Source organism: Mesorhizobium sp. WSM4821, from assembly GCF_055901555.1.
Map to the genome: position 1 here is coordinate 4,596,632 of NZ_CM148371.1, position 445,404 is coordinate 5,042,035.

Here is a 445,404-nt window from a genome sequence, read left to right on the forward strand (position 1 = left end):
TCATGCAGGAATACACGAAGGATGTCGACCCGAGCCTCACGCTCGACAACCTCGATCAGGTCGGCAAGAAGCTGAAGAACCTGCCGAACGGGTGGAAGTTCGAGACGATGGTGCTCACCAAGGAACTTTCGCTCAATACCGACCGATGCGACGGCTGGGCCGCAATCGTTCGCGACGAACTGCACTGCACGTATCAGGGATGCGGCTATGGCGCGGATACCAGCGCCAACTACGTGCCGTAGACGAGGGCTCCAGAAGGGCCGCTTAACAGGCATAGCCCTCAAGCACGACTTTCTAAGGAAGAGATCGATGATTGCAGCACGACTGAAAGCAAAGCACGACGAGTTGGTGAGGACGAAGTTGCCGCCGGAAGAAGTGGCGAAGCTGATCCAGAAGGGCGCGCTTTTGATCGACGTCAGGTCGAAGGTCGAGGCAAGAAGGGGCATGGCGCCCGGGGCGACCAACATTTCACTTTTTACGCTCAAGCATCGTTTGGACGAATTGCCGCGCGACCGGAACATAGTCCTTTATTGCGGCACGGGCGGCAGGGCCGGAAAGGCAAAGGAAGTTCTGGAAGCCGCAGGCTTCAAGGCCTTCAATGGAGGAGGTTACTCCACGATCTTGAATATCCTCGGTGAGCGCGATCGTACGACGGGGCATTCGACACGGCGCGCCTGAAGGAAACGATGATAATGAGACCGCCGCCAAAGAAGGCCAAGCGTACGCTGACTGTGGGCAATTTCTTCAGTACCGTCGCCAACGTCGTCACGTCGGCCCCCGTCCTTCTCGCCGCGCTGTTCAGGCCAAAAACATCTGCCGCGCTGCGCGAGAAGGTCATGCTTGGCGTGACCTCGGTCACCGACTGCCGATACTGCCAGTGGGGACACAGCCACTGGGCCATGGCCAACGGCGTGCCGCTTGAGGAAATCAACCAAATCCTCAGTCAGGAAACCGCGGCGCTTGAGGCGAAGAACCCCGCCGAAGCGGCCGCGATCCTGTTTGCGCGGCAATACGCCGAAGATCTCGACGGGTTCGAGCGGGCAGCGATAGAGAACCTGCGCCAGTACTACACCGACGCGCAGGTGACCGAGATACTCGCGTACGTCCGCGCAATCACGCTCGGAAGTCTGACCGGCAACACGCTGGACGCCGTTCTCGACCGCTTCCGCCGCAATCGGCGGCCTGCGGACCCTTCGGAGGATTCCGGCGGAAAGAAATGACGCAACGTCTCAATTGAACTCCGAGCGAAGGACTGAATCATGATTGATCACACTACGCTTCCCAAAGAAAAGCAGACGATTTTGGGCCTCTATGTGACGGCTGCAGAGGCTTACGAGAAATGGCAGGCGGCGCCTGAGACAGTAAAGATCCTGGATGTTCGTACGCCGGAGGAGTTTTTCTTTGTCGGGCATCCGACGATGGCCTGGAACATTCCCATTGCGCTCCCGACCCATCAGGTCGACGCCGCCAAGAAACAACTTCTGATGAAGCCGACGGCGGACTTCCTGGCCCGCGTAAAGAAGATGGCCAAGCCTAGCGATACGCTGCTTGTGACCTGCCGATCCGGCGGGCGCGGCGCCGTGGCCGTCAACTTGCTGGCGAAGGGCGGTTTCAACAATGCCTACAATATCGTCGATGGCATCGAAGGGGACACGATTGAGGATCCGGAGAACGTTTATCGTGGCAAGAGAATGAAGAACGGCTGGAAGAACGCGAACCTTCCGTGGACCTACGAACTCGATCCCGAGAAAATCCTGTTGCCGGCGGCGCAGACTGACGCGTCAGACCATGGTCGGTAAGCGCGATCGAGCCTGGTTCAGAGTTGATTTGAATCCCGCTCAACGCTGGGAATGGTGATGCGCGAAGACCGGGTGCAGCGCGCCGATGTGTCGAACCAAAATGGCGGCTCGTTAGAGCTTTCGCTTTTCTCAGGCGGACCGCTGTATCGAATTTTCTTCCGTACACAGCTACCAGGTAGCGGGGTCGAGCGGCATCGCCAGCGCGTAAGCATCGGCATTGCTTTGATGACCTGGATACCCCTGCTGTTACTGTCGACTGCTGGCGGACAGGTGTCGGGAGAAGTTGTCGCAATACCGTTTCTATGCGACCTCGAAGTCCACGTCCGACTGCTGTTGGCGCTGCCATTGTTGTTGATTGCGGAACGTGCGACGGAATTGCGCGTGAGTTCGGTGCCGCAGCAATTCCTAGAGCGAGGCATGGTTCCTGAGAATGATATGCCGCGTTTCCAAAACGCCATTCGGGCCGCATTGCGATTGCGCGATTCCGTCCTAGCCGAAGTTCTGGTGATCGTATTCGTCTACGGCGTTGGCGTCACTATTTGGCGGCAATATGTGGCCGCGGATACGGCGACTTGGTATGCCAACTCTTCTGGTGGTGGGCCGTCCTTTGCCGGAATGTGGTATGCATGGGTGAGCCTGCCGGTTTTCCAATTCGTACTTTGTCGCTGGTATTTCCGCTTGTTCATCTGGGCGCGGTTTCTGTGGCAGGTGTCGCGGATCGAATTGAAGCTGGTTCCGACCCATCCGGATTGCCTCGCTGGGCTAGGTTTCCTTCCCAATACGCTTCGAGCCCTTACCATCTTTGCCGCAGCGCATGGAACATTGCTGGCAGGGTACCTCGCGACGCGCGTTCTGATCCTTGCCACCCCGTTGATCGAATTCAAGGCTGAGATCGCCATTATGGTCGTCTTCGTGTTGGCCATATGCATCAGTCCGCTTGTCGTGTTCACGCCTCAACTGTTGCAGGCCAGACGGAGCGGACTCCGCGAATACGGACAGTTGGCCATGCGATACGTCAGCGAGTTCGATTCCAAGTGGCTTCGCGGAAGCCGTGCGCCAAGTGAAGGCCTACTGGGCAGCGCCGACATTCAGTCGCTTGCCGACATGGGAAATAGCTATGCCAACGTGCGGGGAATGCGCACCGCAGCTATAACAAACGACGCTATCTACAGGTTGATTGCGTCGACACTGGCGCCGATCGTTCCCTTGCTTCTCACGATGATGCCACTTGAAGAATTGGCGAGGAAAATCGCGGCGATACTGCTTTGACCCTGAGTTGCAGTAGGGCCCTGATGGACAACCCTACGACCGGCGTGGAGGCGATGCGACGCCGATGCCTACAAAATGAAACCAAACCCGAAGTTCGTGACTGGTGTATCGGCCATCGCGGCTCGGCAGCGCTTGGCTAAACACCATCCAATCTTCGTAATGTGCCGATCAAGGGGCGGTCGGCTGCCGCGGCACAAGCGTTGGCGGAGGCGGGCTATACCGACGTCTGGAACGAGGGTCGGCCTGCCGCGCTGTGGAGATCCATGTCCGCCAAGCAGACCTGATTGATCTGGCGCGATGGTTAAGGATCTATCCTCGATCCCACCCGCATCGGCTGTTGTGAAGCCGGGATCGGCTTCGCCCCGTTCGTGTTTTTTTAACGGTCGAGACCCCAAAGATCCGGGTTCCGTTTGAAATACTCAGTCAGCATCTCGGTGAGCACCCGCACTTTCCGCGTGGGATGCTGACCCGGTGGGCGGACGACATACGCGGCCCCCGGAGGTACCGGATAGCGTGTCATGATCGGGACCAGAGCACCGGAGGCCACATACTCATGTGTGATGCAATCGGGGAGCCAGGCGATGCCGAGACCTGCCGCCGCCGTGGCGGCAAGCGCCGTGGCGCTATCGGCCTTGAACTTGCCCTGCGGCTGGACCGTAACAATCTTGCTGCCATCCATGAACTGCCAGGCTTCCGTTCCCTGCATGAGTGCCTGATGGGTGACGAGTTCGTCCGGAGTCTCGGGTGACCCATGCGCTTCGATATAATCCGGGCTTGCGACAAGCTTTCCATGGATCGGCCCGACGCGCTTCGCGATCAGGTTGGAGTCCTGGAGGTAGGCGCCTCGGATCGCGCAATCGAAACCCTCTGCGATGAGATCGACGAAGCGATCGCTGTAGGAGGTATGAATGTGAAGCTGCGGATGCTGGCGCGCCATTTCCGCCAGCACCGGAGCGAAGTGGGTTGGGCCGAAAGTAAGCGGCATAGCAACCCTCAGGCGGCCACGCAGCTCACCGGTGGGGAGGATCGTTTCCCTGGCCGTATCGATCTCGGCACTGGCTCGGGCCGCATGGTCCCTGAACGTGATCCCCGCCTCAGTGAGCGCGGCGCCGCGCGTCGATCGTGCAAGCAACTGCACGCCAAGCTCGGCTTCAATCCGAAAAAGCCTCCGACTGACGATTGACTTGGAGACACCGAGCCGGCGCGCGGCGGCCGATACGCCGCCGGCATCGGCTACTGCGACGAATGTCTGTAGGTCTTCGATGTCCATTCCGGCGTTCCTCATTTCGCGACACGGCTTGCCTGACTATGACACTACCGCATCACAAAAAGGAACGGCAAATTGCGTCCCGGCAACGTCGCCCGCTGGCGCATGTCTCCCGTGAACCCATCGCCGTCCATAGCGGCAGAGAAAGGAAGTCTTGATGACCCCTCGTAACGGCCTTGCTTCGCTTCTTCGTCCCGAAGATTCGGTGCTCGTTCTGATCGATCACCAGCCTTATCAACTCGCGAACCTGAACAGCCACGATCCGCATATGGTGGTCAACAACACGACCGCGCTGGCGAAGCTAGCAAAAGCCTTCAATGTTCCGACCATTCTCACCAGCGTGATCGCGGCGCGCGGTGGACTTCTCTTTAAGCAGATCACCGACGTATTTCCTGACCAGGAAGTCATCGATCGCACCTGGGTGAACACCTGGCAGGACGAGAATGTGGTGAACGTCGTCAAGGCGACCGGCCGCAAGCAACTGATCATCGCCGGCCTGTGGACCGAGGTCTGCGTCGCAATGCCTGTGATCCAGGCCGCCGGCGAAGGCTGGGACGTGACCGTGATCACCGACGCGTCGGGCGGGATTTCGAAGGAGTCTCACGAAGTTGCCATCCAGCGCATGATCGCGGCCGGCGCGAACGTGATGACCGTGATGGCGCTCGCTGGCGAATGGCAACGCGATTGGGCGCGCACCGAGCATGTCGAGGAACTGACCGAGATTCTCATCCAGCACTTCGGTGGCAGCGGCATCGCGTATCTTTGGGAGCAGCAGCTGCTTAACACGCCGGTGCCGAGCACCGCGGGCTGATCTGGGCGGGAGTGACGAAAGTCTCGAGCGATCCAAAGCCAACACGCTGACTGCTTATCGAGCTGCGTCATCCCGCTCCACAAGACGGCTGCCCATGCCTGAATGCAGGGCAGCCGGCATAACGACCACTTCCTCCAGCCATACCCGCGACCGCAGCCGGCTTAGCCTGGCAATCCATCGCCTCATAGAAAGGACCATGAAGATGTCGGTGGAGCGCTTAATGACCGGGCCATTCGCGATCACTCGGCCAGCGGAGCGTGTCTTCGATGACCGTCCTCAGCGCAACAAGGCGCTCGTGATCGAGGCGATGATCTCGCTATTCCAACGTCGTGATGCGTCGGCGGTGGAACGCCTCTACGCGACAGACTATATCCAACACAACGCCAACATTCCCCAAGGTCGCGACGCGCTGCAGGCGCTCGTCGCTGAGCTGTCGAAGGACGTCTATTACGAGCCCGGCCTGATCGTAGCGGAAGGTGATTTCGTCGCCATCCACGGCCGCATTGCGGACGCACCGCAGGTGGTGGTCGATCTCTTTCGGATTCGAGACGGCAAGCTGGCTGAACATTGGGACGTATTGCAGAACGAGGTGCCCGGTGACGGCGGCCCTTGGCGGCGTCTCGATGTTCGATCCCGAGGAAGGAGCGCATCGCACTCAACCGGGAACGGCATAGGTGGCAATCCATTCATGCCCAAGCAGAGGCGAAGCGGACTATAGCGTGTGATCGGCGGTTATACCTAGGACTATCCCACCCGGTCGGGAGTGCGAGAACCATGCATCGTAGCACAGTCGCCTCCTAATGATCTATCTTATTGATAAATAACGATATAGATCGTCAATTTGTGCGGCAATCGGCGACATCTGGCGGAGGGAGTGGGATTCGAACCCACGGTGGGCTTGCACCCACGCCGGTTTTCAAGACCGGTGCCTTAAACCGCTCGGCCATCCCTCCACGGTGATTTTTCAACCACTTGGATTTTCGTCCTGATCTCGACTCGTGTCTATTGGCGCTGCCGCGCCTGGAGATCGTCGGCGCTTTCATTGCTCTAGTGCGCCCGGCAAAGCCCTGTCAACCGGCCGCGACGCTTCTTGCCAACCGCAAAGCATGGATTGATCGCCAATGGACGGTTCAGCATCAGAACAGCCGGGCAAGCCTGGTGGCTCTTGCAGGCATCCGGGCTGTTGGGACGCCTGACGGCGGAGCCACGGCAAGACGACCAGCGCCGAAGGCCGAAAAGCCGCGATTTTCCGCAGCCATCGCCAGGAGGGTTTGTGCCACAATCTCGCCCGGTTCTGACCATAATCGGTTAATACGGTGATAAACAATTCCTGCGCACAAGGGATTGAGAATCAAGTGGGGCCGGCATTTGTCGGGTGAGTGTCTTGGCCCCGTTCATGGTCAAGTTGCGGTGCGTTGCTGAGGGGGGGCAGTCGAAAAATGCAGAGCAGGGCGCGCCCGCACCTACGTCGCGCTTCCGGTTTCATGTTGTGCGCCCTGTCGGCCGCCTTGCTGGCGGCTTGCGCCGCGCCGCAGCCGAAGGCGATGATCAACAAGAAGCCTCGCTCCAAGGAGTATTTTTCCGAATCCGAATACGGCGTGAAGGCCAGCCCGCGCGTCACCTTCAAGATGTCGGGCCTGCAGCGCGGCGGCGGACGCGACCAGCTCGGCAAGCCCTATCAGGTGCGCGGCAAGTGGTATTATCCGAAGGAAGACAAGCGCTACGCCAAGGTCGGGTCAGCGTCCTGGTATGGCGAGGCCTTTCACGGCAGGCTGACCGCCAACGGCGAAATCTACGACATGACCCATCTGACCGGCGCGCATCCAACCATGCCGCTGCCGAGCTATGCGCGCGTCACCAATTTGAAGACCGGCAGCTCGGTTATCGTGCGCGTCAACGATCGCGGCCCTTACCATGACGGGCGCATCATCGATGTGTCGAAGCGCGCCGCCGAAATGCTCGACTATGCCAATGTCGGCACGGCCAAGGTGAAGGTGGAATATGTCGGCCGGGCGCCGCTCGACGGTAACGACGATCAGTACCTGATGGCCTCTTACAATCCAGGCAGTAGGGCGCCGGATCCGTCGGACGGCCTGCCGACCGGCGTCATGATCGCCATGAATGGCCCATCTCCGAACTCGGCGTTGGGCCCTGTCGCCGCCCCATTTCCCGGTCAGTTGACGAATTCCGCGTCAGCACAGCCTGTCATATCGGCCGCCGGCAGTGTGACGCTGCCCGATTTCGGGCCGATCGCGCCGGAGCGTCCGGAAATCAATCTGCCGGCGCAATCGCCATTCTCCGTGGCGTCGCTGTCTTATGCGGACGAACGCGTACAGGGCGCCGCCAATGCCTTTGCCGCGCTGGATGGCGCCGGCATATCGCCCGCCGAAATCGTTCAATCGTGGAAGCGGCAAGCGCCTTCGGCCGGTTCGCCCACGGACTATGTCGCTGCGGGTTCGTTCGAGGATGCCGCCGAGGCGCAGCGTGTGGCGGCCCAGCTTTCCGGCTTCGGCAAGGCCGAAATCCAGCGCTCCGAGCTTGATGGCAAGGACTGGTATTCGGTCAATCTCTATCCGGACGGCCATGGCAGCCTGGACGAAATGCTGCAGGCAGCGTGGTCGCACGGTGCGCCCGACGCGCTCGTAGTTCGGAACTGACTGGCAAAACCTGAAGCCCGGTTTTCCGTGGGCGCGGTTGATTCGTCGGGACAAAGCCTGATAGCTTGTAGAGCTTGCCCAGAAATGCCGGCCGACAGGTCTAACCTTTTATGAAATTTCGCTTTGTCGGGCTCCTGGGTTTTGGCCTCCTGCTGCTTTCGCTGGCTCCGGCCGCGGCGCAGCTTTTCGAGACCAAGGCCGCGCAGGCCTTCATGATCGATGCCGAAACCGGAACGGTGCTGTTTTCCAAGGACGCGGACAGGCCGATACCGCCGGCGTCGCTGGCCAAGCTGATGACAATGGAGGTGGCTTTCAACGCCGTCAAGTCGCGGCGCATGACGCTCGACGACACGTTCGTGGTCAGTGAGAACGCATGGCGTACCGGAGGCGCGCCATCCAGAACGTCGACCATGTTTGCCAAGCTTAAGTCTGCGATTCGGCTCGAGGACCTGATCCAGGGCGTGACGGTCCAGGCAGCCAATGACGGCTGCATCATCATCGCCGAAGGCTTCGCCGGATCCGAGGCGAATTTCGCGGCGCAGATGACCGAGCGCGCCAGGCAGATCGGCCTGGAGAAATCGACATTCGTCAATTCAACCGGTCTGCCGGCCGACGGTCAGCAGACGACCGTTCGGGAGCTTGCGCTTCTGTCCTTGCATATCTGGCGCGAGTACCCGGATCTCTATCGCTATTATGGCCAGAAGGATTTCACCTGGAACAAGATCACCCAGAAGAACCGCAACCCGCTGCTGGCGATGGATATCGGCGCCGACGGCCTGGCTGTCGGCATGAGCGAGGCATCCGGCTTCGGCATCGTCGGCTCGGTCAGCCACAATGGCGCACGCCTCATCGCGGCGATGAGCGGACTGGCAAGCGACCGCGAGCGCGCCGAGGAAGCGCGAAAGCTGCTCGACTGGGGCATTCGTTCCTTCCAGAAGACCGAGATTTTCGCCAGGAATGAAGTGGTTGGCGAAGCGCAGGTTTTCGGCGGCGCAAAGTCCGGTGTGGCGCTGAGGGCAAAAGGGCCGGTTAATATCTTCGTGCCCATCGCCAATCGCGACAAGCTGACCGCCAGGATCGTCTATGACGGACCGGTTGCAGCACCCGTGGAGGAGGGGCAAGCGGTGGGCGCACTGCGGGTCTGGATCGGCGACACGCTGAGCCAGGAGACGCCGCTTTTCGCGGCAGAGTCCGTTGGCCCGGGCTCGCTGCCGCAGCGCGCGCTCGACGCCGTCAAGGAACTGGCCGTCGGCTGGTTGCGTTAGCACCACGGCGTGGACCTTTTCTCAAGTCGGGACTATTACGGTCCCGCAGCATGGACGAAGACTTTGGTGCACGGATTTTTCATCACCTTCGAAGGCGGCGAAGGAGCAGGCAAGTCGACGCAGGTCGAGCGGCTGGCCAGCAAGATGCGCGCCAAGAAATACGATGTCCTTGTCACGCGTGAGCCGGGCGGTTCGCCGGGCGCAGAGGCGGTCAGGCATGTCCTGCTTTCCGGCGCTGCCGAACCGTTCGGCCCAAGGATGGAGGCGCTGCTTTTCGCCGCCGCGCGTTCCGATCATGTCGAGCAGGTCATCCGGCCGGCGGTCGAGCGCGGTTCGATTGTGCTATGTGATCGCTTCATCGATTCCTCGCGCGTCTACCAGGGCGTCACCGGCGGCCTCGATCCGGCGTTCATGGGCGCGCTGGAAAAGGTCGCCATCAACGGCATGGTGCCCGATATGACGCTGATCTTCGATATCGATCCGGCCGAAGGACTGCGGCGCGCCACGGCACGGCGGGGTCCCGATGCCGGCGCCGACCGCTTCGAAAAGGAGACGCTGGATATCCATCAGCGCCGCCGCGAAGCCTTTCTCGCGATCGCCGCGGCGGAGCCAGAGCGCTGCATCGTCGTCGACGCGTCCGCCGACCCCGACACGGTGGAAAATGTCGTCACCGCCGCCGTGTTCTCGGTCCTGGAGACGATGGGGCCGGCGCACAGGAAGCAGGCGGCGCCGGGATGATTTTCGAACGGATCGCACCAGAACAGCACGACACGCTGGACGGCGTCCCCGAGCCGTCCGAGACGCCGCGTCTGGTCGGGCACGGCCAGGCGGCGAACATGCTGGCGGCGGCCTATCGTTCCGGGAAGCTGCCGCACGCACTGATCTTTGTCGGACCAGTCGGCATCGGCAAGGCGACACTCGCCTTTCATCTTGCGCATCATCTGTTGAAGCATCCGGCGTTCGAGCAAGCGCCGGACGTTCTTGCCGTTCCCGATCCGACGTCATCACTGTTTCGCCAGATCGCCACCGGCGCGCATCCTTCGGTGCTGCATCTGACCCGCCCGCCGAACGACAAGACCAAGAGCTTCAAGACAGTCGTCACCGTCGATGAGATTCGCAAGGTCAGTCGCTTCCTGTCGCTGACTTCGCACGACGGCAGCTACCGGGTGGTGATCGTCGATCCGGCCGACGACATGAATGCCAATGCGGCCAACGCTTTGTTGAAGAATCTTGAAGAACCGCCGGCACGAACACTGTTCATTCTCATCGTCCATGCGCCGGGCAGCCTGCTGCCGACCATCCGCTCGCGCTGCCAGATGGTGCGGCTGACGCCGCTCGATGCGGAGAGCCTGATGACGGTCCTGGAGAACGTGGAGCCACCACCGCCGGACGATCCCGCGGCGCGCGCGGCACTGGCCGAGCGGGCAGGGGGCAGCGCGCGCGCCGCAATCCTGTTGACGCAATATGGCGGGCTGGAGATCGCCGAAACGCTCGACGCCCTGGCGACAGCGCGAAAGAGCGATGTTGCCGGCGCCTATCGCCTCGCGGAGGCGGTCGCCGGCCGCGACCAGGCGATCCAGTTCGATATCTTCAATGGCCGTGCGCTTGACCTGCTCTCGACCGGCGCAAGCCAGGCCGCGCTGGCGGGCGATCTGGCGCGGGCCAAAACGCTCTCGGATACTTGGCACGAGGCCTTGAACGCTATATCTGAAACCGATACCTACAATCTCGACAAGAAGCAGCACGCCTTGGCTATGATCGACCGGCTGAATTCTGCAATGCGAATGTGACGGCCCATCGGGATGGCAATCGCCGTTTCGATGCGATATCTCACCGCGACATCTTTCATTCAGACATTCATGACGGTTAATTCATGTCACGCGACACATTCTACATTACCACGGCGATTTCCTATCCCAATGGCAAGCCGCATATCGGCCATGCCTACGAACTGATCGCCACCGACGCGCTCGCCCGCTTTCAGCGGCTCGACGGCAAGCAAGTCTTCTTCCTGACCGGGACTGATGAACACGGCATCAAGATGCTGCAGACGGCGAAGCGGGAAGGCATTCCCGCGCGTGAACTGGCCGACCGCAACTCGGCCGATTTCAAGCGCATGGCGGTCGCGCTCAATGCCTCCAACGACGATTTCATCCGAACTACCGAAGAACGACACTATGCTGCCTCGCAGGCGATCTGGAAGGCGATGGCTGCCAATGGCGACATCTACAAGGGCGGCTATGCCGGTTGGTATTCGGTGCGCGACGAAGCCTACTACGGCGAGGAGGAAACCGAAGTCCGCGCCGACAATGTCCGCTACGGGCCACAGGGAACCGCGGTCGAATGGGTCGAGGAAGAGAGCTATTTCTTCCGTCTGTCGGCCTATCAGGACAAGCTCAACACGCTCTACGAAAGCCAGCCCGATTTCATCGGCCCGGCCGAGCGTCGCAATGAAGTGATGAGCTTCGTCAAGTCAGGATTGAAGGATCTGTCGATCTCGCGCACCACCTTCGACTGGGGCGTGCCGGTGCCCGATGACGACAAGCATGTGATGTACGTCTGGGTCGACGCTCTGACAAATTACATTACCGGTGTCGGTTATCCAGATGAAAATTCTGATAATTGGCGTTTCTGGCCTGCCGATGCACACATCATCGGCAAGGACATCGTGCGCTTCCACGCAGTCTATTGGCCGGCCTTCCTGATGTCGGCCGGAATCCCCTTGCCGAAGCGCGTCTTCGGTCACGGCTTCCTGTTCAACCGCGGCGAGAAGATGTCGAAATCGGTTGGTAACGTCATCGACCCGTTCGCGATGGTCGAGCATTACGGCCTCGACCAGGTTCGCTATTTCTTCCTGCGCGAGGTGCCGTTCGGCCAGGACGGCAGCTATAGCCACGAGGCCATCGTCAACCGCACCAATGCCGACCTCGCCAATGGTCTTGGCAATCTGGCGCAGCGCTCGCTGTCGATGATCGCCAAGAACTGTGGCGGCGTGGTGCCGAAACGCAGCGAGCTGTCGGAGGCCGACAGGACGATTCTCGACCAGGCGGTGGAGGCGCTTGCTGCTGCACGCAAGGCGATGGCGGAGCAGGGCATCCACCTGGCGCTGGCGGCGATCTTCGGCGTGGTGGCGGAGGCCGATCGCTACTTCGCCTCGCAGGAACCCTGGGCGCTCAGAAAGACCGATCCGGCGCGCATGGAAACGGTGCTGTGGACGACCGCGGAAGTCATCCGACGCGTGGCGCTGCTGTGCCAGCCCTTCATTCCGGGATCGGCCGCCAAGCTGCTCGACCTTCTGGCTGTGCCGGCGGACAGCCGCGATTTCGTGCATGTCCACGCGGACTTTGCGCTGGTATCGGGGGTTGCTTTGCCCGCGCCGGAGGGCGTGTTTCCGCGTTACGTCGAGCAAACGGATGCAAGCGCCTGATGTTGGTCGACAGTCACTGCCATCTCGATTTTCCGGATTTCGCAGAGGAGCGGGCGGCCATTGTCGCCCGCGCCTTAGCCGCTGGAATCGGTCGCATGGTGACGATTTCGACGCGTGTGAAGCGATTTCAGCAAGTACTTGAGATCGCTGAGTCTTTCGACGAAGTCTATTGCTCGGTCGGCACCCATCCCCACAATGCCGCCGAAGAACTGGACGTGACTGTCGAGGAGCTTGTGCGGCTGTCCGCCCATCCGAAAGTGGTGGCGATCGGCGAGGCCGGGCTCGACTATTTCTACGATCATGCGCCGCGTGATGCGCAGGCCAAGGGTTTTCGCACCCATATCGCCGCCGCGCGCGAGACGGGTCTGCCTTTGGTCATCCATGCGCGCGACGCCGACAGCGACATGGCTGACATTCTCGAGGACGAAACAGGGAAGGGCGCCTTTCCCTTCATCCTGCACTGTTTTTCATCCGGGCGCAGGCTGGCCGAAGTCGGCGTGGCGCTTGGCGGCTATGTTTCCTTTTCCGGCATCCTGACCTTCAAGAATTCGGCCGAGTTACGCGCCATCGCCACCGATGTGCCACACGACCGCCTGCTGGTCGAAACCGACGCGCCATATCTCGCGCCGATACCGTTTCGCGGCAAGCGCAACGAACCTGCCTATGTCGCTCATACCGCCAATGTGCTGGCTGGAACGATCGGCGTCAGCGAGGCCGAGATCGCGGCCGTCACCACTGACAATTTCTTCCGGCTGTTCGGGAAGATGCCGCGCCCAAGCGCACTGAGCGCCTGACGCATGAGCGACCGGCTGCGCCTCACCATTCTCGGCTGCGGTTCATCGCCGGGCACGCCGCGCATCACCGGCGACTGGGGCAATTGCGACCCGGCCAATCCGAGGAACCGGCGCATGCGCAACGCCGCACTCGTCGAGCGGATTACGGCAAACGGCGACAGGACCACTGTCGTCATCGATACCGGACCGGATTTCCGCGAGCAGATGCTGCTGGCATCGGTGAGGCGCATCGATGCTGTCGTCTATACGCATCCGCATGCCGATCATATCCACGGCATCGACGATTTGCGCGGCTTCGTGCTCGAGCAGCGTCATCGCATCGATATTCACGCTGACCAGGCGACCATGTTGCGGTTACGGGACGCGTTCGGCTATTGTTTCGAAACGCCGCAAGGCAGTTCCTATCCACCCATCGTCGAGCCTCATATCATCGACCATACCAGGCCAGTGGTCATCGAAGGCGAGGGGGGCGCCCTCACCCTCGAGCCGCTGCCGCAGATCCATGGCGACATCATATCGCTTGGTTTTCGCATCGGCGCGCTTGCCTATTGCCCTGATGTCAGCGATTTCCCCGACGCCACGGCCGAACGGTTGCGTGGTCTGGATGTACTGGTCATCGATGCGCTGCAATACAGGACGCATCCGAGCCATCTGTCGCTCGGTCAGGCACTCGGCTGGATCGAGAAACTGTCGCCGAAAAACGCCGTGCTGACGCATATGCATGTGCCGCTCGATTACGCCGCTGTGATGGCGGAGACACCGGCCAACGTCGAGCCGGCCTATGACGGCATGACGATCGAAATCCCTTGTGAATCAGAGTGATAGGTTCGGTTTTTCATGGTTGGCAGCATCGATCGTGTGACCAAGGCAGCGGCCGATGCAGGTCTCGACATCGAGATCAGGCGCATGGGCGCCTCGACACGCACCGCCGAGGAAGCCGCCGCGCAATGCTGCTGCACGGTTTCACAGATCGTCAAATCATTGATTTTCCAGGGACAAACCAGCGGTAGACTTTTTCTCTTCCTGGTTTCCGGTTCCAACCAGCTCGATCTCGCCAAGGCCGCAGCGATGACCGGCGAGCCGCTTAAGCGCGCCGACCCGCGGCAGATCCGCGACGAGACAGGCTTTGCCATCGGCGGCGTAGCCCCAATCGGCCATCTGGTCGCGATCCCGGCGTTCGCCGACGAAACGCTGCTCGGCTTCGACCGCATATGGGCGGCGGCCGGCGCGCATGACGCAGTGTTCGCCGTCGAGCCACGCGCAATGGTCAAGGCAGCGCAGGCTGTCGTGGCGAAGCTGGCGACTTGAAGTGGATGACGCCTGAGATCGCAACCCCGGCGCTCGGGGACCACGGCATGCGACCGCCGCGCACCTAATCGGCAGCGATGGCGGTGGGCGCAGCCGGCATGAACAGCCGGAATATAGCACGATCAAAACCACACCGTCAGTTCCATAATCTATCTTATGCGACTGGGCGATGTGTCTTGATCCGGCAACGTCTCGCCAAAAACGTCTTCTTGACGTCCGACCTTACAGGCTTAGCGTAGGATTTCGTTCCCTACTGAAATGCCCCCCATCCTGCTGTTTTCAGATCATCAAGAAATGACCGCCGCACCTTCCTTTCTCGGCTTTCCCAATCGCCTCGCCGATGACCGCGTGCCCCGTGCGGTGATCTTCGGAACCGGTCACGGCAGCACTTATCCCGGCAAGGACAGCAGCGGCTATGCCTTGGCCGCCGACGCCATCCGCGCTGCGAGCCAGGATGATGCCGCGCTCGTCGAGCACTGGGATTTCGATCTCGGCGGCCCGCTGTTCGATAGCAAGCCGGCCTGCTGCATCGATGCCGGCGACATCCCGACGACCATGCATGACAATGCCGGCAACCGGGCCCGGATCGAGGCGAAGACGCGCGAGGTCCTGGCATTGCCGGCCGTACCGATCCTGCTCGGCGGCGACGATTCCGTGGTCAAACCTTTTCTTGCGGGTTTTGCGGATCACGGGCCGGTCTGGATCCTGCAGATCGACGCCCATATCGACTGGCGCGACGAGGTGCATGGAGAACACTACGGCTATTCGAGCCCAATGCGCCGGGCAAGCGAGATGCCGCATGTCGCCGGCATGGTGCAGGTCGGCCTTCGTAGCGTCGGCAGCGCACGCCTCGCCGAGATCGAAACGGCGCGGCGCTATGGCAGCCGCTTCGTAACCGCCCGCGACGTTCACGCTCAAGGCGTCGAAGCCGCTCTCCGGCATATTCCCGAAGGAGCGCGGGTCGTCGTCACCCTGGACTGCGACGGGCTCGATCCCGGCATCATGCCGGGCGTGGCGGCTCGTACGCCCGGAGGCCTCACCTATACGCAGGTGATCGACCTGATAGCGGGCGTCGGCAGCCGGGCCAGGATCGCAGGATTCGACCTTGTTGAGCTCTATCCTCCCGCCGACATCGACGGCCTGTCGGCTCTGAGCGCCGCGCGCCTTCTCGTAAATGTGGTCGGCACCATCGTCCGGCAGGTCTGAAACCCGGCTTCCTGCTCTTCGCGCAGGCGGGCGGACAGTCGCCGTTCCAAACGAAGCAGTCGGGTGGCGGAGGTCCAAGACCGGCCCCACCCGCACCGCGCACTGCCAGATATCGCCGAAATCACCGCCATCGTTGAAACCGGAATCATCGGCCCCGTCGGAGCCCCTCCTGCGCCCGTGGTTCCGGCGATTTCCGCGACGCGCTTAAAGTCTGCTTCGTTGCATGTCGCTGCTCCAAAACCGCTGCCGCGACATGCAATTGATCTGACGCGGCTATTCGCGCTCGCCGGTGAAGTTCAGCAGCAGCTGGAAGATGTTGACGAAGTTCAGATAGAGCGAGAATGCGCCGAAAACGGCGAGCTTCTGCTGCGATTCCGCGCCGAAGTTTTCCGCATACTGCTCCTTGATCGTCTGCGTGTCCCAGGCGGTGAGCCCGATGAAGACGGCGATGCCGATCACCGAAATGGCGAACTGGAGCGCGGTCGACCCGAGGAAGATGTTGACGATGCTGGCAATCACCACGCCGATCAGGCCCATGATCAGGAAGGACGAGAACTGTGTCAGATCGCGCTTGGTCGTGTAGCCGTAGAGGCTGGTCGCGCCGAACATGGTGGCGGCGATGAAAAAGGTACGAGCGATGCTGGTGCCGGTGAAGACCAGGAACACGGAGGCCAGCGACAGGCCCATGACCGCACAGAACGCCCAGAACATCGCCTGAGCGCCGGCCGCGGACATCGTCTGTATCCGGAACGAGAACAAGAGCACGAAGGCGAGCGGTGCCAGCATCACCACCCACTTCAACGGGCTGGAAAAGATCGGCACGTAGAGGGCCGGCGTAGAAGCCACCACGAAGGCGATCACGCCCGTAAGGACGAGGCCGATGCCCATGTAGTTGTAGACGCGCAGCATATGCTGGCGCAGGCCTTCGTCGAAGACGGCCCCGGCTCGGGCTCCGACGCCCGTGCGGTATCCTAGATTGGGGGTATTCATGCGAATTCTCCTTGGTGAGGGTCAGTAAAGTGTTTTGGCGAGCGTTTCCGCGGCGCGATCGAGGTTGCGGACATCGCTTCGAGCGACGACCGCATAGGCGACCTCCCCGACCTGAAAATAAGCCGAGGAAATTTCATCCGAGGGAACGATGGTCGGTTGAACCACGTCGAACGTTCCGGGCCTGATCGCGAAGAGCGACACCAGTCCCAGGTCTCGTGTTTCGACAGCCATTTCGACGCTCGGGCCGAACCGCGACGGATAGATCTGCACGTCACGGACCTTCCAGTCCTTCGGCAGAGACGGCATGACGATCGCCGTGGCGGCGCGGACTTCGTCCGCGTTGTAGTTCGGCGTTTCGGGCTGCGACGACATGGCCTCGCGCATGATCGTCGTTCTGTGTGCCCGGATCGCCTCCTCCAGATAGACGGGCGGCTGGGTCGAAGCGACGACTTTCGTCACCGATATCGGCCCGACGATCCCATTCGCCAACCAGCCCGCGGCCACCAGGACTGCGACCGTCGCTGCCCGCTGCAACGCGCCCAAGACGCGGCCCCGGGCCAGTCCCCGTTCCAGCCGCCGCGCCGCATCGGCCGTCGCCGGGCGCGCCATGCCCTTGGACCCGGCAAGCGCCATGCGCAGTTCGTCGCGCGTCCTGAGGTCGGACATCACGCGCGCGGCCGCCTCCGGACGGGCGGAAAGAAACGCCTCGACCTCGATACGGCGAGCAACGTCCAGCTGGTCGTCGACATAGGCATCAAGGTCGGCATCGGTCACCGGGTCGCGCAATTCGTTCATCACGGACCTCCCACGATCCTGAGGTGGCTTTTCGCACGTGCCGGCAATTTGTCCTCCATCTCGCGGAGCGCAGCACGCGCCCGGCCGATGCGCGACATCAGCGTTCCCAACGGCACGCCGCTGGCCTCGGCGGCCTGGCTGTAGGTGAGTCCCTCGATGGCGACGAGATGCAGCGCCGAACGCTGCTCTTCCGGCAATTTGAAAAAGGCTTCACGCATCTGTGCCAGGCGGACGGAATGTTCCTGGGGCGCCTGCATGCTGGCATCAGCAAGGTATTCGGCCTGCTCGATGCGCACTGCTTCAGACTTGCGGGACCGCAAACGGTCGATGAAAGCGTTGTGGACGATCGACAGCAGCCATGCGCGCAGGTTTCCGCCGGATCTGAAGGTGCCGCGCCGCTCATAGGCACGCACCAGCGCGTCATGCACCAGATCCTCGGCCTCGGCGCTATCGCGCGTCAGCGAACGCGCGTAGCGCCGCAGGGAACCAAGCTGTCCGATGATATCGAAGCGTGGCATCGATCCTCTCATGTCCTGTTTACGGAGCATGGCAGGTTTTAATCCCGCTCCTCGAGTTTTTTTCGATCCGGGAAGGTCAGGCGGTGGATCTAGGACCTGGTACGGTGGGCGGCGTCCATCCCTGTGCAACCCGCACCATTGCCGCTTAGGCTTTACCCAAGGATACCCTCATCTGGGCGGCGGTCACCATCGCATCGCGCCAGCCAGCCACGGTGTCGACGGCACCGTTCACAAGTCGGGGCGAGGAAATCGTCCGGGATTTCGATGTTTACACCTGAATTAATTTGTGACGCGCAGAACCCCGAGGATGTCATCTTTCTCGGGCACTTGGGCGTTATAGGCAGGAAACATTCACGACGTTCCTTCGCCGACGGTTCTTTTTGAGCCCACCTCGTTCAACCAATCATAGCCCCAACATGACCAGCAATGCGCCAACCCAGCGGGATACCCGCATCGATGTCTTCCGCGCGCTGGCGCTGCTGACGATATTCGTCAATCATGTGCCGGGGACGATCTTCGAGTATTTCACGCACAAGAATCTCGGCTTTTCCGATTCGGCCGAAGCCTTCGTGCTGATTTCAGGGATTGCCGTTGGGCTCGCCTACGGACTGAAGTTCCAGCCGGGAAACCGGTTGCTCATCACCCTGAAGGCCTGGCGGCGTGCCGGCGTTCTCTATGTCACCCACATCATGACCACGATGGCGACGCTGGCTATCTTCTCGGCGGCTGCATTGTATTTCTCGCGGCCCGATCTTTTGAAGCTGATCAACATCCAGATGATCATCGAGGACACGCCGGAAGCGCTGCTCGGCATTGCCACGCTCAGCCATCAGATCGGCTACAACAATATTCTTTCCATGTACGCCGTCGTGCTTCTGATGATGCCGCTTTTCCTGTGGATCGGCACCTTCAGTCTGCGCCTGATGCTTGCTGCGTCCGCTCTTCTCTGGCTCATCGCCGGTATTTTCCAGATCGCGCCTTCGGATTATCCCGGCGACGGCTTCTGGTTCCTGAACCCGCTCTCCTGGCAGTTTCTGTTCGTCATCGGGATCGCCGGCATGCTGCATGTCAAGCGCGGCGGCGAAATCCGCTTCAACTGGATGATGGCGAGCGCGGCCGTCGGCTATCTGGTCGGCGCGCTGATTTGGGTACGACTGCCGCTGTGGGGCATCGAGACGGCCTCCGGTTTGCCTACCGTGCTGACCGGATTCGACAAGACATTCCTGTCGCTGTCGCGGCTCATGCACATTCTGGCGATCGCCTATCTGATCGTGGCGATCCCGGCACTTTCCAACCTGGCGAGGACGGGCCCCAGCCATCCGCTCGCCGTTCTCGGCAAGCATTCGCTGCCGGTCTTCATCGCCGGAACGATCCTCGCCATGATCGCGCAGGTCATGAAGGTCGTCAGTCCGGGCGGGGTCCTCTACGATGCGATCCTGATCTCGACGGGCATCGCGCTGCAGTTCGGCTTCGCTTACTATCTCGAATGGTTGCCGCGCATCGGTTGGGGCGGCAAGAAGCTGCAACCTATCGCCACCTTGCCGCCTGCTGCGGCCCTCAGGCCAGCGTCATAGAACGGCGGAACAGCTGACATGCGGCATTTGCTAGGGTTGGCGACTTTCAGCCTGGCGCAAATGAAACCGCTGGCGCAGCATGACCGATTTGCGTATCACTCCGCCGCCAACGGAACCGCGCCGATGTTCGAAGACCTCCAGCCTGCCCCAGCCGACAAGATTCTGGCCTTGATCGGCCTCTATCGCGCCGATCCCCGTCCCGACAAGGTCGACCTCGGCGTCGGCGTCTATAAGGATCGCGATGGCAAGACGCCGGTGATGCGTGCCGTGCGCGAAGCCGAAAAGCGATTGCTGCAGAGCCAGGATAGCAAGACCTATCTCGGCCTTGCAGGCGATGCCGGCTTCAACACCGCGATGGCCAAGCTGGTCTTTGGCCCCGTGGCCGACCTGACGCGCATCCGTGCGGCGCAGGCGCCGGGCGGCTCGGGCGCGCTGCGGCTGGCGGCCGAACTAATCAAAAGGACGCGATCCGACGCGACGATCTGGCTGTCGGACCCGACATGGCCGAACCACGTGCCGGTGATGCGCGCCGCCGGCCTGCAGATACGCGAATATCCCTATTTCGACGCCGCCTCGGGCACGGTTCGCTTCGCGGACATGATGAGCGCATTGGCGACCGCCAAGAGCGGCGACGTGGTGCTGCTGCATGGCTGTTGCCACAATCCGACAGGCGCCAATCTGGACGAAGCGCAGTGGGCTAAAATAGCCGACCTTGTCGTCGAGCGCGGCCTATTGCCTTTTGTTGACATTGCCTATCAGGGTTTTGGCGAAGGCTTGGACGCCGATGCCGCCGGCTTGCGCCTGCTGGCCGCGAAAGTTCCGGAAATGGTCGTTGCCTCGAGCTGCTCCAAGAACTTCGCCGTCTATCGCGACCGCGTCGGCGCGGCGATGATCCTGGCCAAAGACAGCGCGCAGGCGGATGTGGCAATGGGCCAGATGCTGTCGGCGGCACGCGCCATGTACTCGATGCCGCCGGACCACGGTGCGGCCGCGGTGCGCATCGTGCTTGAAGACGCCTCGCTGCGCGCCGACTGGGAAGCGGAGCTCGAGGAGATGCGCCTGCGCATGCTGCGCCTTCGGGTGCAGTTCGCCGAGGCGCTGCGGCGGCAGTCCAATTCTGATCGCTTCGATTTCGTCGCCAGCCATCGCGGCATGTTTTCCCGGCTTGGCCTGTCCGAAGCGCAGGTCGAGCGGCTGCGCGCCGAGCACGGCGTCTATATGGTCGGCGACAGCCGCATCAACGTCGCCGGCCTGCCGGAAGACGGGATGGACGCGCTCGCCAAGGCGATCGTCTCCGTATTCGATTGAGGCGCTGCGCAACGCTGTGGACAATCGCTCCTCGCCGTCCCACGGCGTTGGCTACGCGGTCGGACGCAGGCTAGAATCCGGCCGATGAAACCCTCGAAAGACATTTCCCGGCTGATCGAGATCATGGCGGCGCTGCGGGCGCCGAAAACCGGCTGCCCGTGGGACATCGAGCAGGATTTCTCGACCATCGCTCCCTACACGGTCGAGGAAGCCTACGAGGTGGCGGACGCCATCGCGCGCGGCGACCTGGACGATCTGCGCGACGAGCTCGGCGATCTGCTGCTGCAGGTCGTCTACCATGCGCAGATGGCCGAGGAGGCCGGTGAATTCGCCTTTGGCGACGTGGTCCACGCCATCACCACAAAAATGATCCGCCGCCATCCGCATGTCTTCGGCGACGAGAAGGCGCGCAGCGCCGGCATGGCCAAGGGCATGTGGGAGAAGATCAAGGCGGAGGAAAAGGCGGAAAAGCGAAACGCCCGCCTCGCCCGCGGGCACGATCCGGAGGATCATGGCAAGGGTTTTCTGGACGGCATTCCGGTCGCCCTGCCCGCTTTGACCCGGGCGCTCAAGCTGCAGGAAAAAGCGGCTCGCGTCGGCTTCGACTGGAGCGAGGCCACGCCGATCCTCGACAAGATCGAGGAAGAGATCGGCGAGCTGCGCGAGGCCCTTTCAAAGGGCGATACGGCTTCGATCAAGGACGAGTTCGGCGACATGCTGTTTGCCGTCGTCAATCTCGGACGTCATCTCAAGGTCGATTCCGAAGCGGCGCTCAGCGGCACCAACGAGAAGTTCCGGTCGCGGTTCCACCATGTCGAGCAAGCGCTGGAAGCGTCCGGAAACACGCTGGAAAAGGCGACGCTGGACGAGATGGAGATGCTTTGGCAGCAAGCCAAGAGCGCGAAGTAACCGTGATTATCCGTTGTTTTTACGGTTCAATCGGCTTTCGACCTCTTCGCGCGCGCTTTGCGTCGCCTTAAGCGAGACGGTCAAGCTGCCATCCTCGTTGTCGGTGCGCGAGACGACGTCGCCATTGCGGTAGAGCCAGTCGACGAGCCCGAGCTGGTCAGGCTTGAGCGTGACGGTCAGCGTTTCCAGGTCGCCTGAAACCCTTGTCTCGATGATCGCCTTCAGCACGTCGATGCCCTCGCCGGTGGCGGCCGATATGGCAATCGGCGGTGCGTTCTTGCCGTCGGCGAGCAGCCGCGCCCGGTTGCCGTCATCGAGCCGGTCGATCTTGTTCCACACTTCGATGACGCGCTTGGTGTCGCCGGCATCGACGCCGAGATCGGCGAGGATGCGCTCAACATCCTCGGCCTGGGCAGAGGTGTCGGGGTCCGAAATGTCGCGCAGATGGATGACGAGATCGGCCTCGACCACCTCTTCCAGCGTGGCCCGGAACGCCGCGATCAGATGCGTCGGCAGGTCAGAAATGAAACCGACGGTGTCCGAGAGAATGACCGGCGTGCCATGCGGCAGTCGCACCCGACGAAGTGTCGGGTCGAGCGTGGCAAACAGCATGTCCTCGGCCAGCACCCCTGCTCCGGTCAGCCTGTTGAACAGCGTCGACTTGCCGGCGTTGGTGTAGCCGACGATCGCCACCACCGGGAAAGGCACCTTCTTGCGCTTGGCGCGGTGCAGGTCGCGGGTGCGCCGTACGGTTTCCAACTCGTGCTTCAGCTTGTTGATCTTGTCCTGCAGGACACGGCGGTCCGATTCGATCTGCGTTTCGCCGGGGCCGCCGAGGAAACCGGCACCGCCGCGCTGGCGCTCAAGGTGGGTCCAGCTTCGCACCAACCGACCCTTCTGATAGTTGAGGTGGGCAAGATCGACCTGCAGCGTGCCTTCCTTGGTGCGTGCGCGCTCGCCGAAGATCTCGAGGATCAGCCCGGTGCGATCCAGCACCTTGGCGTTCAATTCCTTCTCGAGATTGCGCTGCTGCACTGGCGTTAGGGGATGATCGACGATGACCAGTTCGGCATGGCCCTCTTTGACGATCTCGGCGAACTCGGCAACCTTGCCGCTGCCCAGCAAGGTCGCAGGCCGCGGATCATTGACCGTCACCACCGCGGTATGGATCGGGTCGAGGTCAATGGCTTGAGCAAGGCCAACCGCCTCGTCATGGCGGGCCTCGGCGGAACGCGTCAGGCGCGGACGATTCGTATCTTCGTCGCCGCGCGGCTGACGGGTAAGCACGGGTATGATGACCACGGCCCGGGTCGGGCCTTCGGCTGCCGCCCCCGGCTGATATGCTGTTTTTTCGCGAACGCTACGCTCGGCGTCTTTCTTGCGTGCCAATCAGGCGCCCTGGCTTTCCTCACCATCGAACATCTGAACCGGCTGGCTCGGCATGATCGTGGAAATGGCGTGCTTGTAGACTAGCTGGGAATGGCCGTCGCGACGCAGCAGAACACAGAAATTGTCGAACGAAGTGACCACGCCGGTCAGCTTCACGCCGTTGATGAGAAAGATGGTGAGTGGGTTTTTGCTTTTGCGAACTGAATTCAGGAACAGGTCCTGAAGATTTTGCGATCGTTCCGCCATTGTTCTTGTCTTTCGCCGATCCCCTTCGGTTTGCAGGCCAATGCGCCAAATTACCCGGCACGTGTCAAGCGCGCAAACACCATCTTGCCGTCAGTAACGACAAGCAGAACGAGATATATTGATGTTCATTCCACCTGTGCGGTTATCAGGCTGGACTTTTTTCCGCAACGTCAAAAAAGGCTTGCCGCAAGGAAAGTGTTATCGAGCCCGGATGGCCGTTGGCGACGGGAGCACCGTCGATCGCCACGACCGGCATGGCGATCGTGGTCGCGGAACTGATGAAGACCTCGCGCGCGGCCTTGGCCTCGGCGACTGAAAAGCCCCGCTCCTCGATCTTCAGGCCGAGCTTGGCAGCCACGTCGAACAGCGTAGTGCGGGTGATGCCGCGCAGGATGCCGTGCTCAGCCGGACGCGTCACCAGCACGCCATCCCTGGTGATGATCCAGGCGTTCGACGACCCACCTTCCTTGACGGTGCCGTCGGCATCGACGAACCAGGCTTCCTGGGCGCCGGCTTCCTTGGCCTTCTGCTTGGCGAGGACATTCGGCAACAGCCCGACCGACTTGATATCGACCCGGTCCCAACGAGTCTCCGGCACGGTGAGAACCTTGATCCCACTTTCGGCCCTCTTCGCGGCAGCAGCGGGGTCGGCTTTCCTGGCAGTCACCACAAGCGACGGTTTCGTGTCCGCCGGGAAAAGAAAGTCACGGCTGGCGACGCCCCGCGTCACCTGAAGATAAACCAGGCCATCGGTGACGTGATTGCGGCGAACCACCTCGCGCAGGATGATCGGCAGCACGCCACGGGTGACCGGCCAGTCGATCGACAATTCGGTCAGCGATCGGTTCAGCCGTCCGAGATGGCGAGGCATATCGACGATGAAGGAGCGCGCCACCTCGCAGACCTCATAGACGCCATCGGCGAACTGATAGCCACGGTCTTCGATATGCACGGAGGCGTCGGCGTGAGCGACATAGCGCCCGTTCACATAGGCAATGCGCGGCATGGGTCACCCCTGAAGAAGTCAGCGCATGACCCGAAAAATCGAAATCGATTTCGGGCTCATGCGCAAAATCAAAAATTCAGCGCCCTTTGCGCGTCCCAAAAGACGCGCGGCGCAGTAGCGCTTTCTTATGCGATTCCGCCGCCGCCGTAATCGATAATTGCGTAGCCACGATTGGCTCGGCTGTCAGACGCCCAGCGACTTCAGCTTGCGGTGAAGCGCCGACCGCTCCATGCCGATGAACTCGGCCGTCTTCGAGATGTTGCCGCCAAAACGGTTGATCTGGGCGATCAGATAGTCCTTCTCGAACTGTTCGCGCGCTTCACGCAGCGGCAGCGCCATGATGTGCTGGTCGGATTGGTTTGGCGTGCGCGGCATGACATCGCCGATCTCGGCAGGCAAGAGGTCGGCGGTGATCGGCGCATCGGCATCGTCGCCGCGCGCCAGGATCATCAGTCGCTCGACATTGTTGCGCAACTGGCGGACGTTGCCTGGCCAGTTGTGCGCCTGCAGCACCGCCAGCGCGTCGTCGCCGATGCGCCGCGGCCGGATGCCGGCCTGGCGGGAGATCTGCTTCATGAAATTGTCGACCAGATAGGGAATATCCTCCCGCCGCTCGGCCAGTCCCGGTACCATGACCGGAACCACCGCCAGGCGATGATAGAGATCCTCGCGGAATCGGCCGTCGGCAATCATTGCCTCCAGGTTCTGCGAGGTCGACGATATGATGCGAACATCGACCTTGACCCGCTTGGTGCCCCCTACCCGCTCGAACTGCTGTTCGACCAGTACGCGCAGGATCTTGTTTTGCGTTTCGCGCGGCATGTCGGCCACTTCGTCGATGTAGAGAATGCCGCGATGGGCCTCCTCAAGCGCGCCGACCTTGCGTTCGACACCGTTTGATTCGGTGCCGAACAGCTCGACTTCCATGCGTTCGGGCGTGATGTTGGCAGCACTCAGCGTGACGAACGGCGCGTTCTTGCGCGCCGACAGCGTGTGGATGGCGCGTGCCGCGAGCTCCTTGCCCGACCCGGACGGGCCGATGATCATGACGCGGCTGTTGGTCGGCGCGACGCGCTCAATGGTCTGGCGCAACTGGCTCATCGCCGACGACATGCCGATCAGGTCGAAGGTTTCGCCGCTGCGCAGCTTAAGGTCCGAAACCTCGCGTTTCAGTTTCGAGGTTTCAATCGCGCGCTCAGCGATGAGAATCAGCCTGTCGGCCTTGAACGGCTTCTCGATGAAGTCATAGGCGCCGCGGCGGATGGCCGAGACCGCCGTTTCGATGTTGCCATGCCCCGAGATCATGACCACGGGCAGGTTCGGGTGCATCGTCTTGATCTCGTCCAGCAGCGCCAATCCGTCAAGACGTGAGCCTTGCAGCCAGATATCGAGGAAAATCAGCCTCGGCGCCCGGTCGGCGATCGCCGCCAAGGCGCTGTCGGCATCAAATGCCGTGCGGGTTTCGTGACCTTCATCGCTCAGAATACCGGCGACCAGTTCACGGATGTCTTCCTCGTCATCGACGATGAGAATGTCAGACGCCATTACCGACCTTTTCAGTTTCTCTTGCGTGTTCCGTCCTGTCTTCGCCGCGCGGCGGCACGGTGGCGGCAAGCGGCAGGATGATGCTGATCATCGCGCCTCGCCCGCCGTGGAAATCCGCCGGCGCATCATGCAGTTCGAGCCGGCCGCCATGGTCCTCCACTATCTTCTTGACGATAGCGAGGCCGAGCCCAGTGCCCTTCTCGCGCGTCGTCATGTAAGGCTCGAGCAGTCGCTGACGATTCTCGCGCGGCAAGCCCTTGCCATTGTCGACGACGTCGATGCGAATCGCGCCATTCCGCCGTCCGGCTTGAATCCGGATTATGCCGTGCGAACGGTCCTTTTGATCAAGTCCGTCGATCGCCTCGGCTGCGTTCTTGATAACGTTGCCGAAAGCCTGCGCCATCAGGCGGCTGTCGAAAGTGCCTTTGAGCGGTTCGTTGCCGAACACGCGCTCGAAGGTGATATCGGCGCGACTCACTTCGACGAGGAACGAGGCTTCGCGCAACGATTCGCGCAAATCGAGGACCTTCATTTCCGGCTTGGGCATGCGTGCGAATGCGGAGAACTCGTCGACCATGCGGCCGATGTCCTCCACCTGCCTGATGATCGTGTCAGTGCATTGATCGAAAACCTCGCGGTCTTCGGTGATCACCTTGCCGTAGCGGCGCTTGATGCGCTCGGCGGAAAGCTGGATCGGCGTCAGCGGGTTCTTGATCTCGTGGGCGATACGCCGCGCCACATCGGCCCAGGCCGAGGAGCGCTGCGCCTGGACCAGATCGGTGATGTCGTCGACCGTCACGACATAGGATTTCTCCTCCGAACCGTCGTCGCCTGCCTCGACCGTGATCTGCACGTTAAAAGTCCGCTCCGTGCCGGCGCGATAGAAGGTCACCTGCTCGCGATAGACAGGCTTGCCCGACTTGCGGCCGATCTCGAAGACGCGGCCGACATGCGGCAGCAAGGCGGAGAGATTCTGCCCGAGCGCGGCGGTGGCCGAGATAGCCAGCATCGTTTCGGCCGACCGGTTGACGATGGTGACGATACCATAGGGATCGACGCCGATGACGCCGGCGGTGACGCCGGCAAGCACGGCTTCGGAAAAGCGCCGCCGTTCGTCGATCAAATCCTTGGCGGACAGGATCTCGTTACGCTGCGACTTCAGTTCCAGCAGCATTTTGTTGAAGGTGTTGCCGAGCGAGGCGACGTCGCCGTCGGAAGGTCGAACGGGAACAGCAACGTCGAGATTGCCGGTCGCGACCTCGTCGGCCGCGCCGATCAGCTGGCGGATGGGCCGCACCAGGCGGTCGGCGACGGCAATGCCGGTCCAGATGGCGGACAGAATGATGATCAGCGTCAGCGACAGATAGGGAAGTGCGAAGGCCACCTGCGAGGTGCGGCGATTGCTTTCCAGGCCGCGATACTCGTCGGTGTTGGCTCTGACAATCTGCCGCGCCTTGATCACCTCGGGATCGACGAGGCGGATGGTGTAGAGATAGAGCCCTTCGATCTCGCGCAGCTTGACGATGGCCCCCATGATGTTGCGCGTCTTCGGCTCGATCAGCACGGGCCTGCCGTCGGCGGCGCTGCTCATGGCGCCTTCCGGCGGCTCCGGCATGGCAAAATCGGCGTCGGTCTTGGCGCTCATGACGAACGAACCGTCAGGCTTGACCAGTGCGGCGTGAGCCAGCGAGCGCCCCACCGCTTCCTTGTTCATCAGATCGAGGAAGCCGGTTCTATCGAGGCCGTAAAGCGTGCGGGAGGCGTCGAGATCGTAGGCCATCGACAGGGTCGTTCCCTGGAGATTGCGCGCGTTCTCCTGCACATAGGCATCGGCAATCGACAGAGACGAATTGACGATCGTCTTGGTGCGGATCTCGAACCAGCGATCGAGGCCGATGTCGAGCGTGATCGAGGCGATGATCGCCACCATGATGGCGGGAATCGCGGCGACCAGCGCGAACATCGCGACGATCCGCACATGCAGCCGCGACGCCGCCTTGCCGCGCCGGCGCGCCATCACGATACGATGCACTTCGCGGCCGACCAGCGCGATCAGGAACAGGATGAACGCCGCATTGAGGGCGATAAGCGCCAGCGTCGTGCTTTCGTCCGGCGTGATCGGCGTGGCGCCGACGAGAATGGCGAAGGAGATCGCCGCCGTAACCAGCGCACCGACAACCGCAACGACGCCCGGCAGCGCAAGCAGCCGGCGCCCGTCTCTTGTTCCGGGTTCGCTGAAAAGTGGGTCGCTCAGTGTCGGTGCCTGTGAAGCCATGTCGCCGTCTAGAGCCAGTGATTGCGTCGGATCTATGCAACGCATTGTGGCGATTATGCAACAAGTGTGACCTGGACGGAACTCTTTCGGCGATCGATCCCCCGGAAAATGGCTCGCGTTATGCCGGCCTGGACGATTTGTAGACGTTGACGCCGAGTTCCCTGATCTTCTTGCGCAGCGTGTTGCGGTTGAGCCCCAGCAGCTCCGCGGCCTTGATCTGGTTGCCGCGGGTTGCCGTCATCGAAGCAAGGACCAGCGGATATTCGACCTCGGAGAGAATGCGCTGATAGAGCCCGGCGGGCGGCAACTCGCCGGCGAACGACGCAAAATAGCGTTGCAGGAAATGTTCCACTGCCTGGCCGATGGATAGATCGTCGGGAATAAGGTTGCCGCCACCCGGAACGACCGGCCTGTCGCCGGTCTTCAGTTCCGCCTCGATGATCTCGGCGGAAATCTCATCCTGTGAATAGAGCGCGGCCAGCCTGCGGACAAGATTTTCGAGCTCGCGCACGTTGCCGGGCCAGGGGTAGCGCTTCATCAGCTCGATGCCGCCGGTGGAAATGCGCTTGGTCTGGAGGCCTTCGCTGGCGCCGAGCTTGAAGAAATGCCGGACGAGATCCGGAACGTCCTCGGACCGCTCGCGCAGCGCCGGCAGCCTTAGCGGCACGACATTCAGGCGATAGAACAGATCCTCGCGGAAAAGTCCCTGATTGATCAGCGTCCGCAGATCCTTGTTGGTGGCGGCGACAATGCGCACGTCGGTCTTGATCGGCGTGCGGCCGCCGACGGTGGTGTATTCGCCCTGCTGCAGGACACGCAGCAGGCGCGTCTGTGCTTCCATCGGCATGTCGCCGATCTCGTCGAGGAACAGCGTGCCGCCCTCGGCCTGCTCGAAACGGCCGGTGGAGCGGTTCTGCGCACCGGTGAAGGCCCCCTTCTCATGCCCGAACAGTTCCGATTCGATCAGGTCGCGCGGGATCGCCGCCATGTTGATCGCGACGAAGGGGCCGCCGCGGCGGCGGCCGTATTCGTGCAGCGCCCGTGCCACCAGTTCCTTGCCGGTGCCCGATTCGCCTGAAATCATCACCGTCAGATCGGTTTGCATCATGCGCGCCAGCATGCGGTAGATATCCTGCATGGCGGCCGAGCGGCCGACCAGCGGCATCGTTTCCGGCGGCTCGTCCGCCCGCGCATCGATCTTCGGCCGTCGCGGCTCGGAAAGCGCCCGGTTGACGATGTTGAGAAGCTCGGTCAGGTCGAACGGTTTCGGCAGATATTCGTAGGCGCCGGTTTCGGAAGCGCGAATCGCGGTCATGAACGTGTTCTGGGCGCTCATGACGATGACGGGCAGTTCCGGCCGCGCCTTCTTGATGCGCGGCAGCATGTCGAAGGCGTTCTCGTCCGGCATGACCACGTCGGTGATGACGAGATCGCCCTCGCCCGCCGCCACCCAGCGCCACAGCGTCGAGGCGTTGGACGTCACGCGCACCTCGTGGCCGACGCGCGAAAGCGCCTGGTTGAGGACCGTGCGGATGGCTGCATCGTCGTCGGCGACGAGAATATTGCCGCGAACCGTCATTTGCGGTCTCCTTCGCCATCATCGTCTGTGCCGAACGGCGTTTCTTTCCAGGCTGGCATCAGGATGCGGAAGGTGGTTCCGCGCGGCGTCGATTCGCATTCGATGATGCCGCCATGCTCGCCGACGATTTTCGCGACCAGCGCCAGGCCGAGCCCCGACCCGTTCGGCTTGGTGGTGATGAAGGGATCAAACAGGATCGGCAGGATATCCTCCGAAACGCCGGAGCCGTTGTCGCGCACGCAGAATTCCAGCGGCAACGACACGCGGCCCTGCGTTCCCGGAACGGAGACACGAATGCCCGGCCGGAACGCGGTCGTCAGGCTGATCTCGCCTTGCGGATCGCCGCCAATGGCCTCGGCCGCATTCTTCACCAGGTTGAGGAACACCTGGATGAGCTGGTCGCGGTTGGCGAAGACCGGAGGCAATGATGGATCATAATCCTCCAATATCTTGATTCTTTTGGCAAAACCGTTCTTGGCAATCGCTTTCACATGGTCCAGTACGACATGGATGTTGACCGGGTAACGGTCGATCGGCCGCTCGTCGGAAAACACCTCCATGCGATCGACCAGCGAGACGATGCGGTCGGTCTCGTCGGTGATCAGCCGGGTCAGCGCGCGATCCTCGTCGGAAGCCGAGAGTTCGAGCAGCTGAGCAGCGCCCCGAATGCCGGACAGCGGGTTCTTGATCTCGTGGGCGAGCATCGCGGCCAGGCCGGTCACCGAACGCGCCGCGCCGCGATGCGTCATCTGCCGGTCGATCTTGTCGGCCATCGATCGTTCCTGGAACATCACCACCACGGAGCCTGGAAATTCCGAAACCGGCGCGACGTAGAGATCGACGACTTTCTCGATGCCAAGGCGTGGCGACGACACATCGACCCGGTATTCGTTGACGGGAGCCCGGCGCTCGCGCACCTGATCGACAAGCGTCAGCAGCGGGCTGCCGAAGGGAATGAGCTTGGGCAATGTGTTACGGGCGAGCATGGTCGCGCTCGAGCGGAAGAAATCCTCGGCATCGGCATTGGCGAAGGTGATGAACCCTTCCGCATCGACCATGATTACCGGGCGACGGATCGTGTTGAGTACGATGTGAGCGGCGTCCGCCATGTCCATGTTCTGTACAACGGTGACGCTCATGCCGCGCTCCGCAGGTTCATCGCCTCGGGAGCGCTTGAAAACACCTCGCGCAACGCGGCAATGACGCGGACGGGCTCGAGGGAGGTGAGGATGGCCTTTCGCTGCTCACCGACGACGCCAGCGGCGTGGCGGTCGAGATACCAGCCAAGATGCTTGCGCGCCTGGCGCACGCCGCTTTCGATGCCGTAGAGTGTCAGCATGTCCTCGTAGTGGGCAATGACGTAATCGGCCAGCGCTTGCGCGCTTTCGGGCACGCCAGGCGTCGCCTCTTTTGTCGCGATGCTGCCTGCCGCCCAGGGTGCGCCATAATGCGCGCGGCCGATCATCACCGCGTCGGCGCCCGACTGGTCCAGGATCATTGCTGCTTCCGCCGGCGAGCCGACATCGCCATTGGCGACAACCGGGATCGACACAGCCTGCTTTATGTGTGCGATGGCGCGCCAGTCGGCCTTGCCCTGATAGAACTGGCAACGCGTGCGGCCGTGCACTGTCACCATCTTGACGCCTGCCTGCTCGGCCCGGCGCGCCAGCATCGGCGCGTTGAGCGCGGTTTCGTCCCAGCCGAGCCGCATCTTGACCGTAACCGGCACCTCGACGGCGCCGACCACCGCCTCGATCAGCGACAGAGCGTGATCGAGATCGCGCATCAGCGCCGAACCGGCATAACCGCCCGTCACCTTCTTGGCCGGGCAACCCATGTTGATGTCGATGATGTCGGCGCCCTCGCCCGCGGCTATGCGCGCGCCCTCGGCCATATGCGCCGCCTCGCGGCCGGCAAGCTGGACCATGTGAACAGGCAGCCCGGAATGGCGGATGCGCAGGCCGCAACCGGCCCTGCCCTTGGCAAGCTCGCCGCTCGCCACCATCTCCGAGACGACCAATCCGGCGCCGTGCGCATAGGCACGCTGCCGGAACGGCTCATCTGATATACCCGACATGGGCGCGAGAAAGGCGCGATTGCGGATTCTCACGCCGCCCACGTCCAACGGCGAAGTCAATTTAGTTACATCGCGCATGCACAAAAACCAAGCATCTTTAATTACTGCACATTCTCTAGCCAGAATGACGACAATGTGCAACGCGCAATGACGTCACATTAAGGCGCATTTGGGAAAAATGCTGGCCGTTCGGTCCATGCTACGCCCAAAGCGCTGTGCGTCCTTCTGGAACGCACAATGGCGCTTTGGGCCTTTTGCATCTGCGCATGATCTCTTCCGAAAAGCGATTCCACTTTTCGGGATCATGCGCTAAGCGTCTCGGCATGACAAAAGATGCAAGCGAAAAGCAAGCCTTGACTGCGGACATGGTTGCCGTGGTTATCGTCGCCGCCGGACGCGGCGCGCGCGCCGGAAAGGCCGACGGGCCGAAGCAATACCAAAGGATCGGTGGCCGTTCCGTCATCGCGCGCACACTGGACAGGTTTTTGGCGCATCCGAGAATCGGGCCTGTCGTCGTTGCCATACATGCCGACGACGACGCTCTCTTTCGCAGCGCAGCCGGAGGCAACGCAGACCGAGTCGTCACCGTGACCGGTGGCGCGTCCAGGCAGGACTCCGTTCGGCTCGGCCTGCTTGCGCTGAGAGGCCATGCGCCTGGACAGGTTCTGATCCATGATGCCGTTCGTCCGTTCGTCGACGCGAACTTGATAGACCGTACGATTGCCGCCATCGGCGAACGCCAGGGAGCGCTGCCAGCGCTCCCCGTCGCCGATACGCTGAAACGCGAGTCGGCCGCCGGCATAATCGGCGAGACGGTTTCCAGAAGCGGGCTTCATGCCGCCCAGACGCCGCAAGGTTTTCCGTTCTGGCCGATCCTGGCCGCCCATGAAAAGGCCCACCATCTGGGCAAGGCGGACTTCACCGACGATGCAGCGATTGCCGAATGGGCGCATATTCCGGTGAAAATCGTTCCGGGCTCGCCGGACAATGTCAAGCTGACCTGGGCAAGGGATATTTCGATGGCGGATCAGCGGCTTTCCGGTGAGCGACCGCGTTTTCCAGATATTCGCACCGGCAATGGCTACGACGTCCACGGCTTCGAGCCCGGCGATCATGTGACCTTGTGCGGCGTCTCCATCCCGCACGACAAGAAACTGTCCGGCCATTCGGACGCGGATGTCGGCCTGCACGCACTGACCGACGCGCTGCTCGCTACCTGCGGCGCCGGTGACATCGGAACGCATTTCCCGCCGTCGGATGCGCAGTGGAAAGGCGTGGCCTCGCGGATCTTCGTCGAGCATGCGGCCAAGCTGGTGCGCGCGCGCGGCGGGCGCATCGCCAATGCCGACATCACGCTGATCTGCGAGGCGCCACGCGTCGGCCCGTATCGCGAGGCGATGACCAAATCCCTTTCGGCGGTGCTGGGAATTTCCCGGGACCGTGTCTCGATCAAGGCGACAACAAATGAGAAGCTTGGCTTCGTCGGCCGAGAGGAAGGCATAGCGGCCATCGCGACCGCCAGTGTCGTGTTTCCAGGGGATGTCCCCGAATGAGCAAAAGCGCTCTCGCAGGTGCCCTGCTTCAAGCCTGCCAGGAGCGCGGCATCATGCTGGCGACGGCCGAGAGCTGCACCGGCGGCATGATCATCGCCGCCCTCACCGACATCGCTGGCTCTTCCACTGTGGTCGACCGGGGTTTCATCACTTATTCCAACGAGGCCAAGATGGAGATGCTCGGCGTTTCCGCTGCAGCGCTTGAGGCGCACGGCGCGGTCTCGCGGGAAACGGCGATCGAGATGGCGCAAGGCGCCTTGAAACGTTCGCGTGCCGGACTCACCCTTGCAGTCACCGGCGTTGCCGGCCCGAGCGGCGGCTCGGCGGAAAAACCCGTCGGCCTAGTCTGGTTTGGTGTCGCCTTGACTGGCCGGCCGGTCGTCAGCGAATGCCAGTTGTTCGCCGACAAGGGCCGCGATTTCATCCGCCGTGAGACGGTCAGGCATGCGCTCGAACTGGGCCTGCGCGCACTCGCTGCGGATCAGGCCGCCGGCGCCGCCCCGTAGATGACGTCGGCGCGCTTCTCGAACGCCTCGGAGAACATGCGGAAGGCGCGATCGAACATCGTTCCCATCACCGCGCCCAGAATGCGGCTCTTGAATTCGTAATCGATGAAGAAGCAGACGTTGCAACCGCCGTCGGCCGGCTCGAAGCGCCAGACATTGCTCAGATATTTAAACGGTCCGTCGATGTATTTGACGTCGATGGCGTTCTCGTCAGGCTTCAAAAACACCTGCGTGGTGAAAGTCTCGCGGATCGCCTTGTAGCCAATGCTCATGTCGGCGACGAGCAGGGTGCGTCCGTCGCGTTCCTTGCGCGAACGAACCGTCAGGGCTTCGCAAAGCGGAAGGAATTGCGGATATGATTCGACATCGGCGACCAGAGCGAACATCTGTTCCGGCGTATGCGCGACGCGGCGATGGGCTTCGAATTGTGGCATGAAACCAGATTGTTAGGCAGATTTCCTGAGGACCGCTTCTCGCGCCGCGCGCAGCCTTGCGAAATCGTCGCCGGCGTGATGCGACGAGCGCGTCAGCGGGCTCGACGCCACCAGCAGGAAGCCCTTGGTCTTGCCGATCGTCTCGAAGGACTTGAATTCCTCTGGCGTCACGAAGCGGATCACCGGATGGTGCTTTTTCGATGGCTGCAGATACTGGCCGATGGTCATGAAGTCGACATTGGCCGAACGCAAATCGTCCATCAACTGCAGGATTTCGTTCCGCTCCTCGCCCAGGCCAACCATGATGCCGGATTTGGTGAAGATCGACGGATCGAGTTCCTTGACCCGCTGCAAGAGCCTGATCGAATGGAAATAGCGGGCACCGGGCCGGACCGTGAGATAGTTCGACGGCACCGTCTCCAGATTGTGATTGAAAACGTCGGGCTTGGCCGCCACCACGATCTCCAGCGCGCCTTCCTTGCGCAGGAAGTCGGGCGTCAGGATTTCGATCGTCGTCGAGGGTGTCGCCATCCTTATGGCGCGAATGACGTCGGCAAAGTGCTGAGCCCCACCATCGGCGAGATCGTCGCGGTCGACGGAGGTGATGACGACATGGGTCAGGCCCATCTGCTTGACCGCATGCGCCACACGGGCCGGCTCATCGGGATCGAGCGCGGTCGGTATACCGGTAGCCACGTTGCAGAAGGCGCAGGCGCGCGTGCAAATCTCACCCATGATCATGAAGGTGGCGTGCTTCTTGTCCCAGCACTCGCCGATATTGGGGCAACCGGCCTCTTCGCACACCGTCACCAGCTTGTGCGACTTCACGATCTCGCGCGTCTCTGCATAGCCCTTCGACACCGGCGCCTTGACGCGGATCCAGTCCGGCTTGCGCAGCACGTCCTGGTCAGGCTTGTGCGCCTTTTCGGGATGCCGCAGGCGCGGCGCATTGGCGATCGTGTCGAGAACAGTGACCATCTGAAACCCGGTTCATTCGCGATCGCCTTTGCGGCGTTCGCTTTTCACAAGTCATCTAGGACTTTTCGGCGCAAAGAAAAAGGCCGAGGCGGCGCATGCCGCCACAGGCTTTTTCGCATGGCAAATGCCTACAAGGGTTAACGGCGCACCAGGCGTCCTACCCAGATCAGCAGGCAGGCTCCGATGAAGCCGGTGATCAGATAGGCGACCCAGCCGACGCCGAAGACACCGATGTTGAGCGCCTGCAGGATGGCATTCAGCACGATGGCGCCGACGATGCCAAGGATGATGTTCATCAAGATGCCGGTGTTGCTCTTCATGACCATCTCGGCGAGCCACCCCGCCAGACCGCCGATGATGATGGCTGCTATCCAGCCCACGCCGTTCACGTCCATATGCCCTCTCCTCGTATGATGAATGCATCCGGAAACGAGTTACCTTGCCGTTGAGTTCCCCAAGATATTGCGTGCGATTCTTGTCTTGCGTGTGAGTCTCGCGCGAAAAGCCTATCATGCGTTCAGCGCACGGCCATAAGCGTCGAGGACGCTTTCCTTCATCATCTCCGACAGCGTCGGATGCGGGAAGATCGTGTGCATCAGCTCTTCCTCGGTGGTCTCCAGGTTCATCGCCACGACAAAGCCCTGGATCAGTTCGGTCACCTCGGCGCCGACCATATGCGCGCCGAGCAACTGGCCGGTCTTCTTGTCGAATATGGTCTTGACGAAACCCTGGTCCTCGCCGAGCGCGATGGCCTTGCCGTTGGCGGCGAACTGGAAGCGGCCGACGCGGATGTCCTTGCCCTCGGCTTTTGCTTTCGCTTCGGTCAGCCCGACGGAGGCGACCTGCGGGTTGCAATAGGTGCAGCCCGGAATCTTCAGCTTGTCGGTGGCGTGCACGCCGGGGAAATTGGCGATCTTTTCCACGCACACCACGCCCTCATGCTCGGCCTTGTGGGCAAGCATGGGTGGGCCGGCGACATCGCCGATGGCATAGATACCGGGCACATTGGTCTTGCCGTAGCCGTCGACGACGACGCAGCCGCGCTCGGTCTTCACGCCGAGCGCCTCGAGACCGAGATTCTCGATGTTGCCTTGCACGCCGACTGCCGAGATCATCCGGTCGGCGGTGATCTTCTCGACCTTGCCGTCCTTCATCTCGACATGCGCGGTAACCGAGTTGGCGCCCTTCTCGACCTTGGTCACCTTGGATTCGAGGATGATCTTCATGCCTTGCTTCTCGAACTGCTTTTGCGCGAATTTCGAGACCTCGGCATCCTCGACCGGCATGACCGCCGGCAACAACTCGACCACCGTCACCTCCGCGCCCATAGTTCGGTAGAACGAAGCGAACTCGATGCCGATCGCGCCCGAACCCATCACCAGCAGCGATCTCGGCATCTCCTTCGGCACCATCGCCTCGAAATAGGTCCAGATCAGCTTGCCGTCGGGCTCGATGCCGGGCAACGCACGCGGTCTGGCGCCGGTCGCCAGGATGATGTGTTTTGCGGTGTAGGTGCCCTCGCCCTTGGCGCCCTTGGGCGCGGGCGGCTGCGGCTCCATCGGCTTCTTGGAGGATTTCGAAACAACAACCTCACCGGGCTTGGAGAGCCTGGCTTCGCCCCAGATGACGTCGACCTTGTTCTTCTTCATCAGGAAGGCAACGCCGCCGTTCAACCGCAGCGAGACCTTTCGCGAGCGGTCGACCACGGCAGCGGTGTCGACGCTGACCTTGCCGTCGATCTTCAAACCGTAGTCCTTCAGATGATCCGAATAGTGCATGATCTCGGCCGAACGCAGCAGCGCCTTGGTCGGGATGCAGCCCCAGTTGAGGCAGATGCCGCCGAGATGCTCGCGCTCGACGATCGCTGTCTTGAAGCCCAGCTGGGCCGAACGCACCGCCGTGACATAGCCGCCGGGGCCGGAGCCGATGATGATGACGTCGTAGTTCTCAGCCACGGATTTTCTCCCTGATTCCCTAGAGTTCCAGCATGACGCGCACGATTGGCGCCAATGCCTGACCGATTTTCCGTGTGCTCTCCGCGTCGAGATGGACACCATCGAGCGGCGTGGTCTCAGCCACTATGCCGGCATCGAAGAAGCCGCAGCCGGCCTCGTCGGCCAGAGCGGAATATTGCGGCGCCAACCGCTTCGACGCTTCATCGCCGCCGGCGAACATTTCCTTGAATTCGGCGTTTTCGGTGCGGCTGACCGCGGGCGGCGCGACGATCAGGATCTGCGGCGCCGGCCAATTGAACGGGTAGTCGTGACCGCGCACGATATCGATCAGGCGCTGGATGCCTTGCTTGGCTGCGACCGGATTGCCGTGGATCCACGGCTTCATGTCGTTGGCGCCGAGCATGATGATGATCAGGTCGATCGGCGCATGCGTCATCAGGACCGTCGGCAGCACTCTTGCGCCGTTGCGGTCAGCGCCGGCCAGGTGGTCGTCGAAGGCTGTGGTGCGGCCGTTCAGGCCTTCGGCAATCACTTCCACGCCATTGCCCAGCGTTGCCTGCAGCACGCTCGGCCAGCGGTCCTTGAGCGGGTGACGATCCAGGCTTGCCGCATCATAGCCCCAGGTCAGCGAATCGCCGTAGCAAAGAACTGTTTTCATGCGCCTGGCCTCCCCTGCCAAAACCTGTCTGCGAACGCCTTACCTGCCAGCGCACGAACAGCCATCGAACGACGATCGCCACGATGCCGGGAAGGATGAAGTCAAAAAGGCTGGTGAAGAATTTCCGCACCGCCTTCTTCCTTTCTAGACCAGCATGCCCATCGGGTTTTCGATCATGCGCTTGAAGGCAACGAGCAGTTCGGCGCCGAGTGCACCGTCGACGGCGCGGTGATCGGTCGACAGCGTCACCGACATGATGGTGGCGATCTTGATCTCGCCATTCTTGACCACCGCGCGCTCCTCGCCGGCGCCGACGGCCAGGATCGTCGCATGCGGCGGGTTGATGACGGCGGCAAAGTCCTTGATGCCGAACATGCCAAGATTGGACACGGCCGTCGTGCCGCCCTGATACTCTTCCGGCTTCAGCTTGCGGCTGCGGGCACGGCTGGCGAGATCCTTCATCTCGTTGGAGATGACCGACAGCGTCTTTTCGTCGGCACGCCGGATGATCGGCGTGATTAGCCCGCCGGGGATCGATACCGCGACGCCGACATCGGCATGCTTGTGCTTGACCATGGCGCTTTCGGTCCACGACGCATTGGCATCGGGCACCGCCATCAGTGCCATCGCCATCGCCTTGATGACCATGTCGTTGACCGACAGCTTGTAGGCGGGCGCCTCGCCCTTTTCGGTCTTCTTCATGGGTGCAGCCGCATTGATCTGCGTGCGCAGCGCCAGAAGCGCGTCGAGTTCGCAGTCGAGCGTCAGGTAGAAATGCGGAATGGTGGTCGTGGCCTCGACCAGCCGGCGCGCGATGGTCTTGCGCATGTTGTCATGCGGGACGAGCTCGTAAGAATCCTCGGCAAACAGTTTCAGCACCTGCTCGTCCGACATCGCCTTTGGTGCGGCCGCCGGAGCGCCGGCGGGCGCCGCTCTTGCAGCGGGCGCCTTGGCGCTGCCGCTGGAAATCGCCGCGTCCACATCGGCCTTGACGACCCGGCCATGCGGGCCGGTGCCCGCCACCGCCGAGACATCGACACCGGCCTCCCGGGCGATGCGGCGGGCAAGCGGCGAGGCAAAGGTGCGTTCCCCGCTTGCATGGCCGTTGGCGACCGGAGCCGCTTCCACCTTGGGCGCAGGTGCGGCGGCAGGTTCCTGCTTCGGTGCTTCCGGCTTTGGTGCCTCAGCTTTGGGAGCATCCGCTTTCGGAGCCTCGGCCTTTGCCGGCGAGGCAGCGCCGTCACCGCTCTTGGCGGCGGCTCCCGCATCCTCGCCTTCGGCCGCGAGCACGGCAATCAGCGCGTTGACCTTGACGCCTTCGGTGCCGGCCGGAACGACCAGCTTGGCGACCGTGCCTTCGTCGACGGCTTCGACTTCCATCGTCGCCTTGTCGGTCTCGATCTCGGCGATCACGTCGCCCGGCGAAACCTTGTCGCCTTCCTTGACCAGCCACTTGGAAAGATTGCCCTCTTCCATCGTGGGCGACAGGGCCGGCATGGTGATGTTGATCGGCATTTTGTCCTCCCGCCCTGCTCAGCGATATGTGACGGCTTTGACCGCCTCGACGACCTCGCCGACATTGGGCAGCGCCAGCTTTTCGAGGTTCGCCGCATAGGGCATCGGCACGTCCTTGCCGGCAATGGTGATGACCGGCGCGTCGAGGAAATCGAAGGCGCGCTGCGACACCTGGTTGGCGATATGGTCGCCGACCGAGCTCTGCGGAAAACCTTCCTCGACCACGACCAGACGATTGGTCTTCCTGACCGAGGCGATGATGGTGTCGAAATCGAGCGGACGGATGGTTCTAAGGTCGATGATCTCGGCATCGATGCCCATGCCGCGCAATTCGGCTTCAGCCTTCACCGCGTAGGTCATGCCGATGCCGAAGGAGACGATCGTCACGTCCTTGCCTGACTTGTGAATACGCGCCTTGCCGATCGGCAGCACGAAATCGTCCATCTTCGGCACGTCGAAGGACTGGCCGTAGAGGATTTCGTTCTCGAGGAAGATGACCGGGTTCGGGTCGCGGATCGCGGCCTTCAGCAGTCCCTTGGCGTCGGCGGCGGTGTAGGGCATCACCACTTTCAGGCCGGGAATGTGGCTGTACCACGCGGCATAGCACTGCGAATGCTGGGCGGCCACGCGGGCAGCAGCGCCGTTCGGCCCGCGAAAGACGATGGGCGCGCCCATCTGGCCGCCGGACATGTAGAGCGTCTTGGCGGCGGAGTTGATGATCTGGTCGATCGCCTGCATGGCGAAGTTGAAGGTCATGAACTCGACGATCGGCTTCAGGCCAGCCATCGCCGCGCCGACGCCGACGCCGGCAAAACCGTGTTCGGTGATCGGCGTGTCGACGACGCGACGCGGCCCGAATTCCTGCAGCAGCCCTTGCGTGATCTTGTAGGCGCCCTGGTACTCGGCGACCTCCTCGCCCATGACGAAGACCTCGCCATCGCGGCGCATCTCCTCGGCCATCGCATCGCGCAGCGCTTCGCGCACCGTGGTCGAGACCATTTCCGTACCGGCCGGGATGTCCGGATCGGCGGCGATTTCAGTCCGCGGGGCGGCGGCAACAGATGCTGCCGCCTCGCTCTTGGCCGGCGCAGCCGCTTCAGCCTTGGCAGGCTCTGTGGTCGCCGTTTCAGCCTTGACCGGTTCTTCGCCGATGCCCTCGCCTGCCTTGTCAATGTCCTCGCCATCGACCGCGAGCACGGCGATCACCGCGTTGACCTTGACACCTTCGGTGCCGGCAGGGACCACGATCTTGGCGAGCGTGCCTTCGTCGACGGCTTCAACTTCCATCGTCGCCTTGTCGGTTTCGATTTCGGCGATGACGTCACCGGCGGCGACCTTGTCACCCTCGTTTTTCAACCATTTGGAAACATTGCCCTCTTCCATCGTCGGCGAGAGAGCGGGCATGAGAATTTCGATCGGCATGTCCTTGCCCTCTCGTTACAGTACGATGTCGGTCCAGAGCTCGGACGGATCCGGCTCCGCGTCGTTCTGGGCAAATTCGGCGGCGTCTGCGACGATGTCGCGAACCTCCTTGTCGATGGTCTTGAGCTCGTCCTCATCCGCCCACTTCTTGTCGAGCAGCCGCGCCTTGACCTGCTCGATCGGGTCTCGCTCGGAGCGCATCTTCTGCACTTCCTCCTTGGAGCGGTACTTTGCCGGATCGGACATCGAGTGCCCGCGATAGCGGTAGGTCTGCATTTCGAGGATCAGCGGGCCCTTGCCTGCGCGGCACCATTCGGTTGCGAGATCGCCGGCGGCCTTGACCGCGCGGACATCCATGCCGTCGACCTGAATGCCCGGGATCTTGAAGGAGGCGCCGCGGTGCGAAAAATCCGTTTCGGCCGACGACCGTGAAACCGAGGTGCCCATGGCGTAGCGGTTGTTCTCGATGATGTAGATCACAGGCAGCTTCCACAGCGAGGCCATGTTGAAGCTCTCATAGACCTGCCCCTGATTGGCGGCGCCGTCGCCGAAATAGGTCAGCGTCACATTGTTGTTGTCACGGTAGCGGTTGGCGAAGGCAAGGCCGGTGCCGAGCGAAACCTGCGCGCCGACAATGCCGTGGCCGCCGTAGAAATGCTTCTCCTTGGAGAACATGTGCATGGAGCCGCCCTTACCCCTCGACAAGCCGCCGCGGCGCCCGGTCAACTCGGCCATGACGCCGCGCGGCGACAGTTCCATCGCCAGCATATGACCATGGTCGCGGTAGGCGGTGATCATCTGGTCGCCATCGACCAGCGCCATCTTCATGCCGGTGACAACCGCTTCCTGGCCGATATAGAGGTGGCAGAAGCCGCCGATGAAGCCCATGCCGTAAAGCTGGCCGGCCTTCTCCTCGAAGCGGCGGATAAGCAGCATGCGCCGGTAGGCGTCAAGCTCCTCGTCCTTGGTGAAGTCGACAGGCTTGGGAGCCGAAAGCCCCGCCGATTTGCCGTCGGATCTGGATTTGGATTTGGCAGGCGCTTTTCTGGCGGCGGTGGCCATGCATCACTCCCTGTTGGCGTCTCTTGCGGACACTGAGGGAGATCAGTTCTCCCCACCGATTTGGAGGAGGCTAACACGAGGGAAGGCGTTTCGCCATGCCGAAAATGCATGACTGACATGCATCTAAGCGATTAAAATCGTTGAAAATATTGGCGATTAACTGAAATACAGTTATCTTGCAGTGGCCGGTAACATGATGGTGATTTCATCGGCATGGGACATGTTGAGCGCCTTGCGCGCCTGCTCATCGAGCATGTCTTTCTCCAGCGTGCCCTGATGCAGGAGCTGAACGCGCCGCTCCAGGTCGGTCCGGCGCGCCTTGACGGCATCGAGCTTGCCTTGCAGATCGACGGTCTCGGCTTCCAATCGATATTTCGAATAGATGCCGAATTCGCCATGATAGGCGTGAAAGCCGAAATAAGCCAGGAATGCTACGCAGAGCGAAGGAACGATCAGCCGACCGGTGTTTCTCTGCTTGTGCTGGCGTGTCCACATGGGTCCAAATCCTCGCAGCCGCGAACTCAAACGGCCAGCGTCTTTTTTCGCTCGATTGTGCTTAATGGACGGTTACGAACAACCGGATTTGGCGGTTTTGAAGCAAAAAGGGCGGGGATGTCCCCAGCCCCCAACTAAAGTGGAGTCGCGCAACCAGAGTGGTTGCTCCGCGACGGCATCATGGAGTTGGCCGCAGCAGCGGTATGGGGTGGCGCGTAGAGGCGTGCCGTCCCACCCAACTTGTCATCTTTCGAGCCGGTGCGATCGGAAGTGCCGGAAGACTATCCAGACCATAGGCAGCACCAATGCAGTTCCCAGTCCGACCATGATCCATCCCCAGTCCTCACCGACATCCTGACAAATGAACAGCGGGGTGGGTGTAGGCGGCGGCTCCGCCAAGCACTGGAAGCATTAGATCGCAGCGTAGATCAGCCAAGATCCGCAAGCTGCCATCAGCGCAGCAACGGAAACACCTAGTGCCCTGAGCATGAACGTCGTCCTTATACTCTATCGAGCATAATGAACGACAATCATGTTTCCGGATATATCTTTCGGATCAGCCTTTGACGATTGACTTGCCGGCGTAGAGCGCCTGCTTGCCGAGTTCTTCCTCGATGCGGATGAGCTGGTTGTACTTGGCCATGCGATCCGAGCGCGACAGCGAACCTGTCTTGATCTGCCCGCAATTGGTGGCGACGGCGAGATCGGCGATGGTCGAATCTTCGGTTTCGCCTGAGCGGTGCGACATGACGGCGGTGTAACCGGCCTTGTGCGCGGTCTCGACGGCGTCAAGCGTTTCGGTCAGCGAGCCGATCTGGTTGACCTTGACCAGGATCGAATTGGCGACGCCCATGCGGATGCCGTCGCGCAGCCGCGCCGCGTTGGTGACGAACAGATCGTCGCCGACCAGCTGGGTCTTCTTGCCGATGAGGTCGGTCAGCGTTTTCCAGCCGTCCCAATCGTCTTCGGCCAACCCATCCTCGATCGTAATGATCGGATAGTCGGCGGCGAGCTTGGCCAGATATTTGGCTTGGGCCTTCGGATCGCGGGTCTTCCTCTCGCCTTCGTAGACGTAGTTGTCGTCCTTGAAGAATTCGGTCGCGGCGCAATCGAGGCCGAGCGCAACCTCTTCGCCCGGTTTGAAGCCGGCCTGCTCGATCGATTCCATGATGAAATCGAGCGCGGCGGGCGCGCTTTTCAGGTTAGGAGCGAAGCCGCCCTCGTCGCCGACATTGGTGTTGTGGCCGGCGTCCTTCAGCCGCTTCCTCAACGTATGGAAGATTTCCGAGCCCCAGCGCACGCCGTCGCGCAGCGTCGGCGCACCGATCGGCAGGATCATGAATTCCTGGAAGTCGATCGGGTTGTCGGCATGGGCGCCACCGTTGATGATGTTCATCATCGGCACCGGAAGGACATGCGCCTTGGTGCCGCCGACATAGCGGTAGAGCGGCAGGCCTGCCGCTTCCGCCGCGGCCTTGGCAACAGCCAGCGACACGCCGAGGATGGCGTTTGCGCCGAGCCGGCTCTTGTTGGGCGTGCCGTCGAGCTCGATCATGGTCTGGTCGATATGGATCTGGTTCTCGGCTTCCATGCCGCCGATCGCCTCGAACAACTCGCCATTGACGGCCTCCACCGCCCGCAGGACGCCCTTTCCGAGGTAGCGGGCGCCGCCGTCGCGCAGTTCGACCGCCTCATGGGCACCGGTCGAGGCGCCGGAGGGCACCGCAGCGCGGCCCATCGAGCCGTCTTCGAGCACGACGTCGACCTCGACGGTCGGATTTCCGCGGCTGTCCAGGATTTCACGCCCGACAATGTCGATGATGGCGGTCATTTGCGATGTCCCCGATTGATCTGACGAAGCGTCGCGCACGTCTTAGCCAAAGTGCTGCAAAACGCAATCGGGGCGTCCGCAAATATTGCCGCCACCTCCGTCCTGCCGATTCACGAAGCACAAATTGACGTCATCATAAGTCATGGCGGGATGCGGGTTTCTGGTTTATGCTTGCAGCCGCGCGGGGCGAAACAGGAGGAGTTTCGCCATGTCCCAGTTAAGCGGTATCGTGAGTTTGTTCCTGATCGCGGCGGCATTCCTGACGTCGTGTGACACTCAGCAGCCTCAACAAGGCACGGTAGAGTTGTCGACCCTTCAGGCGGAGTAGATATCCCGCACAAAGGCCCCCGCCTCAGGCGGGGGCTTTTTGATTCCAGCGGATCAAGGTCAATGCCAGTAGGGCTCAACCTTGTAGTAGCTGTATGAGGCGTCTCGTGCCGCTTCACCGTCGGCGCCCGTCAATTCGTTGATCGAATAGGCGGGAGCAGCCTTCAGTTGCTCCTTGGTGAACGGCACGACGTAGCCGCCCATGTTCTCGTCATAGTCGAGGCTCGCCCACGGAATGGCGTGATACTTTTCGCCGATGCCGAGAAATCCGCCAAAGCCGATGACGGCAAACATGATTCCGTTCGACGTCTTGTCGAGCATGACATCCTCGATGTCGCCGATGTGCGTGCCTTCAGTGTTATAGACGGATGTGCCGATGACACGCGAGGCAGCGATGGCTTCAGTGTGTCCTGTCTGGGTCGTCATGGTGTGCTTCTCCGTTGTCGTTGACGCCATGCATTGACAATGAGAGGCGCGGATGAAGGTTCCAGACTTTTCGACGCCGACCTGGCCTGGGGGTATGTTCAGCCCTTGGCGACGCGGTCGAACGCCATCAGCCTTTCCAGCAATGGCGGAAGATCCTTCAGCGGCACCATGTTGGGGCCGTCGGAGGGTGCGTTGTCGGGATCCTGATGCGTCTCGATGAAAACGCCGGCGACACCGACCGCCACCGCGGCGCGCGCCAGCGTCTCGACGAAGCGCCGATCGCCACCCGTGGAACCGCCCTGCCCGCCCGGCTGCTGCACCGAATGCGTAGCGTCGAAAATCACCGGCGCGCCGATTTCGGCCATGATCGGCAGAGCGCGCATATCGGATACCAGCGTGTTGTAGCCGAAGGATGCGCCGCGCTCGGTGACCAGCACATTGGCGTTGCCGGAACCGGTGATCTTGGCGACGACGTTCTTCATGTCCCACGGTGCGAGGAACTGGCCCTTCTTCACATTGACGACCTTGCCGGTTCGTGCCGCCGCGATCAGCAGATCGGTCTGGCGGCTGAGGAAAGCCGGAATCTGCAGGATATCGACATGCGGCGCCACGACCGCGCACTGTTCCTCGGTATGGACATCGGTCAGAATCGGCAGCGAAAACGCCTTGCGAAGATCGTCGAACACGGGCAGCGCCGCATCGAGCCCGGCGCCGCGCGTGCCGCCAAGCGAGGTGCGGTTGGCCTTGTCGTAGCTGGTCTTGTAGACGAGACCCAAGCCCAGCTTCTCAGTCAATTCCTTCAGCGCGCCAGCCATGTCGAAGGCGTGCTGGCACGATTCGAGCTGGCACGGGCCGGCAATCAGCGACAGCGGCGCGGTGTTGCCGAAGACGACGTTGCCGACAGTGACGGAGGAATTGGGCTTGCTCATGCGATCTCCCGGAAAATGAAGGCCGCACCCTGCCCGGATGCCGGCCGCACGACAATATCATTGCCGCGTATGTCGTGTTCGACGGAACGGGCTGCAAGCAGCTTTGCAACGGCGTCTGCGCGGCGAACCGAAAAGACTATCGCCGCGAAGCAGAGTTCCGACGGCGCACCGGCAGCCATGCCGAAGCGCTTTTCGAAAGCGACGGGGTCAAGCAGCATCAAGGTTGCGTTCAACAGGCGAAACGCGATGCTGCTCCCCTGCCCGGCGGCGGGACTGCGCGCCGCGATTGAAATCAGTCGGCGCTGTTCGGAGGGCTCGTCGCTGACCGCCACGACTTCGATGATGCCGGTCGCGCCATTGGCGTGGATTTGCAACGCCGCGCGGTCCACTTTTGGTGCATTGATCCGCTCGCAGGCGAACAGGAATGCGTCCGTCGCCCCAGCGCCGGAGGCAAAGGCCAGTTTGAACGATGCCGTGTCGCTCTTTCCCGCCGCGTCGGTGAAGGCGCGCGAAAAGCTCACCATGTCTCCGGCCGACAGGCCGGCTTCGACATAGCGCGCGTGATCGGCTTCCGCGTTCCCGGTACACAGCGCCAAGGCGGAAAAACCCTCACTGCCACGCTTGCCGCGGTAGGTACGATCGCGCGCGACGAAGACGTTGCCGTCCGCGATCGCTCTCGCCGCCGCCTGCGCGTTGCCCACCGCCAGCGGCTCGAGATAGGTGCCGTCTTCAAGGAAGACGCAGCAATTTTCCGTCCCGAAAGGATGAATGCCGGCCGGTGCCACGACAAAGCCAAGCGAATTGAGCCGCGCCCGCGCCACATCGAGGCTCGCGGCCGGCAGCACAAGATGATCAAGCGGGTAAGCGCCTGGCGGATAAGCACCTGGCGGATAAGCACCTGGCGAATGGGGGTCTGCTGGCATCGTCTCGGTCATGCCGGCGCGGTGTGCATCATTCCGGAAATTGGTTCAAGAGCCTCGCCTGATGCCGTAAGGATCCAAGTGGCCGATCACGGGGTCCTGTTACGCGAGCCGGAATACTTGCGGCTGCCGAAAACCAACCTACGTCATCCAAATGAGAAATATCATGTTCATAGCGGCAGCGGTCGTCGCGATCGCTGTTCTTGCCATGCTGGTCTGGAACGCGCCCAAGCGGCCGGGCGCCGATCTGACGGAGCCGACCGCCACTCAGACGGAGTAAGGGAAGCGCGTTGCTCCCGCTTCGGCGATTTCTCTTCAGGTCGCCGCCACAACATCGGCCGAATATCGCAGTTCGCGCAGCGGTTTGACCAGGCTGGTCGTCTCGGCATAGAGCGGATGCGCCTTGTAGGCGGCCAGAGCAGCATCATCCTCGAACTCGGCGTAGACGACGACGTCGATTTCGTCCGAAAGCGGGTCGACCTTGGTGTTGAGCGTCACTTCGAAAGAACGGGAATGGGGAATGTTGCCCAGCGCCAGCAAGCCCGTGCGCACGGCCTCGACATCCGCTTTGTGCCGCGCGCTGAAAAAAACGATATGCCGGATCAATCCAGCCTCCTCGATCGATATGCAGGCGTGTTTTGTGTGGGCAAAACGGTCGCGTCAACCGGCACGATGTCGCGCCGACAACGTGCGGCTACACCAGGCTGGTGATGTAGCGCACGATGCGCGTTATCTCCCTGACGGTGGTGTCGAGATAGCTGCCTTGATTGTAGAGTCCGTCCCAGATCAGGAAGAACGTGACGGCGCAGATGACGATAACATAACGCATGACTAAAACTATCGCATGGGAGCGGCTGCAACCATAGGGATTCCGCGTTGACCAGCGCCCTCCCCCGAAATCTTTCTGCCAGTTCTGCTTGCCTGCCGTCGTGAAGTCGTCGAAGGCCGCGGGCCGACGCTTGGCCCAGCCAGTTCCCGCCTTGCCTCTTGAAGTTCGCATCGATGACGTGGAAGATTGGCGGTGGGGTTCACCGGGAAGTGCCGAAGCTCTGGTCAAAGGTGCACTTTCGTTCGGGCTTGCCGTACCGACCGGTGAGCTATCCGGACCAGAGAGCGTCGAACCCGGCGAATGAACTGCGCGAGAGTGCGGAAACTGGCCATTTTTTCCGCCGGCTCCGCAGAGTCTGGGGGGCGTGACATGGGTTACAAGGAACATGCCGACATTGCGTCGGAGGACGCCGTCAGGCTGGACGAATTCAATTTCGCCGAAACCGTCAAAGGCCTGCCGGCCAAGGCGCGCATGGTTTTGTCGGCGGCGATGAACCTGCCGCGTGGCTCACTCAAGGTGAGGATGCCGGACGGCCGCGCCGTCCTCGTCGGCGGCAAGGCGCCGGGTCCGGACGCTGAACTGGTGCTCAAGAACTGGCGCTTGCCCGGCCGCGCCTTCACAGGCGGCACCATCGGCATCGCCGAGTCCTACATGGACGGCGATTGGGACAGTCCCGATGTGACCAGTTTCCTGGAACTGTTCGTGGTCAATTCGGAGATCGGAGAGCGCCTTGCCGGCGGCGCCAGCTGGCTGATCAACACCGTCCAGCGTGTCCGCCACTGGTTCAACCAAAACACCCGCACCGGTTCGAAGCGCAACATTTCGGCGCATTACGATCTCGGCAACGCCTTTTACAGGGAATGGCTTGATCCGAGCATGACCTATTCGTCGGCGCTCTATACGACTGGCGCCAACGATCTGGAAAGCGCGCAAGCCGCCAAGTATCGCGCGCTGGCCAAGGACACGGGCATCGGCGCGAAAGACCACGTGCTGGAAATCGGTTGCGGCTGGGGCGGCTTTGCCGAGTTCGCCGCGCGCGAGATCGGCTGCCGCGTCACCGGATTGACCATCAGCCGCGAGCAGCATGACTTCGCCAGAGCGCGCGTGCAGAAAGCCGGTCTTGCCGACAAGGTCGACATCAAGCTGCAAGACTACCGCGACGAAACCGGATCCTACGACCGCATCGCCTCGATCGAGATGTTCGAGGCGGTCGGCGAAAAATACTGGCCCGTGTTTTTCGGCAAGATGAAGGATTGCCTGCGGCCTGGCGGCACTGCAGGCCTGCAGATCATCACCATCAACGAAAAAGCCTACGACACCTATCGCGCCCGGCCGGATTTCATCCAGCGCTACGTCTTCCCGGGCGGCATGCTGCCGACGCCGTCGATCCTGAAGACGCTCGGCAAAGACCATGGCCTTGCTCATCTGCGCGAGCGCATTTTCCCGGACGATTATGCCCGCACAATCGCCGAGTGGCGCGAGCGCTTCTGGGCGTCATGGGAAAAGATCGTCCCGCTAGGCTTCGACGACCGCTTCAAGAAGCTCTGGGAGTTTTACCTGCATTATTGCGAAGCCGGCTTCCGCGCCAGCTACATCGATGTCCGCCAGGTGGTTTACAGGGCCTAGGCCGGCGACGTCATCGCCCTGATTTGGGCCATCGCATCATTGGGCGATTGCCGTGAAAAAGTCCGATCCCGGCGCAAGATGCGGCGCAAGAATCGGAATCACATCTTGCGCAAACGGACAATCCTCTTCATTGCCATTGTCGTCGCTGCGGGCGGCATCTGGCTCAACAACAGCTCGCTGCTGTCGAGCCGTCTGGCCGGCTCCCCAGCCGTGCTTGCGCATCGCGGCTTGGCGCAGGATTTCGACCGCAAGGATCTCGGCTCCGACACCTGCACGGCCGAACGCATGCTGCCACCCCGCCATCCTTTCCTTGAAAACACGATTCCCTCGATGCAAGCCGCTTTCGCGCTTGGCGCTGACGCTCTCGAACTCGACGTCCACCCGACCACGGACGGCAAGTTCGCGGTCTTCCACGACTGGACGCTGGACTGCCGCACCGAAGGCAAGGGAGAAACGCGCGCCCATGCCATGTCCGAGTTGAAGACGCTCGATGTGGGTTATGGCTACACGGCGGATGGCGGCAAGACCTTCCCGTTTCGCGGCAAGGGGATCGGCATGATGCCGTCACTAGACGAGGTCCTGCAGCGCTTCCCGAACCGCCGTTTCAACATCAACATCAAGAGCAACGACCCAGCGGAAGGCGAGGCGTTGGCCGCCTGGCTCGCCAGGCTGGCGCCAGCCGAGCGTGCCAGCCTGACAGTCTATGGCGGCGACAGGCCGATCGCGGCGGTCAAGGCGGCGCTGCCGGACATGCATACGCTGAGCCGCGCGTCGCTGACCCGATGCATCCTGCGCTACGCAGCGCTCGGCTGGAGCGGCTACATTCCGGAGGCGTGCCGGCGAGACACCCTGCTCATCCCGATCAACGTCGCCCGATGGCTATGGGGCTGGCCTGACCGTTTTCTGGATCGGATGGATAGCGTCGACACGCGCATCTACCTGCTCGGTCCCTATGCCGGCGGCGGCTTTTCGCAAGGGCTCGACGATCCCGAACTGATCGACCAGCTGCCTGACGGCTATTCCGGCGGCATTTCCACGGATGCGCTGGACCTTGTCATGCCGGTGATCAAGCGGCGTTTTGGCCCGCCTGCGTGATGGCGACGGATACCGCGCTGCAGTCGGAATTGACGTGGTTTCGAATCGACGCGCAAAACCTCGTGTTCAAAGCGTTATGCGGCACTTGGTAAACGTCAGCTCTTGTCGTCGTCGCCCTGGGTGATCAACCGCGCGCTACGCTGGCCTGTCACGTAGATCCATAGCCAGCTCAGCGAAACCGCAAGCCGGTTCCGAAAGCCGATCAGGAAGTAGATGTGGGCGAGGCCCCATAGCCACCAGGCCGGCCAGCCGGTGAGCTTGATCCAGCCAAAATCGATTGCGGCGGCGCGCTTGCCGATCGTCGCCAGATCGCCGTCATGCCTGTAGCGGAAAGGACGCAAGCTTGCGTCGCCGGCAAGCCGGGCCCTGATCGTCGCTGCGACATGCCAACCCTGCTGTTTGGCGGCGGGTGCCACGCCGGGCACCATTCGGCCATCGGGCCGCAGGGCGTGTGCAGCGTCACCGATGACGAAAATCTCCGGACTCCCCGGCACGGTCAGGTCGGGCTCGACCAGCACCCTGCCCGCGCGATCCGCTGCCGCCCCCAGCCATTCGGCAGCCGGCGAAGCGGCGACCCCCGCCGCCCACAGGATTGTCCTGGCCGGCAGGTGCGTTTCGCCGAAGACGACGCCCTCGGCATCGCAGCGTGTAACGGGCCGGCCGAGTTCGACCGTGACGCCAAGCCGCTCGAGCGCCTTCTTGGCATAGTCGGAAAGTCTCGGCGCGAAATTGGGAAGAATACGGTCGCCGGCCTCGATCAGCACCACGCGCGTCTGCCGCGTATCGATGTTGCGGAATTCGCCGCGCAGCGTGTCGTGCGCCAGTTCGACAATGGTGCCGGCCAGTTCCACGCCGGTCGGTCCGCCACCGACGATCGCCAGTGTCAGCAGCGCCTGGCGCTTGGCGGGATCCGTCTCCCGCTCGGCCCGCTCGAAGGCGAGCAGAATGCGCCGTCGAATGGTGGTGGCGTCCTCCAGCGTCTTCAGCCCCGGCGCGAAAGGCTCCCATTCGTCGTGGCCGAAATAGGCGTGGCGGGCGCCGGTGGCCAGAATCAGCGTGTCATAGGCGACCATGCCGCCGTCCTCGAGCAGGACGCGTTTGCCGGCGCGGTCGACACCACTGACGGTGGCGAGCAGCGTCGTCACGTCCTTGCGCTTGCGCAGGAGATGACGAATCGGCCAGGCGACTTCCGAGGTGGCGAGCGCCGTGGTCGCCACCTGGTAGAGCAGCGGCTGGAAGAGATGGTGGTTGCGCTTGTCGATCATGGTGATGCGCACCGGCGCGCCGAAAAGCGCGCGGGTGAATTCGAGACCCCCAAACCCCGCCCCGACGACGACGATATGATGGCTGGGTTCGTTCATCTTCTTTCACTCCGCGAGAGCAGGTTGGCCGGGAGAGCCGGTTGACCGGGAGGGCAGATTGGAGAGCGATTCTATCAGGGCTGGTTGGTATAGGTATTTTGTGCACTGCAACAACATCCGGCTTTGCCGACTGCCCGGCCCAAGATGTCGCGAATGTACATGCCCTATCCTGCCGCCGCGTATAATTTTCATCGAAACAGCCGACAGGAGTGGAACTTGGACAGCGATCATGACGACGACGATCCGGCGCAATATTCCTCGCCGCCTTGCTTCATGCACGAGCTCGGCCCGGAATTCCGGGCGCCCCTATCCGACTGGACCGACGTGAAACGTTGGCGCAAGGCCGAGCGCGAGCGGCTGATTGCGGCCCGACTGGCTGTCTCGGCTGACGCGCGAATGGCAATGTCGCAACGCATCGCCGAAGGCCTCGACGCAGTGATCGGCGACATCGCCGGCCGCATGGTCAGCCTCTACTGGCCGTTCCGCGGCGAGCCGGATTTGCGCCCATGGATGGCTTCCGTCAATGAGCGCGGCGGCCGTACCGCACTGCCTGTTGTCGTCGAGAAAGGCCGGCCGCTAATCTTCCGCGCCTACACACCGGGCGACCGGCTGGAGAAGGGCGTCTGGAATATCCCGATCCCGGCTGAAGGCGACCCGGCGCTGCCAGACGTCGTCATTTCGCCGATCGTCGGCATCGACCCGGGACATTATCGCCTGGGCTATGGCGGCGGCTTCTTCGACCGCACGCTGGCGGCGATGCCGTTCAAGCCGCTGGTTATCGGTGTCGGCTACGAATTGCAGCGCATCGCCACCATCTACCCGCAGCCGCACGACATTCCGATGGACCGGGTGGTGACAGAGGCATGCTAGGCCTAAAGCGCATCGCCTGAAGGGATTTATGCGATGCGCTTGAGCTGTAATATGCTTGTCGTTACCCCAAAACCGCTGCGCGCTCTTGGGGCGACATGCATCAGGCAAGTTCCGGCTTCATCCCCACAGCCGTGCGGTCGACGATCTCGCGCAAGGCAAAGGACGAATTGATCTTCGTCACATGCGGCATTGCCGACAGCCACTCCTTGTGGATGCGCTCGTAGTCGACGAGGTCCTTTGCCGCGATGCGCAGGATGTAGTCGTATTCACCCGACATCAGGTGGCAGGACAGCACGTTCGGACAGCGCTTTATCGCTGCCTCGAAATCCGACAACGTCTTCTCGAATTGTCCCGAGAGCGATATATGCACGATCGCCGTCATCTGGTGGCCAAGGGCTGCGTTGGAAAGCCGGGCATGGTAGCCGCGGATGGTTCCGGATTTCTCCAGATTGTCCAGCCGCCGCGAGCAGGCCGACTGCGACAGGCCGACCTTCTCGGCAAGTGCCGCGTTGGGTATCCGCCCATCCTTCTGCAATGTTTCGAGAATGGCGATATCGATCCTGTCGAGCGGCATTTTTCGGGATTCCTGCGATAATCCGGCCATTTTGCGCAACGATTATCGAGCCGCGCGCTCTTGCGCAAGCGTATTCGCAAACACTTACGCAACGATTCGTGGTTCACTACCTCCAAACAGGGAACGTGCCCAGAAGGGCCGGATCAGGAGAAGAAAATGCGCGTCGGCTGCCCCCGGGAAATCAAGAATCATGAGTACCGCGTCGGCCTGACGCCGGGCTCGGTCCGCGAATATCTCGCGCATGGCCACGAAGTGCTGGTCGAGACCGGGGCCGGCGCCGGCATCGGTGCCGACGACAACGCCTATCGCGCCGCAGGCGCCACCATCGCCAAGACGGCCGCCGACGTGTTCGCCAAGTCCGACATGATCGTCAAGGTCAAGGAGCCGCAGCCCAACGAATGGATCCAGCTCCGCGACGGCCAGATCCTCTACACCTATCTCCATCTCGCTCCGGATCCGGAGCAGACCAAGGGCTTGCTCGCTTCAGGCGTGACGGCCATTGCCTACGAGACGGTCACCGACGATCGAGGCGGCCTGCCGTTGCTCGCGCCGATGTCGGAAGTGGCCGGCCGCCTGTCGATCCAGGCCGGCGCCACCGCGCTGCAGAAGGCCAATGGCGGCCGCGGCGTGCTGCTCGGCGGCGTGCCCGGCGTGCTGCCCGGCAAGGTCGCGGTGCTTGGCGGCGGCGTCGTCGGCCTGCATGCCGCCCGGATGGCGGCCGGCCTTGGCGCGGACGTCACCATCATCGACCGCTCGATCCCGCGCCTGCGCCAGCTCGACGATATCTTCGGCGGCCGCGTCCACACCCGCTACTCGACCGTCGAGGCGCTGGAAGAGGAATGTTTTTCAGCCGACATCGTCGTCGGTGCCGTGCTGATCCCGGGTGCCGCCGCGCCGAAACTCGTTACCCGCGAAATGCTGTCGGGCATGAAGAAAGGCGCCGTGCTGGTCGACGTCGCCATCGACCAGGGCGGCTGCTTCGAGACTTCGCACGCCACGACTCATGCCGAGCCGACCTATGAGGTCGATGGCGTCATCCATTATTGCGTTGCCAATATGCCGGGCGCGGTGCCGGTCACTTCGGCCCACGCGCTCAACAACGCGACGCTGTATTACGGCCTGCAACTCGCCGACAAGGGCCTGAAGGCGCTGGTCGACGACCATCATTTGCGCAACGGGCTCAATGTGCACAAGGGCAAGATCACCAACCGAGCGGTGGCCGAAGCACTCGGCTATGAGATGGTCGAGCCGAAGGCCGTTCTCGCCGCCTGAACTCGGCCGCTGATCCGTCTCCCGACAGAGCCGCTGAGGCCCTCGGCGGCTCATTATTTTCCACAAGCAGATTTCATTTTCCGCAAGCAGACCGGCTTTGCGCGTTTTGCGTGCAATACGCCTTTCTGTGGCTTTTTTGTTACAGCCGCCGCCATGGACCGATGCTAGGGAGATTTCGGGTTTTAATAAGGTAGGGGCTAATGACCAGCAAAGTATTCGCAAAATCTCTTCTTCTTGGCGCAGTTTCCGTTCTGGCGCTCGGATCGGCTTCCCATGCCGCCGACGCGGTTGTGCCGGTCGTCGAGACATCGGGCTTCAACTGGAGCGGCATCTATGTCGGCTTTGGCGTTGGCGCCGGCGCCAATGTCCACGAGCTTAGCGGCGATCTCCTTCCTGGCGTCTCGTTGAACGGCATTGGCGGTGAGGGCGTGTACGGTGAACTGACCGTTGGGTACGACTATATGGTGTCGCCGCGCTTCCTGATCGGCGGACTTCTAGACGCCCATGTCGGCAACATTGAAACCACGCTCGACGTTACCGGATTGGATGCTTCGGTCCAGGAGACCTACGGTTTTGACGCTGGTCTGCGCGCAGGCTACCTCTTCACGCCAAACACCTTGGGCTATGTGCTCGGCGGCTATTCCTGGCAGAAATACAAACTCGACACGAACGCAGGTTTTGATTTCGATTGGGACCAGAGCGGCTACTTCGTCGGCGCTGGCGTCGAAACGGCCGTCAACAGCAATTGGACCATCAAAACTGAATATCGCTACACCCGCTTCGGCACCAAGGATGATCTTCTTGCCGATCTCGGTGCGCCGGATGGCACCCTCAACCTCGACACGTCGCGCCATACGTTCCAGGTTGCGGCCAACTATCGCTTTGGCGCCCAGAATGGCGGCGCCGCCTCCTTTGAAGCCCCTGCCTACAACTGGACAGGCTTCTACGTCGGCGGCGCGGCCGGTGCGGGTGCGTCCGTGCATCAGATCGACGTTCCGCCGGTTGGCCTCGAATTCAACGGGCTCGGCGGCGAAGGCGTGTTCGGTGAATTGAACGTCGGCTATGACCATGATTTCGGCAACTGGGTGGCAGGTGTCATGGTTGACGCTCGCTACTCCGGCATGACTTCGGAGCTGAAAGTTCCGGGCGGATCCATTAACCTGGATACTGATTACGGTTTCGATGTGCTTGGCCGTGTCGGTATGAAGGTCAACGAATCAACCCTCGCCTACGTGCTCGGCGGCTACAGCTGGCAGCACTTCGATCTGAATGCATCTTCACCCATCGGCGATATCCTCGATTGGGACTCCAGCGGCTTCTCGGTGGGTGGTGGTCTGGAAACGGCCATGTCCAGCAACGTGACCGTCGGCCTCGAGTACCGCTACTCGCAGTTCTCCGAGAAGGATTTTTCGTCGGAAATCGGGGCGCCGGACGACAGCCTCACCTCCACGCCTTCGTTCCACACCGTTCGTATCGGTGCGAAGTACAAGTTCAACTAGAGCGGGATGAGATTACCTCCAGTCATATCCTGAGTTTGCGAAATAATTTGAGCACTCGACAGGTGTGACGCGGTTGAGAATCTGGCCGATGGCGTCGCAAACCGTTTCGACGGTCCGTTTTGCGGCCTTTCGCAGCCAGTGCTTGAGCTTGGCGAAGAGCTGTTCGATCGGATTGAGGTCGGGCGAGTATTTCGGCAGGAAGAAGAGCCTCGCGCCGGCGTTTCGGATCGCGCGGCGCACGGCCTTGCCTTTGTGACTGCCGAGATTGTCCAAGACGACGATGTCGCCCGGACGAAGGGTCGGCGAGAGAACCTTCTCGACATAGAGGAGGAACCTCTCGCCGTTGATCGGCCCGTCGATGAGCCAAGGCGCGTCGACGCGATCCTGGCGTAGCGCTGCCAGGAAGGTCATTGTCTTCCAGTGGCCATTGGGAACTTTGGCCTTGATCCGCTGTCCGACCGGCGCCCAGCCCCTGAGCGGGGCCATGTTGGTCTTGGTCCAGGTCTCGTCGATGAACACCAGGCGGGCGGGGTCGATCCGGCCCTGATACTGAACCCACTGCGCCCGCCGGCGCGCCACATCGGGACGGTCCTGCTCGGCGGCGATCAGCGTCTTTTTTTATGCGACAGCCCCTCGGCGTGCACGAACTCCCACACCGAACGATAGTCGACCTTCAGGCCGCGCTCGCCAAGTTCGGCGACAAGCCCGCGCAAGGTGAAGGCCTTATCCCGGCAACGCTCGACCAGCCAGTCGCGCCACGCCCCCGATATCTTCTTCGGCTTATAGCCGCCGACCTGGCGGGGCTTGACGCTGCCGGTCTCCTCGAAAAGCTTCAGCCACTCGATCGCCGCGCTGTAGCTGACCCCAAAGCGAGCCGCCGCCGCACGCCGCGACATGCCCTCCTGCTTGACCGCTGCCACAACCCGTTCGCGAAGGTCCATCGAATATGATGCCATCCATGCTGGCCTCCTTCCCAGCATCGATGTTGAATCAGATCATTGCTGATTTGGGAATCCTACGACTCCTACAAATCCCATCCCGCTCTAGAACCGTCCAGACAACAGTCAAAGCCCGCCGGTCATTCCGGCGGGCTTTTTCTTTGTTCGGAAAAGATACGGCGCTGGAAATCCAGACAACAAAAAAGCGGAGCCAAAGCCCCGCTTCCTCTGGTATCGAGACTTCCCGCCGGTTCATCCGCGGTCGGCAAATCGATCGACAATCATCCCATAACGCAGCATTGCGACAGGCGTACGACAGTCGTGGCCGATGTATGCCGCCCGGATCGTCAGGCGCGTTCGATCCGGCACTGGTAGCAATTGTTGCGCGCCGAGCGTACATGCACATAGGCGATGTCGTCGCGCTCGAACAAGGTTTCCGCCCGCGCCGCGATAGCGCCCGTCGGGATGACGCCGCCGCTGCCATAGACGATGCGGTCGTCCTTACCGTAGCCGCGCACGATGTAGTCGGTGCTTTCAAGCACTTCGGGAAGCGCCTCGCTCCCGGCGGCGCGCTCGCATTCCTCGGCGTGCAGAAAGATCGGCCCGGTCTCGGCATAGGGCTGCAATTCGGGGAATGGCCGGTAGGCCAGGATGAGATAGGCTTCTCCAGCGGCCACGTTCTTCAGGCAATGGCGGCAGGGCACGCCGTCTCCATCGGATATTTTGCGCTCTGGTATCAGGCCATAGGCGTCCGGCCCGCCGCACTGCAAGGCTCTCACATCTTCCGTGGGCAAGGCTTTGAACTGGATGGTCATGGCAAAATCTCCGGTACCGTCGACCGGAAATTACGCCGTTGCGCCAGCGCTTCCCACCCGATTCCTGCCAATTTGGATCAATCCATCAGCGCGTCGAGGCCTCGCACCAGCCCCGTGACCTCCTGCACCCGCCGGATGGCGAGCAGCGTACCCGCCACGTAAGGAGCAGCGGACGAGCCGGCGTCGTGGCGAATGGTCAGCCGCTCGTCGGGCAGGCCGAACAGCGCCTCGCAGGACAGGATGTAGGAAGGCAGGCGAACCGCATGCACCTGCACCCCCTCGCCCATGCCAACCGCTGCACCGCGCGTTCCCGGCACACCGGAGACCTCCGAGACCGGCCGAGCGGTCGAAGCCTGGCGAACGTCGGCCAGCGCTTCGGCAAGCTCGCGCGCGGTGCCGGATGGCGCGTCGGGCTTCTTGGCGCTGGCATAGTCGATGACCTCGACATCCGGCACGTATTTCGCTGCGATCAGGGCAAAGCGCTTCATCAGCGTGGCGGTGATCGAAAAATTGCCGGCCGCAATGACGCCGACGTTATTGGCGCGCGCCGCAGCATCAATCTCGGCATAGTCGGCGGTCCCGAGCCCCGATGTGCCGATCACCACATGCCGCCCCTTTTCGATGGCAAGCAGCGCATGGTCCTTCACCACGTGCGGCTTGGTGTAGTCGACCAGCACATCCGACGGCACCTCCAGGGCCTCGGCCAGCGAGGCGGAAACGGTGACGCCATTGGCCGGCATACCAACCAGCAGGCCGGAATCCTGCCCCGCGCCGCTGCGTGACACAGCCCCGGCCAACGCCATGTCGCCTTGCGCTCCGATCGCCGGAACCAGCGCCTTGCCGACCCAGCCGGTCGCCCCGGCCATCACCACTCGTACCGCCATCGTCTGGTCCTCCAATCGCACCTTGAAAAGACCAGCGATATGGAAAGAGCCCTGCTCATTCAAGCCGGCCTGTCTTTTGAGTGTTGATCCAGACTGCCGTGACCTGGCCCTGTGCCGAAATCAGACCGTGACCACCGGAAGCGCAGAGGACGCCTTCAGATGGCGCCCAATGCGGGTTTCGGACAGGCTCAGCGGATGAAGTCGTCGAACCGGCGTAGCGTCACCCGGCGATTGCGCCAATTCTCGTTCTGCGTCTGCACCAGCAGGAACTCCTCGCCGTAGCCGACGGTTTCCAGCGCATAACGCGGCACGCCGAATTCGCGCGCCAGGGTGCGCTTCAGCGACGCGGCGCGCTGTTCGGACAGGATCTGGTTCGACTGGAAGGAGCCGACCGCGTCGGTATGGCCCTCGATCAGCACGCGTGCCCCCGGGTCGCGCCGCAGGATGCGCAGAAGCGCATCGGCGATGTTTTCGATCTTGTCGTATTGCGAGCTGGAAATCGCCGCCGAGCCGAAGGCGAAATTGATCGACTGGATATCGATCGAGCGGGCCATGCGCCGCAGGTCCGGCCGCCTCTTGAATTCGCGGATGGTGACGCGCTGATTGCGGCGCAGCTTCACCCGGGGCGCCGCCTCGAGCTGGCGCTCGATCGTCGCGGCCGACGGCGTGGTCGCTTGGGCGGCGGCAAGCGTCGGCATGGCGAGTGCCGCAATAACCGCAGCGGCAAATATGCGTCGGGTCAGCATGTCTTTTCTCCTTCGAGGCTCAGCCCATTGATGGTGCCGGCAAGATGGCAAAGACAAGCTGAAACTTTGATGAACGAACGGTTCAGCTTTCGGGGAAGTCACGGTCGCATGACGCTGGCCGCGCGCTCGGCGAAAGCCATTGGATGCACGATCTCCTTCTTTTGCGCCACCGGCTCAAAGCCAAGTTTCTGGTAAAGCGGCAATGCCGCCGGATGATCAAGCGTGCAAGTCTGCACCGTCACCCGCCTTGGGCCGTGCGACCAGGCGGCAGCGATCGCCGCACCCAGAAACCAACGACCGATGCCTTGCCCGGTCGCATGCTCCATCATGCCGAAATAGGCGAGTTCCACTTCCTCCGGCAGATGCGGCTTGAGGTCGAAGAAGCCGGCCGGCGCGCCATCGAGATACAGCACCCTGATGTCGCGGTCTTCGCGGTGGACGCCCGCGGAAAGCTCCTCGTCGTTCAGCCTCAGCACGTTGACCCAGTGCCATTTGCGGCCCACCCGATCCATCAGGTAGCGGTAGAAATGCAGCGGAATGTCCTTGGTCTTCAGCAGCGCGATCTGACGGTTGTAGGGCACCGGCGGCGAATAGGCCGGCGGCACATGCATTTCGAGAAACGTCACCGTGACCTCGATGTCTTCCAGCGCTCCGTTCTCCATCCCCGTCAGTCCTTGCCCGTCACGACGGGCGTGTCGGAAAGCCCACCCCATTCCGTCCATGAGCCGTCGTAGAGCTTGTTGTCGGTATGGCCAAGCGTCTCGAGCGCCAGCGTGATCGCGGCCGCCGTAATGCCTGAGCCGCATGAGGTGACGACCGGTTTGGACAGGTCGATGCCAGCGTCCTCGATCACCCTGCGCAAGCGGTCTTTCGACAACAACTCGCCATTTTCAGCCAGCACCGATGACGGCACATTGCGCGCGCCAGGCATATGGCCTGAGCGAATGCCCGCGCGAGGTTCCGGCTCGGTACCGGCAAAACGGCCGGCAGACCGGGCGTCGGCGACCTGGCTTTCCCTCGTCCCGACGATCCGGCGCATGTCGGCAAGGCTGGCGACGCGAGCGGCATCGAAGTCGGTATGAAAAACGCAAGGCGCGATCTTCGTCGGCTCCGCCGTCACCGGCCGTCCCGCCGCTTTCCAGCGATCGAAGCCGCCATCCAATATATAGACCTGGAACACACCCATGACGCGGAACATCCACCACGCGCGCGGCGCCGAGAAGAAGCCCGGACCATCATAGACGACGATGGTGTCGTCGGCCGAGATGCCCATGGCGCCGACGTACTGGGCGAAATGCTGCGGCGACGGCAGCGTGTGCGGCAGTGGAGAATCGGGATCCGAGATCGCATCGTGATCGAGGAACCCTGCACCCGGGATGTGCGCCGCGTCATACTCGGCGCGCGCGTCGCGCTTTTGCGCCGGCAGATACCAGGACGCGTCGACGATCGTCAGGCCCGGCTCGCCAAGACGCCTCTGCAGCCACTCAGCATCGACGGTGAAAGGACTGTCTACGGCCATTCTTCTTCTCCTGCCTGGTAGGCAAAGCTTATCTATCCGGCCGCCGGCAACGGTCCGAAGCGTATTCGGAAGCGTCGGTTCTCGCGGCCCTTCTTCTCGATCTTGCCGACGTGGATCTCGCCGACCTCTCCAGTGCTCTTCACATGGGTGCCACCGCAAGGCTGGCTGTCGATCGAGGCATTCTCGCCAATACAGACCAGACGGATCTTGCCCGTGCCGACGGGCGGTCGCACGTTCTTGGATTTAATCAGTACCGGATTGGCTGCCAATTCCTCGTCGGTGATCAGCCTGACAAAGACCAGATGATTGGCCCGCACCAGCTCCATCAGTTTGGCCGTGACGTCTTCCTTGGTGAAGCCGGCATCCGGTATGTCGAAATCGATACGGCTGTCGTCCTCGGAAACTGCCGCACCTGTGATCGGGAACGGGCAGACGACGGTAAGCAAATGGCAGGCTGTGTGCATGCGCATCAGCAGATGCCGACGCTCCCAGTCGACGGCAAGCTTCACCCGCTCGCCAACGACCGGCACCGGCTGCTCCGGCGGCGGTACATGGATGATCTCGTCCTTGGTCTCGCCGGTGATGGTCGCGGCAACGGCGATCAGGCTGCCGTCAGCGCGTTCGAAGGTGCCCATATCGCCCGGCTGCCCACCAGACGTGGCATAGAAGATCGTCCGGTCCAGAATGATGCCGCCACGATCGTTGACGGCGACAACCATGGCGTCAGCCGTCCTGAGATAGGCGTCGTCGCGAAACAGGGCTTCCGTATTGTGCGCCATCACGCGACCTTTTCAAACGGCACCGAAATCGTGCTCCGTTCTTCCATCCAGCCTGGCACCGGCAGCTTCTTCTGGCGCAGGAATTCCGGGTTGAACAGTTTCGACTGATAGCGCGTGCCGTAGTCGCAAAGCACGGTGACGATGGTGTGGCCAGGGCCCAGTTCACGCGCCAGCCGGATCGCGCCGGCAATGTTGATGCCGGTCGAGCCGCCGACGCACAGGCCCTCCTCCTGGATCAGGTCGAAGACGATCGGCAGCGCGTCCTCGTCCGGAATCTGAAAGGAGAAATCCGGTGTGAACCCCTCCAGGTTGGCGGTGATCCGCCCCTGCCCGATGCCTTCGGTGATCGAGTTGCCCACGGATTTCAGCTCACCGCTGGTGTAGAAACTGTAGAGCGCCGCACCCAACGGGTCGGCGAGCGCGATCTTGACGTTCCTGCTCTTGGCCTTCAGTCCGAAGGCGACTCCGGCCAGCGTTCCGCCGGAGCCGACCGCAGAGACAAAGCCGTCGACCTTGCCGCCGGTCTGGGCCCAGACTTCTTCCGCGGTGGTGCGGATATGGCCGTCGCGGTTGGCGACGTTGTCGAACTGATTGGCCCAGATCGCGCCGTTCGGCTCGGACCGCGCCATCTGCTCGGCCAGGCGGCCCGACAGTTTCACATAATTGTTGGGGTTCTTATAGGGCACCGCCGGAACCTCGATCAGCTCTGCGCCGAGCAATTTGATCGTGTCCTTTTTCTCCTGGCTCTGCGTGTCGGGGATAACGATCACGGTGCGGTAGCCGAGCGCCTTGGCGACCAGCGTCAAACCGATGCCGGTGTTGCCGGCCGTCCCCTCGACGATGACGCCGCCCGGCCTCAAGAGCCCGCGCTGCTCGGCGTCGCGGATGATGAACAGCCCGGCGCGATCCTTGACCGACTGGCCCGGATTCATGAATTCGGCCTTGCCCAAGATCTCGCAGCCGGTTTCTTCCGAGGCTTTGTTGAGGCGGATCAAGGGCGTGTTGCCGATCACGTCGATCACAGAACGGGGCATGGAGATTCCTTTATGCGTGCGGCCAAACCCTAGAAACCCGAAGCTTCGGTTTCAAGGCTAGAATTTGTCTGGTCCAGCGGCATTTCTGGGATTGCAATTCCCGAAACAGACATCGCGTTCCGGCATTCATTTGGATGCTTGCGCTGAAAAGTACTCTTTTCATTCGATTTCTTCATCGGTAGAGCACAGCTAAGAAAAAGTCGCAGGGCACAGCATGACACTCTATCGGGCCAACCCGAGGCACGGCGCCGCCTGGATCACGGGCGGCAGCAGCGGCATCGGCCGTTCACTGGCCAAGGATCTTGCGGCTCAGGGCTATGCCGTCGCGGTGACGGCACTGGACGACGATCCGATCGTTTCGCTTATCGTCGAGACGGCGCAGATGCCTGGCCATGTCACGGCCTATCCTTGCGACGTCACCGACGAGAAACGCATGGCAAAGACGGTCGCGGCGATCGAGAAGGATCTCGGCCCGATCGTCCTGGCTGTCTTCAATGCCGGCAGCTATATTGCGACAGCCGGCGAAGACCTCAGCGTCCGCGGGTTTCGCCAGTCCTTCGACGTCAATTATTTCGGCATCATCAACGGCCTGGTGCCGGTAATCGAACGCATGCGCATCCGCGGGCGCGGCCATATCGTCCTGGTCGGTTCGGTCACCGCCTATTTTGGCTGGCCGACCACGGCCGCCTACGGCGGCACCAAGGCGGCGATCAACATACTGGCGGAATCGCTGAAATACGATTTCGACAAGATGAACGTCCGCGTCCAGGTGATGAATCCGGGCTTCGTCGACACGCCGCTGACCGAGAAAAATTTGCTTCCGATGCCTGGGCTGATGCCCGTCAATCGTGCCTCGCGCCGCATGGCGCGCGGCATCAGGTCAGGCGGCTTCGAAGTCACCTTCCCGCGCCGCTTGAGCTGGGGCCTGAAGCTGCTCAGAATCCTGCCGAGACCGTTCTGCCGGTGGGTGATCAGCACCGCCACCCGCTGGAACGCACGTCCACTGAATTTCGACAGGAAGCCGCCGAGCGAATAGAGCCGTTCGTCAAGTCGACGATACCATAGCCGGTGGACGGCCCGTTGCGTGTTTGCAGCTGCGGCCATAGGTTGAGAATTGTTGCGTGGAGTTTGCAATGGGGCGACGGATCGTGCTTGCGGTAGTTGGTCTCGCCGTCATTCTTATCCTGGGCTTCGTGCTTGGCCCACGTGTCCAGGCCGACACCACGATCCGTTTCGATCCTTCCGTGATCGGCGATGACCCGCAAGCCTATCTGGCCCGCAAGGAGGCTGCCGTACCTGGCATCCACGACGGGCTGGAGAAGGAAATCATCTGGGCCAATCCGATGATCCATGCCAGGACGCCACTCGCGATCGTCTATATCCACGGCTTCTCGGCGTCGAAGGGTGAAGTGCGTCCGCTGCCCGACGAGGTGGCCGACCAACTCGACGCCAATCTCTTCTACACCCGCCTTACCGGCCACGGACAGGACGGTGCCGCGATGGCCGAAGGCAGTATCAACGCCTGGATCAACGACTATGAGGAAGCGCTCGCCATCGGCCGGGCGATCGGCGAAAAGGTGATCGTCATCGCCACTTCCACCGGCGGCTCACTGGCGGCATGGGCCGCGACGCAGCCGGGCGGGTCGAACGGAGTGGCGGCAGTCGCATTCATCTCACCGAATTTCGGCGTCAAGGCTTCCGGCGCCGAACTCCTAACCATGCCTTGGGGCCGAGAGATCGCCGAGTTGATCGCTGGCAAGGAGCGCAGCTTCGTGCCGCGCAATGCGCTGCACGAGAAATTCTGGACCTACCGCTACCCGATCGCCGCGACGCTGCCGATGGTGGCGCTGACCGAGCTTGCCTATGGCGCGTTGGTGGAAAAGGCGAGCATTCCTGCCCTGTTCATCTTTTCGGATTCGGACAAGATCGTGCGGCCGGACCGCACCCGCGAAATCGCCGGACGCTGGGGCGCCGCGCACGAACTGGTGCCGGTCGACGATACCGGCGATCGGGACAACCACGTCATTGCCGGCGACGCGCTGTCGCCGGCAACCACGGCTTTCCTCGCGCAGCGTATCGTGGTGTGGGTCAAGGCGCTCACGGAATAGCAGGCGCGCTCCACGAAAGAAAAGGGCGACCGAAGCATCGCTTCGATCGCCCTGCCCTGTGTCAGCCCTGGCCAAGCCCAACAGGCTCGGCCGGACGCACCTGTCTGGTTACGCAGCCCGTGCCGCGGGCCGCTTGCCACCGAAACGGCGCTTGTTGTTGCCCTTGAAGGGCTTTGCGCCTTCCGGCTTGCGCTCGCCGGCAAAGGCCGGCTTGTCGCCAAAACGCTTCTTGCCGTTGTTCTGGCCGCCGGGCCGCCTGCCGTCGCGACGGCCATTGCGATCGTTGCGATCATTGGCTGGCTCGAAGCGCTCGTTCTTTTCGGCGGGATTGCGCTGCGGGTCGGGGCTTCCGAGATGGTCGGCGACGATCGGCAGCTTGGTGCGGATGATACGCTCGACCTGGCGCAGCTTGCTGTTTTCGGACGGGTCGCAAAGCGTGATGGCGATGCCGTCCATGCCGTTACGGCCAGTGCGGCCGATGCGGTGGACGTAGCTCTCCGCCTCGTCCGGCAGGTCGAAATTCACCACATGGCTGATGCCGGGCACGTCGATACCGCGCGCTGCAATGTCCGTCGCCACAAGTATACGCACCGAACCCTCGCGGAAATCGTTCAGCGCCTTCTGGCGGGCGTTCTGCGACTTGTTGCCGTGGATGACGGCGGCCTTGAAGCCGTCGCGTTCGAGGTCCTTGGTCACCCTGTCGGCGCCGTGCTTGGTGCGCGAAAAGATGATGACGGACTTCATCGCCTCGTCGGCGAGCATCGTCGACAGCACCTGACGCTTCTGCTTGGTGCGGGCAAAGACGACGCCCTGCACGATCTCCGCCGCCGCGGTGCTCTGCGGCGCCACTTCGACGCGAATCGGGTTCTTCAGCAGGCCCTTGGCCAGCTCGGCGATTTCATTCGGCATGGTGGCCGAGAACAGCACCGTCTGGCGGTCGGGCGCTGTCGCCCTGGCGATGCGCTTGACGTCGTTGATGAAGCCCATGTCGAGCATGCGGTCGCCCTCGTCCAGAACCAGCCATTTGGTGTCGGAGAGGATGAGGTCACCCTCGCGCACCAGATCGGTCAGACGGCCGGGCGTGGCGATCAGGATGTCGACGCCGGGCGCAACCTTCTTCACCTGGCTGAAGCGCGAGACGCCGCCAAGCACGAGCGCGGTCGAGACATGCGCGCCCTTGGCGAGGATCTTGATGGTGTCCTCGATCTGTACGGCGAGCTCGCGCGTCGGCGCCAGGATCAGGGCACGTGTGGTCTTCGCACGGCGCTTGGTGCCAAGCGCGATGATCTTCGACAGGATCGGCAGGGCGAAGGCCGCGGTCTTGCCGGAGCCCGTCTGCGCGATGCCGAAGATGTCACGGCCTTCCATCTGCGGCGGGATCGCCTGCAGCTGGATCGGCTTCGGCTCGGTGAAGCCGGCGCCATGGGTCGCCTTGAGCAGCGCGCCGGTAATTCCAAGGGCTGCGAAACCGGTGAGTTCCGCAGTATTACCGGTCGAGGTGGTGTTACCGACAAAAGTGTTTTCGTTGGTCAAAATAGTCTTCTTTCACGCGGCCTGTGGCCGCAAACAGCGATGGCGGCAGGGCGCAACCTGCCGTCGAAAAAATTGATATGAAACGACAAGGCGGGTGGACGTAAATGCCCACTCGGCTGCGCTGTCGTGCCCGCAGGCATCATGCCACGGGGCTTTTTCGCCACCTTGCCGATCAACGGGAAAGAGGGAAAACAGACGCAACCAGTCTCATTCGTCGAGAAGGCCGGATCTTGCCCGGCCCAAGCGCCTATGCCGCCGCATATGGCCCAGTTCGCCGCGGAATGCAAGGGGCGTCATGTTGCAATGCAGCAAATCGGCGGCGAAAGCTGCGCTTGCGCTCGCCTGCCGGCATGATTACCACAAGTCAGCTTTCCGTTTTTGGGGGTCGACCGATGAAGGACGTGCTGAAGGAACTCGAGCGCCGCCGCGACATGGCGCGCATGGGTGGCGGCCAGGCCCGCATCGACGCACAGCACAAGAAGGGCAAGCTCACCGCGCGCGAACGCATCGACGTCTTTCTCGACGAGGGCTCGTTCGAGGAGTTCGACATGTATGTCGAGCATCGCTCGACCGATTTCGGCATGGAGAAGACCAAGATCGCCGGCGACGGCGTCGTCACTGGCTGGGGTACCGTCAACGGCCGCCCCGTCTATGTCTTCGCCAAGGATTTTACCGTGTTCGGCGGCTCGCTATCCGAGGCCCATGCCGAAAAGGTGGTCAAGGTGCAGGAGATGGCGTTGCGCAACCGCGCGCCGATCATCGGCCTCTACGACGCCGGCGGCGCCCGCATCCAGGAAGGCGTGGCGGCACTCGGCGGCTATGCCGAGATATTCCAGCGCAATGTGCTGGCCTCCGGCGTCATCCCGCAGATTTCACTGATCATGGGCCCTTGCGCCGGCGGCGACGTCTATTCGCCTGCCATGACCGATTTCATTTTCATGGTGCGCGACACCTCCTACATGTTCGTCACCGGGCCGGACGTGGTGAAGACCGTCACCAACGAGACGGTGACCGCCGAGAGCCTTGGCGGCGCCTCCGTCCACACGACGAAGTCCTCGATCGCCGATGGCGCCTACGATAACGACGTCGAGGCGCTGTTACAGATGCGCCGGCTGGTCGATCTGCTGCCCGCCTCCAACACGGCGGAGATTCCCGAGATCGAATGCTACCAGTCGGTTACCGATCACGATCTGTCGCTCGATCGGCTGATCCCCGACAACGCCAACAAACCATACGATATCAAGGAGTTGATCCTTAAAGTTGCCGACGAGGGTGACTTCTTCGAGATCCAGCAGAATTTTGCGAAAAACATTGTCACCGGCTTCGGGCGCGTCGAAGGCCGCACGGTCGGCTTCGTCGCCAACCAGCCGATGGTGCTGGCGGGCGTGCTCGATTCCGATGCCAGCCGCAAGGCGGCGCGGTTCGTGCGCTTCTGCGACTGTTTCTCGATTCCGATCGTCACCTTCGTCGACGTTCCGGGCTTCCTGCCCGGCACCGCGCAGGAATATGGCGGGCTGATCAAGCACGGCGCCAAGCTTTTGTTCGCCTATGCCGAGGCGACCGTTCCGAAGATCACCGTCATCACCAGAAAAGCCTATGGCGGCGCTTACGACGTGATGGCGTCAAAGCATCTGCGCGGCGACATGAACTATGCCTGGCCGACGGCGCAGATCGCGGTGATGGGCGCCAGGGGGGCGGTCGAGATCATCTATCGCAAGGACATCGGAGACGCGGACAAAATCGCAGGACATACAAAGGCTTACGAGGATCGCTTCCTGTCGCCCTTCGTCGCCGCCGAACGCGGCTATGTCGACGAGGTGATCATGCCGCATTCGACTCGCCGCCGCATTGCGCGAGCGCTCCGAATGCTTCGCAACAAGGACATGCAGAACCCCTGGAAGAAGCACGACAACATTCCGTTGTGACATCGTCGACAGCGCGAAAGCGGCCGCTGCAAAAGCTCACTCCGCTTCCGCCGCGCCAAACCCCGCCCCCATGGTGGCGCGGACAGCGCCCGCCCAGGGGGTCGCATGGTTGTCTATGCGCATCTGGAAAATGAAGTAGGTCGGCGAGCAGAAGCCGATGCCCTTCACCTTGCCGATACCCGGCGTGTCTGATGGCAGCGACTGACACATATAGTCCTCGCGGCAGAAACGATCGGCCGAGCAGGCCGGCCGGTTGCCGCGGTTGACCGCGCCGCCAAGGCACTGGTCGAAATTGTTGGTCGCCACGCAGGTGTCGAACTTTTTCCCGCCGACCAGCCCGCAGATCTCGTTCGGCATCGGCTTGCCCGGCTTGAACGCGGCAAAGGCGCGATCGTTGCCGTCGCAGCCGCGATAGGCGATGCCCGCCGGCACGCCGATCTTCGGTGGCCGGCAGGTGAAGGCGGTGCGCGAAATGCCTGATGCAAAGGCGGCGAACTGACCTGATATGCTGTAGCGATCGTTGAAGGGCTGCGTGCCGTTGCTGGCGATCGAGCCGGCCAGGCATGGATGGCCGGAAAACATCTTTCCGCTGTCCGTGGGCAGCAGGCATTGCGCCAGCGTCGTGCGCACGCCCGATGCGGTGGCTAGCGGTGTGCAGACAGTGCCGTCGCCGCATTGCCATGTCGAGCCGAAGCGGGCCGCGTCCTCCGGCATCAGACACGGCATCGCCATCCCGGCCGGCACGTAGGCGAGATCGCCGGTATCCTGCCAATTAGCCCGAGGCGCAAAGGAGAGCGGGCGGAAGCGATTCGGCTCCTTGCCCTCGACGGTTGCGCGCAGCCAGGCCTCGCGCCGCGACATCTCGGCATGAAGATGCGGCGAGATGCCGACCTCGATGCGGTTCAGCGGCGACGTCGTCTTGTCGTCGAGGCCGATGAAATGGAACCCGGCGGTCGAACCCGCCTGATGGCAACCCTGGCAGGCGCCATTGTCCAACCGCTCGACCAGAGCCTCCGGCGTGCGCACCAGGTCCAGAGCCGAATAATCGAGCCCGGCAAAATCCACCGGCTGGAACAGCGGCGTGAAAGGATGGTTCGCCTGCCTGACGCTACCGAAGGTCGACCACGAGACGACCTTCTTCGCCAGGAATTCATCGGGAATTTCGTAGACTCCAAGGTCAACCGCCGCGAGATTGGCGCTGATATAGCCGGCGAGTTTCGCTTTCAGCGCGGCGTCTTCGGCAAGCCGCGTCGTGTCGGGCGTGTTTTCCAGCGGCTTCTCGCTGACCGTTTCTCCATCGATACCGAAAATCCGCATGAGATAGGCAGCCTGCCCGCCGAATTCGGTCTCCTGGCCGGAGGGAAAGCGCACCACCTGAGCGTTGAGCTCGAGCTGCTTGAAGGCCAGCCCGGCCTTTTCCAGCGGCCCGCCGACGAGCCAGCCAATATCGACCGCCTCGTCGAGCTGCGGCGTCCAGCGCCCGGCCACGCCGACGCAGCCGCCATCGGCGTCTGGCGCAACAGTGTAGATGGCATTGAAATTGAACGGCAGGCGCGAGGCCAGAACCTTGCCGTTTTTCTTGAAGCTGTAGGCAAGGCGATAGATGAACCGCACCTCGCCGCAGCGCCCGTCGCCACGCGCATCGGTGAAATCGCGCCGGTCGAGCCGGTTGACGATACCGACCAGCCGGAAGCGCGCGGCATTCGTCTTCAGCCAGCGCATGTCCATGATGCGGCCGACATTGCCGTCGGTGACCTCGTAGAGCGGTCGCCCGCCGGCCTTCATCTCGGCCCGCAGCGCAGCGACATCGCCGGCAAACGTTTCGACGATCTGGTGATAGGCAGGCGCCTTGTCATAGAGCGTCTTCAGGTCGCCCTTGCCATCGACGCCGAAAATGCCGGCGAAGCCAAAACCCTTGGCGTCGAGGGCGGCGAGCACGGCCGGATCGTCGACGATGGTCACCGGACCTTCTGCGCGCGCGGTATGCGCCATGAAAACGGCGACGAAGATTGCGGCAAGCAGCGCGAACCGGCGGTTCATCGAGGGGCTGCCCTGTTGCGGGTCTCGGCAAGCTCGCGCAGTAACGGCACCAACGCCAGCGGCAGGTCCTCGGCGATCAGTCCAGGTCCGAAACGGCTGCCGGCCTCGGCATGAATCCAGACCGCCGCGCAGGCGGCTTCGAAAGCCGGCATGCCTTGCGCCAGCAGCCCGGCCGCGATGCCCGACAGCACGTCGCCCGAACCGGCGGTGGCCAGCCATGGCGCGCCATTGCCGTTGATCGCCGCCCTGCCATCGGGCGCCGCGATCACCGTGTCCGCGCCCTTGTAGACGATCATTGCACCGGCGCGCTTGGCGGCAGTGCGCGCCCTGGCTAGCTTGGACAGGTTCTTGTCTTTGGCGATGTCTGGAAACAGTCTGGCGAATTCGCCCTCATGCGGCGTCAGCACCAGCGCCGGCGCGTTCGGACGACGCGCGGCTTCGAACAACACGTCCGGCGTACTGCGGAACGAGGTTATGCCGTCGGCATCGAGCACCAGTCCGTCGATCCTGCCGTCCTGCCGCTGTTCGGCGCCCAGCACGGCGAGGCCAAAGTCGCGGGCTTTTTCACCGACGCCAAATCCGGGGCCGAGGACGAGAGCCGACGGCCGGCGGTCGCCGATGAATTCCTCTACGTCCGCGATGCTGTCGCTCTTGCGCAGCATGATCGAGGTCAGATGCGCGGCATTTACCTGCAGCCCGTTCGCCGGCGACAGCACGGTCACCGCCCCTGCCCCGCTTCTGGCCGCGGCAAGCGCCGACAACCGTGCAGCACCCGTCGCCGACGGCCCGCCGGAAAAGACGCCGACATGGCCGCGCCTGTATTTATGGGCATCGACGGCTGGAACCGGGAAGTTTCCTATCCAAAGCGGCGGGGTGTTCTCGAAGGTCCGCGGTTCAAGCTGCGCAATGATGCCGTCGCCGATGCCGATATCGGCGAGCACCAGCTCGCCGCACATCTCGCGCCCGGGCAACAGCAGATGGCCGGGCTTTTTTCGCACGAACGTCACCGTGATCCGGGCGCGGAATGCCTGGCCGAGACTCTGGCCGCTCTCGCCTGACACGCCTGAGGGCAGATCGACCGCGATGACAGGCAGGTTCAGTTCGGCCGCGACCTCAACTGCCCTGGCGGCGTCGTCGGCCAGCGGCTTGGACAGTCCTGCTCCATAAAGCGCGTCGACCACGATCGCGCCCGCTTCGGCGGCAAACGCCGATAGCGGCCTGGGATCGACCGGACATTCCAAGGCGGCGATAGCGGCATCGCTGCCATCCTTGGCTAGGCCGGATGCCCACACGGTTACGTCGACGCCGCTGTCATGCAGCAAGCTGGCGACGACGTAGCCGTCACCGCCGTTGTTGCCGGGGCCACAAAGCACGTGGACAGGCGCCGCCGGGTAACGCCTGAGCACCACCGAGGCGACCGCCGCACCGGCATTGCGCATAAGGTCTATGCCGGCCAGCGGCCCAGTGGCGATTGCCAGCCGATCAGCCTCGCCCATTTCGGCCGGAGATAGAAGTTCATTGATCATCGATTGCCGATCCGCATTGGCTCAAACCCGATCCTTGTTGTGGGCAAACATTGTCCAGTTTTCGGTTCGAAGCAAACGGTGACGAGATGGCGCGAACTGCGAGCACATCGTTGGGGACATGGCATCGCCGAAGCATAATTGCCTGCGAAGTGCGCCATCTGCCTAATTATTGTGCGGACGAACGGGCTGACAATGTGTAGGTTCCCAATGCCCATGACGCATCCAACGCAGCGAATGACGCGAATGTACGTCCCAACGCGGCATGGCATCGAAATCGCGTGATACCGCTTCGAATCCCCTCAAATTGGCACAGTTCGTGCTTGAAGGAGGCGCAAGCGGGGCTCACAACCCGTCTTTTTTGGCAGTGGAGGCCACTTTTTACATGAAAAAGATCGAAGCGATCATCAAGCCGTTCAAGCTAGACGAAGTCAAGGAAGCGCTTCAGGAGGCCGGGCTGCAAGGCATCACCGTTACGGAAGCCAAGGGTTTTGGCCGCCAGAAGGGCCATACCGAACTCTATCGCGGCGCCGAATATGTCGTCGATTTTTTGCCCAAGGTGAAAATCGAGGTCGTGCTCGGCGACGACGCGGTCGAAGGCGCGATAGAGGCCATTCGCAAGGCGGCCCAGACCGGCCGCATCGGCGACGGCAAGATCTTCGTTTCCAACATCGAGGAAGTCGTGCGCATCCGCACCGGCGAAACAGGGATGGACGCGGTCTGAGGTTTCTGATTTCAGATCATCTCCTCGAAACGTCATCACACAGGGATACTTGACATGACGACAGCCAAAGACATCATGAAGCAGATCAAGGACAACGACGTGAAATTCGTCGACCTGCGCTTCACAGACCCGAAGGGCAAGCTGCAGCACGTGACGATGGACGTCGTCGAGGTCGAGGAAGACATGTTTGCCGACGGCGTCATGTTCGACGGATCCTCCATCGCCGGCTGGAAGGCGATCAACGAGTCCGACATGGTGCTGATGCCCGATACCGAGACGGTGCATATGGACCCGTTCTTCGCGCAGTCGACCATGGTCATCCTGTGCGACATTCTCGATCCGATTTCCGGAGAATCCTACAACCGCGACCCGCGCGGCACCGCCAAGAAGGCCGAAGCCTACATGAAGGCGGAGGGCATCGGCGATCAGATCTTCGTCGGCCCGGAAGCCGAATTCTTCGTGTTCGACGACGTGAAGTACAAGGCCGACCCATACAACACCGGCTTCAAGCTCGACTCCACCGAATTGCCGTCCAACGACGACACCGACTACGAGACCGGCAATCTCGGCCACCGCCCGCGCATCAAGGGCGGCTATTTCCCGGTGCCGCCAATCGACTCGGCACAGGACATGCGCTCGGAAATGCTGACCGTGCTCGCCGAAATGGGCGTGCGCGTCGAAAAGCATCACCACGAAGTGGCCGCTGCCCAGCACGAACTCGGCATCAAGTTCGACACGCTGGTCCGCAACGCCGACAAGATGCTGATCTACAAGTACGTCGTGCACCAGGTCGCCAATGCCTACGGCAAGACGGCCACCTTCATGCCGAAGCCGGTCTTCGGCGACAACGGCTCCGGCATGCATGTCCACCAGTCGATCTGGAAGGGCGGCAAGCCGACCTTCGCCGGCAATGAATATGCCGGTCTGTCGGAGAGCTGCCTGTTTTACATCGGCGGCATCATCAAGCACGCCAAGGCCATCAACGCCTTCACCAACCCGCTGACCAACTCCTACAAGCGTCTGGTGCCGGGGTATGAGGCGCCGGTGCTGCTCGCCTATTCGGCGCGCAACCGCTCGGCCTCCTGCCGCATTCCGTTCGGCTCGTCGCCGAAGTCCAAGCGCGTCGAGGTCCGCTTCCCCGATCCGGGCGCGAACCCCTACCTCGCCTTCGCCGCCATGCTGATGGCCGGCCTCGACGGCATCAAGAACAAGATCCATCCGGGACAGCCGATGGACAAGGACCTCTACGACCTGCCGCCGAAGGAGTTGAAGAAGATCCCGACCGTGTGCGGTTCGCTGCGCGAGGCGCTGCAGAGCCTCGACAAGGACCGTGGCTTCCTGAAGGCCGGCGGCGTGTTCGACGACGACCAGATAGACAGCTATATCGAGCTCAAGATGGCCGAGGTGATGCGCTTCGAAATGACCCCGCATCCGGTCGAATACGACATGTATTATTCGGTCTGATTGACCAAAGGGATCAGAAAAACCCCGGCCGAGACCAGCCGGGGTTTTTTAATGTCATCTGTCGCCAGAGCCAGGCCACCAGCACCGCCGACATGACAGAGCGGCGTCACGGCGCAGACGCGCGGTGCGCCTGCGCTGTGGGGAATGCTCAGGCAGCGGCCTTCTTCGCCGCCGTGTCCACGCTGGCGATCGTCTTCAGGATCTGCGAGGCGATCTGGTAGGGGTCGCCCTGCGAGTTCGGGCGGCGATCCTCGAGATAGCCCTTGTAGCCATTGTTGACGAAGGAATGCGGCACGCGGATCGAGGCGCCGCGATCGGCGATGCCGTAGCTGAACCTGTTCCAGGGCGCGGTCTCATGCTTGCCGGTCAAACGCTTGTCGTTGTCCGGCCCGTAGACGGCGATGTGGTCCATCAGGTTCTTGTCGAAGGCAGCCATCAGCGCCTCGAAATAGTCCTTGCCGCCGACCTCGCGCATATAGGCGGTCGAGAAGTTGGCGTGCATGCCGGAACCATTCCAGTCGGTGTCGCCGAGCGGCTTGCAGTGGTATTCGATGTCGATGCCGTATTTCTCGGTGAGGCGCTGCATCAGGTAGCGGGCCATCCACATCTGGTCGGCGGCCTTCTTGGAGCCCTTGCCGAAAATCTGGAATTCCCACTGGCCCTTGGCCACTTCGGCGTTGATGCCCTCGTGGTTGATGCCGGCCGCGAGACACTGGTCGAGATGCTCCTCGACGATCTGACGCGCAACAGAGCCGACGTTGGAGTAGCCGACACCGGTGTAGTACAGACCCTGCGGCGCGGGATAGCCGCTCTCGGGGAAGCCGAGCGGGCGCCCGTCCTTGTAGAAGAAATATTCCTGCTCGAAGCCGAACCAGGCGCCTTCGTCATCAAGGATGGTGGCGCGCTTGTTGGACGCATGCGGCGTCACGCCGTCCGGCATCATCACCTCGCACATGACGAGCACGCCGTTGCTGCGCGCCGGATCCGGATATACGGCGACCGGCTTCAGCACGCAGTCGGAGCTGTGGCCCTCGGCCTGCATCGTCGAAGAACCATCGAAGCCCCACAGCGGAAGCTGCTCAAGCGTCGGGAACTCGGCGAATTCCTTGATCTGGGTCTTGCCCCGAAGGTTGGGAACCGGGGTGTATCCATCGAGCCAAATGTACTCGAGCTTGTACTTTGTCATTCTGACCTCTCGTTGCTTGATAAACCGAACTTCTGGATGATGTCGGCGCGCGCCGAACCATCCAGCAGCCGACCTGCCAGTTCACTAAAATGCAAATCGTGTGCCATTCTTGACTTGAGGGATGCGGCAAAAATGACCCGACAACCCGGCGAACCCGCCAAGCCGTCTAAGCAATGCGACAAGATCAATCAAAAGCAGGTACTGCATAATTATTAGGCAAATACTGATCTTCCCATAGGCATGTTGCTTAAATGAGTTGCAGCGCCTATTTTGGGAAAAGGTTGAATCGATATTGTTCGGCAGAAGAAAGGAGAACGGCAATGGAAATCACTCCGACCCGTCCCTCAGCCACGATCCTGATGTTCCCGATGGCAGCGCGTGCTTCTGCCTCAAATTTGAGCGAAAAGGCTAAGTTCGCGGCAGAGCTTGCCTCTTTGCGCAATATCACCACGGATTTCGGCAGCGGCTGGTATCATGACGCAGCCATTGAGGAGGCGGAACAGGCCCGCAAGAGCTGAGCCTCTTCCTTTCTCCGCCACGTCGTTGAGAACATTGAATGAAAAAATGAAAACCCGGCGCGATCGCTCGCGCCGGGTTTCTGATGTTCAGGTATCTTCAGGCTAATCCTTGGCGTGCAGGTCCGTTCCCAGCGTATCCCTAACGAAGATGACGCCGATGATCAGCGACATCGCCGCGATGACGATCGGGTACCAGAGACCATAGTAGATATCGCCCCTCGCCGCGCTCAAGGCAAAGACAGTCGCTGGGAGCAGGCCGCCGAACCAGCCATTGCCGATGTGATAGGGCAGCGACATGCCGGTGTAGCGGATGCGGGTCGGGAACATCTCGACCAGGATCGCCGCTATCGGCCCATAGACCATGGTCACATAAAGGACCAGGATGAACAGGATGCCGACGATCTTTGTCCAGTTCACCTGAGCAGGGTCGGCAAACATCGAGAACGGGCCGGATGCCGGAACGCTGTAGACAGTCACCTCCGTCGCGCCGGCGGCTTCGTCGGCCGTCACGACCTTGTCCTTGACCGCCTGATCGACGGGAACCGTCGTCTTTTCGCCGGCACGGATGGCCGCTGCATCGAGCTTCAGTTCGGGATTGGCCGCGACAAAGGCATCAAGCTTCTGGTCGGTCACCTTGGAAGCGGCGCGCTTCAGCGGATAGCCGCCATCCTTGAGTGCCATGCTGACCGCCTTGGTGAAGGCAGCGTCCTTGGCCTTGGCCTGATCGCCGGCAGCGGTGGCGTCGTAGGATTCGACCGTCTCATTGCCGATCCTGACCGTTGCCGGGGTCCCGGGCGCCGCGCTTGTGACGATGTCATAAGGCACCGAGCTCTTGGCCAGGAAAGACGTGGCGATGTCGCACGACTTGGTGAACTTCGCCGTGCCTACCGGGTTGAACTGGAACTTGCAGTCGCCGGGCGCCACGGTAACCGTGGCACGGGTGTTCTGTTGCGCTGCTGCCAGCGTCGGATTGGCGGCCCAGGTCAGTGCCTTGAACAGCGGGAAGTAAGTGACGATCGCCAGAGCCAGTCCCGCCATGATGATCGGCTTGCGGCCGATCTTGTCGGACAGCCAGCCGAACACGACGAAGAAGATAGAGCCCAGCGCCAGTGCAATCGCGATAAGGATGTTGACCGTTTGGAGGTCGACCTTGAGCACGTTCTGCAGGAAGAACAGCGCGTAGAACTGGCCGGAATACCAGACCACGGCCTGGCCAGCGGTCAGGCCGAGAAGGGCCAGAATGGCGATCTTGGCGTTCTTCCACTGTCCGAAAGCTTCCGAAAGCGGCGCTTTCGATCCCTTGCCCTCCTCCTTCATGCGCTGGAAGGTCGGCGATTCGTTCAACGACAGACGAATCCAGACCGATACACCGAGCAAAATGACCGAGACGAGGAACGGAATGCGCCAGCCCCAGGCGGCGAAGTCTTCCTTGCTCAACATCGCCTGGACGCCGAGGATTATGATCAGCGACAGGAACAGGCCGAGCGTTGCCGTTGTCTGGATCCACGAGGTGTAGAAGCCACGGCGATCGTCGGGTGCGTGTTCGGCAACATAGGTTGCCGCCCCGCCATATTCGCCACCGAGGGCCAGGCCCTGCAACATGCGCAACGCGATCAGGATGATGGGAGCGGCAATACCCCAGGTCGCGGAACCTGGGAGCAAGCCGACCAGGAATGTCGAACTGCCCATGATCAGGATGGTGACGAGGAAGGTATATTTGCGGCCGACGAGATCGCCGATACGGCCAAACACCAGCGCGCCGAACGGACGAACCAGGAAACCCGCGGCGAAAGCCAGCAGCGCGAAAATGTTGCGCGTCGCTTCCGGATATTGGCTGAAGAAGGTGGCGCCGATGAAGGCAGCCAATGAACCGTAGAGGTAGAAATCGTACCATTCGAAAACGGTGCCAAGCGAGGAAGCGAAGATTACCTTCTTCTCCTCCCGCGTCATGCCGCGGCTTGTTTCGCCGACGGTCAATGCCATTGCCATGAATGCGTCCTCCCGTGATCTCTCGCTGTGGTTGGCGCTGCGCGGTGTTCGTCCCTATGGACACGAACTCGGGCAGCTATCGGCGAAGAAATGACAGAAAGCGTCGCCCAGCGGCAGGCCGCCTTTGGGATTATGACTTTGGTCCAATGCATCGGCCGAAGATCGGAATCAATCTTCGCAGAGTACGATGCATGCATTCAGAGTATTAAAGCGTACTTTATGAGTTCAACTGAACGCGCGTCGCTCTAATGCGCAAAGCGGAAATCAATGAGGGCGGCGATTGCGGTCAGGATTTGAGCGCCTCGAGAAGACCGACTGCGGCCATCATGTCGCGCCTGCGGGCCGAGCGGCGTGCCACTGCCTCCGCGTCATGGCCCCAGTGCTCGGCTTGCCAATCCTCGTCGACATGGCCGGCGGTCCAGGCTGCGTCGCCGTCAAGTTCACCAAAATCGACGGCCAGCGCCAGCAGCGCCGATCCCGTCAGCGACGTCATGACATGGATGGCCGCCAGCCGCAGCGGGTCGGCACGCTGAGCAAGATGAACGCCGAGCACCGCGATGGTCTCGCGCGGCTGCTCGACATGGATGATCCCTTCAGCGAGACGGAACCGGGCGCCGAGCACGCTCCGTGCCCAGTCGAGGATCGGATCCCAATATTCATTCTGCCGGTCGACCAGCCCTTGTGGGGTGTCGGTGCGATAGCAGAGCAGATCGGACGAGGCGAAGCGCAGGATGTCCTCCAGCACCGCTTGCGGGTCGCTGGCGACACCATCGATGGCGGTGTTGACCAGACGCATGACCGGCATCGTCACCGGGTCGATCGTCTCACCTTGCGCAGCGAACTCGTCGGCGACCAGAGCGGCAGCTTTTTCTGTGGGCAGGACCAGCGGCGCCTTGCCCGGCGTGCGAACCGGCTTGCCATCGAGATGAACGGCAAAACCGTCGTCGGTCGGTGCGACCGAGACGGCCTTGTAGAAACGTTTCGGCAGGTGCGTCTTCATCTGGATCTGGGCACGGCGTACCGGATCCGGATCGGAAAGCTGCTTTCCCGCTTCGAGGTCGTTGAGGATATCGCGCATGCCGGAGCCTTTCATCCGGGGATCTGTTTTCGAGCCGGCCGATTCACGATGATCAAGCCGGCTGCGATGAGGCCGAGTGCCAGGAAAATACGGATGGTCAGCGCCTCGCTCAGGAACATAGCGCCGCACAGCACGCCGAACACCGGCGACAGGAAGGTGAAGCTCGACAGGCCCGATGCCGGATAGCGCCGAAGCAGCCAGAACCACAGCACATAGGTGAAGGCGACGATGTAGACAGCCTGGAAAATCAGAGCCAAAGTCGGCAAAGCGGCGAAGTCGCGAACGGGCGGCCCGGCGAAAGGCAGCACCAAGGCGCCTACCACGGCGGCGCCGGCCAGTTGGTAGAGCAGCAATTTCTCGGCGCTCGTGTCCGCCAGTTTCGTCCGCTTGATGACGATGTAGGTCAAGGCCCAGAGAATGCCGGCGCCAAGACTGAGCAGATCACCGGTCAGTGTCGCACCATTATCGGCGCCCAACTGGTCGGAGAACACCGCGACCAATCCGGCGAATGCGAGCAGAAGGCCGATGAGCCGGCGCGCGGTGATGCGTTCGCCCAGCAGGAAATGCCCGCCGACCAGCACCCAGAACGGCATGGTGTTGACCAGCAAGGTGTTGCGCGCGACGGTCGTCTGTTCGAGCCCGACATAAAGAAACAGGAACTCGAGACCAAAGAGCGCGCCTGCCAGAATGCCGGCGGCAAGCGTCCCGTCGGCGTTGAACAGCACAATACCGCGCCAGCGGCACCAGACGAGGACGCACAGGCCGCCAATGATCGACCGCGCGATCGACAGGAAAACGGGATCGTAGCCGGCATAGGAGATCTTGGCGGCTACGTAGTTGAGCCCCCAGGAAAAGGTCAACCCGACCATGATGGCGGCCGCCGCCATGTCGACCGCGTCGCGACGGTCGAGCGTATCGGTGGCGATACCCACAGGCCCTAATCCTCCGCGCTCTGCTCGTCGAAGCCGAGCAGGTTCCAGCTTTGGCGCATATGCGGCGGCATCGGCGCAGTGACGTCGATAAAACCCTTGTCGGGATGTGGGATGACGATGCGGCGCGCGTGTAGATGCAAGCGGTTCTGCATGCCGCCGGGAAAATCCCAATTGGTGTCGGCCTCGAAATATTTGGGATCGCCGATGATCGGGCAACCAATGTGCGCGGCATGGACGCGAAGCTGGTGGGTGCGGCCGGTATAGGGCTCCATCTCCAGCCAGGACAGGGTTTGCGCCGCCTGCTCGACGACCCGGTAGTAAGACACCGCGTGGTCGGCACCCTTTTCGCCGTGCTTGGCGACGCGCACGCGGTCGCCGTCCGGCGTTGGCTCCTTGATCAGCCAGGTCGAGATCTTGTCCTCGCGCTTGGGCGGCACGCCCTTGACCAGCGCCCAGTAGGTCTTCTTGGTCTCACGCGCCCGGAACGCCTCGGCCAGCTTCATGGCGGCGAGCCTGGTACGGGCGACGACCAGCACGCCCGATGTGTCGCGGTCGAGCCGATGCACCAAACGCGGTTTCTCGCCTTTCTGGCTGCGCCAGGCTTCCAGCATGTCGTCGACGTTGCGGGTAACGCCCGAGCCGCCCTGGACGGCAAGGCCGGCCGGCTTGTTGAAGACAAACACTTTCGGATCTTCATGGATCAGCATCTTGGCCAGAACGTCGGCGTCGCCCTGGTTGCGGATCGAGTGACCGGTGAGCGGGCTCTCGCCCTTCTTGTCCACTTCGAGCGGCGGGATGCGGACCATCTGACCCGGCTCGACTCGGGTATCGGCCTTCACCCTGCCACCGTCGACACGGATCTGACCGGAGCGCAGCAGCTTCTGCAGATGGCCGAAGCCAAGACCCGGAAAATGGGTCTTGAACCAGCGGTCGAGCCGCATGCCCGCCTCGCCGGCCTCCACCGTGATCTGTTCAACGCCTGCCATTGTCTCGTTTTACCCGTTTCCAGCGCATGACCTGAAACGAAATCGACCTCGGAAAGGGTCATGCGCAAAATCAAATTTCTACATCGCCCTTTGCGCCTCCCAAGTGGTGCGCGGCGCTGTCAGCGGGGCAATAGCATTAAGGCAGGCTTCTTGCGAGCCAAAGACCCAGAAACAGGGCGATGATCGCGCCAATGAGGCTGGCCATGGCCTATCCGAACGTCGGCTGAGTCGCGCCACGCTTCCATAGCGTCGCGAAATCGAGCACAAGGCCGAGGAAATCACGAAGCCGCCGAGGAAATTCGCGACGTGGCGGAGACCTCCCCGACGAAACTTCGTCAGCGTGCTGACATCCTAAAATGATCGGGGCGCGGCCATTGCAGCCGCGCCCTTTCAAGGATCGCATGATCTATCTGAAGGAGCTAACGCACTCCAGCGTGGGGTCGATCAGAAGAAGCCGAGCTTCTTCGGGCTGTAGCTGACCAGCATGTTCTTGGTCTGCTGATAGTGATCGAGCATCATCTTGTGGGTCTCGCGGCCTATGCCGGACTGCTTGTACCCGCCAAACGCCGCATGTGCCGGATAGGCATGGTAGCAGTTGGTCCACACGCGACCTGCCTGGATGGCGCGGCCGAAACGGTAGCAGCGGTTGGCGTCGCGGCTCCAGATGCCGGCACCAAGACCGTAGAGCGTGTCATTGGCAATCGAGAGCGCCTCATCATCATCCTTGAAGGTGGTGACCGAAACCACCGGCCCGAAGATCTCTTCCTGGAAGATGCGCATCTTGTTGTGGCCCTTGAACACAGTCGGCTGGACATAGTAGCCGCCTGCCAGGTCGCCGGGCAGATGGTTCTGCGAACCGCCGGCCAGGACTTCGGCACCTTCCTGTCGGCCGATGTCGAAATAGGACAGGATCTTGGCCAGCTGTTCAGACGACGCCTGCGCTCCGATCATGGTCGCGGGATCGAGCGGGTCGCCCTGGACAATCGCCTCGACGCGCTTCAGCGCGCGCTCCATGAACTGGTCGTAAATCTTCTCATGCACCAGCGCACGGCTCGGGCAGGTGCAGACCTCGCCTTGGTTGAGCGCGAACATGACAAAGCCTTCTATCGCCTTGTCGAAGAAGTCGTCGTCCTCGGCTGTCACGTCCTTGAAGAAGATGTTGGGCGATTTGCCGCCGAGTTCCAGTGTGACCGGAATCAGGTTCTGGCTGGCATACTGCATGATCATCCGGCCGGTCGAGGTCTCGCCGGTAAAGGCGATCTTGGCGATGCGGTTCGACGACGCGAGCGGCTTGCCGGCCTCGAGGCCAAAGCCGTTGACGATGTTGAGCACGCCTTCCGGCAGAAGATCGCCGATCAGGTCGACCCACAACATAATCGCGGCAGGCGTTTGCTCGGCAGGTTTCAACACCACGCAGTTGCCGGCGGCGAGTGCCGGCGCCAGCTTCCAGCAGGCCATCAGCAACGGGAAGTTCCAGGGTATGATCTGGCCGACCACGCCGAGCGGCTCGTGGAAATGATAGGCGACGGTATCATCATCGATCTGCGAGAGGCTGCCTTCCTGGCCGCGCAATGCACCGGCGAAATAGCGGAAATGGTCGATAGCGAGCGGCAGGTCGGCCGCCGTCGTTTCACGAATCGGCTTGCCGTTGTCCCAGGTTTCGGCCAGCGCGAGGAGATCGAGGTTCTCCTCCATGCGGTCGGCGATGCGATTGAGGATCAGGGCGCGGGCGGCGACATCCGTCTTGCCCCAGGCATCTTTTGCCTTGTGTGCGGCGTCGAGCGCAGCCTCGATGTCGGCAGCGTCGGAGCGAGCAATCTCGCACAGCGGACGACCATTCACCGGCGAGATGTTGTCGAAATATCTTCCGGATTTCGGGGCGACCCAATTGCCGCCGATGTAGTTGTCGTAACGCTTGGCGAAGGGAACCTTTGCCGTGCGGGAAAATTCCACCTTGTTCATTGTCTTCCTCCCAGGAAACGGCGCCACGGGGTGTGTCGCATCACGAGGAAGAGTTGCCGATGACCCGGGGTTTGTCAGCCCTGGCCAACCAGTCGCGGGCGCTGACTGTCGCAGTTTTGCGACAGGTTCGCGCCTGAAAACTCAGTGCGGTCGCCGAATGCCGAACCGGGCAAGCTTGCGATGGAGCGTGGCGCGCGAAATGCCGAGATTGTGTGCGGCCGCCGAGACGTTGCCACCCGAGCGCGTAATCGCCCGTTGGATCACGCCTCGCTCTGCCTCGCCCAGTTCTTCGGCGGCCTTGGAGTCGCCGAGGATGTCGGCGGCCGGCAGGCCTTTCGCCAGGGTCTGTTGAGTGATGCCGAGAGCCAGTCGCGCCGAACGCGTCGCACCGAGCACGAGATCATCGGCATCGACAGCTATCAGCGCGCTGGCACCACACTCGGCGACCGGCGCCAGCAGAACGCGGGCATTCGAAAAGGCCCGACGAAAATTATCCGCCTCGATGCGCCGGGCCGCATCGCCCACTGCCATCGAGATCAGGTTGACGAAGTCTTCGGTCAGATCCGACCTGCATGACGACACGTCGAGCGCAGCCGCCAGTTTGCCTTCGTGATCGTAGACCGGCGCGGTGGTGCAACTGAGCAGCGTGTTGCGCGAAAAGAAGTGCTGGTCGCGGTGAATGGTAAGGGGACGCTGATCGGCAAGACAAGTACCGATCCCGTTGGTGCCTTCGCTGTCCTCACTCCACACCGTGCCTGTCCATAGGCCCCATTCGTCGAACGTGTCGTCATCCGCGGAAGCACCCCGGCGTTCGACCGGAATGCCGTCCCGATCGGCAAGCATCACGCAGCAACCGATGCCGCCGACTGCCAAATAGAGGCGATCGAGGCTCGCATCCGCCGCACGAAGCAATGGCTCCATTCGTTGCCGCGCCTGCCTGAGCTCACTCTCAGTCAGGCGTCTCGGCGCTTTTCGCTCGGCTGGATCGAGCCCATGCAAGGTAAGCGAGCGCCTCCAGGAAGCGACCAGCGCCGAGCGTGCGGCATCGCTGGTGGCGATGGCCGCCTGTACAACATCCGCATGATGGGCGGGCTGTCCGCTCACTCATCCTCCCGAAGCACGACCCTGCCGCTTCAACCTCCCGGCAGCATTGCCCGCATTGCGTTCTAAGGGATTGCTGGCCGATGCTGCTATAGGACGATGGTTGAAGAGCGCCCCGAGGACCTATCGTGCCGAAACTCAAGAGCTCGGCAAAGCCTACTTTCCCCGCTCGCCGCGCAGCTTCGCCCAATAGTCGAGCCGTTTCCTGATATCGCGTTCGAAGCCGCGCTCGGGCGGATCGTAGAACGTGTGGCGGCCCATCTTTTCCGGGAAATAATCCTGGCCGGAAAAAGCGTCCGGCTCGTCGTGGTCATAACGGTAGCCCGCGCCGTAATCTTCTTCCTTCATCAGCTTGGTCGGCGCATTGAGGATGTGTTTGGGCGGCAGCAGCGAGCCGAACTCCTTCGCTGCCTGCGTGGCAGCCTTGAAGGCGGTGTAGACGGCATTGGATTTGGGCGCGCTGGCGAGATAGACGGTGGCCTCGGCGAAGGCGAGCTCGCCCTCCGGCGAACCCAGATAATCGTAGGCATCCTTGGCGGCATTGGCGATGACCAGCGCCTGCGGATCGGCAAGCCCGATGTCCTCCATCGCCATGCGCACCAGCCGGCGGCCGAGATAGAGCGGATCCTCGCCGGCGTCGAACATGCGGGCGAGATAATAGAGGGCCGCGTCGGGGTCGGAACCGCGCACCGATTTGTGTAGCGCCGAGATCAGATTGTAGTGGCCGTCCTGGCCCTTGTCGTAGATCGGCGCGCGACGTTGGACGATGCGCTGCAGGCCCTCGGCGCCGAACACCTCGCCTGACTTGGCGGCGCGCCAGATCTCTTCGGCCAGCGTCAGCGCCGCGCGGCCATCGCCGTCGCTCATGCGGACGAGCATCGCCCTCGCCTCGTCGTCGAGCGGCAGCGCCCTGCCCTCGGTCTCTTCCGCCCGCGCCAGCAATTGCGCGATGCTGTCTTCACCGAGCGAATGGAAGACAAGCACGCGGGCGCGGGATAGAAGCGCGGCATTCAGCTCGAAGGATGGGTTCTCGGTGGTCGCGCCAACCAGCACGACGGTGCCGTCTTCCATCACAGGCAGAAAACTGTCCTGCTGGGCGCGGTTGAAACGATGGATCTCGTCAACGAAGAGCAGCGTCTGACGACCATTGGAGCGGCGCAGCTTCGCCGCCTCGAACACTTTCTTCAGGTCGGCGACGCCGGAAAACACCGCCGATATCTGTTCGAAGGCGAGGCTGGTTTCGCCGGCAAGCAGCCGCGCGACAGTGGTCTTGCCCGTTCCGGGCGGCCCCCAGAAGATCATCGAGCCGAGCGAGCCGGAGCCGATCAGCCGCGTTAGTGCGCCGTCGGGTCCGGTCAGATGCTCCTGGCCAACGACCTCGCCAAGATTCTTCGGGCGTAGTCGATCGGCCAGCGGCCTGCCGGGCGGCGCCTTTTCCGGTTCATCGACACTGAACAGATCGGCCATGCGCTTCTTTTTCGTTGGAGCGCGATCTCGTCCGAAGATCGAGGTTCGGGCTCAATACCGCAACACCTGGCGCAGTATCTGCCCGCCACGCTCGACGGTAAAGCGCCACCAGCGCGTTTCCTGGCTGGCGGCCTCTTCCAGGGTCGCGGCCGTGTCGATGGTCAAACCATTGACCTCGCGCACGATGTCGCCCGGCTGGAAGCCGAAACCGGCCGCGGGCGAACCGCGATTGATGTCGACCACGGTAACACCTTTGATGTCCGTGCGGATGCCGAGCCGCTGGGCGAGCCGAGGCGACAGGTCCGCAACCTTGGCACCGGAAAACGGGCTGCGACCGCGCAGTGTCACTTCGGCGAGTTTTGTCCCTTCCGGCGCGCGCTCCAGCGCGATGTCGAACGTCGATTGCTCGCCCTTGCTCAGGACTGCGAAGCTGGCATTGGTGCCGATCGACAGCGTCGCCATCCGGTAATCCAGCGCCTCGATACTTTCGACCGGCGTGCCGTTGAGCGACAGCACGACGTCGCCGGCCTTGAGTCCCGCCTTGGCCGCCGGCCCTGCTTCCTCGACGGACGAGACCAGCGCGCCGGTCGAGGTCTCCATGCCGAGCGATTCGGCGATCTGCGGCGTCACGCGTTCGAATGCGGCGCCGATATAGGGCCGCTCGAAGAAATCGCGCCCGGCCTTGGCCGCATCGGCAAATGCGCGAACCATGTTGGAGGGAATGGCAAATCCGATGCCGATCGAACCGCCGCTGCGGCTGTAGATCGCCGTGTTGATGCCGACCAGTTGGCCCCCCATGTTGATCAACGCGCCGCCGGAATTACCGGGATTGATCGCGGCGTCGGTCTGGATGAAGAAACTAGAGTCGGAAACGCCGATGTGGCTGCGGGCAACCGCCGAAACGATACCGCTGGTGGTGGTCTGGCCGACACCGAACGGGTTGCCGATGGCCAGTACCAGGTCGCCGACCTCGAGCGCGTCGGAATCGCCGATGGCGACGACCGGAAAAGGCTTGTCGGCGGAGATCTTGAGCACAGCGAGGTCAAGCGTCTCGTCCTTGAGCAGCACCTTTGAGTCGAATTCACGCCCGTCCGCAGTCGCGACCTTGACCTGGTCGGCGTCCTTGACCACGTGAAAATTGGTGACCACGATGCCTGTCGGATCGACCAGCACACCGGAGCCGAGCGAGGACTGCGCGCGCGGCTGCGAACGGCCGAAGAACTCTTCGAAGAACGGATCGCCGTCGAACGGCGACCTCACCGTGGCCGTCTGCGAGGCATAAACATTGACCACGGCCGGCGCCGTCTCCTTGACCAGCGGCGCGAAGGACAGTTGCACCTCCTCGCGGCCGAACGGCACGCGCTTGTCTGGACCGGAGGTGGCATTTTCGCCTTCGGCGCCGCGCAGCATGTCGGTCAGCACATCGGACAGACCGGGATCGGCCTTGGTGTCCTGAGCCAGCGCCTGCCTGGCCGCCGGCACGACTGCCAGTGCCGTCAAGGCGCAGAGTAGAACAAGGGACAGCCGTTTGACGCGCATTCCGAATCCTCCAGGTCGGGCGCCATTGTCCCGACGATTGTGCAAAATGAAAGGCTAAGGCGATGAAATCGAATTATTTTCCAGGAAGGGCATGAGCCGAGCCTGGAAATCACCGCAAATGCTCCCTGGCGCTGCCGGAATGCAAAAAGGGGCCCGCGGGCCCCTTTGAACTTTTTCAGGAACAGCCGAGCCTTATGCGGCCGCGGCTTCCTCGTCGACGCCTTCGGCCTCGATGCGGGCACGGTCGCCGGCGCCCTTGGCCGAGGTGTCGCGATCGACGAATTCAATGACCGCCATGGCGGCATTGTCACCGTGGCGGAAGCCCGCCTTCATGATGCGTAGATAGCCGCCATTGCGGGTGGCGTAACGCGGCGCGATCGTGTCGAACAGGCGCTTGACGACGCCTTCATTGCCGATCTGGGCAATCACCTGGCGGCGGGCATGCAGATCGCCGCGCTTGCCGAGCGTCACCAGCTTCTCGACGATCGGACGCAGATCCTTCGCCTTCGGCAAGGTGGTGACGATCTGCTCGTGCTCGATGAGCGACACGGCAAGGTTGGCAAACATCGACTTGCGATGGCTTATGCTGCGGGCGAACCGGCGGCCTTTAAATCCGTGGCGCATGGCTCTTCTCCTTCATTCCGGGTTCAAGAGGCTCAAGCCTCAGTTGGTTAGCCGCATGATCTTATCCGAAAAGTCTGCAACTTTTTGCTGCGCTGACCCTCGGTTCGGGATCAAGCTTAGTATTGATCTTCGTAACGCTTGGCGAGGTCTTCGATGTTTTCCGGCGGCCAATCCGGCACTTCCATACCGAGGTGCAGGCCCATCGCCGCCAGGACTTCCTTGATCTCGTTCAGCGACTTGCGGCCGAAGTTCGGGGTGCGCAGCATCTCGGCTTCGGTCTTCTGGATCAGATCGCCGATATAGACGATGTTGTCGTTCTTCAGGCAGTTGGCCGAACGCACCGAAAGCTCGAGCTCGTCGACCTTCTTGAGCAGCGCCGGGTTGAAGGCGAGCTCGGTCACCTGTTCGGCGGCGACTTCCTTCTGCGGCTCGTCGAAGTTGACGAACAGGCCAAGCTGGTCCTGCAGGATGCGAGCGGCGAAAGCCACCGCGTCCTCGCCGGAGATCGAACCGTCGGTGTCGATCGTCATGGTCAGCTTGTCATAGTCGAGGACCTGGCCCTCTCGGGTGTTCTCGACCTTGTAGGAGACCTTCTTGACCGGTGAGTAGAGGCTGTCGACCGGGATAAGGCCGATCGGCGCGTCCTCGGCGCGATTGCGCTCGGCCGGCACGTAGCCCTTGCCGGTATCGACGGTGAACTCCATGCGGATCTCAGCGCCTTCGTCCAGCGTGCAGATGACGTGGTCCGGGTTGAGGATCTCGACGTCGCCGACCGTCTGAATGTCGCCGGCGAGAACGGCGCCCGGGCCCTGCTTGCGCACGACCATACGCTTGGGGCCGTCGCCTTCCATGCGGATGGCGATTTCCTTGATGTTCAAGACGATGTCGGTCACGTCCTCGCGCACACCGGCGATGGACGAGAATTCATGCAGAACGCCGTCGATCTGGACGGCGGTCACAGCCGCGCCACGCAGCGAAGACAGAAGCACGCGACGCAAGGCGTTGCCGAGGGTGAGGCCAAAGCCGCGCTCGAGCGGCTCGGCGACCAGCGTGGTCAGCGTCTTCTTCTTCGACGAGAACTCGATCTTGTTCGGCTTGATCAGTTCCTGCCAATTTTTCTGGATCATGATGCTTTCCTTCCGTTGACCCGCCACCATCCAATCGTGGCGGGCGACCTGGAATGCCGCGGAGGAACGCTACTGGCGTTCGCGCGGCGTTCGGTAATTTTTTAGACCCGGCGCTTCTTGCGCGGGCGGCAGCCATTGTGCGGGATCGGTGTCACATCACGGATCGAGGTGATGGTGAAGCCGGCTGCCTGCAGCGCGCGCAGCGCCGATTCACGACCGGAGCCGGGTCCGCAGACCTCGACCTCGAGCATGCGCATGCCATGTTCCTGGGCCTTCTTGGCAACGTCCTCGGCAGCCATCTGGGCGGCGAACGGGGTCGACTTGCGAGACCCCTTGAAGCCCTGGGCTCCCGCCGACGACCAGGCTATCGAATTGCCCTGCGCGTCGGTGATGGTGATCATCGTGTTGTTGAAGGTCGAATTGACGTGGGCAACGCCCGACGAGATATTCTTGCGTTCGCGACGGCGAACACGTGTGGCTTCCTTGGCCATGATGGTCCTTTCAGTTGATCTCTACACCGCCGTAATGCCAGCGGCTCCACCTTGAGAGCGAGTAGTGAGCAGGAAATAGCGAATAGGGACACCTACTCGCCATTGGCTACTCGCTATTTGCTCACTTACTTCTTCTTGCCGGCGATCGACTTGGCCGGCCCCTTGCGGGTGCGCGCATTGGTATGCGTGCGCTGGCCGCGAACCGGCAGCGAGCGGCGATGACGCAGGCCGCGATAGCAGCCGAGGTCCATGAGCCGCTTGATGTTCATCGAGACTTCGCGGCGCAGGTCGCCCTCGACCTGATAGTCGCGGTCGATCGTCTCGCGGATCTGCAGCACTTCCGCGTCGGTCAACTGGTTGACGCGGCGCTCGGCCGGGATGCCGACCTTGTCGACGATCTCCTGGGCGAAGCTCTTGCCTATGCCGTGAATGTACTGAAGCGCAATGACGACGCGCTTGTTGGTCGGAATGTTGACGCCGGCTATACGAGCCATGTTCTTCTCTTCTCCATGTGGGCCGGCCAACCCTTGGAAACAAGGTAGGTCCGGCGCTATCAAAGTTGCCCCGCGTCCGGTGGAGGCCGGCCCTTGCGGGAGTTTCCGTTCAAAGCGGCTGCCTTGCCCTTGCGGGCAAGCAAACCTCATGCCTGATAGGAAGACGGGCCGCCATACCTCAGCGAACCGCTCCAGTCAAGCGCAATCGTCTATTTTCCGTACGCAGACCCTTGGGCCGCCCCTTGGGTCGCGGCCGTGAGCACCATTTCGATCTGTTGCGTCACCGCATCGATGTCGGCCATGCCGTCGACACCCCTCAGCTTGCCCTTGGCATAATAGTAGCCGATCAGCGGCGACGTCTTTTTGTAGTACTCCCTCAGGCGCTCTTCGAACACCGCCGGGTTGTCGTCCTTGCGCACCGGCAGACCCGCGGCCTTGGTCTCTTCGGCGCGCTTGACGATTCGACCAACCAGAGCCTTGTCGTCGACGACAAGTTCGATGACGGCGTCGAGGTTGAGGCCGCGATCCGCGAGCATCGATTCAACCGCATCCGCTTGCACCAGGGTTCGCGGGTATCCGTCAAGGATGAAACCCTTTGCGCAATCGGGCTGATCGATACGCTCGGCCACGATGGCGTTGACGATTTCGTCGGAGACCAGTTCACCGGCGTCCATCACCGCCTTGGCGCGCATGCCGACTTCGGTGCCGGCCTGGACGGCGGCCCGCAGCATATCGCCCGTGGAGAGTTGGGGTATGCCGTGTTTTTCTACCAGTCTTTGTGCTTGCGTCCCCTTGCCCGCCCCTGGCGGCCCAAGCAATATCAACCTCATCTGGCCTTCTTCCCCCCGCGCAACTTCGACTTCTTGATCAGGCCCTCATACTGGTGCGCGATCAGGTGACCCTGAATCTGCGCCACCGTATCGAGCGTTACACTGACCACGATCAGAAGCGATGTGCCACCGAGGTAGAACGGTACGCCAGTCGCTGAAATCAGGAATTCGGGCAGCAGACACACCAGCACCAGATAGATGGCGCCGACGACGGTGATGCGGGTGAGGACATAGTCGATGTAATCGGCGGTGCGCTCGCCCGGACGGTAGCCCGGAATGAAACCGGAATGCTTCTTGAGCTGGTCGGCGGTGTCCTTCGGGTTGAAGACGATCGCCGTGTAGAAGAACGCGAAAAACACGATCATCGCCGCGTAGAACGCCATGTACAGAGGCTGGCCGTGGCCGAGTGCCGCCAGGACGGTGCTGGCCCAGGCAGGCATGTTGGTCGTCTGCGAGAAGCCGGCGACCGTCGCTGGCAGCAACAGCAGCGAAGAGGCGAAGATCGGCGGAATGACGCCAGCCGTGTTGAGCTTGAGCGGCAGATGCGACGTGTCGCCCTGGAACATGCGGTTGCCGACCTGGCGCTTCGGATACTGGATCAGCAAGCGACGCTGGGCGCGCTCGAAGAACACGATCAGCGCGATGACGACAACGGCGAGAACGATGATCGCCAGGATCAAGCCGGTCGACAGCGCGCCGGTGCGGCCAAGTTCCAGCGTACCGGAGATGGCTTGCGGCAGGCCGGCGACGATGCCGGAAAAGATGATCAGCGAAATGCCGTTGCCGATGCCGCGAGCGGTGATCTGCTCGCCGAGCCACATCAGGAACATGGTGCCGCCGACCAGCGTGATGACGGTCGAGATGCGGAAGAACATGCCGGGATCGCTGACGATGCCGTTGCCGCCTTCCAGTCCGACCGAGATGCCGTAAGCCTGGACCAGCGCCAAAAGCACGGTGCCGTAGCGCGTGTACTGGTTGATGACCTTGCGGCCCTGCTCGCCTTCCTTCTTCAGCGCTTCCAGGGACGGGATGACCGACGTCATCAGCTGCATGATAATGGAGGCGGAGATATAGGGCATGATGCCGAGGGCAAAGATCGCCATGCGCTCCACGGCGCCGCCGGCGAACATGTTGAACATGCCAAGCACGCCCTTGCTCTGCGACGAGAAGGCCTGGGCGAAAGCGTCGGGATTGATGCCGGGCAGCGGGATATAGGTGCCGAGGCGATAGACGAGCAGCGCGCCGATGGTGAACCAGATGCGCTTCTTCAGATCCTCCGCCTTGGCGAAGGCCGAGAAATTCAGATTCGAAGCTAGTTGTTCAGCAGCCGAAGCCATGCCTGATTCTCCGCTTGGTCACGCTCGATGGCCCGCAGCTCAGGCGGCGCGTGTCACCGAAGCTCACGAGATAAGCTCCGGACTGCAAACATGCAAGCGGCCGCGTTGACGCGGCCGCCATATTGGTCGGATCAAAGCGCGATCGAAAGCGAAACGGTTCCCACTTTTGCCGACCGCGCTTCAAATCGACGTTACTCGGCGGCTGCCTTTTCCGGCAGCTTCACCGAACCGCCGGCCTTTTCGATCTTCTCGATGGCAGCCTTGGAGGCGCCGGCCACGTCGAAGGCGAGCTTCGACTTGATGTCGCCGTCGGAGAGGATGCGCACGCCGTCCTTGACGCGGCGGATGACGCCGGCCGCAACCAGCGCTTCGGCCGTCACTGTCGTCTTGGCGTCGAGCTTCTTGGCGTCGAGCGCGGCCTGGATGCGGGCCAGCGACACAACGGTAAAGCTCTTGGCGAAGATGTTGTTGAAGCCACGCTTCGGCAGGCGCCGGTAGAGCGGCATCTGGCCGCCCTCGAAGCCGTTGACGGCGACGCCGGAGCGCGCCTTCTGGCCCTTGACGCCGCGACCGGCGGTCTTGCCCGAGCCGGAACCGATGCCGCGGCCGAGACGCTTCTTGGAATGCGTCGCGCCGTCCTTGTCACGCAGATCGTTGAGTTTCATCTGGGTTCTCCTGCGCTCTGGTTCAGCCCTCGTCCACGACGCGGACGAGATGCTGGACGGCAGCGATCATGCCGCGCACGGAGGGCGTATCCTCCAGCGTGCGCTGCTTGTGCATCTTGTTGAGGCCGAGGCCGACCAGCGTCGCGCGCTGCTCCTTCGGCCGGCGGATCGGCGAACCGATCTGCTTGACGGTGATGGTCTTGGTTGCTTTCTTGGCCATGGTCAAAATCCCTGGTCAGATCGACTATTCTTCGGCCGCGACGGCGGTGCCGCGGCGGGCCTGAAGGGTCGAGTACTTGATGCCGCGCGCGGCAGCCACATCCTTGGGATGCATCTGGCTCTTCAACGCGTCGAAGGTGGCGCGAACCATGTTGTACGGGTTCGACGAACCCATCGACTTGGCGACCACGTCATGCATGCCGAGCGTCTCGAAGACGGCGCGCATCGGGCCGCCGGCGATGATGCCCGTACCCTGCTTGGCGGCGCGCAGCAGAACGCGTCCGGCGCCCCAGCGTCCCTCGACGTCGTGGTGCAGCGTTCGGCCCGAACGCAGCGGCACGAAGATCATGTCGCGCTTGGCCGATTCGGTCGCCTTGCGGATAGCCTCAGGCACTTCGCGCGCCTTGCCGTGACCAAAGCCGACGCGGCCCTTCTGGTCGCCGACAACGACGAGTGCTGCAAAGCCGAAGCGCCGGCCGCCCTTGACGACCTTGGCGACGCGGTTGATGTGGACGAGCTTGTCGACAATGCCGTCGTCGCGCTCTTCGCGATCACGGCCGCGGCCGCCATCCCTACGTTCCTGTGCCATATCCTGTTCCTTGTTTTTTTCCGGAAGCACGGTTGATGATGATATCCGGCACCTCTGCGGGTTGCCGGGGCGGAATTAGAAGCTCAGACCGCCTTCACGGGCAGCCTCGGCCAGCGCCTTGACGCGGCCGTGATAGATGTACGGTCCGCGGTCGAATACGACTTCCTTGACGCCGGCCTTCGAGGCGCGCTCGGCAATCAGCTTGCCGATTGCCACGGCGGCGGCAGTGTCGGCACCGGTCTTGAGCGAACCCTTGAGGTCCTTCTCCAGCGTCGAGGCGGCAGCGATGGTGTGGCCCTTGGCGTCGTCGATGAGCTGGACGTAGATGTTCTTCGACGTGCGGTGGACCGACAGGCGTGGACGCTCGCCCGCGACCTTCTTGATCTGGCGGCGGACGCGCTGAGCGCGGCGTTGTGTGGATTCTTTCGAGCCCATGATATCAGTTCCTTGCCTTCAAAAAACGGGGGCAACCCTGTGCGGTAGGACAAGCCTCCCGCGACCGCTCCCCGCGGCGTTGAAATTACTTCTTCTTGCCTTCCTTGCGGACGATCTTCTCGCCGGCGTAGCGGACGCCTTTGCCCTTGTACGGCTCGGGACTGCGATATTCGCGGATCTCGGCGGCAACCTGGCCGACCTTCTGCTTGTCGATGCCGGTCACGGTGATTTCCGTCGGCTTCGGCACGGTGATCGTGATGTCCTGCGGCGTTTCGTAGACGACATCATGGCTGAAGCCGAGCGCCAGCTGCAGGTTCTTGCCCTGCATGGCGGCGCGATAGCCGACGCCGGTGATCTCGAGCTTCTTTTCGAAACCGTCCTTGACGCCTTGCAGGATGTTGACGATCTGCGTGCGCGACATGCCCCATTTGGAGCGGGCGGTCTTGCTCTGGTCGCGCGGCTGGACAGCAATCTCGCTGCCTTCCATCTTGACCAGCACTTCGTCGTTCACCACGAACTTCAGCTCACCCTTGGGGCCCTTCGCCGTCACGGTCTGGCCGTCGACGTTCGCGGTCACGCCCTGCGGCAGCGAAACGGGTTTCTTTCCAATACGAGACATTGTTGTCTCCTCTTTCCTTAACTGCTGTGAATGGTGAAATGGTGAATAGCGCAATCAAGTCTCGTGCAGTCTCACCATTCACTATTCACCATTGACCATTCACCCTTAGAATATCTGGCAGAGGATTTCCCCGCCGACATTCTGTTCACGTGCTTCGTGGTCGGCCATCACGCCCTTCGGCGTCGAAAGAATGGCGATGCCGAGGCCGTTGGCGACGTGCGGGATCGACTTGGCCGAAACATACACGCGGCGGCCCGGCTTCGAGACACGGGCAATTTCGCGCACGACCGGCGCACCGTCGAAATATTTCAGCTCGATTTCGATTTCGGACTTGCCGTTGTCGAAGTCGGTCTGGCTGTAGTCGCGGATATAGCCTTCCGCCTTCAGCACGTCGAGGACGCGAGCACGCAGGCGCGAGGCCGGCGTGGAAACGCTCGACTTCTTGCGGCCATAGGCGTTGCGGATGCGCGTCAGCATATCGCCGAGAGGATCGCTCAATGACATGTTATGTCCTCCTTACCAGCTCGACTTGACCAGGCCCGGGATCTGGCCGTTGTTGCCGAGATCACGAAGCGCGATGCGCGATACTTTGAGCTTGCGATAGTAGGCACGCGGACGTCCCGTGACTTCGCAGCGGTTGCGGATGCGGATCTTGGCCGAGTTGCGCGGCAGCGCCGCAAGCTTCAACTGGGCGCGGAAACGCTCTTCCATCGGCTTGGACTGATCCATGATGATCGCCTTGAGGGCCTTACGCTTGGCAGCGTATTGGTCCGCAAGCTTGCGGCGCCTGTTGTTCTTCTCGACTGAGCTGGTCTTTGCCATTTCAGATTTTCCTTTTCTCGCTGCCGTTACTGGCGGAAGGGGAAGTTGAAGGCCTTGAGCAATGCCCTGGCTTCGTCGTCCGTCTTCGCAGTCGTACAAACGATGACGTCCATGCCCCAGATCTGATCAACCTTGTCGTAGTTGATCTCCGGAAACACGATGTGTTCCTTGATGCCCATGGCATAGTTGCCACGGCCATCGAAGCTCTTCGGATTGAGCCCGCGGAAGTCGCGGACGCGCGGCAGCGCGATGTTCACGAGACGGTCGAGGAACTCGTACATGCGTTCCTTGCGCAGCGTGACCTTGGCGCCGATCGGCATCTTTTCGCGGACCTTGAAGCCGGCGATCGAGTTGCGGGCGCGGGTGACGACGGCCTTCTGGCCGGCGATCAGTGCAAGATCTTCAGCGGCGATCGAAGGCTTCTTCGAATCGCCGGTCGCCTCGCCGACACCCATGTTCAGCACGATCTTGTCGATGCGCGGAACCTGCATCTCGTTCTCGTAGCCGAACTGCTCCTGCAGCGCCTTGCGGATGGTCTCGTTGTAGACCTGCTTGAGGCGCGGCGTGTTCTGGGCAGTGGCCTGCTTGGTTTGAGCCTTAGCCATTGATGACTTCTCCCGAGCGCTTGGCGACGCGCACCTTCTTGCCGTCCTTCTGGAAAATGAAACCGACGCGGGTCGGCTTGCCATCCTTGGGGTCGGCCAGCGCGATGTTCGACAGCTGGATCGGCGCTTCCTTGGTGATGATCCCGCCCTCTTGGGACTGGGACTGCTTCTGGTGACGGCGGATCATGTTGACGCCGCGCACCAGCGCGGTGTCTTCCTTCGGCTGTACCGAGAGGACTTCGCCCGAACGGCCCTTGTCCTTGCCGGCCAGCACGACGACCTTGTCGCCTTTTCTAATCTTTTGCATTGGTCCGGCTCCTTACAGCACTTCAGGCGCGAGCGAGATGATCTTCATGTGGTTCTTGGCGCGGAGTTCGCGCGGAACCGGTCCGAAGATACGCGTGCCGATCGGCTCTTTCTTGTTGTCGACGAGAACGGCCGCGTTCTTGTCGAAACGGATCACGCTGCCGTCCGGGCGGCGGATGTCCTTGGCCGTGCGAACCACGACCGCCTTCATCACATCGCCCTTCTTGACGCGGCCGCGCGGGATGGCTTCCTTGATCGACACCACGATGATGTCGCCCACGGAAGCGTATTTCCGCTTCGAGCCGCCCAGCACCTTGATGCACATGACACGACGGGCGCCGGAATTATCCGCGACGTCGAGGTTTGTTTGCATCTGAATCATGACTGGCCGCCTTCTTCTCTTCTAACGGGATGGGTTGATCACCCTCCCCCGGTCTGTCCAAAATTCGTTTCGATTGCCCAGATCAGGCCTGGTCCGAAGACACAACGGTCCAGCGCTTGTCCTTGGAAATCGGCTTCGATTCCTGGATGAACACCTGATCGCCGACCTTGTGGGCGTTGTTCTCGTCGTGCGCCTTGTACTTCTTGGTCATGCGCACGGTCTTCTTCATCACGGGATGCGTGAAGCGCCGTTCGACCTTGACGACAACCGTCTTCTCGTTCTTGTCGCTGACGACGGTGCCCTGCAGAATGCGCTTTGGCATGGTTTTCGTCCTTAAGCCTTCTTGGCCGCGGACTTTTCCGCAGCGATGGTCTTGATACGCGCAATGTCCTTGCGGACCTGCCTCACGCGCGCGGTCTTCTCGAGCTGGCCGGTGGCCTTCTGGAAGCGCAGGTTGAACTGCTCCTTCTTCAGGCTGGCCAGGTCGTCGGTCAGCTGGTCCTGGGTCTTGGTTCGGATGTCTTCGGCTTTCATGATCAGCCCGTCCTTATTCTGCGATGCGCTGTACGAAGCGCGTCCTGACCGAGAGCTTGGCCGCACCGAGACGCAGCGCCTCACGGGCGGTTTCCTCATTGACGCCGTCGATCTCGAACATGATACGGCCCGGCTTCACCCGCGCCGCCCAGTAATCGACCGCGCCCTTGCCCTTGCCCATGCGGACTTCGGTCGGCTTCGACGTGACCGGCACATCCGGGAAAATACGGATCCAAACGCGGCCGGCGCGCTTCATTTCGCGGGTGATCGCGCGGCGGGCCGCCTCGATCTCGCGCGCGGTGACGCGGTTCGGCTCAAGCGCCTTCAGCCCGAAACCGCCGAAATCCAGATTGGTGCCGCCCTTGGCGGCACCATGGATACGACCCTTGAACTGCTTGCGGAACTTTGTGCGCTTTGGCTGCAGCATCGTTCTAACTCCAAATTCTCAACTGTCTCAGGCGTTTTCGCGACGGCGACCGCGTTCGCGCTCACCACCACCGCCATGCGCATGATCGCCCTCGGAAGCGCGGCGCTCCGAAGCCATCGGGTCGTGCTCGAGGATTTCGCCCTTGAACACCCAGACCTTGACGCCGCAGATGCCGTAGGCGGTGTGCGCTTCGGCCGTGCCGTAGTCGACGTCGGCGCGCAGCGTATGCAGCGGCACGCGACCTTCGCGGTACCATTCCATGCGCGCGATCTCAGCACCGCCGAGACGGCCGGCGCAGTTGATGCGGATGCCTTCGGCGCCGAGGCGCATGGCCGACTGCACGGCGCGCTTCATGGCGCGGCGAAACGCGATGCGGCGCTCGAGCTGCTGGGCGATCGACTGTGCGACCAGTGTCGCGTCGATCTCGGGCTTGCGCACCTCGACGATGTTCAAATGCGTCTCGGACTTCGTCATCTCCATCAGCTTCCTGCGAAGCTTCTCGATGTCGGCGCCCTTCTTGCCGATGATCAGGCCCGGGCGCGCCGCATGGATGGTGACGCGGCACTTCTTGTGCGGACGCTCGATCACGACCTTCGAAATCGCAGCCTGCTTGAGTTCCTTCTCAAGATACTTGCGGATCTTGATGTCCTCGTGCAGCAGCTTGCCGTACTCGCCGGTGTTCGCGAACCAGCGCGAATCCCAGGTGCGGTTGATACCGAGACGCAGACCGATCGGATTGATTTTCTGGCCCATTATGCGGCCTCCCCTTTTTCTTCGACTTCACGAACGACGATCGTGAGGTGCGAGAACGGTTTCTCGATACGGCTGGCGCGACCACGGCCACGGGCATGAAACCGCTTCATGACGATCGACTTGCCGACATAGGCTTCCGCCACGATCAGCGCATCGACGTCGAGGTCGTGGTTGTTTTCCGCGTTGGCAATCGCCGATTCCAGCGTCTTCTTGACCGTGCCGGAAATCCGCTTGGCCGAGAATTCGAGATCGGAAAGCGCTGTCGCGACCTTCTTGCCGCGGATCAGCGCAGCAACCAGGTTCAGCTTCTGCGGGCTGATACGGATCGTGCGCAACACGGCGCGCGCTTCGTTGTCAGCAAGCCTGCGCGGAGCTTTGGCCTTGCCCATGATTATTTCCTCTTCGCCTTCTTATCCGCGCCGTGACCGTAATAGGTCCGGGTCGGAGCGAATTCACCGAACTTGTGACCGACCATGTCCTCGTTCACCGATACGGGAACATGCTTCTGGCCGTTGTAGACACCGAAGGTGAAGCCGACGAACTGCGGCAGGATGGTGGAGCGACGGCTCCACATCTTGATCACCTCATTGCGACCACCTTCACGAACCTTGTCCACCTTCTTGAGAAGGTAGCCGTCGATGAAGGGGCCTTTCCAAATCGAACGAGTCACTTGGCGTTACCTCTTCTTAGCTCTTGCGCTGATGGCGCGAGCGCAGGATGAACTTGTCGGTCGCCTTGTTGGACCGCGTCTTCTTGCCCTTGGTCGGCTTACCCCAGGGCGAAACCGGATGGCGGCCACCGGAGGTGCGGCCTTCGCCGCCGCCATGCGGATGGTCGACCGGGTTCATGGTCACGCCGCGGTTGTGCGGACGCTTGCCCCGCCACACCGTGCGGCCTGCCTTGCCGTCGTTGATATTGCCGTGGTCCGGGTTGGACACGGCACCGACGGTGGCCATGCAGGAGCCGTGTACGACACGCTGCTCGCCCGAGTTCAGGCGCAGGATCGCCATGCCCTGGTCACGGCCGACGAGCTGGGCGTAGCCGCCAGCCGAACGGGCAACCTGGGCGCCCTTGCCCGGCTTCAGCTCGATGTTGTGGACGATCGTGCCGACCGGCATCGAGGCCAGCGGCATCGCATTGCCCGGCTTCACGTCGACCGCTTCGCCGGCCACGATCTTGTCGCCGGCAGCAAGGCGCTGCGGGGCGATGATGTAGGACAGCTCGCCGTCGTCATACTTGATCAACGCGATGAAGGCGCTGCGGTTCGGATCGTATTCGATACGCTCGACCGTGCCGACGACGTCGAACTTGCGGCGCTTGAAGTCGATGATGCGGTACGTACGCTTGTGACCGCCGCCGATGAAGCGGGCGGTGATGCGACCGTAATTGTTGCGGCCGCCCGACTTGGTCAGGCCTTCGGTCAGGCCCTTGACGGGCTTGCCCTTGTAGAGGCCCGAGCGATCGACGATGACCAGCTGGCGGGTGCTCGGCGTAATCGGGTTGAATTTTTTCAGTGCCATTGTTCTGTCCTCGCGGTCTTGCTCAGAGACCCGTCGCGACGTCGATCGACTGGCCGTCGGCCAGCGTCACAACCGCCTTCTTGACGTCGCTCTGGCGGCCGATCGTGCCGCGGAAGCGCTTGATCTTGCCCTTGCGGACAAGCGTGTTCACGGCCATCACCTTGACGCCGAACAGCGCTTCGACGGCAGCCTTGATTTCCGGCTTCGACGCCTTCTTGGCGACGTTGAAGACGACCTGGTTCTGCTCGGAAGCCATGGTCGACTTTTCGGTGATCGCCGGCGAGACGATCACGTCGTAGTGACGAAGGTCGGTCATTTGAAGCGCTCCTCGAGAGCCTCGACGGCGGCCTTCGAAAGGACCAGCGTGCCGCGGCGCAGAATGTCGTAGACGTTGATGCCCTGGATGGGCAGCACGTCGATGTTCGGGATGTTCGTCGCCGCCAGCTTGAAGTTCTTGTCAAGCTCGGCGCCGCCGATCACCAAGGCGTTGGACAGGCCCAGCGTCGCGAAATTCGCGATCAGCGCCTTGGTCTTGGCCTCGGTCAGCTTCAGCTCGTCGATGATGATGATCGACGCGCTCTTGGCCTTGGCCGAAAGGGCATGCTTGAGACCGAGCGCGCGCACCTTCTTCGGCAGGTCGTGCTCGTGGCTGCGGACGACCGGTCCGTGGGCCTTGCCGCCGCCGCGGAACTGCGGAGCGCGTGCCGAATGGTGGCGGGCGCGGCCCGTACCCTTCTGCTTGTACATCTTGGCGCCGGTGCGGGCGATCTCGGCGCGGCCCTTGGTCTTGTGCGTGCCCTGCTGCTTCTTGGCAAGCTGCCAGCGCACCACGCGCTGCAGGATGTCTTCGCGCGGATCAAGGCCGAAAATCTCCTCGGAGAGTTTCACCTTGCCGGCGTCCTTGCCGCCCAGCGTTGTGATCTTGAGGTCCATTATTCCGCTCCCTCTGTGGCCGGGGCATCGTTCACTATGGCCGGGGCATCGTTCTTGGCGCTGTCATTGGTCGCGATGGCGCGGATTGCGGCAGGCTTCGGTGCATTTGCCGGCAGCGCAACCTTGGCGGCGTCGCGGACCAGGATCCAGGCACCCTTCGAACCCGGAACCGCGCCGCGGATCAGGATCAGACCGCGATCGGCGTCGGTCGAGACGACCTCGACATTCTGCGTGGTGACGCGGGTGTCACCCATGTGGCCAGCCATATGCTTGCCCTTGAACACCTTGCCTGGGTCCTGGCGCTGGCCGGTCGAGCCGTGCGTACGGTGCGAGACCGAGTTGCCGTGGGTCGCGCGGCCACCGCCCATATTGTGCCGCTTGATGACGCCCTGGAAACCCTTGCCGATCGTTGTTCCCGTCACATCGACCTTCTGGCCGGCGACGAAATGCTCGACGGTGATCTCGGCGCCCACATCGATCATGTTGTCAGCGGAGACGCGGAATTCGGCAACCTTGGCCTTCGGCTCGACGGAGGCGGTCGCGAAATGGCCGCGCATCGCCTTCGACGTGTTCTTCACCTTGGCAAGGCCAACGCCGAGCTGGACGGCGGTATAGCCGTTCTTCTCCTGCGTGCGCTGCGCCACGACCTGGCAGTTCTCCATCTGGAGAACAGTGACGGGAACATGTTCCCCGGCATCGTTGTAGATGCGGGTCATTCCCACCTTCTTTGCAATCACACCTGAACGCATCGGTTCAATTCCTTTAGAGTTCCCTGTCGGGGCTGCCGCCCCTCCACGCCTCTTGTTTCTTCAGAGTTCCGGGTCGCCCCGCACTTCTGGTTCCTTAGAGCTTGATCTCGACGTCGACACCGGCGGCAAGATCGAGCTTCATCAACGCGTCGACCGTCTGGGGGGTCGGGTCGACGATATCGAGCAGACGCTTGTGCGTGCGCATCTCGAACTGCTCGCGGCTCTTCTTGTCGACGTGAGGCGACCGGTTGACCGTGAACTTTTCGATCCGCGTCGGCAGCGGAATGGGGCCGCGGACGTTGGCGCCGGTGCGCTTGGCCGTCGACACGATTTCCCGCGTCGAGGCGTCAAGCACCCGGTGATCAAACGCCTTCAGGCGGATGCGGATATTCTGTCCGTTCATGCGTCACTTCCTTGTTCTGGCGCGGCGCGGGCAGCGCCCGCGACAGATCGGTTTAAGTCCAAATTACTCTTTGATGGTGACGACGATGCCGGCACCGACGGTGCGGCCGCCTTCACGGATGGCGAAGCGCAGCTTCTCTTCCATGGCGATCGGCACGATCAGCTCGACGTCGACCGTGATGTTGTCGCCAGGCATCACCATCTCGGTGCCTTCCGGCAGCGACACGATGCCGGTCACGTCCGTCGTGCGGAAGTAGAACTGCGGACGGTAGTTGGTGAAGAACGGCGTGTGACGGCCACCTTCGTCCTTGGTCAGGATGTAGGCTTCGGCCACGAATTTCTTGTGCGGCTTGACCGTGCCCGGCTTGGCCAGAACCTGGCCGCGCTCGACACCTTCGCGGTCGACACCGCGCAACAGCGCGCCGATGTTGTCGCCGGCCTGGCCCTGGTCGAGCAGCTTGCGGAACATCTCGACGCCCGTGCAGGTCGTCTTGGTCGTCGGACGGATGCCGACGATCTCGAGTTCCTCGCCAACCTTGACCACGCCGCGCTCGACGCGGCCGGTCACAACCGTGCCGCGGCCAGAGATCGAGAACACGTCCTCGATCGGCATCAGGAACGGCTTGTCCAGCGGGCGAACCGGCGTCGGGATGTAGGCGTCGACCTGCGCCATCAGTTCGCGGATCGCGTCCTCGCCGATCGTCTTGTCCGAATCCTCCAGAGCCGCAAGCGCCGAACCCTTGACGATCGGAATGTCGTCGCCGGGGAACTCGTTCTTGGTCAAAAGCTCGCGCACCTCGAGCTCGACCAGCTCCAGAAGCTCGGCGTCGTCGACCTGGTCGACCTTGTTCAAAAACACCACGATCGACGGCACGCCGACCTGGCGGGCAAGCAGGATGTGCTCGCGCGTCTGCGGCATCGGGCCGTCGGCGGCCGACACAACCAGGATCGCCCCGTCCATCTGCGCGGCACCGGTGATCATGTTCTTCACATAGTCGGCGTGGCCGGGGCAGTCGACATGCGCGTAGTGCCGGTTCTGCGTCTCGTATTCGACATGCGCCGTCGAAATCGTGATGCCGCGCGCCTTCTCCTCAGGCGCAGCATCGATCTGGTCGTAGCGCTTGTATTCGCCAAAATACTTGGTGATCGCCGCCGTCAGCGACGTCTTGCCATGATCAACGTGGCCAATCGTGCCGATGTTCACATGAGGCTTTGTACGCTCGAATTTACCTTTTGCCATGTGATCTCTCCATTCCTGCTCGCCCGTGCGGGCTTTGAATTAAGTTAGCGCTGCAACCCGTTCGAGTTACGCGTATTTCTTCTGGACTTCCTGAGCGACCGCGGTCGGCACCGGCTCGTAGTGATCGAACTGCATCGTATAGGCCGCGCGGCCCTGGCTCATCGAGCGCAGGTTGTCGACGTACTTGAACATGTTGGCGAGCGGAACCATCGCGTTGATAACCACCGCCACGCCGCGGGCTTCCTGGCCCTGGATCTGGCCGCGACGGCCGTTCAGATCGCCGATGACGCTGCCGACATAATCTTCCGGCGTCACCACTTCGACCTTCATGATCGGCTCGAGCAATTGCACGCCAAGCCTGGGCGCCGCTTCACGGAAGCAGGCACGGCCGGCGATTTCGAAAGCCAGAACGCTGGAGTCCACGTCGTGGTAGGCACCATCGATCAGCGTCGCCTTGACGCCGATCATCGGGAAGCCGGCGAAAGGACCCGACGTCATGACGCTGTTGATGCCCTTCTCGACACCGGGGATGTATTCCTTCGGCACAGCGCCGCCGACGATCTTGGATTCGAACAGGAATTCGCTGCTTTCCGGATTCGGCTCGAAGAGGATCTTGACGCGGGCGAACTGACCAGTGCCGCCGGTCTGCTTCTTGTGGGTGTAGTCCTGCTCTTGGCTGCGGGTGATCGTCTCGCGATAAGCCACCTGCGGCGCGCCGACATTGGCCTCGACCTTGAACTCGCGACGCATGCGGTCGACGATGATGTCGAGGTGAAGCTCGCCCATGCCGGAGATGATCGTCTGGCCCGATTCCTCGTCAGTCTTGACGCGGAAGGACGGGTCTTCGGCGGCCAGGCGATGAAGCGCAAGGCCCATCTTTTCCTGATCGTTCTTGGTCTTCGGCTCGATCGCGATCTGGATGACCGGATCGGGGAATTCCATGCGCTCGAGGATCACCGGATGCAGCGGATCGCAGAGCGTATCGCCCGTTGTGGTGTCCTTGAGACCGGCCAAGGCGACGATGTCGCCGGCGAAAGCCTCTTCGACGTCGGCGCGCGAGTTCGCATGCATCTGCAGCATGCGGCCGATGCGCTCCTTCTTGCCCTTGACGGTGTTGTCGACCGACATGCCCTTGGTGAGCTTGCCAGAATAGATGCGGGCAAAGGTGAGCGAGCCGACGAACGGGTCGTTCATGATCTTGAAGGCCAGCATCGACAGCGGCTCGCTGTCGTCGGCGTGACGCTCGATCTCGGCGTCGGTCTTGGCGTCTACGCCCTTGATGGCCGGCACGTCGGCCGGCGACGGCAGATACTCGACGACGGCGTCGAGCAGCGGCTGCACGCCCTTGTTCTTGAAGGCAGAGCCGCAGAACATCGGGTAGAATTTCACCGCAATGGTGCCCTTGCGGATCAGCGCGCGGATCTCGTCATTGTCGGGCATCTTGCCTTCGAGGTAATTCTCGAGCGCCGTCTCGTCCATTTCGACGGCGGCCTCGATCATCTTCTCGCGGTATTCTTCGGCACGAGCCTTGAGGTCGTCCGGGATCTCGACGACGTCCCAGGCAGCGCCCAGCGTTTCGTCACGCCAGACCAGCGCGTTCATCTCGACGAGGTCGACGACGCCCTTGAACTCGGTCTCGGCACCGATCGGCAGCTGCATGACGACGGCGTGCGCGCCGAGGCGCGAGCCGATCATCTCGACCGAACGGTAAAAATCGGCGCCGATCTTGTCCATCTTGTTGCAGAAGATCATGCGCGGCACACGGTACTTGTCAGCCTGGCGCCAGACGGTTTCCGTCTGCGGTTCGACACCGGCATTGGCGTCGAGCAGTGCGATGGCGCCGTCGAGCACGCGCAGCGAACGTTCGACCTCGATGGTGAAGTCGACGTGGCCGGGGGTGTCGATGATGTTGAAGCGATGCATCTTGCCGTCACGACCTTTCCAGAAGGTCGTGGTCGCGGCCGACGTGATGGTGATGCCGCGCTCCTGCTCCTGCTCCATCCAATCCATGGTGGCAGCGCCGTCGTGGACTTCGCCGATCTTGTGCGACTTGCCCGTGTAGTAGAGGACGCGCTCGGTGGTCGTCGTCTTGCCGGCGTCGATATGCGCCATGATACCGAAATTACGGTAGTCTTCGATTTTATATTCGCGGGCCATGGGAGGTGCCTCTCAGTCTCGTTCGCGCTTTACCAGCGGTAGTGCGCGAAGGCGCGGTTGGCTTCTGCCATCTTGTGGGTGTCTTCACGCTTCTTGACGGCGGTACCGCGGTTGTTGGCCGCGTCCATCAGCTCGCCGGAGAGGCGGTCGACCATGGTGGTCTCGTTGCGGTTGCGGGCGGCGGCGATCAGCCAGCGGATGGCCAGCGCCTGACGGCGCTCGGGGCGCACATCGACCGGAACCTGGTAGGTGGCGCCACCGACGCGGCGCGAACGCACTTCCACATGCGGCGCGACATTGTCGAGCGCCTGATGGAAGACGGTGACCGGCTCCTGCTTGGTCTTGGACTGGACCTGGTCCAGCGCGCCGTAGACGATGGTCTCGGCAACCGACTTCTTGCCATCATACATGACGGCGTTCATGAACTTGGTGACGATCAGATCGCCGAACTTCGGGTCCGGATTGATCTCACGCTTTTCTGCACTGTGACGACGGGACATTTTTTCTCTGCCTCAATTCTGCGTGGTGGCCTCAATCCCGGATCGTCGCTTCGCTGCGTCCGGGATGACCTTCGCTACGCTTCGGTCACTTCGGACGCTTGGCGCCGTATTTCGAACGGCGCTGCTTGCGGTTCTTCACACCCTGGGTGTCGAGCACGCCACGAATGATATGGTAACGGACGCCAGGAAGATCCTTGACGCGGCCGCCGCGGATCATCACCACGGAGTGCTCCTGAAGGTTGTGACCTTCGCCGGGGATGTAACCGATGACTTCAAAACCATTGGTCAGGCGGATCTTGGCCACCTTGCGCAGCGCCGAGTTCGGCTTCTTCGGCGTCGTTGTGTAGACGCGCGTGCAGACGCCCCGCTTCTGCGGGTTCTGCTCCATGGCCGGGACCTTGTTGCGCTTCACCGGCGCAATGCGCGGCTTGCGGATCAGCTGGTTGACGGTAGGCATTAAACCCTCTTGTCTCTCAATTCCGTGTCTCGCCCGGTCAGGGCCGCTCAAGGCGTCATTTCCATACGCAAATTCGGGCCACAAACCGCGCCTCGCGGTCTTGCCCGAACAAATGGCAGAGGAAGCGGAAGCCGCTTCATGCACGCCGGAAATGTCTTTTTCGCTCGTAAAACGAACCCTGTTTGAGGCAAACTCCAAAGCGTGTCGCTTCGGAAGGGAGAGCCTCACATCGGTTCTGACTGGGCGGCTTCTACTCGCAAGCCTGTTGCCCGTCAACCCCGGAGCGCCAAATATTGCGCTGAAACCGAGGCTTGGCAGCCATGCGGATAGCCCATGTAATTTTCTTTCGCCGTTTTGCAAGAGGAAGGAAGAAAGTGACCGGCTTCCAGCTGTCGCACGGCCAAGCTTCATGCAAAAAGGGCGGCATGAACAGCGCAAATCCCTTCTTCCGGAGGAATCGGCCCGTGAACGACAATGACGAGCGCCCGGTCACCATCATCACCGGCCGGGTGTGGAAGAGGAAAGATGGCAAGCCGGAAGGCGTCCACGTCATGCTGGTCGCGCCTGACGACGATTCGGCGGTGCGCCGGGCGCTCGAATCACTGGCGGCCGAAGGCTACGCCGAAGCGGAGCTCGACCAGATCGGCGACCTGGACGGCGTGCCCGACGAAGAGCCACATCTGTCGGCCTATCAGGGCGCGCTCGAAGGCGAAGTGTCGATCGTCACCTTCGACGTCGCAGTCTAAAGCAGGCCGGTCCGAATCGGGGCGAATCTGAAACGGGGCCGATCTCGGCAGGCTGCCGGGCAGGCATCCCGCGGCTTGCCCGATATCGGTTCTCTGCTAATAACCAATCGCTGCCAGGAGCAGTGCATTTCCAATCCGCGGAGTCTCCCATGTCCAGGAACAGCGACCCCATCACGCTCGGCATCGTCGGAGTGGGAAAGATCGTCCGCGACCAGCACCTGCCTGCCGTGGCGAAGAACCTGGACTACCGCCTCGTCGCCGCCGCCAGCCGGCACGGCAAGGTGGACGGCATCGCGAACTTTCCAACGATCGAAGCAATGCTTGACGCGGTGCCAGAGCTCGAGGCGGTGTCGCTCTGCATGCCGCCGCAGTTCCGCTACGACGCCGCGCGGACAGCGCTGGAAGCGAAAAAACATGTCTTCCTGGAAAAGCCGCCCGGCGCCACGGTCAGCGAGGTCGAGGACCTGAAAGCACTGGCGGCGGCAAACGGCGTCTCGCTGTTCGCCAGCTGGCATTCGCGCTATGCGCCGGCGGTGGAAGCCGGGCGCGCATTTCTGTCCTCCACCCGGATCAGATCGGCCGCCATCAACTGGAAGGAAGACGTGCGCCGCTGGCACCCAAACCAGGACTGGATCTGGGCCCCAGGCGGTTTCGGCGTGTTCGATCCCGGCATCAACGCGCTGTCGATCGCGACCCATATATTGCCGGCGATGTTCATCACCTCGGCAATTCTCGATTTTCCCGAAAACCGCGCAGCTCCGATCGCCGCACATATCGCCTTCCGGACCTCGAACGGCTTGCCGGTGACGATGGAACTCGACTGGCGTCAGACCGGCCCGCAAAGCTGGGACATCCTTGCCGAGACGGACAAGGGCGCGATGGTGCTGTCCGGCGGCGGCACCAAGCTCGCCGTCGACGGCAAGGTGATCCATGACGAGCCGGAAGCCGAATACGCGATGCTATACAAGCGCTTCGCCGAAATCGTGCGCGCCGGCGTTTCCGATGTCGATCTCGCCCCGCTGCAGCATGTCGCCGACGCCTTCATGCTCGGCAAGCGCAATGTGGTCGAGGCGTTTTTCAATTAACACCGCAGAGAAAAAGCCGCCGGGTTGCCCCGACGGCTTCGTTGCGTGAGATCTGTACCGTCGCGCTTACTGCGCGGCGGTAACCATGTCGGTCAGCATCGGATCGGCGGCCTCGACGCCCGACGCCTTGCGGCGCTCGTCGATGATCAGCTCGTCGCGCGAGGTGGCGATGCGCCGGATCTGGCTCATCGTGCCGCCGGTGCCGGCCGGGATCAGCCGGCCGACGATGACGTTTTCCTTCAGCCCCTGCAGCATGTCGGTCTTGCCGGCAACCGCCGCTTCGGTCAGCACCCGGGTCGTCTCCTGGAAGGAGGCGGCCGAGATGAAAGACGGCGTCTGCAGCGAGGCCTTGGTGATGCCCAGGAGCACCGGCTGGCCTTCGGCCGGCTTCTTGCCGTCCTCGACCAGGCGCTCGTTGACTTCTTCCAGCTCGATCATGTCGACGTGATCGCCCGGAATGTAGGTCGAGTCGCCCTGCGTGGTGATCTCGACCTTCTGCAGCATCTGGCGAACGATCACCTCGATGTGCTTGTCGTTGATCGACACGCCCTGCAGGCGGTAGACCTCCTGGATCTCGTTGACGAGGTATGAGGCAAGTGCCTCCACGCCCTTGATCGCCAGGATGTCGTGCGGCGCCGGATTGCCGTCGAGGATATAGTCGCCCTTCTCGATGACGTCGCCGTCCTGGAGATGGAACGGCTTGCCCTTCGGGATCAGGTATTCGACCGGCTCGAGCGTCGAGTCATGCGGCTCGATGATGATGCGGCGCTTGTTCTTGTAGTCGCGGCCGAAGCGGATCGTGCCGTCGATCTCGGCGATGATGGCGTGATCCTTCGGACGGCGTGCCTCGAACAGCTCGGCAACACGCGGCAGACCGCCGGTGATGTCCTTGGTCTTGGCGCTTTCCAAGGGGATACGCGCCAGCACGTCGCCGGGCTTCACATGCGCACCCGGCTCGACCGAAAGAATGGCCTCGACCGAGAGCAGGAAGCGGGCGTCGCCGCCCTTCGACAGCTTGCCGACCTTGCCCTTGGCGTCCTGGACGATCATCGCCGGCTTGAGGTCGTTGCCGCGTGGCGTCGAACGCCAGTCGATGACCTCGCGCTTGGTGATGCCGGTCGATTCGTCGGCCGTTTCCTGAACGGAAATGCCGTCGACCAGATCCTCGAACTGCACCGTGCCCTCGATTTCGGTGAGGATCGGGCGGGTATAAGGATCCCACTCGGCGATGCGCTGGCCGCGCTTCACCTTGTCGCCATCGTCCACGAAGATGCGCGAACCATAGGTGACACGGTGCGTGGCGCGCTCCTTGCCGGCCTCGTCGAGGATCAGCACCGCCATGTTGCGGCCCATGACCATCTGCTGGCCGTCAGAGTTGCGCACCACGTTGCGGTTGCGGATCTCGACCTTGCCCTCATACGAGGCTTCAAGGAACGACGAGTCCACCACTTGCGCCGTACCGCCCATGTGGAAGGTACGCATGGTGAGCTGGGTGCCCGGCTCGCCGATCGACTGCGCCGCGATGACGCCGACAGCCTCGCCCTGGTTGACCGGGGTGCCGCGGGCCAGATCGCGTCCGTAGCAGACCGCGCACACACCGACCCTGACGTCGCAGGTCAGCGCCGAGCGGATGCGGACCGACTGGACGCCGGCCTTTTCGATCTGCTCCACGTCGCGTTCGTCCATCAGGGTTCCGGCCTTGACCAGAACCTCGCCCGACACCGGATGGGTGATGTCGTCGAGCGCCGTACGGCCGAGAACGCGCTGGCCGACGGAAGCGACGACCTGGCCGGCATCGACGATCGGCTGCATGGTAAGGCCCTTGTCGGTGCCGCAGTCGACGGAGTTGACGATGCAGTCCTGCGCCACGTCGACCAGACGACGGGTGAGGTAACCCGAGTTCGCCGTCTTCAAGGCGGTGTCTGCCAGACCCTTGCGGGCGCCGTGGGTCGAGTTGAAGTACTCGAGCACGGTAAGGCCTTCCTTGAAGTTCGAGATGATCGGCGTCTCGATGATCTCGCCGCTAGGCTTGGCCATCAGGCCGCGCATACCGGCAAGCTGGCGCATCTGGGTGGGCGAGCCGCGCGCACCGGAGTGCGACATCATGTAGATCGAGTTCATCGGCTTTTGACGGCCATTGTCCTCGAACTCGACCGCCTTGATGCGGGCCATCATCTCGTCGGCGACCTTTTCCGAGCACTTGGCCCAGGCGTCGACGACCTTGTTGTACTTCTCGCCCTGGGTGATCAGGCCGTCATTGTACTGCTGCTCGTATTCCTTGGCCAAAGCCTCGGTGTCGGAGACGAGCTTGATCTTGGCATCCGGGATCAGCATGTCGTCCTTGCCGAACGAAATGCCGGCGCGGCAGGCGTGGCTGAAGCCGAGGGCCATGATGCGGTCGCAGAAAATGACCGTCTCCTTCTGACCGCAATGGCGGTAGACGGTGTCGATCATCTTGGAGATGTTCTTCTTGGTCATCTCCTGGTTGGCGGTCTCGTAGGGCACGTTGACGTTCTTCGGCAGAAGCTCGCCGATGATCATGCGGCCGGGCGTGGTGTCGTAGATCTTCGACACGACATTGCCTTCGGCGTCGACCGAGCGGAAGCGGCCCTTGATCTTGGCGTGCAGCGTCACCGCCTTGGTCTCGAGCGCGTGCTGGAGTTCGCCCATGTCGGCAAACACCATGCCCTCGCCCGGCTCGTTCTGGTTGACGATCGAGAGATAGTAGAGGCCGAGAACCATGTCCTGCGAGGGCACGATGATCGGCGCGCCGGAAGCCGGGTGCAGGATGTTGTTGGTCGACATCATCAGCACGCGGGCTTCAAGCTGCGCTTCCAGCGACAGCGGCACGTGAACCGCCATTTGGTCGCCGTCGAAGTCGGCGTTGAAGGCCGTGCAGACCAGCGGGTGAAGCTGGATCGCCTTGCCTTCGATCAGGATCGGCTCGAACGCCTGGATGCCGAGGCGGTGCAGCGTCGGCGCACGGTTCAAGAGCACCGGATGCTCGCGGATAACCTCGTCGAGGATATCCCACACCTCCGGGCGCTCCTTCTCGACCAGCTTCTTCGCCTGCTTGACGGTCGAGGAATAACCCTTGGCGTCGAGACGGGCGTAGATGAAGGGCTTGAACAGTTCGAGCGCCATCTTCTTCGGCAGGCCGCACTGGTGCAGCTTGAGCTCCGGACCGGTCACGATGACCGAGCGGCCGGAATAGTCGACGCGCTTGCCGAGCAGGTTCTGGCGGAACCGGCCCTGCTTGCCCTTGAGCATGTCGGACAACGACTTCAGCGGACGCTTGTTGGCGCCGGTGATGACGCGGCCGCGGCGGCCATTGTCGAACAGCGCGTCGACGGCTTCCTGCAGCATGCGCTTTTCATTGCGCACGATGATGCCGGGCGCACGCAGCTCGATCAGCCGCTTCAGGCGGTTGTTGCGGTTGATGACGCGGCGATAGAGATCGTTGAGATCCGACGTGGCGAAGCGTCCACCATCAAGAGGAACCAGTGGGCGCAGGTCCGGCGGGATCACCGGAACCACCTTCATGATCATCCATTCCGGACGGTTGCCGGATTCCATGAAGTTCTCGACGACCTTGAGCCGCTTCAGATACTTCTTCTGCTTGAGCTCGGACGTGGTCGAAGCCAGCTCCGAACGCAGATCGCCGGCGATCTTCTCCAGATCCATGCCGGCCAGAAGGTCGTGGATGGCCTCGGCGCCGATCATGGCGGTGAAACTATCCTCGCCATATTCGTCGACGGCGATCATGTACTCTTCCTCGCTGAGGAGCTGGTGCTCCTTCAGCGCGGTGAGGCCGGGCTCGGTGACGATGTAGTTCTCGAAGTAGAGAACGCGCTCGATGTCCTTCAGCGTCATGTCGAGCAACGTGCCGATACGCGAAGGCAGCGACTTCAGGAACCAGATATGGGCGACCGGGGCGGCCAGCTCGATATGGCCCATGCGCTCGCGACGAACACGCGACAGCGTCACTTCGACGCCGCACTTCTCGCAGATGACGCCCTTGTACTTCATGCGCTTGTACTTGCCGCACAGGCACTCGTAGTCCTTGATCGGACCGAAAATGCGCGCGCAGAACAGGCCGTCGCGCTCCGGCTTGAAGGTGCGGTAGTTGATGGTCTCCGGCTTCTTGATCTCGCCGAACGACCAGGACAGAATCTTCTCAGGGCTGGCGAGTGAGATCCGGATGGAATCGAACACCTGCGCTGGCGCCTGGGGATTGAAGAGATTCATGACCTCTTGGTTCATGCCGTTCTCCTTTTCGGGGTCCTCGAAAACCCCTTGCATCTAGCGCGGGCCGAATGCCCGCTGAGTGGTCGGCCCGCAGGCCGAAGAATTGGTGCACCCGGTCGCGAGAGCCCTCTCCCGCGACCGGATGTCGTGTCACTCGGCCGCGTCGGGCAGCCGGACTGGCGTTTCGTCGAGCTTGGTGTTCTCCAGCTCGACATTGAGGCCCAGGGACCGCATTTCCTTGACGAGAACGTTGAAGCTCTCGGGAATGCCGGCCTCGAACGTGTCGTCGCCTCTGACGATCGCCTCGTAGACCTTGGTGCGGCCGGCGACGTCATCCGACTTCACCGTCAGCATCTCCTGCAGCGTGTAGGCGGCGCCGTACGCTTCGAGCGCCCAGACCTCCATCTCGCCGAAGCGCTGGCCACCGAACTGCGCCTTGCCGCCCAGAGGCTGCTGGGTAACGAGCGAGTACGGCCCGATCGAACGCGCGTGAATCTTGTCGTCCACAAGATGGTGAAGCTTGAGCATATATATGTAGCCCATCGTCACTTTGCGATCGAACGGCTCGCCGGTGCGCCCGTCATAGAGCTGCGACTGACCGCTGGTGTGCAGGCCCGCCTGCTCCAGCATGATGTTGATGTCGGCCTCGTGCGCGCCGTCGAACACCGGCGTCGCGATGGCGACGCCGCGGCGCATCTGCTCGCTGAGGCGAACGACACTCTCGTCGTCATAGTCGCGGACCGGCTCGTTGCGGTCGTTGGCCGGCATGAAGCTCTCGAGCGTCTTGCGCAGCGGCTTGATGTCGCCGCCCGTCTTGTAGGCGTCGATCAGCTCGCCGATCTTCCTGCCCATTCCGGCGCAAGCCCAGCCCAGATGCGTCTCCAGGATCTGGCCGACATTCATGCGGCTCGGCACACCCAGCGGGTTGAGCACGATATCGGCATGGGTGCCGTCCTCGAGGAACGGCATGTCCTCGACCGGAACGATCCGCGACACGACACCCTTGTTGCCGTGCCGGCCGGCCATCTTGTCGCCGGGCTGCATCTTGCGCTTCACGGCCACGAAGACCTTGACCATCTTCATGACGCCGGGAGGCATCTCATCGCCGCGCTGAACCTTCTCGACCTTGTCCATGAAGCGCTGTTCGAGCGCCTTCTTGGAATCGTCGTACTGGCCACGCAGGGCTTCCAGTTCGCTCTGGAGCTTCTCGTCCTCCACCGCAAACTGCCACCATTGCGAGCGCGGATACTCGTCAAGCGTGTCCTTCGACAGCTTCGAGCCCTTCTTGAAGCCCTTCGGTCCGGCAATCGCTTCCTTGCCGACGAGAACGTCGGAAAGGCGCGAATACACGTTGCGGTCGAGGATTGCCTGCTCGTCGTCGCGGTCCTTGGCCAGGCGTTCGATCTCCTCGCGCTCGATCGCCATGGCGCGCTCGTCCTTCTCCACACCATGGCGGTTGAAGACGCGCACTTCGACGACGGTGCCGAAGGTTCCGGGCGGCATGCGCATGGAGGTGTCGCGCACGTCCGATGCCTTTTCGCCGAAGATGGCGCGCAGAAGCTTCTCTTCCGGCGTCATCGGGCTTTCACCCTTCGGCGTGATCTTGCCGACCAGGATGTCGCCCGGCTGCACTTCCGCGCCGATGTAGACGATGCCGGCCTCGTCGAGGTTCTTCAGCGCTTCTTCCGAGACGTTGGGAATGTCGCGCGTGATTTCCTCCGGCCCGAGCTTGGTATCGCGCGCCATGACCTCGAACTCCTCGATGTGGATCGAGGTGAAGACGTCGTCGGCGACGATGCGCTCGGACAAGAGGATCGAGTCCTCGTAGTTGTAGCCGTTCCACGGCATGAACGCGACCAGCACGTTGCGGCCGAGCGCCAGATCGCCGAGCTCGGTCGACGGGCCGTCGGCGATAATGTCGCCCTTGTTGACCCGGTCGCCCATGCGCACCAGCGGACGTTGGTTGATGCAGGTGTTCTGGTTCGAGCGCTGGAACTTCATCAGCCGGTAGATGTCGACGCCGGACTTGCCGGGATCGAGATCTTCCGTGGCGCGGATGACGATACGCGTCGCGTCCACCTGGTCGACGATGCCGCCGCGGCGGGCACCGATGGCGGCGCCCGAGTCACGGGCGACGATCGGCTCCATGCCTGTGCCGACGAACGGCGCTTCGGCGCGCACCAGCGGCACGGCCTGACGCTGCATGTTCGAGCCCATCAGGGCGCGGTTGGCGTCGTCGTTCTCGAGGAATGGGATCAGAGCCGCGGCCACCGACACCATCTGCTTCGGCGACACGTCCATCAGATCGACGTTTTCGCGCGGCGCCATCATCACTTCGCCGGCGTTGCGGCAAATGACGAATTCGTCGACGAAACCGCCATCCTTGTCGAGCTCGGCATTGGCCTGCGCGACGTGGTGCTTGGCCTCTTCCATCGCCGACAGATAGACGACCTCATTGGTCAGCTTGCCGTTGACGATCTTGCGGTAGGGGCTCTCGATGAAGCCGTATTTGTTGACGCGCGCAAAAGTGGCCAGCGAGTTGATCAGACCGATGTTCGGGCCTTCCGGCGTTTCGATCGGGCAGATGCGGCCGTAATGCGTCGGGTGCACGTCGCGCACCTCGAAGCCGGCGCGCTCACGGGTCAGACCACCGGGTCCAAGCGCCGAGAGGCGGCGCTTGTGGGTGATCTCCGACAGCGGGTTGGTCTGGTCCATGAACTGCGACAGCTGCGAGGAACCGAAGAACTCGCGCACGGCGGCAGCCGCCGGTTTGGCGTTGATCAGGTCCTGCGGCATCACCGTATCGATCTCGATCGAGGACATGCGTTCCTTGATCGCGCGCTCCATGCGCAGCAGGCCGACGCGGTACTGGTTCTCCATCAGCTCGCCGACCGAGCGCACGCGGCGATTGCCGAGATTGTCGATGTCGTCGATCTCGCCCTTGCCGTCGCGCAGTTCGACCAGGGTCTTGACCACGGCCAGGATGTCGTCCTTGCGCAGCACGCGCACGGTATCCTCGGCCTTGAGCTCGAGGCGCATGTTCATCTTGACGCGGCCGACGGCCGACAGGTCATAGCGCTCGCTGTCGAAGAACAGCGAGTTGAACATGGCTTCGGCGGTCTCGAGCGTCGGCGGTTCGCCGGGGCGCATGACGCGGTAGATGTCGAACAGCGCGTCCTGGCGGCTCTCGTTCTTGTCGACGCTGAGCGTGTTGCGGATGTAGGCGCCGACATTGACATGGTCGATGTCGAGAACCTTGATCTCGTCATCGCCGGCGCTGAGAAGCACCTTCAGCGTCTTTTCGTCGATCTCGTCACCGGCTTCGAGGAAAATCTCGCCGGTCCCATAGTTGACGATGTCCTCGGCAAGATAGTTGCCGAGCAGATCCTCGTCGGTCGCCTTGATCGCCTTGAGACCCTTTTCGCCGAGCTGGCGGGCCTGGCGTGCGGTGATCTTCTTGCCGGCCTCAACGACGACTTCGCCGGTATCGGCGTCGACCAGGTCGCCAACGGCCTTGAGGCCGCGGAAACGCTCGACGTTGAACGGGATGCGCCAATGGTCGCCGGCGCGCTTGTAGGTGATCTTGTTGTAGAAGGTCGACAGAATCTCCTCGCCGTCCATGCCGAGGGCCATCAACAGCGACGTCACCGGAATCTTGCGGCGGCGGTCGATGCGGGCGTGCACGACGTCCTTGGAGTCGAACTCGATGTCGAGCCACGAGCCGCGATAGGGGATGACGCGCGCGGCGAACAACAGCTTGCCCGACGAGTGCGACTTGCCCTTGTCATGGTCGAAGAAGACGCCCGGCGAACGGTGCATCTGCGAGACGATGACGCGCTCGGTGCCGTTGACGATGAAGGTGCCGTTCAAGGTCATGAGCGGCATGTCGCCCATGTAGACGTCCTGCTCCTTGATGTCCTTGATCGACTTGGCGCCGGTATCCTCGTCGATATCGAACACGATGAGGCGCAGCGTCACCTTCAGCGGCGCGGCGTAGGTCAGGTCGCGCTGACGGCATTCGTCAACGTCGAATTTCGGTCCTTCGAACTCGTACTTCACGAATTCCAGCATCGAGGAGCCGGAAAAGTCGGAGATCGGGAAGACCGACTTGAAAACCGCCTGCAGTCCCTCGTCAGGACGCCCGCCCTTGGGCTCCTCCACCATCAGGAACTGGTCATAGGATGCCTTCTGAACCTCGATCAGGTTCGGCATCTCCGCAACTTCCGGGATCTTTCCGAAGAACTTGCGTACGCGTCTGCGGCCATTGAAAGTCTGTGTGTGGGCCATCGTCGCTCCTTAGCTCTAAACTCGGGGCGAGCCTCGCCGCGGCTCGCCTTGCATTCTCGGCCACCTTGGCGGCGGCCTTCTATTTGTTCACCCGCCGCCAATCGGCGGCTGGCCAAAACGGGAGAAAACCCGTTTCCTGAAGGCCGGTTCACGGCTCTCAGGAAAGAGGTTTTCGTGCTTCGCGTTACGCAGCCTCCCTTCGCGCCGAGGGAGTGGCGGACGGCGCGAAGCCGCCCGCCGGTACTCAACGCTTACTTCAGTTCGACCTTGGCGCCGGCTGCTTCCAGCTGGGCCTTGAACTTGTCCGCGTCGGCCTTGGAAACGGCTTCCTTGACCGGCTTCGGAGCCGCCTCGACCAGGTCCTTGGCTTCCTTCAGGCCAAGACCGGTGATGGCGCGAACTTCCTTGATGACGTTGATCTTCTGAGCGCCCGCCTCGGTGAGGACGACGTCGAATTCCGTCTTTTCCTCGACCGGAGCAGCAGCGGCCGCAGCACCGCCAGCGGCGGCAACCGCCACCGGAGCGGCGGCGGAAACGCCCCACTTTTCTTCCAGAAGCTTCGACAGCTCGGCCGCCTCGAGGACGGTCAGCTTCGAAAGGTCGTCTACGATCTTTGCGAGATCAGCCATTGCAATATTCCTTCATAAGGTTCGAACGTGTGTTTGTGATAGCGAGGAACGGCCTCATGCCGCCTCGTCCTTCCGGGCGTAAGCGCCGATGACGCGCGCGACCGAAGCCGCAGGCGCATTGACGATCTGGGCGATCCGGGTTGCCGGCGTGGCGATCATGCCAACCAGCCTGCCGCGCAGCTCATCGAGCGACGGAAGTGCGGCGAGTGCCTTCACACCGTCGGCGTTGAGCGAGGTTGTGCCCATTGCGCCGCCGAGAATGACCAGCTTGTCATTTCCCTTGGCGAAATCGGACGCAACCTTCGGCGCCGTAACCGGGTCCTCCGAATAAGCGATCAGCGTCTGTCCCTTGAACAGATCGATGATCGACGCGGAGTCCGTGCCCTGAAGAGCGATTTTGGCGAGACGGTTCTTCGCGACTTTGACGGTGCCACCGGCGGCGCGCATCTTCGACCGGAGGTCGTTCATTTGCGCGACGGTGATACCGGCGTAGTGGGCCACGACGACTGAACCAGCGCTTGAAAACGCATCATTCAGGCCCGTGACGAGTTCGCGTTTTTCCGCTCTGTCCACTGCCTATCTCCAGTTGACCCCTGCCCTTTTCACGAGGACAGGCGTCGGGTTGCCTTTTGCCGGCCGGGCCATCCAATAACGGATCTCCCGAACGACGCTCGAGGATCCTGCCCCCTTTCGCCACACCAGCCGGCAAGCCGAATGGTGCGCAGACAAAAGGCAAACACGGTTCGAACCTTTCATTGGAGCAGTCGCTCCGTTGTCCGGTCTTCACCCGTCTCATGCAGGCCCACATGAATTAAGGCCCTCTTTGAATTAGGCTTGAGGGCCGCCTGCAATCTCGGACAGGATGTCCGGAAGCCTTCCGACTTCCGGTACCGGGCCGCCAATATAAATCGGAGGCCCGGAATTCTGTTTGCGGATCGGCCCTTTAGCGGCCAACCCAGATAATTCGTATCAAGACGCTGCCAGCGTTGAGACGTCGAGCTTGAGGCCCGGGCCCATCGTCGAGGTGACCGACACCTTCTTGACGTAGTTGCCCTTGGCGCCAGACGGCTTGGCCTTGTTCACCGCGTCAGCGAAGGCGCGGACGTTCTCTTCCAGCGCCTTGACGTCGAACGAGATCTTGCCGACGCCGCCATGAACGATGCCGGCCTTCTCGACGCGGAACTCGACGGCGCCGCCCTTCGACGCCTTGACGGCGGCGGCAACGTCGGTGGTGACGGTGCCGACCTTCGGGTTCGGCATCATGCCGCGCGGGCCGAGCACCTTGCCCAGACGGCCGACCAGCGGCATCATGTCCGGCGTGGCGATGCAGCGATCGAAGTCGATCGTGCCCTTCTGGACGATTTCGACCAGATCCTCGGCGCCAACGATATCTGCGCCGGCCGCCTTGGCTTCGTCGGCCTTGTCGCCACGCGCGAAAACGGCGACGCGGACGGTACGGCCGGTGCCGTTCGGCAGATTGACCACGCCACGGACCATCTGGTCGGCATGGCGCGGGTCGACACCCAGGTTCATCGCGACTTCAACGGTTTCGTCGAACTTCACCGAGGACCGGTCCTTGAGCAGCTTCAGCGCATCACCCAGGGCATAGGCCTTGTTGGGATCGATGCCTTCGCGGGTCTTCGATACGCGCTTTGCAATCTTTGCCATGATCTCAGCCCACCACTTCCAGACCCATCGAGCGGGCGGAGCCCTCGACCATGCGCATGGCGCCCTCGATATCGTTTGCGTTCAGATCCTTCATCTTCTGCTCGGCAATGGCGCGCACCTTGTCGCGGCCGATCGTGCCGGCCCTGACCTTGCCCGGCTCCTTCGAGCCCGACTTCAGGTTCGCGGCCTTCTTCAGGAAGTAGCTCACCGGCGGCGTCTTCATGACGAAGGTGAACGACTTGTCCTGATAGTAAGTGATCACGACCGGGATCGGCGATCCCTTTTCCATTTCCTGGGTCTGCGCGTTGAACGCCTTGCAGAACTCCATGATGTTGATGCCGCGCTGACCAAGCGCCGGTCCGATCGGAGGCGACGGCGTCGCCGAGCCCGCGGAAACCTGGAGCTTGAGCTGGCCTGCAATTTTCTTAGCCATCTCTTCCTGCCTTTATCTCATGCCGGCCCCACTATCTCTGGGAAACACCGGCGGTTGCAGTCTGGTGGTGCGGTTCCTGCGGCTGGCTAAAGCTGCATTCGCCTCCCACCGTTCTGGCCACGCGATCTCCGCGCCGCCTCCCCCATCGCCGAATGGGCGACGAGGATTCCGGATCAGCCCTTTTCGACCTGCCCGAATTCAAGATCGACCGGCACGGCGCGCCCGAAGATCGAAACTTCCACCTTGAGCCGTGCCCGCTCCTCGTCCACCTCCTGGACGAAACCGTTGAACGACGCGAACGGGCCGTCCGAGACGCGGATCGCCTCGCCGATCTCGAAAGTGACCGACGGCTTCGGCCGCTCGACACCTTCCTGCACCTGGTTCAGGATACGCTGGGCCTCAGCCTCGGTGATCGGCACCGGCTTCGAGTCACCCAGGAAGCCGGTGACCTTCGGCGTGTTCTTGACGAGCGAGAACACCGCATCGGTCAGGTTGGCCTTCAGGAGCACGTAGCCCGGGAAGAACTTGCGCTCGGCATCGACCTTGCGGCCGCGGCGTATCTCGACGACCTTCTCGGTCGGCACCACGATCTGCTCGATTTCAGCGGACAGGCCTTTCTGCTTGGCCTTGTGCTCGATATCCTCGGCGACCTTCTTTTCAAAGTTCGAATAGGCGTGGACGATGTACCACCGCGCAGTCATATCAAGACTTCTCCGTAATCGCCGGACTTAGCGTCCAATGCCCAGAATCTGCTCGACCCCAAGGCCCATGAGCTGATCGGCGGTAAAGAAAAAGATCATCGCGATCACAGCGAACGCCAGGACCATCACCGTCGAGATCATCGTTTCGCGGCGCGACGGCCAAGTCACCTTGGCGGTCTCCGAGCGAACCTGCTGGAGAAAGACGAAAGGATTTGTGGTTTTCGAAGCCATGTGCCGCCTGTCTTCAAGACCCGTTGGCCGGGTCTCCTGGATGATCCCGCTGGCCGGGACGCGCCGCCTGAGCCCGTGTTCGCGCCGAATCAGCGCAAACATTTCGCCCATGCAAATCGGACGCGTAAAGCCGGATTCCCAGCTCCACGCGTCGCGTGTCTGTTTCCTCTACATAAAACCGATTCTTGATCCACGCAAGTGGCAAGTGTCCGCTTTATGACAACGCCGCCTCGGAACCATCCAGTCGTCCCGTCCCGGCTATAGGCCCCTTATGCCCCAATCCAATCTAAATGGCAAGTCGCCCGCCGGTTTCAAAGGCCGGCCGGTGGAAACCAACGCATGCGTACCTCGCGCCGTTACGCAAACGCGCCTCATGATCACTTCTCCCAAGCCAGATGTGAATGTACGCACCTTCGGGAGGTCATCTCAAAGCCCTCCTGAATGCTACAATTGCGGTTCTTGGCGAGCCGCGCCCAATGCCACCATCGCGTTCATGGCTCTGGGTTGAAGGTCTTTGGCGTCAAATTCACGTGCCATTCAGAAGATGCGCACGGCCGATTGTTCGATTTGCGGCGTAACCGGGAGTTCACGCCGGCGCGCGTGGTAACGGTCCACCGGGACATGCAGTCCATCTTCCAGAAGGAACTTGATGCCGACAAGATCGAAGGCATTGCGGCTCTTTGGATCATAATCGATGAACAGGTCGAGATCGCTGCCTTGGCCAGTTTCATCGCGAACCGTTGATCCAAACAGGTAAAGCGCGGTCGCGCCCATGTCCTTTATGGCATCAAGGAAATGGCACGGGCAGCAGGGCTCGAACCTACGACCTGCGGTTTTGGAGACCGCCGCTCTACCAACTGAGCTATGCCCGTATCGCGCGCGCATGTCGGCGCAGCAGGCGCTTCCTAAAAGCTTCCGCGCGCTCTGTAAAGAGCGGCCTGGTTGGATTGTGCCATTCACGTCCTGCACCAGAAATTCGGAAAGGTGACGCCCAGCCCGTCAGGCCGATCTCGACCACTCGCCTGAAGTCGCCGCAAGCCCGGAATCAGCCGCCCGACGGCGGCTGATAAGGACCTCCCGGTACGCCCCACCCCCAGGCCGGCATCGGTTCCGTCTCCGGGTCGCAGGTCTCGCCAAGGTTGGAGTTCATCCTGGCCAGCCGTGACCCCCATTCGACATAGGCCATGAAAGCCGCGCGGAACTCCGGATCGTCCGGCAGCCCGGTCTCATCGGCGGCATCAGCGAGCAGATTGATCCAGCGGCGGCGCTGCTCCTCGCTCAGGTGCTTGCCAAGATGATGCACCACCATCTCGCGGTGACCGCCATGCTTTTCGCTGTAGGTCTTCGGTCCGCCGAAGACCTCGCCGATGAAGGCCGCGACATGGGCAGGATGATCCGGCGACATGTTTTTGAACACCGGGCCGACGACCGGGTCGCGAGACACCTTGCCGTAGAACGTTCGGGTCAGGCGATTCAGCGCTTCGGTGCCGCCGGCCCATTCGAACAAGGTCGGGACGTCCTGGCTCATTCTCGATCCTCGGGCTGTCAATCGCTGCGGGACGATAGCGGAACTATCGAACATTGCTCAACCTGCCTCGATGGCCAGTTCGGATCGGCTGCGGTGCCTGCACCTTACAGCTTGACGGGCGCGTCGGCCTGAACCTCGGACGTCGACAACACGCGGCAATTCTCTGGCATCGGCTCCGATTTGCAGATGGTCGGACCGGTAAATTCATCCACCGATTCAAGTCCGGTCGTCAGCCCGACTTTCAACATCATGGCGGGCTCGAGCCGCCGATGGCGCGAACCCGGCACCGACCGCATCGCCGCCAGCAGACCGGGTCCGATCGCCATGTCCCTGAGATAAGATTTTACCCGCTGCTCCAGCCCCATCGAATGCACGGTCACCTGCGCACGAGGACCGACAAGGCGCCTGACGCCGCCGGCGAGCATGATCGGACAGGCTGCGCCACACTCGCCGCTCGCATCGATCGTAAGCCCGACATAGACGCCATTTTCGGCGGTGCAATCCGCCTTGTCCGGCTCGCATCCAATGAAGTCCGTCCGTGCAACGGCCACGTCGAGCTTGCGTTCCCTAATCAACCTTCCAGTGGCCAGAGCGCCGAGTACGTCACCTCCCGGCGAGTTGACGACCACGGGCAGGCGCCGATCGCCGATCGTGTCAAGCAACTGGCGCAGCCGCTCCGGCGTTTGAGCGCTGATCGTGCCTTCCGCGGAGATCCATTCGGGACAATTGGGATCGCAGAGGAAACTTCTGCCTCGAACCAGAACGAAGCGCATGTCCCCGACGTCGTCCTGCCGCACGGCTTCGGGTTCGCCGGGCGCGGCGGGAGCGGGCTTGGCGTACGCCATCACGTCGCCGGACGGCTTCGTGGCTTTATCCGCCGGCGCCGGTATCTCCCTGCAGTTCGCGGCCACTGGATCGGTTTTGCACAGAGTTGCCGCGGTCAGCAGGTCGACGGCATCCAGGCTGGTAACGAGCTTCGCCTGCAGCATGTCGTAAGGAGCCAGTTGCTGGATGCTGCTGGCCGGCGTGTTCTTCATCGTCTCGAGCACGTCACGGCCGACACCCATTTCCTTGAGATAGGCCGCCAGTCTCTTCTCCGTCGCCTTGCTCATCTCGTAGGTCTTGTAGCTGCCGGCGTCCTTGCGGCTGACGATCTTCTTGCTGAGGACCTTCTTCTTGCCTCTCACCACGCGGTACGTGGTCCGGTACTGCAATTTTGTCCGGATGTAGGTCGTGGTGATCTGATGGACGCCGAGATAGGCCCATTGCCCGACCACACGCCTGATGCCGCCGGCAAACATCAGCGGACAGGCGGAATTGCAGATGGCGCCGGCGGCATAGGGACTGCCGAAATAACGGGCGCCTTTGCCGTCGTTTTCCCTGCAGTTCTTCACGTCGGGCAGGCAGCCGACGAACTGGGTCTTGCCGACCGCGATGTCGAGCTTGTTTTTGCGGATCAGACGGCCCAGCGCCAGCGCCGCATCGACGTTGCCGCCGGGAGAATCGACGACAAGCGGCAGTTTTCGACCGCCGAGAGCCTTGAGCGTGCGTTTGAAAAGGGCCGGCGTACCGGCTTCTATCGAGCCTTCAGCCGATATCCATTCCGGGCAGGTCGGTTCGCAACCAGGCGCGCTGCCGCGGACGATGACAAACCGCATCGTCGGGCCAAGATCCGACGCGGATTTTTTGGTATTCGCCGCGAAGGCAGCCTGTCCCATGACAAGGAACGACGCCAGGCAGATCAGCCCGAGCGACCACCATGTCTGACGATTCAAACGGTGCCACGGAACCATTCGGGCAAGCCCCCGCTATGCAACTTATACTAGTCGAGGTTTGGACGCTTGCAACAGAGTTTTGCGACGACGCCGCGGGCGCACGTCGGCTGCACCCAAAATGCAAAAAGGGCAGCCCGAGGACTGCCCTTTTGTACTCGATTAACCGGCGAATGCCGGCGTCGATTACTCTTTGATGGTGACGACGATGCCGGCACCGACGGTGCGGCCGCCTTCACGGATGGCGAAGCGCAGCTTCTCTTCCATGGCGATCGGCACGATCAGCTCGACGTCGACCGTGATGTTGTCGCCAGGCATCACCATCTCGGTGCCTTCCGGCAGCGACACGATGCCGGTCACGTCCGTCGTGCGGAAGTAGAACTGCGGACGGTAGTTGGTGAAGAACGGCGTGTGACGGCCACCTTCGTCCTTGGTCAGGATGTAGGCTTCGGCCACGAACTTCTTGTGCGGCTTGACCGTGCCCGGCTTGGCCAGAACCTGGCCGCGCTCGACACCTTCGCGGTCGACACCGCGCAACAGCGCGCCGATGTTGTCGCCGGCCTGGCCCTGGTCGAGCAGCTTGCGGAACATCTCGACGCCCGTGCAGGTCGTCTTGGTCGTCGGACGGATGCCGACGATCTCGAGTTCCTCGCCAACCTTGACCACGCCGCGCTCGACGCGGCCGGTCACAACCGTGCCGCGGCCAGAGATCGAGAACACGTCCTCGATCGGCATCAGGAACGGCTTGTCCAGCGGGCGAACCGGCGTCGGGATGTAGGCGTCGACCTGCGCCATCAGTTCGCGGATCGCGTCCTCGCCGATCGTCTTGTCCGAATCCTCCAGAGCCGCAAGCGCCGAACCCTTGACGATCGGAATGTCGTCGCCGGGGAACTCGTTCTTGGTCAAAAGCTCGCGCACCTCGAGCTCGACCAGCTCCAGAAGCTCGGCGTCGTCGACCTGGTCGACCTTGTTCAAAAACACCACGATCGACGGCACGCCGACCTGGCGGGCAAGCAGGATGTGCTCGCGCGTCTGCGGCATCGGGCCGTCGGCGGCCGACACAACCAGGATCGCCCCGTCCATCTGCGCGGCACCGGTGATCATGTTCTTCACATAGTCGGCGTGGCCGGGGCAGTCGACATGCGCGTAGTGCCGGTTCTGCGTCTCGTATTCGACATGCGCCGTCGAAATCGTGATGCCGCGCGCCTTCTCCTCAGGCGCAGCATCGATCTGGTCGTAGCGCTTGTATTCGCCAAAATACTTGGTGATCGCCGCCGTCAGCGACGTCTTGCCATGATCAACGTGGCCAATCGTGCCGATGTTCACATGAGGCTTTGTACGCTCGAATTTACCTTTTGCCATAGTCTCTTTCCTTGGACGGCCGGGACCTTCAGTTCAGTCGAATGCGGGGCGATTAGCGACTACAGCCGAAAAACACAAGTGCCTTGTGGCCGAGCGCACGCTCACCCGGTCTGAACCCGCAATCCGGTTTTCGGGGATGTGACGCGGATATAGGAACGCGTAAGAAGAAATGGAATGGGCGAAGACAGGTTCCGCCGACATCGGCATTCAGTGGAGGATCGCCGCTTCCGTTTGTCTGCCTTGCCGGATTTACAGTCGGATCTGGCCCATTGCCGGTGTGGCGCCACTCTGATCTCCTGACCCGATGCATTTCATTCCGATCGCCATCCGCGGCCCGCTGTTCATGATCCTCTCGACCGGATCCTATGTCGTCAACGACACGATGATGAAGCTCGCGACGGTGGGGTTACCACCTTATGAGGTGCTGTTTCTGCGCGGGACGGCGGCAACGCTGTGGGGCATTCCGTTGCTGTTTTCGCTGGGCTACGCCAGGCAGATCCCGCTGATCCTCGACAGGAGGGTGCTGCAGAGGAACCTGCTCGAGCTGGCGGCAATCCTTTGCTACGTAGTGGCGCTCGCCAACATGCAAATCGCCGATTCGACCGCCTTGGGGCAGATCACTCCCCTGCTTGTGCTGGTCGGCTCCTCCATCATGTTCCGCGAGCGGATCGGTGGGCTGCGCATGGCGCTGATCGGGCTCGGCTTCATCGGGGCGGTGATGGTGGCGCAGCCGACCATGCAGGGAATATCGATCTACGCTTTGCTGGCGCTCGGCAATGCGGCATTCGCCGCCGCGCGCGATCTGGCCGGGCGGCGGGTCGCCGCCAATGTACCTGGAATGATCGTCGCAATTTCCGCTGTGGTGGTGGTGCTGGCCGGCTCAGGCGCCGCGCATCTGATGTCAGAGCGTTGGGTGACGCCCGAGACGCATCATTTGCTGCTGATGGCCGGGGCCGGATTGTTCCTGATCTTCGGCCACTTTTTCATCTTCATGGCTTATCGCGTCGGCCCGACCGGCGTGGTGGCGCCATTCTACTACTGCTTCACCGTCTGGGCGGTCATTTCGGGTCTGGTGGTATTCCAGGAATTCCCGAATGCGCTGGCGATCGGCGGCATCCTGCTGGTGGTCGCCAGCGGGCTGACCATCGTGTCGCTCGACGAGCGCAGGCGCCGGCTGACCGTGGTGGCCTAGACCTGACCTGCCCCTAAAGGCTTATCCTCGGCTCGAGGAGCGAGCGTTTGAGCATGAAGTGAAGGAGATTGCGCGGCGTTCGGGGGTAGACGATCCGGCCATCGCGCAAGGCTGCCGGATCGCCGAAAACATGCAGCGTTGAGGGATCGCCGGCATCGCCTTCAGGAATACCTCCCCATTTTTGCGGATCGTAGTGGTCGACGAGAAAACCATAGTCGTAACGGCAAAACCGCATCGCCCTGGCCAGTGCCGCCGGCGACAGATCCGAAGGGCTGATTTTCCTGCCGCCGATCTGCAGCCGGGGCATATCGAGCGCCCGTCCGCTTACGGAAGACAAAAACGCCTCCACTTTGTCCATCTGCTCGAACTTGAAGACATGTTCGAAGAGGAACAGGTTGCAGCCGGTAAAATAGCGCGGCGATGCCACGTGGAACTGGATCTCCCACGAGCATGCGCAGTATTTCTCGATGTTGAAAATGAAGGTATCGAAGTCTGGGTCAACCGGAATGCCGAATTTTTCGAGCTTCACTTTGTCCGCAGTCGGCCTGGTCAAAACCCGAGCATCGGATATCCTGCTCGTATAGGCCGAGAGGAGCCTTTCCAGCGGATCGCGAACGATCGTGAACTTGCCCTTGTGTCCGTCGTAGACCGCAACGAAGGGGTCGACGTAATTCGTCGTCAGGTGCCCATGAACCTCATTGTCCGGATCGGCGAGAGCGTGCTGATTTCCGTCGAGCGCCATAAGCGCAAATTTGACGCTGCTGCTGCCGCTCTTGGGAATGGGATAGTAGGTGATCGCGAGCTGTTTTATTTCAATCGCCATTGCCGACCTGCGCCATGTTAGAAACGCTCAACCAAGTTATCGTTTCGTTTTCGCATTCTCTGTCAAAGGAATCATGGTGGGGGCAATGCCCGACCTGCCTGCCGGAACAGGCGGTGTCGCGGCTCTCGAAACAGCCTTCAGGCGGTTGCTCGATGAATTGTTGCCAATCCTGGCCGGAGGACTCGAAGCCGGCCTCAACGTGCTGACGGCGAAATTTTCAAACGGATCAGGTAGGGCGTTTCAGAGGGGCACGGCTTCCCACAGCGGAAAGCCGCGATGTTGAATACAGGGCCGAACGCGGCTGGTCAGTGCACGTCCCGCGTCGCCGAAGCAGCCCCGATTTCTAGAGAACCCGCTTCCCGGCGAACTGGTGATAGGCCCAAAGAACAACCACCGCACCGATCACGGCGACGATCAGGCTGTAGATGTTGAGGCCGGTAACCCCCGACGCGCCAAAGGCGCTGAAGATCAGCCCGCCGACGATGGCGCCCACGATCCCGAGCACGATATCGAGCACAAGGCCCTGCCCGCTCTTGTTGACGACCTTGCTGCCAAGAAAACCGGCGATGACGCCGAGGATGATCCAGCTTAATATTGACATTTTCCTCTCCATTCCCCGCCCTCAATTACTTCCACATCATCAAGCAAAGCTCAAGCCAACTTGAAATTGATGATTACGGAAAGCTCCAGCCAAATTGAAATTCAGCCCGAATGAGTCATTGTGGGTGGGATGGGCAACATTGACATGGAGATCCACAATGGGACTGTTTGACAATGCCGTTCCCGGCGGCAACGTCGCCAAGCCACTGATGATCGCGCTCGGTGCGTTGTTGGTTGGAAAAATGCTGAGCGGCAAAAGTGCCGACCAGACGGACCAGGCTCAAAGCCCCGCACCCGCGCCTTTTCGTGGGTCGGCACCGGGCAGAACCGGCCGATCCAGGCCAACGATCTGGGCAATGCGCTAGGCCCACAGGTCATTCGCGAGATCGCGCAAAGGGCGGGGATGAGCGAGCAGGACGTGGTCAAGCAATTGTCCGCGGCCTTGCCTGGTATCGTCGACAAGCTGACGCCGAACGGACAGGTGCCGCCGCAGAATCAGCTCGCGTCGATATTCAGTAAGTTCGCCAACTAAAGCGCCTCGCGTTTGAACGGAATCATGCGACGCGCTTTAAGTTCCTTTTTATGCATGTCGTTATCGCAAAACCGCTGCATACTTTTGCGCGACATGCACTACCTCGCCGCGCCTCGTTGGACGCACCACGAAGCTCCAACACCTTGAATTTTCAATTGCGGACGGTCCCGTCCGCAAAGCGTTTCGATCTGCGCTGCCCTTGGCTTGGGGTCATGCGTCAGATCTGCCGGGGCAGAGGATGGAAATCTGGAGCGGGTAGCGGGAATCGAACCCGCATATTCAGCTTGGAAGGCTCCCAGCAATTCAATGAAATCAATGCGCCGTGTCACGACACCTCGCGTGCCGTGTCAAGTTGCGGCATAGGATCGGCCGCCGTGTCACAACAACTTATCCTTGCTGCCGCCCTCATCTCCGGATAGCGATCAGGGCGGCATCATGCCCCATGTCGACGGCGCGCCTGCCTTGCTGGTGCCCTTCGGCTGCACCGTCAGGCCGATCTGCTTGCCGCCGCATTTCGAGCATTTCAGCTTCGGCACGATGTCGTCATGCATGGCGCCATGATCCGGCCCGAGCCTGTCGCGAAGCTTGATGAAATCGAGGGCCTGGTGATGACGACAGGCCGGGCGATGGCACCACGCCTCGATGGTGTCGCCGCTGTCGATGACGTCCTGAATGGTTCTGCCGGCCATCCCGGCGATATAGCTCTGGCCCTTGACGAATGCCAAGCCCGCGCCATCATCCCCGGTTTGGAGGGGCACCCTATCATCAGCGAGCTCGGACCTTCTAGCTGGTGCGCATGGCAATCTGAAAGGCATTGTTCGACATGAAACCTGGACTACTTGAAGAAGTTCCCTGGTCAAATGACTCCATCACGGCTTACGACAGAGAGCATTTCACCATCTATTGTCAGATCCTCGACTACTGCGCCGACAATGCCAGCATAGAGGAGATGGCCGAACGCATTCTCGGCATCGACCCGGCCATTGAACCGGTCCGCGCGCGCAACGCTGTTCGCAGCCATATCGACCGGGCGAACTGGATGGTGACGACCGGTTCCAAGCACCTGTTCGCCGGCTGACTGCTATTCTTTCATCGCTAAAGCCCAGATCCCTGAACGCAAAAAAGCCCGCCGCACCTTTCGGCACGGCGGGCTCATAGGCGAGCAAGGAACTACGCCAGCTCGACGCAACTGCACGCGGCAGGCCGATGGCCGTCGCAATACCACTCCTGGCGATCTTCAACCCAAGGATGGTCGCGAACGACTTCGACGCGAGTGGCGATGCGCTGATGCGTAGCGCACCAGAATACGGGTCCGTCTTCCTTCATGAGCGATAGAAGATCGGGGCCACTCACCCGAGCCCGACGCTTAGGCCTCGACTGGAGTGAAGTCGACATAATAACTTTTGCCGATCACCAGCTGCTCGGCGGCCTTCGGGTTGTCGATCTGAAACTCCGCGTGGCCGGAGGGCGTCGCCTTTTGGAAGGAAACATCCTCGGCGAGCTTCTGATCATACTCGCAGCGGAAGATCGCCTTTGCGCCGCCCCACGCCTGTGCGAACACGTTCTCCAGTTTCATTTTGCAACGAATGCCCATCTCTTCATCTCCATGAGTGGGGGTTGCCCGGAACCGCCGGGCGCGGATCGGAAGGTCAGCGCGACGGCAGCGATCGATTGCGGTCTTCGGCGGCGGCCTGGAGCGTAGCCGTCAGCGCCGAGATCGCATTCGACTGGCTGACGATCGAATCCTGCAGGCGATCAAGCCGGGTCAGCGTGTCCCTCTGGAACCGCTCCGACGCCGCGCTTTCCTGCGTCTGTTTCGTTTCCACGCTGATCAGACGTTCATTGACCTTGCCGGCCTGATCGATCGCCGACTGAGCCACCCTTTCGACCGTCTCGACGCGAGCTGTCGTCAGGTTGGCCTGGCGATCAGCCGATTCCTTTTGCGCGACAATCTTGTTGTCCTGCGCCTGGAATTTCTGCTCCAGGTTCATGTTCAACAGAACGGCCACGAAGCCGAGCGCCGGCAGCGAGAGCGCCATCGATAGCCGCGCCACGGCAAGGAGCATGACGTTTTCGGCGATCTTCTCCGACGTGTTCGACATCTCGTGATCCTCGTTCAAGTCCCCCGGCCCTTTCCATGCATGCACTGCCAATGTTCACGCCGCGTCGCGGCCGAGATAGAAATCGATCCGCCTGCGATCGGCGCAGATCACCCGGACGACCTTGCGATTCGGGTGCTCGTGCGCGAATGCGGACGCCACGCGCTGCGACTGGACCATGCATTCCATCGGCTGCATGCCGTCGGCGAGAATGGCCGGCCGGCAGTCCTGCCCGGACAGGGCGCATGAAACGAGGATGAGGGCGATCATAGTCCCTCGTCCCATGCTCTAACGCCGTCGATCTTGGTGCCGCAGGCCAGCAGCCGCTGTTCGTTGGCGTCGCCACGCGCGTAGAGGTCGTCCACCGTCTCGGCACCTCCGGCGGCGCCAGGCCCCTTGCGCCACGGCTTGCCGCAAGGCGCCGTCAGCACCTTCGGCACGCGCGGCTTGACGATCTCGACCTTAGTCAGGACCGCCGGCTTTGGGGCCGACTGGCACCCCGCGCAGAGCGTCAGGAATGCGAAGGCCAAGGAACTTGCGAGCGTCTTCATTGTCTCTCTCCGCCTTGCGGCGTTCATCGGTTGCCGTGTTCAGCGCATCGTTGGTTTCCGCCAGCTGTTCGGCGAGCCTGGCGGCGAGGTCCGCATCGCGCTGCTGCTGCGCCTTCAGGCGGCCCAGTGCTTCCTCGTTGGCCTTGATGACATCCTTGGCCGTCTGGAGGTCGACGCGCGCCTGATCGGCCTCGGCGCGGGCGGAAATGGCGTTGCCGCGATAGACGGCGGCGGCGCCGAAGAGGCCGAGGATGACCAGCGCGACGATGCCGGCGAGGACGAGCCTGATCTGGGTCATTGGCCAAGCCACCACCAGAATGCCGCCAGCTCGACGCCGAGGATGGTGCCGGCGCCGATCGCCGCGCCGACGACCATGGCGCTGACGGTCCTGGCGTCCATCAGCGGATACCCTCGAGGCAGATCCTGCGCTCTTCGGCTCGGCGCGTGGTGAGGCCCTTGATGACGCGACCGCCGGCGCGGTTCCATTTGGGCAGCTCGTTGCAGGCGCCGCGGATGTCGCCGGTGTTCACCCGCCTGGCCAGCGTCGACCTGCAATAGGCGCCGACGCCGACATTGTAAGTGAACGACAGGAAGGCAACGTAGGGCTTGTCCGGCACAGAATCGGGCGCGGCCATGCAGCGGCGCATGCCGGTTTCGAACTCGACCAGCGCATCACCAAGCATCGCCTTGCACTGGTCGGTTGTGTAGGCGTCGCCGAGCTTGACGCCGCGCGTCTCGCCGAAGCAGACGGTCGGAACGCCGACGACATCGCGGTACGCCCTGGTGCGCAACCCCTCGAAGCCACCGATCAATCCGATGGCAAGCGAGCCAGCGACGGTGATGCCGACGCCGGCCTTTTTCAAACGGCTCATTTCTTCTCTCCTAGGTTTTTTTGAACGACAAGGCGGGCGATGAAAGCGAAGGCCACGGTGAGCCCGGATAGTGCGGCAAAGACGCCTGGCGCGATCGGCAGCAGCCCGTCGAGCAGCGGCAGCGCTACTTCGAAGCCGGACAGAAGGCCGGCAAGGATCATCAGCCGGACAGACCAGGCGCGCTTCATCACTGCCCGCCAGTTCTTGACGAGATGCATGTCGGTCCTTTCCGCCCTCGCGGGCAGGTTGTGCGGTTTCGGATTTTTAGGTAGGGATCGGGCTTCAAAGGAGATGCCCATGGCGGACGGACCCCGTAGAGACCTGATAATTCTTGCCGGGCCGTGGGCTTCACACAGCGTGGACTTTCGAGCGAATGTGGCGCTGAAGGGCGGAGAAATCCGCACCGCCGATCATGGCCTGCTAAGGTTGATCGACGGCCGCTGGGAAGTTCTGAAGAGCGGCGACATCAACGAGGCCGACGTTATTCGGAATGCATTGCGCCGGCCGAGCTAGATGGCATGACGTTGCGGATCAAGTTGCCTGGAGGCACGCTGAAGGTGAAGACCTATCGCGAGTTGCGGACGCGAGAACGCGATCGTCGCGTTCCGGTGCTAAAATTGGGCTCGATGTATTTCATCTGGTGGTCCAACAAAAAAACCAACCGGGACTCTTCGCGGCGGGGTCAGCCGTAAATGCGGCTTGACAGCATTCAGGTAGGACGCGGGGCCGCAGCCCTCTTGGTCGTTCTTCTGCATTCGGAACTCGCCGTGACCAAATATTTCGGTGCGCCTATTACGAATGGAGCTTTCCTCTTTGGAAAGGCGGGGGTCGACTTCTTTTTCGTTTTGTCAGGCTTCATCATTTGGTGGGTACATAGCCGCGACATCGGGAACAGGGCCAGCCTCCCACACTACGCGATCAAGCGTTTTGCGCAGAATCTATCCGACCTATTGGGTGGCACTGGCCTGTGTGATCGCGATCTTTCTCGTCATGCCTGAGGCTGGAACCGGCCACGAATTGGAGTTGCCATCTCTGCTGCGAGCAATCGCGCTGTTTCCTAGTCCAGACGGGCAGATACTCGGTGTCGCGTGGACCCTCTGTTACGAGATGCTTTTCTACGTCCTGTTCTGCATTTTGATATTCGCGCCGAAAAGCGGGGCGTTTTTAATGGCTGGCTGGCTGTTGTGCGCCATGGTCTTTCCTGACGCGAAGTCCTTCATCTTCGCGCCATATCCTGCTCATTTCGCTATGGGCATGGGTAGTGTGCTGAGAGTTCTGCAAATTCGCTGAGAGAGGGCGGTCATGGCAGGCTGGTGATTGTTCACGTCACCTGATTCCCTGGAAGGAACGCCACCATGACCAAGATTGAAAGTAAGACCGCCAGCGCCGCCGTCAAAGACATTCTGCTTTCGAACCCGCAAGGACTGCACGAAGTGATCCGTGCGGTGATGCAGGAGGTGCTCGAGGCCGAGATGGACGAGGCGCTGGGTGCCTCGAAGGGCGAGCGGACGCCGGAGCGTCTCGGCTACCGCTCGGGCTATTACGGCCGCACCCTTGTCACCCGCGTCGGCAAGCTTGAGCTGCGGGTTCCGCAGGACCGGGCCGGCCGCTTCTCCACCGAGCTGTTCGAGCGTTACCAGCGTTCGGAGCGGGCCTTGGTGGCGACGCTCGCGGAGATGTATGTGCAAGGCGTGTCGACCCGGAAGGTCAAGGCGATCACGGAAGAGCTGTGCGGCCATGCGTTCTCGGCCTCGTCGATCTCGGCCATCAACAAACGCCTGGACGAGAGCCTGAAGGCGTTTGCCGAGCGGCCGCTTCAGGAGCCCTTTGCCTACCTCATCCTCGATGCTCGCTACGAGAAGGTGCGCGAGGCCGGCATCGTCATGAGCCAGGCTGTGCTGATCGCGGTCGGCATCGACTGGGATGGAAGGCGCCAGATCCTGGCCGTGGAGATGGCCAATCGCGAGAGCCGCTCGGCCTGGCGGGACTTTCTCGTCGGCCTGAAGGCGCGCGGCCTCAAGGGCGTCGAGCTGGTCGTGTCCGACGATCACGCCGGCCTGGTCGCAGCGATCGGCGAGGTCATCCCCGAAGCGGCGTGGCAGCGCTGCTACGTGCACTTCCTCAGGAACGCGCTCGATCACCTGCCGCGCAAGCACGGCGACGACTGCCTGCAGGAACTGCGTTGGCTTTATGACCGGCGCGATCTCACTGAGGCCAAGGCCGATCTCGCTGCATGGCTTGCCAAATGGTCGGGCCGCTATCCGCGGCTGACGACCTGGGTGGAGGAGACCATCGAGTACACGCTGACCTTCTTCCGCCTGCCGCGCCAGCACCACAAGCACCTGAAATCCACCAACATGCTGGAGCGCCTCAATGAGGAAATCCGCCGCCGCACCTATGTCGTGCGCATCTTTCCAAACTCACAGAGCTGCCTGCGCCTGGTCAGGGCAATGGCCGTCGAAACCAACGAAAACTGGATGGAGGCAAACCGCTACATCAACATGGACGACCTGCGCGAGCACAAAAAGCTCGCTCTGCGCCAAGCCGCATGACCACCACCATGGCCGCCTCAATTTGCAGAACTTGACGCACACAACCTGGGCATGGCGGCGGCGTTCCTCTCGAGGATCTTGAACCTTCGCCATGGCGTCGCCATCGCGGTGGCTGGAGTGTGCCTGTTTGCCGCTTGTGCCGTTGCCGAACTGCATCTCAGTGAGATCATTCGACATCTGTGCTACGCCGCCTCTAGCATGGTGATCATTGTCGGGCTTTGCAGCATGGATCTGAAATCGCCCACGTTGTGGCCAAAGTCGTTCCTGCTGTTGGGCGCGGCGTCCTACTCACTGTACCTGGTTCATTACCCAACACTCGTCGGAGCCAACAAGCTGCTCTCAAAAGTCTACCCAGAACTTTCCCCGTCGATCGCGCTCCTTTGTGCGATCGCTGTGGCGATTGGAGCCGGGATTACTTTCCACCTCTTGGTTGAGCGACCAATCGGCGAGTTCCTTCAGCGTCAAGACTCGCGAAAGCTCCCACTGGTTAGAGCGGGTCAATGACCAACCATCACCTTGTGAAGCGCCTTAAGATCATCAAACGTGACTGCCAACACCACCGGCTTCATCGTTCCTTCCTACCTTGTGAAAGGTTGACTGTTTGGGATGATCGGCGCTTTATCGTGCGCTTTCACTGGGATCGAGGCACCTGAATGGACGTGGCACCGACTTCATCTAGCGACCTTCTTGCTCTCTTGCGGCAGCAGTCCGGGCGAATCCAGACTACCGAAACCGATGTAATACTGTCGAACCCCAACTTGCTACGATTGCAAGATGCCGGTTACGTGTCGGTTGACTTTGCTGGCGGGGGATGGGGAACCTACGTCGACATAACACTAACGAATGATGGCAGAAGGCTACTCGGAATGAGAGTATCGCCACCCACTTGGCGCGAGCGGTTTCTGATAGCACTCTTTTCCCGCGCATCCCGATAAGAAAAATCTGGCCAGTTGGCACCTAATCCGCTTTGCTGAGCTAGATCGACATAACAACCGGCGCCACTATACCGGCAACGACTGCATAACCAGCCGCAGTCATGTGGACCTTGTCAGCATTATAATAGGTGGCGTTCAACTCATCGCCGGGATCGCCAATCCGGGGGTCGGCGGCAATGTCGGCAAGTGCATCAGCATATGCTGCCCAGTTTGCCCTGATCGAAGTGTTGGCCGTCAACCTGGAGGCCTCGAACGTACCGGGCGTGCCAGCACCAGATCTCGGCAGAATGGTTGCCGCGATCACCTTGAATCCCTCATTCCGCGCACCTTGACACCACGAAGCATAGCGCGTGAGAGCGTCGGCCACTGCTCCGCCAAAATAGAGATCGTTCGTCACCTCCCACATGACGATAATGTCTTTCGGGCGGGCCAGATCGTGGAGCGGGTCAAGGCGTGATGCGTCCGCCACATCAAGTTGAGCCGTCGTATAGCCAGGCGCCCCCAGGTTGAATAGATCCCAGCTGGGTAGCAATGCGGCCATCTGGGCTGGATAAGAGTCCGTAGACGGATTTGCCGAACCCGTTCCGAACGTCAATGAATTGCCATCACACCAGACACGTGGGCTTGTGTTGATGTTGAGGTTGAACTTCTGCTTGTACAAGCCGAGCAACAGTGCTTGCTCCGCTGCAGTCAGAACGCGATTAATGATCAGAAGTCCAAGGATCGCACCATCCCAGGTAAAGCCTCCAGTTGAAAGATCACCGATCGTCAGCGCGCCAGAGAGGGTGAGATTACCCGTTGCCATCTCCCTGGTTAGAATCTGGCTAGACGGGCCATGAACTCTGATCCTCTTGGTAGCGCCATCATAGGTGAAGGTCTGCAGATAAGTAGTTCCTTGTAGTGTCGTGGAAATCTGCGTATCTGACAATGCTGCCGAGTTTGCAGCAGCAAAAGCGCTGCCCACACGTCCGCCGTAAAAATTAAGTCCAGAAGCCGAGGCGAAAATCTTTGTCGCTGCCCCTGCACTCTGCACGACCGCGTAGCATGTAAAGGCAGTGTTAAAGCTTGCGTCTAAAAAAGAAGGTGTGAGCAGCTTTCGACCCACCGTATTCAAATCTATGCCGGGTCTGCCGTTGTAGAGGTTAGTCTTATAGACAGGCCGGTTTCCGATCGTCGTCTGCGTCGCATGGTTCGCAAGGCCTGATTTATCACGGGCCAAGCCGACCGGATCATCAGCTGCCGCGACAGGTGTGGACCCGGCACTGTCCTGAAACAGAGACGCGACGTCGGTGAAATCAAAGTAGACGCCTTTGTAGCCGCCGGAAAAAAGGGAACTTACCTTGAACCCCTGCGGGGGAAGGTCGGCGCCAGAAAGCGCCCTGCCCATGCTTATGATACGTGACGCCACTGCGGTGCACCCCTGTCCTTGTAATGAATTCAGATCGGCTCGTAGCCGTGCACATAGACGCTGCCGTCCTCGAAAACCGCTATCGGGAAGCGATTATTGTCATCCTTGAAGCCAGCAACGACGAGGCGTCCATCGATGTAGAATTCGTCAGGCTCAATAAGAACTTCATTCAGAGTTTCCACGCCGGTGGCGATACCGGTGATGCGGGCATTGAGCGAGACATCAGACCCCCGCGCGGCCTGAACTTCAGCCGTGACGAGATTGGCGGATGTCGTCTTCACGATCGTAATTTCCGTCGTGCCAACAGTGATCGGCGCCTGGTTTTGCACGGCCCATGTCTCGGAAGCATGCGTGCCGAAATCGACATCGAATCTCGCCCCCAGCAGATCGTCCGCTGCGCCCATGTCGGTCGAGCGTATCGCCGATCCTGCCGCCTGGACGACATAAACGCCATCGGCCACCGCACCCGCAGCTGTGGCGCGCGCGATGCGGTCGCCCTCGACTAGCACAAGCCCGTCTAGTGTTGCGCCAGCGATCATCGCGGAAGGCGCGGCGGCGGTTGTGACCAGCAACCGCACCGCCTGTTTCGCGGGCTTGACGCCGCTTAGCGCCAGCGCCTCGACGTCTTCGACCCGATCATAGAGAGTATCAAGCTCACCGACAGCTTCCTGGACTGCGATACGATCCGCGTTCGTCGCCTGCGCGGCTTCGATAGCAACGTTGGATGCGACGGTTGCAGCGTTGACCTGCGCGCCCCCCTGCTCCAGGAGCGTGCCCCAGAAATTGCCGCCGGTAGCAACCCAGACCCCAACCGTCTTTAGCCATTCGTCGCCGGTGGAGCGGATGATGGCGCGATCACCGTCGCGGCCGAAATCCGCGACTAGGTCCGCGGCGCTCTGCGCGATTAGGAACGACTGCCCGGCCTGCCCGGAAACAACGAGAACAGGAACTTCAAGGATTGCGCTATGCGACATCGCGGGTCACCGTTTTGAGGACTGGCCAGATCACCTTGTCGAGCACGATGCGGCTGTCGCCACCTTCGATGCGGGCGATGTCGAAGACGACGATGGTCGATTGATCCATCGGCCGCGTCGCCGCCTCCGACAGGAAGAAGGCAAGTGTGCGCGGCGCCTCGCGCTGCAAGGTCGCGGTTGCCGTGTCGGCCTCGAACAGCACCGGGCCGGGCACGGCGGCGCGGAACTGCGCCACCAGCCGGCCGCTGCCGATCGCCTCGGCGTCCCACAGATCCTGCGGGAACTGCAGCCGGATTTCGATGTCGTAGCCGGGCCGGATCGGCTCGACGTCGGGAAAGACGTATTTCATCGCCTTAAAACTCGTAGGTGAGGTTGGCCGTCCCGGCATTGAAGACGGGGGTCCCTTCGACGGTCGTCAGCCGGACGATGTCGAGGGCGCCGGCCAGGCTGACGGCGACATGCGCCAGATAGTATTGCCCGGCGCCGGTCCTGCCGGCATGGACCATCGCCAGCCAGGTGTTGGTGGCCGGGTCGATCAGCGTCAGTTCGACCATCCCGTGCAGAATGGTGGCGGCGCCGATCTGAACGCCGGTGACGGGGATCCTGGTGGCAACGCTGACCAGTTCGACATCGTCAATGGCGAGATTGCTGACCGTGCCGGTGTAGCCGGCGCTGGCTGGAACGCCACCGGTGCCGATGCGCAGCGAGATGGTGGCCGCGACATCGACGGACAGGCCGGCGAGGCCGACGCGGATGCGCCGAACGCCCGCCGGAATGGCCGAGAAATCGACAGATGTGCCCGATAGCGCGGCGACGATCGCCACGCCGACACCGCCATATTCCGGCTCCGTTGTCCCGGCCACCAGCGCCTTGCCACGCACGCCCTTGGCCAGCCGCTGCGGCCCGCTGGCGTCGCGGAAGATGATGTCGCCCTGCGTCGTCAGCAGCGCGGCGGATATTTTCCCCGCCAGCGCCGTCGTCATGGTCGCGGCGAAATTCGGATCGTCGGCGAGTGCCGCCGCCAATTCGTTGAGCGTGTCGAGCGTGCCAGGCGCAGCATCGACCAGGGCAGCCAGCGTCGCGTCGACATATTGCTTGGTTGCGGCCTGCAGCGCCGAGGCCGGGTCGCCGGGCAGGACCAGCGGTCCGGTCATGGTGTCGCCGGCCTTGAGCACGAGATTGGTCGGCAGCGCGGTGATGACGGCGGTGACGAAGGCGGGGATCGCCGCCAGTTCGGTGGCAACCTCCTCCTTGTTGTCCTCGAACAGGCCGGGGAATTCCTCGACGATCTTGGCGGCGATATAGGCCACCATCACATCGCGCAGCAGCGCCGGGCTGGTCGGGTCGAGTGTCTCGAGGTCGATGCCGGAGCCGATCAGAACCATGCGCAGATTGGCGAGGATGCGGTTCCAGTCGCCGGCGGTCAGCTTGGTCGAATCGGCATAGGAAAGCCCGTTGCGCGCCCAGGAGAAACCGTCGCGATGCGCGGCCTCGAGCCCGGCCGGCGCGGTCAGCTTCTTGACGACATCGAGGATGCCGAACAGGTCGGGTGCGGGCATTGAGTGAAGTCCTTAATGATGATGGTGAGACGCCACGGCCGAAGGCCGCAAGCCCGACCGGGCGTCGCGCCAAGTGGCGCGCCCCGCCGGAGGGCCGGCCGCCGGCAGGCGGCGATGCGGCCCGTGAGGCTAAACTTTGATGATGTAGAGAACGGCCTTGTTGCGCGGCCGGGTTTCGGCGTCGCCGGTCACCGCGTTCTTGAGGTCGAGCTCAATCCCTGACTGGTTGGAGTCGGAGCCATTGACGGTCACAGACTCGCCGGTTTTCGAAGCGCGGGCAAAACCGATTGCCGACGGGTTGCTGGCACTGGTCAGGGCGGCCAGCGAGCCGTCGCCCTTGATCTTTTGCGGCGTCGTGGTCTTCGGCGCCGCAGTGGCCCAATCCTGGAAGCCGCCGAGAGCGCGACCTGTGTCGATGCCTCGCGCATCGTCCCAGCCGCGCACGAACTCGCCGCGCAGGTCGGGCACATTGAAGGTGGTGACCGCGTCGCCCGCCCCCCATGCGATGCCGATGGCCGCGAACAGATCGGCATAGGTCGTGCGGCTGACCGCCTGGCCGTTGCATTTCAGCCAGCCGGACGGCGCGGTCTCGGCGGCGAACATCGAGACCGAGCCGGGCGGCACCTCGATCGACGGCGCACCGCCGGACGAGACCGCCGCCAGGAGCAGCGACAATGCCTGCCAGAGCTGCGTCGGGTCGGCGGGATCGGGCGTCAGGCCGGCCTGGGTGATGACCTTCAGGATCTCGTCCTGCGTGTCGTTCAGCACCTTGGCCGGCGGGATCGACCCGTCGAGGCCGGCCGCCTTGTTCTCATCCCAGTAGGGAACGCGGTCGTCCGTGGGCGGCGCGTTGCGCGGATTGACGAATTTCATTTGGATATCCCTTTGGTCAGGCGGAAAAGACGACTGTCGTCCACGCCGGCTTCAGCGTGTTGAACAGGCAGACCAGGTCGTCGGGCAGGCCGAGCTTGCCGAGCGGCGTCTCGCCCATCCGGCCGACACCCATCTGGAAGTAGGTGACGGGAACGCCGGGCACCTTGACGATCCAGACATATTCGGACGGAGAGCCGCCGCCGAGCGCTTCGGAGCCGCCCATGGCAGACGCGCCCATGCGAAAAGGCGTCGGCTCCTCGATGGTGATCTGATAGCCGGCGTCGGCGGCCAGCCGGATGAAATCGCCCGGCGTGATGGTGCCGCCCGAGCGGATCTTCATCAGCAGCGAGCGCATGCGTTCGTCGATGGTGGCGTCGGCCCCGAGGCATGGATCGGGCAGGCCGTATTCGAGCTCCCAGTCCTCCAGGCTGTCGACCAGGGTAATGGCGGTCGATTCGAGAGCGACCTGGAACAGGGCGCGATAGGCGTCGCCAAGGCCAGACGCGATCGCCCGCCAGAAGCGCGACAGCACCGACAGCGGGTCGAGCGCCTGATTGTCAGGCGTGCCCCACGCCGCACCCTTGGGCAGCAGCGCGGTCAGGAACCCTTCCGCCGTCTCGTCGTCCGGGTCGGACAGCACATCGACCTGCGACGGCGGCGCCGCATAGGCATTGTCGGGAGCGAAATGGAAGAAGGCGACATCGTCCTCGCCGAGATAGCGCGGCCAGCGCGGCGCCGGGTCAGACATAGCTGACGGTCCCGAGCACCGGCATCTCGCCGTCGATATAGGTGAAGTCGCCGGATGGCGCCACCAAGACGTGTCGGTCCTCGCCAACCGCCAGGCTGACCGCTTCCGACACCCAAGAGCGGGACAGCGTGAAGGGCTCCGCCGCGACGCCCGGACGGGCGCGCGTCCCCAGCATGGCCGTGATCGACGCGGAGATCGCCGCGCGGGTCGCAACGGAATCTGTGGCAAGGCCGGATATGGTGATGTCGAGCGGAACCGGAACCGGGGCCGAGACCGACAGTCCGGCGCGGATCAGCCGGCGCGCCTCGAGTTCTTCCTGGACGATGGCGATATCGCCGGATGTCGGAATGCCGTTGACGCGGCCCTCGAACAGGAACCAGACGCCAACCGTGCCGGGCGCGTCGGCGAAAGGATAGGCCCAGGCATGGGTGACGCCGGACACCTCCCGGGCGAACTGCTCGTAGTCGGAATAAGCACCTCCTTGGGGAGGACGCCGCTTGCGGTCGAGGATGCGCGCGCGCAGAGACTCGTCGGTTTCCGTATCCGCGCCGCCGCCGATGCCGCCGGCGGCGACCGTCGCCTCGAGGTCGAGGTTCGGGAACTGCGTCAGGTCGGCGCGCTGCACGGTTTCGCCGGCGGCGATGTTGGTAGCGACGCCATAGTCGTCGGAGACGATGGTCAGCGTCAGCAGGCCGGCCAGGTCGGAGCGCGCATCGGACACGGAGCGATAGAGCCGGTTACCGGCGATGAAGGCGATCCCCGCGGGATAGATCGTGTCGGCATAGCCGTTGAGCGTCACCACGCCCTCGGCGCGTGACATCGAATTGCGATAGATACCGAGCTCGGCGCCGTGCCGCTCCAAATGCTGGACGCTCGCCGTGGAGGCGAAGATCTGCTCGTAGAGCCAGGCGGCGCGCAGATGCATGTCGTGCAGCCCGGCGGCGACCGTCTTGACGATCGCCGTCAGGTTGTTCGGCCACACAAGCGCATCGGTGCCCGGCAAATAGCGGCGCAGGGCGCCGCGCAGCCGGGACGATATCTCAGTCGGCGAGAGGACGGTCCAGGCCACGCAATTGCTCCCAAAGGACGCCGAAGCGGCGATCGAAGACGACCGCGCCATCGCGGTCCTTCAACAGAATTTTCAGGTCGATGCGGCGCTCGGCCGGCAGCGCCGTTCCGGTCACCTCGGCCGACGACACCGCGCCCTGCTCGATCAATGGCTGCAGCGCCGCACGCGCGTAGTCTTCCGCCCGAAGCGCGGTGGCATCGCTGGCGGTCGACCGGCGCAGCAGCCAGAGCTTCGAGCCGATCGCCGCCTCGCCGAGATCGGTGCGCAGATCGAAACTGTCGCCCGGCCAGCCGCGGTTCTGTTCCCCCGGCGGCAGCTCGTCCGGCTCGACGCGGGCATCGGTCATCAGGCAAAGCAGCACGGCTGTGGCAAGTGCTGCCTTGGCGCGCAGGCCGCCGGCATTGGCCTTGTCGTCGCCGGCCAAGGCCCAGTCGCCTTGCGTGCCGTCCCAAAGCGTGTCCGGCGACAGCAGCGGCTCGCCATCGCCGGTGAGTGGAACAATCCGGATCATCAGTGCGAGTGATGGTTGGTGTTGCCGCCGGCGTCGATAATCGAGCCGGTCGCCGTTATGTTGCCGTCGACGTTGAGGTCGCCCTGCAAATTCCAGGTGCCGCCGGTCAGCGTGACAGTGCGCGAGCCGAAATCCATGGTCACGCCTCCAACGAAAAGCTTGATGATGTTGCCGGAGGCGTCATAGAGAGCCGACGCCCCGTCCGGCAGGTCGGGCCGGTGCCCGGCATGCTCGATCCCCATCAGCATCGCCTGCGTGCGCCGGCCAGGCATGACCATGGCGACGCCGATCGACCCAGCCGGAGGCCGGCTGGCGGCGCCATGCGGCTGGACGTAAAGCAGGTCCTTGAAGGTCTCACCCGCCAGCCCGCGACCGGAGATCAGCAGCTGGCCGTTGTCGAAGCGCGAACTGTCGGTCTCGAACCGCGTCAGATGGGCAGAGGATTTCATTGCGCCGAATACTCCGCCTTCGGTTCCGGCGCCGACCATCCCTTGCCGGATTTCGAACCGGACGAAGTGCCGCCGAGCGCGCGCGGATCGGTCAGCGTCAGCGTCGCCCGCGTGCCCTCGCCGTCGGCGCGCGTGTCCTGCGTCAGCTCCACCGATTTGATGACCATCATCTGGTCGAGATAGACGCGAGGATGCCTCACATACACCAGCCAGTTCGGCGTCCAGATCATCCCGCCTTTGTCGCGCCAGCCCGACACCGTGATGGTCGCAGTGACGGCGAGACCGGCCGCGGCGCGTGCTTCCCATTCGACCGCGTTCTTCATATGCGCGGTCGTCGCCTCGCCGTCGAGCACGACGATCCTTGGCCTGTCGCGGCCGACCGATGCATCGCTGGCCTTGGCTTCCGGGCGCATTGCCTGCGGTGTCGTGCCGCGCGATTGCTGCCCGCGCACGACGACCGGGTTGAACCGGCCCTGCCCCGAGAACTCGGCGCCGCCCGATATGATATTGACGCCGGCAGCCAGGCCGCCCGAATGCGAGCCCTCCGGCTTTTTGACGATCCGCAACTTGCCTTCCGGCGTGTCGTGAATAACAGCGGCTTCCGCGCGCGCCAGCGGCTCCAGCGTCGAGTAAAGCGATTCTCCAGGCTCGATCTGATGCTTGGCGATGGTCTCGAACGACCCCTTGGCCTCGATGCCGATGCCCAGATTATCGAAGGCCTCGCCGATGCCCTTGATATCCTTGTTTTCGACCAGGCCGGTCTTGTGCAGGATCGAGGTTTCGACCGCGTCGACCGTGCGAGAAACCAGCGAGATCGCCACGCGCCAATCGTCCGATCCCTGGTCGGGGCTCAGATCCCTGACATAGCCGGTGAGCAGCAAAGTGCCACTAGCCGAGAGCGTCGCCTTGGTGTCCGGCCATGGCGGTTCCACGCCCGGAGGAATGTGCCCATTGACGACAGCGGTGCGGACCGCCTCCTCGGCCGAGATCGAGATCGAGACATCCTGCCAAGGCAGGAACAGGCCGCCCGCCTGAATGGCAATGGTCTCAAGCGGCAAGGCACGATCCTCTCAGGCCGCCCCGTGGCGGCTGCGTGTACACGTTTAAGGCGCAATGGCCTCGAAACTGATCGGCATGGCGGCCGGCGTGGCGACGCTGTTGCGGCGCGCCAGCTCTTCAGCCCTGCCGGCATCGCCGTAAAGCGCATAGGCCAGCGCCGTTGCCGGCAGCGATATCTCGGTCTGGACGTTGACCAGCGGCGCCCGGTTGGCGGCGACGTCGCTCAAATCTGAGGCGGCTGTCGCGGCAATGTCGGACAGCCATTCATTGACCGCAACGTCGAGGCCGCTCGACAGCGCCTCGAGCACCGGATCAACGACCGGAGCAATGCGATCGCGGGCGCGCCGAGCGTCCTGTCGGGCAAGGTAGTCGGCGGCGGCAAGCGTCTGGCAGAAGCCTGCGGCGAAGGCCGCGGCGGACACCAGGTCGAACACATCGGTGCCGGCCGAATTCTTAGTGACAGAAGACTGGGCGGCGTCAGCGAAGGCTTCGGCCGCCTCGGCAGGGCTTGCGGCGTCGGCGATGGCTGCGGTGGTCGAGACGATGGCGTCGGCAATGGCCGCGGCCTGCGCCACCGGCTCATCCGCCAGGCGCGTGATCGTCGCGATGGCGTCGGCGATGGGGGGCCGCTTTTCAGCCGGCAGTTCGGCAATGTCGGCGATTTCCGTCAGCCTGGAAGCCGCGGTGGCGACCGCGACGGCAGAGGATGCCGCCTGGCCCGTGGCGACATCGCGCATGCGGAAGGCGGCGGCTTGGCTGATTGTGTCGACACCCGCAGCGATCAGTGAGGCGATGGCCAGTGCGCCGGGTACCGCCTCGAACGGCAGCGAGGCCACGCCGGCCGCGATGAACTCGATGTCGAAGCCGACATAGCCGGCGCGGCTGCGCTCACGCGACATTGACCAGCGCGGCACCCTGACCAGCACCGGGCCACCCATCGGCAGCACCAGCGTGGCAGCGCCAGACGCGTTGAGCGCCGCGATGAATGTGCTGGCATTGGTGTCGGCCGCGTCACCGGCGACATAGGCACTGAGCGAAAACCGCCTGACGGCACCGCCCATGTCCTCGGTGACGTGCAGGTCGGAATAGGCGATCGGCGAGACGGCGACGCGCCGTCCGCCCTCGGCGTCTTCGTAGTCGACGAAGAACGGCACGGCGCGAAACGAGGCGGGCCGGAAGGCTTTCAGCCAGTCGCGCATCAGCGTGGCCCCATCGCGCGGCCGGCATCGGAGCGGCCGGTGTCGGCGCGCACCGGCTTGAGAGAGCCGATCGGTCGCGACAGATCTGCGGCGGCGCTGCGGGCGGCGGCAGCGAGGCTGTTGGCACCAGAGACGATCGCCGCCTCGAGCTTGCTCGCAACCGCTGCCAATGTGTCGGCACCAGACTTGATGCTGTCGCCGGCCTGCCTGCCGCCGTCGACCACCGACGATGCCGTCTCGACACCGGCTCCCTTCAGGTCGGCGGCCGCGGCGGACGTGGCCCGCTCCATCGCGCTGAAGTCGATCTCGTTATCGAAGAAGCCGGCCGGCTTCTGCTCGAAACCGCCGCTGCGCACGGCGGCTGCATGCCCGCGCCCGTAGAGCCGGTATTGCTCGGCCGTATCGGGCGCGACGGGGCGCGCGGTCGGCAGCGGGATGCGCCCGGGCTGGTCCTGACGCCGCGAAGGCAGTTCAGGGCTGGCGCTCATCGGCCCCTTGGCGGCGATCAGGCCCTCGGGCGAACGCCAGCCGCCCTGAAAAGCCTTCAGGCCCTGGTCCTGGTTGTCGAAGCCGTTGCGCGCCCACCACATGCGCTTTTGCCAGAACGTCATGCCTTCCTTGTCGAGCTGCGCGTTGATGAACTGCGCCTTGTCCATGTTTGAGCTGACGAAATCCATGGCGCCCGTTGCCGGGCCGGCAATGCCGCCGCCGATGGCTCGCTTCATTCGCTCCCATGATGCCGCCATGAGGTCGATCTTCGACTGGTTGTCGGCGAGGATGCGGCCGAGATCGCGCATCGTCGAGCCGTCGACATTCTCCAGCGATTTCTGGAAACCATCCATGGCGTCGCGCCCCTGGATCAGGGCGCGCATGCCCTGCATGAACTGCGCATCGGTGAACAGCTGCGGGATCTTCGACAGATCGCCCTTCAGCGCGCGGTTGGTCAATTCGATGAACACGTCGATCAGGTCGCGGCCTTCCTTGCGCGCCTTGGCCATTTCCTTGCGCAGGTTGACGCCGAACTTCGCGAAGGTCTTCGCCGTCTGGTCGGACTCCATCTTCTGCAGCACGTTCTGCAGATTGGTGGCGGCGGAGCTGGCGTCGCCGGTCTGCAACCGCACCGTCTGCAGCATCGACGCCAGCTTGCCCAGCCCCTTCTCGCCCTCGTAGCCGAGCGCGGCCATGGCTGGCGCCAGCGACGGCAGGTACTGAGCCATGTCCTTCAACTCGAACTTGCCCTGCTTGCCCGACGTCACCAGGATATCGAAGGCGCGCTGCATGTTGTCGCCGGTAAACTTGAACGAGCTGCCGATAGCGTCCGCCGTGGTGGCGATATCGGCGATCTCGGCACCGGCCGCCTGCGCCGTGGCGGCGACCGACGGCAGGAAGGACATCGCATCGTCGAGACTGCGGCCGGAGGCGACCAGTGCTTCGAGGCCGTCGGTGACGCTGTCCTGCGTCATCCGGTAATCGAGCGCGGCGCGATCGACGCTGCGGAACATCTCGCCAAGCTTGTCCTTGCCGGCGTCAGCGTTGATGGCGATGCGGTTCAGCCGGCGTTCGGCGCTGGCGAAGTTGGTCACCATCGCGGCAGCACCACGCGCCGCACCGTAGGCGACGAGACCGCGAACGGCGTTGGCGGCAATCATGCTGTTGCGCGCCATAATCCCCTGCGTCTTGTTGAACGCCAGCGCCTTCTGGTTGACCTGGTTGAGCTTGCCGGACAGCTGGCCGAAAGCGCCCATCGGGCCGAGCTTCGCCGACAGGCGCAGAATAGCCTCGATCGTGCGGTTGCTCATTTTTTCGGCCTGCGCTTCAGGAATTCAATGCCGCGCCCGTGCAGCGCGGCAATCTCGGAAAATGTCATCGGCAAAACCACGGACGGCTGCCAGCCGAAGAAGAACAGGAGATCGTCGGCCTGGATGCCGACGATGTCGTCTACTTGCCGTCCTGCGACGCGGTAACCATAAAAAAACCGATCACCGCGTCGCGCACCAGCCGGGCGTCGGCCAGCGAGAGCGCGCCAAGCTTTTCGATCCCCGGCGCGGTGACGCAGCGGCGAACATAGGCGGCGACGGTATCGACATTCTCGATCACGACATTGTTGCCGGCGGCGCGTTGAACCTCGTACGGTTCGCCCAAGGCAAGAAGATCCTCGAAACGCGGCTCGCGCAGGGTGACACTATCGAAAGGCTCGCCATGCGCCTCGTAGCGCTTGGACAGTGGAACGACCTTGTCGGCCATGGTCAGATCTTCTTGTAGGCACGGGCGAGCAGCGCGACGCCGGTGACCTCGCCTGTAGCGCGGTTGACGGAAGGCCGGCCAGTGAACGCGGCTTCGGTCCATAAATGCTGCGCGCCGTTGAAGCTCTCGTTGAGAGTGACGTTGAAGCCCGAGGCGCGCATCAGCCGGTTCCAGTCGTCGGCGCTCATGTCCTCGAAAGTGAGATTGGCCCCATAGCCGGTCGGCGTGACCGTGCGATAGACCGAGCCGTCCTGGTTGGCATTGCCTTCGATGTTGACGTTGGACGGCATGATCTCGGCCGCGCCGCGCACCACGATCCGGTCACCTGTCGACATGGCGAATGTCATTTCACCGCCGAAATTCTGCATTTTTCCATTCCCTTAGCGAGAGTGTGAGGAAGAGCCGAAGCCGCAAAGCCGGTGCGCGGCCGTGAGGCCTAACGATACTGGCTGTAGAGCCTCGCGTTGGCGGCGATCACGTCGAGCGCGTTGACGCGATCGATCGGCGCCAGGATGTCGACGCGGTTGGCGTTTTCGGTGTTGCGCTGGACGACCAGCCGATCGGCGAAACCTCGCGCGTTCTCGAGGACTCCCTGCGCCTCCATCGTCTCGGCGGCGTGGACCAGCGTCGCCTTGATCGACTTCGGGGTCGACAGCGCGCCGAGGCCGCCGGGGTTTTCATCGGCAAGCGCCTTCTGGCCGTGCTCGTAGGACAGTTGCGCCCGGAAGAAACGCAGGATGGCAACGAGCTGGCCGATCGCCTGGATATCGCGGAAGGTCTCGTCGGGCTGCGCGTTGGCGTCCTTCTGGTAGGTGGTGATGACCTTGTCGATCGCGACGCGGCCGTCGGATGTGATGATGAAGGAGGAGATGCCGGAACGCAGCAGCGTGTTGCGGCCGGCATAGGTCGGCACCGTGGCGCGGTTGCGCTGTGCCTTGACGCCCTCGACGACGAGGCCGGTCTGGTTGCGCGAGACGTTGCCGGTGACGCCGTCAGCCAGCCACGGCACGATGCGTGAGACGAGGCCGGCCGCCCATAGCCAGGCCGGCGTCGCATTGCCGGCCGCGGCGATGCGCGGCAGGATGGTGAGGTGCCGGTCGTTGAGCGACAGGCCGAGCGTAGTCAAGGCCGAGGTCGAGCCGGTCGACGGCGCGAAGACATGGCCGTAGACCTGCCTGTTGTAGGCCCAGCGGCCGGATGTGTCGTTGAGTAGCGAGGCGTAGCGGCCGATATTGGTCGCGTCGGCGAAGGACGAGACGATCCAGTCGAACGGATCGTCGCCGAGCGCCGCGAGCGCCGCCGACAGGTCGGGATCGCCGGTGCCTGCGACAGTGTTGGTCAGCGTCAATGCGGTACTGGCAAAGGCGTTGGAGGAGATCGTCGTCGGCACGTAAAAATCGAGATCGGCGAAGATGGCGCCGACATGCCGCGCGGTGGTGGTCACGGTATCGGTCGCGACCGTCGCCGTCACCGGCAGCGAGGCGCCGGTCAGCGGATTGAAATAAGCGTTGATCGCGGCGGCAAGTGCTGCGGCAACGGTGTTGACGCTGTCGCCGGCGGCGATATCCACCTGGACCGACTCGCCCGCGATCTCGATCGTGCCGACGCCGCCGCCGGCCGGCACCGAATTGACCTTGATGGTGTCCGCGCGGGCGACACCAACGGCCGCCGCGGCGACGATCCAGGTCTCCTGCACCGGGGCGTTGAGGAAGGCGACGCGGGCCATTTCGGCCAGCATCGAGCCGGCGCCGGCAAGGGCAACCGCCTCCTGCGCAGAACCGATCGCCTGCGGTACGTTGTCGGCGATCGCGGCCCCTGTGTTCTTGTGGCCGATCAGGAGCAGCCGAGATTCCGACTGGTAGCTGCCGCCTGACGTGACCTCGAAGGCGAAGAGCGGCGCGACCAGGCCGGCGCCGGGGATGTTGTTGAACTCGATGCCCATTTCATTTCTCCTTGCGCTTGCCTGCAGCCGGGACGGCAGGCGCTTCGACGGTCAGCGAGCCGTCATTGATGAGCTGCATCCAGACAGGATCCTCGCGGTCGATGGTCTGGCCATCGGCCGGGAAATCGGTGTTCGGCCGGAACGGATGCGGCAGGCGGTGCGAAGCGTCCGCAAGCCTGGCGAAGACGAAATTGGCCATGGTCTACTCCTCGATGTCGGAAAACGGCGGCTCGACCGCTTCGGCGGTTCCAGCCTGGCCGGACACGCCGGCCTGCTTCACCTCGAAGGCGATGGTGTCGATGACCGGCAGCACTGCCGCCGCCGCGAACTGCGCGGCCATATTGTCGAGCGTCGCCCGGGCGTAGGAATTTTCGGGCAGGAGCGCCGCGATTGCGGCAGCCGGCGACGGCAGGCCGCCCGCTTGGGAGAATTCGTCGTCGGGTATCTGGCAGTCGAACAGCATGGTCGTGCGCTGCCAGCGCAGGCCGAGCTCAGGGACGGCAAACCCTTCCTCGTCGATGCTGTCGATGGCCATCACGGCGCGGCGGAAGATCGCGCCGGTCGGCCCCTGCGTCAGCACGTAGCGGACCTGCGCGCAAAGTGCCGACAGCACGATGCGGGCCTTCGGATCGGAGCCGGCCATGGCGTCGACGAATTCGGCGCCGTCATCGTCCTTCGCCGCCACCGCCAGTTCGGCGACGACTTCGAGGATGGTGCTGCCGTTGCGGGCAACGCTGCCCTGCCCTGCCCCGCGGCGCGGCGATTGCGACCGGCGGGTGAACAGCGAAAGAACCGGCGTGTATTCCTTGCCGGCATCGAGCAGATCGACCGACGGCCGGCGGCTGTCGAAGACGCGGTCACGCGCCAGGGTCGGCATAGCCGTTTCGGCAAGCAGGGCAGCGGTCGGGCACAGGCTTTCGACAGCCGCCAGCCGGACGATCTCTGCGGCGATGGTCATGGTCTGCCCTTGGTGCGGTTGACGAAGATGGCCAGCCTTTTGCCGCCGTCGACCGGAACGGCGGCGACGACGAAGCGACCTTTCTCGCCGTTCTCGCCCCAGACGATCTGGTCCTCGACCTTCACCGGCTCGGGCCAGTCGGTCGACAGCGCGGTGATGACCGCCTCATGCGCCGGCATTTCGCGCGCACGCTCCCGATCCGACATCAGCATGGAAGGATGTGAAAATCCCGGCGTGAGGGCGGCTGGCCCGAAATGGATCGAGCCGACGAATGGAAAACCCGCGCGGTCGGGATCGGCCATGCGGGTCTCGTTGACGCCGACGCGCCGCGCCGTCGGCACGACGCGGAAGCTCTCGCGGTCGAAGACTTCGGCGACGGTCGATTCCGTCGCCGCCAAAGCCTCGTTCCAGTCGATCATCGCAAGTCTCGATCAGGTGTTGCGCGCGCCCATCAAAGCACCAGGACGCGTGCAGAGCTGCAGCGCATTCATCTGCAATTCGCCGTTGATGCCCTTGTCGTTGGGCATCGGCCACTGCTTGGCATAGAGACGCTCGCCGAGCGTGTTGACGGTCTCCATGTAATCGGCCGGCGACTGGTAGGTCTTGAACAGGTTCGGCACGCCGACCGGGAAAAAGCGCGCCTTGAGTGTATCGATGCCGACGCCCTCGCCATCGATCTCGCCATAGTTCTCGAAGACGATGCCGCCGAATTCGAACATCGGGTTTTCCGAGCGGTTCTTGCCGATATACGATTCGCGCAGGATCTGCGCTTCGGACCAGCCCTTGTAGGTGTCTCGCACTTCCTTGTGGGTAAGCAACTGGTCGAAGAAGGTGTCGCCGACGAAGGAATGGACCTGGGTGAACGGCACCGCACCCAGCCTTTTCTTCATGGCGCGGATCACCTTCGTGGCCTTCTGGCGAAGTATGCCGTCGGCGGGATTGGGGTTGTCGAGGTCGAAATCGACCTCGGTTTCTTGGTTGACGCCGAATTCGGTGAACAAGTTGAGCGTAGAGCCGTCGGCATAGGTGATGATGCCGGTGATCGCACCGAGGCGCGCATGCTCCTCGGTCAGATCCATGTCGGACGTGTTGGCGGAAATCACGTCGCCGACGATCTGCTGCACCGTGGCGAGTTGGTCCGAAGTGCCGCGGGCGCGGACATTCTGCACCTGGTCGGCGTAAACTGCCCAGTCACGCTGGAAATGCGGCACCTTGAAATCGGTCATCTTGCGCTTCGGCATGTCGCGCGTCTCGCCGGGGCCGCCGCGCGGTGACGGCTTGACGAGCTGCAGGATGTCGCCGACGCGCTCGATGGCGATCGAGGTCGTGGTGACCGGGTTCGCGGAGAACAGGCCCATCTGGCCGATGCGGCCCGGCCGGTATTTCAGGTCGTTGACGAAATCGGTCAGCGACGTGCAGCTGAACGCATCGTTTTTGAAGATGTCGAGAATGTTTTCCATTTGTCTGGTTTCCCTGGAAATCCTGCCTGGCAGGAGATGGTCGGCGCGGCTGACCGCGGGCTCAATTCAAAGGCCGGCGGTCACCCGCCGCACCGTCAGTTGCGGATGATGATGCCGCGCGCCTCGAGCGCCTGGACGGCGTCGGCCTTCTGGGCGGCGGTGATGCCTGCCGGCCATTCGATCTGATGGCCGTTGACTTCCGCGTCGCGGGCGATGATGGCGATGGCCGCCGTTGCGTCGGCAGGCGTCACGACGCCGTAGAGCGCGATGGCGACCGCGACCTCCGAACCGTCCACGCCGGCCGGGTTGTAGGCGACATGCTGGAAATCTTCGGCATCAGCCTCGACCGTTACAGTGAAACGATCGCCGGCAACGAAGTCGGTGGCATCGGCGATGGTGAACTTGATTTCCTTGTTGAAGGCTACGCCAACGGTGGCCTTGCCGATCGATTTGCCGTTCGGGTCGGTCACCTCAAAGGTGCCACCATTGGTCGCCGGCTCGGTGCAGATGATGTTGTAGACCCCGTCCTTCACCTTGGACGAGACGGCGGGATCGGCAAGCGTCAGCGCGCCGCCGCCGGCAGTGTTGCCGGCATCGGCTGCGGCAACGGCAGTCACACCTGCCACGACAGCGATCCGGCCGAGCACGGTGCCGGCAAGAAGCGTCTGCAAAAAGGCGATCGTGGCGTTCTCACGCGAGCGGTGGAAGTTCGCCTCGCTGAGCAGGAATTCGCCGGCATGCCGGCCTTCGGTAACAGTCGTCATGGCTTCAGCCTTTCACGAGTGAGAGTGGAGTGCGCGAAAGGCTGGTCAGCCGTTGCGCTTGTTGATGCGCTCGGCCGCCTTGGACCAGCCTGCCGAGGCCTCAGCGGGTTTCTGGCCGCCCGGCAGCGAAAGTGCGGTGAGCCGCTGCTGCTCATAAGCCTTCTGGTCGGCTTCACCGGCTTTCGGCGCCGCCGAGAGCGCCGCCTTAATCTCTTCGACCGAGAGCTGCGTCGCGACCAGTGTATCGGCAAGCGCCTCGCGGCCCTTGGCCTCGTCCAGTGCCATTACCGCCGTGCGCCGGGCACGATCGGCAGCGATGGCGTCGGCAGCAGCCTTGGCAAGCGCCGTCGCATGTGAGGTCTTCATCTGTTCAAGCTCGGCGGCCAAGGCGTCCGCCCGTTCTTTCTCCGTCATGGAATTCTCCTCTTGCTGACGGTTGGTGTCGGCGGACTTCGCCGCTGGCGAACTGGCCGCTTCGTGCGACCAGCCGTTCTTCTTGGCCAGAGCGGTGAGCCGCTTTGGCGCATGCGCGTAAATTCGATAGTCGAAGGCAGCGACGGCGCCAGCCTTGTCATCGCCGGCATCATCCGCGAACCCTTGCTCGACCGCTTCGGCGGCTGTCAGCCAGGTCTCGCGCTTCATGATCTCGCGGCACTGGTCGGCCGTCAGGCCGGACTTGGCCGCATAGACACGGGCGTAGGCGGTTGCCAACGCCTCGAGGCCTTCGATTGACTTGGCGTGATCGTCGGACGTGCCGAAGGTGATGCCGGACGGGTCATGGATCATCATGATCGACCCCTCGGCCATGGTTACCGTTTCGCCTGCCATGGCGATCAGCGACGCGGCCGATGCCGCAATACCCTCGACGACAACAACCGTGCGGCCGCCGCGGCGGGCGAGCAGCGCGTGGATTGCAGCGCCCTCAGTGGCAATGCCGCCGCCGGAATTCAGTCGGACAGTCAGTTCGGCATCGTCATCGATCTGCGCGAGCAAGATGACGACCTCGGAATAGGTGAAGCTGTCGCCAAACCACGCGTCGCCTACATCGCCGGAGAGCGTCAGCTCGCCGTCAGCAAGAATTGCCGCCATTGGGATATCCTCGGGTGAAACGCATGGATTTCGCGAAACGCGACCGCTTACCGCTCTTGGCCGAGCAAGCCGCGGCGAGCCGCATCAGTTCGGCATCGAGCGCGGCGATACTGGCAACCGAAACCCGGACGCGCTGATGTGTCACCGGCGAGCGGACTTCGGTCTCTTCAACCCGCTCGCCGGCAAGCAGTTTCAGCTTTGCCGCGTATAGCGCTTGGTAGAGCGCGCACGGGTCTTCCGCGTCGACTTCAACGCCGGCGATCTTGATTGTGGACATCAGGCGGCGGCCTTTGCCGGCTCTGCCGGTTCTTCTGTCGCGGCCGAGGCACCATTGCGAGGCACGAACGGCGAAGGCATTCCCGCGTCCAGATAATGCTGATGCTCGCGCTTGCGCTGTTCGAACACTTCATCGGGGTCGTAACCAAGCTCGGCGCATTCCGCCGCCAAGGTGGAGGTTCCGTTGACCAGGCGCTCGGTCGAGGCTTTGGCGCTTTTGCCGTCATCAGCGGACGGCTTGGCCGGGCCTTGCCACAAAGCCCACGACGCCAGATCCCTGTTGGCGGCAAACGCTTTGTAGCCACCCTTGAACGGAATGCGGCCTTCGCCGACATACTCGTCGAGCCAGTTCTCATAGGTTGCGTGGCAAATCGGCCCGGCAATGCGTTCGCGGCGGCGCACCACCACCGGCCAGATCGAAGAATTTTCCATCCGCGTCGACGAATAGGTCGCATTGCTGTGATCCATCGTCAGTCCGCCGTAGGTGATGCCGATGGCACGCGCCATGTCACGCGACAGCGCCTGCCACACCGGCAGGAATTGCGGACCCGGAGTCTTCGCGCCATGCAACATAAACTCTTCGCCAGGCGCCAGATGCGAGATCCGCGGATCGCCGGAAACCGTGATATCCCCTTCGCGAGCCCGCTCAAGCGCACCGCCGAAATAGGCGAGAAACTCGTCGCGCAGATCGGCATTGTCGTCGGGCAAAGCCTCCAAAGCTTCAAAGGCTTCCTTCGAAGGCGACGCGCTGGTCAATGTCGCTGCGAAGATCGTCTGCAGGATCTGGGTCTGGATCGTGGTGTCGACGAGGATCTCGTGCTGGATGTGCTGGCGAAAAGCCGGGGCCATGCGCGAGATGCCGCGAACGTCGGTGGCATCCATAGGGTCGAAGGCGTGAATGACGACAGGTCGGCCGTCAGTGTCGACCGCCGGGTAATCTCGCCTCTCGACAATGCCGGTGTTGCGCTCTTCGAACCGGTAGTGCGTCGGCCGGCCGTTCGCGTCGTGAAAGACGCCCTGGAACAAACCCTCGAATTCGCTAGAGTCCTGCACCAGTCGGGTCGGCGGCACCATGCAGAGCTTGGTGCCGCTCCTGATGCCGTATTGCTGGCGCGTCGCTGCGCTCATGTAGGACATGACGCCGGTGGCTTCGCCATAGGCCATGTCCCAGCGCAGCGCGATGTCGACCAACTGCGGCAGCGTGAACTTGCCGCGCAGGTCGCATTCGCGCGGGCTCCACGACCAGCGCTTCCACTCCTCCTTGACCAACTTGATCCAGTCGGCGGTTTCCTTTTCGCTCCAGCCGAGACGGGCGAGATTGGGCTGCGGGTTGAGCACCAGCTCGACACCCACGGTGTCGGCAATGACCTGGTCTGCCGCACCGCGCAGGCGGCCTGAGTTCTGGATCAGGTCGACGGCGATGCCGGCGGAACGGCGCCATGCCTGGCGGATGTCATCGCGACTTTCTCGAAGAATGGCTGGCCTGGTGTTGATGATGCCAGAGCGGCTGTCACGCAGGTAGGACGCCGTCATAGGTCGGCGTTGGGTAGCTAGCGCCGCACCAGGGAGCAGACGCGCGGAAGCCGCGCTGCCCGCCTTAACCCTGAACCTCGGCTTCTCGTTCACGATCTCTTCGCCCATTTCTCGCGGTTTGCCTTCCGTCGCGCCTCGCGCTCCGGGTCGGCCTTTGTGGTCTTGGCCTTGAACGGCCCATCCTCGGCGGCCTCGAACAAGTCCGGTTCGGCCCGCTTGCCGTGCACTTCGGTCAGGAGATCGGCCCAGCGCTCGGCGTTGAGCCGGCGCTTGTGCTTCAGGTGCCAGGCCAGTGCGAAGGCGTAGACCGTGGTGTCGAACCAGTCGTTGGCCCGGCCCAAGATCTTCTTCCACTCGCGCGGCGCCTTCGGGCTGATCAGGTTGCGGGCGCGCCGCGAGATCGTCGCGCGCGCCTCCTCGTCCGGATCGACCAGCCGCTCGGCCGTCATCTCCTTGGCAAACTCCTCGTCGCAGAGCTCGTTCGACAGATGGATGGTGTTGCGCGGCCAGCTGCCCCTCTCGTCCGGCCCGAGCACGAAGTTCGCCAGCGCCGCCATCACCGAGGTCTTGATGTCGTAAAGGCCGACCGGATAGAGCATCACCTTGGCGACGATGCGCTTGCGCTGGTCGCGGATATCCTTCTTCACCGGCGTGCCGAGCCACGGCAGTCCGATCGGATGGCGCCCGTCGAGCGCGTAGACGTTCGGCCGCGACGCGCAGAACCGGTAGACGCGGTCGGTCGCGAAGCCGGAATCGACCCCGGAGATGTCGATCCCCTTCTCGCCGCCGCCGGCGGTCCGATAGGTCTTGCCTAGCGCGTCGGCAAGTTCGATCCAGGCATCGTCGACCTGGTCGGGCGCGCCCATGAAGATCTGGCGGTCGATCAGCCAGGCGCGGTCACGCGGCCCGATCGCCCACACTGACCACTTGATGCCGTAGCCCTGGACGTCAGCGGCCGAGACGACGATGCCGGCCTCGGCGGGGATGACCCCTTGCGGGAACGGAAATTTCCGCGCCGCATCGACGATCTTCTCCCATTCGACCGCGACGCCGCCCGGGTCGTATGGCAGCGCCAGATCCTGCTGATAGAAGGTGCGCAGCTTCGTCGTGTCGCCTTCGGCGTCCTTGAAGCGGTGCCAGATGTCGGCGAAGCGCTCGCGCGGCGCGTAGGCGGCCCAGAGATGATAGCTCGGCTGCCAGTCGCGGCAGCGGCCCTCGCACGGATCGCAGCGCCAGCGGGCGATTTCCCCAGGCACGATCGTCTCCGGCACCGCCTCATCGCCGTCATGGACACGGCGGGCGATCCAATGGCCGCGCGCATTCATCTCGGCCTTGTGTCCGTCGAGAATTGCGCCGTTGCATGCGATGCAAGCCATGTGCACCGGCAAGTTACGGGCCGGGTCAGTCTCGCGCATCTGGTCGAATTCGAGCGCCTGATAGATGCCGCAATGCGGGCACGGCACGTAGTAGTAGCGCTGGTCGCCGGCTTCGAAGTCGCCTGATATCGCGCATTCCCCGGTGATGCCGGGCGTCGAGCCTTCCCATTCCTTGGCGAGATCGCCATACATTTTCTGGCGTGCTCGCGCCTGGTCTCGCGGACTGCCGCGACCGTCCACGTCGCGCGGATAGCCGGTGACCTCGTCCATCGCGAGATACTTGATCGACACCATCTGCAGGCCTTTGGAAGAGCCCGCGTTGACGATCTGGCAGAAGCCGCCGGCGTAGCGCTTGAACGAGGTTGTCGACCCCTGCTCATCGCGGCTGTTGACCGGCATCACCTTGTGCGCGATGCGCGGGCTGGCTTCGATGGTCGGCTGCAGCTTGACCCGGTTGAACTTCGTCGATTCCTCGAGCGTCGGCAGCACGATCATCATCGAGCCGGGCGCCTGGTCGACGATGTAGCCGAACCAGTTCTCGATCGCCGTGGACTTGCCGAGCTGCGCGGCCCAACGGCAGGTAACCCGGCGCGCCGGATGGTCGGGATGCAGGCAGTCCTGCGGCTCGCGCAGATATGGCACCCGGTCGGTCTTGAACGGGCCCGGCCAGGGCGATCCAGATTCCGGCGAGACGACGCGGTAGCGGTCGGCCCATTCCGAGATTGTCAGGTCGGCTACGGGCCGGCTCGCGGCCTCGAGCCCGGCGAAAAGCACCTCGGCCCCATGCGGCAACTCAGGGAATGAGAGCCGCGCGTCGTGGTAGCTCATTGCAGGGATGCCTGGTCGAATGGACCGGTGTCGCCTGCCGCCCGCTCACGCTCGCGCTGGTCGAGGCGTTCGCGGATCTCGCGGTTGAAGTCATCGAGGCCGACGCGGACAAAGCCTTTCAGGGCGATGCGCGCGACGCGCTCGTCCCAGCCATACTTGACCGACAGGCTCGCCGCCTCGCTCTCGATCGCCCGGTCGAAGGCGCTTTGCATCAGCGCGATCGCGTCGCGGCCAGCCTTGTCCACCTCGGCCGTCGGCGTCAGTTCGCCGCGGCGCTTGGCGAGGTCCATCTCGCGCATCTCGGCATCGGCCTGCGCCTTGCGGGCAAAGCCGTCCGACTGGCTGCCGGCAAACCGTGACGCCGCCTTGGCTGGCAGCCTGCCCATGCTCGGTGCCAGCCCGGCAATCGGCGGCACCGCGCGAAGGCGAATGTTCTCGCCACGGTGCGCGACCAGCGCGCCGAACTCGACCAGGTGGGACTTGCCCTCCTCGCGCGTCGGCAACGCTTGCGCATGCTGCTTGAGGTAGCGCGACAGCGTCGAGCGATCGATCCGATCGCCGGCCGCGCTCAAACGCGCGGCGGCGTCCGTGATCGAAATCCACTCGCCGGCGTCGGCGTCGGTTTCGATGACCATGCGTGCATTGTCCCGTGCGGCACGCGTGCATCACACGTTCTTGCGTGTACCGCTTTCCGACGCGCCTACTAGAAAAATCCCGGGCTCCCCCGGGCCCGTGTGGGTTGGAAACGCTGATACGGTCCCTACACCGGGGGTGGGGTCAGCGGGGCAGGAGGTTCTCGACCTCATGCAGATAGCGAGGCATCAGGCTCTGCTCGATCAGCTCGGTCAGCACCTGGAGGTAGACCTCCGGATTGTTGGTGATGTCGTGCGCCGGGTTAGGCCCGAACATCTCCCTGATCGGAAGCCTGTCCTTGCCCTGTCGCCTGAACACACCGACATGGCCGCTCTTCATCTCGGCGATGAAGGCAGAGCGATATGACCCTCTCAACCGGACACGCACGCCCTTGGCCGTCTGGGTCGCGCCGAGCTTGTAGAGCGGCAGCCAGCCCGATCGCAGGATCACGTCGGACGTGTTGCCGCCCGCATTGAATTGCGCCGTGGTCACCGCCCTCACCCGCGATGGCGGGATGTCGATGCGCTCTGCATTGCGCTTGATGATGCGGCTGCGCGCCATCTGCGTGATGCGGCGCATGGCGCGCGCTGCGGCCTTGGCCTTGATCTGGTCTGGAAGGCGCGCAATGGCGCGGCCGAGATGCTCGAAGTCGGACGCATCGACATGAAGCTCGACGGTCACAGCGCATTTCCCAATGAAAAACCCCGGTCGCTTGGGGCGCCGGGGTGATTTCTTTTTTACCGTGTTCAGATGTATGTCAAGTTTCTGCTGCACGTCAACAGACGGAAGCAGTTTTTTTCGCGGGCCGCTCGGCCGCCCGTTCGAAGAGCGCGACGCCAGGCCTGTCGGCCTCCAGCCACGGTGTCATCGAGCGATCCGAATAGACCAGCCTGTGGCCGACGAGCTGCGTGGCGACCTCCGCCTCCAGCCGGCGCAGCGCCGCAACCCAGATCTGGTAATCGAGCCGGCCGAGTATGTCGCCGGTCGGATCGATCGAGAATTCATACTTGCGATAGGCGCCCTTCACCGGCCTTTGGGTGCGGCCATTGTAGCCGTCGACCTCGAGATCGTAGGTCCGGCCATCCCCGTGGCTCATGCGCCGCATCACGAACCATGCCGGCCGGCCGCCACGCTCGACCAGCCTGGTCTTGGACGGCTCGGCCTGAAAATCCGGCTCGCGGCCGAGGATGGCAGTGCCGACGACAAGGCTGACGATGCCGGCGGCGCGGCGTTGCGGCGGGCGCAGCATATAGCGCTCGACGGCTTTCCTGACCGCCGCTTCCGCCATGCCTTCGGTGACATCGTCGGTGTCCGGCCAGTCGGCCAGCGCTTGCCAGTTGGCCGGGATTGCCACGTCGCAGCGCGACAGCCCGGCCACCGCGCGGCCGACGGCCACCGCGTCGTCATGCGGCTCGCCCTGCTCGATCCAGTAATTCTCAGTGTCGCCCCTGCCCTTGTCGACGATCGCGCCAAGCTCGGCAAAACTCGTGATCTTTCCCCATGACGAGGCCTCCAGCATCCGCCAGGCCGAGTTGGCATTGTCCAGCCCGTCGACCCCGCCTCCCTTAGGCAATTCATGGACAAAAGCCCATGTCAGCAATTCCTCAATGGTCACGGTCTTCATCTTCTTATTCCCTTGCGACAGTTTTCGAGAGTTTTGCGATAGTTTAGCGATAGTCTTGGACGGTAGTTTATCGAGGGATTTCAATTCGTTGAGAGGATGATGCGGGAGTTGCGATAGTTTTGGTTGCCCATAGACGTAAAGAAATCAATTCCCCGCTCCCCTTCCCCACCTCTATAGGCGGCGGAAAACTGGTGCAAACTATCGCAAATCATTGATTTCATTATCTTATTCTCGCTGTATGAACTATCGCGAAGTGTCGCGAACTATCGCAACTATCGCGGCGAAAAGCTGAATGATTTCAACGCGCGGCGGTTTGTGGGCAGGCACGGCACGGCTGGAAGGGGTTGCGGGGATCATCGCAAATGGCCCTCGAAATCGGAGCTGCCGGCGCCGAGATTGCCCTGCTTGGAGGCCGGCACGTCGACCAGCCTGACGCCGCGATAGACCACGACGCGGCCGTCGACCTTGTCGTATTTCTTCTTCATGATCAGGCCGAAGGCGGTCAGCGAGATCGGCTTGCCGCCCTCGTCGACGGTGAAGTCGACATAGGCCTGGTAGAACTCCTTGGCGGTCAGCTCAGAGGTGGCGTCGGGGATCACGCAGCGGGCACAGAAGGCCGAGGTGCGATCCATCTCGTCGCGATATTCCTGCGTCTTCAGCCGCACCGCGTCGGGGATCACCAGCCCTTCGCGCAGGAAGATCATCACGCCCTCGATCAGCCAGTTGAGGATGCCGGGATATTCCGGCGCGAACTCGGCAACGACTTCCTCGAACTCGCGCTGGTCGGCCTCGGCGATGATCTTGGTCCAATGGATGACGGCCATGCGCCGCCAGATGCCGTTGTCGGTACCGGTGATCTTGGGATAGCCGTTGCCGGACATGTGGCCGGTGAACACCGGCTTGAAATCGAAATAGCCCTCGAACAGATCGCGCACGGTAAAGTGCTCGCCGCCGGTCAGGTCCTTGACAAGGTTCTCGCGCAAATCCTCGCCCTCGGGCAGTTCCTTGACGCGCAGGAAGCGGCGGCCATAGAGCCGCGCCATGTCGGGATTGGCGGCACCGCCGGCCTTGCCCTCGCCGATGAACGATTCCGACGGCAGCGTCACCGCGACCTCGCCCAGCAGCCGGCACAGCGTCTCCATGTAGACCGACTTGCCGTTGGCGCCCTTGCCGTAGTGGAAGAACAGCTTTTGCACCGTCACGCCGACTAGGCCGAGGCCTGACGCGACCTGGACCATGCGCCGCACCTCGTCGAGCGGCAGCTTGTCGCGCATGAACTCGTCCCATCGCGGGCATCTGGCCTTGGGATCGTAGTCGACCGGCACGCGCTGCGTGATCATGTCCTGGCGGCGATGGCCGGCGACGACCTTGAGCTCGGCGTCGGGAACATGGATGAACTCGGGCAGATCCTCGCGATCGTCGTCAGGATCGTCGAAGGCGGGGTTGCGCACGCGCGTCATGGTGCGCCGGAAACACAGCGTATGGCCTGCCAGTGCGACCTTCAGCGGGTCGGCGTTGAATTCGTCAGGGCCGCGCTGGATATGCGGCGCGGCGCAGGCGAGCATCGCCTCCAGACGGCCCTTGTTCTTCGAGGACACGGCATGGTTCATGCGCCGGCTGACGCGCTTGGCGAGGTTGGCGTTGGCGGTCTCGGCCAGCTTGGCCAGTTTCCGCTGCACCGGCGTGCGCTCCTCTTCCGCGATCTTCAACGCCTCGGTCCCGCGTTCGATCGCGTGCTTCTCGGCCGGGGTGTGGTCGATATATTCGACCTCGAGCGCGATGCGCCCGCCGACATTCTGCGCCACCGCCAGCGCCCGCGGCTCGCCGGTGTCGATATCCCAATGCGTGCCGGTCCACACCGCATAGGCGGCCTTGCGCGCCTTCGACTGGGCACGCACCAGCAGATCCTCGCCGAAATGGGCAAGCAGCCGCTCGGCATTGTCGGTGTCGGAATGGTCGAGGCCGGCGCAGGCCTTGACCACTTCGAGGTCGACCTTTCCGCCGCCGCGCGGGCCGGTGCCCGGCTCGCCGTCATCCAGTTCATCGACACTTCCATCGAGATCGAGCGGGGTGCGGGGCAGCCCGGCCGCTTCGGCCTGGCGCGTTGCTTCCTCCAGAAGGGCGGCCACCTCTTCGGGCATGCCAGTCTTTTTCTTTGCCACTATTCCCCCGTCTCGGCCGCCATGCGTGAAAAGTCATATCCGGCGCGCGGCCAGACGATCGGTATGAGCCGGCCAGGCCGGGCATGGCATGCCCTCGCCCTGGCCATGGCGGCGGCCGTCATCACCGGCTCGGAATCGCCATCGGCCAACAGCACCAGCTCGTCGACGTGATCGGCCACCCACATGGCGTCGTCAGGCTCATGGTCGCGCTTCGGCTTCGGGCCATTGACCATAACCGGCCGCGCGACGCCCTTTGCGTCCAGCTTCTTCAATGTCGGGTGCGCGAAGCGCGACGAGGGCTCGGCCGGGCCGGCCAGGTTGCCGAGATCGCCGGCGGCGAAATAGAACGTGTCCGCCCGCCAACCTTCCCAGACGCCGAAGGCCGCGCCGTTCTCGATGCCCTCGCCGCCGACCCAGCGATGCGCTTCCGGATGGCCGGCGATCGGGATCAAGCCGCCCTTCTTGGAGCCGCGCATCTTCTTGGTCGGCAGCAACTCGCCGGTAGCCGGGTCGGCCAGCAGCGGCCGGTACTTCGGCTGCCGGTCGAGGTCGATCCAGGTGATGTGGCAGCCGATCGGCTCCAGGTCGGGGCCGACGAAGGGCGCGACCATGGCGGGCCCGGAATGGAGCGCCAGCGGATTGCACCAGTCGTCCTGGCCGTGCCAGTAGGTCACATCGGCGCCGACGCGCAGCCAGGCAGCGTCGGGGAAGCCGCCGCAGCGATGCTGCAGGTAGAAGCGGCCATGCGGCTGTGAGGCCGTCCGCAGCGCCGTCAGCGACTGATAGATGCCGCGCGCCTTCTTGCGCTCGCGTTCGCGAAAATCAGCCTGGCTGCCGGCGCGGGCGGCCGCGTCCGCCTCGTTCTGTAGGCGCCGCTCCTCCAGCCGCTTCAGGCGCGCTGCGCGATCCTCTTCGCTCTCGCGCTCGCCCTCGTCGGGAATGTCGCGGTCGAGCACGATCGAGCAGGCCTCGAGGAATCCGTCGCGGCGCCGGACGTCGAGATCGGCGCAATGCGCGGCCATGCCGATCGCGTCATTGCCGCCGACGCCGCCGGCGCGGCAGTTCCATTTTTCCTTCTTCGTGTTGAAGGCGAATGTATCGGTGCCGCCGCAATTCGGGCATGGCTGCGGATGCTCGGCGCCGCGGCCTGAGAGTTTCAGGCCGAGGATCTTCGCGGCCTCCTCGATCTTGACCGCGCGCGCATCCTCGATGAAGAGTTTAATGGCTTCGCTCATCACCACACCAGCAACGGCTGCACCGAGCCGTCCCGAAAGATGCTGTCCATGGGAGTGTCGGCGGTCGGTTCGTCACCGTCCCAGCCATTAGGCCACGTGCCGGCGGCGATCAGCTCGCGAATGCGCGCTTCTTCTTCAGGATTGAGGATGTCGATTTCAGGCCGGCCAAGCGCCCGCGCCGACGCGTTGCAGGCACTCTGAATGGCCAGAATGCGTTCAAGTGCGTCCAGACGCGCGGCAAAGGTCAATGGGCCTTTGCGCTGCTTGTTCTTGCCGCTCGAAAGGGTGCCATCTCCCTCCAGCCCCGTCTTCTTCAGCCGCTTGCTGTCATCCTCGCGGAGTTCGCGATAGATCGGCTTGAGGCCACGCAAGGGAGCGAGGTACGCCCAGTCCGGGCTTTTGAGGACGGTTTCCAGCCCGAGATCCTGGCTAGCCAGCGGACAGCCGATGCAGCCGGTCCTGGCGTTGATCTCATTGGCCTCATCGCCGCCATAGGCGTCCGCGATCGCCGAAGTTGCCCAGCCGCCATATTCGGCCATCGGCGCATAGACGCGCAGCCAGTCCCAGACATTGCAGACGCGCCAGTGAAGAAGCGGCGCCAAGGTCGCGATCCGGCCGCGCACCCCTTTGGACTGCGGCAGAACCTCCTGGTACCATCCCTGTCCGCATTCCGCGCCATCCTTGCCGCACGACATGCGGATGCGTTCGTCTCGAATGGCGCTCTCGCCTTCGCGCACGCCGGTGATCATCAAGACGTTGCCGTCCAAGGCATCGAGCCGCGCCTCGATCGCCTCGGCCATCGGGTCGACCTTGATCTGGCGCGTGCACCACCGAAAGGTTCGGTTGTTCGGTGGCGGCACGCCTCGGCCGAGCATGTAGACCAGGAAACGCTTGTCGAGCGGCGCACGCACGACTTCGCAGACAATACCCCGGGCCGCGAGTTGCTCCATCATGCGCGCCGCGGCGATCGCCAAGGGCGGCAGCTCCTGCCGCGTGTCGGCGTAAAAAACGGTCAGCGACTTCGGCGGCGCAAGGCGGCCAACGTCGATCAGATGCACGATCAGGGTTAGCGTCGCCGAGCTGTCCTTGCCGCCGGACCATGCGATGCCCCAATGATCATGCGAGGGCCCATAGGCCTGCATCGATTGCAGCGTCAGATCGACCGCCTCGTCATAGACCAGGCGCTTTGATCCTTCGAAAAGAGTCGGCTGGAACGGCCTCACTCCGCCGCCTCCGCAAAGGCATGCCGCACGTTGCATTCGGCGATCAGTTTGATCATCCATGGCGGCACGCTGTTGCCGACCAGATGATACTTCTCGGTCTTGGTGAGGCGCCGCGTCTTGCCGTCTATGGTGATCTCGGATGGCAGTGTGCCGGGCTTAAAGCCGTGCGCCGCGGCGCCTTCCTCCGGCTCCAGCATGCGGATGCCGATATCGTCGATGTAGTGCAGGACGCCCTTCACCATCACCTCGACCAGGCCGTAGCGTGCCTTTCCGGTCAGCGCCCCGAGCGGTTGGCGCACGTCGTCATCCTGCTTGCCGGAGCCGAAATAGTGTTGGAGGAAGCCGAGGATCAGATGAGCGTGGTTGCCGCCGGCAGCAACGGTCGCCAACGGCTCTTCGATCGGTCGGCCGTCCTGATTGGTGCCGTGCATGCTTCCGAGCGCTGCTGCGACCAACGCGGACTTGCCCGAACCTCCGACCGTGACAGTCGGCGCAGGATCCTCCACGTCCGCCCCCACGCTCGCCCCGAACTGGCGCTGAAGACTGATTGCGAAAACGCCTTGCGTCGATCCGAGCGTAACAATGGTCGACAGCGGATCCTCCGCTGATCGCCCGGGCTCGCCGGTGTTGTGCTGGGCGATGAATGCGGCGCTGACGCCAACTTGCGGGCTAGTCGTGAAGGCACCAAGCGGCTCGTCGATCGGTCGGCCCGGCCGCGCCTCTTTGCTGCCGTCAACGCGCGGATCGCCGTTGTGCTGTGCCAGGAAGGCCGCGATCAACGCATGCTTGCCGCCGCCGGCCACCTGCGCGCCGATAGGCTCTTCGATGTCGAGGCTGCGCGGTGCCTGCCCTTCACGCTCGCCATAGTCAGCTTGGACAAGGCTTGCCGAAACGATCGCATGGCGTGGCGCCCCGGCCATGACGGTCGGCAGCGGTTCGTCCGGAATCGAGCCGTCGCCGTTCTGGTTGAACTTCGACAGGTGTGCGGCGACCAGAATACGATCTTCCTTGCCTGTCGTCGTGCCCAGCGGCTCCTTCAGATCGCGAGGCGCCGACTGCGCAGCGCGCCCGCCGGCGCCGACGATGGTTGCTCCCATCATCGCCATGCCGGATGACGTATGCAGCGTGTTGACGGGATCCTCGACAGAATGGACGCCATTGCGCGCTGCGGCGCTCTGCTGGTCGGTGCGGATCAACGTCGGCACCACCACGGACAGTTCGCCTCGGTGCGCGGTCGTCAGCGTCCGCAGCGGCTCGCCAGCATCGTGAAGACGGTCGCCGCCCGAATGTGTGATCGGCACGATGAACGGCTTTGCAGCGTCGACGACATAGCGCATGACGCCGCGCGCCGTGCGCCGCAACGTCGCCTCGGCCAGCGGCTTCTTTCGGCCAAAGATCGATTTCACCGGCAGCGACCAGTCGATGATCGTATGCGCGCCGACCCATGGCTTCAGGCTAAGACGCTTGGCATCCTTGCGCGGCGCGTGCGTCCGCACCGGCCAGACGATCGGACGGCCATCAGCCTGGGCAACGCCGAAGAACCGCTTGCGGATGGTCGGCACGCCATAGTCGGCGCAGACCAGAATTTGGTAATCGAAGCTGTAGCCAAGCCCGCGCAGGTGCTTCAGCCAGGCGCGCCAGATGCGGCCCTTGTGGCGAGGATCGGGGACCAGCCATTGATCCTGCACCGGGACGCGCTCGCCCTTGGCCGCGATTGTGCCGTCGAGCCGCATGACGCGGCCGGTCGCCGGATCGCGCTTTGCGATCAGCGGCCCCCACGTCCTGATCTCCTGGACATTTTCCATGGTGATCGTTTCGGGGCGGACGGTGCCGGCCCAGCGGCAGATGACCCATGCCAGCGAGCGACGACGCTTGCTGACCGGCTTCGACCCCTTGGCGACCGAGAAATGCGTGCAGTCAGGTGAGGCATGCAGGACGCGCACGCCGCGCCCATTGGTGACCTTGCGAGGGTCGGCCTCGAACACGTCGCAGCGCAGGTGTTTCGTATGCGGATGGCGCTTCTCGTGAACCGCGACCGCGACCGGGTCGTGATTGATCGCGACATGGACATGGAAGCCGGCTTCTTCCAGGCCGTCGCAGCCGCCGCCCATGCCGGCGAACAGAACGACGGTCATGCGGTTATCGAGGGCGAAGCCCGTCATCGCGTTCATGTCTCGGCCCTCGCATCCGCGCGCGCGCCGTCGCGCGCCATTGCTAGCGTTCGGCAGACGGCGTCTTCTCGAACGGTCAGGACGGCGGCGATTGCGTTGGTGTCGAACTGGCCGCTGGACCAAAGAATGATTGCCGCTAGGGCGGCGTCCCCTGTCAGCCAGCCCCCCCCCAAGCCGCATCAGCGCGCGCCGAAGGTCGGCATCGGACATCCCGTCCGCAGGGCTTTTGCGCTGCAACATCAGACGCCCTCCGCCACGATGTTGGCATCGCCGCCGCGGGTGAACGGCCGCGCCTCGAGGATCTTGTTGATGGTGCCGCCGGACAGGCCGAGGCGCGCCTTCACCTGGCTCGCTGTCAGACCCATCTCGAAGAGCAGCCGAATGCCCTCCGCCTGCATCGGCAGCGGCAGCTTGAACAGTCGGACAGGGTCGATGCTGCCGGGCTTGCCGAAGCCCGGCGCGACAGGTTTCTTCATGCTTCGGGCTCCCAGCAGGGTTTGTGGTAGGATTGGATGGAGACCAGGCCAGCGACGCCGAACATGAAATCGGCGCGACCGCGGATAAGCCGGCCGCCCTTGCCATCGTCGACCGTGTCGAGGCGCGTGCCGTTGACGACACCGTGCTGGCACAGTTCGCGATCGATATCGGCCGTGGTCGCGTGCAGGCATTCGAAGACGACGACGAAGGCCCGAGCATTCGGCCCGTAGCCGTTGACCAACTGCACCCAGTAGACGAAGCGAGATTGCTTTACCTCCGCCGGCGCACCGGAGAGGCGCGCTAAATCGCGTTCCGCATGGTCGAGTTTATCGGTCAGATATTTGACATCAGCCATCGGCCTGCCCTTCTGTTTCAGTGCTCTTCCCGTGAAACATTTCCGGAGTTTCACGCTCCGGATCGGCGCTGTCCGGCGGGTCGTAGAAGGCGCGGAACGACAGCTTCAGCCAATCGCAGACGGCGATGGCCTTGGGCGCCGAGACGCTCTGCCCGTTGCAGATGCGCGACAGGTCGGAGGCGCAGACGCCGATCTCGGCGGCGCAGACGCGCCAGCCGCGCCCGTCATCCTCGAGCCTCGCGCGCAGCAGCCGGCCAAGCCCGCGATAGTCGTAAGAGGCCAGCCTAGCCATGCCGGTATTCCCGCTTCAGGAAGAGCGCCGGTTCCTCGCCGATCCACTCGCACAGCGCGAAGAACTCGTAAGAGCCGGGATTGCGCCCGCGCGCGGCGCGCAGCACGGCTTCCAATGCGACCTCTGCCTCCTTGGCGACGCGCCGCTGCGTCTTGCCGCGATGGACGCGGCGCGCCTCGAGGAACATGGCGAATACGTCGAAATCGACATGGCTCGGATCGAAGGCGTCGGTGACGATCGGGCCGGCGATGGTCATTCTGCCGCCTCATCCATTTCGGCAGCGTCAGGCGCCTCGACAGCGACCGTCTCGGCCTCCAGCAGGTCGAACATGCCTGGCCCTTGCCCGCCGCCGGCGGCGATCTCGGCATAGGTCACGCCGTCGGCGAAATAATCCGGATTGAGCTCGACGCCGATCGCCTTGCGGCCCATGCGCAGCGCGCAATAGGGCACCGTCATGATGCCGCCGAACGGGTCGAACACCGTTTCTTGCGGCATCGAATGCTGCTCGATCTCGCGCTCGACGATGTCGAACTGCAGCGGGCACAGATGCATCTCCCTGCCCTTCCTCTGCTGCAGCATGTTCAGCGTGCGCATGCGCGCCACGTCGGTCCAGATCTCGTCGTGCTCGACATGCGGCGGCGCCAGCATGAAGGTCGCCGGCAACCTTCCTTCCGCCGCCAGCACCTCGGTGAACTCGACATGGACGGCATGATCGTAGGGGTTTTCCAGCGACCACTTCTTCCAGCCGCGATAGATCAGTTTTGGATGCAGCCTGATCAGCCGGCGCAGTTCGTCCGGCAGCAGCGGCCGGTCGCCGCTCGATCGCCAGACGCCATGCGCGTCGACCTGCCAGCGGCCGCGCGAATAGCCGGCACCAGGTGCGGGCCGTAGCTTCCTGTCATGCGGCACCAGCCGCACGTCCTCGCCGATCGGCAGTGCCTTGTCGGGCTGCTCGGTCTGGTCGGCGAAGGACAGCGACTTTTCCTTGACCACCGGCTGGTCGGCATAGCCGTTCGAGCGGTCGGTCGGCGGTTTGCGGAATCGCAGCACATATTCGGGCATGCCGTTGCCCATGCGGGTGCCATCCTTGCATTGCTCGGTCCAGCCGAGCCGATACGAGCCGTTGTTTTCGCGCACGACATCGGTGCCGATCGTCACCCGCGACAGCAAGGCAAAGCCGTGCTTGCGGAAGTGCGCCGCGCAATCGTCGGAAAACGGGCTGATGGTCTGGAAGCCAAGCCCGTTGATGCCGCCCGGCACGATCCGGTCCTTGACATGGATGCAGGCGACGCGGCCGGGCTTCAGCACGCGCAACAGCTGCGGCGTCAGAAAATCCATCTGCGCCCAGAAATGCGCGTCGTCGTCGGTATGGCCGAAATCGTTGAAGGACGGCGTGTATTCGTACTGCGTCGAGAACGGGATCGAGGTGACGATCAGGTCGACGCTGTCGTCGGCCATCGAGCGCGTTTCCTCGACCGTGTCGTTGTGGACGATCGTGTAGTTCTCGCCGCGCACCTCGCGCCTGGTCACACCCATCGAGCGCTTCAGCGCGCCGTCGAGCGCCTGTTCGGCCAGCCCGTATCTGCGGATGATGGCCGACATCTTCTCGGCCTGCGCCTCGAACTCGCGCCATTTGCGCTCCAGCTCGCGCCGCGTGCCGCGCTCGGCCTCGGTGTAGATGAGGTCCGCGCGCACCGGATAAAGCTGGCCGAATCGCTGGGTGCGGAACAGCGACTGGAAGAAATCGTGAAACTTGAAGCCGATGCCGAGATAGATGTTCCACCAGCAATGTTTCTGAAAATTGCAGCCCGAGCCCGAAATCACCGGCTTGGTCGCCAGTTCGGCGAACTCGCCCCTGGCGAAGCCGACAACGCGAGCTTCCTTGGTATCGGTGTCAAGATTGCCCCACACCGCCTTGACGGTAGGAATCGCCTTCTCGATCGCGACGCGCTCGGGCTCTAGGTCGTGCCAGATGATGCGGTGCGCGGCGGGATCCTCGGCGCGTATCTCCAGCATCTTGTCGACGCGCGCGTCGAGCGATCGCTTTTTCTCGCGCGCGGCATCGACCACGCCGTGCGCGGCGTCGGCGAACATGCGCGCCTGGCCGTTCCGGTCCTGCCCGGCCGCACCATGGTCGGACGGGATTTCGTGCCAGCGCACGTTGATCTCTGGCAACTCGTAGCCCTCGTCGGAAAAGCCGAGATCGGACGGCTTCTGCACGAACAACGCCCAGCTCGCCACCCACAGCCAGAACTCGTCTTCCTTGTGCGGATGCAGCGTCAGCCGGTCGGCCTTGGTGCTGTCGCGCTTGAAGAACCGGGTTTTTGCTTCGCCGACATCCATGACGCCGAGGAAGGCGGCATAGGCCAGCAGCTCGATATACTCGTTCGGATCGGGGATGGCGGTGGCGACGAAGCGGTAGCGCACGCCGGCATGCTTGCGACCGTTCTTGCGATCGTCGCCGGCAAAGGTCGCCATGAACTCGCGAAAGGTTTTCGTCCCGCCGAAGCCGCGCAGGCAGGCCGCCTCGTCGAGCGAGGCGGCGGTGAACAGGCAGGGATCGAGCTTGCCGTCGCGGATCGGCTCGTAATTGGTCAGGTGGATCAGCTTCCTGCCCGGGCCCGGTCTGTTGGGCTCTTCCATCTGGCTCGGCCGGTTGACGAACTTCAGCTCGATGTCGGGGTGCCGCTCGGCCTGCTCCAGGAAGAACTCATGCCTGACACCGAGCGGCACGACCTGCAGCGCGTGCCCGCCGGCATGCATCATCGACTGGCGCAGGATCTCGAGCTGCGTCGACGTCTTGTGCAGACCGAAGCGCAGGAACAGCGCGCGCCGGCCGCCGCGGCAGGCCCATGGCACGATCGCCTGCGTCATCGGCTTCAACAGCGGATTGACGGTTTTGGGATCGACCTCGAAGCCGAGCGACGGCGCCAGCCGCACCTTGGCTTTGAGGAATTCGGCATAGTCGGGATGCGCGGTCATAATGCGCCCCCGTTCGACGGCTCGCAGGGCGCATGCTTGCCGCCGCCGAATACGTATTCGCGCCACGGCGTCCAGCACCAATTGCCGTCGCGGTTGCGCAGAAAACCCCATTTGCGGTTCGACCTGCCTTGCCAGACGACGGTGATGATCTTGCCCGGCCGGGACTGCGGCTGGGCTCGGGATGTGCCGAAGACGAAAGCGCCCATGGCTGCCTGCATGGTTGCCGCCTGGTCATAGCGGCCAAGGACGCGGTGCGCGTATTCGGCCGGCCGGTATGACCAGCGCCATGCCGGGACAACGCTCCTGCGCGTCATCCTCGGATTTCCGGAAACCGTTCTGGGAAACTCGCGCACCTTCTCGGCGAGCGCGAAATCAACAACCTCCTCGACATAGGCCGTCAATGGAAACGTCCAGAAATCCCAGGGGTGATCGTGGCAATCCGGATCGGCGTCACCACGATGGAAGATGTGAAGGCGCAGCCGCCCCATTCTGGCGCGTGTGAGGAACGGCGTCGCGTGCTCGCCATCGACGCCATAGATGGTCTCAAGGCCGAAGAAGTTCATGCCGCCACCTGCCGTTTCAGGATCAGGTGCCGGCGGCAGTAGCGGGTATCCAGCACGTCATGGGCGCGCTCGGCGCCGCAAACCGGCATGTCGGGCCCGTCGGGATCGAACGGCGCGCCGGCATAGTGCAGACAGCGGTTGGTCAGCACAGCCTGGAGAAACGTGATCGGCAGCGTCGCCGGCAGGTTTGCGACAACCTCGAACGGCTTTTCGACCGCTGCAGGTTTGGAGAAGTGCGCGCAATCCGGAGACGTGAACAGAAGCTCGACCGGCGAGGCCCGCTCAATCGGCGGCTCTATGGCAATGACCGGGCGCACCCGCCGGTACTTCCGCTTTGGCGGCGTTTCGGTCTTGGGCGTGGCCCGGCCGATCGCCTGGTTCTTCGGCTGGCCCAGCAATGCGCCAAGCCTGCCGTTGCTGCGCCTCAACTTGCCAATGACGGCATTGCGGCTGCGCTCGCCCGGCAGGCGCGCGGCAATCTGGGCTGCGGAAAGCCCTTGGCCAGCCAGGTCGCGCAGCGCCCGCAGATCTTCGGCGGACCAGTCGCTCATGCCGCACCGCCGACCAGGCTGAGACCGCCGGCGCCGCGCGCGGCGGCAGCGGCCTTGCGCAGCTCGCCAACCGCGATTTCCAGCTTCGCCGCGCCACGGTCGATGCCGGCAAGCTCGGCCGGCGTCAGCCGTCCATCTGCGAAGGCCATGGCGGCCGCGGCGATCAGCTCGCCGAACTGCACCACGACATCGGCATGCGCCGCCATCATCGTGGCGTTGGCCGCGCCCGGCGCGTCGGCATCGGCGAGACGCCGGCCGTTCAGTTCGGCCATGACGCTGGTGACCAGCGGCGTGCCGCACTCGGCTTCGAGCAGAAGCACGGCCGAGAGCGGCATCAGCTCGGGGTCGCCGGCATTGTTGAAGCGGCCCATCTGGCTCTTCGACAGCGAAGCTATGCCCGCGGCGCGCTCGATCGTGCCGCAGCGTTCGATCAGGTCGCGCTGGGCTGCCTTGAGGCGGTAAAACCACTGACTGGAAATTTCGGCCATGATTGCTCCGGGCACGGTTTTCCCGGCATGGGAAATGCGGGCTGCATTTCCCATGGCGGGACGAGGCGGAAAGGGTTCAACTCGCGGGCATGAAAACCCGCACAGACATCAAGACATCAAGGCGGCCCCCTGGAGAGCAGCCAAAGGCCTGCCCTCCCGGGTCCTCTCTCGCTGCTGGGGGGGGGGGGGGGGGGGGGGGCTATTTCGCACAGCCGTCATCCCTCCTCGGAGCCCAGCGCAGCACCCGCTTCGCCTCGTCGCGCAACAGGCGCGCCAGCAGCTCGGCAGGGGTTTCGCGGGAAAAGGCCGACAGCAGTTTCAGCATGCGCAGCGTGGCCGCAGGCAGCCGGCGCGCCGGTTCAGGCGGCGGCGGCAGCAGGGTCAGCGAGGGCGAGACGCGGATCATTCCGCCGCCTCGCGGCTCGCCACGGCGCAGGATTTGGGGTGGCCGGTCCCGGCTTGGGGAACAGGACCGGCCGCGACGCCTGCGGGGGAAGAGGCGTCGGATTTGGCGGCGCCGAGCGATGCCTCGAGTTGCCGCAGCAGGATCAGGGCCGGCCCCTTGGTCGGAGGCCTCGTCTCCCAGGTGGAGACAGTCGAGCGGTCGACGCCGCAATGGTCCGCGAGCTGCTGCTGCGTCCACCCAAGCGCGCCCCGCAGGGCATTTATGTCGATCACCTGATCCATCATGACCGATAGTGTGAGAAAGTCACATCGATCTGTCAAGTAGAAACTCACATCAAAAATGTGAAAAAGTCACGCCATGACGGATGTAACCCGAATAGACGAGCAGGCCGCGCGCCTGCGCCAGGCCCGCGAGATGCGCGGTTTCGACAATGCGAAGGCCGCCGCGACGCGTTTCGGCTTCAACTACAACACATACATCCAGCACGAAAGCGGACGGACCGGGATCACGCGCGCGGCCAAGGACTACGCCCGCGCCTTCCGGGTCAGGGAAGCCTGGCTGATTACCGGCGAGGGAACGCCGCGAGACATGGATGGCAGCGACGAGTTGCGCGAGGTTTTCGCGCGCGTGGCGGCGGCGGCGCCGGAGGTCCAGGCCGCTGTTCTGAGCTATGCCAGATTCGTGCTCGGTGAGCCGAGCGGCACCGAGAAATCCCGCGACACTGAAATCACGCCGGCATCGTGATCGATCAGCACGCGCCACCGCCCGCCGTGGATTTCGCGCATGGCCACGGCGATCGACCGCGTATCCCGGTCGATGCTTTTGCTGATCATCGCCGCCCTTGATTGCGGCGATGTCGCCATCGCCCGCAACTTCGCCATCGCCTGATCGCCCGCGGCTTCGCGCGATTCGTACTGGATCACTTTCTCTCTCTCCCAAACCGGAACGGCAGTGGAATTAGGAACAATTTCCTTTAGGCTGTCAAATCAGTTTCACGCCGTCCGGTGTTCCATTCCGGTACGAGGACAAACCTTGCCATTCGATCACCAGAATATTTCAACCTGTAACAATCGTCTGTGGATAGCGGGGAAAAGTAGTACCAGTTTTATGCCAAATCTGGAACCATTTCGGACACTTTACCTTTCGGCCATAAGTCGGGGGCCATGTCCCGACCGCCCCGTCCCAGCTTCCATGTTCGCCTGCCGCCCGAACTCAAGGCGCGCCTCGAAGCGGTTCGCGGCGCCAAGAGCCTGAACCGCGAGGTGGTCGACAGGCTGGAGCGGTCGTTCGGAGAGGACTTGGCCGCGCAGTTCGGCGAGGTCATCGCGGCCTACCTTGCGCCACTCGACGACAAGGATCGAGCCCGGGCCGTCAGGCTGGCGGGCGAACTGGCGGCGATCCTGGTGACGCGACCGCGCAAACAGGCTCCATAAGACCCGCCTAATTCTCACTTCCCATGTGCATAGTGTGAGTTTATCACATTTTCGCTTGACACCATGATGTGAGTAATTCACACTTCGCCCCATTCGCAATAAGTCGATGGAGCGTTTCGGTGCTTTCACTCCGCAACAAGCAGGCCGGGGGCGTTGCTGCCCTTCTTCCCGTAAAGCATCTCGCCGACCAAGCAGATATCGGCGTCGCTGCGCCCGTCGATCGCGGCCAGCGACTTGCCGAAATTGACGGCAATCCGCGCCTTCAGATCGTCGTCGAGTGTGTAGCCGAGCGCCATCGTGTACATCGTCATCCGCGCGGTGTTGACCTTGAGCGTGCTACAGTCCTGGCCAAGCGCCATGGCCTCCCCAAACTTTCGCGCGACAATGTCGATCTGATCGTCTGTGCGCCCCTGCCCGGCCCAAGCCGCCACCAGCGCCGCCGCGATTGTCAATCGACGCATAAAACCCTCCCTGCCCGATCGACCAATCTTGGCACGTTCGAGCAAGAGCGCAAGCGCAACAGCGATCCCTACGACGGCTTCCCGCCGACCGATCTGGCCTTCGCCATGTGCTTCTTCTTCGCATGGGTCTTCGTCCTGCTCGGCTGGGGCCTGCCGTCATGAGCCGGCGCCAGCAATCGCATTGGCTCAATGAGCTCGATGACTTCATGACGCGCCGACGCATCCTCTTGGTTGCCGCACTGTACGCCGCGCTCGTTCACGCTGGCATCTATGGCTTGATCACGAGGCTGCTGCCATGAACGTCGGCGAGTATCCCGAGGGCATGACGGCCGAAAGGCGCGATCTGATCGAGACGCTCGAATGCGTCGGCTACGACACCATGCCGGGCGTTCAACGCGACTGGGCCGACTGGCGCGACCGCCTGTCCGACGAAGAGCTTCGGACGATCATCACCAGCATCGAAAGCCGGTTCGAAGACCAGGCTGCGCTTGCCCGGCAGGCAGAACTTCTTTCCGCAATGGCGCGGACCCAGGAGGCCAATTGTTATGCTTAACCACTTCCGCTCGCCGCAGACGCGGCCGGTCCTTCCGGAAATGCCCGGCGGCGACATGCATCCGCGCTGCCTGGAAATGGCCGAGACGATGCGCGACCTGTTCGCGGTCGGCGGCGGCGTGCGCGGCAAGGATCTGATCGCCGCAGGCTTCACCTGGGCGGAGATCGCCGAATTCAGGGATGCCGCCGCGATGCTGGCCAACAGCGCCAGCGAACGGCAGGTCGCCACGCGGCCCGACATGATGGCCGACATCATCGAAAAGGCGCGCGCGCCGCTGCCCAACCGGCCGCCGCTGCCGCGCGATGCAAAGGAGACGCAGGCGCTGCTTGTCGCCTGGGGCGCCTACTGCGCGGCGCGGGCATCGCTGGTGCTCGACCCATGGCCGGGACAGCGCGAGCGCTGCCTAGGGCTCCTGTCGCTCTATCTCAACCGCCTGCCGCTGTTTCCGGCCAACCGCGAGACGGTGGTGCGCGCGGTCGAGCAGACACTGCAGGTGACACAATGAACCAGGAGGTGCGGCACATCTCCACTGCCAGCAAGGCCAGGCGCGCCGGCGACGCCCTGCGCGGCTCTTCGTCGGTCGTTCCGGCGTTCCGGCCGGACGGCTCGGCCTTCGACCTGGTCAACCCCAAGGCGGCCGACATCGACTTCGCCGACATGGCCAACGCGCTGTCGAAGATCGCGCGCTTCAACGGCATCTATCGCTGTCAGGCCTATGCGGTGGCGCAGCATTCCGTCATGGGCGCCGACGCCATCTTCCGCGAGACCGGCGACAGCGTGCTGGCCGGCTACTTCCTCATTCATGACGGCCACGAATATCCGTTCGGCGACGTCACCCGCCCAGCCGTCGACATCATCCAGTATTGGGTCGCCAGGCTTGCCGCTTCGGCCGGCCTCGACCGGCCCGACTTCATCGACAAGCTCGTCCATCGCGCCATCGGCGAGGTCAAGCGCTGCCTCGACCTGGCGATCTATGAGGCCGCGCAGCTGCCCGACATCATCCGCATGCCGATCTATGTCCGCCAGGTGAAGGACATGGACGAACGGATGCTGGTCGCCGAGGCGCTGGCGCTGTTCGGCCCGAACGCCGATCCGCGCTGCATCCCGAAAGGACTGAAGCCGCCAAGGCTGACCAGCCCGATCGAGCCATGGGGCGCGATGAAGGCCGAGATCGCCTTCCTCGACCGGCTGGAGCGCTATCTCGGCATCGTCGCGAGGGCGGCATGACCAGCGGCCGTTCAGACCTGATCGATCTGACGCTCGCGCTGCACGCGACAACCGAGCGCGCGGTGCGCGTCTCCGAAACCGGAGACGACGACAAGGCCGTCTGGGTGCCGCTCTCCGAATGCGAGATGGTCAAGAAGCCCGGCGGCCTCGTCGTCCTCACCATGCCGGAATGGCTGGCGCTGTCGAAGGGTTTCATCTGATGAGCGAGGGAACCACGATCCGCCAATGCCGTGACACGGCCGAGCGGCTACGCGGCGGCGAGCCTCTGCGGCTGCTGATCGGCGAAAAACTCTACAGCGCCAGCGAGATCGTGCTCGCCCCCGCCTTCGCCGCCGGCCTGCGCGCCTGGCTGATCGCCGACATCGAAGCGCAGATCGCCGGGCTGACGCCGAACGACCCGAACGCGCCTGCGGGCCATGCGCTGGTCACCCTACCCGAAGAAAGGACTGCGTGATGGCCGATCCAGGCGATTTCATCGGCGTCTACGACAAGAGCCTCGTTTACGTCATCATGGCCGATCGTGAGGCTTTCGACAGGATCGGCGTGCCGGTCCACGACCATGGCGAAAAGGAGAACGGCCACGTCCTGAGCAAAAGTGTTGGAAACTTCGGCCGCGACGAAGTGACCGTCGTTTTCCAGCATTGGCTCAAATCCTCCGGAGACCGCAAGCCAAGCGGCGAACCGGGGCGGACAAGCGAAGGACAAAACTAATGGCCGGCAGTCTCAACAAGGTGCTTCTCATCGGCCACCTCGGCGCCGATCCGGAAATCCGCCGGCTGAACAGCGGCGACAGCGTGGTCAATTTCCGCGTCGCCACGTCCGAGAGCTGGCGCGACAAGAACACCGGCGAGCGCAAGGAAAAGACCGAGTGGCACACGATCGTCGTCTTCAACGAGAACCTCTGCAAGGTGGCCGAGCAATATCTGAAGAAGGGCATGAAGGTCTATGTCGAGGGCCAGCTCTCGACCCGCAAATGGGAAGACCAGTCGGGCGCCGCGCGCTACTCGACGGAAGTCGTGCTGCAAAAATTCCGCGGCGAAATCCAGATGCTCGACAAGCTGGGCCAAAACGGGGCCGACCATCCGGCACGCGACCCCGGCGATTACGGCACCCAACGCAGCGGCTCCAGCCGCCAGGAGCGCGGCTCCGGCGATCAGCAATCCATCTCGCGCGACGGCCAATCCGGTTCGCGCGAACTCGACGACGAAATTCCGTTCTAGGAGAGGACGTTATGGTCGCCAAGGCAAAGGCGCTGCCCAGCGCAGCCTATCAGAGAAACAAGATCCTGCAGCTTCAGGCGCAGGTCGCGCAGTTGCAGGGCCGCCTCACGCAGGCCAACCGTGAACTGGAAGCGGCGCTCACCAGGAATGTCAGGGCGCATGACACCATCAAGGTGTTGAGCGGGCTGCTGACCGAGGCCGATGCCGAAGTCGGCACCCGTCGGCAACTCGACGACGAAATCCCCTTTTAGCCTCCGAGGAGACCATGAAAAAAATACGCGATGCGCAGATCATCATCGGCATGCTGGAGGGCGGCGAACTTGCGCAAGCCCTGTCCGGCGACATCACCGAAACGCTGAGCAAGCTCAAGGATTTGAGCGACGCCCAAGGCCGCAAGGCCAAGGTCAAGGGCAAGGTCGTGCTGACCCTCGATTTCGAAGTCGAGGCCGGCTCAGTCACCGTCCAGGCCGGCATCGACACCAAGGTGCCGAAGGCGCCGCGCGGCTCCTCCTTCTACTGGATCACGGATGACGGCTCGCTGTCGACCGAACATCCGCAACAGACCGACATGTTCGCCGGCCCGCGCGCGGCCGCCGATCGCCAGTGACCGTCCCCCAAACCCCGAGAGGAACCTCTGCAATGAACGCCAAGACCACGCCTGCCGCCGAGGCGGCGGAACTGATCGCACCGGCCGCCGGCATCGACATCAAGGCCCTTGCCCAGCTCGGCGCCGACGCCAGCGCCATCCAACTGGCGACACTGACAGCGCCCGAGGGCATGGTCGGCGTGCCGGCTTCGATCCCCGTGGCCCTGATCAACGGCCGGCAGCCCGAGGCTCGCGCCGTGGCCGCCCTGTTCGAGGCGTTCCGCCAGGCGCCAGCGCGCAAGTCCGGGCAGGCCGAGGCTCAGACCTTCGCGTCGTTCTGCGAACTGACCAACCGGCACAAGACGGTCGACAGCGTCATCTTCGCCGATGCCGACTGGCGCAACCCATCCTTCACCGCCGTCATCGACTATCACCAGAACGCGGCCGGCGGCGTTGCCGCCTTCGGCAAGCATCGCATCCACTATGCCTTCCCGCTTTCCGAGGAGTGGAAGAAGTGGATCGAGATGAATGGCGAGGCCATGAAGCAGGCCGAGTTCGCCTACTTCCTCGAGGACCGCGTCGCCGAGCTTTCGGCGCCGACCGAGGCGGAGAGGGTCACCTACGAACAACAGTTCCTTGTCAAGATCGCCACCCCGGCGCAGGTGGTCGAGCTGTCGCGCGGGCTCAAGATCAACATCGACACCAAAGTCAAGACGGCGACGACGCTGCAGAGTGGCGAAGGCCAGATCGCCTGGGAAGAGGTGCACAACGACACCAACGGCCAGCCGCTGAAGGTGCCAGGCCTGTTCATGCTCAACATCGCCCCATTCTTCATGGGCGAGAAGGTGCGCATCCCCGTGCGCCTCCGCTACAGGCCCTCGGGCGCCATGATCATGTGGTCGTATCAGATATACCGGCCCGACCAGGCGATCAACGAGCACGTCCGCTCGACTCTGGCCGATGCCCGCGACAAGACGGAACTGCCGGCCTTTGAAGGCAAGCCGGAGATGTCGGCGTGAGCAAGACCAACACCATCATGCTTTCGCGGGAGGCATTGCTTCCCGCGCTGGCGCTGGTCGGCAAGGCTGTCGAGCGCCGCAGCACGATTCCTGTGCTGCAGAACGTGCTGCTGGCGGTCGACGCCAAGGCGGGCCTGCTCACCATCACCGGCACCGACCTCGACCGCGAGCTGCGCACGACAGTGCCGTGCCAGGCCGGCAAGGATGAAAGCTTCACCCTGCCGTCGACCCTGCTGCACGACGCGGTGCGCAAGATGCCGGAGGGCGCCGAGATCGCGCTTTCAGCCGAAAGCGACTTCGCCACGCTGTCGTCCGGCCGCACCCGCTTTCGCATCCAGGTGCTGCCGGCGAGCGATTTCCCGACCATGGACGGCGGCACGGCAAGCCACAGCTTCGAGATGGACGTCGCGGCGATCAAGCGGATGTTCGACACCGTGTCGTTCGCCATCTCGGCTGAGGAGACGCGCTATTATCTCAACGGCGTCTACTGGCATCATGACACCCAGGTTCAGGATCAGGGGGGCGAGACGTTCAACGCCGTCGCCACCGATGGCCACCGGCTGGCGAAGTTCAGCACCGCCTTGCCCGAGGGTGCGGCCGGCATGCCCGGCATCATCGTGCCGCGCCAGACGGTCGACCTGATCGGCAAGATCTTGGGCGAAAAGGGCAAGGCGGCGATCGGCCTGTCCGACGCCAAGCTGCGCGTCGAATACGATGGCACGGTGCTGGTCTCGAAGCTGATCGACGGCAGTTTTCCAGACTATGTCAGGGTCATCCCGGCCGCCAACGCCAACCATTTCACCATCGACAAGGAAGCGCTCGCCAGGGCGGTCGACCGCGTCACCACGGTGTCCACCGCGCGCGGCAGCGCGGTGAAGTTTTCCTTCGAGGCCGGCGGCAATCTGACGCTGACCACCAACAATCCCGACGCCGGCAGCGCCAATGACGAGGTGACGATCGAAAACAGCGAGGGCGACGGCGTCGAGATCGGCTTCAACGGCAAATACTGCCTCGACCTGCTCAATGCAGCGGAGGGCAAGCGGCTGGTCTTCAGCCTGGGCGATGCCGGCTCGCCGACGCTGATCCAGCCGGACGACGGCGACGCGCTGAAGCCGCTCTTCGTCCTGATGCCGATGAGGGTTTGATGCATGCCTATCCGCTTTTCACCCACAACATCAAGGGGTAGCTAAATGACCGAAGACCAAATCGAGCATATGGTGCAGCGTTTCTTGCAGTGGCGTCTGCCGGAAGATTTTCGGCCTGACGCCGGAATCAGCTTCAAGGCTGAGTTCAACGAGCACACCGCCTATCCGATGAGGCACAAGCCGGTCGGGACCAATCTACTCACGGCTGCACAGGCAACGGCGATGGTGCGGCACATGGCTGTCGACTTGCGTCAGCGGCTCCATACGATCCCGGCCCGCCAGCCTTCCGACGGGGCGACAGAGGCGCTACGAGCGGCACTGGAAGACGCAAGGGAAAACGAGAAAAACGAACACGATTCCGTGCTGTTGCCACGCTTGATGAAGGCAGTGCGTGCCTATCTCGATGATAACTGCACCCCCTCATCCCCACTCGCCGCCACTTCCAAGCAGGCGGCCAAGCCGAAGTTTGGACCGCTGCCGGATGCAGGTTCCGTCCTGGTCGATATCGGCGTCGAGCGCCGGCGGCAAATTTCCGGCGAGCACTACGATATCGCGCATGACGACGCCCACGATCTCGGAGAGCTTGCATTGGCCGCCGCAGCCTTCTCGGCCGAGGCGACGGCTGCGGCCTACGATTTGGCAGTAGCGAAGCAGGCCGCAGTCAACCTGTGGCCATGGTCGCCATGCGAGGTCGTTGTGACACCCACCAACGAAACAACCACTCGGCGTCAAGTCGCATGGCTGATCGAGCATAAAGGCTATGCGGGATCCGCGCAGCCGCATTGGTATGCCGAGAATGACGACGCCATAGCCGTATACGCCGTGCTAGCAACGGATGCTGGCGTGGCGAGGTTATGGCACTTTTGGACGCCAACCGCATCGGAAGCAAAGCGCTTCGCCTCCAAGGCTGAGGCGGAGGCATTCCCTCCCTACCAGATGATCGCCAGCGATCCGGCCATCAGCCTCACGGAACATGTCTTCCTGTCCCGCGACGAGCTCACCACATCACAGCCCGTTCCTGCTGTGAAGGGGGAGAAGGCGTGGTGGATAGAGGAGCGCGAGGACGATGCGCTACTCGTCGCGCCTCATTGGAACTTCGGTAAGACATGCGTGGCGCGCAAACCGAAGCTGCTGACAAATGACGAATGGCGGCCGATCGCAGAACAGATTATCGCCGGTCAGGCCGCCCTTTCCAAGTCCCTCGCCCCTACCCGGGCAGTGCCGGATGTGGTGGAGGCGTCGCGCATCGATGATTTGCTCGCATCAACATACGAGAAGGACGGCGATGGATATTACGACACGCCGTTGACGATCCTGCTGCGAGACATCCGCAGTGCCCTCGCCCCTGCCGCCTTGGCAGTGCCGGATATGGTGATGGTGCGGCAGATCGAGGAAATGCTGGACGAGGGGCAAGGCGACGACGAAGGGTCGCAAATACTGCCTGACTTTGAACCCGGCATGTCGGTTTTGGCCAAAGTCGAAAAGTGCCTGTTCCTCCTCGAAAAGAGACGCGATGTAATCGCCGCCTATGAAGGCGATCGGCTATTCGACGCCGCAGCCTACATGGCGGATGGGGAGATCAAAATGACTGCCGCTGAAGATGTCCTTGCGTGGCTGCTAATCGAAAAGATTGGCGTCCCAGACGACATGAACTACACACCAAAACAGGCGCAGGACATCCTGGAACGCACCATCGACCAACTCCACGAGCACGAGGACGCCGCCCTCACCACGCGAGTCTCTTCGGAAGGTGAGGGATGAGCATCGAATGGGTGCGCAGCTATTACGGTGTCCCAGCGAAGCGTGGCGGGCGCGTCGAGTATACGCCGTGCGAGGGCAGCAAAGACAAGGCCCGGTTTGGCACCATAACCGGCACGTCCGGCCCTCATCTAAAAATTCGCCTCGATGGCGATGCGAACTCCCTTCCATATCACCCAACCTGGCAACTGCGCTACCTCGATGAGGCAAAATCATGACCAGCCCCCACAAGACACCCGCTACAGCCGCGCAGGCGGAGGCGATGGTGTTGAATATTGTTGACGGGCTTCCCCGCACGATGGGGACGTTCAAGCCCTGCGAGAAACACCCGGAACGCTATTGCAACTGCGAAGGCTTTTATCCGGCTTGCCGTGAGTGGCCTGGGCCGTCTGGGAGTGCAGGAGCATGGTGACCCCTCGTGACCAATTGGCAACCCTGATCGGAAAATTCCCGCTCGGCCCAGACAATAGAGGCGACACAAACGAAATCCTGCACGATGCCTTCGCTGGCGATCATGACGCTCGAACCGAAGCCCTCTATCAACTTGTAGATGAGATTTTGGCGGAACTCTCACTGCGCGCCAGTGAGGCCGCCCCTACCGCACCAATGAAACTGCACATCGACAAGGAATGGCTCAAGCGCAAGATCGCGGAAGATGGCGAGGAGGGCGAGATCGGCGCTGGCTTTGAAATCTTCACGCCTCGTAAGCCGAGTGGCGGCTACGTGGCAGGGTACGCCGATGCCCGGGCTGATGCGCTTTACGAGCTTGGGCTTGCCATCCGCGACATCAAGGATAGCGATGACGCCATACCGCGCCTTGACCAACTTCAAGCCGACATCCGCGAGAAAACACTGCCGGGGGCAGCATGACCCCCAAGGAGTTCCGAGCCGAACTGATAAAGATCATGCCCGGCTATTCATGGACGGTACACAAATCGTCTAGCGATGCCTTCTTGACGGCGACCGGGACGCAGAGCAGTGGCTTCAATCGCCTGTCCACGTTGCTGGTCGTGCGCCGCGACAATTACGCAGGCAGCGGCGTCCCCTGGTACGAGGTCAAGAGCGCCGGTTTTGGCCTGCGCTCACCATTCCTTGGCACAAATGCCGACCGAACGTTGGCGCGCGCCCTTCGCGGGTTGCAGCAGCACTACGAGCAGAAGGCCGCGACCTATGCAGGCCACGCTAGATATCTGCAATCAGCCCGGGACGGCGAAGGAGGACATCCCATGACCCGCCCCACACCAGTAGCAGATTCGCTTGTGCGCGATACGGGGGAGAGCGAGGCGGTGAAGCCGGTTGCTTGGCGCGAGTTCGATCACACGACGATTGACTACGTGCTGCGATATGGAGGCAGGTGCCGAGAGTGCGCAGATCACCTTGGGATTTGTCCTAGCGGTCTACCTTGTGACGTTGACGATGCGAAAACGGCAATCCGTCATGTGTTGAAGGCGCTCAACTATGGCATAACCAATGGTTTCGTGGCTTCCCCTATGCCGCCCGCCCCTGCCGCCTCGGCAGTGCCGGATATGGCACTGGAGGCAATCAATGGCTGACCATTCATCGATCGAGTGGACCGACGCCACCTGGAATCCGATCACGGGCTGTTCCATCGTCTCGCCAGGCTGCACCAACTGCTACGCTATGCGGCTCGCCGGCACCCGGCTGAAGCACATCGACAGCCGCAAGGGCCTGACCCGCGACACCAAGGTCGGCCCGGTCTGGACCGGCGAGGTGAGGCTCAATCGGCAATGGCTTCACCAGCCGTTCGCATGGAAGAAGCCGCGCCGCATCTTCGTCTGCGCCCATGGCGATCTGTTCGCCGAGAACGTGCCTGACGAATGGATCCTCGACGTGTTCACGGTCATGGCCGCCGCCGATCACCACACCTTTCAGGTGCTGACCAAGCGCCCAGATCGCGCCTGCGACTTCCTATCGAAGCGCTACCTGCTCGATGACATCTACGCCAACTGGTACACTTTCACCGGCAAGCCGGCCGAGGTCTACTCTTGGCCCCTGCACAACGTCTGGATCGGCGCATCGGCGGAAGATCAGACGCGATATGACAGCCGCCGCCGCTGGCTGGACGAAACGCCTGCGGCGAAGCGCTTCTGGAGCCTTGAGCCGCTGCTCGGCCCAATCAAGATGGATGTTGAGTTCGTCAAGCCGGACTGGATCATCGTCGGGGGCGAGAGCGGCCACAACGCCCGGCCGATGCATCCGGACTGGGCGCGCTCGATCCGTGACCAGTGCCAAGCCGCAGGTGTGCCGTTCTTCTTCAAACAATGGGGCGAATGGCGCGAGACCGATTGGCAGCTTTGCGCCCATCCGATGCCGGCCGGAACGATCGCGCCAGCGAAACCCTACTGGGTTGGCGCTGGCTACGGCCTCGATCGTCCCAGTATGAGTTTGGAAAAGGTGGGCAAGAAGGCCGCCGGCCGACTGCTCGACGGGGTCGAGCACTCAGAATTTCCAAAGGTGGTGGCATGACGACGCATAAAGGCGTTTGCGGCGTGGTGACGGCACCGGACGGGCATGTCGTCGCCACACATTCGGATTTCGAGCGTCATGGCTATGGCGGCTTCAGCCTTAAGGAGGCGCAGACCATTCGTGTCAGGGAAGGTCTCAAGCGAGCCTTCCTGCGCACATTTCTGTTCCAGGGTCTCACCAGCAAGACGAGCGGCTATTTCTGCGATCAATTCTGGGACAATGCCGCGGAGCACGGCTATCGCATGGAGACCTTCCCAATCGGCTACGGCGAGGCGCAGACATGACCGTGAACCTCATTGCCGCGGTCGGCCGCAACTGGAAGGTCGGACGCGGCGGCGCCTTGCCATGGCACGATGGACAGGATCTCGCGTGGTTTCGCAAAACCACCATGGGCGGCGTCGTCATCGTCGGCGCGCGCACCTTCCGCGCGATGCCGCCGCTCGCGGGCCGCGAGGTCTACAGCTTCGATGGAACGATCTCGCCGGAAGACATGATCAAGTCGGTGAGATGGTACGCCCGGCCGATCTGGATCGCCGGCGGCGCCTACACATGGCGCGCCTTCGCGAACTTGGTCGACGGGCTGAAGCTCATCAACATCCTCGACTATGACGGCCCGGCCGATGTGCTGTTTCCAGCCGACGCCTATGGCCTGCCGGGAGCACCGCAATGAAAGCCCTGACCATATGGCAGCCCTGGGCGACGCTGATCATCGCCGGCGTCAAGCCCTACGAGTTTCGCGGCTGGCCGGCGCCGGTGTCGATCCGTGGCCAGCGGATCGCCATTCATGCCGGCGCCCGGCCGGTCAGGAAGGCGGAGATATCAGACCTGATCATCCGCCTCCGCTCGGCCGAGGCCTGGTCGACGGCGCTGAAGCCGGAAGCGCTGGCCATGCTCGAGCGCTGGCATTCCAACCCGCTCGCTCTGCCCCTCGCCTCGATCCTCGGCACGGCCGTGCTCGGCCAGCCGAGGCGCGCTTTCGAGATCGTCGCCGAATTCGGCGCCAGGCTGAACGACAGCGACCGCCACCAGCATAGCAACTGGGCGTGGCCGCTGACCGCGATCGAGCCGCTGGAGCCGATCCAGCCCGCCAAGGGCGCACAGGGCTTTTGGGACTGGAGGCCGGCGTGACCGCCAAACCTGTCCGCCTCCGACTGTCACGCGCCAAGGGCTTCGACCTGCAGGTGCACTCCCGGTCGTTCAACGGCCTTGACGCCGTCAACGTCGCGCGGCCTTCGATCTTCGGCAATCCATTCAAGGTCAGCGCAAGGCATGATCGCGCCTATGTCGTCCAGCTGTTCAGCCAGATGGCCTGCTGCTGGGACTGCCTGATCCCGGATCCATCGCCTCAAGAACAGGCTACGGCGCGCCTCGCCATCTTCCGCAACATCGGCACCCTGACAGGCAAGAACCTCGCATGCTGGTGCGCTCTAGACGGCAAGCCCTGCCACGCTGACGTCCTTCTCAACATCGCCAACGATCCAGCTCAGGTCACCAGCCGGAAGCGCTTTGCCGTCCGGTGCGATGAGGCAAAGCCATGAAGCTCGACGAGCGATTCGTACCGCGTTTCATGACCGACCAGGAGCTGCGCGCCTGGTTCGGCCTGTCCGAGCGTGCGCTCGACCGGCTGCGCGCCACGCGCCATTTTCCGCCCCGCGACCAGCTTGTGAACAAGACCGACCGCCGTTCAGTCGAAGTTTTCTTTGACCGCCGCGCCGGTTTGGACTCTCCTTCCCGTGCCGGCGGCATTCCCGCCGCCGTGGACGGAGAGGAAAATTTTAATGACTGAACAGCGAAAGGACCGGCCGGGCTACAAATACCGGCCGAGGGCGGACGGAAGCCGCGCCCATTATTGGGTGCCGCAGCGGGCTTGCAGGAAGGCGCCGAAGGCGCTCGACCCGCGGCCGATCACCGATGACGCCATAGCCCAGGCGATGCTCGAACATCCTGATATCACAAGCGCCGAACTGGCCGTCGCGAAACTCTGCCGCACCTGGACGGATGAATTGCTCGCCGACCTGGAAGGCCATGGCAAAAACCCCGAATATGACGGGTCCGTGGCATCGGCAGTGATGGTCTACAAGACGCACAAGCAATCGCCCTATCAGGCGTTGAAGCACCCGACGCGCATCCGCGACTATGATCCGTCGCTGAAGCTCATCATCGACACCGTCGGCAAGCGCCTTGTGCGCAACCTGGTCGGCTCGGATTTTCGCCGCTGGTTCGAGCAGTGGGGCTCCAAGGGCCGCGCCCGCCGTGCGCATGGCGCTATCCGCAAGCTGCGATCGGTCCTGTCCTTCGGCACGACGGAACGCCTCGACGGCTGCGCCCAGGCGCGCGAGATCCTGTCCCTGATGGAATTTGCCACGCCGGACCCGCGCCGCGTCAAGATGGAATACAGGCACGCGCTCGCCATCTGCGCCAGGGCGATCAGGCTGCAGCGGCCGTCGATCGCGCTGACGCAGGCGCTGCAATGGGATACGGCGCTGCGCCGCATCCACATCATCGGCGAGTGGCTTCCTCTCGAGGCGGGCGACGCCGGCGGCATCGTGCGCGGCAACACCAAATGGCGCGGCCTGACGGTGGCCGACATCTCCGCCAACCATGTGCTGACGGTGCCCATCACGTCCAAGGGCAAAGCCGCGACCGAGCACGATCTCAGCAAATGCCCCTTGGTCCAGATGGTGCTGAAACGCATCAAGCTGCCGGCCTTCGGCCCGCTGATCGTCTCGGAAGCCACCGGCTTGCCCTACCGGGAAAACTATTATGCCACCGACTGGCGTGAGGTCGCGACCGCGGCGAGGGTGCCGGCAAGCGTCTGGTCGATGGACACCCGCGCCGGCGCGATCTCCGAGGCTGAGATAGCGACCGACCTCGAATCTGCGCGCAAAATGGCCGGCCACACCACGACCAAGACAACGCAGGGCTACGTCCGCAACGGCGACCTCGACAACAACCGCAGGGTTGCAGAGGCGCGGGCCAAGCTAAGGCAGTGACACGCCAGTGACACGCTGTGACACGGCGCATTTTCCGGAAAGTGATTTCATCAATGATTTCAAGGGGATGTTTGGAGCGGGTAGCGGGAATCGAACCCGCATATTCAGCTTGGAAGGCTGCTGCTCTACCACTGAGCTATACCCGCGCCTTTTCAGTTAAGCATCGGATTCGTCCGAAAACCACTGCACTTTTCGATCCGATGCCTTTGCGTTTCAAGGCTTCCGGGCTGGCAGTGGTGGAGAGGGTTGGATTCGAACCAACGTAGGCTAAGCCAACGGATTTACAGTCCGTCCCCTTTAACCACTCGGGCACCTCTCCAGCCTGCCGTCGAAGCCTTGCAACGAGGCATTCTCGCCGATCAGGGTCGAAACCTCCGGTTTTGTCCGAAATCAGCGAAGCGCCTTATGGCGGCAAGGTCATTGGGTGTCAACCGCGCAGCCAGGCTTTTTCGCTGTTGTTCGATATCCGCCGCGACGTGCCATATCCTTAGCCGAAGTAGGCGGTTATAGAAGCCAGCCATGAGCAATAAGTCAGGCACCCCCAAAGATACCCACTACGCCAAGTTGCGCCGCGCCCATCGCGATGAGAAGGCCGGTGGCGCACCGGCGTTCCGGCCGCGCCAGCCAGTGCCGCCCGGAGAGAACCCGGCGGAGGGGCTGGTGCGGCTTTACGGCCTGCACACGGTGCGGTCCGCACTCGACAATCCGCGCCGGCGGATCAAGAAGATGCTGGTGACGCGCAACGCCGCCGAGCGGCTGGCAATCGCCGATCTCGCCGCCCTGCCCTTCAACACAGAGATGGTGGAGCCAAAGGACATCGACAAGGTCATCGGCTCCGATGCCGTGCATCAGGGCGTGCTGATCGAGGCCGAGCCGCTGAAGCCCAAGCGTCTCGATGCGCTCGGCGACACAAGGCTGGTGCTGGTGCTCGACCAGGTCACCGACCCGCACAATGTCGGCGCGATCCTGCGCTCGGCGGTCGCCTTCGGCGCAGGCGCGCTGATCACCACGGCGCGCCACAGTCCGCAGGAATCCGGCGTGCTGGCGAAATCGGCCTCCGGCGCGCTGGAGCATATCGACCAGATCGAGGTGAAGAACCTCGCCGACGCGCTCGGCCAGTTGCACGATGCCGGTTTCCAGACCATCGGCCTCGATTCGGACGGACCGGCGGAACTTGAGAAGAGCTTTGCCGGGGAAAAGATCGCGCTGGTGCTTGGGGCCGAGGGAAAAGGCCTGCGCCAGAAGACGCGCGAGACGGTGTCGACGCTCGCCCGGCTCGACATGCCCGGCGCCATCCGCTCGCTCAACGTGTCGAACGCCGCGGCGGTGAGTCTTTATGCGGCGAGGAAGTTTCTTCGTGAGTAGTGAAAAATAGCGACTATTCACTACTGACTACTGACCATTCACTATTCACCCACTTCATGCCCCGCCATCCGCTCCAACGCCCTGACCAGCGCCGAATGATCCTCCCTGGCGCCGCCATTGGCCGCGCAGGAATTGAACAATTGCTGCGTCGTCGAGGTGTTGGGTAGTGCCACGCCGAGCGCTCTCGCCCCCTCCAGCGCCAGATTAAGATCCTTCTGGTGCAGTTCGATGCGGAAGCCCGGCGCGAAGCTGCGCCTGATCATCCGCTCGCCGTGCACTTCGAGGATGCGCGAGGCGGCCAGCCCGCCCATCAGCGCCTCCCGGACCTTGGCTGGATCAGCGCCGGCTTTCGATGCAAAAACAAGGGCTTCGGCGACGGCCTCAATGGTCAGCGCGACGACGATCTGGTTGGCGACCTTGGTGGTCTGGCCGACACCGTTGGCCCCGACGAACGTAATGTTCTTGCCCATTTTTTCGAACACCGGCCTGGCGCGCTCGAAGGCTTTTTCTTCGCCGCCGACCATGATGGTCAGCGACGCCGCCTTGGCGCCGACCTCGCCGCCCGACACCGGCGCGTCGAGATAATCGCAGCCGAGATCGTTGATCTTCTTGGCGAAAACCTTGGTCTCGATCGGCGAGATTGAGCTCATATCGACGACCAGCTTGCCTTTGGTCAGGCCTGACTCGACACCGTTGTCGCCGAACAGCACATCAGCCACCTGCGGGGTGTCGGGAACCATGGTGATGACGATGTCGGCAGCTTTCGCCACCGCATCGTGGCCGGTCACGGTTTTTAAGCCCTTGGCGACGAGGTCGGCCGGCGGTTTTGAGCGGTGGCCGCTGGCGACGACATGGTAGCCCGCGTCGAGCAGATGCCCCGCCATCGGCGCGCCCATGATGCCGAGGCCGATAAAGCCGATGGTTTCCATTGCTTTGCTCCAAATTCTGAAGCGCCCCCTCATCCGGCCCTTCGGGCTTCTCTCCCCGGCGGGGAGAAGAGGTAGGCGCCAGCGTTGACGATCTCTTCTCCCCTCGGGGAGAAGGTGGTCGCGCAGCGGACGGATGAGGGGGCCTTGGCGCTAAGCCGCCGCGCTCCCCTGCCCGGCAAATTCGCGAAACCATCCCAATCCGGCTTCTGTCCCCGCCTTCGGCTTGTACTCCGCGCCGATCCAGCCCGAATAACCAATGCTGTCGATGTGCTTGTACAGAAAGGGGAAATTGATCTCGCCCGTCCCCGGCTCGTGACGGCCGGGATTGTCCGCAAGCTGGATATGCGCGATGCGGCCGAGGTTTGCCTCGATGGTGCGGGCGAGATCCCCCTCCATGATCTGCATGTGATAGATGTCGTATTGCAGGAACAGGTTCTTCGAGCCGACGCGGTCGATGAGCGCCAAAGCCTGGTTCGAATAGTTCAGGAAGAAGCCGGGAATATCGCGCGTGTTGATCGGCTCGATCAACAGCCTGATGCCGGCCTGTTCGAGCTTTTCGGCGGCGAAGGCCAGGTTCTCGGCGAAGACATCTTCCAGTACTGAACGCTCGACGCCCTGCGGCGCGATGCCGGCGAGGCAGTTGACCTGTTCGCAACCCAGCGCATGCGCATAGGTGATCGCCTTGGCAACGCCTTGCCGGAACTCCGGAACGCGATCCGGCAGCATGGCAATGCCGCGCTCGCCGTTTCCCCAGTCGCCGGCCGGCAGGTTGAACAGCACCTGCGTCAGGCCGTACATCCCGAGTCTGGCCGCAACCACCTCCGGCGCATGGTCGTAGGGGCCGATATATTCGACGCCCTTGAAACCGGCGCGGGCGGCGGCATCAAAGCGATCGAGGAAATCATGCTCGCCAAAGAGCATCGAAAGATTGGCTGAAAAACGCGGCATTCTTTTTCTCCTTCTTGTCCGCCTTAGTCGAGCATGACGATTGCCGTCGGCGCATCTTCATGGCTTTCGGCAAGTTCCTCGAATTCGGTGATCTTGTCGATTTCGGTGCCCATCGAAATGTTGGTGACGCGCTCGAGGATGAATTCGAGCACGACCGGAACCTGGTGCTCTTTCATCAGGCGCTGGGCCTGCCTGAAGGCGTCGGCGAATTCCTCCGGCTTGCGCACCCGGACCGCCTTGCAGCCCATGGCCTCGGCGACGGCGACATGATCGACGCCATAGCCAGCCTCGGGGTCGTCCTTCCGGTTGACGTTCTCGAAGGCGAGGCTGACCTCGAAATCCATCGAAAAGCCGCGCTGCGCCTGACGGATTAGGCCGAGATAGGCATTGTTCACGACGACATGGATATAGGGCAATTTGTGCTGCGCGCCGGCCGCCAGCTCCTCGATCATGAACTGGAAATCATAGTCGCCGGACAGCGCCACGATGCTGCGGTGCGGATCGGCGGCGCGAACGCCAAGTGCCGCCGGCAACGTCCAGCCGAGCGGGCCGGCTTGGCCGCAGTTGATCCAGTTGCGCGGCTTGTAGACATGCAGGAATTGCGCGCCGGCGATCTGCGAAAGCCCGATCGTGGTGACATAGGTGGTGTCGCGGCCGAATGCCTTGTTCATCTCCTCGTAGACGCGCTGCGGCTTCAGCGGCACCTGGTCGAAATGCGTCTTGCGCTTCATCGTCTTCTTGCGGCCCTGGCATTGCCTGGCCCAGCCGGACCAGTCGCGCAATTTTCCCGCCGTCTTCCATTCGGTGGCGACGTCGAGCAGCATTTTCAGCGCCGCGCCGGCATCCGAGACGATGCCGAGATCCGGGGCGAAGACACGGCCGATCTGAGTGGGCTCGATATCGACATGGATGAACTTTTTTCCCCTGGTGTAGACGTCGACGGAGCCGGTGTGGCGATTGGCCCAGCGGTTGCCGATGCCGAAAACGAAGTCGGCTTCGAGCATCGTCGCATTGCCGTAGCGATGCGACGTCTGCAGCCCGCACATGCCGGCCATCAGCCGGTGGTCGTCGGGAATCGAGCCCCAGCCCATCAGCGTGGGGATGACAGGCACGCCGGTGACTTCGGCGAACTCGATCAGCAGATCCGAGGCGTCGGCGTTGATGATGCCGCCGCCAGCGACGATGACAGGCTTTTCGGCCGCGTTGAGCATCGCCAGCGCCTTCTCCGCCTGGCCGCGCGACATTGCCGGCTTGAACGGCACCAGCGGCTCGTAGGCATCGATATCGAACTCGATCTCGGCCATTTGCACGTCGACCGGCAGGTCGACGAGAACCGGACCCGGCCGCGACGAGCGCATCAGGTGGAACGCCTTCTGCAGCGCCATCGGCACCAGATAGGGCTCCATGACGCTGACCGCCCATTTGGCGACGGGTGCTGCGATGGCGGCGATGTCGACGGCCTGGAAATCCTCCTTGTTGAGGCGCGCCCGCGGCGCCTGGCCGGTGATGCAGAGGATCGGAATAGAATCGGCCGCGGCCGAATAGAGGCCGGTGATCATATCTGTGCCGGCCGGACCCGAAGTGCCGATGCACAGGCCGATATTGCCTGATTTGGCGCGGGTATAGCCTTCTGCCATGTGCGACGCCGCCTCGACATGACGCGCCAGGATGTGGCGGATGGTGCCTCTCGCCTTCAGCGCCGAATAGAACGGGTTGATCGCCGCGCCCGGCACGCCGAAGGCTGAGGTAATGCCTTCCTTTTCGAGAACGAGAACCGCTGCGTCGACTGCGCGCATCCTGGCCATTTCAGCCTCCACGGAATTTGTTGGTGGCCGAGAATGCCAGCGTGCCGATGATTTTTCAATTTTTTCAGAATATTTTTTCATTTCTAGAAAACGGCAATTAGCTTCTGTTTTCATTTGACTTTTCGTTTTTCAGATTTTGGTTCGCACAGGCCAGTGGAAAACTTTTTCATTGCAGATTTGGAGAAACCGGCGAGAATGGCACCATGGAAACGACCGAAAAACGCCAGCGCGGACGGCCGCGCGCCTTCCACGGCCCATCCGAGGCCGCCTCGGTGCAGTCGCTCGACCGGGCGCTGCGCATCCTGGCGATCGTCGCCGAGGGCAGCGGCCTGTCGCTGAGCGAGATCGCCGCCCAGAGCGGGCTTGCCGCCTCCACCGCCTACCGCATGCTGACGACGCTGGAAAACCACGGCATGGTCGAGTTCGACGGCACCGACCAGCTCTGGTCGATCGGCGTCGAGACCTATCGCATGGGCGCGGCGTTCCTGCGCCGCCGCAAGCTGGTCGACCGCGCCCGCATCGTCATGCAGGAATTGATGGAGATGACCGGCGAGACCGCCAATCTCGGCGTCGCCGAGGATGATTGCGTCGTCTTCGTCAGCCAGGTCGAGACGCATCAGGCGATCCGCGCCTTCTTCCGGCCGGGAACGCGCAGTTCCTTCCATGCGTCGGGCATCGGCAAGGCGGTGCTGGCACATCTCGAGCCGGAGCGCGTCGGCGCCATCCTGCGCCGGGCCGGGCTGGAGCGCTTCACCGAAAGGACGCTTTCCGACATCTCCGCCCTGGCCCGTGACCTCGTGACGATCAAGCTGCGCGGCTGGTCGGTCGACGACGAGGAGCGGCACCCGGGCATGCGTTGCGTGGCCGCCGCCATCTTCAACGAATTCGGCGAACCGATCGGCGGGGTTTCGGTTTCGGGACCGACGGTTCGGGTGACGCCGGAACGGCTGGCCGAGATCGGCCCGCTGGTGCACGATGCGGCAGCCGAAGTGACGAAGATGATCGGCGGCAGCACGCCCTGAACGCTCCGCGCGGCATGCCCTTCGCCGAGCGACAGTCGATCGCCCTTTCAGACAAAGAAAAAGGGGCTGTGGGGTGCCCCTTCTCCAGTTGCCTGAAACGGTTCTCCTAGAGCCGACAGCGGTGACGGTAGCCGTCGTAGCCGAGATAGGTGTCGGAGTACGGATCGTAGCTCTGATAGCGATCGAGGCAGCGCCGGACATGCCACGAACCGCCGTGTTCCTCGACATAGACGGTGCGCGGCTGGGCGAGCGCGGTGCCGAGCAGGAAACCGCCGACGCCGGCGGCGATGCCGATCCCGAGATGCTTGTTGTGATGGTGCTTGTGATGGGCGGCCGAAGGTTGAACCGTGCCGGCCAGCATGGCGGCGGCGACGGTGGTCGCGATGAGGCCGGAAATGATGGTGCGCTTGAACATGACGATCTCCTTGCTGCGTTGTGAGAGGCGATCCATCCGCCTCTTGACCATCAGTCGTTGCGGCAAGGAAAAAGGTTCGACGATCTTTTGATTTTTTCGAACAGGGAAATCGCGATGCGACAAAGGTCCACCGGCGGCGGGCCTCAGCCCATGCCGGTGATATGGCGCAGCCAGAAGGCGAGCGCGATGAAGCCGATGATGGTGGCGACGCCGGTCCAGTCGACATTGGCGCTCTTCACATCCTTGATAAGCTTCACCAGGAGAATCCAGGCCACGACGACGATCAGGGCAATGACGACAAGTCTGACCATGCGACACCCTCGCCTATGCGATTGCACCTTCGGTCAATATAGGAAGCGAATTGGCCGATTTCAGGATGCCCGCGTCTGCCGCTCCGCGCGTTCGCCGGCAATCGAAACGGAGTTTTGTCTTTACTGGCGCAACAAATATGCTAACCGGAGCGCCGTGCCCTTGTAGCTCAGCTGGTAGAGCAGCGGTTTTGTAAACCGAAGGTCGGCGGTTCGATTCCGTCCGGGGGCACCACCCTCCGCTCTTCGAGCTTCGGGTGGCAGGCCACCTGGGGCTCGTTAGACGAAGGAGTGTCCTCCAAAGCCTTGGCGAAGGGAGACATTCAGTCCCCGCCATTCAATGCCATTCGACTAAAATTCTCCTGTGCATATTAGCAATCACTCAATTTAGCACGCTGACAATGCCCGGGCGGTGGGGCAAACAACAGGTGGTGTGATGCGAAGCGACTTTGCCGCGGCGCGCGAGCTTCTGGAGTGCGCCCAAAATCGGCTCTGCGGCCCGGACGAAACGAGCCTACGCATCAGCGAGGCACTCGACACCCTAATCGAAGAGATAGCCGTAGCGGAATTCCGCAAGGCGCCGTTGACGGTCGTGCCGTTCCCGCGTGCGCGGCCACCCAGGCATGCTCGCTAGAAGGCCGATCGCGCCATATGCTGATGGAAGCCACTGCCTCTCCAGCGTCACCTGGCGCGTATGCGCCTTACGCTTTTTGGAGCACAGGCTAAAATAGACTTCGCGAAAAGCTGCGGCACTGCGATCTTTGCCATTGATGTGCCGGTGTTCTGAGACTGCGAGCGTATCCATGTCACGCTGTGGAGATGTCTACGAGAACAAGGTGACCGGCGAATATGGTGTCATCCTGCGTGGCACCGAAGACCGTGGCCAAGGGCCAGGCATCGTTCATCTGACCGCCCGTCCGGGGGCCGCGGTGGTGGGCGAGCACGTCCATCCGAACATGATTGAACGGTTTACCGTCGTCAGCGGCCGGCTCGATGCCTGCATCGCCGGGAAGGCCTTCTCTCTGGAGCCTGGCCAATCCGCCACGGTCGAGGCAGGCGTTGCGCATGATTGGTGGAACAACAGCAAGACCGCTGAAGCGCAGGTCCTGATCGAAATCGAACGGGCGAACGGTGCGGACCACATTGACCCGAACCGTTTCGAGCTACTGATCGGTATGCTCTTCGGGTTGGCCAATGCTGGCAAGGTCGACCGGAAAGGCAGACCTTCGCCGCTTCAGGCGGCAGTCATCGCCAAGGAATTTGCCGACGTCATCGTCTTCACCCGGCCGTCACCCGCGATTCAGCGGGTGGCACTGGGAATCCTGGTGCCGCTCGCCAATCTGCTTGGCTATCGGGCGATCGACCCCAGCTACTGCAGACCGCATGCACATATCACGCCGGCCCCCGAAATCCTCGCTCTGGCAGGTCTTCCGGCTCGCTGATTTCGATGTCGCGGCCGACTATCCACGAGAGGCGAATAGCTCCTCAAAATCTTCCGGGGTGGATGCCAATTCGCCAGCGCGCCTATTACGCACTCGCGATTTGACCTGCTGCGTCCATCCTGATCGTGTTCCTCACCCTGACTGACTTATAGACATAAGCGACCCAGATACCCGTCAGAACAAAAGAGACGACGGGAGTGACCAGCACATTTCCAGTAAGCAGCTGGTTTACCGGGATGCCAAGAACTGCTGAAATCCACGCCGCATCCAAGAGAAACACCGTAGCCAGCGCAATCCACTGGAATAGAAACAACTGCTTGAAGCGCTGGCTTCGCCGCAGCATGGCGATGAACACAACCACCTGAAGCGCGAAGAACGCCAGCGACAGGGCAGCCTCGCCGTAGACCGCCGCCAAGAGCCCGTTTGGGAGTGTCATGAGTTGGCGGTAGGCTTCACCTGATGTGCCCAACTCGATGAGCGTGCGTAACGGCGCCAAAGCCTGCCCGATCGCAAGCAGCCGTTTTATAACACCTCAAGGGGGAATTCACGCGACCCGGTTCCTTTGATCAAAAAATCTGTTTCTCCCGATTATCCTGACAGGGTTACCCGCTTCACACCGCAATCGCCGCCACCAGAATCCGGTTCTGCCGGCGTAACGCCGCGCGCAGTTCCGCGATCCTCGCTTCGTCGCGCTTCACGAACTCGATGAACATCATGTTCATGTTGTTGAATACCAATTCACCGAGGGCCTGCCCGTCGATATCGCGGCGCACCAGGCCGAGCGCCTGCAGCCTCGCGATCAGCGCGCGGATCTGCTCGGTCAGCGCCCGGTCGAGCGCGGTATAGGCCTGGCCGAACGGGCTGTCAGGCAGTTGCGTCGAGATCGCCATCGCCTGCCGCCACATCTCCTTGCTGAGATAGTGGAGCGAATGCTCGATATAGATGCCGATCAGCGTGTCGAGCGCATCGCCGACATTGGCCGGCGGGTTGGCGACGACGCCCTGCCCCGCATTGAGCACCTCGTTGACCTCCATCGAAACGATGGCGCCGAGGATATCGCCCTTGTTCTGGTAGTAATTGTAGATCGTGCCGATCGAGACTTCGGCCTGAGCGGCGATCGTTTCGATCTTGGCGCCTTCATAGCCGGCGTCGTGGAAAAGCTCCGCCGCCGCCTCGATGATGCGGCGGTGCCGGTCCGCTTTTTGCCGTGCCCGCAATCCACTCATGAAACGCTATCTGGCATAAAAACAGAATTGACTCAATTTTAGAATTGGTTCAATTTTTTCCCAGAAGCCAAAAAAGGCAAGGGAGAACACTCGATGTCCATCAATCCTAACAATCCACTTTCCATTCTGAAGAGCCATCTCCGCGCCGCGTGTGCTGCGGCAGCGCTGCTGCTGGCGACGGGCGCCCAGGCTGCGGATCTCAACGCCCTGATCTGGTGCGATCACGCCGACCCGGCGCTGCTGCAGCCCTTCGAAGAGGCCAATGGCATCAAGGTCAATGTCAAGGAGTTCGAGGGCACCGGCGCCGGGCTGGCGATCGTCGAGCAGTCGCAGCCCGGCGACTGGGATGTGATGGTGATCGACAGCATCGACATACCGCGAGGCGTCGAAAAAGGCCTGTTCGAGCCGCTGCCGGAAGACAAACTGCCCTTCGCCGACCTCTTCCCCCAGGTGAAGATGGACAGTTCCACCGTCGTCGACGGCAAGCGCTACGGCATCACTGAAAAATTCGGCTACAACACGATCGGCTACAACAAGACCAAGGTCGATCCGGCCGACATGCAGTCGATGGCAGCACTCACCGGCGACAAATCCAAGGGCAAGATCGCCATCTACGACTATTACCTGCCGGTCATCGGCATGGCCGCGCTTGCGATCGGCAAGAAGACGGCGGAGCTGACCGAAGCCGACCTTCCCGCCATCAAGGCCGAATTGTTGAAGATGAAGGCCAATGCCAAGCTGGTCGGCGAAGTGACCGCCAGCCAGACCGCGCTGGCGACCGGCGAGGTCGATATCCTGGTCGGCGGCGGCGAGTGGGTGACGGCCGGGCTGGCCAAGGAGAACCCTGCCCTGGACTTCTCGATCCCGAAAGAAGGTGCTGTTCTGTGGTCGCAGTCGCTCGCCATGTTCAAGGATTCAGGGAATAAGGACATGGCGCTGAAGTTCATCCAATACATTATGAGCCCCGAGGGCCAGGCGCGGCTCGCCACCTCGTCCTGCTATTGGGGCATGCCGGCGAATGCCAAGGCGGCGCTTAGCGACGAGCAGAAGAAGATCCTGCGCTTCGACGAGCAGCCGGATTTCCTCGCCCGCGCCCAGTCCTATCCGGCGCCGAACGCCGATCTCGACAAGAAGATGCAGGACGTCTGGACCGAAATGCTGCAGGCGCAGTGACCGGCTCCCTGTTGTGAGCGCTGCCGCAAACTATGGGCGTGCCCTGCCTTGGGCGCTGGTCACGCCGGCGCTCGGCTGGACGCTGCTGTTCTTCGTGCTGCCTTTCCTGGCCATGGGATTTTCCAGCCTGACGGCGCATGACGGAAGTGGCTTCACGCTGTCCAACTACAGCCAGTTTTTTGCCAATCCGGCCTACTGGCAGGCGATGGTGAACTCGCTGCAGGTCACCGCCATCGTGACATTGGTCTCGGTGCTGCTCGCCTACCCCTTCGCCTGGGTCCTGGCCGAACAGGTGCCGGAACGCTGGCAGCGGCTGGCGTTGATGCTGGCGGTGCTGCCGTTCTGGACGTCTTATGTCGTGCGCTCCTATTCCTGGTTACTGGTGCTGGCGCAGAACGGCGTGATCAACCGCGCGCTCACCGGCTCCGGCCTGTTCACCGAACCGGTGCAACTGGCCAACACACGGCTGGCCACGATCACCGGCTTCGTGCATTTCTTCGTCATGCTTTTGACGCTGACGATCTTCGCCAATCTGAAGCAGCTCAGCCCCAGTTACCGCAAAGCCGCCGCCGATCTCGGCGCCGGGCCGGTGCGCACGTTCCTGCATGTCGTCCTGCCGCTGACACTGCCAGGGATCATGGTCGGCGCTTTCCTCACCTTCGTGCTGTGCATCGGCGACTACATCACGCCGCAGATCCTCGGTGGCAACAACGAGCTCTTGATGCCGCAACTGGTGATGATGCAGATCGGCCGGCGCGGCGATTTTCCGCTCGCCTCGGCGCTGTCGATCATCCTGATGGCAGTCGTCACCGTTGCCTATCTCGCCTGTGCTCGCTGGTTGAAGATCGAGCGGGCCTGAGATGCGCGCCCTTGTCCGTATCGCTTCCTGGCTCTACGCGCTTACCGTCTACGGCTTCATTTTCCTGCCTGTGGTCGTGCTGGTGCTGTTTTCGCTGCAGGCGACGTCGTTTCCTATCCCGCCCTTCACCGGCCCCTCGCTGCGCTGGTACGACGCGGTGCTTTCCGACACGCGGTTGACCTCGGCATTGATCAACTCACTTTTCGTCGCCGTGCTCTCTTCGCTTGCCGCCGTCACGCTCGGCTTCCTTTCCGCCTGGGGTTTTGCGCGGTTCACCTTGCCCAGCTCGGCGCTGCTGCGCGGGCTCATCACGCTGCCGCTGACGGTGAGCTATCTCATCATCGGCATGGGGCTCTTGGTGCTGTTCAACTGGGCTGGCGTGCCAAAATCGCTGCTGGCTGCCGGCATCGGCCACGTGGTGATCAACCTGCCGCTCTGCTTTGCCATCATCTACAGCCAGATGGGCGACCACCAGATCAACATCGAGCGCGCCGCGCGCGACCTCGGCGCGCCGGAATGGAAGGTGGTGCTGCTGATCACCGTGCCGGTCATGGCGCCGGCGATCTTCGCCGGTTTCTTCCTGTCGATGACCTTCTCCTGGGACGAGTTCGTGATCTCGTTCCTGCTGACCCGCTTCGACACGACGCTGCCGGTCGAGATCTGGAATCTCCTCCGCTCCGGCCTCAATCCCAAGACCAACGCGGTCGGCTCGCTGGTCTTCGCCGTCTCCATCGTGCTGGTGGTGTTGTTCGAATTGATGCTGTTGCGGAGGAAGCCGGCATGACCGCCCCGCTGGTCGATATAAGCTCTGTCTCGCACCGCTTCGGCCAGCATACCGTGCTGAAGAACGTGTCGCTGCAAATCGAGCCGGGCAGCTACACGATCCTGCTCGGCCCGTCGGGCTCGGGCAAGACGACGCTTTTGTCCATTCTCGGCGGCTTCGTCACGCCGAGCGAAGGTAAGGTGCTGATCCGCGGCGTGGACTGCACCACGGTACCGCCGGCGAAGCGCCCGACGACCACGGTGTTCCAGGACTACGCGCTGTTCCCGCATATGAGCGTCGGCGGCAATGTCGGATTCGGCCTGCGAATGCAAGGCGTCGATGCAGCGACACGGGCAGCAAAGGCGCGCGAGGCGCTGGCGCTGGTCAGTCTGGCCGACGCCTTCGACAAGAAGCCGCACCAGCTTTCCGGCGGCCAGCGACAGCGTGTGGCACTGGCGCGCGCCCTTGTCGTCGAGCCGGCGGTGCTTTTGCTGGACGAGCCGCTCGGCGCGCTCGATCTCAAATTGCGCCGGCAGATGCAGGACGAGCTGAAGGCGATCCAGAAGCGCGTCGGCACCGCCTTCATCCACGTCACTCATGACCAGGAAGAGGCGATGGCGCTGGCTGACCATTGCGTGGTGATGAATGACGGGCGCATCGAGGACGAAGGGCCGCCCGAGCGGGTCTATGCGCGGCCGGCGACGCGCTTTTCCGCGACCTTCATGGGCGAAAGCACGCTGATGTCGGGAACGGTGACGGCGGTGAAGGACGGAGCAATCACTGTCGCGACGCAGACCGGATCGTTCTCGCTGCCCGGCAAATTGCCGACTGGGACGGCTGTCGCCCTTGCAGTCCGTCCGGAGCACCTGGTCCTCGGCCCGGCCGGCGGCGCTGTAAGGCTGGGCACGGCCAAGGTGAGCGGCGTTGTGTTCCAAGGCAGCTTCAAGCGGGTGCTTGCTGCCTCCGAGCAGGACCCGGCGCTGCACGTCATCGCCAGGATCCCCGCTGCGGCGTCCGTCCAGCCGGGCGACATCGTTGCGGTTTCGTGCGAGGCTGGCGACGTCATTCTTCTGACGGGTTGAGCCATGGGCATGCTTGCGGTCATCGACGCTCCGAATTGGTATGAGACCATCCGCATGGGCGATGGCGTGACGCTGATCCACGAGCCGTGGATCAAGCCGTTCTTCCGCTGCAACATCTGGCATGTGCGCGGCCGCGACCGCGACCTTCTGTTCGATACCGGCCTCGGCCATTTCAGCCTGCGGCGCCACGTGCCGCTGGTGACGGAGCGAAAGCTCACCTGCGTGGCGAGCCACACGCATTTCGACCATATCGGCTGCCATCACGAATTTCCGGATCGCTGCGTGCACCCGGCCGAAGCGGAGATCCTCTCCAATCCGCGCAATGAATGGACGGTTGCCGACCGCTATGCCACCGACGCGATGTTCGATGGCATGCCGGCAGGCTGGGATTCAACGCGCTACCGGATCCTGCCGGCGCCGGCCGATCGCCTGCTCGGACAGGGCGACGTCGTCGATCTCGGCGACCGTGGATTCGAGGTGATCCACACGCCGGGTCATTCGCCCGGCGGCATCGCGCTCTACGAGAAGAAGACCGGCATCCTGCTTTCCGGCGACATCGTCTATGACGGCCCGCTGATCGACGACGTCTATCATTCAGTCGTCGACGACTACGTCGAAACGCTGCTGCGGATGCGGAAACTCGATGTCGCGGTCGTGCATGGCGGCCACTTCCCGAGCTTCGGCAAGGTGCGCTACCGCCAGCTAATCGAGGAATATCTCGAGCAAAGCCGGCGGGCCGGCTGCCATCTGCAGGTGCGATAGACCCGGCTTCCTTGTCGCGGGAAGTCCCGGTGCTTGGCGAACTCACAATGCCCTTTGCGGGCACGGCGTGCCCGCGGCATCGCCGCAGCGTGAGGCCGTGGGCTGGGGTCTCAAACTCGTCTCTTCGGACTGGCGCACCAGTTGGGCAAAGGCGAGAGCAAAACTTCCCAGCATCAGGACGACGATGATCATGCGTGTTACCGGCAACAGATCGGTCCGACTGGCTAGCCCCCACGCCGCCCATCTCCTGCCGGCTAACATGATCGATCCGGCTTTACGAGAGTTTAACCTCAGTCTTAACCATCACATTCGCTTGTCGCCCGACACGATGCGCGAGCGCTTGACCGGTGCTCTTCCCGGCGCTGTGTCGAGGGCCCTCCCTTTGCAGATTTGCCCGCCCATGATAACCCGGCGCTGGCGCGGCCCAAGCAACCGGTCGCCATCAACCGGTCGCCATCGGGGAACCATGAGCAAAGCCGCCAGCCGTTTCGCCTTCGTCTCGTCCGATACCGCCGACGCCAAGGCGGCGCTGCAGAGTCTGTCCACACGCTATGGCCAGGCACCCATCGAGGATGCAGAGATCGTCGTTGCGCTGGGCGGCGACGGCTTCCTGTTGCAGACCTTGCGCGACACGATGAGCACGGGAAAAAAGGTCTACGGCATGAACCGTGGCACCATCGGCTTCCTGATGAACGAGTACCGCGCCAGCGGCCTGGCGGAGCGCGTCGCGGCCGCGGTTGCCGAAACGATCCGTCCGCTGGAGATGCTGGCGGTGACGCATGAAGGCGAGACTGTCTTGGCGCTGGCAATCAACGAGGTTGCGCTGTGGCGCCAGTCCTACCAGACGGCCAAGATCCGCATCACCGTGGACGGGCAGGAGCGGCTGGAGGAATTGAACTGCGACGGTGTGATGATCGCGACGCCGGCCGGCTCGACCGCCTACAATCTGTCCGCGCATGGGCCGATCCTGCCGCTCGACGCGCCGCTGCTGGCGCTGACCCCAGTCAGCCCGTTCCGCCCGCGCCGCTGGCGCGGCGCGCTGCTCTCCAACAAGGCAACCGTTCGTTTCGATATTCTGGAGCCGGAAAAGCGGCCGGTGAACGCCGCCGCCGACCACACCGAGGTGAAGGCTGTAGCCTCGGTGACGGTGCGGGAATCGCCAACGGCGACGGCGACGCTGCTGTTCGATCCCAACCATTCGTGGAACGAGCGCATTCTCGCCGAACAGTTCCGCTATTGAGCCGGCGCAGCGACAGGCGCCTGCATTAAGCATCGCGATTAAGGTTACAACTTCACAATCATAGCATTCCCCGCCCGTTTCTGTTGACAAATCGTGGGCTTGCGCCTACCTGCAATACCAATCTTGCAGGCGCGCGGCGCTTGCCGCGACTGCTTACGTTGCGCCCCCGAACCAGCCAAAGACAGCCAAACTTGTCCTCAGACACCCAGATCGCTCAAGAAGCGTTGACCTTCGCAGACCTCGGCCTGTCGCCGAAGGTCCTTTCCGCAGTTACCGACGCCGGCTACACCGAGCCGACGCCGATCCAGGCCGGCGCAATACCGCACGCCTTGCTCGGCAAGGACGTGCTGGGCATCGCCCAGACCGGCACCGGCAAGACGGCCTCGTTCGTGCTGCCGATGCTCACCCGGCTCGAAAAGGGCCGGGCCCGTGCCCGTATGCCGCGCACGCTGATACTGGAGCCGACGCGCGAGCTTGCCGCGCAGGTCGAGGAAAACTTCGTCAAATACGGCAAGAACCACAAGCTCAACATCGCGCTGTTGATCGGCGGCGTGTCCTTCGACGAGCAGGACAAGAAGCTGGAGCGCGGCGCCGACGTGCTGATCGCGACGCCGGGCCGCCTGCTCGATCACCGCGAGCGCGGAAAACTGCTGCTCAACGGCGTCGAGATCCTCGTCATCGATGAGGCCGACCGCATGCTCGACATGGGCTTCATTCCCGACATCGAGCGCATCTGCGAAATGATCCCGTTCACGAGGCAGACGCTGTTCTTCTCGGCGACGATGCCGCCGGAGATCACCAAGCTCACCGAGAAGTTCCTGCACGCGCCAGTGCGCGTCGAGGTTTCGAAGGCCGCGTCCGCCGCCACCAACATCATCCAGCGGCTGGTGAAATCCGGCTCGAAACCCTGGGACAAGCGCGAGACGCTGCGCAATCTGATAAAGGCGGAGGATGCGGAGCTGAAGAACGCCATCATCTTCTGCAACCGCAAGATCGAAGTCTCCGAGCTTTTCCGCTCACTGCTGAAATACGATTTCGACGCCGGCGCGTTGCACGGCGACATGGATCAGCGCGCGCGCATGCAGATGCTGGCCAATTTCCGTGACGGCAAACTGCGCTACCTCGTTGCTTCGGACGTCGCCGCGCGCGGCCTCGACATCCCCGATGTCAGCCACGTCTTCAACTACGACGTACCCATCCATGCCGAGGACTATGTCCATCGTATCGGCCGCACCGGACGCGCCGGACGCTCAGGCAAATCCTTCACCATCGCGACCAAGTCCGACACGAAATACATCGACGCGATCGAACGGCTGATCGGCACCAGAATCGAGTGGCATGACGGCGATCTGTCGACGGTCGTCGCCAGCGAGGGCGCGGAGGACGATGCTCCCCGCCGTGGCCGCGGCGCCCCCCGTCGCGCCGGCCGCAAGGACGATGACCGCAAGGATAGGAGCGAACGCAAACCACGCGAACGCCGCGCCAGGCAGAGCGAAGATGCGGCTCCGGATGTGGCGCGCGAGGAACAGCCAATGGCGGCCGAGACCGCGGTCGCCGATATTGGTGAGCGGCGCGCGCGCAAGGAAGCGATCCGTTCGGAAAACACCGAGCGCCAAGCTTCACCCGAACGTAAGGCTTCGCCCGATCGCAATCGCAACGAACCGCGTGCGCCGGAACGTGGCGACACCAGGCCGCAGCGCGACGGCAACCGCCCTGCCCGCCAGCGCCAGGAAGACAATGACGCGACCGTCGGCTTCGGCGACGACATGCCCGCCTTCATGCGGATCGTCGCCAAGGTCTGATAAGTCGATCGAGGTTCGTGCGTCCCGGCGCGCCCGGCGGGCGCGCCACACCGCAACCGGATCGCCGTTACATCGGTCCCGGCATCATCTTGGTCGGTTTCTCCAGCATCGGGAACTCGGCATTGCTGCATTCCACGTTCGGGTTCGTTGGGCTGAACATGCCGTTCGGGTTGTCCTTGAACAGCCAGGCATGAAGATCGTAGTGGACGAACTCCTTCGGGATAAGGGGATAGTGCCCCTCCATCGGTCCCTGGAAGGTTTGGCCAAAGAGCTTCGGAGGTTCCTTGGTGTCTGGCGTCAGAGGTACCAGCCATTCCACGGCCACCAAGCGCAAGCCTTCCTTGGTCGGTTCGTAGATCAACACGTTTGGACGCATCGGGTCGAGTTTCTGGCCGACGCTGGGGACATTGACGAAATGGATGCCCATGGCGCCCTTCGGGTAATCCATCGCGCCGGGTATTTTTTCTCCGGTGTAGTGGACGCAGCCAACGGTCGATAGATAGAGGTCGCGAACGGCGGCTGTATAGTCCTGATACTTGTCGAGTGATTTGCGCAAGGCATCGATATCGGCCTTGTTGGCGTCCTCGGCCTGGGCCGTGGCCATGCCAAGCCATGCGCCAATGACACCTGTCAAAACGAGGACGCCGCAACGCCCAAGGCGAGCTATTCTTGTCATGCATTCCTCCCAGATTTTCTGATCTGGCCGTGCAAGACCGAGGCGTCAAAGATATTGATTGCGCGGCCGTTAGTACCGCCTCATCCCCGCTGGAACGGCGTCGACGCTATTCCTTTCCCCGGCTCCGGGAAAGCTATTCGTTAGAATTACCTAATACTCCAAGGGCTGTTGGATTGGACTGAAGGGCTGAAACAAAAACGGCCCCGCAGGGCCGTTTTATACGTTTCGTGTCGAATGCTCAGGTGAGCGGTGAAAGCTGGATCTCGACGCGGCGGTTTTGGGCGCGGCCGTCGGACGTCGCGTTGGAGGCTATTGGACGTGTTTCGCCGAAGCCGGTGACGGCAAAGCGGCGGGTATCGACGCCCTGCCCCGACAGATAGTTGGCGACCGCCAGCGCGCGGCGCTGCGACAGGTCGAAATTGTGTTGGTCGCCACCAGTCGAATCGGTGTGGCCGAACACATCGACCGTGGTCTGCCGGAACTTGTTCAGCACAAGTGCGACCGAATTCAGCACCGGATAGAAGCCCGGCTTCACCGCGTCCTGGTCGATGTTGAAGGTGATGTCGGACGGCATGTTGAGGATTATCTGGTCGCCGGTGCGGGTGACGCTGACGCCGGTGCCCTGAAGCTGCCGGCGCAGTTCGGCTTCGTTCTGGTCCATATGGGCGCCGATGGCGCCGCCGGCGAGCGCGCCGACGCCAGCGCCGATCAGTGCATTCCGGCGATCGTTGCCGCCGGCGAGCAGGCCGAGCCCCGCACCCGCCAGCGCGCCGAGGCCGGCGCCGGCGGCAGTGTTGGAAACCTTCTGCTCTCCGGTATACGGATCGGTGGTGGTGCAGGCGCTCACGAGTACAGCCGTCGCCACGACGACGAGCACAGTCTTTTTCATTCGGTAGTCCCTCTCCAAACCGCGGTCGCGCCGACGGCGCGCCATATCAGCCCTTCCAGGCTCGTTGTAACATGAAATGCGGCGAAAAACGGAACGGGAAAAGCGGCTGGTCATGGCTTTTCCCGGGCCAATTCCACGGGCTGCGATTGTGCGATTTGAACCGGAGATTATCGGCTACCAGAGATTCTTGCCGTCGATGATGACGACCTCGACCTGGTCGAGGTCGAAATCGTCGAACAGGCGCGAGTTCACGCTGATCTTCGGATTGCCGAAATCCGGTTTGCCGGTCGACCAGTCCGGCGTTTCGGTGAAGGTGCCGCAGCCACAGGTGGCGCAGAAACCGTGCTTGATCGTTTTCGAACCCCACCGGTAGAACGAGACATTCTTGAGCGGGCTGGTGAGCTTGAATTGCGAGGGGGTGTAATAAGCCCACAACGCGCCGCGCTTCGAGCAGAATGAGCAGGTGCATTGCGTCACGGTTTCCGGCGCTTGCGAGACTTCGAACGTCGTCGCCCTGCAGTGGCAGCTTGCCTTTATGGTCATGAACGACCTCCTCACGATTGCCCGCCCGCGCGGCAAGGCAACATAAAGAGACGCTCCTGACAACCGCCTGTCGGCAGACTCGCTCGCCTGCGTCAGCTGCATGGCGCGCTTCATTGTCCTTGATGCAGTCGTTATCCCAAACCGCCGCACACCCTCGGGTCAAGCCCGAGGATATGCTTTTAGGCGACATGCATCAAAACGACGACGGCGGCACGAACAGGCAGATGGTCTTTCCATCATTGGCGCCGGCAACCGAGCACCAGTGATATTCGCCGTCAGGGGAATTCTTGATCCGTGTGTCGCTGTAGGCCACGACCTCCCCTGTCCCCTTGATGACATAACCCTCGGGGCGCTCGCTGATCGACGTCTGCGAAACCGCGCGGCAATCATAGCCCGAGCAACAGGAGAACGGGTAACTCCAGCCTTGCGGCTTCGCCGCGGTCGGCTTGGCGTCGTGTGCCGATGCGGACGCTGCAAATGTGATGGCGGCGGCCGTCAGAGCCACCACCGTGATGATCGAATTCAGGAGGCGGCGCGCCGTCTGGACGGCTGAGGCCGGTCGGGTTGTGAGAGCAAGCATGGGCGCAGTTCCTATCAACGAGTATCAAGCGTTTCGCTTGCCCGTTCCCGGAACGTACCTTCCCAGTGGCCGGATCGTCAGGTCGCAGATACGCCGCGTCCGGCCATAAATGCTTTTTCCCCCAGCCGTCGGATGCTGGGCTGATTCCTTGGTTGGCGCAAGAAATTGCTGTGCAAACCGGGCGCGCCGACTTCTGCGGCAGGAACCAGCCTGCCGGGGCTGACGACACTGACCTCATCAACCCGGCAGATGGGCTCGCAGATAACGAGATTCGGCCCGCGTGGTTCCGGGCCACGCGCCCGGCAGGGCCTGCCACACCTGCCCGGAGGTCGAAATCGCTCTCGAAAATTCGATGAAAAACAAAGCTATAAAGCGGCCGCTCAATTAGCGTGAGAGCCTGTTACTCTAGCGTGATGTTCCTGCTGATTTGGTGCGTAGCCGCTTCAGTCGATGTCGGCAACCGCTTCGCCGGCGCCGCCCTCGATGCGCTGCGACAGCGAGGCTTCCATGAAATCGTCGAGGTCGCCGTCCAGCACGCTCGACGGGCTTGTGCTCTCGACGCCAGTGCGCAGATCCTTCACCAGCTGATAGGGCTGCAGAACGTAGGAGCGAATCTGGTGACCCCAGCCGATATCGCTTTTCGACGCTTCAGTGGCGTTCGCCACTGCCTCGCGCTTCTTCAGCTCTTCCTCGTAGAGCCGCGACCGCAGCATCTCCCATGCCTTGGCCTTGTTCTTGTGTTGGGAGCGCTCAGCCTGGCAGGCAACCGCGATGCCGGTGGCGAGGTGGGTGATGCGGACCGCCGAATCGGTGGTGTTGACGTGCTGGCCGCCCGATCCGGACGAGCGATAGGTGTCGATGCGGACATCCGATTCGGAGACGTCGATCTCGATCGTATCGTCGATCACGGGATAGACCCAGACGCTGGCAAAGGACGTGTGGCGGCGCGCATTGCTGTCATAAGGCGAAATACGCACGAGACGGTGGACGCCGGATTCCGTCTTCAGCCAACCATAGGCGTTGTGACCCTTGATCAGCAGCGTGGCCGACTTGATGCCGGCCTCTTCGCCGTCGTGCACTTCCAGCACCTCCACTTTGAAGCGGCGGCGCTCGGCCCAACGCGTGTACATGCGCAGAAGCATCGAGGCCCAGTCCTGGCTTTCGGTGCCGCCGGCGCCGGCATGGACTTCGAGATAGGTGTCGTTGGCGTCGGCCTCGCCCGAAAGCAGCGTCTCGATCTGGCGGGCCTTTGCCTCGCCGCGCATCGAGCGGATCGCCGCTTCCGCCTCGGCGACGACGCCCTCGTCGCCTTCTTCCTCGCCAAGCTCGATCAGGCCGATATTGTCTTCCAGCGCCTGGGTAAGGCCCTTGACCGCGGCGATGCCTTCCTCGAGACCCTGGCGCTCGCGCATCAGCTTCTGCGCCTCCAGCGGTTCGTTCCAGAGGCTCGAATCCTCGGCACGCACATTCAGGTATTCAAGCCGCTTTATGGCCTGATCCCAGTCAAAGATGCCTCCTCAGCAGGGTTATCGCCTGCCTGATTTCGTCGACAATGTTCTGCGTTTCCGCGCGCATGGCTGGCTGTTCTGTCCCGTGCTGAAATGGTGCCCCATGACTGAAATAGCGCTTGGGGTTGGCGCGATACATAGGGACGGCACCGCCGCCTGTAAAGCGAAATGGGGCGGCTCGAAAGCCCGGCCGGAATACCTATCCTATGTCAATATAACCCGCCGCCGCCAGACTGGATGGCTTGGTTGGCCTGTGGCGACAGCGCGCCCCCGGAAGCGTTGGAGCCGTCCGCGCCCATGCCGATCACCCAATAGCTGTCGGCGGGGCCGGTGCCCGGCTTGAAGGCTTCGATAAAGGCGCCGGCGTCGTCCGGGTTGGCCCGCATGCCGGTCTTGCGATTGATGGCGATCAGCTTCATGCCTTCGGGAACCTGGAAATCGACATTGGGCGTGTGTTCCAGCGCCACCCGCATGAAGTCCTTGAAGATCGGCGCGGCGAGGCCGCCGCCGGTCGCGCCTTTGCCAAGGCCTTTCGGCTGGTCGTAGCCCATATAGAGGCCGACGACGAGATTAGGCGTGTAGCCGATGAACCAGGTATCCTTCTCGTCGTTTGTCGTTCCGGTCTTGCCGGCGATATGGCGGCCGAGTTCGGCGACGGTGGCGCCGGTGCCGCGCTCGACGACGCCCTCCATCATCGAAGTGATCTGATAGGCGGTCATCGGATCGAGCACCTGCTCGGAATTGTCGACCAGTTCTGGCTCAGGCTGGTTCTGCCATTCGGCCGCGTTGCAATTTTCGCAGCCGCGTTCGTCCTGCTTGAACACCGTCTTGCCGTAGCGATCCTGGATGCGGTCGATCAGCGTCGGCTTGATCGACTTGCCGCCGTTGGCCATGATCGAATAGGCCGACACCATGCGCATCACGGTGGTTTCGCCTGACCCCAGCGCCATCGGCAGATATTGCGCCAGACGATCATAGACGCCGAAGCGCTCGGCATATTCCGCGACCAGCTTCATGCCCATGTCGTTGGCAAGGCGCACCGTCATCAGATTGCGCGACCTCTCGATGCCGGATCGCAAGGTCGCCGGGCCCGCTGTCCTTCCATCGTAGTTCTTCGGCGTCCAGGTGGTGTTGCCGCTCTTGATGGTGATCGGGCCGTCCATGATCACCGAAGCCGGCGTGTAGCCATTGTCGAGGGCGGCCGCATAGACGATCGGCTTGAACGACGAACCCGGCTGCCGCATGGCCTGCGTGGCACGGTTGAATTCGGACTGCGCGTAGGAGAACCCGCCGACCATGGCCAGAACACGCCCGGTATGCGGATCCATGGCGATCAGGCCGCCCTCCACTTCAGGGACCTGGCGCAGCGTATAGGCCCCGTCCGTACCCTCTTTCTTTTGCACGAAAATGACGTCGCCCGACTTCAGCACCTCCGCCGGCGATTTGGCCTTGACGGTCTTGCCGTCGACCACATGACGCATGGCGAAGCTCATGTCCTCCCGGCTGACGGTGCCTTTGATGCGATCCTTGACGAGTTCGCCCGAGATCTGCCGGGTCGGCCGAAGGCCGATGGACAGGCCGCTCGCCGAACTATCGAGCACGACGGCGAGCGACCATTCGGGCACGTCGTCCAGTCCCTTGACGTCGCTCAAAGGCACGCCCCAGTCGCCGGACACGTCGATGGTCGTCACCGCCCCGCGATAGCCCCGCAGCGTGTCGAACTTCATCAGGCCGTTTTGCATGGCCTTGCGGGCGATGAGCTGCATCTTGGGATCGAGCGTCGTACGGACGGACAGGCCGCCCTCGTAGAGCGCATTCTCGCCGTAGCGCGCGCTGATCTGGCGACGCACCTCTTCGGTGAAGTATTCGCCGGCGAACAGATAGGTGCCGGAGCGGCGTGGCTTGACGCCGAGCGGCTCGGCCTTGGCCTTGGCGCCTTCCTCCTGGGTGACGTAGCCGTTGTCGACCATCTGCTCGATGACCCAATTTCGGCGGTCGATGGCGCGGTCGGCATATTTGAAGGGATGATAATTGGAGGGACCCTTCGGCAAGGCCGCCAGATAGGCCGCTTCCGCCACGGTGAGCTCGTTCACCGCCTTGTCGAAATAGGTGAGTGCCGCGCCAGCCACGCCGTAGGCGCCAAGCCCGAAGAATATCTCGTTAAGGTAGAGCTCGAGAATGCGGTCCTTCGAATAGGCCTGCTCGATGCGGAAGGCGAGGATCATCTCCTTGATCTTGCGCTCGTAGGTCTGGTCCGAGGACAACAGGAAGTTTTTCGCCACCTGCTGGGTGATCGTCGAGGCGCCGACCTGGCGTTTGCCCGAGCCGAAATTCTGCAGATTGACCATGATTGCGCGGCCAAGGCCGGTCATATCGATGCCGGGGTGATTGTAGAAATTCTTGTCCTCGGCAGACAGGAAGGCCGCCTTGACACGATCCGGCACCGCCTGGATCGGCAAATACAGGCGCCGCTCGCGCGCATATTCTGCCATCAGCGCGCCGTCGGATGCATGAATGCGGGTCGTCACCGGCGGCTCATACTTGGCCAGGACCTCGTAATCGGGCAGATCCTTCGACAAGTGGCCGACATAAATCGCCACGCCCGCCGCGACCAAAAGGGCCAGCGCGGTGCCGACGCCGAAGAAATAGCCTATGAGACGAATCATGCCCGCTCCAGTCCTTGGTTCGGGAATCCCCTAAAGGAAGCCGCCTTTCGCGCAAGCTTTCGAGACGATCCCGACCGGTAATCGAAAACCCATGTCGCCAGCATGTGGGCAAAATACGGCAGCATGGGATTTCGGCTTCGAATGGCGGAAATAAAAGTACAAAGTGTTGTCGCAGTGCAACCCCTGCCTGTGGTCGTGGGCAACGGCGGACATGTCAGCCTCCGGCTCCTGCTCCGGCCTTGGCTGAGGCGAACAGGGCGATGGCATCCGTTATACTTTGGGCCGCCTTGCCGCGCCAATCGGCGCTGAGCAATTGCGCCTCATCCTTGGCGTTCGACAGATAGCCGAGCTCGACCAGCACGGATGGGACATCCGGCGCCTTCAACACCTTGAAGCTGGCCGAACGCTGCGGATTGTTGATGAGGCCGACGCTGGTGGAGAGCTGGCCGACCAAAGTGTGGGCGAAACTCATCGAGAAACTGTGCGTCTCGCGGCGGATCAGGTCGATCAGGATGTCGGTCACTTCCTTGTTGTCGTCCTTGATTTCCATGCCTGCGAATTGGTCGGAAAGGTTTTCACGGTCGGCCAGCGCCTGCGCTTCGGGGTCGGAAGCCTTGTCGGAGACCGTGTAGACGGTTGCGCCGCGGACACCCTTGAGTCTGATCGTGTCGGCGTGGATCGAAATGAGGAGATCGGCCTCGTGCTGGCGGGCAATGCGCACGCGATCGTCGAGCCGCAGGAATTGGTCCGTCTCGCGCGTCATGAACACGTCGTATTTGCCGGCTGCGGCAAGTCTGTCGCTCAGCTCCTTGGCGAAGGCGAGCGTGACGTCCTTCTCGACCGTGCCGTTCAGGCCCTCGGCGCCGCCGTCGATGCCGCCATGGCCTGGATCGATGACGACGGTGAAGCGATGGCCTGGATTGGAGACCGGTCCGGTACCGACCCTGCCGCCCTTGTCGGAGGAGACCGTCGAGCCGGTGGTCAGCGCCTGATTGGCAAGGGCAGCGTCGAATTCCCGCGCCGATGCCGCCGAGATGTCGATGGCGATGCGATAGCCGCCGCCGTCATCGTTCTTGAGCACGTCGAGCCTGTCGACGGCAAACGGGCCCTTGCCGGTCAGGATCAGCCGCGATACCCCCTCGCCGAGATCGCCGTAGCGCACGCCCCTGACAAGGCCGCGCGCCTTCACATCCTTGGCCTTGATGGCGAACTTCGTGCTTGGCAGGTCGACGACCAGACGGTGGGGGCCGCGCAGCAGGAACCATCTGACGTCGGGCTCGCGGTTGAAATTCATGACGATGCGCATCTTGGTGGCGTCGCCCGCCATCTTATAACCCGTCGCGGCGAGCGGCGCATCGGCAGCAAGGGAAACCGGCGGAAAGGCCAGGCAAGCGGCAATCAGCAAGAGCAGACAAGCGGCGCGGAAGTTGGCAGCGTGGCGGAAGTTGGCGGCGTGGAAGAAACCACCTCCGGCACGACCACCCTTGTCTGTGAAGGCTGCCAGTCCCATTTCTATTTCAGTAGCTCCGGTTTGGCGCCATGCGCCCAGTCTGCTTGTCGGAGTGTCGGCGTCTTGCCGAAATGGCCGCGAACTCGATTAACGATTGGTATCCAGAGAAGGTTAACCAAGCCTTTTCACGCAAGGGTTAAAGCTGTGCTGCCGTTGCGGAACTGCTTTTTGCCGGCATCGGAATCGGGGTTGCCTTCCAACCCGCCAAATCATAAAAGCGATGGTGGATCACTGCAATCCTGGAACCGTCCTTCTCCGCAGCCTCCTGCTACAGGTCAGATGAACGACGGATCCTTTCGTTTCAGGCGAAAAAGGTATCAGGTGATCGCGACGATTTTCGCAGGTGCGAGCCCGTGGCGGGGGAATCGCCTGCGTGAGGAAACGGCCGGGATTGTCCCGCGCCGGCTCTGTGTACGAGCAAACAAGCTGGTCCGGTTTTCCCGGGCTTTGGTTCAAAAAGGTTCTGCTGGTTACGATGGCTTCAAGCGCAATCATGGAAAGGTCCGCAGCAAACCGCGCCATTTTGGCTGCGGGCGGCACCGCCATGACGCTCAGGCGGCGGCCGGCGGACGTTCAGATGTCCGGCACCCATGTTCATCCGCAGCGGCGGGCCTTGCCCCGCAAGTTGCGACCGATGACGGCTGCCGGAGGGAAACGAAATAATGCCCAACAAGATGCTGATAGACGCCTCCCACCCGGAGGAAACACGTGTTGTCGTCGTTCGCGGTAACCGTATTGAAGAATTCGACTTTGAATCCCAGGACAAGAAGCAGCTCAAAGGAAATATCTACCTCGCCCGCGTAACCCGCGTCGAACCCTCCCTTCAGGCAGCCTTTGTCGAATATGGCGGAAACCGTCACGGTTTTCTCGCCTTCAGTGAAATTCATCCCGACTATTACCAGATTCCGGTCGCCGACCGTCAGGCGCTGCTGCGCGCGGAAGCGCAGGAGGCTGAAGACGAGGACGATGAGGACGGCGAAGGCGACGACCGACAGAGCCGCGATCGCGGCCGGCGCGGACGCAGGCGCGGCGGCAAGAGCCGCGATCGAGGCGAGCACAAGCGCGATGCAGGTGCGGCCGATTCTGCCGAATCCGACGAGGGTGGCGAACACAACGAGAACGGCGAGGACGCGATTGCGGAGAGCGTCGATGCCGCTTCCGAAAATGCGGACCTGGCATCCGAGGCTTCGGAACGTCGCGAGGATGTAGTCAGTAGCGGTGAGACGGAAAACGGCGAGACTGACAACAATGAGACTGATAACGGCGAGACTGGGCCTTCCGAAGGCGGACCCAATTCCATCGCCGCCAGCATCGATGCGGATGTGATCTCAGAAGCGATGCCGCAGGCGGAGCCGGCCGGCGACGCCACGTCCACCGACAATGATCGCGGCATGCTGGAAGAGGTGCCGTCCTCACACTCCGACGACCATGAGGTCGAATCGGTCGGCGCCGAGGATGCGCTGGAAGAAGCGCGCAACCGCCGCAAGCCGATGCGCCGCCAATACAAGATCCAGGAAGTGATCAAGCGCCGGCAGATCCTTCTGGTGCAGGTCGTGAAGGAAGAGCGCGGCAACAAGGGCGCGGCGCTCACCACCTACCTGTCGCTTGCCGGCCGCTATTCGGTGCTGATGCCGAACACGGCGCGCGGCGGCGGCATTTCGCGAAAGATCACCAACGCACAGGACCGCAAGCGTCTGAAGGAGGTCGTCGCCGATCTCGAAGTGCCGCAGGGCATGGGCGTCATCCTGCGCACGGCCGGCGAGAGCCGGACCAAGGCCGAGATCAAACGCGACTACGAATATCTGATGCGGCTTTGGGAAAACGTCCGCAATCTGACGCTGCAGTCCACGGCCCCTGCCCTGGTCTACGAGGAGGGCAGCCTGATCAAGCGCTCGGTGCGCGACCTCTACAACAAGGACATCGACGAGATCCTGGTCTCCGGCGAAGAGGGCTATCGCGAGGCCAAGGACTTCATGCGCATGCTGATGCCGAGCCACGCCAAGGTCGTGCAGCCATTCCGCGACACGACGCCGATCTTCGTGCGCAGCGGCATCGAGGCGCAGCTCGACCGCATGCTGCAGCCGCAGGTGACGCTGAAGAGCGGCGGCTACATCATCATCAACCAGACCGAAGCGCTGGTCGCCATCGACGTCAATTCGGGCCGCTCCACCAAGGAGCACTCGATCGAGGACACGGCGCTCCACACCAATCTCGAAGCGGCCGAGGAAGTCGCACGCCAGCTTCGGCTGCGCGATCTCGCCGGCCTGATCGTCATCGACTTCATCGACATGGAGGAGAACCGCAACAACCGCTCCGTCGAGAAGCGGTTGAAGGATCACCTCAAGAACGATCGCGCCCGCATCCAGGTCGGCCGCATCTCGCATTTCGGCCTGATGGAGATGTCGCGCCAGCGCATCCGCGCCAGCGTGCTGGAATCGACGATGAAGCCTTGCCCGCATTGCGGCGGCACCGGCCATGTGCGCTCCGATTCGTCTGTCGCGCTGATGGTGGTGCGGGCGATCGAGGAATTCCTGCTCAAGGATTCGCGCAGTCACATCACCGTGCGGACGCCGGCGGCGACCGCTCTCTACGTGCTCAACCACAAGCGTGGCACGCTGGTGGAGCTCGAAAGCCGCTTCGGCCTGACCATCACCGTCGAAGCCGACGACACGGTCGGCGCACAGCATTATGCGATCTTCCGCGGCGCGCTGGCGGAAAAGCCGGAAGGCTTTGTCGAGACGCGGATGATACCAGCCTATGTCGAGCCGGAAGAGCCTGAAGAGGAAATCGTCCTCGAGGAGGAAGACGAAGTCGCTGCAGAAACGGAGCAGCCGCGCCCCAGCCAGCAGCCGCAGCAACAGCCGAGATCCGGCGAGGAAGGCGAAGGCCGCGACCGCAAGCGCCGCAAGCGCCGCAGACGGCGTGGCGGCAAGGATCGCGACCGCGAGCACGGCGCCCCCGTGGAAGGTGCTTACGTTTCGGCGGCTGCGGATGGCGTTGCCGAAACTGTGAGTGATCAAGACACTGGATCAGACCACGAGGCGCAGGTCGGCGTCGCCGAGGCGGTCGAAACGTCGGATGACGGCCAGGGCAAGAAGCGGCGGCGCGGCAAGCGCGGCGGCAAGCGCAATCGCCGTGAAGACGGCGACGGCGCGGCCGATGCCGACACTGCCGAGTCGGCCGACGCTTCCGAGAGCGAAGTCCTGGAGGGCGTAGCCGCCTCCGGCGAGCCGGAGGTGGCAGCAACGTCGGTCGAAGAGCCTGCGGCCCTTGCTCCGGCCAATGACGACACGCCGAGCGTCGAGAAGCCGAAGAAGCCGCGTCGCGCCGCCAAGCCGAAGAAGGCCGCGGCGGACGTCGTCGCCGAGGCGCCGTCTGCCGAGGTGGAAGCCTTTGCGGAGCCTCCCGCGCCTGTTTCGGAAGAAGCAGCCGCAGCCGCCGTCGAAACACCGAAAGTCCGCCCGTCGCGACGCAAGCCCGTACCCGTAGATGCTCCGGTTGTGCCGATCGTGTCGTCGACCGTTGTCGACGAAGCAAAGACCGAGGAGAAGCCGAAGCGGGCCGGCTGGTGGCAGAAGAAAGGCTTTTTCTAAGTTTTTCAGCTATTTAGCCTGATCTCCTGATCATAAAAATCCCGCATTGTCTTCGGACAGCGCGGGATTTTTCTTGTCCGGCCCCAAGCGGCGCCAAGGCTCGTAACCTCATACCGAAAGTCAAATTGATTGAAGGAGAGGCTCAGCCTGCCAATCCCGCGCCATTGAAATGGGGCCTCAGGCCGGACGCTTACGGCACAAACGCTACGGCGCGAAGATCGACCAGTTCATCATCTTTGCCAGTCTTTCCAGCGCGATCGATCCCAGCCTGGAATTGCCGTTGGCGTTGAGGCCGGGCGACCATACCGCAAGCGAGGCCACGCCCGGCACGATCCCCAAAATGCCGCCGCCGACACCGCTCTTGCCTGGGATGCCGACGCGAAAGGCGAAATCGCCGGAGCCGTCATAATGACCGCAGGTCAGCATCATCGCGCCAATGCGGCGTGCGCGCTCGGCCGACACCACGGAATGGCCAGTCGCCGGGTTCCTGCCGCCATTGGCGAGGAAGCGGCCGGCCAAAGCCAGTTGCCGGCAGCTCATGGCGATGGCGCAATGGTGGAAATAGACGCCCAGCGCCAGGTCCGGCGCGTGATGGAGATTGCCGAAGGATTTCATGTAGTTGGCAAGCGCCAGGTTGCGAAAGCCGGTGGCGCGTTCCGAAGCCGCGACCTCGCGGTCGATGATGATGGTCTCGTCGTCGGCCAGGAACTGGATGAAGCGCAGGATCTCGCCGATCGCCTCGCGCGGCTGGTGGCCGGCGAGCAGGATGTCCGAAACGACGATGGCGCCGGCATTGATGAACGGATTGCGCGGAATGCCGTTCTCGTGCTCGAGCTGGACGATCGAGTTGAACGGGTTGCCCGAAGGCTCGCGCCCGACACGCTGCCACAGCGCATCGCCGACATTGCCGAGCGCCAATGTCAGCGTGAACACCTTCGAAATGCTCTGGATCGAAAACGGCTCATCGGCATCGCCCGCCATCAGCACGCGACCGTCATTGGTCACGGCGGCAATGCCGAACTTCTTCGGATCGACCTTGCCGAGTTGCGGAATGTAGGTCGCGACCTCGCCGCGATCCGTGCGCTCCGCCATTTCGGCGGCAATTTCGGTCAAAGCCTGTTCGAGTCCCGGCATTTGCGTCCCGTTACTTCAGCCAGCGTTCGATGCGCACCATCGCCTCGACCATTTCATCGTGGCTGCCGGCATAGGAAAAGCGCATGGTCCGATGGCCTTGAAGCGGATCGAAGTCGCGGCCGGGCGTCGCCGCCACATGCGCCTCGGCCAGCATCCTGCGCGCGAAGGCCATGCTGTCGTTGGTGTGCCTGGTGACGTCGCAGAAGGCGTAAAAAGCCCCGTCCATCGGTGCCGCCAGCGCAAAGCCGAGTTCGGGCAGGCGTTTCATCAAAAGCTCGCGGTTCCAGGCGTAGCGCGCCTTCACCGCCTCCAATTCCCCGGTCGCCTTGAACGCCTCGAGCGCGGCGATCTGAGACAGTTCCGGCGGCGAGATGTAGAGGCTCTGGGCGATGCGCTCGACCGGCCGCACCAATTGTTCCGGCAGTACCATCCAGCCGATGCGCCAACCGGTCATGCAGTAATATTTCGAGAAGGAATTGATCACCGTCACGTCAGGGCCGCAGGCAAGCGCCGTGGTGTCCGGCGCCGCGTATGCCAGCCGGTGATAGATCTCATCGGAGATCACGGCGATGCCGAGCTGTTCGGCCGTCGCCACCAGCGCCGACAGCTCGTCGGGCGGGATCACCGCACCGGTCGGATTGGCCGGGCTGGCGAACAACACGCCCTTCAGCTTCTTTTCGCGATGCGCGGCCTTCAGATGTTCGGCGTGGAGATAGGCATCGCCGTCGAGCTCGATCTCGACGATCTCGATGCCCAGCGCGGCCATGATGTTGCGATAGGCCGGATAGCCGGGTGCGGCGATGGCGACGCGGTCGCCCGGATCAAACATCGCCAGAAAAGCCAAGTTGAAGGCGGCCGACGATCCAGTGGTGACGGCGATCCGGCTGGGCGGAACGTCAAGCCCGTAGTGGTGCGCGTAGTGCTGCGCGATTGCCTCGCGCAAACCCGCAAGACCCAATGCGTCGGTATAGCCGATGCGACCCGTCTTCAATGCGTTCGCCGCCGCTTGCCTGACCCCGGCCGGCGCGGGGTCGGACGGCTGGCCAACAGCCATGGAAACGACCGGCACGCCCTTGGCCTTCAGCCGATTCGCTTCAGCCAGAATGTCCATGGCGTGGAACGGCTCGACTTCGCCGCGACGCGAAAGCGATACAACCATTTGACCTCATTCCTTGTCGACCCTTGGGTCGGCCTTGCCGGCTGCCGGCGCCAAAGCTCTGGCGTCCGCGCCGCACAAATGCCCGATTGATGTGAGGATCACAAGTTCAGTAAAGTTTCAGTGCCGACTTTTCATCCTCCGCCCGCTCGTCTACCAGTGGACCTGTCATGTTGAGCCGACCCAGATCGACGATTGCCAGGGCAGCGCGCGTCTTCGCGACGCTTTCGCTTGCCGCGGCGGTCGCTGTGACCGGCTCAGTCAGCGCCTTCGCGCAAAACGTGCCGGTGGTGCGCGATGCCGAGATCGAAGCGCTGGTGCGCGACTACGCGCGGCCGATCTTCAAGGCGGCGGGCCTGCCGGAAGACGGCGTCAACATCGTTCTGGTCAACGATCAGAGCTTCAACGCCTTCGTTGCCGGGCGCCGCATGTTCATCAACACCGGCGCCTTGATGACGGCGGAGACGCCCAACGAGATTATCGGCGTCATCGCACACGAGGCCGGCCACATTGCCGGCGGGCACCAGCAAAAATTGCGCAACCAGCTCGAACGCGCCAAGACGATGGCCATCATCGCGACGCTGCTTGGCGCTGGCGCGATGGTCGCCGGCGCCACCACCAACAGCCGGGGGCTCGCCGGCGCCGGCATGGGTGTTGCGGCTGGCGGCGGCGAGATGGCGCAGCGCAGTATCCTCGCCTATCAGCGCACCGAAGAGATGACCGCCGACCGCTCGGCGATAACCTACCTCAATGCCACCGGCCAGTCCGGCATGGGCATGCTGAAGACGTTCGACCGCTTCCAGAGCGCGCTGTCGCTGTCGGGGGCGCAGGTCGATCCCTATCGAATCAGTCATCCGATACCGCGGGACCGCATCTCCAATCTCGAAGTGCTGGTGAAGAAGAGCCCTTACGTCGACAAGGTCGACTCGCCGGCGCTGCAGCAGCGGCACGACATGATGCGCATCAAGATCGCCGCCTATATGGGAGGCCAGGCCGCCGCATCGCGGCTGATGCGCAAGAACCCGGGCAGCCTCGCCTCGCAATATGGCGACGCGCAAACGGCCTATCTTTACGGAAATCTGGCCAAGGCGCTTGCCAAGGCCAACGCGCTGATCAAGCAACAACCGAAGAACCCCTATTTCCAGGAATTGCGCGGCGACATCCTGATGAAGGCGAACAAACCGAGGGATGCCGCGGAAGCCTTTGCCAAGGCCGTCAACCTCGATCCGGCGCGATCCGGACTGCTGCTGGTCTCCTACGGCCAGGCGCTGATGGCCGCCGGCACGCCCGATTCCCTGGAGAAAGCGGTGGTGCAGATCAACAAAGGCCTTGGGCGCGACCGGGAAAACACCGCGGGATACCGCTATCTGGCGCAGGCCTATGGCGAGCTCGGCAACATCCCGGCCGCGGATCTTGCAACCGCTGAAGGCCATTTCTATTCCGGCGCCTACAAGGATGCCAAAATCTTCGCTATGCGTGCGCAAATGAAGATGAAGCGCGGCGAGCCGGGCTGGATCCGCGCGCAGGACATCATAAACTACGCACCACCAGGCAAGAAAAAGTGAACTTTCCGGCCGTGCGCGGCGACATATAGTCAGGCCAATCGGGTCTCAGGCCAATCGAGGTCAAACCAATCGGGCCGGAAATCAGGCGAGAGGATTAGGGACAATGAACAAGGCAATTCTGCTGGGCACCACGGGAACGGCGGTCGCTCTCGCCATGCTGGGTTTCGGGTTCGTGACCGGCAGTCCGCAGACGGCAAGGGCCGATGCCGCGCAGATCGCCCAGGCGGCGTCCGCCGACACCAAGGTCGACCGGGCCGAAGTCGAGGGCATCATCCGCGACTATCTCTTGAAGAACCCGGAAGTGCTGCTGGAGGCGCAGGAAGCGCTCGAGGCCAAGCAGAAAGAGGCGCAGAGAGTTGCCAGCCTCAATGTCATCAAGGATGCCAAGGACGAGATCTTCAACTCGACCTTCGACGGCGTGGTCGGCAATCCGAACGGCAAGGTCACCATCGTCGAGTTCTACGACTACAATTGCGGCTACTGCAAACGCGCCATCGATGACATGCAGGCGCTGACGACAGCCGACGCGGACCTGCGCTTCGTGCTCAAGGAATTCCCGATCCTCGGCCCGGATTCGCAGAAGGCGAGCGTCGTCTCGATGGCCTTCCACCTGATGATGCCGGAGAAATACGGCGAGTTCCACAACGCGCTGCTCGGCGGCCAGGGACGCGCCACCGAAGCGGCGGCCATCAAGGTGGCGCTTTCGCTCGGCGCCGACGAGGCAAAGCTGCGCGACAAGATGAAGGACCCGTCGATCGCCGAGGCCCTCTCCAAGACCTATGACCTTGCCAACAAGCTGGCCATCACAGGAACGCCCTCCTATGTGGTCGGCAACGAGGTGGTGTTCGGAGCGCTCGGGCAGGCAGTGCTGGCAGAGAAGATCGAGGCTGCCAAGGCCGCACTCTGATCGGCCACTGGTTTCGGCGCAGGCCATTTCCCGCCTGTTGTGGACAGCGAAAGAACCCACTTGCGCTCTTTTCGCAGGCGTTTAAGCCCATTATAGAGGCCCAGTGCGCCAGCTGATGCCGGCGCCGGGAAAGGTCTGCATTTTGAAAACGGTTTTCGTCCTGAACGGTCCCAACCTCAACGCGCTCGGCAAGCGCGAGCCAGGCATCTATGGCGGCAAGACGCTTGCCGCGATCGCCGAAGATTGCAAGCAGGCGGGTGCCGCACTTGGGCTCGAGATCGATTTCCGTCAGTCGAACCATGAGGGCGACCTCGTCGACTGGATACAGGAAGCCGCCGACAAGGCCGTCGGCATCGTCATCAATCCAGGCGCCTACAGCCACACCTCGATCGCCATTCACGACGCCATCCGCTCCATCGCGCCATTGCCCGTCGCCGAAGTTCATCTTTCCAACATCCATGCGCGGGAATCATTTCGCCACGTCTCCATGGTCTCGCCGGTCGCCGTCGGCATGATCTGCGGGTTCGGGCCGCTCGGCTACACGCTGGCGCTGCAGGCGCTGGCCGCACGCCTATGACCGGCCAACAAACAGAAGGCTCGAAAATGTCGATAAAGAAGAACGGTGTTGACCAGCAGCTTATCCGCGATCTGGCGGGCATACTGAACGACACCAACCTCACCGAAATCGAGGTCGAGCTGGGCGACTTGAAGGTGCGCGTGTCGCGACAGGCGCCGGCCGTGCATGCGGTCGCCGCACCGCAGCCCGCCTATACGCCGCCGGCAGCGCAGCCGGCGGCCGCGATCGCCCCGGCAGCGGCCGACATCTCCAAGAATGCGGTGGCCTCGCCCATGGTCGGCACCGCCTACCTGGCGCCGTCGCCCGACGCCAAGGCGTTCATCGAGGTCGGCCAGCAGGTCAAGGAAGGCCAGACGCTGCTGATCATCGAGGCAATGAAGACCATGAACCAGATCCCCTCGCCGCGGGCCGGCACGGTGACGGCGATCCTGTTCGAGGATGCGCAGCCGGTCGAATATGGCATGCCGCTCGTCGTGATCGAGTAGAGCCGGGAACAGCCGAAAATGTTCCAGAAAATCCTCATCGCCAATCGCGGCGAAATCGCTCTGAGGGTGCTGCGCGCCTGCAAGGAGCTCGGCATCCAGACCGTGGTGGTGCATTCGACCGCCGACGCCGACGCCATGCATGTGCGGCTCGCCGACGAGAGCGTCTGCATCGGCCCGCCACCGTCGCGCGACAGCTACCTCAATATCCACCAGATCGTCGCCGCCTGCGAAATCACCGGCGCCGACGCGGTGCATCCGGGCTACGGCTTCCTGTCGGAGAATGCCAAATTCGCCGATATCCTCGCCGCGCACAACATCACCTTCATCGGCCCGTCCGGCGATCACATCCGCGTCATGGGCGACAAGATCGAGGCCAAGCGCACCGCAAAGCGCCTCGGCATTCCGGTGGTGCCCGGCTCCGACGGCGCCGTAACCGAGGAGAAGGAAGCAAAGCGTATCGCCGCCGAGATCGGCTATCCCGTGATCATCAAGGCGTCGGCCGGCGGCGGCGGGCGCGGCATGAAGGTGGCGCGCAGCGAGGCCGATCTTGAGGTCGCGCTGCAGACGGCGCGCTCGGAAGCCGGTGCTGCGTTCGGCGACGACGCCGTCTACATCGAGAAGTACCTGGAAAAACCGCGCCACATCGAGGTGCAGGTGTTCGGTGACGGTGCCGGCCGCGGCGTTCATTTCGGCGAACGCGACTGCTCGCTGCAGCGCCGCCACCAGAAGGTCTGGGAGGAGGCGCCCTCGCCGGCGCTCAATGCCGAAGAGCGCGCGCATATCGGCGGCGTCTGTGCCAGGGCTATCGCCGATCTCGGCTACTCCGGCGCCGGCACCATCGAATTCCTCTACGAGAACGGCGAATTCTACTTCATCGAGATGAACACCCGCCTGCAGGTCGAGCATCCGGTGACGGAGGCGATCACCGGCATCGACCTCGTGCATGAGCAGATCCGTGTCGCCTCGGGCGGCGGGCTTTCGGTGCGCCAGGAAGATATCCGCTTCCAGGGCCACGCCATCGAATGCCGCATCAATGCCGAGGATCCGCGCACCTTCACCCCCTCGCCCGGCACGATCACCCATTTTCACACACCGGGCGGCCTCGGCATCCGCGTCGATTCCGGCGTCTATTCTGGCTACAAGATCCCGCCCTATTACGACAGCCTGATCGGCAAGCTGATCGTGCACGGCCGCAACCGTGTCGAATGCATGATGCGGCTGCGCCGCGCGCTCGACGAATTCGTCGTCGACGGCATCAACACGACGCTGCCGCTGTTCCGGGACCTCGTCGGCAATGCCGACATCGCCAATGGCGAGTATGACATCCACTGGCTGGAAAAATATTTGGCCACAGAGGATTAGGGCGTGAACTTATAGAATATGATGACGCGATGACCCGTCCCTACGCGCCAGGCTATCGCATCCCGACCGACCTGCTGCTCAAGGCCTACGCCTCGGGCGTTTTTCCGATGGCCGAAAGCGCCACCGATCCCGAAGTGTTCTGGGTACGGCCGGAAACCCGCGGCATCATCCCGCTCGATGGTTTCCATGCGCCCAAGAGCCTGAGGAAGGTGATCCGCAAAAACCTGTTCGACATCCGTTTCGATTTCGACTTCGAGGCGACCATCGACGGCTGCGCCGAGAGGCGCGAGGAACGCCGGTCGACCTGGATCAATGCACCGATCCGCGAAGCCTATGTCGAGCTCCATCGGATGGGCCATTGCCATTCGGTCGAAGCCTGGCGCGAGGGTCGGCTCGTTGGTGGCCTCTACGGCGTATCGCTCGGCCGGGTGTTCTTCGGCGAAAGCATGTTCGCCAGGGAAACGGATGCGTCGAAGGTCTGCCTGGTGCATCTGGTCGAGCGCCTGAAGGAACGGCGCTTCGCGCTGCTCGACACGCAATTCACCACCGAGCACCTGAAACGCTTCGGCGCGGTCGACGTGCCGAGAGGCAGATACGAAAAGATGTTGGCTGACGCGCTTAAAGGCGAAGCGATCTTTTTTCCCTGATCTGCGCCGGGTCAGCTTTTTGCAGCAGACTCAAGAGGCGTCTGCGCGTGAAACATCATTTTCCAGCCATCGGCGCGATGGACATAGCCGCTGCTGACCAGCGCCGCATAAGGCTCGCCATTGTCGCGAATGGCATGGGCCTCATAGGTTAGCATGACAATGTCGCTGCCCGGCTCGATGATGCCCTTGAGCTCGATATCGAGATCGCGCCAGCGGTTCGGGTCCGTCGCGGTTTCGGCCAGATCGGCGTTGCTCATCGCCTGCGCCATCTGAGGGAAAGCCACCAGGCATTCGGTGTCGGCATTGGCTTTGAAAAAGGCAGCGTCGCCCGTCCAGAACCCTTTTTCGAGCTCGAGAAGCTCGCCTTTGTTGGCCATCATGGGGACATCCTCCGTACCGTCAGCCATGACCAACGCACTGACAACAGGGCGGTTCCGGAACACTCAGCGTGAGATTCCGAACAGGCGATCCCATGCGCCTGACGTTCTAATTGGCCTTGGCCGCCTCAGGCGCCGGCACATCCGACTTCTGTTTGCATGCCTTCAGCCAGACATCGTAGACGGCGTGCTCGACGGCATTGAGGCCGGGGCTTTCGGCAAACATCCAGCCGGTGAAGATGCGGCGGATTTTCCGGTCCAGCGTGATCTCGTCGACCTCGACGAAGGAATCGGTCTTCGGCTCTTCGGTTTGCGGCCGGGAATAGCAGATGCGCGGCGTCACCTGCAAAGCACCGAACTGCACCGTCTCGTCGATATAGACATCGAAGGTGATGATGCGGCCGGTGATCTTGTCGATGCCGGCGAATTCGGCGACGGGATTGGTGATGCGTTCCGGTGCCGCTGGTGCCACCGGCGCCTCCGATGCCTCAGGTGCCGCTGGCGTCTCCCATGCCTCAGGTGCCGCTGGGGCCTCCCATGCCTCAGGTGCCGCTGGCGTCTCCCATGCCTCAGGTGCCGCTGGCGTCTCCCATACCTCAGGTGCCGCTGGCGCCTCCTGCGCCTGTGCAACGGCCATGCTGCAAGCGGCAAAAGCGGCGGCCGCCGTCAGTCCGCCTATCGAGATTCGGCTGAAAATGCTCATGCAAGGGTCCGGTGGTTTGCGCCCGGGCGATTCTGTCGCGCCCAAGGCTAGTCGCTGCTGTCAGATCGGCAAGCAACTAAACGCCAATTGTGGCGATAAAGGACCGATCCGCACCTTGATGAGCGGCGGTTACGATCCCGGCGTCCAGGCGTCGTAATCGCCCGTCACCTGAGGGCGGTGCTGATTGGTCAGCACGGATCCCTTGGGGCGATAGGCGGCGGCACTTCCGGTGAGGTTCGGCTGATGCGGCTTTTGCCACTCGCGTGGCTTGTAATTGTCGCTCGGCGGCGCTGCATCGACGCGATGATGCATCCAGCCATGCCAGCCCGGCGGGATCTCCGAGGCTTCCGAATAGTTATGATAGATGACCCAGCGGCGGGTGCGGCCTTCCGAATCGGTACCGCCTTCGTAATAAACGTTGCCAGCCTCGTCCTGCCCGACCTTCTTGCCATGCCGCCAGGTGTGGAAGCGCGTTCCCAGCGTCTGGCTGTTCCACCATGTGAAAAACTGCAGAAGGAAAGTTTTCATCCAAGTCCTCGCGGCAAGTCCTCTTGGCAGCCCTCGCGGCAAGTCTCGCCCGACGGCAGCGGCGGCGCCTGTTTCCTGCTTATGGCGTCAGCCTATGGCGAAGGCAAGGGTTTTGCCGCAAGTGCCGCGCAGATGCTGATGGTAAACTGCTGCAAAGCCTTCACGTTCGCGGGGGGCGCAAGCCTTGCCAAGGCTGCCTCGTCTTTCTAAAGCTCTGCTCGCCCGGTGCTGTATCCAGCCTGGTGACGGTTGAGGGAGGTAAAGATGGCCGCGGACGCATCCAACCCCGAACTGCGGATCAGCGCCGGCTCCATTCATCTGCGCAAGGGCGGCGTGCCGATCGTCTGCCTCACCGCCTACACTTATCCGGTCGCCCGCCTGCTCGACGACCATGTCGACCTGCTTCTGGTCGGTGACAGCGTCGCCATGGTCCTGCATGGCCACAAGACCACGCTCGGCGCCTCGCTGGAGATGATGATCGCCCATGGCCAGGCGGTGATGCGGGGCTCCGCCAGGGCCTGCGTTGTGGTCGACATGCCGGCCGGCAGCTATGAGGATTCGCCGCGCCAGGCCCTTGCCGCGGCGCGGCGAATCGTCGAGGAGACCGGCTGCCAGGCCGTCAAGCTGGAGGGCGGCGTCGCTGTTGCCCGGCAGATCGCAGCGATCGTCGCTGCCGGCATTCCGGTCATGGGGCATATCGGCCTCCAGCCGCAATCGGTGGAAAGCGACGGCGGCTACAGGATCAAGGGCCGGACGCAGGAGAACGTGGCAGTTCTTTTTCGCGACGCGGACGCTGTCGAAAAGGCCGGCGCGTTTTCGGTGGTCATCGAAGGCACCGTCGAGACCGTCGCCGCCGACCTCACCCGGCACATGTCCATTCCAACCATCGGCATCGGCGCTAGCGGCGACTGCGACGGCCAGATCCTGGTCATCGACGATATGGTCGGCCTGACCGTCGACCGCGTACCGAAATTCGTCAAGCAATATGCCGACCTGCGCAGCGTCATCTCGCATGCCGCCGCGAGCTATGCGGCGGAGGTGCGAAGCCGGACGTTTCCCGGTCCGGACCATGTCTTTTCCGCCGTAGCCGACAAGAGCAACGCAGGGAACAAGGCGTGAGCCGGCCGCTCGTCGTCGACAGTGTAGCCGCTCTTCGCGCGCAAATCCGCGACTGGCGTCGCGATGGCCTCGGCGTTGCGATGGTGCCGACCATGGGTGCGCTGCATGACGGCCATATCTCGCTGGTCAGGATCGCGCTCGAAAAGGCCGATCGCTGCGTTGTTTCGATCTTCGTCAACCCGACGCAGTTCGCGCCGAGCGAGGACCTCGACAAATATCCGCGCCAGCTCGCCCGCGATCTCGACCGGCTGGCCGAGGCAGGCTCGCAGCTCGTCTTCACCCCTGACGCGGCGGAGATGTATCCTGCCGGCTTCGCCACGAGGATTTCGGTCGGCGGGCCAGCCGCCGGGTTGGAATCGGATTTCCGGCCGACCTTCTTCGACGGCGTCGCGACAGTCGTGGCGAAGCTCTTCCTGCAGGCATCGCCCGACCATGCGGTCTTCGGTGAAAAGGACTACCAGCAGCTTTGCGTCGTCAGGCAGCTCTGCCGCGACCTCGATCTGCCGGTGGAAATCATCGGCGCGCCAACTGTACGCGACGCGCATGGCCTCGCCATGTCGTCACGCAACGCCTATCTCGGCGAAGCCGAGCTCGAGGTGGCGCGTCAGCTCAACGTCACTTTGCGCCGGGCGGCGGCGGCACTTGCGGCGGGCAGCGACGAAGGCAGCACAACCGCCGAGGCCAGCCGCGCGCTCCTCAAGGCTGGCTTCGATAAAGTCGACTATATCGCCGCGCGCCAGAGCGTGACGCTCGCCCCATGGCAGCGAAACCGCGACGGACGCCTGCTCGCGGCCGCCTGGCTGGGCAAGACCAGGCTGATCGACAATGTGGAAGTTCCCTCCACTTAAAGCGCGTCTCAAGGCACGACGCGCCTGGAGTCTTGCAGGCGTCGGCCGCATCATCCGGCCGACACCTAGCCGATCGCCTTCTCGAAAATCAGCGCCGACAGCCCTGAGCCGCCGCCGCAGTCGGCGGTGTTACCGGCGGGTAAAAACCCTTTCGAGCGATAGAAGGCGATGGCCGCAGCGTTTGCCTCTTCCACTTCGACACGCAGCGTCCGCGCCTCCGGAAAGCTGGCCTCGACCTCTTCCAGCAATGCCTGGCCGATCCCTTGCCTCTGGCTGACCGGATGCACGTAGAGCTGGTTCAGCATGACGATCTTGGCATCCGTGGTGGCTGCGGCGAAAGCCATGCCGCCGAGGCGCTTGCCGTCATCCGCGACCAGGAATTCGGAATTCGGCCGTGCCAGCCGCGCCTTGAGCGAGGCGATCGAATGCCATTCGTCAGTGATCTCGGTGACTTTGGCGGCACCATAGATGCTGTCGTAGGTGGCGTGCCAGGTTTCAATCAGCAGCGCGCGGACCGCGGCAAGATCGCGCTCGCCGGCGGTGCGGACGAACATCATCCTATTCGATCCCGAGCTTGGCCTTGACGATGTCGTTGACCGCCTGCGGGTTGGCCTTGCCGCCGGTCGCCTTCATCACCTGGCCGACGAACCAACCGGCCATGGTCGGCTTGGCACGCGCCTGCTCGACCTTGTCCGGGTTGGCTGATATCACCTCGTCGACCGCCTTCTCGATGGCGCCGGTGTCGGTGACCTGCTTCATGCCGCGGCTTTCGACCAGCTGGCGCGGATCGCCACCCTCGTTCCAGACGATCTCGAACAAATCCTTGGCAATCTTGCCGGAGATGGTGCCCTGCTTGATCAGGTCGATGACCGCGCCGAGCTGATCGGGCGAAACGGGAGCATTTTCAATATCTTTGCCGGCCTTGTTCAGAGCGCCCAGCAGATCGTTGATGACCCAGTTGGCGGCCAGCTTGCCGTCGCGACCAGCGGCCACCTTCTCGAAATAGTCGGCGATCGCCTTTTCCGACACCAGGATCGAGGCGTCGTAGGTCGACAGGCCGAGCGAGGAGATCAGCCGCGCCTTCTTGTCGTCGGGCAGTTCAGGCAGATCCTTCGCCAGCGCGTCGACATAGGCCTGGTCGAATTCCAGCGGCAGGAGGTCCGGATCCGGGAAATAGCGGTAGTCGTGCGCTTCTTCCTTGGAGCGCATCGAGCGCGTCTCGCCCTTGTTGGGGTCGAACAGCCGCGTTTCCTGGTCGATCTTGCCGCCGTCCTCCAGAATGGCGATCTGCCGGCGCGCCTCGTAGTCGATGGCCTGGCCGATGAAGCGGATCGAGTTGACGTTCTTGATCTCGCAGCGCGTGCCGAATTCGCCACCGGGCCTGCGCACCGAGACGTTGACGTCGGCGCGCAACGACCCTTCGTCCATATTGCCGTCGCAAGTGCCGAGATAGCGCACGATGGTGCGCAGCTTGGTGACATAGGCCTTGGCTTCGTCGGCGGAGCGCATATCGGGCTTGGAGACGATCTCCATCAGCGCCACGCCGGAGCGGTTGAGGTCGACATAGGACATGGTCGGATGCTGGTCGTGCATCGACTTGCCGGCATCCTGTTCCAGATGCAGGCGCTCGATGCCGACCTCGATGTCCTCGAATTCGCCCTGCCGGTCAGGGCCGACCGAGACGATCACCTTGCCCTCGCCGACGATCGGCTGCTTGAACTGCGAGATCTGATAACCCTGCGGCAGATCGGGATAAAAGTAGTTCTTCCGGTCGAAGACCGACTTGTGGTTGATCTCGGCCTTCAGCCCGAGGCCGGTGCGGATCGCCTGCTTGACGCATTCCTCGTTGATGACCGGCAGCATGCCCGGCATCGCCGCATCGACCAGGCTGACATTGGCGTTGGGTGCGGCGCCGAAAGCCGTCGAGGCGCCGGAGAACAGCTTTGCCTGCGAGGTCACCTGTGCGTGGACCTCGAGGCCGATGATGATTTCCCAGTCGCCGGTGGCGCCTGATATCAGGCGTTTGGCGTCGGGCGTGCGGGTGTCGATGATGGTCATGGCGATCCAGATAGTTGTTGTTCAAATTGTCTGGCGTTGTCGGCCGACAAAATCAAGCGTTCGCTAGATCAATCGGCCGGAACTGGCAAGGGAGCCCCTGTTGACCGAGATCCCTCCCTGTTGACCGAGATCAATGTCACCGACCCCCGACATGGCAATGATTGTCGGGGAGGCAGGAGTGACCGACATGAGTTTTCTCGACTATTTGATTTCAGTCGACACAAGAACCGCATTGATGGGTCGCATGATGCAGAAGCTGGGCGTCGACCGGCAATTGAAAGCCGTGCCCGACCACGCAGCCGTCACCAGCCGCGCCGTCGACCGCTGCCGTTCGTGCGGCCATCAGGACGAATGCGCGGTTTGGCTCGACGAAAACGAGCAGCCGAACGATCCGCCGGACTATTGCCGCAACCGTGACCTGATCGCACGGCTGCAAAATGCGGCCGGCCTGCGCTAAAGCATGTCGCCCAAAAGCATGGCCTAGGTCTTGAACCGAGGCCGCGCAGCGGTTTTGGGATAACGAATGCATGGAAAGAACTCAAAGCGCGTCGCATGGATCCCTTCGGACGCGACGCGCTTCAGACCGGCCGGCTGAAGAACAGGCCGTCAGGCCGTCGCGATATAGGCCCTGATCTCCGCGGCCTCGCGCTCGACATCCTCGATGCGCCGCTTGACCACATCGCCTATGGACACGATACCGTCGAGCAGGCCGTCCTTTTCCACCGGCAGATGGCGGAAACGGCCACTGGTCATGATCTCCATGACCTCGTTGACGGTGTGGTTCTCATTGCAGATCTTCACCTTGGGCGTCATTGCCGAACGCACCGCGATATCCAGGGCGGCGCCACCTTCCCTGGCGAGGACCCGCACGACATCGCGCTCGGAAAGAATGCCGACGATCTTGTGATCGCCATTGGTGATGACCAGCGCGCCGATCCTGTGTTCGGCAAGGATGCGAATGGCCTCGCTCAGCTTTTCGTTCGGCCCGAGCGTCAGCACGTCATGGCCTTTTTGCTCGAGAATTGCCTTAACAGTCATGGCGTCCTCCACAGTCTTACTTGCCGGTTCCTGCCCTGACCGGCTTAGCGCCTGACATCGTGCGCCGCGATCGATCGCATTTCAAGTGCGGCGCCTCAACGAGCATCGCATGTCGTTGTCCCAAAACCGCTGCGCACCCACGGGTCAAGCCCGAGGGCATGCTTTTGGGCGGCAATGCTTCAGGCCATGGACTCGTCCGCCTGCTGCCGCCGATCGAAAGCGCGCAGGCCGAAGAAGCCGGCGACGAAACCGCCAATATGGGCCTCCCAGGCGATCTGACTGTCCATGCCGGGCGCGAAGGCAATGAGGCCGGTGACGAGATTGATCACCATCCAGATGGCGAGAAAGGTCACAACGCCGCGCGAGCGGAACACTGCCGCCATCGGAAGCGGCGCGCCGGCGAAGGCGGCTTTGCCCGACGAGCGGCCGATACGGAAGCCAAAACGGGCGGCTGCCCCCATCATGCCGGAAATCGCACCCGATGCGCCGACCAGCGGCGTCTGGCCGAGCGGATGCACGGCCCAGAACAGCACCACCGCCGCGAGCCCTGTCGCCGCAAAGAACAGGCTGAAACGAAGCGCGCCAAAGCGGTTCGCCAGCGGTGAGCCGAAAGCCGCCAGCCACACCATGTTGATGGCGAGATGGGCAAAGCCGCCATGCAGGAAAGCATAGGTGAAGGGGCTCGAAAACGCATAGAAATCGAGATCGAAGCGACCGGAATAGCGGATCGGAATGAAGGCGGTCCGGATCAGCAGCGAGAAGTCCTGGTCGTCGGTGAGCCCATAGACCCGGATCAGGTGAACGACGGCGCAGATGCCTATCACCGCCAGTACGACGGGTGGCAGGTTGAACACCGGCTCGCGGCGCCGTTGCGGCTCTCGGCCGACAGGACCGCCCTCGCCCCGCTCGATTTCCGATGGGCTTGCTGGTTCGCTCATATGCCTCGCGCTCGGCCGCTGGATTCGACTTCGCGAGCATGTAGGCCATGGCCGACCGAATCACAAACAGCGAGTCGCCCCGCAAATCAAAACTGGGCGCGAATCATAACTGGGCGCGAATCAAAAAAAAGCCGTCCAAGGTTTTCCTTGGACGGCTGGTCGAGCACCCTGCTCCCCAAACTCTTGACTGAACTGCTGCCGATCGCCGCGAAACGACCGCTTCTGGAGTGGTTTTAGCGTGCCACGCGCTTGGGCGGGGCGCAACGTAAACCACTTGTTAACCTTAACGCCCCCGACCCGTGAACAAGTGTTAACGATGCTGGCACGCATCCTGCTCCGCAACGCATGTAGGTCCTCGGAGGGCGCCCTTCTGTTCACCGATGGGACATCAGACGACAGATTGCGCGGAGCAGCATAGCATGAACCAGAACGGATCGATCACGCTGTTCCATTATTGGAACCGACTGCGTGACGGGCGCCCTGCCCCGAAGCGTTCGGAAGTCGAACCGGCCGACATCAAGTCGCTGTTGGCCGACACGTTCATCCTGGAAAAGGATACGCGCGGAGAAGCGGTTTTCCGGCTCGCCGGCACCAGGCTCTGCGCGGTCTATGGCCGCGAGCTCAAGGGATTTTCCTTCCCTTCGCTGTGGCGCGAGAGGGACCAGCGGCTTGTCTCGCGGCTGATCCACGGCGTCCTGGACCAGAAATCCGTGGTGATCATCACCTATGAAGGCTTCAGCCGCAGCAATCGCTCCAGCAAGTTCGAACTGCTCGCCCTGCCGCTCGACGGCGGAGTCGAAAATCCGCGCTGCCTCGGCGTGATAAGCGCCGCGGAAAAACCCTTCTGGCTGGGTGCGGATCCGATCGTCGACGCCTTGATCGATTCGATCCGCGCCGTCGATCCGGAGAAGGAGCCGATGTTTCTAAAGACCCGGCCGGCCATCGACGTTCCCTCGCTTGTCCCGTCGGAACTCGATCCACCTGAAACGATTTCGGCGCTTGGCCACGCGCGCCGCATCCGCCATCTGGTCGTGTTCGACGGCGGGCGCGAGGAATAATCGCGAACCCTAAAGTAACGGTGGCGGGCTTTTCCCTTTGTTAACTTGCTTTGCTGTAACTTTCTGACGAAGTTCCTCGCATCAACGCGCGGGATGCCAAACGGGGTGTAGGCAGTCATGAGGTCAGCGGCGGTCGACACCGCGCCGTCTCGAGCTGAAAGGCGCAACTTTCAGCGCGTCCGCGTGAAGATCTACGGACGCTTCATGCTGGAGGATCGCTCCGAACATCCGTGCCAGGTGGTCGACATGTCTCCGGGCAATGTTGCACTTCGCACCGAGCGCATCGGTATGCCGGGCGAGAAAATCATCGCCTATATCGACCACATCGGCCGCATCGAGGGCGTCGTCACCCGTATCCTGCAAGACGGTTTCGCGATGACTGTCATCGCGTCGGAACGCAAGAAGGACAAGCTTGCCGCGCAATTGACCTGGCTTGCCAACAAGCACGAGCTCGATCTGCCGGAGGACCGCCGTCACGAACGCGTGGCGCCGCGCAATCCGAGCAGCGTGCTTCAGCTCGCCGACGGGCGCCAGTACCAGTGCCGCATCATCGACCTGTCGCTTTCGGGCGCGGCGGTCGAGATCGACGTCAAGCCGGCAATCGGCGTCCAGGTCATGCTGGGCACCATGCGCGGCCAGGTGGTGCGCCATTTCGAGGAAGGCGTCGCCATCGAGTTCGCCGTCATCCAGCGGCCGGAGACACTCGATTCCGAATTCAACGCACCCGGCGCCTGACAAACGACATTGTCGCAATCGAAACGGCCCGTTTCGACAGGCAATCGCAGCCCTGCCCATTTCATTTCGGCCGGCTTTCTGGCGACCCGCCCCGCGAATGCGGCTTCGCGAAAAGGCGCCTCAACAATTGTATACTGAAATGATTCAAATTTTATGTTTATTCTATAGGCGTTTTACTTAATATCTACTTCGCGCTTTTGCGTCGAATAAATCCAATCGTGTCATTCTCTCCTCAAACGGGGAGACTGGACGATGACGAAAACGAGGGGCAAGCTGTTGCTCTTGGCAATGGCGATGCAGTTTTTCGCCGTGGGGACGACAAACGCAGCGGGACCCGCCTTCATGCATACCGGCAGCCGCACCACACAGCCGGTCGGTCATTACGAGCTCTGCCAGCAGATCCCGCGGGAATGCAATGAGCGGACGCCGAAGCAGGCGCCGGTCGAGCTGACCCGCAAGCTGTGGGCGAAGATCGTGAGCATCAACAATTCGATCAACAGCAAGATCGCGCCGCGCACCGACATGGAACTGTCGGGCAAGGAGGAAGTCTGGTCCTATCCCAGCAGCGGATTCGGCGACTGCGAGGACTATGCGCTGGCGAAGCGCCGCGCGTTGATGAGGATCGGCATTCCCGCCGGCGACCTGCTGATGACGGTTGCGCGCCAGCGCAACGGAGACGGCCACGCGGTGCTGACCGTGCGTACCAGCCTTGGAGAGTTCATCCTCGACAACCTGGAGTCCAAGGTGCTGCCCTGGACCGACACCGATTACACCTACCTGAAGCGCCAATCGAGCCAGAATTCGGGCGCTTGGGTCACGATCAACGACGGCCGCTCCGGCGCGGTCGCCAGCGTCCGCTAGGGACGCGACGAAAAACCCGGTCGAGTCCCCACCCTCCCCGTCCCAACGACCGGGTTTAGGAGCCGGCCCCGTCCCCGGGCCGGCTCCACCGTTTCAAACGCCTGGCCCTGGCTGCCAACCTTACGCCGATTTAATGTGCAAGAGAGCGGGAGAATTGCCATAAAGCCATGATATCGACGAGGCACCCTAAGTGTTGGATCGTGCCGTCGCGTCTACTTTACCTAGGGAACGGTAGACGGAGGTTCTTTTGCCAACCGGAGTGCCGATGGCCGCCTGGAAGCAGATCGTTTTTGCGCTTGTGATCCTCGTCGCGGCCGCGGCCGCCTGGGTTCGCTTCTTTCCAGGCGCGCCGGATGTGCTGGCGCGCTGGGGGATCGACTGGGTTTATGCCGCGACGCCTCCGACGGGTGCCGTCGACAAGGCCGGGCAAGCAGGGGGCCGCGGCGGCTCCGGCCAGCAGGTGAGGGTCGTCGCATTGCCTGCGGCCTCGGCCACCATCAACGATCGCCTGCAGGCGATCGGCACCGGCCGCGCCAACGCCTCGGTGACGGTCAATCCCTACAGTACCGGCCGTCTCATCGAGTTCCTGGTCGAGTCCGGCGCCCGTGTCGAAAAAGGACAGGTGATCGCAACCCTCGATTCCGACACGGAGGAGATCGCACAGGACCGCGCCAAGGTCGCCTTGCAGGACGCGCAAGCCAAGCTCGACCGGGTCAAATCGCTGCGGGCTTCCAACGCCGCGACAGCAGTCGCGGTTGCCGATGCCGAAGTGGTGCTGGCCAATGCCAGGCTGGCGCTTCGCGACGCGGAACTGGCCTTGCAGCGACGCTCGATCGTCGCGCCGATCGCCGGCGTCGTCGGCATCCTCCCGATCGCCGCCGGCAACTATGTGACCAGCCAGTCGGCGGTCGCCACGCTCGATGACCGCTCCAGCATACTGGTCGAATTCTGGGTGCCGGAACGCTTCGCCGCCGCCGTCAAGGTCGGCGCGCAACTGTCGGCGACACCGATCGCCAATCCCAACAAAGCCTATACCGGCACGGTTTCCGCCATCGATAATCACATCGACGAAGCCAGCCGTACCCTTCTGGTGAAGGCAAAGATCGCCAATCCAGCCGATTCGCTGCGTGCCGGCATGTCCTTCCAGATCACCATGAAGTTCCCCGGCGACAGCTATCCGGCGGTCAGTCCGCTGGCGATCCAGTGGGGTTCGGACGGTGCCTATGTCTGGGCCATCGTGGGCGGCAAGGCCAAGCGGGTGGCCGTGCGCATCATCCAGCGCAACACCGAGACCGTGCTGATCGACGCCCCGATCGTCAGCGGCGACATGGTGGTGACCGAAGGCACCCAGAGCGTCAGTGAAGGCGGCGAGGTCCGCATCGCCGGCGAAGAACAGCGCGCCGCGGACGCCGACGGCTGATGACCACAACCAACAACGCCGCCAGCGACACAGGCTTCACCGCCCTGTTCATCCGCAGGCCGGTGATGGCCTTTGTCCTGAATACTCTGATCGCGGTTGCCGGCCTTGCCGCCTTCTACGGTGTCGAGGTTCGCGAACTGCCTGATGTCGACCGCGCCGTCATCACCGTTTCCACGACCTTCGACGGCGCTGCTGCCGAAACCGTCGATCGCGAGCTGACCGACACGATCGAGGGAGCAGTCGCCCGTGTCTCCGGCGTCAAGTCGATCTCGTCCACTTCGTCCTTCGGCTCGAACCGCGTCACCATCGAGTTCAACGACGGCGTCGACCTCGACGTCGCCGCCTCCGATGTGCGCGATGCCGTCGGCCGCGTCGCCGACCAGATGCCGGACGCGGCGGATGCGCCACGAATCGTCAAGGCCGATGCCAATTCCGACCCGGTGATGCGGCTGGCCGTCACGTCCGACACCATGCCGGTGCAGGACATGACGGTGCTGGTCCAGGACCAGGTCGAGGACACGCTTGCCGCCGTGCCTGGCGTTGCCGACGTCCAGGTCTATGGCGACCGCGACAAGATCTTCCGCATCGATGTCGACCAGAACAAGCTCGCCAGCCTGGGCTTCACCGTCGCCGACCTCAGGGCGGCGCTGGCCTCGGTCGCCTTCGACTCCCCGGCGGGCTCGATCACCTCGACCAACCAGGATCTCATCGTGCGCACGACGGCGGACGTGACCACGCCGGAGGAGTTCGAAAACCTCATCATCGGCGGCACGACGCGCATCCGCGACGTCGCCACCGTCACGCTCGGTCCCGACATCGGCCAGACCTCGCTGCGGTCGAACGGCAAGAACGGCATCGGTCTCGGCATCATCCGCCAGGCGGAATCAAACACGCTGGATATTTCGACCGGCGTGAGAGCCGCTGTCGACAAGCTGCAGGCGGACCTGCCCCTGGGCATGTCGATCAAGGTTACCAGCGACGATGCGGTCTTCGTCAACGGTGCGGTGCATGAGGTCGAGATCGCGCTCGGTCTGTCCGTTTCCATCGTGCTGATCGTCATCTACGTCTTTCTCCTCGACTGGCGCGCAACGCTCATTCCGGGACTTGCTATGCCGGTCGCCATGATCGGGACGATCGCGGCGATCTATCTCGCCGGCTTCTCGGTCAACATATTGACGCTGCTCGCTTTGGTGCTGGCGACGGGCCTGGTCGTCGACGACGCCATCGTCGTCCTGGAAAACATCGTGCGACGGCGCAACGAAGGCATGGGACCGCGCGCAGCAGCCGTGCTTGGCGCCCAGGAAGTGTTCTTCGCCGTCATCGCCACGACGCTGACGCTGGTCGCCGTCTTCGTGCCGATCTCCTTCCTGCCGGGCCAGACCGGCGGCCTGTTCCGCGAATTCGGCTTCGTGCTCGCGATATCGGTGCTTCTGTCCGCCGTCGTGGCGCTGACCCTTTGTCCGATGCTTGCCTCGCGCATGCTGTCGGCCGCGCCGCTCCACCACGAAGGCGGCAATGGCGTCGGCGCCCGCATCGGCGGCGCGCTGAACACGCTCTATCGGCGCTGCCTGCGCATCTGCCTCGACGCGCCGTGGGTCGTGCTTCTGGTCGCGGCGCTGTTTGCAGCCACCGCCTTCACGCTCTTCGGTACGATCCGCCAGGAATTGACGCCGACCGAGGACCGTGCCGTCGTGCTCATGCGCGTCGACGCACCGCAAGGCGTCAGCCTCGACTACACGGCCGAGCAGATGCAGAAGATCGAAAGGCTGATCCAGCCGCTGCGCGATTCCGGGGAAATCCGCAACACGTTCGAGAGCGCCGGCCGGAACGGCGCCTACAATGCCGGCTTCATGGTGATGACGCTGGCGCCATGGGACGAGCGCGCCCGCAGCCAGCAGCAGATCATGGCCGACATCCGCCGGCTCACCGGGCAGGTGCCGAGCGTGCGCGTCTTCCCGATTCAGCCCAACAGCCTCGGTATTCGCGGCGCCGGCAACGGCCTGCAGTTCGCGCTTGTCGGCAACGATCGCAAGGCGCTCGGCGATGCCGCGGGGAAGATCATCGCCGAGATGCAGAAGGAGCCCCGCTTCCAGTCGCCCCGGCTCTCCGTCGACCCGACGCAACCCCAGCTTGCCGTGGCCATCGACCGCGAGCGCGCTTCCGATCTCGGCATCGACATCACCGGGCTTGCCGACACCTTGCAGGCCATGCTCGACGGAAATGATGTCGTCGACGTCTATATCGCGGACCGCAGCTACGGGGTGAAGCTCGTCTCGACGACCAACCCGATCAACGATCCGACCGACCTGGAGAACATCTTCCTGAAGACGGCGGACGGCCGCTTCGTGCCGATGTCGACCATCGCCACCTTGACCGAGCGCGCCGTGCCGCCCTCGCTGACCCGCGAGCAGCAACAGCCTTCGGTGGCGATCACCTCCAACCTGGGCGGCGATTTCGCGCTCGGCCAGGCACTCACCCGCGCCGAGGCAATCGCCACGCCGCTCCTGCCGCCGGGCAGCCGCATCGTGCCCTTGGCCGAAGCGGCCACGCTGGGCGAGACCAACAGCGCCATGATCGCCGTCTTCGGCTTCGCGCTGGTCATCATCCTTCTGGTGCTCGCCGCCCAGTTCGAGAGCTTCGTCAGCGCCGTCATCATCATGGCGACGGTGCCGCTCGGCCTCGCTTGCGCGGTCTTTGCCCTTTTGCTCAGCGGCACCAGCCTCAACGCCTACAGCCAGATTGGCCTGGTGCTGCTGGTCGGCGTCATGGCCAAGAACGGCATCCTGATCGTCGAGTTCGCCAATCAGTTGCGCGACCGCGGGCTCGGCGTGCGCGAGGCGATCGAGCAAGCCTCCACCATCCGGCTGCGGCCGGTTATGATGACCATGATCTGCACCGTGCTTGGCGGCGTGCCGCTGGTGCTGGCGAGCGGCGCCGGCGCCGAGGCGCGCATCGCGCTCGGCTGGGTGATCGTCGGCGGGCTGGGGCTGGCCACCGTCTCGACGTTGTTCCTGACGCCGGTCGCCTATCTCTTGCTCGGTCGCTTCGTGACGCCGAAGGTGGAAGAGGCATCACGGTTGAAGCGCGAGCTCGAGGAAGCCGCCTACACCAATGTCGAGCCGGCGGAGTAAGTTCGGTCCGCAGCGTACCCGGCACAGGGCAATCGCTTTCAGCTTTAGTGGCCCCTCGTTCCGGGCGTTGCGCTGACTTCAACAAATTGATCTCCAATACAATTGGGCACTATCTTTTGTCTGGAGCGATTGCCCTAACCACGGCACTTTACCCGTGGCAAGGATGATCGTAATTCGGGCAGCCTTCTCAATGCGAGGCCGTTCGCCCGGACCAAGGCAAGGGCGCGCAGATAGGCGCGGAGGAGTTGCAATGAGCTATCTGGACGAGCTGTTTTCGGTGGCCGGCAAGACCGCGCTGGTGACCGGCGCTGCAACCGGCATCGGCCGCATGGCGGCGACAGCATTGGTCAGGGCCGGCGCCACCGTGATGATCGCCTCGCGCAAGGGCGAGGATTGCATCAGGGTCGCCAGCGAATTGAATGGCCTCGGCGGCTCCGGCCGGGCGGAAGGATTTGCCGGCGATGTCTCCAGCGAGGCTGGTATCGCGGCACTCGTCGCCGAGGTCAAGGCGCGGACGGAGCGGCTGAACATCCTGGTCAACAATGCCGGCGTGTCCTGGGGCGCGCCGCTGGAAAGCTTCCCCTACCACGCCTGGGCCAAGGTGTTCGGCGTCAACGTCACCGCCGTCTTCCACCTGACGCGCGAGCTTCTGCCGCTGCTAGATGCCGCCGCCAGCGACGAAGACCCGGCAAGGGTGATCAATCTGGGCTCGGTGATGGGCACCCAGCCGCTCGCCGACGACGCCTATTCCTACTCTGCTTCGAAGGCCGCGGTTCACCATCTGACGCGCACGCTGGCGATCGAGTTCGCCGCCCGCCGCATCACCGTCAACGCCTTTGCCCCCGGCCCTTTCCAGAGTCGGATGACGGCTTTCGCCACCGCGACCGAGCAGCAGGCAAGACATGTCGGCGGTCATGTTCCGCTTCGCCGCATCGGCGCGCCGGATGACATTGCCGGCGCAACGCTCTATTTGTGCAGCCGTGCCGGCAGCTACGTCACCGGCGCCATCCTGCCGATCGATGGCGGGCAATCGGTGCAGCATGGGCTGACACTGTTCAAGGAATGAAACCGCTCGCGCTCCGGGCGGTCGAAATGGAGGACATCAGCGTGGAACCGATCAGTCTCGATGTGCTTCTGGCCAGCGTCGGCAAGGAAGTCGGCGTGTCGCCGTGGCGCGTGGTCTCGCAGCGCATGATCGACCAGTTCGCCGATGCCACCGACGACCACCAGTTCATCCATTGCGATCCGGAGCGCGCCAAGCGCGAGACGCCGTTCGGCGGCACCATCGCGCACGGCTTCCTGTCGCTGTCGCTGTTGTCGGCGATGACCTTCGAGACCATGCCGCCGCTCGAAAACAGCAAGATGGGCGTCAATCATGGCTTCGATTCGCTGCGCTTCCTCGCACCGGTGAAGACCGGCTCACGGATCCGCACCCGTTTCGTGCTGGCCGACGTCAAGGTCAGGCCGTCGGGCTGGGTGCAGACGGCGCATGACGTGACGATCGAGATCGAAGGCTCGAAAAAGCCGGCATTGACCGCGCGCTGGCTGACGCTGACGCTGATCGAACGCCAGCCGGAGGCGGCTTGATTGGCGCGAAATGGCAATGCGGTGAAAGTTGCTCGCTAGCCTTGCGGTGAGGCTGATCGAAGGAGAAGCAGGGCAGCACTGGTAACCCTGTTTGGGCGATCATCTTGTCCAATTCCGTACAGCGTATATAAATTAGCCAGCCACCAACCGAGACCGCCAACCACCAAAGGCAGGCGACAATTGCCGCTCAGCGTCCAGACACGCCGCGAGAAACAAAAGGCCGAACTGCGCTCCGAGCTTGTCGATGCGGCGCACAAGCTCGTGCAGGAGGAAGGCTATGAGGGCCTCACCATCCGCAAGCTGGCCAAGCGCGTCGGCTATGCGCCGATGTCGGTCTACTCCTATTTCGCCGACAAGCAGGACATCTTGTTCGCGCTGGCCGAGGATGCCTTCCAGACTTTGGCCAGGCGTATCGAGGACCACCCGGCCGGAGATCCGATAGAGGCGCTGAAGGTGGTCATGACCGAATACGCGGCCTTCGGCCTTGGCAATCCCAACGAATATCGCACGGTGTTCATGACCGAAAAGGTCAAGCCCCCGGAAGGCAAGACCTTCGCCGAGATGCAAGAGGGCAATCCGCTGATGAAGGTGCTGATCGAAAGGGTCGAGGCCTGTGTTGCCGCCGGCAAGCTCAAGGGCGATCCGCGCGCCATCGCCACCATGCTGTGGGCGGTCGGCCACGGCACGATCTCGCTGCTGATCACCTTTCCCTTCTACCCGTTCGGCGACCAGCAGGCTTTCGTGACGCGGATGTGCGACTTCGCGCTTGCCGCGCTGGCCACGCAGGACGTGCCGCCGCTGACGGAGGCGCCGGCCAATTGCTGCCCGTAAATCGACCTCCTGAACGAAGGGCGAGTGAATAAAGTCTCGGCCGTCATACTCTTGCGGCTCGCCTGCCTTTCCCGTCTTTCGAATCTCGGCATTTAAAAAAATTGTCGTACATGTACGATTCCTGCTTGAACTCCGCTTTCGCCGACCGTATTTGTACGTTGTGCCGTACATGTACGAATTCGCCGAAACCGGAGACAGACCATGAAAAGGACAATCCTCGCCCTCGCCGCCGTGCTGGCATTCTCGGGCGCGGCCTACGCCGCCCAGAACCAACCCGGCAAGCAGGCGCCGGCCGCGGCCTGCGCCGACGCCAGCGTCAAGCTCGACTGCGATGCGACCGGCTCGGTCGAAAAGGCAGGCGCGGCCAAGGGCTCGACTGAGAACAAGGGTCCGCGGCTCGGCATCGACATTGATCCGTGGATCGTGCCCAACACGTTTTGAGGTTCGAAAACAGATGGGCGGCAGGAAATCCTGCCCGCCCGTTTCGCGGCCCGGCCCGCTGGAGCTGATGGCAGCTACTTCCTGCGCTTCTTAAGTCCCGCCACCGTCTTGGCTTTGCCGGGTCTTGCGGGAGCGCCGGAAATGGAAGTCCCGGTGATCGACACCGGATCGCTGGCGGGAAACGTGTCCTCGAGCCCTTCCTCGAGTTCTTCTTCAACGTTCGGTTCGTCGTGTTGCTCGTGTTCGAAAGAACGCACGGCCGACGTCTTCTGGACCGGTGACTTCGGCGCGGATTTCGACGGCATCGATATTCTCCCTCGACTTGCTCCGGCAAACGGTCGAGCGCGGCGAATGTTCCTACGCCGCCGCGTCGCCCGCCGCCTCGGACAGGAAAGTAAAGACATAGTCGGAGAAGGAACGCCAGCATTCGATCCGGAATGCGTCATCCGCCGTGCGCAACAGCACGATCTCGACCTTGCCCAGAATGGTGCGCGAGGCCGCGCCCACGGGGAAGGCGCCAAGCGACAGGTCCTGCGGACAACCTGAATTGATCGTCGTCGCCGCCGCCGGGCCGGTGACCGACATGGCGACGTTGCGATGCGAGATGCCGACCGCCGAATGCAGCGCTGTCACCTTGGCGCAGTCGGCGAGCGGGTCTTTTTCGGCCCCGTCGATGACCAGCCATTCGTCCGGCCCAAGCCACAAGGCCGTGCGCCCGGCCTGAGACGCCGAGGTTTTGGGCTTTCTCGGCAGGGTCACGCCGAGCGCCTTCGAAAGCGCAGCAATCGAAGCGTCCGGCGCGCGCAGCGAAATGCGCTGCGCCGGCGGCAACACAGTAAGCGTTACGCCAACAGCGGAAAGCTCCTGGCCGGCGAGCGCGGCGCGGCGTTCGGCCGGCGGGGCGGCGGCGGTTTTCTTCATGGCAGCCTTAGCCATTGAGGCGCTCCCCCTTCTCGTCGAAGAACACCATGCCGGTGATCTCCACCTCGATCGTTCCGTCAGGCATCGGCACATAGAGCGTCTCGCCCATCCGGTCGCGGCCGCCGGCAACCAGAGCCAGCGCGATCGAGCGGGCGCAATTTTCCGACCAGTAACTGGAGGTGACATGGCCGATCATTTTCATCGGGATCGCCTGCTTCGGATCCTCGACGATCTGCGCGCCTTCTTCCAGCACCACCTTGGGATCCCTGGTCTTCAGGCCGACAAGCTGCTTGCGGCCCTTGGCGACGAGGTCCGGCCGCGCCATGCCCCTGATACCGACGAAATCGGTCTTCTTCTTGCCGACCGCCCAGTCGAGACCGGCATCACCAGGCGTCACCGTGCCGTCGGTGTCCTGGCCGACGATGATGTAGCCCTTTTCGGCGCGCAGCACGTGCATCGCCTCGGTGCCGTAGGCACAGGCGCCGTGCTTCTGGCCTTCGGCCCACAGCGCTTCCCAGACGGCCTGGCCGTAATCGGCCGGCACGTTGACCTCGAAGCCGCGTTCGCCGGTGAACGACATGCGGAACAGCCTCGTCGGCACGCCGCAGATCCTGCCCTCGCGCACCGACATATGCGGCAGCGCCTCGTCCGACATGTCGATGCCTTCGACCAGGGGCGCGATGATGTCTCGTGACTTCGGCCCTTGCACGGCGATGACCGCCCACTGCTCGGTGGTCGAGGTCAGCCAGACATTGAGATGCGGGAACTCGGTCTGGAGGTAATCCTCCATATGGTTCATGACACGCGGCGCGCCGCCCGTCGTCGTCGTCACATGGAAGCGGTCCGGCGCCAGCCTGCCCACCACGCCGTCGTCATAGATGAAACCGTCCTCGCGCAGCATGATGCCATAGCGGCAGCGGCCGGGCTCCAGTTTCTCCCATGGATTGGTGTAGAGCAGTTCCATGAATTTCGCCGCATCCGGGCCGACCACCTCGATCTTTCCCAAGGTCGAGGCGTCGAACAGGCCGGCTGTCTTGCGTACGGTGACGCACTCACGATCGACGGCGGCGTGCATGTCCTCGCCCGCCTTTGGAAAATACCAGGCGCGCTTCCACTGGCCGACATCCTCGAACACCGCGCCTTGGGCTTCTGCCCAGGGGTGGATCGCCGTCTTGCGGGTCGGATCGAACAGCGGACCCCGCGCGTGTCCGACGATCGAGCCGAAGGTCACAGGCGTATAGGGCGCCCGGAACGTCGTCAGGCCGACTTGCGGGATCGGCTTGCCGAGCGTCTCCGCGGCAATGGCCAGGCCGTGCATGTTCGAGGTCTTGCCCTGGTCTGTCGCCATGCCGTTGGTGGTGAAGCGCTTGACGTGCTCGATCGAGTGCATGCCTTCATGCACCGCCTGGCGGATGTCCTTGGCGGTGACGTCGTTCTGGAAATCGACAAACGCCTTGACCGTCGTACCCGTCCCGGCGCCGGGCGCCGCACCCAGCATGCCGCGCGACCAGCTCTCGCTGGCGTCGACCTTCGGCTTGGTTTCCTTGACCGCGCTGGCGCCGGCATCCTTCGCTGCTTTGGCGCCCGCCGCATAGGCTTCGTCGATCGTCGCCGACAGCCCATCGGTGCCGTTGCAGGCGCCGACGGAGACGCAATCCTGCGCGTAGGTGCCGGGCACGAAGCGCTTGGTCTCGTCGTTGAAGGCGACCTTGCCGCGCGACTGCGAGAACAGATGCACCGACGGCGTCCAGCCGGCCGACATCAGGATCGCGTCGACGGGAATCCTGCGCTCGCCGCCGCCATTCTTCGGCTGCACGGTCATCGACGACACCCGCAACTTGCCGCCGGCGCGGATCACCGCGCGGCCGAAATTGACCTCGATGCCGAGCGCCCTCGCCTCGTCGATCAGCTGTCCGGTCGGATTGTCGCGCAGGTCGACGATCGCCGCCACGCCGACGCCCGCCTTCTTCAGGTCGATCGCCGCCGCATAGGCGGAATCATTGGCCGTATAGACGCCGACATTCCTGCCGACCGCGACGCCGTAATGGTTGAGATAGGCGCGCGCCGCCGACGCCAGCATGATGCCCGGCCGGTCGTTGTCGGCAAACACCATATGCCGCTCGATGGCGCCCGTCGCCAGCACCACCCGTTTGGCGCGGACCTGCCACAGCCGCTCGCGCGGCAGCTCGCGGCCGGGGTTTTGCAGATGGTCGCTGACGCGCTCGACCAGCCCGACGAAATTCTGAGCGTAATAGCCGAAGGCCGTGGTTCGGGAGAGAACGCGGACATTGTCCATGGCCTCGAGCTTCGCGACCGCCGCCTGCGCCCAGGCAAAACCGCCCTGCCCCTCGATCTGCGCGCCGCTCTCGAAACGCAGGCTGCCGCCGAAATCCGCCTGCTCGTCGGCAAGGATGACGCGCACGCCGGTCTCGGCCGCGGCAAGCGCGGCGGCGATGCCGGCGGCACCGCCGCCAAGCACCAGCACCTCGCAATGGGCAAAGCGCGCCGAATAGTGGTCGGGGTCCGGCTGGTCGGGAGCGATGCCAAGGCCGGCCGCCGCCCGGATCTTGGGTTCGTAGAAGGTCTTCCAGGCGGCCTTCGGCCACATGAAGGTCTTGTAGTAGAAACCGGCCGAAAACAGCGGCGAGGCGATGTCATTGACGGCGCCGACGTCGAAGGAAAGCGAGGGCCAGCGGTTCTGCGACTGCGCCGTCAGCCCGTCATAGAGCTCCTGCACGGTGGCGCGGACGTTTGGTGTCTTCCTGGCTGGGTCGCGCTTGATCTCGACCAGCGCATTGGGCTCTTCCGCGCCGGCCGACAGGAAGCCGCGCGGCCGGTGGTATTTGAACGAGCGGCCGACCAGATGGACGCCGTTGGCGAGCAGCGCCGAGGCCAGCGTGTCGCCCGCGACGCCGATATAGGACCGGCCGTCGAAACTGAAGCGGACCGTCTCTGCCTGCTTGAGGCGCCCAGCGCCGGGAATACGGAACGCTGCGATCATTTGGAGGCTCCCGGCAGCGTCGCGGGCTTCGGCTCGCCGGCCTTGTAGGTCATGATGAATTTGTCGCTGACGGTGTCGCGCACGGCATTGAAGAAACGCGCGCAGCCATGCATGTGCCGCCAGCGCTCATAGATGATGCCTTTGGGGTTCGAGCGGATGAAGAAGAACTTTTCGAAGTCGTCATCGGTCTCGCCGGCCATGTTTGCCGAACGCGCGATATGCGCCTCGCCGGCGTTGCGGAACTCGAGTTCCGGACGCTCTTCCTCGCAATAGGGGCAGCGGATGAGAAGCATGGTTTTCCTACAGTTCGCCGTGGCCGACGCGGGCGCCGGCCGGTTGATCGCAAAGCCTCTGGCCTAATATCGCGAAGGGCGCGACGAGCCGGATGCGCTCCTCGACGCTTGCCGCGGAGCGAAAAAGCGCGCGGTTCGCCATGTTGCCGATGGTGAGCTGGATCGGATCCGTCGTGACGATGACGCCGCGCGGCCCGAATGGCTCGTCCTCTTCCAGATCGGATGGCCGGCGTTCAAAGAAGGAGACGATCTTTTGGCCGCCGCTCCAGACGCAGGCCAGAATGCCGCCGTCGACGGAAAACGGCCATTCCGCCTCGTTTTCGGCGCGGCTGATCGGCTGTATGCGCACCTCGTCCGGCGACGGAAAATGGAACAGGCCTTGCTCCCCCGCGAGCATCAGCGGCACGGCGACAGCTATCTCGGCCATCATCAGTGCGCCACCGCCGCCGCCGCCGCCTCGTCGATCAGGCGGCCGGTGCGGAAGCGCTCGATGGTGAAGGGCGCGTTGATCGGATGGGGATCGTCTTTTGCGATGGTGTGGGCAAAGACATGGCCCGAGCCTGGCGTCGCCTTGAAGCCGCCCGTACCCCAGCCGCAATTGACGTAGAGGCCGGGCACCGGCGTCTTGGCCAGGATCGGCGAGCGGTCGGGCGTCACGTCGACGATGCCGCCCCACGAACGCAGCATCTTCATGCGCGTGAATATAGGGAACATCTCGCAGATGGCGTCGAGCGTGTGCTGGAGGATATGCAGGCCGCCGGTCTGCGAATAGGAGACATATTGATCGGTGCCGGCGCCGATGACCAGCTCGCCCTTGTCGGACTGCGAGATGTAGGCGTGCACGGTGTTCGACATGACCACGCAAGGCACCACCGGCTTGACCGGCTCCGACACCAGCGCCTGCAACGGATAACTCTCCAGCGGCATGCGCACGCCGGCCATGTTCATGATGACGGACGAATGGCCGGCGGCAACGACGCCGACCTTTTTGGCGCCGATGAAACCGCGCGTCGTCTCGACCCCGGTAACCGCCCCGTTCGGCGCCCGCTTGACGCCGGTGACTTCGCAATTCTGGATGACGTGGACGCCCCGCGCCGAAGCGCCGCGCGCATAGCCCCAGGCAACGGCATCGTGACGCGCCGTGCCGCCGCGGCGCTGCAAGGCGGCGCCCACCACCGGGTAGCGGGCCTCCTTGGAGATATTGAGCGGCGGGCAGAATTCCTTCGCCTGCTCCGGCGTCAGCCATTCATTGTCGATGCCGTTCAGACGGTTGGCATGGACGTGGCGTTTCAGGACCTGGACGTCGTGGACATTGTGGGCGAGCATCATGACGCCGCGCGCCGAATACATGACGTTGTAGTTGAGCTCCTGGCTGAGCCCATCCCACAGTTTCAGCGCATGATCGTAGATACCGGCGCTCTCGTCATAGAGATAGTTGGAGCGGATGATGGTGGTGTTGCGGCCGGTGTTGCCGCCGCCGAGCCAGCCCTTTTCCAGTACCGCGACATTGGTGATGCCATGCACCGTGGCGAGATAATAGGCGGTGGCCAGGCCATGCCCGCCGGCGCCGACGATGATGACGTCGTACTCCTTCTTCGGCTCCGGCGAGGACCACTGCTCCTCCCAGCCCTTTTGACCGCGCATGGCCTCCCGGGCGATGGCGAATACCGAGTATTTTTTCAACGTTCTGGCCTCGCAGATGGCGGCCGGGCATCCAATCGAGCCCCAGCGCGCGAGGTGTATCACTAGCGAAACAGCGCTGCCACCCTTGCGCTGTTTGCGACGGCGCTTGCCGTTTTGCGCCGCGACAAAAAAGCCGCATCGGAAGTGCCGAACGATCAAGCCCTGGCGCGCGGTCTGCGCAGGTATCGGGTGGCTCGCGCCGCCTCGATCTGCGACGACGCATCCGATTGCCGGCAAAGCTGGCGCGAAGAAAGGGATGCAGGAAATGCTAGCACTCGCCAACAAGGTCGCCATCGTCACCGGCGCCAGTTCCGGTATTGGCCGTGCCACCGCGAAGCTGTTTACCGAACAGGGCGCCAAGCTCGTCGTCGCCGCGCGCCGCCAGGCGGAGCTTGACGCGCTTGTCGGTGAAATCGATGAGGGTGCGGCAGTCGCCCTGGCCGGCGACATCAGGGATGAGGCCTATGCCAAGGCCCTTGTCGATCTTGCGGTGAGTAGGTTCGGCGGTCTCGACATCGCCTTCAACAACGCCGGCTCCGTTGGCCAGATGGGGCCGGTTCCGGACATGTCGCTGAAGACGTGGCACGAGACCATCGACATCAATCTGACTGGCGCCTTTATCGGTGCGAAATATCAGGTGCCGGCGTTGCTGGAGCGTGGCGGCGGCTCGCTGATCTTCACCTCCAGCTTCGTCGGCCGCACCGCCGGCATGCCGGGCATGGCCGCTTATGCCGCGGCCAAGGCCGGCCTGATCGGGCTGACGCAGGTTCTGGCGGCCGAATACGGAGTACAGGGATTGCGTGTCAACGCACTGCTGCCCGGCGGCACCGACACGCCGGGCGCGACGACGACCACGCCGGAAGCCCGGGCTTTCGTCGAAGGCATCCACGCCCTGAAACGCATGGCGCAGCCGCAAGAGATCGCCCGCTCGGCGCTCTATCTGGCGTCCGATGCATCGAGCTTCACCACCGGGACGGCACTGTTCGCCGATGGCGGCGTCTCGATCAGCCGGACGTGAGGTAACTTTGATCCGGGCGACTTTCCACTCTTCTGACACCGACGGAACGAGAAGATCGACGCCCGTTGCGCAGAGATCCGATCGTGCCATAATGCGTTCGCATGACCCACCATATCGGCATCGTCGGATGCTCCGCCGAAGGGGCTGCACTCTGTTACAAGACGATCTGCATCGAGGGAGCTCGCCTCCTCGGCCGCCATGCCCATCCCGAAGTCTCGATGCATACGCACTCGCTGGCCGATTACGTGACGTGCCTCGACAATGACGATCTGGACGGGATTGGCGAGCTTATGCTTTCCTCGGCCCACAAGCTCGCATCCGCCGGCGCCGATTTTCTCATCTGCCCCGACAACACCATCCACCAGGCCATGCACTATGTCGAGCGACGATCCCCGTTACCTTGGCTCCACATCGCCGAAGTCGTTGCACAGGAAGCAGCGGCGCGCGGCTATCGTCGCCTTGCCATCACGGGAACGCGATGGCTGGTGGACAGTGAAGTCTACCCTTCCAAGCTCTCGGACCATGGTCTGCACTTCCTGCGGCCATCCGAGGAGGAGCGCGACGCGATGGATCGCATCATCATGGCGGAGCTGGTCGGCGGGATCTTCAAGCCGGAAGGCGTTCGCTATTTCCAGCAGGTCATAGAGCGGATGAAAGGCGAAGACTGTGATGCGGTCATACTTGGCTGCACGGAGATACCGCTGATCATAAACAACGACAATTCACCGCTTCCAACGCTGGATTCCACCCGGCTGCTCGCACGAGCAGCTCTCCAGCGATCCGTGACGGAGTATGCCTGACTTCGGCGTTGGCTGCTCTCAAATGAGGGCGCGTTGACGCGCATGCAGGTTTCTGCCTAGCATGCAACGTCATGAACATAGCAATGGTACTTGTCGTGGTAGCAGAGCGCATGGGCAGGATGGCGTAGCCATCCTGCGAAAGCCCATGCGCGGTAAGCAGGCTCCTGACGGGGCCTTTTTTATGCCCGGAGTTGGGCCGCGCCTCGTCAGACTTTCACAATCCACTGACAAGACGGCCAAAACCATGATGGACGACAATCCCGTTCAGACTTTGTGTGCTCAAACGGGCCCGACGCCTGCTCCGCCCCGGCTAACCACTCTCATCCTGCTTTCGGCACTCGCGGTGCTGCCGGTGAATATGATCCTGCCTTCGCTGCCGAACATTGCCGCGACGTTCCAGGCGGATTTCGCGATCGTCAACCTTTCGGTTGCCGGCTATGCGATCGCCACCGCCCTGACGGAGATCATTGCAGGCGCAATCTCGGACCGGTATGGGCGCAGGCCGGTGGCGTTGGTGGCAATCTCCATCTTCATTGTCGCGTCCATTGGCTGCGCTCTGGCTACCAGTATTGGTGTTTTCCTCCTGTTTCGAGCGATGCAAGCGTCGATTGCCGCCTGCTTTTCCATCGCCATGGTGGTGATCAAGGAAACATCCGGTGAACACCAAGCCGCGAGCAAGATCGGTTACCTCGCCATGGGATGGGCGATCGCACCAATGCTCGGGCCTCTGTTTGGCGGGTTGGTGGACGAGTTGTTCGGATGGCGGGCGATCTTCGTCGCCTTTGCGATCCTCGGCGCCGCTATCCTTGCTTTGTCCTTGCGCGATTTGAAAGAAACCGCCGCGCGCTCGTCGAGATCGAACGGGAACCATCTTGCCTCATACGGGCAGCTCCTGAGTTCGGCGCGGTTCTGGGCTTACACCCTGTGCATGGCCTGCTCCATGGGAACCCTTTATATCTTCCTGGGAGGGGCACCGCTGGCTGTCGAAAACTCGCTCGGCGGATCATCTGCGAAACTGGGCCTCTACATGGGAATGATCCCGGCGGGCTTCATCCTGGGCAGCTATTTGGCTGGCCGCCATGCCTCTCGGCTCGCGCTGAACACCAGCCTTATTCTTGGGCGTCTCCTGACTTGCATAGGGCTGTCGGTTGGCTTGATCCTGTCCATGTTGGGCGTCACCCACGTTCTTGCGTTCTTTGGGCCGTGCATGTCCATCGGCATAGGCAATGGTTTGACCATGCCCGCCGCCAACACCGGCGTGCTGTCCGTGCGCGCCGACCTCGCCGGCACGGCCGCGGGGCTGGCCGCCGCAATGACAATCGCCGGCGGAGCGCTCATGGCCTCTGTCGCCGGTCTGTTTCTTGCGCAGCCCGGTGCAATCCACGCGCTGCTCGGCATGATGCTGATAGCGGCATCGCTCGCGTTGCTGGCGGCGCTTTACGCGGCTTTCGTCGATCGGCGTGCTTCCAAGCCGGGTTCCTAGCGGGCGGCTCGCGCGTCACCACTTGCTGAAATGATGTAGCCCTGACGATCCATCGGAAGGTCACGTCCGCTGCGGACATCGGAACAGATCCAGAAACTCTTGGCTCGGTTCAGCTTTTCAAGGGCAATTGACCGATGCAGTATGAACCATCAATGCAACCTCCGGATCGCTGACGTGTTGGAAATCCCGGAAGATCGATGCGAGCGCCATCGCCTGTTCAAGGTTATCGACGATGCCTTCAAGGCCGGCGATTTCGAAACCCTCGGTGTGGCTCTCGGCGGGTCGCCGCGCTGGTTCGACGAACGCATGCCGTTTGAGCTCGGCCTTGGCCATCCGCTGGAGTATGCGATCTACTGGAGCCCCATCGCCTTCGTCTCGGCGCTGCTCGATGCCGGCTCGAACCCGAACTACACGGATCATGCCGGCTTTCCTTCGATCATCGCGGCGCTGTCCACCGAGCGCGCGGACAGGCACGAGATCATCAGCATCCTGCTCGATCACGGCGCCGACGCCGACATGCGCGGCGTCAACGACGGGACGCCGCTTCACTACGCCGTGGCGGTGCGCGACGCCGAGGCGATCCGCCTGCTGCTTGCCGCCGGTGCAGACCCGTCGCTCGAAACCCGCATCGACGATTATGCGACACCACTCGAGGGCGCCGAGAATGCTGGCTTCGAAGCCGGCGCCTCGCTCCTGCGTGAGGCGATGAACAGGCGAGACGGCATTCAGCTGTGACGGGCGCAAGCGATGGCCGATTTCGGTCGCAACCTTAGACCTTCGTCAACCCGGCCTTGAAGCGTTTGCCGTTGGCGACGTAGTGCGCGGCCGAAGCGCGCAGCCCTGCGAGCGCGGCATCGTCCAGTTCCCGCATCAAACGAGCGGGCGAGCCGATGATCAGCGAATTGTCGGGGAATTCCTTGCCTTCGGTGACCAGGGCGCCGGCGCCGACCAGCGAATTCTTGCCGATTTTCGCGCCGTTCAGCACGATGGCGCCCATGCCGACCAGGCTGTTGTCGCCGACCGTGCAGCCATGCAGCAAGGCGCGATGGCCGATCGTGCAGCCATGCCCGATGGTCAGGGGAAAACCGACATCGGTATGCATGACCGTGTGTTCCTGCACGTTGGTGTCGGCGCCGATGACGACAGGCTCGTTGTCGCCGCGAATGACGACACCGAACCAGAAGCCCGCGTTGCGGCCGACCCTGATATCGCCGATCAAGCTGGCGTCGGGCGCGATCCAGTTGCTGTCCGCGTCCTCGAAGCCGGGGGCTTTTCCGTCGATCGCATAGAGCGGCATCTTTCGCCTCCGAATCGTCTCATGCTGAAAAATCGGCCGACCCTAGGAGAATGCCTGCCTCAGACGCAATGTCGAGCAGCACGACGCCCAACGCCAATGCCCAGATCGTCGCGGTGCAACCGCAAGAGATCAGCGCCGGTGCGGAAATGCGGCCTTGCCGCCAAGCGTCAAGCGCTTCGTTGGCGAACATCAAGGGGCCGGCGCATGCCGTGGCGACCAACGAGCGCAGGATGTGCGCCGGCGACACATAGGGCTCGACAAAAGCAAGCCGGCGGCCCGATATCAGCTCCATCGCCGATCCGGCCAGGCCGCACGCCGTCAGCCCAAACAAAAAAGCGAAGAGTGTGTGTTCGAGCGGAGCCATCTTTACCTTCCATTTACCATGAAATCGCACAGTCGTGTACGGTAGGGCGCGATGCAAGAGCCGCGCCGCGCCACATGTGCCGCTCAGGGACACCCAAGGGGGACACCACGGGGACGCCCAACGGGGATATCTTGGGACAGGCCGCCGACAGGGGATCGCGATGAAGCAGGCAGCCACCGTCCACGGACCGCAACTCAGTGTCGTCGATTCCAAGCTGATGAAGCGGGTGTTCTACGTGTTTTCGGCGCTGGCCGTGCTTTCGATAGCGATTAGCGTTGGCGGCAAATGGTTCGGCCGCTCGATCGCCATGGCCGGATACACCGACGACACGACGATCCACGAGATCGTGATCGGCAACAATGTCGTCGCCGTGCCCGCCAATGTCATCCGCTTCGACCAAGCCCGGCGCGACGGCATCGCCTCGCGCCTCGACCTCTATCTGCGCTATCCCGAAATGGACGGTTACAGCGAGGCCGCCCGCGACGATTTCAACCACACTGGACCCAGCAAGGACATCATCTTCCTGTCGTTCGAACGGCAGATCATGTCGCGTGACATGAGCGGCCGCTTCGCGCCGATCTACAGCTCATTGATCGTCCAGCCCGGCACGCCCGGCCCGGGCGGCACGACGCTCTACGGCTTCACCGAAAAGTCAGGCTATTTCAACGAGGTTCTGGCGGTCGGCAATCGCCGGGGCAAGGACCCGTTCGTGGCCCGTTGCCTGAGCGGCCCAAGTGCTGCGCAATCGCTGGCGCCGTGCGAACGCGACATCCTGCTCGGCAACGAGCTCAGCCTCACCTACCGCTTTCCCAGGGAGTTTCTGGAGGACTGGCAGGCGCTCGACGCAGCCATCGCCGCCGAGGCCGCGCGTATGCTGAGGACAGAGCGCTAGAGCTTGATCTATCCGATCAGGATGAATCTATATCTTATTGTTTTAACATAATATTTTCCTATTATCCAAAATCCTACCGCGCTTTCGTTATCCTAGGGCGGAGCGACGCGAAGCGGAGCGCAGACCCCAGGATCCAATTCCGTGGTACCAGCCGAAGAATGCAGCCGATCAAACGGCGCTTGTGTGCGCAAGGCGCCAGCTACCCTTCAACCATGATCCGGAGTGGTTCGAGCTTTTCGCGGAACGGGTAGCAGCGTTCGGTTCTGGTCCGCTGAGCACTGCCGCCACGTAACGGCATGGATCCCAGGGTCTGGGCCGCGTCGCTTCGCTCCTTGCTCCGCCCTGGGATGACGAAGTGAGAGGAGCATTCGGCCAACCCTAGAGGTTTGCGATTTGCCACTGAGATTGGTCGCCAACCAGCCTGCAGCAAGGCAGGCCAGATCAGCCGCAAGAGTCCCGGCTCAGGCCAGATCGATGTCGAGGATCGCCATCGAGAAATTGTAGTCGCCGTCGTCCTCGTCCTTGAAGACGATGCCGAGGAACTCGTCGCCGACATAGACTTCGGCCGAATCTTCCTTGCGCGGCCGCGCCTTCACTTCAAGCTTGGGATTCTGGAAGACGCGCTTGAAATAGGCGTCCAGCTTTCTGATTTCGTCAGGCTTCAAAGTCTTCTCCGATCGTCGGTCTTGCTCGTTTGAACGCGCTTCTGGCACGTCGACAATGGCGATGTAAAGGCAAGCCGGCGACAGAGCCAGGGTAATCGCTTCAGGGTTGCGCTGCCCCTTGTATCTGCACCTTAGGGATTTTGTGCGATGAAAGCGACTAAGCCTCGAACAGGATGACCCATCCGGTTCGAGGGTCGGCGAATCCCCCGATCGCCTGACCTCAGATATCGAAGCTGACGACGTGGTCCATCGTCTGCGACGGCAAAAGCTGGTCCATCTGCCGCGAAGGCTGGTCGCAGCCGGTCTCGCCGACGACGCGGGCCGGTACGCCGGCAACCGTCTTGTTGTGCGGCACCGGCGACAGCACCACCGAGCCTGCCGCGATCTTCGAGCAATGGCCGACTTCGATGTTGCCGAGGATCTTGGCACCGGCGCCGATCAGCACCCCGTAGCGGATCTTGGGATGGCGGTCGCCGCCGGCCTTGCCGGTGCCGCCCAGCGTCACGCCGTGCAGGATCGACACGTCGTCCTCGATCACCGCCGTCTGGCCGACGACGAGGCCGGTGGCGTGGTCGAGGAAGATGCCCTTGCCGATGCGGGCGGCCGGGTTGATGTCGGTCTGGAACACCGAGGACGACCGGCTCTGCAGGTAGAGCGCGAAATCCTGGCGGCCCTGGTTCCACAGCCAATGCGCCAGCCGGTGGGTCTGAATGGCATGAAAGCCCTTGAAATAGAGCACCGGCATGATGAAGCGGTCGCAGGCCGGATCGCGGTCGTAATAGGCCTGGATGTCAACGCGAACCGTTGCCGCCCAGTCCTTGTCGTCGGCTGCCATCGCCTTGAAGGTCTGGCGGATGAGATCGGAACCTATGTCCTGATGGTCGAGCCGCTCGGCCAGCCGATGGATGACTGCTTCCTCCAAGCTTTCCTGGTTGAGGATGGTCGAATAGAGGAACGCCGCCAAAAGCGGATCGCGGTTGACCGCCTCCATCGCTTCGTCGCGGATCGAGCGCCAGATCGGGTCGATCGGCTTCACCATGCTGGGGCGGGCAATCGTAACGCTGTTCATCGATGATCTCCGGCCATCTAACGTCTCCGGCTTGGCGGCTTGCCTATTCTCCGGCCGCTTAATGCGCATCGCGATCAAAGTGCTTCAGGCGATGCGCATCAAGTGTCTGTTTCGAGCATGTCGTTGTCCCAAAACCGCTGCGCACTTTTGGGCGACATGCTCTATAAGCCAGATCATAGCACGGTTGAACTCAATTTTCCTTAGTGCTTCGTCAAATGGTTTTGGTTCACGGAAATTCAAGCGGCCATGGAAAACGAACCCTTGATCGACGAGCCGCTGAAGCGCGAGCTTTCCGCGCTCTATCGGGCCGAAGGCCGCCACTATCACAACCTCGCCCATATCGGGGCCATGCTGGCGCTGGCCGGCGACTATCGGGCATCCTTGCGCGACCCCGAGGCGGTCGAGGCGGCGATCTGGTTCCACGACGCCATCTATGACAGCCGGGCCAAGGACAACGAGACCAGGAGTGCCGCCCTTGCCGGGAAAAAGCTCGCCGGCCGCACCGATCAGCAGCGCCTCAGCCGCGTCACGGCGATGATCTCAGCCACCGCGACGCATGAGTTGCCGCAATTTGGCGACGGGAATGCCCTCCGTGACGCAGCCCTGTTCCTCGACATGGACCTGGCGATCCTGGGTGCGGCGCCGGATGCCTTCGATGCCTATGAACAGGCGGTCCGCCGTGAATATGGCTGGGTGGAGGAGCCGATGTGGCGTACTGGCCGCAGTGCCGTTCTGAAGAATTTCCTCGCCCGCCCGCATATCTTCCACACCGAAGAATTCCGGCAGCGTTTCGAACCGCAGGCCAGGCAAAACATGGCGCGGTCGCTGAAGGCGCTTGGAGTGTGACCTGACACAGGGGATTTGGCTCTTTGACTGAGCCTGAAGGCACTGTCGACGGTCACTAGCGATCGGCCGCGGGAACCCTTCCTTCTCCCCTTCTTCTTGTGGGAGAGGCGCACCTACACTCAAAGCGGATTTTCGGCATAGAACTCCAGCACCCGCTGCTTGAAGGTCTTGTCGCCGACGGCCAGCATATGGTCGCGGCCTTCGATGTGAAAGGCCCTGGCGTTCGGCATCAAGGCGGCGAGTTCCTCGGGCGAACCGCCGATATCGTCCTTGGTGCCGACGGCAATCAAGGTCGGTTGGGCAATGCGCGCAATGTCGGCCTCGGCCAGCAATTCGCGCGAGATGGCGATGCATGCAGCCAGCGCGCGGCGGTCGCTGCGGGTCTGGTCGGCGAAGGCGCGAAACGAGCGGCCGCGCGGATGGCTGGTGTTCTCGGGATCGTCGGCCAAGAGGGCGGCGGCGATTGGATCCCAGTCGCCGACGCCGTCGACCATGCCGATACCGAGACCGCCGAAGACCAGCGTCGCCACCTTGTCCGGGTCGGAAAGCGCCAGGAACGCCGATATTCGCGCCCCCATCGAATAGCCCATGACATGGGCGCGTTCGATGCTGAGATGGTTCAGCAACGCTGCCCCGTCGGAAGCCATTCTTGCGGGCGTATAATCGGCCTCTCGATAGCTCTTCGACGAGGCGCCATGGCCGCGATTGTCGAAGGCGATGGCGCGGTAGCCGGCATCGTTCAGCGTCTTGAACCAGCCGGGCGACACCCAGTTGACGTAATGGGTCGAGGCAAAGCCGTGGATCATGAGCACCGGATCGCCCTGCCCCGACGCCGGCTGGCGATCGAGGAAGGCAAGGTCAAAACCGTCATGGGAGAAAAATTGCACCGGCGGCTGATCCTCGTCAGTCGGCGCCGGCGCCCGGCGCCGTGCCGATTGCCGGGTGGCGCAGCAGGTCGCCGTCCTCGATGCCGCCCTTTGCGGCAGTGCCCGCCTTGAGCTCGAGCACGAAGCGAACCGGCTCGCCGGGCGAGATCATCGCCTCGGATTGCGGCTCGCCTTGCTTGATCGCCCGGATCTTGCCGTCCTGGCCGACGAAGATCAGGTCGAGCGGCATCGGCGTGTTCTTCATCCAGAAGCCCACATCCCGAGGCGCCTCGAACACGAACAGCATGCCATGATCGTCGGCCATCTCCTCGCGAAACATCAGGCCGGCCGCGCGCTCGGCGGAGGTGTCTGCTATTTCGATGGAAAACGAGCGCTCACCGGATTTGGTCACCGCGACAAGCGGCTGCGGATCGACGGGAAGGATCATCGCCCGGCCGTCCGCCGAAGCCGGTTGCTGCGAATGGAAGAAAGCGCTCGTGGCGACGATAAAGGCGACCGCGGCGCAGACCACGCCGGTTGTCAGCCAGTTCCTGTGGGTCATTCAAAATCCTCGGCCGGAAATCGTCCTAGACCATGATTCCAAAAAGTGGAACCCGGTTTTTGTTGCGCTGACCTGCGGTTCGGAAAAGGTCATGGTCAGGCAAAAGCACTAGAGTCCCATCCCGATTCGATCGGGATGGGCCTAATGCGAGACCGGCAAGGTGCCCACATCCGGGTGAATTTCGGCTGCCATAAGGCCTTTGTCGCCGCGCCCGAAGCGGACCAGCACGACCTGTCCCGGCCTGAGCTCGGTGATGCCGTAGCGGCGCAGCGTCTCCATATGGACGAAAATGTCCTCGGTGCCCTCGCCCCGGGTCAGGAAACCGAACCCCTTGGTGCGGTTGAACCATTTCACCAGCGCCCGTTCGAGGCCGCTTTCCGGCGTCACCGAGACATGGGTGCGCTGATCCTGCATTTCCGCCGGATGGACCGCCGTGGTGACATCCATGGAGAGCACACGGAACGCCTGCAATCCGCGCTCGCCATGCTTGACGAGGCAGACGACGCGGGCACCTTCCAGAGCGGTCTGGAACCCGTCCTTTCGAAGACACGTCACATGGAGGAGAATATCGCCGGAAGAGCCGTCATCGGGAAGAATGAAACCGTAGCCCTTGGCCACGTCGAACCATTTGATGGCGCCCGCAATCTCGACAAGATCGGCCGCATCGCCGCCCTCGTCTCGATTCAACGCGTTACCGGTTCCGTCCCGCCCCATGAAAGAGGCTTTTTCCCCCATAAGAACGCCCCCCTTTTTCCAAGAACACCGCAACTGATTCTTGACGTCAGATTAACACTGCGGATTCCGGTGTGTGCAAGACCTGACGTGCCTTTTTTCACGGTTCATTGCGGGAATACCGGATTTGTTGTTTGCCGGCACGACCGGTTATCGGCAATTGCCCTTTGGCCGGGTGGCCCCTATGTTCCGCCGCAACGCAACATTTTCGAGGAAAATCACATGCGCTACCTCCACACCATGGTCCGCGTCGCGGACATCGACGCGTCGCTCGATTTCTACTGCAACAAGCTTGGCCTCAAGGAAGTGCGCCGCCACGAAAACGAACAGGGGCGCTACACGCTGATCTTCCTCGCCGCTTCCGAAGACGAGCAAAGCGGCATCGCCGACAAGGCGCCGCTGATCGAGCTCACCTACAATTGGGACCCGGAAGACTACAAGGGCGGCCGCAATTTCGGCCACCTCGCCTATGAGGTCGACGACATCTACGCCACCTGCCAGCAGCTGATGAACAAGGGCGTAACCATCAACCGGCCGCCGCGCGACGGCAACATGGCCTTCGTCAAGTCGCCGGACGGCATCTCGATCGAGCTGTTGCAGAAAGGCCCGGCCAAGGCCAAGGCCGAGCCCTGGGCATCAATGGCGAACACCGGAAGCTGGTAGCCGGTCACATTATCGGTAGCGGGTACGACCAAGCCGGACACCCCTGGCGTTTCGCAAAATCGCGCCTATCTGTCCGGCCATCGCGCCTGCCGCCGAGATTGGCGTATCTGCTGCCCCGCTGTTCAACGCAGCAGCGCTTGATGGTCATGGCATGGATCCTAGCGTCTCCGCGACGTCGCTTCGCTCCTGCTCCGCCCTAGGATGACGAAGCGAGAATGTCTCGGCCAATCTCCAAGGTCTGTGATTTGCCATCAACCGCCCCCCGCTACGCGGCAACGCAACTGCTCACTCCAACATCCGCGATTGGCGTCAAGCCACCACGACTTCATCATGAGGGCGTAGCGACGCGAAGCGGAGCTTGCGCGCCCATCTCCGGGTCAACCTCCGCGGCCGGCCATCTCCAGCAGCGCCAGCACCGTGCGCCAGTTGCGCGCGGTGCCGGGCACTTTCAGCGTCCGTGGGATAAGGTTGGCAAACACCGATTTGCCGAGACCTTCCGGTGCGTGCAGGTAAAGCACGTCGCCCCTGATCTCGAAGCGTTCGGGACCGGTGCATTTTTCGGCCAGCCGCGCGATCTCCTCGCCAGTTGGCGCGCGTTCCAGCGCGAAGGCGTGGAGCTTGGTGGGCTCCCCGGCGACCTCCGGATAGGGATTTTCTACCACCAGACGCTCGAACCAGCCGAGATCGCGCACCATGATGCGCGAGTGAAATCCCCATTTCTCCTCGAAGGCCGCTTCCAGCTGTCTGGTCAGCGTGGCCGCAGCGCCCTTTGCCGACCGGAACACCACATTGCCACTCTGCACGTAGGTGGCGACGTCGACAAAGCCGAGCTGCTCGAAGAATGCTCTCAGTTCCGCCATCTTGACGATGCGGTTGCCGCCGACATTGATGCCGGAAAACAGCGCAACGAAGGTTTTCGCCTGGGCACTCATATTCGGACGCTCATATGATGAAGCCGGCCAGCGTCTCGTTGTCGGTGATGTCCTGATACTGGACGCCCTCGGCCTCGAAATTGGCGTTGAGCAGCTCGAAATTGCGGCGGTCCTTGGTTTCGATGCCGATCAGCACCGAGCCGAAATTGCGCGCCGATTTCTTCAGATATTCGAAGCGGGCGATATCGTCTTCGGGCCCCAGCATTTCGAGGAAATCGCGCAGCGCGCCCGGCCGCTGCGGAAAGCGGATGATGAAGTACTTCTTCAGCCCCTCGAAACGCAGCGCCCTCTCCTTCACGTCCGGCAGCCGCTCGAAATCGAAATTGCCGCCCGAAACCACCGCCACGATGGTCTTGCCCCTGATCTCCTTCTTCGAAAAATCCTTCAACGCGTCGATCGCCAGCGCGCCGGCCGGCTCCAGAACGACACCTTCGACATTCAGCATCTCGATCATGGTCGCGCAGAGCCGGTTTTCCGGGATCAGACGCACCGCCTCAGCAGCAAACGCCTTGAGATGCCGCAACGGTTCGCGGCCGATCTCGGCCACCGCCGCGCCGTCGACGAAATTGTCGACCCTGGCGAGCTTGATGCGCTTACCGCTGGCAAGGCTCTCGCGCAGGCTTGGCGCGCCGGCCGGCTCGCAGAAGACGAAGCGCGTTTCGCGGCGCTGGTCGGCGAAATAATGCGTCACACCAGCGGCCAAACCGCCACCGCCAACCGGCAGCATGACGATGTCGGGCATGCGCGCGCCAGGCATCTGGTCGGCGATCTCAAAGGCAACGGTCGCCTGCCCCTCGATGATGTCCTTGTGATCGAAGGGCGGCACCATATGCGCGCCGGCGCTTTCGGTGAATTCGAAGGCGGCGCGGTAGCAGTCGTCAAAAAAGTCGCCGACCAGCCTGATCTCGACGAATTCGCCGCCGAACAGCCGCGTCTTGTCGATCTTCTGCTGCGGCGTCGTCACCGGCATGAACACCACGCCCTTTTTTCCGTAATGACGGCAGACGAAGGCAAAACCCTGCGCGTGGTTGCCGGCGGAAGCACAGACGAACAGCTCGGCATCGTTGCCGGCTTCGAGAGCCTTGCGGAAGAAATTGAAGGCGCCCCTGATCTTGTAGGAGCGCACCGGCGACAGATCCTCGCGCTTCAGCAGCACGCGCGCCCCGGTCTTCTTCGACAGGTAGTCGTTTTCCTGCAGCGGCGTCTCCGGAAAAATCCGGCGGATCGCAGCGGCGGCGGCAGCGACACGGGAAGAAAAACTGGTCATGGCAAGAGCACCCCGGATCGCATGTCGTGTGTGGGCAACGCAGCGTGCATCTGGCTTGCCACGACGCGATGGCCACCAAACCTAGCACACGCCGCGTGTTTTTGATCCCCGCCTATTGCACATCCGCACGTGCTCGGCATCCGTCTCAAGACCCTCTCCAACATCCTGGCCTTCCTGCCGCCGTTCTGGCTTTCGCGCAACAGTGCGACAGCTGTCGCGAGGCGCTGACCAAATTTCAGCTGAACACGACTTACTTCTGCCGCACTTCGGCTGTCCGGGAGGGGTCGCGGAGGTTGGATAGGCCCTTCGGCCGGAGTGGAATGTCAGAGTTGAAGAAGATTTGCATCCTTGTCCTTGCCTTGCTCGTTGCCGGCTGCGGCGGCCGGCAAACCGAGGAACTGCTGGGCAGCGCCATGGTGTCCGCGCCGGTGACGGAAATCGCCGGCAACCACTCGATCTTCATCGCCACGACGCGCAAGCGCTCCGACGACCCCAGCAAGGTTTTCGACCGCGAGCGCTCGGCCACGCTGAACTATGCCCGCGCCAATGTCACCGTGCCGGGAATCCACGAAACCGGCCGAATCGAGCGGCGCTCGCGCGGCAAGTCGAACGACCCGGCCAAATACTTCATGGCGTCCGATGTCGTCGGCTACGACACCGCGCCGCAATTCTCCAGCGCGCTCAGCGCCGACATCGCCGCGCGCGGCGGCCGCGTCATGGTCTTCGTCCATGGCTACAACACCGGCTTCGATGCAGCCGTCTACCGCGTCACCCAGATCGCCCATGATTCCGGCTACCCGGGCACGCCGGTGCTGTTTTCCTGGGCGTCGGGCGCCAAGACCAGGGATTATGTCTACGACAGGGAAAGCGCCAGTGCTGCCCGCGACCAGCTGGAAGTGACGCTGAGGATGCTGGCGCAGACCGGCGCGCGGCGCATCGACATCGTCGCCCATTCGCTGGGAACCTGGGTCACCATGGAAGCGCTGCGGCAGCTCGCCATCAACGGCGACCGCGATCTCAGCGGCAAGCTTGGCGACGTGGTGCTGGCCTCACCCGATATCGATGTCGACGTGTTCAAGAGCCAGATGCGCCGCTACGGCAAGCCGAACAAGCCCTTCATCCTGCTGCTGTCCGACGACGACCGGGCGCTGCGGCTCTCCGGCCTGATCGCCGGCTCGCAGCCGCGGGTCGGCGACTACAAGGACGCGGCCGACCTCGCCGATTACGGCGTGAGCGTCGTCGATCTCTCCAGCGTCAAGGGATCGGATCGCTTCAACCACACCAAATTCGCCGACAACCCCGAGCTGGTGAAGATGATCGGCCAGCGGCTGCGCGAGGATGACGGATTTGCCAGCGACCGCGAGGTGACCGACCGCATCAGCCTGCTCGAGCAGTAAGGTGTTCGTCGTGCGTGTTCACGATTGCAGCGGCGTCGGTTCATTTTGAACTGGACCGGACCGGGCCGTGCCTCTATCGAGATGGCCAAAGGCGTCATACGGTTGACGTCCCTTCGGGAGCCTGCGTGACCGTGTTTCCGAAGATTTTCCTCGTCGTTGCGCTCGCGCTCGCCGTCACCGGCTGCGCTGGCCGGAAGACACACGATCTTCTCAACACGGCGGCTGTCACGGTGCCTGCCTCCGACATCGCTGCCACGCATAAGATCTTCGTCGCCACCACCCGGAAAAAGGCAACGAAAGCTCCGAGGCAAGTGTTCGACGGTGACCGTTCACCGACCACCAGTTTTGCCAGTGTCGAGGTCACCGTTCCGAAGGTCCATCAGGTCGGCGCCATCGAACGGGCCAAGGGCTCCGCCAACAGCAATCCGGCGAAGGACTTCACCGCAACCGAGGTCACCTTCTACGAAGGCGCCCCGCAATTCGCCAAGGCGGTCGGCGCCGACATCGCCATGCGCGGCGATCGTGCGCTGGTTTTCGTGCACGGCTTCAACAACGGCTTCGACGACGGCATCTACCGGCTGACGCAGATCGCGCACGACACGAACTATTCCGGCACGCCGGTGCTGTTCTCATGGGCGTCGAGCGGCAAGACCACCGGCTATATCTACGACAAGGAAAGCGCCAACGCCGCGCGCGACGATCTCGAAGAGACCCTGCGCATGCTGGCCAAGACGAAGGCCAAGAGCATCGACATCATCGCCCATTCGATGGGCACCTGGGTGACGATGGAGGCGCTGCGCCAGCTTGCCATCACCGGCGACCGCGATCTCGACGACAAGCTGGGTTACGTCATCCTTGCCTCGCCCGATATCGATGTCGACGTGTTCAAGAAGCAGATGATCCGCTATGGCAAGCCAGACAAGCCTTTCGTCATCCTGCTTTCGGGCGACGATCGCGCCCTCAGGCTCTCCTCCCTGATTTCCGGCGACAAGCCGCGCGTCGGCGACTATGGCGATGCGGCCGACCTCGCCAGCTATGGCGTGTCGGTGGCCGACCTGACCAAGACCAAAGGCGGCGACCGGCTGAACCACGCCAAATTCGCCGATAACCCGTTCCTGGTGCAGTTGCTCGGCGATCGGCTGCGCGCCCCGGCCGGCCTGGCATCGGAAGAAGCCAATCCGGCGCAGCCGATCGACAATCTCGGCCAGGGCATCGGTAAGGCCGTCGGCTCCGTCGCCGAGATCGTCATCACCACGCCGTTCAAGGTGCTGACCATCGCCACCGGCGGATGAGGGCGTGGGTTCGCGCCTTGGCCAATGTCAGACGAACAAATCGACCTGCTGAAACGTCGTCACGTCGATCAGGCCAACATCGGAAATCCTCAGTTCCGGAATGACGACAAGCGCCAGAAGCGAGTGCTGCATATAGGCGTTGTTGAGGGAACAGCCCATCTTGCGCATCGCCTCGGTGAGTTTGTCCGCCTTGGCCGCGACGATTTCCGCGCGCTCGTCCGACATCAGCCCGGCGATCGGCATTTCGACCAGCGCCACTTCCTTGCCCTTGGAGAACAGCACGACGCCGCCGCCGACCTCGCCCAGCCGATTGACCGCCAATGCCATGTCCTGCTTGTTGGTGCCAACGACGATGATGTGGTGGGCATCATGCGCCACGCTGGAAGCCATGGCGCAGTCGGCCATATAGCCGAAGCCGGAGACGAAGGCATTGGTGACGCCGCCCGTGCCCCGGTGGCGCTCGACCAGCGCGATCTGGCAGACGTCGTTGCGGCGGTCCATGGCGACCAGCCCGTCCTCTACCGGAAGATCGGCCTCGAGGGCCCGCGTCGGCGCCTGGTTCTCGATCACGCCAATGACGCGCACCCGCACCTCATTGGCGCCCTTGGGCGCCACGATGTCGAAATCCCCTGACTTGAGCTTCCTGCCGAGCTTGACGGTGTTCTTCGCGGTCCTCGGATAATCATAGGCCGGAATTTCGATTTCGAGCTTGCCGCCCTTGGCCAGCCTGACGCCGCGGCCATAGACCTCGTCGATGGTCATCGCGGCCAGATCGGAGACGATCAGCAGATCGGCGAGCCGCCCCGGCGCGATCGAACCGATCTCGCGCTCCAGCCTGAAATGCTGGGCGGTGTTGAGCGTCGCCATCTGGATCGCCGTCACCGGCTTCAGCCCCTGGCTGATGGCGTGCCGGACCACCCGGTCCATATGGCCTTCATGGACAAGCGTGCCGGAATGGCTGTCGTCGGTGCACAGGATGAAATTGCGCGGGTCGAGCCCGCTCTCCGTCACCGCCTTGATCTGCGAGGCGACGTCGTACCAGGCCGAACCCAGCCTGAGCATCGCCTTCATGCCTTGGCGGACGCGGGCGATGGCGTCCTCGGCGCGCGTGCCTTCGTGGTCGTCCTCCGGTCCACCGGCGACATAGCCGTGGAACGGCAGGCCGAGATCGCGCGAGGCATAGTGGCCGCCGACGGTCTTGCCCGCCCTCACCGTCGCGGCGATCTCGCCCGCCATCACCGGATCGTTGGCGGCGACGCCGGGAAAATTCATCACCTCGCCAAGACCGATGATGTTTTCCCAGCTCATCGCTTCAGTGACATCGGCGACCGTCAGCTCGGCGCCGGCATGCTCCAGCCCGGGTGCTGAGGGCACGCAGGACGGCATCTGCACATGCACGTTGACAGGCATGGCGATGGCCTCGTCATGCATCAGCCGCACGCCCGGCAGGCCAAGCACGTTGGCGATCTCGTGCGGGTCGATGAACATCGAGGTGGTGCCATGCGGGATGACCGCGCGACAGAACTCCGTCACTGTCACCATGCCGCTCTCGACATGCATATGCGCATCGCAAAGGCCCGGCACCAGATAGCGCCCGCCGGCGTCGACCACCTTGGTGCCCTGCCCGATGGCGTGACCGGCATTCGGTCCGCAATAGGCAAAGCGGCCGCCGGCAATGGCAATGTCGGTGCCGGCGATGATCTCGCCCGAATGAACGTTCACCCAGCGCCCGTTGCGGATGACGAGGTCGGCCGGATTCCTGCCCATCGCGACGTCGACCAGATGCGTCGCCATTTCGGCCCATGGTTTGGGTTTCGTCGCGTTGGCGGACTTCGGCATTGAGAGAGCTCCTGGTTTTCCCGACTGTGCCAAGCCGCGGGCGTTTTGACCAGCGAGGAACTCGGGTTAACGCTTTTTGCGACAATTACCTCGGCTTTGCGCTGCTCCTTGCGCTGCGGACGCCGGGTTGCAGGACTTGGGTTCCTCGCCCCGCGGAGCGGGGAGAAGAACCTAAGTTCTGCGGAGGCAGGCGCATTAAGGCGATTGCTCTGTTGCGAGCGGAAGTTTTCAACCTGACAGGTGACGGCAGTTATGCTAGGAATTTATTCATAGTGCTCATTTGCGCGCCAAACTCGTCCCCAACCTCAGTCATTTCGCCTCGCTGCAGGCGCCGGGCGAATACAGCCAGTTGGCCAAGCCACGGGTGGCGGAAGACGGCTTGACGGCCGAGGGAACGCTTCCTCCGAACGGTGATGCGCTTTGGCGGCGGACTTCAGGTCAGGGACGCCGCCGCTAGGTGTCCTCCCGATGTTCCCTGTCGCGGCAGTTGAGAAGGTCGACCAGATCGTCGGCCTCCTCGATGGGCATGTCGATCAAGGGGACCCCCACCTCGACAACCGGCAGCCCCGTGAAGACGTCGATGACGTCCCACGTGCCTTCAGGTGTCTTCTCAATGTCGTAGCGTTGAGCCATGGGGATGGAGGAGAAGATTGGCCTGTTTACCCGGTCATCGCTCGTTCAGGATCCGGGATTGCGGAAATGTTTCCCGTCCGGCCCGATCGAGCGCCTCGAGCAATGCGGCAAGGGCGCTGCGCACCCGTGAGTCGACAGCCAGGTCCAGCACGTCGTGTAAATGCCAGCGATTATCCTCGGACGGATCAATTGCCGTACGGCTTTGGCAACAGACTTCCCTCGTCCTGTGTCCAACTCTGCCATGTTCGGGATTCCATTAGCTTCAGTCCGAACTCAGCCACTCCGAAATGGTTCCAGATGGAAACGATCTTGTTTTTTGAATCTCAAGGGGTGCTTGGCCCCTGCCAGCGAGAGGAAATGCCGCTGGCGGGGACGGCAGCTATGCTGTTTACCCGCCGCCACAGCGGATTTGTAGCCGGCTCTAGCAAGCGCGAGCACACCCAATACATGGCCGGGGCGATCCAAGGCGCCAAGCTCACCACCCTGCCCAACCTCAGCCATTTCGCCTCGCTGCAGGCGCCGGATGAGTATAGCCGGTCAGTGCTCGACTTCATCGACGCGAAGTAAAGGCACCGTCCAAGCCACAGATGGCAGAAGACGGCTTGACGACCTTGGTCTGGCGGCTGAAAAGGGCTGGCCTGCGGACGTGGCGGAATTGGTAGACGCAAGGGACTTAAAATCCCTCGGAGCAATCCGTGCGGGTTCGATCCCCGCCGTCCGCACCAGCAACACTGGCACGACCCTGCCGACGCAGCCAGGTTCCGGCGGATCAAGCCCGGATCGGGTTCAGCTTCAGGTGCTGGATCAAAATGATCGTCTTGGCGTCGACGATTCGGCCGTCGGCGATGCCGGCCAAAGCCTCGTCGAGCGGCATTTCCAGAACCTCGATGTCCTCGCCTTCGTCCGGGGCGCCGCCGCCGGCCGAGATGCGGTCGGCGGGCGAATAGCGCGCGACGAAGAACCAGAGCCGCTCGGTCACGCTGCCGGGGCTCATATAGGGCGCGAACAGCCGCTCGACGTGCTTCAGGTGGTAGCCGAGTTCCTCTTCCGCCTCCTTGCGGATGCAGGTTTCCGGATCGTGTTCATCGAGCAGGCCGGCGCAGGCCTCGATCAGCGGCTCGCGGTGGCCGGTGACATAGGCCGGGTAACGGAACTGCCGCACGAGCAGAACCGTCGAGCGCTCCGGGTCGTAAGGCAGGATCACCGCCCCGTCGCCGCGATCGTAGGTCTGGCGGATCTGCGTCTCCCATTGCCCGTCGCGCCGGCGGTAATCGAGGACGGTCTTTTTCAGGACTGCCCAGTCGTCGGAAAGGACTTCCTCCGAACGAATGCGAATGCGGTCTTCCATGATGAACTCCGTGCTGCCGGCGCGAGGCCTAGCCGCGAACCGACCGCTGCGCAATCCCGATGGCAATGACAGCCGGTAAGTGGCCAGGGCAATCGCATATGGGCAAGAGCCCCCTCACCCGGATTGCCAACCGAAATTGCGAAGAGCAATTCGGGGCAATCCGACCTCTCCCCAAGGGGAGAGGAGGTCGCCAGCGTTGATGCCAGCCTCTTCTCCCCAACGGGGAGAAGGTGGCCGCGAAGCGGCCGGATGAGGGGGACCCCCAATATGCGATTGCCCCTTGCGGGGGAGATCGGCAGCTTCGCCGACGACGCCTGCTTCGGAATGTTTAAGCTGTCCAGATGACCGCTTCACCGCCTCGTGTCTGGCGCAGGCGCAATCCATTGCCTAAATACCGACAGCCCCTCCCCGGAGTTTTTTTCGTTGACCACATCCCTTTTCCAGCCGATCACGCTTGACGGCCTGACTTTTCCCAACCGCATCGCGGTCGCGCCGATGTGCCAGTATTCCGCCGATGACGGTTGCGCCAGCGACTGGCACTTGTACCACTGGATGAACCTGGCGATGTCCGGCGCCGGCATGGTCACCGTCGAGATGACCGACGTCGAGCGGCGCGGCCGCATCTCGCATGGCTGCCTCGGCCTTTATTCCGACGACAACGAGGCGGCCGCCCGGCGCGCGTTGGATGCCGCCAAGCGCGTCGCCGCTCCCGGCACCAAATTCGGCACGCAGCTTGCCCATGCCGGCCGCAAGGCTTCCAACCAGAAACCATGGGAAGGCGGCGGCCCGCTCACGGCCGATCAGGACCCGTGGCCGATCGTGTCCGCCTCGGCAATCGCCTACGACACCGGTTGGCAGGTGCCGCGGGCGCTGGAGGAAGAGGAGATCCTGCACATCATCGAACGCTTCACTGATGCGGCAAGGCGGGCCGAGCGAGCCGGCTTCGACTTCATCGAATTGCATGCAGCACACGGCTATCTGATCTTCCAGTTCCTGTCGCCGCTTTCCAACCAGCGCACCGACCGCTGGGGCGGCTCGCTGGAAAACCGCATCCGTTTTGTCGTCGAGATCGCCAAGGCGGTGAGAAAGGCGGTCCCCAAGCTGATGCTGGGGGCGCGCCTGTCGGTCAAGGAATGGGTCGATGGCGGCTTCGATGTCGAGGACGCGATCGAAGTGGCCAAGGCGCTGAAGGCAGAGGGCATCGCCTATCTCTGCTGCTCCAGCGGCGGCAATTCGCCGCTGCAGAAGCTGCCGACAGGCCCAGGCTACCAGGTGCATCTGGCGGAAGCCGTGCGCAAGGGAGCCGGCATCCCGACGCGGGCCGTCGGCCTGATCGACGACCCGAAGCAGGCCGAGGCGATCGTTGCCGAGGGCCGCGCCGACATGGTGGCCCTGGCCCGCGCCTTCCTCGCCGACCCGCGCTGGGCGTGGCGCGCCGCGGCCACTTTCGGCCAGAAGATCCACCCGGCGCCCCAGCTTGCCCGCTCGGTGACGACCATGCAGCACTGGATGAAGGCGGCCGGCTGACCGGCTCGGCTGCGGCTCCAGCGACTGCGGCGCTTGAGCCCTCCTAGCGGAGGCGTTGCAACCAAATCGGCCGCTCAGCGTTGGCGGCGATGATGGACAACAAGCCTTTCGAAAAGCCGGTCGTGGTCGAACTTGGCCATGTCGGCAAATACCGTGAAATCCGCAGCACCCAGGAGGCGGCCGAATGCCTGATGACGGTCTGGCCGCTCAATCGCGGCCCTCGGCATCGCGATGCCCTCGACACTTGCTTAAAAGTGCTGGAAGGTTATCGTTCGACTGCGGATGCGCGCCGGGCACTGGTCGAAGCCGCGAAGGAATCGGACGTGCTGGTTCCCGACGACAGGCTGCCCCAAGACAAGCCCAAGGACAGACTGCCCAAAGACAAACTGCATTGAGCAGACTGAGCTTTTTCCACCGGAGGATTTCATGGCGAAGCTGACCTACAAGATCGTCGAGCATGACGGGGGCTGGGCCTACAAGGTCGGCTCGACATTCTCGGAAACCTTCCCCACTCACGATGACGCGTTGCGCGCCGCCGAGATCGCTTCGGCCGAGCAGCAGGTCGCCGGCACCACGGACGGCATCCAGTACGAGGATGCCGACGGCAAGTGGCACGACGAGCTCGCCGATGGCCGAGACCGGCCGCAAACCGAAGTTTCCGATTAGGCTGGCGTCGTTACCAATGGCTTCTCGCACCTCCGGTTTAAGGAGCTCGGGCCTGGCAAGTCGTTCACTTGTTCCGGTCCCGGACATGGCGGATATGAACTCCCGATGGGAGCGCCACAATCGGCGGCGACCAAGAAGGGCGCTTGCCACGCAGCGGCTTTACAGGCAGGCTTGGTAGCGCTACCGTTTCATCATCGCGCGTGACCAGGGGGGAGCTTGGCAGCTGCCGCGGGCCAGACAGGAAGCGGTTTCCTTCGAAGACGTCGCAGGAAGCATTCGGGAGGAAATCGATGGCGTCTGTCGCAATTGGCGATGTCTACAAATCATTCGGAACCGTCGAGATTCTCCACGGAGTCAGCGTGGATATAGACGACGGCGAGTTCGTCACGCTGGTCGGGCCGTCGGGCTGCGGAAAATCGACCCTTCTCAGGATGATCGCCGGCCTGGAAAAGATTTCTCGCGGCCAGATCGCGATCGGCGAGCGTGTCGTCAACAATGTTGCGCCAAAAGAACGCGACGTCGCCATGGTCTTCCAGAACTACGCGCTCTACCCGCACATGACCGTCGCGGAGAACATGGCGTTCTCGCTCATGCTTAAGGGTGTTTCGAAGGCCGAAAGCGGCGCCAGCGTTCAGCGTGCGGCCGAAATCCTGGGGCTGGTGCCGTTGCTGTCGCGCTATCCCCGGCAGCTTTCCGGCGGCCAGCGCCAGCGCGTCGCCATGGGTCGGGCGATCGTGCGCGATCCGGCGGTCTTCCTGTTCGACGAGCCGCTGTCCAATCTCGACGCCAAGCTCCGGGTGCAGATGCGCGCCGAGATCAAGGAACTGCACCAGCGCCTGAAGACCACGACGGTCTATGTCACACACGACCAGATCGAGGCGATGACCATGGCCGACAAGATCGTCGTCATGCATGACGGCCTGGTCGAGCAGATCGGGCCGCCGCTGGAACTCTACGACCGGCCGAACAATCTTTTTGTCGCCAGCTTCATCGGCTCGCCGGCCATGAACATGCTCAGGGGTGAAATCGCTACCGACGGCTCGCCATCGTTTCGCGGCTCCGGCGGGATTTCAGTCCCGTTGGCCACAACACTTTCCGTCGGCAGTGGCGAACCGGTGGTGCTGGGGATACGGCCCGAGCATTTGCGGCTGTCCGATCAGGGCATTCCGGTCACTGTCGTGGTGGTCGAACCGACAGGGTCCGAAGTGCAGCTCATCGGCCGGACAGCAGGCGGCGAGGAGATCGTCGCGAATTTCCGGGAACGCCATTCCTTCACGCCGGGCGAAACCATCCACCTTACGGCCGAGCCCGGCCTCATTCATCTCTTTCACGGCCAAACCGGACAGCGTTTCGCAAAGCGTACCGAGCAGTAAGGACTGGACGGCAAGACTGGACGGCAACGACAATAAACAGGAGGAACGAGCATGAAATTCACCAGACGTGACGTGATCCGCACAACCGCCGGCGCGGCGGCGGGAGTCTTGGGAAGCCGGTTCGCCAGCTCACCCGCCTTTGCCCAGGAGGGGTTGACATACAAGCCCGAGGACGGTGCAAAGCTGCGGATGCTGCGTTGGTCGCCCTTCGTACAGGGCGATGAGGATCAATGGCTGGCCAACACCAAGCGGTTCACCGAGGCGACAGGCGTCGAGGTCCGCGTCGACAAGGAAAGCTGGGAGGACATTCGCCCCAAGGCGGCGGTCGCCGCCAATGTCGGCTCCGGCCCGGATCTGATGCTGGTCTGGTTCGACGACCCGCATCAATATCCCGACAAGCTACACGACGTGACCGAGCTGGGCGAGTATCTCGGCTCGAAATACGGCGGCTGGCACGACGGACCAAAGCAATATGCGACGCGGGAGGGCAAATTCCTCGGCCTGCCCCTGGCCACCATCGGCAATGCCATCGTCTATCGGGAAAGCTGGGTAAAGGAGGCTGGTTTCTCGGAGTTTCCGAAGGACACGGCAGGCTTGCTCGAGCTTTGCAAGGCGTTGCAGGCGAAGGGGCATCCGGCCGGCTTCACGCACGGCCACGGCGTCGGCGACGGCAACAACTACGCCCACTGGCTGCTGTGGAGCCACGGCGGCCAAATGGTCGACGAAAGCGGAAAGGTGACGATCAACAGCCCCGAGACGCTCAAGGCGATCGAATACGCGCAGGAACTCTACAAGACCTTCATTCCCGGCACCGAGAGCTGGCTCGACGTCAACAACAACCGCGCCTTCCTGGCCGGCGAACTCAGTGTCATCGCCAACGGCATTTCCGCCTACAACACGGCCAAGATCAACAAGGACAATGATCCGAAGCTGGCTGAAATGGCCAAGGACATCCGCACGACCAACCTGCCGATCGGTCCTGTCGGCAAATCCGTCGAGCTGTTCCAGGTGACCTCGGCCGTGATCTTCGACTACACGCCCTACCCCAATGCGGCCAAGGCCTATCTGCAGTTCATGTTCGAGGAACAGCAAATGGCGGAGTGGGTCACCTCCTCGGCCGGCTATTGCTGCCAGACGCTCAAAGCCTTCGACAACAATCCCGTGTGGACGGCCGACCCAAACAATGCCGCTTACGCCAAGGCCTCGGCGACGCTGCGTCCGAATGGCTTTGCCGGACCGCTCGGCTATGCCTCGGCGGCGACCATGGCCGACTATGTCCTGGTGGACATGTTCGCCAAGGCGGTGACCGGCCAGGCCACGCCCCAGGAGGCGATGGAAGAGGCGGAAAAGCGCGCAAACCGGTACTATCGCGTTTGATCGCAGCGCAGCCGGGCAGCCGCAACCGCGCTGCCCGGTCCGGTTTCGCTATCGCGTGGCGGCCGCTCGGGCGTCAACGCCACCAGACCTCATGAGGAGCCATCGCATGGCCGTATCGTCCGCTGCCGTTCAGCCGCGTCCGTCGATCCTGTCTCGCCTGAGCGAAAGCCGGAACGCGCTTAGCTTCGGCTTCATGCTGCCGGCGGCGGCGCTGCTGCTGGTGTTCCTGACCTATCCGCTCGGGCTCGGCGTCTGGCTCGGCTTCACGGATGCCCGCATCGGCCGCCCCGGTATTTTCATAGGCACCGAAAACTACCAATATCTGTGGGATGATGCCGTCTTCTGGCTCTCCGTCTTCAACACCTTGCTCTACACGATAAGCGCCTCGATCCTGAAGTTCGCGCTCGGCCTCTGGCTGGCGCTTATTCTCAATCAAAACCTTCCCTTCAAATCCTTCTTCCGCGCGATCATCCTGCTGCCGTTTGTGGTCCCGACAGTGCTGTCGGCCATCGCCTTCTGGTGGATCTACGATTCGCAGTTCTCCATCCTGTCCTGGGCGCTTATGGAAATGGGCCTGATCGACCATCGCATCAATTTCCTCGGCGATCCGGAGAACGCGCGCGCTTCGGTCATCGCGGCCAATGTCTGGCGCGGCATTCCGTTCGTCGCCATCACGCTGCTTGCCGGCCTGCAGACGATTCCACAGTCGCTTTACGAAGCCGCCACGCTCGACGGCGCCAGCCGCTGGCAATTGTTCCGCTATGTGACGCTGCCGCTGCTGACGCCGATTATCGCCATCACCATGACGTTTTCGGTGCTGTTCACCTTCACCGACTTCCAGCTGATCTATGTGCTGACCCGCGGCGGACCGGTCAACGCCACCCATCTGATGGCGACATTGTCCTTTCAGCGCGGCATTTCGGGAGGCCAGCTTGGCGAGGGCTCCGCAATCGCGGTCGCCATGATCCCATTCCTGCTTGCGGCGATCCTGTTCAGCTATTTCGGCCTGCAACGCCGCAAATGGCAGCAGGGCGGAGGAGACTGACATGGCCGCAATCAAAAAAACGAAACGTCCGGAACTCGACGAAGGCGGCATGGGCTACCTTCAAAGCCTGCCGCGGCGCGTGGTGACGGTCTATCTGCCGTTGCTGGTGTTCGTCATCGTGCTGTTGTTCCCATTCTACTGGATGACAATCACGGCGATTAAGCCCAATCTCGAGATGACCGACTACGCCAATTTCAATCCGTTCTGGGTCGTGCATCCGACGTTTGAGCACATCCGCTATCTCTTGTTCGATACGTCCTATCCGGGCTGGCTGCTCAACACGATCATCATCTCGACAGCCGCGACATTCCTGTCGCTGCTGGCCGCGGTGTTCGCGGCCTACGCGATCGAGCGGCTCAGGTTTTCCGGGGCGCGGCACGTCGGGCTAGCGATCTTCCTCGGCTATCTCGTGCCGCCCTCGATCCTGTTCATCCCGCTGTCGGTGATGGTCTTCAACCTTGGGCTTTACGACACGCCTTTCGCGCTCATTCTCACCTACCCGACCTTCCTGATCCCGTTCTGCATCTGGCTGCTGATGGGTTACTTCCGCTCCATCCCGTTCGAACTGGAAGAATGCGCGCTGATCGACGGGGCGAGCCGGTGGCAGATCCTCACCAAGATCGTGCTGCCGCTGTCGGTGCCCGGCCTGATTTCCGCGGGCATATTCGCATTCACCCTGTCGTGGAACGAATTCATCTATGCGCTGACGTTCATCCAGTCGTCCGAAAACAAGACTGTGCCGGTCGGGGTGCTCACGGAGCTTGTCCGCTCCGACGTCTATGAATGGGGAGCGCTGATGGCCGGAGCGCTGATCGGCTCGCTGCCGGTGGTCGTGCTCTATTCATTCTTTGTCGAGCACTACGTGTCCTCGATGACCGGCGCGGTCAAGGAATAGCGCCCAGCCGCAAACGCGCGGTCGGCAATGCGCGGCAAACCTCAAGCGATTGCCCCGCTGCTGCGGCACTAGCGATACCGCATTGCCGCCGGCCATCCGCCGCGCTATCTCAGGACCCTGTCTGCCTAAGGCGACTTTTTGCCGGAGCCTCCCATGCCCGAAATCGTCACCGCCGCCATGCTCGTCATCGGCGACGAGATTCTGTCCGGCCGCACCAAGGACAAGAATATCGGCCATCTCGCCGACATCATGACGGCGATCGGCATCGACCTGAAGGAGGTGCGCATCGTTCCAGACGAGGAAGACGAGATCGTCGCCGCGGTGAATGCGGTGCGTGCCCGCTGCACCTATGTCTTCACCACCGGCGGCATCGGCCCAACGCATGACGACATCACCGCGGATTCGATCGCCAAGGCCTTCGGCGTGCCCTGCGAATACGACGCCAAGGCCTATGCCATGCTGGAAGCGAGCTACGCCGCGCGCGGCATCGAATACACCGAGGCGCGCAAACGCATGGCGCGGATGCCGCGCGGCGCCGACCATATCGATAATCCTGTCTCCATCGCGCCGGGCTTCCGCATCGGCAACGTGCATGTCATGGCCGGCGTGCCGTCGATTTTCCAGGCCATGCTCGACAATGTCGTGCCGACGCTGAAAGCCGGCACCAAAATGCTGTCGGCCACGGTGCACTGTCCGTTCGGCGAAGGCCTGGTCGGCGGACCGCTGGGCGACATCCAGAAGGCGCATCCGGATACGATCATTGGATCCTACCCGAAATATGGCGACGGCAAGTTCTGGACGGAGCTGGTCGTCCGCGCCCGCAGCCAGGAGGTGCTGGACGCGGCGCGCGCCGACGTCGAGGCTATGGTGGCGGGTTTGACCAAGGCTAGCAAGGCGAGCTGATCGGCTGGCGATGGTGGAACCAAGCATCGCGCTATAACGTTCCTCGCGGGCGAGTTTCGATCGCCGTAAAATGAGGGATTACCATGCGATTCAAGACAATCGTCGCGATACTGCAGAACGAAGAGGACGCCGAGCGCGTGCTTGAATGCGCGATTCCGCTTGCCGACAGGTTCCAGAGCCATCTCATCGGCATTCATGCCGAAGCGCTTCCCGTCCCCTATACTTCGGCCACCGGCTTTCCGGACACCGAGTTCCTGCAGGTTTCGGCCGAGATGAGCAAGGAGCGTGCCGAGAAATTGCAGGCGGTTTTCCTCAGGCATGTCGAGGATTCCGGCCTGTCCTTCGAGTGGCGCAGCCTCGAGAGCTTTTCCGGCGACAGCGCGCTGACCGGCATCTCGACCGTTCGCACCGCGGACCTGATCATCGCAGCGCAGCGCGAGTCGGGCGGCGATCCGAGCGCCGACGTCGACACGCTGGTCTACGATGCCGGCCGCCCGGTGCTGGTCGTGCCGCATTCGGGTCCGCTCGTCACCAGTTTCAAGCATGTGCTGCTCGCCTGGAACGGCAGCAAGGAGGCGGCGCGCGCCGCCTTCGACGCGCTGCCCTTCATCATCGAGGCCGAGAAGACGGATGTCGTCGTCATCGACCCGCCGGATACGCTCGACGAGGCACCGGAGGCCGCCGGCGCCGAAATCGCCGCGGCGCTGTCCAGGCATGGCGCCAACGTCAGCGTCTCGGTGCTGGAATCGTGCGGCCTCTCGGTCGACGACGTCATCCAGACCAGGGTTGCCGAAACCGGCGCCGACTTGCTGGTGCTCGGCGCCTACAGTCATTCCTGGCTGCGCCAGCTTCTGTTCGGCGGGGTGACGCGCACGGTGCTGCGCACGGTGCCGGTGGCGGCTTTCCTGTCGCGGTAGGTCGACAAGGGCGCAAGTTCGACAAGGGCCAGATCGACAGGGGGCAAGTCCGCAAGGATCGCTTGCCGCCGCCCTTGCCAATGCCAAGCCCTTGCCAAGACCGAGGCTTTCCAGTTAATTCCGCGCGCATTCCCTCAAGTGTCTGCGCGCGATCTCGCGCGCTGCGGAGTGCGCGAAAAATGTCCCTTCCCGAAAAGGCCTTTCCTGTCTCCTGGGATCAGTTCCACCGCGATGCGCGTGCGCTCGCCTGGCGGCTTGCCGGCGCCAGCCAAGGCCAGTGGAAAGCGATCGACTGCATCACGCGCGGCGGCCTGGTTCCGGCCGCCATCATCTCGCGTGAACTCGGCATCCGGGTCATCGAGACGGTCTGCGTCGCCTCCTATCACGACTACACCAGCCAGGGGCAGTTGCAGGTGCTGAAGGAGATCACGCCGGCACTGCTCGCCGACGACGGCGCCGGCGTGCTGATCATCGACGACCTCACCGACACCGGCAAGACGGCGGGCATCGTGCGCGCCATGATGCCGAAGGCGCATTTCGCCACCGTCTACGCCAAACCGAAAGGCAGGCCGCTGGTCGACACCTTCGTCACCGAGGTCAGCCAGGACACCTGGATCTATTTTCCGTGGGATATGGGCTTCACCTACCAGAAGCCGATCGCCGACGACCACATCGGCTGATTCGCGCAAAGCTGCTCACTCGAAATACACCGGCGAGCACTTCTTGCCCGCGAGCACTTCTTGCCCGCGAGCACTTCTTGAAAGAGTGGCGCGGCGCACGATATTTCCCGAATCGTCGCCTCCTGGCGTGGTTAACCAGCCGATATGAGGTTTTTTACTTTTATTGCTTATGATTAGCCGTAAGATTCGCGAGACGGCGAATGATTCTGGAAGCTGGGGCAAGCTTCTCCGATGTTGACGAGGCCAGCAACGCACAACCATCTGGCCGAAAGGGTCCAGCGGCTCTTCGGCACGGCGCCTTGCCGCCTGCAGGTTGCCGCCCTGCCTTGGCGCGATACCGGGCACGGCGTCGAGATCATGCTGATCACCAGCCGCGATACCGGCCGCTGGGTGCTTCCCAAGGGTTGGCCCGAGGCCAAGGAACCGCTTTGCAAAGCGGCGGCGCGCGAGGCGGGCGAGGAAGCCGGGCTGCGCGGCACGATCTCCCACCACGAAGCCGGCCGCTACTTCTATGCCAAGGCATTGTCTTCCGGCGAGGAAGTGCCTTGCGAGGTCCTGGTGTTTCCGTTGCAGGTCGACAAGATCGCCGACCGGTGGAAGGAGAAGCGGTCGCGCACCCGCAAATGGTTCAGTTCCACTGAAGCCGTGCGCATGGTCAACGAGCCGGACCTTTGCCAGATCATCGCCCATTTCTGTTCCGACCCGCACCAGTTCTCCTGAGCCTGTTGACAAGTTCAAGGATCCATTCAGTTGCTCTGACGTTTTCATCGATGGCAGAAAAAACAAATCCACAGGATGAGGATTCCGGCGAACATCGGCGCCAGCACCGCCAGCGCGTGCTCAAGGGCGGAGCGATCATCACCGGGATTAAGAATTCCGAGATCAGCTGCATGCTGCGCAATCAGCATGAGAGCGGCGCTGAACTGAAGGTTGCGCCCGACGCGCGTGTCCCGGATCGCTTCCTGCTCTACGTCGCAGCCGACGGGATTGCCTATCGATCCGAAGTCCGCTGGCGCCGCAATGACCGGATCGGAGTTCGATTCACCGGCACCGAGTCGAAGCCGAAGCTGCATTACGGCTGAGCGGCACAAGACGCGGCTTTTGGACGTGTGATCCGCCGCCCGCCCCTACAGCCCATTGCGAGGCAAAATCAAAATCCTCCCGAGCCACTTTCTTTCCCCGTTATCCACATGTGTGACACACAAGATGTTGGGGGTCACAAAAGCTACGCAAACGAATCCTTGACGGCGCAAAACGAGTCGCCTTTTATAGGCCGTGCGCTCCTGTTGAGAGCGCGACCGGAAAGTTCTGAGCCCGGTCTTTTTCCCGGATTATGTGCGTTTTGCCCGCATTTCCGCCTGGTTACGAGGCCGGCGGGAGCGTTGGGATTATGGGGTCTTTGGGGGCGAAAGGGAAAAATGTCGGACTGGAATAAATTGTCTGTTAACACTATATTTAGTGTTTGCAGGTAGGTTCGACGCTAGATAATGTGAAGTTCCCTCGATTGAGGGAGTCGCAACAAGTTTCAGTTTTTTGAGGGACCCGCAGGGTTCGTCGGCGCGTTGGACAGTTACTCCGCAAGGAGTTCGACCAGCAAGGCGGGCGGAGGCTGTGAAAAGGGAGCCGGTCGTTTTCGAACGCCGGCAGACGGCGGACATGCGCGTTTCGCATTGGGGGCAGAAATCCCCCGGGAAAAGCGCTATATATAGACACGAAGGAAGAGGGCCAATGCGCATCGAGCGTCGCTTCACCAAGCAAGGACAATCAGCTTATGCGGAGATCGAATTCCGCAAGGCGCTTTCCGAGATCAAGAATCCGGACGGCTCGGTGGTGTTCCGTCTGGACAATATCGATGTGCCGGCGCAGTTCAGCCAGGTTGCCGCCGACATCCTGGCGCAGAAGTATTTCCGCAAGGCCGGCGTGCCGGCACGGCTGAAGAAGGTCGAGGAGAATGACGTCCCCTCCTTCCTGTGGCGTTCCGTTGCCGACGAGGCGGAACTGGCAAAACTGCCGGAAGCCGAGCGCTACGGCTCCGAGATCGACGCCCGCCAGGTCTTCGACCGCCTCGCCGGCACCTGGACCTATTGGGGCTGGAAGGGTGGCTACTTCAAGTCGGAGGAAGACGCGCGCGCCTTTCGCGACGAGCTCGCCTATATGCTGGCCACCCAGCGCGTCGCGCCGAACTCGCCGCAATGGTTCAACACCGGCCTGCACTGGGCCTATGGCATCGACGGTCCGAGCCAGGGCCATTTCTATGTCGACCCGTTCACCGGCAAGCTGACCAAGTCGAAGTCTTCCTACGAGCATCCGCAGCCGCATGCCTGCTTCATCCAGGGCGTGCAGGACGATCTCGTCAATGAAGGCGGCATCATGGACCTGTGGGTACGTGAAGCGCGCCTGTTCAAATACGGCTCCGGCACCGGCTCCAACTTCTCGTTCCTGCGCGGCGAAGGCGAAAAACTGTCCGGCGGCGGCCGCTCGTCCGGCCTGATGAGCTTCCTCAAGATCGGCGACCGCGCGGCGGGCGCCATCAAGTCGGGCGGCACGACGCGCCGCGCCGCAAAGATGGTCATCGTCGACGCCGACCATCCCGATATCGAGGAATTCATCGACTGGAAGGTCAATGAGGAGCAGAAGGTCGCCTCGCTGGTCACCGGCTCCAAGATCGTGAAGAAGCACCTCGAAGCGATCATGAAGGCCTGTATCAACTGCGAAGGCCAGGACGACGATTGCTTCGACCCGGCGATCAACACCGCGCTGAAGCGCGAGATCAAGGCGGCCAAGAAGGACGGGGTGCCGGAGAACTACATCTACCGCGTCATCCAGTTCGCCAAGCAGGGCTACACCTCGATGTCGTTCAAGACCTACGACACCGACTGGGATTCGGATGCCTATCTCACCGTTTCGGGCCAGAACTCCAACAATTCGGTCTCGCTGAAGGACGATTTCCTGCGCGCCGTCGAGCAGGACGCCGACTGGCACCTCACCGCCCGCAAGGACGGCAAGGTGCTGAAGACGCTGAAGGCCAGGGATCTGTGGGAAAAGATCGGCTATGCCGCATGGGCGTCGGCCGATCCGGGTCTGCATTTCAACACGACGATGAACGACTGGCACACCTGCGCCTCGGCCGGTGCGATCCGGGCGTCCAACCCGTGCTCGGAATACATGTTCCTCGACGACACGGCCTGCAACCTGGCCTCGATCAACCTTCTGCCCTACCGCAATGCGGACGGCACTATCGACATATCAGCCTACGAGCATACGGTCCGGCTGTGGACCATCGTGCTGGAAATTTCCGTCATGATGGCGCAGTTCCCGTCGAAGGAGATCGCCAAGCTCTCCTACGAATACCGCACGCTCGGCCTCGGCTACGCCAATATCGGCGGCCTGCTGATGACCTCGGGCATTCCTTATGATTCCGACGAGGGCCGCGCCATCTGTGCAGCACTCACCGCTATCATGACCGGCACCGCCTATGCCACCTCGGCCGAAATGGCTTCCGAACTCGGTGCCTTCCCCGATTACGACCGCAACGCGCAGAACATGCTGCGTGTCATGCGCAACCACCGCCGCGCTGCCTATGGCGACAAGGACGGCTACGAGAAGCTCGCGGTCAACCCGGTGCCGCTGGTCGCCGCCGACCTGAAGCAGCCGGAGCTTGCCGCCCATGCCAAGGCTGCCTGGGACCGTGCCATCGAGCTCGGCGAGGAGCATGGCTACCGCAATGCGCAGGCAACCGTGATCGCGCCGACCGGCACGATCGGCCTTGTCATGGATTGCGACACCACCGGCATCGAGCCCGACTTCGCGCTGGTCAAGTTCAAGAAGCTGGCCGGCGGCGGCTATTTCAAGATCATCAACCGCGCCGTCCCGGAAGCGCTGCGCACGCTCGGTTATTCGGAAGCGCAGATCGCCGAGATCGAGGCCTATGCGGTTGGCCACGGCAATCTGAACCAGGCGCCGGCCGTCAACCCCGGCTCGCTCAAGGCCAAGGGCTTCACCGACGACAAGATCGCCGCGCTCAACGCTGCCTTGAAGTCGGCCTTCGACATCAAGTTCGTCTTCAACCAGTGGACGCTGGGTGCGGACTGGGTGAAGGAGACGTTTGGCTTCACCGACGAGCAGCTCAACGATTTCTCGTTCGAGATGCTGCCGGCGCTCGGCTTCTCCAAGAAGGACATCGAGGCCGCCAACATCCATGTCTGCGGTGCGATGACCCTCGAGGGAGCACCATTTCTGAAAGACCAGCATCTGCCCGTGTTCGACTGCGCCAGCCCCTGCGGCAAGATCGGCAAGCGTTCGCTGTCGATCAACAGCCACATCCAGATGATGGCGGCGGCCCAGCCCTTCATCTCCGGCGCCATTTCCAAGACCATCAACATGCCGAACGACGCGACGGTGGAAGACGCCAAGGGCGCCTACATGCTGTCGTGGAAGCTGGCGCTGAAGGCCAACGCGCTCTATCGCGACGGCTCGAAGCTCTCCCAGCCGCTCAACGCCTCGCTGCTGGCCGACGTCGAGGACGACGAGGACGAGGCGATCGAGCAGTTGATCGCGGCACCGGCTTCGCAGCGCGCCGTGCAGGTGACCGAAAAGATCGTCGAGCGCGTGGTGGAACGCCTCTATCGCGACCGCGAGAAACTGCCGAACCGCCGCAAGGGCTATACGCAGAAGGCGGTCGTCGGCGGCCACAAGGTCTACCTGCGCACCGGCGAATTCGACGACGGCCGCCTCGGCGAGATCTTCATCGATATGCACAAGGAGGGTGCTGCCTTCCGGGCGATGATGAACAACTTCGCCATCGCCATCTCGCTCGGCCTGCAATATGGCGTGCCGCTCGAGGAATATGTCGAAGCCTTCACCTTCACCAAGTTCGAGCCGGCCGGCATGGTGCAGGGCAACGACGCGATCAAGAACGCCACGTCGATCCTCGACTACGTGTTCCGCGAGCTTGCCGTGTCCTATCTCGCCCGCCACGACCTCGCCCATGTCGACCAGTCGGATTTCGACAAGACGGCACTCGGCCGCGGCATCAACGAAGGCAAGGCGACGCCGTTCTCGAAGGGCCTGACCCGCGGCGCCTCGCCGGTCAAGCTGGTGTCGGGCATGGGCGCCGAGCCCAAGGGCTTTGGCGGCTCGGGCTCAACGGGAACTCCTGTGCGCTCCGCGCCGACCGCCTTCGCCGGCTCCAACGTGCTGGCGCTGAAGCCGGCCAGCGACGAAGCCATCGCCTACAAGCGCGACTACGAGGAACGGGCCAGGGAACTGGTCGAGGACATCGTTTACGAGGAGGCCGAGGAAGCTTCCGGAGCTTCGGCGCTGTTCACCGACGCCGCCGCGCAGGAAGCCGCCGAAGCGAAGGCGCTTGCCGCCAACCGGCGTCAACAGTCCTTGATGCAGGGCTATACCGGCAACGAATGCTCGGAATGCCACAATTTTACGATGGTGCGGAACGGGACGTGCGAGAAGTGCGATACGTGTGGTGCTACGAGCGGGTGTAGCTGAGGAAAACCTGCAGCGCTAAAACGCAACACCATCGGCCCGGTCGCAAGATCGGGCCGATAAGCAAGGGAACAAAAAGGGTACGTACGCAAATGATGCATTTCATTGAAACTCACGGTCAGGATGACATGCAATTGAACTTTGCCGTATTATGAGCTTGGCCAAGCTACCTACTGCTGCGAAACTAAACGGCATTTCAGATAGCCAGCCAAAGTTCTTTCTCGGCGGTGTCTCTGTTAGCGTCCGACCGACAAACGCGGCCAAGGCACCACAGACAGGAAAGAAGGGATTAGGCTTCGGCTTGAGCAGACCTTACCTGTGTAAGACGCGACCATTGACGACAGAAACTTCGGCACTGCATGCGGCACTTCTCCACTGGTACGCGGAGGAATGTTTCGAAGATGACGGAGAAGCATGCGCAGAATTGTGTTTTGTCGCTGATGTGTTTGCGCAGAAATTTTCGCTGCACCCCATAGCTTCAGCCAACGCAGAAAGCTGCTGGCAGCTTCGTGCCAAGAGATTGCAGACAGGTGGCAATCAATTCGGGCGCGGCTAATTACTGAAGAAGTGGCTAGTCGGAAACCCTTAAAAAATCACCCGGCAATGCTCCCCCTTTTCCCCTCGTTGTGGAGAAGGTGAGCAGCACCAGGAACACTGAATAGCATCCTCAAGCAACCTGGTTTGAAGGAGTGATAATACGCGTTACGCGGTGGTGATCGAAAAAGCAGGAAACAATTTTTCCGCTTACGTGCCGGACCTACCCGGCTGTATCGCGACCGGTGCTACGGTGCCTGAGGTGGAACCGAAATTCGCGATGCCATACGCTTTCATATCGAAGGCTTGCGTGCTGGTCGGCTGGATGTGCCCAAAGGGGTCAGCCTGGCAGAATATGTAGAGGCGTAGGGCCACGCCTTCCCTTCTCCCGTTCTTGTGGGAGAAGGGAAGAACTGCCCTCCCTCAAAAGGGGAAGGAGACAGACTCAGTTCACGGCGCTGATGTTGCCCAGGCGGAGAAACAGCGTTTCGCCGGAAGAATCATCGACGCCGTCATTGTCGGTGGCGACGAAGATATCTCCGTTCTTGTCGATGGTGAAACCTTCGACCTTGTCGACGGCATAGCCGTTGGTTGCTGATTTCAGGTCGCCGATAATGTCGCGCACCGGCGTCTTTTCGACCAACGGCAGTTCGCCACCGAGCTTGGCCGGTTTGAAGGCGTCGAGCGTCACCGAATAGACGCGCTTCACCTTTGCCAGGTCGCCGATCTGGTTGTCGCGTTCGAGGATGTAGAGCTTGCCGTCATGCGCGGTGATTTCCGATAGCCCCACCCAGCCAGCCTCGGTCGCTTCGAGCGGATAGCGCACCGCCGACCATTCCTTGGCCTTCGGCTTGTAGGCCAAAAGCTTGACCTGGCCCTTCGGATCGTCGGCCCATTCGCGCTGCACCGCCATCACCAGCATCAGCTCGTCGCCCTCGCCGATCGCGGTGATGCCTTCGAGACCGAAGCGCGTCTGGTGGGCGAGCAATTCCATCGGGAACCCGATTTCCTGCTTGATCTCGCCCTTGTCGTTGACGCGCAGGATGGCGTGCGGGACGAGCTTTGCCGGATCGCCTTCATTGGCAAGCCAGAAGCCGCCTTCACCGTCGGCGACAAGACCTTCGATGTCGAGCTTCTGTGCAGGGTGGCCGGCACGCGTGACGATGGTCTTGCCGGTGATCAGCGCCGGGGTCTGCGTGGCATCGATCTCGAAGATCGAGGGCGCATTGGCATAGAACGAGTCCGAGGCCGCGAAGAGCTTGCCGGCAGCGTCGCCGGCCGCGAGCGCCGAAAGCGCACCCCAGCCGAGCGGCGTGCCGTCCGCCGTGAGCTTTGTCGTGATCATCGGGTAAGTGGCGGCACTCTTGGAGCGTTCGTAGATCATGACATGCGAGCGGGCGAGCCCGTCCTCGACCAGATCGGCCTCGTTGGCGGTGACCAGGAGATTGCGCGACGGGATCGCGACCAGGCCTTCCGGCCCGATGCCGGACGGCAGGATCTGGACAAATTGGGGCTCCGCGCCCGTGTCCTTGTAGACGCCGACAACGGAGCCACGCTCGGAAGCGACGAAAATCAGTCTGCCTTCGCCGAACGTGCCGGTCTCGAGGCCTTCCGGCTCGATGCCCTTCTTGTTGCGGTCGTCGGGATAATGGCCGGCATTGGCGACCTCGTACTCGAAGGACGGGCCGGATTCGTAGAGGACCTCGCCCTTCTTGCTGAAGATCGTGAAGCCGCGCGAGCCGCCCTTGTAGTCGCCTTCGTTGGCGACGACGAGACGGTCATTGTCGAGCCATTTCACGGCGTCGGGTTCGCGCGCGACGTTCTCCATCTTGCCATCGAAGGACAAGGCTCCGTTCTTCCTGTTGTCGATCTTGTCCAGCGTGACGGAGCCCGCGGAGAAGTGCGTGACGATCGCGCCGGTTTCGGCATTGACGATGGCGATGTGATTGTTCTCCTGCAGCGTGACCGCGATCTCGCCGGCCTCGTTGAAGGCGACGAATTCCGGCTCCGGATCGTCCGCCGCGACTTCGGCAATGCCCGCCAGGTTGACGGTCTTCATCGTCGCGCAATCAGGCTGGCCTTCGGCAAGCGTGAAAATCTTGAGGTCGCCCGCCGGCAGCTGCGGAATGTCTCCGTCGTTCAGATCCTCGTCGCGCTCGTTCTCGATGGCGATGGCCAGGAACTTGCCGTCCCTGCTGAGCGCCAGCGAGTCCGGCTGGCCGCCGAGGTCGCAGGTGCTTTCGATGGCCTTGGAGGCAAGATCGATGACGGTGAGGTTACCCGAAGGCTTGGCTTTGCTCTCCGACGTGTTGACGCCGGCCAGCACCTTGCCGCCGATGGCCACGACCGAGGTCGGCTCGCCGTCGATCTTGACGATGCCGCCGGCCTTGGGCGCCTTGGGGTCGGCGAGGTCGATGAAGCCGACCGCACCGAGCGGGCTGTCGGAATAGACCAGCGTCAGGCCGTCTTCGGTGGCCGTGATGATCTCGGACGACGTCGGCGTGGTCTTCTCGATGTCCGCCGGCAGGTTTGCGGCGACCGCGAAGCTCGCGACCCGGTTGAACATCATGTCGGCATGGGCCGGCAGCGAAACGGTGGCAGCAAGCGCTGCCGTCAGGACGAAAAGCGCGGAATGGCGGGGCACGGGTGGCGTCTCCTGTTCGAATGGAAGCCACCTGCTTTGGGGGAACGACATTTCAAAGCGATGACGGATCCATGACAATTCCGCGACAGCCTGGTGCGACACGTCCCTCATGAAGAGCTCATGATCGGCGAAGTCGGGCACGAACCTCTTGAATCCGACTTCCAGCCGCTCACAGGAACGAACGTCCATCGCATGTCCTGAAAGCCGACTTTCGTCCCTCAGCGAGAAAACCATGGCGGACAACCGATTTGCGCTCGCTAAAAGGCAGGTCGAAACACAGCCTTGTTTTCTGCCCCTGGGATAAGCTGCCGGCGTCCTGTTGCCACGACCCCACTGAAAAGCGTAGTCCATTGCCCAAGTTCCGGAAATAACCGGAGCCATCTCCAACGCGGTCAGCGACGATGAACCTTAGCGTAGCCGTTTTCGCCAGCGAACCGGAGATTTGCCAAATACGTCTCGCGCCTTTACTCGATGCGCTGACGAGGACCGGGGCGATAGCAAACTATGTCTTGCTGGACCGTGACTTGGCGCCCATTGGGCGGCGTGATTTCGACCACTTCAATGCAGTGATTGTGCAGAGGAATATCAGCAAAGCGCAGCTCGATTTTCTCGCGCGCCACCGCATTCGGTTCATTTATGACATCGACGACTTGATCCCCCGGCTGCCGGCTCACCAGCACCGTGACACGCAGGAGACCAATCGCAGGATCGCCTGGTGCCTCGCTCATGCAGACGCCGTGTCGACACCCAGTCAAAAGCTTGCAACCGAGCTCGAAGAAGCGACCAGTATCGGTTTCGGAGATCGCAGCATCGTCGTTCCAAACGGTCTCGAGCCTATCGCGGTGAACGACAGCAGATGGGCCGCCCCAGCTACGAAGCTGCTTTGGGTTTCGAGCGACCTTCCGATGGTCGAGACCGAAGCGCCGGGGCTTGCTGAGGCGATTGCCACCGCCGCAAACGACGTTGGCCTGACGGCGGTCCTGATCGGCCGCTTCCCCGACCACGTCCGGTCCTTGTTCCGCCAGGTCGAGCATATCCCCAGACTGGTATTCGCCGACTACCGGAGATTTCTCGCCTCGGTCGGCGAAACGATGGCGGTCGCGCCGTTGCCGATCCATTCGGAGAGCCATCAGGCCTTTATCGATTCAAAGTCCGACATCAAGGCAGTTGATTTCCTCGGCCACGGCATTCCAGCGGTCTACTCGGCCGCCTGGCCTTACCGAAACAGCGATCTCGCGCCGGCGCCATTGGTGGCCAACACGCCGCAGGCGTGGCGCGAGGCGATCGCGGAAGTCGCGGCGCACCCGGCCCGGAACATCGACTGCGTGAGGGTGGAGGCCGTTCACCTGCGGCGATCATACGCGACTGTCGCGACCGTACTCGGCAAACAGCTTGCCAACGCCTCCATGCCATATCGGCCGCTGCCGCGCGCCTCGCTCAATTCCGTCCTGCGACGCTGGGAGCGTCGAATGCGGAAATGGCGGCAATCCCGACGATAAGGATTCATTCAACTCAAGGGCTTGCTGGCTTTCACCACCAACTGCGAGCCGCGAGCACGCCCGCTTGCGTTGACCAGCCTTTCGACGAGCAGCATGGCGCGTCCGTAGCGCTTCTCCAGCCACTCGAACGGATCGAGCATGCTGCCGCGGCCGGTCTTGCGGATTCGCCAGCTCATCACGGCGATACGGTCGGCGCCGGACGGCGTGGTTTCCACCACCGGATCCGAGAAATCGGCGGATTTAAGCAGATCGGTCATGCTTGACGGCGTGAAGATGTTGAGATGGCGCGGCGGGTCGAGGGCCATCCAGTCGCGACCGAAATGCCTGTGACCCCAAGCAGCGGCGTTCGGGGTCAGCATACGCAGCTGGCCGCCAGGCTTCAGGATTCTCAGGCATTCCTGCAGCGTCGCCTTCGGATCAGGCAGATGCTCGATGACATGGCTCATCATGACCGCATCAAAGGTCGCCGCCGCAAAGCCCTGCTCATGAACCGACCCAAGCCTGACATCCAGCCCGAGTTCACGGGCAGTAGCAGCGGCCTCGCCGTCGAACTCGACGCCGACCACGTCACATCCCAGTTGCTTCAGCGTCCAAAGCGCTCGCCCGTCCCCACAGCCGATATCGAGAACCTTCAGGCCGGGAGATCCGATGTCGATGTGACAAATCTGGTCGTCGGCTTCGAGTTTCCGACGATAACGCAAAGCGAACATCCACGAGAGCAGCCGATCGCCTGGACGTTGCTGCGCCTTCGGACCATACACCGACTCAAGATAGGTGCGTTTCGCCGAGGACAGGCGAGGCACGCCGTGCCTTTCATGCGTGAAATAGTCGAGATAGGCTTGCCCGAGGTCATCCGGAAGCGGGGCCGGATCGAGCCAAAGGGTGCCGCAGACATCGTTGGAACATTGGGAAATCGACCATTCTCCGGGCGACGAGAACAGACGGTCGACCAGGCCGCGGTATCGCACCGCGCCCGCCGAACCACACACCACGCATTTTGGGCGCTCAATCGTCCTCATGTCGATCCCCCGAATCGTGCCGATCCGCGCTCGATGAACGCGATTTTCGCCGTTTGATCGCATCCGCCTGCCAAAATCAAGCAATCGCCGCATCGAAGCCCGCTTGCATCATCGGCTCTAGCGAACTGTTACCTTTTTGATATCTGCCACGCGCTTGAAAGCGGTTCCGAACGCCGATCGGTCGATTGTAGGGAACGGAACCCGTAGCTTTGAGAACAGATACTCTTCGTCCTCGACCATTCGAGGGAAATAAATGAGCGTATGCGGTATGTCGTACTCTGCCAGCGTGACAATGAGCATGCTCAACGCCTCTCTCAAAGCATTTTCTTGCTGAGACGGGAACCGCACTCCCCAGAGGCCACCGGGCACGGATGCCTTCTTCTTCAAGCGGCGGCGCAAGCGTTTGAACCATGGGACTTTGACTGACGCATCTGCCTCGACCCGACTTCTTGCGGCCAATTTCAAGTCGCGAACCGGGACAATGGCATGATCAATAGCCAGCTTGCCCTGCGCGAGGATGCCGCCCAACGTCAGGGACAGATGAGGGTCTTTGACTACATAAGGCGCGTCGTCTTTAGCGATATCATATTCCAGCCCGGCGCGTGTCGAGTAGACGTCCCCGAGGCGATCGCGCCCGGTCTCGATGCCGAGCTCGCTCAGGAGTTCGACCAGAAACGTCGTGCCGGCACGCCCGGTGCCAGAAATGATGATGTGTCTTCTCATCACGAGCCGGTTTTTAAGAACGTTGGCGACGTGTCAACAGATTGTCAACAGATTAAAGCGCAGCGGCAGCAACAAAAAGTTGTAGATCTGCTCATCGGTGAAGCCGAGGGCGGAGAAGCCTGCAATGCATCACCGACGATTACTCGCTTTCAGGTTGCAAGAAAGCCATGACCCATTTCAGGCCAGGCGCATGGCATCAACGATGAGATGATTGCCACCACCGGCAAAGCAGTAATATTCTTACAACCCGCCTTGGTGGTTTTTTGTTGCCCAACGGCGTGGCCCGGTCCGGCTGGCCAGAGACAGGAGGCTCAGTCTCAGCGCCTCCGGCCAGTTGTAGGTGTTGACGATTGCTGAAATCATCGTGCCTTCGGAGTCTTACAACATGCTGTGAGCACCCCCAGCCCATCAGACCTTTGTCCGGCCAGCATGTGCAGGTGCAATAGCCCTGGGCATAACACGCATAAAACTTGCGAAATTCCCTCTTGGACGGGCAGATGATGCGGGCGCCACGCGGCGGCGGCCGCTTTCACAGACGCCTCACCTGCGGGGTTATTTTTGCCTGAGAAGTAGTCGCTCAACGACCTCTCGCGTCGATACCTGCCAGTCGGGCATGGTCCAGCCGAACACGCGTTCACCTTTGCGCGTATCCAGGCGGGCGTCGAGCGGTCGTCTGGCAGGCGTCGGAAACTCGGCTGACGTGACGTCGCGGATAGTAGCGGAAGGCCCTTCAGCCTCCCGGCTGCAGGCGAGGATATGGCGCGCGAAGCCGCTCCGGCTTGCGAATCCTCTGCCGGCAAGATGGTAGATGCCCCATGCGTCGAATCCGCTCGCGGTCACGATCTGAGCTGCGGTTAGGACAGCGTCCGCGAGGTCAAGGGCGGAAGTAGGGTTGCCCCATTGGTCACAGACGACGGCAATTTCATCGCGGTCGGCCGCCAAGCGCAGCATCGTCTTGACGAAATTGGCGCCGAACGGGCTGTAAACCCAAGCGGTGCGCACAATCACATGTCGCGGGTTCGCCATCGCGACGGCGCTTTCGCCGGCCAGCTTCGAGGCTCCATAGACTCCGCATGGAGCCGGGGCCGCTGTCTCGTCATAGGGCGCGCCGGCATCGCCATCGAAAACATAGTCCGTCGAAAGATGGATGACGGGGATGTCGAGGTCCTTGGCTACCTTGGCGACGTGGCCCGCGCCGGCGGCGTTCACGGCGAACGCCACTGCCGGCTCCTTCTCCGCTTCGTCGACCGCAGTGTAGGCCGCAGCCGAGACGATGACGTTGGGCCGCGCCGCGCTAATCGCTTTGGCGATGCCGTCAGGGCAAAGCAGATCAAGCTCCGGTCGCCCGATCGCACAGACCTCAATCCCGGCGCGACCGGCGGCGCGCTCCACCAGGCTGGTAACCAGCTGGCCGTTACGACCGGTGAGCGCCAGTCGCATCGGCATCTACCTTTGGACGACCCAGCCGCTGGCCTTGGTATCGCTCCTGGCGGATTGGCTCCCACCACCAGCGGTTTTCCAGATACCAGTCTATCGTCTTTGCAAGGCCCGACTCAAAGCTCTCTCGAGGTCGCCAGCCAAGTTCCCGCTCCAGCTTCGAGGCGTCAATGGCATAGCGGCGGTCATGGCCGGGACGATCATCGACGAAAGCAATCAGATCGGCGTGGCGCCTACCGCCAGGGCGGGGGCGCTTGGCGTCAAGCAGGCCACAGATCGCCTCGACCACTTCGAGATTGGTGCGCTCGCATCGCGCACCGACGTTGTAGCGCTGCCCCGCCAATCCCCGAGTCGCGATGCATTCGATGGCTCGAGCGTGATCCTCGACGAACAGCCAGTCGCGAACATTGTCCCCTGCCCCGTAGACCGGTAGCGGCCGCTCATCAAGGGCGTTGAGAATGGTCAGGGGGATCAGCTTCTCCGGGAAGTGGTAGGGTCCGTAGTTGTTGCTGCAATTCGAGATGACGACCGGCAAGTCATAGGTTTTATGCCACGCTTCGACCAAATGATCCGATGCCGCCTTCGATGCGGAGTAAGGCGAGGAAGGAGCATAAGGTGTCGTTTCGGTGAACATTCCGCCTTCGAAAGGAAGCTCTCCGTAGACCTCATCGGTCGATACGTGGTGGAAGCAGAAGCCTTCCCGACGCCCGGCGGGAAGGGACCGCCAGTAATCGAGCGCCACATCCAGCAGGCGGAATGTACCGACGATGTTGGTGTTGATGAAGGCGGCCGGCCCTTCGATGGAGCGGTCGACATGCGTCTCGGCCGCCAGGTGGATGATCACCTCTATGTCGTGGCCGCGCAGGATCGCGCCAATCTTGGCCGTATCGCTGATATCGGCTTGGACGAACTGATAGCTGTCCGCATTATCGATGGTGTTGAGCGACGCAAGGTTCCCGGCGTAGGTCAGGCAATCGACATTTGTGACCCGGTGGCTACCTGTCGCGACCAGATGCCGGCACACGGCAGACCCGATGAAGCCCGCACCACCCGTGACGAGAATATTCATGACGCGACCCGGGCCTTACGCGCCTGGTCCTCAGGACAAGGCAGCCAGCGAGAGGTGTTCAACGGAGGCGAAAATCTATGCAAAGATTTCGTCCTTTCCGCGCAAGACCGCCAGGCTGGGCGCTGTGCGGTCCTTGTCCGAAAGCTGGTCGTGAGACGGTTGTTCGGGCCACTCTATGCCCAGATCCGGATCATCGTAGCGGATCGAGCGTTCATACGCCGGAGCGTAGTAGTCGGAAACCTTGTAGATGACCTCCGTATTATCTTCCAGGGTCATGAAGCCGTGCGCACAACCCTTCGGAACGAATAGCTGGTTTCCCAGATCGGACGAGACAACAAGCGCGCACCACTTTCCAAATGTCGGGGACGACCCGCGCACGTCGACAGCGACGTCGAGAATCGCTCCGCGGCCGACGCGGATGAGCTTGTCCTGTGCGTGGGGCGGCAATTGGTAGTGGAGCCCCCGAACCACACCGCGCTTGAGCGAGAGCGATAAATTGTCCTGGACAAACGTGACATCGATGCCTGCCTTCGCCATGCGCTCGGCATTGTAGGCTTCGACGAAATATCCGCGCGCATCGAAATGGCGCCTTGGACAAAACTCGAAGACGCCTGTGAGGGGCAGCGGACGGAAATCAATCATGGCCACCCATTTCGGCCAGGCGCCGCTGCAGATAGGCGGCATAGGCATTCGCCCCCAGCTTCGCCACACGAGCGCGCAATCGTTCCGGATCGATCCAGCCCTTCTCAAGGGCAATCTCTTCCGGGCATGCGATCTTCATGCCTTGGCGACGCTCTATCGTTTGAACGAAGGACGAAGCCTCGTGTAGGCTGTCATGCGTGCCCGTGTCGAGCCAGGCGTAGCCACGGCCCAATCGGAGGACCTTGAGCGTCCCGCGTTCGAGATAGGCATTGTTGATGGCCGTAATCTCAAGTTCTCCCCGCTCGGAGGGCTTCAACTTCGACGCAATATCGATCACGTCGTTGTCGTAGAAATAGAAGCCCGTGACCGCCCAATTCGAAAGCGGCGTGGTAGGCTTCTCATGGATCGCCAGAACCTTGCCGGTCCGCTCGTCGAAAGTCACGACACCGTAGCGCTCCGGATCGCTCACCTGATAGGCGAAAACCGATGCGCCGCTTGATTGGCTGGTAGCGGCTCGGCAGAGATCTTGCAGGCCGTGGCCGAAATAGATGTTGTCGCCAAGGATCATTGCGACGCGATCCTGGCCGATGAATTCCCGGCCGATAAGGAAGGCCTGGGCAAGACCCCCGGGTTTCGGCTGCTCGGCATAGGAGAAGTCCAGGCCGAACTCGCTACCGTCGCCGAGAAGATCGCGAAACAGAGGAAGATCGCGGGGCGTCGAGATAACGAGGATCTCACGGATATCCGCCTGCATCAGCACGCTCAGCGGATAGAAGATCATCGGCTTGTCGTAGATGGGCAGGATCTGCTTCGAGACGACAAGCGTCAGCGGGTAGAGCCGGCTTCCGCTCCCTCCTGCCAGGATTATACCTTTCATTCGACGCTTGCCCCCCATCTTCCCCTTCGACGAAACACGCAGAAGGTTACAGTGTCAATCGGCCCGATGAACATGCCCAATTGCTGACAGCGGGTGGCCGGAGTCCTAGTTGCCGATCATCGCATCTGGTTTCATCGTCACACGCGAGAAGAAGGAGGAAAGAGCCCCTACTCCGCTTCGGCCACCATCTGCCGCCCGCCAGCCCAGTTCCGCCAGGCTCTCTCGTCGCCGTTGAAGACGTTGAGGTCGATGCGGCCCCTCACGCCGTGCGACAGGCCGGAGCCGGAATACTGCCAGAACACCCATTTGCGGCCGGGATAGACCTTCGACGGGTGCTTTGCCACCGCGCGCAGCCAGAACGGATAATCGGGGAAGGCCCCACGCAGATTGTCGCGGTAGAAATCAGGCGCGGTGTAGATGATCGGCCGCTGGCCGTAGTGGCGTTCCAGCCTGTCCATGAACACCTGCATCTTCTCCAGCACCTTTTGCCGGGACGGCCGCCGCTTGCATCTCGATTCGCCGTTCCACTCGACATCGATCACCGGCGGCAAGGCGCCCTCGACCCTCGGCACGTTGCGGATGAACCAGTCGGCCTGTTCGCTGGCGGTGCGGCACCAGTAGAAGAAATGGTAGGCGCCGCGCTTCAGGCCGGCGGCATCGGCATTGCGCCAGTTCTTCCTGAACATCGGGTCGAGGTGGTCGCCGCCGTCGGTCGCCTTGATATAGGCGAAGTTCGCGCCCTGCGCGCGCAGCTTGTTCCAGTTGACGTTGCCCTGCCAGCGCGAGACGTCGACACCGTGAACGGCGAGATGTCTCGGTGATACCTTGCCGAAATTGATCGGCTTGGCGTCACGAAAACGATAGCGCTGAACCGGCTCGGCAAGGATCGGTGTCGCACGTGCAACCCGCTTCGGCGGCGCCACCAGGGCAATCGGCTCGGCGGGCGGTTCGATGCGTTCCGCAGGCTCCGGTGTGGCCATCGCCAAGGGTTGGTCCATCGCCTCTTCCTGCGCAAAGGCGGGCTGCGCAAAGGCAGGTGCGGCATCGGCCGCATCGACCGAGGTCACTGGCGCCGGCGGCCGCAGGATCGAGTTGGTCGTCTCGCTGGACGGAATTTGCAGCGCGTCGACGCCGGACGTGGACGTGCAGCCGGCGAGGCACAGGGATGCGATCGAGAAGATGACGACGCCTGATAACCGCATCTGGACCTGTACGCAAAACACAACAGACCGATGGCAAGACAACGCCGCCGGACAAACCAGTCCAGATTACTAACGGGAAATTACCAACAAAGGTTGAATCAAATTGTTAGGGAGTCTTCATCGAAACGTCAGACGCCCGGGTGACGCCAATCTCCCCACCGGGGGAGATGTCCGGCAGGACAGGCGGAGGTGCGAAGGATCGCTGACCTTGTCAAGCACCGCCGCCTAGCTGCACAACCATAGCTTGTCGCAGGTCTTGGCTATCATGTGGGCCGGAGGCACAAAGCGATCGTCAACGGGGCTGACCGGCGCATCATCTTCCGCCCGGCGAACCTTTTCTTCGAGCATCGTGCGAAGCTCGGCCGGCTGCACGCGGTCCCGCTCCATCACCAGCTTGACCATCGGATCGCTCAAGAGCTCTTCCAGGGTGTTGATAGTGTCGTTCATCCGTCGCCTCCTCGACTGCCGACCCGCACGTAATAGATAAGCGGCAATGATGGCTCGCCAATGACGCTTTGTCGGCTATCTCGTGTCCCGGATGAAAAAAAATTGGGCGTGCCTTGCTCCGCTTCAGTTTGGCGGCGGGGCGCCTTCATATTGCGGCAGTCCGTCGTCGAACTGTACCCAGGGCTGCCTGGAGGCGGTCCACATATGCATCTGCGGCTTGAATATGGAAGGGTCGTCCAGCGAGCCTGAGGTGATGCCGATGATGCCGGCGGATTCGCGCCGGGAGAACATCGTCGTGCCGCAGGCCGGGCAGAAGCCGCGCTTGAGATCGGGCGAGGAATTCACCGTCGCCACCGGCCCGTCGATGGACACGTCGTCGATGCGGAACAGCACGCGTGCGTTGAACGCGGCGCCCAATGCCTTCTGGCAAAGCCGGCAATGGCAGACGCGCTCATTGATCGGCGCGACATCGGTGCGGTAGCGTACCGCTCCGCACAGGCAGCCACCCTGATATTTCGTCATACCAGCGCCCTTTCTTCACTAAGATTGGCGGCAAGGTAGCTGCCGGCATAGCGGCGTCAATTGAAAAGCTTTGATGGCGCCATCTGTTGGCCTGATACTGCAGGCGGGACTTGCGGGTTCGGCAGCCGCGCCACTCCCGTCGTCGTCAGTCGCGACGCGCAACAAGCATCGCCGACCATCTCGCCCGAGACGGCCGGCAGGCAGTTGTCAGGTGGTCAGTTCGTTTCGTCGACGATCTCGTCCCAGGTCTTGACCCTGGTCTCGCCATCCAGGAAGGGCAACGCTGTGGCCACCAGTTCCGGGGCAAAGAACATATCGTAGTGGGTGCGGTTCGGCAGGATGGCAAGGCGGTTCTGCGACATGTTTTCGCGCATCCAGCCGGCGTCCTTCAACCCGCCGCCCAGCATCTGATAGAACTTGATCTCGTGCTCCGGCCGATACATGTCGCTGTCGCCGAAAGCCAGCATGACAGGCATCTTCAGCTTCGGCACATCGGCGGAGTAATCGTAGTCCTTGCGCATATAGGCACCGAGCTGATCGAGCAGCTTCGGAAAGTCCTGCGGATGCGGCGCGACCGCCACGTAGGATTTGTACATCGGCGTGTCCTTCATCATGTCGGCCATTGCCGCGCCGACCTGCGCCTGCTGGGCGCGCATATCGGCATAGAAGCCGTCCGCGGCATAGCCCGTCGACACCAGCACCAGCCGGCGCACGGCCTCGGGATGCTGGACGGCCATGCGGAAGGCGACACCGCCGCCCAGCGAATAACCCATGACGTCTACCTTGTTGTAGCCGAGTGCCTTGACGATCGCCGCCATATCGTCGCCCATCGCCTCAAGGCTCAGCGGCCGGTCGCCGAGCGCGGTGCGGCCATGCCCATGCAGATCGATGCCGATTACGGTGCGGTTTTCGGCAAGCTTCGGCAAGATCGGCGCAAACATCTCGGTGGTGCCGAGCCCGCCATGCAAGAGAAGCAGCGGTTCGCCCTGGCCATAGATGACGTAGTAGTAATTCAGGCCGTTGATCGGGAGCAGGCCGGATTTACCCGGCTTCGGCAAAGCCATCGTTTCGGCGGCCATGACGGGCTTTGCCTGCTCGGCGTTGATGGAGCCCGGCGCGGCGAAGAGCGCCGCAGCCGCGGTAAAAATGGCGAAAAACATCGATCTGGACATGTCGGTCTCCTTCCGTCCCGCTGATATCAAAGCCCCTTGGCGATTTCCTCGAGCTGGTCGGCGCACTGGCCCCAACCCTCGTGAAAGCCCATTTTCTCGTGCGCTTCGCGATCGGCGACGGACCAATGCGCAACCCGGGCGACGTAGCGGGTCCTGCCCTCGCCCTCATCCTCGAAGGTCAGCACGACCGTCATGAACGGCTTTTCGGACGGCTCCCACGCCTTCGTGTAGGCGTCGGTGAGAACGATCTTCTTGCCCGGTACGACTTCAAGGAACACGCCGGGATTCGGGAATTCATTGCCGTCGGGCCCCGCCATGACGGCCAGGCTGGAGCCGCCGGTGCGCACGTCCATTTCGGCGCGCGGCGTCGTCCACGGCTTTGGCGCGAACCATTGCGTCACGAGTTCCGGCTCGGTCCAGCAGCGATAGACGTTCTCGCGCGGCGCATCGATGATGCGGGCAAGAACCAGTTCACGGTCGGAGCCGGCGGCGATGTCGAGCTTGGTGGTCATGGTGGTCCTCACTTGCTTGCAAAAAAGTTGGCTTGAATTCCGGTATCCGTCTCAAGGACGAGCGGGCAACGCGCAGCCCGACACGGTCCCGCGAAAAATTTCGCCAGGCCGATTCAGGCGGACGGCTGAATGAAGAAACTAGTGGCGCTTGGCTTGCACCAGATAGGCATCGATGTCGGTCTCGCCGAGCCACTTCGCCGCTTCCAGCCGGTGCAGGCCTTCGACCAGGATATGACGCTTGCCGTCATGGCGCACCTGGATCGGCGTCTTCATGCCGTTTTCCAGAATGTCCTCGGCCAGATGCCGGACGGTATCGGGATGCAGCGTCTTCCTGCGCGCGGCCGGCACATAGATGTCGTCCACCCTGACCTTTTGCACTCTCAGCATGTCGTCTCCCGTGGCAGGAAAGGCCGCCGCACATGGATAGGCTGTTTAGCTTGCGAGGCCAAGGGCGACCGCCGGCAATGGCTGGCCCGATCGTTTCCAATTGACGCTTGGCAGGTGGATGGCCGAAATGACGGCCTCCAACCCCTTACAGGCGTTTATGACTCATCTGCCTACAGAATTCCCAGATTTCGGCCTGACACCCAACCAGCGCCGGCAAGCGGTGCGCGGCCATTATTACGAATGGCCGGGCATGGACGGCGAACGCGGCGAGATCTGGTGCTACAGCGACCGGTTTTCATACCGCCGGGGCGAGACGGTGGCGCTGCATGTCAGCTCGACGGCCTCCAGCTTCAGCATGGTGATCGTCCGCGACGGCGGCACCGAAACGAAGGTGTTCGAGAAGGCTGGCATCGCGGCGCGCTGGCAGGATACGCCCGACCAATGTTCGGTCGAGGGCTGCGGCTGGGGCGCGTCGTTTGAATTCCGCATCGGCGACGACTGGCCGTCCGGAGCCTACCGCGTCACGCTGACGGCGGACGGCCGCGACGGCAAGCCGATCCACTGCCACCATCTTTTCATCGTCAGCCCGCAACCCGGCAAGAAACGCGGTCGTGTGCTGCAGGTTGCAGCTACGGGCACATGGCTTTCCTACAACACCTGGGGCGGCTCGAACCATTATCAGGGCATCACCGGCACGAACCGCGACCAGTATGCGCCTGAAGTGTCGACGCAGCGGCCGTGGTGCCGCGGCTTCGTCGTGCTGCCGAAGGAGGCGCCGCGCGTGCCGCTCGAGGTCGCCGTGCCACCGAAGACCATACCGCGCTATCCGCATATGGAATGGGCCTTCGCCACCGGCCATTCGAAAAAATACGCCTCGTCCGGCTGGGCAAGTTACGACAGCCACTTCTTCCGCTTCGCCGAGCGTGCCGGCTATGCCGTCGATCTCGCCAGCCAGCACGATTTGCATTTCTCGCCCGAAATCCTCGACGGCTACGACTGCGTCGTCTTCGTCGGCCACGACGAATACTGGACCTGGGAGATGCGCGACGCGGTCGATGCCTATCTCGAACGCGGCGGTCATGCGGCGCGCTTCGCCGGCAATTTCATGTGGCAGACCAGGCTGGAGGACGAGGGCAGCCGGCAAGTCTGCTACAAGGACCGCGCCCGTGCCGAGGATCCGGCCTATCGAGGCGGCGACGTGAGGCGCGCCACCAATTCCTGGGAAGCACCCGAAATCGGCCGACCGGGTGCCACGACGTTCGGGCTCAACGCGACCAAGGGTCTCTACGCCGGCTGGGGCGGTTGCGCGCCGCGCGGCGTGCGCGGCTTTCCGGTCTACCGTCCGGAGCATTGGGCCTTCGCCGGCACGGGCATCTACTACGGCGACCTGCTCGGCGCCGACAGTCATGTCTATGGCTATGAGGTCGACGGGCTCGACTTCGAGACCCGCGGCGGCCTGCCCTACCCCACGCCCGACAGCGGCGCACCGGATGGGCTGCAAATTCTCGCCGTCGGGATGGCGAGCCAGGTCGAGGAGAGCGCCGATATCGCATTCGAGGACCAGTTTCTCGGCGACGAGGACGGCCGTTTCACCGCCGAAACGCTGTTCGGCGAGGCGAGCGACGCCAATCTCGACAAAGTCAAGCGCGGCAACGGCATGATCGTCAGTTTCCCGCGCGGCAAGGGCGAGGTGTTCCACGCCGGAAGCTGCGAATGGGTCGCCGGCCTGCTAAGGCAAGACGCGATGGTCGAGCGCGTCACCAAAAATGTTCTCGACCGTTATCTTGGAAAGCCCTGACATGCTGAAATCCCAACTCCCTGCCTCGGATCCCGAGGCGCGCCCGCCCTCGCATCTGTTCTATCTGTCCAGCTTGCGCCGGCCGCTGGTCGATCGTGCCGAAGGCATCTATATCTGGACGCAGGACGGCCGTCGTTTCATCGACGGATCGAGCGGACCGATGGTCGCCAATATCGGTCATTCCAACCGCAACGTGCTCGACGCGATGAAGCGCCAGATGGACCGCGCCACCTTCGCCTACCGGCTGCATTTCGAGAACGAACCGGCCGAGGAGCTCGCGCGGCAACTGGCCGCCAAACTCCCAGAAGGCTTGGACCGGATCTTCTTCGTCTCGGGCGGCTCGGAAGCGACGGAATCCTGCGTCAAGCTGGCGCGGCAATGGGCCGTCACCACCGGCCAGGCCAGCCGCTGGAAGGTGATCACGCGTTTTCCCTCCTATCATGGCGGCACGCTCGGCGCGCTCGCCGTCACCGGCGACGATGCGCTGGCCGAAACCTTTGCGCCGATGATGCAGGTCATGCCGACCGTGCCGGCGCCTGTCGCCTGGCGCGACCGCGACAATCTCTCGATGGAACAGCGCGGCATCCGCTACGCCGACATGCTGGAGGAGAAGATCCTCGCCGAGGGACCGGACAGCGTGCTCGCCTTCATCATGGAGCCGGTCGGCGGCGCTGCCACGGCGGCGCTGGTGGCGCCGGACAGCTACTACCCGCGCATCCGCGAAATCTGCGATCGTTACGGCATCCTGCTCATCCATGATGAAGTGATGAGTGGAGCGGGCCGCACCGGAAAATTCCTCGGCGGCGATCACTGGAACTGCAGACCCGACATCGTCGCGCTGTCGAAGGGCCTGGGCTCTGGCTATGCGCCGCTCGGCGCGCTGGCGGCACCGATGCGGCTGGTGCAGCCGCTGCTCGCCTCCGGCGGGTTCCAGCATGGCCACACTTATGCCGGCAATCCGCTCGCCTGCGCCGCCGGGCTCGCCGTGCTTGGCGAAATGGACCGCCTCGACCTGATCGCCAATGCCGCTGACATGGGCGACCTTTTGATCGCCGAGCTGAAGGGGCTGGCGAAGCGGTTTCCATTCATCGCCGACGTGCGCGGCAAGGGCCTGCTCCTAGGTGCCGAAATGGTCGCCGATCCCGATACGCTGAAACCGATCGCGCCGGCGAACAAGGCCACCCAGCGGCTGCTCGACCTCGCCTATGAGAGGGGGCTGATCATCTATGGACGAAAGGTCAAGGGTGGCGTCGACGGCGACAATTTCATGGTGGCGCCGCCGATGATCGTCACACGAGAGCAGGTCGGCGAGATCGTCGCCATCATCGGCGACTCGCTGCAGGTGCTGGCCGGCGAACTCGACCTGCCGGTCGAAGGCTGAAAATGGCGCCGCGAAAAGTCATCATCACCTGCGCCGTCACCGGGTCGGTGCACACGCCTTCAATGTCGCCGCATCTGCCGGTAACGCCGGACGAGATCGCCGCGGAGGCGATCGCGGCCGCCGAAGCCGGCGCTTCGATCCTGCACCTTCACGCCCGCGATCCCAGTGACGGGCGGCCGACCGCCGACCCCGACGTGTTCATGCAGTTCCTGCCACGGATCAAGCAAGCGACCGACGCGGTGATCAACATCACCACCGGCGGCTCCTCGCTGATGACGCTCGACCAGCGTCTGGCGGCACCGCTCAGGGCCGAGCCCGAAATGTGCTCGCTCAACATGGGTTCGATGAATTTCGCGCTGTTCCCGATGCTCGACCGGCCAAGAGAGTGGCAGCACGAGTGGGAACCCAAGCTGCTGGAAGCTACACGCGACACGATCTTCAAGAACACCTTCGCCGACATGGAAACCGTGCTCGACAGACTTGGAAAGGGCTGCGGCACACGTTTCGAATTCGAGTGCTACGATGTCGGCCACCTCTATTCGCTGGCGCATTTCCGCGACCGGGGACTGGTGTCGGGACCCATGTTCATCCAGTTCGTGTTCGGCATTCTGGGCGGTATCGGCGCCGACCCCGAGAACCTGATCCACATGAAGCGCATCGCCGACAAATTGTTCGGCGACAGCTACCAGTTTTCGGTGCTGGCCGCCGGACGCCACCAGATGCCGATGATCTCGATCGCGGCGGCGATGGGCGGCAATGTCCGCGTCGGGCTGGAGGACAGCCTTTACGACGGCCGCCGGCTGGCCAAGTCCAATGCCGACCAGGTGCGCCGTGTCCGCAGCGTGCTCGATGGGCTGTCGCTCGACGTCGCCACGCCCGCCGAGGCGCGCGAGATGCTGGCGCTCAAGGGCGGTGACAGGGTAGCGTTCTGAGATGGTTATGGCCTGAGATGCTTGCGATCCTTCCCACCCCCCTCTGTCCTGCCGGACATCTCCCCTGCAAGGGGGGAGATCGGATACCGCCCCGGCTTTCGCTAATCACTAGCGTTGCAGGATGGGAAGCGAGATCGAAGCTGCCAATCTCCCCCCTAGCGGGGGAGATGTCCGGCAGGACAGAGGGGGGTGCCTGGGCGCCTCGCCTGTCGTGACCGATCCAACTTCAAAAGACATTCTCATCCGCTCCGGCACCATCGAGGACGTCGACACCATCCACACTGCGCTCTTGCGGCTTGGCGACGATATCGGCGCGCATCAGGAGATCACCTCGACGGCCGAAGACCTTCGCGCCTATGGCTTTGGCGAGAAGCCAGCCTTCTCGACGCTGATTGCGGAAGTCGGCGGCGAGTTCGCCGGCCTGTGCCTGCATTTCCCGATCTTCTCGACCTGGATGGGACGGCCCGGCGTCTATGTGCAGGACCTCTATGTCGAGGACCGGTTTCGCGGCCGCAGGATCGGCGAACGCCTGCTGCGGCGTGTCGCGCGAGAATGCCGGAAAGATGGCGGCGTCTACCTCAGACTGTCCGTCGATACCGACAATAAGGCCGCCAAGGCTTTTTACGAAAGGCTGGGCATTGCCTGGTCAAGCTACGAGCAGGTGCAGAAGATCGTCGGCGAGGCCTTCTTCGCTTTCGCCGATGCGTCCGAGGATGGGGAGAGCAAATGAAAGCCTTTTATGCTCAGGAACAGAAGCGCCACGATTCCAAGGCGTTCCTCTCCAGCGGTGCGCAGAAACCCAATCCGGAAAAGCCGGAACGCGTCGAACGGCTGCTCACCGGCGCCAGGGCCGCCGGCTGCACGATTGAGCGGCCGAGGGATCATGGGCTTGGTCCGGTTGCTGCGGTGCATACGCCCGAATATCTCGATTTTCTCGAGCACATCTTCGCGCGCTGGCAGCGCATCGAAGGCGCTTCGGCTGAAGTGATCCCCAACATCCACCCGATCGCGCGGAACGGCTCCTATCCGGCCTCGGCGGTCGGCCAGGCCGGCTACCACATGGCCGATACCGCTTGCCCGATCTCCGGCGAGACCTGGCAGAGCGCGCTGTGGAGCGCCTGGAGCGCGGTCGAAGCCGCCGAGGCGGTGATGGCGGGCGCGCCGGCCGCCTATGCGCTGTGCCGCCCGCCCGGCCACCACGCCTTTGCCGACGTCGCCGGCGGCTTCTGCTTCATCAACAATTCGGCGGTCGCGGCGCAAACCTTGCGCAAGCAAGCTGTGCGGGTGGCGATCCTCGACGTCGACCTGCATCACGGCAACGGCACGCAAGGCATTTTCTATACGAGGCCGGACGTGCTCACCGTCTCGCTGCATGCCGATCCGGTGCGCTTCTATCCGTTCTTCTGGGGTCATGCCGACGAGCGCGGCGACGGCGCCGGCCTCGGCTACAATCTCAATCTGCCGCTGGCTCGCAAATCCGGCGATGCCGCGTTTCTCGAAGGGCTGGACATGGCGTTCCAGCGTATCCGCGCCTTTGCGCCGGAAGCGCTGGTGGTGGCGCTTGGCCTCGACGCCTTCGAAGGCGATCCGTTCGGCGGGCTGTCGGTGACGACGCCGGGCTTCTCGCGCATCGGCGAGGCTATCGCCGGCCTCGGCCTGCCGACGGTGATCGTCCAGGAAGGCGGCTATCTCTGCGACGAACTCGGCGACAACCTGACCGCGTTCCTCACCGGCTTCGGAGGCGGCATGAGGCGGTAGCTTTGCTCGCCGAGTCAGGACCGCTGCTGTCGCAGCATCGCGATGACGCGATGCACGCTCTCCAGCGTCTCGTCGATCTCGGTAGCGGTATTGTAGTGGGCGATGCCGATTCGCACGACGCCTTGCTCGGCCGGGATGCCGAGCTGGTGGACGATCTCCCAGGCGTAATTGTGGCCGGACCACAGGAAGATGTTTTCCGCATTCATCTGCCGCACGATCGTCTCCGGCGCCATGCCGTCGACGGTGAACGATACCGTCGGTACGCGCTCCCCGATACGCGCCGGATCGGTGATGCCGTGGATCATCAGGCCTGAGATGTCCGACAGGCCGTCGATCAGCCTTTGCGCCAGCGGGTTCTCGTAAGCGATTGATCTTTCGAACGCCTTGGCGATCCTGACGCGGCGCGAACCACCATCGCCTGCCTCTATGCCCAGCTCCGAAAGATAATCGATCGCAGCCGTCAGTCCGGCCATCAGCTCGATCTGCGGCGTGCCAAGCTCGAACCGCTCCGGCAGAGCGTCGGACGAACAGCGGCATTTGTACGGTTTCAGAGCGTCGATGACATCCAGCCTGCCCCACAGGATGCCCATATGCGGGCCGAAGATTTTATAGGCCGAGCAGATCAGGAAGTCGCAACCGATATCCCTGACGTCGATCAGGCCGTGCGGCGCGAACTGCACGGCGTCGACATAGACCAGCGCTCCGGCCTGCTTGGCGATGCGGGTCAGCGCCTTCACCGGATTGATCGAGCCGGTCAGATTGCTGGCATAATTCAAGGCGACGAGCCGCGTCCTGTGGGTGAGCAGCGCGGCAAGCGCCTTCTCCTCGATCTGCCAGCTCTGCTGGTTGAAAGGCAGCCAGCGCACGACGAGACCAAGGTCTTCCGCCAGTTGCAGCCAGGGCGACACATTGCCTTCGTGGTCCATGCGGGTGAGGATGATCTCGTCGCCGGGCTTCATCGTGCGGCCGAGCGTGCGCGACATGTGGTAGGTCAGCGTCGTCATGTTGGCGCCGATGACGATCTCCTGCGGACTCGCAGCACCGAGCAAATCGGCCATCGCCATATGGGCGTCTTCGACGACCTGTTGCGCCGCGATCGTGGTTTCGAAGAAGCCGCCGAGATTGGCATTGGTGGTCAGCAGGCAGCGTGACACCGCGTCGGCAACCGCCTGCGGCACCTGCGTGCCGGCCGGGTTGTCGAGGTAGATGCGGCGGCGGCCCTTGTCGGTCAGCGATAGTGCCGGAAATTTCCCGCGCACAACCTCGATCGGAAAATTCACTTCTGTCCCCCTCCACTTGTAATTATTGGAAAATTACAATCTGCTCACGGACAGGGATTGCCGACGCGCTGGTGGATTGCATCGACCGCCTTCTGCATGTCCTCGGTCCAGACGACATCGGCGGAAGACAGCGCCATTTCGAGCTGTGCGATGGTCGTCGCCCCGATAATACTCGAGGTGACGAAATGCCGGCTCGCGACATAGGCGTTGGCGAACAGCGCCGGCTCCATGCCGAAAGAGCGCGCCAGCTCATTGTATTCCAGCAGCGCTTCCGCGGCATTCGGCGTCTCGTAGCGCTGGCCGCGGTTGAAAAGCTGAGAACGCGAGCCCAGCGGCCGCGCGCCATGATCATACTTGCCGCTCAGATAGCCTTGCGCCAACGGCGAATAGGCGAGCATGGAAACCTGTTCGCGCTCGCAGACCTCGGCGAGATTCACCTCGAAGGTGCGGTTCACGAAATTATAGGCGTTCTGCAGCGACACCGGGCGCGGACCGAGGCCTTTGTCGGCTTCGCCGATGAAGCGCATGACGCCCCAGGAGCTCTCGTTCGACAGGCCGAAACAGCGGATCTTGCCTGCCTTCACCAGTTCGTCGAAGACGGCGAGCGTCTCGGCGATCGGCGCCTCGCCGGCCGGCGCGTCGACGGAATCGGCCCGGAGCGCTACGGCACCGACGCGGTTCGGATTGGCGCCCCACGGCACAGCGCGCTCCGGCCAGTGGACCTGATAGAGATCGATGTAATCGGAGTTGAGCCTAGTCAGCGATTTTTCGACCGCATCGAAGATATCGGCGCGCACCAGCTTCGACGGCCGCCCGCCGCGGAACCATGTATTGGCGGTGCGACCAACTACCTTCGAGGCGAGGATCACTTGATCGCGATTGCGCTTCGCCTTCATCCAGTTGCCGATGATCGTCTCGGTCCGGCCTTGCGTTTCCGGCTTGGGCGGGATCGGGTAAAGCTCGGCGGTGTCGATGAAATTGACGCCGCGCGAAAAGGCTATGTCCATCTGGGCATGGCCGTCCGCTTCGGTATTCTGCTGGCCCCATGTCATCGATCCCAGGCAAATCTGGGAAACAAGAAGATCGGTCCGACCGAGGCGGCGTTTGTGCATGGAATTTTCTCCGGTGGGAATTTTATGCGGCTGCGCGGGAGGAAGCTTCAGCATACAGGAAGACGCGGGCTGTCTCCAAGCCCGCTGCCAGTGGGCCAGCGACTTTTCCAGACGCCGAAGCAAGAGCGTTCGATGTGGTCAAAAATCAAAGTGGCATGGCTGCCATGCAAATGCTGCACTGCACAATTGTCATCATTTGCTTATATTGAGGCTTGGGGAGGACCAACCAGGGGCTTGAATCATGGGTTTCCTCACTGAAATGTTCGCCCGTCCGCGTCCGCAGGAACATCTGCGCTACCGCGCGGCTCTGGCGCTGCTTCATTCGATGAGCAATGCCGACCGTGCGGACATCGGCATCAAACCGGCCGACTTCCCGCGCGTCGCTCGCGAAATGTCCTCACGCTAGCCAAGTCGTGCGATATCCCGGCTCGACCGGGATATTGCCTCGCCAGTTCTTCAACGCGATCCCATGAAAATCGCCTTGCTCAGCGGCACGCCATTGTGGCGCAGGATGTCGTAGGCGGTGGTCACGTGGAAATAAAAGTTGGGCATGGCGAGATGCAGCAGATACTGAATGCCGGCCATCGAGAATTCGCGTTGACCAAGCTTCAACTCGATCGTTCTATCATCGGAGCCGTCCATATCGGCAGGCGAGAATGTCGCCAGATGGTCGACGGTCTTGGCGATGCGCGCCTGGAGATCGGCGAAGCTCGCCTCGTTGTCTTCGTACTTCGGCACCTCACGGCCGGCCAGCCGCGATGGCGCGCCCTTGGCGTGGTCGGTGGCGATCTGTACCTGCCTGGTCAGCGCATACATGTCCGGCGCCAGTCTTGAGGTCAAGAACACCTGCGGATCGATCTTGCGGTCGAGCGCATTCTGCTCGGCGATGTTCAGTACGTTGGATAGCGCCTTCAACCTGGTCGAAAACACCGGCACGGATGCCTCGTACATCGATATGGTCACGTGAGTTTCTCCTGTTCGGCCGGAACATTGACGGCGGGAGGTAGCGCCTTCCCAAGCGATTCTTCAAGCGTCACCGCGTCGCCGCAATCGGTATGATAGAGTTTCCTTGTCAGGTGGAGATTCCCGATGAGACGCGCTTTCTTTGCAGCGACCGCTTTTTTCTCCCTTGCCGTGACAGGCCAATCAGTGCACGCCGCCGAAGCGCCCTACATCGATGACAGATCGGACGCCGAAGCGGTCATCCGTTCGCTCTACAGCGCCATCAACCGGCAAGAATTCGCGCGCGCCTGGGACTATTTCGGCGACGCCAAGCCGGCAAAGGATTTCGATGCCTTCGTCAAGGGTTATGACGGGACCGACAAGGTCGAGGTCAAAACCGGCGGCGTGTCGGAAGACGGCGCGGCCGGCAGCATCTACTACAATGTCCCCGTCGCCATCCGGGCAACGGCGAAGGACGGTACCGAACATGTCTTCGCCGGTTGCTACACGCTGCGCCAGGTCAATGCCTCGATCCAGGAACCGCCGTTCCGCTCGATCTTCATCGACAAGGGCGCGCTGAAGCCGGCTAAGGCTGATTTCGAGAACGCCGTGCCGGAAAGCTGCGGCGACGGCCCGCCGCCGCCGAAGAAGGATGCGGCGCTGGAGCAGGCCAAGAAGGCGTTTGCAGCGACCTATGGCGAACAATGCGACAAGGAAATGCCTGGTGGCGATCCCTTGGGAGAGCCGGACGCCTACCCCCTGCGCTACAAGGATGCCGGTGCAGCAAGCGACGAGCCCGAACGCGAGACCCGGCTGTTCCGATTCTTCTGTTCGATGGCCGCCTACAATGAGAGTGCCGTCTATTACATCGCCGACGACGTATCGGGCGTCCGGCAGCTGCAGTTCGCCTCGCCGGAGCTCGACATTCACTATGAGAACGACAATAGCGAAGGCAAGGTCGAGGCGATCAACGTCGTCGGCTTCCAGACCGATGACCAGCTGGTCAATTCCGGATATGACGACGCTACCAAGACGATCTCGTCCCTCAGCAAGTGGCGCGGCATCGGCGATGCCTCGTCGGCCGGCACCTATCTGTTCCGCCATGGCAATTTCTCGCTGGTGCAGTACGATGTCGATGCCTCCTATGACGGCGAGGTCAACCCGGAGACCGTGCTCGACTACAACACCGCGCCTTAAGGGGCCTTCGACAGCATCCAGTTGAGCGTGCCGCGCCAGTCCGCCATGCGGATCGGCGTGCCGTGCGTACCCGTCTCGAAGCGGACGAAGCGGGCCGGATAGCCCTTCGATCTGGCGAGGATGGAGCGGAAGAAGGCCTCCTGTTTCTCGACTGGAAACACCGGATCCTTGCTTCCCTGGCCGAAGAAGACCGGAATACGCCGCTTGAAAGCCGGGCTCGAGAAGAAACTCTCATCCCACAGCGAGCCGAGCAGCAGCAACCCATCGATGCGGCCGCCCATATCCTTGCGGGCGGCGAGCTCCCAGCACAGCGCGCCGCCCATCGAGCCACAGGCAACGAATATCTTCGCGCCCGGCGATTGTTCGGCATAGTGGCCGATCAGCGCGGCGAGCTGGGCCGCGCCGGTATCGCCGAAGTCGGAGAAGTCCGGCGACAGATAGAGGCCGCCATTACCGGCCATCAGGTTCTTGATCCGGTTGAAATTGCCGCCGAACGTGAAGTCGTCGACGCCCTGCTTTCTGCTGCCGCCCTGCCCGTGCAAATAGAGCACGATAATGCCGGCGCCTTGCGTGCGGCCGACGGCGACGTGGCGGATATTGCCGGCGCCGGTTTTCAGCAGCAGATCCTGCTGCACCTTGCGCACACCAGTGTCGACATACTGCGCATGCGCGCGCCGCTCCGGCACTTTGTCGCGGGCGTTGATGTCGCGCAACTCACGATAGTCGATGACCGTATAGGCGCCGTTGTCCTGGGAAGAGAGCGTGGCCGGATAGGCGAACAGATCATCCTTGAAGGGTTTCAGCGTGAGAACGTCGGCGTAAGCGGCAGAAGAAAAAAAGAAAAACATCGAAGTCAGAAGGGCGCGGGCCCCCCTCTGGGGTGAATGCGCAAAGGCGGGCGGAAGGAAACGGAAAGCCATGCCAAAGGCATCGTTTTTCGGCCTCGGTTTGTCAATCCTGCAGCACGCCGCCGGCGCCTTCCAGCGCTTCGCGCGTATCGACATCGATGGACGCAGCCTTGCCGATCTCGACATCGACGACATCGAGCCCCTCGGCCTCGACCAGATGGCGCGCGCCGGTATCGCCTTCGAGATGAGCGATCGCCGGAAACAGCGAACGCGGCAGCAGCACCGGGTTGCCGCGCTTTCCCGCATACGAGGCGCGCACGACCGATCGGCCTTCGGATTTGCGGAATGCGTCGATCAGCCTGTCGAGGTCATTCGACGAGACGCCAGGCATGTCGCCAAGCACGATCATCGCGCCGGCAGCGTCGTCGGCAACCCGCACGATACCGGCCTTCAGCGACGAAGATAGGCCGTCAGCGAAATCCGGATTATCGGCGAGGGTCACGTCAAGGCCAGACAACGCCGCGCGTACACGCTCGCGCTGATGGCCGGTGACGACGATCGTATCAGAGGCTTTCGAGCCGAGCGCGCGTTCGGCGGTGCGACGGACCAGGGGCTTGCCGTCGAACAGCGCCAGCAGCTTGTTCGGTCCGCCCATCCGGCTGGAGCGGCCAGCGGCCAGCAGCACGACATCGACCTTCAACGCGGCCCTGGCCGGCAGCGGCTCGCGCGGCTGCGGCCGCGTCGGGATTTCCATCAGCAGCCCGCCGACGCCCATGCCGGCAATGTCCTTGGCCGTCACGTCGAGGCCGGCGATCAGTCGGTCGAGCACCCAGTCGAAGCCGTTCTCCTTGGGGCTGCGGGCGCAGCCCGGCGCGCCAATGACGCGCTTGCCACCAAGCGTGCCGAGCACCAGCAGGTTGCCGGGATCGACCGGCATGCCGGCACGGACGACGGTACCGCCAGCCTTCTCGATCGCCGCCGGGACGACGTCACCAAAATCGCTCATCGCCGAGGCGCCGAAGATCACCACCATGTCGTTTTCGCGCGCCAGCGCGGCCGCAGCGTCAGCCACGGGCGCAATTTCGTGCGGTGTGCGGCGCTCCGCCGCCAGCCGGCCGCCGGAGCGCGCCAGGCGCGCTTCGGTGACGCGCAAGGTCTTGTCGAGCACGCTCGGCTTGATGCCGGGCAGGACTGTCTGGATGACACCGACGCGCACCGGCCGATAGGCGTTGACGGCAAAGACCTCGCCGCTGGCGCAGATCCTTGCCACCGCGTCGACGAGCACGGAGCCGACCGCGAAGGGAATGATCTTCACCGTCGCGACCATCTGGCCTTTTTCGACCGGCGCATGCTGCGCCAGCGTGGCGATGGTGATGGTCGGATCGACGGCATTGATGGCGTCGATCATCGTCGCATCGACGGTGAAGATGCCGGCGGCCCGGGCGTGGAGGTTGACCCGGCCGGTCGCGGCGGGCTTGGCCTCGATGTCGCGATGGATCATGCTTTCAGCGATTTTTTCGGCGGCGGCGTCCTCGCTCAAATCGTCGGGAGCAAGAACGGCCGCAACGACCTCCGAAATCCCCGCTGCCTTGAGCAAGGATACATCGTCGGCGCTCAGCCTGTGTGCCTTGCGCAGCCGCCGTTCTCCGGCGGTGGTCGCGTGCGCCAGCACCGCGCCTTCGGCCGTGTCGATCGGGATCGAGCCGAATTTCACGCCGCCGCGTCCCTGGTTTCCAGGCCACGCGAGCGAAAGGCCTGGATCGCCTGCGCCAGCACCGCCACGGCGATCTCGGCCGGGCTCGCGGCGCCGATGTCCAAGCCGATCGGCGCATGGATGCGGGCGATCTGGTCGGCGGTCGCGCCCAATGCCAGCAGGCGCTCGACACGCTTCGCATGGGTCTTGCGGCTGCCGAGCGCCCCAACATAGAAGCAGTTGGCGTCGAGCGCCGCCTTGAGCGCGAAATCGTCGATCTTCGGATCATGGGTAACGGCGGCCAGCGCCGTGTAGCTGTCGAGCGGCTGGCGCGCCAGCACATCCTCCGGCCATTCGGCATGCAGCGCGACGTCGGGAAAGCGGTCTGCGGTGGCAAAGGCGGTGCGCGGATCGACTATCTCGACGGGGTAGCCGGCGATCCTGGCCATCGGCGCCAATGCCTGGCTGATATGAACGGCGCCGATCACCAACAGGCGCGGCTGCGGCAGGTAGGCGTTGAGAAAGAAGGTCCGCCCCTCCGCCTCGACCGACCCGGAATTGCCTGATCGAAACGCCTTCGCGGTCGCAACGCCCAATTCGCCGGCGACCTGATCGCCTTCACGCACGATGCGGTCGCGGCCGTCGCCGAGATCGGTGACCAGGATCGCCGCGCGGCGGGCGCGGCGCTCGGCGTTCAGCGTCTTCAGCGCATGAGGATCCATCTGAGATCAGCCCAACCGCTCGACATAGACCTTGATACGGCCGCCGCAGGACAGGCCGACCTGCCAGGCGGTTTCGTCGGCAACGCCGAATTCCAGCATCTTCGCCTTGCCGCTTTCGATCACGTCGACCGCCTCGGCCACCACCGCGCCTTCGACACAGCCTCCAGAGACGGACCCCTGGAAATTGCCTTCCGCGTCGATGACAAGATGGCTGCCGACCGGACGCGGCGCCGAGCCCCAGGTCTCGACCACTGTAGCGACCGCGACGTTCTTGCCGTCCCTCATCCAGCCTTCCGCGACGATCAGCGGATCGCGGGCCTCATCCAGATAAAAGCTGTTTTCCATCACTGTTTCTCCCGGAGAAAACATATGGCTATGCGGCGTCTCTCGCGCCACCCTCAATCCACCGGCGCGGATCGACCGACCGTGTCGACTTCTTGTCCAGCGAGGCGCACAGATCGGCGAGCGCATCAAGATTGTGCACCGAACGGAATTCGTCGACATGCGGCAGCATTGCTTTGACGCCGCGGGCACGGGCCTCGAAGCCATCGAAGCGCAGCAGCGGGTTCAGCCAGATCAGCCGCCGGCAGGACTTGTGCAGGCGCTCAATTTCTTCCGCCAGCCCAGCGACGTCATCGCGCTCCAGCCCGTCGGTGATCAGGAGAACCACGGCGCCCTGTCCCAGCACGCGCCGCGACCACAACCGGTTGAATTCGGCCAGCGTATCGCCGATGCGGGTGCCGCCCGACCAGTCCTTCACCGCCGCCGAACAGTCGGCGAGTGCCGCGTCGGGATCGCGATGGCGCATCTGCCGCGTCAGGTTGGTGAGCCGTGTGCCGAAGACGAAGGCATGCACGCGCCGGCGCTTTTCCGTCAGAGCATGCAGAAAATGCAGGAAGATGCGCGTGTACTGGCTCATCGAACCGGAAATGTCGGCAAGCACGACCAGCGGCGGATGCACCTCACGCGGCGATCGGAATTTCGGCAGGATCAATTCGCCGCCGGTGCGCGCGGCGGAACGCATCATGGCGCGCGGATCGATGCGGCGGCCATGCGCGTCGGATTTGAAGCGCCGCGTCCTGACCATGTCGAAGGGAAGCCGCAACTCGGCGATCGCCTTCTTGGCGTCGGCCATCTCGGCGGCGTTCATCTGGGCAAAATCCTTACCCCTCAGCACCTCGTTGCCGGAAAAGGTGAAGCGCGCGTCGACCTCGATCTCCGGGATTTCCTGCACCGGCTGGTTTTTCTGATGGCCCTCGAACATCGCCTGGCTGACGCGGTTCTCGGCCGCGCGGGGTTTTTGCTTCTCTTTGTTATCGGGCGCCACCGGCGAAAACATCGCCAGCATCTTTTCGATCAGCTCGCGCGATTTCCAGAACAGCCGGAAAGTCTCGTCGAAGGTGGGATGGTCCTCGTGCCGCGACACCAGCACGGCATGCAGCGTCCAGTAGAAATCGTCGCGGGAACCTATGCCGGCGGCCAGCACCGCCTCGATCGCATCCTTGACCGAGGCCGGCCCGACCCGCATGCCGGCCTTGCGCAAGGTGCGGGCGAAATAGACGATGTTGTCGGCGATCCGCCCGTCCGGCGTGGCCTCCTTCGGTTCGGGACGCGGCGCTGCCATTGCCTACTCCGCCGCCGAAAGCTCGGCCTTCACCTCGTTGAGGATGCGCCGGCCTTCGCCCTGTTCGATACGGGCAATGTCGTCCTGGTATTTCAGCAGCACGCCGATCGTGTCGGAAACGGTTTCCGGGTCGAGCGCCACCTTGTCGAGTTCGGTCAGCGCGCCGGCCCAGTCGATGGTCTCGGCGACGCCTGGGACCTTGAACAGCTCGATCTGACGCAGCTTCTGGATGAATGAAACAACCTCGGCCGACAGCCGGCTGTTGGCCTGCGGCACCTTTCTGCGCACGATCTCAAGTTCGCGCTCGGCATTCGGATAATCGACCCAGTGATAGAGGCAGCGCCGCTTCAGCGCGTCGTGGATCTCGCGGGTGCGGTTGGTGGTGATGATGACGATCGGCGGCTCCTCCGCCTTGATCGTGCCGAGCTCGGGCACCGTCACCTGGAAGTCCGACAGGATTTCGAGCAGGAACGCCTCGAAGGCTTCGTCGGTGCGGTCGAGCTCGTCGATCAGGAAGACCGGGGCGGCGCCCACCTTGCCCGTCAGTGCGTCGAGCACCGGGCGACGAATCAGGTATTTTTCGGAGAATACGTTGCGCTCCATGTCGGAGCGATCGACCTTACCGGCCGCCTCCTCCATGCGAATCTCGATCATCTGCGCGGCGTAGTTCCACTCGTAGACGGCGGACGAGACATCGAGACCTTCATAGCACTGCAGGCGGATCAGCCGGCGGCCGAGCGCTTGCGCCAGCACCTTGGCGATCTCGGTCTTGCCAACGCCGGCCTCGCCCTCGAGGAACAGCGGCCGCTTCATGCGCAGCGACAAAAACAGCACGGTCGCCAGCGACCGGTCCGCCACATAGTCCGCCCCGGTCAGGAGATCGAGCGTCTCGTCGATCGTCCGCGGCGCGGGGCGCGGTTTCAACTCGGTCATTCTCTCTCCGTGAGCGCAGCCATACCCATCACAGAACGTGGTAGCCGCGGTCGTGATAGATCAGCGGCCGCAAATTATCGCCGATGCGCAGGCCTGTCACCTTGCCAAAAAGCACACGGTGCGTAGCCAGATCCTTGATGTCGACCAGTTCGCAGTCGAACACGGCGAGCGCGCCTTTCAGTGTTGGCGCACCGGTCGAGATCACATCCCACTCGCCCAACGCGAAACGTTCCTCGACGGGCAGGCCGGTGAGGCCGGAAAAGCCGACCGACAGCGCCTCCTGATGCGAAGCCAGCGTGTTCAAGGCGAACTTGCCGTTTTTCACGAACGGCTCGTTCTTGGGATTTTCGCGATTGAGACAAACCAGGATGGTCGGCGGCGCGTCCGAGACCGAACAGGCCGCAATGACAGTCGCACCTCGCCTGCCGGCGGGACCATCGGTGGTGACCACATGGACGTGGCCGGCAAAATGGCTCATCGCGTCGCGATAGGCCTGCGGCCCTATGTCGTTCTTCTTCAGCACCGGCGATTTCCATGGTTGGAAGCGAGATGAACCCCAGCGTTATATATGGCGGCATATTGCATGCACAAGCGAAGTGGTTGACATGCATCCTGAATTTCGCGTGTTGCGCGGAAGCTAACCAGCCTTTAGGTCTTGGCGGGAAACGGTGCCGGCAAACACGCGACCGGCGCGGAGGATTTCTTCGCTCGCATGCTACCCAGGACAACGACAATAGCGGTGCTGGCCTGGCTGTCTCTCGCCGGCAATGCCGGTGCTGAGACGCTGCTGATCGGCGTCGCAGCACCATTATCCGGCCCGTCGGCTCTCCTCGGCAAGCAGATCGAGGCGGGCGCCGACCTGGCGGCAAAGGCGAACGGCGCCGAGATCAAGACGGTCGACGACGCCTGCACGGCCGATGGTGGGGCTGCCGCAGCGAGGGAATTCGTAGCGGCGAAAGTCGGCGTGGTCGTAGGCTTCCTCTGCACCGAGGCGATCGAGGCGGCGCTGCCGATCCTGAAGGACGCCAACATACCGGCCATCACCGTCGGCGTGCGCACCGAAAGCCTGACCGACCGCCGCGCCAAGACCGGCTGGCCGGTCTTTCGTCTCGGGCCGCGCGGCGATGACGAGCGCAATGCCGTCGCCTCCATCCTCACCCGCCAATGGCAGAACGAACTGTTCGCCATCGTAGACGACGGCACGATCTATGGCCGCGAGATCGCCGAGACGCTTCGGGCAGCGGCCGAACAGGCGGCGCTGAAACCGGTGTTCGTCGACACGTTCCGGCCGCAGCTCGACAACCAGATTGGGCTGATCGGGCGGCTGAAGAGAGCCGGCGCCACGCATGTCTTCGCCGGCGGCGACGGCGACGACATCGCCATCATGGGCCGCGACGCCGGCCAACTCGATGCCGGCATCACCTTTGCCGGCGGCGAAGCACTGCGCGCTCCACCCGGCGCCGTGCCCTATGCGACGGGCACGCTCATCATCGCGCCGCCCGAATGGGCCGATGCTGCCGCACCCAAAGTGCTCGAGAGCTTTACCGCACAAAAGATCGAGCCGGACGGCTACACGCTGCCGGCCTATGCGGCGGTCGAGATCGCCAGGGCGGCCGCGGACCTGGCGGAAACCTCCGGCAGGCCACTGGCCGATGCGCTCACCGGGCATGACTTCAGTACGGCGATCGGGCCGATCCGCTTTGACGGCAAGGGCGACTTGACCCAAAACCTCTATAGGGTCTTCCGTTTCAACGGCGCGCAATTCGTGCCAGCGGAGGTCAGATGATGTTTCGTACAGGGCCGCGCAATCTCATCACCGATGTCGCCGGCCTGCGTGTCGGCAACGCTTCCGATGTGAGGCTGAAGTCCGGCGTGACCACCGTGCTGTGTGACGAACCGGCGGTGGCCGGTGTCCAGATCCTGGGCGGTGCACCGGGCACCCGCGAGACCGACCTGCTCGAGCCGCACAATTCGATCGAGGCGATCCATGCCGTGGTGCTTTCGGGCGGCTCGGCCTATGGCCTCGACGCCGCCTCCGGCGTACAGGCGGCACTGCGCGAAAGGGGCATCGGCGTGGAGGTCGGCGGCTTTCGCGTGCCGATCCTGCCGGCGGCGATCCTGTTCGACCTGCGCAATGGCGGCGATAAGGACTGGGGCCGTTATCCACCCTACCGTGACCTTGGCTATGAAGCGGCGCAGGCGGTCGGCATCGACTTTCCGCTGGGTACGGTCGGCGCGGGTACGGGTGCGCTGAGTTCCGGCCTGAAGGGCGGTCTCGGCTCGGCTTCGACGGTCCTCGACAGCGGCGTCACCATCGGCGCACTCGCGGCCGCCAATCCGATCGGCTCGGTGACGATCGCCCGCAGCAGGCACTTCTGGGCAGCGCCCTTCGAAATCGGCGACGAGTTCGGCGGGCTTGGCTATCCCTCGCCTATTCCAGACGATGCGAGAAAACTGAAGTTCCGCGACAAGCAGGTGGGCGGCAACACCACGATCGCCGTCATCGCCACGGATGCCGTTCTCACCAAGGCCGCCGCAAAACGCCTAGCCATATCGGCCCATGACGGCTTTGTCCGAGCGATTTGGCCGACGCACACGCCGGCCGACGGCGATCTGGTCTTCGCGCTGGCGACTGGCAAGAGCGGCATCGAGCTCGCGCCCAACGACGCCATCGACCTTTACGCAGCGGCCGGCGCCACCATGGCGCGCGCCATCAGCCGTGGCGTCTTTGCCGCAACGCCAGCCGACGGCGACCTGTTTCCGGTCTGGTCGTCGCGCTGAATGCGCACTATGGGCCGTAATCAAATGGCCCCGTGTTCAGGTGGGATCGGATTTTTCTTCCTCGAAGGTGACCGCGACATCCGAGTTTGCGGACAGCCGCACTTTCTGACCCTCGACCTCGGCAACGAGACTGAGGGGAATGAAGTGGTGATGCCCTCTGTGGGCGCCCTCGCCGCTGTCGCGCTTGGTCAACTTGATTCGTTGTCCCTCAACTTTGTCGACAGTGCCGACATGGACGCCGTCGGCGCCGATCACTTCCATATGTTCGCGAATTCTGGCTGCATCGGTCATTATCGGGTCTCCATTTGAAGCTGCCGACAATAACAAATAACGGCACGATTGGATGCATCGGCTTCGGGTTTCATACCGCACGACGTTTTGATCGCATCGTGATAGGGGGATTGAAACGAGCTCTGCTGCCGGATTGGAAAAAAGCATGCGAATCCTTGTCCTGTTTGCCGTTTCCCTCCTTGCCCAGTTTGCAACTTCTCTGGCCGCCCAAGCCGGTGATGTCGCCGAGCTTGAAATCCTGGGCTTCACCGGGGATGGCGGCGTCTTTGCCTTCGAGGAATACGGCGTCCAGGACGGATCGGGATTTCCCTACGCCAATCGCTATTATATCGACACTGCCGACGACAGTTTTCTCAAGGGCACGCCGATCAAGGTGCGGCTTGACGACGACACCGCAACGCTCGACGCGGCGCGCCTTGCGGCCCGGGAAAAAGGCGAAGCGATCGTCAGCCAGCACGAGCTGGCCGCGAACCGCGGCATCACCGCCGGCTACAACCCGGTGACCGAACTGTCGGCCGATCCGTTCCGCATGGTGGTCAACCCGCGTCCGATCTTTTCGCCGGTCGACGACGCGCTCGAGTTCCGGCTCGACGAGATCGGCATGAACAACACCGAAATCTGCCAGAGCCAGGGCGATATCAACGGCTTTCGCCTGCTGCGCATCGAGGCGAAAGACGGCGGCAAGACTGAGCTTCTGCACGAGGACAAGTCGATCCCCAAAAGCAGGGGCTGTCCCAACGGCTACCGGATCGGCGCGGTGCAGACGTTCTCCTTGCAGGGCCTCAGCGCCTATGCCGTGCTGATCGCGGTGCGCCAGTACGGCTTCGAAGGGCCGGACTATCGCTGGATTGCAGTGACCGGCCGGCTGTGACGCCGCTCCCCGTCATACGCAGCCGCGTCCTGGATCGCATCCGCAACGCCTTGCCGTCGCCGGGCGCTGCGATTTGCGGCGCGCTGCTGTGGGCCGGGGCGATGGGCACCAGCGCGCTCGTCAATCTGCTGTTGGACGATTGGGAGACCGCGGCAAGGATCCGCTTCGTCTCGTTGCTCTACGCGGCAGGCGGTGCGCTCGCCTTTCCGGTTGGCCTGTTCTTGGCACGGTTCGTCTCGCTCGGACGGCATTGGGAGGTGGCCTTGGCGGCCGCGTTCGTCTGCCTTCTCGTCGCTACGATCGGCTTCACCGGTGGGCTCTTTGCGCTGCACTACCGTTCCTACTATGTCCAATGGCATGCACCGGCACTGACCATCGCCTGGTCCATCCAGTTCGTGCACACCGTGGCGACGGCGTTCTATCAATTCGTCGTTCTGGGCATCCGGCTTTATTTTCCGCTCGGTTTCATCGCGCTCGCTCTCGCCAGCATCTGGTTTGCGCGGCGGCAGCGTTGAGCATTTTGTCTGCCTCTGTTACGACGCGGGCGAACGCCCTCGCACGTCAGGACTGACCGATGATCCCTCGCTACTCCCGGCCGGAAATGGTGGCCATCTGGTCGCCCGAAACCCGCTTCCGCATCTGGTTCGAGATCGAGGCCTACGCTTGCGACGCACTGGCCGAGCTCGGCGTGATCCCGAAGGAAGCCGTCAAAACCATCTGGGAAAAGGGCGGGGCCGCTAAGTTTGACGTCGAGGCCATCGACGAGATCGAGCGCGTGACCAAGCACGACGTCATCGCCTTCCTCACCCATCTCGGTGAATTCGTCGGGCCGGATGCCCGCTTCATCCATCAGGGCATGACGTCCTCGGACGTTCTCGACACCTGCTTTGCCGTGCAGCTTACTCGCGCCAGCGACATCCTGCTCGCCGACATCGACGGGCTGCTTGCGGCGCTCAAGCGTCGTGCCTTCGAACACAAGGACACCGTCACCATCGGGCGCAGCCACGGCATCCATGCCGAGCCGACGACCTTCGGCGTCAAGCTGGCGCAGGCCTATGCCGAATTCTCGCGCTGCCGTGAGCGGCTGGTGCACGCGCGAGAGGATATAGCGACCTGCGCGATATCAGGCGCTGTCGGCACCTTCGCCAACATCGATCCCTATGTCGAAGAATACGTGGCGAAGAAACTCGGATTGAAGCCGGAGCCGGTGTCGACGCAGGTGATCCCGCGCGACCGTCACGCCATGTTCTTCGCGACGCTCGGTGTCATCGCCTCGTCGATCGAACGGCTGGCGATCGAGATCCGCCACCTGCAGCGCACCGAGGTGCTGGAGGCGGAAGAATATTTTTCGCCCGGACAAAAGGGCTCGTCGGCGATGCCGCACAAGCGCAACCCGGTGCTGACCGAAAACCTCACCGGGCTTGCGCGCATGGTGCGCTCCTTCGCGCTGCCGGCGATGGAGAATGTGGCGCTTTGGCACGAGCGCGACATCTCGCATTCGTCGGTCGAGCGCATGATTGGGCCGGATGCGACTGTCACGCTCGATTTCGCGCTGTCTCGGCTGACCAGCGTCGTCGACAGATTGCTCGTCTACCCCGACAACATGATGAAGAACATGAACAAGTTCCACGGCCTCGTGCATTCGCAGCGCGTGCTGCTCGCGCTGACCCAGGCGGGCGTCAGCCGTGAGGACGCCTACCGGCTGGTGCAGCGAAACGCCATGAAAGTGTGGGAGCAAGGCGCTGATTTCCTTGAGGAACTGCTCGCCGACAACGAGGTCACAGCAGCCTTGCCCGAAGCCGATATCCGTGAGAAGTTCGACCTTGGCTATCATACCAAGCATGTCGACACGATCTTCAAGCGCGTGTTCGGAGAGGCGTGATGATTTCGGCGACCGGAGATTTCGATTTTCTCGCCTTGCCAGGGCGCGGCAATTCCGGACCAGATCACTGGATGTCGCACTGGTGCCGGGCGTTCCCCAATTCGAGCCGCGTGCTGCAAGCCGAATGGGACAGGCCCAACCCCGAGGACTGGATTGGCCGGGTGGACGCCGCAATTGCCGCGGCACCTCGACGCGTTGTGCTGCTTGCGCATTCGCTGGCGGTGGCGACGGCGGTGAAGTGGGCCGCCAGCGCCAGCGAAAGCCAACTCAACAGGGTTGCAGGGGCATTGCTCGTTGCGGCGACCAATATCGAGGACCCTGATCAGTCCTTCGATCTGGTTCGTCCCTTCGCGCCGATGCCGCTGAAACGCCTGCCCTTTCCGACGCTGGTGGTGGCCAGCCGAACGGATCCGCGCGTCACCTTCGACCAGGCGACCGCCTTCGCCGCTGCCTGGGGCGCAGACCTCGCCGACGCCGGCGATCTCGGCCATATGGGGAACGAGACCCGCCTCGGCCTTTGGCCGGCGGGCCTGCTCATGCTCGGCCGCCTGTTGGAAAAGGCCCGCCTCTAACAGACTTCCGAAACGCTCAAGCCTTGCCGGGAACGGTCCTGATTACCGTTCCCCATGGGTCTTCGCGGGTCGTTGCCGCTGTCACATTGTCCGACCGCATTTCGACCCACGCGAGTCCGGACCGGGAAGGATCGCGGCGACCGGCGCCGGAGCTCTGCCACGCATTGGCGCCGATGTGGTGGTGGTAGCCGCCCGACGACAGGAACACCGCCGCGCTGCCATATTTCGCCACCGTATCGAAGCCGAACTCCTGGTGCCACCAGGCTTCGGCGTCTTCCGGCCTGCCGACGCGCAGATGAACGTGGCCGATGATGCTGTTGTCCGGGGCGCCCTGCCAACCGGCATCGCCGGTCGGCACTTCGGCGACGACGGACGACATATTCAGCCGTTCGGTCGCCATCGCTACCTTGTCGCCATTCCACTTCCAGTCCTCATGACGGCGGTCGGCATAGATCTCGATGCCGTTGCCTTCAGGATCGGTCAGGTAAAGCGCCTCGCTGACCAGATGGTCGGAAGCGCCCTCAATGCCGATCTTGCTGGCGATGGCGTGGTTGATCCAGCGGCCGAGATCGGCCCGGCTGGGCAGCAGGAAGGCGGTGTGGAACAGGCCGGCGCCGCGCGGATCGTCAGGCCTCGCCGCCGGATCCGGCTCGATGACGAGCAGTGGACGATCGGCGGCGCCCAGCGTGATCGCGCCATCGGCGCGGCTCAATTCCCGCAACCCGACGACCTTGCGATAGTAGGCGGCCAGGCTTTCCGCGTCCCGCGCCCGCAACCCGACGCGGGCAACGCTCACCGGTGTCTTGGCGGCAAAAGGCAATTCGCTCATCGAACTCTCCGTTTGGGCGGCGCTTGACGAAGCTCCCAAGGCCAGGAGCCCGGCGCCACCGATCATTGTACGTCGTGTCAGTGCCAAAATCGCGGTCCTTCACGGCTGTCTTGTTCAAGCGGACAGATCGTCGATCTCGATCGTTCACACAAGATGGCAGGAAGCGAACATGGTGTTCACTATTGTGATCATCGGGCCAAACCTGCTTTGGCTTGGCAGATGATCCTATCCAAAACCGGTTCTCACTTTTTGGGACCATGCGCGGTTGCGTGCGGAGACGCCGCTCGCTACATGCGCGCCATGAAAGTCAAAGATGCAGATATTCTCATCGTGCCGGGCTACACCAATTCCGGCCCGGACCATTGGCAGAGCCGCTGGCAAGCGAAGCTATCGACGGCGCGCCGCGTCGAGCAGGCGGCATGGTCGAAGCCGGTGCGCGAGGATTGGACGGCGAACGTGGCCAAGGCGGTCAACCAGGCCGAGCGGCCGGTCGTCATCGTCGCTCATTCACTCGGCGTCGCCACGGCAATCCAGGCGATGCCGCAGTTTCAGCGCCCGGTGGCCGGAGCCTTCTTCGTGGCGCCTCCCGACGTCGCCAATCCTGGGATTAAACCCAAGCACCTGATGACCTTCGGCCCCTACCCGCGCGAGCCGCTGGCATTTCCTTCGGTGGTGATCGCCAGCCGCAACGACCCGTTCTGCATGTTCGACGTTGCCGAGGACATTGCCGGGGCGTGGGGCTCGCTGTTCATCGACGCTGGCGAGGCCGGCCATCTCAATGCCGATTCCGGCTTCGGGCCGTGGCCTGAAGGTTCGATGACCTTTGCCAAGTTCCTGACGGATCTTTAGGACCCGATCGAATCCTTCACGCTCTGCAGCAGGGTTTTGGCCCCCAGACCGATCAGCGCATGCTCGGAGCCCATGGCCAGCAGCCGGTAGCCCATCGACACCACACGGCCGGCGATGGCCGGCTCGACGACGTAGATCGCGGCATGCTTGCCGGCTTTGCGCGTCCGCTCGGCGATCGAGGCGACGGTGTCCATCATGCTTTCCAGCGTCGAGTTGACGGTGACGCCGTTCGACCAGGCAATCGAGAAATCCGATGGGCCGACGAATATCCCGTCAATGCCCGGCGTATCGAGGATCCCGTCGAGCGCATCAAGGGCGGCGCGCGTCTCGACCATGGCGAACGCCATGGTGCGCTCGTTGCTGTCGCGCAGCCAGTCGGCATGGTCGCCCTTGCCATGACGCGGAAAGGCATAGGTAGGGCCCCAGGAACGCTCGCCGAGCGGCGGGTACTTCATGGCGGCGGCAAACAGCCGCGCGTCCGCCACCGAATTCACCATCGGCGCAATCACCGCCTCGGCGCCGAAATCGAGCGCACGGCTGGCCATGTCGAAGCGACCGACCGGAATGCGCACTAGAGCCGGCTTGTTGGCAGCCAGCACCGGCACAAGGCCGCGCAGCACACTGTCTTCGTGATGTCCGCCATGCTGCATGTCGAGCGTGACGGCATCGAAACCCTGCCTGGCGAGGATTTCCACAGTCAAGGCATCCGGCACGCCGGACCATGCGGTGCATAGCGTTTCATCCGCCGCCAAGCGTGACTTCAGAGACATGGGCGCCTTCCTCATTGGCTCTCGCATCGGCCCGGAAATCGGAATCGTTTCTGGGAAAGACACGCTGCGAAACTCACGGTGTTGGAGCGTTTGCGCGTTCGAATGGACGCACGACGCTCAAATGCAGTTCAACCGGAAACGGCCGCAAAGGCAAAGAAAAACCGCCCGGGTAGACCGGGCGGTCATTGGTCCAGAAAGTCGACTAGGTCGGGAGAAAGATCAGGTGTTCTTGACCTGTTCAATCGCCTGCGCCATCAAATCGTCCATGGTGCGACGAATCTGATGATCCGACTGGTCGACCCCGGCTTCGTCGAAGTCCTTGCGGATCTTGCGGAAAACGTCGTGATCGCCGGCTTCCTCGATGTCGGCGACAACCACCTCTTTGGCGTAGGCATCGGCGTCGGCGCCCGACTTGCCCAGCTTTTCGGCGGCCCACATGCCCAGCGCCTTGTTGCGGCGCGCCGAAGCCTTGAACCGAAGTTCCTCGTCGAATGCGAATTTGCGCTCGAAGCCCTCTTCGCGATCTTTCATGCTGCTCATGGCATCCCTCCGGTCAATTCCGATTCGCTGGTAGTTGAATATGTGTGTTGCGGCAGCACAAACCAAAAGGCCGCAGGCCGGTCAATATGCTACGTCACGTGCTGCGCTGCGGCATTTCATTCCGGAAAGCGGTTGATTGGAAGGATTGCCGATTGAGCAAACTGTGCGATTGGGATAGACACCGGCATTGAACCCTACCGTTGCCGCACTAATTTAGGCAGACGGACAGGAACTGGTCGTTTGCCGCCTGCCCGGAAATCCAGAGAAAAAATCAGATGAAAAATCGCCGCCGCATTTATGAAGGCAAGGCCAAGATCCTCTATGAGGGACCTGAGCCGGGAACGCTGATCCAGTTCTTCAAGGACGACGCGACCGCTTTCAACAAGAAAAAGCACGAAGTCGTCGATGGCAAGGGCGTGCTCAACAACCGCATTTCCGAGCACATCTTCAACCACCTCAACCGGATGGGCATTCCGACCCACTTCATCCGCCGGCTCAACATGCGGGAGCAGCTGATCAAGGAAGTCGAGATCATCCCGCTCGAAGTGGTTGTGCGCAACGTCGCCGCCGGTTCGTTGGCCAAGCGCCTCGGCATCGAGGAAGGCACCGTGCTGCCGCGCTCGATCATCGAGTTCTACTACAAGGCCGACGCGCTCGACGATCCGATGGTGTCGGAGGAGCACATCACGGCTTTCGGATGGGCGAGCCCGCAGGAGATCGACGACATCATGGCGCTCGCCATCCGCGTCAACGACTTCCTCTCCGGCCTGTTCATGGGCGTCGGCATCCAGCTCGTCGACTTCAAGATCGAGTGTGGCCGCCTGTTCGAGGGCGACATGATGCGCATCGTCGTCGCCGACGAGATCTCGCCGGATTCGTGCCGGCTGTGGGACGTGGCGACGCAGGACAAGCTCGACAAGGACCGGTTCCGCCGCGACATGGGCGGGCTGGTCGAAGCCTACCAGGAAGTCGCCCGCCGCCTCGGCATCATGAACGAGAACGAGCCGCCGCGGCCCGCCGGGCCAGTGCTCGTCGCCTCGACCGATGGTGTCAGAGGCAAGCCGCACTGACGTTTGTTGCCGCTCAACACGTTCAACTGGAGCATATTCAGCGTGATCAAGGCCCGCATAACCGTAACCCTCAAGAACGGCGTGCTCGACCCGCAAGGCAAGGCAATCGAACACGCGCTGTCCGGACTGGGTTTCGGTGGCGTCGGCCAGGTGCGGCAAGGCAAGGTCTTCGACGTCGAGCTTGCCGAGAGCGACATGGCAAAGGCCGAGGCTGATTTGAAAGCCATGTGCGACAGGCTTCTGGCGAATACGGTGATTGAGAATTATGCGGTGGAGATCGCTTGAGGTGAAATCAGCCGTCGTCCTACTGCCTGGCCTCAACCGCGACCGCGACATGATCGCGGCGCTGACCAAGATTTCCGGAACGCCGCCGGTCACCGTCTGGCAGACCGATACCGAAATCCCCGATGTCGACCTGATCGCCATCCCCGGCGGCTTTTCCTTCGGCGACTATCTGCGCTGCGGCGCCATCGCAGCGCGCATGCCTGTGATGCGGGCGGTCGCCCAAAAGGCGGCCAAGGGCGTCATGGTCATAGGGGTCTGCAATGGCTTCCAGATCCTGGTCGAGGCCGGCCTCCTGCCGGGCGCCCTGATGCGCAACACATCGCTGAAGTTCGTCTGCCGGCAGGTCAAGCTACAGATTGCCAACGCCAACACGATGTTCACCCGCCGCTATCAGCCGGGCCAGATCATCCGCTCGCCGGTGGCGCATCACGACGGCAATTATTTTGCCGACGCCGAGACGCTTCGCAGGCTCGAAGGCGAAGGCCAGGTCGTGTTCCGTTATGCCGAAGGCACCAATCCCAACGGCTCGATCAACGACATTGCCGGCATCATCAACAGCCAGGGCAATGTGCTGGGCTTGATGCCGCATCCCGAGAACCTGATCGAAGCAGCACATGGCGGCAGCGACGGCCGGGCACTGTTCGAAAGTGCCCTCGGCATCGCCGCTTGATATCTTCAGCATTCATCTTTCGCGAACTTGAAATAGGCGACGCATGAGCCTGAGACAGACGACCGCCCGCCTCGCTCTCGTCGCCACCGCCGGTTTTGTGCTCGCTTCCTGCCAGTCGGGCTCGAAGAACGCGCCGACGCCTTCGGGCAAGAGTGCGTCGCTGCTTGCCATGGAGCAGGTGGCGATCGCCGCCCACAAATGCTGGATCGCCAGCAAGGATGCTGCCTTCAAGCCCTATCAGATGGCCAACGAGCTGAATTCGTTCACCGGCACGCCGCGCTTCCTGCTGGTCCCAGCCAAGCATTATGGTGCAAAGCCGTTGCTGGTCGTGCAGGCGCAAGGCAATTCGAGCCGGGTCGACGTGTTCGGTCCGCTGATGGCCGAACCGCTTGGCGCACGCATAAGCTCGGACATTGCCCGCTGGCGGGCGGGCAATCCGGCCTGCGGCGCGGCCGCATAGGTTGTGAGCCGCTTCCTGCAGATCGCCGGCCTGGTCTTAGGTCTGTCCGCGCTTGTCCTGCAAATATGCATCACCGTTCCGGCATCGATGGAAGCCGGCCGCAGTTTTGTCGGCTCGCTGGTCTTCTACTTCAGCTTCTTCACCATCCTGACCAACATCGGCGCGGTGCTGGTGCATGTTTCGCTGCTGTCACCCGGCGGCTATGCCTGGTTCCCGGTTTTTGCCGGACCGCGGATGCGAGCGGGCGTGGCGGTTGCCATGACCCTGGTCTTCATCGTCTACGCGACGGTTCTGGCACGCCTTTGGCAGCCGCAGGGCCTGTTCCTGCTCTGCAACGTCATGCTGCACTATGTGACGCCGGTTCTGTTCGTGCTGTGGTGGCTTATGGCAGGCGCCGATGGCTCAACGCGATGGCGCGATATTTCCTGGTGGATGGTCTATCCGGTCGCCTACCTGGTCTATGTACTGGCGCGGGCGCCGATATCAGGCGAAGTGCCCTACCCGTTCCTCAACGTCGCCAAGAACGGCACGGCCAGCGTCGCCGTCTCGGCCCTGGTCGTCACCGGGCTTTTTCTCGCGCTATGCATAGTCGCCGTGCTTGCCGACCACGGCGTCTCACGGATCAGGAGCCCCGGCGTCCGCCAAGGCACGAAAAAGACGTCCTGAAACCGGGGCTTCTCAAAGATGCACACAAGCCCTCGGCTTCAATCCCAGAACGGCCTCAGACCCTCACGATGGGCGTCGCAGCGAGAGATACCGATATCCTTGAGCTGATCGTCGGTCATTTCCAGCAATGCCAGCCGGCTGCGCCGGCGATCCAGCAAGCTGCCGATCCGGCTCGCGAGTGACCTGACCCTACGCACCAGGCGATGGACATAGCCCCGCCGGCCCGACGGGCGGGCTCCGAACAATTCAGCTCTCGCATAGTGGATTGACTCGATTGTATCCATTTTCTTGCTACCGAAAATTCGAAATTGTACCTTTTTGTCGCCCAATTCATATGTATTGACTCTCAATTCGGTACAATATAGAAAATTGTCACCATGACAAATTGGCTCCCAGACCTAACCGCCGGCTCCGGTCCTCTCTATCAGAGGCTTGCGGATTCCATTGAAACCGACATCGACCGCGGCGTGATCGCTGCGGGAGCAAAACTGCCGCCGCAGCGCGATTTGGCCTATGACATCGGCACGACTGTCGGCACGGTCGGCCGTGCCTATCAATTGTTGCGCGAGCGGGGTCTGGTGAGCGGCGAAGTCGGGCGCGGAACCTACGTGCTTGGCGAGCACTCGGATGACACCAAGACCAATCTGCTGGAGCCCGACCCGCAGGTGGAAGGCACGCGCTATATCGATGCGCCTCGCGGCAAATTGCGCTTCGACAGCACGGCCGCGCCTGATATCGGCCAGGGTGCCATTGTCGCCGATGTGCTCTCGCGTACGGCGCAGGACCATCCCTACGAGATTTCAAGCTATACGCGGGATTTTCCCGCCCGCTGGTTCGAGGCCGGCAGAAGCTGGCTCTCGCGAAATTCGTTTCGCCCGACACCTGACGGCATCGTTCCGACGCTCGGCACCCATGCAGCGGTGATGGCGGCAATTGCCGCGCTGACCACGCCTGGCGACACTATCGCCTTCGAGCACCTCACCTACTCGCAGATTTCACGCAGCGCAGGCCTGATCGGCCGCCGCACCGCGCTGGTGACGTCGGACGAGGACGGCATCGATCCAGAGGATTTCGAGCGGGTCTGTGCGCAAAAGCACCCGAAAATGATGTTCCTGATGCCGACGGCCAAGAACCCCACATTGGTGACGCTGCCGGCAACGCGACGCGAGGCAATCGCGCGTGTCGCGCGCCAATACAATGTCGTCCTGATCGAGGACGATCTCTATGGCAACCTGACCGACGACCCGACGCCGCTATTGGCCGAATATGCCCCGGAACGGACCATCGTTGCCGGCGGCCTGTCGAAGTCGGTCGCAGCGGGTGTTCGCGGTGGCTGGCTCGCCTGTCCGCCGGCCTTTCGCCACCGGATCCGGATCGCTCACAAGATGCTGACCGGTGGCCTGCCCTTCCTCCTGGCGGAAGTGTGTACCCGGCTGGTTCTGTCCGGCCAGGCCAGCGAGATGCGCAAGCGTAGCATCGTCGAAATCAACGCGCGCATCGCAATCGTGCGCGCGACACTGGCCGGGTTCGACTTCAAGGCGGTGAACAATGTGCCCTTCGTCTGGCTCACCCTGCCTGATCCATGGCTTTCCGGCACCTTCAAGAATGCCTGTCTCGAACATGGCGTGCTCATCGACGACGAGGACGAATTCAAGGCGGGCCGTTCCGAACAGGTTTTCCATGGCGTCCGTTTTGGCGTTTCACAGCCGCAGCGGCGAGAGGACATCGCGGACGGCGTCGGTATAATCCGGCGGCTTCTGGATGAAGGCCGCGCCGGCTACGACAGTTTCTCCTGAGCCGACTTGAAACCGGCGGGTCGCGTAGCGATCTTTCGCCAGTTGCTGCACCCGGCGGCTTTCGATCGTTTTCCTCGCTTGATGGGGTGTATCGGCCTTCGCGCTTGCGATAAGAGGGGACTCGATCCCAAGGATATAAATTGCCGCCCATGACCATTTCCAATTCCGTGCCGATCACTCCTGAACTCATTGCCGCGCACGGGCTGAAGCCCGACGAATATCAGCGCATCCTCGACCTGGTCGGGCGCGAGCCAAGCTTCACCGAGCTCGGCATCTTCTCGGCGATGTGGAACGAGCACTGCTCCTACAAATCCTCGAAAAAGTGGCTGCGCACGCTGCCGACCACCGGGCCGCGGGTCATCCAGGGGCCGGGCGAGAATGCCGGAGTGGTCGATATCGGCGACGGCGACTGCGTCGTCTTCAAGATGGAGAGCCACAACCACCCATCCTACATCGAACCCTATCAGGGGGCTGCGACCGGCGTCGGCGGCATCCTGCGCGATGTCTTCACCATGGGCGCGCGGCCGATCGCGGCGATGAACGCGCTGCGCTTCGGTGCGCCGGACCATCCCAAGACCAGGCACCTGGTTGCCGGTGTCGTTTCCGGCGTCGGCGGCTACGGCAATTCCTTCGGCGTGCCGACGGTCGGCGGCGAGGTCAATTTCGACGCCCGCTACAACGGCAACATCCTGGTCAACGCCTTTGCCGCTGGCCTCGCCAAGACCGACGCGATCTTCCTTTCCGAGGCCAAGGGCGTCGGCCTGCCGGTCGTCTATCTCGGCGCCAAGACCGGCCGCGACGGCGTCGGCGGCGCGACCATGGCCTCGGCCGAGTTCGACGACAAGATCGACGAGAAGCGGCCCACAGTTCAGGTCGGCGACCCGTTCACCGAAAAATGCCTGCTCGAAGCCTGCCTCGAATTGATGGCGTCGGGCGCCGTCATCGCCATCCAGGACATGGGGGCTGCCGGCCTCACCTGCTCGGCGGTCGAAATGGGCGCCAAGGGCGATCTCGGCATTGAGCTCGACCTCGACAAGGTGCCGGTGCGCGAGGAGCGCATGAGCGCCTATGAGATGATGCTGTCGGAGAGCCAGGAGCGCATGCTGATGGTGCTGCGCCCCGAAAAGGAAAAGGAAGCCGAGGCGATCTTCCACAAATGGGGTCTCGACTTCGCCATCGTCGGCAAGACCACCGACGATCTGCGCTTTCGCGTGCTGCACCAGGGCGACGAGGTCGCCGACCTGCCGATCAAGGACCTTGGCGACCAGGCGCCGGAATATGACCGTCCCTGGACCGAGCCGAAGAAGCCGACGCCCCTGGCGGCCAGCGATGCCCCACAAGCGGATGTCGCCGAGGCCTTGCTGAAGCTTCTGGGCGGGCCGGACCTGTCCTCGCGCCGTTGGGTGTGGGAGCAATACGACACGCTGATCCAGGGCAACTCGCTGCAGCTTCCGGGCGGCGACGCCGGCGTGGTGCGCGTCGAGGGTCACCCGACCAAGGCGCTCGCCTTCTCCTCCGACGTGACGCCGCGCTATTGCGAGGCCGACCCTTACGAAGGCGGCAAGCAGGCGGTGGCCGAATGCTGGCGCAACCTTACCGCCACCGGCGCGCTGCCGCTCGCCGCCACCGACAACCTCAATTTCGGCAATCCGGAACGGCCCGAGATCATGGGCCAGTTGGTCGGCGCCGTGAAAGGCATCGGCGACGCCTGCCGCGCACTCGGCTTTCCGATCGTCTCGGGCAATGTCTCGCTCTACAACGAAACCAATGGGCAAGGCATCTTGCCGACTCCGACCATCGGCGGCGTCGGACTGATCGCCGACTGGTCGAAGATGGCGCGGATCGGCTTTGCCGCGGAGGGCCAGATGATCGTGCTGGTCGGTGCGCCGCCCATGTGGGGGACGCATCTGGCCCAGTCGGCCTATATGCGCGACGTTCATGGCCGCACCGACGGCCCGCCACCGCCGGTCGACCTCGATCATGAAAGGCGCGTCGGCGACCATGTGCGCGCCCTGATCGCCTCCGGCGTCGTTACCGCGGCACATGATGTTTCCGATGGCGGCATTGCTGTCGCGCTGGCCGAAATGGCGATGGCGTCCGGCATCGGCGCGACCGTCCCCGGCCTGGTCGGGAGCGACCCGATCCCGGTCTGGTTCGGCGAGGATCAGGGTCGCTATCTCTTGACGCTGTCGATCGATCCGCAGAGTGATGAGTGGGACGCCATTCGCGAACAGCAAAGCAAGCTCGGCATCTTCGCGCCGTGGATCGGCTCGACCGGCGGTAGTGACCTGAAACTCGGTGAGGCACGGGCGATCCCTGTCAGCGAATTGACCGCTGCCCACGAATCCTGGTTTCCTCGCTTCATGGGCAACGAGGTTGTGGACCCGTAATATGATCGAGTGGGGCCGTTTCGGTGTGGTTCATCCGCCATTTCGGACATATCTATGAGATCACGACCTGAACAAGGAATCCTCGTATGGCAATGGACGCGCACGACATCGAACGGCTGATCAAGGAAGGTATTCCGGACGCCAAGGTGACGATTCGCGACCTGGCCGGCGACGGCGACCATTATGCGGCCGAGGTGGTGGCCGAAAGCTTTCGCGGAAAGAGCCGGGTCCAGCAGCATCAGATGGTCTACGACGCGCTGAAGGGCAATATGGGCGGCGTGCTGCACGCGCTCGCTTTGCAGACCAGCGTGCCGGACTAAGCTTCCGCGTCCAACTCCTCGTCACCTTTTCGCCGACACGGCAATGATCGGCCCTGCCGGATAGTTTCCGCCGACGATCATCCTCTCGCCATTCGACAGCGCTGAAACCACGCCGTCGAAGAACAGCGCGTTGGGGCAATGCAGCGCATCGCGGAACAGGCGTGCAAAGCTGCCGAGACTCACCTCCGAGCGCGAGATCGCCAGCACGACCGTGTTTTCGTCACGCACGCCGACGCCATTGCGGACATGGCGTGACGTGCCGTTCGCCTCGAAGCGAGGATGAACCCGCCCGTCGATCACCAGCATCGGGCCGGATTGCGTGGCGAAGGCCACATCCGGCTTTGCGGCGGCATAGGCGTTGGTTTCCACGACCGCCGCCTTGCCGTCCTTCCCAACTAGGAACACGCCATTGGGCTTCAGGAAGAAATTGCCTTCGCCATCGGTGAAATTGAGCGGCGCCGCCTCGTGACCATTTTCGACGAGAAGGCCGACCGGCGACAGATCCTCGTGATACATGCCGGCATTCATGGCGAGCAGCACCGGTCTGCCCTCGCCCGACATTGCCTTGTCGAACTTTTCCAGCGAGCCGAAGGCTTTGCCGTCTGCGCCGGCGTGCAAGACAGCGACGTCGTAGCTGCGAAGATCGATCTCGCAGACGATGTAGGGGACCGCCTCGAAGCTAAAATCCCGACATGGTCCGGGCAATTCGCCGCCGATAGTGAGAGGCTGGCGCGCGGACGGCCTGAGCCACCAGATCAAGGCGAGCGTAACGAGCAGGACACCAATCAGGATTGCCGCGCCGTGTCGTCTTTTCATCGCTTCCCGGGGAAATTACTGGCCGATGCTCTTGGCCCAATATCGGGCCGTCCTTTGCGCCATTTGCTTGACGACGCGGCAAAAGTCTTGTTTCAGGCAACCTATCGGTTTATTTGAAGGGTAATGTTTCGAGCCTGACTCCCGCAGGCGTGAAAGGATTCTCCATGAGCGGTATCAACGACTACATCGACAGCGAAGTGAAGAGCAACGAAGTCGTTCTTTTCATGAAGGGCACGCCCGGTTTCCCGCAATGCGGATTTTCCGGTCAGGTCGTGCAGATCCTCGACTATATCGGGGCCGACTACAAGGGCGTGGACGTGCTGACCTCGGCCGAGCTGCGGCAAGGCATCAAGGAATACTCCAACTGGCCGACGATCCCGCAGCTCTACGTCAAGGGCGAATTCGTCGGCGGCTGCGACATCATCCGCGAGATGTTCCAGGCGGGCGAGCTTCAGACGTTCCTCGTCGAAAAGGGCGTGAGCGTCAAAGGCGCCGCCTGAATTTGTTTGCGCATGATCCTTTCTGAACATCGATTCCGATTTTCGGAGTCATGCGCTAAACGCCGGGCCAGCCCCATCTCGGCAAACTGACCACCTCCCCGGTATCGGGGTACAAGACGAATGAATGCGCCGGCGCGCCGGCGCTTTTTCGTTTGAAGATCGGACTTTGCCCGTGGATCAGCATGCACAAGCGCCGCAACAGGCAAGCACCTTGCCTATTCCGCGCTGGGAATTCATAGCGCTGTGCGCGGCGTTGATGGCGCTCAACTCGCTGGCCATAGACATCATGCTGCCGGCGCTGCAGCAAATCGGCGCATCGCTGGGCGTGGAAAACGAAAACCACCGCCAATATGTGATCGCCGCTTATATTCTGGGCTTTGGCGGCGGACAGCTCTTCTTCGGACCTATCTCGGACCGCTTCGGGCGCCGTGCTCCGCTCGTCGTTGGGCTGGTGATCTATGTCGCAGCGGCGGCAGCGGCGGCAATCGCCCCGACATTCGCCACCCTTATCCTGTGCAGGGTCGTGCAAGGCATCGGCGCCGCGGCCACACGCGTCATCGCCGTCTCAATCGTGCGCGACACGTTCGATGGCCGGCGCATGGCCGAAGTCATGTCGCTGATCTTCATGGTATTCATGGCCATCCCGGTGGTGGCCCCCGGCATCGGCCAGCTCATCATGCTGTTCGCGACCTGGCACGTGATCTTCGTCACCATGGCGGCAGGAGCCCTGATCGTGGCGGCGTGGGCGCTGCTGCGCTTGCCCGAAACGCTGCATCCGGAATATCGCCGGCCGCTGACGGTTTCATCCATCGTCGGCGGTTTCCGCATCGTGCTGACCAACCGCATGGCGCTTTGCTATGCCTTCGCCAGCACTTTTGCCTTCGGCGCGATGTTCGGCTTCATCAACTCGGCGCAGCAGATCTATGTTGGTGTCTTCGGCGTCGGCGAGATGTTCCCAGTGATTTTCGCAGGAATAGCCGGCGTGCTCGCCTTTTCCAACTACCTGAACTCGCGCCTTGTCGGCCGCATCGGCATGCGCCGCTTGTCGCAGAGCGCGCTGCTCTTGTTTCTGGCGATCAGCCTCGCCTGGCTGGTCGTTTCCATACAAATGAAGATGCCGCTCTGGCTTTTCATCACCTTCTTCGCCTGCGCGATGGTCCCGTTCGGCGCACTCGGCGCGAATTTCAACGCGCTCGCCATGGAGCCGCTCGGCCAGCTGGCCGGCACGGCATCGTCCATTCTGGGTTTCATGCAGACCTTCCTCGGCGGCCTGCTCGGCACGCTGATCGGCCAGGCTTTCAACGGTACGGTGACGCCCTTGGCCGCCGGCTTCTGTAGCGTCTCGCTTGGCGCATTGGTGATGGTGCTGATCGCCGAGCGCGGCAAATTCTTCCAGCCGCAGAACCCGCCGGTATAAAGCGCGTCGCGTTTGAACGGATTCGACGCGCTTTAAGCTGTTGTTTTTATGCATGTCGTTATCGCAAAACCGCTGCACACTTTTGCGCGACATGCATTAGAAGCGGCTAGTGGCGCACCATGCCGGCGTCGACGTTCAGCGTCTGGCCGGTGATCCAGCGCGCGTCGTCGGAGGCCAGGAACGACACCACATCGGCAATATGTTCCGGTTGCCCTTTGCCTTTCATCGCCTGAAGCATCTCGACGAAGCCGAACGCCTCGTTATGCGGGCTCGCCTTGACGCCATCGCTCTCGATCAGGCCGGGCGTCACCGCGTTGGCGGTGATGTTGTACTTGCCCAGTTCGGTGGCCATCGCCCGGGTGAAGCCGATGACCCCGCCCTTGGCCGCGACATAGGCCGCCATGTTCGGCGTGCCGGCAAAGAAGGTGTTGGAGGCAATGCTGATCACACGTCCGGCTTTGCCGGCGGCACGCATCTGGTCAGTTCCCGCCCGGCTGACGATGAAGGTGCCGGTCAGGTTGACGTCAATGATCTTGCGCCAATGGTCGAGATCGACGTCGTCCCAGGCGACGAACGGCACGATGCTGGCATTGTTGACCAGGATGTCGATCCCTCCGGTCAGCGCCTGGATCTCGGCGAACAGCGCTTTGACCGAAACAGGATCGGAAATGTCGGCGGCAATCGCCTTCGCCATCCCGCCGATCGCAGCCGCCGCCAACCCGGCGCCTTCCGCGTTGATGTCGCTGACGATGACGGTTGCGCCATCGGCGGCCAACCGCGCGGCGATCGCCTTGCCGATCCCTTGTGCGGCCCCGGTAACCAGGGCCGTCTTCCCCCCAAGCCGTTCAGTCATTTCCGTACTCCATGGATCTGTGATGCCGTGAAATCATGTCAGTCGTCGGCGTCGATAGCTGTCAGCGCCGCGTCGATGCCTTTGCCGACCGCGAGCTTCTGGCCCAAGGCATTCATCGCGCCGCCAAGTGCCGTCAGCGCCGCGATCGCATAGATCGGCTGGGCGGTCGGCCCCATATGGCCGATGCGTGTCAGCTTGCCCAATGTTTCGCCACGGCCGGACGAAAACACCACGCCGTAGCGGACGCGCGCGGCCTGGCGAAGCGCCTTCTCGTCGATGCCTGCGGGCGTCCGCACGGCGGTCGTGGTCGGCGACGCGATGGTGTCGCTGGCGGCCCAGATCGACAGGCCCATGGCGGCGACGCCCGCGCGCATGGCCCTGGCGGTGAGCGCGTGGCGCGCCCACACCGTCTCCGGCCCCTCGTTGAGGTAGAGGTCGAGCGCGACGTCGAGCCCGTTCATCTCCGCGACGGACGGCGTGAACGGAAACGGCTGGTCCTTCGACCACGCATGTTCCCAGTCGACGATGCTGAGCATCGAAGCGCGTGGCGCCGAGGGATTTGCCTTCATCTTGCCCCAGGCCCGCTCGCTGACGCCCATCATCGTGAGGCCGGGAGGCGCGCCCAGGCATTTGTTCGGGCCGGTGACGTAGATATCGGCCTTGCAGTCCTGTGGATGCGTTTTCATGCCGCCGAAGGACGAAACGGCATCGACGATCAGATAGGCGCCATGCGCCGAAACCAGCGCGCCGATGGCGTCGATCGGGTTGATGGTGCCCGACGGCGTGTCGTGGTGGCAGACGGAGACGATGGTGATTTCCGGATGCGCTTTCAGCATCTCCGCAACCGCCTGCGGGTCGATCGCCTCATTGTAGGGCACCTCGATTTCGAGCAGATGCGGCGAATAGCGCTTCGCCCAATAGCCAAACCCCTTGCCGTAGACTCCGGAAGCAAGGTTGAGCACGACGTCGTCGGAAGTGATCAGGGAGGCTGCTGCGGCCTCCAGGCCAAGAACCGGCTCGCCATGAAGAATGACCGGCTTGTTCGACAGCCGCATCGCCTTCTGCGCCTTATCGACAACACCCTCGTAGAAGAGCTGGAACGCTGGGTCGTAGTCGTAGAGCACGGTGCGACCGAGGCCGCGCAGCACGTCGGGATAGGCGTTCACCGGCCCCGCGGTCAGCGTGATGACCGGTTCGGCATGTTCGAGATAGCGCATGATCGTGTTCTCCGCATTGGCGGCGGTCAGCCGTAGAATTGCGTGCCGGTCCTGTAGGTCTTGAAGTTTTCCATGTCGTGCGAATACAGCAGCTCGGCACCATGGTCCTCGGCGAGCTTCTTCACCTTGCGCATAGAGTTGACACCCGCCACCGGGTCGATGTGGAAAGCCGCCTGGCACAGCGTTTCAAGGCTCTTTTGCGTGTAGGCCGCATCGATGGTGAACATGATCGGCTTGCGCTTGGGAAACTCCACCAGCAGGCTGTAATGGCCGATCGAGTGACCGGGCGTCGAGATCAGCCTAACGCCCCTGGCAAGGTCGACGTCGCCGTCGATGCCCTCGAAGGTCGAGTTGGCGCGCGTCGTGCCTTCCAGCAATTGCGCGGTCGCGCCACGCGCTTCGGCGGCCTCGGCCGAAAAGCTCAGATCCGAATAGCCGAGATGCTCGAAGGGCTGGGGATTGCAGGCCTGCGGCACCTCGGTCCGGTGGCAGATCTTCTTGGCATGCGGAAAATACTTGTTGCCGCCGCAATGGTCGAAGTGGAAATGCGAGTTGACGACGACGTCAATGTCCTTCGGCTCGAGGCCGAGCAGGGCCAGGGCGCCGGGGATGGTCTGGTGCTTTTCCTGGATCGGCTTTTCGAAAGGCAGCACCTTCATAACGTGATCGTAGTCGTAGCCGGAGTCGATGAGGAACCGGCCCTCGGCATGCTCGATCAGGATCGAGTAGACGGGAAAGCGCACTTCGCCGCCGGGGCCGCGATTCCAGAATACGTGATAGCCGTCGAGAACGAGCGAGCCGCCGTCGAGCAGGTAGACCTTGGTGTCCGACATTCTTGTCTCCTCTTCCTTTGGCGCGGGTCCCGGCCGCGCTTGAACTGTGATCAGCGCGCGCCGCGCTCGTACGGAATGCCGAGCGCCGCCGGCAGACTGGCCCGCCGGCCGAACAGCACCAGCATGATCATCACCGCCAGGAACGGCAGCATCTGGATGATGTCGGTTGGTATATTGATGCCGGCCACCTGCATGGCGGTCGTCAGCGACAGGCAGACGCCGAACAGCAACGCCCCTAACAGAACCCAGGCCGGGCGACCGCGCGCCAGCATGGCCAGCACGATGCCGAGAAAGCCCGCTCCATTGGTGATGAAGGGAATGAACAGGCCGGCGCCGACATTGGCGAGAAAGGCGCCGCCGAGGCCGGCCAGAGCTCCGGTCGTCAGCACGGCGATGGTGCGGGTTCGCATGACATCGATGCCGGCGACATCAAGCGCGGCCGGCTTGTCGCCTGCAGCCTGCAGGTTGAGGCCGAGCTGAGTGCGCCGATAGATGTAGCCCATGGCGAAAACCAGCGCGACCGCCAGATAGACGATGAGATGCTGCCTGAACAGCGCCGGGCCGACGACCGGAATGTCCGACAACAACGGAATGATCGTGACGTCCACCGCCGGCAAGCGGGGATAGCTGCGCGAAAACTGGAAATGGTGGAGCAGTGCCGTCAGGCCTTCTAGCCCCAGGGTCAGCGCGATGCCGATGACGATCTGGTTCAGCCCGATGCGCACGCACAGCAGCGCCATGACAAGCGCCACCGCGATGCCGCCGGCAGCGCCGGTGAAGAAGCCGAGCCACAGCGATCCGGAATAAAAGGCGCCGACGAAGCCGAGATAGGCGCCGGCCAGCATCATTCCCTCGATTCCGATGTTTAGCACGCCGGCTTTTTCCGACATCTGCTCGCCGAGGCCGGCGAGCAGCAGGGGGATCGCTGCGGTTACCGCGCCGAACAAAAGCGCGCTAAGAAAGACTTCGCTGAACAGCCCGGTCATGCTTCAGGCCCTCCGCGACTGGTTGTAGCGGTGATCCACATATTCGGCGAGCGCGAGCACGATCAGCACGATGGAGACCAGCACCAGCGTGAAATGATTGGGCACGCCGAGCCGCCGCGCAGCACTCTCGCCGCCGATCGACAGCGCCGAGAGCAGGAACACGAAACCGATGGCGGCAAAGCCGTTCATGCGGGCAAGGAACACGACGGGGATGACGGCCAGCCCATAGGCGGGGTTCCAGTCGGCGCGGACGTTACCCTGGACGCCGAGGATATCGACAGCGCCGGCAAGGCCTGCCAGCCCGGCCGAAATGGCGAAGACGGCGATGGTCAGCTTCGGCACGCCAAGCCCCGAATGGATCGCCGCGCGGGGGTTTGCCCCCACGATCCTCAGCTTCAGCCCGAACGCCGTGCGCGTCATCACCAGATGCACAATGATGATCGCCGCCAGTCCTAGGAGGAGGCCGCTGGTAATGGTCGTTTCGAACAGCCGCGGCAGCCTGTCCTCGACCGGCAAGGTGCGGGTCTGCGGCACGGTTGTGCCCGGATCGCGAAACACCAGCTTGACCAGCACATTGGCCAGCGAGGTGCCCAGGAAGGTCATCATCAGCGTGGTGATGATCTCGTTGACGCCCTGATATGCGCGCAGCAAGGCCGGCACCAGCGACCAGATCATCGCAACCACCATGGCGATCACGAACGAGCAGACGAGCGCCAGCCAGGCCGGCATGATCTGCACGAAAACCGGAGCGCCGGCGGCCGCCGTTACCGCACCGAGCAGGAACTGGCCATCACCGCCGAGATTCCACATGCCCGCCCGAAAGGCCACGATCAGGCCGGCGGCAAGAAACAGCAGCGGCGCCATGCGCGTCAGCGTCTGCTGGATGCCGAGCGGCGATAAAAGCCCTCTCTCGAGGACAAAGCCGTAGTAGGCAAGCGGATCGACGCCGACGGCAAGCAGGATGCAGCCGGCGATGATCAGCGCGGCCAGGATGGGGCCGAGTGTCATCAGCAGCCGATGCTGGATATCGCGGCGCGTTGCCACCGCGGCGGTGGCGTCGAGGGCGGTTGCGCCCGCGGAGGGGGCGGTCTCGATGCTCATGCGGCAAGTCCGATCATCAAGCGACCGACCTTGGTGCGGGCATCGTCGACATTCTCGACGGTGCCGACGATCGACCCGTTCGAGATGACGGCGATACGGTCGCACATGCTAAGCAACTCCTCGAGGTCGGTGGAGATGAGCAGCACGGCAAGGCCGCGCGCCGCAGTGTCGCGGATTCGCTGGCGCGACGCCAATGTGTTGGCGAGATCGAGCCCATAGGTCGGCTTGTTGAAGATCACCACCTTCGCGCCTTCGGCGAGCTCGCGCGCCAGGAGCACCTTCTGGATATTGCCGCCGGAGAGCCGGCCGACCGGCGTTTTCAGGCTGGGCGTACGCACGTCATATTCGCGGACGAGCTGAGCGGCGCGCCTGTCGATTTCGGCGCGTTGCTCGACACCTCTACGCCAGAACGGCGCCGCACCCACCTGCTTGAGGAAGAAGTTGACCGAGACCGGGAAGGTTCCGACCGTGCCCTCGCCGAGCCGGTCGTCGGTCAGGTAGCGAAGGCCTCGCTGGCGGCGTTCGCCGACGCCTAGTGCCTCGATGGGCGCTCCCTCCAGCCGCACCGAGCCGCCCACGATCGCACGCTGACCGGCCAGCGCCTCCGCGAGTTGCTTCTGGCCATTGCCGTCGATACCGGCGATGCCCAACAACTCGCCTGCGCGAATGTCGAACGAAATCGACGACAAGCCCGGCGCGTCGTCTGTCGGCGCAACCGCAAGATCTTGGACCTGAAGCAGCGCAGCCGCTTCGGCGTGAATGGCGCGGACCGGGCGGTCAGCCGCTTCCGGATCGTCCTTCCGCTTGCCGAACATCAATTCGACGATCTCCGAAATGATCGCCTGCTCGCCCAGAGCGCGAAACCGCTCGGGAGGAATTTCGCCGACCTTGCGCCCGAGTTTGAGCACCGAGATGCGATCGCCGAAGGCAGCCGCCTCCTTGAGCTTGTGGGTGATGAAGACGATCGCCAACCCTTGTTCGACCAAGCGTCGCATTAACGCGCCCAGCTCATCGATGCCCTTCGGCGTCAGCATCGAGGTCGACTCGTCGAGGATCAGGAGCCGGCTGTTGCGCACCATCGCGCGCAAGATCTCGACCTGCTGCTGTTCGCCGAGCGAAAGCTCGGACACCTTGGCATGCAGCCTGACCGTGATGCCGAGCGTTCCGGTGATTTCGGCGACGCGCGCTTCCAGCTCTTCGGTCTTGGGGCGCTGCCACCATGGTCCGCCGAGCAACAGGTTTTCCGCCACCGTGAGCGTCGGCACCAGCATCATGTGCTGAAATACGGTTCCGATGCCGAGCGCCAGTGCATGGCGCGGCGACCTGATCGCGGTAGGTTCGCCATCGACAAGTATGCGTCCCTCGTCCGGTTGCTGCAGGCCCGACAGCATGCCGATCAAGGTGGATTTTCCAGCGCCGTTTTCACCGAGCAGCACATGCACCTCGCCCGGACGGATTGCCAGATCGATGCCGTCATTGGCGACCACGCCGGGGAACCGTTTCGTCACGCCTTCAAGCGCGACAATGTCGCGCGTGTCGACCGACAATGAGGAAGCACTGCTCATGAAAGCCCGGGCCTTGAAACATGAAATCGATCCGGAGGGGTGACCTGGTCACCCCTCCGGCAGCCTGCCTTTGATCGCCTTACTGGGCGACGCTGGTCATCAGCGCCCTGACGGCTGCTGCATCATAGACCGGCTCGACCTTGGTTTTGCCGGAAATGACGTCTTCGCGCAGCGCCTGGATCTGCGCCCAAACGTCGTCCGGGACAGCAGCGGTCTTCAGAAGCTTGACCGAATCGTCCTTGAGGCCGATCGAGTAGCTCTTGGTGCCGAACGTATCGGCTTTCAGGTCGGCGATCATCGCCGCATAGACCGGCTCGATGTTCCAGACCACCGACGAAAGCAGAAAACCTTTGTCGATCGGGGTCTTGTCGCCGATGACGTCGATGAAATAGACCTTGCCGCCATCACCGGCCTTGGTCGTCTCGACTGCCTGCAGCATTCCGAAGCTCGAGCCGTTGCCTTGGCCGAAGATGACGTCGGCGCCCGATGCGATCACGCTTTCGGTGACGCGCTTGCCGCCGGCCGCATCGCTGTAGGCGGCGGGCCCGATCACCGCATAGGTGACCTTGACGTCCGGGTTCTCGGCCTTCACGCCCTGCGCGAACGCCGCCGACTGCGAGTTCCACGATGGCGGCTCACCCGAAACGACGATGCCGACCGACTTGGAGCGCGACATCTTGGCGGCGAGACGGCCGGCAAGGTATGCGCCCTCGTGGCCGCTCAGCGTGTAGTCGGCCACGAGCCCCTTCTCCAGGCCGGTCGGGGTGTCGACGATCGCAACCGGGACTTTGGTCTCCTTGGCGATTTCGGGGGCCGCGGTGTTATAGCCGCTGGCATGGGCGATCAGCAGGCTGGCGCCGTCGGACGCCAATTCGCGCAATGTCGGGCGCACGTCGCCATAGCCGAGCCCCTGCGCCACCACTATCTCGACGCCAGCCGCTTTCGCCGCCGCTTTGGCGGCGTCGATGCCCTGCTGGTTCCAGCCATAGTCGGTGCCTTCTTCCGGCGCCAGGATGGCAATGGACTTGACTTCGGCGGCAAGTGCGTTGCCCAGCAAGAGGCCGCTCAATATAACAGCGCTTACGCTGCTCTTCAGAAACTTAGACATGTTACCCTCTCTGTTCGGTTGACCCAAGATATTCTTATTGTTATTGCGCAAAAGCGAGGTAGACTACCTGAACAATTACGTCAGGAATTCAGGCAAGGTGGTTGTGCGATACATCCTTCCAGTGATGCTGGCGTTCACGTCGTTCGCCAACGCGGTTGAATTGCGGCACGTCACCGTGCGGACCGGCACCGACGGGCTCGCTCCCGTGCCGCTGACGATTTCGAATGCCGGGCGCAAGGCGCTTTCCTGCAATGCCGACTTCGCCCATTGGTATTCGGCCGCGGTCGCCACCGCGGCGCCCGGCAAGAGCGCTCTTGTCGAGCTGTGGTTCGATCCCAAAACCGGGACGTTTGCGATTCTCAACGACAAGCGCGAAAACCTGCCTGTCGAGCGGCTGTGGTGCGGCCTGTCGGGCCGTGCCTACGCCACGCGCGTGCAGATCGCGCTCGACCGCACCAGTGCCGCACAGGGGCACGTGGCCGTGACATGCAGCAGCGCGGACGACGGGCTGGCCTGCCGGTAGACGCTCGCTTTTTGCCAAGTCAGACACTGCCCCCGACCTTCACTCTGCCGCCAGGAACTTGTCGGTGAAGACGTCGTCCGCCGACAAGGCCGTTTTGAGCACGCCCTGATCCGTCAGCGTCTTCAAGGTTTCCTCCCATTGGGTCTTCGTCATCCAGCCGAGGCCGTGTTCCTTCGTCGCCGGGCTGTTGAACGTCGAGGCGATGTCGGCCTTGAGCTGGGCCAGCAGCACGTCCTTCTTTTCCGCATAGCCCGGAACGGCCTTGGCGGTGATCTCGGCGGCTTCTTCCGGATGGGCCGCGACATAGTCGAAAGCTTCCCGATAAGCCTTCACGAAGCGCCGCACGACATCGGGCTTGTCCTTGATCATTGCTTCGGAAGTGAACAGCCCCGAGCCATAGGCCTTCCAGCCGTGGTCCGCACCGAGCATGATGCTCAGCGAACCGGGACCGCCGGCCTTGGCTTCAAGTTCAGGCACTTCGGCGTCGAGATAGCCGACCACCGTCTGCACGCGTCCGAGCAGCAGGTAGCTCTCGTAAGGCGGCGAGACGCTGTTGAGCGTCATATCCTTCTCGCTCATGCCGTTGGCGGCCAGGAAGCCCCTGAAGAAGATGTAAGTCGAGCCGGCAGGGTGGATGCCGATGGTCAGGCCCTTGAGGTCGGAAGGCTTGGTCAGCTTGAGCGTCTTGGCGAGCGATATAACACCCAGCGGGGACTGCTGATTGACTGCCGCCAGCGCCACGACGGGAACATTCTGCGACCTTGCCACGGCAAGCGTGGGAAGATCGCCGAAACCGAATTCAGCGTTGCCGTTGCCGACGAAGCGCATGGCATCCGGCGAGCCGGACCCTTTGCGGACATCCGCCACATCGATGTCGTTCTTGGCGAAAAAGCCCTTTTCCTTGCCGACGAAGAACATGGCGTGATTGCCGCGTACCACCCAGTCGAGCTGGACGTTGACGGTGTCGGCCGCAAGGGACGCGTTCGAGAAGCCAAGCGCGCCGACAAACGCGGCAAAGGTGGCTGCCTTGATAAGAAAGCGTCTCAGCATTGTTGTTCCCTTCTTTGATCTTGGTTGTTCTAGGCCTGGCTGAATTTCGGTGCCCATGGCACGACGATGCGTTCGAGAAATTCGGCCGCGTAGTAGAACGCGATACCGAGCACGGAAACGAGCAGCAATGCCGCGAAGACCAAGGCCGTGTCGAGCTGGGTCGACGCGAACTGGATGACGTAGCCTAGCCCGTCCGAGGCTCCGGCAAATTCGCCGACGATCGCGCCGATCACACTCAGGGTGGCGGCGATCTTGGTTCCTGCCATGAGGCTCGGCAGCGAGTGTGGGACGCGGATCCTGAACAAGATCTGGGTCGGGCTGGCGCCGACCGAATTCATCAGCGACAGAAGCGAGCGGTCGACCGATTGCATGCCGGCGAGCATCGACAGCGTCACCGGGAAGAAGGCGATGACCAGGATCAGGCCGATCTTCGGTGCGAGCCCATAGCCGAACCAGAGGATGAAGATCGGAGCAAGCGCGACCTTCGGAACGTTCTGGAACAGCACCACGAGCGGATACAGTGCGCGCCCCAGCCAGTCGAAACGCACAATGACGAGAGCCAGCGCTATGCCGACCACGACCGAGACAAGAAAGCCAAACAGGATTTCGCCCGCAGTGACTACCGTCGCCTGCGCGAGAACATCCCATTGCGCGACGAGCGATCGCGCGACCTCGGACGGCGCAGGAACGATAAAGGAGGATATCGAGAAGATCCGCACCGCGGCTTCCCACACCAGGATCGTCGCCAGCAAAAGGATAACCGCCGGAAGCCAACTGCGTGTCGCCGCGTTCCAGCCGGAAACGGACTGCGACGCGGAGGTATCGATAGTGGATTGCTTGCTCACGACGCGCCTCCCGGCTGATGGCTGGAGCGCAGCATCCCTCGAAGCTGAAGCACCAGCCTTACAAATTCGGGGATCTCGGCCACGGAAGCGTCGCGCGGATAGGGCAGCGAGACATCCAAGCTTTGCGTAATGCGTCCTGGGTTGATTCCCAACACATGAACCTGACTGGACAAATGAATGGCTTCGTCGATCGAATGCGTCACCAGGACAATCGTCTTGCCGGTCCGCTGCCAGATCTCGAGCAGCGACTGGCCCATCGAATCGCGGGTGATCGCATCAAGCGCGCCAAACGGCTCGTCCATAAGCAAGACCGCCGGATCGAGCGCCAGGGCCCGGGCGATGGCGACCCGCTGCCGCATGCCGCCAGACAATTCGTTTGGGCGCTTGTGGGCGGCATCGCCAAGCCCCACCAGTTCCAGCATCTCCTGCCCGCGCGCTCGCAACGCCGAGCGCGACATCGACTTGTCGGCGATGCCCAGCAGCATCGAGGCATTGTCGACGGCATTTTTCCACGGCAGCAGGTTGGCGTCCTGGAAGACGAGCCCGATCATCCGCTTGCGCGCCGCCTCGCCTGGCGAAACGCCGGCGATCGAGACGCTGCCGCTGCTCGGGCTGACCAGCCCAGCCAGCACCTTGAGCAATGTGCTCTTGCCACAACCCGAAGGACCGATCAGGGAAACGAACGAACCTTGCGGAACCGAAAGGTCTATATCCCTGAGGATCAGCTGCCGGTTCTGATCCGTGCCCATGACCACCGAAACGCCCCTGGCGGAAATGAGGTCGGCGTGGCGCATATGGACCGGTCTGCCGCCGGCGGGTCGAATGGTTTCAACCTGCATGGTCGGTCACCCCATGCATTGTCATTGGCCGCCGCTGTACAATCTTGATGGCACGGTCCGCATGAGCGGCCAACCGGGTGAAATCCCCAACACGGCCAGCCTCGTGCGCCACTTGTGCCATCGCCTACTCCCGGCCTTCGAGTATGCGGCGCACCGCGACCAGCTTGCGCGCCCGTTCGCCTTGCAGCGCCTTTATCTGTTCGGGTGTGTAGGAGAACATGCCCTCGCCCGACTTGATGCCGAACTTCGACGCACTGGTCTTCTCCAACACGACCGGGGCGACGTCGTCGCGATTGGAAAGATCGGCATTCAGGAACGAAGAGACGGATTTGTAGATATCGAGTCCCGCCATATCGAGCAGCGCCATCGGCCCGATGACGGCGATTTTGTAGCCGATGCCCCATGAGACGCAGGTGTCGAGATCTTCCGGTTCGATGACGCCGCGCTCGACCAGGTCGACCGCTTCGCGCAGCAGCGCGTAGAGCACGCGATTTTCGACGAAGCCGGGGACATCCTTCTTCACGACCACCGGCAACAGGCCGATCGAGCGGATCAGGTCGCGGATCGTCGCCACGGTTTCAGGCGCGGTCTCCTCGCCGCCGATCACCTCGATCATCGGAATGATGTGCGGCGGGTTCGACCAGTGCATGCCGACCATCCGTTCGGGATGGGAGATATGGGCCTGCAGCCTGGTGATCGGAATGCCCGACGTGTCCGAGGCGACGATGACCGAAGAGCCGATCAGCGGGTCGATGGCGCGATAGGTTTCGGCCTTGGTATCGATATTCTCGGGCACATTCTCGATGACCAATTCCGCCGCATCGACAGCCTCGGCGATGGTCCCCACAAAGCGCACCACGCCTGCCCCCGACGCTGGCGCCTTGATGTCGAGACGGTCCAGAACCCCGCCCGCCATGTCGAGCATGCCGCGGGCGCGTTCGACCGCGGCATCGGAAACATCGTACGCCGCCACATCGAGCCCACCGCGCGACAGCCGCGCGGCGATGCCCGGACCCATCGTTCCCAGTCCGATGAGGGCGGCGCGCTTGATCATCATGCGGCCTTTGCGGGTGCGGCCGCGGTCGCCGCCTTGAAGGCAGGGCGCGCCTCGATCGCGGCCACCCAGCGCTCGAGATTCGGCAGCGACGGCCGCTCGATCTTGAAATCGATGCAGCGTTTCAGGATCGGCGCGCAGGCGATGTCGGCTATGGACAGCTTGCCGAGCGCCAGGAAATCCTTGCCGGCCAGATGCCCGTCGATGATCTTGAGCTGCGCCACCAGGTCCTTCACCTGCTCCTTGTATTCGGCTGTCTGCTCCTCGGGCGCCAGCTTCGCGCCCTTGAAGGCTGCGAGATAACCAGGATTGACCGCAGCCAGGAGAAAATCCATCCAGCGCTCGACCTCGGTCTTCTCCGCCGGCGTGGCCCCATTCAACTGCTCGCCGCCGGATGCCGCGAGATAGCGCAGGATGGTGTTGGATTCCCAGATCACGGTGTCGCCGTCGACCAGCGTCGGGACTTTCGAGGTCGGATTGAGCGCCTTGTATTCGGCCGTCTGGGTGTTTTCGAACTGACGTCCATAATCTTCGCGCTTGTACGGCGCACCAAGCTCCTCGAGCATGAAGAGCACCTTTTGAACATTGCCCGATGTCTGGCGGCCTAACAGCTTGTACATGTCGTCTCCTCGATTATCGTCGTGGCCTACTTGCCGCCCGGCAGCGGCTTGTAGACGATGGCGTCCATTTCGATCTTGGTGTTGATGACGGCCTTTGCCTCGACCGTGGTGCGCGCCAGCACCGCGTCGCCGATCCCTTCGAGGAAAGCCTTGTTGTAGCGGCCGAAGTCGCGCGTATCCTCGAGATATGTGGTGATCCGCACGACGTCGGAGAGCGTTGCGCCCTCATGCGCTATGACACGCGCGATGGTCTTCAGCGTAGCCAGCGTCTCTTCCTCGATCGTGCCGCTGATCATGTTGTTGTTCTCGTCCTTCGGCACCTGACCGGAGACGAAAATGAAATCGCCGGCACGCACCGCTGGATGAAACGGCAGGTTCGGATTTTTCTTGCCGATGGCGTAATGGCTGGCGGATTTTCGCGTGCTGTCGTTCAACCTATCCCCCTCAGAGAACGCTGGTTTCGATGATGTCGACGCCACGGATGCGATCGATCAGGTAGACGATGCCGCGGTCGTCGATGGTGACGTCATTGGACGAGGAACGCTCGGCGCCTTCCGGCGCGTCGGGTACGAAATGACCGACCTCCTTGGGTGCGAACGGGTCGGCGATGTCGACCAGCCGCAGCCCTTGAGCGAACCAGGCAAAGGGAATGATGGTGCCCTTGAACCGCTCGGAAGGCTGATGGCAGCCCGTCATCGGCGGTTGCGGTGCGCCGTCGGTGTCGAGGCCAGGCACCTGGAAGGTCGAGATCGGCAGCGGGTTGGTGTCGTCGGTGATGTCGTAGATCCAGGTGAAGGCCGGCGGCGAAGGTCGAAGTTTGGCGACATCCTCGTCCGCCACCACCATGATGTTGCGGCCCTTGAGCGGCTGCGGGATCGGCAGGCATGTGTGCGTGGGATGTGGAAAGCTCGGGCTCGAATTGACGTGCGAGACAAGCTTCGGCTTCGAAATGTCGGAAATGTCGAGGATGAACAGGCCGTGATGCCAGTAACTGACATAGAGCCGGTCGCCCATACGCAACGGATGGTGGCAGCGTGGCGTGACATAGTCATCCCACGGGTATTCTTCGCCGCCGCCGGACCACTGGCCCGGGATCCACCAGCGCCCGACCTCGACCGGGTTCACCGGATCGATCAGGTCGAGGATCATCACGATGTTGCCGACATAGCCGTCGGCGGTTGGCGAGATATAGGCGTAACGGCCGTCATAGTCGTAGCGATGCACGCCGTGGCCGCCGGTCATCCACTTCGAGATGAGCCTCGGCTCCGCCGGTCGTGTCGTGTCGTAAAGCGCCAGGCCACCGCCGAAATCGGCCGGGCCCGCATTGCCGAAGCGCTCGTGATTGATGATCATCAAGCCGTCCTGGGCCCGCACCTTGTGCGAGTGCCAGCCCGGCGGAACGTCGATCGTCGCGATCTTCTTCGGATTGCGCGGGTCTGAAATGTCGACCAGAGTCGTGCCGCTCGGCGGTCGCATATGGCCGATATAGAGGACATTGCCGTCGACCCAGACCTGACCTCCGCCCGGACAGTCGACATGGCCGATCTGTTTGGTGTTGAACGCCGAAACCAAATGCGTACGCCCTTGCTGCTGAAAGTCTTTTCGGTGTCCACGCCGCGATGGAGCGGCGTGGACATTCTTCGCCGCGAGATCAGGCGAGGCGGAGCAGATCGCCGGCCTGGTTGCGGCCCCAGCGCTTGTAGAGGAGCAGCGCCTTCTGCGTCGGCGCATCGGTCGCGCCGAAGAAGATGACCGGTTCCGTAGAGGAGCCGTTGACATGCTCGACCCAGGAACCACCCGGTATCGCGATCGTGTCGAACTGGTTCCAGTCGTAGCGCTTGCCGTCGATGATCGAATGGCCATTGCCGCGGAACGGCGCCAACAGCAGGCTGGCGGTCTCGCGCTGCGGCAGCGTCTTTTCGCCCGGCCGCAGCATCTGGACGTAGAAGTTGATCGTGCGGAAGACCGGGCCGCCGGTGGTGGGGTCGACATAGTCGATGACGATGCCTTCGTGCGGATCGCCATCCCAGTCCTTGTGCGCGTCGAGGATCGCTTCCATCTTTTCCCAGCGATAGACATACATCGGCGACGACAGGCCGCCGCCGCGCTTGTGGTCGACGAAGCGCGGCATCAAGCCGCCCTCGCCATAGATTCGCTGCGAATAATCGGCCGGGAAACGGGCAGTCTGTACCTTCTTCTCGACTTCCTTGCCGTCGACCATCTCGGTGTATTTGTGATCGAAATGCACGGCGTGGAGCGTCTCTACCAGCGGAAGGTCGAGAACCGAAAGGTTGACCGCCTGTTCGCCGCCGACCGTGCCGTGATTGTGCCAGGCGTCGTTAGGGGTCAGCACCATGTCGCCAGGACCGAAAACCACATCCTCGCCCTCGACGCCGGTAAAGTTGCCCTTGCCTGTCAGGCCAAAACGTATGGCGCTCGGCGAATGCTTGTGGGGCGGCATGATCTCGTCTGGATCATTCAGGCGGTAGGCGGTGTACATCGTGCTGACACTTGCGCGTTTGGGCGCGAGACCCGGATTGACCAGGATCAGCGACCGGCGCTCGCTGTCGTCCATGGTCACCAGTTCCGCGGCGCGCTGCAGCAGCGGCTCGATGTCGGCATAGGACCAGACGAAGGGAATCGCTTTCGACGTCGCCATGAGCTGCTTGATCTCGTCGTGATCAACGCCTTCCGATGTCGCCCAGAACGGAAACATGTTCTTTTCGTAGAGGGCGTCATAGAGGCCCTTCAGCGCCGCCTTCTTGTTGGTGACGGTAAGGTCTGCTGGTTGCGCCATGGACATGTCTTGACACCCCTCTTCACGAAGAAAATGCGTTTAACCAACTCAACCGTATTCGGATTGGTTTTCCACGACAATCCCAAAACTAAGAATTTTTGAAATTTTTGGTTGGATGCTCTTTTGAACGGCAAATACCCCGAAAAACGGCACATGGGTCAAAAATATACCAAAAACCAGCCGATCCGACAGATGCATATCGCCCCATGACGACCGCGGCGATCGCCCGGCAGTCCAACCAACCTCGAATTTCTATGCTCAACCAAAGGAGAACTGGTTGAACCTGGGCGACGCTTGTCAGGCCGCCATGCTTTGTTCGGCATGGCTGCGGATCAGGTCCGACGCCTTTTCGGCAATCATGATGACCGCCGCATTGATGTTGCCGCAGACGAGATCCGGCATGACGGAAGCGTCCACCACGCGAAGACCGGCAACGCCGCGCACACGCAGTTGCGGATCGACCACCGACTCGGCGTCGACACCCATGCGGCAAGTGCCGGCCGGATGATGCACGGTGATCGATGTCTTGCGGATATGCTCGTCGATCTGGTCATCGCTGTCGTATTTGGGCCCCGGGAAGAACTCCGCCCCGACAAAAGGCGCCATCGACGGCTGCGCCGCGAGGTTTCGCGCGATGCGGAAGCCGGCGCGGAGCGACTGCCAGTCACGCGGCGAAGACAGGAAATTCTGGTGGATCAGCGGCGCGGCCAACGGGTCGTTCGACGCCAGCTTCACGCTCCCCCTGCTCTCCGGCTGGACGGCGACGATGCGGGTCGCAAAGCCGTCGGCGAAGGGCGCCTTGAATGGCGACATATAAGGCCATGCTGCAAGCGGTGCTGCCGTGAAAAGCAACTGTACGTCCGGCAACGGCCGGCTTGCATCGCTTTTCAGGAACGCCACGACCCCGCCAGGCACATCTCCGGAAAAACCCTTTCCAGTAAAATAGGTCTTGACAAAATCCAAGCCGATACGATCGGCCCGCATCATCTTGAGGAATGGTCCCGGCTGCTTGCGCCGATACATCAAAATGACCGACACATGATCCTGCAGGTTCTTGCCGACCTGCGGACGCTCGACTTTCGTCTCGATGCCATGTGCTGCGAGCCCGTCGCCATCACCGATCCCCGACAGCATCAGCAGCTGAGGCGTGTTGATGACGCCGCCGGCAAGCAGAACCTCACGCCGCGCCGAGACAAGGTGGGCCGCGCCGCCCCTGGTGTAGGCGATGCCCGTGGCGCGGCCATCCTTCAGCAGAATCCTCGTCGCCATTGCGCCGGTCAGCACCTTGACATTGCCGCGGCGCATGGCGGGCCGCAGATAGGCCGACGCGGTCGAACAGCGGCGACCGTTGGCGATCGTCATCTGCAGGCGGCCAAAGCCTTCCTGCATGGCGCCATTGTAGTCGTCGGTCTGGGGATATCCGGCATCCCGGCTGGCCGTGGCGAAGGCATCGATCAAATCGTCCTTGTAACGGCAGAACTGAGTGTTCAGCGGCCCGCTGCCGCCGCGATAGTGGCTTGCGCCGTTTTCCCAGCGTTCCTGTTTCTTGAAATAAGGCAGCACCTTGTCGAACGACCAATCGGTCAGGCCGCTGGCCGCCCAGCGATCGTAGTCGCCACGATTGCCGCGCACATAGGCCATGGCATTGGTGGACGAGGACCCGCCGATGACCTTGCCGCGCGCGCATTCGACCTTGCGCCCGCCAACATTGGCCTCGGGCTCGCAGAAATACATCCAGTCGTGACGGCGCTCGGTCAGGATCTTGCCCCAGCCGAGCGGGATGTGAATCATCGGATCGCGATCCCAATCCCCCGCTTCCAGAAGCAGCACCGAAACCGCAGGATCTTCACTCAGGCGGCTTGCAAGCACGCAGCCGGCCGACCCGGCTCCGACAATGACATAGTCAAAGGCTTCCCCAAACGGCATGCACGGTCCTCGGAATAAGGACGGCCCGCCGCATGAGAGCCGTCAAAACAACTGCGGCACTCAACCACCGTGCAACTGGTGTTGTCAACCATCGCATGCAGATGTAAATTGGTTGAGTTGGTTGAGTGCCGCCCAGCAGGTTTCGTGTCACAATGTGATAATCGGGCGCTGAGTCGGCCGCTGCCGATCGGACAGGAGATTTGGTTTTGAGCGCATTCGAGCCACAGATCGTACCATCGGATCTCGATGACATCATTGCAGCGATCCGCCAGTTGCAGCAGGGCGGCGGCAAGCTCCCGTCCGAGCGTGATCTTGCCGAACATCTGAACGTGAAGCGCCATCAGCTTCGCAAGGCGCTCGACCTGCTACGCCGGTCAGGCGACTTGAGGCCGGCGCGCGCCAGGCGTGCGCCAACCGCCCTGCCCCGATATGGCGAAGAGCTTGTGAGAGTAACCAACCCGATCGAAGTCCTGGAGTTGCGCCTGCTGATGGAGCCGGGCCTCGCCCGGCTGGCGTCGCTGCGCGCCTCCTCGTTCGAGACGGCGCGGATAATCGATGCGGCAACCACGCCGGAGAATGCCTCGTCGGGCGCCGTCGATTTCGCTTTCCATCTCGCCATCGTCGCTGCCGCCCGCAATCATCTTGCCGCTGAATTCTACAAGATGCTGCGCCAGGTCGGGGTCGATGCGCGGGTGAAGATCGCACGTACCGCGGCACCCACCTGCCCCAAGCGGATCGCCGAGCGCGACGGCGAACATCGTCTGATTGCCGAAGCGATCTCGAACCGCGACCCGGAAGCAGCCGAGGCGGCCATGCGCGCGCATTTGCTGTCCGTGCAAAGACAGATCACGGAACGGTCGAACGCCGGCGCCTTTGCCGCATGATCGTTTCGCGTTCTAGCCAGCCAGCCTGCTCGTGGGGACTTTCAAATTGATGCGTCATTTCGACGTGCTGATCGTCGGCGCGGGGTCCGCCGGCTCGGTCTTGGCCAGCCGGCTAAGCGAGGACGGATCGTGCCAGGTCGGCCTGATTGAGGCCGGGATCATGCCGTCCGATCCCGATATCGCCGACCCGCTGAAATGGACGATGCTGCAAGGCCGCGCCTATGACTGGGCGTATCGGACGGTGCCGCAACCCTTTACCGCAAACCGGGTGCATGAATGGCCACGTGGAAAGATCGTCGGCGGTTCGAGCTGCCTGCATGCCATGGCCTATGTGCGCGGTCATCCCAGTGATTTCCAACCCTGGGCAGAGGCCGGCGGCGAGCGCTGGTCCTATCGGGGGCTGCTGCCGGGCTTTGTCCGCAGTGAGGCCTTCACGGCCTTCGACGCGCCGTCGCGCGGCCGCAGCGGGCCGCTGGACGTCTATCTGCCTGATGCGGAGGTGAGCCCCGTCGTCCGCGCTTATATGGCCGCGGGCCAAGCCATGGGGATCCCCGTCCTGACCGACCACAACAGCGGCGAGTTGACTGGCACCAGCCCCAATTCGCTGAACATCCGCGACGGCAAGCGCCTGAGCGTCGCCGACGCCTACCTGCCGCCGGCGGTCATGGCGCGACCGAACCTCGCCTTGCTCACCGCGCATGAGGTCGAGCACCTCGTGCTGGATAGCCACCGGGCAACCGGTGTGACTGTTACCTGCAAAGGAGAGACCATGACGGTCTCCGCCGACAGGATCGTTCTTTGCTCCGGCGCGGTGTCCTCGCCGCTCATCCTCATGCGGTCGGGTATTGGCGATCCGGATACGCTGAAGCGCGCGAGAATACGCTGCCTGGCCGACCGAAGCGATGTCGGCCGCAATCTGCAGGACCATCTGCTGGCTCTTGGAAACGTCTACAGCACGAAAAAGCCGGTGCCGCCGTCGCGCCTGCAGCATTCCGAATCGCTGATGTACCTGCACGGCAGCGATCCAACGCATTCGACGGGAAGCCCCGATATCGTACTCGCCTGCGTCGTCGCTCCGTCAGCCGCGGATGGCTTGAGTGCACCGCCCTACGGCTCGGCTTTCACGATTCTATGCGGCGTCACCCACCCGACCAGCCGTGGGCGCATCGCGCCAAGCGGGCCGGACAGTGGCGATGCGCCCATTATCGACCCGCATTACCTCGAAACCGAGCACGACCGGGCGGTTTTCCGGACGGCCCTGCGAACGGCGCGCACGATCGGTCATCATGCAGCGCTCGACGAGTGGCGCGACGCGGAAGTTCTGCCGGGACCGCGGGTGCAGTCGGACGACGACCTGGACGCTTTCATCGCGAGCGCTGCATCCACGCATCATCATCCTGCCGGCACGTGCAGGATGGGCGGGGATGCAGACGCCGTCGTCGACCCGGATTTGCGGCTGAACGGCTTCGACAACATCTTCATCGTCGACGCGTCGGTGATGCCGACGATCCCGAGCGGACCGATCAATGCGTCGATAGTCGCCATCGCGGAAAGCTGGGCGTCAGCTCCGCCCGGCGCATGACCCGAAAATCCCTAGCGGTCTATTCCGCCCAGAGCTCGCGGCGCAGTTCGCGCCAGCTTTCCTTGTCAGGTGCGACCAGCAGGCCACCTCCGACGTGCGAAGGCAGATAGGCGCTGGCGTCGAAATGCGCGGCGTAACCGCCGGCCTCGGCGTGGATCAGTACGCCCGCCAGATGATCCCACGGCATCAGCTTGTTGTAGACGACGAAATGAGCGTGGCCACTCGCCAGCAGACGGTATTCGTGAGCCGCGCAGCGATAGCCGAATTGCGACAGGGATTTCGTCTGGTTGCGCGCCAGCCGCGACCGTTCCGGCTCGGGCATGTATTGCCAGGAAACCGCGCCGGTCATTTGCGACATCGGCACGGGCTCGGCGACATGCACCTTCTCCAGAGTGCCATGCGCATGCCGTATGTGGCTGCCAGCACCCTTGGCGCCGATCAGCCAGTCCTTGCCGACGGGGTCGTGAATGATGCCGGCGACGGTCTCGCCCTTCACCACGACGCCGAGCATGACGCCGAACAGCGGCACGCCGGAGGCGAAGTTGAAGGTGCCGTCGACCGGATCGACGACGAAGCCGAGGTCGGCATCGCCGAGACCCTGGAGCAGCGTCGGATCGTCGGAACAAGCCTCCTCGCCGACGATCATCGCATGGGGGTAGCGCTCACGCAGCCTGACGGTGATCAGCCGCTCGGCATTGACGTCGGCCTCCGTCACCAGGTCGGCCGCAGAGGTCTTCTGGCGAACCTCGCCTTCATCAAGCCGGCGAAAGCGCGGCATGATCTCGGCAATGGCGGCGTCGGACAGAAGGTTGGCAAGCCAGTCGATCTCGGCTTCGTCAAATGTCATCGGGAATGTCTTGCCTTGTGGTGAGGGTCTCGTTGAGGGCGGCGAAATCGAACAGCTTTCTGTCGAGCAGGTGCGAGGGCCGCACATTGGTCATGGCGTGGATCATCGTGTCCTTACGGCCGGGCATGCGCTTCTCGATGTCGTCGAGCATCGCCTTCATCGCATTGCGCTGCAGGCCATCCTGGCTGCCGCACAGATCGCACGGGATGATTGGGAACTTCATGGCGCTGGCGAATTTTTCGAGATCGGCCTCGGCGCAATAGGCAAGCGGCCGCAGCACCATGACGTCGCCGTCGTCGTTGAGCAGCTTTGGCGGCATGGCGGCAAGGCGCCCGCCGTGGAACAGGTTCATGAAGAAGGTTTCCAGTATGTCCTCACGGTGGTGGCCGAGCACCAAGGCCGAGCAGCCCTCCTCGCGGGCGATCCGGTAGAGATGGCCGCGCCTGAGCCGCGAGCACAGCGAACAGTAGGTGCTGCCCTCGGGAAGCTTGTCGGTCACCACCGAATAGGTGTCCTGATATTCGATGCGGTATGGAATGGCGTGGCTATCGAGATAGTCGGGCAGAATGTGTTTCGGAAAATTCGGTTGGCCCTGGTCGAGATTGCAGGCCAACAGCTCGACCGGCAGCAGCCCGCGCCATTTGAGGTCGAGCAGCACAGCGAGCAGGCCGTAGGAATCCTTGCCGCCCGACAGAGCGACGAGCCAGCGATCGCCAGGCCTCACCATCGAAAAATCGTCGAGCGCCTGACGGGCGAGACGCAGCAGCCGCTTACGCAGCTTGTTGAACTCGACGGAGGACGGCACATCGGCAAACAGCGGATGAAAGCCGCCTTCGGAGTCTGCGATCGGCTCGAGTGCTTTGGCGTCTGGCAGCATGTTCATGGCGCGTCGGCCTTAAAAATCTCTGTTGCCGCCCGGATTAGCGCATCGGCCCGAAAATCGAAATCGATTTTCGAAAAGCACGATGCGCAAATAAAACGAACTGAAGATGGCGGCCAAAGAAAAGGCCGCCTCGACGGGCGGCCTTCGATGCTGTCGCAGACGGGATGCGTCCGATCAGCGCGAATAGAATTCGACGACCAGGTTCGGCTCCATCTGCACGGCGAAGGGAACATCCGAGAGGCCGGGGATGCGTCCGAAGGTCGCGGTCATCTTGTTATGGTCGACCTCGATGTAATCAGGCACGTCGCGCTCGGCCAGGCCTACCGATTCCAGGACGATCACCAGCTGCTTCGACTTTTCGCGCACTTCGATGAGGTCGCCCGGCTTGCAGCGGTATGAGCCAATGTTGACGCGCTTGCCGTTGACGTTGATGTGGCCGTGGTTGACGAACTGGCGGGCGGCAAAAATGGTCGGCACGAACTTGGCGCGGTAGACGACCGCATCGAGGCGCGATTCGAGCAGGCCGATCAGATTCTCCGAGGTGTCGCCCTTGCGGCGGTCCGCCTCTTCATAGACCTTGCGGAACTGCTTTTCCGAAACGTCGCCGTAGTGACCCTTCAGCTTCTGCTTGGCACGCAGCTGCAGGCCGAAATCGGAAAGCTTGCCCTTGCGGCGCTGGCCGTGCTGGCCGGGACCGTATTCGCGTTTGTTGACCGGGGATTTCGGGCGGCCCCAGATGTTTTCGCCGAGACGGCGGTCGATCTTGTATTTCGCGGATTCGCGCTTGCTCATCGCATTCCCTTTCAAAACAACACACCCGGAACCTGATGGTCCGGGTGAAGGAAACGCGCCCTCCTCTGGCCCCCGTTTTCGAGACCTGACAGGGTTTTCCCACGCAACGCGGCGGAAAACCCACGGGACACGTCATTCTAGACAAGACCTGAGGAAGGATAGATCGGCTTCCCAAACGTCTTGCGCACATAAAGAAACCACCGGGCGTTGCGGCCCGGTGTTGGTGGGCTGATTAAACGGAGATCGAACCGGTGTCAAGCTTGCGGCCGGCGCTGTTCATGGCAGGCGGATACGGGCGCGGCGTTCAGCAAGAAGATGGTGTGGCAGCGTGGTCATCGCAAGGCCATCCGCCACAAGGCACCACGCTGCAGCGAGGCTTGGAGAGCGCTGGTTGCGGCTCGCTGAGGGACCGCTTCGACGCTTCCATTGAAAGCGCGTGATTTCGACCGCGGGCTTATGTTTGGGCCCGTCGCGTGGAACCGAACCGGCCCGCCCGGCGGGACGTGCCCGGTCGAAAAGGGCGGACTAGTGTTTCGATTTCTTCTCGGGCAAGCCCTTGCGCTTGGTCTCGGCGAATTCCTCGAGCTGCTTTTCGCTCATGGATTTGTACATCCCCTTCGATGCGCCTTTGAGCTCGCTTTTCTTTGTCTCGCCACGCTTGGCGGACAATGCCGCGCCGGCGGCTTTCTGCTGGGCCTTTGATGTGGCTGGCATGATCGCTTCTCCCGTTTGCAATAGGAGGAAACGTATCGGTCGGGATGATGTTCCTAAACATCAGGAAATCGCCAGGCCAAATCCCTGCATCAGGCGGCGAGTCGGGAAATCAACCCGCTTTGAGGTGAAGACAGCAAGATCGGCGCCTTCCGACAACGCCTCGCCGCGATTCTTTGGCTCGATGTCCGCAAGCAGCGAGAGCGCCCGTCGCGCAATCGCTTCGGCGGGGTCGAGCCAATCGACCGGCCAGGGTGCTGTCTTGCGCATGCGGTTGGCCAGAAAAGGATAGTGAGTGCAGGCAAGCACGACGATGTCGGTCCGCAGCTCATCATGTTCGACGAAGCATGGTGCGATCTCGGCACGCACGGCCTCTTCGTCGACAAAGCCCTCACGCATATAGACCTCGGCCAGCCCGGCCAGATTGTCGCTGCCAACCAGACGGACATGGCATTTCCGAGCCCATTTGCCGATCAGGTCGCGCGTATACTGGCGCTTGACGGTGCCCGGCGTCGCCAGCACCGAAACCAGCCCGGAGCGCGTGCGTTCCGCCGCCGGCTTGATTGCCGGCACCGTGCCGACGAAAGGATGACCGGGAAACCTTTCGCGCAACGCATCGATGACCAGCGTCGAGGCGGTGTTGCAGGCGATGACCGAAATGGCCGGTGAAAACCGGTCGAGCAACTTTCCGAACAGCTCCAGTATATGTGCCCTCAGCGCCGGCTCCTCCCAAGCGCCATAGGGGAAAGCCGCGTCGTCGGCGACATAGACGAAGCGGCGATCGGGCATCAGCACGCGCGCTTCGCGTAGCACCGTTAACCCGCCGATACCGGAATCGAACATCAGGATCGGGCGGACATTTGAGGGGTCGGTCATCGTCATTGATTATGAGAGAGGGCTGGGGACCACGAGAGGAGGCTGGCTGAAGCTTTGACCAATGACGCTGGAGCCATCATGGTCTTGAAGCGACAAGATGGTCACTCATGCGAAATAACAATCGGTTACCGCTGATTGCGTGACTTTGGTCCTAGTCTTTGTCTGTCGCCTTGCCGGCGCGCGCGGCCGCTGCCGGGAGCCGCCTTGGATCATCGCCCGGCGACCCGTCGCCGCGCGGCATGGCCGGAGAAAACCTGTCCAGCGACGAGATTATGCCGCGCAGCACCTTGAGCTCCGGCTCGGCGAAGCCGGCGCGCGTCAGCACCGCGCGCAGATTGTCGACCATCTTCGGCTTCTTCGGCGCCGGGCGGAAATAGCCGCGTGCCTCGAGCGCGCCTTCCAGATACGCGAACAGGCCGTGCAATTGCTCCTTGGTCGCCGGCATCATGTCAGGGCTGGAAAAATTGGTTTTCGTGTCATCTTCCAAGCCCGACTTCATCCACTCATAGGACATCAGCAGGGCCGCCTGGGCGATGTTGAGCGAAGAGAAGGCGGGATCGACCGGGAAGGTGACGATCTCGTCAGCCAGGCCAACCTCATCATTGTAGAGCCCGAACCGTTCGCGGCCGAACAGGATGCCGGTGCGCTGTCCGGATCGCTGGCGCGCTCTCAGCGCCCTGCCCGCCTCAACCGGTCCGCGCACCGGCTTGAAATTATCGCGTGCGCGCGCTGTGGTGGCGAAGACAAAGTTCAGATCGGCGACCGCCGAGGCCAGATCGTCGAATACTCTGGCGGCATCGATGACGTGGTCGGCGCGGCTCGCGGCGGCGCGCGCCTTCTCGCTCGGCCAGCCGTCGCGCGGATTGACGAGACGCAGCTCGGCAAGGCCGAAATTCGCCATGGCGCGCGCGACCATGCCGATGTTCTCACCGAGCTGCGGCTCGACCAGGATGATCGCCGGGGCGGGAAAGATGTCGTCGTTGCTGGCTTGCATGGCGTCAAATGAACTGCTGTTTGCGGCATTTCAGCGTCCCCTGCCATATCCGGCCGCGAAAATGAAGCTTTCGCAAGGAACGCCTAAACGCCAGGGCCAAAGCCCGCCGGCGCGGATCGCCGTTTGCGCGGCCAAAAATGCTTTGATATACGGGCCGCATCCCCGGCCCAAAGCCATGCGGGCAAGGCCGTTCCGATCCCCAACAATGAGGCATTCTTTCCATGGCGAAGATCAAGGTGGCGAACCCGGTCGTCGAACTCGACGGCGACGAGATGACCCGCATCATCTGGCAGTTCATCAAGGACAAGCTGATCCACCCCTATCTCGACTTGAAGCTTGAATATTACGACCTCGGCGTCGAGCACCGCGACGCCACCAACGACCAGGTGACCATCGATTCGGCCAATGCCATCAAGAAATACGGCGTCGGCGTGAAATGCGCGACGATCACGCCCGACGAGCAACGCGTCGAGGAATTCAAGCTGAAGAAGATGTGGAAGTCGCCGAACGGCACGATCCGCAATATCCTCGGCGGCACCATCTTTCGCGAGCCGATCATCATGAAGAACGTGCCGCGGCTGGTGCCCGGCTGGACCAAGCCGATCATCGTCGGCCGCCACGCCTTCGGCGACCAGTACCGTGCCACCGACTTCCGCTTTCCCGGCAAGGGCAAGCTGTCCATCAAGTTTGTTGGCGAGGACGGCACGGTGATCGAGCACGACGTCTACGATGCGCCGGGCTCCGGCGTCGCCATGGCCATGTACAATCTCGACGAGTCGATCCGCGAATTCGCCCGCGCCTCGCTGAACTACGGCTTGCTGCGCAATTACCCGGTCTACCTCTCGACCAAGAACACCATCCTCAAGGCCTATGACGGCCGCTTCAAGGACATTTTCCAGGAAGTCTACGAGGCCGAGTTCGAAGCCGAGTTCAAATCCAAAAAGCTCTGGTACGAGCACCGGCTGATCGACGACATGGTCGCCTCCAGCCTGAAATGGTCGGGCGGCTATGTCTGGGCCTGCAAGAACTATGACGGCGACGTGCAGTCCGACACGGTGGCGCAGGGCTTCGGTTCGCTCGGCCTGATGACCTCGGTGCTGATGACGCCGGACGGCAAGACGGTGGAGGCGGAAGCCGCGCACGGCACCGTCACCCGCCACTATCGCCAGCACCAGAAGGGCGAGGAAACCTCGACCAATTCGATCGCTTCGATCTTTGCTTGGACCCGCGGCCTCGCCCACCGCGCCAAGCTCGACGACAATGCCGAGCTGAAGCGTTTTGCCGATACGTTGGAAAAGGTCTGCATCCAGACCGTCGAGGCCGGCTTCATGACCAAGGACCTGTCGCTGCTGATCGGTCCCGACCAGCCATGGCTCTCGACCACCGGCTTCCTCGACAAGATCGACGAGAACCTGCAGAAGGCGATGGCCTGACCAAGACGGGTGCCATGAACAAGCCCGTCGTCTATGGGGCGGACTACAGCGTCTACGTACGCATCGTCCGCCTCGTGCTCGAGGAAAAGGGCATCGACTACGAACTCGTGCCGGTCGACATCTTTGCGGCGGATGGCATTCCGGCCTGGTATTTCGAGCATCACCCGTTCGGCCGCATCCCGGCCTTCGAGCATGACGGATTTCGCCTGCACGAGACTGGGGCGATCGCGCGGTATGTCGATGAGGCGTTTGCCGGGCCGGCGCTGCAGCCGGCGGAGGCACGTGCCCGCGCCAGAATGAACCAGATCACCGGCATGCTCGGCGCCTATGCCTATCGTGCGATGGTCTGGGATGTCGCCGTCGAGCGGCTGGAGAAAGAAGCGCCCGACGAGGCGCTGATCGCTGCCGGACTTGGCCAGGCGGCCACTGTGCTTCGCGTGCTCACTTCGCTGAAAGCCGCCGGACCGTGGCTGCTGGGCGAGCAACTGACGCTCGCCGACCTGCATGCAGCATCGATCATCGGCTATTTTCTCAAGGTCGCCGAGGGGCAGAAGGTGCTGGCCGAGTTTCCCGATATTCGGCGATGGTGGGACGGCATCGTTCAGCGCCCGAGCTTTGCTCGTACCGAAAAGGTTGGGTGAAAAAATACGAGGGCCCGAGGGACAGCACCCCCGTCCGAGTCTTTGCCAATTCTTCCAGATCTACGATCAGGCGGCCTCCAGCGCCGCCTTCACCGCGGCGATCGCGTCGCTGGCCTTCGAGGCGTCGGGGCCGCCGGCCTGGGCCATATCGGGGCGGCCGCCGCCGCCCTGCCCGCCCAATGCAGCGGACGCCACGCGGACCAGATCGACGGCGTTGAAGCGGCCGGTCAGGTCGTCGGTGACCGCCACCACGACGCTCGCCTTGTTGTCCTCGCCAGCGCCGACGAAGACGACGATGCCCGAGCCGAGCGACTTCTTGCCGGCATCGGCCAACGGCTTCAGATCCTTTGGCGCCACGCCGGAAACCGCCTTGCCGAGGAAACCGACACCGGCAACCGTCTCGTTCTCGGCCGGCGCACCGGATGCGGCACCACCGCCCAGCGCCAGCTTCTTGCGCGCCTCGGTCAGTTCTTTCTCGAGCTTCTTGCGCTCGTCGAGCAGCGCTTCGATGCGCGCCGGCACATCGGCCGGCGAGATCTTCAGCGTTGCCGCGGCCGCCTTCAGCCGTCTGTCCTGCTCGTCGAGATGCTTGCGCGCTGCCTCGCCGGTGAGCGCCTCGATGCGGCGCACGCCGGCGGCGACCGCGCCGTCCGACACGATGCGCACCAGACCGATATCGCCGGTCGCCCCGACATGGGTGCCGCCGCAGAGCTCGACCGAATAGGGCCGGTTGGCCTTGGCGCCATGCAGGCCCGTGCCCATCGAAACGACGCGCACTTCATCGCCGTATTTCTCGCCGAACAGCGCCATGGCACCTTCGGCAATGGCATCGTCGACCGACATCAGGCGCGTGGTCACCGGGCTGTTCTGCACGACGATCTCGTTCGCCATGCGCTCGACCTCTTCGAGTTCGTCAGGCGAGATCGGCTTGTTGTGCGAAATGTCGAAGCGCAGGCGCTCGGGCGCAACCAATGAACCCTTCTGCGCGACATGGGTGCCCAGCACTTCGCGCAGCGCCTCATGGATCAGATGCGTGGCGGAGTGGTTCGCGCGCAGCCTGGAACGGCGCGCATGGTCGACCTTCAGCTCGACGGTCGCGCCGGTCTTGACCGCGCCGCTGGCCACCTTGCCGAGATGCACGAACAGGCCATCGGCCTTCTTTTGCGTATCGGAAATCTCGATCGAGAAGCCTTCGCCCGAAATGATGCCGGTATCGCCCATCTGGCCGCCGGACTCGCCATAGAACGGCGTCTGGTTGACGACCACGGCAACGGCGTCGCCTTTGGCCGCGCTGTCGACGCTCTTGCCGTCCCTGACCAGCGCCTGGATGAGGCCTTCAGCCTGCTCGGTCTCATAGCCGAGGAATTCGGTGGCGCCGGTCTTCTCGCGCACCGGGAACCACACCGTTTCGGTCGCGGCCTCGCCGGAGCCAGCCCAGCTCTTGCGCGCCTCGGCCCTCTGTTGCTCCATCGCATTGGTGAAGCCGGCAAGATCGACCGAGATACTGCGCTGGCGCAGCGCGTCCTGCGTCAGGTCGAGCGGAAAGCCATAGGTGTCGTAGAGCTTGAAAGCTGTCTCGCCATCCAGCATGTCGCCGGCGCCGAGCTTTTCCGTCGCCTCCGAAAGCAGGCCCAGGCCGCGCACCAGCGTCTTGCGGAAACGGGTTTCCTCAAGCTTCAGCGTCTCGGTGATCATCTGTTCGCCGCGCACCAGTTCCGGGTAGGCCTGGCCCATCTCGCGCACCAGCGCCGGCACCAGGCGCCACATCAGGGGATCGCGGGCGCCGAGCAATTGCGCATGGCGCATGGCGCGGCGCATGATGCGGCGAAGCACATAGCCGCGGCCTTCATTGGACGGCAGCACGCCGTCGGCCACCAGGAAGCAGGACGAACGCAGATGGTCGGCGATGACGCGGAACGATGCGACGGTGTCCGCATCCGGACCGTGGCCAATCGCGGACGAGGCAGCGTCGATCAGGTGACGGAACAGGTCGGTCTCGAAGACGCTCTCCACCCCTTGCAAGATGGAGGCCATGCGTTCCAGGCCCATGCCGGTATCGATCGACGGGCGCGGCAGGTCGATGCGCTCGTCCTTCCTCACCTGTTCATACTGCATGAACACCAGGTTCCAGAATTCGAGGAAACGGTCGCCATCCTCCTCCGGACTGCCGGGAGGGCCGCCCCAGATATGCTCGCCACGGTCGATGAATATCTCCGAGCACGGCCCGCATGGTCCGGTGTCGCCCATCGCCCAGAAATTATCCGAGGTCGGGATGCGGATGATGCGATCGTCGGAAAAACCGGCGATCTTCTTCCAGAAGCCGGCTGCCTCGTCGTCGGTGTGGTAGACGGTGACGAGCAGCTTGTCCTGCTTCAGCCCGAACTCCCTGGTGATCAGGTTCCAGGCGAGCTCGATGGCGCGCTCCTTGAAATAATCGCCGAACGAGAAATTGCCGAGCATCTCGAAAAAGGTCAGGTGGCGCGCGGTGTAGCCGACATTGTCGAGGTCGTTGTGCTTGCCGCCGGCACGAACGCTCTTCTGGGCGGTGGTGGCACGCGAATAGGGCCGCTTCTCCAGGCCGGTGAAGACGTTCTTGAACTGCACCATGCCGGCGTTGGTGAACATCAGCGTCGGGTCGTTGCGCGGCACCAGCGGACTCGAGGCGACGACCTCGTGACCCTCTTTGCGAAAATAATCGAGAAATGCCGACCGGATCTCGTTCACGCCACTCATGGATGCTTGCCTTTTCGAGAGAACCGCCAGGGCGGAAAATGGACATGGCCTTTTAGCGATCACGCCCCAGCCTGTCCAGAAACACGGAATGGCCCAATTCGCGGGGCTTGCCGGTCGTCTCCGCGCCATCGCGGAAACGCAAACCGCCGGCGCTGGCGCCGGCGGTTTGAAACGCAAAGTTACAGAACTCGATTACATAAGCTATAGATAATGAACCGGGATTATGGCCAGATTCCGACCCATCGTGGAAGCCTCACATGGCGCCGGCTTCGTCCTCGAAACCATCGTCTCCGCCTTCGGAGCCACCATTTTCGAGGAATTTCTCGGCGATCAGTCCGGCATTCTGCCGCAGCGCCAATTCGATCTCGCGCGCCGTGTCGGGATTGTCACGCAGAAACAGCTTGGCATTCTCGCGACCCTGGCCGAGGCGCTGCGAATTGTAGGAGAACCAGGCACCCGACTTTTCGACCACGCCGGCCTTGACGCCGAGGTCGACAAGCTCGCCGGTCTTGGACACGCCCTCGCCATACATGATGTCGAACTCGACCACCTTGAAGGGCGGAGCCAGCTTGTTCTTGACCACCTTGACCCGGGTCTGGTTGCCGACGACCTCGTCGCGGTCCTTGACCGAACCGATGCGACGAATGTCGAGGCGCACCGAAGCATAGAATTTCAGCGCGTTGCCGCCGGTCGTGGTCTCGGGCGAGCCGAACATGACGCCGATCTTCATGCGGATCTGGTTGATGAAGATGACCATGGTGTTGGAACGCGAGATCGAGGCGGTCAGCTTGCGCAGCGCCTGGCTCATCAGGCGGGCCTGCAGGCCGGGCAGAGAATCGCCCATTTCACCCTCGATTTCGGCACGCGGCGTCAACGCCGCGACCGAATCGACCACCAGCACGTCGATGGCGCCGGAGCGCACCAGCGTGTCGCAGATCTCCAGCGCCTGCTCGCCGGTATCGGGCTGCGAGATCAAGAGGTTTTCGAGATCGACGCCGAGCTTGCGGGCATAGACCGGATCGAGCGCGTGCTCGGCATCGACGAAGGCGCAGATGCCGCCCTTCTTCTGGGCTTCGGCGACCGTGTGCAACGCCAGCGTCGTCTTGCCAGAGCTTTCCGGCCCGTAGATCTCGATGATGCGGCCGCGCGGCAGGCCGCCGACGCCAAGCGCAATGTCGAGGCCAAGCGAACCCGTCGGCACCGTTTCGATCTCGACGACCTGCTCGTTTGCGCCGAGCCGCATGATCGAGCCCTTGCCGAAGGCACGCTCGATTTGCGACAGCGCCGCATCCAGAGCCTTTGATTTGTCCACTGCTTTGTCCTCTACAAGCCGCAACGTGTTCTGAGCCATGATACATCACCCCTTGGTCGTCAATGAAGGCCGGACCATCCGTTTATCCTTCTTAATTTGTACCTTATTTGTTCTCCTTTGACAAGGGGCGCCAAATATTTGAAACACAATCGATATCCTGATTTGTTCTTTTTTTGTTTCGCAGTTTCGATCCCGGATGCGATCCCATTTCCCCTGAGGGATGGTGCTGCCAACTTCCGAATCGCGCCTTCGGTTGCCGGGTTTCGCCGGACAACCTAGTCTCTACCCGGGGCAATCAGCAAAGGTCATCTCGCCGCATGATGAAATCGCCGACAATCCTGGCCGTAGGCGGCGCCTATATGGACCGGCGGGGCCAGCTTTCGGACGTCTTCGTGCCGGCGGCGTCAAACCCCGGCACGATGCATGAGAATGTAGGCGGCAGCGTCTTCAATGCGCTGCGCAGCGCGGTGCGCCGCGGCGTCTCCGGCTCGCTGCTTTCGGTGCGCGGCGGCGATGTCCTGGCCGACACGGTCGCCCGCGCCATCCTTGCTGCCGGCATTGCCGATCTCTCCGCGGTGTTCCTCGATCGCACGACGCCGACCAACACGGTGCTGGTCGACCGCAACGGCGAATTGATCATCAGCCTTGCCGACATGGCGCTCTACGATCTGGCGCTTCCCAAGCAGATCCGCCGTGCCAAGGTGCGCGAGGCGATCGGCATTGCCGACGCGGTCCTGTGCGACGCCAACCTGCCGCCGGCAGCTCTCGAGCGGCTGGTGGCGCTTGCCGCCGGCAAGCCGGTCTTCGCCCTCGCCACATCGCCGGCCAAGGTGGCGCGGCTCACGCCGGTGCTCGGCAGCCTGGCGCTGGTCTTCATGAGCCGGAACGAGGCCATTGCACTCGCCGATGTCGATATCGGCGCCGGGGAGCAAGATATTGCCGACGGCTTGAGGCGCGCGGGCCTGAAGAGCGGCGTGGTGACAATGGATGACGGTCCGGTGCTGGGTTTCGACGAAGCCGGCGCCTTCTCGATCCCGCTGCCAGGAAAGGTCGCGGACGGCGCCGGCGATGCGCTGGCTGGCGCAACGGTCGCCGCCCTGCTTCGCGGCCTGAGGCTGCGGGCAGCGTTGCGCGAAGGCGTTGCCGCGGCAATGCTTGCCATCGAAAGTGCTGAGTTTGTACCGGCCTTTACAGCAGCGAGTTTTGCCAGGGCGCTGGCGTTTGTGCCGGAGCCGCGGAAAGTGGCATGATGTCCATCCGAGAGGCAGCCTACTTCCCCGCCCGCAGCCCCGCCTCATAGGCCCGGCGCGCCCACACCGCCATCTCATCCGGATCGTCGAAAGCGGTGTCGGGAATGCTCCAATACGGCATGGACACCAGCTTGCCGTGCCTCGAGCCGGTGTAGGTCCACTGCGTGCAGCCGGCCGCTTCGAATTCGGGCGCGCTTTCAGTGTCGGCTTTCAGCAAAAGCTCGCCGCGAAGGACGATCGCGACGATGACGCCGTCGAAATAAATGCCCTTGCCGCCGAACAGTTTTCGTATGCTGACCGGCCCGAGGCCTTCGAAAAGTTCGGCGATGCGTTCATTGTCCATGCCGCGATCATGGCATCCGGATTTCCCCTTGTCATCGCCGCAACCAAAACCATGCTGACAGGTTGAAAAGCCAAATTCGACGGAGTTTTCTTCATGCCGCTTCTGCTCAAAGGGTCCTGCCGGTGCAATGCTGTCCGCTTCGAGGTGGAAAGCCACACGCCGGTGCCATTCATGCTTTGCTACTGTTCGATCTGCCGCAAGCAGCAGGGCGGCGGTGGCTTCGCCATCAATCTCGGCGCCGATTTCGATACGCTGAAAATCAACGGCAAGCGCAATCTTGGCGTCTACCGGGCCGAGATCGAGGACGACGAACATCCGCAATGCGAGATCTCGTCAGGCGAGCGCAATTTCTGCAAGAAATGCGGATCGGCCCTCTGGCTCTACGACCCGACCTGGCCGGAGCTGGTCCACCCCTTCGCCTCGGCGATCGATACAGATCTGCCGAAGCCGCCTGAAAAGGTGCACCTCATGCTGAAATACAAGGCGAACTGGGTCGAGCCCGACATCGGCGAGGACGACAAGGTCTTCGATGTCTATCCCGAAGAATCGATCGCCGGATGGCACAAACGAACGGGAATGTGGGTGGACTGAGGAGCCCGGTCAGGCCGACGCGCGCGCCTCGGCCAGTGCCTTCAGGTCGGCCGGCTTGAGCTCAACCGATTCGCCGCAACCGCAGGCCGAGCTCTGGTTCGGATTGCGGAAGGTGAAGCCGGTGCGCAGCGTCGTCTGCTCGAAATCCATCTCGGTGCCAAACAGGAAAAGCGCTGCCTCGGGCGCGACATAGACATGGGCGCCGTCTCGCTCGACATGGTCGTCCTTGGTGTTGGGCTCGGTCACCAGGTCGACCGTATATTCCATGCCGGCGCAGCCGCCCTTCTTGATGCCAAGGCGAATGCCATGCGCGTTCTCACGCGTCGCGACGATCTCGCGAACCCGGTCGGCAGCCTTTTCGGTCATCGTGATGACGGCGAAGCGTCCCATCTTTTCTTTCTCCATTGCGTGCAGGTTCAAGGCCTGCCGAATGATTCCTCACCTAAAATGGTGAAGTTTTCTACCTGGCGCAAGTGCGCCTCAATACCAGCCTACCGCGACCTGCGCCTCTTCCGACATGCGGTCGGGCGACCACGGCGGATCGAAGGTCATGTTGACCTCGACGCCGGAAACGCCTTCGACGGCGCCGACGGCGTTCTCCACCCAGCCCGGCATTTCGCCGGCCACCGGGCAGCCGGGCGCGGTCAGCGTCATGTCGATCTTTACCGAGCGGTCGTCCTCGATGTCGATCTTGTAGACGAGGCCAAGCTCATAGATATCCGCCGGGATTTCCGGGTCGTAAACCGTCTTCAGCGCCGAGACGATGTCGTCGGTCAGCCGCGCCAGTTCATCGGCTGGAATGGCCGAGGCGGAAACAACCTCGTCGGTAGCCGTTTCCGGAGTGGTCTCAGCGGTATGGCTGGCATCATCCATGATCGTCACCCGAAGAACTTTCGCGCTTTTTCCAGCGCATCGGCCAAAGCGTCGACTTCGGCCCTGGTATTATACATGCCGAACGATGCCCTGCATGTGGACGTTACGCCGAAGCGTTTCAACAGCGGCTGGGCGCAATGGGTGCCCGCGCGGACTGCAACGCCTTGCCGGTCGATCACCATTGACACGTCATGGGCATGGATGCCCTGCAGCTCGAAGGAGATGATGGCGCCCTTGCCGGGCGCATTGCCAAAGATGCGCAGCGAGTTGATGGCGCGCAGCCGCTCATGGGCATAATCCTTCAGATCGGCCTCGTGAGCTGCAATGCGCTCGCGGCCGATCTTTTCCATGTATTCGAGTGCTGCACCCAGCCCGATCGCCTGGACGATCGGCGGCGTGCCGGCCTCGAAGCGGTGCGGCGGATCGTTGTAGGTGACGATGTCTTCGGTCACTTCCTCGATCATCTCGCCGCCGCCCATGAACGGGCGCATGCGCTCCAGCATGTCCTTCTTGCCGTAGAGCACGCCGATCCCTGAGGGACCGTAGACTTTGTGGCCGGTGAAGACGAAGAAATCGCAGTCGAGATCCTGCACGTCGATCGGCATATGCACGGCGCTCTGGCTGCCGTCGACCAGCACGGGAATGTCTCTCGCATGCGCAATGCGCACGATTTCCTTGATCGGCGTCACCGTGCCCAGCGCGTTCGACATGTGCGTGATGGCGACCAGTTTTGTGCGATCGGTCAGCCGCTTCTCGAACTCTTCGATATGAAAGACGCCGAGATCGTCGACCGGTACCCAGACCAGTTTTGCGCCTTGCCGCTCACGGAGGAAATGCCACGGCACGATGTTGGAATGATGCTCCATGATCGACAGAACGATCTCGTCGCCCTCGCCGATATTGGGCATGCCGAAGCCATAGGCGACGGTGTTGATCGCCGCTGTGGTGTTCGAGGTGAAGACGATGTTGTCGGTGCTGGGCGCGTTCAAAAACCTCTGTACTATCTTCCGCGCGTTCTCATAGGCGTCGGTCGCGGCATTGGACAGGAAATGCAGCCCGCGATGGACGTTGGCGTATTCCTGGGAATAGGCGTGCTGGATGGCGTCGAGCACGATCTGCGGCTTCTGCGCCGAGGCGCCATTGTCGAGATAGACCAAGGGTTTGCCATAGACTTTGCGCGCGAGTATCGGGAAATCGCGGCGGATCGCCTCGACGTCGTAAGGAATGCTTTCGACTTTCTGGTCCATCACAAGCTCTCTCGAGGCATCGCCTCATTCCGTCCAACACCCCTCATCCGACCGAGCTCCGCTCGGCCACCTTCTCCCACAAGGGGAGAAGGAAAGCGCGTTACCCGTGCGCGACGAACCAGCCGTCCAGCCTCGTTTCCAGCGCCTCGACGATCGCCTCGTCGTCCAGCTCCTCGATCACCTCGGCGACGAACGCCTTGACCAGAAGACCACGCGCGGTCTTCTCGTCGATGCCGCGCGCCATCAGGTAGAACAGGTGGCTATGATCGATCTCGGTGACCGTCGCGCCATGCCCGCAGACGACGTCGTCGGCAAAAATCTCCAGCTCCGGCTTGGTCGAGAACTCGCCATCGTCCGACAGGAGCAGCGTGTTGCAAGCCATCTTGGCGTTGGTCTTCTGCGCATATTGGTGGACGTTGATGCGCCCCTGGAAGACGCCGCGCGCCCTTCCGGTCACCACGTTGCGGATCACCTCCGTCGACGCCGTGTGCGGCACGGCATGGTCGAGCACCATGGTCACGTCCGTATGCGTGTCGCCGGCAAGCAGGTTGATGCCGCGCAACGTGAAGTCGGCGCCTTCGCCGGTGGTCTTGACCACGATCTCCTGTCGCACCAGCTTGCCGCCGGCATTCATCACAAACAGCGTCAGCTTCGCATCTTTGCCCAGATGCGCCTTGAACTGGGCGAGATGGGTCGCCGTATCCGGCTGCTCCTGCACGATCAGCCATGTCACCTCGGCGCCGTCGCCAAGCACAAGCTGGCTGACGGAGCTGACGAGTGCGGCGCCCTCGCCCGTCTGGCGCTCGACGACGACAGCCTTGGCGCCGGCACCGACGCGGACGCCCAGGCGCACATGTGTCTGGCCGCCGGATTGCAGGTTTTGCAGCTCGATCGGCTTGTCCAGTTCGGTGCCGTCGGCAATGTCGACAAAATAGCCGTCAGCGACAAAAGCGGTGTTCAGCGCGCCGATGGCATCGTCGGCGCCATAGGGATCGAGCCCCGGCGCGATGCTGCCGTCGGTCAGCTTTTCCGACAGGCGCTGCACGGCGATGCCCTCGATATCGGGCGTTTTCGTGCTCGACACGCCATTCAGGACCGGCAGGACGGCGGACCCCTCGACGATTGGCGCAACAGCTTTCGGGGCGGCCGCGGGATCGAAGTCCGGCACCGAAGTCAGCAGTTGGCGCAGGTCGGTATAATGCCAGGACTCGATACGCCGCGTCGGCAGGCCGCTCTTGATCGCTTCGATGGCGTCGTCGCGCTTCAGCATCACCGTGCCGTCGCCCGGCAGCAGCGACAGCCGGTCGCCGAAGGCGTCGATCAACGCCGTTTCGGCCGGCGTTCGCTGGGGTGTGGTGTGTATATTCATCAGTTTCGCCCTATTTGGCTTGCCTTCCAGGCCTTCCGGCATCTCACGCGGCTTCGCCGATCACGCCGGCGTAGCCGTTGGCTTCGAGGTCGAGCGCCAGCGACTTGTCGCCGGACTTGACCACCTGCCCCCTGTAGAGCACGTGCACGCTATCCGGCACGATGTACTGAAGCAGGCGCTGGTAGTGGGTGATGATGACGATAGCGCGGTCTGGCGCGCGCAACGCATTGACGCCTTCCGAGACGATCTTCAGCGCATCGATGTCGAGGCCGGAATCGGTCTCGTCGAGCACGCACAGCTTCGGTTCCAGAAGCTTCATCTGCAGGATCTCGGCGCGCTTCTTCTCGCCGCCGGAGAAGCCGACATTGAGCGGCCGTTTCAGCATCGCCATGTCCATGTTGAGCAAGCCGGCCGCGTCCTTCACGCGCTTGAGGAATTCCGGGATCTTCAGCGGCTCCTCGCCGCGCGCCTTGCGCTGCTCGTTCATCGCCACTTTCAGGAATTCCATCGTCGCCACGCCCGGTATCTCCATCGGATACTGGAAAGCGAGGAAGATGCCGGCAGAGGCGCGCTCGGCCGGATCCATTTCGAGGATCGACTGGCCGTTGTAGAGGATATCGCCCTCGGTGACCTCATAGTCCTCGCGCCCGGCGAGGATGTAGGACAGCGTCGACTTGCCCGAGCCGTTCGGGCCCATGATGGCGGCGACCTCGCCCGCTTTCACCGTCAGGTTCAGGCCGCGGATGATCTCGGTGCCGTCATCGACAATGCGGGCATGGAGGTTTTTGATTTCAAGCATTTTTTCTTTCCTGAAAATTTTGTCCGGTCAGCCGACCGAGCCCTCGAGGCTGATACCGATCAGCTTCTGCGCCTCGACCGCGAACTCCATCGGCAGTTGCTGGATGACGTCCTTGACGAAGCCGTTGACGATCAGCGCGATCGCCTCTTCTTCCGGAATGCCGCGCTGCATGACGTAGAATTTCTGGTCCTCGGAAATCTTCGACGTCGTCGCCTCGTGCTCGAACTGTGCCGTCGCGTTCTTGGCTTCCATGTAGGGCACGGTGTGCGCGCCGCACTGGTCGCCGATCAGCAGCGAGTCGCAGTTGGTGAAGTTGCGGGCGTTGGTCGCCTTGCGGTGCGCCGAGACCTGGCCGCGATAGGTGTTCTGCGAGAAGCCGGCGGCGATGCCCTTGGAGATGATGCGGCTCGACGTGTTCTTGCCGAGATGGATCATCTTGGTGCCGCTGTCGACCTGCTGGTAGCCGTTCGACACGGCGATCGAGTAGAACTCGCCGCTGGAATCGTCGCCGCGCAGGATGCAGCTCGGATATTTCCAGGTGATGGCAGAGCCGGTCTCGACCTGCGTCCACGAAATCTTCGAGCGGTCGCCGCGGCAGTCGCCGCGCTTGGTGACGAAGTTGTAGATGCCGCCCTTGCCTTCGGCGTCGCCGGGGTACCAGTTCTGCACCGTCGAGTATTTGATCTCGGCATCGTCGAGCGCGACCAGCTCGACCACCGCGGCGTGAAGCTGGTTCTCGTCGCGCTGCGGCGCCGTGCAGCCTTCGAGATAGGAGACGTAAGCACCCTCCTCGGCGATGATCAGGGTGCGCTCGAACTGGCCGGTGTTCTTCTCATTCATGCGGAAGTAAGTCGACAGTTCCATCGGGCAGCGCACGCCCTTGGGTACGAAGACGAAGGAGCCGTCGGTGAACACGGCGGAATTCAGCGTGGCGTAGAAATTGTCGGAGGTCGGCACGACCGAACCGAGATATTTCTGAACCAGTTCCGGATGCTCGCGGATGGCTTCCGAAATCGAGCAGAAGATGACGCCGGCCTGCGCCAGCTCCTTCTTGAAGGTGGTGACGACGGACACCGAATCGAACACCGCATCGACGGCGACGCGGCCCGACTTGTAGACATTGTCGCTGGGTTCCTCGAGTTCCGACGCGTCGGTCTTCTGCACGCCGGCTAGGATTTCCTGTTCCTTCAACGGAATGCCGAGCTTTTCGTAGACTTTCAGCAATTCGGGATCGACATCGCTCAGCGAGGTCGGTCCGGGCGTGCTCTTGGGCGCCGCGTAATAATAGATGTCCTGGAAATCGATCTTCGGATAGTTGACGCGCGCCCAGGTCGGCGCCTCGAGCGTCAGCCAGCGCCGGTAAGCGCCCAGACGCCATTCCAGCATCCAGGACGGCTCGTTCTTCTTCGCCGAAATGAAGCGGATGATGTCTTCGCTCAGGCCCTTTGGGGCCTTGTCCATCGCGATTTCGGTCTGGAATCCAAATTTATACTGATCGACGTCGATCTTTCGAACCCGATCGATCGTCTCCTGCACAGCAGGCATAGGCGTTCTCCATCCACGCCGGGGTCAAGGCCCGGCAGTTTTCAAACTATGGCACCGCGAAACGAGTACCCGTGAGGCAATCGAGGCGGCGTAAGTTCCATATAGTGCGTTTCCGCCGGAAATTCACCCGGCCACCACGAAACGCACGGCTCTACCAGGCCAGAAGGCCTGCGTTTGTTTGCCGCGCTCAGGCGGCTTCGTCCCTGCCCGCCCTTTCCTTACCGGCTTGCCGCGAGGCAATGTCCCCCAGCGCAGCGCGAAACAGTTCGATGTCCTCGGCGCTCGTTGCGTGGCCGATGGACACGCGCAAAGCGCCAAGGCTGTCATTGTATCCCATGGCTTTCAGCACATGGCTCGGGCCGACCTTGCCCGACGAGCAGGCGGATCCGGCCGAGAGTGCCACGCCGGCCAGATCGAAGGCGATCTGCGCCGTCTCGGCCCCGGTGCCCGCAATAGCGAAGAATGTCGTATTGGCAAGCCTCGGCGCGCCGGTTCCAAAGATTTCCGCGTCCGGCACCAGCGTTTTCACGATGGCCTCGATCTCGTCGCGGCGGCGAGCGACCGCATCGATGCTCTTCAATCCGATCAGGGCTTCCCGCGCCGCCGCGCCAAAACCGGCGATCGCGGCAGGGTTTTCGGTGCCGCCACGATGCCCCTTTTCCTGGCCGCCTCCGGCGATCAAGGGCCTTGGCATCATCAGGTCCGAGGCGGCGACGATGGCGCCAACACCATTGGGGCCGCCGATCTTGTGCGAAGACAGGATCAAGTAATCGGCGCAACCTGCCGACATATCGAGCGGAATGCGACCGGCTGCCTGCACGGCGTCGATAATCAGGATGCCGCCCGCCGCCTTGACGATTTCGGCGATGCGTTCGACGGGCTGGATAACGCCGGTCTCGTTGTTGGCGGCATGGATCGCCACCAGCGGCAGGCCGTCCGACTTGTCATGCGCGGCGAGCGCCGCCGCCAAGGCCTCCAGCCTGACGACGCCGTCGGCGTCGACGCCGATGCGCGTCACCCGAACTGCCGGAAATCGCCCGCCATTCCGCACGCAAGGATGATCGGCTTCGCACACGTAGAGCCGGCTCATGCGGACAGCGCCGCGCCCCATCTGCCAATCCGGCGTCAGCAGCGTCGAGGCGGCTTCCGTCGCACCGGAGGTGAACACGACGTGCTCGGGCCTGGCATTGGCCATCGCAGCGACATCGCGCCTCGCATTCTCGATCAGCCGCCGCGCGGCGCGACCCTCGGCATGGACCGACGACGGATTGGCGGCGATATCGAGCGCGGCAATCATTGCGGCGCGTGCCGCGGCAAGCAGCGGCGCGCTGGCATTGTAGTCGAGATAGGCGCGCGTTCCGGCCATTTTCGTTTCAATCGATCCCTTCAATAGCCATTCCGCCAGGATAGCGCGTTATTTCCTTGAAATTGCAAGGCAAGCCGTCCTATTTACGCGGCTTGCGGCGCGGATGGCCAAGCCACGATGTTTTGACCACCCAGTTTTGAACAATTCTAAACTAGCTTCTAGAAAGACGCTCGCCCTGCGTCAAGACCTGGGAAGCTGGGGCCAGAGGGAGAGTTGTTCCGGGCGCCGCGCATTCGTACGGATTGGAGTCTTTTATGCCTGAGGTCATTTTCACCGGTCCGGCCGGCCGCCTGGAGGGTCGTTACCAGCCTTCCAAGGAAAAGAGCGCGCCGATTGCCATCATCCTGCACCCGCACCCCCAGTTCGGCGGCACGATGAACAACAAGATCGTCTACGACCTCTTCTACATGTTCCAGAAGCGGGATTTCACCACGCTTCGCTTCAATTTCCGGGGCATCGGCCGCAGCCAGGGCGAATTCGACCACGGCACCGGCGAATTGTCGGATGCGGCCGCGGCACTCGACTGGGTGCAGTCGCTGCATCCGGATTCCAAGAGCTGCTGGGTCGCCGGCTATTCGTTCGGCTCGTGGATCGGCATGCAGCTTCTGATGCGCCGGCCTGAGATCGAAGGCTTCATCTCGATCGCGCCTCAGCCCAACACCTATGATTTCTCGTTCCTGGCGCCCTGCCCGTCGTCGGGCCTCATCATCCATGGCGACGCTGACAAGGTCGCGCCGCCAAAGGACGTGCAGGGGCTGGTCGACAAGCTGCACACGCAAAAGGGCATCACCATCACCCAGAAGACCTTGCCGGGCGCCAACCATTTCTTTTCCAATGACGCGGACCTCCTGCTCGAGGAATGCGCGGACTATCTCGACCGTCGTCTGGCCGGCGAATTGTCCGACCCGCGGCCAAAACGGCTGCGATAGTCGGCGAACGACGATGTACCAGCCCCCTCATTTCCAGGAAACGCGGCAGGACGTGCTGCACGGACTGATCCGGGCGCATCCGCTTGGCCTGCTGATTTCAAATGGAGCCGAGGGGCCGGTCGCGAACGCGATCCCGTTCCTGCTCGACGCCCCCTCCCTGCTCAACGCAGAGGGACCGCCGAACGGCAGGCTGCGCGCGCATCTGGCGAGGGCCAATCCGCAATGGCGCCTGCTGGCCGACAGCCCGGCGTCGCCCGTGCTGGTCGTCTTCCAGGGCACCGATGCCTATGTGACGCCGTCCTGGTATGAGACCAAGCGCGAGACCGGGAAGGTCGTGCCAACCTGGAATTACGCCATCGTCCAGGTGCGCGGTACCGTCAGGGTGATCGAGGACCAGGACTGGCTGGCCCAGCAGATTTCCGACCTGACGGTGTCCCAGGAAGGCGCTCGTGAAGCGCCCTGGGCGGTGACCGACGCGCCAGCCACCTTCATCCAGTCGCAGATCAAGGGCATTGTCGGGCTGGAAATCGAGATCACCGACATGCAGGGCAAGTGGAAGGTCAGTCAGAACCGGCCAATCGCCGACCGCAGCGGTGTCGCCGACGGGCTCGAGAGCGAGGCGAACTCGACCGACATGATCCGGCTGGTACGATCCTACGGCGGACTGGACAACAAGTAGTCCCGCTCAGGGACTGGCTGTCTCCGGAAAAAGCATCCGCGGCGGGCCTGCCGGCTTGCGCCAGGTCGCGCGGAGCCTGAATGTCTTCTTGCGGATCGGCAATCCCGCCGCCGTGTGGCGGAAGATGAAGCCAAGCCGGGCAAGGATCAGCGCCGTAACGACGGTGCAGCCCACGCCGAGGCCGAAGCCCGCGATCGTATCGCTTGGAAAGTGCGCGCCGACCACAATCCGCGTCACCGCGATCCAGACGGTGATGGGCAAAACAACGTATTTCCCCCACCATGGAAAAAGAAGCATCACCATTGCCGCGGCCGCGCCCATATTCGCCGCATGGCCGGAGGGAAAACTGGCGAAATACGGATCGAACTTCAATGGATGGAACGAGAACAATCCTATGTCCAGGGCTGGCCGCCCCCGGCCGATGACGTACTTCAGGACCGTCACAGTCAGTCCTGACAATCCGATCGCGCTCACCACGAAGAAGGCGAAGCAGGTCCAGTTGTACGCAACCATGCGCCAACGCTTTGAAAGGGCTTGCCAATCCAGCAGATTGACCCGCACGAACAGCAACAGGGACGGGATGAGAAACCAGCCGCCCAACCCGAAATTGGTGAACGCCTTGGCAACTGCAACAAACCCGCTCGGCAAATGAGCCCGCCAGCTGACAGACACGCCGTCGACGAAAACCATGCAGGCAACCGTCAGCAACAGATAGACGGCTACCAGGGCCGGCCACGGAATCCTGGAATAATTGGCCGGTCGCCTCGCAAATCGAGAACGGATGATCGCCACCGTTTGCCGGAGATTGCCCATCGAACGAGCCGGCAGCTTTCGAAGCAACTCAAGAACCCGAGCTCTGCGACCAATGCTCATGCTAAACCACTGAAGTCAGTCGGCGATCCGGTATAGACCAAGCGACATTTTCTCCCCCGACGAATAGTTGACGCCATCGATCCGAGCGACACGGTTCGCCGACCTGCCCTGCCCTGCCAGCAGGTCGTCCAGCCTATTTTCTTCGCCGACCGGTGCCAGCGCCAGAGCGCAGGCGGGATCGGCAAGCAGATGTTGCGCAGTACCGTCGACATTGGTCAATATCGTTTTTGTGCCCAGCAGAAATACCAGGCTCGGTTCGTGATACCCGGCGGAGGCGAGCACCGTCGTCCCGCAGGGTTGATTGGCGCGAAGCGCAGCCTCTATCTCGCGGCTCATCCAGATCGGCTTCAATGACGGCGCGATGACACCGAACAGCAAGGCATAGGCAGTGCCTGCACAAATCGCGATTGCCCCGATGCGGCCGAGCGGCACTTGCAGTTGGCGAGAAAAGCCGAGATAGCCGGCCGCGAGCGCTGCAAGGGCAGCCGGAATGCTCAACCATGAGAACGCTCCGGTAAAATAGAGCGGCGCGACGATGCAGAGCACCGCAAAGCCTATTGTGATCAAAGCGAGGCCAAAGGCGGTCGCCCACCACAACCATTTCTGCCAGCGCTGCAGCGGCGCATTCGCCTTCTCCGGATTCAGCGTCAAAAGCCAGCCGACCAGCAGCGCCATGCCGGGATAGGCCGGCAGGACATAGTGCGGCAGTTTTGTCGGGATCAACTCGAACAACAGCCAGAACGGGATGTACCAGGCGAGGCAGAAGCGGAGCCGGGGATCGTCGCGCAGGCGGTTGAGGGCCTGGAGCCCGGCGCCGAGCGCGATCAGGCCGAAGGGCCACATGAACAGAGAATAGGTCAAGACATAGAAGCCGGGCGGGGCGCCATGGGATTCCCTGCCCTGCGCGACCTTGCCGAGCATATCGTTGCCGACGGCTTGCTGCAGGAAAGTGCCGCCGCTTTTCCAGGTGATGAGGACGAGCCAGGGCAGCACGATCAGCAACACGATAGCCAGGCCGCGCCCCGCCTTCAGCTTCGAGAGCCAGCGCCAGTCCCGCTCGAACGCGAACAGCACGGCGACCGTGAGCGCCGACAACAGCGGCGCGATCGGGCCCTTGATAAGGATTGCACCACCCTGGGCTGCCCAGAAGATCCACGGCAAATGGCTGGCGACGGCTTGGTTCCGGCGCCAGGCCGTATGGATCTGCGCCAATGCGCCTTGCGCCGCGATGCAACAGGCCAGCAGGACCGCGTCGGTCTTGGCGTCACGCCCCTCGAAAGCTGTCGCGAAGATTGCGGCCATCACCAGGCCGGCGGCCAGACCGGCGCTGGCGCCGAAAAGATTGGCTCCTGTCCAGGCCGTCGCCACAACGGCGATGGCGACGCCAAGAGCGGAGACGAGCCGATACACCCAGACCGGCGCCGCGGGGCCTTCGCCGCTCAGCGCTACGGCCGCCGATTGCAGCCAGTAGATTCCTATCGGCTTCTGGTAGCGGGAATTCTCCTGGAAGCGAATGTCGACATAGTCGCCGGTCTCGACCATCTGCTTGGTGGCCTGCATGAAGCGCGGCTCATCGCGGTCGATCGGCGGTATGGTCGCCAGCCCCGAAACCGTCATCAGCAGGCTGAACAGGAAGAGAAAAAGGTAGTTCCTGCTCGCCACGTCAGCCCCGTCCCGTTCGCTTGCTATGGAGGCAGGTCGCTCAATCGACCTTTGTCATCGCCGCCTTGCGCTCATTGGCGATCAGCCAGAGATTGCGGATGTAGATGAACAGGCCCATGGACTGGCCGGCGATGAAAACCGGATCCTGCCGCTGGATGGCGTAGATCAGCAGCAGGCAGCCGCCGCCGAGGGAAAAGAACCAGAAGGCGATCGGCACGACGCTGCGCTTGGCTCTTTCCGAGGCGACCCACTGCACGACGAAGCGCATCGAAAAAAGGAACTGGGCGACGAAGCCGAGCAGAACCCATGCATCGAATTGCTTGACGAAGACTTCGTGAAGCCAGGTCGCTAGTTCCTGAAGCACGTTAGCCATGCCTGATTTCCTCTGTTTTTGGCATTCTCCGGCGCCTGCGGCGCAGCCACCAGACGCCGGCGAGATCAAGCACCCCTTGCAGGCCGCGATCGAAAATCCCGTAATTCGACTTGCCGTGGCGGCGGGAGCGGTCGACGACGTCGCAATGCACGACCTGGTACCCTTCCTGGATGACGAGGGCCGGAACAAAGCGGTGCGTTCCGTCGAAGAACGGCAATTTCCTGAGGATGTCGGTATGGATCGCCTTCAGGCCGCAGCCCGTGTCGCGGGTTTCGTCATGCAGAATGGCCTTTCTCAGCCAGTTTGCAAAACGGGACGCCAGTTGCTTGATTTTGCTGTCGCGACGCTTCAGGCGCTCCCCTTGCGCAACACCGAATCCGGGACCGGCCTGGCGAAGGGCATCGACAAGCACCGGAATATACTGGGGATCGTTCTGGCCGTCGCCATCGATGGTGGCGACGATATTGCCGCGTGCCGCCCATGCCCCCGAACGCACGGAGAGAGACTGGCCGGCGGATTTCTCATGCCGCAGGTGCCGGAGCGGAAACGGGCAAAGTGCTGCCTGGGCGGCAAGCACCGACGCAGTGTCATCGGTCGAACCGTCGTCGACGACGATCACCTCGAAATCGCGCCCAGCCATCGCCGCCCCGATCTCGTCGAGCAGAAGCGGCAGGTTCGCCGCCTCGTTCCGGCACGGGATGACGATGGATATCTCCGGCATGTCGCGTCGGGCTCTGTCACAGGATATGGCATTCGATTCGATGCCGTGCGGTGCCGTTCCAGCGGGTCAGGTGCTGCAAGAACCCACTGGCGCGGCGCTTCATTACGCCAGCCGAAACGATGAAGCAAGCATGCCGGATCTCGTCCACGCTGGCCGCAAAACCGGATTCCCCTTTTGCTGATCGCGCTTGGATGCTAAACGCCCGCGTTCACGCATACCACGCCCCAGTACAGCCGCCGGGCGCTTTCGGGAAAGATAAAATGTCCGCCTTCAAATCCGATTTCCTGCGCGTCATGAGCGAGCGCGGTTTCATCCACCAGGTTTCGGATGATGCCGGCCTCGACCAGGTTTTCGCCAAGGAAGCGGTGACCGCCTATGTCGGCTACGACGCGACGGCGACCAGCCTGCATATCGGCAATCTGATTTCGGCGACCATGCTCTACTGGCTGCAGGAGACGGGCCACCGGCCGATCGCGCTGATGGGCGGCGGCACCTCGATGATCGGCGATCCTTCCTTCCGCGACGACCAGCGCCAGCTTTTGACGCCGGAGGCGATCGCCGCCAACATCGAGGGCATCAAGCGCATCTTTGGCCGCATCCTGCGTTTTGGCGATGGTCCCAGCGAGGCGATCATGGTCAACAATGCTGACTGGCTGATGAAGCTCAACTATGTCGAGTTCCTGCGCGATGTCGGCCGGCACTTTTCGGTCAACCGCATGCTGACTTTCGACAGCGTCAAGCTCAGGCTCGAGCGCGAGCAATCGCTATCGTTCCTCGAATTCAACTACATGATCCTGCAGGGCTACGATTTCGTCGAGCTCAGCAAGCGTTACGGCTGCCGGCTGCAGATGGGCGGATCGGACCAGTGGGGCAATATCATCAACGGCGTCGATCTCGGACACCGCATGGGCACGCCGCAGCTTTACGCCCTGACCACACCTCTGCTGACGACGTCGTCAGGCGCCAAGATGGGCAAATCGGCCAAGGGCGCGGTGTGGCTGAACGGCGATCTGTTCTCGCCTTATGATTTCTGGCAGTACTGGCGCAACACCGAGGACGCCGACGTCACGCGCTTCCTGAAGATTTTCACCCGCCTGCCGCTGTCCGAGATCGCACGGCTCGCCGCCCTTGGCGGCTCCGAGATCAACGAGGCCAAGAAGGTCCTGGCCACGGAAACGACGGCCATCGTGCACGGCCGCGAGGCAGCCGAGCAAGCCGAGGAAACCGCGCGCAAGACGTTCGAGGAGGGCGCGCTGGCGCAAACGCTGCCAACCGTCGAGGTGGGCAAGGCCGATCTGGAAAGCGGCGTCGGCATATTGTCGCTGTTCGTCACCGCCGGGCTTGCCGCGTCCAACGGCGAGGCGCGTCGACACATCCAGGGCGGCGGCGTGCGCCTCAACGACCGGCCGGTGTCCGACGACCGTCAGGTGGTGACGCTTCAGGATTTGAGTCCGGAAAACGTCATAAAGCTTTCACTAGGCAAGAAAAAACACGTTCTGGTGCGGCCGGCCTGACCAGAACTGACCCATCCCGATAGAATCGGATGGGGTCCTTTCTTGCTAACGATGATCTTTCCGAACCGAAAGTTCGGGATCGTCGTCTACCGGTACTCAAAGATCGACCTGAAAATTCCGGGCGCGATCACCGACAGCGGATTGACGTCCAGTTTCGGCTTGTTGGCGTCGCCCCTCAGCCGGTAGGTCACGCCGATCAGCCCGCGATCGCGGCCGTTGCCGAGAAGCGCCCCGAACAGCGGCAGCTCGCCGAAAATGCGGTTGAGGCCATAGGCCGGCATGAACGTGCCGGTCATGTCCATGTTGTTGTCCTGATCGTAAAGCGTGCCCCGGAAGGTGGTGCCGATGCGTGGGCCGCGCAGCACCCCATTGGCCAGCTTGAGATAGCCGGTGCCCTTCTCGATCTGGGAAAAGCCGCGTTCGAACTTCACTCTCGACGTGTCGATGTCGGCTTTGACGGCTTCGTTGAGGCTGCGGCTGTCGCCCGCCGGCGTCGTCGAGACGAGCGAGGCGAGTTTCGGCTCGTTGACCACAAAGAAATTCCTTGCGTCGACCTGGCCCTTCATCGGCCCATCGCTTGCCCCGGCGAGCGCCAGCGCTATCGAACCGCCCTCCATATGCTCGTAGATATTGAGGAACCGCAGGATGGCGCCGGCGTCGGCCGACGTCATGTTGAGCGCGCGCCTGCCGGCACCGGTCGTATTGCTGATGCTTATGGCGGCACCCGAACTTGTCGTGGCGCTCACCTTGAGCCCGTTCACCCTGGAGCCGGCGGCGCTGTAGTCGAGCTTCAGGCTCGACAACGTCTCGTTGTGGAAGCCGGTCAGGGAATTCACATCGGCGCTGACGGAAATCGCGTCGGATCCGGTGGCCTTGGTGGCGGTGTCGACGTCGGACGTGAATTGCCTGATCAGCGAGCGCGCGTCCAGCGCGGTGCCGCTGATGTCGATCGCGTAGACCTTGCCCGATCGTTTCACCGACACGGCGACGTCGTCTCCCCGGTTCAACCTGACCTTGCTGAAGCGGGCCGAGGACAAGGCGCCGTCGACCAGCACCACGTCGCCGTCGATCGAGAAGGTCTTTCCATTCAGCTTGAAGTCGGACAGCGTCGTGGTGCCGCCGGACTTGGTCATGGCAAATGCGACGTTGGCGGGAATGCCGGGTCCCTTGCTCCAGCCAGCCCAGGGAATGTTCAACCTGGCATTGGTCAGGTCCGCCGAAACAGTCTCGCCGTTGCCGCCGTTCTTGTCGATCCCAACCTTTATGGTTCCGGAAAGCAGCGCCGACAGGCCAGGCATGGCGATTGCACGCACCTTGTCGTCGAGCACCAGCGCCACTTTCCTGCTGCGTGGCGGCCCGGCCTTGTTGAGCGGCTCGATCAGGTCGAGCTCGGCTGGAATGCCGTTCAGCAGCGCCTTCGCGGAGATCACGGCCTGCTCGGGCTCGACGGTGATCGAACCGTCGGCGTCCGTCACCGCCTGGCCTTCGAACGGCTTGGCCAGCGACAGGCCCTTGTAATCGAGCGCCACCAACCAATCGAGCTTCGAGGTATCGACGCCGGACTGCAGCGGAATGTCTGCTCTCACGTGGCCTGTCACCGTGCCGGACAGGTCGTCCGGCAGCAGGCCGACATGGCGCATGGCGTTGATCGGCTCATAGGAGGCGAGTTCGGCGATTGCGGACGCCTCACCGGCAACGTCGATGTCGAGCGCGCCGATCACCGGCGGGCGGTTCGCCGCCTTGACCGTCATAGTGCCGTTGCTTGCCGCCACTGTGCGGCCGCTGGTCATATAGACGCTGCCCGACGACAATGCGATGTCGATATCGTTGCCTTGGAATTCGACAACGCCTACGGCATCGCGTATCGGCGGGATGTGGCCGGCCGTATCGAAGCGCGATCCTTCGATCTGGAAACGGCCGAACACTTCGTCGGCGGAAAGCGGGATCCCGTTGCCAAGACGTCCGGGCACGACCTGGAACTGCAGGCTGGCGTCGACGACGCGGCCGCCAAACAGGTTCTTCAGCACCCAAAGGCGGGCTTTGCCCGCGGAAAACCAGGGCCACAACTGCTTGACATGCGAGACCGGCATTTCGTGTACGTTGAAGGCAACAGATATGCCCGGCGCCTTACCCCTGGCGAATTCGACCGAAGCCGTACCCAGTGCCTCGCTGGCGGAGCCAGACCTGATCCCGATCTGCTCGGCCACGAGCTTACGGCTCCTGGTCTGGTAGACGCCGGCGACGCGGGCAATGAAATCAAGCGCGGGTTCGGACGATTCCGAGGGCGCCAGCGTCGAACGGTCGCTGGTCAGGTCATAGCGGTAGGACGGCTCCTCGCCCGCTGTCCCAGTTGCCGGCTTCGGCCCGATCGAGCCGGCGAAATCGAATGTCGAGCGACCGGTCTTCACCTGCAGCCGGTCTACCTGGATCTTGTTGGCGCCGGCGATAAGCGTCGCATCGAGATCGACGTCGGCCGAAAGCTCCCCGAAACGCGGGCCGAGATCGAGCACGGAACCGGCGAAGGACAGCGACGCCGTCAGCCGTGACGCGTTCTCGCCGGATCCCTCAGATCCCGCCAGCTTCAAGGCAATCGCCCCCGTCTTGCCGCCTGAAGTTGCCGCGGCCGCATCGGGCTCGGCTATCTCGACGCTGGCATCCAACGCCTTCACGCGCCGCGTCGCCGTATCGCGGGTGGCTGAGGCAGCGATGGTGAGCGCCCTGCCGTCGACATCCGCATCCGACGAGAACGTCATGCCGCCCGGCCCCGACTGGGCAACGGTGGCATCGGCGATCCTGACCAATTCGACCAGCCCGGCCTCAGGCAGAACGAGATCGACATTGCGGAGATCGATCCGGCGCATCGAATCCTCCTGCACCGTGTCGAGCGCGTGATTGATGTTGCCGAAGATCGCATCCGCCAGCCTTTCCGGATCGACGAGGCCGTCCTCATTGCGCAGCGCCAACGTCCAGTCGCCACCCGACGGCATCGCCGCCATCACGATGCGCGCATCGGAAACCCTGGCGCTGGTGAGCCGCACCTCGCCCGAAAGCAGCGGCATCAGCCTCATGCCGAAGCTGACCCGTCCGGCATCGGCCATCGGCTTGCCGTCGGCGGTCTTGAGGCTGACGTCGCTGACCTGCAGCGCGATGAAGCTCGATCCGTCGAGCGTGAGACGGGCCGGCCCGACCGCAACATCGACGTCGACGCCGGCCAATTTTTCGATAGCCGTTTCCGCTTCGGCCCGCAGCCGCTCGGCCCCGAAACCGGACATGCCGATCGCATACACGGCGACGGCGACCAGCAGCACAAGGGCGACAAGGCCCCCCAACAGCCGCGCAAGGATACGAACGCCGCGGCCGATCGACGCCTGGCCGAGCGGTGGTACGCGGCACGCGGACGGGAAGGCCCCCAGGTCGGTGATCTCGTCACGCCTGAATCTGATCTTCTCGTGCTGCGGCTGCTCCTGATCCACACAATTTTCCGTTGAACGAACTCGACCGTGGACGAATCCCAATTTGACATTATATCGATGCGGCCTGGCGCGTAACCACAAACAAGGGCATCGATATGGCTGATCTCGACGTGGGCGATCTGGCGCCGCAATTCGATCTTCCCCGCGACGGCGGCGGATCGCTCAGCCTCGCGGCGTTGCTGGGAAGGCCGGTCGTGCTTTACTTCTACCCGCAGGACGACACCACGGGCTGCACCAACGAGGCGATCGGCTTTTCGCAGCTGAAGCCGGAATTCGAGAAGGCCGGCGCCGTCGTGATCGGCCTGTCGCCGGACAGCGCCCGCAAGCACGACAAATTCAAATCGAAACATGGCCTCACTGTCGACCTTGTCGCCGACGAGGAGCGCAAGGTGATCGAAGCCTACGGTCTGTGGGTCGAGAAGAAGCTTTACGGCCGTCGCTATATGGGCGTCGAGCGCGCCACCTTCCTGATCGGCAGCGACGGACGGATTGCCAGGATCTGGCGGAACGTCCGCGTCAAGGGCCATGCCGAAGCAGTGCTGGAGGCCGTCCGCGCGCTTTGACGGCTGGGCCGGCTCTAACCTGAAAGTCCCATGCGGGTCGTGGTTTGCCGAAATCCGCGCCTCGTGTCCTCATGAAAATTCGGCTGCAACCCATGGGCTGCAAGGCGTTGCGCGCAAGCAACCGACCGTTAACCTTAATGATGTGTAATGAGGTTTGTCGTTGGTGTCGTAACGAAAGCTTGGTCCCGTGAACGCAGCCAGTCAGTCAACGGTCTTTGGCAGGCGCAAGGAGCCCCACACGGTCATTATCGCCCGGGGCAACGAGATAAGGCATTTCACGATACGGCCATGGGTGGCCGCGTTTTGCGGCTCGGCGCTGGCGGCGATGGCGATAGGCTATCTGCTGGCGACCTCCTACCTCGTTCTGCGCGACGACCTGATCGGCGCGACCACGTCACGGCAGGCGCGCATGCAGCAGGCCTATGAAGACCGCATATCCGCGCTGCGGGCCCAGGTCGACCGGATCACCAGCCGCCAGCTCCTCGACCAGCAGCTCATGGAAACCAAGGTTGGCGAACTGCTGGAACGACAGAGCCAGCTCAGCCTGCGCCACGGCCGCCTCGCCCCGATCCTCGAACGCGCCGGGAGCGACGTCGGAACGACGCCTGCCGCGGGTGCCGCCGCGTCCGCAAAGCCGGACCAACGCGCCGACGCGACCGACGCCCAGCCGCAAGCGTATTCGGTTGCCAGTGTCGGCGCGCTTGGCACAAGCAATATCAAGCCGTTCTCCTTGTGGTCGACCCGCTCCGATCCGGCGCCGAGCGACACGGCGGCCGATCGTGCCGACAAGCTCTTCGTGTCGATCAACGAGTCGCTCAAGGCCATTGAAAGCCAGCAGCTCACCCGCATCGCCGCGCTTGCCGACAACGCCTTTAGAAACGCCGATGCGATTTCACAGGCGCTCGAATCGGCCGGCCTGCCGGTCGACAGCGACTTCGGCAAGAGCGATACCGGCGGTCCGCTGATACCGCTCGACAGTTCGATGGTGTTCGACAGCAAGGTAAGAGAACTCGACGAGGCGCTGGACGCGCTCGACCGCCTGAAGACGGAGGCGCGACGGCTGCCGCTCGCCAATCCCGCCCCCGGCCGCTCCGTCACCAGCCCGTTTGGCGTACGCACCGACCCGCTGCTCGGCACCGCCGCGCTGCATTCGGGGATGGATTTCAGGGCGCCGACCGGCATGCCCGCCAAGGTCACGGCGCATGGCGTCGTCGTCAAGGCCGGCTGGAACGGCGGCTATGGCCGCATGGTCGAGGTCGACCATGGCAATGGCTTTACGACGCGCTACGGGCATCTCAGCAAAATCAGCGTGACCGTCGGGGAGAGGCTCGACGCCGGTGACGTCGTCGGCAAGACCGGCAGCAGCGGCCGCTCGACCGGCCCGCATCTGCATTACGAGATCCGCCACAATGGCGAAGCGATCGACCCGCTGCGCTTCCTGAGGGTCGGCAAGAAAGTCGCGCAGTATCTCTGATCTAATTTCCTGGGTGGTTGCAACCTATCGGCTGCACCTGCTTCCTGGCGCCGGCGGGACAGAGGGGGCGCGAAGGATCTCGGCGTAACCGTCAACACGCGCGACATTATTTTTGAATTCCATTTGACTGAATAAATCTTTGGTGCGAACCTCATGCCTCGTAGGGGCGCAAGAGATGGCACTGCGGGGGACCAATCAGGAGTTCGGGCGGCCTTACAACAGGCGCATCGTGCTCGAATCCATCCGCCTTCACGGTCCGATCGCCCGTGGCGACATAGCCAGGCGGGTAGGGCTCACCGTGCAAACGGTATCGACCATCGTTCGCGAGTTGGAGGAGCACGGCTATGTCCTGTCGATGCGCGAAGAGCCGCGAGGGCGCGGGCTGCCTCCGGCGACCCTGCGGATCAACCCGGAAGGCGGCTATGCCGTCGGCATCCACGTCACGCCCCTCGGGATCAACGCGGCGCTGATCAATCTCAGCGGAGACGTGATCGAGAGCATCTACCGCGAAGCCCCCAACGCAACGCCCGATCGTGCCTTCGACCTCATCGGCGCGATGGTGCTCGAACTGAACCGGCTGCGGCCGGGCGGTCGCGTTCTCGGGATCGGCATGGCTTTGCCCGGGCCGTTCGGCGTTGAGTCCATGAGCTTTGTCGGGCCGACGACAATGGCCGGCTGGAAGGATGTGGCGCTCGGGGAGCGGCTGGCGGCCTCGACCGGGCTGCCGGCGTTTTTTGAAACCGACATGGCGGCTGCCGCCATGGGCGAGCGCCTGTACGGCCTCGGGGCGGGATATTCCGAATACTACTATCTCTATTTCGGTGTCGGTCTCGGCGGCGTCATGGTGCATGACGGAAGCGCCTTGCGCGGCGCCTGGGGAAACGCCGGCGAGATCGGACACATCCCCGTGGTGCCGAGTGGCGAACCCTGCCCCTGCGGCAATCGTGGCTGCCTCGAAAGATACCTCTCACTCGAAGCGCTGCGGCGCCGGAATGTCGGCGACGCCGAATGGGTTGATGAAGTCGGGCCGATCTTCCGCAGCGCCATCACCATCATCGAGAACCTGTTCGACCCCGAGACCATCATCCTTGGCGGACTGGCGTCCACCGATCTGCTTGAACGGCTGGCCGGTTCGGCTGCGAACCTTCCCAACTCGGTTTCGGCGCGGAGGGACCGCACGACGCCCCGTGTCACCGTCGCACGCGGTGGGCAGCATGCGGTGCTGCGCGGGGCCGCAGCCCTCGCTGTTTCCGGCGTGCTTTCGCCGCGCTTCGGCCAGATATTCACGACCGAGCGCGAACGCGGGCGAGATCTCCTGCACAGCAAGGGAATCGCGGCATGAGCGGAGCTCAGCCTGGCATGAGCGGAGCTCAGCCTGGCATGAGCGAACCCCTGCTGGTGCTCGACAACGTCACCAAGAACTATGGCGCGATCGAAGCGCTCAAGGGGATCAGCTTTTCAATCGGCAAGGGCGAGGTGGTGGCGCTTCTGGGCGACAACGGCGCCGGCAAATCCACATTGGTCAAGATCATCGCCGGCGGGCTGGAGCCGACCTCCGGCCGCATGCTGTTCGAGGGGAAGGAATTCCTCGCCAAGTCTCCCGCCGAGGCCAAGGCAGCGGGGATCGAGACGGTCTACCAGGACTTGTCGCTTTGCACCAATGTCGACGTGGTGGCCAATTTCTTCATGGGCCGCGAGATCACCAGGAAATTTCTTGGCGTTCCCGTGCTCGACGAAGCCGCCATGGAGAACGTCGTCAAAAATGCCCTCGCCAGCGCCGGCACGCGCATCCCCTCGCTGCGCACAAACGTCGAGCACCTCTCGGGCGGCCAGCGGCAGGCGATCGAGCTCAACCGCTTCGTGCATTTTGGCGGCAAGCTCGTGCTTCTCGACGAGCCGTTCGCGGCACTCGGTGTCGAGCAGACGCGGCGGGGTCTCGACATGATCCGCCAGGTGGCGAGCCAGGGTATCGGCGTCGTCATCATCACCCATATCATGCAGCAGGCCTTCCAGGTCGCCGACCGGATCGTGGTGATCCGGCAAGGTGTCGTGGCGGGCGATGTCGCGCGCAACAAGACAAGTCCCGACGCGGTGATCAACATGATCACCGGAGAGACGCTTGCCGGTGCCGGACCGGCGGGCTGAGGGACAGATGAGGGGTCCGGCGCAAAAGGAGCGAACGACATGAAGAAAATACTTCTTGCTGTCTTCGGTATCCTGGCACTGGCCTTTGCCACGCTCACGCCGGCATTCGCCCAGTCCAAGGGCACCGTCTACTATATGGTGCCGACACTGCTCGACGAATTCCAGACCGGCTCGGTGAGCGCTCTGGAATTGTTCCTGAAGCAGGTCGGCTACGAGATGAAAACGCTGAACGCCGATAACAAGACCGATGCTCAGCAATCGCAGATGAACGACGTCATCGCGCTCAAGCCGTCGGCGATCATTCTCGCCGCCGTCGATTTCAATGCGCTGAAACCGTCCATCGAGGCCGCCCGCGCCGCCGGCATTCCGGTTGTCGAATTCGACCGCCAGATCACCTCGACACCGTCCGACTTCACCTCCGTGGCGGGCACCGTCGAGATCGGCCACGTCGCCGCCGATCAGACCGAGAAGCTCTTGAAGGCAAAGAACGGGTCGGTGAAAGGCAAGGTCCTGCAGGTGCTCGGCGATCCCGGCGATCCCTACACGCTCGACATCCAGAAGGGTTTCGAGGAGAAGATGAAGGCGTTCCCGGACGTCAAGATCATCTCGGTTCCGGCCATGCAATGGGAAGCCAGCAATGCCGGCACCATCGTCGCCGACCAGATGCTCGCCAACCCGGATATCGACCTGATCTTCAGCCACGCCGCGCATCTCTCGGTCGCTGCCGTCGCCTCTCTCGAGGCCGCCGGCAAGAAGCCGGGCGATGTCATGCTGATGAGCTCGAACGGTGCGCCGGTCGGCCTCGACCTGATCCGCAAGGGTTGGCTCAATGTCGAAGTCGAGCAGCCGCTTTACGCTCAGGCCGCCGCCGTCGCCATGTTCATGGACAAGGTCGTCAACAAGCAGGAGATCAAGCCGGGTGAGTACGACGTGCTCGGCCTCAAGTCGACCGTAACCAAGGAAGCCTGGGGACCGAACATCAAGATCCCCGGGGCTGCGATCACCAAGGAAAACGTCGACAACCCGGCCTTCTGGGGCAATATGAAGCCGCCCTCGGACACCGTGAAACCGGTCGAATAGCAGACCTCCGCGGCTCCGGGCCATCGGTCCGGAGCCGGTTTCTCCGTGCCGCGACCGAGGGAGCGCCACGGCAATTTCCAACCCGCGCATCCCTTCGAAATCGGCCTGGAAAATCGGCCTGATTTTTGAGGGTCATGCGCCAGCCGGATCAACACATGTCCCCCCGCACGCGCCACGCCCTTGAGTTCGTCCTCGACAACCTCGTCTGGTTCATGCTGGTCTTCGTGCTGGTGGTCTTCTCCATCCTAATTCCGAACTACTTCCAGCTCGGCATATTCGCCAACATCGTCGAGGCGTCGAGCGTACTTGGCGTCATGTCGATCGGCCTGGCGCTGGTCATCATCACCGGCCACATGGACCTGTCGGTCGAATCCGTGGCGGCGCTCGGTGCCATGGCGGTCGGTATCCTGTTCTGCTCGGCGGGTATCGGCCTTGGCGTTCAATTGCACCCGGAATGGCTAATGGTTCCGGTTTCGCTGCTGCTTGCCGTAGTTGTCGGCGGCATCATCGGCGTCATCAACGGCTACCTGGTCGTCAAGGTGAAGATGAGTGCCTTCATCATTACGCTGGCGTCCTACATCTGGGTGCGCGGCCTCGTGCTGGTTATTTCGGGAGGCCGCTCCGCACAGGATCTTGCGCCGGCAATCCGCTGGTTCGGCATTCAGCGCCTCCTTGGCCTGCCGCTCACCGCCTGGATCGCCATTTCGTGTTTCGTGGTCTTCTCGCTGATCATGGCCAAGACACCCTTCGGCAGGCATCTGATCATGATCGGCGGCAACGAGACCGCGACCTTTCGTGCCGGCATCCGCGTGAACCGCAACCTCGTCATCGCCTTCGTTCTCGCTGGCGCCATCGCCGGCCTTGCCGGCTGGCTGCTGGCCATCCGCACCTCAGGCGCCACCGCCAATCTCGGCGTCGGCCTGCTGTTCAACGCGTTCGCCGCCGTTGTCATCGGCGGTGTCAGCTTGAAGGGCGGCGTCGGCACCTTGCCAGGCGTCTATGCCGGCGTGCTGTTGCTGTCGGCCATCAACACGGCGATCAACCTGATGGGCCTTCCGGCCAACTTCACCCAGGTAATCCACGGTCTGCTGGTGCTTGCCGCCGTGCTGCTCGATGCTTTCAAGCAAACCATCCGCCAGAGGCTGGCATGACCGGCCGTCCAAGGATCGGAAGACTTTCGGACAAGGTCGCGCTGATCGTCGGCAGTGCGCGCGGCATCGGCAAGGGCATCGCACAACGCTTCGTCGAAGAGGGTGCGAAGCTGGTCCTGGCCGATACCGAGATCGAGGCGGGACAAGCGACCGCGGCCGAGCTCGGTGCCGCCTTCATCCGCACCGACATCTCGCAGATGGCCGATGCGGAGGCCGCCGTCGCGCTGGCGCTCGGACAGTACGGCCGTCTCGACATCCTGGTCCAGAATGCCGGCATCTACCCCTGGCAGCTGCTGGAAAACACCAGTCCGGACGACTGGGACCGTGTCATGGCGGTCAATTTGCGCGGCAGCTTCAATGCCGCCCGTGCCGCGCTCGTTCCGATGAAGGCGCAGCACTTTGGCCGCATGCTGTTCACCTCCTCCATCACCGGCCCGCATGTCACCAGCCCCGGTCACGGCCACTATTCGGCGACCAAGGCCGGCATCAACGGACTTATCCGGTCGGCGGCTCTCGAGTTCTCGGGCTATGGCATCACGGTCAACGGCGTCGAGCCCGGCAATATCCTCACCGAAGCAATCCAGCTGCATCGCGGCCCGGCCTTCATCAAGAACATGGAAGACGCCATCCCGCTCGGCCGCCTCGGCAGTCCTCGCGACGTCGCCAATGCCTTCCTGTTCCTGGCTTCGGACGATGCCAGCTACATCACCGGCACGACCATCATCGTCGACGGCGGGCAGCTTCTGCCCGAAGGCAAGGATTTTCGGTTGCTTCCGCCATGATCCTCGATTTCGGTGACGGTTTTTTCCTGCGCCAGGCAACAGCGGCCGACCATGCGGCACTTGCCACGATCTGCCTCAAAACCGGCGACGCGGGCAAGGACGCGACTGGCCGCGAAGACGACCCGGATCTGCTGGGCCTCGTCTACACCATTCCCTATCAGGTCCTCGAACCGGACCTGGCCTTCGTCATCGAGGGTCCCGCGGGTGTCTCCGGCTACGTTCTTGGCGCAGCCGACACAAATTCCTTCAATGCGAGATTGGCCGCGGAGTGGTATCCCGGCCTTCAAGCGCGTGTGGCCGATCCAGGGCCCGACAGCTCCGGCTGGCGCGGCAGCGACTGGGTGCGGCACAGGATCCATCATCCCGATCTTTCCGTCCCGCAAACGCTGGCCGCCTATCCCTCGCACGGCCATATCGACCTGTTGCCGCAGGCGCGCGGAAAAGGCATCGGTAGCCAAGCGATGGCCTTTCTCGAGCAGTGCCTTGCCGCCCGCGGCTCAACTGGACTTTGCCTCGAGGTCATGCGGGGCAATCACGGAGCGCTGAGCTTCTACAACGCCATCGGCTTCGAGGTGTTGCAGAACGTCGGACTGCCGAGAAACTGCATCTATGTCGGCAAGCGGTTTGCCCTTGCGATGCAGTGAAGCGATCGACCCGCTGCGCGCCCTGACGTTTCCTTGCGATGAACGGGGGACAATTCCCTGCCCGAACATCGATAGTCCGGAAGGCTAATTGAAGCGTTAGAGCATGTTTGAAAAGTGCATTCCCAGCATGACTCTGGTGTGATTTCACTGGGTCTCGGTTTGCTTCGGAGGCCGACACGATGGGACGCCGAGCATAGAATGGCCGGGCAGCCGTTGAATGCAGGCCAGGTACGAATGTGAGGAAGGTCGTTTCGACCGATTTCAGGTCAGGCCATGAATCAGGAAAATCCGGCTTTGGTGCTATCGCGGTCCGACCCGCCGTCCTTGCGCTCATATCCCGGTTCGAAAAACTGGCCACAGGATTTACAGTTGCGGTCAAGTGGGATCTCGATCCGACAGTAAAGAAGCAGATTGAAGCTGGGGAACCTTTTGACCTCGTCATCATCAATGCGAACTTGGTTCAGGATCTGACCGCCTTGGGTGTGGCGCGTGACCGAGACGTTTCTCTATTTCGCCTACGGATCCAACATGGACATTCGACAGATGACGGAGCGCTGTCCCGGCGCCGAAGTCGTGGGCACGGGTTATTTGCCAGGCCATGCCCTGTGTTTTCCAAGGATGTCCGTGAAACGCAATTGCGGGGTGTCATCGGTGGAACCTATGGAAGGGGCCGCGGTCTGGGGCGCCGTCGACCGCCTGACGGCCGTCGACTTGGCTCTGCTCGATCAGAAGGAAGGCTACCAGCCGGGCCGGAACAGGAATCTGAACAGCTACACTCGCCTCCCCGTAATGGTGACGATGAATGGCGTGGCAACCGAAATGCAGATCTGCTTTGCCGAACGGCAAGCAGGGACGTTTTTGCCGGACATGGCCTACCTCAGGCATATTCTGGATGGCGCCAGACATCACAAGCTGCCGGATGACTATTGGCCCGGCTTGAGGCGCTGGCCTCAAGCCAGGAGGCTTGACTGCTGGCGCAGGCGAACGACCCGAAGCATAATGGTGGTAATTGGTGGGCGATGACGGGCTCGAACCGCCGACATCTTCGGTGTAAACGAAGCGCTCACTCCACAAGGGCTTGATCCTCTAGGATGATTATGCCCATGCAATCAAAAACATAGCCTTAGCTCTCTCTGGTCCCAAAGCTGATTAGCCGGTTGCTGTCACAGCACAGTCACACCGGAGCTAAAAATGGCTACTTTTCGAAAGCGTAACGGCAAATGGCAGGTCCAAGTCAGACGCCATGGATTTCCTGTCCAATCTAGGTCATTCGTCTCAAAGGAAGACGCCAGGGAATGGGCCAGGACGATTGAGCGTCAGCATGACAGGCAAGAGCTTGGACCCGACCGAAAGGCCCTCAGAGCGATCAACCTAGGCGATCTAGTCTCCCGGTATCGAGATGAGGTCGTTTCCAAAAAGAAGTGCTCGGCTGTCGAGACGATCCTGTTAAACCGCTTCCTTCGCTATCCGATCTGTAAAAAAACACTTTATGAGCTAAGCACGGCTGATTTCGCAGTCTACAGGGATCAAAGGCTGAAAGAGCCCAAGCACAGGTCAGACACGCCGATTACGGCCAAGTCGCTGAAGCGTGAGCTTTCTCCCCTCTCCCATATGTTCCGTCATGCCCTGATCGAATGGGAGATCCCGCTCAGAAACCCGCTGGACGGATTGAAGCTGAAGGTTATCGACAACAAGCGGGAAAGACGGCTTCGTCCCGGCGAACTCGACAGGCTCTTGGAAGCGACAAAGCGGGGCAAGAACAGGCTCGTCTTTCCTATCATCTTGTTTGCCCTAGAGACGGCCATGAGGCGTGGCGAGATACTTTCGGTCAAGTTCCTTCATGTCGATTTCGAACGCCAATCCTTGGTCATCCCTGAGACGAAGTCGGGCTATTCGAGGGTGATCCCCCTGACACTAAGGGCAGTAGCGATCCTAGCCGCATTGATGACTGAAGACACCAAGCCCACGGATCGGGCCTTTCCTATCACTCCGGTAGCTATTAGGCTCCAATGGGACAGGCTGACAGAGCGGGCGGGGATAGACGGCCTGAATTTCCATGACCTCAGGCATGAAGCGATCTCTCGGCTATTCGAACTAGGCCTGACGGTCCCAGAGGTCGCCTCGATCTCAGGCCATAGGACGCTTGCCCAATTGATGAGGTACAGCCATGCCAGTCAGGAGTTTGTCAGAGCGAAGCTCTACGGTGGTCAGTCGTCGGAAAAGCTCATTGGGAGTGACCATCGGTCAGGAAGTCGGGAAATCTCGATTGACACGGCAACAGTCGCGCTAACCCAACCAGAACTAATGGCTTGAAATAGCTACGCTTCTGACCCACCGAGTCACGATCTGACCTCACTAGGCCCTTGCACCCGTCTTGGGCCTTTTCTTTGGCACATTTCGTATTAGGTCGCATCCGCTAGATAATTTTCGTCTACGTCCCTAGAAAGATTTGCTTTAACTGGTCTCTTTCAGGGGTTTTCGGGGACAATGCCTAGGCTAAGAATACGAGTCTCGGCGACTGCAGGGAGCAGCGCTTGTCAAATCCTTTCGATAACTGAGAGAAACAATGGCGACCTGCACATATTTCTCGACCTAGAGCCCCACCACAAGTTTGAAGACGACCCAAGGCTTGCAAGTCCCCCTCGCGTTGCGCAAAGTGCCGCCATAGTCGAGAACCACGCTTCGGTCCATCGCAGCCCTAAAGCTAATGGTATAACAGTAAAACATACCATTCGCACGACAAGTAAGCTGATCGACTACGCGAACTACACCGAACCATTCGCCGACAATTCAATCATAGCTGTTCTTGGTCGTCGTTGCCCCGGCCTCATCTACAGCCACAAACCGTTGCAAGCACGTGCAAAGGACACAGTCGTAAATCTGGGTGGCACCGAAGGACGGTTCGATAACTTGATCTATTTTATCTTCGCATCAGGACCTGAGTTTTCGGCCAATATATTTGCTTCCCCTTTTGTGACAAAGATACTTCGTTTCCGTCATTGGATATTACACATTGGTGCTTGCCGCCTGCTCATGGGTGGTCCCAGGTTTGGCACTACCGTTCGACCGGCATCCAGCCCCCCAAGGCACAATCTCGCTTATGTTGGTGAGTCTTTCGAACGAGTCCCCACTCGCCCAATGTTGCTGCCTGAGATCGATGAATTTATTAGGTCGAGCCTATACCAAATGACCGCCAATACATTGCAGATGATGCGTCAGAGGAACCCTGAGATTGCACTCAGGCTTGGTCAAATTGCGCCCGGCTCTCTTCCAATCGGCCCGATGCTACCTTGAAAGCAGCCGGACCGGGCCGACGGTTTCAGCGTCGCGAGGGGCATCAAAGGCAACGTTTACAAGATGCTTTTCTAGCCTGTATGAAGACGCAAGGAGCTGACATTCACTCGGGAACCAGTCGGACGGCCTCAGCCACTCGCAATAGCGCATGCTTGGCGATTTCCTTTGGATAGCCCGCCCTCTCCAACAAGATTGGCACCATAGTAGCGACGTGCAGAGCTTGCGCCTTATATCGAGCGTTTCGCATGAAGATTTCTGCGATTACCAGAGGGTCAATGGTCCCCTCAGTCTCGTCGGTCAGATATGTGCAAATCTCGGCGGCAGCCTTCCGATTCAATGGGTCGCTGTTCCGTCGCCAAAACCAAAACATCGATCCCAAGATAACCGTTGCTAATGCGACAGCCGCCCCGATCACCGAGCCCCAGATCATCTCTAATTCCCCCCAAATTAGTTCATCATATTACCCGATTCTAATTATTGCTCCGAATGAAATTATTTCTCCCCTAGCCCAAGGATTGCCGTAATCGTGTCGTCTAATCACTGACGGCCACCACTGGCACCTACGTCGATGACGTCCCCGACACGAGCGGACCAAGGGCGGATGAGCCGCCTGCGGTTACATGCAAGGCAACCTAGGGCGCATTGGCGTTGGATACCAGATAGAGCCATGGGGCGGGGCATGGATTAGAACCATGTGTTCATACAGCCTTGATCTTAGGCTGCAGTGCCGATTGATCCGATAGCTATGCCAACGAGGCCCTTACTCAAGGCCCCGCTTTCTGACTTCGGCCTTCACTGCGACCGAACGGCTTATCTCGGCCACTATGCCCACGGCGACGCCAATTAGAAGAAGCAACAAACCCTGGTCGATAACCTCGCCAGTGGTTTTTGATCCGAAGTATCTGGGAGCTGTAGCTTGGCCAGTCGTGTAAGCGAAGGCGAAGGCTGCCGCAACCCGAAAGCTGCTAAGAATTACTAGCAGCCAAGCAATGGCTAGCCCCAACTTTGTGAAGATCATGATCCCTCCCTTTCAGCCTTAGCCGTTCTAGCTACCCTGTGCCCAGGACATCTGCAACTAGGCCAGTTCGCTCCAGGGTCGGCCCCGCCTTTTAAAAATTCAGCCGCGAGCATGGGCTAATCCGGTCTTTGTATGCTCGCTTAGTACGCCTTCATCCCTGGACTCAGCATAATGAACGTCTTCTGTCGCTTCCCGTCTAGCCGTCTCAGTACCCAGACTATCGTTGTAAACTCGCTAGCGGGACTACGAGCCGCGACACTCATAGGCACTCGCATTTACCGTCGTGGAACCCTAGACTGCGTCAACGCCGTCAATAACAACGTTAGTTGCGCCTATCCGTTGCGCTTGGCTTATAACAGCACTGCGAGCAGCCGTAATTCCGCTTGAAGCAAAAGCTCCGTATAGCGCGGACGAAGCATGCAAATCTGTGATAAATTTACAGCCACGAACGCCCTCTGCTTTGCTTATGCGTACATTCCCATTCAATTCTATAGATGACTGCTCGCTAACGCATCCTGTAAGAGACAACAAATAAATCATAAATATAATCGGATTAAATTTCATGCGCTAAAAATTCCTTATGTTCACGTTGATCTAAGTATTGAGATGACGTGACCTATCCGAAGTCGCGATCCTCCTCGTCTCGTTTCTTCTCTGCGGCAATCGACCGGTTGAGACCTCGAGCAGTCTCCCTGGCCCAACCGGCCACCTTCGAAGAGGAATGAATGGACCAACTTTCCAGCGGCGCCAAATACCTTTCTAGGTAGGGAACAAGTGAACCAGACCAGCCGCTAGGGTAGAGTCGACGAGACAGAGCAGTCCTGAAGCCCGGATCGTCGCCAAATTTCGCGACAAGCCTTTCGAGCGCGGGATGGAAGCGTGACTCTGCACCTTGTTCGGGTGCGAGAATGGGAAAAAAGGCTATGAGGAAGACGGATCGCTTGCCAGCATCCCTAGACGCCCATTGGGTGAATTTGGACGTATGTCCATCAAAAAGAACACCAGCCTTGTTATGACTGTCCCCTTCAAATCCATCACGATCCGGTCCGACCAGCTTGAGTAGCCGACGAGCTTCTATCGGCGTGGCGGTTTCATAGAAGCGGGATAAAGAGGCCCATGTCACGCCCATTTGTTTAGCCACAAGTAATTTTAATAGGCGTCGAGCAAGCTCATCTAGGTTAGTCAGATCGAAATCACTATTGGAACATAAGCGAATCAATTGGTCGCATATTCCCGAGGCAAATTCCTTCGAAAGCCCATATCCAGAATTGATCTTTTCGACCAACGTCTCCACGATGTGCGTATCTCTCGGGCCATGAGCAGAACGCTCAAGCAATCGTGGATTAGAGATAGCTGACTCCACGAACCGTGCGAATGTGGGATCCAACTTCGGATCATCCAGCCCATACATAAGGATAATCTCAAGGGCGGCCCACAAGCCCGATGACCCATCATGCTTTCCCAATTCTTCAACAAGAGGCAGCAATTGAAATGGCTCTAATCCACTAAATCCACGACCATAAGACAATATCACGCATTGTGATGGACTAATCTGCTCGTCCTTGACCTTCTGCGTAATCTCTCGGACGCGACTTTCTGTGATTGACAAAGCAGAATAAAGTACGACGCTATATTGCTTTAAGGCATCAATCTTGATCGCGTTGCCCAATAGCTCCGACGCCAATTTGGGGTCCGCCAGGTCGATTGCCGTAAGGACACCCCTCATAAAAGTCACCACGTTTCTGACGTTGTCTGCATCTATTAAATTTACGGTGTATTCGAACAAGGCCCTTTTATTTTCAAATGACGAAGCAAGAGAGCGAGAGAACGGCAATATATTGTGAAGTTCTAAGGGAGCCATCCTCGCAATCGCTTCCCAAGTCAGCTGTTCATTTCGCCCTATTTTGGCCCCCAACTCGCTGACCTTGCGTGCCGAATACTCAAACTGACCGGCCCCGAGAGCGTCGCGGTTATAAACTATGTCCGGGTCCCGAATTTCCGCCGACCAAAATTTCGCGTAAAGTATCGCCAGCTCAATTTCGTTACTAGGCAATAGTTCGTCGTAAAATTTCCTGACCTTTCTGGCGAATTTGTCATAAGGCGATTTCCGGTCAAAGTAGAGCCAGTTACCGACACCCGCAATAGCCTCGAACCAAGTCCCCTTTTCGCTCTTTATGGACAGGATAATTGATTTCAGTTCGTCGAACATTGGCTCAACCAGAAGGGATCTAATGTTTGATGCAATCGCTTGTTCGCAAAGGTCCTGGTAAGCAGAAAAGCGTTTGCGAGCTTCGAATAGGCGACGCAGCCCCGATCGATGAAAACCGAATACCTCGGACCAAATCTTCGGTTGCCAATCTTTCAAAGGAGGGCGGTTTCCAATTTGCTCCGAGTCCCCAGAACGCATAAAGCCTGATCGACGCAGCGTCTGTTCCAGCGCCTCAATGCAGACTTCTGCGATCTTCACGTCGCCGGTTTCTAGACCCTCGTCAATAATCGCGAATCGTTGAGCCGGAGCGGCTTCTGTACCGCTTAACTGTAGTTGAAACAGCTGCTTGAATTCTCCGGTTGCGTTGTTGCCATAATTTTCATTTTCTGCGGCCGCTAACTTCATAAGCAGCCGAGCGGCCGTTTGAAATGTATGGTGTGGGAACACTAGCTTTCTCAACGCCCAGACGAGATATCGTCGCCCGTCCACTATTTGCGACAATTGCAAAACTGTGAGGTTGCCAAGCACCCGTGAAACAGTTTCGGCGGCCGCATCTGTCGCGACGTGAACTAGGGCATCCAATCCGCTGGCGCCAAACTCGGTTTCTAGTGATTGGAGCGTGCCAAACCGGCCATTCCGTCCCAGCAAATGCTCTGCCACGTCCGCCATGGTGGTGGAACGATCGAAGTATCTCCATTGCCGAAGTGCCGCCAATGCTACCGGTTCTTCGCAAGTCGTTAGGAAAGATGATAGGGTCTTCACTCTGCTCACCTTCAGGCGTCGGCTGCCTAAATATGCTGCTATCGGCAACGGCTGAGCTTTGAAAAACATACCTCTACGATCTACCAGTTGATGTTCCGCAGCGATCGACAGATGCTCGAACATTTCATCGCCGGTTTGTCGAGCCAATTCCGATGCCACGGTGTCGAGTTGGCTGGCGACGTCTTTATCTACACCTAGTCTCTCGAATAGAGATAAACATTCGATAGCTCGGATAGTAGCCGGATCGGAAATCTTAGCGCCCTCAAGTATGCGCTCGACAACGTCCTCAACCGACTTCACCGAGTCCATGCCAGCGTTACGATATGTAGTGACCAGAACGGCGATTCGTGGAAAGCCACCACAAAAACTCGTAATGAAGGAAAGCTCGCTCGGGGACGAGGACGGCATCATCTGCTTTAGAATGCCAACTATTAGGTCATCGTTGCATGGCTTAACGGAAATGTTTAGACAATTGTCGTTCAGGATAGCCTTTTCTTCCAGAGAAATCGTTATCATCCGGCATAGACTATTTTCCGAGTCGATTATTGCCGCTAGCTTGACGGCTATATCACGCGGGCACTCATCAATAACAAATATGCAAGGGCTTTTTGAATCAGCAACTGTTGTTACGATATTAACGATATCGTTGGAAACGTCTCTATAATCGCAAAATACTGTGGAAATATGTGCAGTCTCGTCGAAAAGGTCGTCTTGATTGCTGATTGCCTCAAACGTCGCCCTGGTTTTGCCAAGGCCGGACTGTCCGACTAGTCTTATGGATCTCTTGGGAAGGATGAGCCAATCCGAGATGCGTTTCCGAAGCTGATCAAAAGTTATCCGATTGTCAGCCGGGCTGCCAGCTTCGTGTTCTTCCTCTATGCTGCCTAAACCAATCGCATATCGTGCGAGAGTGTCGTCAACACGAGCGATGTTTGAAATTCCAATTCCTCGCCCCCAACCGCCGACGGTACGCATCCCTCTCAGCGCCAATCCGCTTTGGCGCTCATTTATCCAAAGTGCAACAGCGGGATGGGTGCTGGCCCATTTGGCTATTTTGTTCGCATCGTAAATGTGGACTGATGATAACTTTCGAGGGTCCCCTCCAGCCGCTTGGATCCCTTCAATGATGGCCTTCTCACGCTTATCGAGCTTATCCCCTCCCAAGGCTGTAGTCGTGAATCCAACGTAGGCTCCTCCGTTTGTGATCGCAGTGGTAATCGCCTCGTTCAGTTCTTTTGGGTTTCCCGTCTTTAGGGACTGTTTCGTCCAGACCTCTCGCTTCCATCCAGCAGGTCCGGGGTCGGTGGCCTTTGACTGAAATATGGAAAATCGGCTTGGAAGAAAGTCATTGTGTTCAACGCCGCCCTTCCAAGCTATTCGTGCGTCCTCACCCCCATCGGCCACTGTGATCTGAAGTGGGACGGATACTCCCCGCAGCGGAATTTGGCAATTACTTGCTTCCGCATACAGAAGTCGTCTGAGAAGTTCTACCGCGCCGGCGCTGTTTAAATCGGATATCTGCTTAGGTTCAACCGTGAATATCATCACAAATCCCAAAACGATAAAACCAAGTTCGAACCGTATTTATCTGATGTTGCATTGCTCATACATAACACACTGAAAGTAGGATCGAGGTCAAATGATCGAGACACGGTCGTACATGGTTCTTACGCTAGGGTCCATTGTCTTGCTTGCAATCTGATGTGCCTTGCCAATCGAAATATTGTGTTTTTTGGCAATTTCACGGATTGAGAGGCCTTTAGCTCGATCTTCTACAATTTCTGCTAAGACGACTTCGATTTTAGGCCTTCCCAACTTTTTATTCTGAGCTCTCGCTCTGGCAAGTCCGGCTAAGACACGCTCTCGGATCATCGATCTTTCGAATTCAGCAAAGACGCCAGTCATTTGGAACATGGCCTTGCCCGATGGTGTTGTCGTGTCGATTGCTTGTTGATGGAGATAGAGGTCCACCCGATTAGAATGTAAATCTTCCAACGCTTGAACCAGTCCGGTCAGGCTCCTGCCAAGTCGAGAGACATCCCAAGCCATAACCAGATCAAATTTGGCTCTGACTGCGTCTTTTAGCAACTGGTCGTAACCTGGGCGCTTGTCTCGGCCTTTTGCGCCACTGATGCCTTCATCCTCGTAGACGGCTGATATCTGCCATCCTTTGGCTTCAGCCACCCGTTCAAGCTCAAACCTTTGATTTTCGGTTGTCTGCTCCTTCGTACTTACCCTTAAATACAGCGCTGCCCGTTTCAAGCTAGCCTCCCTTGTTCAAAAAACACTCCATTATTGAACGGAGATTTTGACTCTTTGAAGGCCCTGCAAATCAAGGGCTTAGGTAGCCTGAATCGTGAAGGGTTTTTTGAACACCATGCCGATGCTGTCATGAACGTTGACAGACCGCTCTCCCTGAAAGCATACACGAAGCCGACACGCGCCGCCTTCGTCCAGAGTTGTAAACTTCCTAACCGGCTGGGGAGGTGGGGCACAGGTGCCAGGCCCCGGGGTATCGATATCGTATATACAGACGACCCGGGCGCCAGTTTGGGCAATTTGTAAACTTTTGCCCCGAAGCTCGATCGGGGTATGCGTTAAGCGCGACATGTTCGAAGTTTACGGAAAACCTCCGTTGGTTCGGCCTTAGACTGCCTACCTTCGGCTCATATAGCGGTCCCACAAGCGTTTCGCTTGGTTGAGAGACCTTGTCATGCCAAAATATGATTTTCCCAGCCTGGGACCGGTCGTTGGAAATTTGCCCATTGATGTAGTTTCCGCATGACCAATGGGCCGCGTAACAGTCACCTCAGCAGGAACTCCACATTTGGCACGGCCTAGCAATTCTTCTCGTAAGCGGTAACCCTCATAATCCGGTGTTTCTCTCTTTGCCAGAAAGAGCCGCATGGCCGCCGTGTGCCGGTCGTCGATCCTTAATCGCTCCTGACCAGCTAACAGCTCGTCAAAGAGGCTCGGCGAGTTCTTCAGGGATATCGCCCTCCCGCTCATCCTTCTCTGGTAAGCATCTAGCATTGTTGCGGATAGCTCTTCGGCATGCCCCTCTGCTACGATGAAGCTGTCATGGATCGGGAGCACGGGGATCCCTTTGTCCATCATCGTCATGATCACCTCTTCGGCAATGTCAGAATCCAGCCGCTGAAGCCGGATGCCTTCTCCAGAGCCGAAGAACTCTGCAATTGGCTTGTGTCTCGCTAGGATCGCCTCCTGAAGACCCTTCCACGATATCCCTTCTGGTAGGGCTGACTTGAGAGGAGAACGAATGCCGCCCGGAGCGTTGATCATCTTGAGGGTAGTGGTTTTGATAAGGGGACGGACTTCCGGCCCGAAACCATCGATGACGTATGCGTCGCCTTCAAGCTGTTGGCCAACTTGCGCGTAAAGCATTGCCAATTGCATACTCGAAAAATCCACCTCCACGGTTGGCCTGCCGTTGATGGTTATGAAGCGACGGTAGTCTTTGGGGATGCTCTGCCACCACCCGCCATAGAATCGCCCGCCATGATCGAACCTCCCATCGTTGAAGACGCGATAGAGTCTCGTCGGAGAAGCTAGATCGACTGAAGAGGGTTCAGAGTGAGAGTTGCCAAACTCATCATAATCGTGATCGTTTCCTTTCTGCAATTCGACCATTTTCTCGTCGGCAAGAAAGAGATTAAGCTTGGCATTGGATGATATGAAAGAATTATATCTATCTAAGTTAACCTCCATAGATCGGGTTTCTTCATTGTGTTCGAAATCTATAAAGCTCCTCTCGCTCTTTGATGAACCCTTCCTGAGACGTACTGAAGAGAGATCGATTCTCTCGTAAATAAAATCGTATTTAGATACATATTCGTTTATTCCAAATGTGTTCCTAGTAATGGGTATTGAATATAATTCATTAGTATCATTCGATATCGATTTATCTTCTGCCAAACAGGCTAATAGATCACCTTTAATATAATCCGAGATCCATATCTCTGTTGGATATTTGAGCCCCCTTATCTTGTCGAAGTTTCCTCCCTTTTTGTGAATCAGTGACGGATTGGAGTTAGCAAGATATCTCACCACCGTACGAACAGCTCGGATGCCTAGCCGGTAGGGATTGAATTGCCCTTTCGGATAGCCATCGCTGCTAAGGTCTATCCTTACGCCATAAGAGGGGTGCAAAGCGTGTGACCGAAGGAGGTTGGCTAAAATCACGCTCAGAGCCGTTTTGATGTTCTGGACGGCATCCTCCTTTCGCCGCTTCCCTGTTTCCTTTGCGATGCTCTCCGCCATTGGCAATAGAAAGCGCTCAAACGACAATGAGAGCTTTAACGATCGATCAAGCCAAGGGGCATTGCCGGTGTAGATCATGACTCAACCCAATCTGGTAGCTGAGCCAATTGGGCTTCGATTTCAGGAGAGACACCTCCAATCTTGTCCCTGATTGCACCACATAGCCCCGACTTTGACCTACAAAACCTCACTGCATTCCAGGCTGGCCTGCCGTCGAGATTTCCTTTTCGCTTTTGAAGGATCCACTGTATCCCATCGGGGCAAACGATAACCCTCCACGTCCTATCGATATGAAATGCGATATGGCGGTAGGCATCGCTTCTCTCCCTGTTGTCAGGGCCATCTACCGGTCCTACAGCTTGATCAGGTGATTGGACGCATGAACTACAATCGAAGGCCCCATCCGGCTCTAAAACCGCTTCGTTTTGAAAATTAACTTGATCATAATTTTCTTTGCTGAATATTATTTTAATACTCGATAGTACATAGTGAAACATTCTCTATTGATTTCCTTCCAAATTCTAAAAATGATTTTTTTAAATAGCCAAATTTGCCCACCGCCTCGCAGGCGATAGGTTGAGCCGACTCAATCTTCTTTGAAAAGATAAACGCCACCTAATAGGAAGCGTACTGTTGCCAGGAAGGCGGATTCCACCTTCTAAGATAATTATATCAAGAAAATCTCAATTTGTCAATAGGTTAGCTCAGTGACGGCCTGCTCTAGCCGTTGGTAGCCGGAGGCTTCTACCTTGTAAGGCTCCGAGGGGCCCCTACCGCCCTACTACACGAGTCCCACAACTCGTTCAGGCAATCGCGGCCATTGATGACCAAGGAGGAGGTTGTCGCGCTCTAGGATCGCCTTGATGCGATATTCGATAGCTGGCGCCGCTATGAGCAGTGGGCCAACTTTGCGTTATGGATAGGCACCGAGGCTCGTTTCATCCGGGGAAAAGGCCATACGTCCTGTTGTGCGAATTCAGATGATGTCATTCAGCAACTGCTTGGGCGAGAACCAGAAGGCCAAAAGGTCGCTTTGTTGAAAGAAAGAGCCTCCAGGAATCACCTTCCTCTGTCACACTGGTGTCACAGCGACGTGGAGATTTGGCGGGAATCAAGCGGGCGATTAGCTTAGTGAGACAAACTTGTTTGACGTGCGAACCAAAACGCCATAGGTTGCGCAAGCAACTGATTTATCAGCGTTTTTGGGAGCTGGAGGAGCGCGAGACTCTTTGAATGGAATGGTGGGCGATGACGGGCTCGAACCGCCGACATCTTCGGTGTAAACGAAGCGCTCTACCAACTGAGCTAATCGCCCGCTCCGGGCCGGACCTTTAAGCAGTTAAGGCAGGCTTCGCAAGGCCAAATGAGCGCGCAATGCCCTCGCCGCCGACTGGTTTTGGCAACAAAGTTCGGCTTGTCAAAAAACCTTCTCCTGTTTGCTGTTATGCTGTCACGGTGCGCTTGACACCCAGTGGCGAACCCCTTATCCACCGCCCAACGACGAACACGGCAACACGTGCTCGTCTGTGCGCGGGTGTAGCTCAGTCGGTTAGAGTGCCGGCCTGTCACGCCGGAGGTCGCGGGTTCGAGCCCCGTCACTCGCGCCATTTCTCAATCACTTAGCCGGTTGGTGGGTGAGGTCTGGATGCCGGATCGGCAGTTCAGAGTGCCGCTTTTGCCGATCGGCCTATGTTGCCGGTCCGCCTTGCCGATCTCGCACAACCTCCTTATGTCTAGCTGCAAGGGGATGGAGTCCCCCAAAACCGCCCGTAAGGGCTGATGACTCCTGCCGTGTGGAGACGCGCGGTGGGAGCCGGACGATTGGACCGACCCGCCGCGCCGCGGGTTTTTTGGTGCCCGAACTCCACGCACCCGAAATTGCCGGTCCGGCCGGAAGGAGTGTGCGATGGAGAAGGCCTGGCTGGTTTCGAAGCGCGGCGATCGCCAGCAAGACAATCGTAGCCATCGGTATTCCGAAGCATGAAGGACATTCTCGAAGGCTTGGTGTGGGTCATTCTGGGCAGCGCCATCGGCGGCCCAGCCCGGTACTTCGTGTCCGGTTTGGTCGGTCGGCACATCGGCGAGACGTTTCCCTGGGGCACAATGGTGATCAATGTCAGTGGTGCCTTCGTCATCGGGCTGTTCGCCGCAGCGGCGATCGGCGGGACGTTGCCGACGCCTGCCGCCTGGCAATTCGCCGTCACCGGATTTCTTGGCAGCTACACCACGGTTTCCTCGTTCAGCCTGCAAACGCTGGCGCTCGTTCGCGATGGCCAGTTCCTCCGGGCCGGCGGCAATGTGATCTTGTCTCTCATGCTCTGTCTGTCTGCGGTAACGCTCGGATATGCGGCCGGCTCCATCATGTTGGATGCGGGCGTATGAAGCCAACCGAGGAAATCCAGGCCAAGTCCTTGCCATCATCGCACCCAGGCAACGCCCGACGGTGGGCTGTCCCTGAGACCGTAAGGCTTTATCTGATCGTTTCGGCCGGCACCGTCATCGGCAGTGTTCTGCGCGCTCTTGCTTCGATCGGCACCCTTGCCTGGCTCGGTCCTGGTTTCCCTTGGGGCACCTTGTTCGTGAATGTCATCGGCTCGTTCGTCATCGGCTTCTATGCGACCTTGACCGGTCCGGGCGGACGTGTCTTCGCCGGGACGCGCCAGCGCCAGTTCGTCATGACCGGAATTTGCGGCGGGTTCACCACTTTTTCGATGTTCAGTTACGAAACGTTCCGTTTCGTACAGACAGGCAGCTGGCCGATGGCAGGACTGAACGTCGGCGTCTCGATCACGACCTGGCTCCTTGCAGTGTGGCTAGGCCACATGGTCGCATCGCGCCTCAACCGGTTGGGAGGAGTTTGACCATGCAGATACCAACACAGGCGGTGCTTTTGCGGATTTTCATTGGCGAGGATGACAGGGACGACGGTCACCCGCTCTACGAGTCAATTGTGCTCAAGGCCCGCGAAATGGACCTGGCGGGCGCGACCGTGTTGCGGGGCGCCATGGGCTTCGGCCATTCGAGCCTGCTGCACACGGCAAAAATCCTCAGGCTTTCGGAAGACCTGCCGCTGATTGTCGAGATCGTCGACAGCGAGGAAAAGATCAATGGCTTCCTGCCGGCGCTCGAAACGATCATGAGCAGCGGCCTGGTGACGCTGGAGAAGGTCCAGGTGCTGCAATATGGTGTGGATCAAAATTGAGATAACCCCTTCTCCGGCAACCGCGGACATGCCTCGGGTCCGATAGAGCGGGATGCGTTTACGACCGGACGGGTTCCGTGCGGTTTCAGGTCCGGGGCCGATCTCACCCCCTCGCCAGCAAAGCCTCGACCTCCTCCAGCGTCGGCATCGACGGCGCGGTGCCCGGCCGCGTCACCGAAATGCCGGCGACGGCGCAAGCGAAGCGGGCCGCCTGCAGCGGTTCCACCCCCCTGGCAAGTGCTGCGGCCAGGCCGCCATTGAAGGCGTCGCCTGCCCCGGTTGTTTCGACCACGGGCCCGGCATTGATCGCGCCGACATGGTCGGAGCGATCGGCCGTACGCAACAGCGCGCCTTTTTCGCCGAGCGTCACGATGACCGCGCCGACGCCCTTTTTCAGCAGATTGTCGGCGGCGCGGCGGGCGTCGTCGATGGAGGACACCTTGATACCGGTCAGTTCCTCGGCCTCGGTCTCGTTGGGCGTGACATAGTCGCAGAGCGTGTAAATGCGCTCGGGCAGGCTTGCCGCCGGCGCCGGGTTGAGGATGGTCGTCACCCCTGCCCCACGCGCGATTACCAGCGCCCGCAGCGCAGCCTCGATCGGCTGTTCGAGCTGGGTGACGAAGACGCCGGCCGAGCTGATCAGGCCGGCATGGGCCTCGATGTCGGCAGGCGAAATCAACATGGCCGCACCCGGGCTGACGATGATGGCGTTGTTGCCGGTCGTCTCCTCGACGAAAATATAGGCCGCACCCGTGTAACTCTCCGGCGTATCGATGACAGCGCTCTTCACGCCAGCCCGCGCCCAGGTCTGCCTGGCCATGTCGGCAAAGGGATCGACGCCAAGGCGCGTCAGGAAAGTGATGTCGGCGCCGAGCCGGCCGGCCGCGACCGCCTGGTTCGAGCCCTTGCCGCCCGGGCCGAGCGTGAAGGATGTGCCGAGGAGGGTTTCGCCCATGCGCGGCTGGCGGGCGGCGCGGTAGGCGGTGTCGGCGACAAAGACGCCCAATATGACGACAGGCTTGCCGGACGCCATGCGCCTACTCCGCATCCGGCGGTACGACGCCCTTGCGGAACGCAAAACAGCCATAGAAGCGGCGTTCGCCGGTCTGGATGACGCAATAGCCCTTCTTGGCGCGCTCGTAGAAGGCGTAGCGCTCGACCGAGATCATCGGCCAGGCCTTGCCCTCCGCGGCGTCGATCTCTCTTTGCACTTCCATCTGTACGGGTGGGATCTCATCCGGCTTGCCGACGATCTCCATGCGTGCCGCCGCGTCGTCGACGAAACTGTCCAGCGGATAGAGCGACAGGACCGCCTTGACCACATCCGCCGCCGGCGCGTCGATGCGCAGCAGCTGGCCGAGCACGGTCTGGCGCGCCACCGAATCGGACGGGAAATTGGTGTCGGCGATGATCAAATCGTCGCCATGGCCCATCGCCCGCAGCGCCTGGAGCACGTCGGCGTTGAGCAACGGATCGATTCCTTTGAGCATGGCATTCCTCCCGAACGGGTTTATGTGAAACCTGGCGCATGATCCCGAAAAGTGATGTCGGGTTCGGATAAGATCATGCGCAAATCAAAGTGTTATAGCCGGCGACCGGTCTCTGCGTCGAAGAGATGGACCTGGTCAAGCCGGGGTTTCAGGTGCAGCGTGTCGCCGGGCTTGAAGTCGTGGCGCTCACGGAACAGCGCCACCATCTCGCCATCGCCGAAGCGCAGGAACACCAGCGTCTCAGAACCGGTCGGCTCGACCACGGAAATCTTCGCAGGCACGCCGTCAGGGTGGATTTCGAGATGCTCGGGCCGCACGCCGTAGACGACATTGCGCCCGTCCTCCACCGCGCTGTTCGCGGCGATCGGGAACGGCGCTCCCGATATTTCGACGACAGGCTTGTCGCCCTTGCGCACGACACCCTTGAGCAGGTTCATCGACGGAGAGCCGATGAAGCCGGCGACGAACAGATTGGCCGGCCGGTCGAACAGTTCCAGCGGGGCGCCGACCTGCTCGATGCGGCCGTCGCGCATCACCACGATCTTGTCGGCCATGGTCATGGCTTCGATCTGGTCGTGCGTGACATAAATCGTGGTGGTCTTCAGCCGCTGGTGCAGTTCCTTGATCTCGGTGCGCATCTGGACACGCAGCTTTGCGTCGAGATTCGACAGCGGCTCATCGAACAGGAACACCTGCGGGTTGCGCACGATGGCGCGGCCCATGGCGACGCGCTGGCGCTGGCCACCCGAGAGCTGGCGCGGATAGCGCTTGAGATAGGGGGCGAGATCGAGGATATCGGCGGCGCGCTTGACCCGCTCTTTGACCACCGCCGGGTCGGTCTTCCGCAGCTTCAGCGCAAAGGCCATGTTCTGCTCGACCGTCTTGTGCGGATAGAGCGCGTAATTCTGGAACACCATGGCGATGTCGCGCTTGGCCGGCGGCAGATGGTTGACGACACGGTCGCCGATGGCAATCGTGCCGCCCGAAACGGTTTCCAGCCCCGCCACCATCCTGAGCAGCGTGGACTTGCCGCATCCCGAAGGACCGACCAGCACCACGAATTGCCCATCGGCGATGTCGACGCTGACATCGTGCAGGACCTTGACGGTTCCGAACGCCTTGGCCACATTGCTGATCGCGACTTGAGCCATTGGCCCCCCTTTCGTCGCGGTGAAGCTAAACAACGCAAACGGCTAGAGCAAGTCGGTCTCTTATAGATAAAAACCCATTCTCGTTGACACCGCACTTGGTTGTGAGAATAGTGAAGCGGCTCGGGTTATGACCCTGTTCCGGGCGCGCCGGGACGCTAGTCTGACCACGGAAATCGAAGCGTCGCGGGAGGGAAAATTGGGCCGCTATTTCCAGGAGTCGCTGTCGTTGGGGAACACGTCCAGCGCTCCAAACATCCGAACGATCACCATTGAAATTCTGGGAGGAACAAAATGAAAGTCAGCCTTTACAACCAATTCATGCGCGCGGGTGCAACCCGGCGCGATATCCTCAAGGGAGCAGCCAGCATGGCCGCGATCGCAGCCGCATCCGGCGCCGGACTTGGCGCGCTGACGCGCCCGGCTTCCGCCGCAAGCGAACTGCGCGCGCAGATCCTGCAGATCCCCGGTGTCGGCAAGGGCCAGCCGACCGATGCCGATTTCCAGCAAGTCGGCGAGCTTTGCCTGGAGGCGACCAAGGCCAACGTCAAGGAAGGCGAATTCGCCGGCGTCCAGCTCACCTTCATGGGGCTCAACAACCAGAACCTGCACAATGTGCTGTTTCGCGGCTTCCTGAAGCCGTGGGAGACCTATACCGGCGCCAAGATCAACTGGATCGACCTGGCGCAGGCGGACTACAACGCCCGCCTGCAGCAGTCGATCGCCACCGGCACCGTCGATTTCGACATTATCGAGATGGGCGCGCCGTTCGAAGGCGATGTCTGCGGCAAGGGCCTCACCTCCGAGATGCCGGATTGGGTCAAGGAACAGATCGACATGAACGATGTCGTGGCCTATCTGCAGCCGCCGGTCGGCACCTGGGACGGCAAGCAGTACCGCGTGACCGTCGACGGCGACGCCCATAACTTCAACTACCGCACCGACGTGTTCGCCGATGCCGACCTCGCCGCGGCGTGGAAGGACAGCGGCGGTGGAGGAGAATGGGGCGTGCCGAAGACCTGGCAGCAGGTGCAGGCCGTGACCAAATTCCTCAAGGGCAAGCAGTTCCAGGGCCAGGACGTCTTCGGCTATCTCGACGCGCCCAAGGCGTGGGGCGGCTTCGGCTTCTATTTCCTCGGCAGCCGCGCCAGCGCCTATGCCAAGCATCCGGACGACAAGGCCTGGCTGTTCGACGCCGATACGATGAAGCCGCGCATCAACAATCCTGCCTGGGTGCGGGCGATCCAGGACGTGATCGACGCGCTGCCTTCCGAGCCTGCCGACCAGATCAACGCCGACCCGAACACCACCGCCTTCCAGCAGTTCCTGGCCGGCACCGGTTCCATGGTCACCTGGTGGGGCGACGTCGGCTCCAACGTCAAGACCAACGACTCGTCGGTCGTCGGCGACGTCACCGGCTTCTCGATCCTGCCGGGCTCGGACGACGTCTACAATTCCAAGACCGGCCAGTGGGACAAGCTCGCCAGCGGCCCGAACTATGCGCCGAACTGCGCTTATCTCGGCTGGGGCGTCTACGTCATGGCGCGCGTCGACAGCGACGAAAAGAAGAAGAAGGCGGCCTGGTCCGCCGCGGCCCATCTCGGCGGCAAGGACCTGTCGCTCTGGTGCGCGGCATATCCGTCCGGCTTCCAACCCTACCGCAACTCGCATTTCGACATTGCGGAATGGGTGGCGGCCGGTTACGACGAGGCGTTCATCACGTCGTATCTCAAGTCGGAGGCCGACAGCTACAACCATCCGAACGCCGCGATCGAACCGCGCATCCCCGGCATCTTCCAATATTACAGCGCCGCCGAGGACATCCTTGCCAACACATTCGCCGGCAAGATGAAGGCGCAGGAAGGCGCCGACGCCATCGCGGCCGCCTGGGAGAAGCTGACCGACCAGATCGGCCGCGACAACCAGATCAAGCTCTACAAGGCCTCTCTGGGCGTGTAGGCTGAAGCCGCAGCGAACCGCGGTCCGGCGCGCGAAGCCGCCGGACCGCAGCCTGACCGGCCAGCCGGTCATAGAGCCTTCAGTGAACGGACGAGACGCGTGGCTGACCAGACTTTGCCCACGAAAGCGTGGCCGGCAAACGCCGCTCCATCCGATCTGATATCGCCAGGCCGCAAGCGGCTCGGCCGGGCGTTGATGGCTATAGCGACGCTCGGACTGCTGGCGGTGATCGCAGTTCAGATCCTGTACAAGACAGGGGGCGACACAATCGGCTTCGAGACCTGGCGGCCGGTCGTCTATGCCTATGTGCTGTGGGGCGTTGCGCTCGGCGTCGGCCAGGTGCTGACGCGCGGCGAAGACGGCCAGCGCGCGTTGTTCCTGCTGCCGGCGCTGCTGTTCACCATAGCCATGGTGATCTTCCCTACGCTGTTCGGCTTCTACATCGCGCTCACCGACTGGAACCTCAGTTCCTTCTCCGGCCGTCAGTTCAACGGGCTCGACAATTTCTGGCAGATGCTGGCCGATCCCTACTATCGCAACGCGCTGTTCAACATGGTGCTCTATGTGCTCGCCGTGCTGGTCGAGTACGTCATCGCTTTTGGCCTTGCACTGCTTCTCAATGCACAGATCCGAGCGCGCAAATTTTTCCGCGTGGTCTTCCTCATGCCGCTGATGCTGTCGCCGGTAGCCGTGTCGTGGATGATCGGCAAGTCGCTGATGGAATACCGGTTCGGGCCGGCAGCGGCGCTGGCGCGCCAACTTGGCTGGGAAAACCCGGCCTTCTTCTCGAATCCGATCACCGCACGCATCTCGATCATGGTGCTGGATGCCTGGACCTTCATCCCGTTCATGATGATCATGCTGCTCGCCGGCCTTCAGGCGATGTCGCGCGAAGTGCTCGAGGCCGCCAGGGTGGACGGCGCCAATGCCTGGCAGACCTTCTGGCAGGTCACCTTTCCGCTGATGCTGCCGGTGTCGGTGACGGCGATCATCCTGCGCGTCATCTTCAAGCTGAAGCTTGCCGACATCATCATCACCGTCACCTCGGGCGGCCCGGGCGGCGCGACCGATTCCGTGTCGAGCTTCATTTACCGCGAGTACCGCGACCGTTCGAATGTCGGCTACGGCACCATGCTGGCGATGGCCTACCTCATCATCATCATCGTGTTCGTGACGTGGCTGTTGAAAGCCGCCAACCGCTTCGTGCGTAACGTCAATTGATTGGGGCGGCGACATGAGCGTACAGACCACCGACTATGCCGCTTCCGAAATCCGCTCGCCGGCGAGCTTCGTCGCCAACCGCGTCTTCATCTATGGCGCGCTGATCTTCTGGGCCTTCATCTGCCTGTTCCCGATTTACTGGACGATAACCACCTCGTTCAAGACCGCGGTCGACGTCACCCAGGGCCATCTCATCCCGTTCGTCGACTTCCAGCCGGACTGGAAGGGCTGGCGCTCGCTCGGCCTGTCGCCGGATTCGATCTTCAGGACCTCGACGGTGCGCGACGAATTCATCAAGCGCTTCATGAATTCGGTCATCACCTCGGTTGGCGCATCGAGCCTCGCCATCGTCATCGGCAGTCTCGCCGCCTACGGCCTGACCCGTTACCGCTACAGCTTCGCATGGTTCAAGAACGAGGACATTTCCTTCTTCTTCCTGTCGCAGCTGATCCTGCCGCCGGTCGTGCTCGCTTTGCCCTTCCTCGTGCTGTACCGCGAAGTCGGCATGCTCGACACGCGCGTCGGACTGATCCTGCTCTACACGCTGATGGTGCTGCCAATCGTCATCTGGATCATGCGCGACCAGTTCAATTCGATCCCTGTAGAGCTGGAGGAAGCCGCTCTCGTCGACGGCCTGTCGATCTGGGGCGCCTTCTTCCGCATCGTCATGCCGATCGCGCTGCCGGGCATGGTCGCCGCCTTCATCCTGGCGATGGTGCTGTGCTGGAACGAGTATTTCTTCGCCGCCCTGCTGACCTCGACCGACGCCAAGACCATTCCCGTCATGGTGGCAAGCCAGACCGGCTCGCAAGGCATCAACTGGTGGTCGATGGCGGCGCTTGCCACCGCCGCCATCACGCCGCTCGCCGTCATCGGCATCGCGCTGGAGCGCTATCTGATCATGGGCATGACCGCAGGCGCGGTGAAGTAGCGGCGCCTTCTTCCCTTCTCCCCCTTGTGGGAGAAGGTGGATTGGCGCGCAGCGCCAAGACGGTTGAGGGGTGCTGGAAGAAATGAGACGTTAGCGTTCCCTGGAACACCCCTCATGCGACCGCGCTAGGCCGACAATATCGTCCGCAGATGGTCGAGGATCATCGCAACGCCCTTTTGCCCCAGCTCCGCTGACGCGTCTTTGGCGGTCGCCGTGTACCAGCTCTTGTTGTCCGCGAAATGACCGGCTTCCACCGCTTCAGGGCATAGCGCCAGCATCAGCGACGTTTCGCCGATGCCGGCATGATCGAACGGATACTGGCCATTCATCGTGGCCGGCATCAACGGATGCACCTGCACCCAGTTGAAGAAATTTTCACCCTCGGCATGCCCGGCATAGTAGCCGGCCATCGTCTCGGAGCCCCACCAGCCCTCGCCGCGCTCCTTCTCGAGGAAGCGGAAGATCGCCTGGCGGCCGGCGGTCTTGAAGGCGAGGTCGGTCGGCATGCCGGCGGCAAAATTCTCGGTCTGGTGGTGGATGATGGCGTGAATGTTGCGAAAGCCGATGCGCAGCAGGCTGTAAAACAGCTCTTCACCCAACGGCGCCAGCGCATTGCCGCCGACCTGAACCGAACCGTTGCCTTCCGGCGCCGCCACCGCGTAGCTCGCCGCGCCGTAATAGAACGGCGGCAGGATGACGAGGTCGGCTTGCTTTTCGAACAGCTCGAGCATCTTGACGACCGCCAGCGTATCCATGCCGACGGCCATGTGCTCGCCATGGTATTCGAGCACACCGAGCGGGAGCACGACCGGCCAATTCCCGGTAATCGCCTTGCGGATCTGGTGCGGCAGCATCAGTTCGTAGCGCATGGCATAATCCTGAACAGCTCTGTGCTGGTATTCGTCATGGCGGGCCACCAGCTTGCCGGCATCAAAAACCGTCTGGGTTTTTTGGTCACATCTTCCCCGAACAGCTTGTTTTTGTTCATGCTATCACCGCGAAAATCCGTGTCCAACGGTCGCGAATGCTTTTGATGTGCCACAGGCATGATAGTGTCGGGGCAAATGCGAAAATGAGGAAACGGCAAGGCATGAAGACACGGCATTTCGACCGCATCGGCAATGGCGGCATCGCCTTCACGGAACTTGGCTTCGGCACGGCGCCGCTCGGCAACCTCTACCGCGCCGTCTCCGACGAGGACGCCAACGCCACGCTGGAGGCGGCATGGCAAGTCGGCTGCCGCTACTACGACACCGCGCCGCTCTACGGGCTCGGCCTGTCGGAAACACGGCTCAACCCGTTCCTGCGCTCGAAAAAGCGCGACGACTATGTGCTGTCGAGCAAGGTCGGCCGCATCATGCGCGCCTGCCCGCCGGAGGAGCGCACCGGCATCGGCAAATTCTTCGACACGCCGTCGCGCCGCGAGGCCTACGACTACAGCTATGATGGGGTCATGCGCTCCTTCGAAGCCTCGCTGGAGCGCCTTGGCGTCGATCGCATCGACATCCTGTTCGTGCATGACGTCGACATCTTCACTCACGGCAGCAAGGAGGCCTCGGATCAACGCATCGAGGAGTTCATGCGCTCGGGTTACTATGGGCTGCTGGCCCTGCGCGACCAGGGCGTCATCAAGGCGTTCGGCGGCGGCATCAACGAATGGCCCGTTGCCCAGACGCTTGCCGAGCGCGGCGACTTCGATCTTTTCCTGCTTGCCGGACGCTATACGCTGCTGGAGCAGGAAGCGCTGCAATCCTTCCTGCCGCTATGCCAGAAGCGCGGCATCGGCATCGTTCTCGGCGGGCCGTATAATTCCGGCATCCTGGCAACGGGCCCGAAGCCCGGCGCCTACTACAATTATTCCGAGGCGCCGCAGGACATCATCGACCGCGTCACGCGCATCGAGGCCGTCTGCAAACGCCACGGCGTGCGCCTGATCGAGGCGGCGCTGCAATTCCCGCTGCTGCACCCGTCGGTCGTGTCGGTGATCCCCGGCGGCCAGCGGCCGAGCGAGGTTGAAAGCAACCGGTCGCTGCTCGACGCGACGTTGCCGTCGGCACTCTGGGCCGATCTCAAGAAGGAAGGGCTGCTGCGCGCGGATGCGCCGACGGCGTAATGCCTGTCGCCCAAAAGTGCTCAGCGGTTTTGGGATAACGACATGCATCAAAACAAGAACCAAAGCGCATCGCATGAATCTCATTGGACGCGACGCGCTTTGGAGCCGTCGCGCTCATCTCGACAATGCGGGCACCCAAACGGACGTAAAGAAAAGCCGGGCATGCCCGGCTTTCCTGATCTCTGAAAAGGGTAAGAAGGCGCTTAGTTTACTGCGTCCTTGAGGCCCTTGCCGGCCGAAAACTTCGGCACGGTGCGCGCCGGGATCTTCACTTCCGCTCCGGTCTGCGGGTTGCGTCCGGTCGACGCGGCGCGTTTTGACACGGTGAAATTTCCGAAGCCGACAAGCCGGACATCGCCGCCCTTCTTCAGTTCGCCGGTGATCACGGAAAACACGGCATCGACCGCCGACTGCGCGTCACCCTTCGAGATACTCGCGGCATCGGCGACAGCGGACACCAGTTCGTTCTTGTTCATAAAAATTCCCTTCCATGAGAAAACCGGAACGTACGACTCATCCGGCAGGAAACGGACTTTAGAAAGAAGCGCTTCTGCAACCAAGTCGAAAAGCGCCAAAAAAAACGAAAAAACCCCGGAATTCCGGGGTTTTTCACATGAAAAGGCCGGGCTCGGGGCCCGGCTCTCTCTTTGTGCATTGCAACTTTAGCAATAGCTAACGCATGACCCCGAAAACCAGTTTCGGTTTTCGGGAAGGATCATGCGCAGACTCAAAGGCGTTAGAACGTCCCAATTGGACGCGCAGCGCTCTAATCCGTCTAATGAGCAAGCGACTTGCCGGGGTCATCTCCGGCATCCACGGTAGCCGGCGCATTGACGGGTTCGACCCACTCGATCGGCTCCGGCATACGCACCAGCGCATGGCGCAGCACCTCGCCAACTCGCGAGACAGGAATGATCTCCATGCCGCTCTTCACGTTGTCCGGGATCTCCGCCAGGTCCTTGGCGTTCTCTTCCGGGATCAGCACCTTCTTGATGCCGCCGCGAAGTGCCGCAAGCAGCTTCTCCTTGAGCCCGCCGATCGGCAGCACCCTGCCGCGCAGCGTGATCTCGCCGGTCATCGCCACATCGGCCTTGACCGGGATGCCGGTCAGCACCGAGACGATCGCCGTCGCCATCGCCACACCCGCCGACGGTCCGTCCTTGGGGGTAGCCCCCTCCGGCACGTGGACGTGGATGTCGCGCTTGTCGAACAGCGGCGGCTCGACGCCGAAATCGATAGCCCGCGAGCGGACATAGGAGGCCGCCGCCGAGATCGATTCCTTCATCACGTCGCGCAGATTGCCGGTCACCGTCATGCGGCCCTTGCCGGGCATCATGACGCCTTCCACCGTCAGCAACTCGCCGCCGACTTCCGTCCAGGCAAGCCCGGTGACGACGCCGACCTGATCATCCGCCTCGACCTGACCGAAGCGGAAGCGCGGAACACCAAGGTAATCGGCGAGATTGTCCGCCGTGATGTTGATCGTCTTCTTCTTCGTCTTCAGGATCTCGGTCACCGCCTTGCGGCCGAGCTTCATCAGCTCGCGCTCCAAGCTCCTGACGCCCGCTTCACGGGTGTAGGTCTGGATGATGCCGCGGATCGCATCCTCGCCGACGGAGAACTCCTTCGGCTGCAGCGCGTGATCGCGGATCACCTTGGGCATCAGGTGGCGCTTGGCGATCTCGACCTTCTCGTCCTCGGTGTAGCCGGCGATACGGATGATCTCCATGCGGTCCATCAAGGGCGCAGGGATGTTCAACGTGTTCGCCGTCGTCACGAACATCACGCTCGACAGGTCGTATTCGACCTCGAGGTAATGGTCCATGAACGTCGAGTTCTGCTCGGGATCGAGCACCTCGAGCAAGGCCGATGACGGGTCGCCGCGGAAATCCTGACCCATCTTGTCGATCTCGTCGAGCAGGAAGAGCGGGTTGGACTTCTTCGCCTTCTTCATCGACTGGATGACCTTGCCGGGCATCGAGCCGATATAGGTGCGCCGGTGACCGCGGATCTCGGCCTCGTCGCGCACGCCGCCCAGCGCCATGCGGATGAACTCGCGCCCGGTCGCCTTGGCGATCGACTTGCCAAGCGAGGTCTTGCCGACGCCGGGAGGTCCGACGAGGCACAGGATCGGCCCCTTCAGCTTCTTCTGGCGGCTCTGCACGGCGAGATATTCGACGATGCGGTCCTTGACCTTGTCGAGACCGAAATGGTCGGCGTCGAGCACGTTCTGCGCGTAGGCCAAGTCCTGCTTGACCTTGGAGTTCTTGCCCCACGGTATCGACAGGATCCAGTCGAGATAGTTGCGCACGACGGTCGATTCGGCCGACATCGGCGACATCGTCCTGAGCTTCTTCAGTTCGGCTTCCGCCTTTTCGCGGGCCTCCTTGGAGAGCTTGGTCTTCTTGATGCGCGCCTCGATCTCGGCGGCCTCGTCGCGGCCGTCCTCGCCCTCGCCGAGCTCCTTCTGGATCGCCTTCATCTGCTCGTTGAGATAGTATTCGCGTTGCGTCTTCTCCATCTGGCGCTTGACGCGCGAACGGATGCGCTTCTCAACCTGCAGGACGGAGATTTCGGCTTCCATGAAGCCCATCGCCTTTTCCAGCCGCTCCTTGACCGAAAGCGTGGCCAGCATCTCCTGCTTCTCGGGGATCTTGATGGCGAGATGCGAGGCGACCGTATCGGCGAGCTTGGAATAGTCGTCGATCTGGCTGGCGGCACCCACCACTTCGGGCGAGATCTTCTTGTTCAGCTTGACGTAGTTCTCGAAGTCGGTGACGACGGAACGAGCCAGCGCCTCGACCTCGACCTCTTCCTCCTCCGGTTCGACCAGCACCGCGGCGCGGGCCTCGTGGAAGTCGGGACGGTCGGTGAATGAAACGATTTTCGCGCGCGAGGCGCCTTCGACCAGCACTTTCACGGTGCCGTCCGGCAGTTTCAGCAACTGCAGCACGTTGGCGAGCGTGCCGATGTCAAAGATGGCATCGGACTCGGGATCGTCATCGGCGGCATTCATCTGGGTCGCGAGCAGGATCTGCTTTTCCTGACCCATCACCTCTTCCAGCGCCTTGATCGACTTTTCACGCCCGACAAAGAGCGGAACGATCATGTGCGGGAACACGACGATGTCCCGCAACGGGAGGACTGCAAAGACGCCGTCGCTGGCAGCCTTGGATATTTTGGCCATTGTCCAACCTTTCATCTCGCGGCCGCCAATCGGCCAGCCGCGAATCTCATATTAACGACCGAGGATCGTTCCGCCTACCACCGTTTGTGACGGGAGTTTTACAGCACAGAATTCGGCACCACGGCCTTCCCCCGTTAGTTGGAGGCACGGGGGGCAAAGATCAAGGGTCAACACGAATCCGTTCATCCAATCGCCGTATCCGTTCATCATAACGCAGCACCTCCACAACAGCAAAACGGCGCCTCGCGGCGCCGTTTAACATAGTCCATTACCGGCTCACGTCAGGCGCTGACGTTGCCCTTCTTTTCCTTCTGCTCGGAATAGATGTAGAGCGGCCTGGCGTTGCCGGACACCACCTCTTCCGAAATAACCACCTCGCGCACACCCTCCAGCGCCGGCAGCTCGAACATCGTGTCGAGCAGGATCGCTTCCATGATCGAACGCAGGCCACGCGCGCCGGTCTTGCGCTCGATGGCGCGCTTGGCGATCGCCGACAGCGCGTTCTCGTGGAAGGTCAGGTCGACATTCTCCATCTCGAACAGCCGCTGATACTGCTTGACCAGCGCGTTCTTCGGCTCGGTCAGGATCTGGATCAGCGCCGGCTCGTCGAGATCCTCCAGCGTCGCCAGGACGGGCAGACGGCCGACGAACTCGGGAATGAGGCCGAACTTCAACAGATCCTCAGGCTCGACCAGGCGGAAAACGTCGCCGGTGCGGCGATCCTCGGGCGAGGCGACGGTGGCGCCGAAGCCTATGGAGGTCTTGCGGCCGCGGTCCGAGATGATCTTGTCCAGCCCGGCGAAGGCGCCGCCACAGATGAACAGGATGTTGGCGGTGTCGACCTGCAGGAATTCCTGCTGGGGATGCTTCCTGCCGCCCTGCGGCGGTACGGAAGCGACGGTGCCTTCCATGATCTTCAACAGCGCCTGCTGCACGCCCTCGCCCGACACGTCGCGGGTGATCGAAGGATTGTCGGACTTGCGCGAAATCTTGTCGATCTCGTCGATGTAGACGATGCCGCGCTGGGCGCGCTCGACATTGTAGTCGGCAGACTGCAGGAGCTTCAGGATGATGTTCTCGACATCCTCGCCGACATAGCCGGCCTCGGTCAGCGTCGTCGCATCGGCCATGGTGAACGGCACGTCGATGATGCGGGCCAGCGTCTGCGCGAGCAGCGTCTTGCCGCAACCGGTCGGCCCGATCAGCAAAATGTTGGACTTCGCCAGTTCGACGTCGTTGTTCTTGCCGGCATGCGCCAGGCGCTTGTAGTGATTGTGGACGGCCACCGACAGCACGCGCTTGGCGTAGGGCTGGCCGATGACGTAGTCGTCGAGAACCTTGAGGATCTCCTGCGGGGTCGGCACGCCCTCGCGCGACTTCACCATCGAGGTCTTGTTCTCCTCGCGGATGATGTCCATGCAGAGCTCGACGCATTCGTCGCAGATAAACACCGTCGGGCCGGCGATCAGCTTGCGCACCTCGTGCTGGCTTTTGCCGCAAAACGAGCAATAGAGCGTGTTCTTGGAATCACCGCTGTTGTTGCCGACCTTGCTCATTTTCATGTCCTTTCATAGCCGCCCGCCGATGGTCTGGTTGAAAGGGCGCATATTCAATCTATCGCGGGAAATCGCCGCCGCCAGTATCCCGGCACCCGCAACGCATTCCATACGAAACACATATCAGAAAACGTCGCAATGATTCGCACCAACCCCACACGAAGCTAAGCCGCCGAAAATCAACATAGGCTTAACGTAGGCAATTGCTTCCGTCGAGGGAACAGCCAATTGTGGCCGAAATGCTGCAAGCGGCGCCAAAAGCGTGTTTTCCCGCCATCCAACTGCCACCGGGCTTATGTGGCAACAGCTTCGACCGGCTCGCGCGACGAAATGACCTTGTCGATCAGCCCGAAATCCCTCGCCTCGTCAGCGGTCATGAAGTGGTCGCGGTCGAGCGTCCTCTCGATCTCGTCGTAGCCCTTGCCGGTGTGCTTGACGTAGACCTCGTTGAGACGGCGCTTCAGCTTGATGATGTCCTGTGCGTGGCGCTCGATGTCGGAAGCCTGGCCCTGGAAGCCGCCGGAAGGCTGGTGGACCATGATGCGGGCGTTCGGCGTGGCGAAGCGCATGCCCTTCTCGCCTGCGGTTAGAAGCAGCGACCCCATCGAGGCCGCCTGGCCGATGCACAGCGTCGACACCGCCGGCTTGATGAACTGCATGGTGTCGTAGATCGCCATGCCCGAGGTGACGACGCCGCCGGGCGAATTGATGTAGAGGTTGATTTCCTTCTTCGGATTCTCCGCCTCGAGGAACAGCAGCTGCGCGCACACCAGCGTCGCCATGCCATCCTCGACCGGACCGGTGATGAAAATGATGCGCTCTTTCAGGAGCCGCGAGAAAATGTCGTAGGCCCGCTCGCCGCGGTTGGTCTGTTCGACCACCATCGGAACGAGGTTCATGTAGGTTTCGACGGGGTTCTTCATGGACTATCCCTTATTGAGGATGGGATTCCGGCGCCGCGAGATGAGCAAGTCGGGCAGAATCGATTCTGGATCGTTGTCCTGTAAATAGGATGTCGGCTCACCCTAGCGCAAGGCCGCCCCTCCTAGCCATCTGGTTAAGTCGAATCAAGTCTTCTGCGCAGGATTCGCCCGCAGCGGTACCGGTTGCTCCTGAAGCAGCGCTGCGGTTAGCAGTTTCTTAACCGCGTCGCTTAACGAAACGTCTCGAAACCGCTTTTCCACGACACGGCTTCCCTTACAATTCAACGTTGAACTTGTGTTTGAAGTTCACACAGGGGGAGTGCCATGATCAGGAAAACCGCCTCCTTGGCCATTGCCGGCCTGGCCATTCTCGGCACGGTGCCAGAAACGGGGGCCGGCGGCCGCGCCGTCGAATGCTATCAGCAGATCAACAGGCCGGCTGTGTATGAGACCGTTTACGAAAACGTGCTCGTCAGCCCGGCCGGCCAGCAGGTGGAGTATGATCCCGCGATCTACGGGACGCGCGAGCGCGTGGTGCAGATCGCCCCCCGGCGCGTCAGCTACGAGATCGTGCCTGCCGTCACCCGAACCATCTACCGCACGGTGAAGGTCGATGACGGCGGCTATTCCTGGGAATGGCGCGTCGTCCATGGCCGCAAGGTGCTGTGCAAGATCAGGTACAGGGCGCGCTATGAACGCGTGGCCGAAACCGTGGTGGTGCAGCCGGAACGCCGGCGGCGCGTCGTCATCCCCGCCGAATATGAGAGCGTAGCCGAAGAGGTTTTGGTAAAGCCCGGACAGCGGCGGATCATCGACGTTCCCGCCTCCTATCAGACAGTGGCGCGCCGGGTGGTGGTCAGGCAAGGCTCATCCGGCTGGCGGCGCGTGCATGTGCCAAGGCATTGCCGGTATTAGGTCAGGCCGTTTCGGCCCGCAGCCACGCCTTCAAGCTCGCGACGTCGCCATTGCCGACGAACGCTGCAACGCGCCTGCCGACCGCCGCGCCGAACTTGTAGCCATGACCGGAGCAGGCCGAGACGACAAGGCACCTGTCCTTCTCAAACGCCAGGAACTTCTCGTCCGCGGTGAAGGTGTAGGCGCAGGTGACGACCTCGGTGATCCTGTACTCCTCGATGCGGGCGAGCGGCGGCGAAAACAGGTTGCGGATCGCCTCGCCCTCGCCCGCTACCGGCTGACGGTTCCAGTCGGCGTCGCTCGTCCGCACCTTGTGCAGGCCTGAGCCGAATTTCATGCCGGCGCCGCCGGACGGCGGGATCCCGTAGCCGTCAGTCTTGCCGCCGACATCGAGGATGACCGGCGCGGTCTCCCATGCCGCTTTCAGATCCGCCGGCGGTTCGGCATAGGCGAGCGCGGTGCGCCAGGTCTTCAGGTCGCCATCCAGTTCCGGAAACAGTTTCAACACCCATGCGCCCGCGGTGACGACGATGCGGTCGGCCTGCATCGTCTCGCCGCCTGCAAGCACGATGCGGCCGGCCTCGGCGTCGATCTCCGTCACCTTGCTGTTTTCGTAGACATTGGCGCCGTTCGCCCGCAGCCATTCGGCGAGCCCCGTCGCGATCTTGCGGCAATGCAGCGCGCCGCCCTCCGGCGAGAAGAAAACGTAGCGAAAACTTCCGGCCTCGAGGAATGGCCAGCGCGCAACCGCCTCGCCCGGCTCGATCATTTCGAAGGGAAAACCGCCGGCCGCCAGCCCGTCGCGCATCTGCTCTGCGTCATCACCCTCCTCGCGCGAAATGCATATGAAGCCGCGTGGATCGAGATGGCTTTCGCCGAGATCGGCCCACATCTCGTCCCAAGCTTCGTAGGCTTCGGTGATCAGGCGGCCATAGCCCGCCGCTGCGCCATAAGCGCGGCGGATGATGCGATGATGGTCGCCCGAAGCTGCGAGCGGATTGGGGATCGGCCCCTGCTCGACGATCGAGACCTGGTGCCCGGCCTTGACCAGCGACCACGCCGTCGAAAGCCCCGCAATGCCTGCGCCAACCACGATCACATTCATCAAGTCAGTCTTTCCGCAGCCGCTTCGGCTGGCTCAACTCATTGGATTGCCGGGCGCCAACATACGGTCTGGCGCCAGGCTGACAAGCCGCGCTAATTGTCTGGCATGACCAAATTGACGCCGCGCTACATTGTCTTTGATCCAGCCACCCGCCGCCTGCGACTTGATCCGCACGAGCCGGCTTTCTTCCAGAACCCTTATGAAGTCTATGCCTTCATGCATGGCACATCGAACTCCTTCTTCTGGGAGGAGTTCGGCTTTTGGTGTTTTGGCGGCTTCGACGACGTCAACCGGCTGCTACGCGACCGCCGCTTCGGCCGCCAGAACCCGGCCGGCATCCCCGACAGCCGGGGCATTGGTCAGGACCGCACGCATCTCAAGGCGTTCGACGGCATCGAGACCAATTCGATGCTGGAGCTGGAACCGCCCGTGCACACCAGGCTCAGGACGCTGGTCAACCGTGCCTTCGTCTCGCGTCACGTCGAGCGGCTCAGGCCGCGCGTCGAGGCGCTCGCCAACGAGTTGATAGACCGTTTCGAACCGGGCGAGGTCGACCTGCTGCCGGCTTTCGCCTCGCCCTTGCCGATCACCATCATCGCCGAGATGCTTGGCGTACCGGTCGAGATGGGGCCGCAACTGCTCGACTGGTCGCATCGGATGGTCGCCATGTACATGCATGGCCGCGCACGCGAAACCGAAGAGACGGCCGATCGCGCGGCGCGGGACTTCTCGGACTTCCTGCGCGGCTATGTTGCCGAGCGGCGCAAAAAGCCCGGCGATGATCTTTTGTCGCTGCTGATCGCGGCGCAGGAGGATGGCCAAAAACTCAACGAGGACGAGCTGGTGTCCTCGGCCATCCTGCTGCTCAATGCCGGCCACGAGGCGACAGTCCACCAGACAGGCAATGCGGTGCGCTCGATCCTTGCGCAAGGCGGCGACCCGCGCCGCTTCTTCACCTCGCCGGAAGCGACCGCGGCGACCGTCGAGGAGTGCCTGCGTTTCGACGCGCCGCTGCACATGTTCACCCGCTACGCCTATCAGGAGATCGAGGTCTCTGCAGGCATTCTCGTGCGCCCCGGCGAGACGGTCGGCCTGCTGCTCGGCATGGCCAACCACGACCCGACTGCCTTTGCCGAACCCCTCGCCTTCAGGCCGGATCGTGCGGACCAGAAGAACGTCTCGTTCGGCGCCGGCATTCATTTCTGCGTTGGCGCGCCGCTCGCCCGGCTCGAATTGCAGGTGTCGCTGAAAACCCTGTTCGACCGGCTGCCGCGGCTACGACTTGCCGAACAGCCGCGCTTCCGCGACACCTATCATTTCCACGGGCTGGAAACGCTCGCCGTGCACTTTTGAGAACAGCGGACCTCAGGCCGAGATCACATGACCGAAAAGATGACATTCGCCTTTTTGCATGAGCCTCCCTTCTGCTTCACTGACGCTTCCGGAGATGTCTCGGGCTGCGACGTCAGGCTCGCGCGGAAGGTGTGCGAAATGTTAGGGCTGGCAGCCTTTTCGCCTATCGAGACCGAGTTCGCCAAATTGCTTCCCGGACTGGCCAAGGGTCAGTGGGACATGACCACCGGTCTGTTCGTTTCGGGCGAACGCAAGAAATCAGTCGACTTCACGCGACCGATCTGGGTGTTGCAGGACGGGTTGCTGGTCGCCAAAGGCAATCCGCGCGAATTCGAGGGCTATCGTTCCATCGCCGCAGATGAGGAGGCGTTGATCGGCGTCATATCGGGCCAGATCCAGCATCAAACGGCTCTGCAAAATGGCGTTCCGCCCGAGCGGATAAGGATATTCGCCACGCAAGCAGGCGCGGCCGATGCTGTTGCTGCCGGCGTGGTGCATGCCTATGCAAGTGTCGCCATGGCGCATCGGGGCCATCTGGCCCAGCGTCTCGACGCGCCTCTTGCGGTCATCGACGTTCCGGCAGCCGAAAAACAGCCAGCCGCCGGCGCGTTCGCTCTCGCCAAAGGCAATGCCATCCTGCGCCAGCGCATCGATTCATGCCTCGATGATTTGCTTGGAAGTCCCTGGCACAGGGACATGATGAGCGGATACGGATTTTCCGATACCGACATCGACCGGCTTCTGCGAAGCCCGAGGCTTTAAAGCCTGATCACATACTCCTTGCGAGTCGTTTCAAGCACTTCCCAGTTCCCCTTGAAGCCCGGCCTGAGCACGAAACTGTCACCGGCCCTGACGGTGCGCGCCTCGCCGCCATCTTCCGATATCACCGAGACGCCCGACAGGATGTGGCAGAACTCCCACTCGTCATACTCGATGCGCCATTTGCCCGGCGTCGCCTCCCAGATGCCGGCATAGAGCCCGCCGTCGTGTTGCTCGACATTCCAGGTGCGGAACTTCGGATCGCCCGAGATCAGACGATCCGGCGCCGGTGCGCCAAGTTCCGGCTCGACGCTTTCGACATCGACGAAGAGAAAACGTGGCGCGGTCATGGAAACTCCTTCCAGCAGGATCAAACCTTGGCGAGGGCCTGTTCCAGATCGGCGACGATGTCGTTGACATCCTCGATGCCGACCGAAAGCCTGACTGTATCCGGCCCAGCACCGGCCGCGACCTTCTGCTCGTCGGAGAGTTGCCGGTGCGTGGTCGATGCCGGGTGGATGACCAGCGATTTGGTGTCGCCGACATTGGCGAGGTGCGAGAACAGTTCGAGCGCCTCGACGAATTTGATACCCGCCGCATAGCCGCCCTTCAGGCCGAAGGTGAACACCGCACCGGCGCCAAGCGGCGCATACTTCTTCTGTAGCGCGTTGTTCTTGTCGCTGGGCAGGCCGGGATAGGACACCCAGGCGACCTTGGGGTGGTTGGACAGCCAGGCGGCGACGGTGACCGCATTGTCGCAGTGGCGCTGCATCCTGAGCGGCAGGGTTTCCAGCCCGGTCAGGATCAGGAACGCATTGAAGGGCGAGATCGCCGGGCCCATGTCGCGCAGGCCGAGCACGCGCGCGGCGATGGCGAAGGCGAAATTGCCGAAGGTCTCGTGCAGGACGAGGCCGCCATATTCGGGGCGCGGCTCCGACAGCATCGGATATTTGCCGGATTTCGACCAGTCGAAGGTGCCGCCGTCGACAATGGCACCGCCGATCGAATTGCCGTGACCGCCGATGAACTTGGTCAGCGAATGCACGACGATGTCGGCGCCGTGCTCGATCGGCCGCACCAGATAGGGCGAGGCCAGCGTGTTGTCGACGATCAGCGGCAGACCGTGCTTGCGGGCGATGTCGCCGATCTTCTCGATGTCGACGAAGACGCCGCCCGGATTGGCCAGGCTCTCGATGAAGATCGCCTTGGTCTTTTCGTCGATCTGGCTTTCGAAGGTCGAGATGTCGTTGGTATCGGCCCAGCGCACCTGCCAGCCGAAATTCTTGAAGGCGTGGCCGAACTGGTTGATCGAGCCGCCGTAAAGCCTTGTCGCGGCAACGAAATTGTCGCCGGGCTGCATCAGATTGTGGAAGACGAGCACCTGCGCGGCATGGCCCGACGCCACGGCCAGTGCTGCCGTTCCGCCTTCGAGTGCCGCGATGCGCTCTTCCAGCACCGCCTGCGTCGGGTTCATGATGCGGGTGTAGATGTTGCCGAAAGCTTTCAGCCCGAACAGCGAAGCGGCATGGTCGGTATCATCGAAGACAAAGGAGGTCGTCTGGTAGATCGGCGTGGCACGCGCGCCCGTCGCCGGATCTGGCTTGGCGCCGGCATGGACGGCGAGCGTGTTGAAACCGGGCGTGCGGGTCATCGAATACCTCCCTGTTGAACCTTCTGAAAATCGCCGGGCATTCTTGGCGAAGCCCGGTCGCGAATGCAAAGAAGAAAATGCCTTTCGGTGCGCGATCCGCGGTCAGGACGCGAGAAAATGCACCGATTACCGGAATAACTTTCCGTCTACTTGTGACGAACGCCGAAACTCTGGAATCCCGGGCGCATCAGCGGCTTCTTTGACGACAGCACGCCGGAATTGACGCCGGTCCAGCCGATCTCGCCCGACAGCTTGCCATATTCGATCTTGGGGCAGCGGTTCATCACCACCTTGATGCCGGCAGCTTCGGCGCGCGCGGCGGCCTCGTCATGGCGCACGCCGAGCTGCATCCAGATGACTTTCGGCAGCGGATCGAGCCGCAAAGCCTCCTCGACGATGGCCGGCGCCGCCGCAGAATTGCGAAAGACATCAACCATGTCGATCGGCTCGGGAACATCCCCGAGGCGGGCATAGGTCATCCGGCCAAGGATTTCCTTGCCGGCCTGGCCGGGGTTGATCGGGAACATCGAAAACCCCTTACCCAGCAGATATTTCAGCACGAAGTAGCTCGGCCGCACATCGTTGGCGGATGCGCCGACCATGGCGATGGTCTTCACCGAATTGAGGATGCCGGCAATATAGGCGTTGTCGTAAGCGTCGTGATTCATGCCTCGTCCTCATACAGCGCTTCGGCGAGAAAACCATCCGGATCGCTGCAGAAATTGCGCATCATGCGGAAATGATCGGTGTCATGGAAATCGGTTGGGTCGAGTCCGAACCGGCTGATGCGGAACAGCCGCGCGCCGGGACAGGCCATCAGCAGCGGCGAATGCGTCGCCATGATCACTTGCGCCGTGCCTGATAGGTCCATTCGCCGCAGCATCTTGAGAAGCTCGATCTGGCGCGTTGGCGACAAAGCGCTTTCAGGTTCGTCCAGAATGTAGATGCCTTGCCGGCGGCAGCGTTCCTCGAAGAAGCGGATGAAGCCCTCGCCGTGCGACCAGGACAGGAAGTCGGGCGGCGCCTGGTGAGCGTCCAGCGCTGCCTGATCGAGGTAACGCGCCACGGCATAAAAAGATTCGGCGCGAAAGAACCAGCCGGCGGTTACCTTCGGCAGCCAGTGGCCGCGCAGCGTTTCGGCCAGTGCCGCGCCGCTCTTGTCGATGGCGCGGGAATGGTCGATGGGCATGTAGCCCTTGCCGCCGCCGGCCTCATCGTATCCGGCCAGAGCGCCGATCGCCTCGAGCAATGTCGACTTACCGGTGCCGTTCTCACCGACGATGATGGTGATCGGCGTGGTGAATTCGAGGTCGAAATCGTGGTTATGGAAGATAGGCAGATTCCAGGGGTATTTTTCCCAATCCGCGACCCGCGCCGGCTCGATCAGGATGCGCTTGAGATAGGGAGCCTTCAGTCGCGTCAGTTGCTTGCGATATGCCATCTGGAAGAAGGATCAGCCCGGCAGCGAGATGCTGCCGTCTTCCGCGATCGGAAAGGCCGGATTGTGCGCCACTTCCCAGACATGCCCTTCGGTGTCGGCGAAATAGCCGTACCAGCCGCCCCAGAAGGCGCGGCCGGCCGGCTTGACGATACGACCGCCGGCCTTCTCGGCCATCGCGAGCACGTCGTCGACCTCCGTGTCGGAGCGGGTGTTGTAAGCGAGGTAGATCGCCGACGGCGCCGTGCCGAAGGTGATGCCCGAATCCGCTTCGGCGCTTGCGCGCGGGAACAGGCCGAGAATGAGGCCGCCCATCTGGAAGAAGGCGACGCCGTCAGTGATCCCCGCGTGGCGGGTCAGGCCCATCGCCTCATAGAAGCGCGTGGCACGCTCCAGATCGTCGACGGCGATGGTGATGATGGAGACGCGGGGCTCCATGTCTATTCCTCCGTCCATTCCGGCTTGCGCTTGCCGATGAAGGCGCCGATGCCCTCTTCCGCGTCGCGCGCCAGCATATTGTCGACCATGACGCGGCCGGTGTAGGCATAGGCCGCAGCCAGCCCCATCTCGGCCTGCGCGTAGAAGGCTTCCTTGCCGGTCTTCACGACCAAAGACGATTTGGAGGCAATGGTTTGCGCGTATTTGGTGACGATCTGGTTCAGATATTCGCGCGGCACCACCCGATTGATGAGGCCGAATTCCTTGGCCGTCGCCGCATCGATCGTCTCGCCGGTCAAAAGCATTTCCATCGCGTGCTTGCGCGAGACGTTGCGCGACAGCGCCACCATCGGCGTCGAGCAGAACAGACCTATGTTGACGCCCGGCGTGCAGAAGGTCGCCTCGTGCGAGGCGATGGCGAGATCGCAGCTCGCCACCAGTTGCGCCCCGGCCGCCGTTGCCAGACCGTCGACCTCGGCGATCACCGGCCTGGGATGGCGCACAATCGCCTGCATCAGCGCCGCGCAAGCGGAAAACGTCTCCTCGAAGAATGCCTTGCCGCGATCGGCATCAGTGCGGCGCGCAGTCATTTCCTTAAGGTCGTGTCCGGCGCAGAATACTTTTCCGGCTGCAGCCAGAATGATGACGCGGACGGATCTGTCCGATTTCGCGCGGTCGAGTTCCGCCGTCAGCAAGGCCATGACCGCCAGCGACAGGGCATTGGCCGGCGGATTGGCGAGCGTCAGGCGCAGGATGCCCTCGTCCAGTCTCGCGACAACAGGACCTTCGGCAAAAGCCGGCTTGATGGCGACGATTTCGGCCATGTTCTCCAACCTCTTCATCGGCCGGCGGCATCGGATTTGCAGGCCATGGAACAAAAGAACTAGCACGCTGCCGATTGAAGAACAGCCTTGGGACGTGTTTTCTCGGCGGCGCAGCCTCAGCCAATCGCCCTCGCCTTGAGGCCGCCGGCCATGCCGACGCCACATACAGGAAATCGCTTATGCCTGCCCAAAACAATCTCAAGCCGGTGCTGACCGCAGCGCAAGTCAACGCGCTGATGGAGACCGTCTACCCGCAGCTCAACGACCAGTTCACCTTCTACGAGACGATCGACGTGTTCCCGGGCGGCTGCACGGTGCGCCTGAATGCCGGCGAGCGGCATTTGCGCCCCGGTGGAACGGTGTCTGGCTCGGCGCTGTTCACGCTTGCCGACATTGGCGGCTATGTCTGCGTGCTTTCGCATGCCGGGCCGGATGCGCTTTCGGTCACCACCAATCTCAATATCAATTTTGTCCGCAAAGCCGAGGCCGGCCCTATCGACGGCCATTGCCGCATCCTGAAGCTGGGTAAGAGCCTGATGGTGTTCGATATCGACATCGTCGCCGGACCGGACGGACACACGGTAGCGCACGCGACGGGAACCTATTCGATCCCGCCGAAGAAGAGCTTTCAATCGCAGGCCTGATTTGCAGGACGGACCCGTTTCCGCTCGTTCCAAAACGACGCAACGGAACGAATTGTCCTACAACACGTTCGCAGGTCCAATCAGGCCCGCAAAAAAACATGCCCGAACTTCCCACCTATCTGGCATTCCTGGTCGCAGTGCTTGGCTACCAACTGTCCGGTCCGGGGCCGGACATGCTTCTGGTGATCAGCCGCGGTATCGGACAGGGCTGGCGGGCAGCACTGGCAACTGCCGCCGGCTGCGTTTTCGCAGGCGTGATCCAGGTTCCGCTGCTGGCAATGGGACTTGCATCGCTGATCACGTCCTCGCCTGTCGCATATGGCCTGCTGCAACTGCTCGGAGCGGCGTACCTCATCGCAATTGGGACGAAGTCCTTGCTCGCGCGCAAGGAAGCGAAAACAAACAGCATCGTGACGGTCAAGGAGGGAGGCTTGGCGGGCGCCTTTCGGCAAGGCATGATCTGCAACCTGACCAACCCTACCGCACTGATTTTCATGCTCGCAGTGCTGCCGCAGTTCGTCCATGCTTCCACAGGATCGTCGGCAATGCAATTTACCATACTCGGGGCCACCATGAAGGCTACGGGCCTCCTGGTCCTGGGAACTGTGGCCCTGGCCTCAGGTGCGGTCGGCAACTGGCTGGCACGCAACGCCGGTTTTCTTGTCTGGCAAGAACGCCTGGCTGGTGCAATCATGATCGCTGTCGGCATCAAACTGCTGCTGGCCGCGATTTTTCCGGGGCGGCGCTAAACCAAAGTTGATCGATTCTTATGTGGTATAATAACACCACAACTCTAACCATTTGATTTAGCATGATAATCCTTCCGAAGCGGCTATAAATGCAGCTTGACTGGCTAATTCCCCTCGCCTATAAGCCGTCACGAAGCAGCGGCCCGCAAAGGCCGCCGTTTTGTTATTGGCGGCGGCAAGCGCTCGGCGCCAATCCAAGCAACAAGAAACGCCTTTCTCCTATTGTTCGAAAATGGGGAAGGTCCGAACCGAAAGCAGAAATCCATGGCAACCTTTTCGCAGAAGCCTGCGGATGTGGTGAAGAAGTGGGTGCTGATCGACGCCGAGGGTCTCGTCGTCGGCCGTCTCGCCACTGTCATCGCCAATCATCTTCGCGGCAAGCACAAGCCCACCTTCACTCCGCATGTCGACGACGGCGACAACGTCATCGTCATCAACGCCGACAAGGTGGTGTTCACCGGCAAGAAATTCACCGACAAGGTCTATTACTGGCATACCGGCCACCCCGGCGGCATCAAGCAGCGCACCGCGCGCCAGCTGCTCGAGGGCCGTTTCCCCGAGCGTGTCGTCGAGAAGGCCGTTGAACGCATGATCCCGCGTGGCCCGCTCGGCCGTCGCCAGATGAAGAATCTCCGCGTCTATGCAGGCACGGAACATCCGCATGTCGCCCAGCAGCCCGTCGTGCTCGACGTGGCAAAGCTGAACGCCAAGAACAAGAAGGTTTCGTAAGATGGCTGAGCTTTCCTCGCTCGCAGAACTCGGAACTGCCACCGGCAACACCAACACGCAGCCGGCTGCACCCGTCCATGTCCAGAAGCTCGACAAGTCGGGCCGCGCCTACGCCACCGGCAAGCGAAAGAACGCCATCGCGCGTGTCTGGGTGAAGCCCGGTTCCGGCAAGATCGTCGTCAACGACAAGGTGTTCGCCGAATATTTTGCGCGCCCAGTCCTGCAGATGATCCTCAACCAGCCGATCATCGCCGCCAACCGCGCCGGCCAGTACGACATCGTCGCCACCGTTATCGGCGGCGGCCTTTCCGGCCAGGCCGGTGCCGTGCGCCACGGCATTTCCAAGGCGCTGACCTACTATGAGCCGGAACTGCGTGCCGTGCTCAAGAAGGGCGGCTTCCTGACCCGCGACAGCCGCGTCGTCGAACGCAAGAAGTACGGCAAGGCGAAGGCCCGCCGCTCGTTCCAGTTCTCGAAGCGCTAAGCACCGACAGCGTCAAACATTCGAAAGGCCGCCTCCGGGCGGCCTTTTCTTTTGGTTCAGAGCCGGGTGAGTGATGGCGCCGGGCCCGATTCATGCCGGCGGCAGGCCTCAAGCCCGGCCGTCCTTGATGAAGTCGATGAACGCTCGCAACGGCGCAGGCACGAGGCGCCGGCCGGGATAATAGAGGAACGGTCCCGAGAAGCTCTGCCACCATGGTTCGAGGACGGGTTCGAGCGCACCGCTCTCGAAGCGAGGACGAAGCCAGTCTTCGAACAGGCTGACAATGCCGGTGCCGGCGATGGCTGCATCGACAGCGAGATCGGCCGCTCCGCCCAGGGTCACCAGAAGCGGTCCCGTCGGATCGACCCGCACCACCTCGCCGTCGCGCTCAAACTCCCATGGCGGCATCCCACCGCTGGCGAAGCGGCCGCGCAGGCAGGCGTGACCGAGAAGGTCGCGCGGGTGTTCCGGCCGGCCATGGCGATCCAGGTATGCAGGGCTGGCGGCGGTGGCAAAGCGCTGCACGCGCGGTCCGATCGGCACCGCGATCATGTCCTGCTCCAGCCGCTCGTCGTAGCGGATGCCGGCGTCGCACCCTTCCGCCAGCACATCGACAAAACTCTCCTCGGCGATCACCTCCAGCCGGATGCCGGGATAGGCGGCGAGGAAACGCGGAACGATACCGGGCAGCACCAGCCGCACCGCGCTGACCGGCACGTTGAGGCGCAACGTACCTGCCGGCCGGTCGCGGAAGCCGTTCACCACATCAAGTGCTGCCTCGACTTCGGTCAAGGCTGGGCCGAGCCGGGCCAGCAAGCTCGCGCCCGCTTCGGTTGGAGAGACACTGCGCGTCGTCCGGTTGAACAGCCTGACGCCGAGCTGCGTCTCGAGGCGGCGGACGGCTTCGCTCAGACCCGACGCACTGCCGCCGCTTGCGCGCGCACCCCCGCGAAAACCGCCGGCACGCGCTACCGCCAGGAAGGCGTTGAGATCACCCAGTTCGATACTCACTGTTCGCTATCCTGCACAACCCGTGCAGATAGTAGCGGGTTATCGGGACAGCGGACAGCATCTATTTGTTCCTCATCATTCAGGAGAAAGATCATGTCCAGCATCGACCAATCCGGCACGTTCACTCTCGGCGACCGCACCGTGAAACGACTCGGCTACGGCGCCATGCAGCTCGCGGGGCCTGGTGTCTTCGGCCCGCCCAGGGATCGCGACGCAGCTTTGGCCGTGCTGCGCGAAGCCGTTGCGCGCGGGGTGAACCACATCGACACCAGTGACTTCTACGGCCCGCACGTCACCAATCTGCTCATCCGTGAAGCGCTCGCGCCCTATTCCGACGGCCTCACCATCGTCACCAAGATCGGCGCCCGCCGCGGCGCCGATGGTGCCTGGCTGCCGGCCTTCTCTCCCGAAGAGCTGACCCAGGCGGTGCACGACAATCTTCGTAATCTCGGGCTCGACGTGCTGGACGTAGTCAACCTCAGGATCATATTCGACGTACATCAACCCGCCGAAGGGTCGATCGAAGAACAGCTTGCCGCGCTGGCCGAACTGCAGCAAAAGGGCCTGGTACGCCATATCGGGCTGAGCAACGCCACGTCAGCACAGATCGAAGAGGCGCGACGGATCGCCACGATCGTCTGCGTGCAGAACCAATACAATCTGGCCCACAGAACCGACGATGCCTTGATCGACAAACTCGCCCGCGACGGCGTCGCCTATGTGCCGTTCTTTCCGCTCGGCGGCTTCAACCCGCTGCAGTCGTCGACCTTGTCGAATGTCGCGGTGCGCCTCGGCGCCACGCCCATGCAGGTCGCGCTTGCCTGGCTGCTCCACCGTGCGTCCAACATCCTGCTTATTCCCGGCACCTCGTCTGTCGAGCATCTCAGGGAAAACCTCGCCGCAGCCGAACTCAATCTGCCGGAGGATGCCATCGGGGAACTGACCGGCATGGCGATGGCCGCCTGACTGCGCCACGCGGCTTGATGAGCGAAGGGCCGTCTTCGGACGGTCTTTGGGGCTCGGCTGTCACCCCACCCCGCCTGCGGCTAGTTGATGCTCGCCGTGTTGGCGGGTTCGGCCGGCCGCGCCTCATCAGGATAAGGCGCGCGATAGCCGTTCGCCGCCAGCCAGTCGATGGCCAATTTCGGTTCGTCGGTCTGGATGATTGTGGCGCCTCGCTCGGCCCAGAAGCCGTAGGTCTCGCGCGGCAGACTGGCGAGCACCGCCAGTTCGTCACCGCGACCGCCGGCAATGAAGCCGCCCGGCTTGTTGACGATGGCATAGGTATTAGCCCAGATGTGCCAGTCGCCCCTTATCGCCGCCGCGCGCATGCGGGGGCTGAACAGCGGCCCACCAGTCTCGGTCAGCGTCTCCGCGCCGGCCCGCCAGTTTATCAGTTCGATCGCGGGCGCCGAAAAGGCTCCGCTGACTTTCTCGGCGAAACCGGCGTCGCGCACCGCATCGTCGGCGATGATCGGCATGAACTGGAAGCCGCTGCCGATCGCACTCATGGCGGCCTTGACAGCGGTGATCCTGGCCGGATTCCACAGGTTTTCCTTGACGATCACCTGTTCGGCCATGCCGAGGTCGCGGGCGATCGCAATCATGCCGGCCAGGTTCTCGACGTCGAGTTTGTTGTCGATGTTGACGAGAATCCTGTCCTTGGTCGCCATCAGCATCTCGCGCAGTGTCGAAACCGGCTCATCGGTGACGGCGCCGGTGCCTTCAATCACCAGCCTGCAGGTCTTGAGTTCGGCCAGCGTGCGCTTGACCACCTCGCCCTTGCAATTCGTCGTGCGGTCGAGCCAGCTGTCATGCATGACGACATACTGGCCGTCCTTCGACCGCCTGACATCGACCTCGACGATTTCGGCACCCAGCACGATCGATGCCTCGACGGCAGCGATCGAATTCTCCGCATAGAGCGTCTTGCCGGCCTGCATGCTGCCGGCGCGATGTGCGACCACCATCACATGGTCGCGCCACTGGTTGGCATGCTCGAAACGGTCGAGAATCTGTCTGGCGCGTGTTTCGCCTGCCGATGCATGGCCAAGGGAAACCGTCAGCGCGGCGGAAATCAGAAGGCTCAGCCAGATCGTTCGCATGAGAATCGCTCCGTACCGGATCGACACCCGGTTAAGCGACGCACGTGACAGCCCAGTGAACGAAGCCGGCTTCGTAAAGGCCGGAAAGTCAGATCACCTGGCGCCTGTACCTGTTCCGCTCCCCAGCCAACACCCGGCCCCGGCGATGGGACGGCTGGCTACTTTCGGTTGTATTCGTGCTTATCTGCGCAATTGGCGGGGGTCAGCCACGTGGGCTCGCCCGGCAAGCAAGAATTTGTGACCGGGCTCGAATGGCCATGCTCCTCGGAAGGGGTCGCATTTCTGAGAATTATGTCCAATAAGGTTGCGCGTCGACGCACAGGAGATCGCTTCATGCCGAACAGGAACATCGACCACGCCTTCACCGCCCGCTCCAGGACGGGCGCTTCCTTCGAGCCGACCTATGCCGGCGCGCTGTCGTTCATGCGACGCAAATACACGAAGGACGTGAAGGGCGCGGATGCGGTGGTCTGGGGCATTCCGTTCGACGCCGCGGTCACCAACCGGCCGGGCGCTCGCTTCGGGCCGCAGGCGATTCGCCGCGCCTCGACCATCCTCGACAACGATCCGCAATATCCGTTTTCTCGCGATCTGTTCGAACATCTCGCCGTGGTCGACTATGGCGACTGTCTGCTCGACAGCGGCAATCACCAGAAGACGCCCGGGACAATCGAGCGCGAGGCGGCAAGGATCCTGAAATCAGGCGCCTTCCTGCTGTCGCTCGGCGGCGACCATTTCGTCACCTGGCCGCTGCTCAAGGCGCATGCCGCCATCCATGGGCCGCTGGCCATGGTGCAGTTCGACGCACACCAGGACACCTGGCCGGACGACGGCAAGCGCATCGATCACGGCTCCTTCGTCGGCCGTGCGGTCAAGGAGGGTATTATCGACCCCGACCGTTCGATCCAGATCGGCATCCGCACCCATGCGCCTGACACGTTCGGAATCAAGATCATCTACGGCCACGAAGTCGAGGAAATGCGCGCGTCGGATATCGCCTATGCCATCGTCGACCGCACCGGCGGCAGAAAGACTTATGTTACCTTCGACATCGATTGCCTGGACCCGGCTTTCGCGCCCGGTACCGGCACACCGGTCGCCGGCGGGCCGTCCTCGGCAAGAATCCTGTCGGTGCTGCGCCAGCTTACCCAGATCGACATCGTCGGTGCCGACATCGTCGAGGTTGCACCCGCCTATGATCACGCCGATATAACGGCAATTGCCGGTTCGATGGTGGCCATGCACTATCTGGGACTTCTGGCGGAACGAAAGGCCCGGCTCGAAGAGTTGAACAACGGCAATCACAGTGCTGCCGGAATGAACCAGGCAAGCGGCATATAGATTTGAAATACCAGGGAATTCAGGCAGGCAATGAAACCGAAAATCTTCATCGACGGCGAACACGGCACCACCGGTCTCCAGATCAGGACGCTGCTTGTCGACCGCGGCGACCTGGAGATCATCTCCATTCCGGCCGAGCGCCGCAAGGAAACGGCAGCTAGAGCCGAATTCCTCAACGCCGCCGATATCGCGATCCTGTGCCTGCCGGACGCAGCCGCTAAAGAAAGCGTTTCGCTGATCACCAACGACACCACCAAGGTCATCGACGCCTCGACCGCGCATCGCGTGGCCGAAGGCTGGGAATATGGTTTCGCCGAAATGGACAAGGACCAGGCGAAGGCGATCGCCGAGGCGAAGCGCGTCGCCAATCCGGGCTGCTGGCCGCAAGGTCCGATCGCGACGCTCAGGCCGCTGGTGGCGGCCGGCCTGTTGCCGCCGGATTTTCCGGTCACCGTCAACGGCATTTCTGGCTATTCGGGCGGCGGCCGCCCGATGATCGAGGACTATGTCGCCAAGGGCGAGGATGCGTCGGAATTCCTGCCCTATGGGCTGACGCTGCAGCACAAGCATGTGCCGGAGCTCAGGACCTATGCGAAGCTGTCGCATGATCCAATCATGCAGCCGGCGGTCGGCAATTTCGCGCAAGGCATGATCACGGTGGTGCCCCTGCAGCTCGGCGGCCTCGACTATGTGCCGACCGGCGCCGAGCTCCATGCGGCGATCGCCGACCATTTCGCCGCGATCGAGCGCGGCGTGGTCGAGGTAGCGCCCTATGCGCATCTGGAGCGCGTGCCGGAGATCGATCCCGAGATCTACAACGGCACCAACCGGATGAAGGTCTATGTCTTCGCCAATGACGACACAGCCCAGGCGCTGCTGCTCGCCGTCTACGACAATCTCGGCAAGGGCGCCTCGGGAGCGGCCGTGCAGAACATGGATTTGATGCTCGGCCTCAAGCCCTGAATGGACGCTCCGGCATTTCCAGAACGCTGGAAAGTCAGCGCGCCGGACCTGATTGCCGAGACATTCAGCAGCCGCATCTGGAAGGTTTTTCGCGACGACGGCTCGCCGGCAATCGTCAAGGCGCTCAAACCTTTCAACGACGTCGAAGACGAATTGCGCGGCGAGCATTTTCTCGCCTGGCGGCGCGGCGAAGGAGCAGTGCGCCTGCTCGGCCGCGACGGCCACCGCATGCTGCTCGAATATGCCGGCGAAAGGATGCTGTCGCACGACCTTGCCGAACATGGCGACATCGCCGCGACCGAGATCGCGGCCGAGGTGATGGCAAAATTGTTTTCGCCGTCTGACCACCCTGCCCCATCGGATCTTCAGCCGCTGCGGACACGGTTTTCCAGCCTGTTCAAGAAGGCGAAGGCCGATCGCGACGCCGGCGAAAAGAGCCTCTATGTCGAAGCGGCTGCGACCGCGGAACGGCTGTTGGCCGATCCTGTCGACGTGCTGCCGCTGCATGGCGACCTGCATCACGACAACATCATGCAGGGACCGCGCGGCTGGCTGGCGATCGACCCGAAGGGCGTTCTCGGCGATCCCGGTTTCGATGCGGCGAACATGTTCTACAATCCGCTCGACCGCGACGATCTTTGCCGCGATCCGCGGCGGATTGCCCACATGGCCGAGATCTTCGCCAGCACGCTCGGCCAGACGCCACCAGCCATTCTCGACCACGCCATCGCCTATGGCTGTCTGTCGGCTTCATGGCATCACGAGGATGCCAACGCCGTCGAGGAAAGCCGCGAATTGTCCATCGTCATGGCGATCCGGACGGTGCGGTTCAGTCTCTGACGGCGATCTCGTTAGGCAGCGGATAAGGGCCTCGGCTAGCCCGCCAATGCGCCGCGGCAAAACCCAGCAGGACAAGCGCGAATGCCTGATGCGTCAGCGCCATGTGCAGCGGCACGTGCATCAGCAGCGTGCCGATGCCGATCGCGGCCTGCACCAGCACCAGCAGAAACAGCAACGTCGCGCGGCGTGCATGCGTTGTCTGGGGCAGGCGGCGGTGTGTCGCGATCATGTGCCAAAGTGCGGCGACGAAGATGATGTAGGCGCCGAGCCGGTGGATGAACTGAACCGTCTTCGGGTTCTCGAAAAAGTTGCGCCATGCCGGCTCTAGGATCATCAGATCGCCGGGGATGAGCTTGCCGTCCATCAGCGGCCAGGTGTTGTAGCTCAGGCCGGCATCGAGGCCGGCGACCAGCCCGCCGAGATAGATCTGGATCAGCGCCAGCAACACCAGGAAGCCGGCCAGACGCTGCGTCGAGCGGTCGGCGGCGGGCTCGGAATGGGGGGCGAGCCCTCGCGCGACCACCATGGTCGCGGTGAAGATCAGCGCGGCCAGCGTCAGATGCGTCGCCAGCCGGTACTGGCTGACGGAGACCCGGTCGACCAGCCCCGAGGCGACCATCCACCAGCCGATCGCGCCCTGCAGGCCGCCGAGAACGAGGATACCCGCCAGCTTTGGGCCGAGCCCGCGTTCGATGCGGCGCGTCGCCCAGAAAAACACCAACGGCAAGGCAAAAACCACGCCAATACCGCGCGCCAGGACCCGGTGCGCCCATTCCCACCAGAAGATCGACTTGAACGCTCCGATGCTCATGCCCTTGTTGAGTTCGGCATATTGCGGGATCTGCTGGTAGCGCTGGAACTCCTCCTGCCATTCGGCGTCGTTGAGCGGTGGAACGATACCGTGGATCGGCTTCCATTCGGTGATCGACAGGCCGGACTCGGTGAGCCTGGTGGCACCGCCGACCAGCACCAGCGCAACCAGCACCAGAAGCACGACGTAGAGCCAGCCGCGCACCAGAGCCCGGTTGTGCAGGTCGCGGTCGCGGGCCAGATAAGGCGCAGCGGATATGGCAGCCATGGATTCGTCCCGGCAGGTTGGTGTGGCGGATTGGTGGACCATCGCAACTCGACTGGCAAGACCGGACAGCGCGGCACGCCGTCGCGCCGGATCTGGCGGGTTGCGTGCCTCTTCCGTTGGGCCTAAGCGGTAGGAATCAACGAGATCGCGAAATGCCCATTCGCCTGAAGAAACTGATCGGAACGTTCCTGCTGGTGGCGCTGGTCATCGTCTATGCGCTGGTCGCATCGATTGTGGCGGTTGCGCAACTGGCGGAATCGGGACCTTGGACGCATTTCCTGTTCTTCCTGCTCAGCGGCATTCTCTGGGTGCTGCCGGCCATGGGCATCATCAAATGGCTGATCCTGGAGCCTCCGCGGCCGAAGGACTGAGGTCCGCCTTCAAATGGTGACGACCATCTTGCCGGCGTTGACCAGCGGCGTCGTCACACCCGACAGCATCGTGCGAATATAGGCAACGCTCTGATAGCGGCCATTGACCGAAATGCGCGGCAGCGCATGCATGAAGCCGGCGTGTTCGGCGCGCAGCACGCCGTGGCGCGTCGTCACCGCCGAGGCATAGCCGGCGTCGCGGGCAAAGCCGACTTCGCGGCCGCCAACGGCGCTGGCATAGCCATAGGGATAGGCGAAATGGCGGGGCTTATGGCCGAGTTCCGCCTGCAATATGCGCCTGACGTCGTCGACCTCATGACGTGCATCGGCTTCGGGAAGCCGCTTCAGATTGCGATGGTTTACCGTATGGGCGCCGATCGTCACCAGCGGATGCCCGGCGATAGTGCGGATCTCGTCCCAGTTCATCAGCGTGCTCCGGCGCGGCGCGTCCAACTCGATGCCGTTCGACTGCGCCAGTTCACGCAGAGCCGCGCGCTGGTCTTCCTCGCGGACCTCCAGCGTCAGATAGGTCTGCAGGCGCGCAATGGCCTGGAGTTTCTTGCCCGGGGTCGAGCAGTCGATCTTCCTGCGGCCTTGCGGTGTCGGCAGGGTCAATTGATCGCGTGCGTTGACGATGTCCTCGACCGCCTCCCACCAGAGATCGGCGGCGCCGTTTATCAGCCCCGGTGCGACATAGATGGTGACCGGCGCGCCGTGCTTTTCCAGCACCGGCAGCGCTTCGGTCATGTTGTCGCGGTATGCGTCGTCGGCGGTGATCGCCGCGAACTGGCCGCCCTTGCCGCCGGCCTTGATGCGTTCGATCGCCTCGTCCAGCGTGACGAATGCATAGCCGTTCACCTTCATGTCGGCGATCACAGCGTCCAGGAACTCAGGCGCGATGTTGAGATGCCGGTTGACGCTATCAGGCTTTTCCGGGTTGGCGGTGACCCGGTGCAGCATCAGGATGGCGCCGATGCCGCCGACAAACGGCTTTGCCAGCGGGGCAAGGCCGGTATAGCGGACGACATTGAGCGCCAGTTTCCGGATTGCCTCGCCCCCGTCGATCATTCATTCACCTTTTGCGCCTAGGCTCATTCGAGCACGGAATGCGCCTGCGCGAGCCCCCGTCGCGGTGAATACGCCCTAAAGGATTGAGGTATGGTTGACGCCATCGCGTCATTTGACGGCAATCAGCTCGAAGCAATGGAGGTTCCGCGCGCGTTGCCTGCGGGTCATGCGGGCCTGTCGATCTCGATCGCCGATAGCCTAGCATTCGCGGATTATGCCGAGTTCTGCCGTTCGGCGCTGTTCGCGCCCGCGCAGAGCCCGGCCTGGATCCTGAACTGGGGCAAATATGCCGAATCGGACGCCGTTTTGGCGACACTGAACGCCGAAGGCCGAAAGGTTTTTTCGCTGGCGCTGGAAGTCACCCGCAGCGGCCCGTTCCGCGTCGCCCGTTTCATGGGCGGCCGCCATGCCAACGGCAATTTCGCCGCCGCCGACCCGTATTGGCTGACCAAAGCGGATGGTGCGGCAATCTGCTCGACCCTGGCGGCGATCGCCAAGGCGCGGCCGGACATCGACCTCGTCGCACTGGAACGGCTGCTGCCCGAGCTCGACGGGATCGCCAATCCGCTTGCCTCACTTCCGCATTTTCCGAGCCCCAATCTGTCGCTGGCCGTCGACTTGGCGGGAGGTTTCGATGCGCTGCTGTCACGCGCGAGCGGCAAGCGCAAGCGCAAGAAGCACCGCTCGCAGATGCGCAAGTTCGAGGCCGTCGGCAGCCACCGCCGCATCGAGGCCCGCACGGCGGACGAAGTGAACCGACTGCTCGACGCGTTTTTCGAGATGAAGGAATCCCGCTTCCGCAAGATGGGCATCGCCAATGTCTTCGGCGAGCCGGAGGTTCGTGCTTTCTTCCGCGCGTTGTTCGTCGAAGCGCTTTCCGACGACAAGCCGCCCTTCGTGCTGCATGGGCTTGAGGTCGCCGGCAAGCTTCGCGCCGTCACCGGATCGAGCCGCTCCGGCAAGCGTCTGATCTGCGAGTTCGGGGCGATCGCCGAGGACGACCTGACCCATACCAGCCCCGGCGACTTCCTGTTCTTCGACAACATCCAGGAGGCCTGCGACAAGGGGTTCGACGTCTACGATTTCTCGGTCGGCGACGAACCTTACAAACGGCTGTGGTGCGATATCGAGACCCGGCATTTGGAGGTCCTTGTTCCGCTGACGATGAAGGGCCGCGCGCTGGCGCTTGTCCTGCGCCAAGGAGCGGGCCTGAAAGCCTTCATCAAGAACAGCCCGACGATCTGGAAGCTGACCAAGACGCTGCGCCGCAAGACGGCAGGACAGGCAGCACCTGCCGCGGGTCAAGACGACAGCTGACAGTTGCCGCGATTCCGGGGCCTCAGGGCTATCGAGCCACCTCAGGCGGCGGAGCGCCGTCCGGGTACCGGCGTTCCTGGCGTCTCATGGCCGGCCGGCGTCACCAGCGTCAGGTCGGGATAGCCGCTCTCGATAAGCTCGATCGCGGCTTGCGTCACCTCGTCGTCCGGCTCCAGCATCGACAGGAAGACCTCGGTGCCCTCGCCCACCAGGCGGCTGATGCCTTGCGCGTCGGTGGGTCCGCACTCGACCACGACCAGATCGTAGGCGGTGGTCAACGACTGCATGATGATCGGCAGCCGGTCGGCGGCGCGCATGGCGCGGACCGGATCGGCGGTGCCGACGGGAATGACGTGGCAATCCGAATAGAGATCGGGATGGATCACGTCGCTGAACACCGCTTCGGAGGCGAGCAGATTGGTGATGCCCGGGAAGAGCCGGCTGTCGAGCATCGGCCGCGAGGCAGCGCCGGAGGCGGTAAGATCGAGCAACAGCACGCGCAGGCCGGCGTCGGAGACCTCGCGGGCCACCAGAACCGCCGAGGCGGCCGCCTCGTCGCCTTCCGGCGAGACGAATATGGCGCGTGCAGCGCCATTGGCGATCAATTTTTCAGCGGCGTTCTCGATGTCGATCTCGCCCAAGGTCGCACGCGCCGGTTCCGGCTCGGCGACCTCATGCTCTTCGGTCGGCTCTTGGGGGGTCGGCTCTTCGGAGGCCGGCTCTTCGGGTGTTGCGACCATATCGGGCGCCGCTGCAGTATAGCGCATCGTGGCGGTATAGGGCTTCGCGTCTGCTTCTGGCTGACGCTCCTCCGTCTCCTGGAGGACGGCGGGTTCCTGGCGGACGACCGGCATCGCGACCTGTTCGATCCGCTCGAAACGCGCGCCGGCGGCCGGCCGCATGGCACGACCCGAAAACAGCTCTTGCAGAAGCGTCACGATCGCCATGAGCAGCAACGAGCCGACGAAGGCCGCACCGGTGATCGGCAGGATCTTCGGAAAATAGGGCTCGGACGGCGCCACCGCGCGGGAAAAGACACGGGCGTCGACCGGCAGATAGTTGCTGTCCTTGCGCGAAGACGCTTCGCGGTAGCGGGTCAGGTAGGATTCGAGCAGCTGGCGCTGGGCGGTCGCTTCGCGCTGCAGCGCGTCCAGTTCGACCTGCTGGTCGCCGGCGCGCGCCGATGCGGCCTTCAGCGTGTTGACGTCGGCGATAAGCTGGCTTTCGCGGGCCTGGGCGGTCTGCGCCTGCGTCATCAGCCCCTTCATGATCTTCTCCGCCTCGTTGCGGATCTGGCGGTCGAGATCGGCAAGCTGCGACTTCAGCGCCCGGATGCGCGGATGGTTGTCGAGCAAGGAGGTCGAAAGATCGGCGATGTTGGTGTTGAGCTCGACCTGCCGCTCGCGCAGGCGCTGGATGAGTTCGGAAGACAGCACTTCCGGGACCGCATCCAGCGAGCCGCCATTCCGCAGCGCCCTACGCACGCTGTCGGCAGTCGCTTCCGCCGAGGCGCGATTGGCGCGCACCCGCGACAGTTCGCTCGACAGTTCGGAAAGCTGTTGCGTGGCGAGCACCGAATTGTTGCCGCCCATCAAGAGATCGGACTGGGCGCGGTAACTTGCCACCTTGGCCTCGGCATCCTTCACCCGCTTCGAAAGGTCGGCGATCTCAGGCGCCAGCCAGTCGGTTGCGGCGGAATTCGATTCGATCTTGGCATTGCCCTGGACGGAGATGTAGGCGTCGGCGATGGCGTTCGGAATTTCAGCTGCGAGCCTGGGGTTCTCCGAGGAGAATTCGATGACGATAACGCGAGACTTTTCAACGCGGTAGACGTTGAGCTTCTCGCGCATCGTTTTCAGCACGCGTTCTTCCGGCGGAATCTCGTTGGGGTCGCTTTTCAGACCGGCGATGACAAGCAGACGGCTCATCACCGGCATGTCAGCCGTCTCGTCGAACTCGGCAAGCCGCGACAGATCGAGCTTCTGGGCCACCTGCTTGAGGATGTCGGTCGAGGAAATGACCTCGACCTGACTGGTCACGCCTTCCTCGTCCAGAATCGGCTTGTCGTTGTCGTTGGTGCCGCCGGGGCGCGTGTAAACCGATTCACGCGTTTCGATCAAAAGCCGCGTTTCGGCCTTGTAATGCGGCGTGGCGAGCCAGGCGAGCGCCAACGCCAGGCCGGTTACAACCAGCGCGACGAGAAGAATGCGAAGCCAACTCCTCGCAAGGCTTGCGAAGAGCTGCCTGAGATCGACGTCGACATCTGCGGCCGCGGATTGAACGGACATACATCCTGCTCCGGTACTTAAAGCGCGTCGCTTTTGAACAGATTCATGCGACACGCTTTAAGTTCTTGTTTTCCTGCATGTCGCTGTCCCAAAACCGCTACGCACTTTTGGGCGACATGCAGTGGTCAGGACGGACCGTAAACAACTATGGTAACTCAGCCGTTAATATCGCGGTAAGCATCCGTTAGGGTTTATTCGCAAGCGGCAACAAAGCATCGGAACCGGCCGTCTTTCGTCCGTTACCGCCACTTCGGCAGGGCGCCTTTACCGGCCATTAACCCTAACGGGATGATAACGGGCCTCGATCCCTCAGCATTTGCCGCGGTGTAACGGCGGCCAGTCGAAGGTACGTGTTCGGTCATGAAAAGCACTGCTTCCCTCTTCCGCGCACTGCTCGCCGTGTCGTTGCTTGCCGGCTGCTCCAGCTACCGGCCGGCGCCGGCAGCTTTTCATAAAACGCTCGACCAGCCCTATCGCCTCGGCGCCGGCGATCGGGTCCGCATCACTGTGTTCGAGCAGGAAGGATTGACCAACATCTACAGCGTCGACCAGTCCGGCTACCTGTCCATCCCGCTCGTCGGCGCCGTGCCGGCGCGCGGCCACACCGCCCAGCAGCTCGAAGGCGAGATCGCCGACAAATTGCGCCAGGGTTACCTGCGCGATCCGGACGTCTCGGTCGAGATCGACCGGTACCGGCCGATCTTCATCATGGGCGAAGTCGGTGCCGCGGGCCAATACTCCTATGTTCCAGGCCTGACCGTGCAAAAGGCGATTGCCATC

General features: G+C 62.4%; 460 protein-coding genes, 8 tRNA genes, 5 pseudogenes and 1 riboswitch (2 of these 474 only partly in view). Of the genes and pseudogenes, 189 read left to right on the forward strand and 284 right to left on the reverse strand.

All coding sequences use genetic code 11. The features are described from left to right. From AC0NID_RS22285 to AC0NID_RS22305, 5 genes are all read left to right on the forward strand, one after another. Positions 1–242, forward strand: partial view of a hypothetical protein gene (locus tag AC0NID_RS22285; protein ID WP_473456266.1) — the 3' end only. 442 nt of this gene lie to the left of the window's left edge; only the last 242 of its 684 coding nucleotides appear in the window; the start codon falls outside the window, past its left edge; it ends in the stop codon at positions 240–242. A gap of 67 nt (positions 243–309) precedes the next feature. Continuing rightward, positions 310–678, forward strand: coding sequence for a rhodanese-like domain-containing protein (locus tag AC0NID_RS22290; RefSeq protein WP_473456265.1), 369 nt, complete (start codon positions 310–312; stop codon positions 676–678). 53 nt (positions 679–731) lie between these two features. Next, complete coding sequence (locus AC0NID_RS22295; RefSeq protein ID WP_473456264.1) at positions 732–1,220, forward strand: carboxymuconolactone decarboxylase family protein; 489 nt, start codon at positions 732–734, stop codon at positions 1,218–1,220. A gap of 39 nt (positions 1,221–1,259) precedes the next feature. Further along, the gene (locus AC0NID_RS22300; RefSeq protein ID WP_473456263.1) at positions 1,260–1,799 is read left to right on the forward strand and encodes a rhodanese-like domain-containing protein; all 540 of its coding nucleotides are present in this window, start codon (positions 1,260–1,262) and stop codon (positions 1,797–1,799) included. 57 nt (positions 1,800–1,856) lie between these two features. Beyond that, entirely contained in the window at positions 1,857–3,068 is a 1,212-nt protein-coding gene (locus AC0NID_RS22305) for a hypothetical protein (RefSeq protein WP_473456262.1), read from the forward strand. Positions 3,069–3,444: 376 nt separating this feature from the next. Here the strand turns inward: AC0NID_RS22305 and AC0NID_RS22310 are convergent, their stop codons facing one another. Continuing rightward, the gene (locus AC0NID_RS22310; protein ID WP_473456261.1) at positions 3,445–4,338 is read right to left on the reverse strand and encodes a LysR family transcriptional regulator; all 894 of its coding nucleotides are present in this window, start codon (positions 4,336–4,338) and stop codon (positions 3,445–3,447) included. Between the two features lie 154 nt (positions 4,339–4,492). On the opposite strand from AC0NID_RS22310, the gene AC0NID_RS22315 reads away from it, so the two are divergent. Next, positions 4,493–5,146: a hydrolase gene (locus AC0NID_RS22315; protein WP_473456260.1), complete on the forward strand. Its 654-nt coding sequence runs from the start codon at positions 4,493–4,495 to the stop codon at positions 5,144–5,146. A gap of 196 nt (positions 5,147–5,342) precedes the next feature. Next, positions 5,343–5,864 carry a nuclear transport factor 2 family protein gene (locus AC0NID_RS22320; protein ID WP_473456259.1) on the forward strand — a complete coding sequence of 174 codons (522 nt, stop codon included), beginning with the start codon at positions 5,343–5,345 and terminating at the stop codon, positions 5,862–5,864. A 145-nt stretch (positions 5,865–6,009) separates the two neighbouring features. Here the strand turns inward: AC0NID_RS22320 and AC0NID_RS22325 are convergent. Next, positions 6,010–6,099: transfer RNA gene (locus AC0NID_RS22325), tRNA-Ser, on the reverse strand. Between the two features lie 486 nt (positions 6,100–6,585). On the opposite strand from AC0NID_RS22325, the gene AC0NID_RS22330 reads away from it, so the two are divergent. The 9 genes from AC0NID_RS22330 to AC0NID_RS22370 all read left to right on the forward strand — a co-directional run bounded on the left by AC0NID_RS22330 (position 6,586) and on the right by AC0NID_RS22370 (position 15,803). Then, positions 6,586–7,803 (forward strand): septal ring lytic transglycosylase RlpA family protein, encoded by a 1,218-nt coding sequence (locus tag AC0NID_RS22330; protein WP_473456258.1) that lies wholly within the window; start codon positions 6,586–6,588, stop codon positions 7,801–7,803. Between the two features lie 110 nt (positions 7,804–7,913). Continuing rightward, positions 7,914–9,068 (forward strand): D-alanyl-D-alanine carboxypeptidase family protein, encoded by a 1,155-nt coding sequence (locus AC0NID_RS22335; RefSeq protein ID WP_473456257.1) that lies wholly within the window; start codon positions 7,914–7,916, stop codon positions 9,066–9,068. A gap of 63 nt (positions 9,069–9,131) precedes the next feature. Beyond that, positions 9,132–9,806, forward strand: coding sequence for a dTMP kinase (tmk, locus tag AC0NID_RS22340; RefSeq protein ID WP_473456256.1), 675 nt, complete (start codon positions 9,132–9,134; stop codon positions 9,804–9,806). After that, positions 9,803–10,858 (forward strand): DNA polymerase III subunit delta', encoded by a 1,056-nt coding sequence (locus tag AC0NID_RS22345; protein WP_473456255.1) that lies wholly within the window; start codon positions 9,803–9,805, stop codon positions 10,856–10,858. Before tmk ends, AC0NID_RS22345 begins: the two co-directional genes overlap by 4 nt. 83 nt (positions 10,859–10,941) lie before the next feature. Continuing rightward, positions 10,942–12,495 (forward strand): methionine--tRNA ligase, encoded by a 1,554-nt coding sequence (gene metG / locus AC0NID_RS22350; protein WP_473456254.1) that lies wholly within the window; start codon positions 10,942–10,944, stop codon positions 12,493–12,495. Further along, positions 12,495–13,289 carry a TatD family hydrolase gene (locus tag AC0NID_RS22355; RefSeq protein ID WP_473456253.1) on the forward strand — a complete coding sequence of 265 codons (795 nt, stop codon included), beginning with the start codon at positions 12,495–12,497 and terminating at the stop codon, positions 13,287–13,289. Before metG ends, AC0NID_RS22355 begins: the two co-directional genes overlap by 1 nt. Positions 13,290–13,292: 3 nt before the next feature. Next, entirely contained in the window at positions 13,293–14,111 is an 819-nt protein-coding gene (locus tag AC0NID_RS22360; protein WP_473456252.1) for an MBL fold metallo-hydrolase, read from the forward strand. A gap of 15 nt (positions 14,112–14,126) precedes the next feature. Next, a complete protein-coding gene (locus AC0NID_RS22365) occupies positions 14,127–14,597 on the forward strand; it encodes a YbaK/EbsC family protein (RefSeq protein ID WP_473456251.1) in 471 nt (156 codons plus the stop codon). Positions 14,598–14,891: 294 nt separating this feature from the next. Further along, entirely contained in the window at positions 14,892–15,803 is a 912-nt protein-coding gene (locus tag AC0NID_RS22370) for an agmatinase (protein WP_473456250.1), read from the forward strand. 273 nt (positions 15,804–16,076) lie between these two features. Here AC0NID_RS22370 and AC0NID_RS22375 read toward each other — a convergent pair whose 3' ends face one another. Genes AC0NID_RS22375 through AC0NID_RS22385 form a run of 3 tightly spaced genes read right to left on the reverse strand, consistent with a single transcriptional unit; the run spans position 16,077 to position 18,106 of the window. After that, positions 16,077–16,793, reverse strand: coding sequence for a Bax inhibitor-1/YccA family protein (locus AC0NID_RS22375; RefSeq protein WP_473456249.1), 717 nt, complete (start codon positions 16,791–16,793; stop codon positions 16,077–16,079). Positions 16,794–16,814: 21 nt separating this feature from the next. Continuing rightward, positions 16,815–17,588 carry an anti-sigma factor family protein gene (locus AC0NID_RS22380; protein ID WP_473456248.1) on the reverse strand — a complete coding sequence of 258 codons (774 nt, stop codon included), beginning with the start codon at positions 17,586–17,588 and terminating at the stop codon, positions 16,815–16,817. Continuing rightward, entirely contained in the window at positions 17,588–18,106 is a 519-nt protein-coding gene (locus tag AC0NID_RS22385; RefSeq protein WP_473456247.1) for a sigma-70 family RNA polymerase sigma factor, read from the reverse strand. Before AC0NID_RS22385 ends, AC0NID_RS22380 begins: the two co-directional genes overlap by 1 nt. 416 nt (positions 18,107–18,522) lie before the next feature. On the opposite strand from AC0NID_RS22385, the gene AC0NID_RS22390 reads away from it, so the two are divergent. The 3 genes from AC0NID_RS22390 to mazG all read left to right on the forward strand — a co-directional run bounded on the left by AC0NID_RS22390 (position 18,523) and on the right by mazG (position 21,897). Next, positions 18,523–19,680: an OpgC family protein gene (locus tag AC0NID_RS22390; protein ID WP_473456246.1), complete on the forward strand. Its 1,158-nt coding sequence runs from the start codon at positions 18,523–18,525 to the stop codon at positions 19,678–19,680. Between the two features lie 123 nt (positions 19,681–19,803). Continuing rightward, complete coding sequence (locus AC0NID_RS22395) at positions 19,804–20,988, forward strand: amino acid aminotransferase (RefSeq protein WP_473456245.1); 1,185 nt, start codon at positions 19,804–19,806, stop codon at positions 20,986–20,988. A gap of 84 nt (positions 20,989–21,072) precedes the next feature. After that, positions 21,073–21,897: a nucleoside triphosphate pyrophosphohydrolase gene (gene mazG, locus AC0NID_RS22400; protein WP_473456244.1), complete on the forward strand. Its 825-nt coding sequence runs from the start codon at positions 21,073–21,075 to the stop codon at positions 21,895–21,897. 6 nt (positions 21,898–21,903) lie between these two features. On the opposite strand, the gene hflX is transcribed toward mazG, so the two are convergent. From hflX to dusB, 8 genes are all read right to left on the reverse strand, one after another. After that, on the reverse strand, positions 21,904–23,286 hold the full coding sequence (hflX, locus tag AC0NID_RS22405) for a GTPase HflX (RefSeq protein ID WP_473456243.1): 1,383 nt from the start codon (positions 23,284–23,286) through the stop codon (positions 21,904–21,906). Continuing rightward, positions 23,287–23,532: an RNA chaperone Hfq gene (hfq, locus tag AC0NID_RS22410; protein ID WP_006202172.1), complete on the reverse strand. Its 246-nt coding sequence runs from the start codon at positions 23,530–23,532 to the stop codon at positions 23,287–23,289. Positions 23,533–23,677: 145 nt separating this feature from the next. Further along, positions 23,678–24,538 carry a D-amino-acid transaminase gene (locus AC0NID_RS22415; RefSeq protein ID WP_473456242.1) on the reverse strand — a complete coding sequence of 287 codons (861 nt, stop codon included), beginning with the start codon at positions 24,536–24,538 and terminating at the stop codon, positions 23,678–23,680. A 183-nt stretch (positions 24,539–24,721) separates the two neighbouring features. Continuing rightward, positions 24,722–26,083 (reverse strand): nitrogen assimilation response regulator NtrX, encoded by a 1,362-nt coding sequence (ntrX, locus tag AC0NID_RS22420; protein WP_292166856.1) that lies wholly within the window; start codon positions 26,081–26,083, stop codon positions 24,722–24,724. Continuing rightward, the gene (locus AC0NID_RS22425) at positions 26,073–28,358 is read right to left on the reverse strand and encodes a sensor histidine kinase NtrY-like (RefSeq protein ID WP_473456241.1); all 2,286 of its coding nucleotides are present in this window, start codon (positions 28,356–28,358) and stop codon (positions 26,073–26,075) included. Before AC0NID_RS22425 ends, ntrX begins: the two co-directional genes overlap by 11 nt. A 118-nt stretch (positions 28,359–28,476) precedes the next feature. Then, positions 28,477–29,937: a nitrogen regulation protein NR(I) gene (gene ntrC / locus AC0NID_RS22430; protein ID WP_473456240.1), complete on the reverse strand. Its 1,461-nt coding sequence runs from the start codon at positions 29,935–29,937 to the stop codon at positions 28,477–28,479. Beyond that, a complete protein-coding gene (locus AC0NID_RS22435; RefSeq protein WP_473456239.1) occupies positions 29,934–31,076 on the reverse strand; it encodes a two-component system sensor histidine kinase NtrB in 1,143 nt (380 codons plus the stop codon). The genes ntrC and AC0NID_RS22435 overlap by 4 nt, the downstream gene beginning before the upstream one ends. Beyond that, positions 31,073–32,092: a tRNA dihydrouridine synthase DusB gene (gene dusB / locus AC0NID_RS22440; protein WP_473456238.1), complete on the reverse strand. Its 1,020-nt coding sequence runs from the start codon at positions 32,090–32,092 to the stop codon at positions 31,073–31,075. The genes AC0NID_RS22435 and dusB overlap by 4 nt, the downstream gene beginning before the upstream one ends. Before the next feature lie 245 nt (positions 32,093–32,337). Here dusB and AC0NID_RS22445 point away from each other — a divergent pair, with 245 nt between their 5' ends. Then, complete coding sequence (locus AC0NID_RS22445) at positions 32,338–33,567, forward strand: bifunctional 2-C-methyl-D-erythritol 4-phosphate cytidylyltransferase/2-C-methyl-D-erythritol 2,4-cyclodiphosphate synthase (protein ID WP_473456237.1); 1,230 nt, start codon at positions 32,338–32,340, stop codon at positions 33,565–33,567. Next, positions 33,564–34,073: a CinA family protein gene (locus tag AC0NID_RS22450; RefSeq protein WP_473456236.1), complete on the forward strand. Its 510-nt coding sequence runs from the start codon at positions 33,564–33,566 to the stop codon at positions 34,071–34,073. Before AC0NID_RS22445 ends, AC0NID_RS22450 begins: the two co-directional genes overlap by 4 nt. Here the strand turns inward: AC0NID_RS22450 and AC0NID_RS22455 are convergent. The 15 genes from AC0NID_RS22455 to AC0NID_RS22525 all read right to left on the reverse strand — a co-directional run bounded on the left by AC0NID_RS22455 (position 34,049) and on the right by AC0NID_RS22525 (position 47,854). Next, a complete protein-coding gene (locus AC0NID_RS22455) occupies positions 34,049–34,507 on the reverse strand; it encodes a type II toxin-antitoxin system RatA family toxin (protein ID WP_473456235.1) in 459 nt (152 codons plus the stop codon). The two genes, AC0NID_RS22450 and AC0NID_RS22455, sit on opposite strands and share 25 nt — an antisense overlap. A 12-nt stretch (positions 34,508–34,519) precedes the next feature. Further along, positions 34,520–35,485, reverse strand: a complete 966-nt coding sequence (gene lipA / locus AC0NID_RS22460) for a lipoyl synthase (RefSeq protein ID WP_473456234.1) — start codon at positions 35,483–35,485, stop codon at positions 34,520–34,522. 137 nt (positions 35,486–35,622) lie between these two features. After that, complete coding sequence (locus tag AC0NID_RS22465; RefSeq protein WP_473456233.1) at positions 35,623–35,880, reverse strand: GlsB/YeaQ/YmgE family stress response membrane protein; 258 nt, start codon at positions 35,878–35,880, stop codon at positions 35,623–35,625. Positions 35,881–35,994: 114 nt separating this feature from the next. Next, positions 35,995–37,440, reverse strand: a complete 1,446-nt coding sequence (gene lpdA / locus AC0NID_RS22470) for a dihydrolipoyl dehydrogenase (RefSeq protein WP_473456232.1) — start codon at positions 37,438–37,440, stop codon at positions 35,995–35,997. Positions 37,441–37,459: 19 nt separating this feature from the next. Continuing rightward, on the reverse strand, positions 37,460–38,098 hold the full coding sequence (locus AC0NID_RS22475; RefSeq protein WP_473456231.1) for an SGNH/GDSL hydrolase family protein: 639 nt from the start codon (positions 38,096–38,098) through the stop codon (positions 37,460–37,462). A 144-nt stretch (positions 38,099–38,242) separates the two neighbouring features. Continuing rightward, positions 38,243–39,613, reverse strand: coding sequence for a pyruvate dehydrogenase complex dihydrolipoamide acetyltransferase (locus AC0NID_RS22480; protein ID WP_473456230.1), 1,371 nt, complete (start codon positions 39,611–39,613; stop codon positions 38,243–38,245). Between the two features lie 18 nt (positions 39,614–39,631). After that, positions 39,632–41,035 carry a pyruvate dehydrogenase complex E1 component subunit beta gene (locus AC0NID_RS22485; RefSeq protein ID WP_473456229.1) on the reverse strand — a complete coding sequence of 468 codons (1,404 nt, stop codon included), beginning with the start codon at positions 41,033–41,035 and terminating at the stop codon, positions 39,632–39,634. A gap of 15 nt (positions 41,036–41,050) precedes the next feature. Beyond that, positions 41,051–42,097, reverse strand: coding sequence for a pyruvate dehydrogenase (acetyl-transferring) E1 component subunit alpha (gene pdhA, locus AC0NID_RS22490; RefSeq protein ID WP_473456228.1), 1,047 nt, complete (start codon positions 42,095–42,097; stop codon positions 41,051–41,053). A 171-nt stretch (positions 42,098–42,268) separates the two neighbouring features. After that, entirely contained in the window at positions 42,269–42,592 is a 324-nt protein-coding gene (locus AC0NID_RS22495; protein ID WP_473456227.1) for an FtsB family cell division protein, read from the reverse strand. A gap of 556 nt (positions 42,593–43,148) precedes the next feature. Continuing rightward, positions 43,149–44,423, reverse strand: coding sequence for a phosphopyruvate hydratase (eno, locus tag AC0NID_RS22500; protein WP_473456226.1), 1,275 nt, complete (start codon positions 44,421–44,423; stop codon positions 43,149–43,151). Positions 44,424–44,810: 387 nt separating this feature from the next. Continuing rightward, on the reverse strand, positions 44,811–45,176 hold the full coding sequence (locus AC0NID_RS22505; RefSeq protein WP_473456225.1) for a PRC-barrel domain-containing protein: 366 nt from the start codon (positions 45,174–45,176) through the stop codon (positions 44,811–44,813). A gap of 98 nt (positions 45,177–45,274) precedes the next feature. Continuing rightward, the gene (gene kdsA / locus AC0NID_RS22510) at positions 45,275–46,105 is read right to left on the reverse strand and encodes a 3-deoxy-8-phosphooctulonate synthase (protein ID WP_473456224.1); all 831 of its coding nucleotides are present in this window, start codon (positions 46,103–46,105) and stop codon (positions 45,275–45,277) included. Beyond that, complete coding sequence (locus tag AC0NID_RS22515; RefSeq protein ID WP_473456223.1) at positions 46,102–47,028, reverse strand: VOC family protein; 927 nt, start codon at positions 47,026–47,028, stop codon at positions 46,102–46,104. The genes kdsA and AC0NID_RS22515 overlap by 4 nt, the downstream gene beginning before the upstream one ends. Before the next feature lie 312 nt (positions 47,029–47,340). After that, the gene (locus AC0NID_RS22520; protein ID WP_473456222.1) at positions 47,341–47,631 is read right to left on the reverse strand and encodes a Dabb family protein; all 291 of its coding nucleotides are present in this window, start codon (positions 47,629–47,631) and stop codon (positions 47,341–47,343) included. An 88-nt stretch (positions 47,632–47,719) separates the two neighbouring features. Next, positions 47,720–47,854 carry a hypothetical protein gene (locus tag AC0NID_RS22525; protein WP_276316413.1) on the reverse strand — a complete coding sequence of 45 codons (135 nt, stop codon included), beginning with the start codon at positions 47,852–47,854 and terminating at the stop codon, positions 47,720–47,722. Between the two features lie 369 nt (positions 47,855–48,223). On the opposite strand from AC0NID_RS22525, the gene AC0NID_RS22530 reads away from it, so the two are divergent. Together AC0NID_RS22530 and AC0NID_RS22535 are read left to right on the forward strand one after the other, a co-directional pair. After that, entirely contained in the window at positions 48,224–49,480 is a 1,257-nt protein-coding gene (locus AC0NID_RS22530; RefSeq protein ID WP_473456221.1) for a class I SAM-dependent methyltransferase, read from the forward strand. Positions 49,481–49,558: 78 nt separating this feature from the next. Beyond that, entirely contained in the window at positions 49,559–50,575 is a 1,017-nt protein-coding gene (locus AC0NID_RS22535) for a glycerophosphodiester phosphodiesterase family protein (protein WP_473456220.1), read from the forward strand. Between the two features lie 95 nt (positions 50,576–50,670). Here the strand turns inward: AC0NID_RS22535 and AC0NID_RS22540 are convergent, their stop codons facing one another. Next, positions 50,671–51,936, reverse strand: coding sequence for an NAD(P)/FAD-dependent oxidoreductase (locus tag AC0NID_RS22540; protein ID WP_473456219.1), 1,266 nt, complete (start codon positions 51,934–51,936; stop codon positions 50,671–50,673). A gap of 216 nt (positions 51,937–52,152) precedes the next feature. Here AC0NID_RS22540 and AC0NID_RS22545 point away from each other — a divergent pair, with 216 nt between their 5' ends. Further along, positions 52,153–52,806, forward strand: a complete 654-nt coding sequence (locus AC0NID_RS22545) for a 5-formyltetrahydrofolate cyclo-ligase (protein WP_473456218.1) — start codon at positions 52,153–52,155, stop codon at positions 52,804–52,806. 100 nt (positions 52,807–52,906) lie between these two features. On the opposite strand, the gene AC0NID_RS22550 is transcribed toward AC0NID_RS22545, so the two are convergent. Then, positions 52,907–53,380, reverse strand: coding sequence for an Lrp/AsnC family transcriptional regulator (locus tag AC0NID_RS22550; RefSeq protein WP_023675099.1), 474 nt, complete (start codon positions 53,378–53,380; stop codon positions 52,907–52,909). Positions 53,381–53,536: 156 nt separating this feature from the next. Between AC0NID_RS22550 and ald the strand changes: the two genes are divergently transcribed. Further along, positions 53,537–54,652, forward strand: coding sequence for an alanine dehydrogenase (gene ald / locus AC0NID_RS22555; protein WP_473456217.1), 1,116 nt, complete (start codon positions 53,537–53,539; stop codon positions 54,650–54,652). A gap of 200 nt (positions 54,653–54,852) precedes the next feature. Next, positions 54,853–56,151: an outer membrane protein gene (locus tag AC0NID_RS22560; RefSeq protein ID WP_473456216.1), complete on the forward strand. Its 1,299-nt coding sequence runs from the start codon at positions 54,853–54,855 to the stop codon at positions 56,149–56,151. A 12-nt stretch (positions 56,152–56,163) separates the two neighbouring features. Here AC0NID_RS22560 and AC0NID_RS22565 read toward each other — a convergent pair. The 8 genes from AC0NID_RS22565 to AC0NID_RS22600 all read right to left on the reverse strand — a co-directional run bounded on the left by AC0NID_RS22565 (position 56,164) and on the right by AC0NID_RS22600 (position 62,866). Next, positions 56,164–57,107, reverse strand: a protein-coding gene (locus AC0NID_RS22565) for an IS630 family transposase (protein ID WP_473459538.1) whose coding sequence is annotated in 2 segments (ribosomal slippage) — positions 56,164–56,771 and positions 56,771–57,107 — 945 coding nt in all. Because the reading frame shifts where the segments join, the coding sequence is not laid out codon by codon here. A 329-nt stretch (positions 57,108–57,436) separates the two neighbouring features. Then, positions 57,437–57,904: a DUF1203 domain-containing protein gene (locus AC0NID_RS22570; RefSeq protein WP_473457208.1), complete on the reverse strand. Its 468-nt coding sequence runs from the start codon at positions 57,902–57,904 to the stop codon at positions 57,437–57,439. A gap of 77 nt (positions 57,905–57,981) precedes the next feature. After that, entirely contained in the window at positions 57,982–58,788 is an 807-nt protein-coding gene (gene dapB, locus AC0NID_RS22575; protein WP_473457207.1) for a 4-hydroxy-tetrahydrodipicolinate reductase, read from the reverse strand. 188 nt (positions 58,789–58,976) lie between these two features. Next, positions 58,977–59,534: an OmpA family protein gene (locus AC0NID_RS22580; RefSeq protein ID WP_473457206.1), complete on the reverse strand. Its 558-nt coding sequence runs from the start codon at positions 59,532–59,534 to the stop codon at positions 58,977–58,979. 98 nt (positions 59,535–59,632) lie between these two features. Beyond that, positions 59,633–60,196 (reverse strand): GNAT family N-acetyltransferase, encoded by a 564-nt coding sequence (locus AC0NID_RS22585; RefSeq protein WP_473457205.1) that lies wholly within the window; start codon positions 60,194–60,196, stop codon positions 59,633–59,635. 5 nt (positions 60,197–60,201) lie between these two features. Continuing rightward, positions 60,202–61,053, reverse strand: a complete 852-nt coding sequence (sseA, locus tag AC0NID_RS22590) for a 3-mercaptopyruvate sulfurtransferase (protein ID WP_473457204.1) — start codon at positions 61,051–61,053, stop codon at positions 60,202–60,204. Between the two features lie 32 nt (positions 61,054–61,085). After that, positions 61,086–61,832 (reverse strand): alanyl-tRNA editing protein, encoded by a 747-nt coding sequence (locus tag AC0NID_RS22595; protein WP_473457203.1) that lies wholly within the window; start codon positions 61,830–61,832, stop codon positions 61,086–61,088. Then, positions 61,832–62,866: a cysteine synthase A gene (locus tag AC0NID_RS22600; protein ID WP_473457202.1), complete on the reverse strand. Its 1,035-nt coding sequence runs from the start codon at positions 62,864–62,866 to the stop codon at positions 61,832–61,834. Before AC0NID_RS22600 ends, AC0NID_RS22595 begins: the two co-directional genes overlap by 1 nt. A 214-nt stretch (positions 62,867–63,080) precedes the next feature. Here AC0NID_RS22600 and AC0NID_RS22605 point away from each other — a divergent pair, with 214 nt between their 5' ends. Continuing rightward, positions 63,081–63,902: an SDR family oxidoreductase gene (locus AC0NID_RS22605; protein WP_473457201.1), complete on the forward strand. Its 822-nt coding sequence runs from the start codon at positions 63,081–63,083 to the stop codon at positions 63,900–63,902. 97 nt (positions 63,903–63,999) lie between these two features. Beyond that, positions 64,000–64,974, forward strand: coding sequence for an alpha/beta hydrolase (locus tag AC0NID_RS22610; RefSeq protein ID WP_473457200.1), 975 nt, complete (start codon positions 64,000–64,002; stop codon positions 64,972–64,974). Positions 64,975–65,082: 108 nt separating this feature from the next. Here AC0NID_RS22610 and AC0NID_RS22615 read toward each other — a convergent pair whose 3' ends face one another. Further along, a complete protein-coding gene (locus AC0NID_RS22615) occupies positions 65,083–66,507 on the reverse strand; it encodes a DEAD/DEAH box helicase (RefSeq protein ID WP_473457199.1) in 1,425 nt (474 codons plus the stop codon). A 392-nt stretch (positions 66,508–66,899) separates the two neighbouring features. On the opposite strand from AC0NID_RS22615, the gene AC0NID_RS22620 reads away from it, so the two are divergent. After that, positions 66,900–68,432: an acyl-CoA carboxylase subunit beta gene (locus AC0NID_RS22620; RefSeq protein ID WP_473457198.1), complete on the forward strand. Its 1,533-nt coding sequence runs from the start codon at positions 66,900–66,902 to the stop codon at positions 68,430–68,432. A 36-nt stretch (positions 68,433–68,468) separates the two neighbouring features. Here the strand turns inward: AC0NID_RS22620 and AC0NID_RS22625 are convergent, their stop codons facing one another. Beyond that, positions 68,469–70,472, reverse strand: a complete 2,004-nt coding sequence (locus tag AC0NID_RS22625) for a hypothetical protein (protein ID WP_473457196.1) — start codon at positions 70,470–70,472, stop codon at positions 68,469–68,471. Further along, complete coding sequence (locus AC0NID_RS22630) at positions 70,469–71,998, reverse strand: NAD(P)H-hydrate dehydratase (protein WP_473457194.1); 1,530 nt, start codon at positions 71,996–71,998, stop codon at positions 70,469–70,471. The genes AC0NID_RS22625 and AC0NID_RS22630 overlap by 4 nt, the downstream gene beginning before the upstream one ends. A 382-nt stretch (positions 71,999–72,380) precedes the next feature. Here AC0NID_RS22630 and AC0NID_RS22635 point away from each other — a divergent pair, with 382 nt between their 5' ends. Beyond that, entirely contained in the window at positions 72,381–72,719 is a 339-nt protein-coding gene (locus AC0NID_RS22635) for a P-II family nitrogen regulator (protein WP_006205430.1), read from the forward strand. A 54-nt stretch (positions 72,720–72,773) separates the two neighbouring features. Beyond that, the gene (gene glnA, locus AC0NID_RS22640) at positions 72,774–74,183 is read left to right on the forward strand and encodes a type I glutamate--ammonia ligase (protein WP_023799265.1); all 1,410 of its coding nucleotides are present in this window, start codon (positions 72,774–72,776) and stop codon (positions 74,181–74,183) included. 148 nt (positions 74,184–74,331) lie between these two features. On the opposite strand, the gene AC0NID_RS22645 is transcribed toward glnA, so the two are convergent. After that, the gene (locus AC0NID_RS22645; RefSeq protein ID WP_473457191.1) at positions 74,332–75,369 is read right to left on the reverse strand and encodes a glutamine synthetase beta-grasp domain-containing protein; all 1,038 of its coding nucleotides are present in this window, start codon (positions 75,367–75,369) and stop codon (positions 74,332–74,334) included. 320 nt (positions 75,370–75,689) lie between these two features. Between AC0NID_RS22645 and AC0NID_RS22650 the strand changes: the two genes are divergently transcribed. Continuing rightward, positions 75,690–75,887: a DUF2735 domain-containing protein gene (locus AC0NID_RS22650; RefSeq protein ID WP_473457190.1), complete on the forward strand. Its 198-nt coding sequence runs from the start codon at positions 75,690–75,692 to the stop codon at positions 75,885–75,887. 102 nt (positions 75,888–75,989) lie between these two features. On the opposite strand, the gene AC0NID_RS22655 is transcribed toward AC0NID_RS22650, so the two are convergent. The 39 genes from AC0NID_RS22655 to rpsL all read right to left on the reverse strand — a co-directional run bounded on the left by AC0NID_RS22655 (position 75,990) and on the right by rpsL (position 106,158). After that, a complete protein-coding gene (locus tag AC0NID_RS22655; protein WP_473457188.1) occupies positions 75,990–77,876 on the reverse strand; it encodes an MFS transporter in 1,887 nt (628 codons plus the stop codon). Between the two features lie 286 nt (positions 77,877–78,162). Beyond that, on the reverse strand, positions 78,163–78,954 hold the full coding sequence (locus tag AC0NID_RS22660) for an ATP12 family chaperone protein (protein WP_473457187.1): 792 nt from the start codon (positions 78,952–78,954) through the stop codon (positions 78,163–78,165). Between the two features lie 11 nt (positions 78,955–78,965). Then, complete coding sequence (locus tag AC0NID_RS22665) at positions 78,966–79,841, reverse strand: DMT family transporter (RefSeq protein WP_473457211.1); 876 nt, start codon at positions 79,839–79,841, stop codon at positions 78,966–78,968. A 50-nt stretch (positions 79,842–79,891) separates the two neighbouring features. Then, positions 79,892–80,872: an RluA family pseudouridine synthase gene (locus tag AC0NID_RS22670; RefSeq protein WP_292166967.1), complete on the reverse strand. Its 981-nt coding sequence runs from the start codon at positions 80,870–80,872 to the stop codon at positions 79,892–79,894. 444 nt (positions 80,873–81,316) lie between these two features. Next, a complete protein-coding gene (adh, locus tag AC0NID_RS22675) occupies positions 81,317–82,834 on the reverse strand; it encodes an aldehyde dehydrogenase (RefSeq protein ID WP_473457185.1) in 1,518 nt (505 codons plus the stop codon). Positions 82,835–82,975: 141 nt separating this feature from the next. Then, the gene (locus AC0NID_RS22680; RefSeq protein WP_473457183.1) at positions 82,976–83,938 is read right to left on the reverse strand and encodes a GAF domain-containing protein; all 963 of its coding nucleotides are present in this window, start codon (positions 83,936–83,938) and stop codon (positions 82,976–82,978) included. A gap of 153 nt (positions 83,939–84,091) precedes the next feature. After that, positions 84,092–85,402, reverse strand: coding sequence for a replication-associated recombination protein A (locus AC0NID_RS22685; RefSeq protein WP_473457181.1), 1,311 nt, complete (start codon positions 85,400–85,402; stop codon positions 84,092–84,094). 51 nt (positions 85,403–85,453) lie between these two features. Next, positions 85,454–86,941, reverse strand: a complete 1,488-nt coding sequence (locus tag AC0NID_RS22690; RefSeq protein ID WP_473457180.1) for a DegQ family serine endoprotease — start codon at positions 86,939–86,941, stop codon at positions 85,454–85,456. A 192-nt stretch (positions 86,942–87,133) separates the two neighbouring features. Further along, entirely contained in the window at positions 87,134–87,565 is a 432-nt protein-coding gene (rplQ, locus tag AC0NID_RS22695) for a 50S ribosomal protein L17 (RefSeq protein WP_473457179.1), read from the reverse strand. A gap of 116 nt (positions 87,566–87,681) precedes the next feature. Beyond that, on the reverse strand, positions 87,682–88,692 hold the full coding sequence (locus tag AC0NID_RS22700) for a DNA-directed RNA polymerase subunit alpha (protein WP_006333400.1): 1,011 nt from the start codon (positions 88,690–88,692) through the stop codon (positions 87,682–87,684). A 101-nt stretch (positions 88,693–88,793) separates the two neighbouring features. Then, complete coding sequence (gene rpsK, locus AC0NID_RS22705) at positions 88,794–89,183, reverse strand: 30S ribosomal protein S11 (protein WP_023799279.1); 390 nt, start codon at positions 89,181–89,183, stop codon at positions 88,794–88,796. Between the two features lie 125 nt (positions 89,184–89,308). Then, positions 89,309–89,677 carry a 30S ribosomal protein S13 gene (gene rpsM / locus AC0NID_RS22710; RefSeq protein WP_023799280.1) on the reverse strand — a complete coding sequence of 123 codons (369 nt, stop codon included), beginning with the start codon at positions 89,675–89,677 and terminating at the stop codon, positions 89,309–89,311. 209 nt (positions 89,678–89,886) lie between these two features. After that, positions 89,887–90,507 (reverse strand): adenylate kinase, encoded by a 621-nt coding sequence (locus tag AC0NID_RS22715; RefSeq protein ID WP_473457176.1) that lies wholly within the window; start codon positions 90,505–90,507, stop codon positions 89,887–89,889. Continuing rightward, positions 90,504–91,844, reverse strand: coding sequence for a preprotein translocase subunit SecY (secY, locus tag AC0NID_RS22720; RefSeq protein WP_145716561.1), 1,341 nt, complete (start codon positions 91,842–91,844; stop codon positions 90,504–90,506). The genes AC0NID_RS22715 and secY overlap by 4 nt, the downstream gene beginning before the upstream one ends. A gap of 191 nt (positions 91,845–92,035) precedes the next feature. Further along, a complete protein-coding gene (rplO, locus tag AC0NID_RS22725; RefSeq protein ID WP_292168296.1) occupies positions 92,036–92,509 on the reverse strand; it encodes a 50S ribosomal protein L15 in 474 nt (157 codons plus the stop codon). Positions 92,510–92,531: 22 nt separating this feature from the next. Continuing rightward, positions 92,532–92,729: a 50S ribosomal protein L30 gene (rpmD, locus tag AC0NID_RS22730; protein ID WP_095807477.1), complete on the reverse strand. Its 198-nt coding sequence runs from the start codon at positions 92,727–92,729 to the stop codon at positions 92,532–92,534. A 24-nt stretch (positions 92,730–92,753) separates the two neighbouring features. Further along, positions 92,754–93,317, reverse strand: coding sequence for a 30S ribosomal protein S5 (gene rpsE / locus AC0NID_RS22735; protein ID WP_126042420.1), 564 nt, complete (start codon positions 93,315–93,317; stop codon positions 92,754–92,756). A 75-nt stretch (positions 93,318–93,392) separates the two neighbouring features. Beyond that, complete coding sequence (gene rplR / locus AC0NID_RS22740; RefSeq protein ID WP_126042423.1) at positions 93,393–93,752, reverse strand: 50S ribosomal protein L18; 360 nt, start codon at positions 93,750–93,752, stop codon at positions 93,393–93,395. Positions 93,753–93,837: 85 nt separating this feature from the next. After that, a complete protein-coding gene (gene rplF, locus AC0NID_RS22745) occupies positions 93,838–94,371 on the reverse strand; it encodes a 50S ribosomal protein L6 (protein ID WP_473457175.1) in 534 nt (177 codons plus the stop codon). 105 nt (positions 94,372–94,476) lie between these two features. Beyond that, the gene (rpsH, locus tag AC0NID_RS22750) at positions 94,477–94,875 is read right to left on the reverse strand and encodes a 30S ribosomal protein S8 (RefSeq protein WP_126042427.1); all 399 of its coding nucleotides are present in this window, start codon (positions 94,873–94,875) and stop codon (positions 94,477–94,479) included. Positions 94,876–94,887: 12 nt separating this feature from the next. After that, a complete protein-coding gene (gene rpsN, locus AC0NID_RS22755) occupies positions 94,888–95,193 on the reverse strand; it encodes a 30S ribosomal protein S14 (protein ID WP_127851861.1) in 306 nt (101 codons plus the stop codon). Between the two features lie 26 nt (positions 95,194–95,219). Then, positions 95,220–95,798 carry a 50S ribosomal protein L5 gene (rplE, locus tag AC0NID_RS22760; protein ID WP_145716565.1) on the reverse strand — a complete coding sequence of 193 codons (579 nt, stop codon included), beginning with the start codon at positions 95,796–95,798 and terminating at the stop codon, positions 95,220–95,222. Next, positions 95,791–96,105: a 50S ribosomal protein L24 gene (gene rplX, locus AC0NID_RS22765; RefSeq protein WP_013531428.1), complete on the reverse strand. Its 315-nt coding sequence runs from the start codon at positions 96,103–96,105 to the stop codon at positions 95,791–95,793. The genes rplE and rplX overlap by 8 nt, the downstream gene beginning before the upstream one ends. 12 nt (positions 96,106–96,117) lie before the next feature. Beyond that, complete coding sequence (gene rplN, locus AC0NID_RS22770) at positions 96,118–96,486, reverse strand: 50S ribosomal protein L14 (RefSeq protein WP_006205457.1); 369 nt, start codon at positions 96,484–96,486, stop codon at positions 96,118–96,120. A gap of 82 nt (positions 96,487–96,568) precedes the next feature. Continuing rightward, entirely contained in the window at positions 96,569–96,808 is a 240-nt protein-coding gene (gene rpsQ / locus AC0NID_RS22775; RefSeq protein WP_023799288.1) for a 30S ribosomal protein S17, read from the reverse strand. Between the two features lie 11 nt (positions 96,809–96,819). Then, complete coding sequence (gene rpmC, locus AC0NID_RS22780) at positions 96,820–97,020, reverse strand: 50S ribosomal protein L29 (RefSeq protein WP_006205459.1); 201 nt, start codon at positions 97,018–97,020, stop codon at positions 96,820–96,822. Between the two features lie 13 nt (positions 97,021–97,033). Then, positions 97,034–97,447, reverse strand: coding sequence for a 50S ribosomal protein L16 (rplP, locus tag AC0NID_RS22785; RefSeq protein WP_023799290.1), 414 nt, complete (start codon positions 97,445–97,447; stop codon positions 97,034–97,036). 27 nt (positions 97,448–97,474) lie between these two features. Next, positions 97,475–98,200: a 30S ribosomal protein S3 gene (gene rpsC / locus AC0NID_RS22790; protein ID WP_126042435.1), complete on the reverse strand. Its 726-nt coding sequence runs from the start codon at positions 98,198–98,200 to the stop codon at positions 97,475–97,477. Continuing rightward, entirely contained in the window at positions 98,200–98,589 is a 390-nt protein-coding gene (gene rplV / locus AC0NID_RS22795) for a 50S ribosomal protein L22 (protein ID WP_006205462.1), read from the reverse strand. Before rplV ends, rpsC begins: the two co-directional genes overlap by 1 nt. A 2-nt stretch (positions 98,590–98,591) precedes the next feature. Continuing rightward, on the reverse strand, positions 98,592–98,870 hold the full coding sequence (gene rpsS / locus AC0NID_RS22800) for a 30S ribosomal protein S19 (RefSeq protein ID WP_006205463.1): 279 nt from the start codon (positions 98,868–98,870) through the stop codon (positions 98,592–98,594). 16 nt (positions 98,871–98,886) lie between these two features. Then, the gene (rplB, locus tag AC0NID_RS22805; RefSeq protein ID WP_095488566.1) at positions 98,887–99,720 is read right to left on the reverse strand and encodes a 50S ribosomal protein L2; all 834 of its coding nucleotides are present in this window, start codon (positions 99,718–99,720) and stop codon (positions 98,887–98,889) included. Positions 99,721–99,742: 22 nt separating this feature from the next. Next, a complete protein-coding gene (locus AC0NID_RS22810; RefSeq protein WP_006205465.1) occupies positions 99,743–100,036 on the reverse strand; it encodes a 50S ribosomal protein L23 in 294 nt (97 codons plus the stop codon). After that, positions 100,033–100,653, reverse strand: coding sequence for a 50S ribosomal protein L4 (gene rplD / locus AC0NID_RS22815; protein ID WP_473457171.1), 621 nt, complete (start codon positions 100,651–100,653; stop codon positions 100,033–100,035). Before rplD ends, AC0NID_RS22810 begins: the two co-directional genes overlap by 4 nt. Then, positions 100,653–101,402, reverse strand: coding sequence for a 50S ribosomal protein L3 (gene rplC, locus AC0NID_RS22820; RefSeq protein WP_473457169.1), 750 nt, complete (start codon positions 101,400–101,402; stop codon positions 100,653–100,655). The genes rplD and rplC overlap by 1 nt, the downstream gene beginning before the upstream one ends. A 94-nt stretch (positions 101,403–101,496) precedes the next feature. Then, positions 101,497–101,805: a 30S ribosomal protein S10 gene (gene rpsJ / locus AC0NID_RS22825; RefSeq protein ID WP_006205468.1), complete on the reverse strand. Its 309-nt coding sequence runs from the start codon at positions 101,803–101,805 to the stop codon at positions 101,497–101,499. A gap of 63 nt (positions 101,806–101,868) precedes the next feature. Further along, positions 101,869–103,044 (reverse strand): elongation factor Tu, encoded by a 1,176-nt coding sequence (gene tuf / locus AC0NID_RS22830; RefSeq protein ID WP_473457158.1) that lies wholly within the window; start codon positions 103,042–103,044, stop codon positions 101,869–101,871. 66 nt (positions 103,045–103,110) lie between these two features. Continuing rightward, the gene (gene fusA, locus AC0NID_RS22835) at positions 103,111–105,201 is read right to left on the reverse strand and encodes an elongation factor G (protein ID WP_145723522.1); all 2,091 of its coding nucleotides are present in this window, start codon (positions 105,199–105,201) and stop codon (positions 103,111–103,113) included. 29 nt (positions 105,202–105,230) lie between these two features. Beyond that, on the reverse strand, positions 105,231–105,701 hold the full coding sequence (gene rpsG, locus AC0NID_RS22840; protein ID WP_008875664.1) for a 30S ribosomal protein S7: 471 nt from the start codon (positions 105,699–105,701) through the stop codon (positions 105,231–105,233). An 85-nt stretch (positions 105,702–105,786) separates the two neighbouring features. After that, positions 105,787–106,158, reverse strand: a complete 372-nt coding sequence (gene rpsL / locus AC0NID_RS22845; RefSeq protein ID WP_126042443.1) for a 30S ribosomal protein S12 — start codon at positions 106,156–106,158, stop codon at positions 105,787–105,789. Between the two features lie 464 nt (positions 106,159–106,622). Here rpsL and AC0NID_RS22850 point away from each other — a divergent pair, with 464 nt between their 5' ends. Together AC0NID_RS22850 and AC0NID_RS22855 are read left to right on the forward strand one after the other, a co-directional pair. Beyond that, positions 106,623–106,904, forward strand: coding sequence for a transcriptional regulator (locus AC0NID_RS22850; RefSeq protein ID WP_145723521.1), 282 nt, complete (start codon positions 106,623–106,625; stop codon positions 106,902–106,904). Between the two features lie 149 nt (positions 106,905–107,053). Next, positions 107,054–107,989 carry a Gfo/Idh/MocA family protein gene (locus tag AC0NID_RS22855; RefSeq protein ID WP_473457166.1) on the forward strand — a complete coding sequence of 312 codons (936 nt, stop codon included), beginning with the start codon at positions 107,054–107,056 and terminating at the stop codon, positions 107,987–107,989. A gap of 66 nt (positions 107,990–108,055) precedes the next feature. Here AC0NID_RS22855 and rpoC read toward each other — a convergent pair whose 3' ends face one another. From rpoC to tuf (AC0NID_RS22920), 13 genes are all read right to left on the reverse strand, one after another. Then, complete coding sequence (rpoC, locus tag AC0NID_RS22860; protein ID WP_473457165.1) at positions 108,056–112,252, reverse strand: DNA-directed RNA polymerase subunit beta'; 4,197 nt, start codon at positions 112,250–112,252, stop codon at positions 108,056–108,058. 135 nt (positions 112,253–112,387) lie between these two features. Then, entirely contained in the window at positions 112,388–116,524 is a 4,137-nt protein-coding gene (gene rpoB / locus AC0NID_RS22865; protein WP_473457164.1) for a DNA-directed RNA polymerase subunit beta, read from the reverse strand. Positions 116,525–116,775: 251 nt separating this feature from the next. After that, positions 116,776–117,153 (reverse strand): 50S ribosomal protein L7/L12, encoded by a 378-nt coding sequence (gene rplL, locus AC0NID_RS22870; protein ID WP_023680442.1) that lies wholly within the window; start codon positions 117,151–117,153, stop codon positions 116,776–116,778. Positions 117,154–117,207: 54 nt separating this feature from the next. After that, complete coding sequence (gene rplJ / locus AC0NID_RS22875; RefSeq protein ID WP_292168128.1) at positions 117,208–117,726, reverse strand: 50S ribosomal protein L10; 519 nt, start codon at positions 117,724–117,726, stop codon at positions 117,208–117,210. Positions 117,727–118,122: 396 nt separating this feature from the next. After that, the gene (rplA, locus tag AC0NID_RS22880) at positions 118,123–118,821 is read right to left on the reverse strand and encodes a 50S ribosomal protein L1 (protein WP_473457162.1); all 699 of its coding nucleotides are present in this window, start codon (positions 118,819–118,821) and stop codon (positions 118,123–118,125) included. Between the two features lie 4 nt (positions 118,822–118,825). After that, positions 118,826–119,254: a 50S ribosomal protein L11 gene (gene rplK, locus AC0NID_RS22885; protein WP_126042457.1), complete on the reverse strand. Its 429-nt coding sequence runs from the start codon at positions 119,252–119,254 to the stop codon at positions 118,826–118,828. A 173-nt stretch (positions 119,255–119,427) separates the two neighbouring features. Continuing rightward, positions 119,428–119,955: a transcription termination/antitermination protein NusG gene (nusG, locus tag AC0NID_RS22890; RefSeq protein ID WP_126042459.1), complete on the reverse strand. Its 528-nt coding sequence runs from the start codon at positions 119,953–119,955 to the stop codon at positions 119,428–119,430. A 27-nt stretch (positions 119,956–119,982) separates the two neighbouring features. Continuing rightward, positions 119,983–120,186, reverse strand: a complete 204-nt coding sequence (gene secE / locus AC0NID_RS22895; protein WP_126042461.1) for a preprotein translocase subunit SecE — start codon at positions 120,184–120,186, stop codon at positions 119,983–119,985. Positions 120,187–120,723: 537 nt separating this feature from the next. Next, positions 120,724–120,960 carry a nucleotidyltransferase family protein gene (locus tag AC0NID_RS22900; protein WP_474033329.1) on the reverse strand — a complete coding sequence of 79 codons (237 nt, stop codon included), beginning with the start codon at positions 120,958–120,960 and terminating at the stop codon, positions 120,724–120,726. Between the two features lie 22 nt (positions 120,961–120,982). Beyond that, positions 120,983–121,058 (reverse strand) — tRNA-Trp (locus tag AC0NID_RS22905). Between the two features lie 173 nt (positions 121,059–121,231). After that, positions 121,232–121,714: a group II truncated hemoglobin gene (locus tag AC0NID_RS22910; protein WP_473457161.1), complete on the reverse strand. Its 483-nt coding sequence runs from the start codon at positions 121,712–121,714 to the stop codon at positions 121,232–121,234. A gap of 104 nt (positions 121,715–121,818) precedes the next feature. Beyond that, positions 121,819–123,507, reverse strand: coding sequence for a COG3904 family protein (locus tag AC0NID_RS22915; protein WP_473457160.1), 1,689 nt, complete (start codon positions 123,505–123,507; stop codon positions 121,819–121,821). A gap of 165 nt (positions 123,508–123,672) precedes the next feature. Continuing rightward, entirely contained in the window at positions 123,673–124,848 is a 1,176-nt protein-coding gene (gene tuf, locus AC0NID_RS22920) for an elongation factor Tu (RefSeq protein ID WP_473457158.1), read from the reverse strand. A gap of 304 nt (positions 124,849–125,152) precedes the next feature. On the opposite strand from tuf (AC0NID_RS22920), the gene AC0NID_RS22925 reads away from it, so the two are divergent. Beyond that, entirely contained in the window at positions 125,153–126,040 is an 888-nt protein-coding gene (locus AC0NID_RS22925) for a DMT family transporter (RefSeq protein ID WP_473457157.1), read from the forward strand. A gap of 13 nt (positions 126,041–126,053) precedes the next feature. Here AC0NID_RS22925 and AC0NID_RS22930 read toward each other — a convergent pair whose 3' ends face one another. Beyond that, entirely contained in the window at positions 126,054–126,863 is an 810-nt protein-coding gene (locus AC0NID_RS22930; RefSeq protein WP_473457156.1) for a sulfotransferase family 2 domain-containing protein, read from the reverse strand. Positions 126,864–127,206: 343 nt separating this feature from the next. Further along, a complete protein-coding gene (locus AC0NID_RS22935) occupies positions 127,207–127,464 on the reverse strand; it encodes a GlsB/YeaQ/YmgE family stress response membrane protein (RefSeq protein ID WP_473457155.1) in 258 nt (85 codons plus the stop codon). Between the two features lie 157 nt (positions 127,465–127,621). Here AC0NID_RS22935 and AC0NID_RS22940 point away from each other — a divergent pair. Next, a pseudogene (locus tag AC0NID_RS22940) lies at positions 127,622–127,995 on the forward strand (YidB family protein). Between the two features lie 422 nt (positions 127,996–128,417). Here AC0NID_RS22940 and AC0NID_RS22945 read toward each other — a convergent pair. Further along, positions 128,418–128,720 (reverse strand): hypothetical protein, encoded by a 303-nt coding sequence (locus tag AC0NID_RS22945; RefSeq protein WP_473457154.1) that lies wholly within the window; start codon positions 128,718–128,720, stop codon positions 128,418–128,420. 98 nt (positions 128,721–128,818) lie between these two features. Here AC0NID_RS22945 and AC0NID_RS22950 point away from each other — a divergent pair, with 98 nt between their 5' ends. Beyond that, positions 128,819–129,073, forward strand: coding sequence for a hypothetical protein (locus AC0NID_RS22950; protein ID WP_473457209.1), 255 nt, complete (start codon positions 128,819–128,821; stop codon positions 129,071–129,073). Between the two features lie 288 nt (positions 129,074–129,361). Here the strand turns inward: AC0NID_RS22950 and AC0NID_RS22955 are convergent, their stop codons facing one another. From AC0NID_RS22955 to AC0NID_RS22985, 7 genes are all read right to left on the reverse strand, one after another. Beyond that, the gene (locus AC0NID_RS22955) at positions 129,362–129,589 is read right to left on the reverse strand and encodes a hypothetical protein (protein WP_473457153.1); all 228 of its coding nucleotides are present in this window, start codon (positions 129,587–129,589) and stop codon (positions 129,362–129,364) included. Between the two features lie 55 nt (positions 129,590–129,644). Then, positions 129,645–130,097, reverse strand: coding sequence for a hypothetical protein (locus AC0NID_RS22960; RefSeq protein WP_473457152.1), 453 nt, complete (start codon positions 130,095–130,097; stop codon positions 129,645–129,647). 54 nt (positions 130,098–130,151) lie between these two features. Continuing rightward, entirely contained in the window at positions 130,152–130,364 is a 213-nt protein-coding gene (locus AC0NID_RS22965) for a hypothetical protein (protein WP_473457151.1), read from the reverse strand. After that, positions 130,361–130,672 carry an Rz1-like lysis system protein LysC gene (lysC, locus tag AC0NID_RS22970; protein ID WP_473522319.1) on the reverse strand — a complete coding sequence of 104 codons (312 nt, stop codon included), beginning with the start codon at positions 130,670–130,672 and terminating at the stop codon, positions 130,361–130,363. Before lysC ends, AC0NID_RS22965 begins: the two co-directional genes overlap by 4 nt. After that, positions 130,557–130,943 (reverse strand): hypothetical protein, encoded by a 387-nt coding sequence (locus AC0NID_RS22975; protein WP_473457149.1) that lies wholly within the window; start codon positions 130,941–130,943, stop codon positions 130,557–130,559. The genes lysC and AC0NID_RS22975 overlap by 116 nt, the downstream gene beginning before the upstream one ends. A gap of 100 nt (positions 130,944–131,043) precedes the next feature. Further along, the gene (locus tag AC0NID_RS22980; RefSeq protein ID WP_473457148.1) at positions 131,044–131,517 is read right to left on the reverse strand and encodes a lysozyme; all 474 of its coding nucleotides are present in this window, start codon (positions 131,515–131,517) and stop codon (positions 131,044–131,046) included. After that, positions 131,514–131,735, reverse strand: a complete 222-nt coding sequence (locus AC0NID_RS22985) for a DUF7940 domain-containing protein (protein ID WP_473457147.1) — start codon at positions 131,733–131,735, stop codon at positions 131,514–131,516. Before AC0NID_RS22985 ends, AC0NID_RS22980 begins: the two co-directional genes overlap by 4 nt. 79 nt (positions 131,736–131,814) lie before the next feature. On the opposite strand from AC0NID_RS22985, the gene AC0NID_RS22990 reads away from it, so the two are divergent. The 5 genes from AC0NID_RS22990 (at position 131,815) to AC0NID_RS23010 (ending at position 134,573) form a co-directional block, all read left to right on the forward strand. Next, positions 131,815–132,030: a hypothetical protein gene (locus AC0NID_RS22990; RefSeq protein WP_473457145.1), complete on the forward strand. Its 216-nt coding sequence runs from the start codon at positions 131,815–131,817 to the stop codon at positions 132,028–132,030. Positions 132,031–132,209: 179 nt separating this feature from the next. Continuing rightward, entirely contained in the window at positions 132,210–132,515 is a 306-nt protein-coding gene (locus tag AC0NID_RS22995; RefSeq protein WP_473457144.1) for an acyltransferase family protein, read from the forward strand. Next, positions 132,445–132,807 carry a hypothetical protein gene (locus tag AC0NID_RS23000; protein WP_473457212.1) on the forward strand — a complete coding sequence of 121 codons (363 nt, stop codon included), beginning with the start codon at positions 132,445–132,447 and terminating at the stop codon, positions 132,805–132,807. Before AC0NID_RS22995 ends, AC0NID_RS23000 begins: the two co-directional genes overlap by 71 nt. 65 nt (positions 132,808–132,872) lie before the next feature. Next, entirely contained in the window at positions 132,873–134,069 is a 1,197-nt protein-coding gene (locus tag AC0NID_RS23005; RefSeq protein WP_473457143.1) for an IS256 family transposase, read from the forward strand. Positions 134,070–134,120: 51 nt separating this feature from the next. After that, entirely contained in the window at positions 134,121–134,573 is a 453-nt protein-coding gene (locus AC0NID_RS23010) for an acyltransferase family protein (protein ID WP_473457142.1), read from the forward strand. Between the two features lie 471 nt (positions 134,574–135,044). Here AC0NID_RS23010 and AC0NID_RS23015 read toward each other — a convergent pair whose 3' ends face one another. The 41 genes from AC0NID_RS23015 to AC0NID_RS23215 form a co-directional block, all read right to left on the reverse strand. Beyond that, a complete protein-coding gene (locus AC0NID_RS23015; RefSeq protein ID WP_473457141.1) occupies positions 135,045–136,412 on the reverse strand; it encodes an SGNH/GDSL hydrolase family protein in 1,368 nt (455 codons plus the stop codon). A gap of 29 nt (positions 136,413–136,441) precedes the next feature. Continuing rightward, complete coding sequence (locus AC0NID_RS23020; RefSeq protein WP_473457139.1) at positions 136,442–137,386, reverse strand: hypothetical protein; 945 nt, start codon at positions 137,384–137,386, stop codon at positions 136,442–136,444. Beyond that, a complete protein-coding gene (locus AC0NID_RS23025) occupies positions 137,376–137,735 on the reverse strand; it encodes a hypothetical protein (protein WP_473457138.1) in 360 nt (119 codons plus the stop codon). Before AC0NID_RS23025 ends, AC0NID_RS23020 begins: the two co-directional genes overlap by 11 nt. A 4-nt stretch (positions 137,736–137,739) precedes the next feature. Next, on the reverse strand, positions 137,740–138,945 hold the full coding sequence (locus AC0NID_RS23030) for a hypothetical protein (RefSeq protein ID WP_473457137.1): 1,206 nt from the start codon (positions 138,943–138,945) through the stop codon (positions 137,740–137,742). Between the two features lie 129 nt (positions 138,946–139,074). Then, positions 139,075–139,818, reverse strand: a complete 744-nt coding sequence (locus AC0NID_RS23035; RefSeq protein ID WP_473457135.1) for a phage tail protein — start codon at positions 139,816–139,818, stop codon at positions 139,075–139,077. 16 nt (positions 139,819–139,834) lie between these two features. Further along, positions 139,835–140,566: a putative phage tail protein gene (locus AC0NID_RS23040; RefSeq protein ID WP_473457134.1), complete on the reverse strand. Its 732-nt coding sequence runs from the start codon at positions 140,564–140,566 to the stop codon at positions 139,835–139,837. Then, the gene (locus AC0NID_RS23045) at positions 140,559–141,635 is read right to left on the reverse strand and encodes a baseplate J/gp47 family protein (RefSeq protein WP_473457133.1); all 1,077 of its coding nucleotides are present in this window, start codon (positions 141,633–141,635) and stop codon (positions 140,559–140,561) included. Before AC0NID_RS23045 ends, AC0NID_RS23040 begins: the two co-directional genes overlap by 8 nt. After that, positions 141,607–142,146, reverse strand: coding sequence for a phage GP46 family protein (locus AC0NID_RS23050; RefSeq protein WP_473457131.1), 540 nt, complete (start codon positions 142,144–142,146; stop codon positions 141,607–141,609). The genes AC0NID_RS23045 and AC0NID_RS23050 overlap by 29 nt, the downstream gene beginning before the upstream one ends. Next, positions 142,146–142,595, reverse strand: coding sequence for a phage baseplate assembly protein domain-containing protein (locus tag AC0NID_RS23055; protein ID WP_473457130.1), 450 nt, complete (start codon positions 142,593–142,595; stop codon positions 142,146–142,148). Before AC0NID_RS23055 ends, AC0NID_RS23050 begins: the two co-directional genes overlap by 1 nt. Then, on the reverse strand, positions 142,592–143,653 hold the full coding sequence (locus AC0NID_RS23060) for a phage baseplate assembly protein (RefSeq protein ID WP_473457129.1): 1,062 nt from the start codon (positions 143,651–143,653) through the stop codon (positions 142,592–142,594). Before AC0NID_RS23060 ends, AC0NID_RS23055 begins: the two co-directional genes overlap by 4 nt. 45 nt (positions 143,654–143,698) lie before the next feature. After that, positions 143,699–144,853 (reverse strand): DNA circularization N-terminal domain-containing protein, encoded by a 1,155-nt coding sequence (locus tag AC0NID_RS23065; protein WP_473457128.1) that lies wholly within the window; start codon positions 144,851–144,853, stop codon positions 143,699–143,701. Continuing rightward, the gene (locus tag AC0NID_RS23070; RefSeq protein WP_473457127.1) at positions 144,853–146,652 is read right to left on the reverse strand and encodes a phage tail tape measure protein; all 1,800 of its coding nucleotides are present in this window, start codon (positions 146,650–146,652) and stop codon (positions 144,853–144,855) included. The genes AC0NID_RS23065 and AC0NID_RS23070 overlap by 1 nt, the downstream gene beginning before the upstream one ends. 139 nt (positions 146,653–146,791) lie before the next feature. Continuing rightward, entirely contained in the window at positions 146,792–147,097 is a 306-nt protein-coding gene (locus AC0NID_RS23075) for a phage tail assembly protein (RefSeq protein WP_473457126.1), read from the reverse strand. 2 nt (positions 147,098–147,099) lie between these two features. Beyond that, on the reverse strand, positions 147,100–147,465 hold the full coding sequence (locus AC0NID_RS23080; protein WP_473457125.1) for a phage tail tube protein: 366 nt from the start codon (positions 147,463–147,465) through the stop codon (positions 147,100–147,102). Between the two features lie 68 nt (positions 147,466–147,533). Further along, positions 147,534–149,039 (reverse strand): phage tail sheath subtilisin-like domain-containing protein, encoded by a 1,506-nt coding sequence (locus tag AC0NID_RS23085; RefSeq protein WP_473457124.1) that lies wholly within the window; start codon positions 149,037–149,039, stop codon positions 147,534–147,536. Between the two features lies 1 nt (position 149,040). Beyond that, entirely contained in the window at positions 149,041–149,238 is a 198-nt protein-coding gene (locus AC0NID_RS23090; protein WP_473457123.1) for a hypothetical protein, read from the reverse strand. A 3-nt stretch (positions 149,239–149,241) separates the two neighbouring features. After that, the gene (locus tag AC0NID_RS23095; RefSeq protein ID WP_473457122.1) at positions 149,242–149,997 is read right to left on the reverse strand and encodes a hypothetical protein; all 756 of its coding nucleotides are present in this window, start codon (positions 149,995–149,997) and stop codon (positions 149,242–149,244) included. Beyond that, positions 149,994–150,416, reverse strand: coding sequence for a hypothetical protein (locus AC0NID_RS23100; protein WP_473457121.1), 423 nt, complete (start codon positions 150,414–150,416; stop codon positions 149,994–149,996). Before AC0NID_RS23100 ends, AC0NID_RS23095 begins: the two co-directional genes overlap by 4 nt. Before the next feature lie 12 nt (positions 150,417–150,428). Next, a complete protein-coding gene (locus AC0NID_RS23105; RefSeq protein WP_473457120.1) occupies positions 150,429–151,457 on the reverse strand; it encodes a major capsid protein in 1,029 nt (342 codons plus the stop codon). A 95-nt stretch (positions 151,458–151,552) separates the two neighbouring features. Then, positions 151,553–152,221: a head decoration protein gene (locus AC0NID_RS23110; protein WP_473457119.1), complete on the reverse strand. Its 669-nt coding sequence runs from the start codon at positions 152,219–152,221 to the stop codon at positions 151,553–151,555. A 45-nt stretch (positions 152,222–152,266) separates the two neighbouring features. Continuing rightward, positions 152,267–153,310, reverse strand: a complete 1,044-nt coding sequence (locus AC0NID_RS23115) for a head maturation protease, ClpP-related (protein ID WP_473457118.1) — start codon at positions 153,308–153,310, stop codon at positions 152,267–152,269. Beyond that, positions 153,291–153,587 (reverse strand): hypothetical protein, encoded by a 297-nt coding sequence (locus AC0NID_RS23120; RefSeq protein ID WP_473457117.1) that lies wholly within the window; start codon positions 153,585–153,587, stop codon positions 153,291–153,293. Before AC0NID_RS23120 ends, AC0NID_RS23115 begins: the two co-directional genes overlap by 20 nt. Then, positions 153,587–155,119, reverse strand: a complete 1,533-nt coding sequence (locus tag AC0NID_RS23125; RefSeq protein WP_473457115.1) for a phage portal protein — start codon at positions 155,117–155,119, stop codon at positions 153,587–153,589. The genes AC0NID_RS23120 and AC0NID_RS23125 overlap by 1 nt, the downstream gene beginning before the upstream one ends. Positions 155,120–155,208: 89 nt before the next feature. Beyond that, on the reverse strand, positions 155,209–157,323 hold the full coding sequence (locus tag AC0NID_RS23130; protein ID WP_473457114.1) for a phage terminase large subunit family protein: 2,115 nt from the start codon (positions 157,321–157,323) through the stop codon (positions 155,209–155,211). Continuing rightward, positions 157,320–157,958, reverse strand: coding sequence for a hypothetical protein (locus AC0NID_RS23135; RefSeq protein ID WP_473457113.1), 639 nt, complete (start codon positions 157,956–157,958; stop codon positions 157,320–157,322). Before AC0NID_RS23135 ends, AC0NID_RS23130 begins: the two co-directional genes overlap by 4 nt. 142 nt (positions 157,959–158,100) lie before the next feature. After that, on the reverse strand, positions 158,101–158,637 hold the full coding sequence (locus AC0NID_RS23140; protein WP_473457112.1) for a phage tail protein: 537 nt from the start codon (positions 158,635–158,637) through the stop codon (positions 158,101–158,103). A 94-nt stretch (positions 158,638–158,731) separates the two neighbouring features. Further along, positions 158,732–159,580, reverse strand: a complete 849-nt coding sequence (locus AC0NID_RS23145) for a hypothetical protein (RefSeq protein WP_473457110.1) — start codon at positions 159,578–159,580, stop codon at positions 158,732–158,734. A gap of 353 nt (positions 159,581–159,933) precedes the next feature. Continuing rightward, positions 159,934–161,721: a DNA primase family protein gene (locus AC0NID_RS23150; RefSeq protein WP_473457108.1), complete on the reverse strand. Its 1,788-nt coding sequence runs from the start codon at positions 161,719–161,721 to the stop codon at positions 159,934–159,936. Between the two features lie 20 nt (positions 161,722–161,741). Further along, positions 161,742–162,977: a DUF7146 domain-containing protein gene (locus AC0NID_RS23155; protein WP_473457106.1), complete on the reverse strand. Its 1,236-nt coding sequence runs from the start codon at positions 162,975–162,977 to the stop codon at positions 161,742–161,744. Beyond that, positions 162,977–164,200 carry a phosphoadenosine phosphosulfate reductase domain-containing protein gene (locus AC0NID_RS23160; RefSeq protein ID WP_473457104.1) on the reverse strand — a complete coding sequence of 408 codons (1,224 nt, stop codon included), beginning with the start codon at positions 164,198–164,200 and terminating at the stop codon, positions 162,977–162,979. Before AC0NID_RS23160 ends, AC0NID_RS23155 begins: the two co-directional genes overlap by 1 nt. Beyond that, complete coding sequence (locus AC0NID_RS23165) at positions 164,197–166,371, reverse strand: DNA cytosine methyltransferase (RefSeq protein WP_473457103.1); 2,175 nt, start codon at positions 166,369–166,371, stop codon at positions 164,197–164,199. Before AC0NID_RS23165 ends, AC0NID_RS23160 begins: the two co-directional genes overlap by 4 nt. A 239-nt stretch (positions 166,372–166,610) precedes the next feature. Continuing rightward, positions 166,611–166,847, reverse strand: coding sequence for a hypothetical protein (locus AC0NID_RS23170; protein WP_473457102.1), 237 nt, complete (start codon positions 166,845–166,847; stop codon positions 166,611–166,613). Next, the gene (locus tag AC0NID_RS23175) at positions 166,844–167,203 is read right to left on the reverse strand and encodes a hypothetical protein (protein ID WP_473457101.1); all 360 of its coding nucleotides are present in this window, start codon (positions 167,201–167,203) and stop codon (positions 166,844–166,846) included. Before AC0NID_RS23175 ends, AC0NID_RS23170 begins: the two co-directional genes overlap by 4 nt. After that, a complete protein-coding gene (locus AC0NID_RS23180; RefSeq protein ID WP_473457100.1) occupies positions 167,196–167,495 on the reverse strand; it encodes a hypothetical protein in 300 nt (99 codons plus the stop codon). Before AC0NID_RS23180 ends, AC0NID_RS23175 begins: the two co-directional genes overlap by 8 nt. Then, positions 167,488–167,751, reverse strand: coding sequence for a hypothetical protein (locus AC0NID_RS23185; RefSeq protein WP_473457099.1), 264 nt, complete (start codon positions 167,749–167,751; stop codon positions 167,488–167,490). Before AC0NID_RS23185 ends, AC0NID_RS23180 begins: the two co-directional genes overlap by 8 nt. Next, on the reverse strand, positions 167,748–170,477 hold the full coding sequence (locus tag AC0NID_RS23190; RefSeq protein WP_473457097.1) for a DNA methyltransferase: 2,730 nt from the start codon (positions 170,475–170,477) through the stop codon (positions 167,748–167,750). The genes AC0NID_RS23185 and AC0NID_RS23190 overlap by 4 nt, the downstream gene beginning before the upstream one ends. Next, complete coding sequence (locus AC0NID_RS23195; RefSeq protein ID WP_473457096.1) at positions 170,474–171,040, reverse strand: hypothetical protein; 567 nt, start codon at positions 171,038–171,040, stop codon at positions 170,474–170,476. Before AC0NID_RS23195 ends, AC0NID_RS23190 begins: the two co-directional genes overlap by 4 nt. Further along, positions 171,037–171,591 (reverse strand): GcrA family cell cycle regulator, encoded by a 555-nt coding sequence (locus AC0NID_RS23200; RefSeq protein WP_473457095.1) that lies wholly within the window; start codon positions 171,589–171,591, stop codon positions 171,037–171,039. The genes AC0NID_RS23195 and AC0NID_RS23200 overlap by 4 nt, the downstream gene beginning before the upstream one ends. Beyond that, positions 171,588–172,079, reverse strand: coding sequence for a hypothetical protein (locus AC0NID_RS23205; RefSeq protein ID WP_473457094.1), 492 nt, complete (start codon positions 172,077–172,079; stop codon positions 171,588–171,590). The genes AC0NID_RS23200 and AC0NID_RS23205 overlap by 4 nt, the downstream gene beginning before the upstream one ends. 199 nt (positions 172,080–172,278) lie before the next feature. After that, positions 172,279–172,485, reverse strand: a complete 207-nt coding sequence (locus AC0NID_RS23210) for a hypothetical protein (protein ID WP_474033330.1) — start codon at positions 172,483–172,485, stop codon at positions 172,279–172,281. Continuing rightward, complete coding sequence (locus AC0NID_RS23215; RefSeq protein ID WP_473453294.1) at positions 172,482–172,757, reverse strand: helix-turn-helix domain-containing protein; 276 nt, start codon at positions 172,755–172,757, stop codon at positions 172,482–172,484. The genes AC0NID_RS23210 and AC0NID_RS23215 overlap by 4 nt, the downstream gene beginning before the upstream one ends. A gap of 85 nt (positions 172,758–172,842) precedes the next feature. On the opposite strand from AC0NID_RS23215, the gene AC0NID_RS23220 reads away from it, so the two are divergent. Beyond that, complete coding sequence (locus AC0NID_RS23220) at positions 172,843–173,229, forward strand: hypothetical protein (RefSeq protein WP_473453293.1); 387 nt, start codon at positions 172,843–172,845, stop codon at positions 173,227–173,229. A gap of 419 nt (positions 173,230–173,648) precedes the next feature. Then, complete coding sequence (locus tag AC0NID_RS23225; RefSeq protein ID WP_473453292.1) at positions 173,649–173,918, forward strand: hypothetical protein; 270 nt, start codon at positions 173,649–173,651, stop codon at positions 173,916–173,918. 125 nt (positions 173,919–174,043) lie between these two features. Here AC0NID_RS23225 and AC0NID_RS23230 read toward each other — a convergent pair whose 3' ends face one another. Further along, positions 174,044–174,379, reverse strand: a complete 336-nt coding sequence (locus AC0NID_RS23230) for a hypothetical protein (protein WP_473453291.1) — start codon at positions 174,377–174,379, stop codon at positions 174,044–174,046. 295 nt (positions 174,380–174,674) lie between these two features. Here AC0NID_RS23230 and AC0NID_RS23235 point away from each other — a divergent pair, with 295 nt between their 5' ends. From AC0NID_RS23235 to AC0NID_RS23340, 22 genes are all read left to right on the forward strand, one after another. Continuing rightward, entirely contained in the window at positions 174,675–174,932 is a 258-nt protein-coding gene (locus tag AC0NID_RS23235; protein WP_473453290.1) for a hypothetical protein, read from the forward strand. Beyond that, on the forward strand, positions 174,925–175,437 hold the full coding sequence (locus tag AC0NID_RS23240) for a hypothetical protein (RefSeq protein ID WP_473453289.1): 513 nt from the start codon (positions 174,925–174,927) through the stop codon (positions 175,435–175,437). The genes AC0NID_RS23235 and AC0NID_RS23240 overlap by 8 nt, the downstream gene beginning before the upstream one ends. Then, positions 175,434–176,159, forward strand: a complete 726-nt coding sequence (locus tag AC0NID_RS23245; protein ID WP_473453288.1) for a hypothetical protein — start codon at positions 175,434–175,436, stop codon at positions 176,157–176,159. Before AC0NID_RS23240 ends, AC0NID_RS23245 begins: the two co-directional genes overlap by 4 nt. Then, on the forward strand, positions 176,156–176,359 hold the full coding sequence (locus tag AC0NID_RS23250; protein ID WP_473453287.1) for a hypothetical protein: 204 nt from the start codon (positions 176,156–176,158) through the stop codon (positions 176,357–176,359). Before AC0NID_RS23245 ends, AC0NID_RS23250 begins: the two co-directional genes overlap by 4 nt. Beyond that, positions 176,359–176,613, forward strand: a complete 255-nt coding sequence (locus AC0NID_RS23255) for a hypothetical protein (RefSeq protein WP_473453286.1) — start codon at positions 176,359–176,361, stop codon at positions 176,611–176,613. The genes AC0NID_RS23250 and AC0NID_RS23255 overlap by 1 nt, the downstream gene beginning before the upstream one ends. Continuing rightward, positions 176,613–176,870 (forward strand): hypothetical protein, encoded by a 258-nt coding sequence (locus AC0NID_RS23260; RefSeq protein WP_473453285.1) that lies wholly within the window; start codon positions 176,613–176,615, stop codon positions 176,868–176,870. Before AC0NID_RS23255 ends, AC0NID_RS23260 begins: the two co-directional genes overlap by 1 nt. Beyond that, entirely contained in the window at positions 176,870–177,379 is a 510-nt protein-coding gene (gene ssb / locus AC0NID_RS23265) for a single-stranded DNA-binding protein (RefSeq protein ID WP_473453284.1), read from the forward strand. Before AC0NID_RS23260 ends, ssb begins: the two co-directional genes overlap by 1 nt. An 11-nt stretch (positions 177,380–177,390) precedes the next feature. Further along, positions 177,391–177,630, forward strand: a complete 240-nt coding sequence (locus AC0NID_RS23270; RefSeq protein WP_473453283.1) for a hypothetical protein — start codon at positions 177,391–177,393, stop codon at positions 177,628–177,630. Between the two features lie 14 nt (positions 177,631–177,644). Next, a complete protein-coding gene (locus AC0NID_RS23275; protein ID WP_473453282.1) occupies positions 177,645–177,986 on the forward strand; it encodes a hypothetical protein in 342 nt (113 codons plus the stop codon). A gap of 32 nt (positions 177,987–178,018) precedes the next feature. Further along, complete coding sequence (locus AC0NID_RS23280) at positions 178,019–178,984, forward strand: DUF2303 family protein (RefSeq protein WP_473453280.1); 966 nt, start codon at positions 178,019–178,021, stop codon at positions 178,982–178,984. Continuing rightward, entirely contained in the window at positions 178,981–180,129 is a 1,149-nt protein-coding gene (gene dnaN, locus AC0NID_RS23285; protein WP_473453279.1) for a DNA polymerase III subunit beta, read from the forward strand. The genes AC0NID_RS23280 and dnaN overlap by 4 nt, the downstream gene beginning before the upstream one ends. A 45-nt stretch (positions 180,130–180,174) precedes the next feature. Then, positions 180,175–181,890: a hypothetical protein gene (locus AC0NID_RS23290; protein WP_473453277.1), complete on the forward strand. Its 1,716-nt coding sequence runs from the start codon at positions 180,175–180,177 to the stop codon at positions 181,888–181,890. Next, positions 181,887–182,105 carry a hypothetical protein gene (locus AC0NID_RS23295; RefSeq protein WP_473453276.1) on the forward strand — a complete coding sequence of 73 codons (219 nt, stop codon included), beginning with the start codon at positions 181,887–181,889 and terminating at the stop codon, positions 182,103–182,105. The genes AC0NID_RS23290 and AC0NID_RS23295 overlap by 4 nt, the downstream gene beginning before the upstream one ends. 187 nt (positions 182,106–182,292) lie before the next feature. Further along, positions 182,293–182,757, forward strand: coding sequence for a hypothetical protein (locus AC0NID_RS23300; protein WP_473453274.1), 465 nt, complete (start codon positions 182,293–182,295; stop codon positions 182,755–182,757). Beyond that, positions 182,754–183,440, forward strand: coding sequence for a hypothetical protein (locus tag AC0NID_RS23305; RefSeq protein WP_473453272.1), 687 nt, complete (start codon positions 182,754–182,756; stop codon positions 183,438–183,440). The genes AC0NID_RS23300 and AC0NID_RS23305 overlap by 4 nt, the downstream gene beginning before the upstream one ends. Next, complete coding sequence (locus AC0NID_RS23310) at positions 183,433–184,374, forward strand: phage Gp37/Gp68 family protein (RefSeq protein ID WP_473453270.1); 942 nt, start codon at positions 183,433–183,435, stop codon at positions 184,372–184,374. Before AC0NID_RS23305 ends, AC0NID_RS23310 begins: the two co-directional genes overlap by 8 nt. Continuing rightward, positions 184,371–184,658 carry a hypothetical protein gene (locus tag AC0NID_RS23315; RefSeq protein ID WP_473453268.1) on the forward strand — a complete coding sequence of 96 codons (288 nt, stop codon included), beginning with the start codon at positions 184,371–184,373 and terminating at the stop codon, positions 184,656–184,658. Before AC0NID_RS23310 ends, AC0NID_RS23315 begins: the two co-directional genes overlap by 4 nt. Then, the gene (locus AC0NID_RS23320) at positions 184,655–185,044 is read left to right on the forward strand and encodes a dihydrofolate reductase (RefSeq protein ID WP_473453266.1); all 390 of its coding nucleotides are present in this window, start codon (positions 184,655–184,657) and stop codon (positions 185,042–185,044) included. Before AC0NID_RS23315 ends, AC0NID_RS23320 begins: the two co-directional genes overlap by 4 nt. Next, positions 185,041–185,502 (forward strand): ASCH domain-containing protein, encoded by a 462-nt coding sequence (locus AC0NID_RS23325; protein WP_473453264.1) that lies wholly within the window; start codon positions 185,041–185,043, stop codon positions 185,500–185,502. The genes AC0NID_RS23320 and AC0NID_RS23325 overlap by 4 nt, the downstream gene beginning before the upstream one ends. Beyond that, positions 185,499–185,912, forward strand: coding sequence for a DUF4326 domain-containing protein (locus AC0NID_RS23330; protein WP_473453262.1), 414 nt, complete (start codon positions 185,499–185,501; stop codon positions 185,910–185,912). Before AC0NID_RS23325 ends, AC0NID_RS23330 begins: the two co-directional genes overlap by 4 nt. After that, positions 185,909–186,160 (forward strand): hypothetical protein, encoded by a 252-nt coding sequence (locus AC0NID_RS23335; RefSeq protein WP_352974493.1) that lies wholly within the window; start codon positions 185,909–185,911, stop codon positions 186,158–186,160. Before AC0NID_RS23330 ends, AC0NID_RS23335 begins: the two co-directional genes overlap by 4 nt. Then, entirely contained in the window at positions 186,153–187,367 is a 1,215-nt protein-coding gene (locus AC0NID_RS23340; protein ID WP_473453260.1) for a hypothetical protein, read from the forward strand. Before AC0NID_RS23335 ends, AC0NID_RS23340 begins: the two co-directional genes overlap by 8 nt. A gap of 72 nt (positions 187,368–187,439) precedes the next feature. On the opposite strand, the gene AC0NID_RS23345 is transcribed toward AC0NID_RS23340, so the two are convergent. Beyond that, positions 187,440–187,513, reverse strand: a tRNA-Gly gene (locus AC0NID_RS23345). Positions 187,514–187,601: 88 nt separating this feature from the next. Beyond that, positions 187,602–187,686, reverse strand: a tRNA-Tyr gene (locus tag AC0NID_RS23350). 200 nt (positions 187,687–187,886) lie between these two features. Here AC0NID_RS23350 and AC0NID_RS23355 point away from each other — a divergent pair. Beyond that, on the forward strand, positions 187,887–188,732 hold the full coding sequence (locus AC0NID_RS23355; protein WP_473453258.1) for a TrmH family RNA methyltransferase: 846 nt from the start codon (positions 187,887–187,889) through the stop codon (positions 188,730–188,732). A 41-nt stretch (positions 188,733–188,773) separates the two neighbouring features. Here the strand turns inward: AC0NID_RS23355 and AC0NID_RS23360 are convergent, their stop codons facing one another. The 3 genes from AC0NID_RS23360 to gcl form a co-directional block, all read right to left on the reverse strand. Then, on the reverse strand, positions 188,774–189,661 hold the full coding sequence (locus tag AC0NID_RS23360; protein WP_474033331.1) for a 2-hydroxy-3-oxopropionate reductase: 888 nt from the start codon (positions 189,659–189,661) through the stop codon (positions 188,774–188,776). A gap of 150 nt (positions 189,662–189,811) precedes the next feature. After that, positions 189,812–190,609, reverse strand: a complete 798-nt coding sequence (otnI, locus tag AC0NID_RS23365; RefSeq protein WP_473453254.1) for a 2-oxo-tetronate isomerase — start codon at positions 190,607–190,609, stop codon at positions 189,812–189,814. A 23-nt stretch (positions 190,610–190,632) separates the two neighbouring features. Continuing rightward, a complete protein-coding gene (gcl, locus tag AC0NID_RS23370) occupies positions 190,633–192,414 on the reverse strand; it encodes a glyoxylate carboligase (RefSeq protein WP_473453252.1) in 1,782 nt (593 codons plus the stop codon). Between the two features lie 203 nt (positions 192,415–192,617). Here gcl and bhcR point away from each other — a divergent pair, with 203 nt between their 5' ends. Further along, a complete protein-coding gene (gene bhcR / locus AC0NID_RS23375; protein ID WP_473453250.1) occupies positions 192,618–193,436 on the forward strand; it encodes an HTH-type transcriptional regulator BhcR in 819 nt (272 codons plus the stop codon). A gap of 106 nt (positions 193,437–193,542) precedes the next feature. On the opposite strand, the gene AC0NID_RS23380 is transcribed toward bhcR, so the two are convergent. After that, positions 193,543–193,851 carry a BA14K family protein gene (locus AC0NID_RS23380; RefSeq protein WP_473453248.1) on the reverse strand — a complete coding sequence of 103 codons (309 nt, stop codon included), beginning with the start codon at positions 193,849–193,851 and terminating at the stop codon, positions 193,543–193,545. Between the two features lie 143 nt (positions 193,852–193,994). Further along, the gene (locus AC0NID_RS23385; RefSeq protein ID WP_473453246.1) at positions 193,995–194,162 is read right to left on the reverse strand and encodes a hypothetical protein; all 168 of its coding nucleotides are present in this window, start codon (positions 194,160–194,162) and stop codon (positions 193,995–193,997) included. Positions 194,163–194,318: 156 nt separating this feature from the next. Here AC0NID_RS23385 and AC0NID_RS23390 point away from each other — a divergent pair. Next, positions 194,319–194,394: transfer RNA gene (locus AC0NID_RS23390), tRNA-Thr, on the forward strand. Positions 194,395–194,962: 568 nt separating this feature from the next. Then, the gene (locus AC0NID_RS23395) at positions 194,963–195,601 is read left to right on the forward strand and encodes a cupin domain-containing protein (protein ID WP_473453244.1); all 639 of its coding nucleotides are present in this window, start codon (positions 194,963–194,965) and stop codon (positions 195,599–195,601) included. Positions 195,602–195,686: 85 nt separating this feature from the next. Here AC0NID_RS23395 and AC0NID_RS23400 read toward each other — a convergent pair whose 3' ends face one another. Both AC0NID_RS23400 and AC0NID_RS23405 read right to left on the reverse strand, forming a co-directional pair. Continuing rightward, positions 195,687–196,097 carry a DUF2569 family protein gene (locus tag AC0NID_RS23400; RefSeq protein WP_474033332.1) on the reverse strand — a complete coding sequence of 137 codons (411 nt, stop codon included), beginning with the start codon at positions 196,095–196,097 and terminating at the stop codon, positions 195,687–195,689. Between the two features lie 115 nt (positions 196,098–196,212). Further along, on the reverse strand, positions 196,213–196,827 hold the full coding sequence (locus AC0NID_RS23405; protein WP_473453242.1) for a TetR/AcrR family transcriptional regulator: 615 nt from the start codon (positions 196,825–196,827) through the stop codon (positions 196,213–196,215). A gap of 93 nt (positions 196,828–196,920) precedes the next feature. On the opposite strand from AC0NID_RS23405, the gene AC0NID_RS23410 reads away from it, so the two are divergent. The 5 genes from AC0NID_RS23410 to AC0NID_RS23430 are packed head-to-tail and all read left to right on the forward strand — an operon-like array spanning position 196,921 to position 201,466. Further along, positions 196,921–198,000, forward strand: a complete 1,080-nt coding sequence (locus AC0NID_RS23410) for a polyamine ABC transporter substrate-binding protein (protein WP_473453240.1) — start codon at positions 196,921–196,923, stop codon at positions 197,998–198,000. 13 nt (positions 198,001–198,013) lie between these two features. Then, entirely contained in the window at positions 198,014–198,859 is an 846-nt protein-coding gene (locus AC0NID_RS23415; protein WP_473453238.1) for an ABC transporter permease, read from the forward strand. 1 nt (position 198,860) lies between these two features. After that, on the forward strand, positions 198,861–199,643 hold the full coding sequence (locus tag AC0NID_RS23420; RefSeq protein ID WP_473453236.1) for an ABC transporter permease: 783 nt from the start codon (positions 198,861–198,863) through the stop codon (positions 199,641–199,643). After that, entirely contained in the window at positions 199,640–200,704 is a 1,065-nt protein-coding gene (locus AC0NID_RS23425) for an ABC transporter ATP-binding protein (RefSeq protein ID WP_473453234.1), read from the forward strand. Before AC0NID_RS23420 ends, AC0NID_RS23425 begins: the two co-directional genes overlap by 4 nt. Positions 200,705–200,707: 3 nt before the next feature. After that, the gene (locus AC0NID_RS23430) at positions 200,708–201,466 is read left to right on the forward strand and encodes an MBL fold metallo-hydrolase (protein WP_473453232.1); all 759 of its coding nucleotides are present in this window, start codon (positions 200,708–200,710) and stop codon (positions 201,464–201,466) included. Between the two features lie 42 nt (positions 201,467–201,508). Here the strand turns inward: AC0NID_RS23430 and AC0NID_RS23435 are convergent, their stop codons facing one another. Further along, a complete protein-coding gene (locus tag AC0NID_RS23435; protein WP_473453230.1) occupies positions 201,509–201,658 on the reverse strand; it encodes a hypothetical protein in 150 nt (49 codons plus the stop codon). A 274-nt stretch (positions 201,659–201,932) separates the two neighbouring features. Here AC0NID_RS23435 and AC0NID_RS23440 point away from each other — a divergent pair, with 274 nt between their 5' ends. Both AC0NID_RS23440 and AC0NID_RS23445 read left to right on the forward strand, forming a co-directional pair. Next, complete coding sequence (locus tag AC0NID_RS23440) at positions 201,933–202,706, forward strand: NAD kinase (protein ID WP_473453228.1); 774 nt, start codon at positions 201,933–201,935, stop codon at positions 202,704–202,706. 191 nt (positions 202,707–202,897) lie between these two features. Then, positions 202,898–204,508, forward strand: coding sequence for a DEAD/DEAH box helicase (locus AC0NID_RS23445; RefSeq protein ID WP_473453226.1), 1,611 nt, complete (start codon positions 202,898–202,900; stop codon positions 204,506–204,508). Between the two features lie 67 nt (positions 204,509–204,575). Here the strand turns inward: AC0NID_RS23445 and AC0NID_RS23450 are convergent, their stop codons facing one another. The 7 genes from AC0NID_RS23450 to AC0NID_RS23480 form a co-directional block, all read right to left on the reverse strand. Further along, on the reverse strand, positions 204,576–205,184 hold the full coding sequence (locus AC0NID_RS23450; RefSeq protein ID WP_473453224.1) for a hypothetical protein: 609 nt from the start codon (positions 205,182–205,184) through the stop codon (positions 204,576–204,578). A 238-nt stretch (positions 205,185–205,422) separates the two neighbouring features. After that, a complete protein-coding gene (locus tag AC0NID_RS23455; protein WP_473453222.1) occupies positions 205,423–206,073 on the reverse strand; it encodes a YiaD family glycine zipper/OmpA-like lipoprotein in 651 nt (216 codons plus the stop codon). A 174-nt stretch (positions 206,074–206,247) separates the two neighbouring features. After that, on the reverse strand, positions 206,248–206,616 hold the full coding sequence (locus tag AC0NID_RS23460) for a GFA family protein (RefSeq protein WP_473453220.1): 369 nt from the start codon (positions 206,614–206,616) through the stop codon (positions 206,248–206,250). Between the two features lie 193 nt (positions 206,617–206,809). Beyond that, positions 206,810–207,196 carry a hypothetical protein gene (locus AC0NID_RS23465; protein ID WP_473453218.1) on the reverse strand — a complete coding sequence of 129 codons (387 nt, stop codon included), beginning with the start codon at positions 207,194–207,196 and terminating at the stop codon, positions 206,810–206,812. Positions 207,197–207,639: 443 nt separating this feature from the next. Then, positions 207,640–208,771, reverse strand: a protein-coding gene (prfB, locus tag AC0NID_RS23470; protein ID WP_473453216.1) for a peptide chain release factor 2 whose coding sequence is annotated in 2 segments (ribosomal slippage) — positions 207,640–208,704 and positions 208,706–208,771 — 1,131 coding nt in all. Because the reading frame shifts where the segments join, the coding sequence is not laid out codon by codon here. 142 nt (positions 208,772–208,913) lie between these two features. After that, complete coding sequence (locus AC0NID_RS23475; RefSeq protein ID WP_473453214.1) at positions 208,914–211,370, reverse strand: penicillin-binding protein 1A; 2,457 nt, start codon at positions 211,368–211,370, stop codon at positions 208,914–208,916. A 214-nt stretch (positions 211,371–211,584) separates the two neighbouring features. After that, positions 211,585–212,880 (reverse strand): N-acetylmuramoyl-L-alanine amidase, encoded by a 1,296-nt coding sequence (locus AC0NID_RS23480; RefSeq protein ID WP_473453212.1) that lies wholly within the window; start codon positions 212,878–212,880, stop codon positions 211,585–211,587. Positions 212,881–213,542: 662 nt separating this feature from the next. Between AC0NID_RS23480 and AC0NID_RS23485 the strand changes: the two genes are divergently transcribed. After that, entirely contained in the window at positions 213,543–216,473 is a 2,931-nt protein-coding gene (locus AC0NID_RS23485; RefSeq protein WP_473453210.1) for an Rne/Rng family ribonuclease, read from the forward strand. A 204-nt stretch (positions 216,474–216,677) separates the two neighbouring features. Here AC0NID_RS23485 and AC0NID_RS23490 read toward each other — a convergent pair whose 3' ends face one another. After that, a complete protein-coding gene (locus AC0NID_RS23490; protein WP_473453208.1) occupies positions 216,678–217,607 on the reverse strand; it encodes a glutaminase in 930 nt (309 codons plus the stop codon). A 10-nt stretch (positions 217,608–217,617) separates the two neighbouring features. Next, complete coding sequence (locus tag AC0NID_RS23495; RefSeq protein WP_473453206.1) at positions 217,618–218,766, reverse strand: pyridoxal phosphate-dependent aminotransferase; 1,149 nt, start codon at positions 218,764–218,766, stop codon at positions 217,618–217,620. 167 nt (positions 218,767–218,933) lie between these two features. Between AC0NID_RS23495 and AC0NID_RS23500 the strand changes: the two genes are divergently transcribed. From AC0NID_RS23500 to aat, 6 genes are all read left to right on the forward strand, one after another. Beyond that, the gene (locus tag AC0NID_RS23500; protein WP_473453204.1) at positions 218,934–220,328 is read left to right on the forward strand and encodes a M48 family metalloprotease; all 1,395 of its coding nucleotides are present in this window, start codon (positions 218,934–218,936) and stop codon (positions 220,326–220,328) included. Between the two features lie 103 nt (positions 220,329–220,431). Then, the gene (locus AC0NID_RS23505) at positions 220,432–221,235 is read left to right on the forward strand and encodes a DsbA family protein (RefSeq protein ID WP_473453202.1); all 804 of its coding nucleotides are present in this window, start codon (positions 220,432–220,434) and stop codon (positions 221,233–221,235) included. Between the two features lie 142 nt (positions 221,236–221,377). Next, entirely contained in the window at positions 221,378–221,812 is a 435-nt protein-coding gene (gene aroQ / locus AC0NID_RS23510) for a type II 3-dehydroquinate dehydratase (protein WP_126042548.1), read from the forward strand. A 26-nt stretch (positions 221,813–221,838) separates the two neighbouring features. Further along, on the forward strand, positions 221,839–222,297 hold the full coding sequence (gene accB / locus AC0NID_RS23515; protein ID WP_473453200.1) for an acetyl-CoA carboxylase biotin carboxyl carrier protein: 459 nt from the start codon (positions 221,839–221,841) through the stop codon (positions 222,295–222,297). Between the two features lie 18 nt (positions 222,298–222,315). Next, positions 222,316–223,659: an acetyl-CoA carboxylase biotin carboxylase subunit gene (gene accC, locus AC0NID_RS23520; protein ID WP_473453198.1), complete on the forward strand. Its 1,344-nt coding sequence runs from the start codon at positions 222,316–222,318 to the stop codon at positions 223,657–223,659. A gap of 29 nt (positions 223,660–223,688) precedes the next feature. Beyond that, positions 223,689–224,306, forward strand: a complete 618-nt coding sequence (gene aat, locus AC0NID_RS23525; protein ID WP_126042554.1) for a leucyl/phenylalanyl-tRNA--protein transferase — start codon at positions 223,689–223,691, stop codon at positions 224,304–224,306. A gap of 11 nt (positions 224,307–224,317) precedes the next feature. On the opposite strand, the gene AC0NID_RS23530 is transcribed toward aat, so the two are convergent. The 3 genes from AC0NID_RS23530 to AC0NID_RS23540 all read right to left on the reverse strand — a co-directional run bounded on the left by AC0NID_RS23530 (position 224,318) and on the right by AC0NID_RS23540 (position 225,914). After that, positions 224,318–224,713 carry a hypothetical protein gene (locus AC0NID_RS23530; RefSeq protein WP_473453334.1) on the reverse strand — a complete coding sequence of 132 codons (396 nt, stop codon included), beginning with the start codon at positions 224,711–224,713 and terminating at the stop codon, positions 224,318–224,320. A 79-nt stretch (positions 224,714–224,792) separates the two neighbouring features. After that, on the reverse strand, positions 224,793–225,386 hold the full coding sequence (locus AC0NID_RS23535; RefSeq protein WP_473453196.1) for a DUF2155 domain-containing protein: 594 nt from the start codon (positions 225,384–225,386) through the stop codon (positions 224,793–224,795). Between the two features lie 129 nt (positions 225,387–225,515). Beyond that, positions 225,516–225,914, reverse strand: coding sequence for an NADH:ubiquinone oxidoreductase subunit NDUFA12 (locus tag AC0NID_RS23540; RefSeq protein ID WP_473453194.1), 399 nt, complete (start codon positions 225,912–225,914; stop codon positions 225,516–225,518). A 264-nt stretch (positions 225,915–226,178) separates the two neighbouring features. On the opposite strand from AC0NID_RS23540, the gene panB reads away from it, so the two are divergent. Both panB and panC read left to right on the forward strand, forming a co-directional pair. Beyond that, complete coding sequence (gene panB / locus AC0NID_RS23545; RefSeq protein WP_473453192.1) at positions 226,179–227,033, forward strand: 3-methyl-2-oxobutanoate hydroxymethyltransferase; 855 nt, start codon at positions 226,179–226,181, stop codon at positions 227,031–227,033. Continuing rightward, entirely contained in the window at positions 227,030–227,881 is an 852-nt protein-coding gene (gene panC, locus AC0NID_RS23550; protein WP_473453190.1) for a pantoate--beta-alanine ligase, read from the forward strand. Before panB ends, panC begins: the two co-directional genes overlap by 4 nt. 65 nt (positions 227,882–227,946) lie before the next feature. On the opposite strand, the gene AC0NID_RS23555 is transcribed toward panC, so the two are convergent. Together AC0NID_RS23555 and gatB are read right to left on the reverse strand one after the other, a co-directional pair. Continuing rightward, positions 227,947–228,435, reverse strand: a complete 489-nt coding sequence (locus tag AC0NID_RS23555; protein ID WP_473453332.1) for a GNAT family N-acetyltransferase — start codon at positions 228,433–228,435, stop codon at positions 227,947–227,949. Between the two features lie 4 nt (positions 228,436–228,439). After that, positions 228,440–229,939, reverse strand: a complete 1,500-nt coding sequence (gene gatB, locus AC0NID_RS23560) for an Asp-tRNA(Asn)/Glu-tRNA(Gln) amidotransferase subunit GatB (RefSeq protein WP_473453188.1) — start codon at positions 229,937–229,939, stop codon at positions 228,440–228,442. A gap of 187 nt (positions 229,940–230,126) precedes the next feature. On the opposite strand from gatB, the gene AC0NID_RS23565 reads away from it, so the two are divergent. Then, positions 230,127–230,396 (forward strand): DUF6455 family protein, encoded by a 270-nt coding sequence (locus AC0NID_RS23565; RefSeq protein ID WP_473453330.1) that lies wholly within the window; start codon positions 230,127–230,129, stop codon positions 230,394–230,396. Between the two features lie 149 nt (positions 230,397–230,545). Here the strand turns inward: AC0NID_RS23565 and AC0NID_RS23570 are convergent, their stop codons facing one another. Together AC0NID_RS23570 and AC0NID_RS23575 are read right to left on the reverse strand one after the other, a co-directional pair. Continuing rightward, positions 230,546–230,977 (reverse strand): CBS domain-containing protein, encoded by a 432-nt coding sequence (locus AC0NID_RS23570; protein WP_236378248.1) that lies wholly within the window; start codon positions 230,975–230,977, stop codon positions 230,546–230,548. A 179-nt stretch (positions 230,978–231,156) separates the two neighbouring features. Next, the gene (locus tag AC0NID_RS23575) at positions 231,157–231,915 is read right to left on the reverse strand and encodes a rhomboid family intramembrane serine protease (RefSeq protein ID WP_473453186.1); all 759 of its coding nucleotides are present in this window, start codon (positions 231,913–231,915) and stop codon (positions 231,157–231,159) included. A 419-nt stretch (positions 231,916–232,334) separates the two neighbouring features. Here AC0NID_RS23575 and AC0NID_RS23580 point away from each other — a divergent pair, with 419 nt between their 5' ends. The 9 genes from AC0NID_RS23580 to AC0NID_RS23620 all read left to right on the forward strand — a co-directional run bounded on the left by AC0NID_RS23580 (position 232,335) and on the right by AC0NID_RS23620 (position 241,979). Next, positions 232,335–232,973 carry a PAS domain-containing protein gene (locus AC0NID_RS23580; protein WP_473453184.1) on the forward strand — a complete coding sequence of 213 codons (639 nt, stop codon included), beginning with the start codon at positions 232,335–232,337 and terminating at the stop codon, positions 232,971–232,973. A gap of 117 nt (positions 232,974–233,090) precedes the next feature. After that, positions 233,091–233,708: a PilZ domain-containing protein gene (locus tag AC0NID_RS23585; protein ID WP_473453182.1), complete on the forward strand. Its 618-nt coding sequence runs from the start codon at positions 233,091–233,093 to the stop codon at positions 233,706–233,708. A 252-nt stretch (positions 233,709–233,960) separates the two neighbouring features. Then, positions 233,961–234,569: a transglutaminase-like cysteine peptidase gene (locus tag AC0NID_RS23590; RefSeq protein WP_473453180.1), complete on the forward strand. Its 609-nt coding sequence runs from the start codon at positions 233,961–233,963 to the stop codon at positions 234,567–234,569. Between the two features lie 265 nt (positions 234,570–234,834). Next, positions 234,835–235,989, forward strand: a complete 1,155-nt coding sequence (locus tag AC0NID_RS23595) for an efflux RND transporter periplasmic adaptor subunit (protein WP_473453178.1) — start codon at positions 234,835–234,837, stop codon at positions 235,987–235,989. Continuing rightward, positions 235,989–239,120 carry an efflux RND transporter permease subunit gene (locus AC0NID_RS23600; RefSeq protein WP_473453176.1) on the forward strand — a complete coding sequence of 1,044 codons (3,132 nt, stop codon included), beginning with the start codon at positions 235,989–235,991 and terminating at the stop codon, positions 239,118–239,120. Before AC0NID_RS23595 ends, AC0NID_RS23600 begins: the two co-directional genes overlap by 1 nt. A gap of 250 nt (positions 239,121–239,370) precedes the next feature. Continuing rightward, entirely contained in the window at positions 239,371–240,186 is an 816-nt protein-coding gene (locus AC0NID_RS23605) for an SDR family oxidoreductase (protein ID WP_473453175.1), read from the forward strand. Positions 240,187–240,212: 26 nt separating this feature from the next. Beyond that, a complete protein-coding gene (locus tag AC0NID_RS23610) occupies positions 240,213–240,707 on the forward strand; it encodes a MaoC family dehydratase (RefSeq protein ID WP_280954153.1) in 495 nt (164 codons plus the stop codon). Positions 240,708–240,887: 180 nt separating this feature from the next. Then, on the forward strand, positions 240,888–241,538 hold the full coding sequence (locus tag AC0NID_RS23615) for a TetR/AcrR family transcriptional regulator (RefSeq protein WP_473453173.1): 651 nt from the start codon (positions 240,888–240,890) through the stop codon (positions 241,536–241,538). A gap of 201 nt (positions 241,539–241,739) precedes the next feature. Further along, a complete protein-coding gene (locus AC0NID_RS23620; RefSeq protein WP_473453172.1) occupies positions 241,740–241,979 on the forward strand; it encodes a DUF680 domain-containing protein in 240 nt (79 codons plus the stop codon). Between the two features lie 74 nt (positions 241,980–242,053). Here AC0NID_RS23620 and AC0NID_RS23625 read toward each other — a convergent pair whose 3' ends face one another. From AC0NID_RS23625 to AC0NID_RS23650, 6 genes are read right to left on the reverse strand one after another with little or no spacing between them, the layout of a single operon-like run. After that, positions 242,054–242,284, reverse strand: a complete 231-nt coding sequence (locus AC0NID_RS23625) for a hypothetical protein (protein ID WP_473453170.1) — start codon at positions 242,282–242,284, stop codon at positions 242,054–242,056. 52 nt (positions 242,285–242,336) lie between these two features. Continuing rightward, complete coding sequence (locus AC0NID_RS23630) at positions 242,337–242,915, reverse strand: sarcosine oxidase subunit gamma (protein WP_473453168.1); 579 nt, start codon at positions 242,913–242,915, stop codon at positions 242,337–242,339. After that, positions 242,908–245,901, reverse strand: a complete 2,994-nt coding sequence (locus AC0NID_RS23635; RefSeq protein ID WP_473453167.1) for a sarcosine oxidase subunit alpha — start codon at positions 245,899–245,901, stop codon at positions 242,908–242,910. Before AC0NID_RS23635 ends, AC0NID_RS23630 begins: the two co-directional genes overlap by 8 nt. Then, a complete protein-coding gene (locus AC0NID_RS23640; protein ID WP_473453166.1) occupies positions 245,898–246,194 on the reverse strand; it encodes a sarcosine oxidase subunit delta in 297 nt (98 codons plus the stop codon). Before AC0NID_RS23640 ends, AC0NID_RS23635 begins: the two co-directional genes overlap by 4 nt. 7 nt (positions 246,195–246,201) lie before the next feature. Further along, complete coding sequence (locus tag AC0NID_RS23645) at positions 246,202–246,624, reverse strand: hypothetical protein (protein ID WP_473453164.1); 423 nt, start codon at positions 246,622–246,624, stop codon at positions 246,202–246,204. Continuing rightward, positions 246,624–247,877, reverse strand: coding sequence for a sarcosine oxidase subunit beta (locus tag AC0NID_RS23650; RefSeq protein ID WP_473453163.1), 1,254 nt, complete (start codon positions 247,875–247,877; stop codon positions 246,624–246,626). Before AC0NID_RS23650 ends, AC0NID_RS23645 begins: the two co-directional genes overlap by 1 nt. A 265-nt stretch (positions 247,878–248,142) precedes the next feature. On the opposite strand from AC0NID_RS23650, the gene AC0NID_RS23655 reads away from it, so the two are divergent. The 4 genes from AC0NID_RS23655 (at position 248,143) to AC0NID_RS23670 (ending at position 251,913) form a co-directional block, all read left to right on the forward strand. Next, the gene (locus AC0NID_RS23655) at positions 248,143–248,895 is read left to right on the forward strand and encodes an SDR family oxidoreductase (protein WP_473453328.1); all 753 of its coding nucleotides are present in this window, start codon (positions 248,143–248,145) and stop codon (positions 248,893–248,895) included. Positions 248,896–248,996: 101 nt separating this feature from the next. After that, complete coding sequence (locus AC0NID_RS23660) at positions 248,997–249,695, forward strand: aspartate/glutamate racemase family protein (RefSeq protein WP_473453161.1); 699 nt, start codon at positions 248,997–248,999, stop codon at positions 249,693–249,695. 244 nt (positions 249,696–249,939) lie between these two features. Next, a complete protein-coding gene (locus tag AC0NID_RS23665; RefSeq protein ID WP_473453159.1) occupies positions 249,940–251,178 on the forward strand; it encodes an MFS transporter in 1,239 nt (412 codons plus the stop codon). A gap of 174 nt (positions 251,179–251,352) precedes the next feature. Beyond that, positions 251,353–251,913, forward strand: a complete 561-nt coding sequence (locus tag AC0NID_RS23670; RefSeq protein ID WP_473453158.1) for an ankyrin repeat domain-containing protein — start codon at positions 251,353–251,355, stop codon at positions 251,911–251,913. Between the two features lie 34 nt (positions 251,914–251,947). On the opposite strand, the gene AC0NID_RS23675 is transcribed toward AC0NID_RS23670, so the two are convergent. Together AC0NID_RS23675 and AC0NID_RS23680 are read right to left on the reverse strand one after the other, a co-directional pair. After that, positions 251,948–252,475 (reverse strand): gamma carbonic anhydrase family protein, encoded by a 528-nt coding sequence (locus AC0NID_RS23675; RefSeq protein WP_473453157.1) that lies wholly within the window; start codon positions 252,473–252,475, stop codon positions 251,948–251,950. 19 nt (positions 252,476–252,494) lie between these two features. Further along, entirely contained in the window at positions 252,495–252,839 is a 345-nt protein-coding gene (locus tag AC0NID_RS23680; protein WP_473453155.1) for a DUF6949 family protein, read from the reverse strand. A gap of 160 nt (positions 252,840–252,999) precedes the next feature. On the opposite strand from AC0NID_RS23680, the gene AC0NID_RS23685 reads away from it, so the two are divergent. Then, positions 253,000–253,731: a hypothetical protein gene (locus AC0NID_RS23685; protein ID WP_473453154.1), complete on the forward strand. Its 732-nt coding sequence runs from the start codon at positions 253,000–253,002 to the stop codon at positions 253,729–253,731. 461 nt (positions 253,732–254,192) lie between these two features. Here the strand turns inward: AC0NID_RS23685 and AC0NID_RS23690 are convergent, their stop codons facing one another. Both AC0NID_RS23690 and cysE read right to left on the reverse strand, forming a co-directional pair. Continuing rightward, positions 254,193–254,396 (reverse strand): DUF3126 family protein, encoded by a 204-nt coding sequence (locus AC0NID_RS23690; protein WP_006200852.1) that lies wholly within the window; start codon positions 254,394–254,396, stop codon positions 254,193–254,195. A gap of 220 nt (positions 254,397–254,616) precedes the next feature. Next, the gene (gene cysE, locus AC0NID_RS23695; RefSeq protein WP_145714982.1) at positions 254,617–255,465 is read right to left on the reverse strand and encodes a serine O-acetyltransferase; all 849 of its coding nucleotides are present in this window, start codon (positions 255,463–255,465) and stop codon (positions 254,617–254,619) included. Positions 255,466–255,711: 246 nt separating this feature from the next. On the opposite strand from cysE, the gene AC0NID_RS23700 reads away from it, so the two are divergent. After that, complete coding sequence (locus tag AC0NID_RS23700) at positions 255,712–256,311, forward strand: HD domain-containing protein (protein ID WP_473453151.1); 600 nt, start codon at positions 255,712–255,714, stop codon at positions 256,309–256,311. 119 nt (positions 256,312–256,430) lie between these two features. Here the strand turns inward: AC0NID_RS23700 and AC0NID_RS23705 are convergent, their stop codons facing one another. The 3 genes from AC0NID_RS23705 to AC0NID_RS23715 all read right to left on the reverse strand — a co-directional run bounded on the left by AC0NID_RS23705 (position 256,431) and on the right by AC0NID_RS23715 (position 258,474). Next, a complete protein-coding gene (locus AC0NID_RS23705) occupies positions 256,431–257,198 on the reverse strand; it encodes an alpha/beta fold hydrolase (RefSeq protein ID WP_473453149.1) in 768 nt (255 codons plus the stop codon). Positions 257,199–257,214: 16 nt separating this feature from the next. After that, positions 257,215–257,739, reverse strand: coding sequence for a DUF192 domain-containing protein (locus tag AC0NID_RS23710; protein ID WP_473453148.1), 525 nt, complete (start codon positions 257,737–257,739; stop codon positions 257,215–257,217). A gap of 141 nt (positions 257,740–257,880) precedes the next feature. Further along, the gene (locus AC0NID_RS23715; protein WP_473453147.1) at positions 257,881–258,474 is read right to left on the reverse strand and encodes a cold-shock protein; all 594 of its coding nucleotides are present in this window, start codon (positions 258,472–258,474) and stop codon (positions 257,881–257,883) included. A 219-nt stretch (positions 258,475–258,693) separates the two neighbouring features. Here AC0NID_RS23715 and gloA point away from each other — a divergent pair, with 219 nt between their 5' ends. Then, a complete protein-coding gene (gloA, locus tag AC0NID_RS23720) occupies positions 258,694–259,134 on the forward strand; it encodes a lactoylglutathione lyase (protein ID WP_473453145.1) in 441 nt (146 codons plus the stop codon). A 377-nt stretch (positions 259,135–259,511) separates the two neighbouring features. Here gloA and AC0NID_RS23725 read toward each other — a convergent pair whose 3' ends face one another. Together AC0NID_RS23725 and ilvA are read right to left on the reverse strand one after the other, a co-directional pair. Beyond that, the gene (locus tag AC0NID_RS23725; RefSeq protein WP_473453144.1) at positions 259,512–260,066 is read right to left on the reverse strand and encodes a DUF1697 domain-containing protein; all 555 of its coding nucleotides are present in this window, start codon (positions 260,064–260,066) and stop codon (positions 259,512–259,514) included. Between the two features lie 10 nt (positions 260,067–260,076). Beyond that, positions 260,077–261,333, reverse strand: a complete 1,257-nt coding sequence (gene ilvA, locus AC0NID_RS23730) for a threonine ammonia-lyase IlvA (RefSeq protein WP_473453142.1) — start codon at positions 261,331–261,333, stop codon at positions 260,077–260,079. A gap of 320 nt (positions 261,334–261,653) precedes the next feature. Between ilvA and AC0NID_RS23735 the strand changes: the two genes are divergently transcribed. After that, positions 261,654–262,730 carry an alpha/beta hydrolase gene (locus tag AC0NID_RS23735; RefSeq protein ID WP_474033333.1) on the forward strand — a complete coding sequence of 359 codons (1,077 nt, stop codon included), beginning with the start codon at positions 261,654–261,656 and terminating at the stop codon, positions 262,728–262,730. A gap of 125 nt (positions 262,731–262,855) precedes the next feature. Continuing rightward, positions 262,856–264,022 (forward strand): alpha/beta hydrolase, encoded by a 1,167-nt coding sequence (locus AC0NID_RS23740; protein WP_473453138.1) that lies wholly within the window; start codon positions 262,856–262,858, stop codon positions 264,020–264,022. A gap of 27 nt (positions 264,023–264,049) precedes the next feature. On the opposite strand, the gene ade is transcribed toward AC0NID_RS23740, so the two are convergent. Beyond that, complete coding sequence (gene ade / locus AC0NID_RS23745) at positions 264,050–265,861, reverse strand: adenine deaminase (RefSeq protein WP_473453137.1); 1,812 nt, start codon at positions 265,859–265,861, stop codon at positions 264,050–264,052. A gap of 453 nt (positions 265,862–266,314) precedes the next feature. Then, entirely contained in the window at positions 266,315–266,494 is a 180-nt protein-coding gene (locus tag AC0NID_RS23750; protein ID WP_473453135.1) for a hypothetical protein, read from the reverse strand. Between the two features lie 297 nt (positions 266,495–266,791). Here AC0NID_RS23750 and AC0NID_RS23755 point away from each other — a divergent pair, with 297 nt between their 5' ends. After that, complete coding sequence (locus tag AC0NID_RS23755) at positions 266,792–267,061, forward strand: alpha/beta fold hydrolase (RefSeq protein ID WP_473453133.1); 270 nt, start codon at positions 266,792–266,794, stop codon at positions 267,059–267,061. A gap of 73 nt (positions 267,062–267,134) precedes the next feature. Next, positions 267,135–267,219 (forward strand) — tRNA-Leu (locus AC0NID_RS23760). Between the two features lie 44 nt (positions 267,220–267,263). Here AC0NID_RS23760 and AC0NID_RS23765 read toward each other — a convergent pair. Beyond that, complete coding sequence (locus AC0NID_RS23765) at positions 267,264–267,842, reverse strand: NUDIX domain-containing protein (RefSeq protein WP_473453131.1); 579 nt, start codon at positions 267,840–267,842, stop codon at positions 267,264–267,266. Between the two features lie 423 nt (positions 267,843–268,265). Between AC0NID_RS23765 and AC0NID_RS23770 the strand changes: the two genes are divergently transcribed. The 14 genes and pseudogenes from AC0NID_RS23770 to AC0NID_RS23835 all read left to right on the forward strand — a co-directional run bounded on the left by AC0NID_RS23770 (position 268,266) and on the right by AC0NID_RS23835 (position 283,630). Then, the gene (locus AC0NID_RS23770; protein WP_473453129.1) at positions 268,266–269,369 is read left to right on the forward strand and encodes an NADH:flavin oxidoreductase/NADH oxidase; all 1,104 of its coding nucleotides are present in this window, start codon (positions 268,266–268,268) and stop codon (positions 269,367–269,369) included. An 89-nt stretch (positions 269,370–269,458) separates the two neighbouring features. After that, on the forward strand, positions 269,459–269,764 hold the full coding sequence (locus AC0NID_RS23775; protein ID WP_473453127.1) for a DUF982 domain-containing protein: 306 nt from the start codon (positions 269,459–269,461) through the stop codon (positions 269,762–269,764). 31 nt (positions 269,765–269,795) lie between these two features. Beyond that, positions 269,796–270,035, forward strand: coding sequence for a DUF2188 domain-containing protein (locus tag AC0NID_RS23780; RefSeq protein ID WP_292158746.1), 240 nt, complete (start codon positions 269,796–269,798; stop codon positions 270,033–270,035). 290 nt (positions 270,036–270,325) lie between these two features. Then, positions 270,326–271,408: an ABC transporter ATP-binding protein gene (locus AC0NID_RS23785; protein WP_473453124.1), complete on the forward strand. Its 1,083-nt coding sequence runs from the start codon at positions 270,326–270,328 to the stop codon at positions 271,406–271,408. 51 nt (positions 271,409–271,459) lie between these two features. Beyond that, positions 271,460–272,785: an ABC transporter substrate-binding protein gene (locus AC0NID_RS23790; RefSeq protein WP_473453122.1), complete on the forward strand. Its 1,326-nt coding sequence runs from the start codon at positions 271,460–271,462 to the stop codon at positions 272,783–272,785. 106 nt (positions 272,786–272,891) lie between these two features. After that, positions 272,892–273,830: a carbohydrate ABC transporter permease gene (locus AC0NID_RS23795; protein ID WP_473453120.1), complete on the forward strand. Its 939-nt coding sequence runs from the start codon at positions 272,892–272,894 to the stop codon at positions 273,828–273,830. A 1-nt stretch (position 273,831) separates the two neighbouring features. Continuing rightward, positions 273,832–274,725, forward strand: a complete 894-nt coding sequence (locus tag AC0NID_RS23800) for a carbohydrate ABC transporter permease (protein WP_473453118.1) — start codon at positions 273,832–273,834, stop codon at positions 274,723–274,725. 153 nt (positions 274,726–274,878) lie between these two features. Continuing rightward, the gene (locus AC0NID_RS23805; RefSeq protein ID WP_473453117.1) at positions 274,879–275,628 is read left to right on the forward strand and encodes a competence/damage-inducible protein A; all 750 of its coding nucleotides are present in this window, start codon (positions 274,879–274,881) and stop codon (positions 275,626–275,628) included. A gap of 83 nt (positions 275,629–275,711) precedes the next feature. Continuing rightward, entirely contained in the window at positions 275,712–276,545 is an 834-nt protein-coding gene (locus AC0NID_RS23810; RefSeq protein WP_473453116.1) for a universal stress protein, read from the forward strand. A gap of 179 nt (positions 276,546–276,724) precedes the next feature. Further along, a complete protein-coding gene (gpt, locus tag AC0NID_RS23815) occupies positions 276,725–277,225 on the forward strand; it encodes a xanthine phosphoribosyltransferase (RefSeq protein ID WP_473453115.1) in 501 nt (166 codons plus the stop codon). Between the two features lie 231 nt (positions 277,226–277,456). Further along, positions 277,457–277,945, forward strand: a complete 489-nt coding sequence (locus tag AC0NID_RS23820; RefSeq protein WP_473453114.1) for an NUDIX hydrolase — start codon at positions 277,457–277,459, stop codon at positions 277,943–277,945. Positions 277,946–277,995: 50 nt separating this feature from the next. After that, positions 277,996–278,307: a PilZ domain-containing protein gene (locus AC0NID_RS23825; RefSeq protein ID WP_473453113.1), complete on the forward strand. Its 312-nt coding sequence runs from the start codon at positions 277,996–277,998 to the stop codon at positions 278,305–278,307. 646 nt (positions 278,308–278,953) lie between these two features. Then, entirely contained in the window at positions 278,954–282,730 is a 3,777-nt protein-coding gene (locus AC0NID_RS23830; protein WP_473453112.1) for a vitamin B12-dependent ribonucleotide reductase, read from the forward strand. 706 nt (positions 282,731–283,436) lie between these two features. Next, positions 283,437–283,630 (forward strand): annotated as a pseudogene (locus AC0NID_RS23835) (type II toxin-antitoxin system HicB family antitoxin). 76 nt (positions 283,631–283,706) lie between these two features. Here AC0NID_RS23835 and AC0NID_RS23840 read toward each other — a convergent pair. Both AC0NID_RS23840 and AC0NID_RS23845 read right to left on the reverse strand, forming a co-directional pair. After that, a complete protein-coding gene (locus AC0NID_RS23840; protein WP_473453111.1) occupies positions 283,707–285,905 on the reverse strand; it encodes an esterase-like activity of phytase family protein in 2,199 nt (732 codons plus the stop codon). A 464-nt stretch (positions 285,906–286,369) separates the two neighbouring features. Further along, positions 286,370–287,023 carry a hypothetical protein gene (locus AC0NID_RS23845; protein ID WP_473453110.1) on the reverse strand — a complete coding sequence of 218 codons (654 nt, stop codon included), beginning with the start codon at positions 287,021–287,023 and terminating at the stop codon, positions 286,370–286,372. On the opposite strand from AC0NID_RS23845, the gene AC0NID_RS23850 reads away from it, so the two are divergent. Further along, a complete protein-coding gene (locus tag AC0NID_RS23850) occupies positions 286,997–287,404 on the forward strand; it encodes a hypothetical protein (protein WP_473453109.1) in 408 nt (135 codons plus the stop codon). The genes AC0NID_RS23845 and AC0NID_RS23850 overlap by 27 nt on opposite strands. A gap of 8 nt (positions 287,405–287,412) precedes the next feature. Here the strand turns inward: AC0NID_RS23850 and AC0NID_RS23855 are convergent, their stop codons facing one another. From AC0NID_RS23855 to AC0NID_RS23915, 13 genes and pseudogenes are all read right to left on the reverse strand, one after another. Then, on the reverse strand, positions 287,413–288,423 hold the full coding sequence (locus AC0NID_RS23855; RefSeq protein ID WP_473453108.1) for a class I SAM-dependent methyltransferase: 1,011 nt from the start codon (positions 288,421–288,423) through the stop codon (positions 287,413–287,415). Between the two features lie 117 nt (positions 288,424–288,540). Next, entirely contained in the window at positions 288,541–289,146 is a 606-nt protein-coding gene (locus AC0NID_RS23860; RefSeq protein WP_473453107.1) for a hypothetical protein, read from the reverse strand. A 552-nt stretch (positions 289,147–289,698) separates the two neighbouring features. Continuing rightward, positions 289,699–290,586, reverse strand: a complete 888-nt coding sequence (gene rfbD / locus AC0NID_RS23865; protein ID WP_473453106.1) for a dTDP-4-dehydrorhamnose reductase — start codon at positions 290,584–290,586, stop codon at positions 289,699–289,701. Then, the gene (gene rfbB / locus AC0NID_RS23870; protein WP_473453105.1) at positions 290,561–291,652 is read right to left on the reverse strand and encodes a dTDP-glucose 4,6-dehydratase; all 1,092 of its coding nucleotides are present in this window, start codon (positions 291,650–291,652) and stop codon (positions 290,561–290,563) included. The genes rfbD and rfbB overlap by 26 nt, the downstream gene beginning before the upstream one ends. A gap of 75 nt (positions 291,653–291,727) precedes the next feature. Further along, entirely contained in the window at positions 291,728–292,294 is a 567-nt protein-coding gene (gene rfbC / locus AC0NID_RS23875; protein WP_473453104.1) for a dTDP-4-dehydrorhamnose 3,5-epimerase, read from the reverse strand. Next, positions 292,287–293,171, reverse strand: a complete 885-nt coding sequence (gene rfbA, locus AC0NID_RS23880) for a glucose-1-phosphate thymidylyltransferase RfbA (RefSeq protein WP_473453103.1) — start codon at positions 293,169–293,171, stop codon at positions 292,287–292,289. The genes rfbC and rfbA overlap by 8 nt, the downstream gene beginning before the upstream one ends. Positions 293,172–293,338: 167 nt before the next feature. Further along, a pseudogene (locus AC0NID_RS23885) lies at positions 293,339–294,118 on the reverse strand (glycoside hydrolase family 25 protein); the annotation flags it as partial. Between the two features lie 107 nt (positions 294,119–294,225). Next, positions 294,226–294,373, reverse strand: a pseudogene (locus AC0NID_RS23890) (glycoside hydrolase family 25 protein); the annotation flags it as partial. Between the two features lie 225 nt (positions 294,374–294,598). Next, positions 294,599–294,820 carry a hypothetical protein gene (locus tag AC0NID_RS23895; protein WP_473453102.1) on the reverse strand — a complete coding sequence of 74 codons (222 nt, stop codon included), beginning with the start codon at positions 294,818–294,820 and terminating at the stop codon, positions 294,599–294,601. A gap of 123 nt (positions 294,821–294,943) precedes the next feature. Then, entirely contained in the window at positions 294,944–295,342 is a 399-nt protein-coding gene (locus AC0NID_RS23900; RefSeq protein ID WP_473453101.1) for a GFA family protein, read from the reverse strand. A 215-nt stretch (positions 295,343–295,557) separates the two neighbouring features. After that, positions 295,558–296,514: an alpha/beta fold hydrolase gene (locus AC0NID_RS23905; RefSeq protein WP_473453100.1), complete on the reverse strand. Its 957-nt coding sequence runs from the start codon at positions 296,512–296,514 to the stop codon at positions 295,558–295,560. A gap of 26 nt (positions 296,515–296,540) precedes the next feature. Continuing rightward, positions 296,541–297,026: an SRPBCC family protein gene (locus tag AC0NID_RS23910; protein WP_473453099.1), complete on the reverse strand. Its 486-nt coding sequence runs from the start codon at positions 297,024–297,026 to the stop codon at positions 296,541–296,543. A 138-nt stretch (positions 297,027–297,164) separates the two neighbouring features. After that, entirely contained in the window at positions 297,165–297,413 is a 249-nt protein-coding gene (locus AC0NID_RS23915) for a ParB N-terminal domain-containing protein (protein ID WP_473453098.1), read from the reverse strand. A 157-nt stretch (positions 297,414–297,570) separates the two neighbouring features. Between AC0NID_RS23915 and AC0NID_RS23920 the strand changes: the two genes are divergently transcribed. The 5 genes from AC0NID_RS23920 to AC0NID_RS23940 all read left to right on the forward strand — a co-directional run bounded on the left by AC0NID_RS23920 (position 297,571) and on the right by AC0NID_RS23940 (position 303,282). Beyond that, positions 297,571–299,211 carry a N,N-dimethylformamidase beta subunit family domain-containing protein gene (locus AC0NID_RS23920; RefSeq protein ID WP_473453097.1) on the forward strand — a complete coding sequence of 547 codons (1,641 nt, stop codon included), beginning with the start codon at positions 297,571–297,573 and terminating at the stop codon, positions 299,209–299,211. 1 nt (position 299,212) lies between these two features. Further along, positions 299,213–300,592, forward strand: coding sequence for an aminotransferase family protein (locus tag AC0NID_RS23925; RefSeq protein WP_473453096.1), 1,380 nt, complete (start codon positions 299,213–299,215; stop codon positions 300,590–300,592). A gap of 2 nt (positions 300,593–300,594) precedes the next feature. After that, positions 300,595–301,524, forward strand: a complete 930-nt coding sequence (kce, locus tag AC0NID_RS23930) for a 3,5-dioxohexanoate:acetyl-CoA acetone transferase (protein WP_473453095.1) — start codon at positions 300,595–300,597, stop codon at positions 301,522–301,524. A gap of 211 nt (positions 301,525–301,735) precedes the next feature. After that, on the forward strand, positions 301,736–302,254 hold the full coding sequence (locus AC0NID_RS23935) for a GNAT family N-acetyltransferase (protein ID WP_473453094.1): 519 nt from the start codon (positions 301,736–301,738) through the stop codon (positions 302,252–302,254). Then, positions 302,251–303,282, forward strand: a complete 1,032-nt coding sequence (locus AC0NID_RS23940; protein WP_473453093.1) for a histone deacetylase family protein — start codon at positions 302,251–302,253, stop codon at positions 303,280–303,282. The genes AC0NID_RS23935 and AC0NID_RS23940 overlap by 4 nt, the downstream gene beginning before the upstream one ends. A gap of 14 nt (positions 303,283–303,296) precedes the next feature. Here the strand turns inward: AC0NID_RS23940 and AC0NID_RS23945 are convergent, their stop codons facing one another. Together AC0NID_RS23945 and AC0NID_RS23950 are read right to left on the reverse strand one after the other, a co-directional pair. Further along, a complete protein-coding gene (locus tag AC0NID_RS23945) occupies positions 303,297–304,562 on the reverse strand; it encodes a cysteine desulfurase-like protein (protein ID WP_473453092.1) in 1,266 nt (421 codons plus the stop codon). 44 nt (positions 304,563–304,606) lie between these two features. Next, the gene (locus tag AC0NID_RS23950; RefSeq protein ID WP_473453091.1) at positions 304,607–305,674 is read right to left on the reverse strand and encodes an aldo/keto reductase; all 1,068 of its coding nucleotides are present in this window, start codon (positions 305,672–305,674) and stop codon (positions 304,607–304,609) included. 241 nt (positions 305,675–305,915) lie between these two features. On the opposite strand from AC0NID_RS23950, the gene AC0NID_RS23955 reads away from it, so the two are divergent. Beyond that, on the forward strand, positions 305,916–306,080 hold the full coding sequence (locus AC0NID_RS23955; protein ID WP_023798224.1) for a hypothetical protein: 165 nt from the start codon (positions 305,916–305,918) through the stop codon (positions 306,078–306,080). A gap of 50 nt (positions 306,081–306,130) precedes the next feature. Here AC0NID_RS23955 and AC0NID_RS23960 read toward each other — a convergent pair whose 3' ends face one another. After that, positions 306,131–306,637 (reverse strand): DUF1993 domain-containing protein, encoded by a 507-nt coding sequence (locus AC0NID_RS23960; protein ID WP_473453090.1) that lies wholly within the window; start codon positions 306,635–306,637, stop codon positions 306,131–306,133. A 126-nt stretch (positions 306,638–306,763) separates the two neighbouring features. On the opposite strand from AC0NID_RS23960, the gene AC0NID_RS23965 reads away from it, so the two are divergent. Next, positions 306,764–307,813, forward strand: coding sequence for a DUF1176 domain-containing protein (locus AC0NID_RS23965; RefSeq protein WP_473453089.1), 1,050 nt, complete (start codon positions 306,764–306,766; stop codon positions 307,811–307,813). On the opposite strand, the gene AC0NID_RS23970 is transcribed toward AC0NID_RS23965, so the two are convergent. The 7 genes from AC0NID_RS23970 to AC0NID_RS24000 form a co-directional block, all read right to left on the reverse strand. Further along, positions 307,810–308,661: an alpha/beta hydrolase gene (locus AC0NID_RS23970; RefSeq protein ID WP_473453088.1), complete on the reverse strand. Its 852-nt coding sequence runs from the start codon at positions 308,659–308,661 to the stop codon at positions 307,810–307,812. The genes AC0NID_RS23965 and AC0NID_RS23970 overlap by 4 nt on opposite strands. Positions 308,662–308,764: 103 nt before the next feature. After that, the gene (locus AC0NID_RS23975) at positions 308,765–310,375 is read right to left on the reverse strand and encodes an NTP transferase domain-containing protein (protein ID WP_473453087.1); all 1,611 of its coding nucleotides are present in this window, start codon (positions 310,373–310,375) and stop codon (positions 308,765–308,767) included. Beyond that, positions 310,372–311,076 (reverse strand): XdhC family protein, encoded by a 705-nt coding sequence (locus tag AC0NID_RS23980; protein WP_473453086.1) that lies wholly within the window; start codon positions 311,074–311,076, stop codon positions 310,372–310,374. The genes AC0NID_RS23975 and AC0NID_RS23980 overlap by 4 nt, the downstream gene beginning before the upstream one ends. Before the next feature lie 6 nt (positions 311,077–311,082). Continuing rightward, positions 311,083–311,421, reverse strand: coding sequence for an XdhC family protein (locus tag AC0NID_RS23985; protein ID WP_473453085.1), 339 nt, complete (start codon positions 311,419–311,421; stop codon positions 311,083–311,085). A gap of 28 nt (positions 311,422–311,449) precedes the next feature. Further along, positions 311,450–312,700 carry a vWA domain-containing protein gene (locus tag AC0NID_RS23990; RefSeq protein WP_473453084.1) on the reverse strand — a complete coding sequence of 417 codons (1,251 nt, stop codon included), beginning with the start codon at positions 312,698–312,700 and terminating at the stop codon, positions 311,450–311,452. 3 nt (positions 312,701–312,703) lie between these two features. Beyond that, complete coding sequence (locus AC0NID_RS23995) at positions 312,704–313,633, reverse strand: AAA family ATPase (protein WP_473453083.1); 930 nt, start codon at positions 313,631–313,633, stop codon at positions 312,704–312,706. A gap of 28 nt (positions 313,634–313,661) precedes the next feature. Then, positions 313,662–314,156: a flavin reductase gene (locus tag AC0NID_RS24000; protein WP_473453082.1), complete on the reverse strand. Its 495-nt coding sequence runs from the start codon at positions 314,154–314,156 to the stop codon at positions 313,662–313,664. A gap of 189 nt (positions 314,157–314,345) precedes the next feature. On the opposite strand from AC0NID_RS24000, the gene AC0NID_RS24005 reads away from it, so the two are divergent. Beyond that, complete coding sequence (locus tag AC0NID_RS24005; protein WP_473453081.1) at positions 314,346–315,419, forward strand: branched-chain amino acid ABC transporter substrate-binding protein; 1,074 nt, start codon at positions 314,346–314,348, stop codon at positions 315,417–315,419. Then, positions 315,419–316,414: a P1 family peptidase gene (locus tag AC0NID_RS24010; protein ID WP_473453326.1), complete on the forward strand. Its 996-nt coding sequence runs from the start codon at positions 315,419–315,421 to the stop codon at positions 316,412–316,414. Before AC0NID_RS24005 ends, AC0NID_RS24010 begins: the two co-directional genes overlap by 1 nt. Before the next feature lie 36 nt (positions 316,415–316,450). On the opposite strand, the gene AC0NID_RS24015 is transcribed toward AC0NID_RS24010, so the two are convergent. Next, complete coding sequence (locus AC0NID_RS24015) at positions 316,451–316,705, reverse strand: DUF2171 domain-containing protein (RefSeq protein ID WP_029353687.1); 255 nt, start codon at positions 316,703–316,705, stop codon at positions 316,451–316,453. 145 nt (positions 316,706–316,850) lie between these two features. Between AC0NID_RS24015 and AC0NID_RS24020 the strand changes: the two genes are divergently transcribed. Genes AC0NID_RS24020 through AC0NID_RS24035 form a run of 4 tightly spaced genes read left to right on the forward strand, consistent with a single transcriptional unit; the run spans position 316,851 to position 320,030 of the window. Beyond that, entirely contained in the window at positions 316,851–317,576 is a 726-nt protein-coding gene (locus AC0NID_RS24020) for a DUF2259 domain-containing protein (RefSeq protein ID WP_473453080.1), read from the forward strand. Next, positions 317,573–318,091, forward strand: coding sequence for a hypothetical protein (locus AC0NID_RS24025; protein ID WP_473453079.1), 519 nt, complete (start codon positions 317,573–317,575; stop codon positions 318,089–318,091). The genes AC0NID_RS24020 and AC0NID_RS24025 overlap by 4 nt, the downstream gene beginning before the upstream one ends. Positions 318,092–318,150: 59 nt before the next feature. Beyond that, the gene (purB, locus tag AC0NID_RS24030) at positions 318,151–319,458 is read left to right on the forward strand and encodes an adenylosuccinate lyase (protein WP_473453078.1); all 1,308 of its coding nucleotides are present in this window, start codon (positions 318,151–318,153) and stop codon (positions 319,456–319,458) included. Continuing rightward, positions 319,458–320,030 carry an RBBP9/YdeN family alpha/beta hydrolase gene (locus AC0NID_RS24035; RefSeq protein ID WP_473453077.1) on the forward strand — a complete coding sequence of 191 codons (573 nt, stop codon included), beginning with the start codon at positions 319,458–319,460 and terminating at the stop codon, positions 320,028–320,030. Before purB ends, AC0NID_RS24035 begins: the two co-directional genes overlap by 1 nt. 16 nt (positions 320,031–320,046) lie before the next feature. On the opposite strand, the gene AC0NID_RS24040 is transcribed toward AC0NID_RS24035, so the two are convergent. Then, positions 320,047–320,859: a VOC family protein gene (locus AC0NID_RS24040; protein ID WP_473453076.1), complete on the reverse strand. Its 813-nt coding sequence runs from the start codon at positions 320,857–320,859 to the stop codon at positions 320,047–320,049. A 300-nt stretch (positions 320,860–321,159) separates the two neighbouring features. Here AC0NID_RS24040 and AC0NID_RS24045 point away from each other — a divergent pair, with 300 nt between their 5' ends. Next, positions 321,160–321,708, forward strand: a complete 549-nt coding sequence (locus AC0NID_RS24045) for an RBBP9/YdeN family alpha/beta hydrolase (RefSeq protein ID WP_473453324.1) — start codon at positions 321,160–321,162, stop codon at positions 321,706–321,708. Here the strand turns inward: AC0NID_RS24045 and AC0NID_RS24050 are convergent. After that, a complete protein-coding gene (locus AC0NID_RS24050; RefSeq protein WP_473453075.1) occupies positions 321,705–322,478 on the reverse strand; it encodes an HpcH/HpaI aldolase family protein in 774 nt (257 codons plus the stop codon). The two genes, AC0NID_RS24045 and AC0NID_RS24050, sit on opposite strands and share 4 nt — an antisense overlap. Positions 322,479–322,697: 219 nt before the next feature. Continuing rightward, positions 322,698–323,018: a DUF1476 domain-containing protein gene (locus tag AC0NID_RS24055; protein WP_473453074.1), complete on the reverse strand. Its 321-nt coding sequence runs from the start codon at positions 323,016–323,018 to the stop codon at positions 322,698–322,700. A 275-nt stretch (positions 323,019–323,293) separates the two neighbouring features. On the opposite strand from AC0NID_RS24055, the gene purC reads away from it, so the two are divergent. The 5 genes from purC to AC0NID_RS24080 are packed head-to-tail and all read left to right on the forward strand — an operon-like array spanning position 323,294 to position 326,169. Continuing rightward, positions 323,294–324,088, forward strand: coding sequence for a phosphoribosylaminoimidazolesuccinocarboxamide synthase (purC, locus tag AC0NID_RS24060; protein ID WP_126041403.1), 795 nt, complete (start codon positions 323,294–323,296; stop codon positions 324,086–324,088). 42 nt (positions 324,089–324,130) lie between these two features. Continuing rightward, the gene (gene purS, locus AC0NID_RS24065; protein WP_473453073.1) at positions 324,131–324,373 is read left to right on the forward strand and encodes a phosphoribosylformylglycinamidine synthase subunit PurS; all 243 of its coding nucleotides are present in this window, start codon (positions 324,131–324,133) and stop codon (positions 324,371–324,373) included. A gap of 1 nt (position 324,374) precedes the next feature. Then, positions 324,375–325,043 carry a phosphoribosylformylglycinamidine synthase subunit PurQ gene (purQ, locus tag AC0NID_RS24070; RefSeq protein ID WP_473453072.1) on the forward strand — a complete coding sequence of 223 codons (669 nt, stop codon included), beginning with the start codon at positions 324,375–324,377 and terminating at the stop codon, positions 325,041–325,043. Between the two features lie 43 nt (positions 325,044–325,086). Then, positions 325,087–325,503 (forward strand): hypothetical protein, encoded by a 417-nt coding sequence (locus AC0NID_RS24075; protein WP_473453071.1) that lies wholly within the window; start codon positions 325,087–325,089, stop codon positions 325,501–325,503. 3 nt (positions 325,504–325,506) lie between these two features. Beyond that, positions 325,507–326,169 carry a Pr6Pr family membrane protein gene (locus tag AC0NID_RS24080; protein WP_473453070.1) on the forward strand — a complete coding sequence of 221 codons (663 nt, stop codon included), beginning with the start codon at positions 325,507–325,509 and terminating at the stop codon, positions 326,167–326,169. Between the two features lie 38 nt (positions 326,170–326,207). On the opposite strand, the gene AC0NID_RS24085 is transcribed toward AC0NID_RS24080, so the two are convergent. Next, a complete protein-coding gene (locus tag AC0NID_RS24085; RefSeq protein ID WP_473453069.1) occupies positions 326,208–326,453 on the reverse strand; it encodes a DUF1127 domain-containing protein in 246 nt (81 codons plus the stop codon). A 93-nt stretch (positions 326,454–326,546) separates the two neighbouring features. Between AC0NID_RS24085 and AC0NID_RS24090 the strand changes: the two genes are divergently transcribed. The 3 genes from AC0NID_RS24090 (at position 326,547) to AC0NID_RS24100 (ending at position 330,675) form a co-directional block, all read left to right on the forward strand. Further along, complete coding sequence (locus AC0NID_RS24090) at positions 326,547–327,965, forward strand: aminotransferase-like domain-containing protein (RefSeq protein ID WP_473453068.1); 1,419 nt, start codon at positions 326,547–326,549, stop codon at positions 327,963–327,965. A 149-nt stretch (positions 327,966–328,114) separates the two neighbouring features. After that, a complete protein-coding gene (purL, locus tag AC0NID_RS24095) occupies positions 328,115–330,355 on the forward strand; it encodes a phosphoribosylformylglycinamidine synthase subunit PurL (protein WP_473453067.1) in 2,241 nt (746 codons plus the stop codon). 86 nt (positions 330,356–330,441) lie between these two features. Beyond that, positions 330,442–330,675, forward strand: coding sequence for a BolA/IbaG family iron-sulfur metabolism protein (locus tag AC0NID_RS24100; protein WP_023674714.1), 234 nt, complete (start codon positions 330,442–330,444; stop codon positions 330,673–330,675). A 21-nt stretch (positions 330,676–330,696) separates the two neighbouring features. Here AC0NID_RS24100 and AC0NID_RS24105 read toward each other — a convergent pair whose 3' ends face one another. Continuing rightward, the gene (locus tag AC0NID_RS24105) at positions 330,697–331,491 is read right to left on the reverse strand and encodes a phosphodiester glycosidase family protein (RefSeq protein WP_473453066.1); all 795 of its coding nucleotides are present in this window, start codon (positions 331,489–331,491) and stop codon (positions 330,697–330,699) included. Positions 331,492–331,655: 164 nt separating this feature from the next. Between AC0NID_RS24105 and grxD the strand changes: the two genes are divergently transcribed. Together grxD and AC0NID_RS24115 are read left to right on the forward strand one after the other, a co-directional pair. Then, complete coding sequence (gene grxD, locus AC0NID_RS24110; protein WP_473453065.1) at positions 331,656–331,991, forward strand: Grx4 family monothiol glutaredoxin; 336 nt, start codon at positions 331,656–331,658, stop codon at positions 331,989–331,991. Between the two features lie 172 nt (positions 331,992–332,163). Continuing rightward, the gene (locus tag AC0NID_RS24115; RefSeq protein ID WP_473453064.1) at positions 332,164–333,408 is read left to right on the forward strand and encodes a multidrug effflux MFS transporter; all 1,245 of its coding nucleotides are present in this window, start codon (positions 332,164–332,166) and stop codon (positions 333,406–333,408) included. Between the two features lie 106 nt (positions 333,409–333,514). On the opposite strand, the gene pldH is transcribed toward AC0NID_RS24115, so the two are convergent. The 7 genes from pldH to AC0NID_RS24150 form a co-directional block, all read right to left on the reverse strand. After that, positions 333,515–334,261, reverse strand: a complete 747-nt coding sequence (gene pldH / locus AC0NID_RS24120) for a pyridoxal 4-dehydrogenase, SDR-type (protein WP_473453063.1) — start codon at positions 334,259–334,261, stop codon at positions 333,515–333,517. A gap of 38 nt (positions 334,262–334,299) precedes the next feature. After that, entirely contained in the window at positions 334,300–335,478 is a 1,179-nt protein-coding gene (gene ppaT, locus AC0NID_RS24125; protein ID WP_473453062.1) for a pyridoxamine--pyruvate transaminase, read from the reverse strand. A gap of 26 nt (positions 335,479–335,504) precedes the next feature. Beyond that, positions 335,505–336,311: a 4-pyridoxolactonase gene (gene pldA / locus AC0NID_RS24130; RefSeq protein WP_473453061.1), complete on the reverse strand. Its 807-nt coding sequence runs from the start codon at positions 336,309–336,311 to the stop codon at positions 335,505–335,507. 50 nt (positions 336,312–336,361) lie between these two features. Next, a complete protein-coding gene (locus tag AC0NID_RS24135) occupies positions 336,362–337,297 on the reverse strand; it encodes a putative B6 ABC transporter permease subunit 1 (protein ID WP_473453059.1) in 936 nt (311 codons plus the stop codon). A 3-nt stretch (positions 337,298–337,300) separates the two neighbouring features. Further along, positions 337,301–338,398 carry a putative B6 ABC transporter permease subunit 2 gene (locus AC0NID_RS24140; RefSeq protein ID WP_473453058.1) on the reverse strand — a complete coding sequence of 366 codons (1,098 nt, stop codon included), beginning with the start codon at positions 338,396–338,398 and terminating at the stop codon, positions 337,301–337,303. After that, a complete protein-coding gene (locus AC0NID_RS24145; protein ID WP_473453057.1) occupies positions 338,395–339,963 on the reverse strand; it encodes a putative B6 ABC transporter ATP-binding protein in 1,569 nt (522 codons plus the stop codon). The genes AC0NID_RS24140 and AC0NID_RS24145 overlap by 4 nt, the downstream gene beginning before the upstream one ends. Positions 339,964–340,042: 79 nt before the next feature. Continuing rightward, positions 340,043–341,071: a putative B6 ABC transporter substrate-binding protein gene (locus AC0NID_RS24150; RefSeq protein ID WP_473453056.1), complete on the reverse strand. Its 1,029-nt coding sequence runs from the start codon at positions 341,069–341,071 to the stop codon at positions 340,043–340,045. A gap of 37 nt (positions 341,072–341,108) precedes the next feature. On the opposite strand from AC0NID_RS24150, the gene AC0NID_RS24155 reads away from it, so the two are divergent. Further along, a complete protein-coding gene (locus AC0NID_RS24155; RefSeq protein WP_473453055.1) occupies positions 341,109–341,594 on the forward strand; it encodes a hypothetical protein in 486 nt (161 codons plus the stop codon). A 39-nt stretch (positions 341,595–341,633) separates the two neighbouring features. Here the strand turns inward: AC0NID_RS24155 and AC0NID_RS24160 are convergent, their stop codons facing one another. The 9 genes from AC0NID_RS24160 to AC0NID_RS24200 form a co-directional block, all read right to left on the reverse strand. Next, complete coding sequence (locus AC0NID_RS24160; RefSeq protein WP_473453054.1) at positions 341,634–342,644, reverse strand: ABC transporter substrate-binding protein; 1,011 nt, start codon at positions 342,642–342,644, stop codon at positions 341,634–341,636. A 29-nt stretch (positions 342,645–342,673) separates the two neighbouring features. Beyond that, complete coding sequence (locus AC0NID_RS24165; protein WP_473453053.1) at positions 342,674–343,489, reverse strand: ABC transporter permease; 816 nt, start codon at positions 343,487–343,489, stop codon at positions 342,674–342,676. Further along, positions 343,486–344,328: an ABC transporter ATP-binding protein gene (locus AC0NID_RS24170; RefSeq protein WP_473453052.1), complete on the reverse strand. Its 843-nt coding sequence runs from the start codon at positions 344,326–344,328 to the stop codon at positions 343,486–343,488. The genes AC0NID_RS24165 and AC0NID_RS24170 overlap by 4 nt, the downstream gene beginning before the upstream one ends. A 124-nt stretch (positions 344,329–344,452) precedes the next feature. Then, the gene (gene fhmpcd1 / locus AC0NID_RS24175) at positions 344,453–345,382 is read right to left on the reverse strand and encodes a 5-formyl-3-hydroxy-2-methylpyridine 4-carboxylate 5-dehydrogenase (protein ID WP_473453322.1); all 930 of its coding nucleotides are present in this window, start codon (positions 345,380–345,382) and stop codon (positions 344,453–344,455) included. Further along, positions 345,382–346,002 carry a glutathione S-transferase family protein gene (locus AC0NID_RS24180; protein WP_473453051.1) on the reverse strand — a complete coding sequence of 207 codons (621 nt, stop codon included), beginning with the start codon at positions 346,000–346,002 and terminating at the stop codon, positions 345,382–345,384. The genes fhmpcd1 and AC0NID_RS24180 overlap by 1 nt, the downstream gene beginning before the upstream one ends. 26 nt (positions 346,003–346,028) lie before the next feature. Then, positions 346,029–346,436: a RidA family protein gene (locus AC0NID_RS24185; protein ID WP_473453050.1), complete on the reverse strand. Its 408-nt coding sequence runs from the start codon at positions 346,434–346,436 to the stop codon at positions 346,029–346,031. A 10-nt stretch (positions 346,437–346,446) separates the two neighbouring features. Continuing rightward, positions 346,447–347,574, reverse strand: coding sequence for an LVIVD repeat-containing protein (locus AC0NID_RS24190; protein ID WP_473453049.1), 1,128 nt, complete (start codon positions 347,572–347,574; stop codon positions 346,447–346,449). A gap of 79 nt (positions 347,575–347,653) precedes the next feature. Continuing rightward, the gene (locus AC0NID_RS24195; protein ID WP_473453048.1) at positions 347,654–348,799 is read right to left on the reverse strand and encodes a cupin domain-containing protein; all 1,146 of its coding nucleotides are present in this window, start codon (positions 348,797–348,799) and stop codon (positions 347,654–347,656) included. Positions 348,800–349,096: 297 nt separating this feature from the next. Then, a complete protein-coding gene (locus AC0NID_RS24200) occupies positions 349,097–350,725 on the reverse strand; it encodes a GMC family oxidoreductase (protein WP_473453047.1) in 1,629 nt (542 codons plus the stop codon). Between the two features lie 206 nt (positions 350,726–350,931). Between AC0NID_RS24200 and AC0NID_RS24205 the strand changes: the two genes are divergently transcribed. Next, entirely contained in the window at positions 350,932–351,609 is a 678-nt protein-coding gene (locus AC0NID_RS24205; protein ID WP_473453046.1) for a FadR/GntR family transcriptional regulator, read from the forward strand. Between the two features lie 46 nt (positions 351,610–351,655). Then, positions 351,656–353,191: a GMC family oxidoreductase gene (locus AC0NID_RS24210; RefSeq protein ID WP_473453045.1), complete on the forward strand. Its 1,536-nt coding sequence runs from the start codon at positions 351,656–351,658 to the stop codon at positions 353,189–353,191. A gap of 19 nt (positions 353,192–353,210) precedes the next feature. Here the strand turns inward: AC0NID_RS24210 and AC0NID_RS24215 are convergent, their stop codons facing one another. The 6 genes from AC0NID_RS24215 to AC0NID_RS24240 form a co-directional block, all read right to left on the reverse strand. Next, a complete protein-coding gene (locus AC0NID_RS24215) occupies positions 353,211–354,038 on the reverse strand; it encodes an inositol monophosphatase family protein (RefSeq protein ID WP_473453044.1) in 828 nt (275 codons plus the stop codon). Continuing rightward, positions 354,028–354,921 (reverse strand): tRNA 2-thiocytidine(32) synthetase TtcA, encoded by an 894-nt coding sequence (ttcA, locus tag AC0NID_RS24220; protein ID WP_473453043.1) that lies wholly within the window; start codon positions 354,919–354,921, stop codon positions 354,028–354,030. Before ttcA ends, AC0NID_RS24215 begins: the two co-directional genes overlap by 11 nt. Positions 354,922–355,095: 174 nt before the next feature. Then, positions 355,096–355,713, reverse strand: a complete 618-nt coding sequence (gene rpsD, locus AC0NID_RS24225; protein ID WP_352955181.1) for a 30S ribosomal protein S4 — start codon at positions 355,711–355,713, stop codon at positions 355,096–355,098. A gap of 525 nt (positions 355,714–356,238) precedes the next feature. Next, positions 356,239–356,427, reverse strand: coding sequence for a DUF3008 family protein (locus tag AC0NID_RS24230; RefSeq protein WP_023717374.1), 189 nt, complete (start codon positions 356,425–356,427; stop codon positions 356,239–356,241). Between the two features lie 60 nt (positions 356,428–356,487). Next, complete coding sequence (murI, locus tag AC0NID_RS24235; RefSeq protein WP_473453042.1) at positions 356,488–357,300, reverse strand: glutamate racemase; 813 nt, start codon at positions 357,298–357,300, stop codon at positions 356,488–356,490. 151 nt (positions 357,301–357,451) lie between these two features. Further along, positions 357,452–358,294 carry an RNA methyltransferase gene (locus AC0NID_RS24240; RefSeq protein WP_473453041.1) on the reverse strand — a complete coding sequence of 281 codons (843 nt, stop codon included), beginning with the start codon at positions 358,292–358,294 and terminating at the stop codon, positions 357,452–357,454. Positions 358,295–358,515: 221 nt separating this feature from the next. Here AC0NID_RS24240 and AC0NID_RS24245 point away from each other — a divergent pair, with 221 nt between their 5' ends. After that, positions 358,516–359,727, forward strand: coding sequence for an NADP-dependent isocitrate dehydrogenase (locus tag AC0NID_RS24245; protein ID WP_473453040.1), 1,212 nt, complete (start codon positions 358,516–358,518; stop codon positions 359,725–359,727). Between the two features lie 14 nt (positions 359,728–359,741). Continuing rightward, positions 359,742–360,368 (forward strand): glutathione S-transferase family protein, encoded by a 627-nt coding sequence (locus AC0NID_RS24250; RefSeq protein WP_473453039.1) that lies wholly within the window; start codon positions 359,742–359,744, stop codon positions 360,366–360,368. Between the two features lie 66 nt (positions 360,369–360,434). On the opposite strand, the gene alaS is transcribed toward AC0NID_RS24250, so the two are convergent. Together alaS and recA are read right to left on the reverse strand one after the other, a co-directional pair. After that, positions 360,435–363,101, reverse strand: coding sequence for an alanine--tRNA ligase (gene alaS, locus AC0NID_RS24255; protein ID WP_473453038.1), 2,667 nt, complete (start codon positions 363,099–363,101; stop codon positions 360,435–360,437). Between the two features lie 253 nt (positions 363,102–363,354). Next, the gene (gene recA / locus AC0NID_RS24260) at positions 363,355–364,452 is read right to left on the reverse strand and encodes a recombinase RecA (RefSeq protein WP_027028105.1); all 1,098 of its coding nucleotides are present in this window, start codon (positions 364,450–364,452) and stop codon (positions 363,355–363,357) included. Between the two features lie 278 nt (positions 364,453–364,730). Between recA and AC0NID_RS24265 the strand changes: the two genes are divergently transcribed. Continuing rightward, positions 364,731–365,663, forward strand: a complete 933-nt coding sequence (locus tag AC0NID_RS24265) for a carbohydrate kinase family protein (RefSeq protein WP_473453037.1) — start codon at positions 364,731–364,733, stop codon at positions 365,661–365,663. 19 nt (positions 365,664–365,682) lie between these two features. On the opposite strand, the gene AC0NID_RS24270 is transcribed toward AC0NID_RS24265, so the two are convergent. Then, positions 365,683–366,006 (reverse strand): TfoX/Sxy family protein, encoded by a 324-nt coding sequence (locus AC0NID_RS24270; protein WP_473453036.1) that lies wholly within the window; start codon positions 366,004–366,006, stop codon positions 365,683–365,685. A 93-nt stretch (positions 366,007–366,099) separates the two neighbouring features. On the opposite strand from AC0NID_RS24270, the gene AC0NID_RS24275 reads away from it, so the two are divergent. Continuing rightward, positions 366,100–366,597: a GFA family protein gene (locus tag AC0NID_RS24275; protein WP_473453035.1), complete on the forward strand. Its 498-nt coding sequence runs from the start codon at positions 366,100–366,102 to the stop codon at positions 366,595–366,597. A gap of 9 nt (positions 366,598–366,606) precedes the next feature. On the opposite strand, the gene sufA is transcribed toward AC0NID_RS24275, so the two are convergent. The 7 genes from sufA to AC0NID_RS24310 all read right to left on the reverse strand — a co-directional run bounded on the left by sufA (position 366,607) and on the right by AC0NID_RS24310 (position 373,796). After that, positions 366,607–366,987 carry a Fe-S cluster assembly scaffold SufA gene (sufA, locus tag AC0NID_RS24280; RefSeq protein WP_120015687.1) on the reverse strand — a complete coding sequence of 127 codons (381 nt, stop codon included), beginning with the start codon at positions 366,985–366,987 and terminating at the stop codon, positions 366,607–366,609. A 90-nt stretch (positions 366,988–367,077) separates the two neighbouring features. Then, a complete protein-coding gene (locus AC0NID_RS24285) occupies positions 367,078–367,470 on the reverse strand; it encodes an SUF system Fe-S cluster assembly protein (RefSeq protein ID WP_145715176.1) in 393 nt (130 codons plus the stop codon). 5 nt (positions 367,471–367,475) lie between these two features. Beyond that, positions 367,476–368,717 carry a cysteine desulfurase gene (locus AC0NID_RS24290; RefSeq protein ID WP_473453034.1) on the reverse strand — a complete coding sequence of 414 codons (1,242 nt, stop codon included), beginning with the start codon at positions 368,715–368,717 and terminating at the stop codon, positions 367,476–367,478. A gap of 100 nt (positions 368,718–368,817) precedes the next feature. Beyond that, positions 368,818–370,086: a Fe-S cluster assembly protein SufD gene (sufD, locus tag AC0NID_RS24295; protein WP_473453033.1), complete on the reverse strand. Its 1,269-nt coding sequence runs from the start codon at positions 370,084–370,086 to the stop codon at positions 368,818–368,820. A 43-nt stretch (positions 370,087–370,129) separates the two neighbouring features. Beyond that, entirely contained in the window at positions 370,130–370,885 is a 756-nt protein-coding gene (gene sufC, locus AC0NID_RS24300) for a Fe-S cluster assembly ATPase SufC (RefSeq protein WP_473453032.1), read from the reverse strand. 27 nt (positions 370,886–370,912) lie between these two features. After that, the gene (gene sufB, locus AC0NID_RS24305) at positions 370,913–372,430 is read right to left on the reverse strand and encodes a Fe-S cluster assembly protein SufB (protein WP_473453031.1); all 1,518 of its coding nucleotides are present in this window, start codon (positions 372,428–372,430) and stop codon (positions 370,913–370,915) included. A gap of 187 nt (positions 372,431–372,617) precedes the next feature. After that, positions 372,618–373,796: a cysteine desulfurase family protein gene (locus AC0NID_RS24310; protein WP_473453030.1), complete on the reverse strand. Its 1,179-nt coding sequence runs from the start codon at positions 373,794–373,796 to the stop codon at positions 372,618–372,620. A 254-nt stretch (positions 373,797–374,050) separates the two neighbouring features. Here AC0NID_RS24310 and AC0NID_RS24315 point away from each other — a divergent pair, with 254 nt between their 5' ends. After that, positions 374,051–374,725 (forward strand): alpha/beta hydrolase, encoded by a 675-nt coding sequence (locus tag AC0NID_RS24315; protein ID WP_473453029.1) that lies wholly within the window; start codon positions 374,051–374,053, stop codon positions 374,723–374,725. 13 nt (positions 374,726–374,738) lie between these two features. Continuing rightward, positions 374,739–375,404: an FMN-binding negative transcriptional regulator gene (locus AC0NID_RS24320; RefSeq protein ID WP_473453028.1), complete on the forward strand. Its 666-nt coding sequence runs from the start codon at positions 374,739–374,741 to the stop codon at positions 375,402–375,404. Between the two features lie 6 nt (positions 375,405–375,410). Here the strand turns inward: AC0NID_RS24320 and AC0NID_RS24325 are convergent, their stop codons facing one another. The 4 genes from AC0NID_RS24325 to AC0NID_RS24340 form a co-directional block, all read right to left on the reverse strand. Then, positions 375,411–376,217 carry a phosphatase PAP2 family protein gene (locus AC0NID_RS24325; protein WP_473453026.1) on the reverse strand — a complete coding sequence of 269 codons (807 nt, stop codon included), beginning with the start codon at positions 376,215–376,217 and terminating at the stop codon, positions 375,411–375,413. 75 nt (positions 376,218–376,292) lie between these two features. Next, complete coding sequence (locus AC0NID_RS24330; protein WP_473453320.1) at positions 376,293–377,894, reverse strand: ArnT family glycosyltransferase; 1,602 nt, start codon at positions 377,892–377,894, stop codon at positions 376,293–376,295. 85 nt (positions 377,895–377,979) lie between these two features. Next, positions 377,980–378,312 (reverse strand): lipid-A-disaccharide synthase N-terminal domain-containing protein, encoded by a 333-nt coding sequence (locus AC0NID_RS24335; protein ID WP_473453025.1) that lies wholly within the window; start codon positions 378,310–378,312, stop codon positions 377,980–377,982. Next, entirely contained in the window at positions 378,305–379,033 is a 729-nt protein-coding gene (locus AC0NID_RS24340; RefSeq protein WP_473453024.1) for a glycosyltransferase family 2 protein, read from the reverse strand. Before AC0NID_RS24340 ends, AC0NID_RS24335 begins: the two co-directional genes overlap by 8 nt. Positions 379,034–379,293: 260 nt before the next feature. On the opposite strand from AC0NID_RS24340, the gene tyrS reads away from it, so the two are divergent. Further along, positions 379,294–380,547 carry a tyrosine--tRNA ligase gene (gene tyrS, locus AC0NID_RS24345; RefSeq protein WP_473453023.1) on the forward strand — a complete coding sequence of 418 codons (1,254 nt, stop codon included), beginning with the start codon at positions 379,294–379,296 and terminating at the stop codon, positions 380,545–380,547. A gap of 86 nt (positions 380,548–380,633) precedes the next feature. Here tyrS and AC0NID_RS24350 read toward each other — a convergent pair whose 3' ends face one another. Then, the gene (locus AC0NID_RS24350; RefSeq protein ID WP_473453022.1) at positions 380,634–384,020 is read right to left on the reverse strand and encodes a hypothetical protein; all 3,387 of its coding nucleotides are present in this window, start codon (positions 384,018–384,020) and stop codon (positions 380,634–380,636) included. 95 nt (positions 384,021–384,115) lie between these two features. On the opposite strand from AC0NID_RS24350, the gene AC0NID_RS24355 reads away from it, so the two are divergent. The 11 genes and pseudogenes from AC0NID_RS24355 (at position 384,116) to AC0NID_RS24405 (ending at position 394,172) form a co-directional block, all read left to right on the forward strand. Next, entirely contained in the window at positions 384,116–384,583 is a 468-nt protein-coding gene (locus AC0NID_RS24355) for a peroxiredoxin (protein ID WP_473453021.1), read from the forward strand. A gap of 187 nt (positions 384,584–384,770) precedes the next feature. Then, positions 384,771–386,057, forward strand: coding sequence for a M23 family metallopeptidase (locus AC0NID_RS24360; RefSeq protein ID WP_473453020.1), 1,287 nt, complete (start codon positions 384,771–384,773; stop codon positions 386,055–386,057). 175 nt (positions 386,058–386,232) lie between these two features. After that, positions 386,233–387,399 (forward strand): ROK family transcriptional regulator, encoded by a 1,167-nt coding sequence (locus AC0NID_RS24365; RefSeq protein ID WP_473453019.1) that lies wholly within the window; start codon positions 386,233–386,235, stop codon positions 387,397–387,399. Positions 387,400–387,437: 38 nt separating this feature from the next. Continuing rightward, complete coding sequence (locus tag AC0NID_RS24370; protein WP_473453018.1) at positions 387,438–388,202, forward strand: ATP-binding cassette domain-containing protein; 765 nt, start codon at positions 387,438–387,440, stop codon at positions 388,200–388,202. 39 nt (positions 388,203–388,241) lie between these two features. Beyond that, positions 388,242–389,282 (forward strand): sugar ABC transporter substrate-binding protein, encoded by a 1,041-nt coding sequence (locus tag AC0NID_RS24375; RefSeq protein WP_473453016.1) that lies wholly within the window; start codon positions 388,242–388,244, stop codon positions 389,280–389,282. A 155-nt stretch (positions 389,283–389,437) separates the two neighbouring features. Next, positions 389,438–390,433 carry an ABC transporter permease gene (locus AC0NID_RS24380; RefSeq protein WP_473453015.1) on the forward strand — a complete coding sequence of 332 codons (996 nt, stop codon included), beginning with the start codon at positions 389,438–389,440 and terminating at the stop codon, positions 390,431–390,433. After that, on the forward strand, positions 390,430–391,215 hold the full coding sequence (locus AC0NID_RS24385; protein WP_473453014.1) for an SDR family NAD(P)-dependent oxidoreductase: 786 nt from the start codon (positions 390,430–390,432) through the stop codon (positions 391,213–391,215). Before AC0NID_RS24380 ends, AC0NID_RS24385 begins: the two co-directional genes overlap by 4 nt. Continuing rightward, on the forward strand, positions 391,212–391,859 hold the full coding sequence (locus AC0NID_RS24390; protein WP_473453013.1) for a GNAT family N-acetyltransferase: 648 nt from the start codon (positions 391,212–391,214) through the stop codon (positions 391,857–391,859). Before AC0NID_RS24385 ends, AC0NID_RS24390 begins: the two co-directional genes overlap by 4 nt. Positions 391,860–392,095: 236 nt before the next feature. Beyond that, a pseudogene (locus AC0NID_RS24395) lies at positions 392,096–392,341 on the forward strand (hypothetical protein); the annotation flags it as partial. A gap of 7 nt (positions 392,342–392,348) precedes the next feature. Beyond that, positions 392,349–392,882 (forward strand): gamma-glutamylcyclotransferase family protein, encoded by a 534-nt coding sequence (locus tag AC0NID_RS24400; RefSeq protein ID WP_473453012.1) that lies wholly within the window; start codon positions 392,349–392,351, stop codon positions 392,880–392,882. A gap of 168 nt (positions 392,883–393,050) precedes the next feature. Continuing rightward, positions 393,051–394,172, forward strand: a complete 1,122-nt coding sequence (locus AC0NID_RS24405) for a site-specific integrase (RefSeq protein ID WP_473453011.1) — start codon at positions 393,051–393,053, stop codon at positions 394,170–394,172. Positions 394,173–395,913: 1,741 nt separating this feature from the next. Here AC0NID_RS24405 and AC0NID_RS24410 read toward each other — a convergent pair. From AC0NID_RS24410 to AC0NID_RS24435, 6 genes are all read right to left on the reverse strand, one after another. After that, a complete protein-coding gene (locus tag AC0NID_RS24410; RefSeq protein WP_473453010.1) occupies positions 395,914–396,171 on the reverse strand; it encodes a hypothetical protein in 258 nt (85 codons plus the stop codon). Positions 396,172–396,462: 291 nt separating this feature from the next. Beyond that, on the reverse strand, positions 396,463–396,735 hold the full coding sequence (locus AC0NID_RS24415) for a hypothetical protein (RefSeq protein ID WP_473453009.1): 273 nt from the start codon (positions 396,733–396,735) through the stop codon (positions 396,463–396,465). 52 nt (positions 396,736–396,787) lie between these two features. Continuing rightward, positions 396,788–400,687, reverse strand: coding sequence for a hypothetical protein (locus tag AC0NID_RS24420; RefSeq protein ID WP_473453008.1), 3,900 nt, complete (start codon positions 400,685–400,687; stop codon positions 396,788–396,790). Positions 400,688–400,777: 90 nt separating this feature from the next. Then, positions 400,778–401,404 (reverse strand): recombinase family protein, encoded by a 627-nt coding sequence (locus tag AC0NID_RS24425; RefSeq protein ID WP_473453007.1) that lies wholly within the window; start codon positions 401,402–401,404, stop codon positions 400,778–400,780. A 393-nt stretch (positions 401,405–401,797) separates the two neighbouring features. Further along, positions 401,798–403,501, reverse strand: coding sequence for a hypothetical protein (locus AC0NID_RS24430; protein WP_473453006.1), 1,704 nt, complete (start codon positions 403,499–403,501; stop codon positions 401,798–401,800). Positions 403,502–404,662: 1,161 nt separating this feature from the next. After that, positions 404,663–404,738, reverse strand: a tRNA-Val gene (locus AC0NID_RS24435). 215 nt (positions 404,739–404,953) lie between these two features. Between AC0NID_RS24435 and AC0NID_RS24440 the strand changes: the two genes are divergently transcribed. The 4 genes from AC0NID_RS24440 to AC0NID_RS24455 all read left to right on the forward strand — a co-directional run bounded on the left by AC0NID_RS24440 (position 404,954) and on the right by AC0NID_RS24455 (position 406,625). Next, positions 404,954–405,030, forward strand: a tRNA-Asp gene (locus AC0NID_RS24440). 127 nt (positions 405,031–405,157) lie between these two features. Next, positions 405,158–405,219, forward strand: a riboswitch (Fluoride riboswitch). 184 nt (positions 405,220–405,403) lie between these two features. Next, positions 405,404–405,805 (forward strand): fluoride efflux transporter CrcB, encoded by a 402-nt coding sequence (gene crcB, locus AC0NID_RS24445; protein ID WP_473453005.1) that lies wholly within the window; start codon positions 405,404–405,406, stop codon positions 405,803–405,805. Beyond that, positions 405,802–406,284 carry a CrcB family protein gene (locus tag AC0NID_RS24450; protein WP_473453004.1) on the forward strand — a complete coding sequence of 161 codons (483 nt, stop codon included), beginning with the start codon at positions 405,802–405,804 and terminating at the stop codon, positions 406,282–406,284. Before crcB ends, AC0NID_RS24450 begins: the two co-directional genes overlap by 4 nt. A 2-nt stretch (positions 406,285–406,286) precedes the next feature. Further along, positions 406,287–406,625 carry a DUF190 domain-containing protein gene (locus AC0NID_RS24455; RefSeq protein WP_473453003.1) on the forward strand — a complete coding sequence of 113 codons (339 nt, stop codon included), beginning with the start codon at positions 406,287–406,289 and terminating at the stop codon, positions 406,623–406,625. Between the two features lie 103 nt (positions 406,626–406,728). Here AC0NID_RS24455 and rbsK read toward each other — a convergent pair whose 3' ends face one another. The 3 genes from rbsK to AC0NID_RS24470 form a co-directional block, all read right to left on the reverse strand. After that, the gene (gene rbsK / locus AC0NID_RS24460; protein ID WP_473453002.1) at positions 406,729–407,658 is read right to left on the reverse strand and encodes a ribokinase; all 930 of its coding nucleotides are present in this window, start codon (positions 407,656–407,658) and stop codon (positions 406,729–406,731) included. Between the two features lie 4 nt (positions 407,659–407,662). Further along, positions 407,663–408,115 (reverse strand): RbsD/FucU family protein, encoded by a 453-nt coding sequence (locus tag AC0NID_RS24465; RefSeq protein ID WP_473453000.1) that lies wholly within the window; start codon positions 408,113–408,115, stop codon positions 407,663–407,665. 92 nt (positions 408,116–408,207) lie between these two features. Beyond that, positions 408,208–409,266: an ABC transporter ATP-binding protein gene (locus AC0NID_RS24470; protein ID WP_473452999.1), complete on the reverse strand. Its 1,059-nt coding sequence runs from the start codon at positions 409,264–409,266 to the stop codon at positions 408,208–408,210. A gap of 291 nt (positions 409,267–409,557) precedes the next feature. On the opposite strand from AC0NID_RS24470, the gene AC0NID_RS24475 reads away from it, so the two are divergent. The 3 genes from AC0NID_RS24475 (at position 409,558) to AC0NID_RS24485 (ending at position 413,374) form a co-directional block, all read left to right on the forward strand. Next, entirely contained in the window at positions 409,558–411,222 is a 1,665-nt protein-coding gene (locus tag AC0NID_RS24475) for an ABC transporter substrate-binding protein (protein ID WP_473452997.1), read from the forward strand. A 99-nt stretch (positions 411,223–411,321) separates the two neighbouring features. Then, a complete protein-coding gene (locus AC0NID_RS24480; RefSeq protein ID WP_473452996.1) occupies positions 411,322–412,443 on the forward strand; it encodes a carbohydrate ABC transporter permease in 1,122 nt (373 codons plus the stop codon). Between the two features lie 13 nt (positions 412,444–412,456). Beyond that, positions 412,457–413,374 carry a carbohydrate ABC transporter permease gene (locus tag AC0NID_RS24485; RefSeq protein WP_473452995.1) on the forward strand — a complete coding sequence of 306 codons (918 nt, stop codon included), beginning with the start codon at positions 412,457–412,459 and terminating at the stop codon, positions 413,372–413,374. Between the two features lie 125 nt (positions 413,375–413,499). Here AC0NID_RS24485 and AC0NID_RS24490 read toward each other — a convergent pair whose 3' ends face one another. Continuing rightward, positions 413,500–414,243, reverse strand: coding sequence for a creatininase family protein (locus AC0NID_RS24490; protein ID WP_473452994.1), 744 nt, complete (start codon positions 414,241–414,243; stop codon positions 413,500–413,502). Positions 414,244–414,464: 221 nt separating this feature from the next. On the opposite strand from AC0NID_RS24490, the gene AC0NID_RS24495 reads away from it, so the two are divergent. Then, complete coding sequence (locus AC0NID_RS24495) at positions 414,465–415,487, forward strand: aldo/keto reductase (protein ID WP_473452993.1); 1,023 nt, start codon at positions 414,465–414,467, stop codon at positions 415,485–415,487. A gap of 203 nt (positions 415,488–415,690) precedes the next feature. Here AC0NID_RS24495 and AC0NID_RS24500 read toward each other — a convergent pair whose 3' ends face one another. From AC0NID_RS24500 to clpP, 4 genes are all read right to left on the reverse strand, one after another. Continuing rightward, the gene (locus AC0NID_RS24500) at positions 415,691–415,963 is read right to left on the reverse strand and encodes an HU family DNA-binding protein (protein ID WP_006201846.1); all 273 of its coding nucleotides are present in this window, start codon (positions 415,961–415,963) and stop codon (positions 415,691–415,693) included. A 299-nt stretch (positions 415,964–416,262) separates the two neighbouring features. After that, complete coding sequence (lon, locus tag AC0NID_RS24505) at positions 416,263–418,674, reverse strand: endopeptidase La (RefSeq protein WP_473452992.1); 2,412 nt, start codon at positions 418,672–418,674, stop codon at positions 416,263–416,265. Between the two features lie 281 nt (positions 418,675–418,955). Next, complete coding sequence (gene clpX, locus AC0NID_RS24510; RefSeq protein WP_097575354.1) at positions 418,956–420,230, reverse strand: ATP-dependent Clp protease ATP-binding subunit ClpX; 1,275 nt, start codon at positions 420,228–420,230, stop codon at positions 418,956–418,958. A 293-nt stretch (positions 420,231–420,523) separates the two neighbouring features. Continuing rightward, positions 420,524–421,153: an ATP-dependent Clp endopeptidase proteolytic subunit ClpP gene (gene clpP / locus AC0NID_RS24515; protein WP_473452991.1), complete on the reverse strand. Its 630-nt coding sequence runs from the start codon at positions 421,151–421,153 to the stop codon at positions 420,524–420,526. A gap of 324 nt (positions 421,154–421,477) precedes the next feature. On the opposite strand from clpP, the gene AC0NID_RS24520 reads away from it, so the two are divergent. Then, positions 421,478–422,068: a hypothetical protein gene (locus tag AC0NID_RS24520; RefSeq protein ID WP_473452990.1), complete on the forward strand. Its 591-nt coding sequence runs from the start codon at positions 421,478–421,480 to the stop codon at positions 422,066–422,068. A gap of 1 nt (position 422,069) precedes the next feature. Here AC0NID_RS24520 and AC0NID_RS24525 read toward each other — a convergent pair whose 3' ends face one another. Beyond that, positions 422,070–423,173 carry an NAD(P)/FAD-dependent oxidoreductase gene (locus AC0NID_RS24525; protein WP_473453316.1) on the reverse strand — a complete coding sequence of 368 codons (1,104 nt, stop codon included), beginning with the start codon at positions 423,171–423,173 and terminating at the stop codon, positions 422,070–422,072. 105 nt (positions 423,174–423,278) lie between these two features. Between AC0NID_RS24525 and AC0NID_RS24530 the strand changes: the two genes are divergently transcribed. Both AC0NID_RS24530 and AC0NID_RS24535 read left to right on the forward strand, forming a co-directional pair. Then, complete coding sequence (locus AC0NID_RS24530; protein WP_473452989.1) at positions 423,279–424,526, forward strand: cytochrome P450; 1,248 nt, start codon at positions 423,279–423,281, stop codon at positions 424,524–424,526. A 39-nt stretch (positions 424,527–424,565) separates the two neighbouring features. After that, a complete protein-coding gene (locus tag AC0NID_RS24535) occupies positions 424,566–425,288 on the forward strand; it encodes a transporter substrate-binding domain-containing protein (RefSeq protein WP_474033480.1) in 723 nt (240 codons plus the stop codon). Here the strand turns inward: AC0NID_RS24535 and AC0NID_RS24540 are convergent. From AC0NID_RS24540 to AC0NID_RS24565, 6 genes are all read right to left on the reverse strand, one after another. After that, the gene (locus AC0NID_RS24540; RefSeq protein WP_473452987.1) at positions 425,285–425,635 is read right to left on the reverse strand and encodes a cupin domain-containing protein; all 351 of its coding nucleotides are present in this window, start codon (positions 425,633–425,635) and stop codon (positions 425,285–425,287) included. The genes AC0NID_RS24535 and AC0NID_RS24540 overlap by 4 nt on opposite strands. 20 nt (positions 425,636–425,655) lie before the next feature. After that, positions 425,656–426,936: an O-acetylhomoserine aminocarboxypropyltransferase gene (locus AC0NID_RS24545; RefSeq protein ID WP_473452986.1), complete on the reverse strand. Its 1,281-nt coding sequence runs from the start codon at positions 426,934–426,936 to the stop codon at positions 425,656–425,658. A gap of 146 nt (positions 426,937–427,082) precedes the next feature. Continuing rightward, positions 427,083–427,604: a CoA-binding protein gene (locus tag AC0NID_RS24550; protein WP_473452985.1), complete on the reverse strand. Its 522-nt coding sequence runs from the start codon at positions 427,602–427,604 to the stop codon at positions 427,083–427,085. Continuing rightward, positions 427,601–428,377 (reverse strand): AAA family ATPase, encoded by a 777-nt coding sequence (locus AC0NID_RS24555; RefSeq protein WP_473452984.1) that lies wholly within the window; start codon positions 428,375–428,377, stop codon positions 427,601–427,603. Before AC0NID_RS24555 ends, AC0NID_RS24550 begins: the two co-directional genes overlap by 4 nt. A 12-nt stretch (positions 428,378–428,389) precedes the next feature. Next, positions 428,390–428,812 (reverse strand): VOC family protein, encoded by a 423-nt coding sequence (locus AC0NID_RS24560; protein ID WP_473452982.1) that lies wholly within the window; start codon positions 428,810–428,812, stop codon positions 428,390–428,392. 2 nt (positions 428,813–428,814) lie between these two features. Further along, positions 428,815–429,636 (reverse strand): enoyl-CoA hydratase, encoded by an 822-nt coding sequence (locus AC0NID_RS24565; RefSeq protein ID WP_473452981.1) that lies wholly within the window; start codon positions 429,634–429,636, stop codon positions 428,815–428,817. 179 nt (positions 429,637–429,815) lie between these two features. Here AC0NID_RS24565 and AC0NID_RS24570 point away from each other — a divergent pair, with 179 nt between their 5' ends. From AC0NID_RS24570 to rpsI, 4 genes are all read left to right on the forward strand, one after another. Continuing rightward, positions 429,816–430,280 (forward strand): PaaI family thioesterase, encoded by a 465-nt coding sequence (locus tag AC0NID_RS24570; protein ID WP_473452980.1) that lies wholly within the window; start codon positions 429,816–429,818, stop codon positions 430,278–430,280. A 98-nt stretch (positions 430,281–430,378) separates the two neighbouring features. Beyond that, positions 430,379–431,029 (forward strand): LysE family translocator, encoded by a 651-nt coding sequence (locus tag AC0NID_RS24575; protein ID WP_473452979.1) that lies wholly within the window; start codon positions 430,379–430,381, stop codon positions 431,027–431,029. A 264-nt stretch (positions 431,030–431,293) separates the two neighbouring features. Continuing rightward, positions 431,294–431,758, forward strand: a complete 465-nt coding sequence (gene rplM, locus AC0NID_RS24580) for a 50S ribosomal protein L13 (RefSeq protein WP_292158500.1) — start codon at positions 431,294–431,296, stop codon at positions 431,756–431,758. A gap of 1 nt (position 431,759) precedes the next feature. After that, positions 431,760–432,242, forward strand: a complete 483-nt coding sequence (rpsI, locus tag AC0NID_RS24585; protein WP_473452978.1) for a 30S ribosomal protein S9 — start codon at positions 431,760–431,762, stop codon at positions 432,240–432,242. A gap of 108 nt (positions 432,243–432,350) precedes the next feature. On the opposite strand, the gene AC0NID_RS24590 is transcribed toward rpsI, so the two are convergent. Next, positions 432,351–433,253: a LysR family transcriptional regulator gene (locus AC0NID_RS24590; RefSeq protein ID WP_473452977.1), complete on the reverse strand. Its 903-nt coding sequence runs from the start codon at positions 433,251–433,253 to the stop codon at positions 432,351–432,353. Positions 433,254–433,346: 93 nt separating this feature from the next. Here AC0NID_RS24590 and AC0NID_RS24595 point away from each other — a divergent pair, with 93 nt between their 5' ends. After that, complete coding sequence (locus AC0NID_RS24595; protein WP_473452976.1) at positions 433,347–434,219, forward strand: aldo/keto reductase family oxidoreductase; 873 nt, start codon at positions 433,347–433,349, stop codon at positions 434,217–434,219. An 80-nt stretch (positions 434,220–434,299) separates the two neighbouring features. Here the strand turns inward: AC0NID_RS24595 and AC0NID_RS24600 are convergent, their stop codons facing one another. Next, positions 434,300–435,358 (reverse strand): glycerophosphodiester phosphodiesterase family protein, encoded by a 1,059-nt coding sequence (locus AC0NID_RS24600; RefSeq protein WP_473452975.1) that lies wholly within the window; start codon positions 435,356–435,358, stop codon positions 434,300–434,302. Between the two features lie 333 nt (positions 435,359–435,691). Between AC0NID_RS24600 and speB the strand changes: the two genes are divergently transcribed. Genes speB through AC0NID_RS24615 form a run of 3 tightly spaced genes read left to right on the forward strand, consistent with a single transcriptional unit; the run spans position 435,692 to position 438,502 of the window. Continuing rightward, the gene (gene speB / locus AC0NID_RS24605) at positions 435,692–436,699 is read left to right on the forward strand and encodes an agmatinase (RefSeq protein ID WP_473452974.1); all 1,008 of its coding nucleotides are present in this window, start codon (positions 435,692–435,694) and stop codon (positions 436,697–436,699) included. A gap of 30 nt (positions 436,700–436,729) precedes the next feature. Next, positions 436,730–437,662, forward strand: coding sequence for an N-acetyl-gamma-glutamyl-phosphate reductase (argC, locus tag AC0NID_RS24610; protein WP_473452973.1), 933 nt, complete (start codon positions 436,730–436,732; stop codon positions 437,660–437,662). Beyond that, a complete protein-coding gene (locus tag AC0NID_RS24615; protein ID WP_473452972.1) occupies positions 437,663–438,502 on the forward strand; it encodes an aminoglycoside phosphotransferase family protein in 840 nt (279 codons plus the stop codon). Here AC0NID_RS24615 and AC0NID_RS24620 read toward each other — a convergent pair. Further along, a complete protein-coding gene (locus AC0NID_RS24620; RefSeq protein WP_473452971.1) occupies positions 438,492–439,580 on the reverse strand; it encodes a COX15/CtaA family protein in 1,089 nt (362 codons plus the stop codon). The two genes, AC0NID_RS24615 and AC0NID_RS24620, sit on opposite strands and share 11 nt — an antisense overlap. A gap of 152 nt (positions 439,581–439,732) precedes the next feature. Between AC0NID_RS24620 and AC0NID_RS24625 the strand changes: the two genes are divergently transcribed. Then, entirely contained in the window at positions 439,733–439,951 is a 219-nt protein-coding gene (locus AC0NID_RS24625; protein ID WP_473452970.1) for a DUF2842 domain-containing protein, read from the forward strand. Positions 439,952–439,960: 9 nt separating this feature from the next. Here the strand turns inward: AC0NID_RS24625 and AC0NID_RS24630 are convergent, their stop codons facing one another. Beyond that, positions 439,961–441,019, reverse strand: a complete 1,059-nt coding sequence (locus tag AC0NID_RS24630) for a polysaccharide deacetylase family protein (RefSeq protein ID WP_473452969.1) — start codon at positions 441,017–441,019, stop codon at positions 439,961–439,963. Positions 441,020–441,109: 90 nt separating this feature from the next. Between AC0NID_RS24630 and AC0NID_RS24635 the strand changes: the two genes are divergently transcribed. After that, positions 441,110–442,336, forward strand: coding sequence for a GNAT family N-acetyltransferase (locus AC0NID_RS24635; RefSeq protein WP_473452968.1), 1,227 nt, complete (start codon positions 441,110–441,112; stop codon positions 442,334–442,336). 41 nt (positions 442,337–442,377) lie between these two features. Here the strand turns inward: AC0NID_RS24635 and AC0NID_RS24640 are convergent, their stop codons facing one another. Next, positions 442,378–444,624, reverse strand: a complete 2,247-nt coding sequence (locus tag AC0NID_RS24640; protein ID WP_473452967.1) for a GumC family protein — start codon at positions 444,622–444,624, stop codon at positions 442,378–442,380. Between the two features lie 360 nt (positions 444,625–444,984). Here AC0NID_RS24640 and AC0NID_RS24645 point away from each other — a divergent pair, with 360 nt between their 5' ends. Beyond that, positions 444,985–445,404, forward strand: the 5' portion of a protein-coding gene (locus AC0NID_RS24645) for a polysaccharide biosynthesis/export family protein (protein ID WP_473452966.1). It continues 144 nt past the right edge of the window; 420 of the gene's 564 nt are visible here — the first part of the coding sequence; it begins with the start codon at positions 444,985–444,987; the stop codon falls past the right edge of the window.

Excerpts from the sequence above, each read along its gene's own strand:
- AC0NID_RS22290 (WP_473456265.1), top strand. The coding sequence starts at position 310 with ATGATTGCAGCACGACTGAAAGCAAAGCACGACGAGTTGGTGAGGACG.
- dusB (WP_473456238.1), bottom strand. The coding sequence starts at position 32,092 with ATGCGCGATGTAACTAAATTGACTTCGCCGTTGGACGTGGGCGGCGTG.
- AC0NID_RS22495 (WP_473456227.1), bottom strand. The coding sequence starts at position 42,592 with ATGTGGACACGCCAGCACAAGCAGAGAAACACCGGTCGGCTGATCGTT.
- mazG (WP_473456244.1), top strand. The coding sequence starts at position 21,073 with ATGAAACCCTCGAAAGACATTTCCCGGCTGATCGAGATCATGGCGGCG.
- AC0NID_RS22335 (WP_473456257.1), top strand. The coding sequence starts at position 7,914 with ATGAAATTTCGCTTTGTCGGGCTCCTGGGTTTTGGCCTCCTGCTGCTT.
- AC0NID_RS23315 (WP_473453268.1), top strand. The coding sequence starts at position 184,371 with ATGACGACGCATAAAGGCGTTTGCGGCGTGGTGACGGCACCGGACGGG.
- AC0NID_RS24465 (WP_473453000.1), bottom strand. The coding sequence starts at position 408,115 with ATGCTCAAAGGAATCGATCCGTTGCTCAACGCCGACGTGCTCCAGGCG.
- AC0NID_RS23755 (WP_473453133.1), top strand. The coding sequence starts at position 266,792 with ATGGAAACGATCTTGTTTTTTGAATCTCAAGGGGTGCTTGGCCCCTGC.
- AC0NID_RS22995 (WP_473457144.1), top strand. The coding sequence starts at position 132,210 with ATGCGGCTTGACAGCATTCAGGTAGGACGCGGGGCCGCAGCCCTCTTG.
- AC0NID_RS23185 (WP_473457099.1), bottom strand. The coding sequence starts at position 167,751 with ATGACCATCGCCGGCCCGATCGTCACCGACGCCTTCGATCCGAGCCAT.
- AC0NID_RS23035 (WP_473457135.1), bottom strand. The coding sequence starts at position 139,818 with ATGAAATTCGTCAATCCGCGCAACGCGCCGCCCACGGACGACCGCGTT.
- AC0NID_RS23955 (WP_023798224.1), top strand. The coding sequence starts at position 305,916 with ATGGGTTTCCTCACTGAAATGTTCGCCCGTCCGCGTCCGCAGGAACAT.
- AC0NID_RS23440 (WP_473453228.1), top strand. The coding sequence starts at position 201,933 with ATGAGCAAAGCCGCCAGCCGTTTCGCCTTCGTCTCGTCCGATACCGCC.
- AC0NID_RS22960 (WP_473457152.1), bottom strand. The coding sequence starts at position 130,097 with ATGTCGAACACGTCGGAGAAGATCGCCGAAAACGTCATGCTCCTTGCC.
- rplR (WP_126042423.1), bottom strand. The coding sequence starts at position 93,752 with ATGGGCTCGAAAGAATCCACACAACGCCGCGCTCAGCGCGTCCGCCGC.
- AC0NID_RS23040 (WP_473457134.1), bottom strand. The coding sequence starts at position 140,566 with ATGTCTGACCCGGCGCCGCGCTGGCCGCGCTATCTCGGCGAGGACGAT.
- AC0NID_RS24020 (WP_473453080.1), top strand. The coding sequence starts at position 316,851 with ATGCGAATCCTTGTCCTGTTTGCCGTTTCCCTCCTTGCCCAGTTTGCA.
- bhcR (WP_473453250.1), top strand. The coding sequence starts at position 192,618 with ATGGAAACGACCGAAAAACGCCAGCGCGGACGGCCGCGCGCCTTCCAC.
- sufC (WP_473453032.1), bottom strand. The coding sequence starts at position 370,885 with ATGCTTGAAATCAAAAACCTCCATGCCCGCATTGTCGATGACGGCACC.
- AC0NID_RS23915 (WP_473453098.1), bottom strand. The coding sequence starts at position 297,413 with ATGCTGAGAGTGCAAAAGGTCAGGGTGGACGACATCTATGTGCCGGCC.
- AC0NID_RS22395 (WP_473456245.1), top strand. The coding sequence starts at position 19,804 with ATGTTCGAAGACCTCCAGCCTGCCCCAGCCGACAAGATTCTGGCCTTG.
- rplQ (WP_473457179.1), bottom strand. The coding sequence starts at position 87,565 with ATGCGCCACGGATTTAAAGGCCGCCGGTTCGCCCGCAGCATAAGCCAT.
- AC0NID_RS24355 (WP_473453021.1), top strand. The coding sequence starts at position 384,116 with ATGGCTGATCTCGACGTGGGCGATCTGGCGCCGCAATTCGATCTTCCC.
- pdhA (WP_473456228.1), bottom strand. The coding sequence starts at position 42,097 with ATGGCCACCGCCGCCAGAAAAGCGCCTGCCAAATCCAAATCCAGATCC.
- AC0NID_RS22465 (WP_473456233.1), bottom strand. The coding sequence starts at position 35,880 with ATGGACGTGAACGGCGTGGGCTGGATAGCAGCCATCATCATCGGCGGT.
- AC0NID_RS23735 (WP_474033333.1), top strand. The coding sequence starts at position 261,654 with ATGTCAGAGTTGAAGAAGATTTGCATCCTTGTCCTTGCCTTGCTCGTT.
- AC0NID_RS22670 (WP_292166967.1), bottom strand. The coding sequence starts at position 80,872 with ATGGCAGGCGTTGAACAGATCACGGTGGAGGCCGGCGAGGCGGGCATG.
- AC0NID_RS23625 (WP_473453170.1), bottom strand. The coding sequence starts at position 242,284 with ATGCCGTCGAAATCCGCGCCGAAGTCACCGGTCCAGAAGACGTCGGCC.
- AC0NID_RS24570 (WP_473452980.1), top strand. The coding sequence starts at position 429,816 with ATGCCTGCCCAAAACAATCTCAAGCCGGTGCTGACCGCAGCGCAAGTC.
- AC0NID_RS23565 (WP_473453330.1), top strand. The coding sequence starts at position 230,127 with ATGAGTTTTCTCGACTATTTGATTTCAGTCGACACAAGAACCGCATTG.
- rfbB (WP_473453105.1), bottom strand. The coding sequence starts at position 291,652 with ATGAATATTCTCGTCACGGGTGGTGCGGGCTTCATCGGGTCTGCCGTG.
- otnI (WP_473453254.1), bottom strand. The coding sequence starts at position 190,609 with ATGCCGCGTTTTTCAGCCAATCTTTCGATGCTCTTTGGCGAGCATGAT.
- AC0NID_RS23210 (WP_474033330.1), bottom strand. The coding sequence starts at position 172,485 with ATGATCCGCGTCTCGCCCTCGCTGACCCTGCTGCCGCCGCCGCCTGAA.
- AC0NID_RS24370 (WP_473453018.1), top strand. The coding sequence starts at position 387,438 with ATGAGCGAACCCCTGCTGGTGCTCGACAACGTCACCAAGAACTATGGC.
- ssb (WP_473453284.1), top strand. The coding sequence starts at position 176,870 with ATGGCCGGCAGTCTCAACAAGGTGCTTCTCATCGGCCACCTCGGCGCC.
- AC0NID_RS23135 (WP_473457113.1), bottom strand. The coding sequence starts at position 157,958 with ATGGTCATCGAAACCGACGCCGACGCCGGCGAGTGGATTTCGATCACG.
- AC0NID_RS24385 (WP_473453014.1), top strand. The coding sequence starts at position 390,430 with ATGACCGGCCGTCCAAGGATCGGAAGACTTTCGGACAAGGTCGCGCTG.
- AC0NID_RS24010 (WP_473453326.1), top strand. The coding sequence starts at position 315,419 with ATGTTTCGTACAGGGCCGCGCAATCTCATCACCGATGTCGCCGGCCTG.
- AC0NID_RS22900 (WP_474033329.1), bottom strand. The coding sequence starts at position 120,960 with ATGGGCGCGACCGCGCTTTACCTGTTTGGATCAACGGTTCGCGATGAA.
- AC0NID_RS23090 (WP_473457123.1), bottom strand. The coding sequence starts at position 149,238 with ATGGCCAATTTCGTCTTCGCCAGGCTTGCGGACGCTTCGCACCGCCTG.
- rfbC (WP_473453104.1), bottom strand. The coding sequence starts at position 292,294 with ATGATTGATTTCCGTCCGCTGCCCCTCACAGGCGTCTTCGAGTTTTGT.
- AC0NID_RS23260 (WP_473453285.1), top strand. The coding sequence starts at position 176,613 with ATGGCCGATCCAGGCGATTTCATCGGCGTCTACGACAAGAGCCTCGTT.
- rpsI (WP_473452978.1), top strand. The coding sequence starts at position 431,760 with ATGGCTGAGCTTTCCTCGCTCGCAGAACTCGGAACTGCCACCGGCAAC.
- AC0NID_RS24315 (WP_473453029.1), top strand. The coding sequence starts at position 374,051 with ATGCCTGAGGTCATTTTCACCGGTCCGGCCGGCCGCCTGGAGGGTCGT.
- AC0NID_RS23610 (WP_280954153.1), top strand. The coding sequence starts at position 240,213 with ATGGAGGACATCAGCGTGGAACCGATCAGTCTCGATGTGCTTCTGGCC.
- AC0NID_RS23485 (WP_473453210.1), top strand. The coding sequence starts at position 213,543 with ATGCCCAACAAGATGCTGATAGACGCCTCCCACCCGGAGGAAACACGT.
- tyrS (WP_473453023.1), top strand. The coding sequence starts at position 379,294 with ATGTCCGCCTTCAAATCCGATTTCCTGCGCGTCATGAGCGAGCGCGGT.
- rplO (WP_292168296.1), bottom strand. The coding sequence starts at position 92,509 with ATGAAACTCAACGATCTGCGTGACAAGGACGGCGCGACGCATTCCAAG.
- AC0NID_RS23200 (WP_473457095.1), bottom strand. The coding sequence starts at position 171,591 with ATGAGCGACTGGTCCGCCGAAGATCTGCGGGCGCTGCGCGACCTGGCT.
- AC0NID_RS23130 (WP_473457114.1), bottom strand. The coding sequence starts at position 157,323 with ATGAGCTACCACGACGCGCGGCTCTCATTCCCTGAGTTGCCGCATGGG.
- AC0NID_RS22540 (WP_473456219.1), bottom strand. The coding sequence starts at position 51,936 with ATGAACGAACCCAGCCATCATATCGTCGTCGTCGGGGCGGGGTTTGGG.
- AC0NID_RS24495 (WP_473452993.1), top strand. The coding sequence starts at position 414,465 with ATGAAGACACGGCATTTCGACCGCATCGGCAATGGCGGCATCGCCTTC.
- AC0NID_RS23490 (WP_473453208.1), bottom strand. The coding sequence starts at position 217,607 with ATGCCGGGACTCGAACAGGCTTTGACCGAAATTGCCGCCGAAATGGCG.
- sseA (WP_473457204.1), bottom strand. The coding sequence starts at position 61,053 with ATGGCCGTAGACAGTCCTTTCACCGTCGATGCTGAGTGGCTGCAGAGG.
- AC0NID_RS23985 (WP_473453085.1), bottom strand. The coding sequence starts at position 311,421 with ATGGAAAACAGCTTTTATCTGGATGAGGCCCGCGATCCGCTGATCGTC.
- AC0NID_RS22385 (WP_473456247.1), bottom strand. The coding sequence starts at position 18,106 with ATGCCACGCTTCGATATCATCGGACAGCTTGGTTCCCTGCGGCGCTAC.
- AC0NID_RS23290 (WP_473453277.1), top strand. The coding sequence starts at position 180,175 with ATGACCGAAGACCAAATCGAGCATATGGTGCAGCGTTTCTTGCAGTGG.
- AC0NID_RS23700 (WP_473453151.1), top strand. The coding sequence starts at position 255,712 with ATGGAAAACGAACCCTTGATCGACGAGCCGCTGAAGCGCGAGCTTTCC.
- AC0NID_RS24475 (WP_473452997.1), top strand. The coding sequence starts at position 409,558 with ATGAAAGTCAGCCTTTACAACCAATTCATGCGCGCGGGTGCAACCCGG.
- AC0NID_RS23145 (WP_473457110.1), bottom strand. The coding sequence starts at position 159,580 with ATGAAGACCGTGACCATTGAGGAATTGCTGACATGGGCTTTTGTCCAT.
- AC0NID_RS24530 (WP_473452989.1), top strand. The coding sequence starts at position 423,279 with ATGACCAAATTGACGCCGCGCTACATTGTCTTTGATCCAGCCACCCGC.
- rplC (WP_473457169.1), bottom strand. The coding sequence starts at position 101,402 with ATGCGTTCAGGTGTGATTGCAAAGAAGGTGGGAATGACCCGCATCTAC.
- AC0NID_RS23180 (WP_473457100.1), bottom strand. The coding sequence starts at position 167,495 with ATGGCTAGGCTGGCCTCTTACGACTATCGCGGGCTTGGCCGGCTGCTG.
- AC0NID_RS23480 (WP_473453212.1), bottom strand. The coding sequence starts at position 212,880 with ATGGGACTGGCAGCCTTCACAGACAAGGGTGGTCGTGCCGGAGGTGGT.
- AC0NID_RS23335 (WP_352974493.1), top strand. The coding sequence starts at position 185,909 with ATGAAGCTCGACGAGCGATTCGTACCGCGTTTCATGACCGACCAGGAG.
- AC0NID_RS23910 (WP_473453099.1), bottom strand. The coding sequence starts at position 297,026 with ATGACCACCAAGCTCGACATCGCCGCCGGCTCCGACCGTGAACTGGTT.
- AC0NID_RS22315 (WP_473456260.1), top strand. The coding sequence starts at position 4,493 with ATGACCCCTCGTAACGGCCTTGCTTCGCTTCTTCGTCCCGAAGATTCG.
- AC0NID_RS22645 (WP_473457191.1), bottom strand. The coding sequence starts at position 75,369 with ATGACAAAGTACAAGCTCGAGTACATTTGGCTCGATGGATACACCCCG.
- AC0NID_RS23645 (WP_473453164.1), bottom strand. The coding sequence starts at position 246,624 with ATGATGGCCGAGATAGCTGTCGCCGTGCCGCTGATGCTCGCGGGGGAG.
- rpmD (WP_095807477.1), bottom strand. The coding sequence starts at position 92,729 with ATGGCCAAGAAAGCAACCAAGACCATCACCGTCAAGCAGATCGGTTCG.
- AC0NID_RS24450 (WP_473453004.1), top strand. The coding sequence starts at position 405,802 with ATGAAGCCAACCGAGGAAATCCAGGCCAAGTCCTTGCCATCATCGCAC.
- AC0NID_RS23430 (WP_473453232.1), top strand. The coding sequence starts at position 200,708 with ATGGGCATGCTTGCGGTCATCGACGCTCCGAATTGGTATGAGACCATC.
- AC0NID_RS23535 (WP_473453196.1), bottom strand. The coding sequence starts at position 225,386 with ATGAGCATTTTCAGCCGAATCTCGATAGGCGGACTGACGGCGGCCGCC.
- AC0NID_RS22635 (WP_006205430.1), top strand. The coding sequence starts at position 72,381 with ATGAAAAAGATCGAAGCGATCATCAAGCCGTTCAAGCTAGACGAAGTC.
- AC0NID_RS22305 (WP_473456262.1), top strand. The coding sequence starts at position 1,857 with ATGCGCGAAGACCGGGTGCAGCGCGCCGATGTGTCGAACCAAAATGGC.
- AC0NID_RS23125 (WP_473457115.1), bottom strand. The coding sequence starts at position 155,119 with ATGACGGCGTCCTACCTGCGTGACAGCCGCTCTGGCATCATCAACACC.
- rplD (WP_473457171.1), bottom strand. The coding sequence starts at position 100,653 with ATGGACCTCAAGATCACAACGCTGGGCGGCAAGGACGCCGGCAAGGTG.
- gatB (WP_473453188.1), bottom strand. The coding sequence starts at position 229,939 with ATGACCATCATCGACACCCGCACGCCCGACGCCAAACGCCTGATATCA.
- secE (WP_126042461.1), bottom strand. The coding sequence starts at position 120,186 with ATGGCTTCGAAAACCACAAATCCTTTCGTCTTTCTCCAGCAGGTTCGC.
- AC0NID_RS22505 (WP_473456225.1), bottom strand. The coding sequence starts at position 45,176 with ATGACGACCCAGACAGGACACACTGAAGCCATCGCTGCCTCGCGTGTC.
- AC0NID_RS23105 (WP_473457120.1), bottom strand. The coding sequence starts at position 151,457 with ATGGAAAACATTCTCGACATCTTCAAAAACGATGCGTTCAGCTGCACG.
- AC0NID_RS22370 (WP_473456250.1), top strand. The coding sequence starts at position 14,892 with ATGACCGCCGCACCTTCCTTTCTCGGCTTTCCCAATCGCCTCGCCGAT.
- AC0NID_RS23225 (WP_473453292.1), top strand. The coding sequence starts at position 173,649 with ATGTCCCGACCGCCCCGTCCCAGCTTCCATGTTCGCCTGCCGCCCGAA.
- AC0NID_RS24270 (WP_473453036.1), bottom strand. The coding sequence starts at position 366,006 with ATGGACAATGAACGCATCGCCGAACTTTTCGAAGGCCTCGGGCCGGTC.
- rpoC (WP_473457165.1), bottom strand. The coding sequence starts at position 112,252 with ATGAACCAAGAGGTCATGAATCTCTTCAATCCCCAGGCGCCAGCGCAG.
- AC0NID_RS23665 (WP_473453159.1), top strand. The coding sequence starts at position 249,940 with ATGATGGACGACAATCCCGTTCAGACTTTGTGTGCTCAAACGGGCCCG.
- accC (WP_473453198.1), top strand. The coding sequence starts at position 222,316 with ATGTTCCAGAAAATCCTCATCGCCAATCGCGGCGAAATCGCTCTGAGG.
- AC0NID_RS24040 (WP_473453076.1), bottom strand. The coding sequence starts at position 320,859 with ATGAGCGAATTGCCTTTTGCCGCCAAGACACCGGTGAGCGTTGCCCGC.
- AC0NID_RS23765 (WP_473453131.1), bottom strand. The coding sequence starts at position 267,842 with ATGGAAGACCGCATTCGCATTCGTTCGGAGGAAGTCCTTTCCGACGAC.
- AC0NID_RS22985 (WP_473457147.1), bottom strand. The coding sequence starts at position 131,735 with ATGCATCTCGTCAAGAACTGGCGGGCAGTGATGAAGCGCGCCTGGTCT.
- rpsL (WP_126042443.1), bottom strand. The coding sequence starts at position 106,158 with ATGCCTACCGTCAACCAGCTGATCCGCAAGCCGCGCATTGCGCCGGTG.
- aat (WP_126042554.1), top strand. The coding sequence starts at position 223,689 with ATGACCCGTCCCTACGCGCCAGGCTATCGCATCCCGACCGACCTGCTG.
- clpP (WP_473452991.1), bottom strand. The coding sequence starts at position 421,153 with ATGAAGAACCCCGTCGAAACCTACATGAACCTCGTTCCGATGGTGGTC.
- AC0NID_RS23465 (WP_473453218.1), bottom strand. The coding sequence starts at position 207,196 with ATGCTTGCTCTCACAACCCGACCGGCCTCAGCCGTCCAGACGGCGCGC.
- AC0NID_RS23860 (WP_473453107.1), bottom strand. The coding sequence starts at position 289,146 with ATGAGAAGACACATCATCATTTCTGGCACCGGGCGTGCCGGCACGACG.
- AC0NID_RS23630 (WP_473453168.1), bottom strand. The coding sequence starts at position 242,915 with ATGGCTAAGGCTGCCATGAAGAAAACCGCCGCCGCCCCGCCGGCCGAA.
- rpsD (WP_352955181.1), bottom strand. The coding sequence starts at position 355,713 with ATGAGCAAGCGCGAATCCGCGAAATACAAGATCGACCGCCGTCTCGGC.
- AC0NID_RS22650 (WP_473457190.1), top strand. The coding sequence starts at position 75,690 with ATGGAAATCACTCCGACCCGTCCCTCAGCCACGATCCTGATGTTCCCG.
- AC0NID_RS23220 (WP_473453293.1), top strand. The coding sequence starts at position 172,843 with ATGACGGATGTAACCCGAATAGACGAGCAGGCCGCGCGCCTGCGCCAG.
- AC0NID_RS24620 (WP_473452971.1), bottom strand. The coding sequence starts at position 439,580 with ATGGCTGCCATATCCGCTGCGCCTTATCTGGCCCGCGACCGCGACCTG.
- rpsG (WP_008875664.1), bottom strand. The coding sequence starts at position 105,701 with ATGTCCCGTCGTCACAGTGCAGAAAAGCGTGAGATCAATCCGGACCCG.
- AC0NID_RS23795 (WP_473453120.1), top strand. The coding sequence starts at position 272,892 with ATGGCCGTATCGTCCGCTGCCGTTCAGCCGCGTCCGTCGATCCTGTCT.
- AC0NID_RS24415 (WP_473453009.1), bottom strand. The coding sequence starts at position 396,735 with ATGAAATTTAATCCGATTATATTTATGATTTATTTGTTGTCTCTTACA.
- AC0NID_RS23245 (WP_473453288.1), top strand. The coding sequence starts at position 175,434 with ATGAACCAGGAGGTGCGGCACATCTCCACTGCCAGCAAGGCCAGGCGC.
- AC0NID_RS22345 (WP_473456255.1), top strand. The coding sequence starts at position 9,803 with ATGATTTTCGAACGGATCGCACCAGAACAGCACGACACGCTGGACGGC.
- AC0NID_RS23165 (WP_473457103.1), bottom strand. The coding sequence starts at position 166,371 with ATGAACGCGATGACGGGCTTCGCCCTCGATAACCGCATGACCGTCGTT.
- AC0NID_RS24520 (WP_473452990.1), top strand. The coding sequence starts at position 421,478 with ATGATCAGGAAAACCGCCTCCTTGGCCATTGCCGGCCTGGCCATTCTC.
- AC0NID_RS22535 (WP_473456220.1), top strand. The coding sequence starts at position 49,559 with ATGCGGCGCAAGAATCGGAATCACATCTTGCGCAAACGGACAATCCTC.
- AC0NID_RS23805 (WP_473453117.1), top strand. The coding sequence starts at position 274,879 with ATGCCCGAAATCGTCACCGCCGCCATGCTCGTCATCGGCGACGAGATT.
- AC0NID_RS23190 (WP_473457097.1), bottom strand. The coding sequence starts at position 170,477 with ATGACCGCGCATCCCGACTATGCCGAATTCCTCAAAGCCAAGGTGCGG.
- AC0NID_RS22365 (WP_473456251.1), top strand. The coding sequence starts at position 14,127 with ATGGTTGGCAGCATCGATCGTGTGACCAAGGCAGCGGCCGATGCAGGT.
- AC0NID_RS23085 (WP_473457124.1), bottom strand. The coding sequence starts at position 149,039 with ATGGGCATCGAGTTCAACAACATCCCCGGCGCCGGCCTGGTCGCGCCG.
- AC0NID_RS22355 (WP_473456253.1), top strand. The coding sequence starts at position 12,495 with ATGTTGGTCGACAGTCACTGCCATCTCGATTTTCCGGATTTCGCAGAG.
- murI (WP_473453042.1), bottom strand. The coding sequence starts at position 357,300 with ATGACCGACCCCTCAAATGTCCGCCCGATCCTGATGTTCGATTCCGGT.
- AC0NID_RS24320 (WP_473453028.1), top strand. The coding sequence starts at position 374,739 with ATGTACCAGCCCCCTCATTTCCAGGAAACGCGGCAGGACGTGCTGCAC.
- hfq (WP_006202172.1), bottom strand. The coding sequence starts at position 23,532 with ATGGCGGAACGATCGCAAAATCTTCAGGACCTGTTCCTGAATTCAGTT.
- AC0NID_RS23925 (WP_473453096.1), top strand. The coding sequence starts at position 299,213 with ATGCTGAAATCCCAACTCCCTGCCTCGGATCCCGAGGCGCGCCCGCCC.
- AC0NID_RS22425 (WP_473456241.1), bottom strand. The coding sequence starts at position 28,358 with ATGGCTTCACAGGCACCGACACTGAGCGACCCACTTTTCAGCGAACCC.
- AC0NID_RS24640 (WP_473452967.1), bottom strand. The coding sequence starts at position 444,624 with ATGTCCGTTCAATCCGCGGCCGCAGATGTCGACGTCGATCTCAGGCAG.
- AC0NID_RS23590 (WP_473453180.1), top strand. The coding sequence starts at position 233,961 with ATGACGAAAACGAGGGGCAAGCTGTTGCTCTTGGCAATGGCGATGCAG.
- AC0NID_RS22610 (WP_473457200.1), top strand. The coding sequence starts at position 64,000 with ATGGGGCGACGGATCGTGCTTGCGGTAGTTGGTCTCGCCGTCATTCTT.
- rplA (WP_473457162.1), bottom strand. The coding sequence starts at position 118,821 with ATGGCAAAGATTGCAAAGCGCGTATCGAAGACCCGCGAAGGCATCGAT.
- pldA (WP_473453061.1), bottom strand. The coding sequence starts at position 336,311 with ATGTCGGACACCAAGGTCTACCTGCTCGACGGCGGCTCGCTCGTTCTC.
- fusA (WP_145723522.1), bottom strand. The coding sequence starts at position 105,201 with ATGGCCCGCGAATATAAAATCGAAGACTACCGTAATTTCGGTATCATG.
- AC0NID_RS22550 (WP_023675099.1), bottom strand. The coding sequence starts at position 53,380 with ATGCCGCTCGACAGGATCGATATCGCCATTCTCGAAACATTGCAGAAG.
- AC0NID_RS23800 (WP_473453118.1), top strand. The coding sequence starts at position 273,832 with ATGGCCGCAATCAAAAAAACGAAACGTCCGGAACTCGACGAAGGCGGC.
- ilvA (WP_473453142.1), bottom strand. The coding sequence starts at position 261,333 with ATGACCAGTTTTTCTTCCCGTGTCGCTGCCGCCGCCGCTGCGATCCGC.
- rfbD (WP_473453106.1), bottom strand. The coding sequence starts at position 290,586 with ATGCGACTGGCGCTCACCGGTCGTAACGGCCAGCTGGTTACCAGCCTG.
- AC0NID_RS23310 (WP_473453270.1), top strand. The coding sequence starts at position 183,433 with ATGGCTGACCATTCATCGATCGAGTGGACCGACGCCACCTGGAATCCG.
- AC0NID_RS22690 (WP_473457180.1), bottom strand. The coding sequence starts at position 86,941 with ATGCGCGTCAAACGGCTGTCCCTTGTTCTACTCTGCGCCTTGACGGCA.
- AC0NID_RS23555 (WP_473453332.1), bottom strand. The coding sequence starts at position 228,435 with ATGTTCGTCCGCACCGCCGGCGAGCGCGATCTTGCCGCGGTCCGCGCG.
- AC0NID_RS23275 (WP_473453282.1), top strand. The coding sequence starts at position 177,645 with ATGAAAAAAATACGCGATGCGCAGATCATCATCGGCATGCTGGAGGGC.
- AC0NID_RS22935 (WP_473457155.1), bottom strand. The coding sequence starts at position 127,464 with ATGTCAATATTAAGCTGGATCATCCTCGGCGTCATCGCCGGTTTTCTT.
- AC0NID_RS23995 (WP_473453083.1), bottom strand. The coding sequence starts at position 313,633 with ATGACCGAGTTGAAACCGCGCCCCGCGCCGCGGACGATCGACGAGACG.
- rplN (WP_006205457.1), bottom strand. The coding sequence starts at position 96,486 with ATGATTCAGATGCAAACAAACCTCGACGTCGCGGATAATTCCGGCGCC.
- AC0NID_RS24365 (WP_473453019.1), top strand. The coding sequence starts at position 386,233 with ATGGCACTGCGGGGGACCAATCAGGAGTTCGGGCGGCCTTACAACAGG.
- AC0NID_RS22965 (WP_473457151.1), bottom strand. The coding sequence starts at position 130,364 with ATGATCGCCCTCATCCTCGTTTCATGCGCCCTGTCCGGGCAGGACTGC.
- rpsH (WP_126042427.1), bottom strand. The coding sequence starts at position 94,875 with ATGTCATTGAGCGATCCTCTCGGCGATATGCTGACGCGCATCCGCAAC.
- AC0NID_RS24560 (WP_473452982.1), bottom strand. The coding sequence starts at position 428,812 with ATGGAGCCCCGCGTCTCCATCATCACCATCGCCGTCGACGATCTGGAG.
- rplF (WP_473457175.1), bottom strand. The coding sequence starts at position 94,371 with ATGTCTCGTATTGGAAAGAAACCCGTTTCGCTGCCGCAGGGCGTGACC.
- AC0NID_RS23605 (WP_473453175.1), top strand. The coding sequence starts at position 239,371 with ATGAGCTATCTGGACGAGCTGTTTTCGGTGGCCGGCAAGACCGCGCTG.
- AC0NID_RS24630 (WP_473452969.1), bottom strand. The coding sequence starts at position 441,019 with ATGATCGACGGGGGCGAGGCAATCCGGAAACTGGCGCTCAATGTCGTC.
- AC0NID_RS24550 (WP_473452985.1), bottom strand. The coding sequence starts at position 427,604 with ATGAATCACGACGCTTACGACAACGCCTATATTGCCGGCATCCTCAAT.
- AC0NID_RS23120 (WP_473457117.1), bottom strand. The coding sequence starts at position 153,587 with ATGTCCACAATCAAGATCGCCGGCGTTGAAGTCGACGCGGAAGACCCG.
- AC0NID_RS23505 (WP_473453202.1), top strand. The coding sequence starts at position 220,432 with ATGAACAAGGCAATTCTGCTGGGCACCACGGGAACGGCGGTCGCTCTC.
- AC0NID_RS23395 (WP_473453244.1), top strand. The coding sequence starts at position 194,963 with ATGTCACGCTGTGGAGATGTCTACGAGAACAAGGTGACCGGCGAATAT.
- ald (WP_473456217.1), top strand. The coding sequence starts at position 53,537 with ATGCGCGTCGGCTGCCCCCGGGAAATCAAGAATCATGAGTACCGCGTC.
- AC0NID_RS23435 (WP_473453230.1), bottom strand. The coding sequence starts at position 201,658 with ATGATCATCGTCGTCCTGATGCTGGGAAGTTTTGCTCTCGCCTTTGCC.
- AC0NID_RS22980 (WP_473457148.1), bottom strand. The coding sequence starts at position 131,517 with ATGAGCCGTTTGAAAAAGGCCGGCGTCGGCATCACCGTCGCTGGCTCG.
- AC0NID_RS24105 (WP_473453066.1), bottom strand. The coding sequence starts at position 331,491 with ATGAAAAGACGACACGGCGCGGCAATCCTGATTGGTGTCCTGCTCGTT.
- rfbA (WP_473453103.1), bottom strand. The coding sequence starts at position 293,171 with ATGAAAGGTATAATCCTGGCAGGAGGGAGCGGAAGCCGGCTCTACCCG.
- ntrC (WP_473456240.1), bottom strand. The coding sequence starts at position 29,937 with ATGACGGTTCGCGGCAATATTCTCGTCGCCGACGACGATGCAGCCATC.
- AC0NID_RS23920 (WP_473453097.1), top strand. The coding sequence starts at position 297,571 with ATGACTCATCTGCCTACAGAATTCCCAGATTTCGGCCTGACACCCAAC.
- ntrX (WP_292166856.1), bottom strand. The coding sequence starts at position 26,083 with ATGGCGTCTGACATTCTCATCGTCGATGACGAGGAAGACATCCGTGAA.
- AC0NID_RS24085 (WP_473453069.1), bottom strand. The coding sequence starts at position 326,453 with ATGGATACAATCGAGTCAATCCACTATGCGAGAGCTGAATTGTTCGGA.
- AC0NID_RS24565 (WP_473452981.1), bottom strand. The coding sequence starts at position 429,636 with ATGGCCGAAATCGTCGCCATCAAGCCGGCTTTTGCCGAAGGTCCTGTT.
- AC0NID_RS23300 (WP_473453274.1), top strand. The coding sequence starts at position 182,293 with ATGGTGACCCCTCGTGACCAATTGGCAACCCTGATCGGAAAATTCCCG.
- AC0NID_RS22375 (WP_473456249.1), bottom strand. The coding sequence starts at position 16,793 with ATGAATACCCCCAATCTAGGATACCGCACGGGCGTCGGAGCCCGAGCC.
- AC0NID_RS23980 (WP_473453086.1), bottom strand. The coding sequence starts at position 311,076 with ATGGATCCTCATGCGCTGAAGACGCTGAACGCCGAGCGCCGCGCCCGC.
- AC0NID_RS24215 (WP_473453044.1), bottom strand. The coding sequence starts at position 354,038 with ATGACATTTGACGAAGCCGAGATCGACTGGCTTGCCAACCTTCTGTCC.
- AC0NID_RS23820 (WP_473453114.1), top strand. The coding sequence starts at position 277,457 with ATGTTGACGAGGCCAGCAACGCACAACCATCTGGCCGAAAGGGTCCAG.
- AC0NID_RS23360 (WP_474033331.1), bottom strand. The coding sequence starts at position 189,661 with ATGGAAACCATCGGCTTTATCGGCCTCGGCATCATGGGCGCGCCGATG.
- AC0NID_RS24455 (WP_473453003.1), top strand. The coding sequence starts at position 406,287 with ATGCAGATACCAACACAGGCGGTGCTTTTGCGGATTTTCATTGGCGAG.
- AC0NID_RS23065 (WP_473457128.1), bottom strand. The coding sequence starts at position 144,853 with ATGCGCGACTGGCTGAAAGCCTTCCGGCCCGCCTCGTTTCGCGCCGTG.
- purL (WP_473453067.1), top strand. The coding sequence starts at position 328,115 with ATGACCATTTCCAATTCCGTGCCGATCACTCCTGAACTCATTGCCGCG.
- AC0NID_RS24310 (WP_473453030.1), bottom strand. The coding sequence starts at position 373,796 with ATGGCCGGAACGCGCGCCTATCTCGACTACAATGCCAGCGCGCCGCTG.
- rplP (WP_023799290.1), bottom strand. The coding sequence starts at position 97,447 with ATGCTGCAGCCAAAGCGCACAAAGTTCCGCAAGCAGTTCAAGGGTCGT.
- AC0NID_RS23775 (WP_473453127.1), top strand. The coding sequence starts at position 269,459 with ATGATGGACAACAAGCCTTTCGAAAAGCCGGTCGTGGTCGAACTTGGC.
- AC0NID_RS23070 (WP_473457127.1), bottom strand. The coding sequence starts at position 146,652 with ATGAGCAACCGCACGATCGAGGCTATTCTGCGCCTGTCGGCGAAGCTC.
- rpsN (WP_127851861.1), bottom strand. The coding sequence starts at position 95,193 with ATGGCAAAGACCAGCTCAGTCGAGAAGAACAACAGGCGCCGCAAGCTT.
- AC0NID_RS24410 (WP_473453010.1), bottom strand. The coding sequence starts at position 396,171 with ATGATCTTCACAAAGTTGGGGCTAGCCATTGCTTGGCTGCTAGTAATT.
- AC0NID_RS23175 (WP_473457101.1), bottom strand. The coding sequence starts at position 167,203 with ATGGCTGATGTCAAATATCTGACCGATAAACTCGACCATGCGGAACGC.
- AC0NID_RS23600 (WP_473453176.1), top strand. The coding sequence starts at position 235,989 with ATGACCACAACCAACAACGCCGCCAGCGACACAGGCTTCACCGCCCTG.
- AC0NID_RS22655 (WP_473457188.1), bottom strand. The coding sequence starts at position 77,876 with ATGGCAATGGCATTGACCGTCGGCGAAACAAGCCGCGGCATGACGCGG.
- AC0NID_RS23380 (WP_473453248.1), bottom strand. The coding sequence starts at position 193,851 with ATGTTCAAGCGCACCATCATTTCCGGCCTCATCGCGACCACCGTCGCC.
- AC0NID_RS22310 (WP_473456261.1), bottom strand. The coding sequence starts at position 4,338 with ATGGACATCGAAGACCTACAGACATTCGTCGCAGTAGCCGATGCCGGC.
- AC0NID_RS24595 (WP_473452976.1), top strand. The coding sequence starts at position 433,347 with ATGTCCAGCATCGACCAATCCGGCACGTTCACTCTCGGCGACCGCACC.
- AC0NID_RS22660 (WP_473457187.1), bottom strand. The coding sequence starts at position 78,954 with ATGCGCGATATCCTCAACGACCTCGAAGCGGGAAAGCAGCTTTCCGAT.
- AC0NID_RS24390 (WP_473453013.1), top strand. The coding sequence starts at position 391,212 with ATGATCCTCGATTTCGGTGACGGTTTTTTCCTGCGCCAGGCAACAGCG.
- AC0NID_RS24150 (WP_473453056.1), bottom strand. The coding sequence starts at position 341,071 with ATGTCTAAGTTTCTGAAGAGCAGCGTAAGCGCTGTTATATTGAGCGGC.
- ttcA (WP_473453043.1), bottom strand. The coding sequence starts at position 354,921 with ATGAACATGCTGCCAGACGCCAAAGCACTCGAGCCGATCGCAGACTCC.
- AC0NID_RS24375 (WP_473453016.1), top strand. The coding sequence starts at position 388,242 with ATGAAGAAAATACTTCTTGCTGTCTTCGGTATCCTGGCACTGGCCTTT.
- AC0NID_RS23905 (WP_473453100.1), bottom strand. The coding sequence starts at position 296,514 with ATGTCCAGATCGATGTTTTTCGCCATTTTTACCGCGGCTGCGGCGCTC.
- AC0NID_RS23540 (WP_473453194.1), bottom strand. The coding sequence starts at position 225,914 with ATGAAAACTTTCCTTCTGCAGTTTTTCACATGGTGGAACAGCCAGACG.
- AC0NID_RS23295 (WP_473453276.1), top strand. The coding sequence starts at position 181,887 with ATGAGCATCGAATGGGTGCGCAGCTATTACGGTGTCCCAGCGAAGCGT.
- AC0NID_RS22915 (WP_473457160.1), bottom strand. The coding sequence starts at position 123,507 with ATGGTTCCGTGGCACCGTTTGAATCGTCAGACATGGTGGTCGCTCGGG.
- AC0NID_RS23320 (WP_473453266.1), top strand. The coding sequence starts at position 184,655 with ATGACCGTGAACCTCATTGCCGCGGTCGGCCGCAACTGGAAGGTCGGA.
- AC0NID_RS23195 (WP_473457096.1), bottom strand. The coding sequence starts at position 171,040 with ATGAACTTCTTCGGCCTTGAGACCATCTATGGCGTCGATGGCGAGCAC.
- AC0NID_RS24180 (WP_473453051.1), bottom strand. The coding sequence starts at position 346,002 with ATGTACAAGCTGTTAGGCCGCCAGACATCGGGCAATGTTCAAAAGGTG.
- gloA (WP_473453145.1), top strand. The coding sequence starts at position 258,694 with ATGCGCTACCTCCACACCATGGTCCGCGTCGCGGACATCGACGCGTCG.
- AC0NID_RS22530 (WP_473456221.1), top strand. The coding sequence starts at position 48,224 with ATGGGTTACAAGGAACATGCCGACATTGCGTCGGAGGACGCCGTCAGG.
- AC0NID_RS24160 (WP_473453054.1), bottom strand. The coding sequence starts at position 342,644 with ATGCTGAGACGCTTTCTTATCAAGGCAGCCACCTTTGCCGCGTTTGTC.
- AC0NID_RS23460 (WP_473453220.1), bottom strand. The coding sequence starts at position 206,616 with ATGACCATAAAGGCAAGCTGCCACTGCAGGGCGACGACGTTCGAAGTC.
- AC0NID_RS24170 (WP_473453052.1), bottom strand. The coding sequence starts at position 344,328 with ATGCAGGTTGAAACCATTCGACCCGCCGGCGGCAGACCGGTCCATATG.
- AC0NID_RS24340 (WP_473453024.1), bottom strand. The coding sequence starts at position 379,033 with ATGCCGGAGATATCCATCGTCATCCCGTGCCGGAACGAGGCGGCGAAC.
- AC0NID_RS23685 (WP_473453154.1), top strand. The coding sequence starts at position 253,000 with ATGAAGCAGGCAGCCACCGTCCACGGACCGCAACTCAGTGTCGTCGAT.
- accB (WP_473453200.1), top strand. The coding sequence starts at position 221,839 with ATGTCGATAAAGAAGAACGGTGTTGACCAGCAGCTTATCCGCGATCTG.
- argC (WP_473452973.1), top strand. The coding sequence starts at position 436,730 with ATGAAACCGAAAATCTTCATCGACGGCGAACACGGCACCACCGGTCTC.
- AC0NID_RS23530 (WP_473453334.1), bottom strand. The coding sequence starts at position 224,713 with ATGGCTGACGGTACGGAGGATGTCCCCATGATGGCCAACAAAGGCGAG.
- AC0NID_RS24600 (WP_473452975.1), bottom strand. The coding sequence starts at position 435,358 with ATGCGAACGATCTGGCTGAGCCTTCTGATTTCCGCCGCGCTGACGGTT.
- AC0NID_RS23115 (WP_473457118.1), bottom strand. The coding sequence starts at position 153,310 with ATGGCGGCAATTCTTGCTGACGGCGAGCTGACGCTCTCCGGCGATGTA.
- AC0NID_RS24555 (WP_473452984.1), bottom strand. The coding sequence starts at position 428,377 with ATGGCATATCGCAAGCAACTGACGCGACTGAAGGCTCCCTATCTCAAG.
- AC0NID_RS22975 (WP_473457149.1), bottom strand. The coding sequence starts at position 130,943 with ATGACCCAGATCAGGCTCGTCCTCGCCGGCATCGTCGCGCTGGTCATC.
- AC0NID_RS22390 (WP_473456246.1), top strand. The coding sequence starts at position 18,523 with ATGACCAGCAATGCGCCAACCCAGCGGGATACCCGCATCGATGTCTTC.
- AC0NID_RS24135 (WP_473453059.1), bottom strand. The coding sequence starts at position 337,297 with ATGACCGGGCTGTTCAGCGAAGTCTTTCTTAGCGCGCTTTTGTTCGGC.
- AC0NID_RS23895 (WP_473453102.1), bottom strand. The coding sequence starts at position 294,820 with ATGAACGACACTATCAACACCCTGGAAGAGCTCTTGAGCGATCCGATG.
- AC0NID_RS23660 (WP_473453161.1), top strand. The coding sequence starts at position 248,997 with ATGACCCACCATATCGGCATCGTCGGATGCTCCGCCGAAGGGGCTGCA.
- AC0NID_RS23655 (WP_473453328.1), top strand. The coding sequence starts at position 248,143 with ATGCTAGCACTCGCCAACAAGGTCGCCATCGTCACCGGCGCCAGTTCC.
- rpsC (WP_126042435.1), bottom strand. The coding sequence starts at position 98,200 with ATGGGCCAGAAAATCAATCCGATCGGTCTGCGTCTCGGTATCAACCGC.
- AC0NID_RS23010 (WP_473457142.1), top strand. The coding sequence starts at position 134,121 with ATGGCGGCGGCGTTCCTCTCGAGGATCTTGAACCTTCGCCATGGCGTC.
- AC0NID_RS23235 (WP_473453290.1), top strand. The coding sequence starts at position 174,675 with ATGAACGTCGGCGAGTATCCCGAGGGCATGACGGCCGAAAGGCGCGAT.
- AC0NID_RS23280 (WP_473453280.1), top strand. The coding sequence starts at position 178,019 with ATGAACGCCAAGACCACGCCTGCCGCCGAGGCGGCGGAACTGATCGCA.
- AC0NID_RS24380 (WP_473453015.1), top strand. The coding sequence starts at position 389,438 with ATGTCCCCCCGCACGCGCCACGCCCTTGAGTTCGTCCTCGACAACCTC.
- rplX (WP_013531428.1), bottom strand. The coding sequence starts at position 96,105 with ATGCAAAAGATTAGAAAAGGCGACAAGGTCGTCGTGCTGGCCGGCAAG.
- AC0NID_RS23025 (WP_473457138.1), bottom strand. The coding sequence starts at position 137,735 with ATGAAATACGTCTTTCCCGACGTCGAGCCGATCCGGCCCGGCTACGAC.
- AC0NID_RS24545 (WP_473452986.1), bottom strand. The coding sequence starts at position 426,936 with ATGACCCGCACGCCCGGTTTCAACACGCTCGCCGTCCATGCCGGCGCC.
- AC0NID_RS24250 (WP_473453039.1), top strand. The coding sequence starts at position 359,742 with ATGAACAAGCCCGTCGTCTATGGGGCGGACTACAGCGTCTACGTACGC.
- AC0NID_RS23255 (WP_473453286.1), top strand. The coding sequence starts at position 176,359 with ATGAGCGAGGGAACCACGATCCGCCAATGCCGTGACACGGCCGAGCGG.
- lipA (WP_473456234.1), bottom strand. The coding sequence starts at position 35,485 with ATGGTCACTGTTCTCGACACGATCGCCAATGCGCCGCGCCTGCGGCAT.
- AC0NID_RS23810 (WP_473453116.1), top strand. The coding sequence starts at position 275,712 with ATGCGATTCAAGACAATCGTCGCGATACTGCAGAACGAAGAGGACGCC.
- AC0NID_RS23595 (WP_473453178.1), top strand. The coding sequence starts at position 234,835 with ATGGCCGCCTGGAAGCAGATCGTTTTTGCGCTTGTGATCCTCGTCGCG.
- AC0NID_RS22320 (WP_473456259.1), top strand. The coding sequence starts at position 5,343 with ATGAAGATGTCGGTGGAGCGCTTAATGACCGGGCCATTCGCGATCACT.
- AC0NID_RS22580 (WP_473457206.1), bottom strand. The coding sequence starts at position 59,534 with ATGCTGACCCGACGCATATTTGCCGCTGCGGTTATTGCGGCACTCGCC.
- AC0NID_RS24050 (WP_473453075.1), bottom strand. The coding sequence starts at position 322,478 with ATGTCTCTGAAGTCACGCTTGGCGGCGGATGAAACGCTATGCACCGCA.
- AC0NID_RS23715 (WP_473453147.1), bottom strand. The coding sequence starts at position 258,474 with ATGGGGGAAAAAGCCTCTTTCATGGGGCGGGACGGAACCGGTAACGCG.
- glnA (WP_023799265.1), top strand. The coding sequence starts at position 72,774 with ATGACGACAGCCAAAGACATCATGAAGCAGATCAAGGACAACGACGTG.
- AC0NID_RS24265 (WP_473453037.1), top strand. The coding sequence starts at position 364,731 with ATGATGAAATCGCCGACAATCCTGGCCGTAGGCGGCGCCTATATGGAC.
- AC0NID_RS23900 (WP_473453101.1), bottom strand. The coding sequence starts at position 295,342 with ATGACGAAATATCAGGGTGGCTGCCTGTGCGGAGCGGTACGCTACCGC.
- rpsJ (WP_006205468.1), bottom strand. The coding sequence starts at position 101,805 with ATGAACGGACAGAATATCCGCATCCGCCTGAAGGCGTTTGATCACCGG.
- AC0NID_RS24005 (WP_473453081.1), top strand. The coding sequence starts at position 314,346 with ATGCTACCCAGGACAACGACAATAGCGGTGCTGGCCTGGCTGTCTCTC.
- AC0NID_RS22665 (WP_473457211.1), bottom strand. The coding sequence starts at position 79,841 with ATGGCGGCGGCCGCCATCATGGTCGGGTTGACCTTTTCCTGGGGGCTC.
- AC0NID_RS22525 (WP_276316413.1), bottom strand. The coding sequence starts at position 47,854 with ATGCGTTATGTTATCGTCATCTGCGCCGTCACGTTCTTCCTGATCTGG.
- AC0NID_RS23635 (WP_473453167.1), bottom strand. The coding sequence starts at position 245,901 with ATGATCGCAGCGTTCCGTATTCCCGGCGCTGGGCGCCTCAAGCAGGCA.
- sufA (WP_120015687.1), bottom strand. The coding sequence starts at position 366,987 with ATGGGACGCTTCGCCGTCATCACGATGACCGAAAAGGCTGCCGACCGG.
- AC0NID_RS23095 (WP_473457122.1), bottom strand. The coding sequence starts at position 149,997 with ATGACCATCGCCGCAGAGATCGTCCGGCTGGCGGCTGTCGAAAGCCTG.
- AC0NID_RS23750 (WP_473453135.1), bottom strand. The coding sequence starts at position 266,494 with ATGGCTCAACGCTACGACATTGAGAAGACACCTGAAGGCACGTGGGAC.
- rpsM (WP_023799280.1), bottom strand. The coding sequence starts at position 89,677 with ATGGCTCGTATAGCCGGCGTCAACATTCCGACCAACAAGCGCGTCGTC.
- AC0NID_RS23075 (WP_473457126.1), bottom strand. The coding sequence starts at position 147,097 with ATGGCCGACAAGGTCGTTCCACTGTCCAAGCGCTACGAGGCGCATGGC.
- AC0NID_RS23205 (WP_473457094.1), bottom strand. The coding sequence starts at position 172,079 with ATGGCCGAAATTTCCAGTCAGTGGTTTTACCGCCTCAAGGCAGCCCAG.
- AC0NID_RS22950 (WP_473457209.1), top strand. The coding sequence starts at position 128,819 with ATGAAACCTGGACTACTTGAAGAAGTTCCCTGGTCAAATGACTCCATC.
- ade (WP_473453137.1), bottom strand. The coding sequence starts at position 265,861 with ATGCCGAAGTCCGCCAACGCGACGAAACCCAAACCATGGGCCGAAATG.
- dapB (WP_473457207.1), bottom strand. The coding sequence starts at position 58,788 with ATGGCGGTACGAGTGGTGATGGCCGGGGCGACCGGCTGGGTCGGCAAG.
- metG (WP_473456254.1), top strand. The coding sequence starts at position 10,942 with ATGTCACGCGACACATTCTACATTACCACGGCGATTTCCTATCCCAAT.
- cysE (WP_145714982.1), bottom strand. The coding sequence starts at position 255,465 with ATGAACAGCGTTACGATTGCCCGCCCCAGCATGGTGAAGCCGATCGAC.
- rpsQ (WP_023799288.1), bottom strand. The coding sequence starts at position 96,808 with ATGCCAAAGCGCATTCTGCAGGGCACCGTCGTCAGCGACAAGAACGAG.
- AC0NID_RS22560 (WP_473456216.1), top strand. The coding sequence starts at position 54,853 with ATGACCAGCAAAGTATTCGCAAAATCTCTTCTTCTTGGCGCAGTTTCC.
- AC0NID_RS23965 (WP_473453089.1), top strand. The coding sequence starts at position 306,764 with ATGAGACGCGCTTTCTTTGCAGCGACCGCTTTTTTCTCCCTTGCCGTG.
- AC0NID_RS24285 (WP_145715176.1), bottom strand. The coding sequence starts at position 367,470 with ATGGATGATGCCAGCCATACCGCTGAGACCACTCCGGAAACGGCTACC.
- AC0NID_RS23340 (WP_473453260.1), top strand. The coding sequence starts at position 186,153 with ATGACTGAACAGCGAAAGGACCGGCCGGGCTACAAATACCGGCCGAGG.
- alaS (WP_473453038.1), bottom strand. The coding sequence starts at position 363,101 with ATGAGTGGCGTGAACGAGATCCGGTCGGCATTTCTCGATTATTTTCGC.
- AC0NID_RS22515 (WP_473456223.1), bottom strand. The coding sequence starts at position 47,028 with ATGCCAGCAGACCCCCATTCGCCAGGTGCTTATCCGCCAGGTGCTTAT.
- AC0NID_RS24245 (WP_473453040.1), top strand. The coding sequence starts at position 358,516 with ATGGCGAAGATCAAGGTGGCGAACCCGGTCGTCGAACTCGACGGCGAC.
- AC0NID_RS23100 (WP_473457121.1), bottom strand. The coding sequence starts at position 150,416 with ATGATCGACTGGAACGAGGCTTTGGCGGCGACGGAATCGACCGTCGCC.
- AC0NID_RS23155 (WP_473457106.1), bottom strand. The coding sequence starts at position 162,977 with ATGAGCGAAGCCATTAAACTCTTCATCGAGGATGCGCGCGCGGTCAAG.
- AC0NID_RS24405 (WP_473453011.1), top strand. The coding sequence starts at position 393,051 with ATGGCTACTTTTCGAAAGCGTAACGGCAAATGGCAGGTCCAAGTCAGA.
- AC0NID_RS22360 (WP_473456252.1), top strand. The coding sequence starts at position 13,293 with ATGAGCGACCGGCTGCGCCTCACCATTCTCGGCTGCGGTTCATCGCCG.
- AC0NID_RS24540 (WP_473452987.1), bottom strand. The coding sequence starts at position 425,635 with ATGACCGCGCCACGTTTTCTCTTCGTCGATGTCGAAAGCGTCGAGCCG.
- AC0NID_RS23355 (WP_473453258.1), top strand. The coding sequence starts at position 187,887 with ATGAGCAATAAGTCAGGCACCCCCAAAGATACCCACTACGCCAAGTTG.
- AC0NID_RS24275 (WP_473453035.1), top strand. The coding sequence starts at position 366,100 with ATGCCGCTTCTGCTCAAAGGGTCCTGCCGGTGCAATGCTGTCCGCTTC.
- AC0NID_RS23500 (WP_473453204.1), top strand. The coding sequence starts at position 218,934 with ATGTTGAGCCGACCCAGATCGACGATTGCCAGGGCAGCGCGCGTCTTC.
- AC0NID_RS24140 (WP_473453058.1), bottom strand. The coding sequence starts at position 338,398 with ATGAGCATCGAGACCGCCCCCTCCGCGGGCGCAACCGCCCTCGACGCC.
- AC0NID_RS23110 (WP_473457119.1), bottom strand. The coding sequence starts at position 152,221 with ATGACGACTGTTACCGAAGGCCGGCATGCCGGCGAATTCCTGCTCAGC.
- AC0NID_RS22585 (WP_473457205.1), bottom strand. The coding sequence starts at position 60,196 with ATGGAGAACGGAGCGCTGGAAGACATCGAGGTCACGGTGACGTTTCTC.
- AC0NID_RS22990 (WP_473457145.1), top strand. The coding sequence starts at position 131,815 with ATGGCGGACGGACCCCGTAGAGACCTGATAATTCTTGCCGGGCCGTGG.
- AC0NID_RS23425 (WP_473453234.1), top strand. The coding sequence starts at position 199,640 with ATGACCGCCCCGCTGGTCGATATAAGCTCTGTCTCGCACCGCTTCGGC.
- grxD (WP_473453065.1), top strand. The coding sequence starts at position 331,656 with ATGAGCGGTATCAACGACTACATCGACAGCGAAGTGAAGAGCAACGAA.
- AC0NID_RS24015 (WP_029353687.1), bottom strand. The coding sequence starts at position 316,705 with ATGACCGATGCAGCCAGAATTCGCGAACATATGGAAGTGATCGGCGCC.
- rplE (WP_145716565.1), bottom strand. The coding sequence starts at position 95,798 with ATGGCTAAGGCTCAAACCAAGCAGGCCACTGCCCAGAACACGCCGCGC.
- AC0NID_RS24485 (WP_473452995.1), top strand. The coding sequence starts at position 412,457 with ATGAGCGTACAGACCACCGACTATGCCGCTTCCGAAATCCGCTCGCCG.
- clpX (WP_097575354.1), bottom strand. The coding sequence starts at position 420,230 with ATGAGCAAGGTCGGCAACAACAGCGGTGATTCCAAGAACACGCTCTAT.
- AC0NID_RS24625 (WP_473452970.1), top strand. The coding sequence starts at position 439,733 with ATGCCCATTCGCCTGAAGAAACTGATCGGAACGTTCCTGCTGGTGGCG.
- AC0NID_RS24490 (WP_473452994.1), bottom strand. The coding sequence starts at position 414,243 with ATGCGCTACGAACTGATGCTGCCGCACCAGATCCGCAAGGCGATTACC.
- AC0NID_RS23305 (WP_473453272.1), top strand. The coding sequence starts at position 182,754 with ATGACCCCCAAGGAGTTCCGAGCCGAACTGATAAAGATCATGCCCGGC.
- AC0NID_RS23825 (WP_473453113.1), top strand. The coding sequence starts at position 277,996 with ATGGCAGAAAAAACAAATCCACAGGATGAGGATTCCGGCGAACATCGG.
- AC0NID_RS22480 (WP_473456230.1), bottom strand. The coding sequence starts at position 39,613 with ATGCCGATCAACATCACCATGCCGGCCCTGTCGCCCACGATGGAAGAG.
- rplB (WP_095488566.1), bottom strand. The coding sequence starts at position 99,720 with ATGGCACTGAAAAAATTCAACCCGATTACGCCGAGCACCCGCCAGCTG.
- rplV (WP_006205462.1), bottom strand. The coding sequence starts at position 98,589 with ATGGGCAAGGCCAAAGCTCCGCGCAGGCTTGCTGACAACGAAGCGCGC.
- AC0NID_RS24500 (WP_006201846.1), bottom strand. The coding sequence starts at position 415,963 with ATGAACAAGAACGAACTGGTGTCCGCTGTCGCCGATGCCGCGAGTATC.
- AC0NID_RS23970 (WP_473453088.1), bottom strand. The coding sequence starts at position 308,661 with ATGTTTTTCTTTTTTTCTTCTGCCGCTTACGCCGACGTTCTCACGCTG.
- AC0NID_RS23020 (WP_473457139.1), bottom strand. The coding sequence starts at position 137,386 with ATGTCGCATAGCGCAATCCTTGAAGTTCCTGTTCTCGTTGTTTCCGGG.
- rplM (WP_292158500.1), top strand. The coding sequence starts at position 431,294 with ATGGCAACCTTTTCGCAGAAGCCTGCGGATGTGGTGAAGAAGTGGGTG.
- AC0NID_RS23990 (WP_473453084.1), bottom strand. The coding sequence starts at position 312,700 with ATGGCAGCGCCGCGTCCCGAACCGAAGGAGGCCACGCCGGACGGGCGG.
- AC0NID_RS22415 (WP_473456242.1), bottom strand. The coding sequence starts at position 24,538 with ATGCCGCGCATTGCCTATGTGAACGGGCGCTATGTCGCTCACGCCGAC.
- AC0NID_RS24195 (WP_473453048.1), bottom strand. The coding sequence starts at position 348,799 with ATGGCGCAACCAGCAGACCTTACCGTCACCAACAAGAAGGCGGCGCTG.
- AC0NID_RS22925 (WP_473457157.1), top strand. The coding sequence starts at position 125,153 with ATGCATTTCATTCCGATCGCCATCCGCGGCCCGCTGTTCATGATCCTC.
- rplL (WP_023680442.1), bottom strand. The coding sequence starts at position 117,153 with ATGGCTGATCTCGCAAAGATCGTAGACGACCTTTCGAAGCTGACCGTC.
- AC0NID_RS24035 (WP_473453077.1), top strand. The coding sequence starts at position 319,458 with ATGATTTCGGCGACCGGAGATTTCGATTTTCTCGCCTTGCCAGGGCGC.
- sufB (WP_473453031.1), bottom strand. The coding sequence starts at position 372,430 with ATGCCTGCTGTGCAGGAGACGATCGATCGGGTTCGAAAGATCGACGTC.
- AC0NID_RS23170 (WP_473457102.1), bottom strand. The coding sequence starts at position 166,847 with ATGAAGAAACCTGTCGCGCCGGGCTTCGGCAAGCCCGGCAGCATCGAC.
- kce (WP_473453095.1), top strand. The coding sequence starts at position 300,595 with ATGGCGCCGCGAAAAGTCATCATCACCTGCGCCGTCACCGGGTCGGTG.
- AC0NID_RS24075 (WP_473453071.1), top strand. The coding sequence starts at position 325,087 with ATGAGCCTGAGACAGACGACCGCCCGCCTCGCTCTCGTCGCCACCGCC.
- AC0NID_RS23455 (WP_473453222.1), bottom strand. The coding sequence starts at position 206,073 with ATGAAAAAGACTGTGCTCGTCGTCGTGGCGACGGCTGTACTCGTGAGC.
- kdsA (WP_473456224.1), bottom strand. The coding sequence starts at position 46,105 with ATGAGCAAGCCCAATTCCTCCGTCACTGTCGGCAACGTCGTCTTCGGC.
- AC0NID_RS23270 (WP_473453283.1), top strand. The coding sequence starts at position 177,391 with ATGGTCGCCAAGGCAAAGGCGCTGCCCAGCGCAGCCTATCAGAGAAAC.
- AC0NID_RS23940 (WP_473453093.1), top strand. The coding sequence starts at position 302,251 with ATGAAAGCCTTTTATGCTCAGGAACAGAAGCGCCACGATTCCAAGGCG.
- AC0NID_RS24090 (WP_473453068.1), top strand. The coding sequence starts at position 326,547 with ATGACAAATTGGCTCCCAGACCTAACCGCCGGCTCCGGTCCTCTCTAT.
- AC0NID_RS23585 (WP_473453182.1), top strand. The coding sequence starts at position 233,091 with ATGAGGTCAGCGGCGGTCGACACCGCGCCGTCTCGAGCTGAAAGGCGC.
- rpoB (WP_473457164.1), bottom strand. The coding sequence starts at position 116,524 with ATGGCCCACACACAGACTTTCAATGGCCGCAGACGCGTACGCAAGTTC.
- AC0NID_RS23855 (WP_473453108.1), bottom strand. The coding sequence starts at position 288,423 with ATGAGGACGATTGAGCGCCCAAAATGCGTGGTGTGTGGTTCGGCGGGC.
- AC0NID_RS23570 (WP_236378248.1), bottom strand. The coding sequence starts at position 230,977 with ATGACTGTTAAGGCAATTCTCGAGCAAAAAGGCCATGACGTGCTGACG.
- purC (WP_126041403.1), top strand. The coding sequence starts at position 323,294 with ATGAAAAATCGCCGCCGCATTTATGAAGGCAAGGCCAAGATCCTCTAT.
- AC0NID_RS24615 (WP_473452972.1), top strand. The coding sequence starts at position 437,663 with ATGGACGCTCCGGCATTTCCAGAACGCTGGAAAGTCAGCGCGCCGGAC.
- AC0NID_RS24470 (WP_473452999.1), bottom strand. The coding sequence starts at position 409,266 with ATGGCTCAAGTCGCGATCAGCAATGTGGCCAAGGCGTTCGGAACCGTC.
- AC0NID_RS23640 (WP_473453166.1), bottom strand. The coding sequence starts at position 246,194 with ATGCTTCTCATCCGCTGCCCCTATTGCGAGGAAGAGCGTCCGGAACTC.
- rpsE (WP_126042420.1), bottom strand. The coding sequence starts at position 93,317 with ATGGCACAGGAACGTAGGGATGGCGGCCGCGGCCGTGATCGCGAAGAG.
- AC0NID_RS22700 (WP_006333400.1), bottom strand. The coding sequence starts at position 88,692 with ATGATCCAGAAAAATTGGCAGGAACTGATCAAGCCGAACAAGATCGAG.
- AC0NID_RS22380 (WP_473456248.1), bottom strand. The coding sequence starts at position 17,588 with ATGAACGAATTGCGCGACCCGGTGACCGATGCCGACCTTGATGCCTAT.
- AC0NID_RS22620 (WP_473457198.1), top strand. The coding sequence starts at position 66,900 with ATGAAGGACGTGCTGAAGGAACTCGAGCGCCGCCGCGACATGGCGCGC.
- AC0NID_RS23230 (WP_473453291.1), bottom strand. The coding sequence starts at position 174,379 with ATGCGTCGATTGACAATCGCGGCGGCGCTGGTGGCGGCTTGGGCCGGG.
- AC0NID_RS23780 (WP_292158746.1), top strand. The coding sequence starts at position 269,796 with ATGGCGAAGCTGACCTACAAGATCGTCGAGCATGACGGGGGCTGGGCC.
- AC0NID_RS22715 (WP_473457176.1), bottom strand. The coding sequence starts at position 90,507 with ATGAGGTTGATATTGCTTGGGCCGCCAGGGGCGGGCAAGGGGACGCAA.
- AC0NID_RS24325 (WP_473453026.1), bottom strand. The coding sequence starts at position 376,217 with ATGGGCAATCTCCGGCAAACGGTGGCGATCATCCGTTCTCGATTTGCG.
- AC0NID_RS24100 (WP_023674714.1), top strand. The coding sequence starts at position 330,442 with ATGGCAATGGACGCGCACGACATCGAACGGCTGATCAAGGAAGGTATT.
- AC0NID_RS23385 (WP_473453246.1), bottom strand. The coding sequence starts at position 194,162 with ATGGTCAGACTTGTCGTCATTGCCCTGATCGTCGTCGTGGCCTGGATT.
- AC0NID_RS23150 (WP_473457108.1), bottom strand. The coding sequence starts at position 161,721 with ATGCCCGAAGAGGTGGCCGCCCTTCTGGAGGAAGCAACGCGCCAGGCC.
- AC0NID_RS23050 (WP_473457131.1), bottom strand. The coding sequence starts at position 142,146 with ATGATCCGGATTGTTCCACTCACCGGCGATGGCGAGCCGCTGCTGTCG.
- tuf (WP_473457158.1), bottom strand. The coding sequence starts at position 124,848 with ATGGCAAAAGGTAAATTCGAGCGTACAAAGCCTCATGTGAACATCGGC.
- ppaT (WP_473453062.1), bottom strand. The coding sequence starts at position 335,478 with ATGCGCTATCTCGAACATGCCGAACCGGTCATCACGCTGACCGCGGGG.
- AC0NID_RS22485 (WP_473456229.1), bottom strand. The coding sequence starts at position 41,035 with ATGCCGATCGAAATTCTCATGCCCGCTCTCTCGCCGACGATGGAAGAG.
- AC0NID_RS23580 (WP_473453184.1), top strand. The coding sequence starts at position 232,335 with ATGAACCAGAACGGATCGATCACGCTGTTCCATTATTGGAACCGACTG.
- AC0NID_RS23790 (WP_473453122.1), top strand. The coding sequence starts at position 271,460 with ATGAAATTCACCAGACGTGACGTGATCCGCACAACCGCCGGCGCGGCG.
- AC0NID_RS23785 (WP_473453124.1), top strand. The coding sequence starts at position 270,326 with ATGGCGTCTGTCGCAATTGGCGATGTCTACAAATCATTCGGAACCGTC.
- AC0NID_RS22450 (WP_473456236.1), top strand. The coding sequence starts at position 33,564 with ATGAGCAAAAGCGCTCTCGCAGGTGCCCTGCTTCAAGCCTGCCAGGAG.
- AC0NID_RS23680 (WP_473453155.1), bottom strand. The coding sequence starts at position 252,839 with ATGGCTCCGCTCGAACACACACTCTTCGCTTTTTTGTTTGGGCTGACG.
- AC0NID_RS23845 (WP_473453110.1), bottom strand. The coding sequence starts at position 287,023 with ATGGATCGGCAACGGCGCGACCGCCATCGTTTCGCCGACCGAGGCGAG.
- AC0NID_RS22605 (WP_473457201.1), top strand. The coding sequence starts at position 63,081 with ATGACACTCTATCGGGCCAACCCGAGGCACGGCGCCGCCTGGATCACG.
- AC0NID_RS23450 (WP_473453224.1), bottom strand. The coding sequence starts at position 205,184 with ATGACAAGAATAGCTCGCCTTGGGCGTTGCGGCGTCCTCGTTTTGACA.
- AC0NID_RS23325 (WP_473453264.1), top strand. The coding sequence starts at position 185,041 with ATGAAAGCCCTGACCATATGGCAGCCCTGGGCGACGCTGATCATCGCC.
- speB (WP_473452974.1), top strand. The coding sequence starts at position 435,692 with ATGCCGAACAGGAACATCGACCACGCCTTCACCGCCCGCTCCAGGACG.
- AC0NID_RS22910 (WP_473457161.1), bottom strand. The coding sequence starts at position 121,714 with ATGAGCCAGGACGTCCCGACCTTGTTCGAATGGGCCGGCGGCACCGAA.
- AC0NID_RS22330 (WP_473456258.1), top strand. The coding sequence starts at position 6,586 with ATGCAGAGCAGGGCGCGCCCGCACCTACGTCGCGCTTCCGGTTTCATG.
- AC0NID_RS23405 (WP_473453242.1), bottom strand. The coding sequence starts at position 196,827 with ATGAGTGGATTGCGGGCACGGCAAAAAGCGGACCGGCACCGCCGCATC.
- AC0NID_RS22455 (WP_473456235.1), bottom strand. The coding sequence starts at position 34,507 with ATGCCACAATTCGAAGCCCATCGCCGCGTCGCGCATACGCCGGAACAG.
- panB (WP_473453192.1), top strand. The coding sequence starts at position 226,179 with ATGGCCGCGGACGCATCCAACCCCGAACTGCGGATCAGCGCCGGCTCC.
- sufD (WP_473453033.1), bottom strand. The coding sequence starts at position 370,086 with ATGAATATACACACCACACCCCAGCGAACGCCGGCCGAAACGGCGTTG.
- AC0NID_RS23080 (WP_473457125.1), bottom strand. The coding sequence starts at position 147,465 with ATGCAGAATTTCGGCGGTGAAATGACATTCGCCATGTCGACAGGTGAC.
- AC0NID_RS24430 (WP_473453006.1), bottom strand. The coding sequence starts at position 403,501 with ATGATCTACACCGGCAATGCCCCTTGGCTTGATCGATCGTTAAAGCTC.
- AC0NID_RS23830 (WP_473453112.1), top strand. The coding sequence starts at position 278,954 with ATGCGCATCGAGCGTCGCTTCACCAAGCAAGGACAATCAGCTTATGCG.
- secY (WP_145716561.1), bottom strand. The coding sequence starts at position 91,844 with ATGGCTTCGGCTGCTGAACAACTAGCTTCGAATCTGAATTTCTCGGCC.
- recA (WP_027028105.1), bottom strand. The coding sequence starts at position 364,452 with ATGGCTCAGAACACGTTGCGGCTTGTAGAGGACAAAGCAGTGGACAAA.
- AC0NID_RS23410 (WP_473453240.1), top strand. The coding sequence starts at position 196,921 with ATGTCCATCAATCCTAACAATCCACTTTCCATTCTGAAGAGCCATCTC.
- AC0NID_RS22630 (WP_473457194.1), bottom strand. The coding sequence starts at position 71,998 with ATGATCAATGAACTTCTATCTCCGGCCGAAATGGGCGAGGCTGATCGG.
- AC0NID_RS23725 (WP_473453144.1), bottom strand. The coding sequence starts at position 260,066 with ATGAGTGCCCAGGCGAAAACCTTCGTTGCGCTGTTTTCCGGCATCAAT.
- AC0NID_RS22300 (WP_473456263.1), top strand. The coding sequence starts at position 1,260 with ATGATTGATCACACTACGCTTCCCAAAGAAAAGCAGACGATTTTGGGC.
- AC0NID_RS23030 (WP_473457137.1), bottom strand. The coding sequence starts at position 138,945 with ATGCCCGCACCCGACCTGTTCGGCATCCTCGATGTCGTCAAGAAGCTG.
- gpt (WP_473453115.1), top strand. The coding sequence starts at position 276,725 with ATGTCCCTTCCCGAAAAGGCCTTTCCTGTCTCCTGGGATCAGTTCCAC.
- lon (WP_473452992.1), bottom strand. The coding sequence starts at position 418,674 with ATGGCCAAAATATCCAAGGCTGCCAGCGACGGCGTCTTTGCAGTCCTC.
- rpmC (WP_006205459.1), bottom strand. The coding sequence starts at position 97,020 with ATGAAAGCCGAAGACATCCGAACCAAGACCCAGGACCAGCTGACCGAC.
- AC0NID_RS23420 (WP_473453236.1), top strand. The coding sequence starts at position 198,861 with ATGCGCGCCCTTGTCCGTATCGCTTCCTGGCTCTACGCGCTTACCGTC.
- gcl (WP_473453252.1), bottom strand. The coding sequence starts at position 192,414 with ATGGCCAGGATGCGCGCAGTCGACGCAGCGGTTCTCGTTCTCGAAAAG.
- AC0NID_RS24290 (WP_473453034.1), bottom strand. The coding sequence starts at position 368,717 with ATGGACCAGAAAGTCGAAAGCATTCCTTACGACGTCGAGGCGATCCGC.
- AC0NID_RS22600 (WP_473457202.1), bottom strand. The coding sequence starts at position 62,866 with ATGCCCCGTTCTGTGATCGACGTGATCGGCAACACGCCCTTGATCCGC.
- tuf (WP_473457158.1), bottom strand. The coding sequence starts at position 103,044 with ATGGCAAAAGGTAAATTCGAGCGTACAAAGCCTCATGTGAACATCGGC.
- AC0NID_RS23250 (WP_473453287.1), top strand. The coding sequence starts at position 176,156 with ATGACCAGCGGCCGTTCAGACCTGATCGATCTGACGCTCGCGCTGCAC.
- rbsK (WP_473453002.1), bottom strand. The coding sequence starts at position 407,658 with ATGGCGTCCGGCAAGCCTGTCGTCATATTGGGCGTCTTTGTCGCCGAC.
- lysC (WP_473522319.1), bottom strand. The coding sequence starts at position 130,672 with ATGAACGCCGCAAGGCGGAGAGAGACAATGAAGACGCTCGCAAGTTCC.
- AC0NID_RS23950 (WP_473453091.1), bottom strand. The coding sequence starts at position 305,674 with ATGCACAAACGCCGCCTCGGTCGGACCGATCTTCTTGTTTCCCAGATT.
- nusG (WP_126042459.1), bottom strand. The coding sequence starts at position 119,955 with ATGACTGCGCGGTGGTACATCGTCCACGCCTATTCGAACTTTGAAAAG.
- AC0NID_RS24145 (WP_473453057.1), bottom strand. The coding sequence starts at position 339,963 with ATGAGCAGTGCTTCCTCATTGTCGGTCGACACGCGCGACATTGTCGCG.
- AC0NID_RS22810 (WP_006205465.1), bottom strand. The coding sequence starts at position 100,036 with ATGACCGACCTTCGTCACTACGACGTGATCGTCTCGCCGGCGATCACC.
- AC0NID_RS22930 (WP_473457156.1), bottom strand. The coding sequence starts at position 126,863 with ATGGCGATTGAAATAAAACAGCTCGCGATCACCTACTATCCCATTCCC.
- AC0NID_RS22955 (WP_473457153.1), bottom strand. The coding sequence starts at position 129,589 with ATGGGCATTCGTTGCAAAATGAAACTGGAGAACGTGTTCGCACAGGCG.
- AC0NID_RS24200 (WP_473453047.1), bottom strand. The coding sequence starts at position 350,725 with ATGCCGTTTGGGGAAGCCTTTGACTATGTCATTGTCGGAGCCGGGTCG.
- AC0NID_RS24525 (WP_473453316.1), bottom strand. The coding sequence starts at position 423,173 with ATGAATGTGATCGTGGTTGGCGCAGGCATTGCGGGGCTTTCGACGGCG.
- AC0NID_RS24230 (WP_023717374.1), bottom strand. The coding sequence starts at position 356,427 with ATGCCAGCCACATCAAAGGCCCAGCAGAAAGCCGCCGGCGCGGCATTG.
- eno (WP_473456226.1), bottom strand. The coding sequence starts at position 44,423 with ATGACCGCCATCATCGACATTGTCGGGCGTGAAATCCTGGACAGCCGC.
- purB (WP_473453078.1), top strand. The coding sequence starts at position 318,151 with ATGATCCCTCGCTACTCCCGGCCGGAAATGGTGGCCATCTGGTCGCCC.
- AC0NID_RS22475 (WP_473456231.1), bottom strand. The coding sequence starts at position 38,098 with ATGAAAACAGTTCTTTGCTACGGCGATTCGCTGACCTGGGGCTATGAT.
- AC0NID_RS22855 (WP_473457166.1), top strand. The coding sequence starts at position 107,054 with ATGTCCAGGAACAGCGACCCCATCACGCTCGGCATCGTCGGAGTGGGA.
- AC0NID_RS22595 (WP_473457203.1), bottom strand. The coding sequence starts at position 61,832 with ATGGCGCACAATACGGAAGCCCTGTTTCGCGACGACGCCTATCTCAGG.
- AC0NID_RS23620 (WP_473453172.1), top strand. The coding sequence starts at position 241,740 with ATGAAAAGGACAATCCTCGCCCTCGCCGCCGTGCTGGCATTCTCGGGC.
- AC0NID_RS24335 (WP_473453025.1), bottom strand. The coding sequence starts at position 378,312 with ATGGCTAACGTGCTTCAGGAACTAGCGACCTGGCTTCACGAAGTCTTC.
- fhmpcd1 (WP_473453322.1), bottom strand. The coding sequence starts at position 345,382 with ATGATCAAGCGCGCCGCCCTCATCGGACTGGGAACGATGGGTCCGGGC.
- pldH (WP_473453063.1), bottom strand. The coding sequence starts at position 334,261 with ATGACTGAACGGCTTGGGGGGAAGACGGCCCTGGTTACCGGGGCCGCA.
- AC0NID_RS22570 (WP_473457208.1), bottom strand. The coding sequence starts at position 57,904 with ATGACCATCCAGTTCAAAGCCTTGCCCACGGAAGATGTGAGAGCCTTG.
- AC0NID_RS24575 (WP_473452979.1), top strand. The coding sequence starts at position 430,379 with ATGCCCGAACTTCCCACCTATCTGGCATTCCTGGTCGCAGTGCTTGGC.
- AC0NID_RS22435 (WP_473456239.1), bottom strand. The coding sequence starts at position 31,076 with ATGAGCGTCACCGTTGTACAGAACATGGACATGGCGGACGCCGCTCAC.
- AC0NID_RS23475 (WP_473453214.1), bottom strand. The coding sequence starts at position 211,370 with ATGATTCGTCTCATAGGCTATTTCTTCGGCGTCGGCACCGCGCTGGCC.
- AC0NID_RS23675 (WP_473453157.1), bottom strand. The coding sequence starts at position 252,475 with ATGCCGCTCTATGCGATCGACGGAAAAGCCCCCGGCTTCGAGGACGCG.
- AC0NID_RS22625 (WP_473457196.1), bottom strand. The coding sequence starts at position 70,472 with ATGAACCGCCGGTTCGCGCTGCTTGCCGCAATCTTCGTCGCCGTTTTC.
- AC0NID_RS24240 (WP_473453041.1), bottom strand. The coding sequence starts at position 358,294 with ATGCAAGCCAGCAACGACGACATCTTTCCCGCCCCGGCGATCATCCTG.
- crcB (WP_473453005.1), top strand. The coding sequence starts at position 405,404 with ATGAAGGACATTCTCGAAGGCTTGGTGTGGGTCATTCTGGGCAGCGCC.
- AC0NID_RS24635 (WP_473452968.1), top strand. The coding sequence starts at position 441,110 with ATGGTTGACGCCATCGCGTCATTTGACGGCAATCAGCTCGAAGCAATG.
- AC0NID_RS23495 (WP_473453206.1), bottom strand. The coding sequence starts at position 218,766 with ATGGTTGTATCGCTTTCGCGTCGCGGCGAAGTCGAGCCGTTCCACGCC.
- AC0NID_RS22685 (WP_473457181.1), bottom strand. The coding sequence starts at position 85,402 with ATGGCCGATCTGTTCAGTGTCGATGAACCGGAAAAGGCGCCGCCCGGC.
- adh (WP_473457185.1), bottom strand. The coding sequence starts at position 82,834 with ATGAACAAGGTGGAATTTTCCCGCACGGCAAAGGTTCCCTTCGCCAAG.
- AC0NID_RS24055 (WP_473453074.1), bottom strand. The coding sequence starts at position 323,018 with ATGAGCAGCATGAAAGATCGCGAAGAGGGCTTCGAGCGCAAATTCGCA.
- AC0NID_RS24420 (WP_473453008.1), bottom strand. The coding sequence starts at position 400,687 with ATGATATTCACGGTTGAACCTAAGCAGATATCCGATTTAAACAGCGCC.
- AC0NID_RS23710 (WP_473453148.1), bottom strand. The coding sequence starts at position 257,739 with ATGACCCACAGGAACTGGCTGACAACCGGCGTGGTCTGCGCCGCGGTC.
- AC0NID_RS24045 (WP_473453324.1), top strand. The coding sequence starts at position 321,160 with ATGAAAGTCAAAGATGCAGATATTCTCATCGTGCCGGGCTACACCAAT.
- AC0NID_RS23240 (WP_473453289.1), top strand. The coding sequence starts at position 174,925 with ATGCTTAACCACTTCCGCTCGCCGCAGACGCGGCCGGTCCTTCCGGAA.
- rpsK (WP_023799279.1), bottom strand. The coding sequence starts at position 89,183 with ATGGCCAAGGAAGCCACACGTGTTCGCCGTCGCGAACGCAAGAATATC.
- AC0NID_RS23005 (WP_473457143.1), top strand. The coding sequence starts at position 132,873 with ATGACCAAGATTGAAAGTAAGACCGCCAGCGCCGCCGTCAAAGACATT.
- AC0NID_RS24535 (WP_474033480.1), top strand. The coding sequence starts at position 424,566 with ATGACATTCGCCTTTTTGCATGAGCCTCCCTTCTGCTTCACTGACGCT.
- AC0NID_RS23055 (WP_473457130.1), bottom strand. The coding sequence starts at position 142,595 with ATGAAATCCTCTGCCCATCTGACGCGGTTCGAGACCGACAGTTCGCGC.
- rplK (WP_126042457.1), bottom strand. The coding sequence starts at position 119,254 with ATGGCTAAGAAAATTGCAGGCCAGCTCAAGCTCCAGGTTTCCGCGGGC.
- AC0NID_RS24330 (WP_473453320.1), bottom strand. The coding sequence starts at position 377,894 with ATGACGGTTTCGGGGCTGGCGACCATACCGCCGATCGACCGCGATGAG.
- AC0NID_RS22445 (WP_473456237.1), top strand. The coding sequence starts at position 32,338 with ATGACAAAAGATGCAAGCGAAAAGCAAGCCTTGACTGCGGACATGGTT.
- AC0NID_RS23850 (WP_473453109.1), top strand. The coding sequence starts at position 286,997 with ATGGCGGTCGCGCCGTTGCCGATCCATTCGGAGAGCCATCAGGCCTTT.
- AC0NID_RS23575 (WP_473453186.1), bottom strand. The coding sequence starts at position 231,915 with ATGAGCGAACCAGCAAGCCCATCGGAAATCGAGCGGGGCGAGGGCGGT.